Origin of the sequence: Wolbachia endosymbiont (group B) of Silvanus unidentatus (genome assembly GCF_964028615.1) — a bacterium.
Taxonomy (GTDB): Bacteria; Pseudomonadota; Alphaproteobacteria; order Rickettsiales; family Anaplasmataceae; genus Wolbachia.
This window is the reverse complement of the sequence record NZ_OZ034795.1, coordinates 1,095,262-1,556,634: the sequence shown is the minus strand read 5'-3', so window position 1 is coordinate 1,556,634 and position 461,373 is coordinate 1,095,262. Positions and strand designations below refer to the sequence as shown.

Sequence of the window (461,373 nt, the reverse complement as noted above, 5' to 3'; positions counted from 1 at the left end):
GTTTGATGCTAAGTTGGCGAAGTGTAGTAGTAAGTCACAAGTTATTTTTCAAGATCCAAGGCACAAGCTGCTAGGAATGAGGATCATACATGAAGATGAAATAAAAGAACCGGTTGGAGATTTTATTCAGTATGAAAAAGTTAGAATTAAAAACCTTGTCCCAGATGGAGCAAAAGATATGGTGCAAAATTCATCATTTCCGCTGCAATATTTAATCGATAAGATAAATGGTATAAGCTTTAATAAAGGGTGCTATATAGGTCAGGAAGTTGTAAATCGAATGAGCAGACAAGAAAAATTCAGAAGGAAACTTTACCTTGTTGAGGGAAAAAATGCACTTCCAAATATTGGCACTAAAGTAATCAGTGAACATAATGAAGAAGTAGGAGAACTACGCTCTAGTGTCGACAATATTGGACTTGCATTGCTTAATACTGGAAAAAGCCACGCAAATTTATATGTCGGTGGAGTTAGCATTAAGACGTTATAAAATATCTATTCGAGTAAAAGCCCCTTTTTCTTGTTTAAGTGTTTGCAATACTAGTTAAATTCTTGACTTTATTATTTAAATATATCATAATTAAAGTATATTATTATTTTTAATAGGAGAGTTTGATATACCATTAACAGCAAAACAGAAAGTATCATTTCAACAATTATATGAAAGATTTAGAGATAATAGAGATATTGGTGAACTTTTAGGAACAGTATCAAAAGAAGATTTTCTTACTATTTTTAGTGAAACTAATGAAAAAACTCAGGAGTCAATAATTGGAACTTATGAAGCAACTCGTGTAGACTATCTTAAAGCAGTTTTGAAGCGTGCGAAAGAACTAGTTTTGCTTAAAGAAGTTGTAAGAGCAAAGATTTTATCTTCTAACAATCAAGGTAAGATGGAATCTATTTCACTGATTGAATATATTACAGATCCTAGTCGCCAATATCCATCAAAAGTTTTAAATAATGTTCTAGAAGCTTTGAAAGAAGAATTTTTAGATTCTTTAAAAAAAGGTGAGCTTGAAGAAATTAAAGGTGCTATAGAGAGAGAATTGATAAATGAAAAATGTGTACAGCAAAAAGAAAATCTTAAGAAATTGATAACCTCAATTAGAGACCTTATTGAAAATAGAGTGAAAGCTGAAAGCAGTACGGATAAAATAAATCCAAATGTTGAAAATAAGCTATTTAGCCCAACTAGTAAAGCAATTGTTGCTGGTGCTATTTGCAGTGTTATAGCTGGATTAGCAGTTGGTGGTGGACTTTTTGCTGCTGGTGCTTCATTACCAATATTGGCTTTAATTGGCATAGCTGTAGCTGCTGCTGTACTCACTGGACTTGTTGCTGGTGGTATTACATATAAAATATCAAAGCCTAGTGGGAATGTAGATAATGTTGATCTACTATCAGAAGAAATTTATGCAAGTCTATAGGCGTGTAACAGTGTAGTTAAGTAAAAAAAGGAAGAAGCTTCTTCCTTTTCTCCAAATTTTTTGAAGTATCTATTAACAGGATTTTAGATACCTTGTTTTACGATATGTATAACCATAAACTCGCACAAAAGCCCCTTTTTCCTGTTTAAGTTATCCACAGAATTGTTAATAACTAAGTTGATAACCTAGTAGAGTACATAACTTTACATTTCTGAGTACTTTGGAGATCTATAATAAATATGATCTCCAAATACTAATATATAATTGAGAATAAAAAAACTGTGGATAACTCTGAAAAGTTATATTTATTTTAATATTTAAAAAAAAAAAGAAACAACCATTAAGGGAGCTAAGCTAATACAATCATATAAAAGATTACATATTTGGTTATAGTTTTAATATTTTTCTAACAAAAGCCAATAAGGGGGTAGTCTTGGAAAATTTTTCCTAAAAGATAAAATTTTTAAGTGCTTTTGAAGTGATACTTTAGGTATTTTTAAAGTAATACTTTTAAAGTATCAATTGAACATTTTTGAGCATTAATCTGGAGGTTCAACAGGCACTTTTTTATGCTGTTTGAGAAGAGCAAAAATTGCATTTTCTCTTGCTGAAAGCTTGTGTTTCTTATATTTTCCATAATACACATTATGTAATTTTTAATACTAACAAAAACATTTCCCAAATTTTTACACAGCAACCTATCTGGTTCTGTTGCATCTATAAACCATAGAAAAGAAGATCATTAAAGCTGGGATTATAGGAGTTATAGAGCCATTAACATAGCAAAATTCTCAAAAGTAGAAACATTGTCATTAGCTCCGATAATTTGTTTTTTCTGAATCATGCGAATATTTTCTATACCTGTAATAGTAATCTTTGCGGAATGAAAATTTTTAAAACTAAGCATAGGCTTTATTCGCTTCTTGATAAACCTCTCAACAATATTATTTAGATATTTTATTTGAAGAACTGTGATTCTATAATCTTCAGAAATTTCTGCATTCAAATCATCAAGAGCAGCAGTATTACTGCCGCTTTTATCAATGACAATTTTCTCAGGAAGATAGTTACTCCTGAAGGCTTTACGAAAGAATGCAAGTGCTGCAGACTTGTCTCTACTAACACACAAGAGGAAGTCTACAGTATTACCAATAGTGCTCTATATAAATAAACCCATTTACCGTTTAATTTAATGTAGGTCTCTCCAACTACTACCAACCTGCTTCTTTCTTTTCCTTACTGCCTAATCTATCAGTGGTGATAACCCACTTTGTAACGTAGCATGGTCAATTTTTGCTCCCCTTATACTCATAATTTCTTCCAAATCTCGATAGCTCAAAGAGAATCGACATTTCATGTATACAGATAACATCGCTGAAAAGCTAAATCCTTTGAAGGATGGCAATAATTTTTGATTGATACGAAACATCTTTGCTTTATTTTTAGACAATTATATCATTCTTTTTTCTACTTCCCTACAAATGCGACAGAACCGAAGTTACTGCTATTCACTTTTTGTATCGTTTTTAGCAAAAGCTTCCTCCCAAGTGCCTTGAGTTGCTGCACGGCTATACTCTGTTACTCTATTTTCAAAGAAATTTGTATGTTCCACGCCATTTAGTATTTCATCAAGCCACGGAATAGGGTTATCTTTAACATTATATATAGATTTAAGACCTAATTGCGTTAACCTTCTGTTTGCTATGTAACGTATATAATTGCGCACTTCCTCTGCAGATAGCCCTTCAACATCTCCTAAATCAAAAGCAAGACTTATAAATTCATCTTCAAGTTCAACAATAGTGTGACATGCAGAATATAATTCTTCTTTGAACTCGTCATTCCAAATTTCATTATTCTCTTTAATAAACGTATTGAACAAATTGATAATTGAATTGGTGTGCAAGGTTTCGTCACGTGCTGACCAAGCAATTATTTGCCCCATACCTTTCATTTTTCCAAACCGTTGAAAATTGAGCAAGATTGCAAATGATGCAAATAACTGCAATCCTTCAGTGAAGGCACCAAATACTGCTAAAGTTTTAGCAACATGTTTTTTATCTTGCTTTTTACTTTCCTCAAATTCTAACATATATTCATACTTCTTTCTCATAGCGTCATATTTTAAGAATGCTTGATATTCACTTTCTGGCATGCCAATCGTATCTAGAAGGTATGAATAGGCTGCAATGTGTATAGTCTCCATATTGGAAAAGCTTGCAAGCATCATACATATTTCTGTTGGCTTAAATATATTTGAATAATGCCTCATATAGCAATTATTTACTTCAATATCTGCTTGAGTAAAAAACCTAAAAATCTGGGTCAATAAATTTTTCTCTACATTCGAAAGTTTAGTTTTCCAATCTTTCACATCATCAGCAAGCGGAACTTCTTCAGGTATCCAGTGTATCCTTTGTTGCTGCAACCATGCATCATATGCCCAAGGATAATTAAAAGGCTTGTATATTGGATCTGCTTCTAGCAATGACATAAGGTACCTAATTATTTTGAAGTAAATATTATATTAAATGATATTGAGAATCAGTCAATTTAACTTTTTTGAAATTTGACGACAGATAGTTTATCAGTGTATTATGATTTCAAATAATTAATTGACGAAATGCGAGTATTAATATCTTTTATTTTATTATTTACAGTGAGCTGCACTCACACTATTCACAATCACGGAGTTCCTGGCATTAATATTGAACTGTGGAGCAAAATACAAGTAGGTGATGATAGAGAAAAAGTGGTTCATACTTTAGGATCGCCAACACTAGTATCAAAGTTCGACGAAAATGTTTGGTACTATGTCTCATATAAAATTAAACAAGCTAACTTCTTAGGAAAAAGGAAGTACAGTAGTAAGTCTCTGCAAATTTCGTTTAATCAGAATGACGAAGTTACAGATATAAGAGAAATCAACGTTGCAGAAAGGTCTTTAGCTGTTGTTGATTGAAAATTTGCTGATCTATTTTTCATCACAAGTATCAGCACTTTGAGCTATTTCATTGTTAGAGTGGGGATAATCATCCGGATGATGCCCCTCATCACCGTAGTCCATACCCATTCCTTCTGATGGCATATCTTCTCCACCTCCACCTGAAAAATATTCAGCAAGACTTTCAAGAAATTTTATGCCAAACATATTACCTGATTTCCCAAATAACGTTACTAGACTGCTACCACTTACCAAACCTTCAAACACATTATTATAAGCAGCAATTGCTCCTTCATGAAAGTTGAACATCCACTTCATTCCATCCACAATTGTTGCAACAGAGTCACTATGACCAAGACCGAAACCACTTTTCTCACTAGCGGCTTCCTGGTGTTGCTGCTGTGCCTGCCATTCTGCAATATTTGGACCTTGTGCTTCACTCATAAACTTTTATTCTAAGCCTTAAGCTATTATTTTACCAAAAACACTGTAAAATATCAATTGTTTAAGAGAGGTTATCTAAAAATAGCTAACACTAAGCTATTTTTATGATTCTGAATACCAAAACATCGATAATGTGCTGTAGTAACAAAGTGATGACTTGAGGTTTAAAACAGCTTCTATTTCTTCTTAGAAGACTGCTCCTCTCTCTTTTCTTTTTATTATATATTATCTTAGTATTAACTTACTCATAAATTATTGACAAGTACTAATAATTTAATTATCATTAATATAATATTAATAATAAGGAAGAAAAATGCTTACTAATGATTTATCTAATAGTAACACACCATCATCAGCTCCGCCACCACCCCCACCTCCACCACCTGCAAATTGGGAAAAAAATCGGAAGCCAGCGAAAAATAACGATAAAGATGGAAAATCTCCTAGTGTTACTGCAGAAAAAAGCAGCAGTGGCAATAAGCCAAGAAGAGATCAATCTAAGAGTCCTGTTCAACAATCATCTCTTAATTTTGCAGAAAATCCACTATTTAAGAAAAAACAAGAAGAACATAATGTAAATAGCGAAACTGCAGATGAAGGAAGCAAGAATAGTATTCATGTTAAGAATCCAGAAATAGCGCTCAATCATAAAGAAGAAGATAATGCGAGTGACAAAACTAAAAATGATAGAAGCAATACTAAACAGGTTATGCCGAAAAAACCTATGACTGAACAACATAATGGTGTACACTCTGATAGTGAAAATCAAAAGTCATCTGTAGCAGAACAAAAAAAGGCAACTGGCTTAAAATATTCAATTGCTATTTTATTATTATGTACATCCAGTACTGTAGCTGGAGTATACACGTGTTTCATCATTTTAGAGGTATTAAGTAGTGCTGCAGTGCCAGTGTCTTCTGCAGTTATTGCTTTTGTTTCTGCATTGGTTATGTTGAGCTTAGCTGCATATCTTATCAATTCACACCTTTCTGCAATAAACAGCGAGAAAGGAGTTGATCCTGGTAGAAAACAATCACAAGATTTACAGAAAGCAAAAGGACTTGAACACAGCAATACTCATACATCATCACTTTCAGTAACGCTTGGAACATCCAGTGCACCGCCACCACCACCTCCTCCATTGCCACAAAATGCTGCACCACTACCACCTCCTCCTACAGCTTCCAAGTATACGGAGAAACCTAAGAATTGTGCACCAAAAAATGCTAATGAATCTGAGCATGATCGTTCTGCTCTGTTTGCGCAGATAAGAGAAGGTGTTATTTTGAAGCCAGTTCCAAAGGATGGTTTAAAAATACCTCAAAAACAAGAGGAGGAAAGTGTTGCTGAAAAGCAAGAGAGCGACGTACAATCGCGAAACAAAGAAGTACATCAAATAAGGAAAGTTGAAAATCAAAAAACTGACAAAGAGCAAAACAATAGTGAGAGTATTCAACAAGGAAATTATATGAATGAGGGTTTGAAAAGCAAAGTTCTAAAGCAAAGAAATAAAAGTGGTTTTCAAGATGAAGAGCTAGATTCCTTAGACAAACAAGATGATTCTCTTTGTAGTTTGGAAGAATCACTTATAGAACCAAATAACACGTCCAATAAAGAGCTAAAGAAACCCGTACAACCGCTAAACTTATCAATAGTATTAAAGAATATAATGTCCAGTGAAAATCCATTACTAAATAGCCCTAGTAATAATTTATTGAGCAATAGTAGTAATGTATCTGATGATGAAGAGTGGGATACATCCCAAGATTCTATGTCTTTTCAGTGTGATAATATAAAACAAGAGAAAATGAAGAATAGGGATAATTATCCATATTCAGCTTCTTCATTCAACAAAACCAGGTGAGGTAGAAGATTCATCAAATCCTCCTGTAGCCGAGATCATAAAGCAGCTTGATCAAAACAAAAATAAAGTCATTTCTTCCAAAGTAGACAACGGTATAAACACATCAAAACAGCAAGGTACCTTTGTTAGATTCTGTTGAACTAAGCAAATTAACTACACAACGACCAATTCAGCCTGGTTTACTAAGGGTTCTTTAAATATCAAACCTCAAAAAAATCGGCGTAGGTTTAGGCAGTGTAATGCCTAAGCTTACACATGCGTTGCACAGAGATTTTAAATCACGTTGTTCTTTTGGAATTTGCAACTGATCGAGTATCATTTTTGCTGACTTTGGAACAATTGGCTGCAGCAAAATGCCAATCATTCTAATGTATTCAAGTAACTTGTAGATTACTAAATCCATGCGCTCTCTATCGGTTTTACTGAGTGTCCAGGGTGCACTTTTATCTATGTAAGCATTGGCCTTGGAAGAGATATTGATAATCAGGAGTATAATCTGGTTAAATTCATACTTTGATAGATGATCCATTACTTGATCAATTATGGCTTTGCAATTTGGTAAACTCTCATCATCTTTAAGCAAATTGCGGTCGACCACTGGTACAACTCCAAAGCATTGCTTGTGCAGAAATGAAATTGTTCTTTGCACTAAATTGCCTATATTGTTTGCCAGCTCTGAGTTTATGCGGCTGATCATGTTCTTCTTACTGAAATTACCATCTTGACCGAAACTTGCTTCCCGAAGGAGAAAATAGCGTAGTTGATCAACACCAAACTCTTCTGCAAGATTAATTGGATCTATAACGTTACCAAGGGATTTGGATATTTTTTCCCCCTCGTTTAGCCACCAACCATGAACTGCAATTTGCTTTGGCAGTGGTAAATCTGCTGCAAGAAGAATAGCTGGCCAGTATACAGCGTGAAAACGCAATATGTCTTTACCGATCACATGAACGTTGAAGGAGTTTGTCCAAAACTTCTTATATTCCTCATCTTCTATATTAGGAAAGCCTATTGATGTGAGATAGTTAGTGAGCGCATCTATCCAAACATAAATTACGTGCTTGTCATTCTCTGGTACTTTTATTCCCCAATTAAAACTAGTACGAGAAATCGAAAGGTCAGTAAGTCCTGATTTTACAAACGATACCACCTCGTTTTTTCTGCTCTCAGGAAAGATGAAATTCGGCTGATTTTCGTATAACTCTAGTAATTTATTTTGCCAACTTGATAAACGAAAAAAGTAGCTCTCTTCTTTTATCCACTGAACTTCAGCACCTGTTGGCGCTCTGCCATATATCAACTCTGATTCCTGATAAAACGCTTCATCACGAACTGAATACCAACCTGAGTAAGAATCCAGATATATTTGCCCTCTCTCTTCAAGCCTATTCCACAGAGCTATAACTGCTTTTTCATGACGTTCTTCTGTGGTGCGAATAAAATCATCATAATCAAAGTTCATTAGCTCAGCTAATTTTCTGAACGTAACACTTATTTCATCTGTAAATTCTTTTGGCTCTATTCCCTTTGTTTTAGCTGCTTTTTCAATTTTTTGTCCATGTTCATCTGTACCAGTAGTAAATTTGACGTTCTTTCCAGCTAATTTCATAAATCTAGCTGCAACATCACAGATAAGGGAAGTATATGCGTGGCCGATATGTGGCTTGTCGTTTACGTAATATATTGGCGTAGTGATGTAAAAGCTCTCAAATTGCTCCATTTTGTACTAGTTTAAAGCTTTATCGTATCTGCACTAGTAATAAAAATCAATACATATCCTACCAGACAAGCAATCTGAAAATCCATTATACCGCTGCGCGTTGCAGCGGTATCCTCGATTAGTAACTTATGGTTTAGCAGCACAACCTCCAAACTGTTGTGTCGCATTAGGATCACCAAATGCATACCCAGGTGTGCCATCATAAGAAGGAGCACTTGGAGCAGTATTAGGATCTTGAGGAGAGTAAGGAGGTGGTGGTTCAAGATTAGAAGAATCTCCCAAATCATATCCAGGTTCTGATTTATGATAGTTAATTACCGCTTCTTCAGCCTTCTTAATATTTTCTGACTCTTTCTTATGTTTCATATGAAAAGCCACACCACCAGCAAGACACACAAGAGAATTAATGCCAAGAATGACTAAACCCCAAACTGGTAAGACTGGGTTAATAGCGCAACCTATCAAAGCTGCTAAAGAAATTGCACCAACTGCAAATTCTATATTTTTGAACATTTTAAGTTGACTATCTAGATAATCTATTTTTTCTGACTTTCTAGCCGTTTTTTCGCTGCTGTTGTACCAAACACACATTAAAGCATGGAAAGCAACACACGCAACTACAGCTACTATCCCTAAAGCTAATAATTTCCTGCTGTCTTCTGAGTCTTTTTTCTTATCTTCTCTGCTTTGGTAGCTAACAGTATCAAAACCAGGGTTATTTATAACTGTAGTACGACCACCAAACAGGTTGCTAAGTAGTAAATAATCCCAAAAATCTAAACCTCTATTATCGTTTATATGTACGTGCGTGACTTGAGGGCCTGTAGTTTGTTGCCTATTGCTTCTATCATATTCTGTACTGTGCTGATCATTAGTTGGATTACTGCGCTTAAATCCCTTATACGTATCTTCAAAAATTTTATCACTCCAGTTCTCAATATTTTGCATAGCACAAAAACATAAAAATTCTTGAACACCATTGTCACTGCCATTTTCTTTTATATAGGCAAGTGCATACCTTTTTAAAACACTATCACGCATAAAAATTCCCCCAGAATTAAGATTAAATTAATAAAGAATTATTATAACAGAGTAACGTTTTCTTGTCAATTCAACCATACCCTAATACCCAGTTAATATCCTTTCCACCAATTCTTTTACTGTCGGTACGTAGCCATTCTCATAAAATGGGTCTTGCTTAAATCTGTACACATTGTGTCCAGAAAACATGAGTTCATTTTCAACATTGCCGTCATGTACAATGTTTTGCAGTGTCTTTTGTATACAGAAACTCCGTGGGTCTGGCTTTCGCCCTGTTGAATGGTCACCATGATCTTTCCAATTGCTAAACAGACAATGGCTTAAACATCCCATGCAATTAATTTGATCTTGTCTTATTTCCGCAAATTTGCCTGGTGTCACAAAAATAACAGTTGTATCTGGAGTTTTCATTACCTCTGTATACCCTGCTTTAATCCATGCATTTGCTAGCTCTTTGTCTTTTGCAGTGAGGTAAATCTTTCTACCTCTGCTACCCATTGCAAACTCATTATTAAACTCTCCACTCACACTTTCTGAAAATTTCATTTGACGTGAATTTCGTTCCTGTAGCTCATGTATGAAGTTATTTTTTACTGCAGATGAGTAAAACCCCGTTGGACTGAATTTATTTAAAAATACATCACCTTCTTCTAAAGTGAGTAATTTCTTTTTCCACTCCGTAGAAATCGGACTTTCTTTTGTTAAAAGTGGACGAGTGCCAAACTGAAAAGCTATTGGTCCGATTTGTAAATTGTCAAACCAATGTTCCCAATCCTTCAAATTCCACACTCCCCCCGCCATAACAATTGGCGTTTCAGCAAGACCAACCTCGTTCATGAAAGATCTAAGCTCTGCAACTCTTTCAAATGGAGCCTGTGGTAATTCCGGGTCCTCACTATTACTTAAGCCATTGTGACCACCAGCAAGCCACGGATCCTCATATACTACTCCACCAAGTAAAAAAGAAGATATTTTTTGGTAAGCACGTTTCCACAACGCTTTAAAAGCACGTGCTGATGAGATAATGGGGTAATAATAAACTTGATATTTAGCTGCAATTTCTCCGAGTCTGTAAGGCATACCAGCACCGCAAGTGATGCCATGAACTAAGCCTTTTGCTTTTTCTAATATGCCATGAAGGACTTGTTCTGCTGCTCCCATTTCCCAAAGCACGTTCATATGTATTCTTCCACGGCCCTTTGATGTTTCATTCGCTATTTTTGCTTGACTAACTCCAGCCTCAATACTATACTTAATTAACTCTTCGTGCTTTTCATTTCTTGTTTTACCTTTATAAATTAGTGGTACCAACTCGCCATTGTCATCGATAAGTTTAGCATTTGCACCAGAAAACGTACCAACAGCATCTGCTGCAGCGAATGCTCCACTTGATCTTCCATCACTAATTGCAATGCCTTTGCCGCCCTCGATGATTGGCCACACTTCTTTTCCTGAAATCACTATCTTTTTTATCTTATTTTTCAAAATTTCCTCTTAATCTTTCATTCTATTTTACTTAATTACTAAAAAAATAATAGCTTTTCTTTTTTATACCTATGCATTCAGTTTTAAATAGGCATAGGAGATGCTATAAATATAGTTTTATAAGAAATTTGCTATATGATCATAGGTTTAACAGGTGGGATTGCAGTTGGAAAGAGCTTTGTAGCCAATTGCTTTAAAGAATTTGGTGCCGCTTTGTTTGATGCCGACTCTGTCGTGCACCAGCTTTATAAAGTAAACAAAAACATAATAAGTTACGCAGAAGAAAAATTTTCTGGGGTGATAGTAAATGGAAAAATAGATAGAACAGTATTATCTAAATATTTTTTAGCTTATGATGAAAATTGGAAGCAATTCCAGTCTTTAGTACATTCCGCTGTGCAAAATGAATTAGAATTTTTTATTGCTCATGAGAAAGAAAACAACAGAAAACTTCTAGTTCTAGACATTCCACTACTGCTGGAAACGAGATTCCGCTCATATTGCGATTTTATTGCTTTCATCCATGCAGATAGCACTGTACAAGCTCAAAGGCTTAGTGAGCGTAATATGGATAAAAAAAAGCTGGATCTAATGTCTAGTATTCAGCTCCCTATTGAAGAAAAAAAGCAAATGAGCGACTTTATCATCGATACCAGCGCAAATGTTCTTTCTCAAGTGAAAGATATAATAAACTCGTTAGACCTCAACACGTGATACGGTTATTCTCCACAAGATTACTCCGAATTTTAGCTGTACTATCAGCAGATTTTACCATTAAAATTTCAAACCTTGAGCCTGCATTCAAAAACGATTCTACTGATCTGCCGAAAAAATCATATCTCCATCCCTTGAACAATTTATCTATCTTCCCAGATATTGATCCAGCTAACTCATCTTTTGACGAAACTAACTTTCTCGATATGTTATTTTCCTTACATTTGCTCTCTAAAATAATCGAGAGTATATCAAAGACAGATTTATCATAATTATCCGACAGAGTATAATTTTGCTGCACAAATTCCTTCTCATTCTCATTGAAAATATCTATAAATTCTAATAAATCTTCCTCTTTTATATTTTTTGTGTTTCTCTTAAGGTCATCTAAAATGTCATCAATATGTTCCACGTTTTTTTCAATTAAACCAGTTATTACGGCATTATTGACTACCTTATTACGATTTATATTGTAACGCTGTGCTAAGGTCTCTTGCCACTCACTAACTGCTTTAACAGTTAACATCAACCTTGGATTTGCTTCATAATTAAATTTAATCCTCTTCCATGCATCTTTTGGATTATGCAAATACTTATTGACATCAACTATTGATTCCATCTCTTCTTGAAACCAGCCCATCCTATTATTTTCTTCAAGTTTATTGCACAATATTTGGTGTAGGTCATATAGGTGTATCACGTCATTTACTGCATAATCTAATTGATCCTCAGATAATGGCCGTTTTAACCAATCTGAATTTTTAGCTTTAATTTTATCCAGCGCTACCCCCTGATATTGCTCTACTACTTTTGAATAACCAATAAAGTCGTGATAATAATGACAAAACATAGCAGCAACTTGGGTATCAAAAATGGGAGTAGGAACACATTTAAGCACGGTGAGTAAGGATTCTATGTCTTGCCGACAACTATGAAAAACTTTGGTTATTTCTCGATTCAGCATTATTTTCTTAATAAGCGATAAGTCAATTCCCGGTACTAACACATCTACAATAAAACTCTTCTCTCCGTAAGAAATTTGAATTAGTGATAATCTAGGATAGTAGGTTAAATTGTTTCTAATAAACTCTGTGTCCACTGCTATAAATTTTGGATCTTTTGCCATCAATTCTTCACATGCATTCTCCAGCTCCGATGTCGTACTAATTAGCATATATTTTTTATTCAGTGGCTATATTTTACCACTTATATTGAATATTTACAATTGATTGAAATTGAGAACGCAACTGTATGATAACTAATCCTTCTGTAAATATACAGTTTTGCCAGACACAACGGTACGTATTACGCGCCCTTTCACTTTGCGTCCATCGAAAGGGGAATTTTTTGATTTACTAGCAAAGTTGTCAACTTTAATTTTCCATTCATGATCCAAATCAACTAAAATTAAGTCCGCTGCAAGGTTTTTCTGTATGCGGCCACGTGGCACATGTATGATATCTGCAGGCTTATATGTCAATTTTGCAAGCACATCAAGTAGACCCATTTGTCCACTGTGATATAGTTCAAGTGAAATGGGCAGCATTGTTTCAAGGCCAACAATACCAAATGCAGCATTTTCAAGTGGCAAATCTTTAGAACTAAGATCATGCGGAGCATGATCGGTTGCAATGCAATCAATCACACCTGTCTTTAAACCTTCAATCATAGCTAAACGATCCTCTTCAGTGCGAAGCGGCGGGTTCATTTTTGCGATTGCTCCGTGTTGTTTTACTATATCTTCAGTTAAAGTAAAGTGATGAGGAGTTACTTCACATGTAACATTTAATCCCAAATCTTTTGCACGTTTAATAGCATCAAGTGAATCTTTTGAAGAGACATGTAAAATATGGTAGTGTACATTTTCTATGTCCTTCATTAGCAGTATATCACGATTTACCATAACCGACTCTGACGCACTCAAGATTCCCTTTATTCCCAATTCTTCAGAAATTTTACCTGCATTGATTGCGCCACCAGCAGATAGATTTAAATCCTCTGCGTGTTGAGCAATAGGAACACCAAGCATACTTGAATAAAGCAGTGCCTGTCTCATAATCATTGGATTCATAACTGGCATACCATCATCGGTGAAACCAACTGCACCTGCTTCCTTTAAGAGTGCCATTTCAGTTAATTTTTCTTCCGAAGTGGTGATTTTAGCGTAAAATTCCACATTCACATGCGAAGTTTCAAATGCTCTATATTTCAAATACTGAGCCAAGACAACACTATCAATCGCTGGAACAGTGTTTGGCTGACAAACTACAGTTGTAACGCCTCCCGAAGCTGCAGATTTACTGCCTGTATGTATAGTTTCTTTATGCTCTTGACCTGGTTCACGAAAATGTACGTGAATGTCAATAAGGCCTGGCATTAGAACAAGCCCTTTACAGTCTATTGTTTCATCAACCCCATTTGGAACTCCATTTGAAAATAATGATTCACCAAAGTCAACAATTTTATCCCCTTCAGTCAATAATGAACCTTTTATATCAAGTTTAGCTTCCGGGTCGATAATACGAGCATTGATATACGCAATTTTATAGCCTTCCTTTTGGCCTTTCTGCAATAAATTCCAATATTGTGTCATTATATTTAAGTATCGATTACAAAATAAATCTAAAGTTTTTTTAGTAAAACACAACCAAATTAAAGTGATGGTATAATAACTAGCAATAATGAACTTTGGTTATGATGATTTTATTCGCACTACAGAAGAACGTCATGAAAAAGCAGTTATAGCTCTGAAGAATATTTAAATTAATACTCAAGCAGCTATTCTATAACTATCATTTTCGATTTTAACATTATTAAGTGCGGTATTTGCCTTATAAGAACAGTAACATCCTACTGCAAGAAAAGCTAATGCAGCTACAGCAAGCGAAACACACATTGCTAAATGAACCATTGTTAGACTTGTACCAACAGCAAATGCTCCAGATAATACAAAAGAAACAGAGGCGTAATTACCTTGCTTTTTACTATAAATTCTTGCTTTCAAGAATTTTTCATTTAGCTCTTCATCTTTGCTTTCAGATTGTTTCTTTAGATTCTTCTCTAGTTCTTTACTTTTATTTTCAGATTCCTGTAGCCTTGTCTTCAGGTCGTTATTTTCATTTTTAAGTTGAGTTACCTGAACTTTGAGCTTTCCAATCTCTTCTTTCTTCCCTTCAAGCTGAGCTTTTGCTTCATTAGATTCCTTGCTAAGTTGCGTGACTTTACTAGTTTCTTCAGCTAATTTTTGCTTTGATGCTACAAGTTGAACTTCTGTTTGCTTACATTTCCTTTTAAGCTCCCCTGCTTGACTAGCTAAATTACTATTTTCCTCTTCAAATTGAGCTGCTTCTCTAGTTTTTTCATTCAAGCCTTTCTGCAACTTGTTAACTACGTTTTCAAATTCCTTTGTTTTTGCAGCTAAGCTTTGCTGTGCTTGTTTTAGTTCTTCTTTCAATTGAGAAGCATTGTTCTTTGCAATATCTAGCTCTTCCTCCCTCTCTTTGAGTTGAGCTTGAGTATCCTCCAGCTCTTTTCTTGTAAATTCTGCCTTTCCTTCTAGCTTAGTTTTTGCTTCCTTGAGCTCTGTAATCTCTGCTGTGAGAACAGCTATTTTACTAGCCTGATCTTGCTTTATACTGTTCAGCTCTTCTATTTTTTTCTTGAATTCTTTCTCATTTTGTTCTGATTGAACTTTCAAATCTTCCAGTGCCTTCTTTTCTTCTGCAAACTGATTGTTCAGATTACCAACATTCTTTTCTAGCTTAGCGTTTGTTGCTGCAAATTTCTCCAGTTGACTAGTCAGATTACTATTCTTTCTTTCTAATTCAGCATTTGTTTCCTTAAACCCATCTATAGTACTGTTAAGCTTGGTTACTTTTCTAGTTTGTTCATCCAGCTCTGCTTTCTTTCCTACAAGCTGATCTTTTATCCCTTTAAGTTCTTTAGTAAGTTGATCTACTTGACCATCGAGTTTACTAGTCTTCTGTTGTTCTTGTGTTAATTTTCCTTTTTCATCATCTAGCTCTTTAGTTTTTTCAGCCAAGCTTTGTTGTATACTCTTTAACCTTTTCTCTAATTGAGTTTTGTCGTTAGTAAGCTGAGCTACTTCTTGCTCTTTTTGTTTAAGTTCCTTTTCTAAACTTGGAGAACATTCTTTTGATATTTCAGAAAGCTTTATGTCTTCATTTTCTTCTTCGACTTTTTTGAAGAATTCTTTGTCGCTATCTTCAGAAATTTTTACAGGAATATTAGATGACAGTTTACCAAAAGGATAAGCAAGATAACGCCACCAAGATGAAACATTGTCTGATTTAAAGTTTTCTTGTTTGATATCCTTAATGAGACTGCGGTAGGTGTTCAATCTATGATAGTGCAGCGTTACATCCGGAATAAATGTAGTTTCATTCACTCCTAGTTTTAATGCTTGACCTACATGTTTATAATACTCATGACCACCGCCAGGAGGTAAACAAGGTATGTTATCTGATCTACAAGCTACCCTAATAGTTTTATTTCTAAGACACCCATCATTATAAACTTTAGCAGCATCTTTGTAGAAAACTCTTGGGGAGCCAAAAGTTGCAACATGAACATTTTCAGCATTTTCTGTTTTATTAAGACATAAAGCAGCTATACTAGCAAGAGCACCTCCCATGCTATGACCTGTAACATTGATTTTCAAGTCTTTGATTTTTACCCCTTGATCATTAGCATATCCTTTTAATATCTTATGTACACTGGGCCAAGAGCGTTTGAATAAGGAGTAGAAACCAGAATGAACACTATCACCTTCAGGTGAAAATGGCAACTTAGTTAAATATGCATAAAGATCTGTCTTAAAATCACTCCCATCACGAGTGCCATGATAAGCTATAGTTACTTCCCTATCTTTAATAAAAACATAACCAGCATCTCGATTCCATGAATTGCTACATATCAAATCATAACCGTAGTTGCGTTGTTCTAGCTTATAATCTTCGTCTGGGCAATACTGATTTTCAGTACGTTCATCTTCAAAAAATTGTATAATTCGATAGCCTTCCTCTGCAAGCTGCCTTTTAGTTTTGTATCCATCTTTCTTTAGCTTCCTATCTCTATCACCATAGGAAATCTTACTAAAATCAAGCATTTCTAACAATTGTTCTCTATCAAATCCTGCAATTTTTCCTGCTATCAAGCCAGCAAGGGTAGAAGCATCATTTAACTCAGCATCTGAATCTAACTTGTTCCATATTTCAATTAGATCACTATACTCTCTTTGATTTAGAGCTGAGTTTAATTTTTCAAGATCTCCTTGATGCTGATTTTTTCTACTCTCGAGTGCTCCTATTAGTCCTGCTTTTATTTCACCATAATCAATATTTACCATGCTATCGCTAAGAGAATCCGTATTTTGATCATAAACGATACTTCGCATATTCCTTACCACTACAAGCTTAATTAATTTAGTATATCATTAGTTAGTTAATTAGTCAAATTATTCGTTTATTTAATAAAATTTTCTTAATTTACTCTATCACGCTTAAGGCTTTTATTCGTAACAACCACTGTGTTTGCAATCTTATCGTGCCAAGCTTGACAACGTTTATCAAAACTTGCCCATATAAAACCCAAGAATAATGGTGCAGTTGACAATATGAAGGAAAAAAACCTCTTTGTTGCTTGTTTCAGAGTCAATTTTTCAAAAGTTTGTGCATTCACAACTCTAAGTCCAAGTAAGAATTTTCCAGGTGTAGCGCCAAATCTTATCCACATATATGCTACATAACTAAAAAGCATAATAAATTGAACTATCTGATTTAGAACTAGTAACTTTATTAGTTTACTCTGCATTGCTGTTTCCTCTGCAGATAGTGGCACCTGCATTTGATATTTTGCAGCAATTTGGCCTAATATTTTACTGCTCTCCGAGCTCATAAAGAGTTGATTTAAGGCCTGACCGCAAAACTGTAAAAATAAAACGATGATGATTAAATCAAGCAGCACTGACAAATAGCGTCTAAGTCCCGTTACGTAACATATTCCATTTTCATCTTTCTTTATCCTTTGAATAGCATTTATAGAAGAAAGAATGGCAAATGAACGATTAAAAAACTTGTGTAACATAAAGCACTTTCCAATGTTTGAGTGCCCCTGGCCGGACTTGAACCAGCATGCTCTTGCAAGCAACAGATTTTGAGTCTGCCGTGTCTACCATTCCACCACAGGGGCCTATTTTAATGCTATAAGCAACACAGGATTAGTCAAATTTTTTCTCTTTTAAGTCGAGATTGAATATTCTACAATAATCAATCATTACTCTAAAAACTTAAAATGAATGAATTAGTTAACCTTATTAATTCAAGAGAAGAAATATGTAAATTGCCACATAATTTAGAAGCAGAGCAAATGCTCATTGGTGCAATGATTCGTGATAATAGAATTTGTGATGCAGTTGAAGATATAATTGCAGCAGACAATTTCTACGATCCACTACATCAAAGCATTTTTACCCAGATATCTAAAACCAGAAAACACGGCATAGTTGCCAATGAACTAAGCCTTAAGATGTTTTTTGAAAATGATAAAGCATTTGCCGAATGTGGTGGAGTTGAGTACCTAGCAAAGCTTGCAGCGAAGGCAAGTATTGCTCTTGATATCTATAGCTTGACCAGAATAATCCGTGATACTTATTTAAGAAGATGCTTAATCAAGCTCGGACAAGAGACAATTGACGATAGTTATAACTATGACATCGAAAATCCTGCACAGGTACAAATTGAGCAAGCAATGACAAAATTGTTCAATTTAGCAGTAAAAAAGCAAGGTGAGAAAACATACATAAAGCTTGCAAGTTCAATTAAAGATGTGGTTGAGAAGATTAGCAAGCTGAAGAATAACCCAGAGGCTCTAGGTATTACAACCGGACTTCAAGATCTAAACCAGCTTCTTGGTGGTTTGCAGAAATCTGATCTGTTAATTATAGCTGCAAGGCCCTCAATGGGAAAGACAGCATTGGCACTGAACATCGCACTTAACGCTTGTAAGATTTTGCAAAAAAGAACAGATAAACAACACTACGTAGCTTTTTTCTCACTTGAAATGTCAGCAGAGCAATTAACCGCAAGATTGATTACTATAGATTCAGGCATTGGTTATTATAAGGCACTGACTGGGAGAATTAGTGATTTTGAATTACATGAATTCATTAATGCTAGTACAGATCTATCAGAATTACCTTTCATAATAGACGATACTCCTGCTCTATCAATTAGTGCCCTTCGTACCAGAATACGACTGCTATATCAACTATACAATGTAGAGGTGGTATTTATAGATTATCTGCAATTAATTCGAGGAACAACAAAAAGGAGTAGTGAAAATAGAGTGCAAGAAATCTCAGAAGTGACGCAGGGTTTAAAAGCAATTGCAAAGGAACTAAATATTCCCATTGTTGCACTATCACAGCTCTCTCGTTCTGTTGAGCAAAGGGATGATAAAAAACCACAACTTTCTGATTTACGTGATTCAGGAAGCATAGAGCAGGATGCAGATATAGTAATGTTCCTCTATAGAGAAGAATATTATGAATTAAGAAAGCAACCAAATGAAGGAAGTAATAAACATCGAGAGTGGCAAGAGAAAATGGAGAAAATTAGAAATATTGCAGAGCTGATCATTGCAAAACAAAGAAACGGGCCAATTGGCAGTGTGAAGCTACATTTTGACTCCAATAGAGGTGCATTTAAAGATTATACAGAAAGATATAGTCTGTAGCGGTTTTGAGTAATTCTGGAAGTGTTTAACAAACCATACGTGCCAAATTAAGAAGCTATCGTGAAACATAGCAATATTTAAGATTGGCATTTTATTTGTTACATTTATTTTTTTAGGAAATTCTTATCTAGGATAAGATGATTTTTTAGAAAGATCTATAAATTACTAACCTTATTACTTAATATATAAAATAGTTTTTTCTTATTTCCTTTCTTCCTTACGCCACTTTTTCTTAACTTGATGCGTATGGTTTATTTAACACTTCCGATATACAACTAAAAAATAGCAAATTCTCTATAACTTGAATATAATTTTAGCTTTACCTAAACAGAAAGATGAATTACTTAATGGATTTTGTTTTAATATCTCTTTCCTTGCCACTTTTTATTACTGAGAATTATTTGTTAATTACTGCGTTGATCCCACTTTTAAGTGCATTAGCTATTTCTTTTACTAGTAAATGGCCCAGAGTGAACAATAGCATTACTGTTGTTTCTTCTATGCTTCTATTTGCGTATACATCTCTATGCACTTTATATTTGGTGTATGGTGATCATTCTCAATTTATTCTCATGGACTTTGGTAATAATTTGCATATTAGTTTAAAGTTAGAGTCTAGTGGAGCAATATTCAGTTTATTAATATCATTTTTGTGGGTACTAACCAGTATATATGCAATATGTTATATGCGAAATAACTATGCTGATAGTAACTACTCGAGTTTTCTATGCTTTTTTTCAATAGCGATTAGCTGTGCAATGTTTATTGCTTTTTCTGGAGATTTGCTCACTACATTTGTCTTTTACGAGCTTCTAACTATTAGTACATACCCTCTGATTACTCACAACTCAACAAATGAATCAGTAATTGCAGGACGCTATTACTTTGGTTTACTATTTTTCTCTTCTTTAGTGTTATTTTTTCCTGCAATAGGTCTCTTATATAATGAATTCCATACTTTAGACTTTGTAAGAGGTGGAATATTCAAGTTTGATACTTCGTTCATAACTTTTATTGCAGTGTGTTTTGCTATGCTGATTTATGGAATAGGAAAAGCTGCATTAATGCCAATGCATTTTTGGTTGCCAAAAGCAATGGTTGCACCAACTCCTGTAAGCGCACTACTACATGCTGTTGCTGTTGTGAAATCAGGAGTGTTCATCATCATCAAAGTTATATTATACACTTTTGGCATCGATAATATGCAACGTTTTGCACAGCAAAGTTGGTTTGCTGGAGGATGGCTTCCGTACGCTGCTGGATTTACTATTATTACTGCATCGTTAATTGCATTAAAGCAAAAGGAATTAAAGAAATTGCTTGCTTATTCTACTATCTCTCAGTTGTCATATATTATATTGTTCGCTTCAATTTTTAGTGAATTTAGCATGAGGATTGCAATTTTTCAATTAGTTTGCCACGCATTTGCAAAAATCACTTTATTTTTCACTGCTGGAGCAATAATAACGAAAACAGGTGAGAAATACATAGATAGAATTCACGGTATAGGACGTAGTATGCCAATTAGTATGATAGCATTTACTATAGGTGCATTGTCCATGATAGGGGTACCACCTGCTCCGACTTTTTGGAGCAAATTTTTCATTTTTCAAGCTGTTTTTAACTCTAGTAATGTAACACTTTCTGTATTTGTAGCTCTGGTGTTAATTGTCAGTACTATACTCAACGCTCTATACTTCTTACCGATAATTTACAATGCCTTTTTCTTAAAACCTTCTAGAAATTATTTTATTAAAAAGACACCAATGCTTCTAATTTTACCTCCAGTTGTTACTGCTGTATGCACTTTAGTTATTTTTTTAGCTACCAAGTAATTTTTTAAATGTAATCAGCTGTATTTATAGCCGTTAACAATAAATTTAAATGGTATTATACCAGTTAGAGTTGCTTTCATGTTTGATAAAGTAAAGCTAACCTCCACAGCATAGTCTTTCATTTTCTTATTTTGCTCAGCTGCAAAAAGTACAGTGGCATTTCCAGCAAATTTAACTAAGTCCTTGATCGATCGGTCAATAGATAGTGTTGTTACGTTTATGTTGGTAATTTTTTTTGTGGATGAAACAGCTTCATTGTTTACTTTTTCCTGAAAGTCTTGATAGATTTTATATATAGAATTGTTTTTTATAAAATTTTCTTGATACTTTGATTCAACGATCTGAGAGGACTCGTATGCTTCGACGTATTGACTTACCAAGTACCTTGCTATGGAAGTGTATTCATCTTCTTTTTTACTAAAACTAAGTTTATGTATTGTAGAAAACTCATCTTCTGTGTGGTTCGTGTACTTCACAAAATTTAAATCTTTTTTAACAGGAAGTAATAGGTATATGTTTAGTAATGATAAAAATAAACATACTAAGAGAAGTAACGTTATTAACGCCATCCAAGATCTTTCTACAACGCAGAACAGGTATCTGTGGCAATACCATTCTACTGCTTTCCTGAAATAACTTTTGTTTTTTACTGATTCAACTTCCATAACCTAATTATAATAACTCTAAAAAAACTTTAAAATATGTCTAAATTTTCCAAAATAGTATGAATGATTATATCACCTTGTTCTGCAATAAGATGAAATTTATCAATTTTCTTCACATCTAAATTTATCATTTTTACACTGAAGCTTTCAGGATCATAAGTATTACTTTCTGCACTTTTGTGATAATTATAGTAGTGTAATTTATTTTGATCATCAAAATAACCAAATTCATCAGCAAGGGTTCCCACTTTTCTGCCTTTACCGTCTCTGACTAGCTCAAATAGATCAATTACATGGTTTTCAGATCCAGGCTCAATAAGACCTTCTACAGCAAAAAATTTAGGTGCATGACCAACATACTCCTTAAATTTTAGATTATTAGTCTTTTTTACACTACCAAAATCCACGAATTTATATTCATCTGAAAGATCAGAATATTGTGGATCATACTTTTTATATTCAAAAAACTCATTACCTAAAAAATTACAAAACGTTAGTTTATAGTCATCATGATTGAGTTTAATAACTTTAAGATAATGAAAATCTCTAGGAATCTTTACTTCTTCTTTCGTAATATGATTAAGTATGACTAACTCGCCACTGAGCATGCGATGGCCAATTTTTGGCAAAGTAGCTATATTGATTGCCTTATTGAGCTTAAAATTTGCTTCATAGATACCACTTGACAGCTCCTTCCCTTTTTCTAAAGTGACGTCTTGGTCTAAAGCTGTATTCTTGAGTAAACTCAATTCTTTCTGCATGTTCAATATGGTTTTTGTTAAAACTTCTATTGATTGCCATAAAGTTAATTTATTATCAGTCAAACTATATACTTTAAGTATTAAATTATCAGGATTTTATCATGAATTTATGTTAAAAGTATTATATTTTTGTGTCATGATGTTAACTACATTAGCTAAAACATGCTTTTTATCTAAGCGAAATTGCTTTGCAGCAACGAAAAGTTCATCTATTTCTTTCCATTGACTTAGCAAAATTTCAACATTATTTACTTCTTTCTTTATACTTTCTAAAATGGAGGTTTGAATGATATGTGATGCTAGTTCTAGCTCAATTTCACTATTAATTATTTTATTAACTATATCAGAATTATTTAGATTACGGAAAAATGTATAAAAATGCTTATGTGACTCATAAGCACCACTGTTTATTGCATTTATTATTACTCCCGGAGTTCCAGGAAACAAAGTAATGATCTCACTAAATATTTTATCGTCGAATTTACACTGAGATGAAACAACCTGCTTTGTTTCATCGTAAGTTAACGGAAGTAAATTCAGCTGAAAGCACCTACACCGGATGGTGGTTTGTATATTATATGGTTTATGGCTAATTATAAGTATTTTAGAATTTTGTGGCGGCTCCTCTAATATCTTTAATATTGCATTTTTAGCATTGCTAGTCATTGCCTCCAAGCTATCTATTATAGCTATCTTATATTCTGATTGAATGGGGCTTAGGTACAGAAAATTTTTCATTTCTCTCACCTTTTCCACTCCTATTGTATCACCTTCAACAATGTGTAAGTCTAATGCTACTTCATCGTAATTTTTGATAAGAAACCAATTAGAAAAGGATTGTGCAAGTGTTGCTTTTCCTATGCCTTTTTTACCACAGATCAGCCAAGATTGAACAGACAAGTTGTTCATTATCTTTTTTTTTGCTTGGTTGTGGCCTATCACCTTTTTCATTCTTTCTCCTATAGATCTTAGTTTGAAAATTCGTTATTTATTGTTTGTAATGAAATTTTACCTTTTCTTAAAACCTTAATCTTGTCTCCAGTTAAGTCAATAATAGTAGATTCTATACCAGAAACTAATTCATCATCTTCAATTACTGCAGATAAGTGTTGCTTAATAGACTGAGGTATATCTCTTGCTTTGCATATACTTTTTTCTCCTGAAATGTTAATACTAGTTGCAACTACTGGAGTTTTCAGTTCATTTAATATTGAAATCGCAATAGGATGATCAGGAATTCTTATGCCTATACTATCTTTAAAGAACTCATTTGGTAATATACTGTTATCTTGAAGTGGTAAAATATAGGTCATTGGTCCAGGAGAAAAGTAGTTTATTAAATTGATATATTCTTCTTTTACCTTTGCTATATTTGTCAAACTATCAACATCACTAACAAATATAGAGAGTGGCTTGTTTTGAGAACGCTTCTTTATCCGGTATATTTTTTCTATAGATTCTTTACCTAGCGCATTACAAGCAAGAGCATATACTGTCTCTGTTGGAAAGCATGCTAACAAATTATTTTTTATTGCATTTATTACTTCAAATACCATATAGCTAAAACTTATGTCTACAATAGCTCTGGGTTTACAGTTATCTCGCTATATGGTAGCAATTAAGATACCGAAATGGCTACTGTTGTATACTTACAGTAAATTTTATTAGCAACTGCTCGTTTTTACAACAGATTTACTACAATCCGAACTCCTCATTGATTTTATCGACTATCGTCTGTGGTGGATCATCTCCCCATCCTGAATATAAAATCTCTCCATAATCTGCAACATCTATAGAGCCAGTTCTACTTTTTGCCAGAAACATTTCTCTTTTATCTTTATCAACTAATACATAGTGCCAAGCTGATCTTCCTCGATCTTTACCACGAACTAGATATATGAGATCTGATCTACTTCTTCTTGTTGCATCAGCAAAGGATCTTTCATTGATAGTTCTGCTTTTACTCTTTATGCCGCCACTTTCAGAAAAAGCTTCCTTGGCTTCAGCTTTTTTGTTTGCCAATTCAGAAATTTTTCCTTTTGCTCCTAGTGCATGTTCTTTTGTATTTTGAGATGAATACTTACTGGAAAAACCTCCTCTTGTCTCATTAGAAGTCCTATTTGTAAAACGCTTAGTAAACGAGTTATCGTTATCATTTTCTGCCATAAAAGTCTCCAAATTTTAGATTGTAGAATCCAAATTTTTACTACACCCTATCATAGGTTAGTTAAATTAATATAAATGAAAGATAATATAGTAATTATTACAGGAATTACAGCCTCAGGTAAATCAGAATTATGCGATAACTTGATAAAAAAGCATAAAAACATTAGCATAATAAACTGTGACTCAAAGCAGGTATACAAAGAGATTCCCGTAATTACTGCTCAACCACCAAAGCAGAAAGAATTTTATAGGCTATACGGTTATGTTTCAGCAAGAGAAAATTATTCCGTAGGTTTATGGATAGAGGATTTAAATAGGGAAGTTAACAACGCGCTGAAAAATTCACGAATACCGATCATCACTGGAGGAAGTGGGCTTTACATTAGCAGCTTAATCAAGGGATTATCATCGATTCCACAAATAAGCCAGGAAGTGAGAGAAAACGTAAATGAACTTAGAAAAAATTTAAGTAAAGAGGAATTCTACAAATTAGTGCTAAGCAAAGATCCAAGGATTCAAGGTAAAATATTTATTAATGACTCACATCGCCTCTCAAGAGCACTTGAAGTTATCACTGAAACTGGCAAGACAATCTTTGTATGGCAAGAAAATAGACAGCCTCCTTTGTTCAATAATTTTAAGGTATATACAATTCTACCTAAACGTGAGGATATATACCGAAAAATAAATTCTCGTTTTATTGAAATGGTTGAAAATGGAGCAATTGATGAAGTAAAAAACCTACTTAGCATGAACCCATCTCCACATTTGCCAGCTATGAAAGCACATGGAGTACCAGAAATTATAAGATACTTAAAAGGGGAGATTACTTTAGACGAAGCAATACAGATTGCTCAAACAAACACAAGGCATTATGCAAAACGCCAGTACACTTGGTTTAAAAATCAATTTCCGAATTCTCAAGTGATTGACTGTGCAAATAAATTGACAGAATTTGGAATATTTTGATTATTATGTATTATATTGCTATGCCTATGCAAACTTTTCTTGATAGTATTAAACTTTTTTCTTAAAGAACTTTCATCATTGCCTAAATTGTGATTATTAAATTCTTTGTAAAAATATTCTTACTTATGAAGCGCTACTATACCTGTAAGAGCCTTTATCACTAAATGAACTATATCACGCAATATTTCATCCTAAATTTTTCTATATTCTCTCACTAATCTTGTAACCACAATCTCCACTTTCATATCCTTGTATAGCTCTTCTCATAATAGTAGGAACAAGATAAGATAGTGATTTAGTGTAACAAGAAGGTAAAAATGCCAGCAGCGTACAGTTATGACTTAAGGAAAAAAGCCATTCAGGCATTGGATGAAGGAGAGAGCAAAACAGCAGTAGCAAATTTTTGGCCCTCTCTAATAACTTCAACATCACTAAATTCAAGGGCTTGGCCTTCTATTATTTGGAATCTTTCATGTCCTTTTCCTGCAACTAGCAGAATCATATTTTCATCATGTGCTATATTTATACCTTTCTCTATAGCTTTTTTTCTATCTCCTATCTCCAGTGCATCAGGGCAATGTAACAAAATATCGTGACGAATTTTCCCCGGATCTTCATCACGCGGATTGTCATCTGTGACTATAACTTTACCTGCAAGCATTTGTGCTATTTTACCCATCTCTGCACGTTTTGTTTGATCACGATTCCCGCCACAACCGAACACTAGAACTATCTTTTTATTGAAGTGCCATTTTAAAGACAACAGAGCTTGTTTGAGTGCACTTGGAGTATGAGCGTAATCGACAAATGCAAAAGTGTTCACTTTTTCCATTCTTCCAGATGGAGAAGCGAGTTTATCTATACACATTCTTTGATAGTCCATACCAGATGAAATAACTATACCGATTGCACACAACAAATTATATGCTTGAAATTGCCCAAAAATCGGAAAAAATGCGTTATAAATTTCATCACCGATTTGAATTGTCAGGTATTGACCATTGGCAGTGGGTATCTGCTTTAATAAAGTAATGTCAGAGTTTTTTTTTCCATAGGTTATAACTTTGTTGCCACGCTTTTCAGCTATGTTGAGCAACTCTCCATATTCGCCTATATCTGCATTTAAAATCGCTGTTTTTTCTTTTGGCAATACCTCATCAAACAACCTTTTCTTGGCCTCAAAATACTCATCGATACTTTTGTGATAGTCCAAATGATCTTGAGAGAAATTAGTAAAAGCTGCAGCATTGAGCCTGAGTCCATGGATTCTGTATTGATCGATTCCATGGCTTGAAGCTTCTAATGCTAAGTGTTCTACGTTCTTATTATTTATGTCACGCAATGTGGAATAAAGATCATCTGCACTTGGCGTTGTAAGGCTATTATCTTTTCTATTATTATTGACACATGTTCCCAGTGTTCCTATAGACGCTACATTATCTTGCCAAATCTGGCGACAAAATTCCACCACTGAAGTTTTACCATTCGTACCAGTTACAGCAGCAACATATTTAGGTTGTTTGAATTGATAAAACCTGCTGACTATTTCACTGTATATTCCTTGAGGGTCCGAGTGGTAAAGCACTGCAAAACTTGGAGTACTTGTCATTCGAGTAGCGGACACTGGAATCCAGTTTTCATTATACAATTGTCTAGTATGCTTGTTTACAATTAAATTTTCTGGATCCCAGTGTCTGAGCACTGGGATGACATCTTTCTTGGCCCCTTGTATTACAACGTCTACACAGTTGTGTACACATCCATTAGGAAGACATGTTACGTGTTCTTTACTCCTTTCTGACACACAAACAAAAAGGTAACCTTCTTTAACTCTCTTAGGATTACATGTGACGCCTTTGATTTCAATATCAAAGTCAGCATTTACAATGTTATGCAGTAGCTCTTTCAGTCTCACAATCATCTTTAACACTTGAACATGGCAGTCTTATTAATGCAGTATTCAAGTCAAAAATCAAATCTTCAGGATCTTCTAGTCCGCAAAATATTCGCACAAAACTTCCACCATAATCTGAATTCATTACAGATCTTGACATAGATCTATGTTCTATTGGTAATATCAAACTGTCACATCCTCCCCAAGAAGCACCGATGCCAAAAATTTTCATGTGATCAACCATGCAGCTTAGTTCCTCACATGAATATTCTCTATCGAGTACTATACTAAATACGCTACTTGCCCCTTTGAAATAACTTTTCCATAAATCATGCTGAGAATAGGAAAAAAGTGCGGGGTATAAGACTTTTTTGATTTTTGGATGTTTTTCCAGCCACTTTGCTACTTGCATTGCTGTACTTTGATGCTTCCTCATGCGTGTTTGCAGTGTTCTAAGTCCCCTGTGTGCAAGGTAACAGTCATGCGATTGAATGGTGACTCCATAATTTTTATAGCTCTCATAAAGCAATTTAAAAATTTTACCTTCAGCAACCATAGCTCCCATCACTAAATCTGAGTGACCGGCTAGATACTTTGTCACCGCGTATAGTGCAACATCAATTCCATAATCAAGCGGCTTAAACAACAAAGGAGTGGCCCATGAATTGTCACAAACGGTTACGATTCCACGTGCTTTAGCAACTTTTACTATATGCTCTATATTTGAAATCTCAAACGTTATAGAACCAGGAGTCTCAATCATGATGAGTGAAGTATTACTCTGAACTAAATCAGTTATATCCTGTGTCGGATTATAAAAAGTTACTTCTACTCCTCTTTTTGGTAGCTCATTTTCGGCAAATCTCTTTAGCCTATAATAACTATTATCTTGTATCAGGACATGTGAACCTGCTTTAGTGAAAGTCAAAATAGCAAAAGTAAGTGCAAATAATCCAGAAGGGTAGATGAGTGCTTGTCCCCTACCCTCAATTTCAGCCAGTGCATTTGAAAAATAATGAACAGTAGGCGTACCAACATTACTGTAACTGTAATCCCTTGCAACACCATCATTGATTACATCGTATATACTTTCTCCATTTGCTGCATTTAAGTAGTCCTTGTAAGTAGGAAATAATATAGTAGAAGAATGATAAACTGGTGGGTTCATCGACCCTTTATAATCATTAAATTTTCTTCCTGCTTTAACTAATAAAGACTCTTCTCTCACGTTTCTACTATTTATTTTTTAGATTGTATTCGCTTTGCGTATACAAGTGAAGAGAAATCGCATGTAATCGCTCTATTTCACTCTTTAATAATTCATAGATCAATTTATGCCTCTTTAAAGAGCTCATTCCAGAAAAGTCGTTAGATATTAATACTAATTTGATATGTGAAGGTAGTGTCGAAGAAGAAACAAAATAATGATCTACATGCTTTGCTGATTCATCGATAATATTAATATCAATTACACCTATTGAATCGCGTAATTTTTCTTCTATTGTCTTAATAATATCCACAATAGTTCCTTTAAGCAACAATACGCTCCTCTTGTCATCCCACAGTATCTGGGCACTGGGATGACAATCGAATTACTTATTCTCTTCTTTATTATCCATGTCTTGATAATCAGAATCTACTACTTTTTCTTCCTCATTATTTGTTGTGGATGAGCTTTCTCCACCTTGTTGTTGTTGAGATTCCTTATACATAGCTTCTCCAAGCTTCATAGAAAGTTGAGAAAGATTAGTAACCTTCTGTTGTATTGAATCAGCATCATCAATATTATCAGACTTACTAACTTCCTTTAATTCATTAACTGCATTCTCAATAGCAGATTTATCTTCTGGAGAAATTTTATCACCATATTCTGTCAAAGATTTTTCTGTAGAATGAACTAAACTATCCGCTTGATTCTTCACTTCAATAAATTTCTTACGCTTTTCATCTTCTTGTGCTTTTTCCTCAGCTTCTCTCACCATCCGATTTATTTCATCCTCCGATAAACCACCTGAAGACTGAATACGTATTTTTTGCTCTTTTCCAGTAGCTTTATCCTTTGCAGAAACATGCGCTATTCCATTTGCATCTATATCAAATGTCACCTCAATTTGAGGAACCCCACGAGGAGCAGGTGGTATTCCTTCTAAACTAAACTGACCAAGCAGTTTATTATCAATCGCCAATTTTCTTTCACCTTGATGTACCTTAATTGTAACGGCTGTTTGGTTATCTTCTGCAGTTGAAAACACCTGAGATTTTTTTGTGGGAATAGTAGTATTACGTTCAATAAGTGGAGTGAACACTCCCCCTAGAGTTTCAATACCAAGAGAAAGTGGAGTTACGTCAAGTAGTAATACATCTCTTACATCACCTTGAATGATTCCCGCCTGTATTGCAGCTCCAATTGCTACAACTTCATCAGGGTTAACCCCTCTGTGTGGATCTTTGCCAAAGAATTCTTTAACTTTCTCTATGACTTTTGGCATACGAGTCATGCCACCAACAAGAACTACTTCACCAATTTGACTAGCAGACAAACCAGCATCTTCAAGAGCTTTTTTGCAAGGAATTATAGTCCTTTCAATTAAATCATTCACTAAACTTTCAAGCTTTGCTCTTGTTAGCTTCATATTTAAGTGTTTTGGGCCACTTGCATCAGCTGTAACAAACGGTAGATTTACTTCTGTTTCCATTGCACTTGACAATTCTACCTTTGCTTTTTCTGCAGCTTCTTTGATTCTTTGCATAGCCATTGGATCGTTTTTCAAATCAATGCCATTACTTTTCTTGAATTCACCCAGTAAATAATTTACTACTGCATTATCGAAGTCTTCCCCTCCAAGGTGAGTATCACCATTTGTAGCCTTTACTTCAAAAACTCCGTCACCTATTTCAAGAACTGAAACATCAAATGTACCACCACCAAGATCATACACTACTATTGTGTGTCCGTGCTTTTTATCAAGACCATAAGCAAGTGCTGCAGCAGTTGGTTCGTTAATTATTCTGAGGACATTTAATCCAGCAATTTTTCCTGCATCTTTTGTTGCTTGACGTTGAGAATCATTGAAGTACGCCGGCACTGTTATCACAGCATCCTTTACTTCTTCCCCAAGATAAGCCTCAGCTGCTTCTTTCAGGTTTTGTAGTATAAATGCACCAATTTGACTAGGAGAGTATTCTTTACCATCAGTTGTTTTAACCCATGCATCACCATTTTTTGCTGCAAATACCTTATACGGTACACCTAGATTCTTCATTTCAGGATCGCTATATTGGCGACCTATCAATCTCTTAGTTGCAAAAAAAGTATTATTTGCATTGGTAGTTGCTTGCCTTTTTGCTGGAGCGCCAATCAACCTTTCTCCAGATGAAGTAAATGCAACTATAGATGGAGTAGTTCTTGCTCCTTCTTTATTCTCGATTACTTTTGCATCCTTGCCTTGCATTATTGCAACACAAGAATTTGTTGTTCCAAGATCTATACCTATTGCTCTTCCCATAATGAATACTCCCTTTTAAATATTATCTGATGTAAAATATATAAGTATAAAACTCGTTAATTACAAGTCCCGTTTAGTTGTTAGAGCCCAAAAGGCGCGAAAGCCATTTAGTTAACCAAAAGTTGCCCGGTAGTTTACCAGCTTCTTTATCCCTGCTATTCACAATTTGACATCCAGAATTCTGCAATGGCTTATAATCATTAAAATTAATATGGTCTCCTTGCTTTAAAATAAATGTATCTGCATCTAAACTATTATCAATACTAACATTTAATGTAATATTGAACTCTTTTTCGATTGTAGAAACCATATCACGCTTATTATTAAAAATGTGCGCTATAACTGCACTGCGTGCTATTAAATCAAAGGACTTATTTTGATTTTTATTAGCAATATGTTGCAAATCCCTTAGTATCGATGCAACAACCACTTCGTTTGATTTCACTCTTCCAATACCTTTACAGTGTAAGCACTCTGTAGTATTAATTTCCTGTATATTTGGTTTAATTCTTTGTCTTGAAAAGACCATTAAACCAAAGTCATTGATAAAGCTAAATTGAACTTTAGCTTTATCATCTTTAAACGCCTGCTTGATAGCAAATTCAACATTTTTGCAATACTCAAGTTTCAACATGTCAATAAAATCAACAACTATTAACCCTGATAAGCCCCTGAGATTCGCTTGCCTTGATATTTCAGATAATGCCTCCATATTAGTTCTATAAGCTGTTTCTTCTATGTTATCTTCTCCTGTCATTTTCCCTGAATTTACGTCTATTGAAACAAATGCCTCAGTTAAGGTTATCACCAAAGACCCACCAGATGGCAATTCTACTCTATTGCTATATAATTCAGAAATTTGATCTTCGACTCGATAGTAAGTAAAGATTGGAACAGAACCTCTATATAATCTAGGACGCAATTTTCCTTGTAACACATTTTTAGTGTATTTTCTTACCGCTTCACAAACTTCTCTATCAGATACTATAATTTCTGTATCATTACTACAAAAGTCACGTACAGATCTCATAACTACATCTGCTTCGTTGTAAATTAATGATGGAACATTTAAAGAAGAGAAGTTTTGCTGAATATTTTGCCATAATAAGGTCAAATTATTGTAATCTTGCTCAATTTCTTTCTTACTTTTTCCTGCACCAACAGTTCTTACTATTAAACCTGAGCCTTTTGGTAAATTTATTGAATTTAATATATCCTTTAACTGTTTTCTAACGTTGGTATCTTCAATTCTGCGAGATACTCCACCCCTACTTATGGAATTGGGCATGAAAACACAGTATCTACCGACCAAAGTTACGTATGTTGTAAATGAAGCTCCTTTATTTCCTCGTTCTTCCTTAGTTAATTGAACTAATAACTTTTGATTTACTGAAATCACATCTTGTAACTTATATTTTCTATGTAAAGGTACCCCCCTCACAAAACCACTGCTGGATTCATTACTAGCTGTAGAATCTAGGCCTTCTTCTGTGCAATTATCATTTGAACAGTCCACACCGCTCGAATAGTCTTCATCAGGGAAAATTTCCTTCTCTTTTTCTGGAATATTAAAGTAATTTAGAGATATCTCAGAAAAAGACAAAAAACCTTGCTTATTTTTTCCATACTCAATGAACACGGCCTGCAAAGCAGGCTCTATACGCTTTACATAAGCAACGTATATATTACCTCTTAATTGTTTTTTTTCCTTGAATTCTTGTTCAAACTCTACAACCCTACCATTAACTAGTAGGGCAACCCTTACCTCGTTAGAACAGGTAGTACTTTCTATCAACAATAACCTTTTGCCATCACTCACCACTTATTTACCGTCTACTTTTCATTCTGAAATGTTCTTATACTACTTAATATATTATTGATTGTCAAGAATTTTGCGATCTGCATTATTGGGTTGACTTTCAGTGTTTTGCGTAATAAACTTGCATAGAGTTTATTATGTCACTAACAATTATGGCGAAAAAAAATGCTTCTTTGCTTGTCAAGCTAGTTAGCACTGCAACTAAAACAACAAAAACTGGAGAAGAGAAACTAACAGGCTATTTTTGTGTAAAAAAACGTAATCCTAAGAACCTTCCCAAGAAGCTCGAGTTTAGGAAGTATGACCCAGTGGTCAGAAGACACGTATTATTTAAAGAAGAAAAATTAAAGTAAGTATATTATCATGCAAAGCTTACAGCTAAAAGGAGTGTAGCTTATTGCTCACTAGTTATACTGTTTTGCATTAGAGAAAGTCTGTTTGAGGTTTTGAAAGATTACGGTAACTTATATAAGTTACGGGAAATTGAGCCACCTGAATAAGGGCTGAAAATGGTAGCGTTTTTGTCCTGATCTGGTCTTTTTATTGCTTAAATGGGACTTGATCTGACACTTTAAATGATCCAGATAGTCTATATACCATCACACTCTGGGACCATACACTTAGAGGTTGTTCACAAACTTTTGAATTCTTTTGTTAAACTTTTACAGAAAAAAATTGCTTGCGCATATTTTAAATCTGACTATAATCATAGTAAAAGATATTTTAAGAGCTCAAAATTTATCTTTATCTGCAGACTTTTTTCATTAAATTCATTAAAAAATGTGGCGTATCTTCTTCAGCGTACGTAGGTGCACACACATACTTAATCTCTGTCGTATGTGCGCCGCACTTTTTTTCTAATCTTTTTTACACAGGAGGATTTTATGTCCAGAATTCCAGATACTTGATCTTTACTTTAGCTAAAAACCAATAGGCGCCTATGGTTTTTATAAAGAAAGTTTAGAAAATAACCAAAAACCACTTGCCATAAAAAGTAACTATATTAGTATAATATTCACATTTATATGTTAATATAGATATAATAAGATTAAGGATTATATTATGGTAAAATTTACACAAGATTCTGCTTCATTGACATTGCATGGTGTTGATTTACTTAATTTGTGCCACAGACAGTGTGAAAATAAATACGAGGGTAATGATTTATTGACAAAAATTAATAGATCTTGGTGTAAGGCTGACTGTAATAGAAATATTAAAGCTCCTGAACACCATTCACCAGAAAAAGTAACACTTAGTGAACAGTTAACAGATATTGCAAGTAATCTCCGTTTTGAGAGCATAAAATTATCGCTTATATCAGATGAAATAGACAATTACAATTCAATGTCTTTTTAATTAGAGTAAAAGAAGATATTGGTTATCTTCTTTTTTTTGTTTCTATGATTAACTACTTGAATTTAAGTTCGTTCAGGCAAGATAATTATGAGTAAAAATAGCAGATGCAAGTAGCTGGCACACAGCTGTACGAGCATTCATTTTTGAGGGCATAGCAAATGGTGTCATTCAAGTAGCTGACATTGGCTTGCCCTAATCTCATCAAGAACGTTGTGCTTTAACATAATATTTTTATGCTTACCAACTTAACTGAATCCCAGACTGGGATGATATACTTCTGGTAGATAATGTCGGTATAGTTGTGATTGGAATAGAAAGCACTAAGTTTGCAATGCTATCTGAATAGATAAAAGAACTCATTACTCAGTGAAACAAGACTTGAAATTTTGTGCAATGCTGCTGATTATATCTAGATATGCATCCTTTCCAGGCTCTACATCTGATCCAATAGGATCAAGAATCACCATTTTTACGTCACTAGAAAAGACATTAGGCTTTATGCTATCCTCTCGTGAATGAGAAACAATACATTTAACGTTTTCCTCTTTCATTACCTTTTTTAATTTCATTAAACTCTTCATACCTATGTAAGAATCTTCTTCTATAGAAAGAATGGCGCTTGGGTAACTTAAATCAAAATATTTTTCGAAATATTGATAAGCATCGTGAGTAACTATGTATTTTTGATTTTTTAACTCATCCAATTCTTTCGTAATTTTTTCTACTTCTTGGTCTATCTTTCTTATAGCCTCCTCTGCGTTAGTATTGTATCGATAGGCATTTTCTTTATCTATATTAGATAATGTTGCACTGATAGAAAGTATCATACTTTTTGCATTTTCAGGACTCAGCCAAATATGCAAATCTTTTTCATCTTGAATGTGACTAGAAAATGAATGTGTTCGAGCAGGAAGTAGATCGATTGCACTTGATAGCGGTATTAACTTCTTATTTTCTTTAGCGAAAGTTTTAATGAATGTTTCCAAAGAATCATCGATATAAAATATAATATTGCTAGATTCTAATTTACTTGCGTCTGAAGGCCTGAGCATGTAGTTATGTTCAGACACTACTTCGTACATTAGTAGTTCTGGCTTTGAAATTCCATCTGTAACAGAAGCTACAAGTGAGTGTATAGGTTTGATTGTAGCTACAATTTTTAAATTGGATGAAAAGGCACTATTGTAGTATAATGTAAATGAAAGTAATAGAAAAAAAAACAGTAAATGTCTCATATAAATGTTGAGAAGAAGTCAATTTTTGCCAAAAAATTAAGTAGTGTCAATAACTGCATTCTAAAAATAGAAAACCTTACTCTTTCATACGGTAACAAAAAAGTTCTTGATAATATCAACATATCAGTACAAAGAGGAGATATAGTTACAATACTTGGTCCAAATGGCGGAGGTAAAACCTCTTTAGTGAAAGCAGTTGCTGGTATAAATAAAGGTTTTATTGGCAGTATTGTATTCGCTGACAATATAAAAATTAGCTATATGCCACAAAATTTTAGTATTGGTAATTTGATGCCAATAACAGTTGAGTCTTTCCTTTTCAATAGCTCCTCGAAGAAATTGAAGAAAAATCAACCCATTGTTACAGAAGCAATAGAATTGGTTGGTATCGGTAACATCCTAAAAAATCAAGTATTAGAAATCTCTGCAGGACAAACACAATTACTGCTGCTTGCACGCTGTTTAATTTCAGAATCTGATTTGATCATTTTAGATGAACCAGTCAGTGCAATGGATATTAACGCACGAGCTAAATTTTACGATATTATAAATAAAATCGCAAAAGAACGATCAGTGTCGATTCTCATGACTTCTCATGACCTTAACTCTGCTCTACCATCCTCAGATTACATAATTTGCATAAATAATACTATCTATTATCAAGGTAAACCTGATGAAATTATGGAGATAAATGAAATATTTGGCAGTTACGCAGCGAAATGATTCAAAATATTCTACGTCTTCTGCAAATAACTACAGTGCTAACACGCTACAATGTGTTACCTTATTTACTTCCACCATCAAAAAAATCAATAAATAAAATACAAGGTCATAAACTAAAGCGTGCTCTTGAAAGATTAGGTCCGGTGTTCATTAAATTTGGGCAATCCATTTCATCACGCACTGATATTTTAAATGAGGACATAACAAATAACTTGCTATTGATATGTGATAGATTGCCATCATTTTCGTATAAAATAGCAGTTAAAACTATAGAAAGTGAGTTTAATTGTAAATTAAGCGACATTTTTTCAAGTTTTTCTGAAAAGCCAATTGCAGCAGCATCAATTTCTCAGGTGCATAGAGCAGTTACAATTGAGGGTAAGGAAGTTGCTGTAAAGGTTTTGAGGCCAAATATTGAGAAAACATTCTCAAGGGATATAAAAATGCTTTCTTGGCTTGCAGAAATTGCAGAAAAATTTAGTGAACAATCAAAAAGGCTGAAGCCAGTTGAATTAGTCAAAACTTTTGCTGAAATTTGCCGATTAGAGTTAGATCTACGCTTTGAGGCTGCCCACTCTTCGGAACTGAAGGAAAATACTAAACATGACAGAGGTTTCTACGTACCTGAAATAGATTGGAGTAGAACTTCAAAAAAGGTTTTAACATTAGAATGGATGGAAGCTATACCAATATACGAAGTTGAAAAGCTGAATAACCGAAAGCAAATAGCTATCAATCTTATAGAATCTTTTTGTAATCAGGTATATAGGGATTGTTTTTTTCATGCTGATATGCATCCTGGAAATTTAATGATCGATAGTAATAACAATATTATTGCCCTGGATTGTGGAATCATGGGTAGAATAGATCGTGAGACATGCTATTACGTTATAGAGATACTCAAAGGCTTTTTAAATAGGGATTATGATCACGTTGCAAAAATGCACTTTAGAGCCGGTTATGTTCCATCACAGCATAGAAATTTTGTTACAGCTTGCAGAGCAATAGGTGAGCCCATTGTTGGACAGCCTATACAGAAGATTTCATTTGCTCGATTACTTACTCAGCTACTAAAAATAACTGGTGATTTTGATATGAAAGTTCAAACACAATTGTTATTGCTGCAGAAAACTATGATTTTATTAGAAGGAACATGTAGGAAAGTCTATCCAGAAATCAATATGTGGAAAGTAGTTGAAACATGGATAAACAATCAACATGAAAGTAAAATAGGGTATAGGGAAAAAATTAAAAGCTCTTATCCCATAAAAGCAATTCAGGGAATATTTAGCCTTATAGAAAAATTAAACCTAATAGCTGACAAAAAATTACAGGTGAAAAATAAATCAAATGGAAAAGCCTACTTTTTACTTTGGTCTGTAATTATAATTCTCATCGTTAAACTTTTAATTTCTTGAACTAAAAGATAATAAAAGCAAGTTTACAACAACTATTTAAGTCTTGAAACCACTCAGGTTCACATTCACTCGAATTATCAAGGTATTTTCAGGATGTATAAAACTTTCAGCAGAGTTTAGAGAAGAAGTAAAAACCTTAACTCTATCTTAAACTGATAACATTACCAAATTCAGTGCTTGTCACATCACTCAGTACTGTACTTGCTTTATATGAACAGTAGCACCCAATTGCAATGAAAACAAGTGCAGCTACAGCAAGTGAAATACATATTTCTAAATTCGATATTGTTAAACATGCACCAATAGCAAACGCTCCAGATAACACAAAAGAGGCAGAGGCATAGTTACTTTGCCTTCTATTATAAATGCTTGCTTCTGAAAGTTTTCTGTTTTTGTTCTTTGAGTCTTGATTTTGAGCTTGAAGTTCTAATCTCTCTTGCCTTAAATCCCTTTCTAACTGTGAAATTTTGTCAGTGTCTCTTGTTCTTTCACTTACGACCCTATCCAGCTCTTGCTCTTTTTCTCTAAGTCGAATTTTTGTTCTTTCAAGCTCATCTCTAAGGTTTTCAAGTTGACTTTTTTCTCTAGTAAGTCGAGCTACTTGATCAGTGAGAGTGTGAATTCTTTCCTGATTATCCTGCCTTACTTGTCTCAACTCCCTTTCTAACTGTGAAATTTTGTCAGTGTCTCTTGTTCTTTCATCTACGGTCCTATTCAACTCTTGCTCTTTTTCTGCAAGTTGAGCCTTTGTTCTTTCAAGTTCACCTTCCAGGTTTTCAAGTCGCTGCAATTCTTGAGCAATAAACTCATCGTTTATTTCCGGAGCAACATTATGTGCATTTGCTGAAGGCTGTTCCATACTTGCAGGAAATTTCTCATTGAGATAATTTTTAATAGATTCAATTGGATTATTAACATTCCTCAACACAGCGGTGACAATTGCACGATTTATGAAGCAATTATCTTCTACTAATTTTTTTACATCATTCAAATCTTTTCTATTAATAGCATCAGTTAATCGCTCTTTCATAGCTTGTTCAATGATTTGCTTCAATCTTGAATTTTGCTCTATAGCTGGTATTGGTTTTATTTGACTAAAATCTAGGTCTTTATGTTTTAAAAATTTAGTCAGTACTTCTTTTTTATTTTCCTCTGTTATTCCTTGTAAACATGATTTGATAATCAGGCTAAGTGGTGTTTCTATTTCTCCATTTGAATTTCTTTTCCAACAATTAGGGTTGAGTTCTTGATTTAATAGTCTTTTTGCTCGGTCAATATTTCTGTTAGAAAGAGCATCTAATAATTCTTTTCCTGTTTGTGCTTTTTGTATTTCTATTGTAAGATGTGAAAACTCCTTTTTTTGTATTCGCCCTATTTTTTCAATATATCCCTGAGGAGTATAAAAAAACCATTGTTTGTACTCTGCATTTTTTATAAGCTCTGCTCTGAAACCATTATATCGAGGCTCAAGATATTGATCCTGAAGAAGAAAAACTTTGTTTTTAATGTTTGTATTCATGTTAGGATGTCTAAGTAACATCTGTACAAAATTCCTATTTTCCATGAGAAAGGCTAGATGTAGAGCTGTATTGGATTCTTTAGTTTCTTGAGCATTAATATTTAAATTCTGGTGCTGTAAAAGCAAAGTCATCATTTTTAAGTTTGTAGGACTATCATCAACACCCATGATAATAGTCATTAATGGTGTATATCCCTCATCAAACGCATTAACATTCGCACCTTCTGCCAGAGCTCGCTTAAAATCCCCTAGATTTTCATCATCAATAGCTTTAAATAATTTTGTTGTTGATTGTCCTGAAGTTGTTTGATTTTGAGTTCGTAATCCTACATCACTAACAACCCTTCTTCTAAAATCTACATTACTTCCCGAAAGCATACTAAATTCTCCTCAACCTATAATTTATTAACATAATTATAAAAAAAACAAAGAAAATTGCAAGTAATTTAGTTAAAAATTTTAGAACTAATTATGATTCCAAAAATTTTTCTGCATCAAGTGCAGCCATGCACCCTGTACCTGCTGCAACTACTGCCTGGCGATATACCTTATCTTGAACATCGCCAGCGGCAAACACCCCTGCCCTACTGGTTAGAGTTGTTCCAGGTTTCGTAATTATATAACCTTGCTGATCCATTTCAACAAAGCCCTTAAAAATACCTGTATTTGGCGCATGCCCAATTGCAATGAACACTCCATCCACTTTTAATTCCTGAACTGTATTGGTTTTCGTCGATTTAATTGTAATGCCAGTAACTTTTTTTGGATTTTCTTCTCCAAGAACCTGTTCTACGGTATGATTCCATATTACCTTTATCTTATCATTTTTAAAGAGCCTGTCTTGCATTACTTTCTCTGCTCTTAAGTTATCACGCCTGTGTATCAGTATAACTTCCTTAGCAAATCGAGTTAAAAATATTGCTTCTTCAACAGCAGTATTTCCACCACCAACCACAGCTACAACTTTATTTCTAAAAAATGCACCATCACAAGTTGCGCATGCCGAAACTCCGTAACCTTGAAATTTCTTTTCACTCTCCAGGCCAAGCCACTTCGCTTGCGCACCAGCTGCGATTATAATTGCATTCGAATAGTAGTCACTAGCATTACCACAAGATCTAAATCTATACTCATTAGAATCCTCAAGTTGTTCTACACTTTTTATCTCATCGTCTATTATTCTTGCTCCCGCCTTCTCTGCATGCAACCTCTTTTGTTCCATGAGTTCTGGACCTTGTATAGAAATAAAACCTGGATAGTTTTCAACATCCGTAGTAATTGTAAGCTGACCACCAGGTTGCATTCCTGTTACTACAATTGGCTCTAAATTTGCACGTGCTGCATATATAGCAGCAGCATAACCCGCTGCTCCAGATCCAATAATAAGAACTTTTGTACTCAATTTATAATTCTGCACTGTGTGAGTTTAGATAATCAGCCACTCCTTCATCGCTTGCCTGCATCGCAGGCTTGCCTTTTTTCCACCCTGCTGGACATACTTCACCATGCTCTTCATTATGTTTTATTGCATCAATGATTCTAATGAATTCATCGATATTACGCCCTAAAGGAAAATCATTTATCGATTGATGACGTACAACAAATTTATCATCAATAACAAAAGTTGCTCTTAGTGCAATTGAGTCATCATATAAGACCCCATAGTCTCTTGATATAGACTTTTTGATATCAGACACTAAATTGTAGCTAACCTCTCCAATACCACCATCATTAACTGGAGTGTTTCGCCATTTATAGTGTGAAAATTTTGAATCTATACTTATTCCTATCACTTCAACATCACGTTTTGAAAAATCTTCTATTTTGTTGCTAAATGATATCAACTCAGTTGGACAGACAAAAGTAAAATCAAGTGGATAGAAAAAAAGGACAGCATACTTATCCTTTATATGTTTACTTAAACAGAAATCATCAACTATTTTTCCACTAGCAAGAACAGCCGAAGCAGTAAAATCGATAGCGGATTTTGTTACAAGATTCATAACTAACCTATTCATTCTTAATATTTATAATTTTATACCTTGATACATTTACATGCAAGTTTTCTTTAGCCCCAATCTTATAAAAACTTCCTCTTATGGCTGTGAAAATGTTATGATAAGAGCTAATTTTCATGAGTAGGGAAATACCCAAATATTACTATCTTTCACCTTTTCTCCCTTCAAATTTTTTAACCATTTCTTTTACACTTACATTCGTGGAAGGTAAATTTTTGCTGGCAAGATGGTTGATCGAAGATTTTTTATTCCCTACTGGAAATGAACGAGATTGTTTTCTCTTCACACTGATATCCGTTTGTGTTACTGAAGCAGTTTTGTTTTCAGCAGGCAACACGTTCTTTACTTGATTTCGCTCAAATCTTTCTTTTAATGCCTTTACTTTACTACTCTCGCGAGTCACTTCTTTTTTCATAGCAACTACTAGTACTTTTGGTCCATCAGCTTTTTTTGCTGATTCTTTACCATCTTGATTTTCAGATTTTAGTGGTAGTGTAGGGTTACTCTCAGCTGATTTTTCCACTACTATTTTTTGCTCTGTGCTTACTTTTTCGCCTAAATCTTTAGGCTTTGGTGGTACTGCAGGTTTATCTTTTTTCGGTTCTTGTCTAATTTTTTGATTGATAGTAAACATTTTCTCTGGTACTGGTGGTACTCTTGGTGGTTTTGGTGGTGCAAGAGATTGAAGTTGTTGTTTCTTCCTATTTTCTCTTTTTGCTTCTATATGTTCTTTAGGAATTGTTGCATAAATCGGCTCCTCTTTAATTGATTGTAGATTACGCAAATCTTTTGTTAAAGATTTGCTCTTTTCCTCTTGATAATTTGATATTTCTTCATACTCAGGATCTTCGTTTAATGAACCTCCATAACCTGAATCTTCTCGCTCATATAAGAGATTTTTCTTTTGCTGTCTATTTTCTAAATTTATTCCATATGACCTATATTTATCTTGACTTCTTTCTATTCGCTCTAAATCTGAAATTTTTTGAATAACATCTGTATATTCGATTGCTGTTCTAGCAGTTGAAGGAGGCAATTTATCTTTTATAAAATTACTTATATTCCTAATCGAAACATCTCTTCCTAATATTCTATTGAATATCCTAAGAATTAATGGCTTTTTATTTGCCTTCTTTACACAATTATTCAAGTCATCACGTATAACAAGTTTAGCTACATCTTCTGCCTTATCTGTAAAACCCTCTAAAGCATGAGATAAATCTGTTACTGTTTTACCATATTGTTTCTCTGAATTCCCTAGCTTTATAGCTTTGATCAGAGAATCGAGATTTTTTTTATAATCCTCACTTTTAAATGGATCATTCATACTAATTGTAATATTTTATTGAAATATAGATCTAAAATATTAAGATCTAGTGAATATTACTTTTTTAGTTCATATATAGCTATAGTTATACGGCGATAATGCGTAGCAGAATAACGATTTCGTCATTCTAGTATCTGCTTTTACCCCTTATCTAGGTGTGTAAAAGTGAAATCTAGTTTCGCTATATAACACAGTCTCATACAAGTAGCTTCTCGATTGAGAGTTGTCTTCTGCATTGAGCTCAACATTATTTACTACTTTTTCAGTAATAATTTCGGCAAACTCAGGAGAAAGTTCTTTTGCAGAAAATGCAGCATGTACATCATTTTTAACAAAGAAACACGTAGCAAGTGCAAATACTGCTGTTGGTACATAGCACCAATATACTAAAAAAAGTTGTAGAAGCTACTAAAGTAAATATTGCTTGAAGCATAATATACTGTTTATCAATGCCAACATATTCAGCCATCAATTTTCTAACTTTGTTATTGCTGCCATATGGCAAAAAATATCTTAATAAAAGCTGTTACACTATTACTAGCAAGATATCAATCACGCTCTATTGGATCTACATTTTGATTTAAAATCGCCTATTTTCTTGCACCTTTTTGCCATTCATAGAATGTTAACTTTAAACCTCTTGGCTACAAATGCTCTACTTTCCCCTACATCCAATGCTTTTTTCCTTAAATCATAACTATATGCTGCTGGCATTCACATCTCCTCACTACTTTACCTATTCCATCATGTTCCGACTATTAGGAAAAGAGCTATAATTTTCAACACTAACAAAACTACTTCCTAATCTTTTACACAGCAACCTATCGAACCTCCAACTTCAGAAAAATAGTTGAAAGACAATCAAGGAAACAAACCTCTCTTCTTCATTTTGATTGGTTTCTTATTTCTCTAAAGTTTTAATGTATTCCGTTAAAGCCCTGAATCCAATGTTAGAAACTGTATCTTTTGTTATAAAGGCTATTTCCCTCAATTTTTGATGTAAACTAGGTGGCAACCTTAACACTGACTGTGCTGGCTCTGATTTTCTAACAGTAGATAAGGCTTCCTCATAAACAGATTCAATTTCCCTAATTGCTTTTAAGTCTGCTGATTCAACAATTGCCATACCTTCGCCATAGGCATCTTCAATTGCAATTCGCTGACTCAAAAAACTATCGAACCTTGTTAAGTGTTCAAAACAGCTTAAAAAAGCATCACATTTCTCAATTCCTTTTTTGGTTACAACTGGATTAGTATTCATTTGATTAAGTAGGATTCTTGCTTGAAAGTTTTTGTTACAACTTTGAGCACCGTTAACTAAGTTGCTCAGAGTGTTAAACGTCAACATATCAGCTGCAGATGGAAGAATCGGAAATATAGCTAGATTAGCTAATGATAAGGCAGCCCTTAAAGTTTCATCTACTCTTCTTGCGTCAACAATAATATCTTGATATTTGGACTGTAAAGCTTGTAGCTCATTTCTGATTACTACACCAATGTTAATTTGGCCTAACACCTTGTGAATACTGTTAATTTTCGGTAAACTTTTGTCCTTGTCTCGCTGGGATGCCCACAAGGTAGCTAGCATTAATGGGTCAAGATCATAGAGAAGGACATTTCTACCTTCCCTAGCACGCATCACCGCTATATTTGTGGCTATGGTCGTTTTACCAGTACCACCTTTTTGACCACCAACAACTATTATCATAACACACCTCGTAATATTTTAATTCACTTGGCGTCTACTAAAAAATCAATAAGGGCAGTTTACATAATCCCATTTCAATGTTCAAGAAAAAGTGCTCCGGTGCTCATTCTTTGTTTATAAATAATATTCTTGATTCAATCCTTTGCTTTCTTCTCAATATATCTACATATCAGAATAGACAGCTCATATAATACCAACATTGGAATTGCAAGCCCTACTTGGCTTAGTACATCAGGTGGAGTTAAGATTGCAGCAATAATGAAAATTACCACTATCGCAATTCTCCGTTTATTTGACAAACTTTGTGCAGTGATTAGCCCTACTCTCACCATTAAGGTTAGTATGACTGGAATTTGAAATGCAGTACCAAAAGCGAACGCGAATTGAAGAACAAGGTCTAAATATTCACTAACTGATGGCATAAACTCTATTGGTATACCGAAAGATTTACCGCTATGTTCAAAAGCAATAAAAAATTTCCAGGCTAAGGGAAATATGTAGTAGTAAACTACAGCGGCTCCCGTTACAAACAAAACCGGTGTTGCAATTAAGTATGGCAATAACACTGCCCTTTCTCTTTTATATAAGCCAGGTGCTAGAAACATATAGAATTGCCATGCAAACACAGGAAAAGAAAACAACAGTGCACTCATTATTGCAACCCTGAGATATACAAAAAACGCTTCTGTTAAGTCTGTATAGATTAGAGAAAAATCATTGCTATCTTTTGTAACTTCTATTAAAGGTGCAAGTAAAAAGCGGTATATATTTTCTTTAAAGTAGTAACAAAACCCGAAGGTAACACAAAAAAATAGAAAGCAAAAAATAACCCTTTTTCTAAGTTCCGCAAAGTGCTCATAAAATGAAGCATATTTTTGTGAGTTTTCGTTCATACTTTACAATAAAGCTATATCTAACATTCTCAGTGAAAAAGCCCATTCATTATCGTACCACGCTGCAACTCTACAGATATCACCTGTGACATATGTACCAGCTAAATCCACAATTGCACTATAAGGGTTATGGACAAAGTCTATTGAAACTAAAGGCTCGTTACATACGGAAAGCACATGATTTGCTGAATTCTTAAACATTTCATTTATTTCTCCAGCTGTTACCTTCTTATCAGTCGTAAATTTAAAATCAACCATAGAAACGTTGCTAACCGGAACTCTAATAGCAGTACCATCTAGCTTACCCTTTAACTGAGGAATGACAGAACCAATTGTTTTTGCTGCTCCAGTTGTAGTTGGCACCATAGAAAGGCCACAAGCTCTTGCCCTACGTAAGTCTCTATGGTTGCCATCAAGAATATTTTGATCATTCGTATAGGCATGTATAGTGGTCATAAAACCGCTTTTTATACCTAAATTGGAGTGTAAAACGTGTACAATCGGAGCCAGACAGTTTGTAGTACAAGAACCTGCTGAGATCACTTTATGCTCCTTTTTTAGCATATCGTTATTTACGCCGTAAACTACAGTTACATCAGCATCTGAAACTGGAGCAGAGACAATTACTCTCTCTGCATTATGCTTTGCTGCTTCCGCACGCTTGTTGAATGCACCAGTGCATTCAAGCACTACATCAACATTCCAAGGAATATTTTCAGGGCTACGTTCTCTATATAAAGAAAATTTCCTGCCATTTATAGATAGCCAATTTTCAGACTCGTTAAAATCAATATCGCCGTTAAATTTGCCATGAACAGAGTCATATTTAATCAAATGTGCATGCTGCTCAGCACTGAGCGACCCATTTACCGCCACAACTTCTATTTGCTCGCTATAGTTTTCTACTTCAAAAATAGCACGCAATACACTTCTGCCTATTCTACCAAGACCATTAATTCCTACACGAATTGTCATTTTTCCATCTTAAAAGTTTAATTATACGGAATATTGCCTGATATTTCATTCTATTCTTTTAGTTGTTAATCCTAATGTTATAATATATTGATTGACTAAAGAAACTGTATCACTTAATTAATAATGTCTAAATTTTAACTTGGAGTAGGTTATGCATGGATTACCAATGACAAATTCAGATAATCAGTATCAGCAAAGAAAAATAGAAGCATTGCAAAAAGAAAATAAAGGACTGTCAGAAAAAGTGAAAACACTACAGAAAATGTCAGTGCTGCAAAATGAAATGCTAGTAATGCTACAGTGGAAATCAATAACAGAGAAACTGCGCACAGAAATATTAAAAAAACTGCTAGAAGCACCTCAAGAAGCAGCAGCATTTCAATTAGAAGAAAGAGATGAAGATCAGCAAGTAATAGAAGACATACTGGATATGCAAGAAGAATTTGAATCTTTACAAAATTTGGAAAGTACTACTATTGAACAAACAAATATTCAAGGACAGAGCATATAAACTTGTAATAGTTTTAAACTATTACATATAACTTTCTCTACTTCCTTCTTTATCGTTATCCAGTGTTGTGGCACTGGGTGCTCCGCTCTTTTTGTATTTTACGACTAAGGATATCATTTTTTAGTGCTTATTTCTTAATATATTAATATAAATCTTAATTAAGTAATTATAGTACTATATTATTTAACTCAATATTAATGATAATTATTATGGATTTAAAAAACTTACAACTAGAGTTGCTTAGAATAATTTTTCTCATACTTGCACCAGCTAGTGCAGAAGAAGAAAGAGATATGAAGGAGCGAGCATTAGAGATTATAAGTATATTAAAAGATCATATTAATGATGATATAGAAATGAATAATCTGAGAATGACAATTTTAGACTACATTGTCTTTTGTGATAGTCAAGATAACGTAAGGTTAAATAACAGATCGTTATTAGACTTAGAAGATGCCGTCAAAAGTATTGGAGGGAAAACTTCACAAGAGTTAGGGCGAGTAAATCAGATTCCACAGCAACCAAATAGTATTGGGTTAGCGGTAGCAGAAGCTACAATACAATATGAGGCGCATGTGAGAGAAATGGAAGAGAGAAATGTAAGGATTATCACCTCAATTGGAGTATTAGGTATAACAGCCTTAGGAGTTAATCTAGGAGTTAATCTTGGAAAATCAAAAGCGAGTGAAATTATTGGTGCAACACTTGGAGGACTATTATCCATGCCAATAATGGTCATGTTACCAGCATCAATAGCAGTAGCGTTAAAAAACAGTAATTCAGAGCTTAGAGAAGTAGTACAATATTCTCTTGATGCAACAAGTAAACCGTCAAGGATTGGGTTAGTAGCAGCTTTAGGAGCAGGCGCGATGATGTTAATTAACAATATAACTAGCAGCAGCACTGAAACAAATATGGAATTATTAGGCCCTGGTTTTATAGCTGCAACTGGAGCTGGAATTGGTGCTGCATTGTCAACGGCTTTAGCGAGAAGGATGTTTGCTACTATCTCCACAAATTTGGAAAGTACTACTATTGAACAAACAAATATTCAAGGACAGAGCATATAAACTTGTAATAGCTTCAAACTATTATAAATAACTTTCCCTACTTCCTTCTTTATCGTTACCCCGGGTGTTGTAAAACTGGGGTAATACCTTCCGCTACGAAAATCACCTACAAAACACAATCTTTTTATTCCCCCAAACAATTAGTTGTGAATTTAAGCAATCATATTAATATAGTAAATATTTACTTAATATACTAGTATTTACCTTGACTAAACAATTATAGTGCTGTATAATTTGTACTTAAGCTTTAATAGTGAGGTGTTGATGGACGCACAAGAATTAGAAAACTTACAGAAAAGTTCATCAACAAAATCCCAAGATGCTGGGGAGAAAACATCAGAAGAGTTGGGAAGAAATTTAAACCCGAATGAAGCCAATAATGATATATTCTAAAATCTATCAAGAATACGAGATGGACAGAGTCATTAATGAATAGTTTTATAGCCGCTGTTTCTTTGGGATTTGGCTTCCTTCTAGGAAAAATTCTACAAACGAAGCTGTTTCTACAAATCTGGAAAACGCTGCTGTTGAACAACCCAATGTGCAACAAACCCTACCCTTATGTATATAAAATGACAAATTTTATAACTAAAAAAGTACTTCCACATTTTCAAAGCACTGCATACAATAGAATTATATTGTAGTGCCTTATACTCATCCTGAGATATAGGAAAACAATCTATACAACATTTTAAGCTGGCTCAGAGCGCTGGCAAACCCAATACCATAATTTACAAGGAGGACTTATGAATAAGAAATTTCTCTATTCACCATTATCAATAAAAAGCATAGAAGAAAACGGAGTATTTTCTGGCTATGCGAGCGTTTTTAATATAGTTGATAAGCAAAATGATCTGATATTACCAGGAGCATTTAAGAATAACTTAAATAAAAGTCAGATAAAACTTCTTTGGCAGCACAATCCGAGCGAGCCTATAGGTAATATTACGGATATTTGCGAAAATGATATTGGCCTATATATAACTGCACATTTGCTTTTTGGTATTCAAAAAGCAGAGGAAGCATATTTAATGCTCAAAACTGGAACTATTAACGGGCTTTCGATTGGCTATATACCAATAGAGTATGATGTTGATCATGAAAGCGGAGCTCGAGTGTTAAAACAAGTGGAGCTATGGGAAGTTAGTTTGGTCACTTTCCCTGCAAATTTGGCAGCTCAGGTAATCAACGTGAAAAATCAGCACAATGAACAAGAAATGTTAGCAAGAGCAATAGAAAAAGCAAATTCTGTGCTTACGAACATGTGTATTTCTACTTAAAATCTATAAAAATTTTCACACAATTTAACATTTATATTATAATTTATTTAATAATTATATTAATATATATAACTTCAATACTTTAAAAATTAGGTAATTTTATGCTAAATGCTAACAATAAGGTTAATTACGAACCTAAACAAAAGGAAAAAAAATATAGCTTATCCACTGTGCTTGCTTGGCTATATCTAAAAACAATTGGACGAATGTTGCCAGAAAAGTGGAATCAATGGGCAAAGAGTATCCTACATTACAATATTGCAGATAATGTGGTTCAGACTGATGATCTTTTAAATTCTAACAGAGAAAAGGAATTGAAGGATGAAAATGAGAGATTAAAAGAAAAGTTGAAAGAAGGTAGTAAGAAGGAGGAAAATCAGTCAAATTTAAATCAGGAATTAACTAAAAAAGAGAAAGAAATTACTAAACTTAAAGAACAAGTAAAATCATTAGGAGAGGAAAAAGAAATATTTGCTAAATTTTTTGCAGCACAAGCACAGCAGATTGAAGACTTAGAATTAGAAAATGAAGAGTTAAAGTCTAAACTTGCAGGACTTAAAAAGAACTATAGTGAATTGGTAAAAATTGCACAAAAAAGAGGAGAAGAATTTTTAGCACAGTTCAAGGAAAAGTCTGAGGAGATATTACATTTGCAGAAAGAATTAATTGAGTGCAGCAAAGAATTTGCAAATAAAATAGAAATGCTCTCAGTAAGGGTAGAAGAAAAAGATGGGAAAATAGGTAGTTTAACGCAATTAAATGAAAGATTAGAACAAGAGAAAAAGGAAATGGAGAATAAAAATAATGCACAACAGCAAACTATATTTACAAAAGACCAAAAAATAAAAGAGCAAGACGATTTGATAAATTCATTTCGTGAAAATAAAGATATAAATGAAACTGTGAAGAAAGATAATGAAAGCCTAAGAGCGCAAAACACAGAACTTAATAGTAAATTTAGTAAGTTAAACAACGAGTCTGATACTAAAATAAAGCAATTAGAAAATCAACTTAAGGAGAAACAAGCAGAATTCACACAAGCTGAGGAAAAAATACTAAATTTAGAAAAAAAATTGGAAAGTGCTCAGCAACAATTAGAGCAAGAAAAGACTAATCTAAATACCATTGAAAAAAAGAAACAAGATTTAGAAAGTGAAATTAATGAATTGAAAGAACAAGCTAAGGAAAAAGATGCTGAAGTAGAGAATCTTAAACAACAATTAGAGAAAGACAAAAGTGATTCAATTAGTAAACTAAATGCTACTGAAACAGAGAAAAAAGAATTAGAAAGTAAGATTACTAGTCTACAAGAACAAGTACAGGCATTAGAAAAAAGTAAAGAGTGGGAATCAGCGGGAATAGATGATAGCTTAAAGGAAACTCATTCGAATCTGACAGAAATGTTAAAAGAAGAACTTGCAAAGCAAGAGAAGCAGATTAAGCAGTTACAAGAGGAACATAAGCAAGCAGAAAATCGATCGAAAATTGATATTACAAAACTACAGGAAGAAAATAAAGGTCTGTTAGCTGAAATAGATCAATTAAAGAGAAGCTTATCAAGCACGCCAAAGCAGTTGGAGCAACAGCAATTGTCAAATAATCAAGAACAACAAAAGTTACAAAACAAGCAAAAAGACGCTAGTAAAAAGCCAGAAGATATTAATAAAAAAACTAAAGCAGATACAAAGAGTATTTTCTCTACTTCTGGTTCTATTAAGTCAAAATTTTCAAATGGTTTCTCTAAGCTTCGTGGGAATAAGAATCTCGATAAATTTTTATCTGATCAAAATGAAAAATTGAAAAAAAGTTTTCCTGAATTTAAAGGAGAACACTTTTGCCATAACGTGCTTGAGGAAACTATAAAGTCTCTATCAAATCAAGGTGATGGTAAATTTGAAAGTGATAAGTTACTTGCACTGTTGGAAGAGAATTTGGTTCAATCTGGAAGAGCGATCATAGAAACTAATGTTAACAAATTTGTTACAGAAGTTGGTAAAAAACATTCCATTAAAAATGGAGATTTTGTTAAAAATTGTGTAAACAAGTTGTATTTCAATGAAAAAGATAGTGAAGCAATAATAAGTTCTTTCACAAAATTTTTGGCTCAGGGAAATGATAGCAATAATGATTCAGTCAAAAAATTTGTTGTGCAGAAGTTAACGGAAGCTCAAATAAAATGTTTTTCAGATAAGGTTCAACAACTGGCATCAAGTATAAGAGATAAATTTTTATCCCCAGATCAGGGAATGTGTAATCAGACTCAAGGAGGAGTAAACGAGTATCAATTAACAGATAAAGCTAAAAAAGAATACAAATTAACACCTAACTCTTCCATGCGTCACACTACTTCATCAAACATTCAGAGAGTAACTAGAGTAGGCTCTTAGCATAAAGTATCAGCTCCTCCTTTGTTAAAGTGTAGGAGCTGTCTTCCCAGTGTTGTCGTAGCAATTCTAAGTTTCTACCTAAACTTTTTCCTGGTTGGTGACCTATGATTATTAAATCATCCCCAGATAAAGGAAATTTTGGAACATTGAATATATTGGCAAATAAAATATACTCATCAACATTTGTTCCAGACTCAATACCACAAATCTTCATTAAGTCACAATATAATTCCTTACCAAATAAAGATATATATTTCTTTTGCTCTTTTTCTGAAAGCTCTGTTTTGATATTGTTTGATAATAAAAATAATATTTTTTTCTTTTGCTTATTTGAAAGACGTAAAAACTTGCTCACTTCTTCCCCAAGACTCGCTCTATCTTCAGCAGTCCTAATAAGCAAAGCTAATTTTGTTAGTGCATCGATTGTGGGATCTAGGAAAGGCGTATGGACATACGCTGAGGGTTTTATAGGAGGTTTAGTGTTGATAAGAAGTGGTGAAGATAAAATTTCGCATTTTACTTCTTTTGGAATAATTTTTTGTAAAACATCAGATTTTTGCATGCTCTTAAGTGTTGGAGCAGGATCATTGCATTCCAAGAGTTTAAATATTTCTTCTCTTATTCTCTCTCCAGAGAGGTTTTGAATCATGTGCGAATGCTTTTTGCACACATCCAATATTTCATCACTTAAATCTCCTATGCATATTTTAGCGTGAAAACGAAACGCTCTTAAAATACGTAGATAGTCTTCCTTAATCCTATCTTCAGCGTTACCTATAAAGTTTAACTTTCGTGTTTTTAAGTCCTGAATGCCACCAAAGTAGTCGTATATATGGCCATGCTTGTCCGCATAAAGAGCATTAAACGTAAAGTCGCGCCTTGAAGCATCAGCTTGCCAATCATTAGTAAATTCTACCTTCGCATGTCTACCGTCACACTTTATATCATGCCTTAGCGTTGTAATCTCAAAGGATCTTTTATTTAAAATCGCAGTAATAGTTCCATGTTTTAAGCCAGTTGGAATAGTTTTTATATTACGGAGTTTTAACGCTTTAACTGCTTGATTAGGCAGCAGATTAGTAGCAAGATCGATGTCGTGAATGTCACGCTGTAAAATTGAATCTCTAACACATCCACCAACAAGCCTTGCCTCACCACCAAATTTCTCTATGGCCTCAATAATTATACTAACTTCGTGATCAATTTTCATATATATCATGTTACACAAAATGAAAAATTTTCGCAAAAAGCCTCATATAAAAATATACAAGCGGAGTGGTAAAATAAGGGGGTAAAGTAAAAGTAAGTCTACAACAAACCCAGTGCCTAGAAACTTATAAGTATAAAAGTAATGTTAAAATACAATGTTTTCGATGATTATAAAAAAGCTGGATGAGCCACTTGCATGACACCTTTGTAGCCTTCTCTTGTCATCCCAATACCTGCTCAAGTAACTGACACTGGTTCCCTTTATGATGGTGTTATCCGAGTAGCTCATCCAGATTTTTATCAGGAACGTTGATTACTCTTTATTCTTCGCCCTTCCTGCACGTTTACGTTCATTTGGATCGAGGAACTTCTTACGCAAACGTATAGATTTTGGAGTTACTTCTACCAATTCATCATCGTCTATATATGCTATCATATCCTCCAGTGTCATTATTTTTGGTGGAGTAAGCTTTATAGCTTCATCGCTACCTGAAGCTCTTACGTTTGTTAATTGCTTACCTTTAAGTACATTTATTTCTAAATCATTGTCACGACTATGCTGACCGACAATCATACCACAATATACCTTATCTTGTGGCTTAACAAACATAATTCCCCTATCTTGCAGATTGAAAATTGCATACGCTACTGCTTCGCCTTTGTCTGTTGAAATTAAAACCCCATTACGCCTTCCGGAAATTGAACCTTTATGTGGAGCATAACTGTGAAATAAACGGTTGATTATACCAGTGCCGCGAGAATCAGTTAAAAATTCTCCTTGATAGCCAATTAATCCCCTTGATGGCACTAAAAATGTCAACCTAGTTCTGCCACTACCAGAAGGTCTCATGTCAGTTACTTCACCTTTTCGAAAGCTAAGTTTTTCCATGATGATTCCACTATACTCATCATCTACATCAATTACTACTTCCTCTATAGGTTCAAGTTTTTTGCCATCTTCTTCTTTAAACAGCACTCGAGGCCGTGAAACTGAAAGTTCAAAACCTTCCCTTCTCATATTTTCAATCAGTACCCCAAGCTGCAACTCACCACGTCCACCTACTTCAAATGCTTCACCACTTGGAGCCAAAGTTACAGTAATTGCAACGTTTGTTTCTGCTTCTGCATATAAACGATCTTTTATAACAGTTGAGGTAAGTTTTGTTCCCTCTTGCCCAGCAAAAGGTGAGTCATTCACGCTTATAGTAATCGCCATTGTTGGCGGGTCAACTGGAGTTGAGCTGATCGCAGTTGTAACTTCTGGTGCTGCTATAGTGTCTGAAACTGAAGCTTTCTCAAGTCCTGCAATGGCAATGATATCACCAGCTACAGCTTGCTCTACTGGAACGCGTTTTAAGCCAGAAAATGAGAGTAACTTAGTTAATCTCCCTCGCTCAACCACTTGACCATCAAGATCAATTACCTTAAGATCTGAGTTAACTTGCGCGATTCCTTGGTAAATCTTTCCTGTCAATATTCTGCCAAGAAATTTATCAGATTCAAGTAAAGTAACTAGCATAGCAAAAGGTGCATTTTGATCATAAACGGAAGGTTTTATGTAATCTATCACCGTTGAAAATAATGGGCTTAAATCTTTTCTCTCATCAGATAGCTCCTTAGCACACCAACCATTTCTACCTGAAGCATAGAGTACTGGAAAATCTAGTTGCTCGTTGGTTGCATCAAGGTTAAAAAATAACTCATATATTTCATTTAGTACTTCATCAATTCTGCTGTCTGGTCGATCAACCTTATTGATTATCACAATCGGTTTTAAATTTGCCTTTAGTGCTTTTGACAACACAAACTTAGTCTGTGGCATTGGACCTTCTGCAGCATCAACCAGTAGTAATACACCATCTGCCATGCAGAGCACCCTTTCCACTTCTCCACCAAAATCCGCATGTCCTGGTGTATCAATGATATTGATTTTCTCATCACCCCACATTATTGACGTACATTTTGCAAGTATTGTAATCCCACGTTCACGTTCTTGATCACCACTATCCATCACTCGTTCTTGAACTTCTTGATTCTCACGAAACGTGCCACTTTGTTTTAACATGTTATCAAGTAAAGTAGTTTTTCCGTGGTCAACGTGTGCAATTATTGCAATATTGCGGATTGATTTAAATTCACTCATTTCTTATCATTTCAAATTTAATTTAATAACAAGTATACGTATAATATATTTAGAGTAAATAACTAAAGCCGTGCTTTCAGAGTATTTTAGGCAGATCATGGAACTCTAACAAAAAGGTTTCATGTTCGCTGTACTTTGTAGCAACTAACACCAAGACAAAGAAGAATCTTGCTTTAGCAGTACATTTATATAAAATTAAAATAAACTAAAGTAATCATTTAAATGCTAACAAGATTCGCTCCAAGCCCAACTGGCTACCTACATGTAGGAAACATACGCACTGCACTCATTTGTTGGATGTACACACGTAATCAAAATGGAAAATTTTTACTACGTTTTGATGATACTGATCTTGAGCGTTCAGATATCAAATATGTAGATAATATCATAGAAGACCTAAAATGGATTGGCATAAATTGGAATTCAAGTTTTAAGCAATCAGAGCGTTTTGAGCGCTATAACGAGGTGTTCTTACAGTTAATGAAAGAAGGTCATATTTATGCATGTTATGAAACAAGAGAAGAATTAGACACTAAACGAAAATTGCAATTAAAACAAGGTCTTCCCCCTGTTTACGATAAAGGTGCGTTGCTTTTAACTGAGCAAGAGAAAATTCGTTATGAGCAAGAAGGACGAAAACCACATTTCAGATTTAAATTGGATAGAAATAAAACTGTAAAATGGAATGATGAAGTTAAAGGCGAAATAAATATTGCAACAATTCATATCAGCGATCCTGTAGTAAAAAGAGAAGATGGAATTTATACGTACATGCTACCTTCTGTTATTGATGACATTGACTTTAATGTAACCCATGTTGTACGTGGGGAAGATCATGTAACTAATACCGCAGTTCAGATTCAAATGATTCAAGCATTAAAAGCGAAAATTCCTATCTTTGCCCACCTTCCCTTACTACACTTTGATGATAGCAAAATATCGAAACGGAAAGGCGGGCTGGATATTAAGTCCATAAGAGAAGATGAGATTGAATCAATGGCGCTAACTAGCTATTTAGCAAAGCTTGGAACATCTGATCCGATAGAAGCTTATATTGATATGCAGTCTTTAATTGACTCATTTGATATCAAAAAATTTAGTTCAGCATCTTTACAATTCAGCTTGAGTGAAATTTATAAGCTAAATAGCAAAGTGCTACAACAAATGCCATTTGAAATGGTGCAAGATCGTTTAAGTCAAATTGGCTCAGAGTTTTGGTATTTTATAAGGAGTAATATAGAAAAGTTTTCTGAAGTGGCCAAATGGTGGAAAATATGCAAATTTGGTATAGAACCTGTGGTTCTTAATAAAGAGTTTATAAAAATAGCGCTAAGCACATTACCTCAAGGTGATTGTAATGAAAACACATTATCAGAGTGGGTTAAAAATATTCGACAGACAATTGATATAAAGGCAAAAGATCTATTTATGCAGTTGCGCCTCGCTTTAACAGGAACAGAAACAGGTCCAGAACTCGCTAAATTATTAATTTTTATCGGTAGAGAGAGCATTATTGCAAGGTTAGAAGAAAGCCAAAGAATTATACAAAAGGTTTAAATGCACCGAATGTATTTTGAATGACACCAATAAGCATTGTTCAGGAAATGTGAAAATATTAGATTTCTTGTCATTCCAGTTTCTGCTCCTGTCATTCAAGTAGCTAACACTGGAATCCATAATCTCGCCAAAACGTTGTATTTTAAAATAACTTCTATACATATCCCATATTTCTGGATCCCAGTGGGCTTTGTTGCATAACACTTCATGTAGTGGTGATTTACGACAAATTCATGTAACTATTTCAAATTTAGCCATACCAAAATCAGTAAATTTGTTAAGCAAATAACACTTGAGTAGCAGTTCCTTTTCACGATTAACCTCAGATTTGTTACGAAAATTAAATCCGAATATTTGTTTCAGTCGCGAGAAAAAACTTTCTATATAAGATCTTTTTCCGTAGTTTATTTGCCTTTTCCACATCTTTATATTATCTTTATCATATGACTTTATTAGTCTAATTGCAGCATTTCTCTCTGCCATATAGTCTAACTTTGGATGCTCTACTGCATTATTTTGCAGAGGAATTTTTGTCTTTATCCCAAGTTCATTGCACAATTTATATAATTTCTTTCGGTTATATGCCCTATCTCCATACAGTGTGCTTATATTGAGCTTCAACTCTTTCAATAAGATCACAGGTTCCGTAATGATCAGAATAAACTCCTCTACTATATTTTGCAGCTATGACTTTTTTGCTACCTATCTCCAGCATTACATGCAGCTTTCTTACCTGTTTATAACTGCGATACTTCGCTATTTTCCTTACTGTGACCAGGGGTATTATCTGATACTTGTACTATCTATGGCAATTTCAATACCTTCCGTATCATTTTTGTTAACTCTACAGTCACTGATCTTAATATTGAGTTTTCTAAACCTCCTTGAAGCTTGTGAATAGCTGATAATCTGCAAATTTTTTCCTATTTGCTGCAAATACCCTTCTATAAACCCTACCGTTTGTCTTAAGCCAATTCTAAAGAGATTAGCGACTATATGCACTAAAATCACAACTTTATCGCTATAAATATAGTTGCCACCAGCCATTTTTGGACCTTTTTCGTACCAATTCTCAATTGCTTCATTAATAAAATGAAAAATATTTCCCCTCTCTTGGAGAAATTTGTTATATTCATGGCAGTTACTGACTCTCATTTTTTGTGACATATTTTTCTTTCGTAGGTTAAATGCTTGTCTTATAGTGAATTTTGTCAGTAACTGCTAGCTCTTTTTACTTGAGTGATGCAACAAAGCCATCCCAGTGTCAGCTACTTTCATGACAACATTTAGTTGTTTTTTCTCGTCTACCTTATTTTACTACTCTGCTGAACGAATAACACCAATAGTTAATCTCATGCTGAAAGATCATTTTATGGTCCAAGTCAGTTCTTTTACAAGTCACTTCCAAGCTCATCAAATTTTCTAAGATCTTCTTAAGTTCTGAAAGTTGCAAACTTTTCAAATGAGATTTAAAACTCTGCAATTGTTTGAAGAACAATGGAGGACTCAGCTGGTCAATTGCAGCTTGTTCATTCATTCCATTTTGTATTAACAGCAAAACGCTTTCTAGCCGTAGAAAATAATTTGATATAATACGGATTAATGCTATCGGTGAAAAATTCTCTTGTAATATCAATACATCGGAAATTTTGATGAATTGTCCCATGTCTTTACTCACTATTGCAGAGCACAGATTATCAAGTGTAACATAATCATTGCCGGAGGTTGAAAAGCATAGATCTATATCAGCAAGTTTAAGATCTTTTCTTTTTCCTAGATATAAAACTAATTTTTCAAGCTCTGAATATATAGGCAGTTTGCTATGATTAAAATAAGACTGCAAGTGGTAGATTATCTCACTTGTGCACTCTATATCATTTTGTTTCAAGTAACTTGATATAATATCACAAAGATTACTACCGCTGTCCTTATAGCAGGTAATGACACCGAAAATTTTTGAGCTTTCCATATAACTTTTAGTTGTAGAACTATATGGAAGATCATTTGCTATCATTACTATATAATGATCGCCTATATTATGATCCAATATGTTTCTTAACTCTTTAGATATACTTCCACTGACATTTATCAGCTTAACTAACCTTTTTTTAGTAAACATCGAAATGTTTGCCAACTCGGAAAATAACAAGCCAGGCGACTTATTCACTACTGCAAAATCCATCACCTGAACTGAATACTCATTCAAGTTGGCAATTATTTCCTGTACAAAAATATCGACCTTACTATTGTCACTCCCATGAATTAATACACCACTTAAAGTATCGGGTTTCTCAAGGAATTTTTTAACTTTAGATGGCGTGATTCTCATGCCATCTATATTATATTATCACTATTTGGTGGTACATCATTTGATTGCACATCAGTTTCCAACAATTCTGAGCTTTCTTGATTTGCTGTATTCTGCATATCATCAGACACTTCTTTCTTTCCCGTAACATAATTATAAAAATTTTTTATAGGCTGTCCTATATATCTAGAAAAAAATCCTTCGGCCATATCTTTCACTCCACAAATTAACAATTAGCACATAAAAACAACGTAGCAAAAACTACTTTACGCTCAGATAGTTACACTCATTTGTTAATGAATTATGAACTTCCGAGACCAAAATTAAGTCAATCTACTTAACACCAATCTTATAAAATAAGCAATGATTAAATACACAGCTGCGATAAGTATAATTGCAGGTCCAGTTAATAAGTCAAAACTTGCAGATAATATCAAACCTGATACTCCAGAAATCACAGAAAAAACTGTTGCAACAATAATCATTTGCATTGGAGTTTTTGAAATGAGTCTTGCTGATGCAGCAGGTATTAACAAAAATGCAGCAATGAGTAATATTCCTATTAATTGAGCAGAAATTGCAATAAAGATAGCGAGTATAATCAAAAATTCTAGCCTAACAAAATTAACATTTACTTTCTCAACTGTTGCCAAATCTTGATTAATCGAAATCATCAGCCAATAGCGCCATCTAAATATTAATATCAAAGTAACTATTACGGAGGTTAGAAAAATTGATATTATATTACTTTGGTCAATCATTAATATGTCACCAAAAAGTGAGCTAATAATACTATTATTACCTGATGGAAGAAAAGACATAAGTATTAAACTCGATGATAAAACTACATTGGTAACTATGTTCAATATCGTATCAGCAGAGTATAATTTATTAAAATTAAGAGAAAGTAGTATAGCAAACATAATTGCAATGAGCATTATACTTACCGATGGGCTGATATTAAAGATCAAAGCAAGTGCAATACCAAGCAATGAAGAATGGGACAAACTATCACCCAAATACGATAACCTTTGCCATATCATAAATGACCCTAGAGCTCCTGTGACTAGGCTAATCATAATTACCGCAATTAGACTGTTTATAAAAAAACTCTGTGTAAATATCTCTAACATGCTATCAGATAACTGACAACAAATCTATCTTCAGATATTAAAACGTTATGGGTTCTGCATGCAGAACCCGTCGTCATAAATTCAAAATTTAAATTCTTTTGCTCCATAAGATAAGACTTCATTGAACAATCGCGTATCTTACCAGTACCTATTATCAAAATCTCTATTTCCTCTGTTAAAAAAGATTTAAAATACTCCTTGTTATTTATATCACTTTCTTTCAATTCAATCACCTTTTCAGGAAAAATTATAATTGAGCCATGATATTCTTGATTATTTACCCAAAATCTTTCTTCCCTGTAACCATCTATAAGATTTTTCTTCTTGGAAATTAAGGGCATAAATCAAACCATTAATTCCGTGTCGCACACCCACCATTCTGGATATTCCTTTTTGATATTTGCCGCTGCAGCTTTTGCACTTTCTTCACTATCAAACATTCCAAAACACCCTACACCACTACCTGACATACGAGAAAGTATAGAGCCTTCTTGTGACTCTAGTGTTGATATTACATTCTGAATTTCAGGTACAAGACTTATTGCTGCTTCTTGCAGGTCATTTTTTGTCTCTTTAAGAAGCTCTAACAAATTCTCCTCAGTGTTATCACTCCACTTAATTGGCTGAGAGAAATCCTCTTTATACTTGGAAAATACTTCTGATGTATTCAAAAACTTTTTTTTCGGTTTCACAAGTACCAGACTTGTGGGTAAAGAGCATTGTTTAATGGGGCATAATTCCTCACCAACACCTCTGACAAAAACTGGCTTACTATCTATACTTGCAGGTACATCAGCACCAACGCTTAAAGCTATATCATTTAAAAATTGCCTATCAATGTTCCAAAGCTCTCCCAGCATGCGTATCACAGCTCCAGCATCTGAGGAACCACTACCAAATCCCGCAGCAATTGGTACATTTTTTACAACCTTCACAGTGACTTTAGTGCGTACAGGAGCATGCCTAAGCAGTAGACTCACTGCTCTCGTTATAGTATTATATCGATAATTTATTCTAAACTCAGAATTTACAAATTCAACTGTAGAGTTATCATATCTAAAGTTTTTTTCTCCTACTTTTATCTCTAAAAAATTAGAAAGTTTAGCAAAGACAACCAAACTTTCAATTAAATGATACCCTCTTTCTTCTCTATTTATAATATGTAAAAAAAGATTGATCTTTGCAGGAGCCTTTACACAAAAACTTTCCATCTGTATATCTTCACTAACACTATCTTATTTACTATACTTGAAATGCCACTTCAGTCAAACTTTATACACTCCTAATGAGATCAAATGCCATAAATCCTAACTTCTCTGTATGGGTAAGTGCATCAGCTGGTACAGGTAAAACAAAGATCTTAATAGACAGAGTATTAAGACTTCTATTAGAGAATAAGAGAAATATTCTCTGCTTAACATTCACCAATGCTGCAGCAAATGAAATGGAGGATCGCATTTACAGTACACTTAGTAAGTGGGCAATATATCCAGAGGGTATATTGGTCGCAGATTTAGAACAATTAGCCCAGTGTGTAACCAGAGAAAATAAAGATTATTTAACAAGAGCAAGAAGGCTTTTTTCTGAACTGGAAAATCTTGGTCTTAATATTCAAACTATACACGCCTTTTGTTACAAATTAATCTCCAGCTTTCCTACAGAAGCTGGTATCGCTCCAAATTGTACGTTGAGCGAATGTAAAGAATTGCATTCCATCATATTTGAAAAAACGCTTCATAATGAAACTGTGCAGGACGATATAAATATCATTGCAGCTGAATTTGATGAAAACAAGCTGAGTGATTTGCTCTATACCTTATGTATAAAGAGATCAGCTCTAGAAAATAATTTAGGGTATATCAAAGATAAACTAAGTGCCCCAGATAAGATTCACGATTTACAGAGTGAAACGATTGAGCAGATAAAAAGATTAGCTAAAATATTAAGTGAGGGCAGCAAAAGAGATCAGAGTTACAGTGCGATACTTTATGATTGGTGTAATAGCAGAAAATCGTCCGTACCAAATGTTGTCATCCCAGTGCTTGACACTGGGACCCAAAAAAAAAGAAATATGGATCCCAGTGTCAGCTACTTGGATGACAACAAGATAGAGAACTTAGCTAAAGTATTTCTCAAATCAGAATCGTACGAAAAAAAGAGCATATCATCCATTATAACAAAGGGTGCTTTGGAAAAATTTGAAGACGTAGAGCAAATGATAGAAAGCATTCAAAATGCATTGTTTACCCATGTAAAGGACATAAATTCTTATCAAATATTCGGAAGAACCAGTAGTTTACTTAGTATATTTAAAGTATATGTTGATCTATATAATAGTGAAAAATCAAAGAATGCACTGCTTGATTATGATGATATCATCAATTTAGCAACAAATCTCCTTAGCAATCCAGGCTATAAAGATTGGATATTGTTTAATCTAGATCAAAAAATAGACCACATTCTTGTTGATGAGGCGCAAGACAATAGTATCAGTCAATGGAAAATTATAACAAATCTCTGCAATGAATTTTTTACCGGTGGTGACGAAAAGAGAACTTTATTCGTTGTTGGGGATGTAAAACAATCCATTTACAGATTTCAAGGAGCAAATCCCCATCTATTTAATTACATGCAGCAATATTTTCACACGAAAACCGGTGGCAGAGATTGGGTATCATGTCAACTTGAAAAGTCATTTCGCTCAACTCCAGAAGTTTTGATGCTTGTAGACAGAATATTTAACAATTTTCGTGAAGAAATATCTTTCAATGATAACAAGATAAAACATATTCCATATAGAGAAAACGATCAAGGATACATTGAAATTTGGCCGTTACTGCCAGGATATGAAGAGGAAGAGCAGCAAGCCTTACAAATTCATTTAACACAGAGGAAAGATTATGTAGTAAAGGATCGATTACTTGCTCAGGCAATAGCCCAAAGAATTCACAATTGGTTAAACGAAGGGCGGATTTTAGTCGCCAAAGATCGTCATATAGAACCAAGGGATATTATGATTTTGGTACGGCAGCGAAATGTGTTAGTTGATTACATAATAAGTGAACTAAAAAAAGTAAATGTACCAGTTATAGGCCGAGATTATTTTAGAATTATGGATTACATAGCTGTGCAGGACTTAATAGCTTTAGCTGAATTTTTGCTCCTCCAGGCAAATGATCTTGCTCTTGCAAATGTTTTAAAATCACCGCTATTTAACTTCACTGAGGATGATTTATTCAATATTGCATACGATCGTAAAGAACAGTCGTTGTGGGAAAAACTTCAAGATTATCAGGAGATTATCTCTAATGAATTAAACTATCTAATTAATTTATCTCAGACAAAATCCCCCCTTACACTATTCACTCATATATTGCGCACAGGCAGGAAGAAATTTGCTGCAAGGCTAGGTCTTGAGTGCTTCGAGATTCTAGACGAATTTATGAACCTCGTATTGCAATTTGAGCACCCATCTCTTCAAGCATTTGTTCAGTGGATCAAAGAAAATAATCCTGAGATTAAAAACGATATGCAATCAAAACTCAATGCTGTACGAATAATGACAATTCATAAATCAAAAGGTCTACAAGCTCCAATAGTGTTTTTAGTTGACACAAATACGGTACCAAGAAACAGCGAAAATATTTTGTTTGATGCAACGGAAGCACCATTTTGGTGTGGCAAAAATAGTAATGCTTATTGTAATCAAGTAAAAAGAGAGAAAAAACTAGAGGATTATAACGAATATTTGCGTTTGCTGTACGTGGCACTTACGCGTGCTGAAGATGAGTTATACATTTTAGGCAAAGAGCCAGTGCAAAAGGGCTCTTGGTATGATCTAGTTATTCAATATGGAGCATTATATGAGAGGAAAAAACTATACTTACAGCCGATATTTAAAGAAAAAGTTGAAGTGCTATGCATGAATGCAAACTACCCTTCTATTTATAAAAAACGTGATTATTTTGATGTTCCAGTGATTTCACCTCCATCAAACCTATCAATGTCATTGCAGCACGTAACGCTGGAACCTGGAGAAAAAAAGCCAGTGTCAAGCACTGGGATGACAGATGAGAATGCTGGAATGACAAAAAGGAGCATTGGGACGACAGACAGCTATGCAAGAGGCTTAATAATTCACAGTATATTGCAATATATGCCCAAGATAGAGAAAGACAGGAGAAAAAATTGGGTTAGGAAATATCTTGATAGCATAAACACTAGTGAAGATAAGGATGAAATTTACAGCAAAATATTAACCTTTAATGAAAAATATGATTACCTGTTCGACTTGGAGGGCAAATCAGAAATTCCACTTAGTGGAACAATTGACGGAAAACCAGTATTAGTGCGGCTAGACAGACTGTGCATAACAGAAGACAAAGCAATCATAATTGACTATAAATCACACCATAACGTTTCTATTTCCTCATCAAATGAAATAAAAAAGCAAATGTTGATCTATAAAACCTTAGTGCAAAAAGTCTACCCAGATAAGCAGGTAGAGTGCGTGGTTATTTGGATGGAAGATTTAACCTTACAATCTTTGATCTAAACTCAAATGTTCGTATAGTAGCTACTTGCATTTGTTGTAAACTCACTTTTACTCTATAGTTATCTTTTTACTACTTTATCTATTTTCTGAACTGATTTTCGTACTAGAAAACATCCAATAAGAAGAATTATAAAAGGAGTAAACCATAAAATGTAGGTACTAGATTTTACAGGTGGTACAATGATAATTGAATCTCCATAAGAATTTTTTAACTCTGAAACTATTTGCTCGTTAGTATATCCATCACTGATCTTCTTGCGAATTGTCTTACGCATACCATATGCAACTTGAGACTCAGATTCGGATAATAATTCACCAGAGCATACTGGACACTTTATTACTGCAAATAAGCTACTTGCTCGCTCTTCCATGCTTTCGTCTCTTAGTTTATCATCCAAAGTAAAAGCATTTATGCTTAAATGGAATATCAATGTAAAAAGTAAGCTAATTACTATTCTCATTCTTGGTGAATTGAGTGATAAAATCAGTAGTGGATAATTTTCCAATAAAGCCTGAACCTACATTATTGTCGTACTTTATTGAAAATTGAATGTCGTTATCAGTGATTTTTTCTGATAAGGAAGATATTGATTTTTCCAATTTATCTGCAGTCTTTGAATCATTAGTCATAAACGAAATTAATTCTTTATAATTTGATATGGCTACATTGATTTTATCTTCAAATGAAGATGTAACTAAATTGTAATTACTTACTCCACCATTCGCAGCAATAGAAAAGTTATTACTCTCAATCAAAAATTTTTCTATGTTGAAATTAATCTTAGAAGCTGAAACATGGTTTACAAATTCATAATCTAATTTAGCGTCGACACTAAGGTAATTTTCAGGACTTGCAGTATGTTTATAACGGTAAGTATAAAAATCAAATTCTAGTTTAGTATTTTCATTCAGTTCTTTATCAAAGTGAAATTGAATGTAATTACTTTTATCATTCACTTCAGTTATAACACTTTGCTGATTTTCTAAAACATCACATTTTAATCCATAATCTTCGTAACGAAATGTATCTATATAGTCTATTACAGTGCTATTTCTGTTGAATTTTAATGAAGATAGTAAATCATTTAGTTTAACAACAAAGTGGCTACTCACGTGTGTGTGACACTTTATATTCTTTTTCTCATCACTACGGACAGCAATGTTTACTTTATTGCTTGGTATATAGATATATACTGACTTATCAAATAATCTGTTTTTTATCATTAAAGCTTCAGATGAAACAGTTAATTGCTCATTAGAAAATTTTGGATTCGTTACACGAAAAACTAGGTTAAAAGGAAACCCCTTAAAATCATGTGAAATATCAACTTTTTCGTCATTAATGTAATCAGTTAAAAGACTTTTTACCTTAAATGCAGAAAAATACCAAAAACCACTATAAGCTAGAGGAATAAACAAAGGTAAGGAGATAAGAATATAGATAAAAATTTTACGCATTATCCTCTTATTTATCTAATGATATATTTCTTGTACCTCTGGGCACGGTTACGCACAAACCGTCAATATCTTTTGTGATTTTTATTTGGCATCCAAGCCTCGATGTCTCTGTTAAACCGAAAGCTAGGTCCAGCATATCATTTTCCTCATCAGATATAGGGTTATGTGTTTCTACAACATCATAAAATTTTGAATCAACAATCACATGGCATGTAGAACAAGCAAGAGAGCCTTCACATGCACCTTCAAGCAGATCTGGATCACTTCTGTGGGCTAAATTAAGCAGAGTTTCTCCTTCTGCAGCTTCATAGCTTTTCTTACTTCCATCAGGTAAAATAAAAGTAACGGATGGCATACTATTAAAATCTCTATTAACTTTTCTATATTCTACAAATAATAACTATTATTTGCAAACTCTTTGAAATTCCATCGCCTATCTCTTGTAATCTGTATTCCTATCAAGAAAGTAAGATAGATACCACCAGCATCTCACAGAGTTGCAAGTATAGAATTTTCTTAGTTTTAGATTTTACTAAATATATTACTGAATTAACATTATTAAACTTGATCTGCCATTTCTTCTGATCTTAAGTTATAATTTTACTAATGCCATTTGATTAATTGCAACTTCAGCATTGCTATCTTTCAATAAATTTGCAGGACTATTACAATGGTATGTGATTGCAGCAACAACAAGACAACAAACTCCAATTCCTATCCCTAACGCTAACATTCCTGAGTAGACTGCAATAGCTACTTCTAAAGCAACTCCTACTACTGCTAACGTAGAAGCAACTATGATAGAAGTATTACGACACTTAATACGAAGCTCATTTAGTTTATCTAATGCAGGAGTACCATCTTTATATTTTAGCTCTCTTAGTACATCTTTATTTTCACATTTGTTAAACAACTTCCAAGCATAACTTAACCTTGACGCTTGACCATAAAACCCCTTCTCAACATATTCAACCAAGAGATCAAACGGAGTTTCACCTTGGTCATTGTTAACATCAAATCTCGCACCTGCACTCACAAGTGATTCAACTTTGCGAAGCATTGACGTATAGGGCTGTAAGTTTCTTAAAGCATGATGTAGAGGTGTATTCCCATTTTCATCCTGAAAATTATATTTCTTTCTATGTAAAAAGCAATCAAAAATCTCTTTTTTCCAATTGTGTTTAACAATACCTTCTAAAATAGTACTTGAAATCTTTATGTTATTTTCAACTAGAAGATCTAGAGCTTTTTTATGCTTATATCTAACAATAGTATCTACTAGTTCATTCAACGCAGAAGTACCTTCTAGCTTCTTTAGCTCATCGGTTTTACAACCACTAAGCACCACCGAAAGATTATTTAATTTTTCTACTACTTTTTCCTTACGAGAGAAGTATGTAGCATAATTGACCAAGAGATCAAATGGAGTTTCATCTTTGCTATTTTTAACATCAAGCCTTGCACCTTTACTAAGAAGTGACTTGACAAAACCTTGGTATTTCGATTTACCCAAATCCAACCATTTTAATGTATGATGTAAAGCTGTATTTCCTTCTTTATCTTTATAGTTGATATCTAATTTATCTAAGTACTTATTAAAAAAATAATCCAAAAACTCTTCAGATTGGTATTCATAAGCATAGCTTAAGATTTCATTTCGTGATATTTCTATCCTTCCTTCAAAGAGCTTGAAAAATGCCACACGATCGTACATAATAGCAATTTGCACTAGAAATGTAATGTCACCAGCATCAATTGTAACTTTCTTTATTATATCATCACACTCTTCATACTTATTTGACTGGATATGTAACAACAATCCCAGAATAGTTCTTACATATTCGGATTCAGTTGGTTCTTCAGTCTCTTTAGCTTTGCCCATCTTGCCTATTTCTTTTAAACTCTTCTTTAGCCTTTCTATTTTCTCTTCGATTAATTTTTGACTTTTCGAACAATACATAATATATATTTCATTAAAAAATTTTTCTCTTTTCTCTTCTTGTTTAAGTTTACTCATCTCTTCCCGCAACAACTCCAGTTCATCACTACAATCCCCATACTCATACTTTCCTCTATCGTACTGGCTTTTTTTTGTTGGGTCAGATAACACTTTGCGTGCTACTGATATTTCCTTGAACTTTGTCAATTTCTCTTCAAGTTGAGCCCGTTGATCTTCTTCCGACTGTGATAGTAGCCTTCCGTCCTTCTTCTTTCCTTCTAGCCTATCTAGCTCTTTCACTTCCTCAAGCAATTTATCTGGATGAAGCTTCAATGCTAATTTGCGATATGCTTTTTTTATCTCACCATGAGTAGCATCTCTTTTTACTCCTAATATTTCATAATAATCAGGCATTTTTTTCTCCACTATTTTGATACATTTTTTATAACATTAGTAATACTATGTCTTTAAAAGAATTGGTACTATATAAGTATTTTAGCAAAGATTATAATATTTGTTAATTTATCAACAAATTGAGTGAAAATTTAAAGAGTTGTTTATGGTAATTGAGGAGCTACAACCGCATGACGTCTGCCATTAATCACTATTTCACTTATTGCAACTGCTGCAAAAACAAAACAATAATATACTTTTGTTAGTACGATGATAGGTGACAGAGAGGCAATGCTGCTTGCTAGTAATACGTGAGAACCATAAGGTAAGATACTTTTTGTGATAGAAGTAAATATTTCTAATAAATACGCACTACGGTGTGGTGCAATGTTATATCTTTGTGCAAGTCTTTTCGCAATATTACTAGTTAATAAAATAGCAACAACATTGCTGGAAACTAAAATAGTAAACAGAGATGATATTCCCGCAATCATAAATTCAGCTTGAGTTTTTGTCATATTCACCTTATCGGTGAATATATCTATCTTTTTCTGACTGTATTCGTACATTAAGTGGCTTAATCCACTACTGAAGAGAATAAATATCATTACTTCATTCATCTTATAAAAACCCCTATATATGTCACGAGAATATTCAATAAGAGAATAATCAAAAAAAGCTATTCCTAATATCCCAGCAATAACCATATTAATAGCTAATGTTACTAGAGTGTTTATTTCAAATAAACCCATAATTATTAAAGATATATAAGGGATAATTTTGACTATGGATAAATAATTCAGACTTGAGATAGAAACAACTTCTGTACTATTTGAAATTATTACTAGATAAATAAGTATTATAAGACCTGTAACAGATCCTGTCTTGAAAGTGAGTTTTATTTTATCCTTTACTGAAGCTCCTTGTGAAGAAGTAGCAGCAATAGTAGTGTCAGATATCATTGAAAGGTTGCTGCCAAACATAGACCCACCTATCACAGCTCCAACACCCACTGCACAATCAAAAGCTCCATTTTGTGCTAAATTAACAGCTATTGGTGTTATAAGTGCAATAACTCCGATTGATGTGCCGATTGCACTTGAAATAAAAGTAGAAAGTAAAAACATTCCAGGAAGTAATAATCTTGCTGGAAGAAATCGAATAGTTAAGTTAGTAATAACATTTATACTACCAAGCGATTCAGTAACAGTAGAAAATGCTCCAGCAAATAGAAAAATCAAACATACGGTAAGAGTAGTTTTATTACCCATACCTTTTATAAGAGTATCAATACTATGTTGAATTTTGTTTTTATTGAATAGAACAGCAAAAAATAATGCTGGTAATAAGCAAACTAACGGTGAAATTTGATGAAGAGGATTACCAAGTCCGATAAAAGAAAAATAAATACCACTTCCAAGGTATAAGGCTAGAAAGATAATAAGAGGAAGAAATGAAAACACTTATCGTAGTTGAACAAACCAGAAATATACTAGAATAAGCTATTTTAAGCAAATACTAATACAGTGTTTTTCTAATAATTTTGAACATCTTAAGCCATCTACTTTTGAATAAATTCCATTTGCATTTCTTGTATACTATCCTCTATTTGCTTTATTTGTTCTATTAGCCTTTCCTCTAAGTCAAAATTACCGCCCAGCCTTGCTTTAATTTTTTCTTCTTGTAATACATTTAATTCTTTCCGTAATACTATGTTATTCCAGACAGTTTCTGCCGATCTCTTCTCACTTAATTGACTATTTAGTACGCTAGTTTTTTCAAATATAAACTTTATAACACTAGACTCCTGTAGCAGAATTTCTTTATTAAAGTTGCTCTCATTAGTTACCATATTAATTACGCACTGTTGTAATTTTTTCATCTCATTAGTAAATTCGAAATGAGAAAATTGCTCAAAAAATATAGGACGGTTCAAGATTTCAGGAAATTCTACGGCTATACGCAAAATTATGGCCTGATTTTGCTCTGCTTCAATTAGCTCTGGAGATTTATTGTAAAGATACTCACCTTTTGTTGCTTTGCTATTAAAAATCAGCTTTTTAAAGTTTCTTCTTAATTCACTGACCTTATTGTAAAAATAATCTCTATAATACCTTCTAATACTGCTGTTACCGATAGCATTGACATATTTCATGAACTTGTGCTCAAGAATTGAATATTTTTCCGGAGCAAATTTTTCATAATTTTGCAAATTGCTACCAATTATGTGATGCCATAAATATTCAGAGTGCAGTTCTGTTGAGTGGTTAAAAGCAGAGAGTACGTCTTCTGTCTTATATTCTAGCTCATTGCATATATCGTATGGGTCCTTATTGTTTGGCAAAGTTACGAACTTCAATGTGTATCCAGGCTCCAGTATCGGTAGAACAAGTTCTGCAATTCGAATAGCAGCATGACGTCCGGCACTATCGCCATCCATACAGATGGAAATTTCTTTAGCAAATTTCCATAGATTTTTTATCTGCTCTGCAGAAATTGCGGTACCAAGCGGAGCAACTGTATTGCTAATTCCCGCTTGATGTAGTGCTATTACATCCATATATCCTTCAACAACAAATAGATGCTGTTTTTTGCGTATTTCACTCAAAGCAAAGTTTAATCCATATAAATTTTCTCTTTTCTTAAAGAGCTGACTCTCTGGGCTGTTTAGATACTTCGGCTGTTGCTCAGAGTTCAGCGCACGTCCGCCAAAACCAATAACTTTGCCCGTGATGTTGTGTATAGGAAATATCAGCCGATCATAGAAATAATCACGAGAATTCTTATTTATTAACCCAACATCGATCAAAATCTCGTCTTTAATACCAGAGGAGTTCAAATATTCCTTCAAGCCAGAACTTGGTGCATAACCTATTCTAAATTTATCTATGATTTTGAGTGAGATCTTGCGCTGCCTTAAATAAGCCATAACACCTCGATTTTTCTGCGCGAACCAACTTGCAGCTAAATTCAGTGCTGAAAACAGTTTGTCATTTTCTTTAGCAAAGCTGAGGTTTTTGGGTAACTCAACACCTGCAACAGATGACAATTTTTCCAACGCTTCCTTAAAACTTAAGCCCTCAGTTTGTGAAATAAATTCAAACGCATCACCATGAGCTGAGCAACCGAAACAGTAATATAAGCCCTTAACATTGCTGACCGAAAAAGATGGAGTTTTTTCGTTATGAAATGGGCAGAGTCCAACAAAACTATCTCCTCTTTTTATTAACCTAACTTTTTTTCCTACTATGTCGGACAACAATAATTTTGACTTTATAATATCTATATGATCCATTTTACCGAATGAGTAGTGGTAGGATAAAAATTATATAGAATTTATGCATATCTGACTCGAAATTTATTCAGAAAGATCAGGAGAGCTTGACAAAAAGCTCAAAATAAATTACCCATATAAATACCCTTAAGTTGCAATTTCTTATATGTCAGATGTGATATCAGTTGCTTCAGACCACGCAGGTTATGAACTAAAATCAGAAATAAAGGCTTACTTGGAAACTTTAGATTATACAGTGATAGACCGTGGCTGCACTGCTGAACAAAAGAGTGTAGACTACCCTGACTATGCTGCTGAAGTTGTAGAAGATATAACAAACAAAAAAGCAAATTATGGAATATTAATTTGCGGTACAGGTTTGGGCATGAGTACTGTGGCAAATCGTTTTGAAGGAATCTACGCTGCTTTATGTAATAGTGTTGAGATCGCAAAATTAGCTCGCGAGCATGGCAACGCGAATATACTTTGTCTTGGTGCAGGGTTTACTGCGAGTGGATTAGCAAAAGACATAGTCAAACAATTCCTCGAAACAGAATTTTCAAAAGAAAGTAGACATAAAGAACGCCTTGATAAACTTAGCAATATTAGCAAGAAAAAAACCACAAAAACTTATAACGAAGATGAAATATCAAAATTCGCTAAAATAGCAGGTGAATGGTGGAATGAGAATGGCAAATTCAAGCCATTGCACATGATGAATCCTGTGAGAGTATCATACATCGTTGAGAAAATAAAAGAATTAAAAAAATGCGATTTAAAAGAACTATCATTGCTCGATGTTGGTTGTGGTGGTGGCATTTTGTCAGAGTCAATGGCGCGTATTGGTATTAGCGTTGCAGGAATAGATGTATGTGAGGAAAACATAAAAGTGGCACAATCGCATGCGAAGAAAGTAGGGTTAAATATAGAATACACACACACTAGCATTGAAGAGCTAAGCAATGACAAGAAGTATGACGTGGTTTTGTTGATGGAAGTGGTTGAACATGTCGATAATTTAGAGTTTTTCATGAAAAAAGCAATAGAGCTGTTGAAGCCAGAAGGGCTAATTTTTATATCGACGATAAATAGAACTATTAAATCCTTCTGTCTTGCAATAGTCGGCGCAGAGTACATATTAAACTGGCTGCCAAAAGGCACACATAATTGGAATAAATTTCTCAAGCCATCAGAAATTGCAAATCATCTAAGGGAAAACAACGTAATACTGCAAAACATGGCTGGTATGGAATATAATGTAATAAAGCGTGAATGGAACTTGACCAAAGGTGTGGATGTTAATTATATACTTTGTGGAAACGTTGTAACTTGAAATCTCATTCAAGTACTAGAAGGTAATGCAAATATTCTAGGCAGTTTTACTTTACTTAGCAGCTAATTTATCATATGTATTTCCATAGGGTATCGCTATATTAGAATATGTTACAATTACTAACCTTACTTGCTGTTATCACTTCGGTTGTATTCTTTGGTCATCTAGTTCCAATGGAAGTGAAAACCTTCTTGTATTCAATAAGCCTTAGTATAAAAGAGATCTTACTATTTATAATGCCTTTTATTGTTTTTGCATTAATCTTTAGTAGTGTTAACAATCTTAAGCAGTCGGCTATAAAGTTTATATTGTTACTTATTATAACGATTTTCTTGTCGAATCTAGCTTCAAGTTTAATAGCTTATTCTGTTGGGCATTTCATCACACAAAACACTTATTCAATACAAGATATAACATATGAAGAAACAATTGTTCCTTTATGGTCATTTAGGATACCTGCATTGCTTTCTAATTTTTATGCCCTTGCTTGTGGATTTGTGTTAAGCATATTAGTGTCCACAATATTACCAAAAAAAAGCAAAGAGCTCTCGAACAAAATGTTAGATTTAACTCTCTTTATTTTGAAGACATTTTTGACGCCAATTATTCCAATGTTTGTACTTGGTCTTGCTTTAAAAATGGAACATGATCAGGTTTTACCCATAATATTTAAGGATTACTCAATAATTTTTATTATTATATCATCTGCAACCTACCTTTATGTTTTTCTCTTATATGGAGCAGCAAATTCGTTCAAGATCACAAGCTGGATAGCTAGTATAGGTAATATGATACCAGCATTTATTACTGCAATGAGCACAATGTCTAGTAATGCAGCTATGCCGCTTACTCTTGAAGGAAGCAAAAAAAATGTAAAGCAGCATGATATAGCATCGTCTGTTGTGCCAATAACCGCTAGCTTTCATTTAGTAGGTGATTGCTTTTTTATTATAATACTATCAATGATAATGACTTTTGGTGGTGCATTGTCTGCAACAGACTATGTGACTTTCCTTCTCTACTTTCTGTTATTTAAATTTGCTATTGTTGCAGTTCCAGCGGGAGGGATTATGGTAATGTTGCCCGTTCTTGAGAAGTATCTTAAATTCTCCCCAGAGATGCTTTCATTAATTACAGCATTGTATATAGTGTTTGACCCAATAATAACTTCAGCAAATGTTATGGGTAACGGTGCGTTCACTATGATGTTTACAAAGCTCTATGATAAGCTTAAGTGATGTCCATTCTAGCAATTAATACTGTAGGTGCTGGTAGTTCAATAGCAGTAATTGATTACGATGGTAATTGTTTTGTAGAACGCAATTCTGCAAACAATAGTCATGCAGAATCATTTTTTCAAATACTGAATACTTTGTTTGATAAGCATAATTACAGCTACGATAAAATAGACCATTTAGCAGTGATAGTTGGACCAGGAAGTTTTACTGGAATCAGAGTTGGTATATCAACTGCACAAGGTATAAATCTTGCTACAAATAAGCCGTTATATGGGGTTAGTGCCCTGGAAGCTCAAGCATATGCAATATCGCTACTTTGTACAAATAGCAAAAAAAATATTAAAGCTATAATCGAAGATGATCAAAAGTTTTATACGCAGTTATTTGATTTCAATTTGTTACCGCTATCAAATCCTGCTGTAGTAAGTGAACTCCAGCCTGAAACGCACTGCATTACATATATGGATTGCAGTTTACCAAAGTTGGATGCTAGCCATGCAGGGCTATTAGTCCGTTATAGACTAAAAAATAAACAAAAATTAAATGGAGTTGAGGCTCTATATTTAAATGAGCCTCAGTATATGAAATCGTTGCCTATTGCGTAAACACTATTAATTTGGCCAAGTTTGTACATCTGACTTACTATTTCTTCTGCTACTTCTTTTATACTCATATTTGAATTTTCTACCTCTATAGCATTTTGTGGTACAAATAAATCTTCCTCCCTAAATTTAATACTATTTATATTAGTAACCTTCCTATTTTTTCTTTGCTTTTTTGATATAGTACGCTCTTGTAATATCAATGGATTGCACCTAAGTACTATAGGGAGGATTTTTGTGCTCATTTTTTTACTAAGTTCTACTACTGAGTTATATATTCTTATGTTGTAATCATTATTTTTAATTAATTCATCAACAAATATATAATTTTTTGAGTCAATAGGATAGGCTTCTATTGCCTGAAACATAACATGTGTAGTGTTATATATTCTATCTCGAGCTTCTTTGGAAGTTTGATTATATTCAAGTCCACTTACAATTACTGCATTTATCATACTAGATAATACTATTGCTGTAGAAAGTTTACCACTTCCTGGAAGACCAGTGATATATATGAAAAATTTTGTTAGCTGTTTTTTTATCTCAACGTTTATCATATTATTTTTAATATTAAAACCTACAATTATAATAACATAAAAACAAGGCTTTAAAACATATGAAACATTACATAAAAAGTCGCTTTTATAGTTAAAATACTATGTAATCTAGAAATGTAAACTCTAATCACCTAAGGCAAGTAAAAGTGCTTAGTATTTTAACGTAGGTTCACCTTTTAGTTTGTAATAAACTTTTTTTTACGTATAAATCTTTAGAAAATTTTAGTCAAGAGCTATGTTATTAACAAATAGTGAGTTGAAAAGAGACCTAGTTAACGCCTATCAAATTTTATCTTATCTTAAATTAGATGATCATACGTATACTCATCTCTCTGTACGTTCTGAAGATAAAAAGTCATTTTATGTTTATCCGTTTGGTATACGTTTTTATGAAGTAGATGAAAGTTCATTGATGAAAGTATCGTTTGATGGGAATATAATTGAAGGCAAAGAATATCAATATAATAAAACTGGCTATGTAATCCATGGCTTCATTTATCAAGCAAGGAAAGATATTCAAGCAATTTTTCATCTACATACACCTTCTATTGTAGCAGTTTCTTCTCTCAAGGATGGATTACTCCCAATAAGTCAGTGGGCACTGCACTTTTATAATAAGTTATCTTACCATGATTATAATTCCCTGGCACTTGATGATACAGAAGGAAAAAGATTAATAGCTGATTTGAAAGAAAATTTTGTGATGTTAATGCGCAATCATGGATCTATAACATGTGGTCAGACTATACAAGAAGCAATGTTTTATACGTATCACTTAGAACAAGCTTGTAAAACTCAATGCCTGACGCTAGCAATGAATAGGGAGTTGTCAATTCCAAGTGAAGAAATTTGCTCAAAAGCCGTAAAGGATCTTCTGTCTTTCGAAAGCAATCTTGGTGAGAGAGATTGGCACGCATGGGTTAGGTTGATTAAAGGTAAGTTATAAAAGTTTCTGACTCTTCGATAGATATTAGATTTCTTGCATAACCAGCCAGTCTGAAATCCAATAATGGTTTCACACGCTGTAATTCATGCAAGAAGTCTAATGTCTCCATCTCTACTTAAGTTAACACCCTTAATTAAGCAAATACAAGTAAATAACTAGTAAGTTTTTTCAATCCTGCTCCACAGCAAATTTTAATGCTATGTGAGTAGTTATAGTGCTGTTAACAATTAAAATGACAAAAACTAAGATGGTGATTAGTAGTGTATAAATATTCAAGGATAAATTTTCAAATTGAGTTAGCAATTTGAAATATATAAAAGTTGGCATTATCATTGGCAAAGCAAGAATTTGCGACACTCCTGATGCTAAGTTATTTCGACCAATCATCAATGCATTTCCAGTAGCTGAAATATTAATGATTATCAGCGTATTAAATAATAAAGACACTCCAACTGCTATTGAATGTTCAATATTATTGCCTAGAATTGCAAAGCTGAACATGAAAGAAATCACTGAAATCGGTAACCCAAATAACAACCAGTGAGCGAAGATTTTATAAGCAACTATCAGCCTAGAAGAGAGTGGCTGTACAAAGATTTGCTCTAATATTCCATCATGATAATCAGATGTAAATAAATTATTTGTAGAGATCTGCAAAACAAATGTAGCACATATCCATGTTAATGTTAATATAACTTCTTGTTTACTGTTGTTTTCAAGTGTATATGAAGATAAACTTAACATTATAATAAAAATACATACTATATAAGTAAGATTATTATCATTTATTACTAATTTTTTTACCGAACTAATCATACCAGGATTTTAAATGTTTATTATAAATTATAGTGTTTACTTTGAGGGTAGTATAATTTTTTTTGTTTATAAGTTATATAAGTTTTAATATATTTTATTGATAATGCTATGGAAAAATTAATAAAAATAAAGTTACCGGAAGATTACGTTCCTTCAGAAAATGAAGAATATATGAACGTAAAACAACTGGAATACTTTAGCTTAAAGTTAAAATCAATACTCTCTGAACTGGAGAAACAAGATCTAGAAGATAGTAGTATTTATTCTGATAGTGAAAATGGAGAATTAATTAAGCGCCGAAAAGATAGAAAAGAAAAAATTAAGGAGGCGTTGGAAAAAATAAAATTAGGCATTTATGGTTACTGCGATGGAACGGGAGAAGAAATAGGAGTCGAAAGACTTAAAGCTAATCCGCTTGCTATGTATTGTATTGAAGAACAAGAGAGAATAGAAAAAGAAAAGAACGTGTATAACATTAATGATTAGAACTTGTTCGCGAATTCAAGCATATTTCTCTCCTTAACATAACTCTACTCATAGCCAGATATATGAAATTTTCAGTGAATAAATCTTATTCTTTCGATAGTCTTCTATTCCTAAAGCAAAAGTCCTTTCTACAACCCACCTTCTTGGCTGCACTTTAAACCCCTCATTGGTAGTAGCTAAGGCGGTGTGTCTTTGTTGACTTAGAACCTACATGAAGGCCTTTTGACAATCTCAATATCCATACCATATTCTTCCTTTATATGATTTTTTAAATTTTCTCCTTGGTATCCCATCACATAGTAAATACCGCCATTTACACCTGTACACAATACATAGAAAATTGCTTCTAATATTTCTCTTTTGCTATACTTTGACGACCTTCCTCCTTTCCTGTATGATACTCTGGAATAGCTTTCTATTCTTGTCCATTCCCTTTGACTTAGGTCTGCTGGATGCTTTTTTCTCATCTTTACCCAGCACTAAAACTTTAGATATTATAGCCTTTTACTAATCTCTGGACAAGCTATAGCTTCGGTAAACTCAGGAGAAGGTTCTTTTGCAAAAAATGCAGCATGTACAGAATTTTTAATGAAAAAACACGCGGCAAGTGCAAATATTGCTGTTGGTATATAACACCAAGGAGAAGCTATACTAAAAAAAGTAGCAGAAGCTACTGTTAAGCAACAACAAGTAAATATTGCTTGAAGCATAATATACTGTCTATCAACACCACCATACTCGGCCATTAATTTTCTAACTTTGTTATTGCTGCCGTATGGCAGAGTAAGCGTTTTAATCAAATTCATTACACAATTATTAGTGAAATATGGAGCACACTCTATAACTCTGGAGCCATTAACCTTCTGATTAGGATCTGCACCATACTTTAGAAGCAACTCTACATATTTTTCGCGTTTATCGTTGTCACAATTGATTGCTTGATATAATGGACCTCGACCATTTTCATCTAACATATTAGGATTAGCACCATATTTCAAAAGTATTTCCATAGTATAATCATCATCACACAAAAACGCTTCAAACAACGGATTTTTACCATTTCTATCTAACATATTAGGATCAGCACCATATTGTAACAATAACTCTACAATTCTGCTGTCATCGAGAACCATATAATAGTGTAACGAAGCTTCATTATGTAATAGCTTTATATTAGGATCAGCACCATTTTCTAAAAGAAGTTTCAGAATACTATAATTTCTTGAATCTTTAGCTTGCATTAAAGCAATAGATAATGGAAAGTAAATACAAATAAGTTCTTCATTGATGTAATCACCAAATCTTCCATCTTTACTGCTTTTGAATTTGGAAAAAAGCTTTTCAAGAAACTTTATATCCTGATTGTAGAGAGCCCTACTTAAGTAAAACCTCAAATCTTCAGGCGAATTAATTCCATTTAAATTTCCGTCAGTTAGATTTTTAACCCCTTCTATATTTTCCTTAGTGAGAAATTCATATGCAGTACCTAGCTTTTTAAATTTCTCCTCATTTTGTTTCTTTACAGCTTCTGAATGTTTATCAGGATGATATTTCAAGGCTAATTTTCTATACGCTGATTTAATTTCTTTTTCACTAGGCGCATAGCTTGATTGAAAACCTAATATTTTTAAAGCCTCGTCTCTTTTTATGGCCATAATGTTTCTTTAATAAATTTATATATATAGTTTATTATATAATATCTATGATATAAAATAAAGTAATTCCCGATAATCTAGAAAAGCAAATTTTTCCATTAGCTGGTTTTTAGAAAAATTTAATCCCCTCTCATAAAATTCATTTTTCACATCAGATTTACAGTAATCATGAACCTGTCACGTGTAATGCTTCTCCACATAATCACTAATAATTTCCTTAAATTCTTCAAAAATATTATCACCTTGTAAAGTTTTGAAATATTTGCCGTCTTTGTAGACTGCTGAAACAGGTTTTTCTCCATACCCAGGCAGGCTGATCCCCAGATTTGCATGTTTGCTCTCTCCAGGACCATTTACTATGCATCCCATAACAGCAACGTTCATATACTCTACACCAGGATTCTTTTTCTTCCATACCGGCATATGAGTTTTTATGTAGCCATTTACTTCCTCAGTTAATATACGAAAACGATCGCTACTTGTGCGTCCACAACCAGGACATGAACTCACCTGAGGGTTAAAGTAGCGCAAACCTATAGACTGCAGTATTTCCTGACATACTACCACCTCATTAGTGCGTGATTCACCAGGGCGCTGAGTTAAAGAAGCCCGGATAGTGTCTCCAATACCATTTTGCAATAAATAAGTAAGCCCTGCTGTGGTATTTACTACGCCTTTGTTACCCATACCAGCTTCGGTTAAACCCAAATGCAGCGCATAATTGGAAGATTTTGCAAGTGCCGTATAAACTAAAATTAAATCCTGCACTCTACTGACTTTACATGAAATGATTATTTTCTCTGCATTAAGGCCAATCTTTTCAGCTTTTTTTGCACTACCAAGAGCAGACATTACAAGCGTCTTACGTAATATAACATCAGAAGTTTTTGGATTACTAGATAAGGAGTTTTCATCCATTAATTTTTGTGAAAGGTACTTATCAAGACTACCCCAATTTACTCCAATTCTGACAGGAAGATCATGCGTTATTGCATACTCTATAATTTTTTCGAATTTTTCATCACGTTTATCACCAAAGCCTATATTACCTGGATTTATCCTAATTTTACCCAGAATTTTAATGTTGTCTGGATAATCCTGAATCAGCCTGTAGAGCTCATATTGTCCACAGCCTACTAATATCTTACCATCAAAGCCTTCTTTATTTATTTCCTCTACTATATAAGGTATTGCTTTTGCTACTTCCTCTGAGTTCAAAGCAATTCGCACCAATTCTGAACCTGCATGCGCTAGTTCTATTACTTCTTTTGCATATTTCTGAGCACTGCTTTTTATGTTGTCAGAATCTATATGTGCACCAAGTGCCATGGATTGAACAACTATAGGATTATTTCCACCTATCTTCACTTGTCCAACTTTTACAGTATGAGTTTTATGCCTGGAAACCGGCGATGACTCATATGCATCATCACTGAATGTCAGGTCTCTATCTAGCATATTATTAATCGTGACACTATTTTACTGTGTCAACTACACTGCCAAATGAACTTGAACCATTTAAACTATGCTGTGTTGTTCTATTTAGATCAGTAATAGAATCATGAGAGCACGTTCTTCTTGATGGACTTTCTTTTATAGTAACATTTATAGGGGAAACTTTTTTTTCTCGTGTTGAAGTAACTTTTTTCCCTTTTTGTTGTTCACTTTTATGCTGCTTACTTTCATACTGAGAAACTGGCTCTTGATCTATAAATACAGCACCCTTTAAACGTGCAAGATTAATACCATGCTGATTGATCATAGCATCCTCCCCATCTTCAACTATGCAAGCTCCCACGTTGTTTGGCTCGTTATCAAGGCTAGCAATTTTTTTTTCTTTTAATTTTTTGATTAGATCTTCTTTATTCATAGCTAGATCTTGTAACTTTTTTTTCTTGAGGAGCTCCCTACGCTTCTCATACAGTTTATATGACTCAGCAAAATCCTCATCTGCATGAAAATTTATACCACCAGGGTTACCAGGAGGTATGTACCTCTTACTGAGCTTTACCTTAGACTTCGCTTCAACATTATGTACAGTAAAGAAACTAGAAACCAAAAGTATTAATGTAAATAAAACTTTAGAAAAGATCTTAAGCATGCTATAGTGAATATTGTACTTTAAAAGATACCAATTAACGAACTTTAAGTAAATCAGAATCTCTACTAACTTTATAATACAAACATCTTTCTAAAAAATTTACTACCAAAACCTGCAAAATCTAAAGAAAGTTTAAGGTGTTACAAATTTTACGTAACACCTCTTCAAGAAGAGCATTATCAACTCAAAAAGTCAATCAGTGGTGTTTCATGACTAACAACATTGCTTGCGTCAACTTTTCCATTTGGTGTACCTTGAGACAAGTCGTTTTTCTTTTCTTTATCAAGATTAACTCCCTGATAGATACAGAATGCAACAAAACTAGTTACAGCTATTGCAGCAACAGCACTGACTATGGCACAAGTTAGTATTGCTTGTTCTTGTCCCCCTACCATGTCTGCAAATGTTTCTACTTTTTCTTCTAAGCCTGTAAATTTTTCTTGCAAGCCGCTTAAGTGCTCTTGTATAGCTTGAAACTGCTCAGTACCAATCTTGTCTTCTAATGCACCAAAAACTTTTTCAAACTGCTCAACATCTATCTTTTGAGCTTCTTGCCACTCTTTTAATGCACTAAATACCTCTTCAAACTGTTTAGCATCTATCTTTTGAGCTTCTTGCCATTCTTTTAATGCGCTAAATACTTCTTGAAACTTTTTAGCATCAATATTTTGACTTTCCTGCAATGCTGTTACATCCGATTTATCAAAACCGAATACAAATTTGGTTATACCCATTTTTAACCCCCTAGCTAATTAATATATTACTATTGTACGTTTTTAGTAGTTAATTTAGTATTAAACACTATACAACTGGGATCCAATAAGAAATATCTGGTCATGCGCTGGAACTTTTGAATTCCAGTTATGCAAGAGATCTATTGATCTTAAAATAACTTTCTTTGGTTTAAGTTAAGGGTTATTCTACCAATATCTCTCTCTTTCCTGAGTAACTCGGAGCACTGACAATACCTTCTTTCTCCATTCTTTCAACAATATTTGCAGCTCTGTTATAGCCTATTCTAAGTTGCCTTTGAATGTAACTAGTTGAAACCTTTTGATCTCTCTGAATGATGGCCACTGCTTGCTTGTATAGATCGTTCTCTTCATCTTCTGTTTCACCTTCTGATTCCGCGAAAGAATTTTCATCTTCTTGAGTGATTTCCTCCATGTAGTTTGGCTCACCTTGCGTTTTCAGATGATCAACTATATTTTGCACCTCATCATCACTTACAAATGGACCGTGCACTCGAATAATCTTACCACCAGAGGCCATATAAAGCATATCACCCATACCGAGTAACTGTTCGGCCCCTTGTTCACCAAGTATTGTACGGCTATCTATCTTAGAAGTAACAGCAAAACTAATTCTCGTTGGAAAGTTTGCTTTTATCACACCTGTTATCACATCTACAGATGGGCGTTGTGTTGCCATTATGATGTGTATTCCTGCAGCACGAGCCATCTGAGCTAAACGTTGAATAGAGCATTCTATATCTTTGCCAGCAACAAGCATTAAATCTGCCATTTCATCTACGATCACCACAATATACGGAAATGTCTCCATTTTAAGTGGTATTTTTTCAAATAAAGGTTTACCCGTTGTTGAGTTAAAGCCAATCTGTACAACGCGCTCCAACTCTATTCCGCTATTCATCGCTTCTGTAATTTTTTGATTATAGTTTATTACATTGCGCACATTTAAATATGACATCATGCGATAGCGATTTTCCATCTCTTTCACTATCCACTTAAGAGCAATAACAGCTTTTTTTGGCTCTGTTACCACTGGCGTTATTAGATGCGGTATTGCATCATATATTGAAAGCTCGAGCATTTTGGGGTCGATCATTATCATCTTGCATTCATCAGGACTTAGTCGATAAACAAGCGACAGAATCATCGTGTTAATTGCAACCGACTTACCTGACCCTGTAGTTCCGGCAACAAGCAAGTGGGGCATTTTAGTCAGATCTGCAATAACTGGTTTTCCGCTTATTTCCTTGCCAAGCGCAATTGGAAGATTTAAGTTTGCATTTTGGTATTCTGGCGATTCAAGTAAATCACGCAGCATTACAATCTCTCGCTCCTTGTTTGGCAATTCTATTCCCATGGCATTTTGTCCACGAATTATTGAAATACGTGCAGAAAGTGCACTCATTGAACGTGCAATATCATCTGCAAGACCAATCACTCTTGCAGATTTTGTACCTGCTTGTGGTTCAAGTTTGTATAAAGTCACAACCGGTCCATAACATACACTTATAATTTTTCCTTGCACGCCAAAATCACTCAGAACCTGTTCGAGCAGAGATAAATTCTTATTGCTCTCTAATGCATTCAACTGTTTTCTCTGCAAAGATTCTTCTGCTTTGGAAAGTAAGTGAATGCTTGGAAACTCAAACTCGCTAGAAGGTGGTTTAACAATTTCTTCGGCAGCTTTTTTCTTTCTTTCTTTCGGTTGTTGTTTAGTGGTTATATATTTTTCCTCTACTACTAATGGTGCTATTGAATAATCAGTAGTTTTACGTAACCTGAAAAACAGAACCTTTGTAAAAAGGGAAAATATTTTTTTACATAGGAAAAGCAAAGAATAAACCGTTCTCTTCCAACCAATCAATCCTACAATACCTATTGATGCTACTACTGTGAATATGTAAAACGGGCAGTGGTCAATTAGAGCATTACCGACTATTCCACCGTGCATGTATCTAGCAGTAATGCCAAGCGAAAGTTGCGACAATATAGCATATATTGCTACATTGATTAACGTTAGGTAGATAATTTTCAGCAATGATGCTCTGAAAATTAAAAAGTAAACTATGGTTGTAGCTATTGTAATACTAGCGAGTCCAAGAAATTGAACCAATATATCAGCTAAATATGAACCTACTACTCCGCCCAAATTTGTTACTTCCTGATTTGTAGCTGTATTTAAGGATGGATCTTTATAATTATAGCTAAAAACCGATATATATATATACATTAATAGTGACAAGTATATCGCTGATTTTAGCTGTTTTTTTAACATCTACTTAAAGTAATAAGTAATTGTATATTTTACAAAGTGAATTGCTATTATCAATATCATCACGGATAAATCTAATCCATTGAATGGTTGTATATACCTTCTGATAACCTTTAGTGGAGGATAAGTGAGTCTGTTTAAAGTTTGCATTATGCTGCTTACAATCTCATTATACATGTTAACTACATTCAATTTAATCAACAAATCGAGAGCAATTGAGCATATTAGAACGAAGCTGTAAAGATCAAGTAACAGGTTAAGTAAGTATATGATTGGATGCATATTACTAATTTACACTAAAACCTATTATGTGTAGTGATATGTATAAAATCAAGCCCCACAATAATTTTTATGCTGAAATAGGTGTAAACAATAAGCTATAAGATATTATACCCTTTGATTCCACGTGGATAAAAAACTTATTGATAAATTAACGGAGAGATGTGTACTGTATGAATAGCTTTTTGATCATGTTTATTACATGCAGGATAAGTGTTCAGGTACGTATGAAACCAGCGCTTCTTTTCTTGTCACCTCTTGTTACCTAAATAGCCTCTGTTCAAGTAGCCCCTTTGTTGTCATCCCAGTGCCCAGACACTGGGATCCAGATTGGCACTAAGTTGGTAAACATGAAAGCGCTTTATAACGTTTTTTATGTGAAAGCTAATGTCAGCTACTCAAATGATACCATTTGTTATAAACTCACTTTTACTCTATGGTCTTGTCGATATCCTGAACAGATACAATATTTTTTATTTATAAAATTAAGCAACTACTTATCGTAAAGTTGATCTATAGATATAATACTACCATTTGATGACTTTTCAGCACATTTCTCACTTTCATATTCTTTATCAGAATCAACGCTAAATACTAAAGTATCTCCTGAAATTTTATCATGAAACTCACTAATAGCAAAAAACGGTACAGTGACTTGTTCTTGTTTTCCACGAAAGCTCAAACTGACGCTAAACTTATCTTCAAGAACTTTTAGACCATAAAATTGGTGCTGTAATATAATAAGCATTTGAGTAGGGTATGATTCTTTCAAGTAATCTGGTATGACAACACCGTTAAATCGCATAAAAAACAGTATCTCTAAGTGAGGAGTAAAATCATTATCTAATATAGTATTCAAAGCCTTTTTGATAACTTGAAATTTAGCATAACTAAGCGACTTCTGATAATCTGTTTTATCCATATAACCCTTACATGTTTGGGGGAACTTCTGTTACCCGGCGTTCCCTAAACCGTGCTTATAGCAATGAAGTTATAGTGCCTAAATTAAGCAGCTAATGCAACATTGTCTTCAGCAGCAAAGTTATCGTTTGCATCTAAATTGTGAACTCTTAGCGGTGGTATCTAACCGAGCAAAGCTACCATCTTTACTATGCATGTCGATCCTTACTCGCCCCCGTATCAATCAAAAAATATGGTGGAGGCGCCGAGTACTGCCCTCGGGTCCAATACACCTATTACAAGGTAATTTTATTGCCATAGTACAAAAAATGCACATCTTTATTATACAGTAGTATTGAATAAATGTCAAGTTACTAAACACCAAATCGGCTCTTAGCTAAAAAACTAATATAAAAATTACTTCGCCTATTTATCTAATCTTAGTATAATCAAAGTAGAGGTATTTTTAGAGCTCAAAATCTATCTTCGTCTGCAGACTTTTTTATCAAATAATCAAACTCAGTAAAGAATGTAGCGTATCTTCTTCAGCGCAAATGGGTGCACACATATGCTTAATCTCTGTCGTATGTGCGTTACATTTTTTCTGAATCTTTTCTACGATGAGAATAAATTTAGCTCTTTTTGCAGCTGTATATATTTTAATTAGCAATAAAATAGACATAAGGTTTTTATAGCACAAATGCTTTTGATAAAAGCTTTTTAAGCATCTAGTTCTATTTCTTATACAAAGGAATTTAATTTATTAATAATATTTCTATTGATATTTACTACTACATATAGTATAATAAATTAATTTTTAGTATTAAAATATTACTATGAAGAAAAGTATAGAGATCTTTAACAAAAGTAATACTAATCTTCTGGTTATTTCAACAATAGCTGGTATAGCTTTCATAGCATCAATAATGTCTCTGATTATTGCCTTAAGGTTAACGTTACCTACAATCATTAGTCTATGTGTTGTTGCTCTATTATCTGCTGTAGTTGGTATTTTTTCAATGTATTATGCTATTAGAAACAACATTAACAGATTGGGAAATGTGCTTGATATAAACAATCCCTATGCAAAGAAAGTAGATGTAAAATTCTCACAACTTGACATAATGAATATAATCTGTAACCATAAATATCCCCTAACTGCAAAAATTCAAAAAGAGTACGATGGGTTATGTGATATACTTTGCAATTATGTTACTGAACACGATTTACTATTTGATATAGGTTCATCACAAAAACTTACAGAAAAAAGTAGATATAAAAATATTCTCAGTGAGTTAGAAGCACACACAGTACATTCACACACATTAAAAGCCTCATCCTTAATTGAAAAAATATTGGCATTTTTATTTGGAATTTATCCTTGTAACATATTAACATACCCTCATCAACTAAAAATAATCAATTATAATAGTAGCAGTGGATCTTATTGTATAAAAAAAGAAATACTTGAAAAAGATATTAATAGTATTGGTTCCGGAAATTATATCAAGTTCTGCACTTTTAAAAGAACACCAACTCAATTTCACGGTCATTCTATGTTAATAAGGAAGAATGGAAATGATGATTTTACATTTTTTGACCCTAATGATGGTATTAGATTTAACCTTACACTAAGTGAATTAGTAGCAGTTCTAAATAAAAAAATGTTCGATCATAAAAAAATGTGGTCTCATAATGATGTTGCTTTTATTGACAATACGAAGTTCTTAAAGAAAATTCAAAGCTACCCAAGCCAAGAATTGACACCTACAAATGTGAATATAGCTAAAGATGGGATCAAGGTCAATTGCAGTGTTTAATATACTGAAAGAATCGGATTTACCTTAAGTGACCAACTGTTAAATAAAAAATTCATGTCTTAAAAGGATCATATACATTAATTTCCTTAATTTTCACTTTTTCATTTAACAACCTCAGAATGGGCTGTAAATCATCGTCGATTGATAAACACAGTACTTCTCTATCAAGATAATTGGCTAAATGATTCTTCTTCTCAAGAATTTCTGCTTCCTCCAATAAGTCGCATTTGTTTAACACAACAGTTTCTTCCTTCTTGATAAGGTCGCTATTGTAAAGCTTCAGTTCATTATGTGTACAATTATAAGCTGAAATAATGTCATCGTGAGTTACATCAATTAAATGCAGTAAAATTTTGCACCTTTCTATGTGCCTTAAAAATTTGTGTCCGAGCCCAACTCCAAGATGAGCATCAGCGATTATTCCAGGAATATCTGCTATCACAATTTCGCTATAATCCACTTTTGCTACACCTAAATGTGGTCTTATAGTAGTAAATTCATAATCGCCTACTTTCGTATCAGAATTTGAGCAGCGGGTTAAAAATTTAGATTTACCTGCATTTGGCATACCAATAATGCCAACATCAGATAAAACTTTTAGCTTCAATATTATATTTCTTTCTTCGCCAGGCTGACCATGAGTAAAATGTCTTGGTGCCCTATTAGTAGCAGATTTAAAGTTAGTATTTCCAAGTCCACCTTTTCCACCTTGTACTACTTGAAATTCCATGTCGGGTTTATCAAGATCTACTATCACTTCCTCACTTTCTTCATCGATTATTTGTGTACCAACTGGAACTTTAAGTATAATATCTTTTCCTGCCGTGCCAGATCTATCTCTACTCGTACCACTTTTTCCACTACTTGCTTTAATATATCTTCGACAACGAAAATTAAGCAAAGTGTTGAGATTTGCATCACTGATGAAAATTATGTCTCCTCCCTTGCCCCCATTACCACCGTTTGGGCCACCAAATTCAACGAATTTTTCTCGACGAAAACTTGCGCAGCCATCGCCACCATCACCTGCTTTTAAATATAATTTAACTTCGTCTATGAAGTCCATGCTAACCCACAATAATATTTAGCATTTTCTCCTAATGAACTTTCTATTCTCATTAATTCATTATACTTTGCAAGCCTATCAGAACGCGACAGCGAGCCAGTCTTGATTTGTCCACAATTCGATGCAACCGCTATGTGGGATATCGTTGTATCTTCTGTTTCACCTGAGCGATGCGAAATAATAGCCCTGTAGCCATTTAATTTTGCCATTTCAATAGCAGCAAAAGTTTCCGTAAGTGTTCCTATCTGATTTGGCTTGATTAGTACAGCATTTGCCATTTTCTCCTCTATTCCTTTACTTATTAGTTTACAATTTGTAACAAATAAATCATCTCCAACCAATTGAACTTTATTCCCAAGTTTTACAGTAAGTAATTTCCAACCTTCATAGTCGTCTTCATTCATTGCATCTTCTATAGAAATTATTGGATATTTGCCTACAAGGTCAAAATAATACTGAACCAATTCCTCTGAAGTGAGCTCTCTGTTTTCAAATTTGTAAACTCCATCTTCATAAAAAGTGGATGCAGCAACATCAAGACCCAGTGCAAAGTGATTTTTCATCGAATAACCGGCAGATTCAACAGCCTGAATTATCAAATTAAGAGCTTCTTCAGTGCTTCCAATGTTTGGTGCAAAACCACCTTCATCTCCTACGTTTGTGCTATAACCTTTTTTCTTAAGAATGCTGCGCAAGTTATGAAATACCTCCGCAGATATTCTGATTGCTTCACTGAAAGTCTCAGCACCGACCGGAAGAATCATGAACTCCTGAAAGTCGAGTTTATTGTCCGCATGTACTCCACCATTCATTACGTTAATGAGTGGAACTGGCATCTGCTCTTCCCCTACTCCCAAATACTTATATAACGGCATTTTAAAGCTGTTTGCTGCTGCTTTTGCAACAGCAAGAGACACACCCAAAGTTGCATTTGCTCCAAGTTTAGATTTATTTTTTGTTCCATCTAGTTCAATTAAAACTTTATCAATTGCACTCTGGTTTGCTGCATCCATGCCAATGATTTTATTTGCTATCACTCCACTCACAGATTGAACAGCTTTCAGCACTCCTTTACCACAATACCTTTTTTCATCTTGATCTCTCAGCTCCAATGCTTCTAGTTTACCGGTCGAAGCCCCAGAAGGGACAGCGGCTCTACCTGTTGCCCCATCACATAGTTCTATTTCTACCTCAATTGTTGGGTAACCCCTGCTATCTAAAATTTCTCTTGCAAATACACTGCTAATTGTCTTTTTCATCATGCTAAACCTCTACTAGATTCACAATTGTGTGCACGTTCGGGAAATGTCACCCCAGCGCTGTAACATTTCAGTGTACGAACATTGCAATATACAGGTAATTTGAGTAGCGGATGGTCAGTGCTTGACACTGGAATCCAGTTTTTATTATACAGCCACTTATTTAAAGTTAAGTTTTCTGGATCCCAGTGTCTGGGCACTGGGATGACACCATTCTTAATGGAAGCTATCCCCATATCGCAATGTCTGTACAGTTGTTTGCCTAGACAATGGGATCCAGTTTTACTACACAATTTTATCATATAAATCACCAATGCTTAAGTTTATTTTACTAGCAGCAGCTTTGCAGCTTCTCTTGCTAGTTTAGCTATATTACTACCAGCACCAATAAATAATACTACATCTCCTGAACTTGTCGAATTACTAATAAAATGTGAAATGAGTAAAGCATCATTCATAATCTTCACATCATTAAACCCATTACTGATCAAGGCTTTTTGTATATCATCAATTCCACAGCCAGGAATAGGCTTATCTTCTGGAGGATGGACAGGAGTGAGAATTACATAATCAAACATCATGAAAATTCGTACGAACTCATCAAAAAAATTACGAATACGAGCAAAACGAAGCGGCTCGATAATTCCTGTTACCTTTCCTTTAGTGGTCAAACGTGCTGCTGCTAGAGTTGCCTGTATTTCGTTTGGATGGTGAGCATAATCCTCAATTAACTTAACACCTTTAATATCGGCAATTAAAGAAAATCTCCTTGCTACTCCTTTAAATTCTAAAAGACCTTTTTTAATCTCTTCATCGCTAATTCCAAGTTTCACTGCAACTGATATTGCAGCTAAGGCGTTGCTAACTTTATGCATTCCTATTGCATTCGATAGCACTACATTCTTTATAATTCTGGTACAAGGTTGAATATCTTCTTTTTGTCTTTCGAGAGCGAGTTCTTTTAATCGAAACACCATATGTACATTATCATCATCAATTTCAATACGCTGAACTAACTTTCTAATTATATTAAATTTAGTCTCCCAATCTGCCTCTGATAAATCATATTTTTCCTTCGTTATGTGCTCTCTTACCATCTTAACTTCTTCCCATATTACCTTTTCTAGTATATCCGCGCGTATTGATTTGCTGTTACATTCACCAAAACGTTTTCCAGGACAACGATAGTAACTTCTTCCTCCCTTAGCATTACTCATTCCATAATAAATGGATTTACAATACTGACATACAATTAATTCTTGTAATAAGTATTTACTTCCTCTTTGTTGCATTTTTTCTATTTGTAGCTCTTCTTTTTCCATGCTACCTCCCTACAACTTATATCTATTTTGCCTACAGTAAAATACGCACATAATGAGACAAATAAAGGAAAGTGCAAACCAAGTAATTGCATACTCCAAATGCTTAATTGGCTGTATAGTCAATTTTCCACCAAAATTGTCTTGCCACAATATACATTTTTCTAGCTTAATACCTAGATCATTGGAGATTTCTTCTGTACTTAAGGTAAACCACGTATTTGAAGCAATATCATTTTTGATAAACCAATTTTTGCTACCATCACAATATAAAACTCCACTCAAAGCTACTTTTTCAATTTTTGCTTTTTCTTCTTTTTTTTCTCTGACTATTCCTTTATTCACTAACATGTAATGTCCAGTGGTAAGCAACATAGGAGACAGCACATGATAGCCACGTTGCCCTGCAAAAACATATAGTTCTATGTCACTTAAAATCCCATCGATTTTGACGTGTCTGTAGTTAAATTGTGCGAGATCATCATTAGGTAATAGATAAACAACTGGAAGATCCATATTTTTGATAATATTATTCTTCCAGCTCAATCTAAATAATTGCCATAACCCTAGTGAAAAAAGAAGTAAAAAAGGTATAATGAAAACAAATACTGTTTTTCTTAACACTCTATATTTGTGTTCTTAAGTAATTTTCAATACCCATAAGCTCAATAAGGTCAATCTGTTCTTTGATCCAATGTAAGTGCTCTTCCTCATTTTTCAGTAGTCCTTCTAATAACATTACACTCACGAAATCCTTTTCTTTTTCAGCAACGGAAATTGCCTCTTTGATGCCCTTGATACCTTCTTCTTCTAAGTTAGAATTATCTTCTAAGATTTTCTGCATTGTATCTTTTGTGAACTTTCCTTCATACTTTGAGATTTTATTTGTATCTTGAAAATTTGGCATGCCCTTAAGCAGTAAAATTCTTTCTGCTAGCCTATTTGCATGCTCAAGTTCTTCATTAAGCTCGTTTTTCATCTTTTCTGCAAGTTTATTAATTCCGCTATCTTTAAGAATCGCAAAATGCAAAAGATACTGGCGTACAGAAGTCAGCTCATTTGTAAGTAATTTATTTAAATGTTCTACTATTTCTTTATTCATAACCTTTCTTTAGCTAATATACCAATGTAATCTACATAACAATCAAGGTCACATCAATTTATTTTTCTCACAACAATCGTATCAAATAGCACATCATGAAATGCCTGTTTCCTCTGAGAGAAGCAAGCAACTAAATACCAACTGAAGGTAAGCATCACTATAATCACTTCTAGTGTACTTAAAGCATTTACTGATGTTTGAAAAAGTTTGATAAAGGTGATAATTGAATTATTTAGCATAGGAAGAAAAAACTGAGAGATAGTGCGATCAAATGCTAAGCTCAAACCTATTTTAGAACTATCTAAAGTGATAGTATATATATTCATTAACTGTTGACCAGGAGTTGCTTGAGCTGTTGAAGATATAAAATATGTAAAGTAGCCACAATTTATACACATGTATGACAGGTGTAAAATTAATGGAAAATCCCCTAATGACAACACAATTAGTAAGGTTGGAATTAATAAAATTGCTACATCTATTAAATATGCGCAAAAGCGCCTGTGTACACTAGCGATCTCTGTCATTACCACCTATCTTTCAAATACTTTACTATGAATTCTGTAAGTTTATTAAAATGTTGAAAATATAACAAATCTTCATAACCTCTTATTGATTGTCCGTATACAATAGGTAAGCAATTTGCATTTTGTGCACATAGAATGTCTGTGATGCTGTCACCAACAAAAAACACATTTTCTCTATTTACAGGTAGCGTACTCTCCTCTAGTGCAAATAGCAGTGGAGTTGCAGATGGTTTATCTTCTGCAGTATCACATGATCCAACTATTCTTTCAAAGTAAGAATCTAGTTTAAAGTAGGCAACTTCTTGACGTAAATTAGTATTTTTCTTATTGCTAACTATCGCTAGGTAAATATTGTGGCTTTTCAGCGTCTGGAGCATTCCCTCTACTCCCTCGTTCAGAGTAATATTTTGTAACAGTGCACTATCTAGGTATTTTTGATATATCTGGTTCGCTTTTTTCCACTGATCACCAAACAAATTGACCATGTAGCTCTTTCTTGATTCATGAGAATTTCTATCAACAACTTTACTGCCAGATCCCATCAAATCTAAAGTATGCTTAATAGCATTAGAAATATTATCTTGAGTGTCAACTAAGGTATTATCCCAATCGAATACTACTGCTAACGGGCTATTTTTCATTTTTATATTGTGACGTATTTTAAGTTAATAAGTAAATGATATTTTGATGAAAAAAGCATAAATGAGGTGCTCCTTGTGTCTTAACCATTTTTACATAATTAACTAATATACTGATTTTAGTATAAGCTTTTATTTAGTTGGGTATGACACAGCTTAAAGATACACAAGATATTGAGAAGAAATTCAAGGATGTCTTTGCTGGTGCTTTTCCAGAAGGTACGTCGCTGGAAGATAAAGTGAAGATTATCAATGATTTCCGCCAGGAACTTAAAGCTTACAAAAGGCAAGTAACCAAAGAAAATCCCGGGAAAAGGTTAAAAGATATTTCTGCAGCAGATAATTCTTCACTGGGAGATAAAATCAAGACTATTGCAAAATTAAATCGTAGTCTTAGAGATCGAATGAACCGTGCAGCTAAAAAAGTAGCTAAAGATTTTGAAAAGATCGTCGAATTGAATCGGGAACTTAAAGATGTTTTTCCAGAAAATTCTTCATTGGAAGATAAAGTAAAAATTATTGTTGAATTGCACCGGGAGCTTAAAGCTCAAAAAGGGCGTAAAGATGAAGTGAAGATTATTAAAAAATTGATTCATAATCTTGAAGGTCGAATGGATCGTGCAGCCAAAAAAATAGCTGAAGATTTTAAAAAGATTGCTGGATTTAAACAAAAATTCGAAGGAAAAGACGTTTTTACAAGTAAAAAAGTTGCAGAGTTTGAAAGTAATAAAAAATCTCAAACTACATTAGAAGGCAAAATTTCTGATCAAAATAAACAAGAAAAGATTTCTGTGCAAACAGACAAAATTCGTGACTCAGTTAGCGAAATAAATACTTCTGGAAGATCTGTTTCAGAAGATAGAAACTTTCAACAAGAAAAGATTTCTGTTCAAAAAGATACAGTAACTAAGTTACAACCTTCAGTAAGCAAAGATCCTATAAAAGATAAACCGAGCGATAAAAAGCCTAAAATTTCGTTAAAACAAGTCTCAGTGGATAGGAATGCTACAGAAAAAAAATCTAATAATAAAAAATCTCAGTTGAGTGAAAAGAAAAATATAGCTCAACCGAAAGAAAATCAAAAAGAAGAAGGCTTTTTGGTACGTTTTCTGAAGAAAATATTCAAAAAACTTTTTGGTGAAGATAAAAAGAGTGTAGAGGATATAAAAGGAACTACTCAAAAAAGCACTTCAAATGATGAAGGGCAACAACAAAATAAGCTCCTTTCAAATCAAGACCAAAGCGCAAGTGAAGGTTTAAAGCAAATTGATAATCCATTGGTAACTCCTGTCACGAAAGTAGAAAAAACAAAGACAGACCATGAAAGATAATTCGCCTTAGATTTCTTGCATAGTCTGGGGTCTAATTTGTCATCCTATGGCTTGACCATAGCTAAAAATCTGGATTCCAGCTGGCTTTGTTGCACAGCTCTTCGGATAGTGGGTAATGTATAATAAATTCATGAAGCTATATCAAACTTAGCCATGCCTATTTCAGTAAATTTGTTAAGCAAATAACACTTGAGTAGCAGTTCCTTCTCACGATTAATCTCAGATTTATTCCTAAAACTAAATCCAAATATTTGCTTCAGTCGCGAGAAAAAACTTTCTATATAAGATCTCTTCCAATAATTTATCTCTTTTTTCCACCTCTTCATACCATCTTCATCATATGACTTTATGAGCTTGATTGTAGAATTTCTCTCATTCATATAATCCAACTTTGGATGCTCTACTGCATTATTTTGCGGAGGAATCCTTGTCTTTATGTCAAGCTCATCGCACAGTTTGTATAACTTCTTTCGATCTATCTGCATATATCGTGCTTATGTTATACTTGGTATCCACTCTTTCAATAAGATCACAGGCTCCATAGTGGTCGGAATAAACTCCACTACTGTATTTTGCAGCTATAACTTTTTTACTACCTATCTCTAGCATTACATCTTGTTTGCTCATAGCGGCGATACTTTCTATCTGTACCATTTGCCTTACTATGGCCTGGAATATTATTGTAGATGCTGATACCTGTACTATCTATAGCAATTTCAATATCTTCCATATCGTTCTTATCAACTCTGCAGTCGTTGATTTTGATATTAAGCTTTTTAAACCTTCTTGAAGCCTGCGAATAGCTGATAATTTGCAAAATTTTCCCTATTTGCTCAAGATATTTCTCTATAAATCCCACTGTTTGCCTAAGACCAATCCTGAATAGATAGGTTATTATGTGAATTAGAATCACTACTTTGTCGCTGTAGACATTGTTGCCACCTGCTACTTTTGGACTATTTTCGTACCAATTTTCAATGGCATCGTTGATATAATGAAAAACATTTCCCCTTTCTTGAAGAAATTTGTTATATTCATTGCAGTTACTGACTTTCATTCTTATTGGCATATTTTTCCTTTGTCGGCTAAATATCTATTTTATAACAAATTCCATCAGTAACTGCCTGTTCTTTCCTTGAGTGGTGCAACAAAGCCATCCCAGTGTCAAGCACTGGGATGACACCACTTTTGCTTCGATATTTACACATTAGTCATGCATCTGAACGGATACTTTGAGACAGCTTCTATAATAAGCTTAAGTAACCTAACACTAAAAAGTGAAGGGCAGACTTATTTAGTCTGCCTATTTTATACTAAAATTTTTAATGGTTTTCCTTCCTCTTGTTGTTGTTGTTCAACTTTTGATGATTTAACAGTTGAGCTTGGCACAAATTCGATGGTTAGTTCTTGAACATTATTTTCTTCAACGTTTAAACCTAACGTTTTTAACTCCTGTCCACAATTTATCTGTTCAAATGTACTATCCCCTTTCTTCTTGTATAGCTGATGTATATCAAGGAGTTTAGTGTTGCCAAGCAAGATTGGATCAGGATTACCAATATATCTGATCTGACCATAACTCTCAGCTTTGAATACTTCGCCTTTTGAGTTAGTAAAATCTATAGTATATTCACCATTTTCGTTCTTATAGTTCTTTTCAATAAATTCAAGATCTTTATTTGTTACCTGCAACATCAGGTATCTTTGAGAGCTACCAGCAACAATTCTCGGAGCTTTAAGTTCAGATATTTCATTATTTTTCATGAAGGAATATATTGCTAAACTAATCAGTGCAACAGTAACAAATGCTAAAACACTCATTCCAAGTGGTGTAGCTGCAAAAGCTGCAAGTCGAGCAAGTATATAAGTTGAAGACATCAAATATGGTGATGAAAGTGCTACTGCTGCGCCTATAACATACAGAGAAGTAAGTACTAAAAGTGCAGTATTTGTTTTGTGGAGCTGGCCACGGTGGTTTTTAAAAATTAACATAATTGCCTCATTTAAATTAATTAAAGTTGTATGTAAAGAATTATTATTGTCAACTTATAAACATTCAACCACTATGGATTAAAATCCAAAGATTGAGAGAGAGCATAGAATGCTAACTTTCGACTTGAAAGTCACCAAATTTATCTTCTTTTTTAGAGTGATTTTCAATATAATTTTTTATCATTTCGTCAGTTACATTTCCGCTAGTCCTGACAAAGTAGCCTACTGCCCACAACCCAATATCTCTTTTTTAGCTCTGGAAAGTTTTGCTGGATTTTTCTGGAACTTTTTCCTTTTATTAACTGCACTAACTTACTAATACTTAAGTATGGGGGTACAGAAACGTATACGTGTACATGACTTGACGCAACTCTACCTCTGATAATTTCTACTTGATTATTTGCACATACTTCTTGTACAACTTCTTTAGCTTTCTGTCCAATATCTCCAACTAGTACTGGATATCGATATTTTGTTATCCACACTATGTGATATATATACAGAGTGACTGCTTTTTCTATAATATTCCACATTCTTTCAGATTTTTCACCTTAAAATTATATTCTTAAAAGGATGGACTTCAAGTCCAGGATTTTTCTCCCAAATTTGGGACAATAAATTATCTACCACTTGAGCCAAAGCCTCCTTCATTGCGAGCAGTTTCTTTTGCATAGAATTCTTCTATGTTGTTCCAAATTATCTCAGGTACAGGAGTGATAAGAATTTGTGCAATTCTATCTCCTCTTTTTATTTCATATGGCTGATTACTTAGATTGATTAGGCAAACTTTAACTTCACCTCGATAATCGGAGTCTATAGTGCCCGGAGAATTTAAGACAGTGATTCCATGTTTTGCAGCAAGCCCAGAACGTGGGCGGATTTGCCCCTCAAAACCGTTTGGTATTGCAATCACAATTCCAGTTGGAACAAGTAATCTCTCAAGTGGATTTAAAACAGCAGAGTCATTCAATGCAGCATAAAGATCCATGCCAGCACTCTGCATAGTTGCATAACAGGGAAGAGGCAAGCTTTCGCCATGTGATAACTTTTTTATTTCTACTTTAATTTTATCTCTTTGCATTTTTGTTCACCAGTTATGAAAATTTGATTGTAGCATGTAAATTATGCCTGTAAAAGATAAGAAAACTACTTGACAAATCTTTCAGCTTCCTTACTATAAAATTCAAAGTGTTTTATTACCTTCAATCTGTTCAGATTAAACGACAAAAGTATTATACAGTTGGCGTCTTATAAATCTTTCCGCTATGTGCACTTTATGTCTTCACAATAATTTCTACCTAATATAAGCTGAAACGGGCTTATAAAACGTTTAAAACAGTACGTTTGTATAGAGGGTGTCATTCCAGCGCGTGACGCTGGTTCCTGGATCTCAGTGTCTGGGCACTGGGATGAGAAAAAAGGGGCTACTTGAATGACACCTTATGTTCCAGCACGTGACACATAATTGTACGAACATTCATTTTTGAATACAGCAAATGGTCAATGCCCAGACACTGGCATCCAGAAATTTTATTAGGTTGGTAAGCACAAAAGTAGTTGCTTTATGCTAAAACACAACGGTTGAAAGACTCGATTCCAGTGGGCTTTGTTGCACAGCTCTTCGGATAGTGGGTAATGTATAATAAATTCATGAAGCTATATCAAACTTAGCCATGCCTATTTCAGTAAATTTGTTAAGCAAATAACACTTGAGTAGCAGTTCCTTCTCACGATTAATCTCAGATTTATTCCTAAAACTAAATCCAAATATTTGCTTCAGTCGCGAGAAAAAACTTTCTATATAAGATCTCTTCCAATAATTTATCTCTTTTTTCCACCTCTTCATACCATCTTCATCATATGACTTTATGAGCTTGATTGTAGAATTTCTCTCATTCATATAATCCAACTTTGGATGCTCTACTGCATTATTTTGCGGAGGAATCCTTGTCTTTATGTCAAGCTCATCGCACAGTTTGTATAACTTCTTTCGATCTATCTGCATATATCGTGCTTATGTTATACTTGGTATCCACTCTTTCAATAAGATCACAGGCTCCATAGTGGTCGGAATAAACTCCACTACTGTATTTTGCAGCTATAACTTTTTTACTACCTATCTCTAGCATTACATCTTGTTTGCTCATAGCGGCGATACTTTCTATCTGTACCATTTGCCTTACTATGGCCTGGAATATTATTGTAGATGCTGATACCTGTACTATCTATAGCAATTTCAATATCTTCCATATCGTTCTTATCAACTCTGCAGTCGTTGATTTTGATATTAAGCTTTTTAAACCTTCTTGAAGCCTGCGAATAGCTGATAATTTGCAAAATTTTCCCTATTTGCTCAAGATATTTCTCTATAAATCCCACTGTTTGCCTAAGACCAATCCTGAATAGATAGGTTATTATGTGAATTAGAATCACTACTTTGTCGCTGTAGACATTGTTGCCACCTGCTACTTTTGGACTATTTTCGTACCAATTTTCAATGGCATCGTTGATATAATGAAAAACATTTCCCCTTTCTTGAAGAAATTTGTTATATTCATTGCAGTTACTGACTTTCATTCTTATTGGCATATTTTTCCTTTGTCGGCTAAATATCTATTTTATAACAAATTCCATCAGTAACTGCCTGTTCTTTCCTTGAGTGGTGCAACAAAGCCATTCCAGTGTCAGCTACTTGGATGACAGGAGTATGAAATGGGGCTACTTGACCATTTAGTTGTCTTTTCTCGTCTACCTTATTTTATCACTCTGCTGAACAGATACCTTTACTTTTTATGATTTCATTGGCAAGAATACGGCTTTCAAAATCGACACTTATTATGTCGGATAGTGAGTTAATATCAGAGTACTTGTCAAAGTTTTCTATTGTTGATTTTACTACCTCTACTACTTCTAAAAAGCCGATTCGTGACTTCAAAAATTCGTTAACAGCTATCTCATTTGCAGCGTTCAAAACAATACTATTTGTATGTGGAGAAGAAGAATTTAACACTTCCATGCTTAGCTTTAGTGAAGAAAAACATTTGTGGTCTGGTTCTTGAAAGGTCAATTTTTTTTGTTTTGTTAAGTCTAACTTGTAGTTCAAAGTTGATCTTTCTGGCCAAGACAAAGCATATGCAATGGGAATTTCCATATCAGTTTCTGCAAGCACAGCAAAGCTAAACCCATCCTGGTAAACTACAACTCCATGTACTATCGATTCAGGATGCACTACTGCTTCAATTCTATTTGGGCTAATTTTAAACAAATGATGTGCTTCTATTATTTCTAGTGCTTTATTCATCATTGTTGCACTATCAACTGATATTTTCTTTCCCATTTTCCAAGTAGGGTGACTTAGTGCCTGATTTACTGTGATATTTCTTAATTGTTCAAGGCTATAATTTAAAAATGGTCCACCAGAGGCAGTGAGTATAATCTTTTCTACACATTTATCATCATTTTGCAAAACTTGAAAAATTGCGTTGTGTTCAGAGTCGATGGGAATTATTTGTACGCTCCTTTCTTTAGCTTTTTTAAGTAGTAACTTACCACCGCAAACAATACTCTCTTTGTTTGCTAGAGCAATAACTTTAGTACCGCTTTCTATAACCTTTATAACTGGCTCAAGGCCTGCGATGCCAACTATTGCAATAACTGAGAGATCAACGGGTAGAGAAGCAACATTTGCTAGACCTGGAGCACCAACTTCTACTTTGACGTTTGTACCAAGTAGATCTTCTTTTAAATCTTTGTAGAACCTTTCATCAGAAATGGCAGCATATTTTGCATTAAGTAGATTTGCCTGTTGTGCTAGCAGAGCAAAGTTAGAATTGGCACTTAGTGCTTCCACCTGATATTCTTCCTTTCTCTTTAAGAGCAAATCTACAGTCTTTTTTCCAATGCTTCCTGTTGATCCTAAAACTGAAACTTTTTTCACTAATTACAATAAAATCTTCTTAGTTATTTAGTAACCAAGCTCATGATCATCACCAACAGATGGTGAAGGACCAGGTGAAAAAGATTGGCCATGATGATCACCTGCATCATGCATATCATGCAAACCATCAGCACTATGAGCCATTTCATTGCTAGCGTGGGGATAATCATCCGGATGATGCCCCTCATCACCGTAGTCCATACCCATTCCTTCTGATGGCATATCTTCTCCACCTCCACCTGAAAAATATTCAGCAAGACTTTCAAGAAATTTTATGCCAAACATATTACCTGATTTCCCAAATAACGTTACTAGACTGCTACCACTTACCAAACCTTCAAACACATTATTATAAGCAGCAATTGCTCCTTCATGAAAGTTGAACATCCACTTCATTCCATCCACAATTGTTGCAACAGAGTCACTATGACCAAGACCGAAACCACTTTTCTCACTAGCGGCTTCCTGGTGTTGCTGCTGTGCCTGCCATTCTGCAATATTTGGACCTTGTGCTTCACTCATAAACTTTTATTCTAAGCCTTAAGCTATTATTTTACCAAAAACACTGTAAAATATCAATTGTTTAAGAGAGGTTATTATAAAAATAGCTAACACTAAGCTATTTTTATGATTCTGAATACCAAAACATCGATAATGTGCTGTAGTAACAAAGTGATGACTTGAGGTTTAAAACAGCTTCTATTTCTTCTTAGAAGACTGCTCCTCTCTCTTTTCTTTTTATTATATATTATCTTAGTATTAACTTACTCATAAATTATTGACAAGTACTAATAATTTAATTATCATTAATATAATATTAATAATAAGGAAGAAAAATGCTTACTAATAATAATAACACACCATCATCAGCTCCGCCACCACCCCCACCTCCACTACCTGCAGATTGGGGAAAAAATTGGAAGCCAGCGAAAAATAACGATAAAAATGAAAACACTCTTGGTAGTACTCCATCAGAAACCAGCAATAGCACTCAATTAAAAAAAGGTCAATCTAAGAGTCCTGTTCAACAATCATCTCTTAATTTTGCAGAAAATCCACTATTTAAGAAAAAACAAGAAGAACATAATGTAAATAGCGAAACTGCAGATGAAGGAAGCAAGAATAGTATTCATGTTAAGAATCCAGAAATAGCGCTCAATCATAAAGAAGAAGATAATGCGAGTGACAAAACTAAAAATGATAGAAGCAATACTAAACAGGTTATGCCGAAAAAACCTATGACTGAACAACATAATGGTGTACACTCTGATAGTGAAAATCAAAAGTCATCTGTAGCAGAACAAAAAAAGGCAACTGGCTTAAAATATTCAATTGCTATTTTATTATTATGTACATCCAGTACTGTAGCTGGAGTATACACGTGTTTCATCATTTTAGAGGTATTAAGTAGTGCTGCAGTGCCAGTGTCTTCTGCAGTTATTGCTTTTGTTTCTGCATTGGTTATGTTGAGCTTAGCTGCATATCTTATCAATTCACACCTTTCTGCAATAAACAGCGAGAAAGGAGTTGATCCTGGTAGAAAACAATCACAAGATTTACAGAAAGCAAAAGGACTTGAACACAGCAATACTCATACATCATCACTTTCAGTAACGCTTGGAACATCCAGTGCACCAACATCACCTACTCTAAAGAATAATGCTAATAATAAATTCATACCCTCAGGAGGTGGCAAGCAACAAGGAAGTGGAGATTTGATGACTGATTTGCACAAAACGCTCAAAAAACCAAGAAAAGCAACTGATGGAGAGGACGACGTACAACAGCAAAACAACGAAGTATGTCAAAATCAATCACAAGATTTACAGAAAGCAAAAGGACTTGAACACAGCAATACTCCTACACCATCATTTCCAGTAATACCTGAAACACCCATTGTACCACCACCTCCTCCTCCATCTTTAGGGAATAATTTCCCTTCTGGGCCTGCAATTGATGCTTTGTTTGCAGAAATAAAACAAAGAAAAAACCTCATGAGCAAGGAAAAGCGTGACGAGATTGAGAAGAAGAGGTTAAAAGAACAGGAAGCAAAGAAGTCAAGCAATAAAGGAGGTGGGCAACAAGAAAAAAAAGAAGATCTTATGGCTGATTTGAATAAAGTACTTCTGAAACGAAGGGCAAACCTTCATGGAAAGCAAGGGAGCAACGTACAACAGCCAAGTAACCTGGACGGGGCATTCAGTAAAATGTTAGCTATAATCCCACCACCACGGAATCGTAGTAGTAGTGTATCGAGTAGCAGTAGTGAAGAGTCTGAACAAGATTGGAGCGATAATGAAAGTACATATTCAACACCTCTAAACCCTCAACCAGACAATAAAAAAAGAAGGGATAGTTCTGACAGTGGTCATGAATCTGATGATAATGTAAAACCTAAATCCACAACTCCACCACGTTCTACACTAAAGGCAGAGAAGCCACCGATATCGCCTAAGCCTGTTAATTCAAAAACGAAATCTGAAGCTTCTTCTCCAACAAAAACAAATACTGTGGAGCTAGCAAGTAGTGAGATGCAAGAATCGTCTACTGTTTCTGTTCAGGAAATCCGAAAGAGATTTGAATAATAAGGAAATGTCAAGAAAAGCACCATACACTTTCCTTCCTTTTTAAAATAAGTTTACCTAAAGGCCTGATTGTACTAAGATTGCTTAGTACAATCAGATTTATCAAATGCGTTTATCTCAATATTACCTGCCAACTTTAAAAGAAACCCCGGCTGGTGCTGAAATTATTTCTCATCAATATTTGTTACGTGCGGGCTTAATCAAGCAGACAGCATCTGGAATTTATTCTTGGCTGCCGCTTGGTCTTTTGGTACTTAAAAATATTGAAAATATTATCAGAGATGAAATTGGTGCGATTGAAGTGTTGATGCCTTGTGTGCAGCCAGCAAGTCTTTGGCGAGAGTCAGGACGTTACGATGATTACGGCAAAGAAATGCTACGTATTAAAGATAGGCATGAAAGCGATATGCTTTTTGGTCCAACACATGAGGAGGTGGTAACTGATTTGATTAGAAATACGGTAAAAAGTTACAAAGATTTACCACTTTGTTTATATCAAATTCAGTGGAAGTTTCGTGACGAAGTAAGACCTCGTTATGGCGTTATGAGAGGCAGGGAATTTCTGATGAAGGATGCATACAGTTTTGATGTAGATTACGAAGGTGCACTGAATTCATATAATTTGATGTATAAAACTTACATAAAAATCTTCAAACGAATGGGGCTTACTCCAATTGGAGTGAGGGCAGATACAGGACCAATTGGAGGAAATTTAAGTCATGAATTTCATATATTGGCAAACACCGGTGAGAGCACTCTATATTATGACAATAAACTTTTTGAATTACTAGAAAGCGAAGATATTGAAAGCCTGAAGAGCATATATGCAGTTGCAGACGATATGCATGATCCTGAAAGTTGTCCTATAACGCAAGAACAGTTAAATGTTAGCAAGGGTATTGAAATAGGGCATATTTTTTATTTTGGTGATAAATATTCGAAACCTATGAAGGCAAGTGTTACTTCTCAAGATGGAAAAAATGTTAACATGCATATGGGTTCGTATGGTATTGGAGTTTCAAGGCTTGTTGGCGCAATAATAGAAGCTTTCCATGATGATAAAGGAATTATCTGGCCAGAGGCAGTAGCTCCTTTTAAAGTTGGTTTGATCAATTTACAAACAAAAGTAACGGAGGCTGCAGATAAAATATACAAAGCTTTGAAAAGCGATGAAGTGCTTTATGATGATACGGACGAAAGTGTAGGAGTGAAATTTGCCAGAATGGATCTGATAGGCTTGCCGTGGCAAATAATTATTGGAAAGAAAGCAGTAACTTCAAATATAGTTGAAGTAAAAAATAGGGCAACTGGAGAGGTACAGGAAATACAAGTTGAAGAAGCAATAAATCGTTTTAGCGCAAAATGATATACGGTATTGGCACTGACATAGTATATATACCCAGAATATTGAGAATATCACAAAAATACGGGGAAAAATTTCTCAATAAAGTCTATACTAAGAAGGAAATAGAGATAAGCAAAAAATATAATAGCCAAGAAGTAAGAGCAAAATATTTTGCTAAACGCTTTGCTGCAAAGGAAGCTTTTGTTAAAGCGCTAGGCACTGGATTCAGCCAAGGAATTATAATGAAAGATATAGAAATATACAGTACTATCAGGGGAAAACCACATCTTGCTATCACAAAGGATTTCATCTCGAAAGACTACAAGATACACCTTTCTCTAAGTGATGATCAAGATTATGCTACTGCGTTTGTTGTAATTTGCGTTGAGTAGATATTGTTTAGTACATATGATTTCAAAAATTTTTTTGAAATTATACTTTGACCTACACAGATCGACCTTTCTGTGAATCCTGGTTTCTGCTTTCTTCAACTTGTTTTGCAAAAGACGTCTCTTGTGTATTCATATGTTGAAGTGGTTTAGCAATTTCGCGCACAACAGCAGCAACTGCAGTTAAAAACGCCTTGAACAATCCACCTAAAACTCCACCAACTGCTTCTCTACCGTACATACGAGCTTGCTTTTCATTGTCATCAGCAGTTTCCCCTGCCCTCCTTCGTGGATCCATTCTATGAGCAATAACTGAAAACAACACCCCCCTAATTGAAGACTTCACTCGTGCTTTTGCCTTCTGAACATCCCCATCACTTGCTACTTCATGTTTTTCCCTACTATTCATTAGCTCCTTTTGTTGTTGAAAACTTAAGATCTCTTCCATCAGTTGTTTCTTTCTCTTTTCCAGAACTCTTTTCTTGGATTCTGATTTATCGCGAGTGTGCTTTGTGGTTTCAAGTTCTACATCAATATCCTCAGATGCTGCTTGGCTATATAAGGTTTCTATGAGCCTATCTATACTTCGCTTTACTTGCATAGTCCTTTCGTAACTATCTAAATTATCAACTCCTTCATCAATTTGACTTAAAATATCCTCGAAAGGTTTTAAATACTCTTTAAATTGCTCTTCGAGCTGATTTTCATTCTTCAAATTCCTTTCTCTTCTGTCATCGCTATTCTCTTCAACATTATCATCGCCTTCTTCGAAAAGATCCTCATCGTTCATAATTTTTTTTAATTTATTCCCACTTATTATTATTGTATATGAAAAAATTAAATTAACACTAATGAAAAGTGTTCACAACTTCAGCACTGGCTAAAACTACAGTGAAGCTGTCAAAAGTGGCAGGATCATAATATCTCTCATACAATTCAACCGAACACCTGAGTTTTATCTTCTCCTTAGCATTAAAACTAATCTCATAATCATTATTAGAGTTTAACATTGCAGAATTACGCAATAATTCATCAGCCAATACTGAATTTAAAATGCCATTAATTTTTATTGTAATCTTTCTACTTCCAGCACAATCAAGCACTTTTCTCCAGCCAAAAGAGGAAATATCTTTCATCTCCTCTTTGTTATTACGCAAAGTAAACCTTAAGTTTCGTATATTATTCAGCACAACAAAATTATTGTCATGACCTTTAATTTTCAGCTGTAATTTGCTCATCGCTACCTCCTTGTATTAAAATATCAAAATTAATTGTTGAATGTAAAACTTCATCATGCTGATTTATAACACAATTACTTTCCAAAATGGTCTCACTACTAATGCTCTTTACCACCAAGCCAACATGCTTTATAGCAGCAAGCATGCTGCTTATATGATAAGTATATATGTCGCATGAAAATCTTACTTTTGTAGCAAAATTAGATAGCATATGCAGGTTAACATAATTTACTATGCGCAATCTCAGATAAGGAATAGTAACCTGCTTAGGCAGGTAATCATAGATGTTAGTAACATATTTCTTTAAATCAGAGTTTGCTTTTAATGCTGCATAAATACTATCATACAACTCATTTATAATTTGAATTTTTTCCATCTCACAGATACGTTTACGAAGATTGCAATTTGCAGGTACAACAGATGGTATCATCCTAGTGCTTACTGCACGAACATTATCTGTCAAGAAGATGTCATCCCATCCCCAGACACTGGTTCACTTTATAATGATGTCGTTCCAGTAGCTCTTTCTTGTAATCCCAGTACTGGGATCCAGGAATTTTATTAAGTTGGTAAGCATAAAAGTAGCCGTTTTATTTTAAAATACAACGTTTTGATGATCATGAAAAAACTGGATCCCAGTACTGGGATGACATCGAAGGGGCTACTCGGATGACACCATCTGTTGTATCTGCTATTGAATGACAAACAGGAACTACAAAACAACCTTTGGTTCGCGAAATGGAGAATACACCTTCTTTACCTCAGATAAATGGCTACTTACTTCTGATTCACGATTTTTATAGAGAGCAGAAACATGCTGTATAATACCTAGCTTTATTTGCTCAGGAACACTATCATAACCAGCTTCATATACAACATCAGCCCTTATTATGTTCAAATAATTGAAAAATTCAATATAGCTTCCTATATCACTAAAATAATAACTAAGTTTTCTATTCTTATCAGTAGCCAATATTATTTTATTCACAGGACCATAGCTTAAATAGATTCTACGAGGTATATAACCTTCATATGAAACTTGCCACGTTTGCTTTACTAGAGACTTTTCCATATGCCACTGAGCATAATCAGTTGCCATAAAAATAAAACTTGAAATCAACTTATCATCTTGATCATTTTCAATTCGTAAAAAAGATTTAACCTCTCCTAAAGTTACTGGAAAAGATTTAGGCTTAGACTTACGTTGTATATTTATAATTGGATACTTTAGTCTTGTTGACATAACAACCCTCCTTTTCTATATATAGCTAAAATAAGTAAGACTTATCCATAAAAAATCTTACTTATTTTAGTTATCACTTAATATTAAATTGCAGCAGCAACTCTATCGTACAAGTATATTGAGAAGAGAACGTATTAACGCTGTTTCTCCTTTTTTTAGGCCGGATTTTAGTAGATTGACATTCTGAGAATGAATGTTATTGAAAGTGAAGTTTAGCTCTTTAGCAAGTAGACTGCGAAATTTCTGCACACTTTCATATGCGATATTTTCAAGTTCATGTGCAAACTTATCTTGAGCTACAGCTGATATGTCTTCAACTTTCTCATTGAACTCTTCTAGCCTTCTTTCCTTACCTTTAAAATTTTTCGTAAAAGTTTTCATATTAATTGGCCTCAACTATTCTTATAATTATAATGACAATAAAAAGACTACCGAAGTAAAAAATTAGCACTACAATACTGCAAACAACAGCAGCACACCAAACCGGTTCACTTTATAGCGTAAATTCAAGTATGTCATTCAAGTAGCCCCTTTGATGTCATTCCAGCGCGTGAAGCTGGAATGGCTTTGTTGCACCACTCAAGGAAAGAACAGGCAGTTACTGATGGAATTTGTTATAAAATAGATATTTAGCCGACAAAGGAAAAATATGCCAATAAGAATGAAAGTCAGTAACTGCAATGAATATAACAAATTTCTTCAAGAAAGGGGAAATGTTTTTCATTATATCAACGATGCCATTGAAAATTGGTACGAAAATAGTCCAAAAGTAGCAGGTGGCAACAATGTCTACAGCGACAAAGTAGTGATTCTAATTCACATAATAACCTATCTATTCAGGATTGGTCTTAGGCAAACAGTGGGATTTATAGAGAAATATCTTGAGCAAATAGGGAAAATTTTGCAAATTATCAGCTATTCGCAGGCTTCAAGAAGGTTTAAAAAGCTTAATATCAAAATCAACGACTGCAGAGTTGATAAGAACGATATGGAAGATATTGAAATTGCTATAGATAGTACAGGTATCAGCATCTACAATAATATTCCAGGCCATAGTAAGGCAAATGGTACAGATAGAAAGTATCGCCGCTATGAGCAAACAAGATGTAATGCTAGAGATAGGTAGTAAAAAAGTTATAGCTGCAAAATACAGTAGTGGAGTTTATTCCGACCACTATGGAGCCTGTGATCTTATTGAAAGAGTGGATACCAAGTATAACATAAGCACGATATATGCAGATAGATCGAAAGAAGTTATACAAACTGTGCGATGAGCTTGACATAAAGACAAGGATTCCTCCGCAAAATAATGCAGTAGAGCATCCAAAGTTGGATTATATGAATGAGAGAAATTCTACAATCAAGCTCATAAAGTCATATGATGAAGATGGTATGAAGAGGTGGAAAAAAGAGATAAATTATTGGAAGAGATCTTATATAGAAAGTTTTTTCTCGCGACTGAAGCAAATATTTGGATTTAGTTTTAGGAATAAATCTGAGATTAATCGTGAGAAGGAACTGCTACTCAAGTGTTATTTGCTTAACAAATTTACTGAAATAGGCATGGCTAAGTTTGATATAGCTTCATGAATTTATTATACATTACCCACTATCCGAAGAGCTGTGCAACAAAGCTATCCCAGTGTCAAGCACTGGGATGACAAGAAGAAAGAGTACTGGCATTACATTAAATGATTCTCCTTATTTTAGCATTAAACGCGATGAAGAAAATCATTTATAATCGCTATAGCAACTAGTGTTGAAACCTGACGTACCTTTTGGCTTGACAAACGAGAGTTTTTATCTGATTTGACAACAAGGGCTTCTAGATGACTTTGAAAGTAAATATTACTATGCTTATCTTCGATAGCTTCTATTAATCCGTCATTGGCAAACGCTGCAATTTTATATCCAAGTAGCTCTAGCCTTCTTCTATTCTCTGTAGTATTACTTACTGTACCTGAATGAGCATTCGGAAAATAAGTTGAAAACCAGCCATTTTGATTAGGTAGTAAAAATCTAGCTACCACTTTTTCCAAACTACTACCTGGAACAATTTTTATCTGCTGAAGAGGTATATTCTCTTTTTGTGGATAGGATGCTGATTTTAAATGATTCTTCTCATCATTAACAACATTTGTTATTTCAATTTCTTTTGCATGCATAATGTCTTGTAAACCACCGCATATGGCAAGCAAATGAATTGTAGGATTGTCATCTACTATTTTTACAATTGCTTCATTCACAAGCTGGCGGTAAGGGTTAAGAGCTGAATGAAAGTTATCTGAAATAAATATTCTGTTTATCTTTTGCTCTTTGATAAATTTTGCAACTTCAACTTTTATTCGATCTAGTATCAGCTTTTTTGCCAATATTTCATCTTGTTTTGCGAACTCTTCTTGGATTTCTTTTAGATTAATTATTTTGTCGTAGTCAATGAATATAGTTTTAACCCCAAAATTATTGAATATCTCATAGATATTTTGAGATTCATCTGTTTGCAATAAACCAACAATTATATTATAATTTACTGCATTTTCCACTGTCAAAGCAGGTAATTCTTTGTTTACTTTTTCACTATAAGCGATATTACTTAATAGTAGAAATGTAATTAATAGTATATTAAATATTCTATTGTAACATTTATACATTATTTCCTAAATAATTATATTAATATTATAATATATTATAGAACATTAAGAAAAAGAATGTGGCCTGAGCAGGAATCGAACCAGCGACACAAGGATTTTCAGTCCTTTGCTCTACCAACTGAGCTATCAGGCCAACTACGTACTTTCATTTTTAGATAAAAAACGTTATCATGTCCATCAAAAGTTTTTGAAGTATAGAAACAAAGAATGAACATTAGTAACAAAATAGGAATTTATCCTGGTACATTTGACCCCATAACTTTTGGGCACCTTGACATAATAAAAAGAGCATGTAAGCTAGTCGATAAGTTGATAATTGGTGTTGCAGAGAATGTTAATAAACATACTAATTTTGACATAAGACTGCGCACAAGCATGGCTAAAAATGAAGTGAAAGGAGCAGGAATTGATGCAGATATTATATCCTTTAATGGGTTGCTAGTGAAGTTTGCCAAAGAGCAAAATGCTTCTGTTATTATTAGAGGACTGAGAGCAGTATCGGATTTTGATTACGAGTTTCAAATGAGTTGGGTAAATTATAAGCTCTTTCCTGAAATCGAAACTATATTTCTTCCTGCATCTGAGGATACTCAATTTATCTCATCAAGTTTTGTAAAGGAAATAGCGAGATTAGGAGGAGATGTTAGCAACTTTGTGTCAAAAAGTGTCCAAAGTGAATTGATTAATCTAAATAGGGTAGAAAATGGAGAATAAGTATTTGTTGTCTTTTTTATTTCCAAACGAGTATGTTAGATGTGTAAAATATTGTAAGCTAAAGGAGAGACATGTTAAAAGTGAGGGATAATAATGTAATAGTTTGCTGCCGTGGTGATGAAAATGATGATGGTTCTGGTCATCCAATAGTATACTTACACAAAGAAGGAGAAATGTATTGTCCTTATTGTAATAAGTCAATGGATGAAATAGTGAGTGCCGAAGAATTTCAATCTGTTGAGGTGAAAGTAATAAGCAAGAAGGAAAGAACCAAAGGTTAATAGTACTTCATTTTTTTAGCTTATGTAAATAGCAATGAGAGGGGCAGTAAAAATGAAACTATCCATACGGTCGAGTACTCCTCCATGGCCTGGTATAATACCTCCACTATCTTTAACATTGTAAACTCTTTTGATGAGTGACTCAGTGAAATCTCCAAGTTGGGCTAGAATAGCAACTATCAAACCAATTATTGGAGAATAAAAAATTGGAAATAAACTCAAAAATATTGAGCCAAAAATTGTACACACTATTCCAGCTAAGACTGCACCAAAAAGTCCTAACCAAGTTTTCCCAGGGCTAATGATTGGACAAATTCTAGTTTTACCAAAATTTTTGCCGAAAAAATAGGCAGCAATATCGATGCTCCAAATAGTTAAGATAAGCCATACTAATGCATATTTTCCCTGTGGTAGATTATATAGGCATATTAGCGAGGCATTTGGTAGTGCGATTAATAGTAATGCGAAAATGTATAAGATTCTATTGCCCTGAGTTAGATTATACCATTCAAAAGAAGATAAAACTGCAATTGAAAAAATTAGTAGATAAAATGATAAATCACTGAAATATGTAGCAAAAGAAAATATGAGTAATATTACTATTGAGGACAATATTCTAACCATAAAGTTATTATCTACCATATTTTTTTTCTCTTTTTGTATAATCTTCTAGTGCTTTGGTCAAATCTTGACAAGAAAAATCGGGCCACAAAGTATCACAAAAATACAATTCAGCATAAGCTGCTTGCCATAATAAAAAATTGCTTAACCTTTTTTCGCCACCAGTGCGAATTAATAAATCCAATTTTGGCAAATCTTTAGTATACAGAAATTTTTCAAATTCCTCTTCCAATACGCAATCAATATTTCCTTTTATGACGTTGTTGATAGCATGTATAATTTCCTGCTTTGCTCCATAACTAACTGCAACAGTGAGTAATAGACCATCGTTCTTATGTGTCACTTCTTCTGCTTTTTTGATTTGATCGAATATTTTACTGGGCAATAGACTTAAATTGCCAATAAAATTTAACTTAATGTTACAATTGTAAATGAATTTCATTTTATCTTCATTAGTTAAAGTGTAGTAAAATAAATTAAATAGGTAGTCTGTTTCGTTTTCAGATCTGAGCCAATTTTCCATGGAAAATGCATACAAAGTTAAGTAAGGTATGGCCAGGACTGTGCAATGCTTAGCAATATCAAATGCAACCTCACTGCCTTTTCTATAGCCATCAATTTTTACCCTTCCTTGATTGTTTGCCCACCTACCATTACCATCCATAATAATTGCTAGATGTTTTGGCAGAGATTCTAGATTCAACATTTGAATTCAACCTGTTCTAATTAGCTTAATGTCTATATCTCTGTATGAAACGTTCACTATATCCACCTAAAACTATATTATTACTGAAAAATCATTGATAGTCTATATTACAAAAATTTTCTCAACCTCGGTGTCAGCTGCCAGTGATTTTACTAAGAAATATGGCAAAAATGGTCTAAATTGAGCGTGTTTTCTTAATTTGATGCGTATGGTTTATTTAACACCCTCTTAAATTTATAAAGCAAAACCTTGGATATAAACACTTTTTAAGCTATGTCATGATATGTAACTGACTTGCATTTTTTCTTTCCGTGTCCCACTTAAGACATTACTAGGCCCATTTTTATCTTCTAGTAGTTTTATAATATCGCTAAGACTAGAATGACTACACATGGATTTTAACTCTTCAAAAGGAGTAAAACCGATTCCATTAACAACTTTCTGATTTCCTAGTAATTCTATTGTATCTACGTAGTTAAGATTATCACGATAAAATATGAGTCGAAATTTTTTAATGTTAAAAGAAATGATATTCTCAACAACCTCCTGATTTTTTAGTAGTCTTACAATATCGCTAAAGAGAAACTTATCATTACAAAGTATGAATTTAAGTTTTTCATAATCAATAAAATTGATGTGCTCAACAACTTGTTGATTTTCTAGCAACCTTATAATCTTGTAACTGCTACTAGTATAATTGCTACTATTAAACTTATCGCTATTATGAATGAGTTCAAATTTTTCATAATCAATAAAACAGAGGTATTCAACAACTTTTTGATTTCCTAATAACTCCATAATATTTTCACCACTAAACTTATTACTCTTGAGTATAAGTTGAAGCTTTTTATCACCAATAGAGTTAATTCGATCAATAGAACTCTGATCTTTTAGTAATTCTGTAACATTTTGCTCACTAAGCTTACCATCACTCTCAACTATCATCCATTGAATAAGACGGATATTCCTAATATCATTTTGATTTTTTGGTGGTATTCCCACATCTGCATCGTTGCAAAACTGAACATCATCAACATGTTTTTCATTAATTCCTTTATTTCCTAGTGCTTCTTTAGCGAAGTTATTCGGATCATTTTTTTCATCTTCCTCGTAATCATAATATCCATAATTTTCTCCATTCTCCTCACTATCACTACTTTCGAATTCATTGTTGATATTGCAAATCTTTCCACCTTTTAGTATTTCTAGAATATTGTGCTCCGCAGGTGCATTATTTAGCATGGACCTAAATATTTCATCATCATAATCGTTGATGTGATTAACAATGCTCTCATCTAATAGTAATTCTTCAATACCTTTGTGACTAAACTTATTATGATACTTGCATAAGATTTTAAGCTTACTGTAATCCATTGAATTGATGCCATCAACAACTCTTTGATTTGATAGTAATTCTCTGTTATAAGTCTTACATATCAGTTGAAGTTTTTCGTTATATAAGTCTTCTGCATTGCCTGCCTTATCAAAATCCATAATCTTATTTCAATTTACTTAGTATTTTAATTTTGCATGTATTAGGAGGAAAGAATCAAGCATAAGGCCTAATGAATTTATTAGTTTATTTATGTTTCTTTTCATGTATAAATTTATAGAAAGTTTTATATAGAAGTTATTTTATGAGCAAAATTATAGAAATCAGAGCGCCAAAAACTCTTGGTGGTGAATCAGTTACGGAAGGTATAGTAAAAATAAAGAAAAATATCGGCGAAGCAGTAAAAGTAGATGACTTGATCTTTGAAATTGAAACTGATAAAACGGCGCTAGAACTAACTGCAGAAGCTTCAGGACAAATAACTGAATTTTTTGTGAAAGAAGATGATATAATTAGCCCTGATCAATTACTGGCAAAACTTGCTGCAGGAGAAGTAGAAGAAGAAGTGAAAAAAGAAGATAAAGGCGAAGGCCCTGATAAAAAAGATGCCCCTTCAGCTCGTAAAATTATGGAAGAAAATGCAATTAGTGCAGAAAATGTAAAAGGAACTGGCATGGGAGGTAGAATAACTAAAGCGGATGTGATAGACCATATGAGTAAAGCTGAACAACCTTCGGTAAAACAATATGAATCGCCAAAAAGTGTAGTAAGTGGAGAGAGAAGAGAAGAGCGAGTGAAAATGAGCAAAATAAGGCAAGTAATAGCTGCTCGTTTGAAAGCATCGCAAAATACTGCTGCAATACTGACCACGTTCAATGAAATTGACATGAAAAACGTCATGGATCTGAGGGCAAAGTATAAAGAAACTTTTGAAAAGAAATATGGAATAAAACTGGGTTTCATGTCGTTTTTTATAAAGGCAGCAGTGCAAGCACTAAAAGAAATTCGTGAGATTAACGCTGAGATTTCAGGTGATGAAATTGTATATAAAAATTACTATGACATAGGTGTTGCTGTTGGCACTGATAAAGGTCTTGTTGTACCAGTTATTCGTGATGCTGATCAAATGTCATTTGCTGAAATTGAACTAACTTTAGTTGCTCTTGGCAAAAAAGCACGAGAAGGTAAGCTGCAAGTATCGGAAATGGAAGGTGCAACATTTACTATCTCAAACGGTGGTGTATATGGTTCACTTCTTTCTACTCCGATAATAAACCCTCCGCAATCTGGAATACTTGGCATGCACTCAATACAAAATAGGCCAGTTGCTGTGAGTAGCTCAATTGAAATCAGACCTATGATGTACATTTCCCTCTCTTACGACCACAGAATAGTTGATGGCAAAGGAGCAGTTACTTTCCTTGTTAAAATCAAAAATTACATAGAAGATCCAAATAGATTGGTTTTGGAAATTTAAACAGATTAAAAAAAGACAAGTAAGTTTTTCTGAAGTTTTTAAGGTGGGTGTTACAGCTGTACAAACATTTGTTTATAAAGGTAACTTATACGAAAAATGGTCAGTACGAGCATTGTGATTTAGGCCTAAAAAATGCGAGTAGCCCATTTGGTGTTATCCAAGTAGCTGACACTGGGATCCAAATTGCAAGTAATGCATTAGGTTGGGTGAGTATAGGTCTTGCGTTATAGAATAACATCATTTACTATGTGCCATATTGCAATGTTTGTAAAGTTGTGTGTGTGGTCCACCAAAAGGGTGTCAGCTACTTGCATGACACTATCTGCTATTTTTCCTTATCTGAATGAATACAAAACGGTTTTTGGTTACTCACGAAATAGATTTGTCCATTTTGCTCTTATTATTTAAAACGCTTTTATGTCAAATATATCAAATTTTTATTGTCCCAAATTTGGGAGAAAAACCCTGGACTTGAAGTCCATCCTTTTAAGAATATAATTTTAAGGTGAAAAATCTGAAAGAATGTGGAATATTATAGAAAAAGCAGTCACTCTGTATATATATCACATAGTGTGGATAACAAAATATCGATATCCAGTACTAGTTGGAGATATTGGACAGAAAGCTAAAGAAGTTGTACAAGAAGTATGTGCAAATAATCAAGTAGAAATTATCAGAGGTAGAGTTGCGTCAAGTCATGTACACGTATACGTTTCTGTACCCCCATACTTAAGTATTAGTAAGTTAGTGCAGTTAATAAAAGGAAAAAGTTCCAGAAAAATCCAGCAAAACTTTCCAGAGCTAAAAAAGAGATATTGGGTTGTGGGCAGTAGGCTACTTTGTCAGGACTAGCGGAAATGTAACTGACGAAATGATAAAAAATTATATTGAAAATCACTCTAAAAAAGAAGATAAATTTGGTGACTTTCAAGTCGAAAGTTAGCATTCTATGCTCTCTCTCAATCTTTGGATTTTAATCCATAGTGGTTGAATTGACATATGTTAAAAACATTCTAAGATAAGACTATTTATAGAATAAGGGGGTATATAATGTTAACTAATTCTTTTAAAAAAAGTTTTGAAGCTGTTCAAGGTATATCTGAATCAGTATCGAGTGATAAACCGAATAGGACTTTCAATTTTCCTCCGAATAATAGGGTGAGAGCAGATGATCATCCATTTTTAGGTACCAAGCATGACCGCAAAATTGAATATTTAGATTGTGATGATGAAGAGTCAAAAAGGCGAATTCTTGCTGATAGCTCTCCTTATAATTCAGAAAATGAAAATCACGGTAAATATCTAAAAGGCAAGATTATTGATGAAACTAAGCAAGAAATTGCTCAACACATAGAAAACAGTGATGTAGAATCTGTACAGCTTAGAGTGAGAAGTCCAATTAGAACTATGTTGACTGCAAGAACTGTGCTGAATGATAATAAAGGAAAAATAAACATTAGTAATATTTTAACTAATGATTTTTTTGAAAGCAATAGGATAACGGCGGTTACATTGTTGCTACCTGGAGATGAAAAAAGAGGAATGCGTGGACGAGTTGATGAGCATGGAGTAAGAATTTATGAAGTAGCTAATGGCTCATATAACATGACTTTGAATTGGTACGATGAAGAAAAAGAATGTAAAATGAAAATTAATATTAGTGATGACGGTTCTATCAAGCTTATTGAAAGCAATGATATCACTTGGGAGCAAATAGCTGCACATAAAGAAGTAAAAGTAGGAAAACAATACGAAGCGAAGTCATTGTATGATGCACTATCCTACTTACGTAAAGAAGGTTCTGAAATAGTAAAAGTTTCACAGAATCCTTCAACAAGTATGGAAAGTGTGACTATATCAAAACAACTTTCTTCTGCTCAAGGAGTAAGTAAATAAGAAGACTTTATGAGCTGCTTGCAAATATAGGCAGCTTATATTTCAGTATCCTTATTTCATGTTCTCTAGAGTATTTTTATTTCCTGTAATCTTTTTATAAAAACCATAGGCGCCAGTTGGTTTTAAAGTAAAGGTCAAGTATCTGGAATTCTGTACATAAAATCCTCCTGTGTAAAAAAAGTTAGAAAAAAATGCAGTGCATATACGACAGATATACACTGAAGAATATATTTTTTAATAAATTTGATTAAAAAGTCTGCAGACTAAAGATAGATTTTGAGCTCTTAAAATATCTCTAATTGTAATTATAATGAGGTTGGAAATATGCGGAAGTAATTTTTATACGTTAGCTACAGTTAAAACATAATTGACTTTGCCTAGTTAATATTTCAAATTATAAAAAAGGCAAATAATTTCTATGATATTGCAGGGTAAAAAAGGGTTAATAACCGGAATAATAAATAAGAGGTCAATAGCATATGGTATAGCAAAGACTCTCTCAGAGCACGGAGCTGAGCTTGCAATCACTTATCAAAATGAAGTAATAAAAGAGAAATTATTACCAATAGCGAATGAATTAAATGTGGAGCTAACACTACATTGTGATGTTTCAAATGAGGAAATCATATATAGTGCTTTTAAAGAAATAGAGGAAAAGTGGGGTGCTATTGATTTTTTGGTACATGCAATAGCATATTCTGATAAAAATGAGCTCAATGGTAAATACGTCGATACTTCACTAAACAACTTTCTCAATGCAATGCATATATCGTGCTATTCTTTTACTGCTTTAGCAAAAAGCGCCGAAAAAATGATGTTAAATGGTGGTAGTTTACTTACTTTATCTTACTATGGTGCTGAAAAAGTTATGCCAAATTATAATGTGATGGGTTTATGTAAAGCAGCACTTGAAGCAAGTGTAAAATATATAGCATGTGATCTTGGGCCAAAGAACATCAGAGTAAATGCAATTTCTGCTGGTCCAATCAGAACTTTGGCATCTTCTGGAATAAGTGACTTTCACTCCATATCGGAATGGAATAGAATTAATTCTCCACTTAGACGCAATGTTACAATAGAAGATGTTGGCAAGGCAGCACTATACTTATTAAGCGACCTGAGTAGTGGTACAACTGGAGAAATTTTACATGTTGATTCAGGGTATAATGTTGTGGGAATGAAGATAGTAGACTAATACAGTACTGCAGATGCATGTGAAGCCTGTGTTTTTTTGTTATCCGAGTAATTGACATTGGAGCCCAGTGTCAGCTACTCGAATGACAACATTTTTTAATTAAATCTCGCACATTAACCATAGAGTTATTATTTTATAAGTATTTGTTGCTGCTGATCTTCTATTTTTACTTCCTCCATTTGGGTTAAGGGATTGTGCGTGAGGGTTGCTCTTGAAGTTGCCTTGCAAGGAAAAAGTCTTTTTCCTCCCGATCTTGGAGTTGCTTTGCAAGCAAGAAATCCTATTGTTCTTGTGTTTGTTTTGCTAAGACTTTATTCTTATTAAGCAGTGGTTAAAAATGAGCATGGCTTTTATTATAGAATGCTCCCCTATAGAAGTATATAGACTATGAAGACTTATCTTACAGGTTGTGGTACTTGTTGTTGATAAAATGTTTTTTCTACACGTGCTTCTTCCACACTGCACCTTCTTGATAAGACTGGCTCCTCAAGGCATTTTATACGTTGCTGTACATCATTAATGCACTGCCCTATAACATCACCAATTTTTCCATCAGCATTTTTTGCCAATAACTCATCAAACTCCCTCTCAATCTCTACTCTCTCAGAGATATCCTTTGAAAGATCACAATATTCCAAAATTTCATCTATCTGAAGTTGTTTTGCTAATAGAAAGTCTTCTTGCTCCTGCTGCTGTTTTATTAACTCTTGAGTTACAGTTTTAGCCCTAGAGTAATGATTTCCTTCAAGATATATTGTTTCTCTCTCTTTACTACCCCATAACTCGTCATTTAATTTATAACTCTCACGATTAAACATCTGATTTAGTTGATCATTGTTTATCATTTCAGGATTTGGTTCAAACTTTTGTTGTTTCTCTCTGCCGCTAACTTTACAATGGACATTAATTTCAATGTTGGCTAAAGAAGCTAATAATTGAATTTCTTCAATAAAAGGAAAATAACTTTTACTTTCTATTGCTTCTAGATAGGATTGATAGAGTTCAGGTTTGTCAAGAAATGAGCGTGTAATAAAATCACTGTTATATTCGGCATTATAGTCACTCTCACCAATGCCATCAAGAGCCTCTGCATATTCACTTAGATTAAGCACAGCTTGATTATGCGATATATTAAATTTGCTAACAGCTCTACTTACTAACCTCTTCACATTACCTTCAGCATTTTCAATTTTCCTATTTGTTTGCTTAACCAGACCCTTTATTTTATCAGACTTGCCAGTTAAATCCCCTGGCTTATTAAAAAACATATTAAAAACCTTTTCTAGCTGACCCTTTAAAGGAGCTGGCATACTTGGATCATCTAAAGATGTAAATCGACTTAAAAATTTGTGCCATTCCATTCTCATATCTTGCGCTCTTTCAGCTTTATATGTACCAGAACTGTTATCACCAAACACTGCATGAAAAAAGGAATTGCCATCACCTGCAGTATCATATTTAACTACTTGGTTATTAGAAGGTTCTTTTTCTACATTACTCTCTGAAGTCTTGCGTCCTTTAGCATTTTCAATACTGTCAAAACCATTTGGTAATTTCCGTTTTCTAAGCCCAACCATAATTTCTACCTTAATTCAAGCTATATGTTATTATATTAACTAACTTATTAATAAGTAACTAATTAGGTATAGCAAAAATTTTTTAATTATGCAATAATTAAGGCTTTAAATAGCAAATATGAGCTTTAACTGTGGTATAGTTGGGTTACCAAATATAGGAAAATCAACTTTATTTAATGCACTTACAGAGTCAAGTGCAGCTGAAGCTGCAAATTATCCTTTTTGCACAATCGAGCCAAATGTTGGCAAAGTGCCAATACGAGATCAGCGTTTGAAACAAATTGCCTCGATTGCTCACTCGGGGAAAATAATCTACAATCAACTGGAAGTTGTCGATATTGCCGGCTTGGTTAAGGGTGCGAGCAAGGGTGAAGGACTAGGAAATAAATTTTTGAGTCATATCAGAGAAGTTGATGCCATTGTTCATCTGCTCAGGTGCTTTACGGATGACGATATCAGCCATGTAAACAGTAAAATAGATCCAATATCAGATGCTGAAATAGTGGAAATGGAGTTAATTCTAGCTGATATTGATAGCATAGAAAAAAGGCTTCCTCAATTGGAAAAGAAAGCAAAGCAAGGTGATAAAGAGCTAAAGAGACAACTTGAATTAATGCAAGAGGTATTAGCTACTTTAAAATTAGGTAAACCGGCAAGAAGCTTGGAGAATATCGATGAAGATGAGATGAAGTTGCTTCAATTGCTAACAACAAAGCCTGTTATGTATGTATGCAATGTTGAAGATACGAATATCATAACTGGTAATGAACTATCTAAAAGGGTGGAAAAAATGGCAGAGGAAAACAAAAGCAAATTTTATTGTATTTCAGCGAAACTTGAAGCAGATATTGCAAATCTTGATAGTGAAGAGGAAAAACAGAATTTTTTATCAGAATTTGGCTTACAAGAATCAGGACTTGATGGAGTAGCACGTATTATGTATGAAGTGCTAAGTATGATAACTTTTTTTACTGTGGGCCCCAAAGAAGCACGTGCATGGCCAATAAAGATAGGATCAACAGCTGACAAAGCAGCAGGTGTAATTCACACTGATTTTGAAAAGGGATTTATAAAAGCAGAAACCATAAGCTTTGCAGACTATATAAAATATGGAAGCGAATTAGCTTGCAAAGATGCAGGGAAAATTCGCTTCGAAGGCAGAGATTATATCGTGCAAGATGGCGATATAATGCACTTTAGGTTTAATGTGTAGTATACATCTAACTACCAAAGTACCCGGGAGTCCAGCCTTTCTTTATGGCTTCCTCTTCGCTGATCTCATCTAGTTCCACGTCATGGAGAATGGAGCTAGGTGTTGTAACAACTTCTTTCCCCTGTGGTTGTATATTCTTCTCCTCCTCACATAGTACGTACTCCAGACGTTCTTCTAAAAATTCATGTAAAGCTTTACCTTCTATAAGCACATCTTCGTTTTGCTCATCTAATTTCAAAATTTCGTCTAGTTCAACATCTTTACCATTAATAGTTGCCTTACCAATCTCAATTTCACTAGGATTTACATTTAAACTAATAAAACAGTTAACAGAATTACCTTTCTCATCTTCTGCACTCCACCTAATTTTCATATCGCATGTTGCATCTTTTGCAAAATAGTAATTTCTTTTTCCATTATCATTCTTCTCAACCGTTGCTATTTTTTTATCGTTACTGTATATTTCTACTATCTTTACCTCATTTTTATTTCTTTCCATCCCTTCAATTTTGTCAGTGAAAAGACGGCTGATTTCTAAGCTACACCCAGGCTTAGAAATATTAATACTAAGATGATCATAATGATTAAGAGAACGTTTTGCATATGCGCATGGCACATAACATCCATCAAAAAAGGCATGCACTATCAGTTTTGAGAAATTCCTGTCCGTTACTCATCCCTTCTTCGACTCGAAGAAGATATCTACCCAACCTCTTTTTAAAATTCTTTCGCTTGTCTTCAGGAATAGACTTTTCATTCAATATACTTATTATTTCTTTTTGCTTACTTAATACTACATAATTAAAAAGGAAAATGTTCTTATTCCATCGATAATAATTCGCTATTTTGTCAAATGGATCTGCAGGCCAGCCTTTATTATAATTTACGTTATCCTTATCATCTTTACACAAATTATCCTTAAGGCCAAAATTCAATTTTCTAAAATCTGATAATACTTCTTCTACCCTATCTTCAAAAAATTGAAGTTTATTTTGAAATTCTTTCCCATAATTCATTTTCTCGTTTATTTTAAGAAGATATTCACTAAATTTCTTCCTAAAATTTTCTTGATCTTTGTGGGCAAGCCTCTGATCTAATATATCTGTTATGTATTTTCGCTTATTCAATATTACGTAGTTAAAAAGGTCACTTTTTTTCCTCCTTTCATAATCTTCTGCTATTTCGTTAAAACACTCATTACTGTTCTTAAAATCCAATTTTTCGAAGTCTTGGAGCACGTTTTTTACATCATCCTCACTAAATTGAAGATTTGTTTGAGGAGACACGTCAGTTCTACTTTGATCATCAAGTTGAGGATTTTTTTTAGTAGATTGGACTAATAAACTTTCTGTGCTGTTAGAGAAAGAATGATTATTTTCTTCAGATTGAGAACTTTTCTTTTTAGACGTATTAGTAAAAAAATTAGTTAGTGAACTAAACATTAAGCACCTCTTAGTATTACTATTTAACTATAACTTAATGCCAAATGTTGTAAAGCTAAAATTAATATGTAAATTCATTTTTTTACAAGACAGCTACAGGTAGCTTCTACAAAATTATATAATTAGTATATAATAAATGTTCAAGATATTGATTTCGTTTGTATTTTTACTACCTTACCAGGTAATATTATTAATGAACGGGTCAAGCAGATATCTCGATTAAGTTTTACTCCATCCACAAGTTCTCCATTTGTTACTCCAGTTGCAATAAACACTGATTCACCCTTTGCCATATCTTTTATGGTGTAGATTTTTTCTGGGTCCGTGATATTCAAAATTTTTGCTCTTTCTCTTAACTGATCGGTGTCAAATATCAATCTTCCTTCCATCTGTCCACCGATTGAGCTTAGTGCTGCAGCTGCAAGCACTCCCTCTGGTGCTCCTCCTATGCCGATATACATATCGTGGTTGCCATTTATTAGTGAAACTACGGCTGCAACATCACCATCATCTATTAGTTTAACTTTTACTCCCAATCTCCTGATTTTCAATATTAATTCATCATGTCTTTCACGTTTAAGTACAGTTACTATAAGATCACTTGCTTTACATCCTTTTGCCTTGGCTAAATTGTCCAGATTCTTCTCAATCCTATTTTTTAGTGAGACTACACCCTCTGGGAGATTTTTTCCCACTGCTATCTTTTCCATATAAACATCAGGTGCATGTAAAAAATTACCTTTTTTTGTTGCAGCAAGAACAGACATTGCCCCTTGTTTATAATGAGCGCAAATCGTAGTGCCTTCAAGTGGATCAACAGCAATGTCAATCTCAGGGCCACTTCCTGTGCCAACTTTTTCTCCGATATATAGCATCGGTGCTTCGTCCCTCTCCCCTTCCCCAATCACAATTGTACCATTTATTTCCATTGAGTTTAGCACCGTACGCATTGCATCAACTGCAACCTGATCGGCCTTTTTTTCATTACCAAGGCCTGCCAATTTATATGCAGCAAGTGCTGCAGCTTCGGTTACTTTCACTAACTTATAGGCTAAATCTTCTATCATTTGCTCGAGAATCATAAATCAATATATATCATGCCATTTGATACTGCAAGATTACTTGACTGAATAATGAAAAAGTTGATATAATAAGCGTATAGCAATAATAGTAAGATTTGAATATGATCGGTAATTTAACTTATGAAGATGTAAAGAAATTTGTAACTGATAATCCTAATATAGCTGCTCAGGAATTTGGTGAGAAGCTAAAACAAAGTGGGCCAACAGATGCAAAAATTTTTGATTTACTTGCAGATGCCATCTATTCAGAAAGGCACGGTGTTTCAGACGATTCTGCTGTATTTCTAAGAATTGTTGAATTGTTTGCGCAGTTAGATATTAAAGTTAAAAAAAGCAGCGGTGGTAGAACTATGTTGGACATAGCTGTAGCAAATAAACAAGCTGATGTTGTAAGGATACTTTTGAATAGTGGTAAGTTTGAAGAAGAAGAAAAAATTATTGCTTTAAATAGTGCTATTATTCAAGGCAATGTTCAAGGGTTTGAGCCGTTTTTAGATTACATAGATCATGCGAAAATACTGGAGGCTCTCAACACAGCTACTTGCAATGAGGACACTGACATTATGAAGGTACTCTTGGATAACAAAAGATTTACTGGAGAAGAAAAAGTTCAGGCTCTGAGTCATGCCTCTATAGGTGGTGAACTAACAAAAGTTAAGTTACTTTTAAAGTATATGAAAGGCGTACCAGAAGATGGTATAAGAAATCTTCTAAAAATAATTGAAGAAGGGAAATTATCACTCAGAGAACAACTTCAAATAGATTCTGAGTTTAAAGTCGACTTCAGCAATTCTGATCACAATAAATATCTCTCAAGCTGTGTAATAATTGCACTGCTTAGATCAGCAATAAACAAAAAAGAGAAGCAAAACACACCTGATGGAGCGGAGTCCAATGTCAGTAATACAAGCACTGGTCTCACGTTAAATAATGATGACATTAGGAATCTGTGTCTTGATATAGATAGGGTTACAAAACAGGATAGCACAGTTACTAGTTTTGAAGATTTGCAAAAAAGGTTAAGAAGGAAGGAAATTAATCTTCAGAGCAAATGTGAAAAAAATGCTGTACTAGAATATGCAATTAAAGATCAAAATTTGAACGTTATAAAATTTCTCTTACAAAATGGAATGACCATCATCAATGCAATCGGTCAAGAAGGAAGGTATTACGTTAGCAAAATTGAAGGAGAAAAATCTATATTATGCTTTGTTGTCTCTTACACTGATGATGACAATGCTGAGATTCTGAGCACGTTACTGCAAAGTGTTAATGCAGAGCAATCAAAGTTAAATCCTGAAGATGAATTGTACAGATTATACCAAAAATTAAAAGATGATGCATTCTGCACTGCTTTTGCAGAAAAGAATTCTGTAGCAGCGACAGCACTGATACAAAATAATCGAGAAATAATTGTGCCGCATGGATCAGCAACAAATAAGGAACAAGAAACATTCCACATAGAAACAAATAGTGTATCCAATAGTAATAGAAATGTTATTAGTAGACCTGTAGCAACAGTGCCTCCAGTTAGTACTAATGGTAATAATAACAAAAATGAAGCACCTGTATCAACAAGGACTGGCCCAACTGTCACACCAAATAATGATAATAAAGCTAACGGCTTTGGAGATGCTCAACTTTCTCCACCACATGAAAAAGAAACTAAATACAAAAAAAGTAAGGAGAGTTTTTACGCCTCATTAAGGAGTGATGTTGTTGGAGTTGTTATTGCAGGATTATTTGTTGCTGCTGCTGTGATGGTTCCATCTTTAGCTGGTGCATTAGTTTGCAGTGTCCTAGCTATTTTAGTTGTAATAGTAACTGGATTACATGTAAAAAATTCTACACTGCCAAGTTATAGAGCAATGGAAGAAAATAAGGTTGAGCATATAAACCCAAGCATGCAAACGCTGTAAGTTGAGAAACTGGGACTCTAACTCCTAGAACGGTGTTGTAAACCTGTGTTAGTTTCTTCTACTTTATTAAGATTAAGTGGGACTAGTGCGATTCGAACGCACGGCCTTCGGATTAGGAATCCAACGCTCTATCCTACTGAGCTATAGTCCCATGTCTTCTGCTATTTATGCAAAATTATAGCAAAAAGTCTCGCATTTTTCTAGGCACCCTGTACAATTAATTCACAATAATAAAAAATATTTCTGTATTTCTTGAATGTAATACTGTTATATTTAATAATACGATTCCAATTGAAAGATTAATGCTAGTTAACAATATTAGTTACTTTTATAGTAATCAAGATGGCTTTGCTTTAAGCAACATCAACATTCAAGTGAAGAAAGGAAGTGTTGCCTGTTTACTAGGTCATTCTGGCTGTGGCAAGTCAACAATTCTAAAATTAATCGCAGGAATAGAAAATCCAAAATCTGGAACCATTGTTATAAATGATAAATTAGTTGCAAGTAACAAAGTGTCAATTGCTATAGAGCGTAGAAATATCGGATTGATTTTTCAGCATTCTGCATTATTTCCTCATAAAACAGTAATAGAAAATATAACTTTTGCTATTTGCAGTACTTCTAAGAAAGAAAAATACCTTACTGCATTGGAAATCTTAAAGCTATTTAATATAGAAAAATATGAAAACATGTACCCTCATGCTTTATCAGGAGGACAGCAACAATTAGTTGCAATAGCAAGAGTAATGGCGCAAAATCCTGATGTTGTTTTGCTCGATGAACCATTTTCTAATTTAGATATACTGCTCAAATATCGAATAAGGCACCATATATTGTCACTTTTTAGAAGCAAAAATATTCCTGTACTCATGGTAACTCATGATCCGCAAGAAGCGTTGAAAGTTGCAGATTTTATTTACGTGATGAAAAATGGTAAAATTATTCAATCAGGAGTTCCTAGCTACATATACCACAGACCTAAAGATGATACGTTAGCAAAATTTTTTAGTGAGCTTCCTTTTACTCTACAGCTAAACTAAACTTAATGTTAGGCTAAAACTATTATAAGATAATTAAAAACTCTTGATTTATAATTTAATAAAAGTGATATAATTTATGTATCACTTGGCTTCAGTCAAGTTTTAATACCTAAAAGTTAATATTTTCAACGGAGGTACAAATGAGTTTAGGTCCATGGCAGCTGTTTCTAGTCTTAATAATAATCTTAGTTCTGTTTGGTGCAGGTAGGTTACCACAAGTTATGGGTGATTTAGGCAAAGGCATTAAAAACCTTAAACAAGAACTTAAGGATTCAGAGAAACTATCATCTAATGAACCAGATCGTTAGCTTCCTTATGTTTCGTGACACGCACTAAAGTGCGTGTCATTTGTTTAAACAAGGCTAAAGAATTGAAGAGGTATGATTGAAGTACAGTAATAATTATGTTAGTTAGAATGTTATTAAAGGTTAATCGTGGAAGAAAGTGAGAAATTGACTGAAGATAAAAAATTGGCCTCTGATATTCTAAAAGAGGTTGCAGATACCAATAACAACGATAGTGATAAAGTAACATTGTTCGACATCAAAACAGCTTTACATGAGCGCGGTTTTGGTATTTTAATAATCATCTTCTCTTTACCGCTATCAGTACCTATACCTGTTCCACCTGGCTATACAACCATTCTTTCTATACCTTTAATCTTATTTTCACTGCAGCTTCTATTTGGGTTTGATTCTCCTTGGATGCCTAATTGGCTAGAAAGGAAATCTTTTCAACGTTCAACACTAGCTCTCGTGGTAGAGAAAACTTCACCTATATTAAAAAAAATAGAAAAGTTCATGAAACCAAGAATGTCTTTTATTTTTCTTGGTCCGGGTGAAAAGATTCTAGCTTTTATGATGTTGCTTTGTGCAATAATAATAGCTCTTCCATTACCTTTTACTCACTTCCTTCCTGCAATTGGTATAACTCTTATTTCACTCGGCATTATGGGTAAAGATGGATTTTTATCTACGTTAGGAGTGTTAGTTTCATTCTGTGCGTTATTGGTTACCCTTATTGTAATAGTTAAAGGACCAAAACTTATAGCCGGAACACTTTCTCTTCTTAAAAGCCTTATAACTTAAAAGCTTTACAACACTTTAATAAAAGAATGAAGTACAGCATGAAATGAATAATCGATATTGAAATATAGCAATAACTATGTTAGTTAGAAGTTATATTGTTATTAAAGGGTAACTGTGGAAAAAAGTGTGAAATTGACTGAAGATAAAAAATTGGCCTCTGATATTCTAAAAGAGGTTGCAGATACTAATAATAACGATAATGATAAAGTAACATTATTTGATATTAAAACAGCTTTACATGAGCGTGGTTTTGGTATTTTAATAATCATCTTCTCTTTACCGCTATCAGTACCTATACCTGTTCCACCTGGCTATACAACCATTCTTTCTATACCTTTAATCTTATTTTCACTGCAGCTTCTATTTGGGTTTGATTCTCCTTGGATGCCTAATTGGCTAGAAAGGAAATCTTTTCAACGTTCAACACTAGCTCTCGTGGTAGAGAAAACTTCACCTACATTAAAAAAAATAGAAAAGTTCATGAAACCAAGAATGTCTTTCATTTTTCGTGGTCCTGGTGAAAATATTTTAGCATTTATAATGCTGCTTTGTGCATTATCGATAGCAATCCCACTTCCTTTAACTAACTTCATTCCTGCAATTGGTACAACTCTCATTTCACTGGGTATCATGAGCAAAGATGGATTTCTCTCTATAATGGGAGTATTAGTATCATTGTGTGGGTTATTACTTACTCTTGTCGTAATAGTTAAAGGACCACAGCTTATATTTGGAGCATTTTCTTTTCTAAAAAGCTTTGTATATGGTTAAGCTTTACAACACTTTAACAAAAAAAAAAGAGCCCTTTACACCGATCGATAAAGATCATATAAAAATGTACGTTTGTGGGCCAACAGTATATGATACAGCACATATAGGTAATGCACGTTCTATTGTTGTTTACGATGTATTATTTCGACTGCTTAAATTTTGTTATGGAAAAGTTACTTATGTGCGTAATATAACCGACATCGATGACAAGATAATCAATGCAGCAAATGAGAAAAATAGTAATATAGAAAGCATTAGCAAATATTACACTAAAACTTTTCATGAAGACATGGAAAGCATAAATTGTGCAGAACCAACATATGAACCAAAAGCAACGGAAAACATAGATAACATTATCAAGTTAATTGAGTCTTTGCTGCAAGCTGGTCATGCTTATGAATCCAATAAACATGTATATTTTAGTGTAGAATCTTACCCTGAATACGGCGTTTTATCAGGAAAAAAAATTGATGAATTAAACTACGGTAGTAGAGTTGAAGTTGGTGAAAATAAAAAACACCCAGGAGACTTCGTACTTTGGAAACCTGCAAACGAAACTGACTATAAACTTTCAAGTCACTGGAATAGTCCATGGGGAGAGGGAAGACCAGGGTGGCATATAGAATGTTCAGCAATGTCATATGCTTACCTTGGCAAAGATTTTGACATTCACGGTGGGGGTATAGACTTGCAATTTCCTCATCATGAGAATGAAATTGCACAGAGTAAATCTGCATTTGCTGAGTCAACGTTTGCAAAATATTGGGTACACAACGGGTTTCTTACGGTAAATGAAGAGAAAATGAGCAAATCCTTATTTAATATAGTCAAAGTAAGGGATTTGTTAGATAGTGGAATAAAGGGTGAAGTAATACGTTATGCGCTGCTTAAAACTCACTACAGAAAACCACTTGATTGGACAGAAAATGTTATCTCTGAGTCGCAAGAAACTTTAAACAAGTTTTATCGGTTATTACGTAGTACATGTATTGAGGAAAGTGATACAGAAGTCTCTAAAGATTTTATAGAGGCTTTGAAAAACGATTTAAACATTCCTGAAGCTGTAGCCATATTGCATGAAATGGCTACAGAAATCAATAAGACAAGTAATGAATATGAGAAGCTCAAATTAACTAAGAAGTTTGTTAAAAGCGCAAGGTTCATTGGTATTCTTGAGTCAAGTTATCAAGAGTGGTTTGCAAGTGGTGTGAGTCATCAAGAAATAGAAAGGTTGATAGACTTAAGAAAAGTAGCAAAACAAAATAAAGATTATGATACTGCAGACAAAATAAGAGAGCAATTGAAACAAATGGGGGTTACAATTTCTGACAACGAAGATGGTACAACAACTTGGTATGGAAAATTATCTCCTATTGTTTATAGATAGCCTAGTATCATCGCTTATCTTACCCATACATCAAGGTTTTGTACTTTACACTATGTTATGCTTTAGGTCAAACTACGATCAACTACTTATATTACTTTTTGGAGTATTAGGATCCAGTCTTGGTGGAATAGCTAACTGGTATTTAGGTAGAATAACAATTTTTATCAGAAGATCACATCACAAATTAGAGAATGAAGACAAAACACCAAAAATTGTAAGGCACCTACTGATTTGTGCAGTTGCATTGCTTTCGTGGGTACCAGCACTTGGAAGTGTGACTCAGATTTTATCCGGTTACTTCAAGTTAAACCTTTATATTCTTGTTCCCTTAATTATTTTATCTAACTTCCTCTGTTTGTTGTATCTAACGTTTACCATCTAACTAAACATCAATAAACAACTTTTCTTCTGGTCATATTGAGCTAAATTTCTTCTTCAAACTACCTTTTAAAATGCTTTTATTACTTTTTGTCATAATACGATCAAATACTCCTAATAACCTCTTAAGTAAGCTTGGGGTTAGCGAAGAGATAGGATTAACAGATACGTTGTTGTTTTTATCATCACCATTTGCTTTGTAGTCTATTGAAATAATCCCCCTACTCTTTCCACCAGTCAGAAGTTTTCCGATTATAGGGATTTTCAACAAAGATTTGTTAATTGAGTATGCCGGTATTACTTGTCCTTCAACCTGGAATTTATAACCCTTAATATCGAGCGTACCACTAGTGCTAATGCCTAGTTCCGCTCCTTCAAGCCAAGATTCTTCAATTTCAACAGTGCCATCTTTATATGAAAAAGGTGCATTACACTTATAAAAATGTACACCTTCGTTCTTTATAGCATTTACAATACCAGGCAGTGAAGACATTGATAATAAAGTGGTAAGCAGTGGAGCATCTTTGATATAGAAATTGCTGATAGATAACATACCATAATGTTCTCCATTTTCTCTCTTAGAAGATAGATAAAGAGATAATTTGCCATTTTTAACTGATTTACCAATACCTAAAGAACGCAAAAGCATACCTGAATTATCCGAATATATTTCAAGCCCTATTTCACTATGTTCTACTAGTATATTACTGTTATCTTCTAAAAACTGTCCTGTGAATTGACTTCCACTACAATCACCTTTAGCACAAGTTACATTTAGCTTAGCATCTTTTATGATAATTCCTTCTTTCATAATTATATTATCAACATTCATAGTAACTTCTATTTTGTTATTTAATCGATTACTATCTTTGCCAAGTAAACCTAACACATCACTTAAGTTGATTTTCTCACCGTGAATAGTTATGGCATTTTTCTCCTTACCTGATTCAATTTCTATACTAAAATTATTATCAGGTAATTTAAAGTTGCTAGAATTTAAATATAGATTTCCATTTTCTACTCTTCCGCTAAATTTTATGTCTAGATCATTTCCTACAACATCTAGTTTATCTATTAGTAACTTACCTACTCCTTTTAGCCTTGTAGAAAATAAAACTTCATTGTGATCTTCAAAATGGTTTTTCCACCCTAAGTAGCTTGAACGCAACTCGAGCTCTGATAAATCTATATTACCATTAACATACCCTGTTTTGTCTTGATACATTACTGACTCTATATTTGCATTGATATAGCCATCACCGAAATTAAGTATTTGAGCAGGCAAATCTCCAGTCAAACTCCAGGCAAAATTTTCATTTTTATTGCTACTTTTGAGGTCAAATAGCAGCTGTGTATTATTTACCATACCACTGCCATTTAAATCAATAAAATCTCCGCCGAAATCAAGCTTAATCTCATATTTACCAAGACTGCCATTATACGCGACAAAATTATCAATTTCAGAATGAAATTTGGCTAAAAAATCTACTTTTTTATTATCAGCATTTAAATTAAAAATGTGAAAACTGAATACAGATTTTGCTATTCCACCTATACTGTCCCTTGTAATCTTCATCATATCATCCAGCTTAAATTTTATAGGTTCATATAACCCATAAGCATCACTTACAGCCTGACCATTAATTGTGAGAACAGAATCCTCTTTATTAAGAGATTGCATCTCAATTTCGCCACCATCAATATTGAAATTCTGGAACTTAGCGCTATTTACAATAATTTTGAGATTGTTATCCTTGAGGGTTAACTCACCGTTCAAGTTCTCTACTCGTTCAAAATCCTCATCAAATTGAACGCTGCCATTTTCTATATCAGCAACAATTACAATACCTGACAGATCATCATTTATTAAACTATCGATTTTACCGTTAAAACTTATAATTGTATTTATAATATTCCCATCAATATTATTACAATACCACTTTCTAAATTCATTGTTCACTAGACCATCTGGTACATAAGTACATAAATCTTTTGCAACAAGTTTACTAATATTAACTCTAAGCAAAGCATGATTTGTGCCAAAGTTCATTTTACCAATCAAAGAAAGGTAAGTATCATTTAACTTAAAATGAAAGTTTTTTATGCTAATGATTTCATCACTATATGTCAAATTTACATTTACATTAGTCAAGGCTAAGTTTTTACCTGAGTGACTCTCTGTATTTAACACGTATATGTTTCCGTCCACAACTTCATCCTTTCCATTAATTCTAATTGAAAAGTTTCCTTTGAATCCTATTTCTTTGTCCAAATTGTAACTTTTAACTAGTGTGGAAAATTCGTTAAATAGCCCCAACTTTAGGTTATAGAATGTTCCATAGAAATTTAGTAAATTATTACGGTTTTTTATCGTAATGGATAAATCATCTAGAAACCCTTTACCTTCTTTTGTATGGACACGAATATCCAAAACATTGAAATCTTCCCCCTTCCCTACATATACTTTATCAATAAAAAATTCACCTTCCATGCTTTTATTGATAGCAATGTTAGTAATTTTAATCCTTGAGTCTGCATTGAAGTAGAAAAAAAATTTTCTTATTGTCTTTAGCAGATTTTTTGTACTACTCATCTTCTCTGTCATTACAGATGTTATCTCTTTGCTCTCCTCCCTCTTGATATATATGTGTACATTATCAGCTAAAACCTGAGAGAACTTTTTGGAACTTAACTTAAAGTGTACGAAAAGCTCAGGAACTTCTATTGTAAAATCAGGATTTGTTATTTTTAAATCTGTAATGACTAGCTTGCCATCTTGATGCCAAATAACCGAAGTACTCTCCATGCTGACATCCGAATTGGTAAATATCTTTAATATTTTTTTCTTTATATAAAAATTAATATAACTAATATTGATTTCTAGAGGTCCCTCACCTTTAAAAAAGATAAAGAAGCAGGATATAAATAATAAAATTATAGAAAATGATATAGTAATTTTTTTAAGCATTGATTATTGCTTTTCTTGCTAGAATATCAGCTTCCTCATTGTATTTGTCACCATTATGCGCTTTCACCCAATTCCAATTAATTTCGTGTTGCAAAGCAGCATTATCTAATTCTTTCCATAATTCTATATTTTTTACTGACTTCTTATTACTTGTCTTCCAGCCGTTCATTTTCCACTTATTTATCCATTCTGTTATACCGTATTTAATATAGAGGCTATCCGTATACAAACTGATATTACAAGGAAATTTTAATACCTTCAGTCCATTGATCACTGCTGTTAACTCCATTTTATTATTTGTAGTATTTTCTTCTCTACCACAGATGTTCTTTCTATGATTTTGAAATAATATGATTGCTGCCCACCCTCCTGTCCCTGGGTTACCAGAGCATGCTCCATCTGTGTATATTGTCACTTCCTTTTTCTTCATCTTTAACTGTAGTGAATTAATAAAGTATATCGTTGCTTCTATAAAATCACAATTTTTATAGATATAGAGGCAATTTAAGCCGCACCTTTAAATTTTATTATGGAAATAAAAAAAAGTGCTACAACGAGCATTATTAGAAGAGAAAGTAAAAGATAGTTTTTATGTTCTTTCATGGTTAAAACAAATCAATAGAGCAGTAAATAACGCTGGCAAACAGAGAAAATAGATAAGAAATCGAATAAGAAAACATTTTTTTCTGCGAGCTATGACTCTTAAGCCTTATAACGGATGCAGCAAACCAAATAAAAACACACCCTTCAATAATTGCCATACTGAGGTAAAATAGAGCCTTTTTCAAAAATAGTGCTGGGAGTAAGCTAGTTAATACGAGTAACACGCTATAGATTAATATATATTTCCTCGTTTTTTCTGGACCATAAACGATATTGAACATTGGAATCGATGCTTTTGTATAATCTTCAGATCTATTTAAGGATAGAGCCCAAAAATGTGGTGGAGTCCACATAAAAATTATTAAAAATAGAATACAACTTTCCCAGCTTACAGAGTCAGTTACAACCGCCCAGCCAATCATTGGAGGAAAAGCACCTGCTGCACCACCAATAACAATATTCTGCGGAGTACGCCTTTTGAGCCAAATTGTATACATAAAAACATAAAATAATATGCTAATTGCAAGCAAAGCAGCAGAAACATAGTTCACTGCTATTGCCATGATAAATACTGACAATATTCCAAGAGTTATGCCAAATTCAAGCGCGCTTTCTGCAGAAACTCTACCTGAAGGTATAGGGCGGTTTTTTGTTCTCTCCATAAGCAAGTCTATATCTCTGTCATACCACATATTTATTGCACCTGCAGATCCTGAACCAAGAGCAATGCACATAAGAGATATTAGTGCAAGGAAAGGATGAATGCTACCTGGTGCAGCAACTATTCCAGCAATTGCAGTAAACACTACAAGGTACATTATCCTTGGCTTTAGCAAATGCCAAAAATCCAGTATTGTTGATTCAACATTTAGCAAAACACTTGTGTACATTCTATTTTATCACTGGTGGTTTTTCAAAAGTATGAAAAGGCGGTGGTGAAGATACCGTCCATTCTAAAGTGTCACCTTCCCAAGGATTATCTCCAGCTTTCTTGCCCCATTTGAAGAGATGTATAACTATAAACACAAAAAACATAACTGAAACAAAGGACATATATGAGCCAACTGAGGATATATAATTCCAAGGGATAAACGCGTCGGGATAATCAGGTATACGCCTTGGCATGCCGGCTAATCCCAGGAAATGCTGAGGTAAGAAAGTAACATTGGTGCTAATAAAAGTGAGCCAAAAGTGTACCTTTCCTAAACACTCGTTATATTGCTTACCTGACATTTTGCCTATCCAATAATAAAAACCAGCGAAGGCTCCAAATAATGCAGCAAGCGACATGACATAGTGAAAGTGAGCAACGACATAATAGGTATCGTGTAAAAGTTTATCTATTCCACCGTGAGAAAGAATTATCCCTGTTATACCACCTCCAACAAACATGAAAATAAAACCTAATGCAAATAGCATTGGTGTCTTCAATTCAATCGCTCCACCCCACATAGTTGCAATCCAACTAAAGACTTTTACACCAGTTATAACACCAATAAAAATTGTTGTAGTGCTAAAAAACACAGCAGCATCTTCGCTAAGCCCAACAGTAAACATATGATGAGCCCAAACCATAAAGCCAAATGCTGCTATACCTATCATAGCATAAACCATCCCTTTATAGCCAAATACTGGCCTATGGGAAAAAGTTGATACAACTTGACTTATGATGCCAAATGCAGGAAAAATAATTATGTAAACTTCTGGATGACCAAAAAACCAAAACAGGTGTTGAAATAACACAGGATCACCGCCACCAGCAGGATCAAAAAAGGAAGTACCAATATTGCGATCAGTTAGCAGCATAGTTATAGCACCAGCAAGTACCGGTAAGGCAACAATTAACATAAATGACGTTAGTAAAACAGACCAAACAAATAGTGGCATTTTAGTGAGTGACATACCTTTTGCACGCATATTGAATATAGTGACTATAAAGTTGATCGCCCCAACAATTGATGACATACCAGCAACATGAAGTGCAAGTATAGCAAGATCAACTCCTGCACTTGGGTGGGACATAATTTGCGACAAAGGTGGGTATAAAGTCCATCCTGTTCCAGGACCTTCGCCAGCAAATACCGAGAGGATAAGCAAAATAAAAGATGAAACTAACAACCAAAAACTTAAATTATTCATACGAGGAAATGCCATATCTGGTGCACCAATCATGAGAGGTACGAACCAATTACCAAATCCTCCCATTAAGGCTGGCATTATCATAAAAAACACCATTATTACCGCATGCCCTGTAATCATTACGTTATATAGCTGGTAATTATTGTTAAGTATATTAATGTGCATTAGCTGAGTACGAATAATTACCGATAATAATCCACCAATAATTCCAGCTAATATGGAAAAAATAATGTATAGTGTCCCTATATCTTTGTGATTAGTAGAAAACAGCCAACGTCTTATACCTTTTGGTACATCACTCATATCTATACTCCAAACTTAACTTACTAATTTTTTATCTTCAATCCACTTATTAAAATCTTCTTTACTCACTGCTTCAACAACAATTGGCATAAATCCATGACCTTGACCACATAGTTCATAACATTGCCCATAATAAATACCGGGCTTTGTAACGTTAAACCATGCTTCATTCAGCCTACCTGGTATTGCATCAATTTTTATACCAAAAGCCGGTATTCCCCAGCTATGTATTACATCTCCTGCTGTCACTTGTAAACGAATATTAGTATTGATAGGTAAAATAACGTTATTATCAACAGAGAATAGTTTTAAATCTCTTTCGGTAAAGTCTTCTTTTCCTTTTATATAGCTGTCAAATGAAATACCTTGATATTCTGGGTACTTGTAACTCCAATACCATTGATGACCAATAACTTTTAGTGTTATGTCAGCTTTTGGCACTTTCTCCTGTAGTTTAATTAATTCAGCATTTTTAAAAGCCAATACCCCAACAATAATCGTTGGTATAACAAACCAGATAATTTCTACAAAGATATTATGAGTTATTTTACTGACATTTTTCACTTTGCCCTTACGAAAGCGAAATACTACATAAGCAAGCAGGGCCCATACAAAAAGCATAATTGCAATCATTACACTCATCACAAACGAATGTGACTTAACTACAACCTCCATTATCTCAGTTGCAGGCGCAGGAAATCCAAATTGCCAAGAAGTAGGAGCAGAAGCAATTGATATATTTGAGTAAAACATTATCAATAATGCAAATAACTTCACCATATTTTTTGCTGTAAAACTAACTGTATAATAATATATATACACTTACTATGCAAACAGAGATTATAGAATTTACACAAGTGTTTTGCTAAATATTGAATCAAAAGTAAATGATGATTAATGTTTTTTTAGCATTTAATAAATATAATAATACGATACTAACTTGAGGAAAAAGCATTTACATGAATCTATTTTAACTTAAAATATTATAATATTTTAAGTTAAGTATTTACTTTAAGGAAGTTCTAGTGTGCCGTAGAGACACAAAGACTGTTCAGAAAAGAACAAGCTGAGTGCAAAAGCTACGCAACAGATGAGGGTGGGCCCCTTGAAGCCAGTTTACAAGAGCAGGCTTCAAACAACCATAAGCTGCTTTGGTAAAGAGCCAAGGTAGTGAGCGTTATGGAAAAGGCACAATTATGTGTCATGTGTGAAATAGAGAGATGAACGAAAGTGAACCACTGAACACGTGTCGAAACTTAATGCGATGATGTCAAAACCAGGTGCGTAGAATTCACTTGGGATAAACCTATCGGGAGCTTGTTTACTGGGTAGGTGGCGTCCGGCATAGAGGTGGCATGAATCTATTTCAGGCTATTGTGTGGAACTGCGGGAACCTGTCGTTTCGATGATAAGGGAGAAATCCAAAGAGCTGATCTCTGAGGGTGAGAGTACCGATGCGAAAAACAGGGACGGATCAGCTCGTAGTAGTGAAGAAGTTTCTGTAATGGAAATGGAGCGAAGGGGCTGAGTTATTTAGTTTTAATTATTTATCAACCGAAAGGGAGGAGTTAATGAATAAAACAAAGTCTTTTGATATACCAAAGCAACTTATTTGGAAAGCTTATAAACAAGTATCGAAAAATAAAGGAGCGGCAGGTGTAGATGGGGTCTCGATAACAAAGTTTGAGGAAAATCTAAAAGATAATCTATACAAATTATGGAATCAGATGTCATCCGGAAGTTATTTTCCAGAGCCAGTAAAAGCTGTTGTAATACCAAAAGCTACAGGAGGAGAGAGAATATTAGGCATCCCTTCAGTAACAGATAGGATAGCACAAACAGCTGCCACAATGTATCTTGAGCCGTTGGTAGACCAGAAGTTTCATGAAGATTCGTATGGCTATAGACCAAACAAATCTGCACTGGACGCGGTAAGTACGACTTGCAAGAGATGCTGGAAGAATGATTGGACGGTAGATCTGGATATATCTGGATTTTTCGACAATTTGGATCACGAGTTAGCATTGGAAGCAATCAAGAAGCATACAGACTGCAAATGGGTCATACTGTACGTTGAACGGTGGATGAAAGTCCCTATTCAGCAAGCAGATGGTAGTAAGGTAGTTAGGGATAAAGGAGTTCCGCAAGGAGGTTCGATAAGCCCTATAATTTCGAACATATTTATGCATCATGTATTTGATATGTGGATGAGACAAAACTATCCAACCATGCCATTTGAGAGGTATGTAGACGACGCGATAGTACACTGCAAAACTCAGAAGCAGGCGGAATTTATCAAGGTAATGATCGGAAAAAGATTGGCTGAGTATAAGCTAAAACTACATCCTGAGAAGACACAAATAGTGTACTGTAAGGACCACTACAGGAAGGGCGAATTTCCCAAACAAAGCTTTGATTTTCTAGGCTACACTTTTAGACCTAGGTTAGCAAAGAACAAAGTTAAGGGTTATAGAGTCTTATTTATGCCTGCAATTAGCAACAAAGCCAAGAAAAAGATCCACCAAGCTATAAAATCATGGAAAATACACAGGCAAACATCTACAACCATGGAGGAGATATCAAAGAAAGTAAATCCCATAGTCAGAGGCTGGTTTCAGTATTATGGCAGGTTTTATAAATCAGAGATGCATCCAACTCTCAGAAATATAGAGAGATACCTAATAAAGTGGGCTAGGAAAAAATATAAGAAACTTCGAGCTCATGGAAGACTAGCGAGCCAATTTCTAGGAAAGGTGAGAAAAAGGTCTCCAAATATTTTCTACCACTGGGAACTAGGACAAGGATCAAAAGGCTAAATAATGGGAGCTGTGTGAGCTGAGAGGTTCATGCACAGTTCTGCGAGAGACTGGTGGGGAAGTTCCGCCGGTCTACTCTCCTAATAAGTTTAATAGTGTCTGTTATTGCTAATAACCCTCTAGCCTCACACCTAAAAGCAGTAACAGACACTATTAAACTTTAAGTAAGTTTGCCTATTTATAATTCATTGAGGTAAAAATCTTACTAATTCCTTTAATTCTATTATACAGCTGAGTTTACTAATTAACCTTTAATGTTTACGTTAGCATTTGCATCTTAAATCAAAGATTTACATATTATAGAAAATAATTATAAAATAATACACTACTTGTGTGTAAATTTTTTTGCATATCAAACTCTGTAAACAAATTTTCTAGAAAAGCCAAATAAATTATCTCTCTATGAAAGATCTATCGAATGTTGCAATTATAGGTGTAAACAAGAACGATAAAAGAGTGCGAGATTGAGTAACTATATATACTTCTACTGGCATACCAGGATATAGGTATACGTTTTTAAATTGAGCAAGTTCTGATTTTGGTATCACCACTCGCACTGAATAATAACGCCCCATCCTTGGATCATCAAGAGCATCAGGGGAAATATGGTTTACTATACCGTTAATTAAACTTAAGCGACGTGCACTATAAGCGCTCAGCCTTACTTTAACTTTCAGCCCTTCTAGTCCGTCGATAGAGACTATATTGCTATCTTTCTTTTTTGCTGACAGTATCTCTTCTATGTTTCTGGTTAGAACTTTAGCATCTATTATTAGATCATCATCTGATGGTACTATACTCAGGATTGGGACTCCAGATTGTATAACACCACCTTCAGTGTGGTATCTTATATCTGTAACTATACCATCTTGAGGTGATTTAATTATTGTACGTGCTAACGAATCTTCAGCAACCATCAGCCTCTCTTTTAAGTCTGCAATAGATGTATTAACTTCCTTAAGCTCAGCATTTGCTCTTTCTTGAGCATCATTCTTCACATTTATAATCTCTAACTCATTTTCTCCAATCTTTTGCTGTACTTGAGATATTGCAGAACGGTAATGTCCAACTCTACCCTCAATTTCAGCAAACTGTTTTTCTAAAGCTAAAATGTGTGGTTTGCTTATATGGCCACTATCAAGTAATTGTCTTTTTGTTTCTAACTCCTCAGTTATCAAGTCATATTGCTTATGGGCTGCATTTAGTTGAAAATTTAGCCCTGCTAATTCATCATTTAACTGCTTTATACGTTGTTGCAGTATGTCAGTTTTTCCTAATATACTCTTTCTCTGAGAGTTGAACAACTTTACCTGATTCTTTATCGCTTTATTTACAAGTTCATCGTTAGATAATCTTTTAACCTCATCAGAAAATTCTAGCGTATCTAAGTCTCCCCTGATTGCAATAAGTCTTGCTTCAGTTGCCAAAAGTGATAAGAGTTTTTCTTTAATTATACTCAAATTTGCCTTTTCGTTAACATCACTTAATAAAACTAAAGGCTCATCTTTTTTAACTGCTTGACCTTCTTTTACTAAAATTTTGCTTATTATTCCCCCACCCAAGTGTTGCACTATTTTTCTATTTGAAGAGACAATAACTTCTCCACTTGCATGCACTGCTCCGTCAATTGGAGCTATAGCTGACCAAATACCACCTATTCCAAAAAAGATGAATATCACCACTAAACCAAAAAATAGTGGTCCCCATGTGACTTTTAGGACTTCATTTACGTTATTACTCTCACGTTTAAAAATAAAATTTATCATCGCATCAATCCATGCGAACGTCTTATCCAAAAATTGATATTTCTTCTTTCTATTTCCTGCCCTTTGCATATCTATATCATCACTACCAATTAGGCCTGTCAAAGAAAGTCCAGCACTAAGCTTTTTTAACTTACTCATTATAATACTACTGCGAATTCTTGTTAACCAGGATAACACACAAAAACAAAGAATCTATACCTTAAGTACTTTACTTAGACTACGGAACATCAGAATAAACTATTTAGTAACAATTCTTATACTCCATTCAATGGTTCATCATTAGGCTAGAAAATCAAAAAGGTTTTACAATAACCATAATAACTATAATTATTATTAACACTGTTACTGCTTCGTTTAAAACACGAAAATAAACGTGAGTTTTCTTATTCAAGCCCACTGCAAAATTTTTCCTATGCTTTGCAAGTAGGACATGAATAGCAAACATTAAGAATAATGCTAGCGCTTTTACATGAAACCACCCTTCGCGATATGCTTCCCTAATAATCATTAGCATAATTCCAAAACTAAGGGAGAAAAGCATTGCAGGGTTTATGATATATCTAAGGAGTCTCTTCTCCATTATTTGAAGTAAGCTGTCATTTTCTGACCCTGGTTTTACAGATGCATGATAAACATAAAGCCTTGGCAAATAGAGCATACCTGCCACCCACATAATTACAGAGATAACGTGAAAAGCTTCAAGCCAGTGATAGTAGCCCATATAGATAGTATTATAAAATGTTAAAAATTTCTGGTATGATCTCAATTTAGTAAAAGAAAGTCAATATGAAAGCAGAAAATTTCACTAAAGAACAGGTGATTGGATTCTACAGAAAAATGCTTCTCATACGCAGATTTGAGGAAAAAGCAGGACAATTATACGGAATGGGATTAATAGGCGGATTCTGTCACTTATCAATAGGGCAAGAAGCAATTGCAGTTGGGACTCAAGCTGCATCAAAACCTGGTGATGCTTTTATCACAAGCTATAGAGACCATGGCTTAATGCTTGCATGTAATTCTGATCCGAATGTTGTGATGGCAGAACTAACCGGCAAAGAAACAGGGTGTTCAAAAGGCAAAGGTGGCTCCATGCACATATTTGATGTTGAAAAAAATTTCTTTGGTGGACATGGAATAGTAGGTGCACAAGTCCCAATTGGCACAGGAATAGCATTTGCTAATAAATACAAGAAAAAAGATAACGTTGTATTCACATATTTTGGTGACGGTGCTGCAAATCAAGGACAAGTATATGAATCATTTAATATGGCATCTTTGTGGAAGTTACCTGTGGTTTATATCATAGAAAATAACGAATACGCAATGGGAACTTCTGTACAAAGATCAACTTTAGTAACTGAACTATATAAAAGAGGAGAGAGTTTTGGTATTCCTGGAAAACAAGTTGATGGAATGGATTTTTTCTCTGTCTATGAGTTAACAAGTGAAATAGCTGAGCACGTACGTGGGGGAAAAGGACCTATCTTGCTTGAAATGAAGACATATCGATATCGTGGACATTCAATGTCAGATCCTGCTACTTATCGCTCAAAAGAAGAAGTTGAAGATATGAAGCAAAATCATGATCCTATAAGCACCTTAAAGCAGTATATAACAGACAATAAAATCGCTTCTGATGAAGAATGCAAAGCTATTGATAAGGAAATACGAGATTTAGTAAAAAAGTCAGAAGATTTTGCTAAAAATAGTAAAGAGCCAGGCATTGATAAACTATATACTGATGTTTATAAATTTGTTAGCTAATCAGTTGCCATCAAAATTATGTTTTGGCCTACTATAGATATTTTTTGGCAGCACTTAACTTTATTATATAACAGCCTAGTCAATAGAAACTGTAGTAACTCTTATATTATTGATATACACCGCTCTTGGATCATAGGTTAAATGAGTTTTATTTGACTTTTTGTGCTAGTTTGCAGAATATAAAGTTATTAATTGAATAAAATACATGACAAAAGAAAACTGGGAGACAGTAATTGGACTTGAGGTACACGCTCAGGTTTCTTCTAAGACAAAGCTATTTTCTAGTTCACTAACGGAATTTGGCACTGAGCACAATACTCAAGTTTCTCTAGTTGATGCAGCAATGCCAGGTACATTGCCAATATTAAATTATTTCTGCATAGAGCAAGCAATATGTACCGGTCTTGCAATTTCTGCAGAAATTAATAAATGCTCTTACTTTGACCGGAAAAATTATTTTTATCCCGATTTACCACAAGGTTATCAAATAACCCAGTTCTTTGAGCCAATAGTTAAAAATGGTAAAGTGTTTATCAATAATAATGAAAAAGAAATAAGAATCGCAAGAATTCACTTAGAGCAAGATGCAGGAAAGAGTATTCATGAAGAAAGCAAAACTTACGTAGATTTAAATCGTGCAGGGGTTGCTTTAATGGAAATTGTTTCAGAGCCAGATCTTCGTTCATCTGCAGAAGCTGCAGAATTCATGAAAAAATTGAGGCAGATTTTGCGTTATATCGGTTCATGTGATGGTGATATGGAAAAGGGGTCACTTCGCTGTGATGCAAATGTTTCTGTTCGCCCAAAGGGTAGTAGCACATTTGGCACTCGTTGTGAAATAAAAAACTTAAATTCAATACGTTATATTGTACAAGCTATAGATTATGAAGCACAAAGGCAGATCAAAATTTTGGAAAGCGGAGGAGAAATAAGTCAAGATACCTTATTGTTTGATGTCACTTTAGGAAAAACAAAAGTGATGAGAAGCAAAGAAGATTCAAGTGACTATAGATATTTCCCTGAACCTGATTTGCTACCTGTTGAAATAAGCCAAGACAAAATTGATTCTATTAAATCATCTTTACCCGAGTTGCCAGATCAAAAAAAACTTCGATACATAGAGGAATTAGGTATCAATGAATATGATGCAGACGTTATCACTTCTGATAAAGAAATTGCCGATTATTTTGAAAAATTAGCAAAAAAGCATGATTCAAAGATTGCAGTTACCTGGTTAACCGTAGAGCTTTTCGGTCGTTTAAACAAAGCAAATATTGATATTGTTAGCTCCCCAATTAAAGCAGATGCTTTGTCCGAGCTCCTCGACTTTATCGTCGATGGAACGATCTCTGCTAAACTTGGCAAACAAGTTTTTGATATTATGTTTGAAACTGGCAAACCTGCGTCTTTGATTATAGAAGAACAGGACCTCAAGCAAATAACCGATAGAGATCAAATATCGGAAATTATCGACACAATCGTCAATAACAACCAAGATAAAGTTCAAGAATATAAAAGCGGTAAAACAAGATTATACGGATTCTTTGTTGGCGAAGTTATGAAATCCACTAAGGGAAAAGCCAGCCCTGATGTGGTGAATTCAATTTTGAGTGAGAGATTAAGTAATTAGTCACATTTTTTTATTTACATAACAGCACATCTCGTAGATATTCCAAGGTCTTTGTTACGATATCTGTATATCATGACATATAACTTTTTTACCATTTGTTGGTACTGTTTTTAAAATTATGTGAGGTTGAGGATGCCTGAAACTTATCCTGCTTGGGGAAGAAAGCGGTCTCTTCATGGTGATATCTACCAACTAAAGTGGGTAATGCTGCTTCTCAAACGTGCAGTAGATGTTGGATATTCTTTCCGTTTAGCTACAGAAATGGAATCAGCTACGGGTTTTGATGATATTGTTTTTCAGGATAGGAAAAATGAAAAAATAGTACATAGGTTTATACAAAACAAACACAAGCAAAATGAATGCGAAAAAATCGGTGTAGGTAAATTGCTTTCAAAAAATAAAAGTGGTGAATTTAGCGTTCCAAAATATTTTGTTTCCTATCTAAAGATTAAAATTAATCCAGATTTTGCAGATGGTGACCTAAAGGACTTTACTATCTGTACTAATATCGGTTTCGATCTAGCTCAAAGTACAACACAAAATACAATAAAAAAGTTGAAAGCAAAAACTTCGGGACCAAACAAAGGAATAGAAATTGCAGTTGAAGTAATAAGCACTAGTGATATTTTTTTTAAATACGGCGGTACGAGATACAAGTTCTCTTGTACTCACGATAACATGATTTCAATAGTGCAACCGGCATTTAAGAGTGCTGTAAAAGAAGCAATAGAAGAATTGGAAAAGGAGATAAAAGAACTTCAAGGTAAATCAGATCAAAACTCAAAAAGAAAATTGGAAAGAAATCAGGTATGGCAACGTGAGTTTGAGCGAATGACAAATGAAGGCAAGTTAGAAGAGAATATAAGGGAATTTTTTGATAAATTAGTATTTGCAGTAAATCAACCTAACGAGATAAAACTAGCGGAAATCATTGAGAATGAGTTAGGCAAAGAATTTAATAATATCGATAAAAAGAACGTTTATGGTCGCTTTCTGGTAGAAGTTCTGGATTGGATGAAAGCAAGAGAGGGAAAGTTTCTATCACATGAAGAAATAAATGAGTTTTTTGAAAAAATAAGAGAGGAAATTTTAGGAGCGGTATGGTTTGATGTAAGAGGTCCAGTCAGACTATTTACAGGAAGAGATGAGGAATTGGGAATGCTACATGATTCGCTACAACGCAATCCCAAAGGTGCTGTAATTTCATACATAACGTCTATTAGTGGTCCTGGGGGGATGGGAAAAAGCCAGTTAGCTAGAAAATATGCTTGTAAATATAGAAGATATTATGACGACAATGTTATATGGATAGACGCTGAAAACTTTGAAGCTATGAAAGATTCTTTCTTAAGGTTAGCTAGAAATAGATTAGGTATTTCCCCTAAAGATAAGTATGGAAACGACAAAACGATAGAAACTATTGTTAGAGAAGTATATGCTTTCTTCGCAAGAAGGAGGAGCCTGTTCATTTTCGATAACGTTCAAGAGTACAAAAAGATAAGTAAATTTTTGCCATTTTCTTTATCTCCTGATCTTAACAAGCCTCATATTTTGATTACCTCGCATGATCAGGAACTGGAAAAGGGAATAGACGTTATAAAGCTAGGAGAATTGGAACAAAGAGACGCTATAGAGTTTGTTAAAAAAGGATTTAATATACTAAAAAAAGATAAATCGCAAGATCGGGAGATAGAAAATTTGGTAAGAAGGTTGCAATGCTTTCCTTTAGCTATACAACAAGCAATATCATATATCGAAGATCAGAGAATAATAGAGAAGTTTAAAATTAGTGATTACCTAAAAGAGTATGAAAAGAAAGCTAAGAAGTTGCTTAAGTCTAAAATATTTCAAGGAATTGATAATAACTATACTAAAACAACTTTTACAGCTTGGGAAGTTACGATGGATAAAGTAAGAAGTGATGAACAATATGGACCATTAGCTTCAGAGATTTTAGATGTTTTGGCTTATTTTGCACCTGATAAAATCGCTAGAGAAATATTCTTAAATTCGGTAAGTGATTATAAGAAAAAGCAGTTAAAGCTAGCCATCCGTTTACTTGTGAGATATTCCATGGTGGGCGGTGAACAAAACCAAAGTGTATTAAATGTCCATAGGTTAGTACAGGAAGTAACAAGATTAAAATTGCAAGAGAAAGGTAGAGAGGAAGAAGTTCTTAGGAAAGCTTTGGAATTGATAAATAGTCAGTTAAAACGAGAAGAAGAAGCCTTAAGAGGAGGTCTGGATTTGACAAATACCGGTAGTATAACACAATACAGTGTGATTCATATTTCATCCACTTGGAAATATGCAAGTAAGTACAGTAGGTTGATTGATAATTTTTATTTTAATCATATTTGGGTATATCAACGCTATCCTAACTTTGAGCTTATTTTTCCCATAAAGGATACTAATTTACATCTACTTGTTGAAAGTAATGATTATGAAATAATTGAAACCATACTAACGCATATAGAGGACAAACATCCGGATAAGCTTTACGAAATCATTAATGCTAAAAATGGATATGGTTTTTCTCCATTGCATCTGGCTGCTATAAGGGAAGAGATGGATATGGTGAAATGCCTGATCAGCAAAGGTGCTAATGTTGATGCTAAAGATGGACATGATAGAACTCCATTATACTGGGCTATCGAGAGTGGAGGATTTGATATGGTAAAGCTACTGATCGATAAGGGTGCTGATATTGACGCTAAAGATGAAGATGGCAACACCCCATTATATGTAGCTGTTATTAGAGAGTTAGATATTGTTAAACATCTTATTGATAAAGGTGCTGATGTTAACACTAAAAACAAATATGGTGTTACTGCGCTACATGTTGCTGCTTATGATGGAAAGCTGAATGTTGTGAAATGCTTAGTGAATAAATGCGCTAACGTTAACGCTAATGCTGTGGAACTGTTTCGGAGTGGTACTCCATTACACTGTGCTGTACATAGTGGAAAACTGAGCATAGTAAAATGCTTGATTGACAAAGGTGCTTATGTTGATGCTAAAGATGGACATGATAGAACTCCATTACACTATTCTGCTTTGTTTGGAAGTTACGATATTGCAGCATACCTGATTCGAGAAGGTGCTTATGTTGATGCTATGGATAAAGGTGGTAATACTCCATTACACTGTGCTACTGTCAAGGAAAAAGTTGCTGTGGTAAGATATTTTGTAGAACAAGGTGCTGACGTTAACGCTAAAAATAATGAGGGAAAGACAGCATTGGATTATGTAACTGATAATCAAGAGCTTGTGGAGTTGCTTTTAACCCATGATGAAAGTGTTGAAGTAGCTTAAGAGAAAATTATTTATCTGTTTATTTTAACGTCCCAAAAATGTTTAACAAAAGTGTGTCAAACTGAATTTTTAGTTTAACTCAATTTTCAATAGATTTCTTGCATAAACAGGTGTCATCCCAGCTGGAACCCAATATCTGGATTCCAGTGTCACGCGCTGGAATGACATCAACTTTTGAATTCGAGTTATGCAAGAAATCCAACATATTAGGAACGACAATATCAGGTTGAGATGTAGTTCATATGTAAAGGTAACCTCTACTTTTCCTCAGCTTTCTTTCTAGGCTCTGTAAACAAAATTTTAAAGAAGCCATATAGTGTAGCTAGAGACATTTTTAGTCAACTGAGTAATTTTGTTCCTCTAGCCTGAGGTCAAAATAAATTTGAATGGGTTTCCCAGTACGTCAACAAGTGCATGAACTTTAGTCGCAAATCCCCGTCCTCAATTAATTTGACCTGCTAACATTTTGTACACAGAGCCTAGCTCTTTTGCTATTTGCTTGACTTGTTTCTTTACATAGCTTCTAATTTAAATTCTGCTGTCTATTCTCTTTCATTCATAACCTTTTGCAAAACGTTTTTGCTTTCTTCTCTGCTGGTCACTATTGCTTATATAAAGCAAGTACAGTACTGAATGATGTTGCAAGCACTCAGTTCGGCAATATTATCGATTTAAGACGAAGTTAAGATTTCGATTTTTTATTCAAACTCTTCTGAAAGTTTTTATACATATTGAAGACATCTTGATAATTTAGGTGAGTGTAAACTTGAGTAGTTTCAAGGCTTGAGTGGCCAAGCAGCTGTTGTATTGATCTTATGTCAATATCTTCCTGAAGCAAATGAGTAGCAAAACTATGGCGAAATGCATGTGGAGATAAAATTTCTGGTAAGTTTAAAAATCTTCTTATTTTTTGCAAACGATTAGCAACATAAGTTCTTCCCAATTTTTTTCCTCTTACCCCGACAAAAAGATGTCCCGCTTCGTCAAAGTGGGGACAAGCTTTTATATATTTTTGTATACACTTTTTTACTACTGGAAGAATAAATACCTGCCTTTGTTTATCTCCCTTACCTGTTACTATTAAACTTTCATTGCTAATATCACTAACCTTAAGATTCAGTGCTTCAGTGATTCTTAAGCCCGTACCATATAGCAGAACGACAATTGCAATTTCTCTTTTTACCACCCAAGGCTCGCCTAGATCAGGCAATTTCATTTCTTTCAATAGAGTTTCTATGTTAGATATTGAAAGTGCTTTAGGTAGAGTTCTTCTCTGAATTGGCCTTGATAAAGAAAATACCGCTTCATTATTTATTTCATAATTGTTTTTTATATATTTGAAAAAATTTCTGATTACTGACAATGCGCGAGTGTTAGATCTCGCATTTACACCTCTTGCATAACGAGAGGTAAACCAACTTCTCAGTTCAGGTATGCTTAATTTTTCTAAAGAGCCAACATTTACTTCTTCACCAATGTGAGTATTTAGGAAACTTATAAGATCCTTGAGGTCCCTCATGTATGACTCCAAAGTGTTTGGTGAGTAAGACCTGTTGTACTTTAGCCAATCATACCATTTTTCAATGATTGAACCGAGGTCCACAGTTACTTTTTAAAGAAAGCATCGATGCACGCATCCCTAAAGGCTTCATTTATATCAGGATGAGAGTGACAAATTCTGTATATATCCTCTGCTGCTGCACCATATGCCATTGCAACCGCTGCTTCATTGATTAGCGTATCAGCGTATGCTCCTATGATATGTACACCGAGTATTGTATCTGCTTTGCTACAAGTCAGAACTTTCACGAATCCCTCAGCATCGTCAGTGACTTTTGCTCTACCGTTTGCAGCAAATTGACATTTACCAACTTTATACTTTCGACCAGCACTTTTTAGTTCTTCTTCAGTTTTACCGATTGAAGAAACTGCAGGGTGGGTGTAAATGACTGACGGTATGATTTCATAATCAACGTGAGGCAATTGCCTTGCTAGTATCTCTGCAACTGCCACCCCTTCTTCCTCAGCTTTGTGAGCAAGCATTGCTCCACCAATCACATCACCAATAGCAAATATTCCTTTTACGTTGGTTTCATAACTATTGTTGACTTTAATAAAGCCACGACTGTCTTTTTCTATTTTTTCAAGACCCTCAGAGCATGGTTTGCGCCCTGCTGCCACCAATACCTTATCCGCCTCTATAGTGTTTGTTTGATTATCTTTTACAGAGCAAACTTTCACACTCAAAGAGTTACTACTTTGTTTTATTCCCTCAACTTTAGTGCTAAGTAAAAATTTTATTCCTTGTTTTTGTAGACTAGAAAGTAGAGACTTACTTAATTCTCCATCAATTGCTGAAGCGATTCTGTCAAAAAATTCTACTACAGTGACTTCAGACCCTAGCCTCCTCCATACAGAAGACATTTCAAGCCCTATTGCCCCGGCTCCGATTACGACAAGTTTTTTTGGTACTTCAGTTAAAGACAATGCACCAGTTGATGAAATGATATTTTTCTCATCAATATCAATTCCTGGTAGAGAACTAACATCAGAACCAGTTGCAATTACTATATTTTTTGCCTTCAGTACCTTACCTTCAACTGAAACTTCAAGATTGCCTTGATCAAAAGAAGTAATTTTTCCAAGTCCATTGATGTTAGTAATTTTGTAAAGGTTAAACAGATATTCTATGCCTTTTCCAAGTTCCTGAACTCTAGCGTCTTTATAGCCTAGCATTTCTTTCAAATCGAGACTTACATCCTTAACTTTTATGCCAAGTTTTGATAGATTATTTTTCGCGCTAGCATACTGATAAGAGGAATGGAGTAATGCTTTTGATGGTATACACCCAACTCGCAAACACGTGCCACCAAAAATGCTATTTTTGTCTATACAAGCAACTTTGAGTCCAAGTTTTGCAGCAGCAATAGCGCATTTGTAACCACCTGGACCACCACCTATAATAATCAAATCATAATCAGTCATAAAAAACAAACCTATTTTCTAAAGAATAAACACCATTTCCTTCAGTCGTTATATACATCTTACCATGGGTAAATACTGGAGCATGAAACACATTACCAGGTATTTTAATTACCCTTCCTGTACTTTCAGATCCAGGAAAAACAAATATTGAACCTTTATTACTTGTTACCCAAAGCGTATGGGCATACATAATTGGAACAAACAATTGCACATTCTCTATAAAATCAGATGTCCAAACTGTTTTTCCACTTTGTATGTCGATGCCAATTACCTTATTATCTTTAGTCACCATGAAAATTCTTCCGCCTTCTTTTTGTTTCTCTGCAGGAATAAGAGGGCTATAATATGACTCAATGTTTGATATACTTTTTACTTGTAGTGGCCTTGACCATAAAATATTTCCTGAGTTTACGTCAATGCTATAAATATAAGAGTTGCTCGTAGCTATTAAGATATTATCGTGTACTCTAGGTGTAGTAGTTACATCTGTAAGCTGTGTATCCAAAAGGTTTGTAGCCAATTTTTGGCTCCACAATTTTTTACCGTCTTCATTAAAAGCTATCAATTCACCATTTGAAAATGGTGCTATTATTTTATCATTGGAGATTGCTGGTGAGATGGAATACAAACCTCGAACCTCATTTATACCATTTTGATAATTCCAAATGGAACTGCCATCTTTTATACTAAATGCATGCAGATAGTTATCAATAGTCAACACTACCAACTTATTGTTTATTACTACTGTTTTCCCTCTTACCGGAGCTCTTAATTCTTTTTCCCATTGAATCTCTCCTGTTTTCGCATCTATTGTGTGTAGAATGTTATCCACTATGAAGAAAACGTTTTCTTTGTAGCTCGATAAACTCATATTACCAATTTTTTTCCTACTTGAGAGGTATAATTTCCAATTTATAACTCTTGGGTTATCGATATCAAAGGAATATAAGGTACCGTGCTTGTCTGGTAAAATAACGCTATTTTCTGTAAGTATTGGAGCTACATATCCTTGAGATAATTTTTTATCTACTAAACTTATTCGTTCGCTTGCCATTGTATAGTTACTATACAATAACATTATCATGACAATTATTATTTTCATTATTTAGTGAAAACAAGATTCATTAATATACATACTAGAAACGTAAATCACAACGAAAATGTTCTTAATTGTGGATCAAAAGCATTAACGTAATGTCATACCATTATGTAAAGATTCTCTTACTGTAATAACTTTTATCAAGTATGGACTAAAAGAAATATCTATAGCTCAAACTAATGCTGTCAGTAATACTACTCCAATATGAAACAGGCAGCATTTTCAGGATGAAAGATATTGTTGTGATGTCATTCATTTGAACTACTCATATCAATTTGAAAAATGTATACTATCTTATGCTATAGTACCTAAAAATAAATGCTCAACATACAAAATAACGCTTCACTTTGCAGGCAATGGATATTCTTGGCAGTACTTGCTCTTGCTTGTTCTGGACTGCTGTCAATAATTGTTATTTTTCTACGATTGCCTTTTATTTCTTCTCTCATTCCTTCTGCACAATATATCTTTGATAATGCACTGGTGATACACGTAAATTTGTCAATTTTGGTATGGATGTGCTCTATAATATCTCTGCTCTTCATCATAAACTTAAAAAACACCAATCATTGGTTTAACTTCTCATGGATTCTCTCAATCCTTTCCATGCTGCTAATGTTTATATCTGCATTTGTTCCAAATACTGAAGTTATCAAAAGTAACTATATACCTGTATTACAAAACAAATTATTTTTACTTGGACTCAGTCTTTTCATTACCAGCATATTGATAAATACAGCTCTAGCCTACATATCAAATAAACAAGACTCATATCTTTCAATCGGACAAATTGGCCTGGTCATTATACTTGTGTCATCATTTCTTTGTGTTGTTTTAGCACATAAAAATATGCCTCCAGGTCTATATCACTCAGACAAGAATTTATTTTATGAATATCTCTTTTGGGGAGGCGGACATTTACTGCAGTTTGCCTTTGCTCAAGCAATGTTTTTAGTTTATTTGATCATACTGAATGCTCGCTATATTAGTCTAAATAAAATTACCATTTTACCACTATTTATAAACACAGTTTTGACCGTAGGTGCGCCGTTTATATACTTTATTTATTCGGCGGATAGTGCTGAATTGATACAGTTTTTTACCTGGCATATGAGAATTGCTGGAGCAGTTCTGCCGTGCTTTTTAACAATATTAGTGTATTGCAACATAAAAACTCTGCTCAATGATAAGGGCAATTATCTTCTTCACTCGTTTGTATTGTTCATTTATGGAGGTGTGCTTGGAGTGCTAACTATTGAAGGAAATGTCACTATTCCTGCGCATTATCATGGTTCTGTAGTTGGTATTACTATAGCTTTTATGAATTTTGTCTACTGGCTGTTACCAAAATTGGGCTGTAAAGAAATAAAAAGCTCCATAGTAAGATTACAGATTTATGCATATAGCTTGGGACATTTTCTCCACATTACTGGACTTGTTTGGCTTGGTGGATATGGTGCCTTAAGAAAAGTTGCAGATCTGCCAAGTATTTCATCAATGTTGGCACGTGCTTGTTTTATTACGGGTGGAGCTATATCAGTTATTGGTGGAATGTTATTCGTAATAATTGTGATTTTACATCTTCTTAAAGGCAAGGCTCGTACCAACTAACCCACAGAAACAAAACTAAAAATTTTAGTGTAAAATTACTATATTTACTTTGTACTATGGCTCAAACAACCTGCTTCAAATTTGGAAAGGCAGTGAAATGAAAAAAACTATATCAAGCTACACTGAATTCTTATTTGCTACTCCTTGTGGTTCTTGTGTTCCATTTACTTGAGAGCTAGGTTTCATTATTAAATCACCAGCTAAGAATGCAGATACTGTTGCTATAACAACGATTAACCACATGTCCAATTTATTTGTATGTTCAAGTGTAATATACACTACTAACCCAACAGCAAGACCAGTACTAGCAGTAGCGATATATGTTGCTTTTTCTTTTAGTTGTTTATTTGCTTCATTTTTGGTTTCTAATATTTTCTTTTCTTGCTGTAACTGCTGGATTTGAGTATTTATTTTTTGTTTCAGTTCATTCGACATTTCACTTTTGAGTTCATTTCTTATTTTATCTTTCAATGTAGTTATTGCCTCTTCTGGGCTTTTTTTATCTTTTAATTCCAGCACGTCTTCAAGCAATTCTACTAAGTCTACTTTTGCTGGGTGAGGCACATAGTATGGATTACTTAGAATATCTATAAGCTCTTTTAAGTTATGAAAGTTAAGCATAATAAACCTCAATACTAAAAATTTATTATGTAATACATTAAAAATTATAAGATCAAGAAAAATTTGTATCATAACAAGGCTAAATTAAATGGCAGACATTAAAATTGCTGTATTTGCTCAATTGTGATAACTTAAAGCTTAAAACTGAGAAATATTTATGTTAGAAGAAAAGTATAGCTTTAGGGAAATTGAAGACAAATACAACATATTATGGGAAGGGAGTAAAGTTTATAAATGGAATGGTGAAAAGGATAATACTTTCACTATAGATACGCCTCCACCAACGATATCTGGAAAGTTGCATATTGGTCATATATTTAGCTATTGCCATACGGACTTTATTGCAAGGTTTCAACGTATGCTGGGGAAAGATGTATTTTATCCAATTGGGTTTGATGATAATGGGCTTCCCACTGAAAGGTTAGTTGAGCAGACCTATAAAACCCGTGCAAAAGAAGTTGGCAGAGAAGAATTTATAGAGATGTGCCATGAAGTTATTGAGAAGTCAAAGCAGGAATTCAAGGAATTGTTTAAATCAGTCGGTATTAGTTATGACTGGAATTTAGAGTATCACACAATTAGTAAAGAAGCTGTGGCACTTTCTCAAATGTCATTCATTGATCTATATAATAAAGAGTATGCATACAAAAAAATGCAACCTATTCTTTGGGACCCAGTCGATAAAACTGCAATTGCACAAGCAGAAATAGAGGATAAAGTCTTTGAGTCATTTTTGAACACGATAGTTTTTTCCACTGAAGAAAATGAGCAGATTAAGATTGCAACTACACGGCCTGAGTTGCTTCCAGCATGTGTTGCAGTTTTTTGCCATCCAGAAGATGCACGCTACACTCAGCTGATTGGAAAAATAGCCGTGGTGCCAATAACAGGAGCAAAAGTTCCAATAATAGCTGATGATAAAGTTAAAATAGATAAAGGTACTGGGCTTGTTATGTGCTGTACGTTTGGTGATGAGCTCGACATATATTGGCAGCAAAAGCATGGTCTGCCGATGAAAATTATTATCGATCAGGATGGTAGGATAAGTCTAGATTCAGTGTATGGTAATAATAGATCCCAGTGTCAAGGCACTGGGATGACAAAGGGGAGTGACATTCCAGTGCTTGACACTGGAATCCAGCCATTAGAGGAGACACACGCTCCAGCGCGTGACGCTGGAATCTACGATGAAGTAAATGGCCTAAGAGTTAAAGAAGCAAGAAAGAGAATTATTGAAATCCTAACTGAAAAGGGCCTTTTAATAGAAAGCACTAGCATTTCTCATTCTGTTAAATGTGCTGAAAGATCTGGTGCGCCGCTTGAAATATTACCTACTTATCAATGGTTTGTCAAGACTTTAGAGCAAAAAACTCAAGTATTAGATAAAGTGAGTAAATGTAATTGGCATCCAGAATCTATGCGTAAACGTATAGAGGTGTGGATAGAAGGGCTAAGTTGGGATTGGTGCATCTCAAGACAGCGTTATTTTGGTGTACCATTTCCAGTTTGGTATTCAAAACGTAAGGGAGAAGAAGGCAAAATCATTCTAGCTGAAGTAAAGGATTTACCTGTAGATCCACTCAAAGATTTGCCGAAAGGGTATATTAAAGAAGAAGTTACTCCAGATCAAGATGTGATGGATACTTGGGCAACAAGTGCGATCACTCCTCAATTAAGTGCACTGGCAGTAAACAGTGAGCTCGGTTTACCAAGCCATCGGTATGATAAGATATTTCCTGCAGATCTGCGCAGCCAAAGCCATGAGATAATAAGAACTTGGGCTTTTTATACGATTTTGAAGGCACATTATCATGCAGATTCACTGCCGTGGAAAAATATCATGATTAGTGGTTGGTGTTTGGCTGATGATAAAAAAAAGATGAGTAAATCAAAAGGTAATATCATCACTCCTCATGTAATGCTTGAAACCTATGGAGCTGACGTAGTACGCTATTGGGCAGCAAACTCAAGACTTGGAGTTGACACAGTCTACTCTGAAAATATCTTCAAAATTGGCAAACGACTTGTTACGAAACTTTGGAATGCTAGCAAATTTGTTTCCATGTTTATGGAAAAACATCAAGCATTGAGCATAAATTCCATCAGTGAGACGATGGATAAGTGGATATTGTCCAAATTATATAAAGTGATAGAAAAAACGACGAACAACCTATTACAGTTTGAATACTGCGAAGCTTTGAGCGCAATAGAAGAATTTTTTTGGAAAGATTTTTGTGATAATTACTTAGAGTTAGTTAAAAAACGTGCATATGGAGATGCATTGGACAGCGAGGCAAACATGAGTGCGAAACAGAGTTTGGCATATGTACTCAATATTATTTTGCGGTTATTTGCACCATTTTTGCCATACATTACAGAGGAAATATATCATCAGTTGTATAGTTATAACTCCGTTCACAATAAAAGTAATTGGCCTAACAAGGAAGAACTTATCTATGATAAGTATTCTGAAGAAATGGGAGATAATTTCGTGCAGATATTAAACCTTGTGAGAAAAATAAAAGCAGATAATAACGTATCAGTTAAGCATCTTATACAAAAGTTGATGATAAAAGCGAGTGTAAAAGAGGATGAGTTAAATTATTCTGCTCAGCATGATTTGCAGTCAGTTTGCAATGCTGAAGTGATAGAATGGGTTGAGAGTACAGAAGCAGAGCTTATAACTGAGAATGGAAAATTTACTGTAAGTTTATTGATTGATGTAACTTAGCATTCGTATTACTATACTAATTATTTAGTTGTGAGGTAATAATGATTGGTAATTCATATAATAATAAAATTGAAGAGCAAAAAGATGATTATCATGACTTCATTCAAAGGTTTTTGTTTTTGCTCGGTAAGATAAAAGAAAAGAATAAATCAATTCACACTGCTGTAGCTAGTCTTCACATATTATCTTTTTTAATAAAATACAATGCCAATTTTAATGAAGATGAATTGTATAAAGCCGTTATCCAAGATTTCAATAATGTAAAGGAGGCGAGACTAGAGCTTCAAGATAAGGCTAAAAAAGTATTGAATGGGTATATTGAAAGTTGTAAGTTAAAAATGTGATATAAAAGAGATAAGAGGGAAAGATAACCCTACTCACTATAGGAATAGGGCTATCACGGGCGTGTGCGACCGAATGAAAGTTGGTATTACAACCGTAGCCATCAAGGTAAACTAGCCCCATCTCTCGATACGTTTGAATAGTTGCATGGGACATATGTATGCACCCGTTTACAATCTTAAATTAATTAAACTATCGAGGTTATTTATTATGATTACATCTTATCAAAATTTCATTGGCATTGATATCGGAAAATTTAAAAATGTTGCTGCAGCTTATAACCAAAGGAGAGCTATCAAGTTTGACAATGATGCTACTGGTTGGCAACAGTTGTTTCAAAAATTTTCAGATATCCTACCTAATTCTCTAGTAACTTTAGAAAACACTGGAAAATATGAGCTTGGCTTAGCACATTTTCTTGTTGATAAGAATGTTGCTGTACATCGAGCTAATACTCGTAAAGTAAAAAGTTTTATCATATCACATGGAACTTTAGCAAAGACAGATCAATCAGATGCAAGAGCCCTTGCTCAATATGGTTTTGAACGCTATAGTGCTCTATCTCTATTTGTGCGTATGTCAAAAGAACAAACCGCCTTAGTTGCACTCTGTCAACGTCGTGATGACATTACGCAAATGAGAACTCAAGAGAAATGTAGGCTTGCAGCACCTGAAAACGACTATATAAAGGAAAGTTGCCAAAAAACAATAGACTTTTTTACCAGTCAGATAAATGAGTTCAACGATGCCATACAAAGAATTATTGATAAAAATCCAGAGTTACAAAAGCGTCAAAAAATCTTGAGAACAGTGCCAGGAATAGGTCTCAAGTTATCACAAGTTTTTGTGTGTCTAATGCCAGAACTTGGCCACCTAAACAAAAAAGAAGTTGCAAGTCTTGCTGGAGTTGCTCCACATCCAAAAGAAAGCGGTAAAACTATTGGTTATCGAAGGATAACAGGTGGTAGAAGCAACGTTCGTGCAAAGCTTTTCACAGCTGCTATGGCTGCTGCAAGATCTAAATCTGCACTTGGTGCTTTTTATTCTGATCTTATTGGTAGAGGTAAAAAGAAGATGGTAGCTATAACAGCTCTAATGCGAAAAATCATAGTAATTGCCAATGCAAGACTTAAAGAAGCAATTAATATGAAATAAAAAAAATCTGTATAGAAAATAGGTTAACGAATATGTGCGTCTACACACATTTAAAGCACATATTCGTTAACCATAAAATCTAAGCAGTGCTTGCTGTTTGATATAAATTTCTTTCTGTATAAACTAGGGTTTTTGTTGCCAAAATACATTTTTCAATTGAATAAAAATACAAAATTATCAACAAATGAGACTAAATTCAAAAAATTTTAAAAAACATAGTTGATGGTGTTGAAACAGTGTCAATATATGGTAGTTGTGCAGAAGTTAAATTGGGAGCTAATAAAAACAAATTCAAAGTCAGTGAGTTTTTGAATAGTAATTTCTGTCAAGATAATGGAATTTCAGGGTTTTCAACTCTGCATAGCAATGGAAAAAATGGAATGCACGGTTTTGTTTCTGAAGAAGGAATAAGGCACTATGTTGTAACTGATAGTGCATACGAAATGACTCTGAATTGGTGTGATGAGGACGGAAAAAAGTGCACTATTATAATTAATATTGATGCTAATGGTATAGAACTTATCGAGCGTAATCGTGTTACTGATGATCAATTGAAAGCAAATAAAGATGTAAAAATAGGTAACTTATTCTTGTATCAAATAAAATTTAGAAATAAGGAGAAAGGCAATCATAAATCATCTGAGATTGTGATAGAAAATAGTAATAGAAATATTAACATTCAAACAACTCAAGAAATTGAGCGTGGCATCAAAAAAGCTCAAATAGGTAGTACTAAAATGCAAGACAAAATTGCACAAGTTGTAGATGAAAGCTTAAACGAAAGAATTAATAAATTGGAAAAAGAAAATACAAGATTAACTGGAAATAATCAAACTATATTAGAACAATTACAGCAAAAAATGAGAGAGGTAGAGGAATTAAATGGAAAGGTAAGGGAAAAAGATGAAGTTTTGGCTGAAGTAACACAAAAACTCAAGCAGCTAAGTGATTCGGTAGAGAGTGAATTTGAGGAGAAAAGAATAGAGAAGGAAAAGTTAAATAAGAAGTTAAGGGAAATGCAAGAAAAGATACAACAGTTAAGTAAAGAAAAGCAAAATTTGGAAGAATATGCTGAAGGTCGAGATGTCAGAGTAAAAAGACTAAAGGATCAAATAAGGAAATCAGAGTACGGACTGGCTGAATCAATGAATGAAAATAAAAGGTTAGAACAAGAACTGAATGATGCTCAAAAAAAGTTAAGTAATAAGGACAATGAAATCCAGAGATTAAAAAATCAATCACATGAATTAGAATCTAAAAAAGTAACAGAATTGATGACATGTTTAGAAAAGAAAGAGAAAAAAATAGCAGAGTTAGAAGCGCAGTTGCAAAAAGAAAGTTCTGAAACTTATGATTTAATACTTAAATCATCGGATTTAGAAGAAGAAAAAAGACGATTACAAGAAAAGTTAAATGAAAAAACTCAAGAAGTGATTAAACTAACTGTAGATTTAGAAGAACTAAGTAAGCAATCGGAAGAGAAAGAAACTAAATATTTCAGTAGGATTAAAGAGTTAGAAAAAATTCTTAATAAAGAAAGAAAAAACAGTGAAGAGTTGGAAAATTATAGCATCAATCTGGAGGAAGAAAGTCAAATTCAACATGAAAAGTACAAAGAGTTACTATTTGAGAAGCATTCTATAAAAGAAGAAATTTCAGATTTGAATGATCAATCTTCATTAGTTCATCAGAATCGTGTGAGCTTAGCACAAGATTTGGCAAAAAACATGATATATTTGTTCAAAGAGAATGTAAGAGAAGGAGATAAAGTGATTATATCGCAGGAAACTGTATTAGAGATTTTGAATAGATTGGAGGAATTAATCAAGAATGTTGGAGTCAGTGATCAAGAAATAAAAGGAGTAATTGAAGAAATATCTGTACAAACTAATGATAGCCTTCCTCCTTCAGATATAAGTAATGGAGATTTATCAGCACTACCAAATAAAGAGCTGGATGAAGCTTCATATTCAGAAGATTTTGGATATTCTAGTAGATGTTCTACTCCTAGATGTTCTACTCCTGTCTGATGCCACCTTGCATTTTGAGTTTAGTTAGAATATCAACTAAAGTTTATCACTGGTAAAATTGTGATAAGTGTTCTCCTCTACAGGTAAGACAATTTTAATCAATATATACAAGACTGCTGCAGTTTTGTGTATAGGTGATGAGCAATTTACTTAATAAATATAATACATTTTATTTTATAGCTAGTTCTCTGGCTACTCTCACGTTACTTACATCTTTAGCGCTTATTAATGTACCTAGTTCTTTAATTCTCGCTTTAGCTGTATTATCTGTTTTGGCTTTTATGATTTTGTATAAAATAATTATTGACACTAGTAAAGTGGAGAAGAAATTTGCTCACAAAGAGCGTGAGTTGACTCAAGAAAAGCACAATTTATACGAGGAAGAAAGAAAATTTGGTCAAAAAATAGAAACTGAGAGGAAATCTTTTCTTAAAGAAAAAAAATCTTTGGAGGAGAAATTAGAAGCAAAAATGATCCATATAATTGGAATAACAGACGAATTAGAAAAAGTAACGAAGGAGAAAGATGAGCTTGCTGCACAAGAAAAAGAACTACTCCATAAAATCTCATATTTGTGTAAACAGTTACAGGAAAAAGAAGCTAATCTAACTGAGAGGAAAAAACTTATAATCGAATTGAAAAGAAAAATAGACAATGATAAATATGAGGAATTATATAAGGAAGTAGAGAAATTATCTAAAGAAAAAGAGGAGTTATCTAAGGAAATAGACAAATTACGTAAAGAGAAACATATACTGTATATGAAAAAAGAAGAATTACATAAAAGAAAAGAAGAACTTTGTGTGAAATTAGATGAATTACAATGTAAATTTAAAGAAATTGATCAGAAAAATAAAAACTTATCTCAAGAGTTAAAAAGGAAATTTGAAGAGCTAGATAAAGCAGACGGTTTAATTAAAAATCAATCTTTTGAGTTAGACAGAATAAGACAAGATTGTAATAACGAAGTGAAAAATTTAAGAAATTCACTTTTAGAGCGAGACAGTCAAATAAAACAACTTCAATATGTGATAGATAAGATAGAAGAATCAATAAGAGAAAATGAAACAATTAAAGATTATAGCAAAAAAATAATATTAGGGGAGACTCAGAAAATAAAATTTATATTAGGGCAGCTTGTGCAATTCAAGCCAATGAAAGGTTCCAAAACATCGGAGGAAACGTCTGATTCTTTACAGGAAGATCTTGGATATGCCAGTCGTTCACCCACTCCGACCAGATTATCGTGTTCAGTGTCTGTACAAAGCATTGCAAGTGGACCAATCCCTGAATATGGATTGTAAAATGCAACAATTACTCTTATTATAAAAAAAATTATACAAGATAATGAACCCAATAATATGCGCACTGGATACACAAGATTTGAATGAAGCCATATCTTGGGCTAATGGTCTGCGTGATAAGGTTGGCATGGTAAAACTTGGGTTAGAATTTTTTGCTGCACATGGTCCTTCTGGAGTGAGAGAAGTTGCAAAATGCAATGTACCAATTTTTTTAGATCTAAAATTGTATGATATTCCAAACACTGTAGCTAGAACAGTTGAAGCAATAAAAGCTCTAGATGTTGAAATGCTAACATTGCATATCAGTGGTGGAACAAAAATGCTTAAAGAAGCACTAAGTATAGTGCAAGGAAAGAAAATAAAGCTAATTGGAGTAACAGTACTAACTAGTATGGGCAATGAAGATCTGAGTGAACTCGGAGTAGCAAGGGAGGCAAAATCACAGGTAATTTTGCTAGCAAAGCTTGCAAAAAAGATTGGACTACATGGAGTAGTTTGCTCTGCACTAGAAGCTCAAGAAGTGCGCCAAGAATGTGGTAAAGACTTTAAAATTATTACTCCAGGAATCCGTATGAATCGAGGTCATGATGATCAAAAAAGGACAGCAACACCAAAAGAAGCAATAAATTCAGGAGCTGATTATATCGTAATTGGCAGACCCATTACAGAGAGTAGCAATCCCGCAAGTAGTGCAGAGTTAATATTGAAATCCCTTACTGATTGAAGCAGGGCAGATAAGGTAGCATAGAGTAAAAGCAACAAACGGTATGTATCCGTTCAGCAGGGTGGCAAAACAAGGTAGACGAGAAAAGATAACTAAATGGGTCAGTGCTTGACCATTTTTCTTTTTTTTCTGGATTCCAGCGTCACGCACTGGAATGACAGGGCTGTGAGTGTCATCGAAGTAGCCGATACAGGCCTTTTTCTTCTGTCATCCCAGTGCCCTGAAACTGGGATCCAGTTAAATTTACAGGTATAAAAGTAATCAACGTTTCTGGTGATGATAGAAAAATGGATCCCAGCTTTATACGGCTACGTACTTTATTTGCACATTCTCCTACTCAGTGAAAAAAAGTGCTTGACACAAAAAAATGGATGCTGTATAGTACTGACAATTAAGTATAATACTTAGCGTGGTGTAATACTACACTGCTTTTTTTACTTCAACAAGTAATCATTATCATTTTTCTCCCGTTACCAAGCAGCTTACGTTCATTTGTATCTACCATGAAGCCAATGCTAGAATCCAGAAAAAAGACCGGTGAATGGCAGGTACGAGCATTATACGTCACAGTTGTATGAACGTTGTTTACCATGAGGGCGCCTCCCAGCACTGGTTGTAAACAAGCGTTTGAGTTATACTAAGCTGCCATTCACCGGTCTTTTTTCTGAATGCAGGTTGCATGACAACGCTGAGATTACTGATAAAGATTACCTTCAAATTACAATAACTATTCTAATTTTATTTTTAAAGGAGGCTATTATGTCACTTACTGATATCGCTCACCGTGTTAATGAACTTGCTTCATCATGGGAGCAATTTAAACTAATAAATGATCGTAAACTAAAAGAAATCGAAAGCAAAGGGCCTGAGCAGCTATGCAAGATAAATAGTAATATTGATAATTGCAAAGAGCGCTTAGATTTTATTGAAACCTCAGCTCAACGCCCAGAGATTAGCACAGATTTTAATACAGGTGATAAATATTTTTCTGATTATATTCGCAAAGGAATGGAAAACAGGTTATCACACAAAACCCTAAGTGGAGATGACAATGATATTGGAGGGTATTTAGTTACTCCTCATATTGTAAAACGCATAAACAAGCGTATAGCTGATTCATCTCCAATGCGGCAGATATGTTCCAAGCAAAAAATCTCTACTGAAACATTGGATTATATTATAGAAGATTGTGACCGTGCTGGTGCAGGTTGGAGTGGTGAAGTCGTAGAGGACGAAGATGGTGGCTATAAATCCAAGTATGATTTTGCACAAGACACAAGTACACCTAAAATTCAAAAGATTTCCATCACAACTTATGAGCTCTATGCTCAGCCGCAAATATCACAAAAATTGCTCGATGATGCATTTGTCAATGTTGAAAGTTTGTAAGTTAAAAATGTGATATAAAAGAGATAAGAGGGAAAGATAACCCTACTCACTATAGGAATAGGGCTATCACGGGCGTGTGCGACCGAATGAAAGTTGGTATTACAACCGTAGCCATCAAGGTAAACTAGCCCCATCTCTCGATACGTTTGAATAGTTGCATGGGACATATGTATGCACCCGTTTACAATCTTAAATTAATTAAACTATCGAGGTTATTTATTATGATTACATCTTATCAAAATTTCATTGGCATTGATATCGGAAAATTTAAAAATGTTGCTGCAGCTTATAACCAAAGGAGAGCTATCAAGTTTGACAATGATGCTACTGGTTGGCAACAGTTGTTTCAAAAATTTTCAGATATCCTACCTAATTCTCTAGTAACTTTAGAAAACACTGGAAAATATGAGCTTGGCTTAGCACATTTTCTTGTTGATAAGAATGTTGCTGTACATCGAGCTAATACTCGTAAAGTAAAAAGTTTTATCATATCACATGGAACTTTAGCAAAGACAGATCAATCAGATGCAAGAGCCCTTGCTCAATATGGTTTTGAACGCTATAGTGCTCTATCTCTATTTGTGCGTATGTCAAAAGAACAAACCGCCTTAGTTGCACTCTGTCAACGTCGTGATGACATTACGCAAATGAGAACTCAAGAGAAATGTAGGCTTGCAGCACCTGAAAACGACTATATAAAGGAAAGTTGCCAAAAAACAATAGACTTTTTTACCAGTCAGATAAATGAGTTCAACGATGCCATACAAAGAATTATTGATAAAAATCCAGAGTTACAAAAGCGTCAAAAAATCTTGAGAACAGTGCCAGGAATAGGTCTCAAGTTATCACAAGTTTTTGTGTGTCTAATGCCAGAACTTGGCCACCTAAACAAAAAAGAAGTTGCAAGTCTTGCTGGAGTTGCTCCACATCCAAAAGAAAGCGGTAAAACTATTGGTTATCGAAGGATAACAGGTGGTAGAAGCAACGTTCGTGCAAAGCTTTTCACAGCTGCTATGGCTGCTGCAAGATCTAAATCTGCACTTGGTGCTTTTTATTCTGATCTTATTGGTAGAGGTAAAAAGAAGATGGTAGCTATAACAGCTCTAATGCGAAAAATCATAGTAATTGCCAATGCAAGACTTAAAGAAGCAATTAATATGAAATAAAAAAAATCTGTATAGAAAATAGGTTAACGAATATGTGCGTCTACACACATTTAAAGCACATATTCGTTAACCATAAAATCTAAGCAGTGCTTGCTGTTTGATATAAATTTCTTTCTGTATAAACTAGGGTTTTTGTTGCCAAAATACATTTTTCAATTGAATAAAAATACAAAATTATCAACAAATGAGACTAAATTCAAAAAATTTTAAAAAACATAGTTGATGGCTTGTAGAAAAGGTTGCCGAAACTTTCAGTAAGAAGGAGAATGAAGCCTTTATTAAAGGTGATGGCACTTTTCAGCCTAAAGGAATTTTAACTTACGAAAATGGAAATGGTCATAATAAGATAGAGCAAATTAAAGCTGATAAGCTAGACAGCGACGCCATAATGATATTGTACTACTCTCTAAATGAACATTACTCTAAAAATGCATCATTTTTGATGAACAGGAGTACGTTAAAGGACGTGAGGCTACTAAAATCTGAAACAGGTCAGTATCTTTGGCAGCCGAGTTTATCGCTTGAAACACCAGATACTTTGATGGGAATACCGGTATATCAATCTGCTGATATGCCACCTACAATGATTGCAGTAGCGGATTTCAAACAAGCTTATAAGATCGTAGATAACAGAGGAATGAGAATATTGAGAGACCCTTATACAAACAAACCTTATGTTAGATTTTTTGTTACTAAGCGTGTCGGTGGGGAGGTTGTCAACACTAGTGCTATTAAATTATTGAAAATTGCAAGCAAGTACTAAAATTTTTATGAAATAGTTGACATATTATACTTTTTATGTAATAATTAAATTATTATTAATTTAAGGAGTAAAATATGTTAGAAAAAATAAAAGAGTTTTTTAAGTCGATTGCAAAAAAAATTGCATCAGGCTGGAACAGCATTAAAAACTTGTGGTCTAGTAAACCGCAAAAAAATAGTGTAATTGAACTAGTGAGTGGTCAATCCAATCATTGGGGTGTTATTAAAGAAAATGGTAATAAGCAGTTAGTACTGCATACAAACAAAAAGAATGTACCAGAAATTATGGATGGGAGAAATATTGATTGTAAAAGTCCATCAAAATATCATGTAAATATCAAATCTGGCAAAGCTATATTCAAAATTGTTTATAGCAAACTTGTTGCCACGAACGATAATTCGGTATCCTTTATAGTGGACTCGGTAGATGATGGTAAAACTTCGTCTTGTGAATTAGAAGGAATGAAAAAGATGTTGGGTTTAAATAGTAAGCGTACAGTTGGTACTATAGATCAAATATCTCAGAAACCTGAAGTTGCAAGTTCTACATCTAAAGTGCCTGCAAGTGATAGCAAGGTACTAAGCTCAGAAGCTGGTAAACCTAGTAAGGTGCTAGATAAGCCAGCTATAAATTCATCAATACCTATTATGCCATTTTCATAAAGAGTATCTTTTCTTCACAAAAGAGCACCTCCTTTGGTGCTCTTTTTTCTTTATAAGTTTTCTCCATAGGGAAAATTGACAAGTTAAATTTTATATGTAATAATTAAGTAAATTTATTAAGGAGTAAAGTATGTGGAAAAGTATACAAAAGCTTTTTAAGTGGATTGCTGATCATACGGGAATTTCGTGGATTACAAAAAAAGTTTCATCAGGTTGGAATTGGTTGTTTAGTAGTAAAGCAAATGCTGCTCAAAAAAGTACATCACCAGAAAGACCTTTAGGTGAGAATGTAAATAAAAGTAATACGTTGCCAAAAACTCTAGATGGTAATCAACTAATACTGCCAAAGCAGATAGATAGACCCAAAGTTTGTCTTGAAGTTATCGATGGTGAACTACTATTAACTATGATAAATAAAAATTATAAAATCCTTGAAGAGAAACATAAGAATCCATGTCAATATAATGAATTTCATGCATTTGTAAGATGTGAAAGTGGAGATTTTCATATTACCGGCCCTTATCTCTCACAGAAAAGTATAGGTGGTGAGAGGAAGTCTGTGTCAATAACTTCAGTAAAGAAACAAATTGATGAAGGTTCTGTATTAAGTAATCCATTAGAAATGATACGTGTATTAGGCTTAGGTAAAAACAAAGAGTTCGTTAAAGTGGATAAGATAAATTACAAGCCATTAAAAACAAAAAAAACATCAGTAGTAGGTGGGCTTGAATTTGAAGGGAATAACTTTTGGTTAAATTTGGAAGAGTGTATAAACATTAAGGATTATAAAAGTAGTTTAACCAAGAACGCATATCATCCTAAGTTTCTTGTATATCTAAAGTGTAATAAAGGAGAATATTGCATTACTGGTAGGAGTGTTAATTCTCCTGAGTATGTTAAACATTTAATTGTAGAATCGATAATAGAGAAGAACAAAGATGGGAAGTATATCGATAGCGATAAAATATTAGTTCAAGACAGTATTGAGAATGTGAAAAAAATGTTAGGATTGGAGAATGATGTAACAGAGATTAAAGTGGGTAGTATATCTAATCAGCCATTTGAATCTATAACACCTACTATTACGGCACAACAAGCGGGTGACAATACAACTATTGATCCATTGGCAGTAACAAGAGAATCTTCTACTATCAACATTTTTAACGGAAACTTAGAACTACGTCTTGCAGATGATATTCAACAAAATCTAGAGGATTATAAGCATCCAAGAAACAAAGGTAAATATCGTATGAAAATACACTGCAATAAAAATGATTTTAATATTAATTTTAGTAAAAGAGATAACGATGATGGTTCCGTATCTCTAATTATTAATATACTACAAAAAGATAAACTCCAACTTTTTCATGTATGGAAAATGAAAAAGTCCTTAGGCTTCAAGAAAGGTTCAACATTTGTTGTAATAGATTCTATTGAAAGTTTTAAAGCGCCAACAAATAATGGCGTGCCAAGTTCAGAAACTACTAGTCTGGAAGCAAAGAACGCTAACTGTAATAAATCTCTATTAGTTAATGCACATAAAGAAAAAGATGAGCATAATACTGATGCTAGTCACAAGATAATACAACAAGAGGTTAATAATGAGGATAATGAACAAGAGAAGTTTTATGATGCAGAAAAGGAATTAGATGGTGATTTTCATGATGCATTTTTTATTCCAGAAGAAGCAAGATTGAAGTTTTCTCAAGAATTATCTAACTACTTATCAAAAGCAAGAAGCTCAGAAATAAGAAGATTGCTTTGCGATGAAGTAGTACCAAATTCGTTACTTATTCGACTAATAGTTGAAGAAAAGCTTGCGAGTAATAATTGTTCTTGCTAGTTAATTTCATAAAAGAGCATCTTCTTTGTTGCTCTTTTTTTCTTTATAAGTTTTATTCATAGGGAAAATTGACAAATTAAATTTTATATATAATAATTAAATTATTAATTTAAGGAGTAAAGTATGTGGGAAAGTATAAAAAACTTTTTTCAGTCGATTGCTTATCGTACAGGAATCTCATGGATTACAAAAAAAGTTTCATCAGGTTGGAATTGGTTATTTAGCAGTAAAGCAAATGCTGCTCAAAAAAATATATCACCAAAGAGACCTTCAGATGAGAATGTAAATAAAAGTCCAACTGTTAGCACCCCTATGCAAAATGAGACTGAAGAATCTGTATCTAAAACAGATATAAACGTCGAGCCAGCAGAAAATTTTCCAGAAAGATTAAATGATGAACCTAAAGCGGTAGGTGAGATTAAATTTGAGGATAACCAATTCTTTCTTTCATTAAAGAAACCTTTAGCAGAAGGAGAGTATAAAAATCTCAATTGTCTCAGTGCTAAATCTAGTTTATTGAAAAAACTACTTGTATATGTAAAGTGCGGTAAAAATGAATATAAAATCGTTGGTAATGATACGGGCTTTAGTGAGATCAAAAATGTACTTATAGAAGAAGTAACAAAAAAGAATGAAAATGGCGAGTATTTAAATCTTAATAAAATTAAGAGTAAAAAAGATAACGCCTACAATATAAAAGAAATGTTAGGATTGAAAGATGATGTAACAGAGATTAAAGTAGATAATATATCTAATCAGCCGTTTGAAGGTACAGCGTTGGAGCAGCATAATCTCAATCCTACTACGGCACAACAAATGGTTAACAATAAGGAAGTGACTACTGAATCAGAGGAGTTTTATGATGCAGAAGTTACACAACCAAGTCCAACAATTGGAGTATCATCAACAGAGAGACATTATGTCACTAATCCAAGTGTAGATTGAAACGGTTATTGTTAAAACAAAACCCTTCAAAAGGAGCACCTCCTTTGGTGCTCTTTTTTTCTTTATAAGTTTTCTCCATAGGAGAAAATTGACTAATTACAATTTTTCGTATCAATTTTCAATAGATTCATCGATGTATAGCTATAGTTTTATCAGTGTAAGGCTAAATATGCTAAGCTTATAAAGATGACAAAGCTTCAAAAAAAGCCTAACATAGTGGAAAAAGCTTTATGAAAATCAAAGTTGGAGTAATAGGCTGCTTAGGCAGAATGGGTAAGAAAATACTCAATGAATTAATTACGAATACCAAAGTGGAAATAGCAGGTGCTGTTGCTCGCTTGGGCAGTGAGTATATAGGCTTAGATATTGGGCCTATTGTAGGCAATAATTGCAATTTAGGAATCAAAGTTACAAGTTCTATTAGTGAGGTATTTGAATCGTCCGATGTTGTAATAGATTTTACAACTAAAGAATGTATGCTAGAATGCCTTAAGGCGGCCGTGAAATTTAAAAAACCGCTAGTTAGTGGCACAACTGGAATAGAAGGTCTAAATTTAAAAGACTATGCTGCTAAAGTTCCAATATTATGGTCAGCAAATATGAGTATAGGAGTTAATGTGTTGCTGAAATTGGTAAAAGAAGCTGCCAAGCTTTTAGGTAATGAGTATGACGTTGAAATTTGGGAAATGCATCACAATTTAAAAAAGGATTCACCATCTGGAACAGCTATAGAGTTTGGTAAAGCAGTTGCTAACGCTGCAAAAGTGGATTTTGAGCTCAATCAATATTCACATAATAATTCAAATATAAGAGGGAAAGGAGGAATAGGCTTTGCAGTATCTCGTGGAGGTGGAGTAATAGGAGATCACAGTGTCATGTTTGTCAATTCCGATGAACGAGTAGAATTAAATCACAAGGCAATTGATCGTACAACGTTTGCTAGAGGGGCGGTTCAGGCAGCAATATGGTTGTGCGAGAATAAAACTCCAGGACTTTATTCAATGCAGGATTTAGTATGAACGATAAATACGCTTTCGTTAAAAATTTAAATCTTTGGTATGGCTCTAAACAAGTTTTATTCGATATAAATTTGAATATTTGCAAAAAGAAAGTCACAACTTTTATCGGACCTTCTGGGTGCGGTAAATCGACATTTTTGCGTTGTTTTAATCGTATGAATGATTACGTACCTGGATGTAGAGCGACTGGTGAACTGGTAATCGATGGGCTGGGTAATATATATTCACGTGATATGGATGTTGTATTGCTCAGAGCAAAAGTTGGTATGGTATTTCAAAAACCCAACCCTTTTCCAAAGTCAATATATGATAATGTTGCTTATGGGCCTAAATTGCATGGCATGGTGAAAAATAAGCAAAAATTAGATGAAATAGTAGAAAGTAGTTTAACTAAGGTTGGTTTATGGGAAGAGTTGAAAGATAGATTGCAAGATAGTGCACTAAATTTATCTGGTGGCCAGCAACAAAGATTATGCATTGCTCGTGCAATTGCAGTAAAGCCAACTATTTTATTAATGGATGAACCATGCTCTGCTCTTGATCCAATGGCAACCAATGCAATCGAAAATCTTATACAAGAATTGAAATTGAGGTTCACCATAATTATGGTAACTCATTCGATGAAGCAAGCTAAAAAATTATCTGACAGCATAGTTTTCTTTTGCAATGGCAAGATTGTTGAATTCGGAAGTACTCAAGAAATCTTTGAAAATGCTCAGTCTCCTTTAACGAAGGAGTATATTCTGGATCATTAGCTTAATAATTGATATTTTAATTTTTTCTATGTATAATTTTATCAAGTTTATTGTGATAGGGGGTTAAAATGTTTAGTACAAGTGAAGCAACAAAAAAGTTGTTTAAAGCTATTGAATTTCAAAATGCTAGTGGTGAAAGAATAACACCTGAGGAAGCTTGGAATCATTTTCAACAAGCATTGAAAGAAGGAGCGAATGTTAACGCTTTTGAGGATGGGATGACACCTTTGATGTGCATTATTTCAGCTTTTGTTACTAGTAATAACGAGGAACATCAATATTTAGAGCTTATGGCTAAGTTGCTTGTACAGCATAAAAAAATTGATGTAAATATTAAAAGCAAGCAAGCTGTTATGGAGAGAAGACCAAAGGAACATGATGGTTATCCAGTTTACGAATTTGAGGAGAGAGAAGTAGTAGATAGGAGTCCATATCTTCGCTGCATATACCTTGACAATTCACAACCTGTTAATGAAGGATTTATACCTCAAAATTATGCTCGTGCAGAGGAGGAAATTAAGACCGGCAAGAAGGAAAAAAATACAGCTCTACACATTGCTTGCAAGTTGGGAAATGTAAACATGATAGAAATATTACTTACACATCCAAATATCAAACCTAATATTAAAAACTATGAAAACAAAAGTCCAAGAAATTGTATTGCAGGACATGTCAAGAAAGCAATAGAACCAGAATTCCTAAAGATAGAAGCAGTCGCTCAAAAAAGGAAACAAACTAATTATGCTTGTGCTTTTTTGTTATCTGGAGTACTTGCTGTTGGTCTATGTTTCGTAGTTGACAACCCAGTTCCACTTGCTGCAACTTCGTTGCTTTTTTTTGCAATAGGATGTGGTTTTCTGTATAGAGCAAATACAGTTATTAATGATGTAAGCTTCTCTCAAGTTATTGTGAACGAACGTGCTAGTGATGTATCTGTTCAGGTAAGGTGTCATTCCAGCACTTGACGCTGGAATGGCTTTGTTGCACAGCTCTTCGGATAGTGGGTAATGTATAATAAATTCATGAAGCTATATCAAACTTAGCCATGCCTATTTCAGTAAATTTGTTAAGCAAATAACACTTGAGTAGCAGTTCCTTCTCACGATTAATCTCAGATTTATTCCTAAAACTAAATCCAAATATTTGCTTCAGTCGCGAGAAAAAACTTTCTATATAAGATCTCTTCCAATAATTTATCTCTTTTTTCCACCTCTTCATACCATCTTCATCATATGACTTTATGAGCTTGATTGTAGAATTTCTCTCATTCATATAATCCAACTTTGGATGCTCTACTGCATTATTTTGCGGAGGAATCCTTGTCTTTATGTCAAGCTCATCGCACAGTTTGTATAACTTCTTTCGATCTATCTGCATATATCGTGCTTATGTTATACTTGGTATCCACTCTTTCAATAAGATCACAGGCTCCATAGTGGTCGGAATAAACTCCACTACTGTATTTTGCAGCTATAACTTTTTTACTACCTATCTCTAGCATTACATCTTGTTTGCTCATAGCGGCGATACTTTCTATCTGTACCATTTGCCTTACTATGGCCTGGAATATTATTGTAGATGCTGATACCTGTACTATCTATAGCAATTTCAATATCTTCCATATCGTTCTTATCAACTCTGCAGTCGTTGATTTTGATATTAAGCTTTTTAAACCTTCTTGAAGCCTGCGAATAGCTGATAATTTGCAAAATTTTCCCTATTTGCTCAAGATATTTCTCTATAAATCCCACTGTTTGCCTAAGACCAATCCTGAATAGATAGGTTATTATGTGAATTAGAATCACTACTTTGTCGCTGTAGACATTGTTGCCACCTGCTACTTTTGGACTATTTTCGTACCAATTTTCAATGGCATCGTTGATATAATGAAAAACATTTCCCCTTTCTTGAAGAAATTTGTTATATTCATTGCAGTTACTGACTTTCATTCTTATTGGCATATTTTTCCTTTGTCGGCTAAATATCTATTTTATAACAAATTCCATCAGTAACTGCCTGTTCTTTCCTTGAGTGGTGCAACAAAGCCATTCCAGCTTCACGCGCTAACTTAAATTATTTATAAAATTTGTTCCGGTAAACCTAATTTGGGTTAGCTATAGAAAGCAAAACAGACACAAATCAGGAAAAAAATTAATAGAATTCCTGTTTTTATAATAAAAATAATTAATTTTTAAAAATTTTATATTGATTTTATCATTAAATCTCATATAATATTAATATATTAACTTTGATGGTGGTAAAGAAATGCATGGTAGTATAAGCAACGAAGTGGTGAAAAATTTAAACAAGTTAATTAACTCTCACCAAACAAATAAACTTAGAAAGGCATTTAATAACCTTAGCACTAACCATAAAATGAATATATAGAGCATGTTAAAGCAAAGCCTCAAGGCTCTAAAGCTATGTCCGGCATACTAAATGCACTAGACAAGGAAGAAGCACCTTCTATCTTTAATCAGTTACCTCAAGAGTTTGCTTTCAATACACTCGATTGTATTAATCCCACATCGACTTTATTTAAAATTCTATTTAATCAACTGAATCCCCAACAAAAAGAAGATTATAAAGTAAATTTAGAGACAAAATCAACTGTCAAAGCTAAGCTTGTCCTAAAGAATTTTTACTTAAGCAATAAAGAGAGTTCAAGCAACTTAAGTACTGAAAACTCCAATGAACCGTTAGTACAAAACAGAGATGATTTGCCAGCAGCACATTTCTCTCTTATATCTCCTGCGTTCGAGGAAACAGTTGTTGAACATACATTTGATACTAGACTAGAACTTTCTTCTGACAAAGAGAATCAATCATGTAGCCAAACAGTAATTCCATTTCTGGGTTTTGCTGAATTCGATAATCAATTCTGCAATACTGTAACAGAAAATTCGACAGTTAGTAGTAGTTTAACGTCGAATGAGCATATATCAGATAGCCTAGAAGGTGAGCAATTATCCCCAGAGTATTATAACTATTTGATAAATGGAGTAACTAGTCTGCAATCCTCAAATGTGAATCCATTGCCAGAGTTCAGTTTCTCTCTAAGCTCTGTTACGCTAGATGAGATGGTTAAGAGATATGGCTTTAATCACAATGACCACGCTCTAAGTGATTTAGAAGAGGTATATGTAGAGCAACCAGCAAAGTTCCATACATATTACCACAATTAACTAGGGACAAAAAAAGGTGGTAGTTTAACCTACCATCTCCTCTGGTTTCACTATCCTTTCAAACTCCTCCTCAGTGAGCAGTTGAAGTTTTGCTGCTGCTTCCTTTAGAGTGATATTTTCTTTATAAGCAAGCTTCGCTATTTTTGCTGCATTGTCATATCCTATATGCGTATTTAATATAGTAACTAGCATTAACGACTGATTTAGTAAATCCTTTATTCTTTCTTCGTTTGCTTTAATATCAACTACGCATTTCTCTGCAAAATTTAAACTTGTATCAGCTAAAAGTCTTATAGACTGCAAAACATTGTAAATTATCACCGGCTTAAACACGTTCAATTCAAAGTGACCATTTGAGCCACCAATTGTCACTGCAACATGATTTCCCATAACTTGAGCACATACCATAGTCACTGCTTCGCATTGAGTTGGATTCACCTTACCCGGCATGATTGAAGAGCCAGGCTCATTTTCTGGTAACATTATTTCTCCAATCCCGCATCTTGGACCAGAACCAAGTAGCCTTATATCATTTGCAATTTTCATCAAGCTTACTGCTACTGTATTGAGTGCTCCACTGAGCTCAACTAAAGCATCATTTGCTGCTAGTGCTTCAAACTTATTTTTTGCTGAAATAAATGGAAAATTAGTGATTTTTGCCACTTCTTTAGCAAAATCCTCAGCAAAACCCTTTTTAGTATTGATTCCCGTGCCAACCGCGGTACCACCTTGTGCAAGTTCATATACATTGCTTAGAGTTGACTTTACTCTCTCTATTCCCTTTTTAATCTGAACTGCATAGCCAGAAAATTCCTGCCCAAGTGTTAGAGGAGTTGCATCTTGCAGATGAGTACGCCCTACTTTTATTATATCTTTAAATTCATGAACCTTATTATTTAGCGCTTTATATAATTCTTCAAGATTGGGAATAAGCAAGCGGTTTATTTGCTCTGCTACTGCTATATGCATTGCTGTTGGAAAAGTGTCATTTGATGACTGACCACAGTTTACATGATCATTTGGATGCACTGGAGACTTACTACCTAAATCACCGCCCAAAATTTCTATTGCACGATTGCTGATCACTTCATTCACATTCATATTGGTCTGCGTTCCAGAACCGGTTTGCCAAACAACAAGCGGAAATTGATTATTAAATTTACCGTCTATTACCTCCTGTGCCGCTGTGCAGATTGCATCCCCTACTCTATTATCTATGCTACCCTGTTTCATGTTAACACGTGCTGCTGCAAGTTTTACTATTGCTAGCGCTTTAATCAGGGGCTCTGGCATTTTCTCTGTACCAATTTTGAAATTTTCCAAAGAACGCTGAGTCTGAGCTCCCCAGTAACGTTCACTTGGTACTTTTACTTCTCCTAAGCTATCTGATTCTATCCTAATTTTTTTATCCATATTTCCTCCTTCTAGTGCTTGACGTTACCTACATATATGAATTAATTAAATCAAATTGTATTTCAGTGTCAAGTTGAGACATTTTTAGTGAAGACCTTAGAAAATTTTCAAGCCATATCTTTTGCTTCTATTATTTTTTTATTGTTATTAAGGCAATCATGCAACCTTAAGCAATAAACCTACTTTCACTCTCTATAAGGCTATTCTACTTAGAGCTTGAATAGTGAAAACATCTTTAAGCGCAGAAGCTATACCTTTGTTTGCTTTCTCTTTTTTTACTTCTACAATCATATAATCCAACATTGCACCTAACGCTAGACTAACGGTCGCTGATGCTGCACAAACTGTAATCACTGCTCCCGCAGAACATGATATTGTCATACCTGCAACATAACCTACTATACCACTAACACCAATGCAGACGTATTTCTTCCGTAGCTCTTTTTGTATATGACTTTTCAGATATTCTTTTACATCTAAATGCCCGTTTCTAGTAGCATAATTCAGAGCAGTGTTTTCATAGCCATCTTTCACATTAACATTTGCTTTTGCTGTTTCTATCAGGTACTTTACTACCTCTAAATAGCCACTTCCAGCAGCCCACATTAGAGCAGTTCTTCCATAGTGATCTGTTGAATTAATATCTTCTTTCTGTTTTTCTATCAGGTATCTTACTGTTTCTAATTGACCATTTTTGGCAGCTGAAAATAATCCTGCATGATTGTTAATCATTTGTGCAAATGATAATGTTTTTAGTTTAGGGGGTTGTAACTCTTGAGTATTAAAGTTTAATTGTGCTGGAACAATTTCTACTTCAAGCTCTACATGTTCTCTTGTGAAACGATCAAGTAGCCTTTTTACCTGATCAATTGTTTGAATTCTTACCTTATAATACCACGATAAAGAATTGATTATTTCCCTGTTGTTAAGAAAGAATATCACTAATTCTATTTTACCTGTTAAATCTTTAGCATAGATTGAGTATTCTATATTTAATCTATCTTGTGCAATATTTCGTATTGTCTCACTCTCTGTCCAAATTCTTACCTGTTCATTAATTCTCTTACTTACAAGAAAATTATATAATTCACTATCTTCTTCCTTCATTTTATTGAGCTCATCCTTACAGTCATACCAATAAGATGATAACTCTGGTATACAAGTAGGAAGAGGCAAGCGAGGTATTGACATATCAAGATTAGCTATTAAATGATATCTAGTTAGAAGCTTTGCTATCTCCGTATGGCCATTTACAATAGCATATGTTAGGGCAGAGAATTGACCTTGACGTTTCACATTTAAATCAGCTCCATTTGCTATTAGAAGTTGTACTACCTCAAGATGACCATGGGCAGCAGCATGAATTAGAGCAGTTATGTTTCCCGGAGATTCTGCATTAACATTTGCTCCCTCTTCTATCAAGTATTGTAATATCTCTAGTTGACCATTGTCAGCAGCCCATATTAAAGCAGTTCTCCCATAATCATCATCTATTGTATTAATAATTGCTCCACTCTGTATAGCTTGCTGAACAAAATCTAGCTGTCCTTTTTTAGCAGCATCAATTAGCTGCGCATTTAGCTGTTTTTGTGATGGCATATACCCCTCTAAAATAAATATACAATTTAAAGCTATTTTAGCCACTATTCAAGTTTTAATGGCTAAAATTGATTGAATCACTTTTTAGTGTTTTTTTATGGTTGTTTGAGTCTAGCAAAGATGAGTCTATATCACAATCTAGTAATTCTCCTACTGCACTTAGTAAACCAGCTGTACAACCAGCTATTTTGATCTGGATGAGAGGAGATATAATTTATAACCACTCCCCTATCCTTTCTAGTTGTTTGTAGATGTTAAATCTCAGGAATTTATCAAAATAAGGAGAGGCAATGAAGGGAGTAGTATCTCTTAAATAATTAGATAAGAAATCTGGTAGAATATTCTGAAATTCATGCATTTTTTGTCTATAATCTTTCAAAGCAATAACCTTTATTTTATCATAATCAAGTTTCCAATAAGCAAGCTCCGAGACTTCTTTTTTTGTTGTGTATTCCACTGCTAAAGCTTGTAAAATTAATTGCGGGAAAAATCCTGACATAACTTCCTCATTGGAAGGTGGTGAACCAAGTTTATAGTCTATAATTGCTACTTGCCCACCTGGTAGATACTCAACTCTATCACATCTTGCTGTCAATAAAATTTCTTCTGTCATTCGAGTATCTGACCAGCTCTTATTACACAATTGTCTGGTGTGTTCATTTGCAATCAAATTTTTTGGATCCAAGTAGTCAAGCACTGGGATGACACCCTTATTCTTAGTGGAAGTTGTACAGCATCCGCGCAGTTGTGTGTCACGCGCTGGAATATGAAATATCGGATAGGAAAAGCTCTTCTCCAACTCAACTTGATTGTTTCCAGTCCTATCAAGCTCAACAAAAGATTGAATTATCCTCTGCAACCTTACCCACCACATATTTGAAAAGTGGAATCGATTAGACGAGAATATTTCTCGTGCAATATTCATCAGCGACTTTTCGTTGCGTAAATATCTTGCAAGAATATTGTGTACCATAGTGCCAAACTCCAATATCGATGGCTTAAAATTTAAGTCTTTCAACTGTCTAAGGTTCAGTATGTATTCAACATAAAATGAATAAGGGTTACGAATCAGTTTTTCTACCGCACTGCAAGACATCACTTGCATTTTTGCTTGCCTCACTTCAGTTTTAGGTTTTGGCATAGGCTGAGTACATGGAACAATGCACTCAGGTGTATTTAATATTCTTAGCCAATTGCGATAAGGATATTTTGGTTCTTGTAACAGAACTTCCAAACGGCGCAATAGAATTGATTTTCTATCACTCACTAGCCTCGTAATATAAACCTTGCCGGCACCAAATAAATTGCGCAAAGTATACAAAAAGTACCCTTGCTCTTCTTGCACAGAAGGAAGGTTAAATTTTTCTCTATTCAGTGCACTCAAAAACGGATTCTGAAAATTTGGTATATCATTAAATCCAGCAAGTATTACAACTTTATTTTGATATAAACTAAATTTATCAAAGTTATTTTCTGGAGAAAAAAACTTCCTTTTTAAAAATAATATCAGGATTTGACTATATAACTCTAAGGAACACTCAATTGCTATACCGTCACATGCATTTAAGAAATCACGAGTAAAATTACCTATTTCACCATTTAGCTCTAGAAAATTCACATTAGAAAGCACATTAACACACTGTAAATGAGCCGCTGCTATATCAAAAATAGGATAATTTGTAAGATTAAGTAAAAGATTAAATATAGTTTCTAATCTACTGATAATAATTAATATATCTTCTTTATATCTTAGCTTTTTACAAGTACTAATAGCGTTGATAATATCCTTAAGACCATTTATATCAAAGCTACGCAATACTTCTATCTCAAACTCAGATAAAATACGAGTGTACTCTTCTTGAGCGTAACCAAAAGTCACTAGCCTATGCTTTAAGAGTGAAAGCAGTACCACACTGTTCCAATTTGAGGTTAAAACTTCGATACTATAAAGCAGAAGCGTCACATAAGAATAGTTTTCCGATATGGTACACGCCATACGATCTGCAAGTAATTTATCAAAGACAAACAAAGAAGCGTTTTCATAACCTTCATTCTTTATAATTAGTGACGTCACTTGTGCTTCTTCCTCCCTTGAATCACAAGTGATGACTTCAATATTTTCAATTGATCCGCCACCAACTTCACTTAGATCAGCAGTTGTATCGAAGATATAATCAAGATATTCCTCAGGACTTCCTGTTATCCCAGCCCTTTCTTCTGTCATCCCAGTGCTTGACACTGGGATGACACCAGAACACGCTTCTGACAGAAAACTAACATCCCTTCTATCCACTTTTAAATAATCGAGTAAATCTTTCAGGCAATGTTGATAGTGTTTTTTATCAAGTGATTTCCAATCTTTTTCGTTCATTTTCAAATTCAGGTTAGGTAGAATTATCTTTCCAAATGGCAGGTCATATATAGCCTTAATCAATAACTTGTAGATTTCACCCTTTCCAATTCCAATAAAGATCATATGCTGATCTTTCTGCAGGAAGTTTATCATATTGTTTATGTAGTCATTCTTATGCTTTAGTATATCTATTACTCCCAAACCTTTTAAAGTTTTACTCCAAGTTTTGATAAGTAAATTTATGAAATTCCCTACTTTTTTTGAGTGCTCATCAAGTTGATAATCACCCTCTATTTGGGTATATTGAAGCAATGACGGCAAACTGTAAACCAGATCGATTGGAAAATTATCATTGTTTTTTTTATTCCACTCCAATATAAATTGAATGAGTAGCAGTGTTCTTTTTGTTGGGTTGATAACTTTAACTCTATCAAGATTTAATATTAAATCTTCTTCATCAATGTTTTCTAGTGAAACTATCTCTGGCAAAATTATAGTTCTGTAATTCTTGAATGCACTCAGCAATGCTATAACATCCCTCTTGCAGGGAAGTATGATCTTTATCTCGGGAATTTTTTCTCTTTCATATTCAGAAAATATGTGCTGAACCAGCACATCAAAAAGGGACTCATTCACATTAACAGTAAAAACTCTTCCCACTAACAGTAACAATTAATACAACACTTTTATTGTATAGAAATTATTTAAAATATAAATGTGCTCGCAGTTTCTTATGCTATGATATATTAAAGTCTTTCACAATATTACATGGCAAACATCAGAATAGAAGTTTTTAATAAATGTGAACAAGTTAGCCGCAGAAGGGTAGTTAATGTTTACTTGATTTACATAAGCAAAGAATTACCATCAAAATTACATGAAGAAATTTGTGGGCTATTTTATAATAAAGCCATACAAGACTGCCGTTATTATTCCTACAATGAAAACCTTGAAGAAGTTCAATATAACTTCATAGAATCACAAGCAAAGTGGGGCTTGGAGATAAGCTTTTTACCTGGCATGACCGATAACGTAGGAAACACGGCAAAACAAATTGTTAGAGAATATCTAATGAGCAAACGCCACATTGATGAAAGTGTTTCTATCAAGGCAAGAAGTTCAAAATTGATTCTAAGTCAAGGAGGTTTTCCAACCGAAAATGACATAAAACAGGAATTCAATCCTATTACTGAATATTGCACACTTTTCCATAAAGAAAACGGCAATTGCCATTGGAAGTATTACAGTAAACAAAATACCCCAGTTGGTGTCATTACAGCGCGTGACCAGGAAAAAAAAGAATGGATTCCAGTGTCAAGCACTGGGATGACACCAGGTAATAATGGAGCAAAATCTGTCAAACTCAATGTAAGTGACCAAGAGCTTGAAAAAATCAGCAGAGATGGAATCGATGGTAATGGCACTTTAGGGCTCTCGCTGGCAGCAATGAAAGCTATAAAGGATTACTTTAAAAAACTCGGTAGAAATCCATATGATATTGAACTTGAGTCTCTGGCACAGACTTGGTCTGAACATTGTAAACACAATATTTTTTGCTCCCCTATTGATGAAATAAAAGATGGTCTATATGCTCATTATATTAAGCGTGCAACGCGTGAGATAAATTCTAACATATGCGTGTCAGTTTTCTCCGACAACGCAGGAGGAATAATTTTTGATGACGATTACTTGATTGTAGATAAAGTTGAAACTCACAATAGTCCTTCAGCTCTCGATCCGTTCGGTGGAGCAATGACTGGAGTGCTTGGAGTTAATCGAGATATAGTCGGTTTTGGCAAAGGTGCAGAACCTATCATGAATACTTATTACTTTTGCTTTGCCAAAGAATCAAAAGGCAAACTTTATAGAGATAAAAAGCGTACTGATAAAATCTTACCACCAAAATATATAATGAAAGAAGTGATTCACGGTGTTAATGTTGCTGGTAATTGCTCCGGTATTCCAACGCAACTTGGATCGGTATACTTTGACGATAGATTCTGTGGAAAGCCATTAGTTTTTGTTGGAAGCATCGGAATTATTCCACGGAATATAAATAATGCACCTTCACACATAAAAGAACCCAAAAACGGTGATAAAATCGTAATTATTGGTGGAAGAGTTGGAAGGGACGGAATTCACGGTGCAACTTTTTCTTCAGAGGCATTGTCGGGAAACAGCCCTTCAACAATTGTGCAAATTGGTGATCCTATAACACAAAAAAAATTATCCAACGCCGTCGTAAAAGCAAGAGATCTTGGTCTTTATAATGCAATAACGGATAATGGAGCAGGCGGTCTATCATCGTCCATTGGTGAAATGGGAAAAGACGGATTTGAAGTTGATTTGAGCAAGGTTCTCCTTAAAAACGATGGTATGGCTCCGTGGGAAATATGGATATCAGAATCACAAGAGAGAATGACCTTAGCAGTGCCAGAAGAAAATCTTCCTGCGTTTAAGCAAATCATGAAAACACATGATGTGGAGGTCTGTGTAATTGGAGAATTCAACAAAAGTGGCAAAGCCGTTGTTAAATGTCCCCCAGGAGAAGTAATAATGGACATCGAAACTGAATTTCTGCATGACGGTAATCCCAAAGTGCATTTACAGACGAAACCGTGGTCTAAGGAGTCTGCTGTATCCTTTCCTGTCATCCCAGTGCTTGACACTGGGATCCAGCAGGTAAAGCCTGCAAACATTTTACACCAAAACCCATACGATGGTAGAGCTGAGCGTGAAATGGATTCCAGTCTCAGCTACTTGCATGACACCTTTGAACTAAAAGAAATGCTAAGCAGACCAAACATACGCAGCAAAGAGTTTATAGTGGTGCAATATGACCATGAGGTTCAAGGATCGTCAATACTGAAACCACTGCAAGGCAAGGGAAGAGTGTGCAGCGAAGCTGTTGTCTCGAGGCCAGTCCTTTCTTCAAACAAAGGTGTTGTAAAATCGCAGGGATTTGGCTCAAGTTATGGAGAAATTGACACTTATCACATGGCAGCATGTGCGATTGACACTGCCATACGCAACTACGTAGCTGCAGGAGGAAATATAAATCATCTAGCGTTGCTCGATAATTTTTGCTGGTGTGATGCTTATAATCCAGAAAGATTGTGGCAACTAAAGAGAGCTGCAGAGGCTTGTTACGACTTTGCAACTGCATTTAAAACACCATTCATATCCGGAAAAGACAGTATGTTCAATGACTTCAAGGGATATGATGAAAATGGCGAGAAAGTGATGATATCTGCACCACCTTCACTACTCATTTCAGCAATTGGAATTATAGACAATATTGAAAATGCGGTATCGCTTGATGTGAAAATGCCAGGGGACTTGATATATGTGCTTGGTACAACCCACGATGAGCTTGGTAGATCTGAATATCAGTTATATAGTGGAATAGATAATAACAACGTGCCAAAAGTTAATGCAAAGAGCGCTAGGAAGTTGTATGAACGTTACAACCAGGCAATAAAAGATGGCATAATTGTCTCTGCAATTGCACCAAACTTAGGCGGCTTAATTATTGCTTTGGCAAAATCGCTAATTGCAGGAGACCTTGGTGCTGAAATTGATCTTTCACTAGTACCAATAGGAAAAACACAAAATACAGACATAATAAACAAGATAATAATGTTTTCTGAATCGCAAAGTAGAATATTAGTAACCATTGCCCCGCAAAATCAGCGGAAGTTTGAAGAATTGTTTAAAGGTATAGTTTTTTCATGTATTGGAAAAGTGACAGAGGAGAAAGCTCTCAATATAAAGGATATTATAAGAATAGATTTGAAAGACTTAGGTACTAGTTTAAATAACTTTTGATTACGCTAGACAAATTTTTCATTATGTGTAATGTCTGATTAAAATAAATGCATATTATTAAATTTCGGTAGGTGATTATGTCCATTTTATCAATACTCTTGCTTATCAGTCTTTCTTTACTTAACACTTCAAATAAATTAATGATATGTGCTGCCTTATTTGTGGGAGCTACTTTAGTTGTAAACTCAATGGTTGAGTTTTATGGTAGAAGCAAAGCTACTTACAGCTTAATAGTGTGTACAGTGATATGCTGTCTTTTTAAATTGCAAAATTTTAGTTTTATGATACTGGTTCTATATACTCCAATTTTAATCTCTCTTCTCTCAAGCATAGTTGTTTTTGAAGAATTAAAGTCGAAATTGAATTTTCATATGGCAAATTTCATCACTTTAATTATAGCATCGGTCATTGATAGTACGATTATTTGTGTTGGACTACTATACAAAATTTCTGCAGGTAAATGCTTATCAATATATATTAAAGATTTAATTTTCAAGTTTTCCTATGCATCGATATTGAGTATCTGCTTGTTTGTAGGAATGTATTTATTCTCCTTGGCAAGCAAGAAGTATTTTAAGGTTTCTGCATAACCCGTCTTCTGATATAGCCAAAATAGTTTAGATTTAACTATAACCGTCATTCCGCTATTTGTTAGCAGCTTGGCAGTATAATGTGAAAAGCTCTTATTCGGATAGCGGTTCTAAAATCAAAGTAATTGGAAACTGTTAACTTAAGTTATCCTTTAAGAGAGCTAGTACAATTTCTTACAGGTTTCATACATGATAAGAGTTTTATTTTTAGCTAAACCAATTGAAATAAGCTATAAAATCTGTTAAAGTCAGCTTTGTGCAAGCACCCTTAGCTCAGTTGGATTAGAGCATTTGACTACGGATCAAAAGGTCGGGCGTTCAAGTCGCTCAGGGTGCACCATATTTTATAGGAAATAGAGGTCATACTTGAAATTCACATATGTAATACCTATCTTTAAAGGTAAAATACTGAGCTATTATATATGAACAAAAAAGACTACTATGATCTGCTAGAAGTGAGCAGAAATGCTAGTACTGACGAGATAAAAAAAGCATATAAAAAACTAGCATTAAAATATCATCCTGACAGAAATCCTGGTAATAAGGAAGCAGAGGAAAAATTTAAAGAAGTAACAGCTGCATATGAAGTTCTATCTGACTCTGAAAAAAGAGCAGGTTATGATCGTTATGGTCACGATGGTGCTTCCGGTGGATTTGATTTTAGCCAAGCTGGAGGGGATTTTAGTGATATATTTAACGATTTTTTTGGTGGAGGATTCGGCGGCAGTACAAGTAGGTCAAGAACAAAAAGAAGTACAACAGGAGTATCTGGAGCAGATCTGCGCTACGACCTTAAAATTACCTTGGAAGATGCATTTAAAGGAATACAAGCACCTATACATTATGTGACAAATATAAAATGTAATACATGCCAAGGCACAGGTAGCGAAGGAGCAATCAAACCAGTTCAGTGCAACACATGCCAGGGAAGCGGTAGAATTAGAACTCAACAGGGCTTTTTTACCATTGAAAGAACGTGTACTACATGCTATGGGGAAGGAGAAATAATACAAAATAAATGTAAGAAATGCGGTGGAAGTGGACGTAAAAGAGATGAAGTAAATATCTCCGTTTCAATTCCAAAAGGCATAGAAGAAGGAGCTAAGGTAAGGGTCAGTGGTAAAGGAGAAGCTGGAGCAAGAGGTGGAAAAAGCGGAGATTTATACGTATGTGTGAAAATAGCTACTCATCAGATTTTCACTCGCAATAGAGCAGATTTACACTGTAAAGTGCCTATAAGAATGACACTAGCAGTACTTGGTGGTGAAATCGATATTCAATCAATTGATGGAGCTAAAATAAAAGTAAAGGTCCCTGAAGGCACTCAAACTGGTACCAAACTACGTTGTAGGGAAAAGGGTATGCCATATATGAACTCACATGCTCGTGGTGATTTATACGTACAGGTAATAGTTGAGACTTTAAATCCAAAGAATTTAACCCAAAAGCAGATTGAGCTATTAAAAGCGCTTGAGGAAGAGGAACATGAAAGTGTAGAGCAGAAATCTGAAGGATTCTTTGGAAAAGTAAAAAAAAAGTGAGAAATTTGCTAAGTGATATAAAGAGGTAGCTGTCTACATTTAATTCTTTTTACCAATTTGAAAGCCTTCTCTTTTAGTGAAAAGATTTTTTAAGTTATGCAAAAGTGATAAATTCCTTTATTTAAGGTCGAAGTTTTGCTATTCTCACATTTTAATAATTTAAAATTAATGAACATAAACAAAAATGAGTTTTTATTTCTTCCTCTTGGAGGAGTAGGAAGAATTGGGATGAACGTTAGCCTATATCATTATCAAGGTAAGTGGATTATGATCGACCTTGGTATCGGTTTTGCAGATGAAACTATGCCAGGTGTTGAGCTGCTCATTGCTGATGTAGATTTTATTGCTCAAAGAAAAAAAGATTTGCTTGGAATAATAATTACACATGCACATGAAGACCACTGCGGTGCAGTGCCTCATCTGTGGGAAGAATTAGAATGTCCCATATATACAACAAAGTTTACGGTTAATTTTCTCAAAGAAAAATTGAAGGAATTTCGATTAGAAGGTATAGTACCTGTGAAAGAGGTTGACATAAATGGCAGTATAAATTTGGGTCCTTTTACCGTTGAGTTTATAAATGTAACTCACTCAATTCCTGAAGCAAATTCAATATTAATTAGCACTGAAGTAGGTAGTGCACTTCATACTGGAGACTGGAAATTTGATCCAAAACCTGTTGTTGGATTAATTTCTAATATAGAGCGTTTAAAAGAAATTGGCGATAAAGGTGATCTACTTGCAGCAATTTGCGATTCAACTAATATATTAAGCAAGCATCACCCTGAGTCAGAAAGTGCAATTTATAATAATATTTACAATATAATAAAGCGGTCTAAAAAATTGGTTGCTGTCTCGCTATTTGCCTCGAATGTAGCGCGAATTGAAACAATAAGCCAAGCTGCAAAAGCACTAAATAGAAAAGTGGTTTTACTTGGCAGATCTTTATGGAGAATAGTGAAAGTTGCTCAGGATAGTGGTTATTTAACTGATTCTCCTGAGTTTCTAGAAGCAAAGGAGGCAGTAAATTTTCCAAGGGAAAAGCTGGTGCTACTTTGCACAGGTTGTCAAGGTGAGCCACTGGCAGCTACCGCAAGACTTGCCGCTAAGAGTCATCAAGCATTTAAAATGCAGCAAGGTGATACCATGATCTTTTCATCAAAAATCATTCCTGGCAATGAAACTCGTGCACATAACATGCTCAATGCCTTTATTGAGATGGGAGTGGAAGTTATTACTGAAAAAACAGAGAATGTTCATGCTTCCGGTCATCCAGTAAAAGCAGAGCTAAGGGAAATGTATTCTTTGATAAAACCTAAGATGTCTATTCCGGTTCATGGTGAGTATATTCATACGGATGCACATGTAAAGTTTGCTAAAGAGTGCGGTGTGAAAAAAGCAATAATGATTGCACCAGGTGATATTGTTAATTTGGAAAATGGGGAAAAAGTTAGCTCCATTGATGTCAACTACTTTGGTATTGATGGTATGTTACTCCGTCATCCAGAATGCAGCGTTATAAAAATGCGTGAGAGAATGAGAGATGCCGGAGCTATCGTAGTGACAGCAGTTGTAAACAAGAAAAATAAACTGCTTGCTAAGCCAAAAGTATTTGCACCTGGTGTTTTCGAAGCGCAAAAAGATGCAGCCATTATGCAAAAGATCATAGAGAAGGTTGAGTCAGCATTTAGTCCACAACCGATAAAAAAAATAAGAAATAAGATTGAAAGTTCAATATTTAGTATCTTAAAGGAATATTTACTAAAAAGACCTATAATTGAAGTCCAAATAGAACAGGTATAGAAATATACCTCTTTTTATTAACCATTATTTGAGTAAGAAGTTAACAATGTATTCTTTGATGTTATTTCAGCATGCAATACTGGAATCCGTAAAAAAAAATCAGTGTCAGATCACACAACTATACAAACATTGTGATTTGAATCTACCAGAAGGGTGCCATCTCAACGCCCAGGCAAACATTGTAGTTTTAGAGCAATCTCCACCAGTAGAGTGTCATCCCAGTGCTCTGACACTGGAATCCAGTTTTTCATGCAACCTTGTCAAAGACGTTTATTTTAGAATAAAACAGCTACTTTTATGCTTGCCACCTCAGTGCACTTACTTGCAGTCAAATTTCTGGATTCCAGTGTCAAGTACTGCAGAAATTGATTTACTCTACTGTCATGCAGTTTAACTTCAAAAGTAAGCTATTTGCTGAGATGAAAGGAGGTAATGCAAGAAATCTAATGAAGCTATTCGTTCAACTGGTGTTATTTATTTCGTTATTTATTCCTTATTCCACAAAAGCTGTTTTATATGTTGATATAAAAAAAAGCAATATTGGTAATATTGATCTTGTTGTATCTAAATGTGCATGCAAGACAGAAGTGGAAAATGAGCTAAGTGAAAGCATCACAAAAGTAATTGAAACAAATCTATCTAATTGTGGCTTATTTAATGTGAAACGTGACGCGAAAGTTGAGTCTTGGAAAAGCGATACTGTAGTCACAATAAGTTTAAGTGAAGTATCAAACAGAAATTTAGAGCTATCTTTTCGTTTATCTGACAGCTTTACAAACAGAGAATTACTTACTCAGTCGGTTGTTTTTCTAGCAAAAGACTGGAGGAAAATTAGTCATCTTGTTTCAGATGTGATACATGATAGATTGATTGGTGAGAAAGGGCATTTCAATACAAAAATTACATATATCGCTGAAGAAAAAGATAGCAATTACAAATCCGTCCGTAAAATTGCTGTGATGAATCAAGATGGAAGTAATATAAAGTACTTAACAAATGGTGAGAAATTTGTGTCAACACCAAGATTTTCACCAAATGGAAAGGGTATTGTTTATATCTCATACACAAATGGTAAAAGTTATATAATATTAAAAAATTTAAAAGATAACACTGAATCAATAATCAGCGCATTTGAAGGAGTTATTTCTGCACCAAGATTTTCTCCTGATGGTAAATCTCTTTTTATTTCCCACTCATTGAGTGGTGAAACAAATATATTATCTCTAGACTTAAGCAGTAAACGAACAAAAAAAATTACTAAAGGTTCAGCTATAAGTACTTCTCCCTCTTTGTCTCCAGATCAAAAGTACATGGTTTTTAGTTCTGATATAAGTGGAAGTCAGCAACTATATATCATAGATTTCACTAAAAAAAGCAAAAAACCCAAGAGAATTAGTTTTGGAAATGGAAGATATGCTACACCTGTTTGGTCGCCAAAAGGAGATCTGATAGCTTTTACAAAAATTCAGTCAGGAAAATTTTACATAGGAGTTATGAAGCCAGATGGCAAAGAAGAGCGCTTGCTTTCAGAGGGACATAAAATTGAATCTCCGGCATGGCTACCAAATGGCAGAGAAATTATCTTTACTAACGCAGAATCACCAAGCAACTCTAAATTATATTTAGTAGATTTAGTAAAGAAAAATCAAAAAATGGTTTTTACTCCAACGAATGCTTCTTTACCAGATTGGTCTTATTTCTGAAAGTAGATCTATAAAATCGTTATAAATCTTGCTTTATCTTAATCGTTTATAACCTTCGGTACTACGAAATACCCATGCTCTGATTTTGTATTGGATAATATTTCTTCTTTAATGTTTTGAGAATTTATAATATCATCGCGTACATGGACATCCTTATCTATAGTTCCATAACGCATAGGAGAAACACCTTCAGTATTAACTTTCAACAAAGTATCATGTATCCAATCCAGCATTGTCAGTTCTTTTGAGTAGTATTTAATCTCATCATCGGATAACTTAATCCTCACAAGCTGTGCAGTTTTAAGCATTTCTTCCTTAGTAATTGTTATTTTTCTCTTATTTGCAAATTCTATTAACGAAGTGATAACATCTTCTGTTGATCTAGCTGGCACTTTTACCTCCTTGCATAAAGCAAATTAAAATATTTACAATTGAAACAACCTCTATCTTATCATTTTTTTCAAATTTGTGAAATACGGTGTCCGTAATTACTAATTTATCCAAAGAAGAGGAAGAGATTTTCTCAACTGCATTTCCTGAAAGTATTCCATGTGTAATGCACGAAACTACAGACTTTGCTCCTCGGTTTTTTAAAGCAAGAGCTGCATTACATAATGTTCCGCCAGAGTCAACTATATCATCAACAATGACGCAATTTTTGTTTGCAACTTCTCCGATTACATTCATTACCTCAGATGTACCTGCTTTTTCTCTATATTTATCTACTACAACAATATCATTATCCAACTTGTGTTTTTCCTCTAAAATCTTTGCAAAAGTACGAGCTCTGCCAATTGCTCCAACATCAGGCGCAACTATTGCCAAATTCTCCTTGTATATAGAGTTAACAAATACTTCAAAACAGCTTAGATTAGTAACTGGTATATCAAAAAAACCTTCAATTTGACTTGAATGCAAATCAATAGCAGCAACACTGTTTGCACCAGCTGTTTGAATAAGATTTGCAGTTAATTTAGCACTTAAAGCAGATTGCATATTATTGTTTTTAATAACCCTATCCTGCCTACTGTATCCATAATAAGGAATAATAGCTTTTATTCTCTTGGCTCCTGACCTCTTTGCTGCATCAATTGTAAGCAGAAGCTCCATAAGGTTATCATTTACAGGGGAAGAAAGAGATTGTACTATATATACTTCTTGATTACGTAGATCATTTGCTACTTCTACATTTACCTCACCATCGGCAAATCTTGATACCTGAGCAGGTAATAGCTGAGCATTTAGCCCACTTGCTATTGAATCTCCTAATCGTTTACTAGCGCTACCTATTATTACCTTCATATATACCAATTAAGTTTTGAAAATTATACAGAAACCATGGAACGATTAAAACTTTATTCTTGCCGCCAAGTGGATCATAGAAACGAAAAAGTTACTCGAAACATTTCACCAGCTTTCTTATCATGCAACTCGTTTTCACAAAGGTACGTACTATTTTTCTACTTAAAAATAAAGTAAATTTTTTGTGATGCTAAGCATTTTCTATAATTTTTCATTAGATTTATTAAAAATTTGACAATTATTAAAATATAGGCTAAAATATCTATATATTTAATGGAGAAATGAAATGGATTTTAGTCAATTTGTTCAAGACGACTTTCTTGATTTGCACTCGAAAACAATAAACATAAGTGAATTAGTAAGCTTTTTACAGAGCAATCTTAGTATTACAAAGCTTAGTTTAAAAAGCTGTTATATTGGTGATGAAGGAGCAAAAGCTTTAGCTAATGGTAATCTTGCAAACCTTACTCAACTTGATTTAAGTTGGAACAATATTGGTGATGAAGGAGCAAAAGCTTTAGCTAATGGTAATCTTGCAAACCTTACTCAACTTAATTTAAGTTGGAACAGTATTGGTGATGAAGGAGCAGAAGCTTTAGCTAATGGTAATCTTACAAACCTTACTCAACTTAATTTAAGTTGGAACAGTATTGGTGATGAAGGAGAAAAAGCTTTAGCTGGTCTTAAAAAAGTTAATGTTAAAGGTATAGAAAATTTTAGAATAATGGATAGTTTTATAAATAAATTCACACAAAGTAACTCTTCAATAGAAATTTTTGATCCAACTCAATCGGAAAATAAAACAACACTTGATGATATTATAATTCCAGAAAGCGTTAAAAAGGAGCTAAACAAGATTCTTGGTACTATTCCAGAAAGAAATAAAGAATTACTTAAAAAGATAGGTTACAAACCAGAAAAAGGCTATCTTTTTTATGGTCCACCCGGAAATGGTAAAACCAAAATTGCTCGTGCAATTGCATGTCAAGCTAATGCAAAGTTTATTAGTGTTTCTGCATCTGAATTTCTGAAATCGTATATTGGTGAAGGTGAAAAGTACGTAAGAGAAATTTTTAAAAAGGCAAGAGCAAATGCTCCTTGTATAATTTTTATAGATGAAATTGATTGTATTGCTACAAAACGTGGTAGCGGTGGTAGTTCTAGTCATGCTCAATCATGCGACAGCCTTGTGAATCAGTTTTTAACCGAGCTCGATGGTTTCAACTCACTAGAAGGTGTAACAGTGATTGCTGCAACTAATCGTAGAGATGTTTTAGACAAAGCGTTTATTAGGCCAGGCCGTCTCTCTAATCATATTGAAATTCCTTTGCCAGGTCGTGCCCAGCGTAAGGATATATTGAACTTATATATAAAAAAATTCAAAGTTATTGAAGGGTTGGAAGTTAAAGTAGATACTAAAAAACTTGCAAATAAAACTGATGGTTTCTCGGGAGCTGAGTTAGAATATTTAATAGATGAAACAACAAGGGATATTATATCTTTTTTTGAAGGTGAAGGAAAAATCACTATTGATACTAATAACTTCATTCAGGCAATTGAGGAGAAGAAATCTAAAGAGCCTGAAGGTGAGCAAGTTAATAATGATCTAGAGTCACTCAATAGTCCTGTTGATAATGAAAATAATGTAGAAAGTCATAGCTCTGCAAATAGTGGTCCAAATGTTGTAGATACTCAACAGTTGGCTAAAGTGACTAAATTACTTAATGGTATACAAACTAAAATTAATGCGCTACAGAAAGAACGTGAGGAAAGATTTGAAGAACTTGACTCTGAGAACAGCTACTTAAAACAGGACCTAGATTCTGTAAGGAAAGACTTAATTAAAGTAACTCAATGTACTAAAGAATACACTCAATTAAAGGATGATCTAAAGACTATCACTGAAAAATATACTCAACTACAGAGTGAATTCGAGAATATGGTAACAACCGAACTCAAGAAACATGAAAGCACACTAGAGAAGCGTTTTGAAGATCTACAAGAACAATTTGAAGGTAAAAATAAAAAGCTAAATAGTAAATATGAAAAATTCTTAGGAGCAAGCAACAATAGTAAAAGGCAAGGTAGTTACGCCTCTATTTCTTTTGTATTATCTGGAGCATCTGCTGTTGGTGCAAGTTTGACAATGTTTCATTTAGCAATGTGTCTTTCATTCGCTGTAGCTGCATTAATTTTTCTTGCAGCAGGATGTTACTGTTTGTATAAGGCAAATACAACACTTAGTAATGTTGAAATTGATCAAACTACTAATCTTGTAGTTGTTTAGATAGTTTTTAGGCTTTTAAATCTGTACCTGTTTGGCAAGTTAAAAAGTCCTTGCTGGTGCTGTAGCTTAAATTGAAGAAAATGGCGGAAGTGTAGAGTGAGGTAGTTTTTGATCAAAAATTTAAGATATTTTTAAAAAAACCACCTTTCTTGACGCGTATGAACACTCCCAAATTTTTTATAGGTTTGACTTCACCTGATTTACAAATAGAAATTGGTTGAGTGTTTGCCATTTATTCTTATAAACAGCATTTTGCTTTTTTTAGCACGTAGCAATTCTTGAATTCTATGATATTATTTTTGTAAAATTGTTATATATATCATAATAACGGTACTGGCTGAGTTCATTAAGTAATTTTATGCGCAGCGTAATGACAAAAAGTGTTATTCACAAACACATTTTACTACATAATCAGCGCTAATATTAAAATGCTTATAAAGAGCTTCATAAGGTGCTGATTCTCCAAAATTTTTCATGCCAATAAATATACCGTTTGAGCCTACATATTTATGCCAACCCATTTCACTTCCAGCCTCAATTGCAACTTTAATGCTGTCATTATTTAATATTGCCCCTTTATATTCATCACTTTGCTCGTCAAAAAGCCTCCAACACGGCATAGAAATGACCCTTGTACCTACACCTTTTTCCTGTAATTTTTCTCTTGCCTCAACTGCAATTTCAACTTCAGATCCGGTAGCAAATATCGTCACTTCTAGCTTCCCTGAATATTCGCATAGTATATATGCACCAAATTTTGATAGGTTGGCCAATTGGTCAGTATAAGAGTGCATGTAATTAATATTTTGCCTTGAAAGTGCAAATAACGATGGAGATTCTTTTTTTTCCAATGCAATGCTAATGCACTCCAAAGTTTCAATTGCATCTGCTGGCCTAAAAACATACAGATTTGGTATAGCTCTCAGAGAAGCTAAATGCTCTATTGGCTGGTGAGTTGGACCATCCTCCCCTACTCCAATTGAGTCATGAGTCATTACATATATAACCTGCTGTTTCATCAAAGCTGAAAGACGTATAGCAGGGCGGCAGTAATCGGAAAATACTAAAAAAGTTCCACCATAAGGAATAATTCCACCATGAAGAGCCATACCATTCATACAATCTGCCATAGCGTGCTCTCTCACTCCATAGTGTACATAAGAGCCACTATAATTATTACTATCTATTGCCTGCATGTGCTTATATTTAGTACAATTTGAACCGGTAAGATCAGCAGAGCCACCAATTAGTTCTGGCATAGACTTAGTCAATAGTTCCATTACTCTGCCGAAAGAAGACCTAGTCGCTTCTTTTGGCATTAGCTCACATATTTGTTTCTTCAGGTTAGCTAAGTCATTTTCGATATTGTCTGGCAAACGTTTCTCAAGTCTTCTTTGTAGTTCTTCATTGATCAAGGATGTATAGTTTTGCTTTGCCCTCTTAACTGTTTCTATCCAAGCGTTTCTCACATCTTCTGGTACATGAAATGGTTCATAGTCCCAATTTAATTTTTCTCTCATCTGTTTTACATCTTCCTCTGTAAAGGTACCACTATGAGCAGAAGATGTGCCAGCACGGCTCGAAAATTTTCCGATAATAGTTTTGCAACAGATTAGTGTAGGTTTATCAGACTTTTGTGCCTGTTCTATTGCAAGGGATATGGAATCAAAATCATGCCCATCGATTTTGTCAACATTCCATCCATACGCTGAAAAACGCTTTTCTACATCATCAGAACAAGAGAGGCTAGTAGAGCCGTCTATAGAGATGTCATTGTCGTCAAAAAGTGCTATCAGCTTATTTAATTTAAGATGCCCAGCAAGGGACGCTGCTTCATGGCTTATACCTTCCATAAGACAGCCATCTCCTAGCATTACATAAGTGTAGTGACTGATTTCAAACTGCTTTTCAAGAATCGATTCAGCAAGTGCCATGCCAACAGCAGTGGCAAATCCTTGACCAAGCGGGCCTGTTGTTGCTTCTATACCAGAAGTTAAGCCAAATTCTGGGTGACCTGGAGTTTTTGATGTAAGTTGCCTGAAGTTTTTTAGTTCATCTATACTAATGTAGCCTGTCAGATATAATATAGAGTATTGCAACATTGAACCGTGACCATTTGATAGGACGAAACGATCTCTACTGATCCATTGAGAATCATCAGGGTTATGGTTTAGGTATTTAGCAAATAATACAGTGGCAACATCTGCCATGCCAAGTGGCATACCTGGATGTCCAGAATTTGCTTTTTGTACTGCATCAATTGATAAAAAGCGGACAGCATTTGCCATGGATTTTAGTAGTAGATGATTCATGTATTAATAGGAAAACTTAAAAGTGAAGTATACTATATCATAGTGGCAAAAACAAGTTGACACTTAATGTTAAAATCATTAATAATTTATAGTTAGATTGTGAGAATTTTTGTATGACAACTGTTATCAATAGAAAGTATAGAATCAGTCGCAGGCTTGGTGTAAACTTATGGGGTAGAGCAAAAGATTCGGTCAATAAAAGAAAATACCCTCCAGGTCAGCATGGTATTCTTGGATTTAAGAAGTTATCTGATTTTGGTAAGCAGTTTGCTGCACATAAAAAATTTAAGTTCTACTATGCAATTTCAAGTAAGCAGCTTAGACGTACATTTTTAGATGCTTACAAAAGAAAAGGTTATACGGCTGATAATTTTATTGGTGCCTTGGAATCAAGGTTAAGTTCTGTTTTATATCACTCTGGTTTTGTGCCAACAATTTACTCGGCAAAACAGCTTATATCTCATAAACATGTTACAGTTAATGATAAGGTGGTTAACATATCAAGTTATAGAGTGAAGCCTGGTGATATAGTAAAAATAAGGGAAAGAGCAGCAAAAATTCCTATATTAATAGAGGCTGAACAAAAACAAGAACGTAAGGCTCCAGATTATTTAGAGGCAGATAGCAAAGCACTTTCAGTGAAGTATTTGAGAGCGCCTCAATATTCCGAAGTCCCCTATTCAGCAGACATGGAAGTCAATTTAGTAGTAGAATTTTACTCTAGATAAACAACATAAGGCCCGTGTGGCGGAATCGGTAGACGCAGCGGACTTAAAATCCGTGGGTTTTGCGACCTTGGGAGTTCAAGTCTCCCCATGGGCACCAGTTTAATTTATCAAAAAAGTATGAAATGGCTTGATATAGAAGATATTGCAGAAGCTCTAGAAGAGAAGTTTCCCAATAAGGATATAATTAGTATTAGATTCACTGAACTTAAGAAAAAGATCTTGGGTTTGAAGGAGTTTGATGATGATGAAAAGTATTGTAATGAAAAAATATTAGAGGCCATTCAAGCAGCTTGGATTGCAGAAAGATCTTAAAAAACAGATAGCTATAAGAAAATTACTGCATACAGTAAAAAGATAATCTTCTTGGAAATACTATACTTTACTCGAATTTTAATTAGCTTCATAATAATTTAATAAATTACAATTAAAAATGATTACAAGTTAGGCAAAAATATACAAATACTGCTTTTTATGTGTGAGGCCGAGGATCATGAAAACAATAAGTTAGTTTTTTGTATCAGAAAGTTGTAATATAATTTAATTTTAAGCACTGGAAAGATGTTTAAATATAGCGGGCCAAAGAAATTAAAATCTATAATAGAAAACTATGCATTAAAATGCATGAAAAATAAGATCAGCAAAAATGAAATACGTCTTATTTTAAACTGGAAAAGTATAGTTGGAGAGGAATTAGCAGAATGTACAAAACCACAAAAGATCTCATACGCACAAAACGTAAATTCTGGTGTTCTGCATCTGTTAGTAACAAATGGCAGTAAAGCATTAGAAATGCAGCATATGGTTTCTCTTGTAATAGAAAAAATTACAGTGTTTTTTGGCTATAAAGCAGTATACGGTATAAAAATCAAGCAAGGGAGTTGACTATTTAACTATATAAGGTTAACCTAGTTACATAGGATAAATTGGTATATTGAAGTGAGTAGAATTTGTGAATTAACAAATAGAAAAAAGTCTTTTGGTAATAAGGTATCGCACTCAAATCGTAAAACAAAGCGTACCTTTCTCTTAAATTTACATAAAGTTACATTAACGAGTAATATATTAGAAAAAAAGTTTAGCTTTCGTATAGCGACAAGAACTTTAAGAACTATAGATTACAAAGGTGATCTTGATGCTTTCTTGCTCAACACAAAAACAATTAAACTAAGTAAAGAAGCGCAAAAGATAAAAAGAAGATTAAAGAAAGTTTTAGCAAAACAAGAGGTAGAGCTAGCTGTTTCAAATGCATAGTAAGCCTACATGGCTCAGAGCAAAAGCTCCAGCTGGTAAAGTATTCAATGAAACCTTAAATACTGTTAAGCTACATAACTTACATACAGTATGCGAAGAAGCTGCGTGTCCAAATATTGGTGAATGTTGGAATAAACGTCATGCTACTGTGATGATTCTCGGTTCTGTTTGTACTCGTGCTTGTGCGTTTTGCAACGTTGCAACTGGCATTCCTGATAAGCTCGATCCTCATGAACCAGAAAATTTAGCAAAAGCAATAAAAAAGTTAAATTTAAAGCACGTTGTCATTACCTCTGTTGACCGTGACGATTTATCAGATGGTGGTGCAAATCAGTTTATAAGGTGTATAGAAGAAATTAGAAAGATAACTTCGGAAACAACAATAGAGATTCTCACTCCTGATTTTTTAAATAAGAAAGGAGCATTTGAAGCAATAGCTATTGCATCACCTGATGTTTATAACCACAACATCGAAACAGTACCAAGGCTGTATGCAAAAATAAGACCAAGAGCTCGTTATTTTCATTCACTATATTTGCTAAAGATGGTGAAACAGATTAATCCTAAACTTTTCACGAAGTCAGGGCTTATGGTTGGTCTTGGAGAAACAAAAGAAGAAATCTTTCAGGTTATGGATGATTTACGTAGCGCCGAAGTTGATTTCATTACAATTGGTCAATATCTGCAACCAACTCCAAAGCATGCAAAAATTGATAGATATGTTACTCCAGAAGAGTTTGAGCATTATAAATATATTGCTTATTCTAAAGGCTTCTTGGTAGTTGCATCAAGCCCATTAACGCGGTCATCGTACCACGCTGAAGAAGATTTTAACAGACTTGCTGCTGCTAAAACTTCAACCTAATTTAACCTATCTGTTCAAAGAAATGTGCACTCCCTTTCTTTTCATTCAAGTAGCCTCTTATCCTTCCAGTAGCCCATCGGTGTTATTTCAGTAACACCTGTTATTCGAGTAGCCTAACACTGAAACCAAGAGGACTGACCAGGCAATCAGAACTGGTCACGCGCTGGAATGACACCGTCATAAATTGCTAGGCCTTCATAATGTCATCCCAGTTTCCTCTTTACTCTTGTCATCCCAGTACTTGATACTGGGATCCAGAAGACTGATTAGTCAATCAGAACTGGTCACGCGCTGGAATGACATCATTTTTTTTTGCATGAAAAGACTGGATTTTCATGATACCCACTTATTAGTTTCGTCTAATTTATTTTACCACTCTGCTGAACGGATACATTCTAACTGAGAGCAAAGCACACTTACATCATTTAACACCTTCAGTGGCTCCCCTAGACTATGTTCCACTTTTGTCTCAAATTTAAATCCCAAATTTCCAAAAAATTCTTGAAAATACTCAATAGTAATGTCACACAAACTTCTACCACTTGCTTTATAATTTTTCAGCTCTTTCGGAATAATAAGAGACACTTTACCATCTTCATATGTTACATTTCTACCCTTACAGTTCAGTTTAAATTCTACTGAACTGTAAAAACCTGGTGTTTTGATATCACTAGCAAGATCACTGCTAAGTACCCTTATACATTCCATGCTAAAACTGAGTTTTAGACAATTGGAACTATGGCAATCCATACTATAAGTTATTATTATATCAGAATCTAACACAAGCAAGCCAAGTGGAAAAAGAGCCTTTAATAAATGCAGAAACAAAAAATGATTATATCCTTCTTGATGATAACTAGTTATCAATTCTTCTATAATAGAGTCATTTGGAACTGTTGCACCAACACGTATAAACATTTCCATAAAGACTACTTTAAGAAACAAACAATAGTTTCTTTTCCCTTTTTCATTCCCTAAAATGAGATCTTTATGTTTTGAATATAGCTCCTCGATAAGCTCATTGGTTATTTTTTGTTTGTTGATAGTAAGGTTGTGTGATCTATCAAGGTCAATATATGTGTTGTAACCAGAGTTTATGCTACTCCAACCACCTGATTTCATTGGTATAGATTTTAAATCAGAATACTTGAGCTTTTTTACTTCAGATTTCAATGCGTTAACTATTTTTTTTGACATATCACAATCTTATATTATATACGTATTACGTACTTTTCATCATAAGTAAAGGTTTTCTGTAAAACTTGATTTACTTTTTATTATACTCACCTTATTAAAAAAAGCGGAGATTTCAATATCTTATTTTAAATTCTTCAAGTTTAGATTCTTGTCTTTGGTTGTATTTATATCACTTAATACTCCAAGTGGCTTATCCAGATTATACTCAAAATTTTCCTCAAAAAAGTGAAATCCAAATTTTTCGCAAAATTTCTGAAAATACTCAATAATAACGTCAAACAAATTCTTATCATTTGCTTTGTAATTTTTCAGCTCCTTAGGAATAGTGAGAGAAACCTTACCTTCTTCATATATCACATTTTCACCTTCACATTTTAGTTTAAACTCCACTGAGTTTTGTAAATCACATACTAAAATTTTATTACCGTTATATATACCATCATTTACGCTAAAACTGAACTTCAGATAATTTGGATCTTCACAACTTATATAGGTCCTTTCTCTGTAAGAAGGAATTAAATAGTGGAATGAATACATGCACAATCCAAAAGAACGAAGTGCTTGACTTTGAGAAGAAAAGAATTGCTTGTACCCAGACCTGTTATAATAAGTTATCAATTCTTCCATAATAGAGTCATTTGGAACTGCTGCACCGGCGTGTACAAATATTTCCGTGAAGATTTGCTTAAGAAACAGACGATAACTCCCTTTTTTGTCCTTATCTTCTGTAATGAGATTTTCATGTTTTAAATATAAATTTTTAATGAGATCATTAGTTATTGCCTTCCCATTAATAACAAGGTCACAAACAAATTCATATTCACTATTGAAGTCCATATCTAAATCCTTATATGTTCTATAATCAGAACTTTCTGTAGACTTCAAATCAGCATATCTCCTCTACCTCGCCTTATCTTTCAGCTCATTAATCACTTTTTTTGACATATATACTATAATAGATATAAATCATTAATTTTTAACTAATATAGACTATGAACTGTAACTTGAGTTTCTTGCGGGTTTGCACTTGATTACTTTAACGATAGATCTTCCAATTCCATCTGATCTACTTGTACTTTTTCTAACTCACTTTTTACCTGCTTATGGTATAAGTTTTCTCTTCTCGCCCAAGATAGATCACTATCTATTATATAAACGTAATTGCCATTGTCCTCTTCGAAGCAAAACAGCTTCAGTTTACTTTCGTCTTGACCAATTAATTCACTACGAATTACTTCTACAGTATAAAATTGACCCAAATTCATACTTACTTCAGGATGTTGCATATACCTTAACACCCGTGGCTCATATAATTTTCTTATCTCACCATTTTTGAGATCACCTATTGTACACTCTATCTTCTTTAATCCGTATTTAATAACTCTCACTAATCTCTTCGTCTCATAATCCCACAGCTGTTCTTCTTCCAATCTTTTACATGCGGTAAAAAATTGTGATTCTTCTCTTTGCATAAACCGAGATAAACGTTCTGCCAACTCATAGCACATTTTTTCTTGACTCAGTATTTCTCTTTTATATTGAGCTAAAATATTAATCGCTATACTTGGACAACTTACTGCAATCAAGTCATTATTTAAATCCGTTTTAATAATTTTGCCGCTCTCTTGATTAACATGTACAGTAACTTGCCCTAACAAAATTCCCTTAGAAATCGTTATGTCTTTTCCTATATGAGTGTCAATGGCTTTTAAAGAATCAAAGTCTATATATATTGCACCTTTCTCTCCTGTCATTTTTTCTGAAAGAGCAAGAGCAATCAATCTAAAGGTATCTATTTCAACAGCAAAATACATCCTTTGCTCCTCTGACATATTATACATATTCTTAAAGAAATCCTTTATGCTAATGTCTTCACCATCTACCTTCCATCCTGTATCTATTTCGCTCCAGTCGTATTGGTGTAAATCTACAACATGCACTCCTTCCATTCCTTTCAGTTCACGCTTTAAATCATCTATTTGATTTTCTTCAAATCCAGGACCATTTATAACCAGATATATGTCCCTCTCCTCTTCATTTGTTAATTTATGATTTTTGATTATATCTAAGTAACTAAGATCACTATTCTTACCATTCAGTAGAGACGCACCATATACTCTTGGCACCCAAGTTAGTATTATTGGTGCTTTATTTGATAATTTTTTTATATTACCGATCATTGTTTTACCTCACAACATTCACGGCATAATAAAACATTAGTAAAAAAATTCAACCAATTGCTTTCACATTCTTTTAAAAGAAGACAATTTTATTGGCATCCGTTCAGCAGAGTGATAGAATCAGTTAGACGAGAAAAGAAAACTATAGGGTCAATTTGTGACACTAAAATCCAGAAAATTTAATTTCAAACCAGCACTTTCTTCCTTGTCATTCCAGCACGTGACCAGTTCTTATTGCCTGCTCTGGACCCCAGTGTTAGCTACTTGAATAACAATAAAGGGAGTCCTCATTCCCCTAAACAAATACTTTTATTGTGCTTTGCGCTTCAAGCCATTGACGGCATATACATCTGGCTCATCTATCACCTTCAGTGGCTTGCCAAGGTTGTGCTCTATGTTTATATTATGCTCAGAATCATACTCTATCCTTGTATCAAACTTAAAGCCCAATTTCTCGCAGAGCTTTTTAAAGTATTCAACAAGCTTATTAATAATATCAGTAAGCTTATCAAGCAGACTGTCATCGCCAGCTTTGTAGTCTTTTAACTCTTTAGGGATTGTAAGCAACACTTTACCATCTTCATATGTCACATTTCCATCCTTACATTTTAGTTTAAACTCTGCTGAACAGGATAAATTGCATTTTATAATCAGACCATTATCAAAGACACATTTAGTTCTTTGACTAAAACTGAACTTTAAACAATCAGGTTTATCACAATCCATACCAATTGTTTGTTCTCTTTCATTACCTAGTATCAACAAATCAAACGGATTAAGAGCACTCTGCTGCTGATAACACAAACAACTAGAATATCCTGCCTGATTATAGTTAGTTATCAACTCTTCAATAATAGAGTTATTGGGAGTTGCTGCACCAACATGTTCGAACATTTCTATAAAAACTCGTTTGAGAAATGGACGATAGTTGTTCTGTCCATTTTCACCTTCTAAAATCATACCCCTATTATCTGAGAATAGTGTATTGATAAAATCATTAGTTACTTTTTGTCCATTAATAGTGATATCACTGCATCTATTGAGATCTTTATATGTTACATTGCCAGAGTAAATGTCATACCAACCACTTGAGCTTAATCCTTTAGCTCCTAAATCAGCATATTTGAGCTCTTTTACTTGAGATTTTAATGTATTAACTATTTTCCTTGACATAATAAGCTTTATAATTACTTTATATGTATATAATATTAACATATACTGCGTTAATTGTCAACTGTAAGAACTTTTGCTCCGTAAAGTTTTCAGTCTCTGCTTTAAAGAACTTTCTATTCTTGAAATAGAAAGTTCTTTAATCAATGCTATATAAGTGATAGCTCTCCCATTGCTACCCTGTCTACTTCTGCTCCTTCCAGCTTATTATCTACTCGTTCACGGTATAGATCTTTTCCCTTCATCCAGGATAGGTCGCTCTCTTGCTTAAAAACATAATTACCATTATTACAATTAAAAGAAAATGATGGACATTTGCTCACTTTTTCGCCATCACATAATTGAACAATAAGAACTCGTCCTGTACTCATTTGAGCAGAATTTAAGCTAAATTCACCAAGCCCGGTGTTAATATACTGAAAGTTTTCGATATTATATAGCTCTTGTATTCCATTGCTTTCAAAGTCTGAAACGCATTTTTTAATTTTTTCTTTTACTTGTTTAATTATTTCATTTTTGAGTTCTTCATCTTTTGTTAATAAGGAAGCTCCTTTAGCAAGTTCTTCTTCTTGTTCTAAAGCTAGAGATAAGCGCTTTTTAACCTCATTACAAGCTTCTTTTTGGCTCAGTATTCTATCTTTATAATCAGACAAAATGTTAACTGCTATACTTGAATTATTTATCACAATGCAATCATTATTTGTACAAATTATTAGATTTTTATATTCGTCATAATGATTTGAGTTCTTTATATCTACCGCACTTTTGTAGTTCATGTTCCCTTCTTGATCAAGAAAACCTGCTATAACATTTCCTAATAAAATTCCTTCAGGGATTGTTATATCCTTCCCTATATGAGAGTCAATGGCTTTTAAAGAATCAAAATCTATATATATCCCACCTTCGTGTCCTGTAAACTGCTTTAAGAGTGCCAGAGCAACTAATCTAAAAGTATCTATTTCAACAGCAAAATATGTTCTTTGCTCCTCTGACATATTATACATATTCTTAAAGAAATCCTTTATGCTAATGTCTTTACCATCTATTTTCCATCCTGTGTCTATTTCACTCCAGTCATATTGATGCAAGTCTATAACATGTACTCCTTCAATTCCTTTCAGTTCACGCTTTAAATTATCTATTTGGCTTTGCTTAAACCCTGGGCCGTTGATAATCAGATATATATCCCTCTCCTCTTCATTCTTTAGTTTATGATTCTTGATTATATCTAAATAATTCAATCTACTATTTTTACCATCTGGTAAAGATGCACCATGCACTCTTGGCACCCATGTTAGTATTATTGGCGCTTTATTTGATAATTTTTTTACATTACCGATCATTATTTTACCTTACTATATTGCTATGTTTATAATATAGTGGATTTTTTAATAAAATGCAAGTAGACATTAAGATTTCACTTACGCTCTCTCAGTTTACAATTTTTGTTTCCGTATTATCTAATGAATCACCGTAAGTGACTGCCTTAAGATAAAACTTTCTCCCTTTTTGCACTTCAAAAGAAATTATTGAATCATCAAGTAGAATAAATTTTTCACCTGAGGTGTGTTCATATTTCTTAGTACCCTCTTGGCCTCTAATTAGGTCGATAAGCTGATATTTATTCTTACCTATGATCTTTGCTCTTTCGAATTTTATTACCTCTTTTCCAACCAGCGCTAACACAGTTGGACTCATGACGTCTATCTTACCAAAACGCAGTACTACTGTAATTCCCTCATCGGTAAATTCGATTACATATCCGTAAGTAGATTGTATATTTGCACTTGCGATAGGCTTATAATCTTTATCATCATACGAAATAAAAAGTGTTGCTCCTTTCCAACTTTCCTCTTCACTAATTAAAGTAAAGCTTGCGATATTATCTTTAATATACGGTAAATCTATCATTTCTACGATAGATTTACTGATGTGAGAAGGAGGATATTCTTTAAGCATAAGTGATCTTGTTGAAGGAAAGGAGAGCTTGTATATAGAGGGATCATAACCAACTCCCATTACTTGAATGGACATGCTTTCAAACTTTGTTTTTATAATTCTCATCGTATGTCTTTTCTCGCCATCTGAAATTGCTATGACATCACTTGGTAAAAGCCATGCATATTTTATCGGGAGCTTAAAGTTGTATACATTTCTCTCTTGCCACGAAGAATAAAGTAAAACTTCAGCTATATTTTGCGCCTCCCCTTCCTCCATAATGAGAGGTATTTCAACTGTTGCAGCATTGCCCTGCTTTGGCAGTTCAGCATATTTCACATCAATTGGATAGCCAAAATTGCGGTTAAAATAGACAACATTGACTTTACTATTTAAATCTAGCTGACTAATATTAACAAGTTTTGCAACGTTATTGGTAACCATCTCGCCAATTGGTATTTCAGTTTTCACTCCCCTGCCCTTTTGAATAAATTTCAGTTTTGAGTTCTGTTCAACCACATCAAAAAAATAGCACCTTCGTAGCATTTTAATAATTGAGCGTACGGGTTGCTGATCATTTATTACATACCCAGATAGTAATCCTTTAACATCACTTGTATCAAACTGATCGCCTTTGAGACCTACCTTTTGCAACAGATCAGACAAAACATCGGAAACATTAAGTTGTGAAATTTTTCCCTGAATCCAGTGCCCGGTCTGCCAGTTATGGCAGTCAGCCCACATGTCACATAAATTGGGGAAATAAGGAAATGGCCTTGCATCCCACGCCCAGAGGAACATTTTCTCCACCATTTCTGAGCTTTGCCACTTTTTTAATGTTCCTTCGATTGCAGTTTTCTGCGAAAGAAAGCTCACCTCTCCGTTTGAGTATCGTGGATATTTACTCTCTATACTACCTTTATCAACAAACACATTGGGCTCATTAGTGCAGCCGTTCATACTGGGAAATCCATATTCGGTAAACCATATTTTCTTCATTTTTGGTTGCCATTTTGTTTTACTACCACCTGGATTTACATGAACTTCACTCCACCATTTCTCGATATTTTTCCACGCATATTCGCTGTCATTATACTTTATTTTCTCAGGATCACTTTTTGAGTAATCGTAAAAATAATCATACCCTACCCCACTGCTCCAACCACCCGCTACATCTTCCGCGGAATAGCCAAAAGGAGGTTCTTCGCCATCGGTGAGTGGAAAATAAGCATCGATGCCAACAACATCGATAAACTCTGAAGACCATAGTTCATCCATATTATACCAACCATCATATGAATGATACTCACTCCAATCGGCAGCGTAAGTTACGTTTACTTCTTTTCCAAGCTGAAGCTTTACTTGCTTTGCAACTTTAACTAGCTCTGCTACTGCGGGATAGTTACCCTCTACATCTTTTACTCTGGTGAGCTGCGCAAATTCAGATCCGATGATAAACCCTTCCACTTTAGTTTGTTTGGCAATGCTCGTGTAATGCCCTATGAATTTGCTATACCGATTCTCAAAAAAATCACTTATATCCTGAGGAGTACCGCCCAATTTTCCTCGCCACTCTTTGTTTTTTGTGTCAAGCAAGAACATTGGGTAGAGCATTACCTTATAACCTCTGCTATGCAGCTCTTCTATATATCTTATTAGTGCTGCATCACTAACCGTACCGCCATATCTTGGATTACCATTATCATCCTTTGAAATAAGCTGGGCATTATCTCTGGTTATATTTCCTACTTGCCAATCATCAGGCACTATAGCAGAATCGTCTTGAAATTCAACTGCAGGATATATTTTACAATCTTTGATATTCAAACTGCTTGCAAACCAATTAACCACTACCGATGCCCATTCAACATTTGGTAAACTTTCCTTCAATTGGTCCAAAGAAAGCATAGAATCGCTCTTTTTTGTGTGATTATTGTGATTTACTCTTTGTGCCGGTCCATAGGGAATATATTGACTACTGCTTATTTTTTCTCGTGCAATTTTCTTCTGTATTTTCGTATCATACACAAACTCCCCTGAACCTGGTATGATATTGATATTTTTAATGTTTTCTGCTACTGAGAATCCACTGAGCTTCAGTGCAGTTTGCACTTCAAATGTAAACACCGGAACACGATTACTATAGTCTGCCAAAGGAAAATTTTTGATGACTATGTAAGATATCCCTCTGTAAGCTGGTATATCACCTTCGATTGATAACATAAACGGATCAGGGTTTTGGTCTTCTCTACCGTGGTAAAAAGTATAATCTATTTGGTCAAAGCTAAGCGATTTTGTACCCGCCCAGATTCTATTTAATTTTTCTACTTTCCCCTTGCAAATTGCAATTGCGAGTGTTGCATAGTAGTTATATGTAATATTTATACCTCTTCCTGTTTTATTTTGAGTGGTTATCGCCTCCTCTTTTATTGGCTGTGACCAAATAATGTTTCCAGCAACGCGAGCAGTGCCATAGATAATTGGAATTGCTTTGCCATAAGTTGAGGTTTGAACTTGCAGATTTTTCAGCCTCGCCCCATGCGTTATCTTTTGGTCGGCATCAAGACCAAATATTGCATTATCAAGCTGTGCACCAAGCAGAGCACCGAGTCCTGAGCCGACAATCTGGCCAATTGGACCAAAAATACTGCCCGCTTTACTTAAAATTGATGATAAAATTATTGTAGACATAATATTCTCCTTTTTGATAGATTGTTTTGAATTTTTGAAAGAAGATCCCAGACTGGGATGAAATTGGGACCTACTGTATAGTAGTGTCATGCAACTGGTATCCAGGAAAAAAAGCGAGTAGCCCTTTTCCTGTCATCCCAGTACTGGGATCCATTGTTCTTTATTTCTGTATTTCAGCGTCACGCGCTGGAATGACATTAAATGATTTTTCTTTGAATTTGAGTTATGCAAGCAGCTCCTTTGTTGTCATGCAAGTAGCCCCTTCGATGTCACCCGAGTAGCCCTCTTCCTGTCATCCCAGTACTGGGATCCAGCCTTTCTTACCAACAAAAAACTTGGCATAACTTGCGTGCTCAAAAAATTCCTGGATTCCAGTACTGGAATGACACCCTTTTAGAAGTTCAATGACCCTTCTGGATAAAAACTATTGTCAAGCACTGGAATGACATGATTCGACTTGCATGGCATCATCCCAGACTATGTAGTAATTCTCCTTATTCCTCAATTTGCCGATTACTTCCTCGAGAAGATACATCACTCAATGAAGAGCTTACTGATGAACTTCTAGATAAGCTTCCAGATGATAGCCTTATATCCTTGTTTTTAGTTTTCCCGTTACTATGTTTCTTATCTGGCTCATCTTTTATGTTATGCTCCTTCTTGAAATTTTTACAGAAAGTGCGAAGATATTTTATTTCGCCTTCCTTTTCTGTAGTTTCGCTTATTTTATCGATTAAGCAAATCAGATTTGCCATTGAGAATCCCTTACTAGCCTGTACAAGAATTTTCATATCGCTATCTTTTAATTTTTCGAGCCGTTCTTGTAATATTTTTTGACGTGTATCGTCTTTATCCAGCCCAGGAACCTCAATACACTCCAAACGACCACCCCTAATAAGCGCAGGATCTAAATGATTCTTATGATTAGTTGCAGCAACTACCGTTATATTTTTTGAGGATAAAAACTCTTTATCCAATTTAGTGAGTAAATAAGTTAAAGGCCCTGCATCCTCATGAACAGTTCGCTTTTTACCAACTCCGTCAATCTCATCTATAAAAATCATACAAGGACTGTTTGTCTCTGCTTTCTCAAAAACTTGATCTATATTCCTTTGACTAGACAAGCAAGACGCAGAAACAGACATAAACGCAAACAGAGATTTAGTTTGATTTGCAATTGCCTTACTAATACTAGTCTTACCAGTTCCTGGTGGACCGTACAAGAGATATCCTCCGCTTTTTGACTCACAAATTCCTCTCAACTTTTCTTTTATGTCACTTGGTAATATAATATTATCAAATGTTGTATTCCATCCTCTTGCTTCACCTTTTGCGTAAAATTCCATATTCAGCTTTGCTTCTACTTCATTTTTTGTTGTAGGACTATTAATTAACCTTGCAGAAAGATCACTAACCTCTTTTTTTAACCCATTCACTTCATCTTTCGTTACAAAATTCTCTGAAATTCTATGAACTTTTTCTTCTAGACCACTAAACCCGTATTTATTTTCTTTATCCTTTCCATCTTCTAATTCTTCTTTAATTGGAGTTAGCTTATTTTCTTCTTTCCTTAACCCTTTATTCGGCTCTTCGACTTCAGCTTTCGAGTTTTCTTGAGATTTTTTACTTTGTTTAATCATTTTATATGAAAACACAATTACTACTGCAGAAAGCGCAAATAAAATAAAAATAACAGGGGGAGCTATATTTAAAGCTGCAACTGAAGATAAAAATGCAACGTAAGGAGCTACAGCAAAAACTCCAGATGTAATTAATGTAAGAGAAGCAATAGCACCAGCTATAAAAAAAGGTATATTAGCTCTACTAGACATATTTTAGCTTATAAACAGTTAATTTATAAATAATACATTTAAAGAGTACAAGCTTTTCATAGTAAAGCAAGACTAACTTAAGGCATCCTTAATCAATCTATGATCGAGGTATTATGCAGTATTAAGATATAAGATGGTATGTTGTATTTTTAATTCAGTGTTCTTTTTCTATCATTCCAGGGTACTGGAATGATAGATGCTATGATAAGAAATTCAATAACTTAAAGTAGGTAATTAAAGCCTCTAATTAAGATCTAAATCTATAGTTATTATAAGCAACACTAAAGAAGTGCGGAAGTAAAAATTTACAAAAGAGCATTATGTATACGTATGCTTTGTAGACCTACATTTTGCCACCCTTCTGTTAAGCTTTGCCTCCCTTCCATTACGTCTTGTCGCTCTTTTATTTCTTTTATTTCGTTATCGAATTTTGACATTAGATATTTAGCATAACCAGATGTTAATGCTGTTGATGCAGATACAGCTATTGCTACCATAACAGACGTTAATGTAATTTCCATTGTCTCGGTTATAAAAAGCGTCGATGTTACAAAATTCCCTAACATGGCAACTAAGCCACCAACAACTACACTACCTTGAACTACTTTATTTTTTAAAAACCCTTTTATACTCTCTACCGTATCTTCTTGGTGATTTATAATGGCATAATACAAAGGAGTTTTCTGCAAACTATCTTTTTCATAAACATCTGCACCTCTGTCTAGTAGAGCATCTACTATCTCTAAATAGCCATTTTTAGCAGCATAATGCAAAGGAGTACTACCATTTCCATCTTTTACATGAACACTTGCGCCTTCAGCTAATAGAGCATCTACTACCTCTACATGGTTACTTAAAGTAGCATAATGCAAAGGAGTACTACCACTTCTGTCTTTTACATTAATATCTGCACCTGTTTTTAGTAGAACATTTACTACATCTATGAATTTATATATAGTAGCATAATGCAAAGGAGTACTACCACTTCTGTCTTTTACATTAACATCCGCACCTCTCTTTAGTAGAGCATTTACTACATCTATGAGTTCATATATAGTAGCATAATGCAAAGGAGTACTACCACTTCTGTCTTTTACATTAACATCCGCACCTTTTTTTAGTAGAGCATTTACTGCACCTACACATCTACTATAAACGGCATGATGCAAAGCAGTCTCTCTATTTTCATCTTCTACATGAACATCCGCATGCCTATCTAATAAAACATTCACTAAATCCTTACAGCCAGCTGCTGCAGCTGCAATTAATAATGTAAATTCGGCATCAGGATCACTTTGGATGAATGTATGATTTATACTAAAATTTTTATTTTCCCACTCTTGATACGCTATTGTATCTTCCCTTCGCAATACCTCTTTTATTTTATTAATTACGTTATCTTTATTTACACTTGCATCTTTATCAATTGCACTTAATATCTTTTTCAGATTTTCAAAATTCATCTTTACCTCCTATAACTTTACGTTGCAGTTACTACACAATTACAAACAAAAGTAAACACATTTTTGGAAATTATTTAGAAAAAGAATCCATTAAAAAAGTCAGTGATTTGCAATAAATAACTGATCCATTTAATTGAAAGAAATATGTGATGTAACTATAGTCATTATAAACAACAATAGAAAAAACACGGAAGTAAAAAATTTATACTGATCTTATCATATTTATTATTAGCATAATTATAAACATGGGAAAGCAAATACAAGTCAACTTATCTAAAAAAATAGTGAGAGGGTCTTATCTGGCGCAAAATGGATGGCCAACCTTAGTGAAAATTATTTTGCATCATTGAATAATAACAGCATTAAACCAGCCAGCTCTATAAGAAAACTAATAGAGGCTTTTTTACTTGTTCCAATTATTACATCCAGTGCTATTACACTAGCATGTACCTATTTTTTTCTGAATGCAGTGAGTATTCAAAAATATGATTGCAGCTTTGAATAAGGGAAAAATTATGGCGCCTATGATTTTTGAAGGCTATTGCGATACAGACGTTTTTAATAGCTAGTTCAAGCTTTTTGCTGGGTGATTTTGGATAATGCAACTTTTCATAGAAAATAAGTGACTTTGTTAAAAGTGTCGGTGCTGAAGTTATATATCTGCCTCCATATTCTCCTGATTTTAATCAAACCATTGGTTTGTTATAAAAAATTTAGCCAGAAAGAATATTCAGCTATTCGAACTATTAGAAAAAGAGCTATAATTATAGACTCCGTATACACTATAACTAGACTTTTTTTCAGAGGAATGATACACAAGTTAGTACTAAGACACTAAACAGTTTTCAAAAATGAAAATTATACCTTAAAGCTGATTTTCATACAGTTCTTGCAAGCGATAGCACTCTCACTTCTCTGGCACCAGAGTTTAAAATTTCCTGAGAGCAAGACCTTGCGGTTGCGCCAGTTGTTACTACATCATCAACCAATATCACGATTTTGTTTTTGATAATTTCGCTGTTACTTACTTTAAAAGTATTTTTCAAATTTTTTTCACGCTGTTTAAGTGAAAGACCAGCTTGAGATTTGGTGTGACGAATACGTTTTATTGCAAATGGTGTATAAGATAAATTAGATAACTTACTTAATTCCTTCGCGAGCAATGCTGCTTGATTATATTTACGTTTAAATAAGCGTATTTTATGTAGCGGTATGGGAACTATGACCTCTGCATTTTGAAATATGTCTTTGTTAGCTTTGTACATCCACTTTGCATAGACTTTCACATAATTTAAATTATCAAAAAATTTAAAATTTATAATCATATTTTTGCTATGTTCATCATAAGCAAAAACTGATCTTAATACTTTAAATGGTGAAGGGTTACTGATGCATTTACCACATGTATCAATGTTATCTGGAATTACTACACCACAAACATTACAGTAATGCTTAGTTAAAAAATTGATTTTTTTATTGCATTCACTACATAAATCATAACTTTTATCAATTATACGTTCACAACTTACGCATACGTTTGGAAATATGAGATCTGTAGCTTTTTTTAATAAGAGAAGATTCATGAATTAAATATGTTAGGTATACCTTTTAAAATGCTCCTCATAACCTAATTATTAAGAAATAGTCGATACTTGATCCAATAAATATGTTTTAAGATACTTGCCTGTAACGCTTTTTGGAGTCTGTGCAACTTTTTCTGGAGTTCCTACAGCAACCACTTCGCCACCTTTTACTCCACCCTCTGGACCAATATCTATTATGTAATCAGCAGTTTTTATAACATGTAAATTGTGCTCAATAACTATAACAGTATTTCCTAAATCAACTAGCCTATGGAGTATTTTCAGTAAATTATTTACATCTTCAAAATGTAACCCAGTTGTTGGCTCATCGAGAATATACAATGTTTTCCCGGTAAATCGCTTTGATAGTTCCTTAGACAGCTTTATTCGTTGTGCTTCACCCCCGGACAACGTTGTTGACGACTGTCCAAGCGTTATATAGCCAAGCCCTACTTCCTGTAAAGAAATCAACTTTTCCTTTATCATTGGAAGATTTTCAAAAAAGTCACATGCTTGATCTATTGTCATATCAAGCACATCAGAAATTGATTTTCCCTTGTAAGTAACTTCCAATGTTTCTCGGTTATACCTCTGTCCTCTACATTGCTCACATTTCACATAAACGTCCGGTAGGAAATGCATCTCGATCTTTAAATGCCCATCACCTTTACAAGCTTCACATCTTCCTCCCCTGGTATTAAATGAAAATCGGCCTATATTGTAACCTCGTGCCTTCGATTCTGGGAGACCTGCAAACCAATTTCTGATGTGAGTAAACATACCAACATATGTTGCTGGATTTGATGCTGGGGTCCTACCAATTGGCGATTGATCAACTTCTATAATTTTATCTATATACTCAAGGCCTTCTATTTTGTCGCATTGACCATGCCTTGCAGATGAATGATTTATCTTGTGTGCTGAGTATTTATATAATGTTTCTATCACTAAACTTGATTTCCCTCCTCCTGATATTCCAGTAACACAAATAAAATTCCCTATAGGAAATTCAACATTTATATTTTTTAAGTTGTTCTCACAAGCATTAACTACCTTTATGAACTGAGTTGTTTGCTTTCTTCTTTTTGAAATTGAAATTTCCTTCTTTCCACTTAAATACTGTCCTGTTATGCTCTCTGAATTTTTTTGTAACTGATCTGGTGTTCCTTCTGCAACAACTTTTCCTCCGTTTACACCAGCTCCAGGACCAATATCAATCACATAATCAGCAGCCATTATTGTGTCTTCATCATGTTCAACAACAATCACAGTATTACCCATGTCTCTCAGATTTTTAAGTGTGGCAATTAATCGATCATTATCACATTGATGAAGGCCAATTGAGGGTTCGTCAAGCACGTATAGCACTCCTGTTAAACCAGAGCCAATTTGCGAAGCAAGCCTGATCCTCTGGCTTTCACCACCAGAGAGAGTGCTAGATTCACGGTCAAGTGTAAGGTAATTTAGCCCTACATTCTTTAAAAATGTCAGCCTTTTGATTATTTCGTTTAATATTTTATTTGAAATTTGCTTATGTTGTTCTGTGAGCTTGTCTGGCAAATTTTCAAACCAATCAAGGGATTCATCGACGCTGAGCCCTGATATTTCACCTATGTGTTTTTCATCAATTTTCACTGTAAGTGCTTCTTTTCTCAATCTATAGCCAGCACATTCTTTGCAGTCAGTAACAGAACAATACCTATCAATAAGTGATGCATCGTAATCCATCTGGCGTTCTAGGATACTGACCAAACCTTGAAATTTCATTTCTCTAGAGCCAAAAAGTATTAAATCCTTCACTTTTTGGTCTATATTCTTCCACGGAACATCAAGACTAAATTTGCAATTTTCAGCCAGTGACAGAATTGCATTTTTTAGCAATCCATAGTTTGTATGCACTTGACGGAATATTGATCCAATTGGCTTTAAAGCACCTTCAGATATCGAGAGCGTTTCATCTGGCACTATTAGCTTTGCATCAACACTTAGCTTTTTACCGAGCCCATTGCATGAACTGCATGCACCGTAGGGGCTGTTAAAAGAAAACAATCTTGGCTCTATTTCTTCAAGAGTAAAGCCAGACTCAGGACATGCAAAATTCTCTGAGAAAGTTAAAGTTTGACCATTTTTATACTCGGAATTGTGGTTATCAGGTAAGTTAACTATTTCTGCATACATTAAGCCATGGGCAAGTCTCAATGCTGATTCTATACTGCTTGGTAGTCGATTTCCTATATCATCTGATATGGACACTCTATCTGCAATCACAAAAATATCATGTTTCTTGTTTTTATCGAGCTTAGGCAAGTCATCTATATCACATATTTCACCGTTTATTTTTAGTCTTACGTAACCCTGCTTTTTAATTTCCAGTATCTCTTTTAGATGCTCTCCCTTTCTACCACGTACAATAGGAGCAATTATATATACTTTAGTTTCTAAAGGTAATGCTGTAATAGTATCTACAATTTGAGATACAGTCTGTTTCGTTATTGGCAATCCAGTTGCGGGTGAGTAAGGAATGCCTATTCGCGCATATATTAAGCGTAGATAGTCATAAATTTCAGTAACGGTTCCAACAGTTGATCTTGGATTTTTTGAGATCGATTTTTGGTTAATTGATATTGCAGGAGAGAGGCCTGTGATCGATTCAACGTCAGGTTTATCTTGAATATTAAGAAATTGACGTGCATAAGCCGATAGACTTTCGACGTATCGGCGTTGGCCTTCTGCATAAATCGTATCGAATGCGAGGCTAGACTTACCAGAACCACTTAGTCCAGTTATAACAACTAACTTATTTTTTGGTATATTGACATCAATACCCTGCAAATTATGCTCTCTTGCACCTTTAACTCTGATCATACTTCATGTACCTTTGACCATTACAGCCTCAAAATACATAAACTTACAACAACTTTCTACTAATTTTTTCAACTATTACGGAAAACGAAGTAGCACAACTAGTGCAAAACATTTTGCCATACAACTATATAAACATCTGTTTTCGCCAAGTTAGTTCGTACAACAAATGGTGTCATAAAAGTATGTTTTCTACAATCTCATCAAAAACATGCTTACCAATTTTTGGAAACAGGAAATTTTATTTTATATAAAATATAGAATTTTGATAAATTTAACTTTTTTGTGAGATTATGCAGCGATAAAAATAAATTTAGAGGGAAAGGTTATGGTAATAGAGAAGGAGAAGTTTTTTGAAATAATAAATGAGGTAAGTGAAAGTAGCGATTTGGATGAAGATAATTTACTTGAAAAAATAAAGAATGAGTTAAAAGGAAAAGATGCAGGAGAGTACAACAAGTTTAGTAAAAATTTTAGTAAAGAACATCAATTTAGTATAAAAATTTCAGAAGAAGCTGCAGAAGATTGGACGTTGTTACATCTTGCTACAGCATGCAACAATATGTTAATAGTGGAACTTTTACTAAAAAAGAAAGCAAGTGTTAACGCTCGAGTAAAAGATGGTTCTAAAAATGATGGGCCAACTGCTTTGCATATTGCTACTTCTTGTGGACATGAAAGCATGGTAAAACAACTACTAAGTGATGATCGAGTGAATCCTTCATTAAAAAGCAAAAATAAGACTCCAAGAGAGGTGGTAGGCAATACAGAAAATAAGGAAGCAATATTACAAATGTTAGAGGAAGCAGAAGAAAATTTTTATGCAAAGCATAAGAAAAAAACTGATATATCAGCAGATGTTATAAATTCTGTGAAACAATACAATACCATACGTAGTGGTGAACAGGCTCCTGTTACGTGCGAAAGTAGTGACAGTATAGTAAGTGAGCAATACTTACATGCTGGTGTTAAGAATATGGTAGAAAAATTTGAGTCACCGCAAAGAGGAAGTGTTACATGTAGTGGTAAACAGACTCCTATTGGTGAAAGCGTTAGTAGTGACGACAGCGGTCTAGAGTCTGAGGCTACATTTGATACTTCTTTCTGCTCCGAAATAAATCACGACGGGACAGCTAATGAAGTTGATGACCAAATTTTAGAAAGTCTGCAACCTCAAATTCAGCTGCAAGATAGACAAATTCGGAAGTTAGAAAAGCCAGGTAAAGAATTAAAACATGTTGAGAAAGAACTAGAAAAGTTAAAGAGTGACTTAGCTGGACATGAGACTCGGTTAGAAATAGTTGATAAGCTCAGTAAAGAGAATCAATCACTAAAGCAAAAAATAAAAGATCTGGAAAACGAGAATACAACACTTAATAGTGAATTAAGCAAAACCAAAGCAAATAAAGTATTACTAGAAAAAACAGAAAAAAGACAACTGTCTTTCTTAAAAATTGCTTCTGTAAACTTTACAATCATGTTGACAGTAGGTGTTGCCTTTAGTATAGCCTTCCAATTACCAATTCTATTGATGATTGCAACTTCTGTGATGTCTTCATTGATAGTCGGTGGAGTTACATACGCACTATCACCGCAACCTACTGAATTAAAAGAAGTAAGTATTCAATGCTCAGTGCAACATGATGCTTGTAAAACTTAACTTGTGCGCTTCCTGGTAATTTTGATATAGTTATTTCAGTTGAAATCTACAGGTTTACAAATGGCAATCTTAAGTGTAAGAGAAGCTTTATGCACAGCGATCAGAGAAGAAATGCAAAATGACCCTGATATATTTATCATGGGTGAAGAAGTTGCAGAGTATGATGGTGCTTATAAAGTAACGAAAGGATTACTGAAAGAGTTTGGAGAAAATAGGGTAGTTGATACACCCATTACTGAACATGGATTTGCTGGTCTTGCTGTTGGAGCAGCATTTGCTGGACTGAGGCCAATAGTCGAGTTTATGACTTTTAATTTTTCTATGCAGGCTATCGACCAAATTGTGAATTCCGCAGCAAAAACAAATTATATGTCGGGTGGACAACTTGGATGCCCTATAGTATTTCGTGGACCAAATGGAGCTGCAGCAAGAGTTGCCGCACAACATTCTCAGTGCTTTGCATCTTGGTATTCGCATGTTCCAGGGTTGAAAGTAATAGCACCTTACTTTGCCTCCGATTGCAGAGGTCTGCTTAAAGCTGCAATTCGTGACCCTAATCCGGTAATATTTCTAGAAAACGAGATCGCTTATGGACATGAGCATGAAGTTCCTGACTCTGAGCTATCAAATAAAGATTATCTACTTGAGATAGGCAAAGCTGCTGTTATACGGGAAGGAAAGGATGTAACTATCACTGCTTTTTCATTGAAACTAATGGATGCGTTAAATGCGGCAGATTTACTCTCTAGTGAAGGAATAGAAGCTGAAGTTATCGACCTCAGAACCTTAAGACCACTTGACACTGAAACAGTTATTAACTCTATTAAGAAGACCAATAGATTAGTAAGCATAGAAGAAGGTTGGCCATTTGCAGGAATAGGAGCAGAACTCTCAGCCATGATTATGGAACAAGGATTTGACTACCTTGACGCTCCGGTTGTACGGGTAACCGGCAAGGATGTCCCCTTACCTTATGCTGCAAACCTAGAAAAGAAAGCATTACCACAAGTGGAAGATATAGTTGAAGCTGTGCACCAAGTCTGCTTTAGAAAGAAATAGTCCTATTGACTCTTTTTTTTATCTCCCGTTCCACATTCTTCCATAAAAGAGGCATTTGTAGAGTTTATACCACCCATTACTTTTATGACAATAGTTTTAGCGCCAAAAAACACAGCGCAAAATACACCGAGGGCGAAAAGAGCAGGCCACGGCATTCTACCAAATATTGCAAGTAAAGCTGCTCCTATTATCACTACGGTCATAAGCGGTCCACCTATTCCCCAAACGTAGCCAATAATATTACATATTACTTGAGCAGTTGTATCGTCATTAGAGTTAGCAGCACTTCCAACATGAGAAAAAGAAATAAATAATACTATAAGTAGAATACAAAAAACCTTTCTAATTGTAGGGTTCATCCCTATACCTTAAGTTTAAATACTATAATTATATCTAAAATAGTATAATTTTTAGTAAAACTAGCATTGTGATTTATACAATATTGCATAGCAAATGATGTCTATTGGTTATCAATCACTGTCAATTACTTGAGAGCTTATTTCGACTTTCGAAAAAGAGCAATAACACCCATGAGTAAAATTTCACATTACCACTTTTATGTGTTATGATAAGCTTAAATTTATAAAGAAAATAAAATTGAAAGAATTGAGAGAGAACCGGATAGCAAGAACGAGAAAGTTTTTATCTTCACTGTTTTTTTTGCTACTAATTGCGCTATCAATACGTAGTTTTTTATTTGAGCCATTTCATATTCCTTCTGGTTCAATGAAAAGCACTCTACTTGAGGGAGATTATATTTTTACTAGTAAATATTCATATGGTTATAGTAAACACTCTTTTCCATTTTCTCCAAACATCTTTAGCGGTAGAATCTTTTATACCCCTCCGGAGCGTGGTGATATAATAGTTTTCAAGCCTACAAGAAATGACAGCATTAGATTTGTTAAGCGGGTAATAGGAATACCGGGCGATAAAGTGCAAATGATAGAGGGGGAGTTATATTTAAATGATCAGAAAGTAAAACGAAGACAAATTGAAAATTTTTTTGATTATGAGTCAAAGCGTAATATAGCAAGATACATCGAAACACTCCCGAGCGGCAAGGAGCATGAAATTCTAATAGATAATCTTTCTAATAAGTTATCATACAATACTCCAGTTTATTATGTGCCTGATGATCAATTTTTTGTTATGGGAGACAATAGAAATAATTCTTTTGATAGCAGGTTTTCTGAAATTGGGTTAATACCAACTGAAAATATAGTTGGACGCGTAAGCATGGTTGGTTTATCGTTTAAATTAGGCAAAGTTGATTGGTTGCCGTTTGATTTTAGGTTACCTATTGCTCTGAGATTTGACAGGGTACTTCACAAAGTTGTATGAACTCTATCTGTCTGCTGATTCGCATAATTCTAAAGCAGAGTTTTCTAACTCAGAGATAGCATTATTAATGTTGTCTAAGTCATTTTCCTGTAAAGCGTCTTTTGCGTTCTGTAGTAAAATTTTTAACTTTTGCTCAGTAGAAACATTTTCAACTAGATGTATGAGCTTGTTACCGTTAATTTTAGCCTCTGCAAGGGAACGAGCCTTCATGTCTTCATCAAAGTTACTTACTGACTGATTGACCATATCTTGAATATCTTCTTCATTTAAGCCAGAGCTTGAATTTATTTTAACTGTCTGTTCGACTCCAGTAGTTTTTTCTCTTGCAGTGACAGTCAATATTCCATCAATGCTAACTGTAAATCCTATTTCAACTTTTGCAGAACCTGCAGGCAATTGTGGTATACCTTTGAGTTCAAATCGTGCTAGAGATTTATTATCTTTTATCATTTCACGTTCTCCTTGACAAACGTGAATTTTCATTGCTGTTTGCCCGTTAGCGTAAGTTGTAAACTCTTTTATTTCTGAAACTGGTAGTGGTGTATTTCTTGGTATAATTTTTTCAACTATTCCCCCCATAGTTTCTATGCCAAGTGATAAAGGCAGCACATCAAGGAGAATATTCCTATCTTTTGAGTTTGAAGTTAAATAATGAGCCTGCAAAGCTGCCCCATTGGCAACTGCTTTGTCCGGATCCACATCATTCAGCACTTTATTGCCAAAGAGTTTGATTAGTGAATTTTGCACTAATGGCACTCTAGTTGCGCCACCAACTAAAATTACCCCTTTTATATCATCGATTTTAAGATCTATGTTGCTTATAGTACGAGTAACTATATTTATAGTCTTATTAACCAAAGGACTGATTGCTTGCTCGAATTCTTCTTTGGTAATTTTGCACTTAAATAATTCACCATTGATGCTGAATTCAAAAGTGCCAGAGGTATCTTCACTTAGGTACTCTTTTATAGCACGTATATTGCAGATACCAGTTTTAGTGTATGAATGTTGTAATTTGTAGGTAGTTGTATCAGATGGTGCAGTGCTTGACACTGGAATCCAGTTCTTATTATATAACTTTCTGGTGTGTTCACTTGCAATCAAACTTTCTGGATCCCAGACTGGGATGACACTAGAGCATTTTTTATTTAAACCTACCTGTTCTCTATACTTTTCAAGCACGATTAAACTAAGTAGATGATCAAAATCATCACCACCAAGTTTAGTATCACCACCAACTGCAAGAACTTGAAACACTCCTTGATGTAATTTTAATATTGAAATGTCAAATGTTCCACCACCGAGGTCATAAACTGCATATATGCCACTGTTATTGTTCTTTTCAATGGAGTAAGAAAGTGCTGCAGCGGTTGGTTCATTAATGAGGCGAAGAACATCTATGCCAGCTAATTTTGCTGCATATTTGGTTGCGTTACGTGCTGAATCATCAAAATAAGCTGGTACAGTAATCACTGCTTTGTTAACTTTCATCCCTGTGAATTTTTTTACCCTCTTGCATAGAGTTTTTAGTATCTCAGCAGAGATCTCAATAGGAGTGAGATACTTTTCTTCTGAGCATTTTACCCTAATAACTTTTTCACTTTCGTTATCTATTTCACAATTGATACCTTCTTTATGCAAGTCTTTAACACTTTTACCCATTAAGCGTTTTATAGAGCAGATAGCGTTTTCGCCAACATCGTAGCCTACTTTTAGTACATCCTTTTCATATGAAATGACAGAAGGTAATAGTTCACGACCTTGCTCATCTTTAAATATTTCTACATTGCCAGCTTTATTTACCATGGCAATTAAAGAGTTAGTAGTTCCAAGATCTATACCAAAAACTACCTCATTTAAACTTGGTTCAGAAATTTGAACTGGCCGCATTTTCCTTTATCTCCTCAAATGACTTATATAAATATCTCAATCTAAAAACTTGCGTAGCAGCTTCATCAAAATTTTTTGTAGCAAAAGCATTAATTAGGTTTTTAGTACAATCTTTTACCTTTTCATCAATCATCCTACTTGCAAATTGTAAATCATCGCAGTCTAGAAAGTATTCTCTTATTTCCATTGATTCATTTAATATTTCAGGATCAAGATGCTCTTTTTTGCTTTTTACGTCAAAAAGATCCAACAAATGTTCGGCACGCTTTAGCGGTGACTTCAGTACCTGATAAGCTTTGTTGATATTTTCCATACTTTTGGACTCTCTTTCATTTATATCAGTTTTGCTTAGCTCAATATATTTTTTCTCCAGCTCATCAAAGCTGATGTTAAAAGCCGGTTCAATTCCAAATAATGTGAAATGGTTGCTAGACATGAAAACTCTCTCCACAACCACATTTTCCTTTCTCATTAGGATTTTTGAAAATAAAACCTGATGAGAATTTTTCCTCTACATAATCCATTTCAGAGCCAAGGATAAACATGATAGATTTTGGATCGATCAGCACCTTGACTTTTTGATCATCACTGCAGCTTTCTTCAATTACCGACTCCAAAGGACGAACATCATATGCATACTCAATATCATATTTTAAACCAGAGCATCCTTTTTGCTTAATTAGAACTCTTATTCCTATTGCTTCTTCAAGGTTAGCATGCTTCTTTTTGTCCAATAAAAACCTTACCCTCTCTACTGCATTTGCAGTTAGAGTGATAGGTTTTTTAACAGAATTTACTCCTTGAAATTCACTCATATTCCTCAATGTTTTTGTTTATTTTGATAATCATGAATAGCAGCTTTTATAGCATCCTCAGCAAGTACTGAACAGTGTATCTTTACTGGCGGCAAAGACAATTCTTCCACTATTTGAGTATTCTTTATCTTTGTTACATTCTCAATAGTTTTTCCTTTGATCATTTCTGTAAGCAAAGAACTTGAAGCTATAGCAGAACCACAACCAAAAGTTTTAAATTTTGCGTCTTCAATAACACCTTTATCGTTGACCTTTATTTGCAGTTTCATTACATCTCCGCATGATGGTGCACCAACTAAACCAGTACCAACATTTGGATCATTTTTATCCAGAGAACCAACATTCCTTGGATTTTCGTAATGATCTAAAATTTTCTCATTATAACTCATAGATTACCCGTAAACCATTACTTACATTATAACATATTTAGGTTAAAAACTAAAGTAAAATACACTAGCAAGCAGTACATTTTACTCACAAAATATATAGGTTACGAGTGTATTTACTTTACAAATACATATAGTGCATGTCATTCTTTATATGGTAATTTTGAAAGGAGTATTTCTTGAGTTTATTCAGTAATCTTTATCAAGGACTATTAAAAACCTCCTCCCGTTTTAGTGATGGAGTAAAAAATATTTTTTCTGGCAAAAAAAAATTAGATCAGTCGCTTTTAGATGATCTGGAAGAGCTGCTGATTAGCATGGATATAGGTCATAAAACTTCTAGATTGCTTATTGATAAGCTCGCAAGTATCAAATTTGAATCAGAAGTTGAGCATAGCGTTATCACACAGCAGTTAATGAGCGAAATAGAGTCGATATTAAACCCTGTAGTGCAGCCGCTCATTTTGAATAAAAAACCACACATAATAATGGTGTGCGGAGTGAATGGTAATGGAAAAACTACAACTATAGGTAAACTTGCCTATAAATATAAGGAAAAAGGGAAATCCGTTATGCTTGTTGCGTGCGACACATTCAGAGCTGCTGCGAGTGAGCAACTAAATATTTGGGCAGAACGTTCTGATTGCTCTATTGTTACTGGAGAGCACGGTAGCGATTCTGCAAGTGTGGCATATAGAGCTGTAAGTCAAGCGATAAAAGATAGCGTTGATGTTGTTTTAATTGATACAGCAGGAAGGCTACAAAACAATGTAAATCTCATGCAAGAGCTGTCAAAAATACATAGAACGATAAAGAAATTGGATGATACTGCTCCTCATGATGTTATTTTAGTTCTTGATGGAACTACTGGCCAAAATGCTTATAGCCAATTAGAGGCCTTTAGTAAAATGGTTGGTGTTACCGGGTTAATTGTAACAAAGCTAGATGGTACTGCCAAAGGTGGAGTAGTGATTGGGCTTGCAGAAGCTTATAAGGTAAAATTACACGCTATAGGAATTGGTGAAAGTATAGAAGACCTGAGGGAATTTACTGGCAAAGAGTTTGCTGAAGCGCTGTTTAAATGTGATTGAAGATTTCCTTTAACTTTTTCATATGACCAAGCTTCAATTTTTAGATGGTGTCATTCCAGTACTTCCTATCCGAGTAACCTTTTCTTGCCATCCCAGTCTGGGATCCAGATTGCAAGTGGGTTGGGTGAGCCGTTAACGTATAAAAATTACTTCCGCATATTTTCAATCTCATTATAATTACAAATAGAGATATTTTAAGAGCTCAAAATCTATCTTTAGTCTGCAGACTTTTTAATCAAACTTATTAAAAAATGTATTCTTCAGTGTATATCTGTCGTATGTGCACTGCATTTTTTTTCTAACTCTTTTTTACACAGGAGGATTTTATGTCCAGAATTCCAGATACTTGACCTTTACTTTAGCTAAAAACCAACTGGTACCTATGGTTTTAGAAAGTGTAGGAAATAGAAACGTTTCTGTTTTTTGAGTAATTAAAAACCACTTCAGCTTGTCACTCATGCCTAAAAAGCAATTATATTAATGTAATATTGATACTTGTATACCAACATAAATATATTTTAAAAATTTAAGGAGTATATTATGACAATGTCTACCACAAATTAGTGAGAAATTAGCAGCTAGCGCAAAAAGTCTCTTTGATGAGAGCGAAAAATTATTGCTTATAGCAGAGGAAATATATAATCAAGATCCAATGAATTTTTAATTACAGTAAAAACAGTAAAAAAAGAAGCCAGTGTCACCTACTCAGATGACATTATGGAAGCTGGGATGACACCCTTCCCACAAGCAAAATGTTCATGCAGATAATATTTAATTGTGATTGAAGACCTCTTTTAACTCTTTTATATGACCAAGCTTAATTATCTCAATATCATGAGAAGAATAATTGCCATTTTTAGGCATAATCGCTTTTTTAAATCCTAACTTTTGTGCTTCCCTTAGTCTGAGATCAGCATGCGAAACATTTCTAATTTCTCCTGAAAGTGCAACTTCACCGCAGATTATTGAAGAAGTTAGTAGCGGTAAATTTACTAAACTTGAAATAAGGGAAGCAGCAACAGCAAGATCAGCTGATGGTTCCTGTATTTTGAGTCCTCCCGCAATGTTTAGGTATACTTCTTTATCATGCAAAAACATTTTACAACGAGCACTTAGAACCGCGATTATCATAGCTAATCTATTAATATCCCAACCAACTACTGCTCTTCTTGGAGTTGCCATATTAGTCCTTGCTATTAATGCTTGCACTTCCATTAAGATTGGTCTTGAGCCTTCAACTCCTGCAAATACGGCGCTGCCAACTACTTCTCTATCATGTACGGTCAAGAATAATGATGATGGATTATCAACAGGCATGAGTCCTGCTTCAGACATCTCAAAAACACCAATTTCATTTGCAGGGCCAAATCTATTTTTAATAGTGCGTAAAATGCGATATTGATTACTATTTTCACCCTCAAAATATAGTACTGTATCTACCATATGCTCCAGGGTTTTAGGTCCTGCTATTTGTCCATCTTTCGTTATATGGCCAACTATTAAGAGAGAAACACTATATTGCTTTGCAAGAACAGTCAATTCATGAGCACAGGTACGGACTTGAGTTACAGTTCCTGGTGCTGATGTGACTTTGCTATCATACATAGTTTGTATAGAATCAATTATCAAGAACTTAATACTTTTATTTTTCCTTATTGTTGCTACTACATCAGTTAAAGATACTGTAGATAAAAGCTTAATTTTAGGTTCATTTATCTTAAGACGCTTTGCTCTGAGGCTCACTTGCTCTAAAGATTCCTCGCCAGATACATAAAGACATTCAAAAGAGGAAAGTTGTACAACATTAGCTGCAATCCTAAGCAAAAGAGTAGATTTGCCAATTCCAGGTTCACCACCAATTAAAATGCTAGCACCTTGAACGATACCTCCACCAAAAACTCTATCTAACTCTTCTATTCCTGTTAAAAAACGATCGGGGGTAATAATTTCACTATCTGATAACGCTTTTATTGAAATTGGTGCAGATGTACTTCTCGTTTCTGTTTTTAGTACTATTTCTTCGACAACCGTATCCCAACTGTCACATGCAATACACCTTCCTACCCACCTTCCAGTGCTATGACCGCAGAATTGACATACGTATGCAGTTTTCATAAAAGCCAAAATTATAATTCTAATAAAAATTAGCTAAATAAGTGAAATAAATTTAAATAGAGAAAATTACCAATCACACTTTTTATCTTGTGGTTTTATTTGCAATATTGCTACTAAGCTGACTAATAAGCAAAAAATTACATAAAGCCCAGCAGCAAAGTCTATTTTAGGAAACATTATAGTAAACCCAGTGCATATCATAGGAGTAAATCCACCATGCAGGGCATAAGAAATGTTACGTGATAAACTCACACCACTAAATCTAACATTAGTAGGAAAAAGCTCAGCAGTAACTATCCCTATAGGATTAATACCCCTCTCGATTATAGAAAGAGCCATAACACTCAACATGATTATAAGATAGCTTTTATAGTAATATGCAATAGATAACATAGGACAACATAATACCATTGTTATCACTATAAATAAGATTGCAGTGCGTTCTCTTCCTGTTTTATCAGCTAAAATTCCAAGCATTATTGAAGATATCGGCATTAATATACTGGTTATAATGAGTACAACTTCGTTGACATACGTTGTTACATAAGTTTCAACAGACACTATTTCTTTTGCAATTGTTCTAAGAAATATGGTAAATCCAACAGCAACATTAACAGGTACAGATATTAAAATGGCAAGTATCAGGGCTCTTTTATAGCGTTTTGTAAGCTCTATTATTGGTAAATTAGGTAAATTTCTTTGTTCTCGATTTTTTTCATACACTGGAGTTTCTCCTAGTGTATATATACTATATGCGCTTATTAATCCTAAAATGGCTGAAAAAATAAACGGCAGCCTCCAACCCCAAGCGTTAAAATCAGTGGTTTTTTTACAGATGATCACTGCAACCACAGAGAGCAATATGCCAATAGAGCGACCAAAACTTATTATTCCAAAAAACATTCCTAGTTTTTTCTTATTAGGTAAATGCTCTATGAGATAAACAGAGCTACCTCCTTGCTCAGCGCCAAGTGCAACCCCTTGTATCAGATGGATTGTAAGAAGCAACATAGTAGAGGTTATTCCTATTTTACTATAACTTGGAATAAACGCAACGAGACTAGAAGGAATCGATATTAGCAAGATAGCAATCGTTAACGCCATTCTCCTTCCATACCTATCACCAATGTGACCAAATACAGATGCACCAAGTGGTCTTACCATTGCACCCAGTCCTGCAATTCCAAACAATTGCAATATGCTGTAGTAGATATCTTTTGCATAACAAAATTCTCTACTAATTATATTAACCAGATCAATAAAGAGCATATGGTCATACCATATTGCGATTCTACAGAGTATTGTTGCAATCAATACTCTTGTTTGTTGATTGTACACTTAGTTTAATTTGTAAATGTCTACTTATTTTTATTTTGGCTGCTTTTTAGAACTTTGCAACTCAAGCGTATGGCTTATATGTAAATATTATTAAAATTGGAACTTGCATAACCAGCCAGTCTGGGATCAAATAAAAAAATCTGGTCATCCGCTGGAATGACATGGTGGAATGTGTCATTCCAGTACTCCTTTTCTTGTCATCCCAGTGCTCCGACACTGGGATGACACCTCTCTTAAATTACTTTAGCTACAAATATCAAGAAATTTACCAAGTAGAAAAAAGACAAAAGAAACCCCCTATTAGCTAGCTCTAATCCTGAAAATTGGCCTGTCTTAAACAGCCCGTTTCAGCTTATATGGTTAAAAAACTGGAAGTTTTGTAAAGAAATAAGATGCACATAGTGCAAAAAATTAAAAATAAGACGACAACTGCGTTATGCTTTTGTCGTTTAATCTGCACAGACGAAGATAAATAGTATAGCGTTATCCTTATGGTAAGGGAGTTGAAAAAATTTATAAAGCAGGTTCTTTCATTAGTTTTTTTGCGAACATCAAACAATTACTTAGAAAAATTGGAAAGACCATTAAAATATTTTTTTACTTTTTATTCTATATATTTCAACATATTACCTTTAAGTACTAATAATTATGGCATTATTAATAGTTGAGTCGCCAGCAAAGGCAAAGACGATAGGTAAATATTTGAGTAAAGAATTCAAAGTGGCTGCATCTTTTGGCCACGTCAGAGATCTGCCAGCGAAGAATGGTTCTGTTGATCCTGATAATGACTTTGCCATGAAGTATGAGATTATTGAAAAAGCAGAAAAGTATGTAAAAGAGTTAGTCAAGGAAGCTAGTAAAACATCAGATATATACCTTGCAACAGATCCAGACAGAGAAGGGGAAGCAATAGCTTGGAATGTGATAGAGGCACTAAAGGAAAGAAAAGCAATCAATGATGAAAGTAACATTCATAGAGTAGTCTTTAACGAAATAACAAAAAGAGCAGTGCAAGAAGCTATAAAAAATCCACGTGAAATTAATATGGACTTAGTGCGTGCACAGCAAGCACGCAGAGCTTTGGATTATCTAGTTGGATTTAGCTTGTCACCGCTGCTGTGGACAAAATTGTCGGGAAGCAAATCTGCAGGGCGAGTGCAGTCTGTTGCATTAAAGCTTATATGCGAACGAGAAGATGAAATTAGTAAATTTATAACACAGGAGTATTGGAGCATAAAGGCAGAAATGCAAAATAGCAAAGATGAGGCTTTTTTTGCTATGCTAAGCCACTATGACAATAAAAAGCTAGAAAAATTTGATATTAAGAATGAAGAAGAGGCAAAGAACTTAGTCAGGGAGATCGAGTCAAGGCAGTATGCTGTAAGCACAGTAGAACGCAAGCAAGTTAAGAGAAACCCGCTTCCTCCATTTATCACCTCAAGTCTTCAGCAAGATGCAGTGAATAAACTGTATTTTAATGTGAAAAATGTTATGCAAGTAGCGCAAAATTTATATGAAGGTATCAATATTGGTGGTGAAACCGTAGGGTTGATAACTTACATGCGTACAGATGGGTTTCATATTGCAGATGAGGCTATAAACTCAATCAGGGGATCAATTAAGTCATTATATGGTGATAAATATTTACCGCAGTCTCCTCGTAAATATGTAAAAAAGGTCAAAAATGCTCAAGAAGCACATGAAGCAATCCGGCCAACTGATATTAATAGAACACCGGGTAGTATTAAGGATTACTTAACGCCAGAGCAATTTAAATTATACGATTTAATCTGGAAAAGAACCATCGCAAGTCAAATGGAATCGGCGATTCTTGATCAAGTGGTAGTTGAAATTAGTTCTATTGACCAGAAAGTGATTCTGCGAGCAAGTGGATCAAGTATATTCTTTGATGGTTTTTATAAAGTTTATCAAGATAACATAGAAGCCGAAAATGAAGGCCTGCTACCTGCCATGAAGGAAGAGGAAGCGTGCAAGTTGATTTCTGTTGATCCGAAACAGCATTTTACTCAACCGCCACCTCGTTATAGTGAAGCGAGTATAGTAAAAAAAATGGAAGAAGTCGGTATAGGTCGCCCATCAACTTATGCAACAATTATTTCGGTATTACAAGATCGTGAATATGTTTCATTGGATAACAAAAGATTTATTCCAAGCAGCCGCGGTAAGATCGTGACTATATTTTTGGAAACTTTTTTTCAGCGTTGTGTAGAGTATGACTTTACAGCACAAATGGAAGAAAGGCTTGATTCAATCTCAAATGGACATGCAGATTGGAAAAAAGAACTAGGCTATTTTTGGGTGCCATTTTTTAATCATGTAAATTCTGTTAAGCAAATGACACATGATGAGATTTTTAGTGGTATTCATGATTTGGTAGTCAATTGGTTTTGCTCAGAGGAAGGAAAGGAAGAAATAGGTAAAAAATGTCCTAATTGCTCTGGTGGTATATTGAAATTAAATTTTGGAAAAGCCGGTGTGTTTCTTGGATGTTCTAACTATCCTGCATGCAATCATACAAAAGAAATTACGGGCAGTAATGACAATTCAGAATATCCAAAAAGTTTGGGTATAGATGATATGACAGGCCAAGAGGTAATGATCAAAAAAGGTCCTTTTGGACTTTATCTGGAGTTTAATAGTGAGTCAGAAAAGAAAAAAAAGATTTCTGTACCAAAAGATATAAATGTTAATGATATTGATCTAAATACCGCCACTCGATTACTTTCCCTGCCGAAAATAATCGGAGAGCACCCTGAAACTGGAAAAGAAGTAAAAATAGGTCTTGGACGATTTGGGTACTATATTCTCTATGATGGTCGATACTTTTCTCTTAAAAAAAGCTCTAAGGAGGTATTAGACACACAATTAAACGAAGCTATACAAATTATTGAGAGCAGCCCACGCAAAGAGCTAAAATCTCTTGGTTTTAATGAAAAGGGAAAAGAAGTTTTTATCTGCAACGGTAGGTACGGATTCTATATAAAATGCGGTAAAACAAACGTTGCGTTGGGCAAGAATGCAGATATTGAAAGTATAGATCTGAAGAAGGCTTTAGAGTTAATTAAGAATAAAAAGTAGACTTCTTGCATAACCATATGCTTTTTATTGTTGTTCCAGCGCTACACGCTGGAACTGAGAAAAAAAGAGCCTGAATTACAAGAAAGAAAATATTCAGATAACGAGAAAGTTGTCACCTGGTTAGCAGCTACAGTCGTGTGACGCAGACGTGCTACCAGGAAAATAGTCTCTATCAGAGTTAAGCTTTGCTTGCAAAATGAAAAGTAAGACCAGCTTCTATACCGTGTGTGTGAAACACTTGATTGCCTATACTGATACTTTCTTTGTGTAACTTCTGGTCCGATGGTTTTTGACTTTTATTCAATTCTAATATCTTTTTTCCATCTGGGTTTACCGGTTGCTTTGCTTTCATTTCTCCTAACACCTCTGCTTCAAAATCAACATTACTACCAAGAACACCAAAACCTCTATATCCGATGTGCATATTTACATCTTCGTTTATACGATAATCAAAGCCAGCTTTCAATTGACCTGCAGGTCTTATTGACGATTTTTCAAACATTGTCATTCTTGTTGCACCGACTCCAACCCCAACATAAGGAGAAAAAGATAAACTATCACTTTTCCAATAATGATAAACATTTGCCATTACAGATGCGTTTTCTACTTGGTCATGATTAATTACAGTTTTATACATATAAGTTTTTTTATTAGCACTCTCACTAACGTCTTTTAGATACGAAACAGTTACTTGATTACTTGATAAACCAATATTATCTACTTTTACAGAAGAGTACATCCCTTCCAATTCAGCTCTATAGCTATTATTGCCTAGTTCTCCTGTGTAACCAAACGTTACATTTGCAGCAAAAGGTGGGTTATAATCTCCTTTATACTTACTTATTAACTGACCTTCTGTTCTCTGAGCGTCTATGTCATTTATAGATACACGGTTATCATCTTTAGCATCTTTGCCTCCAATTTTTGCTTTCAACTTACCCAAGTTCAAATATTGACCGTAATATCCACCACCAAAGTAAAATCCTTCTGTTTCACTTGCAAAAGATTGTTGTGACAACAATAAAGCAAGTGCTGTAACTGCTAATGTTTTTTTACTCATCATGACTATTCCTCTAGTTAAAATAGCTAATCTAGTACTAATTAATTAAAAATGATTTAATATGAAAAAACTAATTATTTTCTAAGCTAAAAAATAGGTAAAATTAACCTCTATCCTCGATTTTATTGCCGTCTAGTTTGTCCTCATCTTCAAATTCATCATCATCGTCAAATTCATCCTTACTGTCTTCATCATCAAACCCATCATCGTCTTCCTCATCATCAAACCCATCACCACCTTCAAACTTATCATCAATATCCTCGTCTTCAAATCCATCTTCAATCTCTGGCTCATCGTATATTGCATCTTCAGTTTTAGCTTCAACAGGATAATCAGCAGCTTCAATAGCATTACTCTCTTCTTCATTACTAATCTTATCTTTGTTAGCAGCAGAAAAGACCTTGTTTGGATCATATGGCTCTTGTGTAGGCACACGTGTTGGTTTAATCAGCCTTCTTGTGAATGTGCTATCACTATAGTACAAAATTTTCTTTGACTTAATTGGATAAGTCGATTCTATCAAAATTATCTGATCATCACGTGGCAGCATAATAATTTCTTGAGGTAAGAGCAATGCTCTCTGTGTTTCAGAGATATGCAATGATCTTGATGCAGGATTCAAGTCTAAAAATTTAGGTTTGTTTAATGATTCTTGTTGTACAGTTTTGTTTCCTATAAGCTGAGATATCAAATTAGCCGTTTCAATATTATTGGCTGCAAAAGTTATTCTATAGGTTGAGTTTGATAAAAAGGAGTTCATTCCTGCTTCTTCATATATTCCTTTAAGCTGTTCAGTATCTTGAACAATTAAAAATAACCTTACTCGATAGCCACGAAAGTATGCGATGCCCGTTTGAAATTGCTCCATTTTTCCAAGTGTTGGAAACTCATCCATTAAAAATAATACGCCGTAAGGCTCGTCATCCGATGGCAATTTTCTACATAAAAACTCAGTTGCCTGTTGGTAAAAAACCTGCATTAAAGGCCTGAGCCTAGTTAAGTTATCAGGAGTTAAACCAACATAAACTGTAGTTTTCTTCTTTTTAAAATCCAAAATATTAAAATCACTTGATGCAGTTGCAGTATCGATCAATGGGTTTGCCCACAATTCAAGCGACGAGTTCATAGTTGACACAACACCTGATCTTTCTTTGTCAGCCTTTTGCAAAAAAGCTGCAATGTTCATATACGCTACCGGATGTATTATTTTACCCATTGTGTCCAAAACTACAGCAAGATTGTAAACTACGTCATCGCTACGCATCGTACGCACAACCTCACCAAAAGATTTAACTTTCTCTGGTGCAGCAAGTAAATATAGTACCACCCCAACAAATAAGCTTCTTGCTTCGTTTTGCCAAAAATCTTGTTCAGGCATGATTAGGTTAGCTATTTTTTGCACATCGTCAACCATCTGTCCAGGTTTTTCACTAATCCATTCCAGTGGATTATAACAATGGCTTACCCCATCTGGCTGCGCTGGGTTCCATACATATACTTTTTGTCCTTGTCGCTCTCGCCAACCACTTGTTATTTCATAGTTTTCTAATTTTATATCATGCACAATTACCGAATCATTCCAAAATAACAAATTAGGAATTACAAAACCAACACCTTTACCAGAGCCTGTAGGTGCAAAGAGCAATGCATGCTGAAACCCATCAGCAATAAAATATCCTCTCTTATCTTTACCAAGCAATAGACCTTTTTTGCTTCTTAATCCCGCTTTTCGTATGTCTTTCTCTGATGCCCACTGTGAATCTCCATGAAGTGATTCTTTCTTTTTAAATGGCCGCCACTCAATTAGTCTTTCTCTCACATTCCACAAAATAATCATCAAAACAATTTGAGGCAGTAGAGAAGATACAACTAATTTAATTTTGAGCTCAAAGCTATATAGCTCTGGATGATGCCAACAATATTGTATATGATCAAAAATTGTCGGCCAGAGAGCTTGAGGAAAAGGTGTCAAGCTAGGATTAATTGCTCTAAAATCTACACCATCTGGACCGTCAACAAACAGGTAGAATAATATACCAGACAAATAGAAGCAAAATTCAAATATGCTAAAAGATACTACACCTCCTATGAGAATATTGCGTAGGTGATTTCCATTACTCATAAACTACTTTTTCTTAACTTACGTATAAATTTAAGTATTTTCATTTGAAGATCTAGTAAATAATATCTCAGAAATGCTTCTTTTGCCTCCACTGGTTCTTTTTAGCTGAATAACAATATCAATTACATTTCTAATGTATGGTATGATCTGATCTGGGGGAATTCCAAGATTTGCTTGCATAACCATAAGTTTTATTTGCTCAAGAGCCATTGCCGGACTATCCGCATGAAGAGTTGATATTGACCCTGGGTGGCCAGTGTTTATTGCTCTAAGAAAACTAAAAGCTTCTGCTCCACGCAGCTCACCAACTATTATTCTATCTGGTCTTAAACGTAAACATGCCTCTATCAAATCTTGAGTGGTCACTTTTGCCCTGCCTTGCCCTCCTTTAGAAGCAATTAAATGGACTTTATTGGGATGATCATTCAAAACTATCTCTCTTGCATCTTCAACAGTAATAATTCTTTCTTCAGATGGAATAGCACGCAAAGTAGCATTAGTAAAAGTGGTTTTACCAGTGGAAGTTCCACCACTAATTATGATATTTTTCTTACTTATTACAGCATATTCTAAAAACTCTTTTATTTTTTTTTGTTTCAGTAGCAAATCTAGGTGACGATCTACTGGATTATCGGTCACTCCTATAACAGTGTTAGAAAAAGCCCCCATTTTTTCATAATCATCCAATGCCAATTGCATAGAAGAAGGTTTACGAATTGAAATGACTACTTTATCAGGCTCACATGCTGGAGGAAACACTATCTGTATACGATAACCATTTGGTAATGTAGCTGAAAGCAGCGGTGTCTCTTCGCTCAGTTTTTGTTCTGTAGCTTGAGCAATCAACCTGCTAAGAGATTTTAAATGATTAAGATCAAATATTTCTAACTTTTCGCATCTTATTTCACCGCGATTTTCAATCCATACTTCCTTCGGTTTATTTATTGATATTTCATTTACACCTTCCTCTTGAAATATCCCTTGTAATGGCTCCAAGTATGTATCAAGTGCAGCATAGTTCATTTCAGTTATTTAATATTGACTGTGGAGGAAATACTATATCTTGGTTAACAAATACTTTCAATGCAGTTCCTTGATTAACATAAATAGTTGGCTTTTTATCTACACTCCTATCAACTATATCTCGCATGTCTTTGGAAAAATCATTGATTGACTTCCCAATTGCTTCATCATAAACAGATTTGCTTCTTTTCTGAGTTTGCCTCAACAGTTGACGTACATCGTCTAAAGTTATACCGATATTGTCACTAGTAATTGTATCAACTCCACTAGCTCCAGAACTTTTTATCACACTTACTATTTCTTCCTTTATTATTCTCAGCAAATCCTGATCACTTTTAGCATTTCGAATTTTTTCAATAGCCCTAATACCCAATTTCCATTTTTCGTCTCCTACCTTCCCAACTTCAGTTTTTATAGAATCCTCCAATCCCTCAACAATAGCCCCTTTGAGAGAAGAAATATCTATTTCAGTTGCAGTAATAGACTTCACTGCATCCATGGCAGTTAGCGCATCGATAAGATTAGAGGCTTTTTGTCCTACAACAGCTGAACCAATCGAAACACCAGCAAGTGCCACTGAAGAGAATAATGCACTTGCTATTTTATTATCAACTATTCCAGCTATCCCTGCCCTTCCAAGCTCATCGGTACCAGATGATGCAATAGCAACATCTATACCATGAGGAAGAATGATCCTATTCCAATTTATGTTCACGCGGGCTTTTGCAACATTTGAGTCGAATGAATAACCACCTATTAACCTTGAACCTTTTGGTATTAAAATTGTATCACCAGTTTCTGCATAAACGTCTCTACTAACAACAGCACGGAGCATTCCTTGTAAGTCAGAACTTATTGCAGTTTCAAGAATAGCGTCAATAACTTTACCTTGAATAATCATTAAACCAAGCTTTCCAGCTTTGGTAGCTTTGCTCGACTGTGCTGAGGTATTGGATAAAACAGCATCTGTAGCTTTACCTTCCCCACTACTACCTGAAATTGCTAACATTTGTGCACTACGTCTGTCTCTAGGATAACCGCCACCCCCTATTGTAGGAAATGAAGTAGGCAAATTGCTAATAACATTACCAGAAGGAAAATTTTGCTTTGGTAAAACAGGTATATTTGACAAGGGAATTTCTTTTAGTTGCTCTTCTTTTTTTGTCACTTCCTCTTTTTTGATTTGTTTTACTTCTGGTATGACTTGTGGGATAGGAAGAGGAGGTAAGGGTGGCAAGAGATCAGTTGCTATCCTCTCGGAAACTACTACATTATCTGGAACTTGTTCTAACTTTCCTTTCAATTCTTGAATGTTTTGCTTTGTTCCCTCTTTTTTAACAATCTCTGGACCCTCTTTATTAGAAGGACTAAAATAAAGATAGTACACTCCACCAACTAAGAGCGCTACCATAACTATCATCAATGCCTTATAACCTTGATTAGAGCCAACTGTTACTACCTTGCTTTCTATCTCTGATTCATCTTCTACACTATTATGCCTTTCTTTACTCATATTATATGTACCACAACTAAAGTGACCTATTTATAACTTCAACTTCACTACCTTCATAACGCATTAATAGCTTTTTATGTACTCCTTTTATTACAACATAATCATCAAATAACAGCCTTTTACAGGATTCGCCTTCTATAAAAATCTGAGGAATTTTATTACTATTTCTAAACTTTAAATAGGTTAAATAACCATCATCGAATAACTCAATTGGAACTATATCTACGTTACCACCTTCATCAATATATGTATAGTTGTACCTCGTATTATTTTCTTGTATTATTTTTTCTGGCTTTTCTGTAATGTATTGCATTTGAGTAGGTAAAGAAACCTCATCTAAATCAACATCAAATTCATCTTCTTCTTGAGGATAATAAAAACGTATTACGTAAGATATATCCTTTTCAACGGAATAATCATGATCCACTTTTTTAGCATCAGCATCTGGGTATTTATCGTAATTTGGTCTTGAAATTAGATCAAAAATGTAATTTCTCTTTTTAGTTGTCGTAATAATCATGTTAGTGCGACTACTGACTTCAAATGGCATGACAAGCAGTTTATTATCATAAGGATTAATTTTCCAACTTGATGCATCACCAACAGCAATATTTTTGACTTTTTCCCCTTCTGCAAACTCAATATAAGAATAGTAACCTTGACTAAAAATTACTGTAAACACCTCATTAGGGCTATATACAAAAGTCTTTATTCTACTATCTACAGAAATAGGTTTATTATTAATAGATGCATTTAAGTTGCCACTTATTAGTAAAGCTAAAACTAACAATATCCTACACATATTCATCATCTACTCTATATGAAATAACTTGAAACCCTAACGGGTTAATATATCTTTGCTGATCATTCATTTCAAGCGATGCATATTTATACGACATCACAACTATCTTATTTTTCCTTGAGTAATTTCCATCTTTTCGTGTAAATTCTATAGAAAATCTCACTTGAAGAGCATCATTACCTAATTTTTGAATTGAACGAATTTTCAACTCACCTTTAGCATCTGAATATAAATTAAAAAGGTCATTCATATTCTGCGATTTTATATAATTGCTAAATTCACTATATACACTAGGCGAAGAAAACAACCTTACTTTTGTATAATAATTATAATTATAATTATATGGGTCAAAAACCTCCCTTGCTTTTATATACTCTGAAATAAAATAATCGTTCAGCGTTTCATTTGCAGAATATTGTTTTACTGTAACAGGATCAACCAATTGCACTATTCCTGACTTTTTGTCAATTTCTATAACGAATGGCTCAATAGTGCTACTTGTGCTAATTTTAAATATAGCTAATATGCTTATAGAAATTGCAACTAGTAATATTAATGTAAATAAAAGTAAAGTATTTCTCTGAGCAACAACTGTGCTATAGCGACTTGAATTCCAATTTATATCCTTATCCAATGACTCATTACTTTTTTCTTGTTTTAAAAATTTCAGCATCTCAATATTCTTAAAAATCTTAACTTATATTAATTAACATAGCAAGCTAACAAAGTAGTTATAACAAAAAAGCTAATAAACCCTTAATCCATGGCCTAACTTGCCAAATTTTGTTTCCATATATGAATGATTATATTCATTGCGTTCCATAATAAGTGGTACACACTTTGTAACTTCTATACCGTTATTTTTCAACTCTGATAACTTTCTACCATTGTTTGTAAGTAATTGTATTTTGTTAATGTTCAATTTCTTAAGTATTTTAGCTGCAACAGCAAAGCTCCTTTCATCATCTTCAAAACCCAATACTCTATTTGCATCAACAGTATCAAGATTATATTTTCTTTGCATACTGTATGCTCTTAACTTATTAGTTAAACCAATGCCTCTCCCATCTTGCATCAAGTATAATATAATGCCATTCCCAAAGTCGGTCATTATTTGAATCGCTTGATGTAACTGGCTTCTGCAATCACATGATAAGCTGTCTAATAAGTCTCCTGTATAGCATGCAGAATGAATTCTCACTAATGGCTCATTATCTTTATCTGGATTGCCAATGATAATTGCATAATGTTCTCTTCCGCCACTTTTGGTTCTATAAGATATGATATCTACTTCTTGAGTCTGCTTTAAAAATAATGATGTTTTGCACACTTCATACACACTATGATTTTGTTGAAAATCATTCACAAGTAACGTATTTAGTGCAATAATGTCATTTTCTTCACACCAATTTCGCATTTCATGTTTATTCTCAAAAGTCATATCAGCCACTAACGCGTATGGCAATAATTCTGAGAACTTAAGCAAGGCAACAGCATACGCATCTATTGTCTTTGAGCATTGCAACTCTTTTATCCAATCTTCCTTTGAACAGTTTATTAAATGGAGCAGTTCATCAAAATTGCTTATCAACAGACGTTTGCTACTATGTTCTTTACTCTGACATATGTATTTTACCTTACTTGCAGTCAAAGTAACATACACATTACCTGATATAAGCTTATATTGACTAAATAAATTTTTTTCTAAAGTTTCAGCAGCAGCAAGCAATAGATAGTTATTTTCATCATCATATATTAAAATTGGAAGACCACGCCTGACTTCACTGATGGCCCTTTCTACTTTATTTCTACTTTGATTTCCTATAAACATTTCACCTACACCAAACAACTTGGTGCGGTCGAGAAGACTTGAACTTCCAAGGCTTTGTGAGCCACAGCGACCTCAACGCTGCGTGTCTACCAATTCCACCACGACCGCACTTTATTCTAGTTTCTATATAATTACTTTAAATTACTTAATCATTTTAGGGTTTTTCATCTAAAGTGTCAATCTGATACTAGGATAATTTAGGAAATGCCTGTATAATTTAACTATGAATTTTATGGTTACAAACTTTAATCATTTAAGATAATCTTACTACTAATTCTTAATTTAGGTCTTTATACAAATGAAAATAGCTAATATCTTCATTTTTTTAATTCTATCTCTTACAATTAGCTTTTACACCACTCATGCACAAATATTGTACACATGGTCTCAAATCATTCCAGAAAATAAATTAAGCATACGTGCGATTATAGACAATAACATGTGTCCCGTTGCTTATGTCGATAATAAGGCAGTAGAAATGCTAAGTCGCAGCTCAATTAACAATACCGAAACAGTTTGTGAACTGATAGTAGAAACAAATGCTCAAAACATTAGTATTGACAATATAAAAGTTCCCGTATTAGCGGAAAAGATCAGCAAAATTGCCTTCATTGGCGATACAGGATGTAGAATAAATATGTTATTTCAGCAAGAATGTAATTCTGTAGATAGCTGGCCTTTGAAAAAAAATTTAGATTCAATCGCTTTTCATAAACCAGATTTAATTATCCATGTTGGTGATTATCATTATAGACAAACAAAATGTAGAAACACAAAAAAGTGCGGCGATATTTATGGATATAGCAAAGAAGCTTGGTACGCTGATTGGTTTGAGCCTGCAAAAGATATTTTAACACAATCTCCTTTTCTTTTTGTTCGTGGAAATCATGAGAGTTGTAATAGAGCTTATGAAGGATGGTTCAGATATTTAGATTCATACCCCTTTTCCCCTCAAAAATGTGAAGATCTTATTTCCAGTTGGTTCTTAGATGCTGGGCCGATGAAGTTTTTTATCTTCGACTCTTCATCCGGTGAGGAAATTTTTACAACCCAAAGCACAGTTGATGCTTTTGAGAGGCAGTTTGATAAATTGATACAAGATAAGCCCACGTGGTTTTTGACTCATAAACCACTTTGGAGATCTCCAAAAAAAGAATTTTTGACATTAAAAAGCCATGGTAATCTTACACAAATTGAAGCTTTTGGAGATAAATTTCCAAGCAATGTTACTACCATAGTTTCTGGCCACATTCATATAGCCCAGATTTTATTAATGGATAATGTTCCAGATCAGATTATAGTTGGAAACGGCGGTGCATTATTACACGCTCAAGATCAAGAACCTGTTTATCAAAACGTAGAATTTAACTATCCAAATAGTAGAAATTACTTAGCACACGAAGTTAGAAACTTTTTCGGCTTTGGCTTTGCAATATTAGGTTTAGACGATCACAAATTTACTTTCTATAACCAAGATAATAAGGAAATGTATTCTGCAAACCTAACGAAAGACTTTAAACTTAAAACAAATTAAAATTAGGACTATTTGTTGTTATCGATTACTGACCTTACCGAGAAAAAGTAGAGAAGTAGAAATGTGAGTTGACAAAATAAGAGAAATATAGTATATTAATGGTAGTAAGAGTATTTAAAATTAATTATGCCAGTAGCAGTAAATACACCAGGTAACATACAAAGAATATCGAAATTTAAAAAGGCAAGAGATATTTTACTAGCCCCTGTGAGATGGCTAGTCATTGGTTTAGCTGTAGTATTACTCATAGCATTTATTGTTTTTGTCATAGCGTTAATTCTAGTTGCTCAAGCATTGGGTAAGCTATATCTTCTTGCAGGAGGCAAATTACCAGAATGGTTAGAGCAAAGAACTGAAGCATTTATGGAGGCAGTGCGTGTCCCACAAACAACGCATGATACTAATGTAAATGATGCAATTAATATTAACGTTCAAAAGCTAAAAGAAAACTATGGCGAGCCTGATGTTGATGATAAGTTTATAGAGGAAATAAAAGGATTTATTGATCAGTTAGAGTGTATAGCAAATGGTACACAAAAAGCTGTGGATAAAGATCAACTCACAGAAGATGAGAAAAAACATGCACTTAAGTGCTTGGAGCGTATAAAAAACAACCCTGATACACATAGTGGAAGCGGATTAACATTGAAGCAAGTTTTAAATTTGGTTTGGAAAGCTTGTAAAGATGAAAATAAAAAAAGTGCTGATGATAATATAGATATTAATACCCGCATATCACAGAGAAAATATCAACTGGTTAAACATTTAGTAGAATCGCAAACAGAATATGGAGTACTTGTTGGCAGTGCATGTTTTACTGGTACCTTTAACAGTATTGTCTCTTCCTTGTACACTTTTGAAGAATTTTTCTTCTTGCAAAGAGCGGATAAGGCTACTGTAAAACAAGAGTTTGAAAATGATCTACAAAAAAAAGGTGAAGAATTATTTAATCGGCTTTCCAATGATAAAGAAAAAAAAGAAGTTGCAGAAGCTTTAAGTAATCCTTCTACAAATTTCTTTATTAGCTTTATAGAATCATTTAAAAATCACTCTGCACGTGCAGTTTTAGGCGATAAAAGATGTGATGAACTAATAAAAGAGCATTTTGGTAATCTTCAATATAAACCAACAATATCTTGCTTTATAAAGTAATCACTTAACTAACGGCAAAGTGATACCATGTTGATTCATATATTTTCCTTTCATATCATCATATGACTTCTCACACTCACTTTCGCCGCTTAAAAACACAAATTGGCATGCTCCTTCATTAGCGTAAATTTTTGCAGGAAGTGGAGTAGTGTTAGAGAATTCAAGTGTGACGTGACCTTCCCATCCAGGTTCTAAAGGTGTGACGTTCACTATGATACCACATCTTGCATAAGTTGATTTGCCAACACAAATTACTAGTACATTCCTTGGTATACGAAAATACTCCACTGTGCTGGCAAGCACAAAACTATTTGGTGGAATTATACATACATCTGTTTCCTTATCTATGAAACTATTCTCAGAAAAATTCTTGGGGTCTACAATAGCTGAATTAACATTAGTAAAAACCTTAAACTTATTATCTACTCTCGCATCATATCCATAAGACGATAATCCGAAAGATACAACACCCTTACTGCTTTTATGATTCACAAAAGGTTCTATCATTCTAGAGTTTTCAGCCTTTTCCCTTATCCATTTATCTGGCATAACTGCCATAATTGTCCTTTAAAGTTTTGTAATACTTATAATAATATGTAATAGAATTTAAATGTAAACCTGAATTAGCGTTACACTCTGGAATGGCAAAGTTTCCAGTATAAACTACCTATACAAAAATAAATTGGCAATATTTCAAGCCTGCCAAGCAGCATCAAAAACGATAGAAATAGCTTTACTCCACCACTAAAAGAGGAATAATTACCTGAAGGACCTATTAGGTTACTAAATCCTGGGCCAGAATTTGTAAGCATTGCAGAAACAGAGCTGATGCTAGTTATAAAGTCCGCATTGCTCAAGCAAGACATCACTATTGATGATATAGCGAACGTTAACATGTAAATTGCAAAAAACGTAAAGACAGATTGGACTTCATCATTTTCCAGTATTTTACCATTGAGTTTTACTCTATCGCTTTCACTTGGATTTAATAAAGAGCTAAAGTAATTCCTTATAGATTTTAGAAAAATGACTAAACGGAAGATTTTGATTCCACCACTAGCAGAACCACCACATCCACCAATAAAGGCTAAAAAGAAAGCTAAGACTGAAATAAAGCTCCAATTCAAGTAGTTGCACATTACATAGCCAGTTGATGTGATAAAGGAGGTAATGGTGAATGTGCTGTACCTAAATGATAAAAATACTCCTAAGTCAAAATTTTTATATAACCAAAAACAAGCAAGCAAAGATGAGATAACAACTATCTTAATAAAGTAAGAGACCTGTTCATCATAACAAACGTCTAATCGTATTATAATTTTTAAATAGCTCAGAAAAGGTAAAGAGCCTAAAATCATAAAGATAATTGTTATGACCTCCAATATAGGGTTATTGTAGTAGCCTATAGAATCGTTATAGTTAGCAAATCCACCAGTTGATACAGCGGACATTCCGTGACATACTGCGTCAAATAATGGCATGCCAGCTAGATAGTAGGAAAATATGCACAATAAAATTAGGCAGTAATATATTTCTGCAATATGTATTACTACGCTTCGCGTATGTGGTAACTTTCTTTTAAGAGCATCTGAGTACTCAGAATAGAGTAAATTATTTAAGCTCAAAACCTTAAATATGGGAAAAATTGCAATTCCTACTGTAATTACTCCAAAACCACCTATACCGTGCAGCATTGCTCTCCACAGTAGTATCCCCGGAGATTGTTGCTCGATGTAACTTAGAACAGTTGCTCCTGTGGTTGTAATCCCAGATACTGCTTCAAACAGTGCATCAATGTAGCTTAAACTATCAAGATAAAATGGAATAGCTGCAAATAGAGATAATGCAATCCAGGTACAACTGGTAATCGCAAAAATTGCCGGCATTCCATGTACCCTATTTAGTTTACCCAGTAAAATAAAAATCGCACTAAATGTGCAGGTAACTATAAATCCAACCAGAAAATTTTTCCATTCGTAACCTAGATAATTATTAGTAATAGCAGGAATAAGCATTGCTACGCCAAACAACAATAGAAAAATTCCCACAATAAACGCAATTGAACGTAAAACTTGCAGACTTTCCATAGACAGTACTGTGAAAGCTATATGTTATTAAAACTTCAACCGCTTTGCTAATTTTTTCTCTTGACTTGATTATAAATACGTATAATTATAGCGCTAAATTTGCCATAAGAGATAGAGGTAAGGTATGTTATTAACTGACAGACAAAAAAACATTCGAGATTCATTAATTAGTGAAGCTATACAAGGCAACTTTGAGAATATAAAAAATAATTACGATAGCAATATACAAGAAGTTTTGAAAAGCGAATTACCTAGTAATATACAAAAAGAGTTTAAAGACGATCTACCTAACCCTTGTACCACTTCACAGTTGATTATATTCAAAAAAAATCAAAAGGAAATTAATCAATGTATACAGAAAATGGAGCAAAAAATTGAGAGTATTTCGTGTGATATAGCTATGCAAGAAGCGAAAGGAAATGATGATTCGCATATGCAAAAAGTGAAAAACTTAAAGAGAACAAGTGATCTTCACCACAAATTACGTCAAGCAATAGATTATTTAGATGTTAAAAAAGTTAAAGCAGTATTAGAAGATTGTGATACAAATCTAGCAATGATTTTAAATAGACCTATACATTCACAGAGCAAAACTACCCTTTTACTTTATCCTCTGCAAGTTGGTCTTAATAAACGATATATAGGTGATGGTAAAAGATTGAAACAAGAAGATCTGAGAAATATAAAAGAAATTACTAAACTTCTTTGGGATAAAGCTTCTCCTGATATTCGCAATTTCTGGTTTAAATTCCATCAAGATCAACAAGAAGAAAGTACAAAAGACACAAAAGCAACCTTTGAAGCTCATTTGAAAAAAGCTCCTCCTGATATTCGTGACTTGTGGCTTAAATATCAAAGAGTGCCTGAAAATCAAGATGCAGCTGTAATAAAACTTCTTAAAGGTGAGCAACAACGACATGCCAAGATAGGTAGTGAGAAGTGGCTTGAAGATTTCATTCAAGAAGTTAAAGATTACAGAGAACAAAAAACCATAGAAGAAAACCTTGAAATAGCTACAGAGAAACCTACAACAAAATCTGTTCTACAAGACGCACAACTTTCTCAAATAAATAGAACTTGTTGTATTTTGTAGTAAATAAGTTCTTAGGAAATCTAAGTATGATAACAATAAAAACAAGAAATTTAAACGTTCTATTTTTAACCTAGTATCCAGAATAAAAAAATATCAAAGTCATCATATTATATCACGAACCTTTTCCAAGACTTTTTTTATATTTTCGCTTGAAAGTGGAATTAAGCCAAGCCTAGATAAATATCCACCTTCAGTACTAATAGAGTCTACAACTTCTCTAATGAATTCCCTTAATCCATCAACAGTATCTAAGTGTTCTTTCTTTATATAAAGATATAAAGGCCTTGCTAACATATACTCCCCCGATGATATATTTTTATAAGTTGGCTCAATTCCTGCGATTGTGCTTCCTTGAATCTCATCTTGGTTTTTCGCTAAAAAGCTGAAGCTAAATATTCCTAAAGCATTTTTATTGCTCTTCAATTTTTGTATTATTATGTTTTCATTAATTCCAACTTCTATATATCTTCCATCATCTCTGATATTACTACATGCTTTCTTTCTTTTTTCTTGGTCTTGATAATTCTCTTTGAAAATCCTTGAGTTCATACATGAATATTGATCAAGCATAATAAAATTAATCAAAGTTTCATGTGTACCTGTATTTTGATGTGGGCCATAGATTTTAATTTCTGTTTTTGGTAGAGCTTGATTTACATCAGACCAAAATTTCTTGTTATTCTTTACTAATCTATCATTGTCTTCAGAATATGAAGATAAAGTTTCAAACAGGTCATTTTTTGTAAAATCAAATCTATGGCTTTGATTTGAATTTGCAATAACAATTCCATCATAGCCAATTATTATCTCTATTACTTCATTCACTTTATTTCTTTTACATAATTCTCTCTCTACTTCCTTCATAGGGCGAGATGAAGTAGTGATATCTGGTGTGCCTTCCCCTATTCCTGAACAAAACATTTTGAACCCTGATCCACTTCCTATCGATTCTACAACTGGAGTTTTAAAGGAAAATATACGGCTGAATTCTTCAGATATAAATGAGATAAAAGGAAAAACAGTTGAAGATCCAACAATTCTGATATATCTTCTGGCATCAACATTTGACAGTGGGATGAGTAATACAAATGCAAAAATAAGGAAAAGGCGTTTCAGCATCGTTTTCGCTCAAGAGTGTAAACTTAATTATCGTAATAAAAAATCAAACTGAAAAGCTTTTTTTCTAGATTTCAAAAGGTATAACGATCAAATGTGTGCGTAATGATGAGATCTGAATCACAGCATTCATACAACTGTATCTATATCGAATCCTCTTATGTTTTTCAATACTGAAAAATTCTTTCATATTAACTTAATGATGCAATATATCCTTTTCTTTAATAGATAAGTCATCATCGACTTTTTTTACATTATCATCAGTAATGTTTTGTATTTCCTTTTTGGCAACATGAAAATCATCTTCTGAGATTTCCTTATTTTTCTTCATTTCCTCTATTTCTTCCATAACATCTCTGCGTATATTTCTAATTGCAACTCGTGCATTTTCAGAAAATTGATGCAATAGTTTCACTAATTTTTCACGAGTTTCTTGTGTTAAGTCTGGAAGAACTATACGTATAGTATTTCCTTCAACAACAGGATTTAAATTCAGGTTAGCATTGATTATCGCATTTTTTACTTCACCGATAGCAGTAGCATCCCAAACTTTAACTGATAGAGTTTTGTTATCTATAGCTGAAACTCCTGCAACTTGGTTCAGTTTTTGATGTCCACCATAGATATTTACAACTATACCATCAAGTAATGATGCGTTAGCTCTACCAGTACGTACACCTTTCATATCATCGTGAAAAGACTGAATAGTTTTTAGCATTCTTTCTTTTGTTTTAGCTTTTATTTCGTTTAACATAAATTACCTAATGTTTACAATCTGAAACTATAGTATAAGTGCCTTGACCCTTAATAATATCAACCATTTTTTCTCTTTTTAAAGAAAAAACTACAATTGGGATAGAATTCTCACGAGCAAGTGAAATTGCTGATGCATCCATAACTTTTAAATCACGAGTTAGCAGATCTGTATAAGAAAGCCTATCATACATCACAGCATTCTCATTTTTTTTTGGATCGGCAGAATATACACCACTTACTTGAGTACCTTTTAAAATAACATCACAATTCATTTCAACAGCACGTAAAGCTGCAGCTGTATCCGTAGTAAAAAATGGGTTACCTGTGCCTGCTGCAAAAATGACTACTCTACCTTTCTCTAAATGATGAATAGCCTTCCTTCTTATATAAGGTTCACATATAGTAGTCATAGGTATAGCAGACAACACCCTAGAGACTATAGAGCTTTTTTCTAAAAAATTTTGCAAAATTAAAGCATTAATGACAGTACCAAGCATTCCAATATAATCACTGCTTGCTCTTTCACAGCCACTTAAAGATGCTGATGCACCACGAAAAATATTCCCACCACCAACAACAATACAAACTTGAACTCCGAGATTACAAACTTCAACTATGTCTTTGGATAGTTTATCTATAACTTCCATATCATGGCCAAATAGCTTTGATCCCATCAAAGCCTCCCCAGAGATTTTGAATAACACTCTGGGGTACTTTACTTCTGAAGTTTTGTTACTTATTTGCACCATCCAAAGTAAGTAACTTATAATTAGCTAATTTAACAGCACTTGATTCTATAAAATCAGCAATCTTCATTTTATCATCTTTTATAAACTTCTGCTCTAGTAGAACAACTTCTTCATAGTATTTAGCCATTCGTCCCTCTACTATTTTTTTCGCTACCTCTTCAGGTTTATTTAAGCTCTTTACTTGCTCCTCAATTATAGAACGCTCATTGTTTAATTTTTCTTGATCTAAATCATCTATAGATAAAGCTTCAGGTTTCATAGCAACTACATGCATAGCTATTTGCTTTCCAATCTCTTGTTTATCACCAGATGATTGCAATGCTACTAAAGCACCAATCTTACCTAAGCCATGCATATCACCATGTACATAGCCAGCAATAATCCCATCCTTAGTCTCTAGGTAGCAAAGATTGCTTAACTCTAACTTCTCACCAAGAACCGATGTACCACTCATAATAGCTTCCTGTACTGTACCAACATCTTCATATTTGGCATTTTTTAACTCATCAAGACTAGTACAACGTTCTTGACAAGCAATTGATGCTAAATTTGAAACTAATGCTATGAACTTCTCATTTCTAGCAACAAAATCAGTTTCACAATTGACTTTAACCAATACACCATAATTTTTAGCCAAGCACATAGCAATAAGCCCATCTGAAGCTACTCTATCAGACTTTTTGTCAGCTTTAGCAAATCCTATTGTACGTAACCTATCAACGGCTTTCTTAATATCACCATCACACTCTTCTAACGCTTTCTTACAATCGCTTAAGCCAAGCCCTGTTCTATCGCGTAATTCCCTTATACTACTTGAATCCATCTTCATTTACTTACTATTACCTCCCTTTCTGTTTCATCCTTCATACGCTTCTTTTTAGTTTGCACAATACCCCCTTCTTTTTCTTGAATAAGCTCATCATCCTTAACTCTAGACCTTGTCAAACTAGACTCTATTCCAGCTAATATAGAATCAGCAGCTAATTTACAGTAGAGCTCTATTGATTTTCTTGAATCATCATTTCCTGATATAGGATAGGCAATATCATCTGGGTCAGAATTGGTATCAAGTACTCCAACTACAGGAATACCCAGTTTTTTAGCCTCTTTAACCGCTATATGCTCTTTGTTAGTATCAATAATGAATAAAATATCAGGAACTGCTCCCATTTCTCTAATGCCACCCAATTCTTTATCAAGCTTTTTTCTTTTCTTTTCAATATTTCCTAATTCTTTTTTTGTTAAGATACTATCTTCATCATTTAATATTTTCTCATATTGTATCAAAGTTTTTATCGAAGAAGAAACAGTGTTCCAATTAGTAAGCATACCACCAAGCCATCGATCATTTACATAATATTGACCACAACGAACCGCTTCACTTGCAACAATATCTAAAGCTTGAAATTTCGTACCAACAAATAAAATGCGACCATCTTGAGATGCAACATCGTATAAAGCTTTCATTGCCGCCTCTAACAATGGTAATGTTTTTCGTAAGTCTATTATGTGTATACGATTCTGTTGATGTACACCATATATATATGGGGCCATTTTCGCATTCCAGCGACTAACTTTATGGCCAAAATGCACACCAGATTCAGCTAAATCACGTATAGTGACTTTAGGCAAATTTGTCATATTTACTCCTCCAAATAGTTTATCCTCCATGGCATAACCCTAACGGGACTACTTGCATAAGCCATGTGTGAAATTAAGTTATTTACATAGTAATAAAAAAGACAAAAAAGCGCAAACAAAAAATATTGACAAGTAGCAACACGTTGATTAGCTTTAAGATTGCAAACGTTAAAAAGCAATGGGGGGTGTAGCTCAGTTGGTTAGAGCGCATGCCTGTCACGCATGAGGTCGTGAGTTCAAGTCTCATCACTCCCGCCATTACAGCAGAAACACCTTAAAATTCCTTAAGTTTTTTATTAATTTGAATTAATTTCTTTCAGAGACTTGACATGATATTGTAATTGCTGCTTAATCTATTTAACTTTATCGTTAATAATTGGGATTAAATATGTTCATTTCTGAGGTTTTTGCGGCAGATGCGACTAACAATGTATCAGCATCTGTTGCTAGCTTTATTCCACTCATTTTAATATTTGTAGTATTTTATTTTCTCATTATTCGTCCCAATCACAAAAAACTAAAAGAACATAGAAGGATGATAGATCAAATAAAACGTGGTGATACGGTTATTACTTCTAGTGGAATAATAGGTGAAGTAAACAAAGTTGACGAAGTAAATGCACAACTAATACTAGAAATAGCACCAAAAATTGAAATAAAAATCCTAAAGTCTGCTATATCTGAAATCTTAAATAAAGAAATTCAAAAGCCAGTAGCTAAATCTATTGAAAAAAGCAAAGTTGAAAAGAATGGCAAGAAAAATAAACTAGAGGAAAGTAAAAAAGACAAAAATGCTTCATAATTTAAGAAGTGTGTGGAATATTAGGTATAGTAAGTAGCGGTGATTCAGTAATACCAACTTTACTAACCGCGTTGCAAAAATTGGAATACAGAGGTTATGACTCTTCAGGTATAGCAATTATAAATAATAGAGGTAAGATAGAAGTAAAAAAATCAGAAGGTAAAGTTGAAAGATTGTGTGAAGTTGTTCATGAGAGCAAGATATCTAGTAGCAAAGTTGGTATAGCACATACTCGTTGGGCTACACATGGAGCTCCAAATCTTAAAAATGCTCATCCCATTTATATAAATAATGTTGTTGTTGCTCATAATGGCATAATTGAAAATTACAATATATTAAAAAAGGATCTGGAGGAAAAGGGAGTATCTTTCCACACCGATACTGATACAGAAGTGATACCAAACATATTAACTTCATATCTTGATGAAGGGTTATCACCAATTGATTCTATATTACAGTGTCTAAACAATTTACAAGGTTCACTTGCTTTGGCTTTATTATTTGCAGAATATCCAGATACTTTATTTGTTGCAAAAAGAAATTTGCCTTTAGCAATAGGATATAACTGTAATAAAGTGTTTGCTGCTTCTGATACTAATACTTTGAATTCATTTGTAGAAAAAATATTGCATTTAGAAGATAATGATATTGCAGTAATAAAATCTAACGAATTCAGTATATATAATAATGGTATACAAGTTAAACGCAGAACAGAAAATAGCAGTCCAAGAAATTTTCTAATTAGTAAAAATGGTTACCCTAGCTTTATGCTAAAAGAAATTTTTGAGCAACCGTATGCATTAAACAAAACAATAAATCAATTTTATAAACAATATAAAGAAATCAACAAAGAATTATTTTCTGAACTAGGTTACATTACTATAGTTGGATGCGGTTCATCCTATTTTGCTGGACTAATAGCAAAGTGTTGGCTGGAAAGTATTGCTCAAATTCGGGTATATCTAGAAATCTCGTCAGAATTTAGGTATAGCAGCGTCAAGCTCGAAGAAGGTAGTATTGGCTTATTCATTTCTCAATCTGGTGAAACTGCAGATACTATGGAAGCACTACGTTATGCGAGATTGCAGAAACAAATGATCATTAGCATAATTAATACATTTAATAGCAGCATAGAAAAAGCCTCAGATATTGTATTGCATACTCTTGCTGGACCTGAGATTGGTGTTGCTTCGACAAAAACCTTTTCTACGCAGCTTGCAATTTTAGCATGCTTTGCTGTAGAGCTTGGAAAAATAAAAGGTATACTGGGTAGAGAGAGGATAAAGGAACTAAGCGGTGCTATTAATTCCATTCCCGAACATGTAGAGCATGTTTTGAATGTGATGGAAATACAACATATATCAGGCAGTATATTAGAGCACAATAATATAATTATAATTGGGAGAGGAAGCTCATATGGAGTTGCAATGGAAGGTGCATTGAAGATAAAAGAGCTTTCATATATCAACACAATTGGTATTGCAGCGGGAGAAATGAAGCACGGTTCTATCGCCTTGATAGACTCTACTGTACTTGTTATCGCAATTATTCCTTACGATAATTTATTCTTTAAAACGCTATCCAATATACAAGAGATTATTGCAAGAAAAGGTAAAGTAATTGCCTTTAGTGATAAGCAAGGAGCACCGCTCTTAAAGGGAATTTGCATAGATGTGGTGCAACTTCCAGAAGTTGACAATTTTGTTTCTCCAATTATCTACAGTGTTGCTATGCAATTTCTTGCTTATTCTATTGCAGAAAAAAAAGGGCTAGATGTAGATTGTCCGAGAAATTTAGCTAAATCTGTCACAGTTGAGTAACTTATTTAAAGTGAGTTGCTAATTAACAGCTCTAATTGTCAGTTATAAATTACTGAATTTTACTAATAAATTCATTGCTATTATTAGCCCTCTGCGAAAGAATATGTAACTAATGTAAGGATGAGAGAGGCTAAAATCCACGCCTCAAATTAACAAGATTTGCCATTATGGTTACCAGACACAACTTAACCTAGCAAGCAAGAATTAACTAACAGAAAAATTGAAAACTAATATCAGTCTCTTATGTAATGCTACTAATATTTTTCTAATATGTTTTCTATTCAGGAAAGTCTACATCGCCATAACAATATTTACTAGAATGAGGTCTTGTCTCATTGTAAAAACACAACCAATGATCAACGTCTATCTGAAGATCTTCTAATGAATTGTAGATTGTTTTACAAAAAAAGAGGAGTAAATGAGAGTTCAGTAACTTGATTATAGAGTTGTACTGCCTTTCCATATTTGAAGCAAGTTGTTATTCTATCTCAAACCGTAGCACAAAGTAAATATGGCAATTTACACTAAAATTTTCTGTTTATGATTTATATTATGTAAAGATACTATTTGACCTTGAGCTTTAAAGATATTATGTAATAGCATTATTTAATATGCGAGGTTTATTATGGCTAAAGTAAGTGCTGGTGAAAACTCAAAAAAGCTTAAAGATGGTAAAAATCAGCCCATATCACCAAAAAAGTTCAAAGGCAGTCAGTCTATGTCACCAAAACGGAGTCAGAATTCTGGTGAAAAGCTATGGAATGCATTAGAATCATTAGAAGAAGCAAAATCAGAGTTGAAAAAAAGAAAATTTGAAATAGAACTAAAAAAAGACACTGAAATATCAGACGAAGGAATAGAAAAAGTAGTGGAATTGGAAAGGAAAACAGAAAAAGAGATAGAAGAAATAGCAATGCCAATATCAACGTTACTACTTAAGGAAACAATAATAAAATTACAAGGAACAAAAATAATAAATTTTTTAAAAAAATTAGAAAAACAAGTAAAAGAAATGCAAGAATTATGTAAGAAACTAGAATTAAATGCTAAAATAGAAGAAGAAGATCTAAATAAGCTCGAGGATATAAAGAAAGAATCAGAAAAGTGTTGCAGAGAGTTAGTGAGCTATATGCCTAATTCAAATAATCCTAGAATGTTGTACACTGCTGTTATTGGTGTTGGTCTTGCTGTTGGGCTGGTAGCAAGTACTATACTTGAACATACAACTAGACTAAGTATATTAGCAATAATTGGCATAGCTACAGCATCTGCACTCGTAGCTGGTGGTGCTACATATGAAGCACTAAGACCTAATACTAAAATAGATGAATCAAAAGAAGTCCAAATAAAGAGTTCTCATCACTCACTTTCCTAATCACACTTTAATTCAAACTTTATCAGTTTTATTCAAGTTGCTTCTAAAAGGAGAATATCAATGGTGTTCTCCTTACTGATTTGGTTAAAATGCAGAAAACGCCTATGTCAAAATTTACACAGATGTTAAGTGCTGCCACTAATTCCCAGTTAGTACAATTTGTGTATCTTATTGACATATTTAATTTATTCTGTTACAATTTTTAGTAATTAGGTTGGGGTAAAACAATGAAGAGTTTTAAATGGCTACTTAATCAAGTCAGACTTTCATGGATTAGCTTAATATCAAAAGTAAAGAGCTTTTTTCAAACTAACGATACACATCATCAAACAACTGCTAGCAATGGAAATGATCATACAAGAAAAATAAGTGTAGAAAATACAATAGAGGAGAAAGTTAATGAAGAGGATGTATGGTATGATTCTCTGAAAGAACAAGAGCCAGGTGAAAAAGAAAGAGATCTGGATGAAGAAGAATTTTTTGATGCTATTGAAAATTTGGATGAAGAGGAAGTGAGTGCTAACATAGAAGGAAAAGAGTATGAAAAAAATAAGTACTATAGTCTACAAGATGGTCTACAAGAAAAAAATGAATTTGATCACACAACGCACACTCTTACACTTGCTTTTGAAATTGAAAAGCCATTTCCAGACTCTGACCTTAGTAAATTTAAGTTATGCGAACTTAAGCAAAATGGTGATAAATATACGTTTATCTTAGAAAATGATCAGAAAAGTCGAATAGAATTACACTCTGAATATCTCAATATTTATTTTCCTAAGTATTTTGAGAAACACAGTAAAAAAGGAGCATACACTGAACTTTTTTCTCAAGAAGAAAATGGAATTAGCAATGATATTATCATCCCATTAGAAGTTCCAAAAGAGGTAGGGATACTTACTGAAAAATTCGGTCGGATGAACTTCATAAAAGCAAATATACAATCTCAAATACCAGATTTTCCGGGAGATATAAATCTAAAAGATTGTAAAGATCATGTAAACTTCTATCTTAATTCAAATAATACTATATCTCTTTTTCTAACGTCAGCACCGATAAAATTTGCAGCTAAATTATCAGGTACTCCAACAGAAACAAACTGGCCAATAAAGGATATTCTAGTCAGAGGTAGTTTTATTAATCAGCATATTCCTAGAGTTGAAGAAGCTTATATTGATAAGCATTCTATAGTTGAAGAAGCTTTTGAAGTAGTTAACGTAGAATGTGCATCAGAGCTGAAGATTTCTCAACCTAGCATATAGCCTTATATTCTTTCATCAGCATGATATAATTTTGTGCAGATTGTGTAATATGTTTTATTTCCTCATCTGACATTTTTTTGAAGAATTGTGCTGGCCTGCCAGCCCATACTTCACCACTTTTTATCACTTTTCCATGTGTCACCAGTGAGCCAGCAGCTACCATAGCTCCAGACTCCACAATCGCATGATCCATTATGATAGAGCCCATACCAATAAATGCTTTATCATGCACCGTGCATGCGTGTAATACGCAAAAATGTCCTACCGTCACCATACTACCAATAATCGTATCACCACCTGGGTTTCTATCTACATGAATTACAGTGCCATCTTGAATATTCGTTCCATCGCCTATTTTGATTGATCCAACATCTCCTCTGATCACACAATTAAACCAGATACTCGCATTCCTTCCTATTTCAACGTTACCTATGATACGCACACCATCTGCGATAAAAGAACTTTCATCCATTTTTGGTTCATAATCTTTGTATTTTAAAATTTGATAGCTCATAATTTAAATAAGGTTTAATACATACTTGGGTTCCAGTAGTCAAGTTACTCGGGTAAAGATATTCTTGACTTATGATCCTTATGCTCCTAAAATCTTTATTTTTAGCTCTATTCATAATGTCAGTAACAGTACTTAGTGTACTTCAAATAATATTAGTTGTTGTATTGGTAATTTTAGTGCTCCTGCAGCCACCTGGAAGTAGTTCATTAAGTGGCTTTAGTAATTCACAACAGGGAATGAATTCAATAATTCCGGTAAAGTCTTCTGAAAATCCACTCAGTAGAATAACTTCTATAGTTGCTGGGCTGTTCATTATAAATACACTGTTACTATCAGGATTATGTTCAAAAGATGTACATAAAAAATCAATTGCAGAGAAGATTATATCAGAAAAGAAGCAAGAAGGCCAATCAACTTCTGTTCCATTTGAAAATTAATGAAAGAAACCAAGTTTATCTTTGTTACAGGTGGAGTTGTTTCATCACTTGGTAAGGGTTTAGTTGCTTCAAGTGTGGGAGCACTTCTTCAAGCTCATGGATTCAATGTTCGCATCAGAAAGCTTGACCCATATCTCAACATTGATCCTGGAACAATGAGCCCAGCTCAGCACGGGGAAGTATTTGTTACTGAGGATGGTGCTGAAACTGATTTAGACCTTGGACATTACGAGCGTTTTACTAAAATTAAAGCAACCAAGGACGACAATATAACAACTGGTAAAGTATATAATAAATTATTAAAGAAGGAAAGGTGTGGTGATTATCTAGGCAAAACTGTGCAAATCATTCCTCATGTGACAGATTTAATCAAATCTTTCATTTTTAATGGTACAGAAGATTTAGATTTTGTAATATGCGAAATAGGCGGAACCGTAGGTGATATTGAAAGCCAACCGTTTTTGGAAGCTATACGCCAAGTTAATTATAAACTAGGAAAGCAAAAAGTTATCCTTATTCACTTAACTTTAATACCATATCTCACTGCAGCACAAGAATTAAAGACAAAACCGACACAGCATTCAGTTCGAGAGTTAAACTCTGCGGGGTTACAACCAGATATTATATTATGTCGCAGTGAAAAAGAAATTTCCGATAATCAAAAAGAAAAGATAGCCAATCTTTGCAATGTTTCTTTATCTAACGTAATACCTGCTCCTGATGTAAACCATATATACGAGTTACCGTCCTTGTATAATCAATGTGGGCTCGGGGCACAAATTTTGGATCACTTTCACTTAAGTAAGCCAAAACCAAGCTTACCTGAATGGGACCAAATAGTACACTCTATGAAACATCCAACACAAGAAGTTATCGTTTCCATAGTAGGAAAATATACTGAATTTCCTGACGCATATAAATCACTGATTGAAGCATTAAACCATGGTGCAATTAGTAATAAAGCTAGAGTGAAGATAAATTGGGTCAACTCAAGAGAAGAGAATGGAAAATCTATAGATGCAAAGTTTATCAGAGAAAAATTACAAAGCTCTAATTCAGTCCTTGTTCCAGGAGGATTTGGTGATAATGGAATAGAAGGTAAAATATTAGCAATAAACTATGCCCGTGTAAATAACATTCCTTTTTTAGGAATATGTCTTGGTATGCAGCTTGCAGTGATTGAATTTGCTCGTAACGTTATTAAGCTTGAAGATGTACACTCTGAAGAATTTTATACTTGCAAACACCCAATCATCAAGCTCGCTGATGGTAAGAACGTTGATCTTGGTGGAACCATGAGACTTGGAACATACAAGTGTAATGTAAATCCAAATTCAAAAATGGCAAATGTGTATAGTAGTGTCACTATTTCAGAAAGACACAGACACAGATATATAGTTAATTTAGATTATAAAAATAACTTAGAAGAGAATGGAATGATATGCAGTGGTATATCAGAAGATAAAACATGCATAGAGGCAGTGGAGCTAAAAAATCACTCATGGTTTATTGGTGTGCAATTTCATCCAGAATTTCAATCAAGACCATTTTCTCCTCATCCTCTCTTTACATCATTTATTAAGGCAACTATTGACAATAGAGTTTAATAGAACTTAATAAACTCTATTCTAATAGAGAGGTAAAAATGTTACTAAGAAATAGTAAAGATAGCATTACATATGGATCTGCGACCTTCGAGGAATTGAATAGGCATGTAGAACAAATAATATATAAATTAGAGGAGGATCAAATTATAGAGGATATAATGGAAGAAGTAGTTGTAGCTATAAACGAACTAAAATCGGTAGAAGAAATAAAAAAATATTTAAAGCGAGAAATAGATAGCCTTGTAAAAAGGACAATAGTCCTTAGTGAATTCTATAACCTAGAAAAAATAGAAAAGCCAAGAAAAGAAAATTATATTTACCCAAGCACCTAATGTTTAAGTACCAATACATGGAACTTGCCATAGAGCAAGCAAAACTTGCTCAGAAAGATGGCGAAGTGCCAATAGGCGCTGTAATAGTTAATGGAAACAATATCATCTCCTCTGCACACAATATATCTAATGATCCAACTGCACATGCAGAAATGTTAACAATTAGACAAGCATTTTCAACTTCCACGCTTTATGAAGCTGAAATGTACGTAACGTTAGAGCCGTGCCCGATGTGCGCTCAAGCTATCTCTTTTGCAAAAATTAAACGTCTGTACTTCGGGGCTTACAATCCCAAAGGTGGAGGAGTTGAAAACGGCACTAGAATATTTCAATTCTGTAACCACATACCTGAAGTTTATGGTGGAATATTAGAAACAAAATGTTCTCTTTTATTAAAAGATTTCTTTGAGAAATTGAGAACTTAGGGGAGTGGTTTAAGAAATGATAGATAGGAGATTATGAAAAGGGTTTAGCCGCATGGAAGTGGGATGAAAAGAAGCACTGGTTTCACATGCGTCTGAACAGACAGCATTTTAAATTTGTCCTGTGCAATGTTTGTACAGTTGCGATAAAAATTACTTGACAAATTTTGACAGCTTTGTTATTTTGATAGTGAAGATATTCTAGAGCTCGAAATCTATCTTCGTCTGCAGACTTTTCAACTTCATTAATTTATAATCTCTAGTTAAAGTATATTGGTATAGATAACTTCTATCATAGCTATATACATTTTTCTGAGTTTTTTTGTATTACTTAGGAGGATCATCATGTTTAAAATCATGGATTACGCATATCATTGACATAAATGCCTTAAAAGGACAAATGGTACCTACGTCCTCTTTATATAGATTATGTATTTGTTCAGATACGACTAAATTGTGTCTAGTGTAGAAAAAATTAGACAAATTCAGCCTTATATAGAACCAAATTCAACGAAAGTAGAATTATCCTCATTTTCATAATAATAAGGATTTGCTTCTTGCGTATTATTAACAGCAGTTTTTAATAGTACTTCCTTATCACTATCCCATGCAACTTTCTCCATAATTGCATTATAATCTTTACACTTTTGATCATTTCCACAGTCCCTGATTTTACCATTAAGCTTTAGATAAGGCTTTAATGAATTATAGTGTACTTGAGTATTATTGCCCTCTTTATCTATCATATTCCCTGCGTTATTAACAATTATCAATGGTGCAACTTGTTTCGCTTTCACAATATTTGCTCCACCGGGGTCTTTGATGAGATCAGGACATGATTCTCTAGAAAAAAAATTCTTGTTTAATTCTTTATTATCATAATCAGTGCCAAACTGGCAGAAACTCTTAACCTTCTCGTCCTGACAAGCTAACTCTAGTGGACTATCAATACATTTAAGACATTTCGTATTACTAAAGTTGGCTGCTGAACTAATATTATCAGTAAAGGCAAATTTAAAATTTACTGCACCATAAACACCCTCTGATCCCTTTTCTATATATGGCACAATTTTAGAATTACTATACATCTCAGGATAGAGTTCTTTTAATAAATCAGATGTATTAAAACCTTGACAACCTATCTTATTATTCGATTTATACAAAGTAGCCTTAGGCCCACAAATTTCTGGCAGGCTAAGATCTGGTGTTATTTCTCGAGATGTAATTTCTCCACTTTCATTCCCTCCTTCATTGGTAACATGTTTGCCTCTATCATTTTCATCCTCTCCCCTAATACTAGGTTTATCTTTATCAGTGCGATCGTCCTCATTGGTAACATGTTTGCCTCTATCATTTTCATCCTCTCCCCTAATACTAGGTTTATCTTTACCGATTCTTTTCTCATTTTTACATTCTTCAGCTGCTTTTTTATACCACTCAGTCTCTGCTTTTGCCATGTTAATTTTACACTTTAAAAGTTCTTCTTTTACTTCTTCAATCTTACTCTGCATCACTTCTTCTTTCTCCTGTTCAATTTTGTACCTCAAAATTTCCTCTTTTGCTAGTTTAGCTTCTAATTTTGCTTGTTCAGCTTCTGCTTTAATATCATCACATTTTTCCTGATTAATTGCCTGTCCACCGTTTTCTTTCATCTTCTCAGCATTTTTTTTACACTGTATTAACTCATTTTTTGTTGCCTCAGCTTCATTCTTAGTTTGTTCTACCTTCTCTCTTTCTTCTTGAAACTGTAATTTTAACTTATCAACTTCTGCTTTTGCTTCATTCTTAGTTTGTTCTACCTTCCCTTTCTCTTCTTGAACCTGTAATTTTAACTCATCAACTTCTGCTTTTGCTGCCTCAGCTTCATTCTTAGTTTGTTCTACCTTCCCTTTCTCTTCTTGAATCTGTAATTTTAACTCATCAACTTCTGCTTTTGCTGCCTCAGCTTCATTCTTAGTTTGTTCTACCTTCCCTTTCTCTTCTTGAATCTGTAATTTTAACTCATCAACTTCTGCTTTTGCTGCCTCAGCTTCATTCTTAGTTTGTTCTACCTTCCCTTTCTCTTCTTGAATCTGTAATTTTAACTCATCAACTTCTGCTTTTGCTTCATTCTTAGTTTGTTCTACCTTCTCTCTTTCTTCTTGAACCTGTAATTTTAACTTATCAACTTCTGCTTTTGCTTCATTCTTAGTTTGTTCTACCTTCTCTCTTTCTTCTTGAACCTGTGACTTTAATTCACTAGCTTCTGCTTCTAATTTTGTAATTTCTCTTTGTGATTCCACAGCATCTTTTTTACACTGTATTAACTTATCTTTTGCCTTCTTAGTTTCATCTCTACAGTCACGAAGTAAATCTTCTTCTGATTTATCATCCTCTTTTTCCGCAACCTGATCTCCTAGATTTTCGACTTGCTCACCCTCTTCACCATAAAAAAGTTTGTTGGCATATAAATTACTATTATTAACTTGATCGCTATAGATATTGTTTGACATTGTGACCTCCTATATAGTCAAAACTGGAATTAAATTAGAGTATAAAAGCTAGGAATTCAACATGGGTAAAAGAAACCACAGCTCAGGAAATCTCAGGTTAACTCAGAAATTATTATAAGCCAAAATGATTAAAAATTTTATAACTTATATCTTAGATCTAGCATGATAACCAACAATTATTCAATTTCCACCTTACTCACCAGCTTGACACAGTCCATCTTTATTCATTAGAGAGCCGTGATTCCTCTACTCTCCAATGATTAATCACTTGTCAGTTTTGAGTGTAGTAGTTGATAGCCTGTACGTAAATACGTTGCTTTTGTCCTTTAGAAATTTTTAGTCTACTATCTTTATCCAGAAAAAAATTGTAAAATTTCTATAGTTATGGTATAATTGTAAATACCGCTTGCCAATAAGCTGAGTATAAAAATGCCGTTCGGACAAATCATTACATATAGCACGATATTACTTGCTATAATTGCAGTATCTCTCTTTTTGAGAAAAATATACAAAAATCATATTAGGAAAATTATATTTCCTCTAAAAGTTCTCAAAGAAGAGTGGGAAGAAAATAGAAGATTTAATGAATTGTATCAAAAAAATAAGCAAAAAGAGTTGATGAAACAACAGGAAATGCTAAGGGAGAAACAAAAGAATATGCAAGTTTACAAAGAAGATCTAGAAATAGTTGATATAGCAAAACCGTTAGGCAAATGGACAAAGATGGTTATGATGGGTAATAGTTTAATGAAACATTTTGCACAATTGATACACAGAGAAGGTGATAAGAAAGGATTTTGGGAGCTATTTATAAAAGCTCAGTCTTCAACTAAGGGTAAATATAAAGGAAAAGGCAGATAATCCATGCTTGAATGTAAAAATCTATCCTGTGCTCGTAATAACAAAGTATTATTTAAAAACCTCAATTTTAAAGCTGAGCCAAAATCAAAAATCTTAATCACTGGTCCAAATGGTAGCGGCAAAACCAGCTTAATCAGAAGTTTATCTGGACTCTTACCGCCAGTATCAGGCAATATAAGATACTACGGAAAAGACATATATGATGATCCAAAATCCTTTATATCTTCCATGGTTTACGTAGGACATAAAAACGCCTGTAAAGATAGCTTAACAATTGGTGAAAACATAGAATTCTGGGCAAGAATACGGAACACTAGAGAATCAGTTATGGCAGCTGCTTATTGTTTAGAGTTGCAACCTGTATTTAACATTAGATATGGTGAACTTTCTGCAGGCTGGAAAAGAAGAGTTGCGCTTGCCCGCCTTTTAATTTCTAATGCAAATATCTGGCTGATAGATGAACCTTTCTGTAATCTTGATAGCACAACATGTGAATTAGTATTGAACCTAATCTCAATACGCTCTGAGCAGAACGGTACAGTAATTATTACAGGACATAGCTCTACAGAACAATTGTTTGACTTCAAGACAATCGACATACGTGATTTTAACAGACCTCTTGTATAATTTTTGGCCTTATTGTACTTACATCAATAATTTATTATCACATTTAATATTACGCATTAAAATTAACTCATCTCTTTCAAAGGCTCTATATTAAAAATCGAAAGTCCAGAAGCAATGACGTGTGCTAAGGCTTGGACGAGAAACATTCTTGCAGCGGTGAGATTTAAGTTATTCTCCAGTATAAACCTCATATTTAAATCACTTTTGCCATATCCCCATAAAACGTGAAACGCTTCTGCAACTTCAAGTAAGTAGAAAGTAATTCTATGTGGCTCACAAAGCCTTGCAGATATTTCTACCACATCTGGCCACTTTGCTAAGGTTTTTATGAGGAATAGCTCCCCATCTGTCTTTAAAAGTGAAGGGTCTGCTGTTGGGAGCTCTTTTGGAGCATTACGCATTAACGAATGAGCACGGGCGTGCGCATATTGCACATAAAAAATAGGGTTGTCTTTTGACTGTTCTTTAACTTTAGCAAAATCAAAGTCCAAGACCATATCATTCTTGCGTGTTAACATTATAAAACGAGTTATATCCCTGCCAACCTCTTCCACTACATCCCTAGCTGTAAGAAAATTTCCTGATCTTTTGGACATCTTAACAGGTTTTTCATTCTCGAAAAAATTCACAATATTATGCAGTTTTACCTCTATTTTTGCTTGATCATCACTGAGCGCAGAGACAACTGCTCTAAGCCTTTTAATATAACCGCCATGGTCACTGCCGAGCTCTACGATCATATTGTTAAAACCACGCGATATCTTATCAAAATGGTAAGCGATATCTGAGGCAAAATAAGTCCAACTGCCGTCCTCTTTCTTCAATGCGCGGTCAACATCATCGCCAAATTTTGTAGAGCGAAATAACATTTCTTTTCTGGAAGTCCAATTTTCACTTTCTTTGCCTTTTGGTTTCTCCAGGTACCCTTCATACACTAGACCCTTGTCAGATAATATCTTTATACTCTCTTCGATTTTGCCACGTAGCTCATACTCTGAAGTAAAGACATCATGACTTACTCCAAGTAAGTTCATGTCTTCCTTTATTATCTCTAAAATGGAACTTAAAGTATACTCTCTAATTATTTGATTATCCTCCTCTTCTCTAAGCTCTTTGCCATATTTTTTAGCTAGTGCCTCCCCTATTGGTTTTAAATATTCACCTGGGTATAAACCTTTTTCGATGCTAATTTTCTCTCCCAGAACTTCCTTATACCGCAAATATACTGACTTTATTAGTGTATCTATCTGCGCTCCAGCGTCATTAATGTAGTACTCCTTAGTAACATTATAGCCAACTTTCTTTAGTAAATTTGCTAAAACATCACCAAACACTGCCCCTCTTGCATGACCAATATGCAGAGGACCAGTTGGATTTGCAGATACAAATTCAACATTGACAGCCTGATTATTTCCAATATTTAGAGTGCCAAACTCCGTTTTTAGCTCATTTATTTGTTTTAAAATCCCATGCCACACTTCTATTTTTAAGTGCATATTGATAAAACCGGGGCTTGCTATTTCCACTTCTGCAACTTCATCAAAAGGTTTAAATTCTCTTGCTAAGATCCCTGCAATCTCAATTGGATTCTTTTTTTCATGCTTTGCAAGCACCATAGCAACATTTGTGTAAATATCACCATGTGCTCTATTGCTTGGAGGTTCCACAATAAAATTTTCTGCACTTGTATTTATGACACCCCTTTGTTTCAACTCATTTAATTTGCTGGAAATTAGAGAGGAAATCTGCTTGAAAATGTTCATTCACTATACTGCTATAAAATCTATAGCAGTATAGCAAATAAGTGGGGCTAGTTGAAGTTATGATTTTCTCTCTACTCTTTGTTTGGTGTAAGGCAACCTTTTCTGGGTCTTTTGAAACCCAGAAAAATTATAGTTTACATTAAGTCGTTGCTGTCACTATAGTGACGGAAAGCCATACTTTCGCTTTCACTAAAATAAGCATTCCCTGTACCTTCATTCCCTGTACCTCCATTTTTCTCTTTCTCCAGTTCATTCTTAATACTTTCTTTTAGCTCATTCTTAGTCTTACCACTAATCTCAAACTTAAGACCTTTTTCTAGTTCATTCTTAATATTTTCTATCAGTTCATTTTTAGTCTTATCATCAATCTCAAACTTAAGACTTTTCTCTAGTTCATTCTTAATACTTTCTTTTAGATCATTCTTAGTCTTATCACTAATCTCAAACTTAATACTTTTCTCTAGTTCATTCTTAATATTTTCTTTCAGTTCATTTTTAGTCTTATCATCAATCTCAAACTTAAAACATTTTTTCAGTTCATTCATAGTCCTGTCATTAATCTTACACTTAAGATCTTTACCACATTTATCATGAATCAACTTACTCTTATTGACTTTACAATCATCCAACTTTGTAAACAAATTAACTCTTACCATATCATTTACAAAACATGTATTAGTTGGCATTGGATGAGCATAGGCGCTTTTAAACATAAAATAACTCCATCAATAAATAAATTTATCAAACAATTAAACATAGAATAATGTGTGTACTAACAATACACACATTATATTACTTTTATAGAAAATAAATATTCGAGTCTGCCGCTTGTGTATTGTGATCAGTAGCAAGAACCATGATTATGCTAGAGTTCAATGCATCCACACATTTATCACATTCAGTATTGTCGTAACATTTACCCACAATTTTGCCATCTGAAATCCTAAGGTCATTTCTAGTACTCGCAATAATTTCCCCACATTCCTTAGAACTCATACCTGTTTCATCAGAGGTTTTCAAATTGAGAATCTTATCCGTTCCTGGCAAGGTTGATATTGCAAGCTTTTTTATGTCAAATGGTATCGATTTATCATCATCTTTAGATTCAGGCTTAGGTTCAGGCTTAAGTTCCGGACAAGGTGGACAAGCAGGAGCAGGTGGACAATATGATATTATTATAAGTTAAAACAATTAAAGATTTAATAGTTTTAGTTATCAATCTAGCATAACAACCAACAAGTATGACTCAAATTTTCCTTCAGTTTTTACTATATCTTCACCAATTTTGCATACAGCCCATCTTTATTCATTAGAGAATCATGAGTACCAACTTCTTCCACTTTCCCGCAATTAATCACTATAATCTTGTCAGTTTTGAGTGCGGTTGATAGCCTGTGCGTAATTATAATTGTTGTTCTGTTTTGCATCAACTTGCTAAGTGCTTTTTGCACTAGGCTTTCACTTTTATAGTCGAGGGCGGAAGTTGCTTCATCCAGTATTAAAACCTGAGGATTTTTCAGTATTGCTCTTGCTATTATAATACGTTGCTTTTGTCCTTCGGAAAGCTTTAGTCCTCTTTTTCCTACAAATGTATCAAATTTATCCGGCAGCTTATCAATAAATTCCATTGCATACGCACTGATAGCTGCTTGCTTCACCTCTTCATATTCAGCATCTGGTTTACCATATAGTATATTTTCCATTATTGAGCAAGAAAATATCATGTGATCTTGTGGTACTAAGCCAAACAGCGATCTTAGATCATTTAGCGCAATTGTCTTAATATTCTGTCCATCGATAGTAATACTGCCTTCACTTGGATCGTGAAAACGGAGCAAAAGCTTTAAAATGGTGCTCTTGCCACTGCCAGATGGTCCAACAATTGATACTGATTGGCCTGCCTCTATAGAAAATGATACGTTATTTAATGCTGGCTTATCAGCATAAAAAAATGTTACATCGTTAAACGAAATTCCTTTTTGAACACTATTGATCCTTATAGGATTATCATTATCTAATATAGAGCTTTTCATGTTCATAAATTCAAATAAACGCTCTACAATTCCAAGACCTCGTTGCAAATCACTGATGTTATCGCTTAGATTGTTTACAGCCCCTGCAGCAAGTGCTGAATAAAACACAAATGAGGAGAGTTCTCCAATGGTCATATTATTACTTAAGACTTCTTTTATTCCCAAAAAAAGCAAAACAACTAGCGAACCTATCACACACGTGATAACTAGAGTTACTAAAATAGCACGCAAGAGTACTAATTTTACGTATGATTTTGATACTGAGTTTAGATGTTTCTGAAAATGGATTTTTTCATTTTCTTCGAGTACAAACGATTTGATAGTTACTATAGATCTAAAATTTTCCTCACTAAATGATGCAAGCTCACTTAATTTATCCTGAGCAAAGCGTGCATAATTGCGTACTTTTTTCCCAAGTGAAGTCATGACAATGAGCAGTATAGGTATTATTGCAGCTGCATATGCGGTTAAATGTAGATTTGTGTATAACAGCATTGCAACACTACCAGTTAGTACCACTGCATTCCTCAATATTGTCAATAAGCTGCTGTTTATTATCGATTGCAATGCAGAGGTATCAGTAATGAGTGCTGAGATAACATCTTGCACACCTGTATTCTCAAAGAAACTTGGTTGTAAATCAGTAATACTGCTATATAAGTCATATCTGATTCTTGCGATAACTTTTTCGCTTCCAATGCCAATGAAATATAACCGAATAAATGCAGTGAGAGAGATGCCTAAAACTATCAGTATTGCAACTAATAGATTAGTAGTAAAATTATGCTCTGCGCCAGAATCAATTATGTTGCTTAAGCCCCTACCAAAAAGAAGAATCGTTAAAGCTGAAAATAGAACTGCAATAAACGCTACGGTAAAATAATGTAAACTAGGTTTTATATAGTAAAATAACTGCTTAATGTTAGATTGCATTTTATTTTAAAGTTAAGTATTTAGCTTCAGGAAAAAGTTACAGCATTAGTCTACAGTGTACTTCCTTAGAACAATACGTTCAAGAAACTTTAGCTTCTGAAGGAAAAACGCTGCGAAATTACAGAAAGTTAGCAAAAAAACTACTGAATAGACCAGAGTTTATTTTGTTCCAATATGTAATGCTACTATTCCATAACTCATATTGTGGAACTCAACATTCTTAAAGCCTACCTCTTCAATTTCCATTTTAAAGTTAGTCTGAGTTGGAAATTCTCTTATGCTTTTTACTAGATATTCATAAGAACCCTTATCTTTAGCAACTATGCTGCCAATTTTAGGAATTACTTTAAATGAGTATAAGTCATAAAATTTGGTGAATATCTCATTTTGATAATGCATAGGGGCAAATTCCAAGCAGACAAATTGTCCATTTTGCTTCAATACCCTATATGCTTCACTTAAAGCCTTTTTACGGTCAGAAAAGTTTCGAATACCAAAAGCTACTGTATAATAATCAAATTCAGAATCTTCAAATGGTAAGCTCTCTGCATTTGCACATACCCAATTGAAATTTAGCTGATTTGAATTTATTGCTTTATCACGCCCTTTGTCCAGCATGTTTTGATTTATATCACATACTGTAACTTGAGCACTTGGTTCACCTCTTGCTATTCTTATAGCTATATCTCCGGTTCCTCCAGCAATATCCAAAACCTTGGAGTTCTTTTTAAAATGCACACTACTTACCATCTTCTCTTTCCATAGCCTGTGCATTCCGAGACTCATTATATCATTCATGATGTCGTAGCAATTTGCTACAGAATCGAAAACCTCTTTAACTAGTTGTGATTTATCCATATTTTATATAGAGATTGCTTACATAATTATTTTAAACTTTAGCAGTTAAATTAATATACTAATGAGAAAAATATACTACAATTAAACATATTTAATCCAGTAAATCATTAGTGTCGACAGCTTTTTCACAAAATATCATCTCTCTTATTATGATATTATCTGTAGCAGTTGTTGATATGGCAACAGACTTATACTCAGTTGCATTGCCAAGTATTGCCAACTATTTTAAGGTGAAAGGTAATATAGCGCAGCTTACGATCAGTTTAAATTTAGTAGGAGTTGCAATATCTGGATTAATTTATGGGCCACTGTCAGACTATTATGGTAGGCGCCTAATAATGCTGATTGGCATGGCAATTTTTACTTTGGCAAGTATTGTATGTTGCATAGCTGATAATATTATACTTTTAATATTAATCCGTTTTATACAAGGAGCAGGAGCTGGTGTTGCAGGCGTTGTCGGATATGCAGCAATCAGGGATATGTACTCAGGTAGTGAATACTCAAGAGTAATCTCAAAGTTAAATATGGTAGTAGCACTTTCACCTGGAATAGCTCCAGTGGTAGGCAGTTATATAATTTCACATGGTTATAGTTGGAAGTTTTTGTTTTTTATCATATCACTTGCCGCAATTATTATGCTCATTTTTATTTACTTGAAGCTACAAGAAACGCTGACCGTAAATAAAAGTAAAGCCAGTATTAATATCTTCAAGCAGTATATATTAATATTTAAGAATTATCGTTTCCTTGGGTTTTCAGCCATTCATGGATTAACTTTCATGTGGCTTTGGGCATACATTGCTAACTACCCGTTCATATTTGAATCAATGGGCGTTGAAGTACAATATTTTGGCTATCTCATATCAATCATAGTTATATTTTACATAATTGGAACTTTAATTAATAGAAGGTACGTACCAAAAATAGGAGTGAGCAAGATGTTAATAATAGGTTTGGTATTACCGATGATATCGGATGGTTTATTGGTATATTTTTATCTCACAAACAAGTTCAGTGTACTTATTCTTCAAGTTACTTGGATTCCGAGCAATATCGGGCTTGCACTCGTAATCAGCAATAACGTAACTTCTGCTTTAGAAACGGTCAAAAGTATAGGGCTTGGTAGTGCAGTTCTCTCATTTTGCAATATGATGTTTGGGGCTGTTGGAATATACATAGTAGGAAAATTTTTTCACTATAGTATTTTACCAAATTTACTGTTAACAGTTGCATGTTCTATAATTGCAATTCTTATATATAGTTTACTTAAATATACTGAAAAACACAGAGAAGGCTGATTACAATAGATTTCTTATATAACCTTATGAAGGTGTAATTTCGGTATGTGGTGCTGGCATCCAGAGAACTTTATCTGCAGAGTTCATTGATTATTAGCAACTGTACCATGATAATACAATTTCTATAGAAAAGTGCAGATGAGTGGCAATTTTATTGATTATACACATTTTAACAGCTCTCTAAATCAGGGTGAGAAAGTTCGATTAGCTGAAAAGACTCACAAAGTTAGGGAAATCTTCTTAAAATATATCAGCAATGATGTTCATAATATGTCAGTTAAGGTTCTTAACACCTATGATTTTGGAAAAGAATATAATGATATATTCAAACAACCAAACAGTATTCATGTACAATTTGGAGATGTTGGAGATAAAGTATTAATTTACTCATGGCCTCGTTACAACGAGTTTGATGAAAGTAAATGGAAAAATTTTTTATCACAACTAACAAAGGATCATAATCTAAAATTTATTGGAACTGGGCCACTTGAGTTTAAATATGAAGGTTTTAATTACAGTGTGTATCCTCCAGCTTTCAACTTTTCACAAAAAGAAATATCTTCAAGACAAATCAATAAAGTTTATACCCTTTTCAAAGCGACAATTTCTGATGATTATAAAGATTATGAACCTTTAGCTTTCAGCTTTTCACAAGAAGAAGTAAATAAAATTATAGAAAATATTAAAAGATCTCATAAGTCAATAAAAAAGCAAGTCATTGACCATTACCAATCATCAGGAAAAGATTTTGTTAAAAATGATTTAGACTTCATAAAGATTGGTACCGATATAAATAATAAAACAAGATTTAGTTCTGTAATATATTTTAACAAACCCAATGGTGTTAATGAAATTAAACTAGAATTATATAAAGCGACTCCCTTACACTTATTTGCTAAGCTTGGGGACGGTTTTTCTCAGCAGCTAGAAGATGATCTAGATAAGGGGGCAGATGTTAATGCAATAGATGAAAGTGAAAAGACCCCTTTACATTATGCTGCTAAAAATGGTCATATAGAAATAGTAAAAATTCTATTAGCAGTAGACGGAATCGATATCAATGTAAAAGACAAGGATGAAAAAACTCCTTTTGATTTAGCTAAAACAGAAGAAATAAAAGCTCTATTAAAAAAAGCCGCAGAAAAAACTGATGACAGTTCAGTATCGACAGATAGTAAAGGAGATCAAGAGAAAGATGCTGGACAAGAAGGTAATGTCCAACCAGTTACACAAGAGCAAGACCCAAAGGAAGAACAACAGGAGATCAGTGCAGAAGAAGAAAGTGATGTAAAAATTGAAGCTGCTGATAATGGACATTCTATTGACATAACACTTACACAAAATGGTGTTAGTCCACGAAGTGAATCATCAACAAATGAAGAACAGCCAAGCTCTTTTTTTAGTAGTTTGTTTGGTATACTGATTAAACCTTTTTCTTTAATAGGATCATTTTTTGGTGGATTTTTTTCATGGTTGTTTGGATCTGATGAACCATCAACTGAATCTGATCAAATAATTGCACCAAGTAACTCAGGAGGAGAGGAGCTAACAAACTATCAAGAGGGTGATAATAATATTATATAATAGATTTCTTGCATAACTGGAATGCAAAAGTTGATGTCATGAAACCAATTAAATTTACGGAGTATAATGGATTCCAGACTGGAATGACGCTCTTTTGGTGCACAACCTTTGGTGTATTACGAAACGATTCCCATTCAAGACAATGTCATCCCAGTGTCAAGCACTGGGATGACAATAAGGAGCTACCTGAATGACAAGAAAAGACTACTTGAATGACAAAAAAGGGAGCATTGGCTTGCACATTCCCCTGAATAAATACCTTGATACATTAAAGTTTCTAGGTTTGAGTAGTGAAATCCGATCAGTATGAAAATTAGCAAACTCCTTTTTATTCGCTGTAGATTCAACCACTATGGATTAAAATCCAAAGATTGAGAGAGAGCATAGAATGCTAACTTTCGACTTGAAAGTCACCAAATTTATCCTCTTTTTTAGAGTGATTTTCAATATAATTTTTTATCATTTCGTCAGTTACATTTCCGCTAGTCCTGACAAACTAGCCTACTGCCCACAACCCAATATCTCTTTTTTAGCTCTGGAAAGTTTTGCTGGATTTTTCTGGAACTTTTTCCTTTTATTAACTGCACTAACTTACTAATACTTAAGTATGGGGGTACAGAAACGTATACGTGTACATGACTTGACGCAACTCTACCTCTGATAATTTCTACTTGATTATTTGCACATACTTCTTGTACAACTTCTTTAGCTTTCTGTCCAATATCTCCAACTAGTACTGGATATCGATATTTTGTTATCCACACTATGTGATATATATACAGAGTGACTGCTTTTTCTATAATATTCCACATTCTTTCAGATTTTTCACCTTAAAATTATATTCTTAAAAGGATGGACTTCAAGTCCAGGGTTTTTCTCCCAAATTTGGGACAATAAAATTTTTTATTTTAATGAAAAAATTGCTTCCGCATACTCAAGATGCCATTATAATGATGGTAGAGATATTTAGAGAGCTCAAAATTTATCTTGGTCTGCAGACCTTTTAACCAATTTTTCAATAAAAATTCAGCTACATCTGTTGTGTGTACATTCTGAATCTTTTTTATACAGGAGGATTTTATGTCCAGAATTCCAGATATTTGACCTTTACTTTAGCTAACAACAGGCGCCTGTAGTTTTTAGAATTAGTGTTAACACGGTTTTTCTACTTTTTTTTTCTTAATGTTTTAACTCAATACACACCATCATCATTTACTGCTTCTAAATATATCATTGCTAAACACACGCCGCTGTGTATTTCTATAGATAACTCATTGCCTAGACTTCGATTAAAGCAAGAATTCTTTCCTGGAAAAGCAAGGTTACTATGGCATAGTTCCCATTGTAATCCTTTAGTTGATATTTGAGCTTTCGGTATACCAAGTAAGGATATTTTAGTATTTTTTAGCAAAGAGGAAAAATAGCTAATACCTTTTTGTAAGGCGTACCCCACCATGGAAGGCGAAGGCATATAAAAGATACTATCTGTACTTGAAAAAATGTTGATATTTTGTAGTATATGATCAATTGCTCCTCCAGTAATACCCGTTACTATTGATGGCAATAACTTTACTGTTTTTAAGTGAGCCATTGCTTTAGAAAAGTCGCAATAATCTTGATCAGGTAGATATACTGTATTTAAGTTAGCACGTAAATTCGGATTTATACTATCCAAATCTCCTATTACAAGATCAGGTTTTACGCCAATTGATAGAAGCTTGTTTGCTCCTCCATCTACAGCAATAACAGGTATATCTTGTTTAAAAAACGATGAATCAGGTATTTCTCCATTTAGTACTACAATAGAACGATATTCTTGCTCCACGCTACAATGTAGCATATGGTTATAAAACGCTTCGTGCAGTTTTTGCATCGTAGTAACATTTTTGAACAATTGATATTATACTGATCACTAATCCAGCAATATTACTGAGTATCATAAAAGTTAAACCCTGACAAATACCGTAAATAAGCCAAGATGATGAAAAAATAAGATAATTCACCAACATTAGCATCGATACGTCACGAGTAAGTTTTGTGATATATGCTCTATATACTTGAGGCAATAACCCAATGAGAGATGTAATGAACGCGATGAAGCCAAAGCATTCTTCAATATTTATATACATACATTTTCCTACGTTTGTTTTAACAAGATCAGGTTCAAAGGGTTGTACTTTATGTACTCTCAGCTTTTTTAGAGCACCCCTAATGCGTGTAATTTATAACATCATTTAGTCTATTAATCAAGAAATTAACAGTGACTTGCATTCATGAAACCCAATCGGCTTCTATGCTAATTATTATCCAAACTAATAGTCGGCTGTGCATCCTGCTCAGAGATCAGAGCAACTAGCAAATTGTTTATCAATTGAACCTTTTGTTTTCCATCCAATTGTAAGCTTTTATTTTTTTCAAAATGGGCTATTACTTCTTCGATAATTCCTATTGCATTTTGCACTATATGCTTTCTTGCAGAGGTGATGGCATGTGCTTGTTGACGCCTCAGCATTGCTTGTGCAATCTCAGATGAATAGGCCAAATGCGATATTCTTGCTTCTGCAATTTCAATTCCAGCAATATTCAATCTTTGTTGTAGCATTGACCGCAATTCATTTGAAATTTTGTCAGAGTTTTTACGCAAAGATTCTTCATCGTTTTCGCTATCATACGGATAATTACTTGCCAGTTCTCTAATTACCGAGTCACTTTGCACAAAAACAAAATCATGATAATTATTAACATTATAATATGCCTTCGCAGGACTGCTCACTCTCCAAACAATTACTACTGAAATCTCTATCGGACTTCCATTAGCATCATTAACTTTAATTTTTTCTGTATTGATATTCTGAAATTTCAAAGAAACTCTATATTTACTCGAAAACGGAAGCGTTACGCATATTCCAGACTTAAAATAAGTTCCAATATAATGACCAAAAAACTCTATCACTCTTGCTTCATTAGGATCATTAACGAAAAATCCTTGAGAAAAAGTCAATATTGAAACAGCAGCAACTCCAAGTGCAATTGTGCTGTCATACACAAAAAGTACCAATAAAATTAACCCTAGCGCTATTAGTACAGGAAAAGCCCGAATTTTACTTAGATTTCTATCATTTATTGTATTTTTATCTGTACTGTCTTCATCAGATTGCTTTTTCACTTGCACCCTCTCTGCTGATTATTTCATCTACCTTACTTACAAATAATTTAAACTCTCTTAATTCACAATCAGGCAACTTTATCTCATTGCCATGAGCTATCGTAAGCGGATCAATATGTTTACCATTATATATAACTTCATAATGTAAATGAGGTCCTGTTGCAACACCAGTGCTGCCAACATAAGCAATGATTTGTCCCTGCTTTACTTTAGAGCCTAACTTTACATCGCTACTAAATTTGCTTATATGTGCGTAACAAGTTGAATATTTATTGTTGTGCTTTATTTTGATGTAATTCCCATAGCCACCATTCTTTCCTATATATTCTATTACACCTTCTGCAGTGGCGTGTATAGGAGTGCCAAGTTTAGCTGCATAATCTACTCCTTTATGAAAAGCAATTTTACCATGAATGGGATGCTTTCTATTACCAAAATTCGAGGATATACGAAAATCTCCGTTTAAAGGACTTACGAAACTCTTTAAGCTTATCCCCTCTTTATTAAAATACTCTTCTTTGCCGTTTTGTGACTCATAATAATATAAACTTATAGCTTTATTGCTTGTTGTTAGTGAAGTATATAAAATTTTTTCTTCAGCCTTCTGATCACTCTCACACAGAACTTCCAACTTGCTTTTGGGCACAATGTCTTTTTTAAAATCTACACCATAACCTTTATATATGTCGATTAATCTCATTACTGTATTTGGCGCCAAACCTTCTGCGTCAAAAAAAGAGGATTTTATGTCACTGGATATGAATAACAACTTTCTATCACTTTCTGTCACCAAAGCAGCTTTTTTTTTTCTGATCCCGTGCTGAAGTAACGCTGGAAAGTGGTTTAGGTTGCTTTCTGTTATTCCAGTGCTTGAACAGTTTTTTAATCGAAAATGTTGTATAGCGTGCTGTTTACAATCAATTTCCAGTGTCTGGGCACTGGAATGACAATAGTATTTCTGCGCAAATGTTTCAGTTGCATATGCTGGTAAAATACAAAGCAGTGGAAGTATTACCAGCCTCATAGTTTATCAGCAAAAATAAAATTACCTTCAACATACTGCACATCATCATTATCTTCTAGCTCTTCAACTAATATAGATAATTTATCAATTAATTCTTTGTCGCTAACTTCAATCAGGTCCTTTGGTTGCCATGAAAGACGAGCAAGTTCTGGTTCTCCAAATTTTGTATAGAAAGCATCACGCACTCTACCAAAATCTTTCACTTCACAAGTTATAACATATAATTCTTCCTTGTTATTTTCCTCAACATTCAATACTTCTAATTCAATTCCATAGTTAAATAAATCTTCAAAATTTATACCCTCTGCTTTATAGACAATTAAGCCTACATGATCGAAAAGGTAACTCACACATCCTGTTTCTCCCAAATTACCGCCTTTGCGAGAAAAGATATAACGTATCTCAGAAGCAGTTCGGTTGCGATTATTTGTCAGAGCATGGACAATAAGTGCAGCACCAGAAGGTCCGCAGCCTTCATATTGTATTTCTTCATAACTTTCTCCAGCAACGTTACCAGCTGCATTTTTTATTGCTGTTTCTATTTTATCTTTTGGTAGATTTTCCTTTCGCGCAGAAAAGATAGCAGAGCGAAGACGTGGATTAAGCTCGGGATCAGTTAGCCCTTGTTTTGCAGCAACTGTTATTTCCCTAATGAGCTTCGTAAATTTTTGCGAGCGCTTTGCATCCTGAGCACCTTTTCGATGTTTTATATTTGAAAACTGTGAATGACCAGCCATAAGAAAACTAATTCACCCCTTCTACTAACATATTTTCATACTGCTCAGCTTCTAAGTCAAGGCCAAGAGCTAAGTGAGCTGTTATTAAATAACTAATAACTCTAGAAGAATATTTAGAATCTTTATTGCTTATCATATCTTGAAAACGCTTAATTGCTGCTAAATATTCACCACGCTTTAGGTAAAATTCACCAATAGAATACTCTTTTTTTGATATATGTTCTGTGATTAATTTTTCTTTTTCTTTGATCTCTTCTATATATTCGCTATTCGGAAAAAGATTAATATATTCAGTAGCTAGCTCTAAAGTTTTATATGCAATTTGTTGCCCAAGCTGCACTTTATTAATTTGCATGTAATAAGATAATACTCTTAAGTAATATACATATGGCAAATCTTCACCATTTGGATAAACGTATATATAATCATCCATATCACTTGCAGCACTGCTGTAGTTACCCATATTATAGTAAGAAACTCCAGATAATAATTTTGCTTTCATTGCCCAATAAGATAAAGGATACAAATCCTCTATCTTTTGAAATGCTCTAATAGCTTGCTTATATTTTTTCTGATCATAAAGCTTAACTGCCTCCTCATATAGTTCAGTTTCAGTGTGTTCAAGATCATTCGCATATAACTGCGTGAAGGGGCAAGTCAGAAGAAAAAAGCATATGATTAAAGTCTTATACATAAGATTTTTTTTGATCAAAATAAAGTATAGACTAAATATTACCTAAATAAACAAATTTTTGGCATTATCATCGAACGAAAAGCGTCTCTTGGCCACCATTACCTATATTGCTCGCACCACCACCTATTGCAACACCCTTTCCACTCACTTCTACGTTCTCTAGCTTTCTACTATAAGAATGTGTGATCAATCCACTTCCTACCATCAAAAGAGCAATACCTACCAGACCTAAAGCAGGCCCAACAGCAGATGATGCTAATGCTACTCCAGAAATCAATATTATTTTCCTGATTAGTAATAAAGAAGAACCAGCGAGCATTAACTTAGCTGAAGACATATTGCTTGTCTTTTTTTCAAACTTCTCATCAAAGTCTTGCTCTTTTTCTACTTCATATTTTTTACTTTTCTTGTACTCGCGATAGCAGAAAGTAGCACTCGCTACAAAGTAAAATAGACTAGAAATTGAAAAAGCTACGTCTCCTATTATTCCTTGCTCCAATGCTTCACCTACTATGCTAGCCACAATAACTAATGTAACTAAAGCAGCATCAGCATAGTTAAAGTAATCATCAACGGTACAAGGAAGGTCTCTCTTTTCTTTTTCTACTGTTTTCCCACTTTCAATATTCTCCAATTCTCGTTCTTTTTGTGCTATTTTTCTATTATTATAAATTAAATATAGCGTGCAAATAAGGGATAAGACTGTGAAAGGTAATATAGTATGGCCTAATGAGCTGCTTATAAGGCCAAGTAATACCTGATCGCTACATGTTTTTTCGAGCTCAATTGCCATCAATAATGCAAATGGAACCATTGTTACCAATGATACACATTTCCTATGTAGCTCTCTTTTTTTTAGTGTTAATAGTTCTTGTTCGAGCTTTTTGCTTTTTTCTTCCTCTCTTTCTTTTCTGACTTCTTCATCAACTGTTGGCCAAAAATCCCAGAAAAAATCTTCCATTTTAGCACCTTTTTTACCTTTGGATCTTTTTAAAAAAAACTTAGTGCCTGTAATACTAGTCATATGAACAGACCAACTTATGAACTAATACATTATATAGGATTTTAATTACTAAGTCAATATTATGAAATTATTAACTTTCTTTGTATACTCTTAAGCAATTTAGTCAATCTGTTTGATGCCAGCTAGAACGTAATTATAGCCTGACCACATAGTCATAACAGCCGCAGCCCATAAGCAAACCACACCTATATATTTAGTTGCTTCATAATCACTCATTATTAACGCTACTATAGCAACCATCTGCAAAAATGTTTTAATTTTCCCAGCCTTACTCACAGGTAAACTAACGTTTGTAGCTATCAAGAACTCCCGCAAGCCTGAAACTAATATCTCCCTACAAACAATTATAACTGACGGTATAATTGTAATATCATCTATCTTATGCTTATAAACTAGCATGATTATTGTTGAAGCTACTACTAACTTGTCGGCAATTGGATCAAATAATTTGCCAAAATTCGATTGGACTTTCCATGCACGCGCTAAATAACCATCAAAAAAATCTGTAATGCACGCAAACATAAAGATCAATATTGTTATTAGACTTGCATACTTACTCTCTATATAAAAGCTTGATATTATTGCCGGTATTGCGAGCGCACGAGAAATTGTTAGCAAATTAGGCACGTTTTTCTTAAGCATGTCACATCACCCTACGTAGTAGATAAATTTATACAGAAGTACAATAGAGTTCACAAGCTAATAGTTGAACATTCATAAAAACCCCATATACTTAGGAAATTACTAACAATAAGCTCAAAGCATGAATAATGATTTAGATAACACCACAAAACAAGAAGCACTTAAGTACCATAATAAAAGTGGTAAACCTGGTAAGGTATCAGTTATACCAACAAAACCCTTATCCACACAGCATGACCTATCACTTGCTTATTCCCCTGGTGTTGCAGCCCCATGCCTTGCAATAGCTAAAAATCCTAAAGCTGTTTATGATTACACGGCAAAAAGCAATTATGTGGCTGTCATTTCAAATGGCACCGCAGTGCTGGGACTTGGCAATATCGGTCCTCTTGCTTCAAAACCCGTCATGGAAGGCAAAGCTGTTTTATTTAAGCGTTTTGCTGACATTGATGCAATTGATATAGAAGTTGACACAGAAGATATAGAAGATTTCATCAATGCAGTAAGGTATCTTGGTCCAAGTTGGGGGGGAATAAATCTAGAAGATATAAGATCTCCTGATTGTTTTATAATAGAGAAACGTCTAAATGAGTTGATGGATATTCCGGTGTTCCACGATGATCAACATGGCACTGCAGTAGTTGTTGCAGCTGGTATAGAAAATGCCCTCGATATTGCTGAAAAGAAATTAGAGAATGTCAAGATCATCATGAATGGTTCTGGAGCAGCTGGTATTGCGTGTTTGGAAATACTAAAGTCCATGGGCGCTAAGAACATAGTGCTATGTGACAAACAAGGAGTAATACACAAAGACAGAAAAGAGGACATGAATAAGTGGAAGGAAAAATATGCAATTGACACTAAAGAACGTTCTCTACTTGATGCCATAAAAGGCGCTGATGTATTCATCGGACTCTCTGCAAAGGATGTGCTCAGCGAAGAGATGTTAAAAAGCATGGGTAAAGACCCGATCATTTTTGCTCTTGCTAATCCTGATCCAGAAATAAGGCCTGAGTTTGCAAAGTCTGTAAGGCCAGATGCAATAATTGCAACTGGTAGGTCAGACTATAACAACCAAGTCAATAACGTAATGGGGTTTCCTTATATATTCAGAGGAGCACTTGATGTACATGCAACGACAATAAATGAAGAAATGAAAATTGCAGCTGCAGATGCAATAGCGAAGCTTGCCCGTGAGCCAGTGCCAAATGAGATATCTGCAGCCTATGGCGGTCGTAAAATGAGCTATGGACGTGAATATATAATACCTACTCCATTTGATCCAAGATTAATTTCTATGGTATCTCCTGCTGTTGCAAAAGCTGCCGTTACCTCAGGTGTGGCAAGAAAGGAAATAGAGGACTGGAATGAGTATGCAAGTCAATTAAAATCTCGCCTCGCTAAGGCTCTCAGCACGCTCAATTTATTGTCTTCACATACGTAATTGGATAAATTTAAAAGCGATAAACCAATCCAAACTCTAAGCCATATATGCCAAACCTATTGGTAATTGTTGTAGTTGTTGATTGCATACGTGCAGTTTCATCAACTTCATTGCTTTTACCAGCAGGAATATATTTTTCGCCAGCTAGTATCTTTGCTACTGGCAGAATACCTTTAAATTCGTTACCAAGAATACCAAAATAGCGTAAACCAGCAAACGCTTGAGTGTTTGTTGTAAGTGGATAATTAACACCAAGCTTTGCTTGGTAAGCCAAAGCATATCTGGTTTTTCCTAAAAATTTAACCTTAGTTACACCTGCACCAACTCCAAAATATGGAATGCAGAGCATTTCTCCGACGTTAAAATCATTATACACATTGATCATTCCAGCCAAATTATTAAAACCTTCATTTTTCATCTTAAATGCAGCTTTGAACTTTACTTGAACATTAGGCGGCTTTTCTTGAATTTCAATATCAACTTTTCCACTTCTCCAAGGTGATTTACGTTCTGTTCCAACAGAAACATCATCATTACGACGAAGTTCAATATATCTTGCTTTTCCTTTATCTGAGTAATCTTCATCATCTAAGTTAGTCTGAGAATATAGAACTTCAAGATCAACTCTCATATTTTTGAATACATATCCTATTGAAGCACCACCTGCAAGTCCTGGAACGTATTTAGGACTATATCCAGCCTCAATCCTCTCCTCCTCATTAAAGCTAAAAACACCTTCCGTTACATTTTCACCTGCATCTTCTTTTCCTTTTAGAGAACCTATTGCATTGAAAAATGCTCCAAAATAGTTAGCTTGAATATAAAAATTCTTTAAATTATTTATTTCACTATCATAAGATAAGCACCTAAATGAAAAAGTGAGCAAAGTTAGTAGGTATGTAAATTTAAATCTTTTATTCGCCATATAAACCTCACATAATTTCACTTTTATGCTAACATACTTCTATTTTTTATGTAGCAATTTTTTATTGCGCTCAGTTGTTTTAGATTTAGAATAAGAGTATTGTAATTTAAAGTGAATCAATGGTTGTTGCAGTTCATGAATTAGAGAAAATTATCAAACAGTCATTCCCTGGTGCCGATATAAAGATTAAGGATCTTGCTGGAGATGATGATCACTACCATTTAAAAATAACTTCCCAGTGTTTTTCTGGAAGGACAAAAATAGAACAACATAGAATGGTATATAAGGCTCTTGAAGGTCAGTCTATACATGCATTGCAACTAGAAACTGGAGCTTAAAATTAAGGTGATATTTATGAACAACTTTGAACAAATAAAAAAAGACATAGCAGAAAACGATGTAGTGCTGTATATGAAAGGCACCTCTGACTTTCCTCAATGCGGATTCTCTGGGCTCGTCGTATCAATTCTCAAAAATTTGAATGTAAAGTTTAAATGCATCAACGTACTTGAGAATGATGAAATACGTCAGTCCATAAAAAGTTTTTCTGATTGGCCAACAATTCCACAAATATATATAAAGGGAGAGTTTATTGGTGGCTGTGACATAATCCGCGAGATGTATGAAAAAGGTGAATTACAGAGTTTATTGAAAGAAAAACAGATTGTTTAGTAAGGAAATAAGCAAGAAAAAAATAGGCGTGCCTCACACCTAGCCTGATTAAAAACTTTAGTTTTTTGACTTTTGTACACTATTTGTACATAAGACATTCTCTTTAAGAAATGTACCAGGCCAAGTAATATTTGCCTGTACATCACTAATAGCGCGTGCCATATTTACATTTTGTTTAGCCTTTTTTATTAGAGAACTTAATGACGTACTGATTTTATCAATAATGCGCAGATCAGCTTTAGGAACACTTGCTTCAATTGCTTTCAGACCACTTTGCACTTTATCAAGGCTATCACTTCTTATGGCAGCAGCAATATCTATAAACAATCGCTTTAGCTCTCGAGGTTGATCTTTTATAGTAAAAAGATAGTCTGGAACGATTTCGTAATCACCATTAACATTTTGTGTGCAATATTCTTCAATAGCCTCTTTTGCATCGTAGTAATCTTGTGGATTATCAGAACAAGAATATGCTGCACAAGATTCATTTCTATAATAAGGACTCCCATTACTCTCAATGTTTTCTATTCTCTTCTTTACACTAGAAACTAAACCTTTTCCAAATACGATAGTATCGTCTCTGTCTGATTTTGAAACAGCCTCTAATAGAGTAGGTATTGCGTCTTGTCTGTAACTAAAGATAAATTCTATGCATGGAATATTACCCAAACTATTTCTAGGGCCTTCTCCACACAAAAATTTACTTGGAACATGTTGTATAAAAAAGTTAACTACATCACTTGAACTACTGTCTCCTAGCATAAGTAAAAACTCGGGAAATCTAGGATATTTATTCAAAAATAATGCACCATATATTTCATCGTCAATTGACTCCAATTCATTGTCAAAAATAATACTCCTTATCTTATTATAATCTAGCTCATTTATAGCTTCTTTTAACTTTTTATTTAAGTCAAGGTTATTCAACTCACGATAACGCTTATACTTTTCTTCACTAATACGTGGCATATAATACACTCTTTTTTTATAAAACATTTATACAACTAGCTTTCTTGTTAATAATTGTCAATACTTAGATAAGTATATTAGTAAGTATTTTTATAATTATTGCTAACACGGAATTTTATCTGATTTTTACTAAAAGTGTATATACAAGCTAAACCTTATCACCAGGCTTAACAAATAGATGACCCAATGTTATTAACTTTATAGGCTTACTTTCATTATTTGCGACTACCCAAACTCCATCGTCTTCATAATCAACAATTTCTATTGCTGTAAATACTACATAATTATTATCATCAACAATCTTTATTCCAAGAATACCATCGTCATTTAAGCTTAAGGCCGAAGAAGGAATTTTATATGCAAATCTTTCACCTGAAGGGAGGCTTACACTAGCAGTCAGTCCTTGCAAAGATATAATCTCATTATCAGTTACCTTTACCTCCACTCTATAAGATCCAGTTTTAGGCTCAGCAATTTTACTAATAAAACTCACTTCACCTACTAATTCCCTTCCGTCTAGCAAATTAATTTGCGCTGTGCTACCTAGCTTTATTTTATTTACTTCATTTTCTGAAACATATAACACCACAAGAACCTGATCAAAATTAACTATGTCAGTTATCTTATGTCCAAGATTAACAAAATCCCCTTCATTTACGTTGATCTTATCTACATAACCATCAATAGGGGATTTAATCGCAGTATTTTCTAAATCCAACTCTAGCCTTTTTAGGTCAGCTTTTGCACTCTGCAATGCAGTAAAAGCTGATTCCACTCTTATCTGTGCTCCATACCCTTTTGTATTCAATTTTCGAGAGGAATCATACTCAATTTCACGCTGATTTAATAAAGCTTTGGCTTTTTCAACTTGCTCAACTCTGTCATAATCTTCTATCTTTAAAATTACATCGCCTCTTTTTACTTTTTCACCATCAGACAAATAAATAGCAATAACTTGACCACTTGTTCTTGAGACAAGGCTGAACCTATGCAAGGGATTTACCGTACCAGAAAAATTTAAATATACAGTGCGATTTTGTGGAGTATAATCCTGAGTTTTTAATGAAAAACTACTAATTGGATTATCACTATGAACCGCCTGATCTTTTTTTAAAAATGTACTGTTGATAAAAAACAGTAGAATAAGAGCAATACCGGAAACGATGATTACTTTGTTTCTCATCCTTAAACAGTAAAATTTATTGACCAATCTTGTTAGAAATAACTGCATAAATTTTCGAATCAGAAGTGTAAGTATAACACAGCTATTGTCACTCTATAAATAGTTTTATATGAGCAAGTTTTCTTACAATAAATAAGTTTTTATTGCAAAAATGCAATTTTTAATCAAATAAAAAAGTTGTGCATAAAATTTCCATCATATTATATGATGAAAATAAGAATATTGTAACAAAACTAAATATATATTTAAACAGAGCTTTAGCCCATCACTAAACCAACACCCAATTGCTCAACACTATCAATTTTAATTTGTAAAGTGCCCTTTATAAATTTATTAGCCTGGTCTGTACTCATAAAAACTGCATGTTTATTGGGCATTAATTTTTCCATATCTGCTCTATTTTTTTTATCTTGCAAATGAGGTTCGCAAATATAGCTATACTTTTTAAAATCTAGAAGTTTAGCAAAGCCATCACGATCATTCTCATGGTGAAAAGCAACATTTATACCTACTATTTCGTCCGTTTCTTGCAGCTTTCCATCTTTATCTATTACCTGTGCCTTAGCAAGCGCAACTGTAGGCTTATGGCCATAATTTGCTCCAATAACCCTTCTTATTGAATGTTCTATTGCTATTTTTTGCACTTCAGGACTTTCATCAAACTCTTTCAAAAAATTAAGGTGTAAGTTAATATATTCAGAGTATTTCAATCTGTGTTTTTTATGTATAGTTGGTTTGTAGGACAGTTCATTTGTAGGTGACTTATAGTTTGCAAGAAGCAATTTTTGTTCATATTGCTCATTAAATTTCTTTATCTTTTCAAAATGTCTTTTATATTGAGTCAATCCATCTTTCCCTTTTTTCTCCATCCTTTTCAAGAATTCCTCTACTGGCTCTCGTTTGGCTAGATTAATTTTGCGTATAAGCGGAATTTGTTTTTTCAAGCTAATCCAATATGGTAAGCAAACAACTTTCGCATCTTTCGAAAATAGACCTTCTAACTTTTTCACTGCATTGTATAAGTTTGCTGATTCTGGTTTATAATGCCCGCTATTATTGTCTATATAAGTTATTTTACCATTTACCACTTTCATTAAACCAGAACATAAAATCGGCTTACCGCCTGCAAGAGTTGAATGACGATAAGCCCATTCGCTTTTGTTAACATTAATATGTTCATGAGTTACTAATTTTCCATCAAGCGTGATAACATAAGCTACACAACCTTTTTTACCCTTACTAATTTTATCAGTTGTATCATATAATTTGCCCTCTAAGTTGTATAACTTAAGTTCCCCATCTTGCTCGCCAATAAATTTTCTTTGATCAAATTGTTCATCAGAGTTAAAATACTTAACCCTTGTATCAGTTCCAGGAATTTTTCTTCCTTCAACTCCAACTTCTGGAAACAAATTATATCGTGGAAAAAAATAAGTAAAATTATTCTCTATCCAATACAGAATCTTATTTATGATACCAAAAACTTTTCTATTACCTAAATCAATAGAGAGTTGCTGTTCCTTTGGTACTGCTAGATGATTGGACTTTGTACCAGACTTGCCAAATTCTTTGGCAGCATATTTAAACTTTTCTAGTAAATATTCCTTACGTTCTTTTGATATTGACATTTTTACCTCACTCACTATTATTTTATCCTATATTATTTTAGACAAAAAGTCAATCTTTCTTAAGATATTAAGAAAAGAAAAAGCAGCAGCAAAATAGCTAAACTGACTTAGATTTATCGACAATTTGAAAAATCATCATTCCGCTACTTGTTAGCCGAATCTATGTTCGCACAGTTAGTTATCGCTATTTACCCAACAAACTTATGCTAAGCTGTGCTGCCACTAATTTTGCAACCAGTACTCTATAAGGCGAGCATGACACATAATCAACCCCTGATTTGATGAAAAACTCTATGGACTGTGGATTCGCTCCATGCTCTCCACATATACCAAGTTTAATTTCTTTTCTGGTTTTTTTGCCCCTTTCGATAGCTATTCTGATTAATTCCCCTACCCCTTCGACATCTAGCACCTCAAAGGGATCGTTTTTGAATATGTTGCTTTCCTTATAAGAATCGAGGAAATTAACTGAATCATCTCGTGAAAGTCCCATAGTTGTTTGTGTTAAATCATTAGTGCCAAAACTAAAAAATTCTGCGTGTTTTGCGAGTTTGTCAGCAATAAGTGCTGCTCTTGGCAGTTCTATCATCGTTCCAATTGAATAGTTCACATCGAAATTTTCGGCTTCTTTCTTTATTAACTCGCATATCAGAATAAACTCTTTCTCACTCATGATAAAAGGAATCATGATTTCAGGTTTCACTTCTATCTTCTTTTCTTTCCTTAATTCACTTGCAGCACTGAGTATTGCCCTAATTTGCATGCCATATATTTCAGGATGAGAAATAGCAAGTCTACAACCTCGATGGCCAAGCATTGGATTTTTTTCTGATAACTGTGCTATTTTATTTTTTACTGATTCAACTGACTTATTCAGTGATTTGGCAATTTTCTCTATAATAGATTGATTGTGGGGCAAAAACTCATGTAGAGGCGGATCAAGTAAACGTATAGTAACCTCCCTGCCCTCCATAATAGAAAATATTTCTTTGAAATCAGACTTTTGCATTTCTTCGAGTTTATTTAATGCATTTGTCCTTTCATTTTCATCATCAGCTATTATCAACTTTTGAATGGATTCGATTCTATCACTAGCAAAAAACATATGTTCTGTGCGACATAATCCTATACCTTCTGAACCGAATTCTTTTGCAATTTTTGCATCTTTTGGAGTATCAGCATTCGCTCTCACCTTCACTGTTTTGATTTCATCTACCCAGTTAATTATCGTTTTGAATTCTTGAGATAATTCAGGCAAAATTGTAGGAAGAATACCAAGCATAACCTCTCCTGTTCCTCCATTGATGGTGATTGATTCACCTTTATTTACTTTTATATCCCCCATAGAAAGAAATTTTTCATCTTTATCAATATAAAGTCCATTTAGACTACAAATGCATGGTTTACCCATTCCACGAGTTACAACAGCGGCATGCGAGGTCATACCTCCTCGCGCTGTTACTATTCCACTTGCAGCATTCATTCCATTAATATCTTCAGGGCTCGTCTCTGATCTTACCAAAATTACTTTTTTACCCTGCTCTGCAGCTTTTTCAGCATCACTTGCACTGAATACTACATATCCAGAAGCAACACCTGGAGAAGCTGGCAGTCCTTTGCCTATTACTTCTTGATCGATTTTAACATCAAGAACTGGATGCAAAAAATTGTCAAAAGTTTTTGGATCAATTCTCAATATTCCTTCCTCTTTTGTAATCACTCCTTCGTTTACCATATCAACTATTATGCGAATAGCAGCTTCGGCTGTGCGCTTGCCAGACCTAGTCTGCAAAATCCATAACTTACCGTCCTGTACAGTAAATTCGATATCCTGCATGTCCTTATTATGACTTTCAAGTTTTTCACATACCGCGCATAATTCTCGGTAGACACTTGGTAGCAACTTCTCCATGGTACTTTCTTGCTCCCCGTCAATTGGCATAGGAGTATAAACACCAGAAACCACATCCTCACCCTGAGCATTAACTAAAAACTCACCAAAAAGCTTTTTTTCTCCAGTTGAAGGATTACGTGTAAATATCACGCCGGTTGCAGAATTATCATTTAAATTACCAAAAACCATTGCTTGCACGTTGACCGCTGTTCCAAGGTTTTCAGGAATATTATGTATTCTTCTATAGGAAACAGCCCTATCGTTTTTCCAAGAGGCAAATACTGCATTAACCGAGTTTAACAATTGCTCTTCAACGTTCTGCGGGAAATGCTTTCCAGTTTTTTCACATACTATCTCTTTAAAATCATTAACAATTTTCTTTAAAACATCAACATTAAGATCAGCTAAGCTTTTTGCTCCACTTTTTTGCTGTTCACTATCAACAATGTCTTGAAATAAGTGATGGTCAAGCTGTAGTACAACACTCGAGTACATCATGATGAAACGACAGTAGCTATCATAGGCAAAACGTTCGCCACTTTTTTTTGCAAGCCCAACAACGGTTGCATCATTTAGGCCAACATTTAGGACTGTATCGAGCATGCCCGGCATTGAATTCACACTACCAGAGCGTATGGAAACTAATAAAGGATTATTTGAATCCCCGAATTTACAACCGATGTCACTTTCGAGCATCGCCATGTAGTTTTTTATCTCGTTACGTAGATCACAAGACAATTCATTATCTTGACAATAGGCCTGACAAACAGCAGTGGAAATTGTAAAACCAGGTGGAACAGGAATGCCAATGTTACACATCTCTGCCAGATTTGCTCCCTTCCCTCCTAGTAGATTTCTCATTGCTGCATTGCCTTCACAGTTGCTTTGGCTAAAGTAATATATTAACTTTTCTTGCATTTTTTTCGGATTTTCACTAATAAACATACTATACATACTATTCTAATAAATTTGTCAGGCAGGAGTAATAAATTTTGTAAAATTCAGCACAATTAAATAGCCTCTTTTCCTTTCATTCTAGTGTCCCTATTGTCATTCAAGTATTCTTTCCTGTCATCTCAATGACCTCTATGATGTCATTCCTGTTGGAGTATGAATGTAGCCTTATCTCACACTCCTGTCATTCCAGTACTGGGATCCAGAAGACTGATCAAGTAATAAGAACTAGTCACGCGCTGGCTCTCTTAAATTACTTTAGCTATAAGTGTTAAGAAATTTACCAATCAAAAAAAGGCAAAAGAATCCACATGGTGCTGATTTTATTACTGTAATTGATAATGTGCTAACGCTTAAACGAAGCGTGTTTAGGCTGAATAGAAAAAAATAAAAAAAGGCATGCAGCCGCCATAATTTCGCCAATAAACACAAGATTTATCAAGAAGCTTCTATTAAATGAAAGTTATGCAAAAAATCTATTGCAAGTCTTTTAATATTCTGTTAAGAGCTGGAACAAATAAAAATTATTATGTTTGGATTAGAGAATAAGAAATTTCTGATTACTGGTGCATCAGGCGGAATAGGCCAGGCAATTGTAGAAATTATGCATAAGGCCAGAGCAACTTTATGTATTTCTAGTACAAAAAAAGAAATACTCGAAGAAGTTGCTAAAAAATATGAAAAAAACATTCACGTACTTCCTTGCAACTTATCAAATCCTGAAGAGGTAAATCAACTAATAAATAAAGCAAGTGAGTTGATGAAAGGCTTTGATGGACTCATATGCAATGCAGGAATTACACAAGACAGCTTATTGTTGAGAATGACAGATGAAGCATGGCAAAAGGTGATTGATATTAATTTGACCTCCACATTTAAGCTAAATAGAGAAGCATGCAAGAAATTAATTAAAAATAATTGGGGAAGAATCATAAATATTTCTTCAATAGTAGGATTGACAGGAAATGCCGGGCAAGTAAATTATGCAGCATCAAAAGCTGGAATAATAGCTATGAGCAAATCTATAGCAAAAGAAGTTGCAAGTCGCGGTGTAACAGTAAATTGCATTGCTCCTGGATTTATAGATACTAAAATGACTGAAGTTTTAAATGAAGGACAAAAGGAAAAAATATTAGATCACATCCCAATGAAAAGAATGGGAACAGGAAAAGAAATAGCAGCAGGAGTATTGTTTTTAGCAAGCGATGAGGCAAAATATATAACGGGACATGTGCTTAACATCAATGGTGGGCTATTTATGTAGCAACACTTATTTATGGACAAATTATAAGTTTTACTTTACAATAAGTATATATATAAATTTATTTTCGCGTTAGTTTATTACTTGGAGGCAAAAGAATGAGCTATATAATAAAAAAATTTTTTAATGCTTTGTGTATAGTGCTGTTTCTCTCTTTTTCAGATTACGCAAATGCTGCTACTGATATAGATGATACAACTGCCCAAGTAATATGCAATATTATTGGTTATATTTGGGGAATAGGTGGGCCACTTATGACTGTAGTCATAATAGGTGCAGCTTTGCTTGCAATATTTGGTAGAATGCCATGGCCAGCTCTCTTTGCCCTAGGTATGTTTTGTGGTGTATTTTTTGGTGCCAAAGCGATTATAATGAAAATTATACCCGATAGCATTAAACAAGATAGTATGTTGAGCAAGTGTGGGGAAAAATAACTTAAAAATCAGGATGTTTTTGTGTGTATTGTTCCTTCATGTCTTCAATCTGTAACAAATAATGACTGTCTTTCGGTAAAGTTTTAATAGCTAACTCAGCGTACTTCATAAATTTGTCTAAATTACCTTCAATACAAGCCTTTTTCGTCAAAGCAAAATAATACATTGCCATATCAGCGCTACGTTTATATGCAATACTTAAATACTTCCAGACAAAGGCGTTATTTGTTTCTACGTTTGCAACCTGCTCTAGGTAAAAAATTGCCTTCTCTATTTCACCGTGTAATAATAAAGTATGAGATAACGCAAGTTTCACTAAATAGTTATTCTTCTCAGATAAATATCTAAGTGATTCTTCATACATTTTTATTGCTTCACTTAAATTTCCAGCTTTGTATAACATCTCCGCTTTTAATTCATATAAATAAGGATCATTGCGTGACTCTTGAATCAATGAATTAACTTTAGTAATAGCCTCTTCTATCTTTCCTTGCCTATAGTGAATTACAGCATTTACATACTTAGAACTACCTTCATATTTATTAGATAACACATGAATAGGAGCAAAAAAAGAGTCTAGCTTTGCAACCATACGCTCAAACTTCAGCAATTTATCTGCAAGGATTGGTTTTATATTGTTTTTAACCTTATAATTCTGTACAGCAAATATACGCTTATCACTAAGTGGGTGAGTGCGGAAATACTCTTCAGTGTTTTCATGCTCAATACTCTTAAAATAGTCAAAAATCTCTTTCATACCCAAATTATCATAGCCAGATTCATCTAGGTATCTTAAAGCATAGCTATCTGCTACACTCTCTTGCTCTTGAGAATAGTTAAAAAACAACCTTGAACTAAGCGTTACACCACTAAGCAAGATTGCACTCGCAACCTGAGGGTTAATGACAATACTAGAAACTAATCCTACCATATAACTAATCATTGCTATTGATTGAAAATAACCTATAGCACTACTCATTTGTAATACATGACCAGCAGATATATGAGCAATTTCATGTGCTAATATACCAAGTAAGACATAAGGTTCAGTCGAATATTGTAAAAGCCCTAAATGAATGAAAATGCTATTATTGTTAATTACAAAAGCATTAATCGATCTATCATCAACTATAAAAACTTTTATTTTATCATTATCAATACCCGCAGCAGAAAATAAAGGTTGCGCTAGATCCTTAACTACCGCTTCCACTTCACTATCTCTAATAATACTAACAGAGTAAGCGCTATTACAGTATACGAAAAAAAATAGTAAAACAAAAAGCTTAGACATGGAAATTCCTTGTTTGTATAACTTTGAGGAATTTTGTATTTTAACACTTAAACTATACGAATCTATAAACGCTAGTTTAAATTTTGAACGTAATTGATAAGTTTATCAATGGTAGTTAACTTAATATTATGTTGTTCAGCAAATTCAAGCAACTGGGGTAAGCGCATCATAGAGCCATCATCATTCACTAATTCACAAATAACTGCAGAATGATTACATCCCACTAACTTAGCTATCTCAACACTTGCTTCAGTATGACCAGCACGTTGCTCTACTCCACCCTCATGTGCAATCACAGGAAAAATATGACCGGGAGTTATAATGTCATCCTGAGTTCTATTTTTATCAATAGCAACATGTATAGTTTTTGTTCTATCCTCAGCTGAAACACCCGTAGTAATACCATAACGTGCATCAATTGATGTAGTAAAAGCAGTATGATTTTCACCAACATTTTTTTTTTCCATGAAACTAAGGCCTAACCTTTTCATGTGAACTTTAGTCATTGCTAAACAAACAATCCCTGTACCGTATCTAACCATAAAAGCCACATGTTCTGGCTCTAATTTCTCAGCTAATACAATCAGATCACCTTCATTCTCTCTGTTTTCATCGTCAACTAAAATGAATAATTTACCAGAACTAGCATCCCTCAATACATCTTCCACAGAAGAAATACCAGGTAGACTAATTGAAGGATAAGTTACTTGTACCATGATTTACTTAAACTCAATCTTAACTATTTTATACAATTTCTCTCCATTTGGCACTATCACTTCCACATACTCACCAACTTTTTTGCCAATTAAAGCACTACCGAGTGGTGAATCCGTAGAGATCAACTGCTTTGAAGCATCAGCTTCATATCCACCTACAATCTTATAAACATATTCAATTTCACTGTTATCATCACCGAGCATGCTTACCGTAACAGTTGCACCAAACATTACTGTATCACCAGACAAATTTTTTACTTCTATCACTTCTGCATGTGAAAGTTTACTTTCTACCTCAATTATACGGCCTTCAATAAAACTTAATCTCTCCCGTGCTGCATGATATTCTGCATTTTCTGATAAATCGCCTTGATCACGAGCATCAGAAATAGCCTGTATGATAGAAGGTTTTTCTTCCTTTAATTTCTCAAGTTCGACTTGCATACTCTCAAAACCTTCCCTTGTAATAGGAAACTTGTTAACAATGGATGAAGTCATAATCACCGCCTAAACGCAATTAAATTGAGTGACAAAATCACTCACAATACCAAGAATATCATCTTTTATATCATCATTCATGTCACCCGACAACTTTTTTAAAACTCCAGGGTGAACAGTTTGAAAATAATTGATAAGATCACACTCGAACCTATTGATGTTGCTCACCTGTACCTTATTTAATTGACCATACAGATTAGAAAAGATATACATAAGCAATACTTGCTCTTCTATTTGCATAGGTGAATACTGTTTTTGCTTTAATAATTCAATAAGGTATTTACCTTTGTTTAAGGACAATTGAACAGTAGCATCAAGATCAGAACCAAATTTAGCAAAGTCTTCCAGTTCTCTATATTGGGCCAAACTCAGCTTTATAGAACCAGCAACTTTTTTCACAGATTTCAATTGTGCAGCAGAGCCAACCCGAGAAACCGATAAACCTATATTCACTGCAGGGCGAAATCCTTTGTGAAACAATTCAGACTCAAGAAAAATTTGTCCATCGGTAATTGAAATCACATTAGTTGGAACATATGCAGATACATCGCCAGCCTGAGTCTCAATAATCGGCAAAGCAGTCAAAGATCCCTGTCCTTTTTCATCAGACATTTTGGCAGCTCTTTCAAGCAAGCGAGAGTGTACATAGAATATATCTCCAGGATAAGCTTCACGACCAGGAGGACGTCTAAGCAATAAGGACATCTGCCTATATGCCACAGCATGCTTAGATAAATCATCATATACCACCAAGCAATGCATTCCATTATCACGGAAAAATTCTCCAATAGTGCAACCGGTATAAGGTGCTAAAAATTGCATAGGCGCGCAGTCAGATGCGCTAGCCACAACTACGGTTGTATACTCTAATGCTCCACTTTCTTTTAGCTTATTCACCACTTTTGCTACTGTCGAAATTTTTTGTCCAATAGCAACATAAACACAGTAAATTTTTTGATTTTCGTTTACCTCATCATTAATCTTCTTCTGATTGATAATAGTATCAATCGCAATAGTGGTTTTACCAATTTGTCTATCGCCAATAATTAATTCACGTTGCCCTCTACCTATAGGAATCAACAAATCTATAATTTTAATTCCTGTCTGCAGAGGTTCATGCACAGATTTACGGTCAATAATACCTGGCGCTTTAGATTCTATATACATTTTGTTCTTGGCTCTAATTTCTCCGCCATCGTCTATAGGATCGCCTAATGCATTTACAACTCTCCCTAATAATTCATGACCTACAGGCACCTGTACAACATCACCACTACATTTTACAACGTCCCCTTCTTTTACATCACGGTCATTGCCAAGCACAACTATTCCAGCTGTATCATGATCTAAATCAAGAACTATTCCTTCTACACCGCTTGCAAAAGATACCTTTTCACCAAACTTTGCTTTTTCCAGCCCATAGACCAATGTGATACCATCCGTTACTGAAATTACTTCACCTATATTTTCTCGTTTTATAGGATTATCAAATGTCTCAACCTTCTCTTTTATTATGTTTACTACTTCAGAGGCATTTATGCTATTCTTCATATACAATTCCTTATTTTCAACATTTCCATTTTACTCAAATCAACCAATCTATCCAAATAACTCTTAAGCGAAGCATCAATCACGTTAAAACCATACCTAACTACAAAGCCACCTAGTATAGAAGGATCAACCACATGACTGACTTTTATTATTTTACCAAGAAAGTTCAAAGATTCAGTAATTATTTTTATATCAGGTTTCTTTAAAATCTCTGCTGATTTTATAGTAATTTCCAATTCATTTTCACTTTCCCTTACAAGATTTAAGAATTTTTCTAATATAAGGATTAATAAACGGGAGCGCTTGTTTGCAAGTGTAACCATAATAAATTTGACTAAGTTTTCACTCAAGTTCTCCTTTATAGAAAGTATCGCTTCTTTTTTGTGCAAAAGAGAAACCATAGGATGAGATAGATACACAAAAACATCTTGATCTTTAAAAAAAGCTAACAAAAATTCTACTTCTTTTCTTATAATACCTAATCTGCTTCCTGAGACATGAAACAGTGCTCTAGCATAAGATGAAACTAAATTATTGTTTTTCATATTCAATTACCTGTTCTAGTAAATCTAAATTATTTTAGCTACCATTGTTCAATCCAAGCATTTTTTATATAAATAGGTCTTCTCCTTAAGGAAAGAAAACATAAATCATATCTGACTGAATAATCTAAAAAATCAAGATTTTTACTTAAGAAATATTTAGAAGAATTTATAATAGACTGACACTGAAAATGAGATATCGGTACTTCTTTTCCAAATAAACTTGTTTTAACTTCTATAAAAATCAGCTCCCTTTTTTTAGATACAATTAAGTCAATTTCACCCAACTTACAACGGAAGCGACGTTTTATAACATTATAGAATTTCAGCTTTAAATATATCGAAACTAACAATTCTCCAAAGTAACCTACAAAATAGCGTAACCTACTTACCATAAAAAGAATAATTAGCTTTGTGTAACTACTTTGCTTCCTTTTTTATTTTTACTATAAATCTCACCTTTTGCTGAAATATCTCTATCAACTAGCTCTATCACTGCCATTGGAGCGCAATCACCCTTTCGAGTACCAAATTTTATTATTCTAGAATATCCACCTTTACGGTCTTGATAACGATTAGCTAGAACGCTTAATAATTTATCAACTACTAACTTACTATTATGAAGACGTGAAAGCAAAAGCCTTCTACCATGTAAAGAATCGTTATTCTTAGCAATTGTAATAAACTTTTCCACATATGGACGAAGTGCTTTAGCCTTTGGTAAAGTAGTTACAATCTGCTCATGATTAATTAACGAGATAGATAGATTCTTTAACATTGATAACCTATGCTCGGTACAACGAGACAGTTTATTTTTCTTTATTCCATGTTTCATATACTACCTAATCCTCATCAGTATGTTGTTTAGCCAGTTCATCTATATCCTTAGGCGGCCAATTTGGTATATTCATACCCAAAGACAAACCTGAATTATTTAAAATTGCCTTGATTTCATTCAAAGACTTTCGGCCAAAATTAGCAGTTCTTAACATTTCAACTTCCGTCTTTTGCACAAGATCACCTATATAAGTGATATTTTCATTTTTCAGACAGTTATGAGATCTAACAGATAATTCCATTTCATCTACTTTACGCAATAGAACAGGATCATAGCCCAAATCTTTAGCACCACTAGACAAAGAAACTTGCGATTTTTTATAACTCATATCAGAACTAATAAAAGGCTGAAATTGCTCCTGTAATATTCTTGCAGCATAGTCAACAGCTTGACTTGGAGAGATTGTACCATCAGTTTCAATTGACAATATCAGCTTATCTTTATCAGTAACTTGACCAACACGACTATTCTCTACTCTATACGAAACCCTCTCAACAGGACTATATAAAGCATTAACTGGAATAAAACCAATTAAATCTTGTTCATTTATAGACTTTAAAAATTCATTTTCTTTATATTTATTTACAGAAAGATAACCTTTTCCACTAGCAATATATATAGTAATGTTAAGCTCCACATCTTGACCTAGTGTACATATCACCAAATCTTTATTAACAATAGAGCATTGGTCATCAGTTTCTATCATTCCAGCTAATACTTGACAAGGCCCTTTAGCGCTCAAATTTAAGCACTTATTAGACGTGTTATTTAACTTACATCTCAACATGCCCATATTTAATGCTATATCAGTTATGTCTTCCCTAACTCCTTGGATCGAAGTAAATTCATGATTCACGCCTTCAATTTTTATTCCATAAACAGCACTACCGCGAAGAGAAGACAACATTACACGCCTTAATGCATGACCCAACGTTAAAGCAAAACCACTTTCCAAAGGTTCTAGAACTATATCACTTTTTTTACTTGAATCACCTGATATTACCTTAATCGCATTAGGCTTAGTTAATCTATCTAAATTTCCACAGAAAGAGACATTATCACTATAATACATACAAAAACCTTCCAAATATCCTATACTCTTCTTTTTTTCCTTAGTCTACACCCATTATGAGGTATCGCCGTTTTATCTGCAATTGAAGTGACAGTCAATCCACAATTCCGAAGTGCTTTAACTGCAGCTTCTGCACCAAAACCAGGACCACGAATTATTACAGAAACAACCTTCATACCAAATCTCTCTATTACTTTCTTCGCAGCAGAATCGGCAACCTTACCTGCAGCATAAGGTGTGGATTTTCTCGAACCAGAAAAACCACATGCACCAACAGAAGTCTGGTAAAGCGTATTACCACAAACATCAGTCACATTTACAAAAGTATTATTAAAAGTTGCACGAATATGGACAATACCAGTAATAAACCTTTTTGTATTCTTACCAACCGTTTTAACTTTTTTCATAAAAACTCACGATAATAACAAATTTTATTTTTTTCCAGCAATAGGCAATTTAGATCTGCCTTTACGAGTTTTAGCATTAGTATGGGTTCTTTGTCCCCTCACAGGCAAACCTTTTCTATGCCTTAATCCTCTATAGCAACCGATTTCCATTAAAGATTTTATATCCATAGCTACTTTTTTTCTGAGCTCACCCTCTATGACATATTTTTGCCTAATAAAACTACTAATTTTCTCTATATCTTCATCTTGTAATTCTAAAACACGCTTACGCTCATCAATTTTACAGCTACGACAAATTATATTTGCAGTAGTAATACCTATACCATGTATATAAGTTAATGCAAAAGGAACACACTTCTTCACTGGAACATTTATGCCTGCAATACGTGCCACTGATACCTCGATACTTTATTAATAATAACTCTTAATTTATACCATAAAACAACTTATAGTCAAATCAAATTACAAGAAATTTTACTTTCAATCTCTTGCATTACTCTATCAACACTCAAATTAGCGTTAATTGTTAACAACTTGTCCTTATAATACTCGCGCAAACCCTCTATCTGAGAATGATATTCTCTTATCCTCTTATTAATTGCAAGCATATTAGCATCATCAATTCTCTTCTCCAATCTCGTACTTTTACATTTAGCACAAGTAGTATTCTTAAAAGAAGATATACTATATATACTTTTACAATCCAAACAAGTAAGACGATCTTTTAATCTATCAATTGCAATATTATCGTCAAGCTGCAACTCAATTACAAGATCAACATCCCTATTGCATCTTTTTTGCAAAACTTGAGTTAAAAAATGAGCTTGATTTAAATTTCTTGGAAAACCATCTAACAAAAAATCACCATCTATTAATGCAAGCTGGTCACACAATAATTTACATATAACTTCATCTTGAATTAAATTACCAGATTCAACAGTATCCTTTATTCCTTTACCTAATTTACTCCCACTAGATATAATATTCCTTAATAAATCTCCTACTGAAACTAATTTAAAATTATACTTTGCTATTAACAAACTGGACTGAGTACCCTTACCAGAGCCAGGAGGACCAAAAATTGTAATAATCACTTTAGCTTCCTTGTTTTAGACTCATATTTCTTTATCCAACTATCGTACCTATTTGAAAAAACATAAGATTGTACTTGCATAATAGTATCAGTAATAACGTTAACTATAATCAGCAAGCTCGTCCCACCAAAAATAAATGGTATATCATAATGATACCTCATAATTTCAGGTATAGTACATATTACCACCAAATACGCAGACCCAATAAATGTTAATTTAAAAACTATATCTTGAAGATAATCAGAAGTATGTTTTCCAGGCCCTCTACCAGGAATAAAACCACCATTTTTCCTAAGAAAATCAGCATTTTCCTCTGGATTAAATATAAAATTGGTATAGAAAAAATTAAAAAGTACTATGAGTATTAAGTAAGTTATAATGTACATCACTTTATTTTCCATAAAGTAGTTTAAAATAAAATCAGCAATGGCATGACCCTTATAGAAATTTGCAATTGAAATAGGCGTTAATAAAATTGCGTTAGCAAAAATAGTTGGTATTACACCAGATAAATTGATCTTCAATGGAATGTAAGTAAAATCATCATTATGTAATTTTTTAAACTGTTTTTTGGGATATTGAACAATTACCTTTCTATAAGAAGATTCTGTAAAAATGACTAAAAGGAGCAGTAAAAAAAACAATGCTATAACAAAAAGGGTAATGAAAAACGACATACTACCATTTTTATTTAATGTTAGCAGAGATGATAAAGCATTATGTAATTCAGATGTTATGCCAGTAAAAATGATTAATGAGATACCATTGCCTATACCGCTCACACTGATCCGCTCACCAAGCCATATTAAAAATATAGTTCCACCTAAAAGGCTAAAGACACCTATAGTACGAAACATAATACCAGGTTCAACTACAACTAATACCCCTTCTATATTCATTCTTTCTAACCCTATTAAGATCGTAATTGATTGAAAGATACAAAACACTATAGTCATATAGCGTATATAAGAGTTCATCTTTCGACGTCCCAACTCTCCGTCATTTTTAATTTCATTGATTCCTTTAACGGCAGAAGATAATAATTGCATAACTATGGATGCAACTATGTATGGCATAACGTTTAACGCCAAGATCGTCATTCTAGCTAAAGCGCCACCAGAAAATAAATTAAATACTCCAAAAACACCAGAACTCTCTTTTGGAAATATATCATTGATTATATCAAGATTAATTCCAGGAATAGGAACATAAGTGCCTAAACGATAACAAACTAAAGCCATTAGAGTAAAAAATATACGCTTTAGTAAATCACTTTTATATAACAGCGTAGAATCCAAACTATTAAATGCAAATTTACTGTTCATGATTTACGATAGTATTTCTACACTACCACCAACTGAAGCTACAGATCTTTTTGCAGCTTCTGATGCAAAATCAACATGAAACACAAATTTTTCCCTTAATTTACCCTTATTAAGAAGTTTAATTTTACTTTTAACAGATCTGATAAAACCTAACTTATGCAGTAGCTCCTTATCTATGATAGAATCCTTGACTATTTTTTTAGCTTCCATTAAGCACTGTACATCCCCAACATTAAATATAGAGTATAAGTTTTTGCGTATAGGCTTAAAACCTCTTTTAGGTAAACGAGTATATATAGACTGCTGTCCACCTTCAAAACCATTTATAGAAACGCCACTTCTCGCTTTCTGCCCTTTATGCCCCCTACCGGATGTTTTACCTTTACCACAACCAATACCTCTACCTAATAATTTAGGCTTCTTTTTCTTAGATAATTTGGTAAATATAGAATTTAATTTTACAGCATCATTCATAGTTTACCTATTTCCAACTATCTCACTAATCTTTTTACCCCTCTTACCTGCCACTTGGCGAGGAGATAACATAACATCAAAAGCCTTAAATACTGCACATATAATATTATGAGGATCATTTGATCTAGTAGACTTAGCTACCACATCCTTTATACCTAATACCTCAAAAACCGACCTCATTGCTCCACCAGCAATAATACCTGTTCCAGCTCTTGCAGCTCTTAAAACTATCTCACCAGAACAGAATTTAGCTTTAATATCATGATGTAAAGTTCTACCTTCACGTAAGTACACCCTAATCATCGACTTCTTTGCAGCATTTAAAGCTTTCACTCTTGCTTCAGCAACCTCTGCGTGTTTACCTATTCCACATCCTACCCTACCCTTACCATCACCAACAACAACCAAAGTTGAAAATGAAAATCTTCTACCACCTTTAGTAACCGTTGTTACCCTTCGGACTGAAACCAAAAGTTCTGATAAATCATTATTATTTTGTAAATTCTTTACAGCCATATTTAAAACCTTCTAAAATTTAAATCCAGAGCTTCTTAAAGCCTCAGCAAATTGAGAAATCAATCCTGTATACTTATATGCTCCCCGATCAAAGACGAACCGCTGCTGCAATTTTGTACTAGGCAGACGCTCAATCAATAAAGAAGAAACCTGTTTTATAGTTTCAGCATTAACCCTACCTTTACATACATTCCTAATTTTATCATCCAAAGTAGAAGCAGAAGCTAGGGTTGTTCCTTTTGCATCGTTAATCAACTGAACATAGAAATGTTTATTAGACTTAAATATGGATATACGTAAACGCCCAGCGCTCTTATCGAGCTTCGCTCTATTACGAAGTTTCCTTTTTTCATAGCTACTTAAAAAATTATACAATCTTTTCATTTTAATTACTTCTTTTTATTTACAACCTTACGCAGCATAAATTTGCCTTTTATTACAATACCCTTACCTTTATAAGGATCATATTTTCTAATTTTGCATATATCAGAAGCCACCATATAGACTTTTTGCTTATCCATACCGCGAATCACTAAATGAGTTGGCTTTATACACTTAATCTCAACGTCTTTAGGCACTTTATACTTAATATTATGACTATAACCAAGATATAAAGTCAAATACTTATCATCACATTCTGCTTTATACCCCACACCATTGATCTCAAGATCAACAGAAAAATCATTAACCATACCGTTAATCATGTTATTAATATTACTTCTATAAGTGCCCCATATAGATTTTATTTTATCATAATCATCCCTGCCTTGATCAACAGAAAGTAACAATTGATTATCAACTATCTGACACAGAATGCCACTACACAAGTTCAGCTCTTTTTCTGCCCTAACACTTCTTATTAATACCCTACCATTATTATATTCAACTGAAAGATCAGCAGGAATATTGATAGGTGCGGCACCTATACGAGACATACATTTCTCCTATCATTTAAAATACACGACACAAAACTTCTCCACCAACTTTTAATCTACGTGCATTATAATCGGTCATCACTCCTTTCGGTGTAGATATAATAAAAATTCCAAGACCATTATACGCTTTAGAAATGTCCTTACACTTAGAATAATAACGACAACCGGGCTTTGATACCCTAGCTATATCATTAATCACAGGTGATTTATCATAATACTTCAACTGCACAACAAGGGAAGGGATACTATCACTCTCTTGCTTTTCATAATTAAGAATATACCCTTCCTCTTTTAAGATCTTCAATATAGAAGAATTCACTTTAGAGAATAGGACTCTTGTTTCCCTATGCATTGCCAATTGAGCATTACGTATTCTTGTTAAAAAATCACCAATACCATCAGATAACGACACTATTACACTCCTTATATCACATTTACCAACTAGATTTTGTAACCCCTGGAACTTCTCCAAAAGAACACAAATCACGTAAAACAATCCTACATAAACCAAATTTTCTATATACTCCTCTCGGCCTACCAGTTAAAGCGCATCTATTCCTAATTCTGATTTTAGAAGAATCTCTAGGCAATTTTTTAATCAGCTTACTTTGAGCTGCAAACCTTTTTGCAATAGATAAATCCTTATTATTCATTATAGATTTTAATTCTTCCCTTCTCTCCCTATATTGATCGCATAACTTTATTCTACGAAGATTCTTCTGTATCATGGATTTTTTTGCCATATATATTTTCTCTCAATTATCAAAAAAAGGGAATTTAAGAGCCAGTAATAATTCCTTTGCTTCCTTATCACTAACTGCACTTGTTATAATATTAATATCCATACCTCTAATTTTACTTATTTTATCATAGTCTATTTCTAAAAATGATATATGCTCCTTGATACCAAAGGAAAAATTACCATGACCATCAAATTGCTTCACACTAAACCCTCTAAAATCTTTTTCCCTTGGCAAAGCAATATATATTAATCTTTCTAAGAATTCATACATTTTATTTCTACGCAAAGTCACTTTACAACCTACAGTTGCACCTTTTCTAATTTTGAAACCAGAAATAGATTTTTTTGCAAAGGTTAACACAGGCTTTTGCCCAGCAATCAAATGTAGATTATCAAATGGCTCATTTATCGCTTTATTGTCCGTAGCAGCATCTCCAACGCCCATATTGATACACACCTTGACAAGTTTAGGCACTTGCATTACATTGCTGTAATTAAACTTATCCTTTAAGGATTTTACTATATTATCTTTATACAATTGTTTAAACATATCAACCTAATCTATCACTTCTCCAGAAACTTTTGCAAAACGCACTTTTCTACCATCTATAATCTTAAATCCTACTTTAGTTGGAGTTTTACACTTAGGATCCAATATTGCAACATTGGATACATCAATAGCTAACTCTTTATTCAATATACCACCACCACTACCAGCTCTTGGTTTAGTATGTCTCTTACACACATTTACGCCAGAAACAACTACTTTCTTTTTAGCATCACGTATTATAACTTTGATTACCTTACCAATTTTTCTCTTATCTTTACCAGTTAAAACTATAATATCATCACCACTTTTTATTTTAGCACTCATTATAAAACCTCATCAGCTAATGACATTATTTTCATAAAAGAACCAGATAACAACTTTTTTACTGGACCAAACACCCGAGTGCCAAGTGGTTCACCTTGATCATTAATTAAAACCACAGCATTGCTAGAAAAACGAATTACAGAACCATCAGATTTCTTAACACTATTTTTTACTCTAACAACAACTGCTTTATATACTTTTCCTTTTTCAACTTTACCTTTTGGGTTAATAGACTTAGTAGATATAATAATCGTATCACCTACAGATGCAGATTTCCTACCACCTAACAAGCCAATACAAAGCACTGCACGCGCACCAGAATTATCAGCTACTTCTAACAATGTATTTTTTTGAATCATATAAATACCTATTCCTTTTTAGCTATTGATAACAACCCATTTTTTAGTAACAGAAATAGGCTTATGTTCCTGTATTAAAACCCTATCTCCCTTTTTGCAACTATTATTCTCATCATGTGCTGTATACTTCTTGTATTTTTTAATAACTTTTTTATACAGCCTATCCTTATACACTTGTAACACCGAAACCTTTACAGTCTTATCAGACTCAGCATTAGTTACGACACCACAAAAAACCTTCTTAGGCATTTTTTCCCTCTCTCTTTCTTCTATTTAATACAGTTAGACTACGAGCTATGCTCTTTCTTATTAAGCTAAAACGCGAAAAATTGTTGCACTGGCCCAGCTTTTTTTGAAAAGCCAAATTAACAAATTCTTTCCTCAAATTCACAAGAAGTTCATGTAATCCTTGTGAAGATTCTGATTCAAATTTAACTATATCCATTGCAACTCCATTCAATTATGATTAGATATAAATTTACACTTCATAGGAAGCTTAGCAGTCGCTTTTTCAAGCGCCAATCTTGCTAAATGCATGGGAACATCACTACTAATTTCAAACAAAACCCTACCGGGCTTAGCTTTAAATACCCAAAATTCAACACTACCTTTCCCTTTACCCATACGTACATCTGCTGGCTTTTTACTAACCGGGGTATCAGGAAAAATTCTTATCCACACTTTACCAGAGCGTTTTAACGTTCTAGATATTACGCGCCTTGCAGTTTCAATATGCTTAGACTGAACCTTACCTACTTCCATAGCTTTTAATCCATAATCTCCAAAAGACAGCGTGCTACCACCCTTAGCATTACCCTTAATTCTCCCCTTAAATACCTTTTTATATTTACTCTTTTTGGGAACAAACATTTCAATATACCTTAACTACCAACATAAACCCAAACTTTAACTCCTATAATACCACATATAGTCTTCGCTTCACAAAAAGCATAATCTATATTAGCACGCAAAGTGTGTAAAGGCAAACGACCTTCTTTGTACCATTCAGTACGAGCTATTTCAGCTCCGCCAAGACGCCCAGAGCAACTTACTTTAATACCCTCAGCACCCATCTTCAAACAATTTTGAATAGCTTTTTTCATCGCTCTTCTACATGAAATCCTTTTTTCTAGCTGATGTGTAATACTCCTTGATATTAAAACTGCATCTATTTCAGACTTTTTAACTCCTACTACATTCACTTCAACACTACTTTCTACTTTTTTAGCTATTTTTTGCTTTATCTTCTCAACATCCAAACCTTTCTTACCTATTATAACCCCAGGTTTAGAAGAATGTATTATTACAGACACTAAAGTAACTGTACGCTCTACAGTTACTTTAGAAATACCAGCATGCTTAAAGGATTCATTTATATAACTGCGAATAAATAGATCTTGATGCAATTTCTGTTTATAATCGTCCGTAGCACACCAAACAGAATCCCAGGTATTACTATTTATTTGCAATCTAAATACTTTAGGATTAACCTTCTGTCCCATATTTTTACACTTTCCTTATTAATTTTCCATTTCTATAAATCATACAATTTCTTTCAATTTTATAGTTATATTACTATAAAATTTGCTCATTCTATTAGCCCTACCCATAGCTTTTGGATATACTCTACGCAAAGTAAGTGACTTACCTATTAAAATTTCCTTTATATATAAATTATCAACGTTCAATCCATAATTATTTTGAGCATTAGCAATTGCAGAATTCAACACCTTCATTATAAAACCGGCAGCCTTTTTTTCACAAAATCTTAATTGTACATTAGCAAAAGAAACTTTTTTATTACGCACTAAATCAGCAACCAAATTTAATTTGCGAGGAGTTGATCTTAAAACCTTAGAACCAGCCTCAACTATTATATCCCTATTTTTCATATCAATTGCCTACCTTCTTGTTGCCTTTTTATCACCACCATGCCCAGTAAATTTACGAGTAGGTGAAAATTCACCGAATTTATGACCTATCATATTCTGATTATCAACACTAACAGGAATGTAATCTTTACCATTATAAACAGCAAATTTTAAACCCAAACAATTAGGAAGAATTACAGAAGCCCTGGAATGAATTTTTATCACCTTATTAATAGAACCCTCTTTTAAAGCTCTCTGAACTAATCTTAGTACAGATGGGTGTAAAAAAGGTGGTTTCCATACAGATCTACTCATAAATTAACCTTTCAATTTTTTTATATACTTATCACTAGATTTATTTTTTTTCCTAGTTTTTTTTCCTTTTGTTGCAACACCCCAAGGAGTAACAGGATGACGACCGCCAGAAGTTTTTCCCTCTCCACCTCCATGAGGATGGTCAACCGGATTCATTGCAACTCCACGTACAGCAGGTCTAATCCCAAGCCACCTACTTCTCCCAGCTTTACCCAACTTTCTATTCTTATGGTCAGGGTTAGATACTACACCAATAGTAGCCTTGCAAGAAGATAAAATCAACCTAATTTGACCAGACCTGAGTCGTAATAAAACATATTGGCCATCACGACCAACGATTTGTGCATAACAACCAGCAGCTCTAGCAATCGCAGCACCATTACCTGGCTTCAGCTCAACATTATGAACGAAAGAACCAACAGGTATATGCTTGAGTAGTAAACAATTCCCTGGCAAAATATCAGCATCATCTCCAGCTGTCACAACATCACCAGGCTTCATACCTTGAGGAGCTAATATATAAGATTTAGTATCATCTTCCTTATATGATATTAATGCTAAAAACCCACTTCTATTTGGATCATACTCTATTTTCTCAACTATACCCTGATCACTTCTATTACGTTTAAAATCTATAACTCTATACTTCTTCTTGTGACCACCACCCCTGTGACGAGTTGTAATTCTACCATGATTATTTCTTCCACCACTGGATTTCTTGCCAAATACAAGAGACTTCTCCGGCTTATCTTTTGATAAACCAATTTTACTTATTAATATAGTCCCACGAGAAGACGGAGTAACAGGATTAAAAAATTTCATACCCATATTAAACGCTCATTATATCTAATTTTTGACCATCCATCAAAGAAAAATAAACCTTTTTTCTCTGTTTTTTACAACCAACCACACCCCTGAAACGTCTATATTTAGGTTTAACTCTAATAACATTTATAGAAGAAATTCTGACATTAAATAAAGACTCTATTGCCGATTTTATTTGACGCTTATTTACATTTACAAAAACATACAAAGAGTATTTATTAAACTTCTCTCTTAAAAGAGAAGCCTTTTCTGTGATTACAGGAGATTTTATTATATTATTATATTTAATCATAACAATCTACCTTCAAGATGCTTTAAAGTGTCTTTTGTTAACATCACGCATTCATGATTCAATATATCAAAAACATTTAACCCAATAGGTTTGATTAAATCTACATAATGCAAATTTTTAGCAGCACGTAACAAATCATCTCCATAATCACCAACTATTAAAAAAGAAGAAAATTTAAAATTTTTAATATATTCACACATTTTAGATGTTTTCTTCACATCAACATTTAAACTATCAAGAACAACAACTTGATTATTTAAATATTTTAGAGATAAAGCAATTTTCAAACCAAATTTACGTACTTTTTTATTAAGAGAATAAGCATGACTCCTCACAACAGGACCAAAAATAATTCCACCACCTCTAAACTGAGGAGATCGCAAGCTCCCCTGTCTCGCCCTACCGGTACGTTTTTGACCATACGGCTTAGCTGTTGTACCAGAAACATCACTGATACCCTTTGTTTTATGAGCACCAACTCTTCTCTTTGCTAATTGCCATCTCACTATATCATGCAAAATACTCAATTTTTGCTTGGCAGAAAATATCAAGGGATTAAGCTCAACACTACCTACATTATTATTAGATAGATCAACTAATTCACATTCCATAACTAACTCACCAAATTATTAGCATCATCACTCATATTCAACAGCAGACCTGCTGGAAAAGGAACATCTTTATGTAAAGGCTTTTTAACTGCATCTCTCACAAAAACATAAGAGTTTTTAAACCCAGGAACATTATTACCCTTTACAGCAATTATGCTATTTTCATAATCAATGGATAATATTTTCATATTCTGTACAGTCACTCTGCTATTACCTAAATGACCAGCCATTTTCTTCCCCTTGAATACTCTACCAGGATCTTGACATTGACCAGTAGAACCTTGTGATCTATGAGCAATAGAAACGCCATGAGATGCCCTAAGCCCACTGAAGTTATGCCGCTTCATCACACCAGCAAACCCTTTGCCTAAAGAATAACCCGTAATGTCAAGATATTGACCAACTACAAAATGATTAACCCCCACCTTTTTACCACATTCTATTCCGAATAGATCAGTTAATCTACTTTCGTATAATTTACATTTACTATTTATACCCTTTTTCTTTAAATATTCCAACTGAGGTTTTGCTATTTTTTTTAAATCCCCTGTGCCTAAAATGACTGAATTGTAGCCACATTTATCTTGTCCTTTTATATCGATAATATAAGTTTCGCTGAGATGCAATAAGGTTACAGCCATGCGACTATTATCAAAATACATAGCAGTATGGCCAACATTGGTCATTAACAAACCAATTCTCCTAAGCGAATTTATTCTCTTCATTTCCTTTTCCTAAATATTGACTTCCTTAACCTTTAAATCCACTTCTACACCAGCAGAAAAAGATAAATCTGCAAGCATCTTCATCATAGTAGAAGTAGGATTATGTACAATAATTAACCGCTTAGAAATTCTCATTTCAAATTGCTCACGAGATTTTTTATCAACATGAGGAGACCTATTAACAGTAAATTTAGAATCTTTTCTTGGCAACGCAATCGGACCAGATAAATCTGCATTAAACTGCTTTAATTGATCAATAAACTCGCGAATACACTTTTCCAACAAAGAACAATCGAAAGCTTTGATTCTAATATATATATCTTGCTTCATCTTAGTTATTATACTCATTCTAAAATTTCCGAAACAACGCCAGAACCAACAGTTCTACCACCTTCTCTTATCGCAAAACGTAATCCTTTATCCATTGCTATTGGTACTTGCAACTCCACTTCTATACTTACATTGTCCCCTGGCATTACCATCTCCTTTCCATCTAGCAATTTTATGCTCCCAGTTACATCCGTTGTCCTTAAATAAAACTGTGGCTGATAATTTCCAAAAAATGGTGTATGCCTTCCTCCTTCTTCTTTCTTCAATATATACACCTCCGCATTAAATTTCTTATGCGGGGTTATTGTCCCTGGTTTTGCCAATACTTGCCCTCTCTCCACTTCTTCTCTCTTTGTTCCTCTTAGTAGTATTCCTACATTGAGTCCTGCACTTCCCTTATCTAGCAACTTCTTAAACATCTCAACACCAGTACATATCGTCTTTTGCGTCGCTTTCAGACCTATTATCTCTATCTCATCCCCTGTCTTTATCTCCCCCTTCTCTATTCTTCCTGTTACTACCGTCCCTCGGCCCGATATTGAAAATACATCTTCTATTGGCAACAAAAACGGCAAATCTATAGGCCTTGGAGGTACTGCCACATACTCATCTAACTTCTCCATCAATTTATCTATTGATTTCTTTCCATACTCACTACTATCATCCTCTAATGCTTTTAACGCAGACCCAACTATCATAGGCACTTCATCACCTGGAAATCCATACTTACTCAGCAACTCTCTCACTTCCATCTCTACCAAATCTATCATATCAGCATCAGCAACATCAGCTTTATTTATATATACCACGATATATCCAACACCCACCTGTTTTGCCAGCAATATATGCTCTCTCGTTTGTGGCATCGGCCCATCAACCCCTGACACTACCAATATCGCTGCATCCATCTGTGCTGCACCTACTATCATATTCTTTACATAATCAGCATGTCCAGGGCAATCAACGTGTGCATAGTGTCTCTTTTCTGTTTGATATTCAACATGCGCTGTTGCTATTGTTATACCTCTCTTTCTTTCTTCTGGCGCTTTATCTATTTGATCATATGCTACAAAATTACCATAATGCTTTGTTATCGCCGCTGTTAACGTTGTCTTCCCATGATCCACATGTCCTATCGTTCCCACGTTTACATGCGGCTTTCCAAATGCTTCTACTATCGCTGTCATAATTTTAACTCTTCTACCTAAAATATAAATACATCAACAAATAATATGTTGATTTTATATAAATACAACAAAAAAAAGAGCGGATAGTGGGAATCGAACCCACGTCACTAGCTTGGAAGGCTAGAGCTCTACCATTGAGCTATACCCGCACAATGGAGGAGGTAGGATTCGAACCTACGTACGCAATGCGGACAGATTTACAGTCTGTTACCTTTAACCACTCGGTCACTCCTCCACAAAAATCTGTTAAGAGAACACTACCTTAACTTAAGTTTTATTATTCCTAATATTAAACATCCAAATCCAAAAGATCAAGTAATAAAAGCTAATCTAACTGATTTCAGTTAGATTTTACTTTTATATAACAAAATATTGTCAATAAAACGCCCAAATAAGTAATGTGAATCATGTGTACCTGGCGCTTCTTCTGGATGGTATTGAGTAGAAAAGACTGGGTAATCCTTCATCATTATCCCCTCTACACTATTATCAAATAGAGAAATATGAGTAACTTCAACGTTACTTGGAAGAGAAGCTGAATCAACAACAAAACCATGATTTTGGCTAGTTATCTCAACTTTTTTACTCTCCAGATCATAAACTGGATGATTACTCCCTCGATGACCAATATCCATCTTGACAGTCTTTGCTCCCAAAGTAACTGCAAGTAATTGATGGCCCAGGCATATGCCAAAAACTGGTATTTTAGATTTCACAATAATTTCTATTTCTGAAGTTACACTCTCTCCTATCTCTTGTGGATCACCAGGGCCATTTGAAAGCACTATACCATCTGGATTCATGCTTAATATTTTGTGAGCAAAACCTGTATCTGGTTTGACTAATTCAACCGTACAATCAAGTTCTACTAAGCGTGAGATTATACTATTTTTTACACCGAAATCAACAATTACAACCCTATATTTTGCATTAAGAACGCTTTGAAAGTTATTACTTAAACTGACTTTCTTAGTTATTTCTATTCCATTTACAGATTTGTATTTCTTCAATTCATCTAATATATGTACCTCACTTGACGGACATATCATTCCATTTTGAGATCCATGTTTTCTCAAATATCTCGTCAAAGCTCTAGTATCAATTCCCGATATCCCAACTACATTATTTTTCTCCAACCAATCATTTAAACTAATATATGAAGAAGAGTGAGACATAGGAGAAAGTTCACGCATAACCACACCACTTGCAAAAACTTTTTCTCCTTCATTATCTTTGTGATTTATTCCAACATTACCAATATGAGGAAAAGTGAACGCTATTATTTGATCAGCAAAAGAAGGATCTGTTATAGTATGCTGATAACCTGTCATACCAGTGGTAAAACAAACTTCACCTATACATTTGCCTCTTTTACCTACCGATTTTCCCAAAAAGTACTTGCCATCTTGTAAAACTAAAGCTGCATCCTGCATTTAATTCTCTCAACTCATTTAAAATATTATATAAGAATTTTAAATTACAAGTAAGCAAATACTAAATTTCCCTTTAAGTTTATATAAAATTCAAAATTATAAGTAGCTTTCTTTTTTTATTATTTAGGAAAATTATAGCAAACTTAACTTGTGTGAATAGGCAATAGTCATTACATTCATACTTCATGTTATATAAATTCACATGGATAGAAAAACTTGTCTCATTACAGGAGCATCATCTGGCATTGGAGAAAGTCTAGCACGGTTGCTCATTAAAGATCGATGGTTTGTGGTTGGCATTGCAAGGCGCACTGAAAAACTGGAAAAATTAAAAGAAGAATTAGGTAGTAATTTTTTACCTATAACATGTGATGTAAGCAAAAGTGAAAATATTAAAAACTCGTCTGATTTTTTAAAAAAGCAAAATATTATACCAAATCTCTTTTTTCTTAATGCAGGATGTGGCGAAATAGAAGATAAGTTTCATACCAACATTCATAGAAAAACATTTGAAACCAATTATTTTGGCGTTATCAACTGGATTGAAGAATGGATTCATCATAATTCCTTGGCAACTTTTGCGGTTATATCTTCTCTTGTTGCTATGCATGCAACACCACATGCTTCTGCATACTGTGCCAGCAAAGCAGCACTAAAAAGTTGTTTTCAATCACTAAAAATCCAATATTCTAACAGTAGCACAAAGTTTATCACCATAATGCCAGGGCCAGTAAAAACAGATATGTTTAAGTCTAATAAACCACTTCCCTTCATATGGGAGCCAGAAAAAGCTGCAGCATATATTTTAAAAAGTATATTTAAAGGAAAGAAAGTTATAGCGTTTCCAATTTTCTGGCGGTTATTTTTTCATATTTTACAAATTCTTCCCACTAAAATGACTGCAAGAATCTTACGATAATCACCAAATCTACCATCTTGTAAAGCTAAAGCTCTTCAAAACTCAATCGCAAGCTTCTCCACACAAAAACATCTTGACTATCGCATGTTTCATATTATATGAATAAACTGTTAATGAAAGTGGAGGGTTGCAATGCCTAATAATACAGATCAGTCTAAAAAAATAAATGAGAAATGGTTATTTATAGGAGGTGCTTCACTGTTTCTTGTAATAATGCTACCATCAATTTTTCTCTTAGCAAAAATAGCTATGATGTTTGTTATAATCTCAACTACAGCAATAGCAATAAAAATTGCCTCAAAAGCAATATCAAACGTTTTAGAGGATAAAGAGAATCAATCAACACAAAATAAAATTATAAACCTAGCTATTGGAGCAGTGTCCATACTTGCAGGTGGGCTATCATTACTTATTACAGCAAAAGTTGGTTTCATCGCAATATGTTCAACTATAGCTATTTTAGCTCTGTATGAATATATTAAAGATGAAAAAATAGGTAAGGATATAAATGATAAATTCGATGAAATAGCTAATAATACAACTGAGTTTTGCGTCAACAGCATTGAAAAACTTATTCCATCACAAAGTTGTGAAGTGTAATCTTTTGTTTATAAATTTTTAGATGCATGGCTAACGTATAAACACTGAAATCAGCACTTCCTTTCTTGTTATACTAGTAATGGCTTCCATCATCAAAAATGTTGTATTACTTTTATACTCGCAAATCTAACTGGATTCCAATGCTGGAATAACATTACCTTGAATGGAAATCGGTGCGTGATGTACATCTGTATAGAGATTAAATATGTCATTCAGTTTGTTATCATTCTAGTACTGCCATTCTATAGGTAACAGCTGTACCTGGAGCTCCTCTCTTGTCATTCCAGCACTGGAATCCAGAAAACTTAATTTCAAACCAGTACTTTCCCTCTTTTCATCCCAATTTCCAAAATGTTACTCCAGTACTGAAATCCAGCTTTTTTATAACTATCGAAAACACTGTATTACTTTACAAATTTAACTAGATATAATTACTGGCATGGCACGTTCGTAAAATTACGATAAAAAATTACTTGACAAACTCTAATAGTTTTGTTACCATGCACGGTGAAGGTGTTCTAGAGCTCGGAATCTATCTTCGTCTGCAGACTTTTCAATTCAATTAATCTATAATCTTCAGTTAAAATATATTTTAGCTATACTTCGGTCGTAGCTGTATACATTTTTCTCAATCTTTTTTATTAGTGGAGGACTATCATGTTTAAAACACTGAATTACGCATATCATTGACCTACATGTCTTTAAAGGACAGATGGTACCTATGTCCTTTTTATATAAATTATTGTGTTTTTATGTCTTTTTTAGCAATGTCATTTATTGTTTTACGCCCCAGTCTTTTTCAAATATTGCGAGCCCTTGATCAGTAAGTGGATGATTAATTAACTGTCTAAGTATTTTTGCTGGCACAGTAATTGAATGAGCACCAAGCCGTGCAGCTTCTATTACATGTGCTGGACTTCTTACTGATGCAACAAGAACTTTTGTCTTAAAATTATAATTAGAATATATAGTGCATATATCTTCTATTAGCGATAAGCCATCATAGCTTATATCATCAAGGCGACCAACAAAGGGAGAAATAAAACAAGCACCGGCCTTAGCGGCAAACAGTGCTTGTCCAGGAGAAAAACATAATGTAATGTTAGCAGGTATTTTATGTTCTGTCCACAACTTTTTACAAGAAATTAATCCTTCATGTGTAAGAGGTAACTTTACTACGATATTACTAGCGATTTTCGCTAACTTAAGGCCTTCCTTAACCATATCTTCATGGCTATCTGCAACAACTTCAACACTAACAGGTCCTTTTATAATAGAACATATTTCGCTTACTAAATCTTCGTACTTATCTTTATGTCCAGATTTTGCTATTAAAGAAGGATTAGTTGTTATACCATCAATGAACTCTTTTAGCTCCTTAATTTCATTCAAATCAACACTATCAAGAAAAATTTCCATATTATTGTCCTATTAAAAACCTATTTTTACAAAATATTGTCATCTTTGAAAAGTATTAAATAAAATCGGATTTTTAACTCAACTCAATTTTCAGTCCGTTAGGAAAGAAAATATTGCACTGAGACACAGTATAGCGCTTTCCTTAATTGGTTGCATTTTATTAACAAAATTAGCATAACCAATTTCTGAAGTTTACTAGCTTTACGTTCAATAGAAATTCTTGCATAGCCTAAAACTTAGTGCTACTATTAGTATAGTAACACAAATAGATAGTGGGGAACAATAAACAAAATGACTAAGATCTAGTTTAACGCTCGCAATTAAATTCAACTAAAAAGGTTAATACAAAAGGAGTTAATCACTCCCAAAGTAAATATATTATCAAAACAATAGTAATAGGGGGTATACTATGTCAACAAATTTCCTGACATTGAAAAACATATTAGCAGAACTGAAAAGAAAAAATAGCATTACTGTTTTAGAAGAATACTATCAGGACAAATGGGAGATTTATGACTTGCTCATGGATTTGACAAATGATGAAAATTTTAAGCAAGCATATATAGATCTATCTTTCAACAAGAGCTTTAAAAAAAACTTTATAGAATTAGCAAATCAGGCAAAAAAAGCTGTAAGTAAGTATTTTAGAGACAAAGACATAGACCTTCGAGCTTTTTATGTAGAAACTAACAATTCTGATAAAGTGTTAAACATTAATCTTATTAATTACAATAGAAGTGAGCCAATAAGAATTAGTGATATCTTACAGCAAGAAAGGGATATTAGCACATTGAATATTTATTGCAATAAAAAGCATGACATATACGCTTACCGAAAAGGTAAGGAAAGACATTATGAATTTAAAGAGGGTGCATATTATGAAATGACAAGCACTTGGCCTGTGCAGGACAAGGATGGGAAAACTTTTACCTGTACTATGGTTATGAATGTAAGTAATTCTGGTATAACTAAAGTACTACAGTTTAATGGTAAAGATTTTGAATCGCCACCTGAGGAGTTTTGGGAATTAATAAGACAAAATGAGGAATTATATATTCAAGACCTCTCTCTACATGATGCTGTAAAAGCATTATTGAAAAAGAACAAAAATGCTAACATTGCACCGGCTGTTAGTAATCTGCAAAATAACGAACATATCGTAATCAATCAAGACGAAAAGATGAAAGATCTTGAAAATGATGCTAAAAGCAATCCTATTCTTTCTTTCACTAGCAACAATGTATCAGAGGTTAATCCACAGCAGATTGCAACTCAGGCAATTGCAACTCAAACAGAAGTTAATTCACAGCACACTGAAACTCAAACAGAGGTCTCTGTGCAACACGTTAAGACTCAAACAGAAATTGGCTCTCAACAGACTGAAACTCAGACAAAAGTTGATTTACAAGAGGTTGCAATTCAAACAGGAATTAGTTTACAGCACACTGAAACTCAAACGAAAATTGGCTCTCAACAGGCTGAAATTCAAAGTTTACAAGAAGTTGCAACTCAAACAGAAGTTAATTTACAGCACACTGAAACTCAAACAGAGGTCTCTGTGCAACACGTTAAGACTCAAACAGGAATTGGCTCTCAAGAAACTGAAACTCAGACAGAAGTTAATTTGCAAGAAGCTGCAGCGCAAACAGAAGTTAACTCACAACAACTAGATCAAAAGCTTACAAAAGCTGAACAAGAAATTAGAGAATTAAATGAGCAGAGGAACGAATTACGATATAGGTTCGACAAGGCTGAACAAGAACTTGAAGAGTTAGAAAAGCACAATAGTGACTTACAGAATGAACTTGGAGAAGAAAAGCAAGAAATTAGAGAATTAAACGAGCAAAAGAATAAATTACAATATAGGCTCGATGAGGCTGAGCAAGAAATTAGAGAGTTAAATCAGCAGAGAAACAACTTACAATGTAGACTCGAAGATGCTGAGCAAAAATTTGAAGAGTTAAAAAAGCATAATAGTGATTTACAGAATAAACTTGAAGAAGAAAAGCAAAAAAACGTAAAATTGCAAATTGGACTAACACAAAAAGATGAGAAGCTAGAAAATATATCAACAGAGCTGCAAGAGAAAATACAAGAACTTGAAAGTGCACATGAAGGAAAGAAAGATCTAGAGAAAAAGTTAACAATTGCTAATGCAAAAAATGAAAAACTGGAAGATAAATTGAAACAGTTTAAAAAAGCGGAAGAGGAAGCAGGAGATATATTAGATGAAAATTGGAAAGATATACAGAATTTAAAATCTACAATTCAATGCTTAGATTATAAGTACAACACAAATCTGGAATCTTATAAACAAGAGGTAGATCAGCTAAAGTGGAAATATGAAGAGTTAAAGAACGAGGTAGAGCTTAAAAATAAGCAGATTAAGAGTCAAGAAGAACAGTTACGGCAGGATGAACGTTTAACGAATTTAAAACCTCAAATGCAAAATTTGCAAAGTGAGCATAACGCACATTTAGAATCTGATGAACAAGAGGTAAGTGAGCTAGAGTGGGATGAAAAGTGGGATTTTAAATCGTCAGAGGGAGAGCTAGAGACTAAAGATGAGCAAATTGAGAGGCAAAGAGAACAGTTACGGCAGGAGATGGAAGAAGAAATAATGGATCAATACCGTTCATTTATAGAACCAAAGTTTGAAGAGTATGAGAATGAGATTGAAATATTGAAAGAAAAGATTAAAGATATGGAAATTGAAAGAATAACGGGAGAAAGAGAAGAGCTAAACGGTAAAGAGCAACATCTAAATAACCAAGTAGAAATGTTAAGTACAGAGATTTCTCAACAGGAACCTTTGAACAATCGTGCAAAAATATCTGATCAGCTTGTAGGGGAAGTTGATAATGCAGAAAGAAAATCTAGATCTTCAAGCTCTGATAGTGCATTTTATAGTGATGATGATTGTTGTAATTCACTTCTAGACTTCATCAGCAGTCCCTCAAAGGTGTGTAGCCAAAGTCAGCACGGAAGTGTTTAATAAACATACTTATTTAGATGCATGTAAAATCAGTGCTTTTTTTCCTGTCATTCAACTCTTGTCATTCCAGTGCGTGACACTGGATAAAAACATTTGTGAATTACGCAATGGACAACAAATTCTAGGAACATATGTTAAAATAATATCCACGATTAAAATAAGATAGATCCCAGTGTCACGCACTGGGATGACACTATTTTTTGTACTTTTACCTTCAAAGCTGCAACTTTTGCACAATTGTAGTCTTGACCATACGATCCTAGTTGTAAAAATTTCTAGATTTCAGTGTCTGAGCACTGGGATGATATCCTTCTAATGTTCGTACAGTTGTGTGTCAGCTACTTGAACGACAAACATTGAGATGACAAGAGTAAACCCATTTCTTGAACAAAAAAAGAGCCCCTAAAGAGATTTGACATCAAGATAACTTAAATATATACCAACTCTCTTATTTTTTAATGATTCCTCATCATGAGTCAAATGATCAAAAACCTGAATTTGATTTGTTACAATGTTACAATTATTATTTGCAACCTCCAATATACCATTATCAATTACAATTTTTTCCTTTGTCTGGTTACTCATTTGAGCAGTAATTATACCAGGCAATAAATAAATTAAATAAGGGGAATGGTAGGCTAAAATCATCAATTCCCCTTTAAGCCCGTTCACTGAAAGAGAAACTACTTCATCGAATGAAATTCGATTATCAGGAGAAAAAAATTGCACCTTAAAAGTGTTCATAATCTTTAATGTCCGGCTCCAACTTCAGCTTTTATTGATTCAGCCTTTTCTATTGCTTCACTTATACTTCCCACCATATAAAAAGCAGCTTCTGGCAGATGATCATATTTACCTTCAATAATTCCTTTAAAACTAGAAATAGTATCAGAAAGTGAAACAAATTTGCCAGACATGCCAGTAAATACCTCCGCAACATGAAAAGGTTGAGAAAGAAACTTCTGAATTTTACGAGCTCTATCAACAATAATTTTATCTTCATCAGATAGTTCATCCATACCAAGTATTGCGATAATATCTTGCAGCGACTTATAAGTTTGCAATATACGTTTCACCTCAGAAGCCACATTATAATGTTCTTCACCAATGATTTCAGCAGATAAAGACTGAGAAGTTGAGTCAAGTGGATCAACAGCAGGATATATACCCATTTCAGCTATCTGCCTTGACAACACTGTGGTTGCATCAAGATGAGAGAATGTCGTTGCTGGAGCTGGATCGGTCAAATCGTCTGCAGGAACATATATAGCCTGTACAGAAGTAATAGAACCAGCAGTAGTTGAGGCTATTCTCTCTTGCATAGCGCCCATATCAGTCGCAAGAGTTGGCTGATAACCAACAGCCGACGGTATTCTTCCGAGCAAAGCAGAAATTTCAGAGCCAGCTTGAGTAAAACGGAAGATATTATCTACAAAAAATAGAACATCTTGATTTTCATGATCACGAAAATACTCCGCCATAGTTAGTGCTGTTAAAGCAACCCTAGCCCTTGCTCCAGGAGGTTCATTCATTTGACCATAAACCAAAACGGCTTGAGATTTTTCGTGCTCACTTATATCTATTACATTCGAAGTAATCATCTCGTTATAAAGATCATTACCTTCACGCGTTCTCTCTCCTACTCCAGCAAACACAGAAAATCCTTTATGAGCTTTTGCTATGTTGTTAATCAGCTCCATTATCAGAACTGTTTTACCAACACCAGCTCCACCAAATAAGCCAATTTTTCCTCCTTTAAGATAAGGAGCAAGAAGATCTATAACCTTTATTCCTGTAACTAAAACTTCTTCCTGTATCTTCTGCTCAGTAAAGCTTGGAGGTGATCTATGTATAGGTTCTAAATCATACTTTCCTTTTAGCGGACCACACTCATCTATAAGCTCCCCTACAACATTAAAAATCCTTCCTAAAGTTGAGCGTCCAACCGGAACTGATATTGGTGCACCTGTATCAACAAACTCATCACCTCTTGACATACCATCTGTGCTATCCATAGCAATGCAACGAACTATATTGTCACCTATATGCTGTGAAACCTCTAAAACTAGCTCCTTGCCCTTATATTTTAGTTTGCTTTTTAAAGCATTAAATATCTTAGGCAACCCGTCTTCAAATTTTAAATCAACAACTGCTTGAGTTATTTTAACTACTTTACCTGTACTCATCTCTTTCATCACCTAACACTACAATTCTATAAAAGAACTTCTAAAGAAAATAAATCTTATATTATTAACAGAAATTTTGCAATATTAAAACACTTACTAGTTACGTTTCATTATAAACAATGCAAATGCATTCAATAGCCAAGTAATAACAAACAGCACCAAACTAAGCGCATAAGCAGCAAGAGTTTGCACACTATTGAAATCCTGATCTCCGGTAAGTAATGTAGCAATTTGTACAGTGATAGTAGTAACTGAATTGAGAGGATTAAAGGTCAAATTTGCATTGATTCCCACAGCCATTAGTACAATCATTGTTTCACCTATTACTCTTGAAATTGATAATAAAATTGCACTTAAAATTGTAGGCATTGCATAAGGTATTGTTATATGCCATATAGTTTCCGCTGGTGTTGCGCCAAGCGCCATAAAACCATAACGTAAACTTTTTGGAACAGATCTTATAGCATCTTCAAGCAAAGAAATAATAAAAGGAAGAATCATTACCCCGATCGATAAACCAGCAATCAAAGCACTTTCTGAGTGTATACTTAAATTAAAAAAATTTGCTACCTGCTTTATAAAAAAAGACAAAAATATAACTGAGAAGTATCCATATACAACAGTAGGAATAGCAGACAAAACCTGTAAGGCTGTATTAATAACATAACGCACTTTTTCACTCGCATACTCACTAATATATATTGCAGAAAATAAACCAAGCGGCACCGCAACTAACATTGCTACAATAGTTATAAGTAATGTCCCCACTAAAAGTGGCGCTATACCAAAACACCCCACCTCTCCTTCACCAATAATAGCTACATTATGCTTCCATTTTAAGCAAAATAAGAATTCTGAAATAGCTACTTTATTAAAAAAAGAAATGGACTGAACAAAAATAGATAGCATTATAAATAAAGTGATAAAAAGTGATATTGCTAAAGCCATAAATAACAAAAATTTTACCATCTTATTTCTTTTACCTTTAAGGATAAAAATCAGCATAAAAAAAAGTAACGCTATAGAAATAGAAGTTATAAAATAACCATCATAGAATGCTAACAAACAAGGTAGCATCCACATACAACTCAAATATATATAAGACTTAACTTTACTTACTGCTTGAAACTTACTCAAACAAAATAAAAGGACTAGTAAAACAAGTACGCCTATAATTAAATTCATTTTTCCATATATCAAATTTTATTCAACAAGAATGCCACAGAAGTTGACCATTATTTGACAATAGAGCAAAATAGTTTAAAATAAATAGTCATATTAATATAAAAACAATGAAAAGAACATTTCAACCAAAAAATTTTAAAAAAAAGCACAAACATGGATTTCGTTCACGTATGTCAACAAAAGCTGGAAGAAAAATTCTTAATAAGCGTCGCTCATTAGGGTGTAATAAATTATGCGCATAGTAAGCATAAAAAAAAAGAGTTTTCCTTTGCTTTTAAAAACAGATTAGCATCTTACAGTCTTTTTTATCGAGGGGTATATATATCACTATATGCTATAAAAGAAAGAGAACCTGAAAAGTATATTCATGTTATTAGAGTAGGTCTGGCTATCAGTAAAAAAGTCGGAAAAGCAGCAAAAAGAAATAAAATAAAAAGGCAATTACGAATGCTAGCTAAAGTTAGCATTTCTAATATAAGTAATGTAGGATACTATTACATAATACTAACCCATCAAAACATTATGCAAGCAGGCTATAAAAATTTACAAAAAGACCTCAATATTTGCTTAAAGAAAGATAAAATAAGAAGGAATTTTCACTAAAGTATTTACAGCTATATTTTTTATGATAAGATAAGTGAGGTTTTTAAAATAAATTAATAGATGTGGGTGCTTGAGGTAGAAAGTATAAAAAAACAAGATAAAAAGCTCGATACAAATAATGCTGAAGAGAGTTTTTATGAATATAGAAAGTCTAGCTATCGTACACAATGGGGAATGGCATTTGAACAAAGCCAATATTTAGAACAAAATAAAGATAATCCTAGAGGGAAATTGCTAAATTTTAATATAGAAGCAACTCATTACAATAAGAGAATAGTTTGATAAAAGTACCCGTTCAGGGAAGTGGTTGAAGAAACGATAGGTAGGGGATTGTATAGTTCTCTTTGTTTCCATGTTAAGTATAATGAAATTATCCTTTCAAGTTCCTAGCTCTGATTACGTAAAATATGAGCTTTTACAGTAAACGATATAATGCCTAATTTGCTGTTCAGCGTGATAGTGGAATACTTTCTGGTTTACTTAAAAAATTTCACATCATTCTTTCAGATTTTAAAATATTTTTCGCAACTTGAGAAGCTCCAGTTGCTTCAGATAGGTAGCTTCAAGTAATACCTTATACGTTTTGCAACTTTCTTACACTTCTGTTTCATTTTTTAATAAAGCTTTTTTTAGCATAAATAATTCAGTGGATGCGTTTTTTAAGTAACAGCCCAGAATTTTAACTTCAATAGTCCAGCTATGTTTCAAAGTACCTTTCAGCGACTATTACGATTGCAACATACACTGTCTTTTAAATCTTCTTTCCCTTTAAAACTTGCAGTATTGCTTCAGCACTAACCAAGTTTACCTTTATTATAACACGTTGATGCGCAAAACCTCACTTTTCTTATTCGATTTGCTCATACACCTTTTTGCATTTGAGGGAATTCTATATTCACTATTTGATACGCTTTCAATTCACATTAAAAACATCACTTATAATTTTCACGTTTTGAATTTTTATAAGATCCACTAAGTGCTACAATTATCACCTAACTATTGGACCAAATGTATCTGCTTTTTGGTAGTTTGCTACTTCTTCTTTCTCCTCATCTCCAACAACTTAATTAATATTCAATTATATAAAGTTTGATTTTCGGAAGATCAATTGTTTGATGATTTGTTAAATGCTGCTATCTCTCCTCCTGATTTGGAAATAAGTGACAAATTCTACTTTTAAATTTTCTACTTTTATCTTAAAGTTTTCGCAGAGTTCTAAAAGATCAGTTATATTACCTCACAGCTACTCTATGTTTACCTTGTTTCATCGCTCTACTGAAAAGATATAAATAAGAAGAAATTTTTATAAACTTGGCAACGACCTACTTTCCCTTTTTAAGTATCATCGGCGCTAAAAAGTTTCACTTCCGAGTTCGAAATGAGATCGGGTGGTTCATTTTTGCTATAGCCACCAAGTCAACAAAAATTTCTGACTTAATAAATTTTAATTTAATATTTAACACTGCATATGCACATATAGAAAGCAAATAAATCAATCAGGCTATTAGTACCAGTTAGCTTCACATGTTACCATGCTTCTACACCTAGCCTATCAACGTGGTAGTCTCCCACGGCCTTAATTGGGAAATTTTTTTGAAGAGGGTTTCTTGCTTATATGCTTTCAGCAATTATCCCATCTATACATAGCTACCCAGCGATGCTATTGGCATAACAGCTGGTACACCAGAGGTATATACATCTCGGTCCTCTCGTACTAGAGTCAGATCTTCTCAAATTTCCTTCACCCACGGCAGATAGAAACCGAACTGTCTCACGACGTTCTAAACCCAACTCACGTAACACTTTAATCGGCGAACAGCCGAACCCTTGGGACCTTCTCCAGCCCCAGGATGTGATGAGTCGACATCGAGGTGCCAAACGGTGTCGTCGATATGAACTCTCGAACACCATCAGCCTGTTATCCCCGGCGTACCTTTTATCCGTTGAGCGATAACCCTTCCATACAGAATTACCGGATCACTATGACCGACTTTCGTCTCTGCTTGGCTTGTCAGCCTCGCAGTCAGGCAAGCTTATGCCATTGTACTATCAAGCTGATTTCCGACCAGCTCTAGCTTACCTTCGCACGCCTCCGTTACTTTTTAGGAGGCGACCGCCCCAGTCAAACTACCCACCATACAATGTCCTAGTTCCAGATAATGAAACATAGTTAGATATCAAAAGTGTAAAGGGTGGTATCTCAAGGTTAACTCCATTATAGCTAGCGCCATAACTTCAAAGTCTCCCACCTATCCTGCACATCACACTTTTAATAGCAATGTAAAGCTATAGTAAAGGTGCACGGGGTCTCTTCGTCTAACCGCGGGTACCCCGCATCTGCACGGGGAATTCAATTTCGCTGAAGTGATGTTGGAGACAGTGGAGAAATCGTTACGCCATTCGTGCGGGTCGGAACTTACCCGACAAGGAATTTCGCTACCTTAGGACCGTCAGTGTTACGGCCGCCGTTTACTGGGGCTTCAATTCAGAGCTTGCACCCCTCCTATTAACCTTCCAGCACCGGGCAGGCGTCAGACCCTATACTTCCACTTACGTGTTTGCAGAGTCCTGTGTTTTTAGTAAACAGTCGCTACTCCCTATTTTGTGCCACCTACTTATAGTTGCCTAAAAGCAGGTTACCCTTCTTCCGAAGTTACAGGTATAATTTGCCGAGTTCCTTCAACATCATTCTTTCAACACCTTAGTATACTCTACTCATCCACCAGTGTCGGTTTACGGTACGGCCTCATAAATATTAAGTGCTATTTCCTGGAGCTTCTTTTAAGCATAGATCAATCCAATAAGACCTATACAAATACAAAACCCGTCACACTTAAGAGGTTTAGGAATATTAACCTAATTGCCATCGACTACTCCTTTACGGACTCGCCTTAGGAACCGACTAACCCTACGCAGATTAACTTAACGTAGGAACCCTTAGATTTTTGGTGAGAGTGTTTTTCACACTCTTTTACGCTACTTATGTCAGCATTCTCACTTCCGATATCTCCAGCAGTTTTTACAAACCACCTTCACAGACTTACGGAACGCTCCGCTACCGCGCCTATTAATCGAAATTAATAAGCACCCACATCTTCGGTATACAGCTTTAGCCCCGGTACATTTTCGGCGCAGAAAAACTTATTTAGACAAGTGAGCTGTTACGCTTTCTTTAAAGGATGGCTGCTTCCAAGCCAACCTCCTAGCTGTAATGGTTTTTCTACTTCCTTTCCCACTTAGCTGTAATTTTGGGACCTTAGATAGTGATCTGGGCTGTTTCCCTTTCCACCACGGACTTAGCACCCATAGTGTGTCTGCTGTATAATTAATTATTGGTATTCGGAGTTTGGTTAGATTTGGTAAGATGATGAATCCCCCTAGTCTATCCAGTGCTCTACCCCCAACAACATAAATACAACGCTCTACCTAAATAGATTTCGCGGAGAACCAGCTATTTCCAAGTTTGATTGGCCTTTCACCCCTAATCACAACTCATCCAATAATGTTGCAACATTAACTGGTTCGATCCTTCAGTATGTTTTACCATACCTTCAATCTGGTCATGACTAGATCACTTGGTTTCGGGTCTAATCCATAAAACTAAACGCCCTATTCAGACTTGCTTTCGCTACGCCTACACCTATCGGCTTAAGCTTGCTTCATAGATTAACTCGCTGACCCATTATGCAAAAGGTACGCTGTCACTCTAAATATCAATAAATTGATATAGAGCTCCAACTGTTTGTAAGCACTTGATTTCAGATTCTATTTCACTCCCCTCCCGGGGTTCTTTTCACCTTTCCCTCACGGTACTTGTTCACTATCGGTCGTTAAGGAGTATTTAGGCTTGGAGGATGGTCCCCCCATATTCAAACAGGATTTCACGTGCCCCGCTCTACTCAAGGATTTAAAAACTTTCTATTTGTACAGGACTATCACCTTCTATGGTTACCATTTCCAGAGTATTCTAATTCTTATTTTTAAATCACTAGCCTTTTCCGCTTTCGCTCGTCACTACTAACAGAATCTCGGTTGATTTCTTTTCCTTTGGCTACTTAGATATTTCAGTTCACCAAGTTTGCTTTATATACTTAGTATATAATAACTAGCTAAGCTAGTTGGGTTTCCCCATTCGGAAATCTGCGGATCAAAATTTGTTGACAATTTCCCGCAGCTTATCGCAGCCTGCCACGTCCTTCATCGCCTCTTAACGCCAAGGCATCCATCAAGTGCTCTTAATAATTTATTTATCTGACTATATGTAGAATATGCAGAGTTAAATATTAACTTACAATTGAATTGAGATTAAATAATCTCTACCATAAAACTTTTCAAACATCTAAAAACTAATCTTTTATATGTTACAATCTGATAAATCATATGTCAACGCCTTTTTACACAAAACATTTACCTATTATTATCAACAACAATATACCAGCAATCTTAAACATTATAATCTAAGAAATATTTGACAAATTGATATGTACAGAAAAATTAATGAAAAAGATATTTTGTAAGATAAAATGTGTTAAAATTAGTTACCTAAAAATGAAAATGAACATTTGGAGTATTTCTAATGTATGAAAAGTAATCTATCTTTTATAAAAAACTTTGCTTTAAATTGTATATCCAAGCTCACTGGCTTATTAAATAGTAAAAAAGTAAAAAATTTCATTATGGATAAATACAGTACTCTCCATAAAGAAATTGTAGTGTTTCTTGAAAAATCTAAAAACCTGTTAAATACCAACACTGAAATCGGGTTATATCACTTCTATAAAGGTAATATATCAGATGCAAAGTTAAGATTTTGGTTAATTAGCATATTCTACCCTAATTTACCTCTAGTCTGGTATAATATCGGAAGATGTCATTTTGCAGTAGGCAATACTAACAAAGCTTATAATTATTTAACAAAAACCCTAAAATTAGATAGTAGTCATAAAGAAGCTTCTTACTATATAAAGAAAATAACAAACACATCAGATATTGTGGAATTGCCTGAAAATCTCATAAAGCAATATTTTGATTACACAGGTGAATATTTTGTTGAGCATTGGCTAATTGCCAAACAATACAGAGGGCATGAACTAGTATACATGATAATTACAAAAGTCTTTAACAACTCCACTTCTAAACTGAATATACTCGACCTTGGTTGCGGTACTGGAATATGTGGTCACTTCCTAAAAATAAGTAATATTAGAAGTCGCATAACAGGAGTTGACATCTCAAATAGAATGCTCAATATTGCAAGAGGATGCCTTATAAAAGGTAAACCTGTTTACGATGAGTTAATACATACAGAAATGAAAGAGTTTCTTAAACAAGAGAAGAACCAGCAGTATGATGTAATTATCTTTGCTGAAGTGCTACACTATCTACATGATTTTCTAGCAGAATTGGAACTAGCAAAAGGATTGACAAACAAAAAAGGGGTTATTGTATGTTTAGTAAGAAGAAAGGAAGGTAAAGGTATTGACTTTGTAAACAAAGGAGATTATTTTCGTCACTCAGAAGATTATATTCAGCATGTTGCAAAAGAAACAAATATGCAAATAAGTCAAATGAGTTACTGTAAAATATATGGCAGCCAAGTTGATGGTATCTTGTTTGCATTACAGTATCCACAAAAAAATTTAACAACTTAATCGAGAAATCGCTCAAATAAATGTCTATATTATCATAAAGGGAGTCTTATGAATTACATTGCTATTAACTACGCAAAGGATAGTAAATTAACTGATTTTGGAAAAGCAGTTCTATTGGACAGGTATTTAATAGAAAATGAAAGTTATCAAGATCTCTTTATACGTATTGCCAATTACTACTCTGATAATAAAGAGCATGCACAGCGTCTTTATGATTACATGAGCAATTTATGGTTCATGCCTTCAACTCCAATACTTAGTAATGGTGGTACCAAGAGAGGATTGCCTATTTCCTGCTTTCTTAACGAAACTGAAGATAGCTTGCAGGGAATAGTTGATTTATGGAATGAAAATGTTTGGCTCGCTGCACGTGGTGGTGGAATAGGTAGTTATTGGGGAAATTTACGTTCAATTGGTGAAAGTGTCAAAGGTAGCGGTAAAACATCAGGAATTGTGCCATTTATCGTAGTACAAAATGCTCTGACGCTTGCAATCAGCCAAGGATCCTTAAGAAGAGGAAGCTCAGCAGTTTATCTTCCTGTATGGCATCCAGAAATAGAAGAGTTTCTAGATTTACGTAAGCCAACTGGTGGTGACCCAAATCGCAAAGCATTAAATATACATCATGCTGTAATAGTAACAGATAAGTTTATGCAAGCTGTTGAAGATGATCAAGAATGGGATTTAATAAGCCCTCATAACAATAAAGTTATTTCAACAGTAAAAGCACGGGATATATGGATTAAAATATTAACAGCAAGAGTTGAAACTGGAGAACCTTACATTATTTTCCTTGATGCAACAAATAACAATAAGCCAGAATCTTACAAAAAACTCAACTTAGACATCAAAATGTCAAACCTATGCAGTGAAATAACTTTAACTACAGGTTACGATCACCTGAAAAAGTCACGCACTGCTGTATGTTGTTTATCATCCGTAAATCTTGAATACTACGAAGAATGGAAAGATAATGAGCTTTTCATAGAAGATATAATGCGTTTTCTTGATAATGTATTAGAGGATTTCATAAACCAAGCACCAAATGAAATACAGCGAGCAAAATATTCCGCAATAAGAGAGCGTAGTATCGGTCTTGGTGTGATGGGCTTTCATTCATTTTTACAAAGTAAAATGGTTCCTTTTGAATCAGTAACAGCCCAACAATGGAATAAAAAAGTATTTAAGCATTTGCGCGAGCAAGCGGATGTAGTTTCTAAAAAATTAGCAGAAGAAAAAGGGCCATGTCTTGACGCTAAAGAAATCGATCTAATGGAAAGGTTTACACATAAGCTCGCTATTGCTCCAACTGCCTCAATTTCGATTATCGCAGGCAACACTTCTCCTGGAATAGAGCCGTATGCAGCAAACGTATTTATACAGAAGACACTTACAGGTTCATTTGTAGTACGAAATAAATTCTTGCAAAAACTACTAGCAGAAAAAAATCAAGACAATGATGAAATATGGTCCTCAATTTCAACAAATGAGGGTTCTGTTCAGCATTTAGATTTTCTTAGCAAGCATGAAAAACTGACATTTAAAACAGCATACGAACTTGATCAACAATGGATCATAGAACATGCAAGTGATAGAACTCCTTATATTTGTCAATCTCAATCAGTAAATCTGTTCTTACCTGCCAATGTGCATAAACGTTACTTACACAAAATACATATGCTTGCTTGGAAAAAAGGATTAAAAAGCTTGTATTATTGCAGATCACAATCAATGCAGAGAGCTGACAAGGTCTCACATGACATATTCAAAAAAAGTGAAATATTGCAACAAAAAACAGATATTAATTATGATGAATGTCTATCATGCCAGTAGACTGTACATAACTTACTGTCACAAAAATACAATTGTACAAAAGTTATGTTTTCATAGATGCTACATAGAAATCCAGATGAATTTCTAAAGTCTATTCCAAGAGATAAACGTATAATGTGCCTTGATATGGGAGAAAAACAAATAGGCATAGCATTTAGTGATAAAACACAGCTTATAGCTACAGCTCATAGTATATATTATAGAAGAAATATGAGCAAAGATTTAGGTTATCTAAATAGAGTGCTTAAAGAAAATGAAGCTGGATCAATGGTAATAGGACTACCATTCACAATAGATGAACAAGAGACCGAATGGTGCAAAGTAATAATCCAGTTTGCAAATAAAATAATAAAAAAATGCAAAGTACACATATACCTACAAGACGAAAGTCTATCAACATCTCTTGCAACTCACGCACTAAAAATTACTGGAATATCAATCACAAAATCAAAAAAAATAGATGATAAAATTGCTGCATGTATTATTCTGCAACGAACATTGGATAAGATAAATGCAATTAAATAGCTATTGGTTCCGTTTCTGTCATTTTTTTAGCTTAATTCACAACACTAACTATTAAACAAGAGAGAGATATATTAAGTTATTATAATTATAAATGAGATAATTAATCTAATTATTGACAATATTAAAAATATTGGTATAATTTAAGCATGTAAATGAGAAGATAACTATGAATGAAACCGTGAAACAGCTCATAAAAAATACTCAACCTTCATTAAAATACTTTACAGAACCGTCATCAAAGCTAGATGAAAAGAAGTTTAAAGAAATATTGTATAAACATCTTTCGTTGCAAAATCATGAATTTGGTGCACATAAAGAAAAAATTGATCAGATTGTTAGAGAAGGTTACCAAGATTACTATGATACGTGTGAATTAGTAAGCAAGGGAATGTACTATGTGTACAGAATATACTATTGTGAAGAGAATGGGAAACTTGTGGCCCGTACCCTCAAATATCTTGCACAGAATAAACTAAAACTTAGCAAGTACACAGAGATTTGCTATTTACAGGAGGAAGGGCAACTTAAGCTTTTTAGAGAGTTTGAATCTCCTCAAAGTTATCAAAAATTTGAGAGAACTGGCGGAGATCTTGGATTAGTAATATGTCGCTTTCATTTCGATAATAACCATATTAAATTGTTATCTCCAGAAAAATATGATATGCCTCGCTTTACTGGTGGTAGTATTACAGCTGCTATAAGTGACAATACTCAGCTTATGATGGATATATAAAATTCAAACAGCAAAAGAATTGGATATCTCATTAATCAAACCAAAAACATTAATAAGTATAACCTACGATATGGAAATAATCCTATTCTTCTTTCTATAGCCAAAGGCTACAATCATGCCAACACTGAACATAAAGGCCCTCAACCCTCATTACAACAAAAAAACATTATAAATAAATTACTAGAAAGAGAAGATCTTGATATAAATTGTATTCATCTCGGTAACGGTATGACACCTTTACATATAGCATGCCTGAGGGGCGACTCTTCCGAGCTAATACAAAAATTATTGGATAAAGGAGCTGATTTAAACGCTGTTGATTATTACGGAAACAAGCCTAATGATCTGCTTAGTTATAGTTATGAAAAGGTCCAGATAATTATACAAAATATGACTGGAAATTATAAATTTGGTGGTAAAGAGCATTCTTATATAAAGCTGCGTGAAGATCAGTCTTATACTGCAACATTACCGACTCGAGAAGAAAGAGAGAGCAATATTCAAGAAATAAGAAAGATACTGTCCAAAAATAGGTCACGAGAGAAAGAACAGTCATCCACAAATTCCAGCACAATAGGTAAACCTTTAGCAACGAAAATAAATAGTTTACAAATTGAAGCTAAAAACTCCGTAGAAAGATAGTAAAGCTTAAACAGATAAAAAGTGAATCGCAAATAGTGATTCACTACTTGTCTTCATTATAGATAGAAGATAGTTATATTATTGCTGCAGCAATTTCTGCTATATTCTAAATCTGATAACTGATATGTATTTATAATTAGATGCAAGATTTCAAAAATCCACGCCTTACAAGTTTAAAATTTGAATTAACTACCAATTCCCATAAAACAAAAATTTTTCGTATAAGCATGACAAATTGCTGTAGCAAGAGCATCAGCAGTATGGTGACATTTTATATTTGAGCTTTTAACTATTTGCTTGACCATAAATATAATCTGACCCTTATCAGCATGACCATTTCCAGTAATGCTCTTTTTTATATAGTTTGCATCATATTCATTCATGGGTAAATCCGTCATTCGTAATATTAAAATTGCAATTGCTCTTGCATATCCTAAAGTTAGCGAAGATTTTGGATTCTTATTAATAAAAATTTTTTCCACAGCAGCTTCATTTGGAGAGTATAGGAAAATTACTTTCTTTAATTGTTCAAAAATTATATGTAGACGTTCACCTACACCCAATTTACCATCAGTTGATATGGTACCGCCACCCAAAAATTTAATATTATTCTTTTCTTCCAGTCTAATAATGGCCCAACCAGTCTTACTCATCCCTGGATCTAGGCCTATTATTTTAATCACTTAATAAAGGCTTAACCAATAAATAAACAGAAATAAAAATATCCATACTAGATCGACAAAGTGCCAATACCAAGAAGCAAACTCAAAACATAAATGATCTTGAGGTGTAATCTGATTTTTTCGAGCTCTAAATAAACATACTGACAAGAATATTATCCCTATTATAACATGTACACAATGAAAACCAGTAATCATGTAAAAGTTGGATGTATAGATAAGTTTCTCTCCCGCTTCTTGTAGAGAAAAACTTGCTTCATAATACTCAATTGCTTGCACTATTATAAAGAACATCCCAAGCAATATAGTTATAGACAGCATTTTAATCATGCTCTTTTGATCATTTTCAAGTAAAAAATGATGTGCTGAAGTAATCGTTGTACCAGAAAGTAATAATATTAGTGTATTCATAAATGGTAACGACCACGGATCCGGTGGTAAAATCCCTTCAGGGGGCCATTCAACTTTTTTTGTAGGAGAAAACGCTTCAAATAAAAAAACCGGATCAAGCCAGGCTTTAAAGAATGAACAAAAGAACGCTATAAAAAACACAACTTCCGAGAGGATAAATAAGTACATTGCAAGCTTGAGTCCATGTTTTACAATGGCAGTATGGCATTTATCATAAATTGCTTCTCTTATTACATCTCTCCACCAATAAAACAGCACTCCTGATACCGCAGAGATTCCCAAAACTAAACCAAATATTCCAGAAATTTGTTTATGGAGTGTACCAACTAATCCAAGTGCAAGAACAAGAATTGCTGCTGATATAGCAATTGGCCAGGGACTTGGGTCCACTAAATGAAAATCATGTTCTTTACTTTTCATATCACCTTCAAAAATACATATCAAGCATACAAATTAGCTTAAAATTGTCAATATTTCTTAAAATCTTGATCAAATTTTGAAAAATTATATGCGCTATTCCAAAAGTCTAACTCAAATTGTGCAGTTATTTTAAATAATTCAAGCATTCTGGTTCTTTCACTTTCCCTTGCTTTGTTACAATACTCGTCAACAATATCTTCCAAAGCAACACATCCAGATTCCATCAAACTACCGCCAAAAAAATCAAACCAATCCTTATATCTATTATTTTTTTTAATTTTATTTCTCATATTATCAACAATAATTTTATATATAAAATGGCAAGAGTAAAGAACTGTTACAGCTTCATAAATGTCGCTATACGAAGTAGACAAAAGAAAGTTAGTAAAATTGAAACATTCAAGCGACTTTTCTCCACGATTTATGGAGTATACAGTAAAGTAGTGGTCGTATAACACTCTCATAATCTCTATTCCTCCTTTAGCCACCCCAATCAATGGAACAATGTTATTACAACTCTCCATTTTTGATGCAGTCATTAAAACAGTACGAACATAATCAGCTAAAAAGAATGCATCTTGTTGTATATAAAATTTGAAGTTTTCTATGTTTAAAGTATTATTTGCTAATTCAACATTGAAAGGATGCTCAATAATATCCTTTAAAAGATTTGACCCATAATAACTCTTAATTATACCACTAAACATCACATAAACTAGAATATAATTTAGTGTTAATACTACAGATTATGCTAGAGAATACATCTCATCCCAAAACATTATTTCTAGCTCTAGACCTCTCTTAAAAAACTCACGCATCTTTTTCCTCTCACAATCACCAGCCTTTGCATATAGATTATTTGCAACGTCAGTAACTTGATTAATCGTAGCATTCATTACTGTGTTATTATAGATATCAATCCACCCTTGATATCTGTGATCTTCAACTTTTTTAGGCATAACCTCTCCTACCATATGATTTATAATAATTTGGTATATATTAAAACAAGGATAAGACGCTGCTAAAGCTTCAGCAACAGAATTATGATATGCAGCACGCATAAAAAAATCAGTAAAAGCAGAACAAGATTTTGATTTTTTATGATTATCGGATAAATCACAAGTCTCAAAATATTCAGTATACTGCTTTCGAACCGCAAATGTTCCCCTTGCTACATTAACCAAACTGCCCATTATTTCAATGTCATCAACTTTAGCTGCAATAATCAATAAAGCACGAGTACAGTCCACTAAATATAAAAAATCCTGCTGAAGATAAATTTTGAACTTTTCATAATCTAGCGTATTGTTTATCAATTCAACATTGAAAGGATGTTCTTTTATTTCTTCAATAAGATCAGATGATTCTTTTATAGCAATATCATAAAATTCTTCTTTTGGTTTGTTGGACATCTTGTAAGCCTCATAAATATTAAAACTAGTATAGTTACTAAAAAGTTACTTACAATTTATAATAAGTTATTATATCAGTATCAAGCTAGAAATAAAAGAGTTTAATAGTTTAAAGAAATTCTCTCTTTTCTTCTTCTATATTAAATTCTTTACAAAAATCAGTAGATAAGTCCACACCTTCCCAAGAAAATCCACCATCACTTTCTAACTTTTTACCAAAATGCCCATAGCAGGCTGTACGTTTATATATAGGACGATTAAGTGATAAATGTCTTATTATGCCTTTAGTTGATAAATCTATGTTACCTTCAATAAACCCTTTAATCCTCTCTTCATCTATTGTATTCGTGCCAAATGTATCAATGTAAAATGAAGTAGGTTTTGAGACACCAATTGCATAAGAAAGCTGCACAAGACAACGTTCAGCTAAACCTGCAAAGACAATATTTTTAGCAAGGTATCTCGCCATATAAGCTGCGGATCTATCAACTTTTGTTGCATCTTTTCCAGAAAACGCTCCTCCACCGTGTGGAATATAGCCTCCATAAGTATCAACCATAACTTTTCGTCCGGTTAATCCACAATCACCAACTGGTCCACCAATAACAAATCTACCTGTTGGATTGACTAAGAGATTTTCTTTAGGGCACATCCACCCTTCAGGTAAAGATGAAGCTATGTAAGGATAAATTATTTCCTTCACTTTCGATTGACTCAGATCCTCAAGATGCTGTATTGAAACAACAATACTTTCAGCACGCACTGGAAGGTTATTCTCATACGCCAAAGTGATTTGCGATTTTGCATCCGGACCAAGCTTTACCTCTTTGACCATACTCATGATATTTCTCAGAATCGAGTGTGCATAAAAAATGGGTGCTGGCATGAGGCTTTCTGTCTCTATTGTTGCATAGCCATACATTATGCCCTGATCCCCAGCACCTTGATCCACACCTATTGCAATGTCATTTGATTGTTCATGTAGTAATATATTTACTTTCACTGTTTCCCAGTGGAAACCATCATGCTCATAACCAATATCTTTTATTGTATTCCGTACAATACTTTCAATCTTGCTATTTTCAATGTTCGGCCCAAATACTTCCCCAGCTATAATAACATTATCTTTAGTAACTAAAGTCTCTATTGCAGTACGAGAGGAAGAGTCATTAAAAAGGTATTCGTCAAGTATTGCATCTGAAATCTGGTCTGCTACTTTGTCTGGATGACCGGCTGCTACTGATTCACTGGTTACTGAATTCTTATGTAAAACCATCGCTTAGTTACACGATATCAAAACTATTGCAAATTTAAATGGTGGGTCTGGGAAGAGTTGAACCTCCGACCTCACGCTTATCAGGCGTGCGCTCTAACCACCTGAGCTACAGACCCGTATCTATTCAAGCCAAGGCTTGCATATCATCTGTAGGCACAACATCAATAAACGTCTTTTTATTTGCTGATTTTCTAAAACTCACCCAGCCTTTCGTTTTAGCAAAAATCGTATGATCTTTACCCATACCAACATTCTTTCCAGGATGAAATTTTGTACCTCTTTGACGTACAATTATGTTACCTGGAATAACCTCACCATTCTTCTTTATCCCGAGTCGACGCCCTGCCGAATCTCTACCATTACAGGAACTACCACCTGATTTTTTAGTTGCCATATCTTACCTCTTACTTTTGAAGACTAATTTCATTGATACGAAGAACAGTAATATACTGCCTATGACCATTTTTCCTACGGTAATTTTTTCTTCTCTTTTTCTTAAAGATTATAATTTTTTTATCTCTACACTGCTCCAGTACTTCAGCTTTAACAACAGCATTAGATGAACAAGATAAGCCATTGTTTGAAACACAAATCACTTTATTGATTTCCACTTCCTCTTTTTCTTCAGCTTGTAATCTTTCTACTTTAATTATGCTGCCTTTTTTTACTAAATACTGCTTTCCACCAGTTTCGATTACTGCAAACATGACAAATATCAATTATTGTTATTAACACTAATCGTAAATGATGTTACACATACTGTCAATATAAATAAAAACATGAAATACTTCTACCTTTATCTGCTTTTCCTCGTGAAGAGTAGTCAAGTTTTAAAACTTGACTACTCTCAAATTCTCTTAGTCTCATGAAAACTTTACGACGTTAATAAAAACTCAAGCTTTCACTAAAAACATTCAATCGGAGCTTATAAATTAAAACTCATTCCAAGTTCAAACCCATGAGAAAAATTACTGAACTTGTGAAGTTTATAGCCAGCGAAAACATTCGTTCTCTCAGAAAGTGGAAGATTAATACCAGCACCTATCTGGTAGGAAAAAAACTTTTCTACGTCTGGCTGTTGATCTTGCTGTGCTGGTTGAGATACTTTAGCTCCACCTCCTACACCAAAAGTAACATAAGGGGTAATATCCGTACTTTCAAATTGATGATGATAATGAAGCTTTGCCATGAATCCTAACTCTGCCAAAGATCCTCCAAACAAAACAGATTTCAATACAGGACCAGCTGAAATTTTTATGCTATCTGTATAATGATAGCCAAGCTCATAATTAATACCAAGATTGCCATATGACGACGAAGTATAGATTCTATCTCTAATCCAATCAACTCCAAAAGACGGTGCTGACAGAGAACAGCAGACTACTAAAGTAAGTAATTTTTTCATTTTTACCCTCTAACCATGAATATACGCATATATACCCACAGAAAAGTTAAAAATCACATAACTTACATAATAAAATCGGAATCACTTTCTTAGCTACTTGCCTTTCTCTTGCAATTGCCAAACTTCTCTTTGTCACATTTTGTTACCTACTGCAATCATCATTTTAGCCTATATCACTTGCTTTTTTTCAACAAAAATTCAAACCAGACTTCACTAAAAACATTCAATCGGAGCTTACAAATTAAAACTCATTCCAAATTCAACCCCATGCGAAAGTTCATGGAACTTTTGCAGCTTGTAGCCAGCAAAAACACTTGTTCTCTCAGAAAGTGGAAGATTAATACCAGAACCTATTTGATAAGAAAAAAATTCTTCTACGTCTGGCCCTTGATTTTCTGAAAGAGGAATTTTAGCAACTCCTCCTATACCAAAAGTAACATAAGGAGTAATATCTGTATTTTCAAATTTATAATGATAATGAAGCTTTGTCATAAGTCCCGCGTCTAAAATCCCTTCACTCATAACAAGTTTAACTGCAGGACCAAATGAAATTTTAATGCTATCTGTACAATGATAGCCAAGATCATAATTAACACCAAGCATGCCATATGACGAAGAGGTGTAGGTTCTATCTTTAACCCAATCAACTCCAAAAGACGGTGCTGACAAAGAACAGCAAGCCAACAAAGTAAGTAACTTTTTCATTTTTATCCTCCAAAGATTAATATATTCATATACAAGCATATAAATATTAAAAATAGTATAAATTGCAAGTAAAAAATTGGAATTATTTTATTTTTTTTGTTATTTGTCTTTCTCTTGCAATTGCAAATTGGCATATCTTTCACTATCTGCTGCAATCATCATTTGAGTCTACATCACTTACTTTCGCTTCAATATAATTTCCCACTAGCCTTTACTAAAAATATTCAATCAGAGTTTATAAATTAAAACTCACTCCTAGCTCAATTCCATGGAAAATTTTATGAAACCTTTGCAATTTGTAGCCAGCAAAAACACTTGTTCTTTCAGAAAGTGGAAGATTAATACCAGAACCTATTTGATAAGAAAAAAATTCATCATTGACTACAGCTTTGAAAGCCTCTCCAAGTAGAGCACTTATGTTTTCACCTATACTATCAGCTCTACCTACATTAGGTTTAGCCTTCATTGTACGCACTATAACAGCACCAACACCAGCAGTAATATAAGGAGTAATACCCGTATTTTCAAATTTATGATGATAATGAAGCTTTGCCATAAGCCCCACCACTGCTCCAAATTCTTCATCAAGAGTAGGTTTGATTAGAGAATTAATAATAGGTTTGATTACATAGCCAACTGAAATTTTAACGCTATCTGTATAGTGAAAACCAACGTCATAATTAACACCAAGTCGGCTATATGACAAAGAAGTATAAATTCTATCTTTAATCCAATCAACTCCAAAAGATGGTACTGAAAGAGAACAACAAACCAACAAGGTAAATAATTTTTTCATTTTTATCTAAGATCTCAGCATATGCATATATAAGCATAACCATCAAGAAAAAAATTGGAATTATTTTATTTTTTTAGTTACTTGCCTTTCTCTTGCAATTGCAAGACTTCCCTTTGGCACATCTTTCACTATAACGCTACCTGCTGCAATGACAGAGTCATCATGCACATTAAGCGGTGCAATTAATGAACTATTGGCACCAATAAAACAATTGCTTCCAATATTTGTTCTATGTTTCTTTTTCCCATCATAATTACAAATAACGGTACCTGCACCTATGTTACTCCCCTGCCCTACCTGAGTATTTCCTATATAACTTAAATGCTTTATCTTAGTATTTATACCTATATCACTTGCTTTTGTTTCAACAAAATTACCTATGATTGCACCATCACCTATTGTTGTATTTTCACATTTGGCAAATGGACCAACCCTAACACCAGATCCTATTTTTACTCCAGGACCAAAAAAAACGTATGGGTAAACAATCGAATCCATACCAATTTGCGTATCAAGAGAGAAGAAAACAGTTTCTGGAGCAACAAGCGTTACTCCAGAGTTAGTGAAAAACTTTCTTTTTTCTTCTTGAAAGTAAAACTCGGCCGTTGCAAGGTCATTCCTATTATTTATGCCAGTTGCCTCCTCCTCATCAGCAATAACATAGCCGACATTTAAATTACTCTTTACTGCAATGGAAACGATATCGGTCAAGTAATATTCATGAGCTTGGTTATTACACTCTATTTTCTCCACCAATTCACGTAGATTCTTTTCACGTGCAACCATTATTCCGGCATTAGCAAAATCATTATTTCTACCATTTTGTGCTTCTACGATTTCTCTTAGGGAACCGTTCTCAATAATTAGTCTACCGTATCCTTTATTATTAGTTTTAAACCCAAGACAAACTAAAGCATTGCTCTCTCCTAAGCAGCTTATCATTTTAGTTATTGTGCTGCTTTTTATTAGTGGAGTATCCCCATACTGCACAACAACTATATCTGACAATTCTTTCAGGTTCCTCATTGCAATTTTGACTGCATCTCCCGTGCCGAGCGTTGACTCTTGTGTAATTAGTTTTATACCCTCAAAGCATTTCAGCCTTTGAGTTAAAGGCAAATCGACTACAATAACTATTTTTTCAGGATTCAGCTGCTTTGCATTGTAAATGACATGCTCAAGCATGGAGAAATTACCTATTTTGTGCAGAACCTTAGGCAAGCTTGAATTCATTCGTTCACTATGCCCAGCAGCAAGTACAACAAATGTATAAGATTTATTTGTCACTTATCTTAAAGACGAAAAATGAAAACCATAATGGTTGAGCCAACTAACTCTATTGTCGTAAAAGCTCCTTAGATCACTAATTTGATATTTCAGCATTGCTAGCCTTTCTATACCAATCCCAAATGCAAAGCCACTGTATTTAGTATCGTCTATTCCAACATTTTTAAAGACATTTGGATGCACCATACCACATCCAAGTACTTCAATCCATTTACTATCTTTATAGCTTATGTCCACTTCCGCAGAAGGTTCAGTAAAAGGGAAAAAACTATTACGAAAGCGTATTCTTAGACCCTTATCTCCGAAAAATTTACTAAGGAAGCAATGAATAGTAAATTTTAATTGGCCCATATTGACATTTTCATTAACATAAAGTCCTTCTATCTGATGAAACATAGGAGTGTGAGTTGCATCAAAGTCATTTCTGTATACCCTGCCTGCAGCCACTATTTTAATTGGAAAAGTTTTTGTCTTTTCCATGGTTCTAATCTGCACAGATGAGGTATGAGTGCGCAGCACCATTCTTTTATCATTTATTTTATTCCTTAAATAGAAGGTATCTTGCTCCTCTCGTGCAGGGTGGTGACTTGGAGTATTTAATGCATCAAATACGTGAAATTCATCTTCAATATCAGGACCATCAACTGCTTTAAAGCCCATATGCGCAAAAATGAGCTTCACTTCACTTATAACTTTACTGAGTGGATGAATCTTGCCAATTCTTTCTGGTCTGACAGGCAGTGTGATATCAACTGCTTCATTTTGCAGTTTTAACTTAACTTCTTTATCTTTCAGTTCATTTTCTTTGCTTGTTATAAGCTGGTCTATCTTATTGCGTAAAACATTAATCACTGCACCTAGGTCGCGTTTCTCTCCTGCATCATCTATATTCTTTAAGTCATCGAAATAAGCTTTTACTACACCCTTTCTCCCCAAGTATGACAACCTAACTTTTTCTAAATCCTTCAAAGAAGCAGCATTTTCAATCTCAGAAACTGCCTTATCTTCAAGTAAAGGTATTTCACTTATTAGCTCTTTATTCACCTTAAAAACGCTAGCTTAAACTTTCATTATAGTGCAATCTTTAATATCATCAATAAAACTATTTGGATAAAAAGTTATCATCAGAGTAGCTGATCTCTATGATGGTATCATTAAAATTGCCCCTATCCGAGTGTTTCCTTCTTCTGTCATTCCAGTGCTCCGACACTGGAATCCAGCCTTTACTTAACAATAAAAACTTAGCATAACTTTCGTGCTCAAAAAATTCCTGAATTCCAGCATCAAGTGCTATCTCTATAGGACTACTAACTAATCCAGAATATTAAAAAATTCACCAAGCGAAAAAAAGGCAAAAGAATCCCCCAGTAGTGAGTTTTGACCCTATAATAATGTAAATCGGCATTGTAATAATGTGCTAACGCTTATTTTAAGCGCATTTTGGCTGAATGTAGAAAAAATAAAAAAGACATGCAGCCGCTATAATTTTATGTAATCTGCCAATATATACCTGAGTTTTTTACTGAATTTTGTTGTTAAATCTGCAGAGATTAAAAACAAGGATAAATACTCTTATTGATATGATAAGAAGATTGATGAGATTTGTAAAGTAACTTTTTCTGCTCTTATTGAATCCAACACGCTACTATTATGTAAGAGTGCTATAATTATTAATTTATTGACTAATTATGTTTTTTATTTCACTCTACATTAAAAAATTTACTCATGCATAGTAGTAACATAGAAACTAAGAAAAAATACGAAATTGAGGGTTTACCTAAGTTTTTTAAGGATAGATCTAAAGAAATAAGTAAAGCATTTTCTAATGAAGTGCTGGAGATTAGCACCATTCGCTCAAAAAATATTACAAGTGATACGCAAGAGTTTTCATTTAAGCTCAAGCTACTGACAGAGGTAAACCCTAATACAATATTACCTCAAATAAAACATTTGATTGACTTTTTTGAAACCAGCCTTTCTCAGGAGAAAAACTTCACAGCCAATATAAAAGTAGCAAAAGAAAGTGAAGAATTATATAATAACTACCATAAAGCTAATAAAACTGTAGAAGAATTCATAAATAATGCTCCAATTCAAATCCTCATGCAGGGCATAACGATAACGCTACAAACAAACGTTAAAAACATCAACCTCAATAGCTTGCAACAAATCGAGATATTCTTGAATAAGCAGCTAAAGCATGTAGAAAAAGCCAAAAGTGAGGAGCAAAGTCAAGATACATTACAAATAGAAGAAACTGAAAATAAAAACGAAAATGTGATTGAAAAAAGAAACACGCAAGATAAACAAATTGTGCAAGGTTCGTTTGGCTACAATATAGCAAGTAACAGAAAGCAAATTACACGTGCACCAGTAATTGTTGCTACAATGCATGAAAATATTTCCTGGTTTAGGTCTCTTTTTCAGCCATTCAATTTTTTTAATACGGCACAATTCTTTTTCCCACAACTGCCCAAATTTTCTATACAGAGTAACAATATGCCACCTGGTGTTATTCCAGCACTTGACCAAGAAGAGAAAGAACCAGTGTCAGCCACTCGGATAACAGAGGGTAGTATAGGAAATTTAGTCCCTCAAGAAACAGAGCGGGATATAGGTCAAACCAGGTCGCACACAGATTATTTTAAAACTAACAGAAAAAAGAAGTCAAAAAAGCAAGCTCAAGAACTATCAGAAGAAGAAAAACAATCTATCGTAAAACAAGCTCAAAATGATGCTAGAGTAGCTATGATAGATAACCAGATTGAGCGTAGAGAAAAAAAACTCGATGAAATATTTATTGAAGTGATGAATGGATATAAAAATCAAGACCCAGAGACATTTCACAATATTTTCAACTTAATATTTAATATTGTTTACTTTCAAGATAAACAATTACATGAAGTATTAGAATCAGATGAGATATCAGAAGTGCTAGAGGTACTCAAAAGGCCACAACCTCCTAATAACTCACTTCTAGGTAAAGAATACTTACAAAAGCAAGTATATAGAAAAACAGTGCAATTGCTCAAATTAGTTTCGGGCATTCCTATACAATCTTCTCCACAGCCTCGAAATATTTCTCATGAAATTTTGCCAAGCAAAGCTGTAGAACATTTACCAAAAACAAATGAAGCTAAAACTCGATTGCCTACTAATATTGGGCTCAAATCACCATTAAAAACTGTATTTTCCTCGAAAGAGACTTATCTTTGTCTATTTTTAGTAGCAGCTTCTATATCAGCACTCTGGCTATGGCACTTGCCGCTGGGAAAAGTGTCAATTTTAAAGGAATTGGTGCCAACAGAAAAAAGGAAAAGTATCGGTCTAACATTAAACATAGGGTTACCGATATTAATTACACTGTGCGTTTTGAACCTGGCTTACTTTCTATATTCTGAATATTCTGTAGAATCTATTGAGCAGATAAGTGAAAAAGATCTTCCTTTGCACATCTAACAAATAAGATCTTTTGTGATATAATTATTTATTTTATTGCATGTTTAAAGGAATTATCCAAGATATTGGCACTATAACTGATATCACTATCCACCCTAACTCTGATCAAATCTTCCATATTGAGACACAAAATTTATCCTCTATAAACAAAGGAGATTCAATATCCTGCTCCGGAGTGTGTTTAACTGTTGTCGACATAATGAGCAATGTATTCACAGTTCAAGTATCTCAAGAAACTATGAAGGTTTCTAACTTAAATATGTGGAAAATAGGAAAAAAAATAAACCTAGAACAAGCAATGAAACTGAGTGACAGAATTGACGGCCACTTGGTTCAGGGTCATGTGGATGACACAACAGAAATTTTAACAATCAATCAAAATTTAGAATCTCATGAAATCAGACTATCATGCCCACAAGAATTAATTAAATTTATTACAAAAAAAGGTTCTGTAACGCTAGATGGAGTTTCCCTTACAGTAAATTCAGTTGTCGATCAAGAATTCACTGTGAATATAATTCCCTATACATGGAAAAACACAACTTTTCAGCATAATAAAACAGGTAATTACCTAAATTTAGAAGTTGATATGATTGCCCGGTACTTAGACCAGCTGATAAAATATCAATACAATTAATTTTACAACTTTGTTATTTACAACTATTATATCTTGAAAATCATATAGATACAAAATATGTTTTTCGATAGCCTAATTATCTTTATTATTGTCTTGTGTGTAATAATATCGATAACTAGAGGTTTTATAAAAGAGCTATGTGCATTAATGTTCTTGCTCTTATCAGTCTTTTTGACAGCTAGTTACTATGATTTTTTTATTATAAATTATAGTAAGTATTTTAACTCTAAAGTTACACAAAACATACTTTCTACAATCTCTGTATTTATTATACTTAATCTTACATTCATGACAATGAATAACTGGCTAATGTACATATTATCACCTATAAGGTTGGGATTAATGGATAGAGTTACTGGAATCTTTGTCGGAGCACTCAGAGGAATATTGCTTTCTTATGTACTATTTTTTGCTGTGCACTTATATTGCCACACAGTATATGATAAAAAAGAGGGAGAGTCTAAAATAGACGCAGAAGACATATTGCCCAATTGGATAATAAATTCACACTCTTATCAGGCTTTATTTGTGACAACAGAAGAAGTAATTAACATGTATGTACCAGAGTCATTGATACTAAAAATAAAAGAGATTGGTGAGGAAATGGTTGATCAAGAAAAACCTCAAAACAATAAAGAAAAGTGAGTGTTGATTTTCTATAGCTAAACTAGCCTAGACAGCTATTATCCACAGCAGTGCGCCATAGGTTACCAATTCCTATTACTAATCAAACAAAACTGCAAACATTGACGAATAAGTAAATCATCAAAAAAATTTAAATGTATAATTTTAGTTCATCAATGTAATAAAACAAAACTTTTTTAGTGAGTTCAAAATCTTCTAAGGTATTTCCTTCACATCTTGCTGTTATGCAGTTTTGCGTATTTGATACTCTAAGAAGCCACCAACCTTTATCATCAGTTACCTTAATTCCATCAAGCTCTGAAAATACAATGTTTTGCTGCTTTAGTGTCTCCTTGATTGATTCAATTATTTGAAATTTTTTCTCATCCTTCACCACAATTTTCACTTCATGAGTGATATATAACTTTGGTAAATCTTCAATCGCCTCAGATAGGCTTTGGTTTTTCTTAAGTAAAATGTTAATGACTTTAACAGCAGAATATAGTCCATCATCGAAGCCCAGCTCAGAGAAGAAAAAATGTCCACTCAGTTCACCGGCAAACTTTGCCTCCTCTTTTACCATCTTTTTCTTAACTAGTGAGTGTCCAGTGGCACAGGTAATTACTTGCCCCCCTAATTTGCTAACGAAATCATGCACTTTCATACTCATTTTTACGTTGGCAATAACTTTGCTTTTTGGGTGTTCCGCCAATACTTCACGTGCAAAAATCATAAACAAGTGATCATTGGAAACAACATTACCTTTATTATCAATCAAGCGTACCCTATCACCATCACCATCAAGTGCAATACCAAGATCACATTTATCTTTCTTGACAATATCTATTAACTGAGCAAGATTTTTCTCTTCTATGGGATCTGGGTCGTGCAGTGGAAACGTTCCATCGATAGAATTATTGGTTATGATGTGTATATGACTTGGTAAAACTTTTTCAATATACCTTACAATTGTTGGACTATTGCCAAAATCCCAGGCTATTTTTAGTTTTTGTGTAGTGTTATTCTTGAGTACATTTTTTAATATGTTAACGTACTCGCTATATATATTCGTGTTAATTAAGCTTCCAATTTTCGTGCTGTTTTTAATTGTACTGCCTATAATTTCCTTCATTTCTTGATCTGAGTAAACTTTTTTACTACTGAAAAATTTAAAGCCGTTATATTTTCTGGGATTATGAGAAGCAGTGATCATAATCCCAAGATCTGCATTCATTGTTGCAGCGTAGAGCATAGGTGAAGAACAGAGCCCAACGCGTATAACATTTGCACCGGATAAAATTAAGCCTCTGATTAATTCTTTTTCTATACTTGGTGAATCTATCCTGCTGTCATAGCCTACACAAACGTTAGCTGCAGTTTGACCAAATTTTCTGCCTATTTCATACCCATCACTGATCTGCAGGTCTCTGCCTACCACACCTCTAATATCGTATTTTCTTATAATAGTATTGTCCATACTGCACTTCTTGGAGTGGTTAATATATAACATTCCCGCCAAATACTCAAGTTTATTTAACTATAAGATTAGTTGATTTTTTAAGAAAATATGCTAATATTATAATATAGTTCTCTAAAAATAAAAATTATGACAAAAGAAAATTTACTTGTAACTGAAAATCAAGGTCTAGATTTAGATGAGCAGAAGAAAAATGATATTTTAAGTTTCATTAAATCTTGCAAAAATTTTCAGGATTTTATCAGAAAACTAGAAGAAGAAAATTTAATCTGGTACTTTATCAGCCCTTTACGCAAAGATGAAAACGTTAAAGAACAGATAAATTTAAAGTGGGAAAATGAGTTTCAAAAGTTTGAGCAATCAATAACTGCAGCACATAAAAAATTCGCAGAATCTCTACCAAGTGAAAATTTCTTAGTATATACAACAAAAGATAATGACTTTCAAATTAGGTTTAAAAATAAAGAAAAACCAATAGAGATTAGCACCCTTTTAAGAGCCAGTGACGAAGGCAAGGTTTATAACCTATCTTTAGGGAAAGATAGTCAAATAACTGCAACCAAAAAAGGCAGCGAAAGGCACTATGATTTTACTGGTTCAAGCTCATGTGAGATGACCATTAACTGGCAAGCTAAGGATTCTAAAGGCAATAGCATAGATTGTAGCATGACTGTAGAAGTAAATTCTAAGGGCATAAAAAGAGTGATTGGTGAACCAAAATTTGGAGGAATAACGAGTTCAGAAGAAGCATTAAAATTAGTTGAGCAGAATAAAGAAGTTTTTATCAATGGCAAAACTCTATATCAAACTTTCACTGACATGGTCAAAAGTGTGAACAATCAGCAAACACCAGCAGAGGAAACATTTACAAAAGATTCACCACAGTCAGCTACACCAAGTAGCAGTGGATATTCTTCTCTTAATACACCTTCTTCACGCAGAAGTTCTTTGTCTATTAGTAGTGAATTTAATGGTGAAGATGAAATATTTGAGAGTGATACGTTTAGTGATGAAGAAGAGAACAAACAAGAAGGAAATGAGTTAGAGGAAGAAAACACATATCTCAAGAAGGAAAACGCGGAGTTAAAAAGCCGTAATACGAAGATAACAGAAGAAGGTGAAGCAGAAGCAAGTCAATTAATCGAGGAAAAGCAAGATTTGGCAAAAGAAGTCACAAGACTTAAAGATGAATTGAAAAGAAAGGAAAAAGAGTTAGCTGAAAAGGATAAAGAGATAGATCGATTAGCACAAAAAGTAACCGTACTAGAACAAAGTCAAAAAGATAAAAATGCTAGAATAAAAGATTTAATTAATCAATTGAAAGATAAAGAAAGTGAGATTCAGTCAACAAATAGAATAAATGCGGAACTACAGGAAAAATTTAAGCAAAGTGAAGCTAAGTTAAGTACACTAGAAAAAAAGAATACAAATTTTGAAAATGATCTCAAGAAAATATTGGTAGAAGGTTCACAAGATAATCACGAAAAGCAGTTTGTAGAACAATGGATGGAAGCAAAAAATGAAAACGAAAAATTGACTGATAAAGTAAATCAATTAGCTGAAGAATTAAATCAACTGCAAAAAGAAAAGGGAAATTTAGAAAGGGAAATTTGGCAACTTAAATCTGGAAGATCACTTGCGGATGAGTTCAGTGAAGTAAATGCGAAAGTAGCTACTTCAACTCAAACTGAAGTTGAATATGAAAGTAGAAGAATCCAGGCAAGTGATCACGAAACTACAGTTCCTAAAACACAAGACCAAGGTACACAAGCTGCGGATAAATCTTCAAGCAAAAGAATTAGTAAATTAGGAAAGGAAAATAAAAGTTTGGCTAGGGACAAACTAATGATATCTGAACAATTAAAACAAAAAACAAAAGAGATTGATGAGTTAAAGAAAAATTTAAAACAATTACAAGAAGAAAACACACAACTAAGACAAAAAGCTACTAAAGGTACAGGTGTTGATGCATCATCTTCAACAGATCAAAAAAAGACTAAGGAAGAAGAAGCTCGAACAAACATACCACAAAACATTATGGATTGGCCTGTTCCAATTCCGAATGATAAACCGGAAAAACAGCAAACTCCATTAGAACCAACTAAGGTCAATACAGAACTATCAAATCCAAACACAGTTCCTGCTAAGACTACGGAAAAATCTACCCCTTTAGGATGATGAGTTTTTACTTCAACTATAGCTAATCCAAACGAGATATTATATTGCAATAATCACTAATTTTCTGTGCTTTCAAAAAAACACATCAAGCAAAATCATTTGAGAGTAAGTGGACATTGTTAGATGAATTAACCCTAACTTAAGAATCAGATATATACAATATTAGTATGTTTAATTAATAGTGAGGTTTAAAATGTCACCTAGTGAAAAAAACTCTTCAAATTTTGTTGAAACTAAGCAAGATGATCTTAAAATGATTCAAGATTCTTCATTAAATTCAGATATCATTCACGATCCCAAGAAGCTAAAAGACAGAATTATGGATCTGTTAAAAGGAGATACAGAATTCTCCAAGATGAAGCAAGGAGATAAGGCCCTTGTAGTAGGTACAGCAAGTGGATTATTTGCAGCAGTGTTACCATTTTTGGCAGTTGGTGCAACACTTGCTATACCAAGTGCTATAGTTGGTCTTACTCTATTTTTCGCTGCGAAAGTTGCTGTAAAAGCAGTTCAATCTGGATATAAAGGGCTCAAATGGTCAGCAGAAAAAACAGTTGAAGGAGCGAAGCATATTGGCGGAAAAATCAAAGATGGTGCTGTATATGCCAAGAATTCGGTAAAAGAAACTGCAAGTTCTGTAAAACAGGCAACACAAGAGAGAGCTAGCTCTACATTAAGAAAAATGGGGGATAACATTCAAAACCTTGGAAGGAAGATGAGTGATAGTGGTGCAAGCATGTCTAGTTTAGATGGCATCGCATATTCAATAGGTAATGAAGATCAAACTGTTATTTTGAAAACAAAAGAAAAAACGAGAAGTTTTAATAGTGTAAAGGAAATGTTTGTCAAGGAAGTTTTTGAAGACAAAGGTGTGAATAGCTCTGCTTTAACTAGGAAAATATTTTCTAAGCTGGGGGAAAAAATATTAGAGAAAGCTTATTCTGTTGATGGTCAACACAGTGCCAAAAAGGACCAGTTGATCAACCGATTGAAGCAGCAAATAGATTTTATCAATAAATTAGATGCTAAGAAGTTGCAACATTTGTTAGCTAAAGATAATAGCAGCCTATATGAAATTTTTTCTGAACATCATGATGAGATTAAGGAAGTTATTAAAGAATGCAAGGAAGAGCATACTCGTTTTAATACTTTAGAAAGGCTTAATAAGTCAGCAAAAAGGCATAAAGCAAGTTCTATGAATTCACTGGAAAATAGCTTATCAGGTAGTAGTTCAACGAGTTCTATAAGTACTGTTAGCAGCAAAGCAGAATTATTAAATCCTAATGAGCATAAGGAAGTAAAAGAACCTACTTCATTTTGGAGCAAGTTGTTACCATCACTAAAAGGTGGCAAAAAGCCAGAGGAAGCTACTTATATAAGATATCAAGATTCTGAGTTGGATCAGATACAATCTGCGGAGATAGGAAATAGCCGTTTTTATGTTGCTCCGGAGAAACCGCCAAGAAGCAATTCAATGGGTTCTATAAGCACTGACAGTACTGCTACAACTTCTAGCTTTGCCAGTTACCGTCGTAATTCTGATAGTGGGTTCAATTCACCAAGTTCTTCTCCGGAACATGGTATGTTCACTGAGAAAAATGGCAAGTTAAAAACCCAAGCTGACTTAAGAAAGACAGGTTCTTTGGACAAATTGGTGGGACCTTCTTCAACAGTAACTGCTGAAGTCGATGTAGAGCATCAAGCTCCAAAAATGAAGATATAGAGAGTAAACAAAACTATCTATCTTCTTAAAAAAGATGTTACTCAGTGAGTAACATCTTTTTTTCATTTGATCAAAAACATTCGCTTATTTAAGATCAGTTTTCTAGCACTGGGCCAATTATGGAGTTTCTTTTGCCTTTTTTCTAGGTTATGCAAGAAACTTGAAAAATAAAATTTTTATTCAATAATTTGTGTATAAGGGATATCATTTTACTGCTAGCGAAATAAACCAGAATGAAGTCTATTTTATTGACAAGGCCTTTATTAGATTCGTTGAGCACAAGAAGCACGCTAAAAAAATATGGATACAAAGTTTTTATAGAGCCAGTATTCACAATAAAGTACTTAAATCCTGATATATCCGCGCACGAATTTGATGTTGTGATATCTACAAGTAAAAACAGTGTAAAGGCTTTCAGTCAAATATGCAAAGAGGATAACTTTTCGATTATTACAGTTGGTAATTCAACTATGCAGGCTGCAAAAAATTTGGGATTTTCCGATATAATCTCAGCAGACAGCAACGTTGATGGTCTGATATCATTCATAAAATCTCATTATTCAAATGCAATAAAGTTCTTATATATAAGGGGACAAGAAGTATCATGTGACCTAAAAAAAAGATTATCTGAAGAAGGTTTTAACGTAAGAGAAGTTGTACTCTATAAAACAATTACTAAAAGGAGTCTAACTAATAGGTGTAAAAATTTACTATTGGACGGTAAAATTGATAGCGTTGCTTTTTTTTCCTCACAAACTGCAAGGGTATTTTGTTCATTAGTTCTAAAAAGTGGGCTATCTCCTGTGATGAATAATACAATTGCATATACCATGAGTAAAAACATTGCTGATAGTTTAAAGTTAATCAAGTGGAAAAAAATTATAACATCGAGGTTGCCCACAGGGGAGAGTTTAATTGATATAATTAATAAGGATTGTTGATGCTAAAGATTGCAACTTGGAATGTAAACTCCATACGTAAAAGAATTAACCAACTTTGTAGTTTTATAGTTGATAGTCAGATAGATATAGTTTTGCTGCAAGAGATAAAATGTACAGAAGAGCAATTTCCTTATGCAGAGATAGAAAAGTTAGGATATGAATATGCTGTCTATGGACAGGTTGCAAGAAATGGTGTTTGTGTTTTATCTAAATATCTAATACTGGAAAAATTAAAAATTGATATTGTAGAGAGTCATCAAGAAGCACGTTATATAGAGTGTGTGATAAAACACTCCAATAATAAGGTAAGGGTAGGAAGTGTATACGTTCCAAACGGTCAAAGCCCAGACTCTCATACTTTTGAGTATAAACTCAAGTTTTTTGATAACCTATATGAAAGGATGGGCACTTTGTTGAAAAATGAAGAGTTAACTATTATAGCTGGCGATTATAATGTTGCACTGGATGAAATTGATGTTTTTGATTCAAATTTATTAAATGGCCAAGTGTGCTTTCATATAAAAGAGCGTGAGAAATTAAGAGCGATCTTGAATCTTGGTTTTAAAGATGCATTTAGAATATCTCACCTCAACTTACAACAATTCACTTGGTGGAATTATAAAGGCAATTCACTCAGAAACAATCAAGGAATGCGAATAGATCATATGCTGCTATCGCCACAAGCTGCAGATAAATTGGAAACATGTTACATAGATGATAGGTTGCGTAAACTAGAAAACCCATCTGATCATACTCCTGTTGTATGTGTTATAAAACAATAAAAGACCTATTACACAATTCACCTTTGGCAAATAGGTCTTACTTGACTGCTGTCTTTTCTGTGCTTTTGGCTGGCTGATCTATAGTAATTTTTCCATCAAGCATAGTAAGCTGCTCACCCCCTTTATTTCCCACCTGAGGAGCTTGTTCCGGAGTAGGTTGTTTTTTACTCCCGTCAGCAATTGTTTCAAGAGAGCTTTCAATTGGGGTTTTTAAAATATCATCAATACCCTTGCGAATTTTTTCATTCAATTTTGCTCTCTTTTCTGTATCATCTTTATCTGGTGAGCTAGGGTCATATAAAGTACCTGGCCTATTATTTGAAAAAAGAACTTCAATTCCTCCCTTTACAGCAAATATTGTACCAATAACAGCAGCAACTATCGCAAGTGTAGTAGGACCAAAAATTAATATTGAAGCAATGGAAAAAAGAATAGGAAGAAAAACCTTACGTAAGCACTTTGTTACCATCTCTTGATCACTAAGTAGTGGTTCATCCTCTTCTTTTTTATCTCCACCTAAAAATGGTATTTTTTCTTTCACTCCATCCATAAAGGAGCCAGAAATATTTTTCGGGTCTATTTTTATTCCCAATGGGAACCCAACAAGTTTTATTAGTAAATCTTTAGCTTCTGTACCACGTACATCATCTAAGCATTCCTCTACTACTTGCTTTACTTTACTATCTTCCTCTCCAGCCAATTTTTTCTCTCTAACTTCTTTAAATATAGAAAGTAAAAACTGACAAAAATTCTCTTCACTGAGTGGTCTTATTTTTTCCGGATTGACATTAGTTAGTAGTATCTTCTTATAAGCTAATATAAAATAATCAGTTATTCCTTTGCTCTCCTTTAATTTGGCTTTAACTTCTAATACTTTTACAAAGTAATCGTAAATTTCCTTATGTTCCTTCTTGAAGAGCATCTCATTTTGCCCGGTCACCTGAGTAGATGACTCTAAAGGCTTATTTTTTGCTTTTGGAACTGTCATAACGATCTATTTGTACTAACCTATGCTATAATTATAGCATATTTTTCGCATTAATTCAAATTTCTTAGAACCTGTCTTGAAAGGGAAAAAAGAAAAGAATAAAGCAAGAAATAGAAAAGTAACAAATGATAAGGGAATGTAAAAAATTGCTTCCATATATTTTAAATCTGATTATAATTACAGTTAGAGATATTTTAAGAGCTCAAAATCTATCTTTGTCTGCAGACTTTTCAGTCAAATTTTTAATCAAAAAGCGTAGCGTATCTTCTTTAGTGCATGTAAATATGCTTAATCTCTGTTGTATGTGCACTGCACTTTTTTCTAATCTTTTTTTACACAGGGGGATTTTATGTCCAGAATTCCAGATATTTGACCTTTACTTTAGCTAAAAACCAATAGGCGCCTATTGTTTAACGCTAATTAAAATAAAAATTTTTCTAATATATAGAAAAATCACTGTTTACTGAAAACGGGGCAAGAAAGCTGCTAATGTCACAGAATTTTAGGTAAACGTTGTTTGCTTAACGTGCTCTCCTTACTTCAAGAACTCTTTAATATGACTACTATTATACTTGCGAAATTAACCACTCAAGGCATCCGTTCAGGGGTGTGGCAAAATAAGGTAAAAGTGAATTTACAACAATAAGGCAGTGCCCAGACACTGGAATCCAGCCTTTTGTAGTCTCATTGAAAGCGTTGCTTTTAATATCTATGATTAGGTTGCTTGTGAGCACCAGTGTCAAGCACTGGGATGACATTATTTTTGCTTCAATATTTACACATTAGCCATGCATCTGAACAGATACTACTTAAGTCCTTTCAAGACAGGTTCTTAGGGTCTACGGTATAATTAAGAAAAGCCCCAGTTGTCGCTAATTTTTATTTCTACTTCAAGTGGTATAGAGATTTCTATCGCATTTTCCATTACATCTTTCATAAGTTTTGCTGTTTCTTGTACCTTGTCGTCCTCTACTTCAACTAGTAGCTCATCGTGGACTTGGAGGATTATTTTACCTGTTTTCAATTGATCAAAAAGCTGAATCATTGCAAGTCTTATTATATCAGCGGCGGTTCCTTGCAGCGGCGCATTGATTGCTGCCCTTTCTGCAAATTGTCTTAGATAAGGAATTTTATTGTTTATGTCTCTTACAAAACATCTTCTACCAAACAAAGTCTCTACATAACCATGATTTCTCGCGATAGATACTGCTTTTTCCATATAGACCTTTATTTCTGGGTAACAAGAAAAATAGTAATTAATGTATTCAGCAGCCTCTTGAAAGGTAATTCCAAGTCGCTTTGCAAGGCCAAATGGACTAATTCCATATATAATTCCAAAATTAATGGTTTTTGCTTTGCGTCTTAATTGCTCATCTATTTCTCGAACTCCAAAAACTTGTCTTGCGGTGATATCATGAATATCTTCCCTATTTGCAAAAGCTTCTTTAAATGCCGCAACATCTGCCACATGTGCCAGGAGTCTTAATTCTATTTGCGAATAGTCGGCAGAAATTATTCTGCACCCTTTTGGCGCAATAAACGCTTGCCTGATAAGACTACCTTCTTCGCTTCTGATAGGAATATTTTGTAAATTAGGATTGCTAGAGCTCAGCCTTCCAGTTGCAGTCACAGTTATTGAAAAGCTTGTATGTATCCTACCATCAAGCGGATCAACCTGTTTTATTAACGCGTCAGTATAGGTACCCTTTAATTTACTTAAATGTCGCCAACTTAAAATTTTACCTGCGATTTCTGTCCCCTCCTCTTCAAGTGCCTCTAGAACTTCAGAGTTTGTGCTATAAGACCCAGATTTTGACTTTTTCTTTTTACTTAGCTCCATTTTATTAAATAAAACATCACTTAATTGTTTTGGCGATGCAATGTTGAATTTTTCTCCTGCTAAATTATGTATATCGTTTTCAAATACAGCAATTAGCTGCTCAAACTTATCAGACAATTCCTGTAGTTTTTGAATATTGAGCAGTATTCCATTTTTCTCCATATCAAATATTACTTTCATGAGAGGCTTGTCAAAGCGCTCGTAAATCGTAAAAAGTTTTTCCTGAAATAATCTTTGTGTCAGTTTCTCATGGATCGCTATCAAAGTTTTTGCCGAAAAAATTTCTTCATTCTCACTCAAATTATGTGCAATTATATTTGGAACACTGTGATCGTGTTTTCCTGTGTCAAGACTGTATGACATGATCATCAAGTCATCAATTGAGTCTAGCACTCTCTCTATTGTAGGAAATATTTCTCTGATCTTTCTAATATCATGTACTATTTTAAGCACCCCATTTGAAAATAAAGTTGAATTCATTATAGTGAGTGCATCTTGTAGGCAGCTTTGATCTATGTAGAAAATATTATCTTCACTGCAAGATAAGGAGATTTCGTTCAATCTATTGTTTTCAAAGTGGCAATGAATTGCAATTTTACCTTCATATCTGCAATGCTCCAAAAATTTTTCTAATTCTTCACTACTATATTCTGTTTTCTCTTTTGTGCTGAATCCACTATAAGAAAAAAGCTTTTCTACTTTTCCTATCAATGAATTAAATTCATATTTCTTCAAAAAGGATAACAATTTTTCCATATTTGGAGGATGGACTTCATATTTTACAATATCATGTTGAAGATCTACTTTTTTGCATAGTGACAAAAGTTCTCTTGAAATTAGTGCTTTTTCCTTATGCTCAGTAAGAATATTACGAACTCTTGTTTGCTCAATGTTATTGATGTTTTCTATAATGTTATCCAATGAATCAAATTCATCTAGTAATTTAGCTGCAGTCTTTGGCCCTATTCCTGGAACGCCTGGAATGTTATCAGATGCATCTCCAGTTAGAGAAAATAAATCAAGAAGCTTGTGTGAATTTACACCAAATTTTTCTATCACTTGTTTTTCATCTATGTATATATTTTTGATAGGATCAAATATTAAAATGTTGTAATTCAAAAGTTGAAATAAGTCTTTATCTGATGAGACTACTACTACTTTAAAGTCTTCGTGGTTGGCATATTTTGCAGCTAGTGTTGCAATTATGTCATCTGCTTCATAGCCTTCAATCTCTTCATAGCTGAAGTTAAAAGCTTCCACCGCTTCTCTCAGTATTGTAAATTGTGGAATTAGATCCTCAGGAGGCGTTACTCTGTTTGCTTTATACTCAGAATATAAATCGTGCCTAAAATTTTTTTTGCCAGAGTCAAGTGCTATAGTTAAGTAGTCCGAGTGGACAATGTATTTAAGAACCATATTCAGAAAACCATATACAGCACCTATTGGAATACCAGTTGTGGTAGTTAAATGATGCAAAACATAATAAGCTCTGAAAAGAAAACCGTAACCATCAATGATCGTGAAAGTCTTTTCTTTCATTTTAGATATTTGAGTGTGCCTTTGATAATCTATTATTTAGCTACAAAAATCAAGTTCTTGCTTCCTATAGCTAAAATGCTATAGTTACTATAAGAAGGCATATTACATAAGATAGTTAATTATTCTGCCACAATTTTGCTCTATCACACTTGCCATATTTAATATTCCAGCTTCATCGTAATAATTTCCAATTACTTGCAAGGCAAGCGGTAAGCCCTCATTGGAGAGTCCAACAGGAATAGAGATAGCAGGCAATCCAGCCAAGCTTGCCGGCACCGTAAACACATCATTAATGCACATAATTAATGGATCTGGCTTTTCATTCAAGCCGAAAGCTTCTGTTGGAGCAGATGGAACAAGTATGTAATCTATTTTTTCAAATGCTTTTATAAAATCATTTCTGATTAATGCCCTAATGCACTGTGCTTTTTCATAATACTCATTGTAATGACCTGAAGAAAGAGCATAAGAACCAATTAAAATTCTCCTTTTCACTTCTTTACCAAAACCTTCTGCTCTTGTTAGCGAATACATTTCTTCAAGGGTATCAGCATCAACCCTGAATCCATAACGTACACCATCATAGCGAGCAAGATTAGATGAAGTTTCAGCAGAACAAATTAGATAGTAAACCGGTATCGCATATTTAGTATGAGGCAGAGTAATGTCAACAACTTCAGCACCATTTTCTTTTAAATTGGAAGAAACTTTTTCCCAATTATGAACTATTTCATCTGAAATTCCATCCATCTTATACTCTTTTGGTATACCAATGCGCTTACCCTTAATATCACCATTTATAAAACTGGAAAATTTAGGCACTGTCCTTTTGCTCGATGTTGAATCTTTTTCATCATAGCCACAAATTATTTCAAGCATTAATGCTGAATCAGAAACGGAACGAGTAATTACTCCTGCTTGATCGAGAGAACTCGCAAACGCAATCATACCAAAACGCGAACACCTTCCATAAGTTGGCTTTATTCCCACTACTCCGCAATAAGCTGCTGGTTGACGTACAGACCCACCAGTATCGCTTCCTAATGCTCCAGCGCATAAAAACCCAGCAACTGATGCTGCAGATCCACCAGATGATCCACCAGGAACAACTTTTTCTCCGTCACTTTTTCTAATCCATACATTTTTAACAGGACCAAAATAGCTATTTGTGTTCGCAGAACCCATAGCAAACTCATCCATATTAAGTTTACCAAGCATGGCTGCTCCATTTTTTAAAAGCAAGTTAGATACCGTAGATTCATAAGTCGGGATGAAATTTTCCAGCATTTTTGAGCATGCCGTTGTTTTTATTCCTTTTGTACAGAATAAATCTTTAACACCAACTGGTATGCCCATAAGTGATGAAATATTATCTTTTTGTTTCAAAAAGTATTCATCTGCTATTTTAGCAGCTTTTATCGCGATTTCTGGGGTTTTTGTTACAAATGCATTTAGTTGCTCATTTTCAACTGCACTAACATGCGTTTCTACAAGCTCAACAGCAGAAAAATCCCCCCGCCTTAGTCCATCATGCATCTCTGTAATAGTGAGCCTTCTCAATTCATTCATTAATATTCAATGTTAGCGAGGCATTAATTATAACAACAATAGGACAGAAAATCTATATATTTATGATCGAAAACGGGAATACAACCGAGATCAATTCAGATTTCTGAAATGGATTGGTTAGTAGTACGTTTTAAATAGCCGGTTTGGCACACAATGCTAAGCCATAAGGGTTTAGCGTTTCTAAAATCAAATATCAACATCATGCACGTTAAGTGCATTGTTATTTATAAAGTCACGACGTGGTTCAACTATATCACCCATTAACACCGAAAATATACTATCTGCTTCTTCACAATCTTTTATTTCAACTTTTAACAGAGTTCTAGTTTCTGGATTGAGTGTAGTTTCCCAAAGCTGATCAGCATTCATTTCACCAAGGCCTTTAAATCTCTGCAGAGTTAAACCTTTTTTACCATAATCCATCACTATTTTTGCGAGTGCACTTGGAGACTTTATTTTTATTTCAGTTTCTTGCGACTGTAAAAATGAATCACCATTAAATAAGTCAATTATGTTATCAAGAGAACTCAATATATTCCGTATTTCTTTACTTTCAAGCATACTAAGCGAGAATACATATTTGTCTGCTAACCCTTGAAACAATTTAGCAATGTGAATTTCCTCATCTTTTACTTCTACTTCCCAATTATATTCACTATACATCAATTTTAAATATTTTAATATCTCATCAGCAGACAATAGAGCATTCTTTTTGCTTAAAATTAGCAATGATTCTAAGAGATCTTTTGGTATTTCCCTATCATAATTTTTGCTAATGTTTGAAATACTGAGGCACTTATTCAAAACGAAACGCAAATCTTTGCCTACACCATTTAATGTTAATCTTTTAATCGCTGAATTTACTATATACTCTTCAAAAGTTTCATCATCTTTGATATAAGTATCTTTAGCATTTTTTGTAACTTTATAGAGCGGTGGCTGCGCTATGTATAAATATCCTTTCTCAATTACTTCACGCATATGTCTAAAAAAGAAAGTTAGAATCAAAGTTCTTATATGCGAGCCATCAACGTCTGCGTCTGTCATAATGATAATTTTATGATACCTAGTTTTTTCAATATCGAAGTGCTCACTCCCTATTCCAGCCCCAATTGCCGTGATCAGAGAGCCAATTTCTGCAGATGAAAAAATACGATCCAGCCCTGCACGTTCTACGTTTAGAATTTTCCCTCTTAAAGCAAGTACCGCCTGTGTTTTACGATTACGTCCCTGCTTTGCAGTACCACCTGCGGAATTACCCTCTACTATAAACAATTCCGATAACTCAGGAACTTTTTCCTGACAATCGGCAAGCTTTCCCGGTAGAGTTGCAATATTAATATTGTTTTTATTTTTAACTAACTCTCGTGCTTTTCTTGCGGCTTCTCTTCCTTTTGCTGACCTAATCGCTCTTTCTACTATACTTGCTGCTAACTTGGGGTCAGTTTCAAGTATTGTACTCAACTTGTCAAAAACTATGCTCTCTACAACTGCCCGCGCTTCAGAACTGACCAATTTATCTTTTGTCTGTGAAGAAAATTTAGGATCAGGCATCTTGAGAGATAAAACACAAGTTAAGCCTTCTCTAACATCTTCTCCAGTCAAATTCACTTTTGCCTTCTTCAAAAAACCTTCATTGTTTGCATAGTTATTGATACATCTGGTTAGTGCAGATCTAAACCCTGCCAAATGCGTACCACCATCCCGTTGTCTTATATTATTTGTGAAGCATAGCATATTCTCATAGTAGGAATCATTCCACTCCATTGATATTTCTACACTGGTACCTAGATCTTTTACATTATCTCTAATGCTGGCAATTTTAGTAACATGTGTCTTATTCTTGTCTAAGTACCGTACAAAATTAGCTGTACCAAAATTATCTTCAGACTCTTTACTATCGTTAAAATGAGACTCTACATGTGGTTTATTACGGAGATCACGCAAAATGATCTCAATATTTGAGTTTAAAAATGCCAATTCTCTGATGCGACTCTCAAGAGTGGAGTAACTAAAATCAATACTACTAAAAGTCCCCGTTGATGGCATAAACGTTACTCTAGTTCCTCTTTTATTTGTGTTTTCATTAATTATCTTTAAAGATTCAATAGACTCACCATCTTCAAAGCGCATAAAATGTTCTTTTTTATTGCGCCAGATGGTTAATTCCAGCCAACTTGATAATGCATTCACAACTGAAATTCCAACACCATGTAATCCTCCGGAAACCTTATAGGTATTGCTGTCAAATTTACCTCCTGCATGCAATTGGGTCATTATTACTTCTGCTGCCGATATTCCTTCCTCTGGATGAATGTCTGTTGGAATGCCACGACCGTTGTCGGTTACAGAAACTGAACCATCTTCATTTATGCTAACTTCAATCTTACTACAATAACCAGCTAAAGACTCATCTATCGCATTATCAACAACCTCATACACCATATGGTGCAAGCCTGATCCATCATCAGTGTCACCAATATACATACCTGGACGCTTTCTTACAGCATCAAGACCTCTTAGGATTTTTATTGCGTCGGCGTTGTAGTTACTTTCCATGGAATTGCTTTATTTATAAATATTAATTAATATTACATTTGTATGTGCTGATTAGCAACATCTTTAAGTTGAGAGAAGGATCCTTGACATGTAGATAAAACATAACATATCACCTACACGCAGTGGTTTTACATGTTATTTCAATACATAAACTTAAGTTCAAATAATCATACAAAACTCTGCTTCATATTTTAAAATAAATGGCGACAATCAAATACAATTTACCTTCTCCTTTCAATTGGACTTTCTAGCTCAACACAGGATAAGTTGCTCATACACTCTTCTAATATTTCATTCTTTTTATCATTGTTTAATCTATTGCTGAACTCTTGACACCTTCTCTCAAGAGCTGAATGCGTAGTCATAATATACCTTACTGTTTCAGATGATAACTCTGGTAACTCGCTACGGATCCTTTCTTGTTCTGTTCCAGAGAAATTGGTGAAATTGGCTCTGGCCATTTCAGGGAATTTTTGTGTGATCGTTTCTTTTATCATTTCTCTAGCCTCTTCTCCATCGAGTGTAATAACCACTGATGGATGTAAGCCAGATAAAGACTCAAATAATTTATTGTATGTTCCACCTGCACAACTTTGACCTTGATTACCGTAAGTTGTTGCAGCGTCTACAAGACCTTTTAAAAACATATCTTTTCTGTTTTTTATGTCTTCATCATTCAAAGGAGTTCTTTGATTTTCTGTCCCTGTATTTCTATCATTGCAGGCTTTCCAACATAAAATAGCTGCTTGCTTTAGTGTTAACTTACTATGATTGTCTTTAAAATTATCTCCTGTTCTATTGATAAATCTTAAGCATTCAAGTGCATGAGATTTATCGCCTTCTGTAAATTCATTTGACTGTTTGATGTACTCTTCAATGCCGGTTGTGTTACCTCTATTTAGCTGTACATAGAATTCATCTTTGCTTAAATTCTCTTTATACTTTTCTACGAGTCTATCAACACTCAAGTTTATACTAGCAACTGCACTTGGGTCATGAGTAGTTTGTGCCATAAAAGGAATGGCTGCTAAATCTTGAAAGAAAATAGGCCTTTCTTCCTCTGGAATTTGTTGTATTAAATCGTTAAACTGCTGTATTTCTTCAATGAGTGATTTGTTTAGCAACCATAAGCACAATATAGGCAGTACCAAAAGCACACAGGAATTAATAATGTGTATAATTAAAAAAATGCTTAATGTTATTCTAATAACATTTTTTGGCCACGCTGATAATCTTTTTTCATTTTCCCTTGGTTTGAAAAAATAATTTACTAATGATAAATACAAAGAGAGCTGTACAAGAAGAAAAAATGAAGGAATCATACTTACTAATAAAACTATATTAATGAATCTTTTAATTTTATTAGTGTTGTTGTAAGCATTTTGCACTCTTTCTATTAAAGCCTGTACTCTATTTCTATTTTGCTGTTGATTATTATTTTGACCTGCAAACATACCCTATTCTAACATTAATATGTCATGCTATAGAAAGAATGTAAATAAAGCAAGGAATTTAGAGCTGCTTTTATTTTTGTTTGATTGGGGATACCACTTCTATACTTTCCGCTCCATCTAAGGTACTATTTGGTTTTTCTACAGTAATCTTGGGAGTTACTTTATTCTCGATATCTGCTCTATATGATCTAAGTACTTCAATGGCCTCTTCATTTCCACTATTGAGTGCAATATCCAAAGCATCCATTCCAGCATTATTTTTGTGATTGATAAAATTCTTCAACCGATCTCTACCAAAGCTTTCTATATATTGTTTAATGATGAGTTCCACTACTTTTCCAGGACAATTATTAGCAGCAGGGAAAAGTATTGTGTTGTTATTATTATCTTTTTTCGTTATGTCTGCTTTGAGTTTATTTATCAAATACTCGATAACTTCTACTCTGCTATCATCCTTTGCTTCAGTGCATTGTCTAATAGCTAAAAATAAAGCTGTCCGCCCATTATTATCAATATCTTCAATATCCTGTCCCTTATCAACTAAGGCTTGTATTACACTTTTATTCCCATATAAAGCAGCAAGGTGAAAAGGTGTATGTCCTTCAGTGCTTTCCCTTTCATTAATTGACGCACCATTGCTAGCTAGCAATTCTATAAACTCTGGCGTGTTTGCAAAAATTGCAAGGTGCATTGGTGTTAAGTCGTCTTTACCATGATTTCCAGTTTTTGCGTTAACGTTTGCTCCGTTATTTATCAGCAATTTCGCTATTTCAAACTGCTTATACCCGATAGCAACATGCAGTGGCGTACGATTACGTTCATAATTATCATTGACATTTGCACCAGACTTTATTAGTAGCTCTGTAGCTTCAATATCACCTGCCTTAATTGCAACGTATAAAGAAGGAGATTCATCTTTTTCTATTTCCCCTGTCATACGAAATTGCGAACATATTAATTCATAGATTATTAAGGATTATTATTAAGTTTTTATTAAAATTATATTAATAATAGTTAAAAAACTTCAATTTTTATTAAAAAATTTACATCTATCAGCGATTTTATAAGCAAATGTTTATATAATAATTCGAAAAGTGAAACAGTAAAAAAAAGCTTTTCATGAGAATTTATAAATGATAAATTGTTAATAATGAATTATTGAGAATAAGTTATGTGCTTTGGTTTGCCTAACATAAACAGAGAAGGTTATTTATTTATAATTGTTTCCTTTATAGTAACGTGTATAGCATTTTCTATATCTTGGGGGACTGGCATTACTTGCTTATTTCCAACGTTATTATGTACCTATTTTTTTCGTGACCCAGCAAGAGCTGTACCAAACAATAAGGACTTTATATTAAGTCCTGCTGATGGTGTAATTTCAAAGATAGAAGAAGTTAGTTACTCTTTATCAGAAGAGAATGAAGAAGAAAAGAAATTTACACTTGTCAGCATATTTCTAAGCGTTTTGAATGTCCACGTTAATCGTATACCAATATCTGGTACAATAAAGGAAATGAGTTATAAAAAAGGCAAGTTTGTTTCCGCAATAAGCAATAGGTCTAGTAATGAGAATGAAAAGCAGGTTATTGCGATTGAATATGAGAAGGGAAAAGAAATCATTGTGGAACAAATAGCTGGATTTATTGCACGCCGCATTGTTTGTAATTTGAGGACATCTCAGAGCGTAAAAGCAGGTGAAAGATTTGGAATTATAAGATTTGGTAGCAGAGTAAATATTTATATTCCTATTGGTATAGAAGTAAGAGTTTCAGAAGGACAAACTGTTATTGGCGGTGAGACAGTTATAGCAGATTTAAATAAACAAGAGAAGCTTACCTTTGACATTGTATGAATAACGATGAAAGTAACGATAAATCCTTACCTATTACCAAGTTATTTCCAAATTTTATAACTTTACTGGGTTTATGTGCTGGCCTTACTTCACTTAAATTCACATTTAATGAACAATGGGAATTTTCAGCAATTTTTATTATCATTGCAGCAATAATAGATGGAATGGACGGCAGGATAGCCAGAATTTTAAAATCAACTAGCGATTTTGGAGCACAACTCGATTCTTTTGCAGATTTTCTAAATTTTGGTTCAGCACCTGCTTTTCTTTTATATTTTTGGAAGTTAAATGAAATTAAAGTTGTAGGATGGATTTTAGTAATGATATATGTAATCTGCATATCAATAAGACTTGCAAGATTCAATGTTTCGCTACATTTAGAGCAATTATACTGGAAAAAATTTTTCTTTTCCGGCGTTCCAGCTCCTGTATGCGCTTTACTTGCTCTGTTACCAATAATTATTACCTTTCAATCTCATGAGAGTGAATACTTACTTCTTATAGAGCAATTTTTTAACGTAAAGAATACAGCTTGTTACTTTTTGGCCATTTCATTTTTTGCGATAAGTCATATTCCAACTTTCTCTGCAAAGTACATTTATGTTCCTAGAAGCCTATCCTATATATTTGTGTCGTTTTTTGGAATATTGATCATACTGTTTATAAGCAAGCCCTGGATAACACTACCAATTTTAGGCGCATTGTATATACTTACTATTCCAATAAGCACTGGACTTTATATATACTACACATATAAAACTCATTAGCTATATAAAAGTAGTGAGCAGCATGATTGTAAAAGCAACTGATCTATTAAACTCTTTTTTATATATAAAGATATTCAACATACCATTTATAATTATTTGGGTAATTGCAACTGGGGTTTTTTGTACGGTTCGATTCAAATTCATTAACTTTAGGTTGTTCAAATATGGGATACAAACACTATTCAACCTAGAGAGCCATAATAATAATGGCATAATCACCCACATTCAGGCATTTGCAACGGTAATTTCAGGAACAGTTGGTCTTGGAACAATATCAGGAGTTGCAATAGCTATTACAATAGGGGGGCCAAGTGCAGTTTTTTGGATGATAATTACCGGAGTACTTGGCATGTCAATAAAATTTGCTGAAGTAGTGCTTGCATTTACTCATCGCTCTGAAAACACAACTGGTGGGGCTTTTTATTATATGGAACATGGACTTGCAAAGATTGGATTTATGAAGACTGGCAAATTCCTTGCATTTATCTACGCAGTTATGCTGCTTGTTGCAATGATTCTAGGCGGCATACCATTTCAGGCAAATCAAATTGCAGCGTTGTCAAGTAACTTATTTGAATACAACACATCTGTTATTATCTCGCTATTTGTATTAATTGTAATACTGGGAGGAATAAAGCGAATTGCTTTAGTTGCAACAGGTTTAGGGCCGATCATGATAATGTTATATATAGGCATGTGTATATATTTAATCTGTGTAAACGGAAATAATCTACTGAATGCTCTATCTATAATATTTCAAGATATCTTTAACAAATCAGCTATAGGAGGTGGAGTATTGAGTGGATTAATAGCAGGGGTAAGAAGGTCAGTGTTTGCTAATGAAGCAGGTACTGGAACAGCAGCTATAGCACATTCGATTGTAAAAGAGAAAGACCCAGTTAAAGTTGGAAGTGTTGCAATGATTGCACCATTTGTAGACACAATATTAGTCTCATTTTTGACTGGTATTGTGATAATTATCACCGATATGCATAGCACTAATACCGTAGGTGATATTATGTTAGTTAGCTCAGCATTTTCAACAGCCTTGCCTTTATTTAGCAAGCTAGCTCTTCCGCTGATAATGTTTTCCTTTGCATTTTCCACAATAATAGCTTACTATTACTACTGTGAAGTTGCCCTAGTGTACTTATTTGGTAACAAAAAAGTACTGATATTGTTTCAGTTTTTTATAGTCGGTTCAGTGTATATCAGCTGTATATCAAAAAATATAGAATTTATATCTTATTTAGGCGATAGCCTGTTTATGTGCCTTATGATTCCAAATGCTGTTGCAATATATCTACTGAGAAGGGAAGTCTTAAATACAATAGATTCTTATTACAAAAGGTATTAAACATGATTTATAGATTGCTTTGCATGATGTTATTTTGCCTATCGTTTAACGATGTATACGCTGCTTCAATTTTTTACAAAAGTTATGACATTGCATTAAATGGAATAAGCAACTTCATGAATGAAGTATTGTTTTTCAAGATCTTTCACGTACCATTTATAATTCTTCTATTGGCTTTTGGTTATATATTTCTAACACTACGTTTTAAGTTCCTCAACATAAGGATGTTTAAGCATGCGTTCGCTATTTTATGTGGAAAATATGATACAGATCATCACGATGGTCACATTACGCATTTTCAGGCATTTGTTACTGCACTTTCAAGCACTGTAGGTCTTGGAACTGTTGCTGGTGTTGCAATTGCAATTTCAATGGGAGGGCCAGGAGCGGTACCTTGGATGATGATAACAGGCTTTTTTGGTATGTCTGCAAAGTTTGCTGAAGTAACTTTAGCATTTAGGCACAGAACAGAAGGTCAGGAGCAGTTATTCAGTGGTCCCTTCCAATATATAAGAAATGGGCTAGAAGAGTTTGGATTTAAAAAATTTGGTATCGTACTGGCTGCAATATATGCAGCGGTTTTTGTATTATCAGGCCTTGGTGGAAGTGTAGCATTTCAAACTAACCAAATGGTTTCAATATTATCTGGCTATTCAAATTGGATAGATGGTCATCCTTGGTTTCTCTCTTCCATAATTTCTACGCTACTTGCTCTGGTGATTATCGGTGGAATTAGGAGAATAGCTAGAGTATCTTCTGCACTAGTGCCTATCATGTCACTAATATATATTTTGAGTTGTGCCACAATCATTGCATTCAATATTCACAATTTTGGCAATACATTAAAAATATTGTTTTCCAGTATGATAGACTTCAATGCCGTTGGTGGAGGAGTGGTAGGAGCATTTGTTGCTGGAATTCAAAGGGCAATTTTTGCCAGTGAAGCAGGTGTTGGTTCTGCATCAATTACTCATGCAGCAACTAAGGATGAAGAACCAGTAAGAACTGGACTAGTTGCGATGATAGAACCATGCTTTGATACAATGTTAATTTGTTGCTTAACAGGAATAACAATAGTAATAACAGGTGCATACCAGACCAGCACTGGCGAGGGAATACTGATCACCCAAAAAGCATTTGAGACAGTTTCTTCTTGGTTTCCTATCCTTTTAACCATAGCTGCGCCTTTGTTTGCATTTTCTTCAGTAATTTCATTTGTCTATTGCTGTGAAATGGGATGGTTATATTTATTTGGTCCAAAGAGTATAGTGATATACCGAATATCGGTAATAATTGTGGCATTTCTCTCTGGTCTTTCCAAAGATATAATGGCTATTGCTAATATTGGTGGGGCTTTATTCTCTTGCTTAGCACTCATCAATATGACAGCACTTATACTGTTTAGCAATCAGATTAACAATGAAGTCCAATGTTATCTAAAAAGGCTAAGGAATAATAAAATTAGCTAGATTTTTGCTATGATAGAGATATTTGTAGTTTTTGTATTATCTTACATATTAGGTTCAATACCGTTTAGCTTAATTATTGCAAAAATAAATGGTATAAATTTAAGAGAAGTAGGTTCAGGAAACATTGGTGCTACAAATGTTGCAAGAACAGGAAATAAGAGACTTGCTGTCCTCGCATTATTTTTAGACTCTTTGAAAGGATTTGTCGCGGTTTATACAGCACAACAATTTTGTGATAATAACGATATATATATATATGTATCTGCAATTTTAGCAGTTCTAGGTCATATGTTTCCTATTTGGCTAAGGTTCAATGGAGGAAAGGGGGTTGCAACAACTTTGGGAGTTTTGATAGCACTTAACATTTCTATAGCATTAGCATTTGTATTTGTCTGGCTAATAGTATTTTTTATCTTTCGGTACTCCTCTCTTGCTTCCTTGGCTGCTACTGCAGCAGCTGTTATAGCATCTTTCTTTTTTCAAAAGGAGTTATTCCTTATACTACTCACTGTAGCGATATTAATTTTCTTGAAGCATTACAAAAATATTGCAAATCTTCTGCAAGGCAGAGAACGTAAGTTTTTATGAGCTATGTCTCATTCCTTCTACTACATTACTAGCGGATACTCCATGTGAGAGACGACTTGAGACTACTTCTTCTACTTCTTTTATTATTTCTTCCATGTTTTTTCCACTTTTTTTACATGCATCATCAAGTGCTAATTTTAGCTTACGTATATCATACTCTTCTAGCATCTTATTCATTTCTTCTTTCGTTATCTCTAATTTTTTTAGTAAGATGTTCTCCATTATTTCTCTTTTATCACCTTTATATTGTCCATTTAGTCTGTTATATGCAATGCAACACTTCCTTTCTCGTGGCAAGGCTGACAGATTTTGCAATGTAGCATCTATTTGAGCTTCTATAGGGTTAACTTTCCTAGCCTTTTCAGCAGTTTCTGACCTAAATTTCTCTACTTCTTCTTTTATTATTTCGTCAGCTATTCCCTTAGCTTCATTCAAAAATGAATCCTTAAGAGAAAAATCTATCCTAAGTAAATTTTGGTTTAAAAGCTTCAAAAAGACTTTTTCTTTGATATTTTCGAGTTGGTCATCTAAAGCATGCTCCTGCAGTCTATCTCTCATGTGCTGACCCAACACAAAGTGCTCTAATTTATTTAACTTTACAGAGCTGATATTTTTCATTAATGTCAGCACAATTTGTTCACTATACTGAGAAGTAAAACTTAGCAACCTTCTCATTAAAGGAACGCTTACTTCTGCAATAAAATCATCAACTATTTTTTGACTTTTATCATCTTCATAATTATTTTGGGCGTTATGCCAAGCCCTAAGAATTTCTTTACTGTTCTTCTTATTTTTTAGCCTGTCTAACATAAACTTACGTGCTTCATTTTCTGCTTCTGTAAGGAGCATTTGTCTAGGTGGTGTAAATTTAATCTCTGGATCGGAATGAATACCCTCTAATGTACTTAACATTCTGTAGATAACACCAGTAAAACATGTGTTAGGAATTCGTTCTTTTCTAGAGAAAGTTTGGCTATCTAGTAAATTTGCAATCAACGCGTCTTTTTTATTTTTTACAGCTTCTCTATCTCCATCATTGCAGGCTCTAAGAACTAACAGAAGAATTTGTCCACCAGTGAAGCCAGAGCTATGTTTCTCATTACCTTTGCAAAAATCTTGCAAAAACATTACTAATTTTCCCTTATTCTCATTACTAAATGGTTGGCCATCAAGCATATGTAAGTGATTTATATATTCAATAAATTCTTTAAATCCCTCATTATTAATAGTGTCTTCAGATACTTGTTCAGTATATTTATCTTTTAATTTGTCAATATTTTTAATGATATCATTATTTAATTGATGGGGTAGTAAATGTTCAAGCTTAATATCAAAGCTATTGACTAGCCCACGTGAGTTTTCTTTTATGCCTTCTAAAAAGAAACTAATAGCAGCTTTGAGTAACGTAAATGGATTAAAATCCTTTGGCCTTAATTCACTTTGTAATAGAATTAAAATCATTGCAAGTGGTATTGTTGCAAGTAACGAAACAAGCAGGAAAGTAGTTGTAAAAGTTATATATGTTATAGAGGCAAAAAATAAAAGGAAAGATGCTATCTTAATTTTATTTTTCTCAAAAAATATTTCCCAATATTCCTTTTTACTTATTTTTTCCTGCTTTGCAGCTTTTATGTCTTTATAAACGTAAAAAGTTTTTATTTCAGATCTAAAAAACAATGTGGCAAAAGATAAAAAGACATTGGCAGGATTAACTAAAATGCTTAAAGAAACAAAAGCTGCGAAGTAACTTGCTGTCTTTAATCTGTAAGAATCCTTTCCAGGAAATTGTATTTGGGAAACACCTATCATAGCCTACTCTCTATAATATTATGATATTGTAGTAATAACAAATAGCCTATAGATGTCAATGCTTAAGTATTTTACTGTCTACGCACTCATCGTATTCAATTTCAACTGTAGAGTGTGCAATTTCAAATCTATTTAATAGTATTTTTTTTATCTCATACAGAATATTAGTATGTTGCCCATTTTGCTTTATCTTGGCATGCATAGTAAGTATAAAATAATTATCAGATAGTGACCATGCATGTATATGATGCACATCTATCACTTCAGGTAACTTAGATACAATCTCACTTTTTATCTCCTCAGCAGATACACTCTCAGGTGTACCTTCAAGGAGTATATGGCAAGAATTCTTGAGAATTTTATAGCCACTGTTTAAGATTATTACACTGACAAATACTGACAAAATAGGGTCCACTATTTGCCATCCGGTAAACATGATAATTATGGATGCAAGTATAGCAGCTACAGAACCTAAAATATCTCCGATAACATGCAATACAGCACTTTTTATGTTTATATTACTTTCGCATTTACTATGTAATATAAAAAAGACTATAATGTTAGAGATCAGGCCAAGTGTGGCAATTATTAGCATTACTTTCCATTCAACATTGACCGGACAAATGAATCTCTTTATTGATTCAATTATAATGACCGCTGCAATGAAAAATAGAGTTAAACCATTAACAAATGCTGCAATTATCTGCAATCTGTGATACCCATATGACCTCTGTAAATCAGATTTCTTAGCTGAAAATTTGTGTGCTATCCAGCTTAAAACCAAGGCAAAAAGATCAGTGAGCATATGTCCTGCATCTGATAGTAGAGCAAGCGAATGTGAAATTACTCCACCTGCTATCTCCATAAGCATTGTTATTGCGACTATTATTATGGAATAAATTAAGCGCTTGGACTCTGCTATTGAGTGTTTGCCATTGTGCACTGCTGTCATATAAAATCTTTTTATGAGCAAAAATCGTGGGTAACACTGGGCTCGAACCAGCGACCCCTTGCACGTCAAGCAAGTGCTCTACCAACTGAGCTAATTACCCATCGTAGCTTTAGTATAGTGCTTCAGTGAAATGAAAGTCAATTTGCTTTTAGACTTCTTGCTGGATGAAACTCCTTGACAAATTTCCATAAGTGTTGAAAGTATCAAAAATGGCGTGATATAAGGTGATCAACGACATGTAAGTTACCTCCTGATAGTAAAACAATTGAACGTAAAAAAAGAGTCATTAAGATTTAATGTAAACTGTAATAGTGCTATCTTAAATCCGTCTAAGTTACTTCTGATTTTATAAATAAGAAGCTGCTTATATAAATATACACTTTCATTCCATTCATGTCCAAGTTAATGTAATTTATTTGGACATGGTAGGAAAATTTAGTATATCGTGAAAATATCTATATTAGCCTACTTTTGCCACATTTATATACGAACTAATTTACCTGAACTAATTTACCTGACTTTGTTGCAGCAATTTGAAGCTTCTATTTTTACAACCACGTATTTATGCGGCTTGCTCTTACAAAGGTGGGTGTTTTTTGCAATTTTAAGAAGGTAAATAAACAAATTTCTTGTAACGCTACAGGGTTTAGTATTTTTTATAAATCTTTACTCAATTTATTAAAATTTTGACAGTTATTATAATATTTGCTACACATTTATATTGTATTACCGTGCTTTCATAAAGATGTAGTATTGGTGATGTAATGAAAAATGTTTCAAAATAGAGAGGAATAAATGATTGATCATTATAAAGTATTAGAAGTAGAAAGAAATGCTACTCAAGATGAGATAAAAAAAGCATATCGAAAATTAGCACTTAAGTTTCATCCAGATAAATTTCCTGAAATAGTAGATCTCAATATGTTAAAAGCAAAGACGCACCTTTCAGAAGCAGAAAGAGATCAACTAATTCAACTGAAAAAAAAATTTAAAGAGTGCGAGGAAAAGTTCAAAAAGATATCAGAAGCATTCGAAGTATTATCTGATCCAGAAAAAAAAAGCCAGTACGATAATGGAGATGATCCTAGTCAACAAACTTATGATGGACACTCATCATGGGAACAACAAGAGTCAGAGAAAAGACACCAAGAAAATAAAAATCCAATAATTCCTATGTCTTTAGTAATACTTTTAATATCTACGACAATAATCTCAAAAACTAGTCTTGGAAAATCAAAAGTAGGTGCAGTTGTTGCAGCAACACTTGGAGGACTGCTATCTATGCCAGTTGTAAATAATTTAGAACACATAGTGGAGTCAATGTCAGATAATTCTGAAGCAAGACAGAAGTCAGCGCTAATTGCAGATAATTTAAAAAAAGTATGCAAGTCAATTAGTACAAAAAATATTGTATTATCAGGAGTTATTGCAGGATTATGTACATCGATTTCTTACATCATCCTTAATACTCATATAGAATCTTTCAAATCTGACCTTATAACTGTAGCTGCAGCTGCAATTGGGGGTGGAGCTGGTGCTGCATTGTCAAGAACTGTTTTTACAAAATTGGAAGATGTTGATACTGAACAACCAAATATCCCAGAACAGAGCATATAGCTACTCTCTCCTTTATCGTTACCCCGGTGTTGTGATACTGGGGTAACACCGTTCGCTATGTAAATTAGCTAAAATGTTCATACATTTTTTACTGAAATGACATTATTCACTGCTTCCTATATAGTTTGAAGACATGCTCTTAGCGGCTGCCTGAGGTCAGCTATAGAATTTTAGCCACATTCTAAATGTTACATATTAAGTTAACTATCTATACTTTTTTATTAAGATATAAATTATACCAATATGAGAATTTACGTTTTTTTCAGATGAGTCACTTTATGCTTGATATTGTAAAGACTAATAAATTAGAGGTTAGAATTATGACAATTAATCAACAAGTAAATAAAAATATAACTAAAGAAGAATATTTTAACGATAAGCATGTTATAGAAGTTAAAGATTTAAATATTAAAGTAGAGGTTTATTCTCACGATTTAAGAGCAAGTAAAGTTGCTAAAATTGAAAGTGAAATAAGAGAAACAGCTACTAATTTTAAAGATGCATTTAAGTTGGAGCCTGGTAGCTCAGAACAAACGTTCAAAATTTATGTGTTTGATGATAAGGCTGATTACACTCATCTTGGCGGAAGCGAACGTTTTGGTTCTTACCTTGGAGATGAGGGTGGTAAATGTTACTACAAAGGAGAAGCTGATGTTTTTGCTGAGATGTATGTCTATCAGCAAGGTGGCGTTCATAACCTTCAGCATGAATTTGCACATGGTTTAACTTACTTGGCTACAGGAGGAAAATCTCTACCTACAGTATTAATGGAGGGAATTGCAGATTACTTTGAACATCATTCAGATCACAAGTTCAATGCTCAAGGGTCAAGCATTGATAAAACTGAAGCCGCAAATTTGGATCTAGGTGGAATTTTAAATTTACAATACTCAGCCAATGGTGAAGAAAACAGTTTAGTGTATAAAACTGGTCATGCGTTGATAATGTACTTACAGGAAAAAGATCCTAGTTTATTAAGAGACTACCTAGATGCTTTACGTCAAGGTAACTCAGATGAATCAAAAAGTTTCTTGAAAGACATAAAAGGACATGATGCTGACTTCAAAAGTTGGCTTGCTGAGAATGATACAGAAACTGCAATGGAACATCTCAACGCTTTGCAAGTTACAAAAGGAGATTTTATAGCAACTGGTCAAGAAATAGTGGGTGGAGAAATTAAAAACATATCCTACTATAAAGCAAATATAGAAAAGATAGATGGAGAAAACGTTGGAAGTTTTTCTCCTGTAGAACATGTTGCATTTTATGATGTTGCTCGTGCTATTAATAGGGCAACAAATGATAACCTCGATATATCAAAGGAATATCATTTTTTAAAGGTAGTAAAAACTCCTGATGGACAGGATAAACTAACTTACTCTGACCAACAAGGTAATGAATATCAAAACAGTCAAGAGTATAAAATGCAAGCTTTTAGGGTGCTATCAAAGTATGATGAGAATTTGAAGAAAACTTACGACGATGCATTAAAAGGTCTGGATCAGGAGAGGCAAGAGGAATATTCTAAAATAGATAGAGAACTTGGTGAAGGGAAGATTTCTTATGAAGAATATTTAGGCAAATATCATTCAATTCCCTCCAAATATGAGGAATTAAAAGGTTCCTTGCTCGATGAGATGATAAGCACTGGTTCAAAACAGTTAAAGTCAACTCAGAACATCGATGTAGAAAAGATGTTAGAAGAGATGGTTAATATCGATCCAAACCTAATCAGAGGTGCTCATATTAATCTACAAGAAGGTAAAGTTTTCTCTATCAAAGCTCTTGGTCACGGAGATATGGGTGCACTATCTATATATGATGGGAATACAAAGCTTGGAGAGTTGTCGAGCGAATCGGGCTTTTTTAAGCAAGTTGAAGGTCAAACTAAAGAAACTTTTGTTTTTGAGGACATATTGCACAACTTGAATACTCAATATGACGGTGGTGCTTATATGGCTATTACAAAAGAAAATGGTCATTATAAAGCTTCTCTGATAGATGGCAGAACAGTTGAACGTGATGAATACTTTGATGAAGCACATTTACATGAAAATGAATTGTTGCATCCTAGCACTGGACACATTCAAAAAGATTTAGATTCTCTGCTTCTTAGAGGGACCAAAATTCTAAATCATCAGGATTCAAAGCATGCTCAATATTCTGATGAGCAAAGAGAAAGCGGTGTAATCGTAGAAAAAGGAACATTATTGGATGATAAAGGGACTGATAGAACAGACGACGATGTATACGAAGCGGTTGTAAAGCAAGGAGGCGAAAATCTACATGCATTCAAAAATATGGGCTTCTATATCACTGAAGAGATGAAAAATGAAAGAGGTGAAGTTGTAAATGGGAGTAACTTATTCATTCATGATCACGGAAAAAATGTACGCTATCAGTTACCTGAAGAAGTTACTCATCTAAAGTTAGTGCAAAAGGATGACGGATACAAATTAGTGCCAGCTGATGAACGTGGTAATGAATATAGGTATGATGCTCAAGGTAATACTATACCAGAAGAATACAAATATATCAACCCAGTATTTGCACATGAATATGAAAAGAGAGATTATTCTCATAAACATATAAATGTGGGCCTTATAAACTTAGAAAAATATGCCCCTGGTAAACTTTTTACCATTAAACATGATCCAAATGATTATCAGATACAAAGAAACTCGAGTGGTGAAATAGTGAGAATCAACAATCAAAGATATTTCACTAAAGTAAAACTATTTGATGGTGATACTGATGAAGAAATAGGAATGTTATCTAATAATTTCCATAACTTCAAAGGAAAAATATTCTTTTCTGCTGATTATAACTACAGCTATAATGATTTCCTCGCATCTGTTTCTCCTCAAGTTGAAATTGAGAATATGGGAAATGGAAGCAAAAAAATAACTTTCGATCAAGGCAGTGGCGATATCGGCGATACTAACAGAGGCTACACGGACTATCAGAGAATATTCACAAAAGAGAAACAAACCGAAAGTCCAAAAGGGCAAGTAAGTGAAACTAAGACAGAAGTTCATAGTACTACTAATGTTGTTGCTGAAGAGAGAAACGACAACAGTGAAATACAGTCTGATCAACCACAAATTCCAACAAGGGCAAAAAGGTCAGCTTCAGTGGAGGAGAAAGAGCAGGTAGTGTTGAAAGACACAATCTTGAAAATAGAAAAGAGCTATGATAGAGATGTAGAAGGAAAGCATAAGGCAAATGTAATCATAGATTATAATGATGTGAAAGCCTTGTATAATAGAGCAGAAGGAGCAGATAAGCAATCTGTGTTAGATTTTTGGAACAAACTGCATACATCGGATTATAAGATTGGTGCTTTGCCGGAAGACAAGTATTACTTTAAAGATGGCAAATTTCTAATTCACGATAGTGACACGAAAAAGCTTATAGTGTTACCTGAAGATAAGGTATCCATCAAAATAATGAAGGATGGTGATAGTTATAGTTTGGCTATATCAAATGGTAATGGCAAAGTAATAAGCAGCATTAGTAAAATAGATAATCCAAATTACGAATTGCTATCAGATTCAAGTCACTTTAGCTTAGAAACACAAGATAACTTTGAGTTATTAGATCAACATCATGAATATAATCTCTATCTAGAGAATGGTTTTGTGAAAATGTTCGACTGCGCAAGCGATCACGTTTATCACGATCATAACTCAGCCTATATCTAATATATAAGGAGGGCCCTGCCCTCTTTTTGTTATTCCAATGCCCAGACACTGGCATCCAGTAAATTTGCTAGTATAAAAGTAATCAACGTTTCTTATGATGGAAAAATGGATTCCAGTGTCAAGCACTGGAATAACACCAAAGGGGCTACTAGGATGACATCGTCTGCTACATACTTAGATCACAAGAGAAGAATTCTGAAGCGAAAAGCTTCAAGGAAATCTTATGCAAAATCTAGTATTTACGGAATTTATATTATTTTCATGCACATTATGGTTTTTATAATTAACGGAAAGTGATATGGCTAGTTTAACTTTTAAAGACAACTCTGGAGGAAATGTACCATCCCCTAACATTAAAAGCATAATTTATGAAGATGCTGCACAGAATAAGTATACCTTTGGTGTAGACAATGCTACTAATGTTTTCAACACTTTTAAGTATGAACCTAATGGTGCTGCTGCAATAGATTACAGTGCTACAGCAACAAAGTTCATGACTGGAGGTGCAATTGCTACATTATTAGGTATTGGAACTAATGTAGATGCAATAAAAACTAAGACTGATTCTATTCCAGCTGACTTAAGCGCTGACTTAGTTACCATAAAAACTCAAGTCGGAACAGATCTGATATCAGGAATAAAGGCTAAGACTGATAAGATTACAGATACCTTAGGAGCTGATGTCACTGCTATAAAGGCTAAAACTGATACTATTCCAGCTGACTTAACAGCTAAAGTAACTGCTATAGAAACTGCTACAAATTCTGCTAATTTAGGAGATAAAGTTACTGCAATACAAACTAAGACTGATAAGATTACAGATACCTTAGGAGCTGATGTCACTGCTATAAAGGCTAAGACTGATAAGATGCCTGCTGATTTAGGAACTGAGTTAGGTAATTTAGCTAAATCTGCTGAACTAGCTCCTTTAGCTAAATCTGCTGATGTTACTGCTATAAAGGCTAAAACTGATACTATTCCAGCTGACTTAACAGCTAAAGTAACTGCTATAGAAACTGCTACAAATTCTGCTAATTTAGGAGATAAAGTTACTGCAATACAAACTAAGACTGATAAGATTACAGATACCTTAGGAGCTGATGTCACTGCTATAAAGGCTAAAACTGATACTATTCCAGCTGACTTAACAGCTAAAGTAACTGCTATAGAAACTGCTACAAATGCTGCTAATTTAGGAGACAAGGTTACTGCAATACAAACTAAAACTGATAAGATTACAGATACCTTAGGAGCTGATGTCACTGATATAAAGGCTAAGACTGTATTTATTCCAGATACCTTTACTGCTGATGTTGCTGCTATAAAAGATGCTACAAGTGCTGCTAATTTAGGAAAGAAGGTTACTGCAATACAAACTAAGACTGATAAGATTACAGATACCTTAGGAGCTGATGTCACTGCTATAAAGGCTAAGACTGATAAGATGCCTGCTGATTTAGGAACTGAGTTAGGTAATTTAGCTAAATCTGCTGAACTAGCTCCTTTAGCTAAATCTGCCGATGTTACTGCTATAAAGGCTAAAACTGATACTATTCCAGCTGACTTAACAGCTAAAGTAACTGCTATAGAAACTGCTACAAATTCTGCTAATTTAGGAGATAAGGTTACTGCAATACAAACTAAGACTGATAAGATTACAGATACCTTAGGAGCTGATGTCACTGCTATAAAGGCTAAGACTGATAAGATGCCTGCTGACTTAAACGCTGAGTTAATTAAGTTAACTACAATAGGAAATGCTATAAATGGTAATGGTAACGTCACTGAAGCTGCTAAAGCTGTACTAGAGAGCAGTTTCAAGAAAGCTATTAAAGAAGCTGGAGAAGATGGTAGCGAATGGCTTAAAAATGAGATAAAAGAGATAGTGTCACAGCCATCCTTCGAGATTCCAACAGATTCAAGTTCACCTCTTTCTTGGGATTGGTAATGTAAGTGCTAGTGAATGACATCGCAAGATGTCATTCACTGTTGTCATTCCAGTATCACATGCTGGAATGACATCCTTGTTTTATTGCAACTAATTTGCAGTGATTTTTGTTTTAATGTAAATGGAATATAGTCCTATTGCTGCTGCGTTTGAAACATTTAGACTATCAATTACGTTTGACATTGGAATTTTTAAAAGATAATCACAACTTTCTTTCACTAATCTCCGCATTCCTTTCTCTTCAGAACCAAAAATAATTACTCTTTTTTGCCCAAAATTCTTTATTTCATCTATATTTTCCTTTGCATTGCAATCAAACCCATAACACCAGTAGCCTATCTTTTTTAAAGACTCCATCGTTTTTACTATGTTTGTAACGTATATTAGAGGAACAATATCCAGTGCTCCACTTGCTACTTTTGCGATAGATGCATTTTCGCTCGGTGAATGGTGATGTGGTAAAACCAGTGCATCAATGTTGAAACAAGCTGAGGTTCTTAAAATCGACCCTATATTGTGTGTATCAGTAATTTGATCTAAAATGACTATAGTAGAGCTGTCACCTGAACCTTCAGCTATTTCTTCGATATTTAAGCTGTGAAAAATAGGAGCAACTTTTAAAGCAATTCCTTGATGATTGACACCTTTGGGTAAAACATCATTGAACATTTTGTTCTCTACCAGTCGAGGTTTAATGCCCTTACTATCTGCACATTGTTTAATTTCTTTCTCAAATTCTCTGTAGAAATTTTCTGTTACTAACAGTTCTATACACCGCCTATTTTTGTTTCTTAATGCTGAAATACAAGTGTGCTTTCCATATATCCAACAGTTTTCATTAGCTTTTGATGATTTCATCTCATTATTGAAAATCAGTTTTTTATAGAATAAGCAATATTTTACTGTGTTTATATATTGTTGTAAAATTATGCAGTTCAATTAATGAATTTATGTCAGATGATGAGTTAGATTGGCAAAAAAATGTTAAGCCAATAGAATGTGGAAAAGTTACTTTGAAAGTTGATCACAAAGTAAATATAAAATCTATGATTGATAAAGGTGCCTCTAGTTTACAAGAAAATTTTCTTAATACTGATAATGGTGATTCATCATTTTGTCTTGACTACAATACAAAATTAAAGATCGATAGGGGCAAATATTTTATAAGCGATAAACTCGATTTGCATGGCTATAGTATAGATAATGCTTATTGTAAATTGATAGATTTTATTATCAAAAATTATCAAGCAAGGAATAGGTGCTTATTGGTAATTACGGGGCATGGTAATAGTACAGATAAAATAGACACTATAAAGAATAGCTTAAATAAGTGGTTGAATGACACAAAAGTTCGAAATATGATCTTATACTATCAGCAAGCCATAAAAAAACATGGTGGCAAAGGAGCTTTTTATGTCTTATTAAGAAGAAATAAAGGTTAATTTTAGAGTACCTATTTAGGAGTACCTTTCTTAGAATTCACGTGTTGAAGAATGATTTCTGCTAAACCTTTACTAATTCCAGGTACGTTTTGAATTTCAGCTAGAGAAGCTTTGCTTATATTTTCTACAGAACCAAAATGAGACATGAGTGCCTTCTTTCTTTTACTGCCAACACCGGATATTTCACTTAATTGTGAAGCAAAAAACTGTTTATCGCGTTTTTTTCTATGCGAAGTTATCGCAAAACGGTGAGCTTCATTACGCAGCAATTGTAAATAAAGCATGACCTTACTGTCACTTGCTAGAGTAAATTCTTCTCTGTCCGGCACATAAAATCTTTCATTTCCTGCATTACGATCATGACCCTTTGCCATACAAGCAAAAGGAACTTTTATATTCAATATTTCCAACACATTCTGCACTATGGAAACATGTCCTGGACCGCCATCAATCAGTAAAAAATCAGGGATTATATCTTTTATATTGCCAGAGAAACGTCTAGTCAGCACTTCTCTCATCATTTTATAGTCATCACCTGAAATTTCTTCTTTTATAGTAAATTTTTTGTATTCACTTTTTAAAAAACCTTCCTGCCCTGCAACAATCATCACACCAACTTGTTGATTTCCAGATATATGGCTATTATCATAAACCTCGATACGCTTTGGAATATTTGGTAACGAGAAAATCTTCCTAAGCTCTTCGAGCTTTTCTAGGTTATTTCTATAATCAGTAAGCTTCTGTTCTAGACTATGCTGAGAATTATTGTAAATAAAATTCAACAAATCACGTTCTTTACTATTTTTCGCATGCAAAACTTTTATTGATTTTTGAGTAAGAGCATAAAGTGCTTGTTCTATAATTTCCTTATCCTTAATAAAATCGGGAACGTAAATTTGCGCTGGTGGTGTGTTAACTGGATTATACAAATTGACCAAAAAGGTGGATAAAATTTCATCATTTGAATGATCACTACAATTCTCAATGAAGTAAGGAATGCTTCCATAGTTACCTTTATCTCTGAAAGATAGTACACCAATGCATGCTAAGTCTGCCTCACGTACAACGCTAAAGAAATCTGCATCTTCTTCAAAAGAAAAATCCATTGGCTGCATTTGAATTTGCTGAAGAAATTTCAATCGATCTCTATAGACAGCAGCAAGCTCGTAGTTCATCTCCCTACTGCACTTTTCCATTGTAGAAAATAGCTGTCTTTGCACTTCTTTATTCCTTCCTAGCAGAGTATCTTGTGCTTGTTTTACTGATTTGCAGTAATCATCTTTTGTAATTTTATCTACGCATGGTGCTGAACAGCGCTTAACTTGATACTCAAGACATGGTCTTTTTGTTGAAGAGAAATATTGATCTGAACATACTCTTAAGAGAAAAGCTTTTTGCAATGATAATATAGTGTTCTTAACAGCAGCAGCAGATGGAAAAGGGCCGTAGTAATGAAACTCATTCTTCTTAAACTTACCTCTATATTTCGCTATTCTTGGATAATCATGCTTAGAAATTGTTATATAAGGATAAGATTTTCCATCCCTAAGCAAAATATTATAAGATGGTTTTAACGATTTTATTAACTGTGCTTCAAGAAGCAATGCTTCGATTTCATTCTCAGTGATGAATATTTCAACCTTAATAACCTGTGAGATCATTACTCTGATTCGTTCAGAAAGGTTTTCGAATTGAAGGTAGTCAGATAATCTCGACTTCAAGTTTTTTGCTTTACCAATGTATAAAACCTTACTCTTATCTCCAATCATCTTATAAACGCCACAGGATTGTGGAGATGATTTGATTTGTTCCTTATATTGCCTGAGCATTTATCAATTGTTTAACCTGTATAAGGTTAAACTCTGCTACTAAATGAAAGGTAGAAACAACATTTGCAAGCAAAGATAACCTGTTTATTCTAAGCTCATTAGAATCACAGTTAATCTTTACACTGTCCATAAATTGATTGATAAATGGAGCAAAACGAGCAAGTTCATCAAGCGCTGTATTAAAGTCGTTATTTTCTATCGCTTGTTTGATGTTTTTACAAGCAGATATAGCACAATTTGATAGCGCAATCTCCTCATCTTCAATCAAAAACTTCTTACTGTAAGATGCATTATAAGTAGTGCCATCACTTTTTCTCACTTTGCTCATCATGTTACTGGCTCTTTTATAAGTGCTTAGAACCTGTTCACCTTCTTTTGTACTAAGATAACGATCCAATATCACAGTTTGCTTTTCCGCTTTCAGCAGATCATTAATATCGACTTTATATAGTATTGAATCTACAACATCTTGCCTTATATTTCTATTTTTTAAAATAATCTTGAACCTTTCTAAGCAGAATTTAAATACTAGTTCTAAAATTTGTTTTTCACTTGGCTTATCAACTGGAGTTATATTTTTATTCAATAGAAGCCTTGAACATAAAGATACTGACTTATCTATCAGCAATCTAATTGGAATATGCAAATTATTTTCAAGTATTGTTCTAATTATACCAATTGTCATTCTACGCAAACCAAACTGATCATACGAACCAGAGATTTTCTCACCTGCTGCAATTAAGCCAACCAAACTATCCATTTTGTCTGCAATAGCTACAGCAATCGCAGTAGGAGATCTAGGGCATTCTTGGTCCGATCCAATTGGCTTATAGTGCTCAGTTATAGCTTCCACTACTTCTTTATCCTCTTGAAAATAAGAAGCGTAGTATCCACTCATTACTCCTTGCAATCCCGGAAATTCTTTCACTATCAACGTTGCAAGATCTGCCTTTGCTAAATATGCAGCACGTTCAACTTTAATTAATGAAGCATGTGGAATAAATATCGCTATATACTTTGAAAGAGCGATAATACGCTTCACTTTTTCTTCTACGCTACCGAGCGAAGCATGAAATGAAATAGAGCTCAATTTTTTGACATAGTAATCTAGGTTTTCCTTCTTGTCTTGAGATATCAAAAACTGGGCATCAGCAAGACGTGCTTCTAATATTCTTTCATGGCCTTTGACAACTTCATTGTTGTTAACATTTACAACAGTAACAAAATGTGATATTTTCTGTCCATCACTTAAAGCAAGATACTTTTGCTGCGTATTAATTATACTAAGTATTACTTTCTTCGGTAATTCTGATGATTTTACTTTACCAAATAATACTATTGGCCACTCTATAAGCCCTGCCAATTCATTAAGTAAATAATCATTTTTTTCAAGTTGTAAGTTCTCCTCTTTTGTAAACTTATTAATCTGATCTAGTATAAATTGCTTTCTTTTGTCCAACTGGAGAATGACATTATTTTTTTCTAACAATTCAAAATAGTCTTTGGGCGTTTTAACAGTAAGTACTGCATCACCTGAAAGAAACCTATGACCATACGTCACGTTGCATGCTGTAACCCCTGCAAAAGATATAGGTATTATTTCGTCATTTAAAATACATAGAATATTTTTAATTGGCCTAACCCATCTCTCTTTTCTTTCACTCCATCTCATACTCTTTGGCCAAGAAAAGTTTTTTAGCATTTCCTCCAGTTGATTTTTGAGAAACCCGTTGATGTTAAATAAGCAGCTTTCTCTCTTAATGAAGTAAAAATCTTCATCATTTACTTTGCGAATGAGTAAATCTTCTTCACCTTTCCGATTTTTTCTCAAAAAACCTTCGATAGCACTTTTCGGTGCATTAACTCTTGGTCCTTTAATTTCATTGTTAGAATCTTTTAGCTCTAAAGCACTTATGCCATCAATAAAAAGAGCAATGCGACGTGCAGTCACATAAACTTCTATAGATGCAAATTTCACATTATTTTTACTAAAAGCATTAGTGATATAGCTCTTAACCTGAGCTGCAGATGAATTCTGCATTCTTGATGGAATTTCTTCTGAAAGACATTCAAACAATAATTGTGACAACATATTCTACTTTGCTCTATATAATTCACAGCATTTTTTTGTTAACTCTCTCACTCTACCAATATAGGCTGTACGTTCATTCACACCAAGCACACCTCTTGCATCAAGTAGATTAAGTAGATGGCTCGTTTTAATACATTGGTCATAAGCTGCTATCGGCAATTCTTTTTCAACAAGGAATTTACACAGTTTTTCTGTATCCTCAAACTGCTGTTGTACTACTTTAGTATCATAATAATCAAGTGCCAGGTAAGAAAACTCTCGCTCTCTTTGTTTAAAAATATCTCCATAAGTTACACCATTATCGTTCCACATTATGTCGTAAACATTATCTACACCCTGTATGCACATTGCTAAACGCTCTAACCCATATGCTACTTCACCAGGAATTATTCTGCAGTCAATACCTCCCACTTGCTGTATATAAGTAAGTTGTGTTACTTCCATTCCGTTGCATGTAACCTCCCAACCAAGACCGGATGCGCCAACACTTGGGTTTTCCCAATCATCTTCAATAAACTTAATATCATATTCTTTTGTCGATACACCAAGAGCTTTTAAGCTATTTAAGTAAATATCTTGCAAATTGCTGCCAGATGGTTTTATTATAACTTGGTATTGATGATGCTGATATAAACGATTAGGGTTGTCGCCATAGCGTCCGTCTGCAGGTCTGATTACTGGTTGTAGATACACAATTTTTGTTGATTTTTCGTCAATCGCTGACATGATTGTTGCGGGATGTAGTGTTCCAGCTCCAACTTCAGACGTATATGGATGAAGTATAGTACACCCTTCATCTGCCCAAAAATCTTGTAATCCCTTTATTATATCCTGTAGATTCACGCAAACTGTATATCTTTTAAACTGAATACATAAGCAAATAAGTACTATTCTATACTTATTTTTTTAATAGTGCCATGAAAATAGTCACTCAAGGCTATTGAACTTTCTTTTACATACTCAAATATGCTTTTGTTTAAAACAATCGCATCATGCATAGTCAGATCGCAGAATATAAATGCAGTCAAGTACAATAAAATCACTGCATAAAACACATGAAAAATCCCTTCAAATGTGATTGATATTGCATTGTTATAACTAAGCTGTATCGTACTTATCGGCCATGGTTTTATTACTTCTACAATATTAAAAAATAAATAAGGTATTATAAAGAAAAAGAACAAATGCATAAGATCATTAAACCAAAATGGACATTGAAGTATTGCCTTGCATATACTTAAATAGAATTTACTTACAATATAATAAATTGACATTATTGCCGGCATCGAAAACGCAACAGTCATCACCTGTCCTGATGCTATTTGTATTACTATATTCTCATCACTGCTGGCTGAAGGATCTTGAGTATGAAAAATAGATATGCCAACTAATTGCAGCACTAACATAACTATTGCTAGCTTGGTAAAAATAGCAGCTACAACTATGCCTGAATTCGGCATTTTATATAGTATAAAATCACCTCCGTATGTAAGCATTAATATAATGTCGGTAATAAATAATATTAGAAAAGAAGACCAATAATGCTGCCAACCCGGTAAATATCCTACTCCTAAAAAAGAGCTTACTATTTTGGCAGGAAAAACCTTGCCTAGCATCTTACCCAAAAATTGAAAAAAAATCCCCATGTCCTAACTAACACTTGACTTATATTTTTCACAATACTGAATTGTAATGGACTTATCAATACACTTCTTGCATAGAAAAAAGGCAAATAGTTAAAAACGATCTAAACCGTTGCCCCTTTATACTAGTAGCCTCCTTTTTTGTCATCCCAGTGCCCAGGGATTGGCTCTTTTTTTCTAGATTCCAGTACTGGAATGACATCTTCAATATTCTTACATCTGATCTCAAACTATGGAATAACACCGTTATACGTACTGGAATATGGGCATCATTCAAGTAGCTGATCTCTATGATGGCATCATCCCAGTACTGGGATCCAGAACAGGTAATAAGAACTGGTCACGCGCTGGCCTGAAGCTTTAACTATAAATATTAAAAAATTTACCAGACGAAAAAAAGGCAAAAGAATCCCCCAGTAGTGAGTTTTGACCCTATAATAATGTAAATTGGCATTGTAATAATGTGCTAACGCTTATTTTAAGCGCATTTTGGCTGAATGTAGAAAAAATAAAAAAGACATGCAGCCGCTATAATTTTATGTAATCTGCCAATATATACCTGAGTTTTTTACTGAATTTTGTTGTTAAATCTGCAGAGATTAAAAACAAGGATAAATACTCTTATTGATATGATAAGGAAAGTGGGAAGGTTTGTCAAGTCACTTCGGCCAGCTACCTACTTAGATGTTCCACACTGCTAAGTAGATACCAAATTTTTTGCAACATCAAGTGCAGCATAGGTAAATATTGCACTTGCACCTGCACGTTTAAAACCAATTAAGGACTCATAAATCACTCTGTTATAATCCAACCAGCCATTATTTGCTGCAGCTTTTATCATTGCGTATTCACCGCTTACTTGGTAAGCAAAAATCGGAAAATTGAACTTGTCACTTGCTGTTTTTATTATATCTAAGTATGGCATACCCGGCTTTATCATAATAAAATCTGCACCTTCATTTATATCCATTTCGATTTCGCAGATTGCTTCGCGTGCATTTCGATAATCCATTTGATAACCACTTTTATCAATGAAATTTGATGATGCGCACGAACCGACAACTTGCCTGAACGGCGCATAGAAGCTAGAACAGTACTTTACTGCATAGGACAATATTGACACATTCTGAAAGTTATTATCATCCAATGTTTTTCTTATTTTTCCTATCCTGCCATCCATCATATCAGAAGGAGCAACTATATCGCATCCTGCTTTTGCTAAAACAAGCGCTTGCTTACACAATATTGACACAGTTTCATCATTTTCCACATCCATCTTGCCGTCTTTTAAAATGCCATCATGACCGTGAGTAGTGTATGGATCTAGTGCAATGTCTGCAATAATGCCAATATCAAGTACCTTCGATTTTACAGCATGAATTGCTTTGCAGATTAAATTATCAGGATTATATGCTTCCTCAGCTTTTTCAGATTTTAGTTTACTATCAACTACAGGAAAAATTGCAACAGCATTAATCCCCGAGTCCTTAGCTTTCTGAACTATAGAAATTAATCCATCTATTGAATAACATTTGATATCAGGTAAGCCAGAAATTGGCTCAATTGTTTCTTCTCCGTCATGAACAAATAAGGGAAAAATCAAATCATTTACTGATAAAGTGATTTCACTTGTTAAATTGCGAATCCACTTGCCTGAGCGCCTGCGTCTTAATCTTATGTTTGGAAAGTTAAACATTGGACCCAGGCAAATTCCCAGTAAAAAGCAACACTCCTGAAATGAGTATTACCCAAAGTACCGATATTGGCAAAAATACTTTCCAACCAAGACGCATTAATTGATCATAACGATAACGAGGTATTGTAGCTCTAATCCAAACAAATATAAACAAAAGTACAACTATCTTCAAAACAAACCAGATTAAACTAGGAATTTTATACAGCAAACTAAGCTCTAATGGAGGATACCACCCTCCTAGAAAGAATATTGTCATCATAGCGCTTGCTAAAATCATATTTGCATATTCTCCCAAGAAAAAGAGAGCAAAAGGCATTGATGAATACTCGACGTTATACCCAGAGACGAGCTCTGCTTCAGCTTCTGGTAAGTCAAATGGGTGACGATTAGTTTCGGCAAGCAAAGAAATAAAAAATATTATTCCTATAGGCATTAGTAATAAATCAATCCAAAATGGCATATTATGTTTCGCTACCACCATCTCTCCAAGATTTAATGTGCCAGTTGTAATAACAACTGTAGCAACTATTAGACCTATTGAAACTTCATATGAAATCATTTGAGCAGCTGACCTTATAGCGCCAAGAAATGCATAATTAGAATTACTAGACCAGCCTGCAATAATAATGCCATATATTCCCAAAGAGGATATAGCTAGCACATAAAGCACTCCAACATTAATATTTGATATTACCTTAGGGATTATTACCTGCTGTCCATTTTCTGTAATTATTTCAGCTCCAAATGGTATAACTGCCCAGGAAATTAATGCTAAAATAAAGGTGAGCATTGGAGCCATAATAAACAGTATGGTGTTTGCTCTAAATGGTATTATCGGCTCTTTAATTATCAATTTGATAGCATCTGCAAATGGCTGTAGTAGCCCAAATGGCCCTACTACACTTGGACCATGCCTTAGTTGAATTGCACCAATAACTTTACGCTCAAAGTACACTAAATATGCTACTGAAAGCAAAAGTGGAATAAGAAGAAAAAGAATATCAAATATCAAGTACATGCAACCCTAAATCAAAAAAATAGTTCATAATTGTGGCAATAAAAAATACAGCAAATGCTCTAGACACAAAAGACAATGTCCCTATTGAAATCAATAGGACAACACTTTTCTGTACAGCATTTAGCTTAATAGAATAGTAAAATGATATGCATATGAATGACACTAGTGACATCATAATTAAGATCATTGTGAGAGGCAAATAATTCCCTCTTCCCTCGGTAACTATAATAAATGTTATTGCCATCCATACATATCCTTCCGTAAATAGTGCAATAATATCATTGATAAAATCAACTAGCTTATAAACGAACTGTTTTTCTAATGTATTTTGTTCTTTACACAAAAATATAGAGTTTAATTTTCGTTGAAAATATACCAGAGTTATTAGTAATAATGGTGTTAGAATAAATAAAATATTAAGTAGAGTGTTCATAAAAATCCTTAGTACAATCTGCCATTATTTTTGAAGCACGACCTATTGAGTCTGTCATATAAAAATTACACTCCTTTAAAGTAAAAGGCGTATTACTTAAATTTATTTTACCATTGCTGATTGGTACCCATGTATTTTTTACCACTTGATCAACACTTCTAAACTGTGGACCGATAGTATCTAATTTTTTTCTCACATCAAATAAACTATCATATAACAAGGAAAGGCTCAAATATTGGGATAAATTTTTAATAATCAACCAATCTTCCTTTGCTTCACCAGGAGGAAAAACAGCTAAATTTGTTCTCTGTACTCGCCCTTCAGTATTTACATAAGTTGCATATTTTTCTGTGTATGCAGCTCCAGGTAGAATGACATCTGCTATATGCGCTCCCCTATCACCATGGTGGCCTTGATAAATTACAAATGTATTTTCTAATTTTGATGTATCAATTTCATCTGCACCAAGAAGATAAACAACTTCCACCTCGCCACTTTCTGCCTGTTTTAGCATCTGATTAATGTCTTTTCCACCTTTGCTAGGAACAAATCCAATATCGAGTCCACCAACTCTTGCTGCAGCCTTATGCAGTACGTTAAAGCCATTCCAGTTATCTCTGATCATGTTAAATTTTTCTGCAATTTTGCCAGTTAGCGCTAAAATTGATTCAGAATCATCTCTTACTAATGCATCTTGACCGATGATGAGCATAGGATTTGAGGCAACACTCAGCAGCTTGCAAAATTTATGATTTCCTTTTGCTATTTCGTCTAAGATATTTGGGTTATTGCCTAACCTCTCAACATGGTATAAATACTCAACGTTAGGGCCAATGCTTGCAATAGGAAAATTGCCTTGTAAATATCTCTTTCTCAATCTTGCATTAATGATTGGTGCTTCTATCCTTGGATTCGTATTGATTAGCAAGCATAAATCTGCACTTTCTATACCCTGAATAGTGGTATTGAACACATAAGATCCACGATTACTTGGTATCAGTTTTGCTCCATCCTGTCTGCAGTCTATATTTGCTGAACCAAGCTTATGCATCACTTCCTTCAGCAGAAGCATAGATTCACAATCTGCTAAATCACCTGCAATTGCAGCTATTTTGTTTGGTTTCGTACTTTTTATTTTTTTTGCAGCAAAAGTCAATACTTCATTCCAGTCAACTGAGACTAATTTGCCCTCTTTTTTTATATAAGGTCGATCGAGGCGTTGTACTTTGAGTCCATCGTAAGCAAAACGAGTTTTGTCTGATATCCATTCTTCGTTCACTTCTTCATTGAGTCTTGGCAATATTCGCATAACTTCAGGACCACGACAATCAACTCTAATATTACTTCCTACAGCATCTAGCACATCTATAGTTTCACAATGTGATAGCTCCCATGGACGTGCTGTAAAAGAATAGGGCTTTGAAGTTAAAGCTCCCACCGGGCAAAGATCTATAATATTCCCAGATAATTCAGAGCTAATATGCCTTTTTATGTAAGTACTAATCTCTATATTTTCTCCCCTTCCGATTCCTCCAAGTTCATTTGTACCTGCAACATCAGACAAAAATCTAATACACCGAGTGCAATGAATACACCTGTTCATTGCAGTTTCAATCAGCGGACCAAAATGTTTTTTTGGCACAGCCCTCTTATATTCATCAAGTCTGCTGATTCCTTTACCATAAGCCATCGTGATATCTTGCAAATCGCATTCACCACCTTGATCACAAATTGGGCAATCAAGCGGGTGGTTTATTAGCAAAAACTCAAGCACACCTTCACGCGCCTTTTTTACCTTGGGAGTATCCGTGTGAATAACCATACCCTCCGCAACTGGCATTGCACAAGAAGCTACTGGTTTTGGAGGGCCACCCTCAACTTCAACCAAACACATTCTGCAGTTACCAGCAATTGCTAAACGCTCATGATAACAAAACCGCGGAACTTCAACGCCCACAACTTCACAAGCTTGAATTATAGTGAGCCCATGCTCTACTTCACATTCCTTAGAATTAATAGTAACTTTAACCACAACTACTATACAGCTTCCCACTTTATAGGATTGCCGCTTACCTCATCTTCAACTAGATTGCCGTTATCGTATTGAGCAGACATATAGTTCATACGTGAATCACGGTCTATATATCTAACCGGCTTTACCGGTTTATCCTTATACATTTTTTGTTCTGCTTTCTTACGCTGAGTAGGGTTATTTTTACTAGCTGTTTTCGCTTTTCCGCCTGCTGCCATATAAACTCCTAAAAACTTCCTATTTTATTCTAACACTTAAGTATATACCGTCAATACCCAATAGCTTTAAAGTTTTAATAGTCCATCATTACAATCATCATTTGAACAAAATACTTTCTCTTGATGCTGCTCAAGTGTGTAACTTTAGAATCCCCAAAAAAGAAAATGTAAGTTACTTTGATGATATCATTTTCTACGTCTTATAAATAGACATTCATGTAGCCGTAAATTAAGCTATAAACTCAATACAAAGATCCTTAATTATTAATCTCATAGTACTTCTCAACCAACTTATTTAGCAACCTTACACCGAAACCTACTGCCCCTCTTGGAGAAATATCAGTGCCTTTTTCGTGCCAAGCAGTGCCTGCAATGTCTAAATGTGCCCAACAAGTGTCGTTTACAAAACGCTGTAGAAACTGTGCAGCCATTATACTATCTCCACCAGAACCTGCAGGAGCTATATTTTGCACATCAGCAATCGGCGAATCAATAATTTTGTTATAAGTTTCATTCATAGGAAAACGCCATAATTTCTCATTTACTTCATTTCCTACATCAATCAAATGATTCGCTAATTCATCGTTATTTGAAAAAAGACCAGCATATTCATTATTTCCCAGTGCAACCACTATAGCACCAGTTAAAGTTGCAAGGTCGATCATAAATTTCGGTGCAAATCTATCTTGTGTATACCATAAAGCATCTGCAAGTATGAGCCTTCCTTCTGCATCAGTGTTCAACACTTCTATCGTCTGTCCAGACATCGAAGTTACTACATCACTTGGTCTTTGAGCATTACCGTCCACTGCATTTTCTGCAAGTGCAACTACACCAACTGCATTTACCTTTGCTTTTCGTCCAGCTAGAGTACGCATCACCCCAACCACAGTAGCAGAACCCGCCATGTCATATTTCATTGACTCCATGCCACGCGAAGGCTTGAGTGACACTCCACCAGTATCAAACGTTATGCCTTTACCCACAAAAGCTACAGGCTTTTGTTCCTTGAAAGCTCCATTCCATTTGATCACTACTAATTTTGGCTCTTTACTACTTCCCTGTGCTACCCCAAGCAATGCTCCCATTTTTTTCTCTTCCATCTGCTTCTTACCAAGCACTTCGATTTCAAGGCCAAGCTTAGTAAGCTCGGTTTTTATATAATCAGCATAGGATTCTGGATATAAAACATTAGGTGGTTCAATGGTAAGAGTACGTGCAAGAAATATGCCTTCACCTTCTTGTCTTAAACGCTCAAATGATTTTTCAGCACTACTGAATTGCTCATCTTTCGTTAGCACTGTGATCTCCTCTACTTCTGTAACTTTTTCATCCTTTTTGGTTTTATACTTATCAAATTTAAAACTGCGCAAAAATGCACCGTATGCAACATTTGCTGCATTGCCTTCGATTGAGATTGCCGCTCGCTTGATTCTTAATCTGCTTAGCTCACAATATATTTTACCACCAATATTTAATCCTTTGCTTTCATCCCATTCATCTCTCATTCCAAGACCAGCAACTATAATATTTTTTCCCTCTGATGAAGTAACGGAGAAAAATTCACCAAAACCTCCATTAAAATCACTAAATTTCTTGATGTTATCTATAGCTTGCTTATCTTGTAGAACATTAGTTATGAGCTTATCACCCTCAAAAAAACCTACCACTAGCGTCTCAAAATCGGGTAAAGCTTTAGAAATTGTTATCTTCATCGTTGACATCTCCGTTGCAAATAATTGTAAGCTGCACATAAAGCATAGTAAAAACATTAGTAAGATATTTTTCATATACATTTTAAGTACAATAGCGCTTAAGACTACTATGAACTCCGCTGATATGCAAGGGCTTTATCTTTTATCAGAAAATTTGTTATGCCCACCTAGGGTTATATTAAATGTGTAGGTCTTCATGGCCTGATTGTTATAAGTAAATGGTGCTATCAGAAGGCTTGCAAGTCCACTCTCAATAAGATTACCAAGAAGAAGATCATCACAGTTATCGCAATTATGATTAGCAAAAAACATTTGTGTTGTGAATTCTGGAAAATCTGGATGTTGGACCAAAAAGTTGATGTGTGGAGCCCTATCACCAATTTTACCTGGTACTATTGTAATAAAATTATAATAGCCAAGGTTATTTACTACAAATCTTCCTGATCCAGCAAAATTTGGATCAAGCTCCACATTTTCATCATAATAGCTCATGCCAAGTGAGTCTGCGTGCCATATAGAAACCACAGCATTTTGTATCGGTAAGCAATTTACATCAGTAACTCTACCCACTACATTTATTAATTCTCCTGATGCATTATTTGGAGAGCCAGGTTTTCTTCTTAAATTATTTGAAGAGTTAAAGCTTTTTGGCCTTGTTTCAAGATCATAAATCCCTGGAGTTTCAATACAATTAAGCAAAATAGGATCAGCCGCAAATAATGACAAATCGAATATAAATTGTACTAAAAACGCTAATAAGATATTTTTTACATTCATTTTGTTTATAGTGCTTTTATCAGAATTATAGCAACCTTTTTCTTTTATTAAAGACAAGACTTTCTTTGAAACCTCCTTAGAATCACAACTATCCTTTCAGTGTATGAGTTTTAGGTTTTAGTACTGCATACACAACTGCACGGACTTCCAATTTAGAAATTGCAAATCAATCCAAACACGCAAGTGTAATGTTACCGCCACATGCTGTAGTGTTGACACTTACAACCTTTTCTATAGAAAAACGTTGCAGATAATTAGGACCACCAGCTTTTGGTCCGGTACCTGACAGTCCTCTACCGCCAAATGGTTGCATTCCAACTGCTGCACCTATTTGATTGCGATTGATGTATACATTTCCAACTGATATTTTCTTGCTTATTAAATCGATCTTACTTTGTACACGGCTTTGCAAAGAAAACGTAAGTCCATATCCTGTATTGTTTATATCACTTATAACTTCATTTAACTGCGACTTATTAAAACGTATGATATGTAAAATAGGCCCAAACACTTCTTGCTTTAATTGCGAAATTTTTTGTATCTCATAAATGTACGGAGGAAAGAAATAACCATTATAAGAATTTGTACCCATGGGTACCTTGGACAAAAGGTTTGAATCTTCATCCCTTGATATTTTTTCCGTATGTTTAGTGAGCATATCAATAGATGCTTTGTCAATTATTGGACCAATATCTGTGCTCAGTTGTATTGGGTCACCTATCTTTAGTTCTTGAGCTGCATTGCATATCATTTTTATCTGTTTTTCTGCTATATCTTCTTGAATAAATAGCACTCTGAGAGCAGAACAACGTTGACCGCCACTGCGAAATGCAGAAATTAAAACATCCTTAGTTACCTGCTCTAAAAGAGGAGAACTATCAACAATCATAGCATTTAATCCACCAGTTTCAGCGATAAGTGGCACAATAGGACCATCTCTGCTGGCAAGCATTCTATTAATTATTTGAGCAGTCTGTGTTGAGCCGGTAAAAGCTACACCGGAAATTCTATTATCTGGCACTAATATTTTACCTAAATATCGACCATCTCCTGGAACAAGATGTAATACATTTTTTGGTATTCCAGCTTCGTGTAGTATCTTAACGGCTTCATAGGCAATAATCGGCGTTTGCTCTGCCGGCTTTGCCAGCACTGCATTACCTGCTACAAGTGCAGCTGAAACCTGCCCAATGAAGATAGCAAGTGGAAAATTCCACGGTGATATGCATAAGAAAACTCCTCTGCCCTCAAAAAAGATGAAGTTATCTTCACCTGTTGGACCTGGCAATTTTTTCCAGTCATTCAGTTCGTTTTTTGCTATCATTGCATAATAGCGCAAAAAGTCGATTGCCTCTCTTACTTCTGCTATTGCATCGGATAAAATTTTTCCTGCTTCCAAGATCAGAATGTAAACCAACTCTTTCATCCTTTCTTCAAGCAAATCTGCAGCTTTTTCAAGGCATTTAGCGCGCTCTTCTGCTGAAATATTCTGCCACTTAGTAAAAGCACTATGTGCTATTTCAAGAGCATTTAAAGCCTGAGCGCTTGTTGTACTTGACACTTCTCCAATTACATTTTCCAAATGTGCAGGATTCACTACTTCGATAAATTCAGCACTATCAAGTAGTGCCTTTCCATCAATTATTGGCCCAACTTGCCATTTCTTTTCACTAAATTTTTTTATATCATTTGCAAATTGCGAAACTGTAATTGAATCACTAATATCCATCCCCAAGGAGTTTTTTCTTTCCTCTCCAAAAATATCTTGTGGCAATGGAATGTTTTGATGAGGTTCATATTCTAAACTTTTAGCTTTTTCTAATGGATCCGAGACTAATTCTTCAATTTTAACGTTAGGATCATTTATTTGATTGACGAACGAACTATTAGCTCCATTTTCAAGAAGACGCTTAACAAGATATGGTAATAAATCACTACGTTTACCAACTGGTGCATATATACGACAGCTGATGCTTGTTGCAAGTTCTGACATTGCATAATCATATAAATCCTCACCCATTCCGTGTAAACGCTGAAACTCAAATCCAGGATGATCTTTGTCAGCAAGCTCTATTATAGTAGCAAAAGTATAGGCATTATGAGTTCCAAAGCATGGGTAAAAGTGATTTACTTTGCTTAAAAGCTTCTGTGCACACGCAAGGTAGCATACATCAGTATAGCTTTTTCTTGTAAATATCGAATAACCACTTAACCCTAGCTCTTGTGCACACTTGATTTCTGAGTCCCAATATGCACCTTTCACAAGCCTTACCATAATTTTATGCTTTGATCGGATAGCAACATCCTCAACAAAATCAAGCACAGATAAAGCACGTTTTTGATATGCTTGTACAGCCAAGCCAAGCCCTCCCCACTGAGAAAGTGACTCATCAAGACGCAGTTGCTCGAATAAAACTAATGACATCTCAAGTCTTTCTGATTCTTCTGCATCTATGCATAGTGAAATGTTGTATTTTTTTGCTTCACGACAGAGCTCTAAAACCCTAGTAAATATCTCATCAGCAATTCGGTCAAATTGACCAAATTCATAACGTGGGTGCAAAGCAGAAAGTTTTATTGAAATTCCATGGGATTTAAAACAATCATTCACTTCAGTAGTTGCACCTATAGCTTTTATTGAGTGCATGTATGAATCAAAACACTCTTCTGCATCTTCAGCTGTGTGAGCAGCTTCGCCAAGCATATCAAAAGAGTATAAAAACTTACTATTGTTATCTAGTTTTGCATATCTTAAAGCTTCTTCTATGGTTTCTCCAACAACAAAATGATTACCAAGCATAGACATTGCTTGTTTTACTGCTTTGCGAATGATCGGTTCTCCTAAATTCTTAAGTAACTTAGAAATTGCGTAATAGAACTTCGAATCGCCTTCATTATCTCTCAATATACTGCTACCTATCATCAAGCTCCATGTGGAAGCATTAACAAACAATGAAGAGGAACGCCCCAAGTGTTTATTCCATTCTTGGTTGGTAATTTTATCTTTGATCAATTCGTCTATTGTGTAATCATCTGGTATTCTAAGTAGCGATTCAGCAAGGCACATCAATGCTATTCCTTCATCATTGGAAAGCGAATATTGCTGCATAAAGGAATCTACAATACTTAATTTATTGTGTTTGATTTTTTCAATAACTTGTTTTGCAATATTGTAAATTCTGTTTTTCGAATCAACCGAAAGTTCTACTTTTTCTACAAGATAACGTACACAGCTTTTTTCATCAGTACGATAAAATCCTTGTAAACGTTTTCTGAGTTCATTAGGTTCTTGTATAGAGCTAATCATAATTATCTATAAAACACCTTTACTATATGTAAGGTAAAATTATATCATAACTTCGCATAGAACAAATCATTATTTAAAAGGACCAGGGCTGGAGCTAAAAGAAGTCTAGTACTTACTTTTACTAAGTCGAAAGAAGTATGTAGCTTAACACCCCACCACTCATTAAGTATTTAATCTCAGTTGCGGTTTGTACACAGCATTTGAGTTGTATTGATTGCTTTGAATTATCCTGTCTTTTAATGATACATTCTAGATTTCCATTTGATACTATTTCACCTTTTATGCTTATTATCTCACTACCATCAAATATCTTTCTGGTTATTCCATTTTGGAATATAAGTGGAAGAACACCCATGCCGACCAAGTTGGACCTATGTATGCGTTCAAAACTTTCTGCAATCACAGCTTTAATTCCCAGTAATGCAGTACCCTTTGCTGCCCAATCCCTACTTGAACCTGTACCATATTCTTTTCCTGCAATGACAACTAATGGAACAGCTTCTCTTTTATATTGCATTGCTGCATCAAAAATTGACATAGTTTCTTGAGAAGGAATATGTTTTGTATAGCCACCCTCAGCGCTCACCATTTTATTTCTTATTCTGATATTAGCAAAGGTTCCACGCATCATTACGTTGTGGTTACCGCGGCGAGATCCATATGAATTGAAATCTTGCGGTTCAACTCCAAGACCTTTTAAATATATGCCTGCAGGACTATTTGAGGCAATATTTCCAGCAGGGGAAATGTGGTCGGTAGTGACGCTATCGCCAAACATCGCTAGTATTTGCGCATTCTTTATATCAACTATGTTGCTTCCATTGTTCTTAGTCGATAAATTATCAAAATAGGGAGGGTTTTGTATATAAGTGCTTTTCGTGTCCCAATCATAGATTTCACCTTTCTCACACTTTATCTTTTGCCAATGCTCATCACCAGAAAAAACATCCTTATACTTTTGTATGAACATTTCACGCGTCACAACACTTTTAACACAGCTCTCAACTTCATTATTTGTTGGCCATATATCTTTGAGATAGACATCATTTCCATTCTTATCTTTGCATATTGAATCTTTTGTCAAATCAATTTGCACAGTGCCTGCAAGTGCATATGCAACAATAAGTGGCGGAGATGCCAAGTAATTAGCTTTGACTAACGGATGAATTCTTCCTTCAAAGTTACGATTGCCAGACAAAACTGCAGCAACAGTTAAGTTTTTGTTTTTTATATCATCCTCTATATCCTTATTAAGTGGACCAGAATTTCCAATGCAAGTTGTGCAGCCATATCCAACTAGATTAAAACCCAAAGCATTTAGATCTACCTGCAATCCAGACTTTTCTAAATATTCTGTCACAACTTGTGACCCTGGAGCAAGAGAAGTTTTAACCCAAGGCTTTGATTTTAATCCAAGTTTAATTGCATTACGAGCTACAAGACCTGCAGCAATCATCACACTTGGATTTGAGGTGTTAGTGCAGCTTGTTATTGCTGCAATCACTACGCTGCCACTCTGGAGCTGATCGCCATAGATAGGTTCCAACGGAGGTCTGTTTGTCTCATTAATAGGAAAAGATGTAGAAAAAGATTCCGCTACTTCTGAAAGGAAAATCTTATCCTGTGGTCTTTTAGGACCAGCCATCACTGGCTTTACGCTTGATAAATCAAGCTTCAGTGTGTCAAAGAACGCCAATTCTTCATTACTACGCCACAGCCCTTGTTCTTTTGCATAGACTTCAGCTAATTTAACCAACTCTTTTGGCCTTCCGGTTAAGTTTAAATAATCTAGTGTCTTCTGATCAATTGGAAAGAATCCACAAGTTGCACCATACTCTGGAGCCATATTAGCTATGGTTGCTCTATCTGCCAAAGATAAACAATCTAAGCCATCACCATAAAATTCCACAAATCTGCCAACAACGCCTTTTGTTCTCAGGATATTAGTAATCGTTAGCACTAGATCAGTTGCTGTTACTCCCTCTGAAAGTCTTCCTATTAATTTAAATCCTACTACTTCTGGAATTACCATACTAATTGGTTGACCAAGCATCACAGACTCAGCTTCTATTCCACCAACACCCCAACCAAGAACCGATAAACCATTTACCATAGTAGTGTGACTATCTGTACCGACTAAGGTATCTGGATATAGAACTCCGCTATCGTTACATACAACTTGCGCTAAATATTCAAGATTCACTTGGTGGCAAATTCCAGTACCTGGTGGCACTACTCTAAAATTTGTGAAGGATGACTCTCCCCATTTTAAGAATTGATACCTCTCCAAATTTCTTTTTACTTCCAGTGCAACGTTTTTACCAAATGCAGAAGTGCTTCCGTAACTATCTACTTGAACAGAGTGATCGATCACAAGATCAACAGGTACAGATGGATTTATTTTGCTGGGGTTACCTCCGTTTTTCTTCACATAATTACGCATTGAAGCTAAGTCAACGACAGCAGGAACTCCTGTGAAATCCTGCATCAAAACCCTTGCTGGCTTGTAGCTAATTTCGTGATTAATGTGTTTCTTGACGCAATTTGCTAATATCTTTATGTCATCTAATTTAACGCTTACTCCATCTTCGTTGCGCAATAAATTTTCAAGCAATACCTTGAGTGAACAAGGCAATTTTGTTAAATTTACTCCTAAAAATTTACCAGCGTTACTTAGGTTAAAGTAGTTATATAACCTTCCATCAATATTTAAAGTCGTCTTTGCATTTAAAGAATTGTTCATCCTGTATTAGTTAAAATTGGAATTACTAGCGCTACTTTTTTGTTGTTGACTTTGCTGCTGATACATAGTTTCAAAATCTATAGGATCTAGCATAAGTGGAGGAAACCCACCACTACTTGTAGTTCTTGCAATTATTTCTCTTGCAAAAGGGAAAAGAAAAGTAGGTCCACCAATAAATAAAGCTTGTCTCACCTCTTCCTCACTTAGCTCTGTAAAATTTTCTATTGAAAAAATACCGCAATACTTTACCTCGCAAATGAAAGCTATATCATCTTTTACATCTTCATCTTTTACCGTTGCTTTGGCTTCTATATGCAAAGTAATTTCATGAAAAGGCTTTTCTTCACTTATTCCTTTTTTATTTTCTGTTCCTTCTAATTTTGCTGAATTAATATTAACCATTACATTAATATCAGGAGCTTTACTAGAAGGAAGGAATGGCGAATTTGGATTCTCAAACGAAAAATCTTTGACATACTGACCATGAATTTTCATTTTGTGTTGTGACATTTCTTACGTCTCCTTTAATTAAGTTGAGATGTTTAATACTTTCTTATATAATATATTCATTTACAAATGAATAGTAAACCTAACTATAGGTTAATATGAAAAACATATTTTTATCAATAATTAATAATATTTAGATACTTTATATATCAAGGAGTTAAGTTACCATGATAGAGCTTGTAATATATGCTTTACTAGCGGCGTTTATTTTTTCACGCTTATATAATTCTTTAGGAAGATCAGCCAGTCTCAACCTAAAAAAGCTAACAGGTGTATTGGATGTAAGTCAAAGTAAAGAAGATGTGGTAGAAAATATCGAAGATTATATTTATAGCAACGACAAAAGTTCAATAGAAACTACTTATGAACAAATATTACAAAAAAACAAAGAGTTTTCTATTTCCAATTTTATAGAAGGTTCAAGCATAGCTTTTGAATTAATAATAAAATATTTTAACCAAGGAAATTTACCTCAATTAAAATCCCTTCTGGACAAAGACTTATATAACAGTTTTGTGGATAAGATTAAACATCGTAAAGAGACACATGAGTCCATAATTGTTTCTATCGTTTCACAAAAGATCTTAGAAATAAAGTTAGTAAAAAACGTAATATTTATTGCAGTATATTTCCTTTCAGAGCAAATTAACTTCGTTAAGAATAACGAAGGAAACATCACATCAGGTAGCATGTCTACTATTAACAAAGTTGAAGATGTATGGCAATTCAAAAAAAATATTAATTCATCAGATCTAACTTGGTTACTTGTTTCTATTAACTATAAGAAGGCAAGTACTGATAAAAATTTAACAACAAATGACAACTGATGAAAAGTAGGCTACGAGAAATAGTACTTGATACTGAAACTACAGGTCTTGATACTAAATCTGGCCATCGAATTATTGAGATAGGATGTGTAGAACTAATTAATCGTATTCCAACAGGTAAAACATTTCATCGATATCTCAATCCAGAAAGAGATATACCTTACCACTCATTTAAGATTCATGGTATTAGTGAGGAATTTTTGGAAGATAAACCACTATTCTCAGATGTTGCACTTGAATTTCTTGACTTCATATCCAATGACATTTTGGTGATTCATAATGCTGAATTCGATGTTAAGTTCCTTAATATGGAGTTAGGCAAGTTAAATGCTGGGTTAATTTCCTCAGATAGAGTGCTAGATACATTACCACTTGCAAGAAAAAAGTTTGTAGGATCACCTGCTTCTTTAAATGCATTATGCAAGCGTTTTGATATATCGCTAGAAGGTAGAGAGTTACACGGAGCATTAGTTGATGCTCAATTGCTTGCAAAGGTCTATGTTGAGCTTACAGGAGGATTGCAAACCTTTTTATTTAATAATGAATGTGCTCAGGACAATAACTCTACGTTTATTCAACATAAAGTGCGTAATTTAGCTCGCAGAGAACATTCACCAAGTATTAAAGAAATTGATGAGCATAAGAAATTGTTAGATAAAATTAACAACCCACTTTGGAAGGAATATATTGAATCAATCAACTAATCAATATATGATTTAACTTTATTGGAAACGCTTTAATGATAAAGTTTATAAGGTTATTGTCTAGTTTGCTAATAACAGTAGCAGCTATCTTCTTAGGTTATTGTTATTTTACTAAGCAAGGCATATTTGTTTCACAAAATACAGAAATTAAAATAGGTGGGGATTTTTCTTTGATTAACCAAAACGGGCAAATAGTACGCAGTAGTGATTTCAAAGATAAGTATATGATGATTTTTTTTGGATTTTCCTCATGTAAAAGAATTTGCCCTATGAACCTTGGAATAATTTCAGAAACACTTGCAAAGTTAGACGAGAAAACTGACAACAAGCTACAAACATTTTTTATCACAGTTGATCCTGAGCGCGATAATACAGAAAGGCTTAAAGAATTTCAGCAGCAATTTGACCATAGAATACAAATGCTCACTGGTGAAAGACAAAAAATAGATGAAGTAGTTGCAAAGTATAAAGTATATGCAAGTAAAGTAGATGGAGAAGAGGAAATTAACCATTCTTCAATGATATACCTTATTAGCCCTGAAGGAAAATATGTCACACACTTTGTAGCTGATTTAAATTCAGATGAAAGTCAATCTGATAAGATTCTGGCTGAGATAAAAAAATATGTAAGCTGAACTAAAGAGCTTAGCTTACTTTAAATTTATGCTAACAGCTATTTTGATTAAACTAAGTCGTTTTTTTAATTTTTTCTAGGATCAACTCAGCAGCTTTTTGTTCAGCAATTTTCTTACTAGGAGCGCATGCAGAAACTTTGTCATAACTCTCTATGCAAACTGATATAGTAAATTCAGGATTGTGTGCTGGTCCAGTTTGTTTTACAAGCTCATACTTCGGTAAAGGTAATTTATTTCTCTGAGTCCATTCTTGCAGTGAAGTTTTAGGATCTTGAGGAGGATCGAGGATGTCCTTAGCTAGCTTTTCCCAATGTCGGATAATAAATTTCTCAACACTCTCAAGTCCGCCGTCAATATAAATTGCACCTATTAGTGCTTCAAGCGAATTTTCTAAATTTTTTAAGTTACATTTTCCTCCGTTACAACGTTCACTATTATTCATGATAATAAAGTTACCTAACTCTATTTCTTTAGCAACATTAGCAATGGTACTGCCACAAACTAAATCCGTTTTTCTTTTTGCCAATGCTCCTTCTTTTTCTTCAGGAAACATTTTAAACAGCATAACAGACACAACCATATTCAAAACACTATCGCCCAAAAACTCTAGCCTTTCGTAGCTTACAACCTGGTCTTCGCTATTTCTCTTATTTACGCTTGGGTGGGTTAATGCCTCTTCTAATATTGCATAATCTGTAAATTTATAATTAATAACTTTAGATATTGTATCGTTCAAAACTCTCATATTAATCATTCAATAGAAAAGCACTCTCTATCATACCTCTACACTAAAAAGTTAGCTCTACTTTACTAAAACAATATCAATAACTTCCAAAATTAATGTATACAACCCACTGCTTCAGTAATGTTACTAAATCCATCTCTTTTTACCAATTCTGCAAGCTCCAGATTGATTTTGTTCACAACTTGATGCCCCTGGTATACAAGAGCAGTGTACAGTTGTACTAAAGAGGCTCCTGCCTTTATTTTTTCATATGCATCAACACCACTTGAAATTCCTCCGCATCCTATCAATAGAATTCTGCTTTTAGTAAGCTTGTACATGTCACTCAATAACTCGGTTGAAAGTTGAAATAATGGCCTGCCGCTCAACCCACCACTCTCATTATAGTAAGAATCTCGACTTATCGTAGTGTTGCTTACTATTAAGCCGTCAATTTTATATTCTAGTGTAAGCTCAGCGATATTTTCTTTTGTTTGCTGATCTATATCTGGAGAAATTTTTAATATTATCGGTATGGATTCAGAGCTATCGATTGATTTTCGGGTTAGAGTGATAGATTTCAACAATTTGGATAATTCTTGTTTATTGTGCAAATTGCGCAAGTTAGGTGTGTTTGGAGATGAGATGTTCAGTACTATATAATTGCTCTTTCCATATACTATCTTTATTAAGTCAACATAATCGCTGATTTGGTCCTTTGATGTACTGTTTCTTCCTATATTTATACCAAAAATACAATTACCAAGTTTAGTTTCACTTATCTGTTTAAGAAAATAGTCTACTCCTTTATTATTAAATCCCAATCTATTAATTATTCCTTCATCTTTAATTAATCGAAAAATTCTCGGTTTTTTGTTTCCATATTGGGGATGTTTAGTTACAGTACCAGCCTCAATAAATCCAAAACCAAATGAGAGCATCGGCTTTACAACTTCCGCATTTTTATCAAAACCTGCAGCAAGACCTACAGGACTCCTAATTTTATTACCAAAAAAGTTTACATTTAAAGACTTAGGTAGTTCTATAGGTTTCCTACAGGGCATCTTTTTTAACGCCGTTATTACCAAGGAGTGAGCGATTTCAGGCGGCAGTAAAAACAATAAATTACGTAATATCATTTTGTAAAACACTTTGCTTATTTTTAGTTTATTTTTTACCATGCAACAAGAATAACTTAGAAAGCTTGAGGTTTATCAAAATAGTAAGTATATAGTTTCTATGGGTAGTAAAAACTAATTTTTCTGAAGGGAAACCAGAACTTGATCAGTATTTTCATCTACTAATTCGAGGTAGCCAAATTTGTTAATTTGAGATTTTATTAGTATAGGAATCTTATTTCGATTTAAATAAAATCCCTGTTTTGATTGTTTATTAATCCGCAACCTTACATCCCCATTTTTCCAAGCAAGCATCTTATTTATTCCAGATTTTTCTTTACAATTATCTTCATTTACAAATCCTAAGTATTCATCTTCTGAAGAAGATATTGCAATCTCGCATATTCTATACCCTACCCAATTCCCTAGATATGGATCAGTATCGTCTTTTTCGTGAAGCTTGAACTCTCCTTTGACATATTCCCATGGAGCTTTTGCATCACCTACCTTTTTTAGAAAGAGTACGTCCTGATCAAAGTTTATAATGGTCCTTGTATGAAATGTTGTTAAGCTTGTGTCCCATAATAGTTTTTCTGTGATGCTAAAATGCTCTTTATCCTTTTGCATATTTTGAAATGATACGATTATCACATCTGCTCCAACTTCTCTTCCATAGTTAACATATTGACTAGCACGCCCATGTTTGGCTGTGAATGATGACTTACCTATTAACAGAAAGTCATTAAATAACGCATTATATATAGTCTGTGCACTGTAAGCTGTACCGACGTAAACCGGCTGTTTGTTGGATGAAGGGTACTTTTCTGGTGCAAGATGAGTATACGAGCTCTTTAATAAATAGTGAAAAGTGCAACTGGTAAGCAAGAAGGGCAAACCAATCAATAATAAAACTTCTGTTAATCTCTTTGGCATTTTACTGCTTATATTTTGAATATAGTATCTTATTTTTTTAAATATTTCATTAAAAGCCACACTTCTTGTTAAAATTTCAGAAGAAAAAACGATCTAATTGGAGTAAGAGGCCGGGACCGGAATTGAACCGGTATAAAAGGATTTGCAGTCCTCCGCATAAGCCATTCTGCCACCCAGCCGTTTTTTATGCGTAGATATTAATTATATCTTTTAGCATAGATAAAGCATCCTCTTTTTTTCTTTGAAAAGTGTTGCGCCCGATAATTGAACCATTACCACCACCTTGCTTAATTTCTTTTGCCTCATTGTATATATCATCCACTGACTTTGACTCACCACCAGAGAAAACTACTATTCTTTTTCCTGCAAAGCAAGACTTTTTAATATATTCAATTCTTTTAGATAATGATTCAATATTTTCTATTTTTTCTCTTTCCAGATGATTGGTTGGAAGTTTTACTTTTATTATGTTGGCACCGAGCAAAGCCGCTATATGCGCAGCATAGGCAATCACATCAACTGCTGTTTCACCTTCTTTGGAAACCCCTTCACCACGTGGATAAGACCATAGCACTACAACAAGGCCACAAGATTTAGCCTCAGCTATAATTTTGCGAGCTTCTTCCATCATATCAAAACACTTAGCAGAACCAGGATATATAGTAAACCCAACAGCCATGCAGCCCAAACGCAGCGCATCTTTTACAGAGGCAGTTATTGCTTGATCTGAAGTTAAGCTTTTTGAGTGCAAAGAGTTAGCGCTATTAAGCTTCAAAATAAGTGGTAGCATTCCAGCATAAGTTGAAGCACCAGCTTCGATCATACCAAGCGGAGCAGCGTATGCACTTACTCCTGAATCAACTGCAAGCTGAAAATGATAATGTGGATCGTAAGCATCAGGGTTAACTTCAAAACTTTTTATTGGTCCGTGCTCAAATCCCTGGTCTACAGGGAGAATTACTAACTTGCCAGTTCCACCAAGTTTCCCATGCATAAGAATGCGAGTAAGATTCGCCTTTACTCCAGGGTTTTCACTTTCGTAGTAACTTAGGATTTGTTTTACTTCTTCACTCATTAATATCTTCAAATTTACTCAAAGTGTAGCAAAAACTATAGTTGAAGCAAAGACCTTTTTATGCTCTTGTTCCTACGCCTATATTTAAAGGTGTAACTTTAGGATCAGTAGTATGCTGTTGTGGTTTTTCTTGAACTAAATCTTCAAAATACATTTTAACAATAGGAAGAACGAGCGGCATAAGTACTAATTTGTAGTCATACCATGCAAATTTTTCTTTATAACTAAATTCCGCATCTTCTTCATATAAACACTGGGTACAGTATTCACCATATAGTTCAAAAGCTTTCACAAAAGTCCTAAGTAAAGCAATAAGTAATAAATCTAATGCTAAATTAGCTATTAGCATCGTTCCATATTGAACAGGCCAGCCATTTTGTGCAACTTCCGACATTAAACTGCATACAGCAAACGCTGCTGATATACATATTACATAATTATCAGCAGCAATAAGTAGATTGTATCTTCTATTTAACCTATCTAGATTTCCTTCTTGTGAGCCTCTTTGTTTACTTGCTGCATAGATAATACTACAAAAGGATATAATAAATAACCATGGCCAAACTCCAATGCTGAATGCATAAAATTTATAAGCAATATTTTGCACTTTGCCACTGTTAGCAAGTTGTGATAAGCAATATTTGACTTGAGGCGACGGACCAAGTACCACATTTGCTAATATAAAAAATAAACATGCTCTATTCACAGCTTTCTCTCTACGCAATAGAATCTCATTGATTCTCCTTTGTTTTTCCTGCACTTCTCGCTGTAATGTTATAGATATGCCAGCTGCTTTTAAGTCGTTAAGATATTTCTCTAGCTTATCTTTATCTGCACTAAGTTTTTTAAACTTTTCTTCAGCTATTTTTTTCTCTTTCTCTCCTACTACTTTATCAGGGTGACATTTTAATGAAGCTCTTCTAAAGCGCCGCTCAACTAACTTAAGTACATCATCAAACTCCTGGCTTATTACTTCTTCCGCTTTTATTCCCAGCCTTGAAAATAAATTCCGTAAATCTTGATTACTGTAATATTGATTTCTGGTTAAACTTGCCACTATAGCCTCATTAAAAAATAGTGACTATACTACAAATTTAATACTCAAGCAAGAATTTAAACTATATCAAAAGCAATTCCGTGTTTACCAATATAAATCCTTAATTTCTTTCCTTTAATTAATCGACGATTCAGTATTTCTTCAGCCAAATGACTTTTTATCTCTTTTTCAATCAGCCTCTCTATTGGGCGTGCTCCCATTTCTTTGCTATAACCTGTTTGCGCAAGATAAGACTTTACTTCTTCTTCCACTGAGCAGCTTATACCCTTTTGCACAAGTTGTTTTTTTAATTCCTGAATAAATTTATCCACAATGTGCAAAATGACATCCGCATCCAAATCAGAAAAGGAAATGACTGCATCAAGACGATTACGAAATTCGGGGCTAAAAACCCGTTCCATTGCTTTTTCGCTGTCACTGATGTTAAAGTTTTTATACCCAAAGCCAATAGAACTTTTGTTACGTTCAAATGCCCCTGCATTGGTTGTCATAATTAAAATCGTATTGGAAAAATTAACCTTACGTCCGTAAGTGTCTGTAACACAACCATAATCCATGATTTGTAGTAATATATTATAAATATCACTATGAGCTTTCTCAATTTCATCAAGAAGTACTACGCTATATTGATTATTAGATACAGATTCTGTAAGCAATCCACCTTGGTCGTAACCCACATATCCAGGAGGGGAACCAATCATTCTAGATATTGTGTGAGGTTCCATATACTCAGACATATCAAACCGAATAAGGTTCATACCCATATTTTGTGCTAGCTGCTTCGCAAGCTCAGTCTTACCTACACCAGTTGGCCCTGCAAAAAGATACTTTGCCAAGGGTTTATTGTAACTTCTCAGACCAGATTTAGCAATTTTAATAGAATTAACGAGAAACTCTATCGCTTGCTCTTGACCAAAAATGGCCCTATTGAGATTTTCTTTCAAAGATTTTACTCTTTGCATATCATCAAACCCGCAAGGTACGTTTGTAATCCTAGCGATAGTACTCTTAATGTCTCTACTGTTTATAATTTTTCGCCTGCTTTTTTGTAACTTACAATATGCCCCTGCTTCATCTATAACATCAACTGCTTTATCAGGTAATATTCGCCCAGTAATATACTTGTGTGAAAGTTCAGCTGCAGATTTAATGGCATGTTTCGTGTAATATACTCCATGATACCTTTCATAGTAATGCTTTATACCATCTAGTATCTTTACTGTATCATTAATAGAAGACTCTTTTACATTAATTTTTTGAAACCTCCTTGCTAATGCTTTATCCTTTTCAAAGCTATTGCTATATTCTCTATATGTAGTTGCACCTATACAACGCAACGCACCTCTTGCAAGTGCAGGTTTGAGCAGATTGCCAGCATCAAGAAAGCTGCCACTTGTTGAACCTGCTCCAATAATAGTGTGTATTTCATCAATGAAAAGAATAGCGCCAGGTTTTGCCTCAATTACTTTTATTATAGATTTTATTCTCTCTTCGAAGTCACCTCTATAGCGTGTTCCTGCAAGAAGTGATCCTAAATCCAAAGCATAAATTATGCTGGATCTCAGTGCACTCGGAACACTACCTTCAATAATTTTCAATACCAAGCCTTCAACTATTGTTGTTTTACCAACACCTGGTTCTCCGACATATAAAGGGTTATTTTTTCTGCGTCTTAGCAAGATTTCTATAGTGCGATTTAATTCATAATCACGACCAATGACATAATCTATTTTTTTGCTTCTTGCATAATCATTTAAATTTCTACAATAATTTTGTAGAACTTCTTCATCTTTTAATAATTCACCTTTATTTGCTACAGTAGAGATATCGTTATTCTTATCAAGTTTTATCTTGCGATTAGTTACATATTCTTCTATATCACCTGAATATTTTATATTGGATATGTTATAAATCAAATTAGAATCCTTTGCATTCTGTTTGCATAATAGCTCTTCAATGTATAAATCTTGCTCAGACAGAATCTCTAATAGAATACTTGCTCCATTTATTTCTTTTCTTCCCAGACGATGAGCTCGTATCATGGCTTTATGTATTATGCGTTGAAATAGCACATCAGGCTCAACTTTATTGACAGTTAATTCGGAGTTGTCTTGTAAAAAACCTTTCGCATTATTACCACGATCATTCCTTAATATAATATTATCTATATTTATGATTTCACCAGCTCTGATGTTACATCTTGATAAAACATAATTTACATCCACATCTTTGGTTAATGCTAGCAACAAATGTTCCACTTTTGCATATTTAAGCTTACAATCAGAAGCAATCTGTAACGCTCTATTTAAACTTGCCTCTAAATTTTTAGAAATCATCTATTCTCTTTAAAAGTGTAAATTTATATATAATTAGTAGCACACAATTATTAAAAAAACTGAAATCTAGCAGCTCGTTGTAGCCAAATTGAATTAAGCTACAGATTATAGTCCACACAGCCTAACATTATACCGTTGTGATAATCTCAAAACGTTATAAGCAGCAGAATTAAGATTATCAAATTGTAGGTAAATCTAATTTGGGCTAGCTATATATTCTTTCTACCATCCTCCAATCACTTCACTTTGCAGCAAGTTTACTGGAGCTTTTAAAGAATAGAAGAATAGTTAAGTACATTAATACGCTTTTTCTAGTACTCTGCTTTTCTTCTTAAATACATTGATCTTTTTTCTACCGTATTTAGCCTTTAACGTACTTGGCCTTTTAAAGATCTTTTTGCTGTTACGTTTTTGAGATTGCATACTACAATCAAAATTTGGCTCTCCTTCTTTATCTGCTAGTGCAGGCAGTCTTCTCTTATCTTGAGGTGTAACAAAAGATAATGCAAATCCTTCAGCTCCCGCACGTGCAGTTCTACCTATACGATGAACATAATCAGCTTGCGATTGTGGTACATCATAATTGATAACATGTTGAATGTGCGGAATATCAAGACCGCGAGAAGCAACATCTGTTGCAACCATGATTTGATTGCGGCCACGACGAAAAGAATCAATGACTCTTTCACGCTTGTGCTGCCTTAAATCACCATGAATTGCCAAAGCGCTATAGTCATCTTTGTGCAATTTGTCAGCTAGCTGATCCGCTCCTCGCTTTGTTTTGACAAAAATAATGATTGATCCTTTGCGCTGACATAATTGTGTAACAAGCTTGCCATATTTTTCTGATTCTGATGCATAAACAACTTCTTGTTTAATTTTTACAGAAGTTGTAGCCTGGCAATCGACAGAAACACGCTCTGGTTGATTAAGATATTTTTCAGTAAGTTTTACTATTTCTCCAGGAAGAGTTGCAGAAAACATAAGAGTTTGCCTTATTTTAGGCAAATGCTTCATAATTTCTTCAATCTGAATTCCAAAGCCCATATCAAACATACGATCCGTCTCATCAAGCACAAGAATACCAACATTCCGAGTAACTAAAGTTTTACGCTCAATATGGTCTATAATACGACCAGGAGTACCTATTATAATTTGTGGTTTTTTCTGAAGCTGATTTAGCTGCCTAAAAATAGGCTCGCCTCCGATCAACAAAGCAACTCTTAGTAAAGAACTTTGAGATAAGAGTTTTCTTATCTCACTTGTTACCTGATGAGCAAGCTCTCTGGTTGGCACGATGACTAAAGCTGAACCAATGCTTGGCTCATTCATCAATTTAGCAACCAGTGGAATAGCAAACGCTAAGGTTTTTCCAGTTCCCGTTTGAGCAGACCCAAGAATATCTTTGCCCTGAAGAGCTAGAGGAATCGCTTGCACCTGAATCGGGGTTGGAACACAAAGATTATTTTTACTTAGAGCTTGCCTAAGCAAAGTTGGAAGCCCCATTTCATGAAAATTACTCACAATACATTACCCTATTAAAAAGCTTCACGATAGACTAATCTTCCAATCTTAAATTTATTGCAGACTTTTTATCTTCTCCGTTCCTACCACGCTCTTCTTTAAGCTCATAACTTACTCTTTCCCCTTTCATTCCTCTCTTTTTATCCTCTCCTCGAAGTTCATCAGGTCTTATTCCTGAACGTTCTAATGTACTAACATGTACAAAAACGTCCTCACCTTTACCTTCTGGCTTGATGAAACCATAGCCTTTTTCAACATTAAACCATTTTATATTACCAAATTCCATATGGATAACTCCTAAACTACTAACTAACATTATTAATGTGATGAAAAACTTTGAAATTACGATTTAGAATGCTTTAAGCTTAGTTACTGCAACTAAACTTCTATACTCCATAGTCTATTCTTAACATTACATAGTAATAGTACACAATTATTGTACTTAATGCAACTAAAATTTTTAATCACTAAGTGAACCTGCTACTGTCATTTCGCTAACTTTAATCGTTGGTGAATTAAACTGCCCACAGAAAGTTAGGTCATTTGCAACAACTAAATTGCTAAACATATTTTTCAAATTGTCGGCAACAGTAATCTCGTGTATTGGATACGTTATTTTACCATTTTCTATAAAAAATCCGCATGCACCTTGACTATAATCGCCATTGATTAAATTAACACCAAAACCAAATAAATCAGTTACATATATTCCTTCTTTTACTTCCTCAATTAATTCCTTAAACGATCTATTACCATTTTTGAAATAGAAATTACTAGCTGAAGGAATAATTGCAGCATTACTTGCACGAGTTGCATTTGCGGTCGTTTCCAAGTTTAATTTCCTAGCCGAATATAGATCTAAAATCCAGTTTTGTAGTACTCCATTTTTTACAAATTCATTTCTTCTGCTCATTATTCCTTCCCCGTCAAACGGTCTTGATGTTATACCCCTTGGTAACAATGGGTCATCAATAATGCTAATCTCAGTATTAAAAATTTGATTATTTAAACTATTTCTCAAAAAAGAGCTATTATTTACAATATTGCTACCATTTATGGCAGAAGCAAAGCTCTTTACTAGCTCTTTTGCTGCTCTTTTTTCAAAAACAACCGGAAATTTGCCTGTCCTGATTGTACATGAACCCAATTGATCTATTGCTCTTTTTGCTGCTTCTTTCCCTATTGACTCCGGTGTTTTTAAATCACTGAAGTTGCATGCTACATCGTAATCGTAGCCTATTTTCATTTCACTCTTTTCTCCAGCAACAACAGAAACCTGATTAACAAAAGTTGACTTACTAAATGAACCAACAAAACCAGAAACGGTTGATAATACTGTATTTACTGAAGTATGTGAAGATGAAGCTCCTTCGGAATTAATAATATTTTTATGTGCAAGAGCTGAATTTTCTGTAGCTTCAGTAATTTCTTTTAATTTATCAATTGTTACAACATTATTATCTGAGATATTTAAATCTGCAGAAGAGATATAATTACTGCCATCTACAGCAAAACTAATATAAGGATCTTCCTGGGCATTCTTTGCCATTTCCACCACTTGGCTCACTGCACTACTAAGATTATTCAAATCGTTTGTGGAAATATACGCAGCTTTGTTCTTACCTGCTATAGCTCTAATTCCGACAGTACAGTTTCTAGATTGTGATATTTGTTCAATTTTTGATAGACGCTGAGAAACCGAGGTCTTATTAGTTTCATATATTGTAACTTCTGCGTCTTGATTCTGCTTTTTTATTAGTTTAGTGATATCTGCTGCAATATTTAATATATTCATTTTTCATTCCTTGAGTTTCTATAAAGATTCTGCACCACCTATAACTTCAATCAAATCAGTTGTAATTGCTGCTTGACGAGAACGATTATAAAGTAATGCTAGTTCATTTAGCATTTCTTTTGTATTTCTGTTTGCTGATTCCATAGCAACCATCCTAGCACTATTTTCACTTGCTGCACTTTCAAGTAAAGCAGAATAAAGAGCAGCTGTAACATAATCTTGAGTCAAAGATTTTAAAATAAACTCAATATTTTGTGGTTCATACTCATAGCTGTAATCTGTTAGAGGACTAACTACAGAATTATCAATTAATAATGAGTCTTTACTCCATGGTTTTATTGTTTCTAATATTGGCTTTTGCATGAAGGTATTATAGAATTTACTGTAAAAAACCTTAACTTTATTGTATTTACTTAGATCTATATCACTAACCAAGGCTTCCACACGCTTTAGTGTGATTCCCTTACTATTTTCAACCTTCAAGATATTTTTAGAATTAAATCTATTTTTGCCTGTCTCAAAAGCTTTCTTACCAAAAAAAACAATGTCTACTTTCTTATCATTTGCAATTAATTTGTTTATATGCTCCTGACTGAATTTAACAACAGAGGAGTTAAAGCTGCCACATAAACCACGATCAGATGCAATAATAAATACTAGGAAAGAATCTTCATTATTGATATTTAGAATTCTTGCTAGTAACTCTTGATCCGCTGATAGCGCTAGTGAAGAAATAATGCTATGCAGCTTAGATATATGCAATTTTGAATTTGATAATTTCTTTTGGCTTTGTAATAATTTTGCTGCAGAAACCATTTGCATTATTTTCGTGGTTTTCTGCACAGACTTAATATTTTTAATTCTTAAGGATAATTCCTTTAAGCTCTTCATTTTGTATATAATTCTAATTTATTAAAATATATAACTGGTAATGTCTAAAGACAAGTTTTTTTGACATTGGAGTCAAACCTAACTAAGAAACTCACAGATTTACTGTTTTGAGATAAAGATTATATTAAAGCAATCTCGATGTAAAAGTATCAAACCTTATGGAGTCTTATAATATAAGGTAAATACAATTAAGACTATTGCAACTTGAGCACTTATAATCCCATTGCTTTAGCTCTTTATTACAATCAGCACATTTCCAACCTGGATCAGGCACAGCTTCTGAGTCCATCCTGTTTAACCAATAAATTGCTTGATCATACTCTTGCAACATAATCTTGAGCTGTACCATAACAAGGTAGATTGATATGTAATTAGCTTTTTTCATAGCAATATCTAAATGCTGACTTGCAAGATCATATTTCCCTAAGCTAATTGAAGACAAAGCAAGCAAGCAATAACTAAAATAATAATCAGGGCGTAAGTTATATAGTCTTTCAGCGCCTTTATTATTTAACTTGATATACATTCTAGCTGATTGAGGAGTAGGATTTACTCTATACTCTTCCTCTAATACTGTGGAAGCTTTTCTGATTTTTTCAAGCTTGATATATAATTCTGCCTTTAAATAATTGATGGGCTGAAAAGTTGCATAATAACTTTGTGCTTTAGCTAAATAATCTATAGCTTTGTAAAAACTTCCTTTACTTTCGTATTGCTTTGCTAAAGCGCAATAAAAAACCGCTAACATCTTTTTACGATCAAAGGGAAGAAAAATATTGAATTTGATAGCTTCCTTTAACTTTGAAATTGCATTTATCCAATCTTCTTGCAATATACAATGCTCTATTTGAAAGGGAATAGACAAAATTTTATCATTAATTGAACTAGAGCAATATTCTATAAATTTTTGAAAGACTAACCTTTCTTGCTTTAGGTGAATAATCAGTTTATTGATCAGAAGTAGAGCTAAGTTGCGATTTTTACTTGCAATACTCGTTAAATTATGGCTGAAAAAGCTGTAATTTCCCGTTTTACCTGAATTAAAGAGCTTTACTAAAGATAATTTATCACTTTCTTCATTTAGATTTTTAATTAGCTTATTGGTGTTCTCTATATTACCTAAGTCTAAGCTAAAGAAAGCTTCAAAGAGAAGCAATTCTTCCCTACTTCTTCTTCTATTTTTTATGTTAGCAAATGTTGATGAAATAGAAGAACAAAAACGTGCAACTGCTATCAATAAAAATAATAAGACTACGCAAGAAAGAATAACGAAATATAGATCAACACTTATAGTGTAATTGCCTAATTCCAGTTTTATTACTTCACCACTTACCTTGATCCATATACCAAATAAAAACGAAAAAGCAAAAATTATAAAATAAATCATGAGATGTATTGTAATAAGTGATGATATATTATTGAAGTATTCTTGAAAGCTACAATAAAATCATTCAATTTATTAAGCCATGGCTTGAATTCTGGGTATGTTAAGTCACTTATTGCGGTGGCTATGCTCTGCCAATCATTATCGCTTATTAATTCTTCAATTTCCGCAAGCTTTAACCTGAGTGGATCACTACGATCATCTATCTTTATCCAATTTGAAATGATTTTTTTAAACAAGTTACTTTTATTGTAGTTAATAACAGTCATGTTCTTCTCAAAAGACAATTTCAACCCGCGTAAAGTATCTAACTCTTTCAAATTTTCCAATTTATTTACTGCATTTTCTATCTCTGGATCGTCAAGCTCTGATATCAAAGGCTTTATTGAATTTATATGATTATCAAACTTGGCTTCTCGCAATAACGAATTCTTCATCTTAATCACAAGTAGCAGCAACTTTGCGAGGTTCTTATGCCTTAAACTACCATCACCTTGCTCACATTGAGTGTGCAGATTTCTCTTTAAGTCAAATATCCTTTTCTCTACCCTAGATTGATTCACTTCAAGCAATACTCTAAGTTCATCCATCTTTTCCGTTAAACCATTTATACTATTTTCACTTTCTTGCTGATTTATTTTGAAAAATATTATGTTATTTATTGCAATATGGCTAACAAATAACAATATAATTAAGAACCAACCTATGCATTTTTTTCGAGTATCATTCATAACGTAATATCTCCGCTGGGTCTTGTGCAGCTGCCTGCAATGCAGGAGGAATTGTTGCTAAAAATGACAAGAACAATGCAAGTGCAGAAATGTTCACTACATCTTGAGAAACTAATATCACTGGCAAACTTGAAAAAAAGTATATCATAGGATCAAATAGCTTGATGTTGGTAATGTTTTCTAAAAACACTCTAATATTTTCAATGTTGAGAGAAAAAATAACTCCTATAACAGAGCCAAGACAAGTTCCTGTAAAACCAATTAACAGCCCACAAGCACAAAATATGCGCATAATGCTTCCACTTGTTGCACCAAACGTACGCATAATTGCAATTACGGATTTCTTTTCTTGCACTATCATCATCAAACTTGAAACAATATTGAATGCTGCCACAACTATAATCAAAGTAAGAATTAAAAACATCACATTTCTTTCAGTTTTTAAAGCATTAACATAATGGCTTTGCTGAGATTGCCAACTTTCAGCTTTCATTCCTGTTTCTTCTACTATAGCATTTGCTAGCTTATTAGCCGCAGCAATATCGTCTATGAACACTTCTATATTTCTCACACTATCTTTATAATTAAAAAAAGCCTGAGCTGATTTCATGGGCATATACATCAAGGTATTGTCGTACTCAAACATACCCATATCAAATATTGCTACAACTTTATATTCTTTCATTTTTGGTATTTCACCAGACAGTGCGTCAAATCCTTCAGGTGATATAAGCATAATGTTATCACCATAATCAATATTCAAAGCTTCTGCTAATCTTGCCCCTATTATGATACCTTCATCGAATTTTTCCACGTTACCCATAATTACATTATTCTTAACGGTAGTATTATTAAGTAAGTCTTTAGTTGACACACCACGGACTACGCTACCCACAATTCCACCATTTGATGCAACGATCACTTGATCATTGGTCATAGAAGTAGCTTTTAATACACCTGGGATTTTCTCAATAGATTTTAACACTGCGTGGTAATCTGAATTTATGCTTCTATCAAAGTAAACATTAATATGGCCATTAATGCCAAGTACAGAGTCGAGCAGCTTTGCTCTGAACCCATTCATTACAGACATTACTACTATTAGCGTTGCAACTCCAAGAGCAATACCAATAATAGAAAACAAGGCCATTATAGAGCAAAATCTAGAATTCTTTGCTCGCAAATAACGAATAGCCATAGTAAATTCAAAGGCAATAGACATTATACTAAGATTTAAATATCATACTTTTTATGCTTCATATAACTGTAATTTTTCCTTTACCTCAAATGAGGTTGTCTAAATTTAGCAAGCTTATAGAATATATTCAATGTTCTATATTAAGACCTTCCATATATATCGTCCAATCTTACTATATCATTATCAGATAAAAACTTTCCTACCTGAAACTCAACTATCTCAAGAGGAAATCTTGTACTTTTATTCTCAATTTTATGAAACACCTTCCTTGGAATCTCTACTACATGATTTTTTGTTATAGCATATGTTTTGTCATCTAAACTCACGCATCCAACCCCTGATAGTATTATATGGTACTCATCTCTATAGTGGTGAAATTGCTTAGAAGTGCAGCTCAGTGGATTTATAAAAAGGTATTTTATAAGAAAATCCTTGCCCATTAAAACTACACTATAAAATCCCCATGGCTTAATCTCTTTCCTTATTGGCTTTACTTCCTTAACTTTATTAATGAACAACATTAGGCTCTTACTTGGCCGTTTATAAACTCTACCTAGTAAATTTTTTGCATCATTTTCTGTCATCAAAACTGGCTCTCTTCCTTTGATTACAGCTTGAAACGACTCAAAATTCTTATTAAATCTCTTACTTAACTCTAAAACTGAACCCCAAGTGCCAACATCCATCCAATCGAAATTGGCTTCTATCATTACAATATTTTCTGCTTTTTCTATCACTAGGTGATCAATAGATGTATCACCCATTCCTGCACAATTTTGCTGTTCTAAATACAGAAATCTCTCTCGTGATACAAAATGCTTCATACTTTCACAACATAAATTATAGAGAGTCGGAGCAATTTTTTTTATCTCATCTATATAGCGTTTTGCTCTAAACACAAATATTCCAGAGTTCCAATAATGATCGTTACTTACCTTACGCTCGGGTTTTTCTGTAAAATCTTTTACTATATGACATTTTTCTTTCTGACCATACACTGCATTTATATAGCCGTATTCAGAATTGAATTCATGAGGCTTTACCCCAAAAGTGACTATAGAGTCAGTTTCAGAGGCTAGCTTAGACGCTTTCTCAATAGAAACATAAAAACTATTCAAATCACCTATAAAATGGTCTGAAGGCAGAACTAAGATTGTCTCGTTCCTATCGCAGAGAAGCACAGCAATTAGTATTGCTGCCGCTGTCCCAATTTTAACTGGTTCAAAAACTACTTTACATTCTTGTAATGCATGTAATTCCTGCATCAATAATGACTCATATTGTATATTTGTAGTAATGATGGGTGGCATATAATCGCCTTTTAGCCTCAACAAAGTGTTGTGAAACATAGTATTCTGACTAAATATTTTCTGAAATTGCTTTGGCTTAGATAGAGGCCAAAGTCTGCTGCCACTACCACCACACAGTATTACAGGGCGCATTTAATTAAGATATTAATTATTTGATTAATATCTTATACTAACGGCAAAATGCATGCAAGTTTTTATTGTGAGATGATTAAAGTAAAAAGTAATTTAAAGTGATGGTTGACTACGAGCATTATGGAATCCCTACATTTCGTGATGAGTCTTGTCTTCTTTCTATCTCTCTATCAATATGAGGAGTGCTGCTTTTTTGATTAACGGCTGCAGCTATTTTTTTATCAGTTTTGTTTTGCGGCTTCTCCTTTAAGCTTTCTCCAACACCTGATTCTCTGGATTTATCTATACTTTCACTACTTTTATTCAGCGCCTTTTCCAATTCTCTTTCAATACCTGGACTTCTAGCGTCAAGCTCATCCCATGTGCCCACTATACTGAGTGGCTTATGATCCTTCTTCTTCGGCTTTGGCCTTTCCCCATTTGTAACAACATTAAAGTCGCTTTTTATTTCTTTCCAACATTCTTTCAATTGGTGTTTCCACATAGTAAGATAAGCATCACCATACTTTTTCTCATTTGCTACAAATAATAAAATTGGAACCTTAAGTATTGTAGCTCCCATATTTACTAAATTTTTTACTACCACTGCAGAAGTGAAAAAAAGATAACCAAAAGATTTTGCAACTCGATTTTTTCTAGCTATCAAATTCTCTCCTAATTTTATAGGAATGAAAGTCAGGAGTCTAGCACAAATCTTAGCTAAACCCGCAGCAAAAACAATAGGAACAGATATCAGACTTTTATCTAGCTCTAGACTACCATTTTGATCTCTAATTTCTGAAAAATTAGTGCTTAATTTTTTATAATTACTAGTGTATAGTAATTCTTCATTTCTTCCCTTTTCATCAACAACTCCCTGAACTTTACCCTCTCCATTTTTTACCTTTTTCATTAGCACAGAAGAGTGAGTTAATTCAAACGGATATTTAGGATCATTAGTTTTTTTAGCTTCAAAAATTGGAATATGTTTTTCAAGATCGATTTTTGAAAACTCAAATGGTTTATAGTAGCCATCATAATGCTTAACATCCTTGTTTTTTTCCCGATTACGATTAACTAAAAAGTCAATGGTAAAATAGGACCTATCATCCATTTTCTCGACAAAAGCTAATTCAAAAATTTTCTTGCCATACAAAAGTTTATATATAGTCTCATCATTACTATTCTTACTTTCTACAACTTTCCCAGATTTTACAATCTGATCGTAATTCTTTGGATATTTGCATTTTCTTCCATCTGTATATGTCATTACCTTTCTAAGATCCTTGACATAAATTTGAGATTCAGATGAAGCAAATAAACCTTTTGCTTTAAGCGTAAAGTCTGCTACTCCTTTTTTTAACACTCCAAACATGTTGTCAAACCAAAATCACTATAGCTCAATAATAAAATTAGTAAACTAATAATATACTAACACAGAACTAACAATTTTACAAGAAAATATGCCTATAAAAGAAAAAAGTCGTAAAAGCAAGGACTATATAAGTAATGCTTGATAAGTATTTTATGCATGTAATTGTAAAAATCCTTAGAAGTACGCTGTCTATATAATCTTCACACACTACCTGCATTCCAAGAACTGCATGCCAAAAAATGCAAAACACCAGTATAACAAAAAACAAAAGCTCTAGTGGATGATTAATAGCCTGAAATAATTTTTCATTAAAAGATAAAGGGCTATCAACATAAAATGTGCAAGAAAATGAGTAAATAAACCAAGGAAATAAAAATAACAAAATCACCGCAGAAACACGCTGGATCCACCAATGATGTACTGAATTTACAGATTGACTCATATAAATATAAAAGCCATAGTAGAAAGAAATAGCATTATTGTTAGTAATATAGCACTTTTTAAAACACTAGCAATTTCTAAATTAAGCCCAGCATCCCACAATAAATGACGAATACCATTGAGAAAATGATACATAAAGCTTACAAAGCATAAGATATAAGCTAATTTAGCAACAGGAGTGAACAATAATGCATTTAAGCACCTTACTATAATTAACTTAGGGGAGTAAACATATAATATAAAATACCAAGAAAGTATGATTAATAAAAGAAATAGCAAGATACCAGTCAATCTATGCATAATAGAAAAAAAACTAGTAACTTGTACTTTATATATTTGTAAATGTGGGGAAAGAGGCCTGTTACTCATAAAATTTCGTTATCGAGAAATTAAAAAATAAAGTAGAAGTAAAGACAGCAGTATAGTACATAATGACACTATTATTTGAAATGGTGAATTACGTACAAAGCCTAAGGAGGTAATCCAGCTGCAGATTCCCCTACTGCTACCTTGTTACGACTTCACCCCAGTCACTGATCCCACTTTAAATAACTCCTTCCTTGCGGTTAGGCCATTAGCTTCGAGTGAAACCAATTCCCATGGCGTGACGGGCAGTGTGTACAAGACCCGAGAACGTATTCACCGTGGCATGCTGATCCACGATTACTAGCGATTCCAACTTCATGTACTCGAGTTGCAGAGTACAATCCGAACTGAGATGTCTTTTAGGGATTAGCTTAGGCTTGCGCACCTTGCAGCCCATTGTAGACACCATTGTAGCACGTGTGTAGCCCACTCCATAAAGGCCATGATGACTTGACATCATCCCCACCTTCCTCCAGCTTATCACTGGCAGTTTCCTTAAAGTACTCAGCATTACCTGATGGCAACTAAGGATGAGGGTTGCGCTCGTTGCGGGACTTAACCCAACATCTCACGACACGAGCTGACGACAGCCATGCAACACTTGTGTAAAATCCGGCCGAACCGACCCTATCCCTTCGAATAGGTATGATTTTCATGTCAAGAAGTGGTAAGGTTTTTCGCGTTGCATCGAATTAAACCACATGCTCCACCGCTTGTGCGGGTCCCCGTCAATTCCTTTGAGTTTTAATCTTGCGACCGTAGTCCCCAGGCGGAATGTTTAACGCGTTAGCTGTAATACAGAAAGTAAACTCCCCATATTTAACATTCATCGTTTACAGCGTGGACTACCAGGGTATCTAATCCTGTTTGCTCCCCACGCCTTCGCGCTTCAGCGTCAGATTTGAACCAGATAGACGCCTTCGCCACTGGTGTTCCTCCTAATATTTACGAATTTTACCTCTACATCAGGAATTCCTCTATCCTCTTTCAATCTCTAGATTAATAGTTTTAAAAGCAATTCCAAGGTTAAGCCTCGGGATTTCACTTTTAACTTATTAACCAGCCTACGCGCCCTTTACGCCCAATAATTCCGAATAACGCTAGCCCTCTCCGTATTACCGCGGCTGCTGGCACGGAGTTAGCCAGGACTTCTTCTGTGAGTACCGTCATTATCTTCCTCACTAAAAGAGCTTTACAACCCAAAGGCCTTCTTCACTCATGCGGCATGGCTGGATCAGGCTTTCGCCCATTGTCCAATATTCCCCACTGCTGCCTCCCGTAGGAGTCTGGACCGTATCTCAGTTCCAGTGTGGCTGATCATCCTCTCAGATCAGCTATAGATCATTACCTTGGTAGGCTATTACCCCACCAACTAGCTAATCTAATATAGGCTCATCTAATAGCAATAAATTTTTCCCCCGTAGGGCGTATACGGTATTAGTTGTCGTTTCCAACAATTATTCCGTACTACTAGGTAGATTCCTATACATTACTCACCCGTCTGCCACTAAGTTATACCATAGCAAGCTACAATATAACTCCGTTCGACTTGCATGTGTTAGGCCTGCCGCCAGCGTTCATTCTGAGCCAGGATCAAACTCTCAAATTTAGACTTCAACCTATAAAAGGTTGAGGGTACATCGGATAAATCCGACAAAAAATAATTTAGCTTAATACTGCTGTCTTTATTTCTACTTTAGAAATATTTTAATCTCCAACTATTCAAACAACTTTAAGGATATTATTATGTGATATAATCACTATGTCAATATGTTTTTGCAAATCAAAAGCATTAATGTATAAATATATAACTATTTGGAATATTAACATGAAAAAATACATCTTTCTGCTTACACTTGCGCCAATGTTAGTTGGCATCACATTATACTTATTGCGCAACATTGATAACACAAAACAATCTATAACTGCAGGTGACAAGTTTTACGAAGTATTATTCTTAAAAAAAGATAATAAGTCGCTGCTAGAAGAAATAGATTCACATTGGGAGTATTTAGCAAATTTTGAACGCGCATTCAATCATATCTCAGATTCAATGCCAACAGACACAGCATCTATTATTTATAATGATTTGGCAGACGATAAAGATGCTCCTGATGTTTTACGTGAGTTAGCACAATACTTAGAAGTAATGAGCTTACTTCACTCCAGCGGTGAAAAAACAAATAGAGATAAAATTAGTAATTTAGAATCAAATGCAGTGTACCCTTATTCAAGCCAAGAAGCTATCGCTATAGTAAAGATACACAGTAACGACATTAAAGGTGCAATTGAAATATTGCATTCATTATTAAATGATAGAGAATGTCCGACTCTAATCAAGGCCAATGCACAAGAATTACTTCGGATATACGAAAACTAAAAAACTTGCTTGCATAACAATTTGGCAGCGCATTTAATGAAATAAAGAACTTTACTTGACAAACCTCCCTATTTTATTATGGCACTAAAAGTATTTATGACTCAAAATTTGTTTTTGACTGTAGGATCAATCACAAAATCCAGTAAAAACTTAGGTGTTTATTGGTAGATTACATAAAATTATAGCGGTTTTTTAAATTTTTTCTATATTCAGCCAAGTCGCGCTTGTTAGAACATTATTACAGCACCACTTACAGCAATATAGAGTCAAAATTTCACTACTCAGAGGTTCCTTTTACCTTTTTATTTAGTAAGACTTCTCTATATTTATAGTTAATATATCAAAGAATAAACTTCACTAGCAGAATGTCATTCTAGCACTAAAATGACAAAAAGAGGATAAAATCGCAATAGTATGTATCAAGCACCGTTGTATTTTCTCTATATTTTAGATTATTTTGTTTACCCCCCTCCCTTTACCATTCAGCTACGCAGATAGTTACTACAAACCGTAAAGATGTTTAAAAGAAATCTAATTTTTTATCAACTCATACATTTCATTACCAACTTCACAACAAGGTTCTGCAGTTGGATAAAAATAATCAAAAAAGAAATAATCCTTTAGTATTTCTGTGCTGCATCCAGAATTATAGTAAGTATCAAGCCTTCCTTTAAATATCAACAAGAGTATCTTTATACTTTTTCCAAATCACCCTACCCTAAACTGGTCTACGATGTTTGATAGGTATGCATCTCGATCATTTAACCCTTTGCTCTTATATTTACCAAGCATACTTTTCATTTTAGAGTTAAGATCGAATGCTTTTATTTCAAGATCTGCACCTTTCTTCATATAATCTAAATTATTAGCTAATTTTGTATTAAAACTCTGTGTAAGCTGTTGCAGCCAGCTCTCTTGCTTTTCGTCTTTATTAAAGCTAGTATCAAACCAACCTCAGTCACATTTGCAACAATCACATGCTTTACACCATATTCATTTAGAACCAAATGCATTACATATTTCACTAACCGCTTTATTTCAATACTTTTTCTGCTTTAACATTGTTATAAGCAGTGGCACCCATAATATTATTTCCTCGATTATAATGAAAAATAAAATCTCCTTTACCTACGTCTGGATGATGTTTAATTACTGCGTTTAGTTAATCAGCTAAACGAAATTTATTGAGGAAATAAGAAAAAATAGGGTTAAGAATTTCAGATGCTGTTGCATATAAAATCGCATAGTTATGACCTTGCTGTTCATAGTATCGATCAAAAAATGAGCATCTCCATGATGACTTAAATTCTTCTAAACCTAAATACTTTGATACATATTCAACAACAGTAAGGCCATTGCTAAAAATCCTCCTTAATAAAAAGGGGCATTAAGTTTCACGTTTCTTACAAAGGATAAGTTATTAAAATTTCAATAATTACACCATTATCAGATAAACTATCACCCAGAACACAAAAATTTTTACACTTTGAATTAGAGTTATTATTTTTATTTGCCATAACATTCAATATCTAATCATACTGCTCTATAAAGCCTATAAAAAAAGAAAAATAGGGTGAAATTATAGAACTTTGGCTGAATTTTACCTATTTTTTGAGCAGCCCTTCTGCCTTAAAAGAAACCTCTAAGTTTTTTAGCACGGCTTGGATGTTTCAACTTACGTAGTGCTTTTGCCTCTATTTGCCTAATTCTTTCACGTGTAACATTAAAAATTTTTCCTACTTCTTCTAAGGTATGCTCCTTTCCATCTTTACCAAGGCCAAAGCGCATCCTTAGAATTCTTTCTTCTTTTGGTGTTAAAGTTGCAAGAACATTGGTCGTAATACCACGCAAGTCGGCAAGTATTGCAGCATCCTCTGGTTTAGAAACTCGCTTATCTTCTATACAATCACCGAAGGTACTACTATCATCCTTTCCTGTTGGAGCTTCAAGACTTACCGGATCTCTTGCTATCTTCATAACTTTGCGTATTCTTTCTAGCGGCATCGCCAATTCTATACTCAATTCCTCTAATGTAGGCTCTCTACCCATTTCATGAGTCATCTTTCTTAATGCTTTGTTGATTTTACTGATAATTTCCACCATATGTACTGGTATTCTAACTACTTTAGACTGTTCAGGTATTGCCCTAGTGATTGATTGTTTTACCCACCAAGTACCATAAGTCGAAAATTTATACCCACGTTTGTAATCAAACTTATCCACAGCCTTCATAAGACCAATATTACCTTCTTGTATCAAATCAAGCAGATCAAGGCCTCTTTTTGAATACTTTTTAGCAATCGAAACCACCAGCCTTAAATTAGCCTTAATCATTTCTTGCTTTGCTTGAGAGACTTCTTGTTCATGTTTCTGTATTCTCTTGATTACCTTCTTAAACTCCTGAACTCTATCTCCTTGTACATAACTCTTAATATTGCTTAAGGCACTAGCTATATACTCATAGCTATCGTTTATAAACCTTAAGAATTTATTTTTTAATTCACCTGTAAAAAGAGATTGATTTTCATTAATCTTGAGAAAACTTATTTCACTAAACTCGTGCTCTAAAAGCACATCATCATAAACATTATAAAAACTTTCTCTATCAATATCGTACTTTCTAGCTTCAGTAATAAGATTAGCTTCTTCAAACGTGATTAGTCTATTTATTTCGTAAAGTTTTTGTGTAATTCTGGTAATAGCAGCATCACTAAACTGAATTTGTAATGCTACAGACCATATTTGATTATATAAATTTTCTAGCTCATTAGAGAAATCTTTAGAATTTTTTTTCAATACCAATGCTTCATTTGTTAAAGCAATGATCTCATCCAATGCCGTGATAACCTTTGGCAATAAATCACTTTCCATTTCAAGAACAGAAATATTTAAGTTAGCTGAACTTATGTCTTCACTCTCATTTCCCTTTTCATCATTACCTTTTTCCTCATCATTAACACAATCTCTAACATCTTCAGCTTCACTTTCTTCTTTGTCTACCATATTGAAATCAGAGTTATAAATTGCATCCAGATTTATAATTTCTCTCAGTAAAAAAGTTCCACCACTTAAATCATCACGCCATGTTTTGATTATTTTGAATGCCACTGATGTTTCAATTATTGCACGTAACATGTTATGCTTTTCAGATTCAATTTTTTTTGCTATCTTAATTTCATCTGCTCGTGACAAAAGCTTTACAGAGCTCATATCCTGTAAATAAATCCTTACTGGATCATCGTTTTGCACTAAAGTTGTAGTAGTATTCAACGATGTCTCATCATCATCAAGCTTATTACCATCATTATTAGAAGGAGCTTCTTCCTCATCTTCACTACTTTCGAGTATGTTAATTCCAGAGTCTTGCAATAAAGCTATAGTATCATCTATAAAATCAGTTGAAAAATTTTCATCTGACAACTTATCATTTATATCATCAAAAGTGATAAAACCGCCCTTTCTTATACTTTTGGTTACAAGATCTTTGATGATCTTTTTCCTATCTTCCGTACCATTAATAGTTGACATCATTACCTTTACAGTTTATAATTTTATTTCTTATTTATCAAATAAACTTACAATTAGCAAGCTTATAGTTTTATTCTTAATTTATAGTTACTTGCTACTTCATATAGTTTAAGATACTATCAATTTATTCACATTCTTCTTAATCAACTAATCTCTCTATTCTTACTAATATGGACAATCCAACTGAAAATGTTGCAATTCCAACCACTATAGCAGTAAGCATTAAGACGTGAGGTATAGGATTGGTATATAAGTGAAAATTTGAAGTCAATATAGGAGGTAAAGAATTTTTTACATACCCTAAAGATATGTAAAACAACAAAACAGATGATTGTAAGACACTTAATCCCATCATTTTTTTGATTAAGTTTTTATCATTTACAATGATATAGAAACCTAGCACCATTAATATAGTAATGCCTACATAATTATATAGAGTCATTGTTTTTTCTTGCGAGCAAAATTTATATATATGATTAACATGGAAGAAGAGACGGTAAGCAATACACCCAGCTCCACTAAGAAAATACCCAATTTTTGACCTGTTCTACTATCAGCTGACAATATACTATAGGATAAAAAATTTTGGCCAAATAAAACTGTTATAATACCAGCTCCTCCATAGGTTAAAATACCTAGTACGTTAGTAAATTTGATAATAGAGTAAGGTATTGCTTTTAAAGTTGTAGGTATATCAAATAACATAGAATATAATATTATCCCAGAAGCAATAATTATTCCCGCCTGAAAACCTCCACCTGGAGTATAGTCACCATGAAACTGTATGTATAAACCAAAAAAAATGATAAAAGGTATCACCAAAAATGTTACTGCACTTAATACCGGATCTTTAATCACTTTCTTTCTCTTCTAATATTAACATTATACAAAGTGCAGCAGTAAAAACTACTATAGTTTCTCCAAATGTGTCATAGCCACGAAAGCTTGCTAAAACAGCTGTCACTATATTAGGAATACCAATAGCTTTTTCAGTATTTTCTACATAGTAAGGAGCAACGTGCAAGTGAACTGGAGCATTATGACTGCCAAAATCTGGTAATTGAATCATAAAGTATGATAAACATGCAGTCAAAAATAACATAAAAAAAAGTGTTGTGGGGCTATGAGATAAATTTGCTTTGTAATTCTTTACCAAAGAGAGTGCTGCAAACGTAAAGACTGTGCTCAATCCTGCACCAACAGAAGCTTCAGTAATTGCAACATCTGGCGCATTCATAATCAAGTACATAAGTGCAATAAGTGAACTAAATACACACATTAGAACAGCACTTACAACCAAATGTTTCGAAAGAACTATAAAAACTGTAACCGTGAGTAACAGCAAAAGTAATATTAGATTCAGTATTTCTAGCATCTTAACCTTCTTTAATAGTCTTTACTTTTATAATAAGTACGCGCTAAAATATAACTGTTAGTTGAATTGGCTATCCATATTATAAAAATCAATAATATAACTTTAATAGTATTGATTGAAAATTCATTTTGCCAAGAAAAACCAATCAACAACAACATTGCGCCACTAGAATCTGCAATACCTGCAGCATGTAGTCTAGTATAGAAATCAGGAAATACTACTACTCCTACGCTTGAAATGACTATTAAACAAACACCTAAAAATATGAGAATGGATGCTACCATAAATTATCAAAACAACATTAATCTCATTAGCGCTATAGTTGATATAAAGCTGATGCTAGCATATAGTAATGCTATATCAATTAAAAAAAAATCATTCAGAACAATCGATATTGCTGTTATGAGTAAAACTAATTGTGTTGATAAATTATTGAATGCTAAAATCTTATTGTAAACGTCACTTGACCTAAATACTATACAACATAACATTACACTCATACAGAACAAAAGCACATAGATAGCAATACTAATCATTTATAAACTATTATAACCTCTGTAGATTTCTAAATCGGTACTTCTTCACCACTATCTTGATCATCTATTTCATCATCGTGGCTTTCTTGACTTACATCCAGACTTGTGTTAAGTTGATGATCAGAAAAATTTAACAAATTTGCTAGCTTACTTGGACTATTAATATAAGTATTATCTGTGTTTCCTTTCATGTGCTCCTTGCACCTTTTCACCAAAAGGTTAAACAACTCATGAGTATTCACCTTCTTTTCCGCTATTTCATATAAAGAAACTACCGTATCCTTATGATCTTTAAACTTAACCATTTCAACGGGATCGCTTGCCCCTGTACTCAAACCATGCGTTCTTTGACTTGCTAGCAGAACCAATTTAAAACGGTTGTGTACCTGTTCTACACACTTTTCTACAATAGACTCAACCATAAAATACCACCTTGATAAGCTTTATACTATATCACAAAAAATAAGATGTCAACTTCAGATCTATTGAGATCCAATTCTACATTCTACTTTTTCTTCTTTAGCTTTTACTGATTGATTTTCTGTTATTGTAATTGTTATTTCATGATCAAGCTTTTTCAAAAAACCTAACAGTCTCTCTAAAGAAAAACCACTTATCTTACCACTTTTAATTTGTGACACCTTTGGTTGATCAATACCAAGTTTCTCAGCCGCACAAGCTTGAGTCCAAGTATTTTTTCCTATAATTTTACTTATTATGCTCAGCAATTTTTTTTTTATTGCTTCACTATCCAGATTGTTTAATGATATTATTTCCATAATTTTTACTCTCACATACCAACTAGCTTTATTAAATATTATATCATAATATTTAATATACCAATATATTAATAGTATATAACTTGTCAATAACTATCTGATACTCAAAATTTTAAATTGACTATAATTTTTATCAAAATACTAGTAATTTCAAACTATTATTTTGTAAAAAACTTACTATTAAAGAGAATAAGTTGAAATTGCAAAGTTTAAAATACAGAAATAATCATTTTACAAACTCGTTTTAGAGACTGTACATGATCTCAAGAAAGGAATAAACCGGAGATAGAGTATGTAAATTATGAAAACAGAGCAAGATGAGTAGGAGAAAAACTGAGTAGAGTTCTGTAGAAAGAAACAAAATCAAGAAGATTTAGGATATATTTTATATAGTGTTACAGGTCCTAAAAAGTGGCTTCAGTGAATCAACAATGTTTTCAAAATGGCAAGATTATTTTAATAAATGAAGTAAAAAACATAGCGGAAGTAAAGAAAGTGTTTTGAAATATATATAAAAAAGTAATTGCAAAGAAACAAATAAAAGGATGTAACTGTAGAAATCTTTGCCGTATTGTCAAAAGGTAAGTCTCTAATACTCTTATAGAAAAGTGTAGACAATTGTGATAAGCAAAATTCAATACTAGCTTACAAATCGTCTTCTTGCTTCCACCGCTTTGCTTCTAAAAAGATTATGAATAGACCCTTATATCCGAAATTTATACCTCTATATTTTAATATAGGGATTCATTTCAATTTTTAAAGTTTCTATTTAATAAGAATGCTATATCATATTCGTAATTTAATTTAAATATCTGTTGCTTCTGAAATACTATTTGGTTAGTAAATAAAATCATGTCTAATACAGAAAAAATGAAAAAGGATGTTGCTGTAATTATGGGAAGCGAGTCGGATTATGGCACTATGGTGCATGCTATTAACCTATTAAAAGAATTGGGAATTTCACATGATGTATTTATAATATCCGCACACAGAACACCAGAGAGACTCTTTAATTTTACTAAGTCTGCTCAAGAAAAAGGCTTTAAGGTTATTATAGCTGGTGCGGGAGGAGCGGCTCATTTACCTGGTATGACTGCATCGCTTACTTATTTACCTGTTATCGGTATTCCTGTGCATAGCAAGCAATTAAATGGGCTAGATAGTCTATTATCTATAGTGCAGATGCCAAAAGGTGTTCCAGTTGCAACAATGTCTATAGGAGAGAGTGGAGCATGCAATGCCGCTATTACCGCTGCATCTATATTGTCGATTTCTAATAGTGAAATTGCAGATAGATTAAAAAAATGGAGAGAGGGGCAAACTAAAGCAGTAAAAGAAAAACCAACATTATAATGGCAATAGTTCTTTTAGATACAAAAACCATAAATCGTATAGCAGCAGGAGAGGTAATAGAAAGGCCTGCAAGTGTGGTAAAGGAATTAGTGGAAAATGCAATAGATGCCAGAAGCTCAGAGATAGAAATTAAGATAGAAAGTGGTGGGCGTAACCTCATTACTGTAATCGATGATGGTAGCGGAGTAAAAAAGGATGATTTAGAACTTGCGTTTATGCGCCATGCTACTTCAAAATTGAGTGACAGTGAATTGATAGAGATCAAGCATCTTGGCTTTAGAGGAGAAGCTTTGCCTTCAATTGCAGCAGTAAGCAGAATAAAATTATCATCTAAGGCAAGCAAAGCAGATCAAGCATGGTCTATAAGGTATGAGGGGGGAGAAAAAATAGGAGAGCTTATTCCTTATCCTTTATCGATAGGAACATATATTGAAGTACGAGATTTATTTTTTGCCACACCAAATAGACTAAAATTTCTCAAAACCGAAAGGGCAGAAACACAAAGCATTGTTGATATTGTAAACAACTTAGCAATGATCAATTATGGAATTGAGTTTACTCTTATCTCCGATAATAAGAAGCTTCTTAAGTATGCTAAGCAGAACTCATTATTTAGCAGGCTATGCGAAGTAGAAGAAGAATTTCATGAAAACTCTCTTGAAATTCTTGAAGAAGAAGACAGTATTAGGCTTACAGGATATATCTGCAAACCTACTGTCAATCGTAGCAATTCAACTCAGATCTATACATTTGTTAATGGTAGACCAATTAAAGATAATCTACTTATTGGTGCAATTCGTTATGCGTATCACGACCTTATTCCAAGCAATAGATATCCCTTTGCAGCGTTGCACTTAGAGATACCGTATGATCAAGTAGATGTAAATGTGCATCCAAATAAATCAGAGGTAAGGTTTCAGAACAAGAGGCTAATATATGAAATAGTGAGAAGAGGGCTAATAAAAGTATTATCAAAGAGAATAGATCTTGCAGAAACTGTGGTGAGCCAGACTGAGATAACAAGGAATCATCTATCATCAGATCCTTTTAGTAGGTCTAGTCTTAAAAATGAATTTTATGGAAGAAGGTCTGATCCTTTTGAAAACCAGTTAATGAGAGAATTTACTTCTCCAAATATAGAGACAAAAAGCTTATCAGAACATTCAAAATCGTTTGATTATACTGGTATGCAAAAATCTCCTCCGCGAGCGGAAACTACAATTTTGGAAAAGAAACAAACCGATCTAATAAGGGACTATCCACTTGGGTTTGCACACTGTCAAATCTACAATACTTATATTATTGCCGAGGTAAGAGACAAACTAATTATAGTAGATCAGCATGCAGCCCATGAAAGACTATTATACGAGTGCTTAAAGGAGAAATCAAGTATAAAAAGACAAAAACTTCTTTTGCCTGAAATGGTTGAAATCAAAAATCAAGCTGGAATGGAGATGATTAAAACTTATAAAGATAAACTTTTTGAGATGGGTTTTGAGATTGAAATTAAATCAGAAAATAAGATCATAGTAAAAGAAGTGCCTGCAATCTTAGGAACAGTAGACACAAAGAGAATGCTCATTGATATAGTGGATAGACTAACAGAAATAGAAGATATATTACCTATAGAGGATAAGGTGAATAAAATACTAGCCACAATTGCTTGTTATGGATCAATAAGAGCAGGCAGAAAGATGAAATTGGAGGAGATGAATGAATTATTGAGGCAAATGGAAAAGACACCTTATTCTGGACAATGTAATCACGGAAGGCCAACCTATATAGAAATGAAATTAAGCGATATTGAAAAGTTATTTGAGCGAAGGTGAGAAGTTATCACAAATATGTATAGATTATACAACCCTAGTTTCGTCATCTCAAAACTCAGATACACAATTGTTTGAACATTGCAATTTGCAGGTAATTTGCATAGTAGATAATGTCATTCCATCACTTGACAATGATTTATTACGCAGCTACTTGATTAAAATTAAGTTTCCTAAATCCCAGGCATTGTCTTTTATGTTAATAATTAATATACAACTAAAAATACTTATCAAAAACGACAATAAAGAATTCAAAAAAAGCCAGAAATTCTGTAGAATTGACCATATCATATAGAGAAAAAGGAAGTGTATGATCACATCCTTCACTCCGATCATTAATCTGCAAACAAAATAGTTTTGCATTTTTTGATAAGATTAAGTAATATCAGCGTATTAGTTATACAATTAATAATTTTTATGGATGAGCGTAATCCTTGGAATCTTGGAAAGAAACCGTCAGGTTCAAGTAATGAAGATATTTTAAGTAAAGCTGTGTCTGATATAAGATGCTTTTTTAATGGCTTAACCAGAAATAGAGGGAAAAAACCTTATTTCATCATTTTTATTGTTTTGTTGTTTTATTTTTGTACTGGTTTCTATATTGTCCATCCGAGTGAGGAAGGTATAGAACTTACTTTTGGCAAATATTCCAATACAGAAACATCTGGTTTGCGTTATCACTTTCCCTACCCTATTGGTAAGGTTTTTAAAGTGAATGTTAAAGAAGTAAATCGTGAAGAAATTGGGATAAGCAGCTCTTATGGGCGAGATACAGATCGTGGTGAAGGAGTGATGCTTACCGGAGATGAGAATATAGTCAACGTTAACTTTGAGGTCCAGTGGCGAGTTAGAGATGCCAAAGATTATTTATTCAAAGTGCGGGATTATAAACCTGGTTTCAGCGTTAAAAATGCTGCTGAAAGTGCTATGAGAGAAATAATAGGTAAAAATACGATCTCTTTTGCACTCGAAGGTCAAGGTAGGGCTGAAATCTCCAGAGATACTAGAATTTTATTGCAACAGATTCTTGATGGATATCAAATGGGTATAGAAATTTTATCTGTTCAAATGAAAAAAATTGACCCACCAGAAAAAGTGATTAGCTCATTTAGGGATGTACAAAGTGCTCGTGCAGATAAGGAGCGTACTATAAACGAAGCATATGCTTACAGTAATGATATTATACCTCGTGCAAAAGGTGAAGCAATAAAGATAAAATTAGATGCAGAAGCATATGAGAACGAAATAATAAATGAAGCGAAAGGTAATGCAAATCGCTTTTTATCTCTTTATGAAGAATATAGACAAAATCCTTCTCTTGTTAAGAATCGTATTTATCTTGAAACTATGGAAAATATTTTTAGCAAGGTAGATAAATTTGTTATAACAGACGATCTGAAAGGTATGTTCTCTTATTTACCTCTTACAAATCTAGGAAAATAGTCATGAGTAGTAATATTAAAATTGTTTTTGCTTTTGTATTTGTTGCATTATTGATTGCATTATCTAATTCAATCTTTGTTGTTCAAGAAACAAAACAAGCAATAGTTATACAACTCGGTAAAGTCGTAAAAGATGTTAGGGACAGTGGTTTATATTTTAAATTGCCATTTATAAATAACGTAGAATTTCTTGATAAGAGAATTTTAGATCTAAGTCCTGATAAAACTCCAAGGGAAGTGATAACTGCAGATCAAAAGCGTATTATAGTAGATGCTTATGCAAAATATAAAATAATAGATCCTATCACTTTTTATCAGACTGTGAAAAATGAATCAGGGCTAGTTAGAAGATTATATCCTGTCATAGAAGCTCACATAAGGGAGAATATAGGAAGATTTTCATTAATTAGTTTATTGAATGAAAAGAGATCAGAAGTTATGCAATTAATTCAACGTGGAGTTTATTCTGAAGCTGGAAAATTTGGCATAGAGATAATAGATGTAAGAATTAAGAGAGCAGATCTACCAGAAGAAAATAGTTCTGCAATATTCCGCCGCATGCAAACTGAAAGAGAAAAGGAAGCAAAAGAAATTAGAGCAGAAGGAGAACAAGCTGGACAAGAAATTAGATCAAAAGCTGATAAATTAAAAAGGGGAATTGTCTCTAGTGCAGTAAAAGAATCACATGAAATAAGAGGCCGTGGTTATGCTGAAGCAACTAGAATCTATAATGAGGCATTCAAGGTTGATGAAGAGTTTTTTAACTTTTATCGCTCTATGAAAGCTTACAGTAAATCATTTGCTGAGGGTAATACTAAATTTGTGCTTTCACCAAATAATAATTTCTTAGATATTTTGAACAAGGGATGGAAATAGTTTATGAAAAGTAAAGCATTTATTTTATCTATATTTGCATATTTTTTAATTTCATTTGCTTCATATGCTAATCTGTTTGCAAAAACAGTTGCAGATCCTGTATGTAGTTGTAATAAAGGGCTTGCTGATATAGTGGAAGAACTTATTCCCGCAGTTGTAAATATTTCAAGTGAGCAAATAGTTAAGCAAGAAAATAACAGTAGAACTAAAATTCCCTTTACGCCAAGAAATAATTTCTTTGATGACTTTAGAGAATTTTTCGAGCATTTTGATCAATTTTTCGATAGAGCTCCTAGCATTAATAGAGAAGTGACGTTACTTGGGTCTGGATTTATTATAGATAAAAGTGGAACCATAGTAACCAACTATCACGTTATTAAAAATGCCCAAGATATTACAGTTACTATGAACGATAATACTTATTTCAAAGCAGAAGTTTTAGGCTATGATGCAAAAACTGATCTTGCTGTGCTTAAGATTAATTCTGATAAAGATCTTCCTTTTGTTGAATTTGGTAATTCTGATAAAGCAAGAGTTGGTGATACAGTTATTGCAATAGGCAACCCTTTTGGTTTAGGTGGCTCTGTAAGTACAGGAATTGTGTCTGCAAGATCTAGAGACATTAGTATTGGTACTATGAATGAATTTATTCAAACTGATGCTGCAATTAATAGAGGTAACTCAGGGGGACCACTATTTCATCTAAATGGAAAAGTTATAGGCATTAATACTGCTATTTATTCCCCATCTGAGTCTGGCGGTAACGTGGGTATAGGCTTTGCTATACCATCTAATCTAGCTATTTCAATTATTGACACATTAAAAAGTGGTAAAAAAATAAAACATGGTTGGCTTGGCGTGCAAGTTCAGCCTATAACAAAAGAATTTGCTGAATCCTTGGGTTTAAAAGATATCAAAGGTGCATTAGTTGCAAGCGTAGTAAAGGGCAGTCCTGCAGAGAAAGGAGGAATCAAAGTAGGTGATATACTATTAGAGTTTGACGGCAAAAAAATTGATAGAATGACGCAATTACCTCATATGGTTTCACGAACTGAGCCCGGAAAGAAAGTACAGGTTAAGTTACTTAGAAAAGGTAAAGAAGTCAATATCAAGGTTGCAATCGAGGAATCTACAAATGATGATTCAGGTAATAATCAAGAAGAAAATAAATCAACATCTAGTTATATAAGTGGTTTAACCGTTTCAAATTTGCCAAAAGAACTAAAAAACAATGCACCCACAAAGGGTGTAGTAGTTACTAGTGTAGATAGTAGTAGTAATTCTACACTACGTGTTATTAAGAAAGGTGATATAATTATTCAACTAGATGGAATCGATATTGAAAATACTAATGATTTTCAAAAACAAATTGATTCAGCAGTAAAAAAAGACGGCAAAGATTCAGTAATGCTGCTTATTTACCGCAACGGCAATCAATTTTTCACCTCAATCAAATTGAAGAAGTAGCTATTTATCTAGCTGGTCATGAAAAAATTGCTTGACAAATTTAACTAGCTTCTTTATCCTGAGGGTAAGGGTGTTTCTGTAGATTAATAAAATTTGTCCCTATACTGAAAACCTTTCCAACGAGGTTATGGAAGAACTAGATTTCAGTATCAAGCACTGGAACGATATCATCCATAAGATGAAAGAGCTGGAGTGGTAAGAAGTTCGATAATACAAAGCATTTTTATGCTCAGTTGTAAAAAAACAACTTTCTTTCACAAGTTAATTTATAACTAAATTAGTGTAAAATATAATTATATTTACTGATCATCAGTATTAATCAATAATTAATACCCATAAATTAATTATATCTAATCGCAAAGGGAGGTGGAGATGCGTTTTAAACTAGAAAAGGAAGATATTCCACAAAAAGATTGTAATAATAGAACTGGTCGTAGGATACCTGCACAAATAAGATTAAATAACAAAACAACATTTAGCCTTCCTAGTGTATCTTACATTATCATCGACAACAATATTGGCCTGAGTTTTCAAATTTGGGATTTGAAGCATGACGTGGCAAGTATACTAAACAACTTATCTGAATGGCCACAATTAAAGCTAGAAAGGGTAGGAAATGATTACAAATTCGCTTTAGTTACTACCTCTGATCAACCTTATTATTATTACTATGATGGCAAAAATACTATGATAGATACTATTGATCGTATACCTCATGGTTACACAGATGGTTTCTATGTTAACGCATATAATCGTGAAAGCTGTAGTATTTATTATGAACTGCTAGAAAACAGGAAGGTTTTAATAGATCCAAAAGACATAATTAGTAGCGAAAATGTCAGTCTTATTTTGGAAGATCTTAAAAGTTCACCTGATAAAAGACTCAAAATAAAAATAGGAGACTATTTGTTTAAAGAATCAAGAAATATATACAAATTATATAGGAGCGCTCAGGTATATAATTTAACTGGTGGAAAAGTTGGCATATTGAATGATATCCTTTCAGCATTTACTCGTATAAGCAATACATTCGAGTTATTCCCTTTTCATGAAATGGAGAGCTTGAAAGCACAAGATACCTATTTCGCAGTAAAAAAGTTAGGCAATAGTTATGTTGGTTGCATATCGTATGAAAATAGCACATGCAAAAATTTTTATAATTTTAACCCTAATTCTTTTGGGTATGAGCACGACAATAGACCAGGTCCATATCCTTATTATTATAACTTAGAAAATTTTGATAACTTTTTGGAGGTTGATGTGAATATTCAAGAACATATAAATTTAGAAACAGAAATTGAACTTTTAAAACGCAGAATAGACAGATTAGAACGTACTGGTGTACAAGGTCCTAAAGGTGAGCCAGGTGAAAGGGGACAAAAAGGTGATAGAGGCTTCGATGGAGCGCCTGGTCCTCAAGGTAACAAGGGAGATACTGGATCGTCAGGTGCGCATGGATCAAAAGGCGATCAAGGCCCTAAAGGAGAAAAAGGGAATCAAGGCACTAATGGAGTAACTCCAAGTATTAGTCAAGTTGTTACCGAATTTTCTTCTAACAGAGCCCATCTATATCCTTTAGCAGCAGCTATAATGGAAGAAGATCAGAGTAATTCCATGGGATTTTCAGAAAGAATAGCACATCTTTTTGGTGAGCGTGTAAAGCGAGAAGATTCTTTAAAAGCGTTAGTTAAAGGCGTACAAGGTCCTCCAGGCCAAAAGGGCGAACCAGGTCGTAACGGTCAACGGGGGTTAAAGGGCGAACAAGGTCCCAAAGGTAATAAGGGTGACCGAGGTTTTCCTGGTCCAGAAGGTTCTAAAGGAAATACTGGCTCAAAAGGTGAGAAGGGAGATGCCTCAAGTGCTATAGAAATTGCAACTGAATTAGTTACCAGTAAAAAAGCTGAGCTAGGAGAAGCAGTTCTTAACGCAAATGGTATCAAAGGTGAAAATCTTGCAACTCAGATTGCCGGTAAAATTAATCTTAATTCGCAGGAACTTGTGAATAAAATTGATGTAGCAAAACTTACTGAAGGAGTAGTAAGTAAACTTTCTTTAGAGGAAGCAAAAAACATTATAAAAGATACTGTGAGTAAGATAACAAGCGATGCCACAAAGAAAAATAATCCCGATCCTATAGCCTTCCAAAAATATGAAAAATTTGCAGAAAAGCTTGCTAAACTACTTGTTGATAGAAGCAGTATGAGCGAGATAGAAGCTCACAATCTTATAAAAGGTAAGGTGAGCGATTGGGCACTTGCTAAGTATCTTCTGCTTCATAGTGATTTAAATAATCAGCCAAAGGCTCTAGAAATCGTGAAGCAAGAAATAGACAAGGAAAAATTAGTTGAGTATTTGCTTGAGTATGCCAAATTAAAAGGCGATGTGAATGCAGCAAAAACAATAGTTGAAAATATTGTTCATCAGTTCTTTGACACTCAAAAAGTAGGTGAATTAGGAAGAGCAGTACTAGAAGCAAAAGATGATCAAGATAAAAAAGTGCTGGTAAATGATCCAGTCTTACGTGAAGGAATAGCAGAAGAATTGAGACAAAATCCAGGAAAGATAAAAGGTCCCAAAGGAGATACTGGTTCTAAAGGTGATAAAGGAGATACCGGAACAGATGGATTGCCAGGTGCACAAGGTCCTAAGGGAGAGCCAGGCATAAAAGGTGAGCCAGGCATAAAAGGTGAGCCAGGTATAAATGGAACAAAGGGAGATATTGGTCCTAAAGGATTAGACGGAGCCATGGGAATAAAAGGTGATATGGGTGAGAAAGGAAAGATAGGTTCTAAAGGTGACAAAGGAGATACTGGGTCTAAAGGTGATAAAGGTAGAGATGCAAGTCCTGAAGAAGTTGCACAAAAATTAATTAATAATGGCACTATTGCTAATCAGGTGCTTGAATATCGTGACCAAGGCGGAGATTTAGTATTAGAGAAGCAAGTTGCAGGAAGAATTATTAGTAATCAAGATATTCAAACAGGAATAGCCATTGCATTAGCTGATAACAGAATGGAAGAGCTAGCAGATGTGTTACTAAGTGATTCTAATCATACATTAGTAGAAAACCTTGCAAATAATACCGAGCTAACACAAAGCATTGCAGAAGAACTAAGGAAAAATCCAGGAGAAGTCCAAGGTCCAAAGGGAGAAAAAGGAGATATAGGTCCTAAAGGATTAGACGGAGCCATGGGAATAAAAGGTGATATGGGTGAGAAAGGAGAGATAGGTTCCAAAGGTGACAAAGGAAAACCAGGCACGAATGGGTTGCAAGGTCCAGAAGGTCCTAAGGGAGAGCCAGGTATGAGGGGCTTCAATGGTACACAAGGTCTTACAGGTAACAAGGGTGAGCCGGGTATAGAAGGATTAAAAGGAGATATAGGACCTCAAGGTATAAAAGGTGAGCCAGGTATAAATGGAACAAAGGGAGATATTGGTCCTAAAGGATTAGACGGAGCCATGGGAATAAAAGGTGATATGGGTGAGAAAGGAGAGATAGGTTCTAAAGGTGACAAAGGAAAACCAGGCACGAATGGGTTGCAAGGTCCAGAAGGTCCTAAGGGAGAGCCAGGTATGAGGGGCTTCAATGGTACACAAGGTCTTACAGGCAACAAGGGTGAGCCCGGTATAGAAGGATTAAAAGGAGATATAGGACCTCAAGGTATAAAAGGTGAGCCAGGTATAAATGGAACAAAGGGAGATATAGGTCCTAAAGGATTAGACGGAGCCATGGGAATAAAAGGTGATATGGGTGAGAAAGGAGAACCAGGTGCAAATGGATTGCAAGGTCCAGAAGGTCCTAAGGGAGAGCCAGGTCTGAGGGGCTTCAATGGTACGCAAGGTCTTACAGGTAACAAGGGTGAGCCGGGTATAGAAGGATTAAAAGGAGATATAGGACCTCAAGGTATAAAAGGTGAGCCAGGTATAAATGGAACAAAGGGAGATATAGGTCCTAAAGGATTAGACGGAGCCATGGGAATAAAAGGTGATATGGGTGAGAAAGGAGAGATAGGTTCTAAAGGTGACAAAGGAGAACCAGGTGCGAATGGGTTGCAAGGACCTAAGGGAGAGATAGGTTTGCAAGGACCTAAAGGTCAAGTTGGTAGATCTGGTCTTAAGGGTATGCCAGGTCCACAAGGTCCAAAAGGAGATACCGGAGCTCCAGGTGCGAATGGATTGCCAGGTTCCAAGGGAGAAGATGGAATAGGTGCTACATTAGCTGATCAGTTTTTACGTGAGATAAGAAAAGCAAAAAATGAAACTCTGGATGCTAAAAAAGCAGCAGAGGCAGCTAAAAATGCTTCAGAAGGTTTTGCCAAACAAGCTAAAGATACGGAAGATAAGGTTAAAATACTACACAATCAAACAGTGAATCTTACAGGAGAAGCTGAAGATTCTGCTGATCAAGCACTTCAATCCGCAGAAAATGCGGAAGCATTGCATAGTAGCGTAAGAGATATGTTTTGTACAACAAATCCTGCAGATCAAGTTTGTAGTGCACGCAGAAGAAGGAGGGAAACTAAAAAATCATCAGTGACAAGCGGAGCAAGCAGACCAACTTCATTTATATCTCAAGTAATAAATTTCTTTTACCCTGCGGTAGGACAGGACAAATATAAAGTAAAAAATGAAATAGAGGAGCTTAATCGAGTGACAAAAATAATAGATGCAGTAGATATTGTAAAAAAATTTGAAGAAGTATTAGGAGAAACAGCTGTGAAATGCGGCATTTCAAAGAAAAGTCTAAATTTTAATCCAGTAGAACTGCAGTCAACCATTATCAATAAGTCATTACTTAATGATGAAAATCATAATGAGTTGTTGAAGTTCTTGTGTGTAGCTGCGAAAAAATCATTACCTGATTACAAACAAACTAGTAAATGTTTGGCTACTTTCAAAGATCATATGGAAAAAAGATTAAATGAGCAGCAAAGAGCTTTCGTTAATACTGAAAAAATAGTGGCAGATAATGAGCAGCCAAGGAGTTTTATGAGTTATGTCTCTCCTCCTAGTAGCCTAAGTGCCATTAATCAGCAAGTTGTTGGTTATTTAAGGTAATATCATGGAAAAACATATATTTAAAATAGAGGATAAAAATCCGCTCTATAAAAAATTGATTAAACTTCCTGCTGAATATTATATATTAAACAAAAATAGTAAGGTTATCAATTCACATATTGGTACAATTAAAGTAGAGAATATTAATGGTTTGAAGTTAAAGAAGCAGGGAGATAAAATATCTTTATATGAAGAAAACTTACCCCTGCAGGCAGAAAGATCTGATGAAAGTGGAAACTCTATTAAAGAGGATCTTATTGTAGAACAAGAAGCTATAATAAGTACAAATAGAAACAATATTATAGAAAAGCTTGAATCAAAACCTATCTTGATTTCGCTTTACAACATAAAAGATAGTCCTAACTTTGGCCTCAAATTGTCTGGTAGAGATATAACTGGAGTACTCAATTTTATCAATTTTAACGATGAAAATGACCCAGTACTACAAAAAATTCAAGAAGAAAAAGGTGGACTTTATTTTACAATAGAAGGTGATTATATCTATATATCAGATGAAGAAGGAAAATGTCTTCCAGTATGTGAAGATGGTAGTTGCTATAAGTATCAATACACAAAAAATGAGCATGATATATTAGAAATTAGTGAGATATCAACAATAATAAAAAACTTAACTAAAACTGAGCAATGCAGTGCACCAGCTAAGGCAGGGCAGAATTTTACTTTGCAAAAGGGAAAAGAATTATCGGATAATATCTATCAAGCAGATATCATGTTAAACGGTAAGCTTGTAGCTACTTTACCAAAAATAGGTTACTGCATGCTTGATGACCAATTGGTCATACATAATCACGTTACAGAAGAAGAGATAAAAATTCCTAGAAACTTTCATTATCTTAAAGTCGTTAAGTCTAGTAATAATGATGATTATAAATTAACATTTTGTAATTTCTTAGGTAATGAGTTTTTTGAACATAAAAAGTATGATTCTCAATACTCAAATGTTCCAGATGAATACCAGTATACAAGTTTAAACTATATGAAAAAGGGATATAAGCCAAATTTCTGCAAGTTACTTAACGATAAACCATCTTTTTTTATTGCAAAAGGAACTACTAATCAAGATTCTTCAGGCCACTGCCCAGCTGATGTATTTGAATTAGCAAAACGTGAGAAAATGGCTACATTAATTGATCAATTTGGCTTTTTCAATAAAGAGGGTAAGTTTCAATATTGTGATTACCATACAAAAGAAGATTACGATGTTTATGATTCTTATAAAATTAATAAAGAGTACAAAACAACAGATGAATTTCTCTTCAATGATGACATAGTTCTTTATACTATTCCAGAGCTATCTTAACCACGCACAAAGTATATTATAATTGTTTCAATAATTGTTTTTAAAATTGAATCGAGTAGACTTTCAAGCAGTGTAAAAATGTATTTTTTTAGTTTAGATTCGCTACCATTTTGCCGCTCGTTAGTAACGCAGTGGTTTTGTAATAGAACACAAGCTGCAAAAACTTAAGGAAAAAATGGGTCAGTGCTTGACACTGGCATCTAGTTCTTTCTATCAAAAATGCTGTAAAGTGTTCACCAATTTAGTTGGATACCAGTACTGGTATGATATTATGAAGACCTAGCAGTTTATGACGGTGTCATTCCAGCGCGTGGCGCTGGAATCTAGTTCTTATTACCTGAGTCTTCTGGGTCCCAGTACTCGTATGACAAGAAAAGGGAGTATTGGTTTCAGCATTAGCCATGCATCTGGATCCCAGTATCAAGTACTGGGATGATAAGAGAAAGAGGACACTGGGATGAAATTATGAAGGCCGGGATAAACACTATGAGGACTGGAATGACATTATGAAGGCCTAGCAGTTTATGACGGTGTCATTCCAGTGTGGAATCCAGCTTTTTTGTAACTTCATTGAAAATATCGTATAGCTATTTGTTCACAATTCATTCTTCTGGATCCCAGTACTCGGATGACAAGAAAAGAAACACTGGTTTCAATATTTGCATGCATCTGAACAGATACAGATGGCTAAAATGTTGAAAAAAGCATATGCGTCAAAAGTTTAAAGCTCGCTACCCTAGACTTCTTTGACTTGTTAAGAAAGGTCTTTTTTCCCCAGATTCTATTGTCACATGCTGAAATGACATCTCTTGCTTCTTCATGTAATTATGCAAAAAGTCCTTTGAATTTTTACAGCTTGAAAAATCTTTATAAAATTTACTTTCTTTAAATGCTTTAACTTTCTCTTCATTATTTAGTGAGCCATGTTTAGAAAAATATTCATCTGTCGCTTGAATATATAAATTAATCAGCTCAGGAAAAGTGTAATCAGTTTTGTTGGAAGATTTTAAGCACGTAATTGGCAATTTATGTATATCTTTCTCAGCTTTTTTAGGATCAATATATTCATCATTTTTTCTTAATATTGTATACTGCTTGAAAAATTCTTCATATTCCTCAAAATCTTCAAATACTTCTTTTTTTTGGTAATCTTTTCTTCTACCGCTTTGATCTATTTTTTCTATTTCTGTTGCAAGTTGCGCTGGCTGTTTTATCGTTTTATCTCCCTCTCGATTAAAGTACATTGTATAAGGAGTAATTGAATTTACGATTTTATATGTCTTCCAGTGGCAGCCAAAAATCTTCAGTACCAATCTGATTATCGGAGCAAGAAAAATTTTTAATTTTGCTATGAATCCAAAATAATAAAGAGAAGCTTGTTTAAGTGAACTTGCAGCATTGCTAACGATGCATCTTAAATGTATATCCTTATACTTAAAATTTTTATGAACCTCTGCAGCCACATGTCCACCTAGGCAGTCTCCAAACAATATGATATCATCTGGCTTTATACCTTTTTCCAATAAGTTAGTTACAACTGCTATACCAGATTTAACTCTATTGCTACGTATCAATGAACTGTTTTTACTTAAACCAAGTCCAGGATAATTAAAAAGATGTACATTGCTCTGTGGCCCAATTCCAATTTTGGGAATAATCTTTACCAGGGCTTAACGCTCTATTTCCACCAATAAAGTATATCAGATGTTTTTCACCTCGATTATTGTTTTGATTTTTACCAAGAAGCGTAATTGTCTCTATTTTTATCCCGTTTTGAGTTTTTATAAATTCTCTCTCAGTTTGCTCTCTTGTTTCTTTCATATTTTAACTCTCACTATAATTATACAAAAAAATCTTAAAAAATCAACAAAATCTCAATTTTATGAACAATATAAACTTTTTAAAATTCATTGAATTATGCTTTCAAACGGTAGTACCGGGGTGTGAGTATAATGATTATCAATATATAAAAGTCATAGCGGATAGGCTTGAAGCGGCAAGTTCAGGTGAAGTGAAAAGAATAATATTCAATATGCCTCCGCGTTCAATGAAGTCTATTTGTGTAAGTGTTGCATGGCCCGCATGGATACTCGGAAATCAGCCAACTGCAAGAATAATAGTTGCAAGTTATTCTCGGCTCCTCAGCGAAAAGCACTCACTCGATACCAGGTGCATAATGCAATCTGATTGGTATAGAGAGCTATTTCCGAAAGTAGAATTATGCAAAGATCAAAACACTAAATATAAATTTCAAACAGTGCAAAGAGGATGTAGGATTGCAACATCAGTTGGGGGAACATTAACCGGTGAAGGTGGAGATTTCATTATCGTGGATGATCCACTAAGTCCCGCACAAGCTTTGAGCGAAACATTTAGAAAGCGTGCTGCAAACTGGTTTGATCAGGCTTTAGTAACCAGGCTCAACGACAGAAAAAAAGGAGTTATCGTTCTTGTGATGCACAGACTCCATTTAGAAGATTTAACTGGTCACCTCCTCTGTAAACCAAGAAACATATGGCATCATGTCTGTTTACCAATAATAGCTGAAGATAAGGAGATTATTTATTCAGTTAATAATCATATTCCAGAGCATGAACAGGAAATATACTCAAGAAAAGAAGGTCAATTGTTGTATTCCCTAACTGAAGGAAAAGAAGAAATTGAGATGATAAAAGCTGAACTTGGGAGTTATGGTTTTGCTGCTCAATACCAACAAAACCCTCTACCACTTTCAAGTGCTATAATTAAACGAGAGTGGTTGAAGCGCTATAAAAATTTTCCTGATAGCCTCTTGCATGTAACACAAAGTTGGGATACTGCAATTTCAACAAACAATACAAGTGACTTTAGTGTCTGCACTACCTGGACAAAAGTAGATAATACATTCTATTTACTCGATGTATATCGCGCAAAACTTGAATATCCAAAACTTAAAGAGAAAGTTCTGTCGCTGGCTGCAAGGTGGAAGCCACACGCAATTTTAATCGAAGCAAAAGCAAGCGGTCAGCAATTGGTTCAGGAGCTCAGGAAAAACAGTGATTTACCTATTATTCAAATAGTACCACATGATGACAAATTAACTCGATTTCACCGAATTGTCCCAATTATAGAATCTGAGCGGGTTTTTCTCCCTAACCAAGCAGTATGGCTTAGCGACTTTGAGTATGAGATTTTAATGTTTCCAGAAATCCGTCACGACGATCAAGTAGACAGTACCGTGCAATATCTTCAGTGGGTGAGAAATAATATTGCTAGAGTGGTAGCTATACGTTCATTGTAGCTTGAAAAGGTTCCTCGGAATTGTGTATAATTTTTTTAACTGAGTTTTATCCATTTTCTGAATGATATTTTAGGGTTTATTGAAATAAATACTACGCAAAAATTCTATCTCTGGGTGCTTAGATGAATATCTTTATATTAGACGAAAATCCTGTAACTGCAGCACAAATGTTATGCGATAAGCACATAGTAAAAATGCCGCTAGAAACTGCTCAATTGCTTAGCAGTGTTTTTTCAATAGCATTAAAAGAGCCAAATCCTTTAGTCAGCATTACAAACCAGAATATAGAAGTTCCATATAAACTTACTCACAAAAACCATCCTTGTTCTTTATGGGCTAGACAATCAAAAGGAAACTTTGATTGGTTAATAAAACATGGAAAAGAATTGTGTATAGAATATAGCTTGCGATACAAAAGAACGCATAAATCCGAAGAAGTTATAGATTGGTGCGATAATAACAAGGATTTGCTAATATTTCGATCAGCTGATATACAAGCTTTTACACAAGCGTTACCTGATCGATATAAATGTAATAACCCAATAGAAGCATATAGAGAATATTACCTAAAAGAAAAGATGAGATTTGCTAAGTGGGAAAAAGGTAGAGAAGCACCAGATTGGTTGCTAGACAAAATGCTATAGGTTATAAAATTATCCAAACCGATCATAAAAAAGGTAGAATTGAAGTTGCAAAAGCAATGCTGGCTGATAATGTTGATGTTTATCAAGTTTATTGATCTTTCTATTTGTGAGATTAAAGAATTCAGTAAACTGTTATTCCCAGTATATGGTAGGCTACTTGCACTATAGAGTGTCATGTACACATCTGTACTAACAAGCAGAGGTAAATCTAAGTCAGTTTAGATATAACATTTACTTTAAAAAACTTTATTTTACGCTGATATTCTAGCGCTTTTCTGTGGTATTTTGTTGGGGTATAATTTGCAAAACTATCTTCCTTATAGGTTAAAAAATTACACTGCTTTATATGTAACTCTATCCACTCTGCATAATCCTGATGATCAGTTGCAATAAATATTTCACCTGTGACAAGTATTTTTTTTGCTAATAAATTTAAAAATTCCGTATTAATTAACCGTCTTTTGTTGTGACTTCTTTTTGGCCATGGATCTGGAAAGAGAATAAAGAATTTTTCAACACTGTTGTCAGGAAAATTGGCAATTAATTCTCTTGCATCTTCTGTCCATATTAAAATATTTTTTATGCTGTGTGCTTCTATGCTTTTTAGCAAGGAAGAGACCCCCTTTAAATAAGGCTCACATCCTATAAATAATAGATCAGATTCATTGAATGCCTGATGGAGCATATTTTCACCATTACCGAAACCTATTTCTACTCGTATTCTTTTTTGTAAGTCTACGATCTTTTTTATAGATTCCTTGCTGTTTTTAATAGAATACTTCTCCAAAACATTCAACTTCAACCTAGATCTTCTGGAAAATGACCTAATCCAATTATTATTCCTAGATAACATATCTTACATAACTTAATCTTTTATAGCTTAAACAATTCTCGAAATGAATTAATGAGAATTTACTTGTCACTAATTATTAATATTATATAATATATGAGTTCTAATGAAGTTAAAATTAAAAGGTATGGAAAGTACAGTTGCTATCAAGAGGCTATCATCAAATAGGTTCATAGAAGAGATATTTCAAGATCAATTTGATAATCAAGACAATGACTTTTGTGAAGATTCTTTTGCTAACAAAATCAAAGAAGGAGATGTGGTAGAAGGTATAATCACAAGAAGAAATTCTAATGATATTGTGGTTGATGTTGGTTTAAAGTCAGACGGAAGAATTCTGATTAAGGAGCTCAGTTGTAATGATGATATCACTGTTGGCTCGAAAATTAGAGTTTATGTTGAAAGAATTGAAGATTACCATGGTAATGTTGTTCTTAGTCGTGAGAAAGCAATCAGAGACGAAAAATGGAATAAATTGGAAGAAAGCGCAGTTACAAAAGATGAAGTAACAGGAATCATTAAACGCTCAATTAAATGCGGTTTTATTGTTGATCTTGGTGATGGAATAAGTGCGTTTTTACCGCTGAGTCATGTGGATTTGAAGCAAATAAAAGATGCTAATCACCTTATTGAAACTGAACAAAAATTCATCGTGCTTAAAATGGATAAGAAGCAGGGGAATATTGTAGTATCAAGAAAGCTGGTATTAGAGAAATTGCATGCTGGTGAAAAAATTAAGTTTTTAGAATCTTTAAATGAAGGTGATGTCGTAGAAGGCAAAATAAAAAGCATCACTCACTACGGTGCATTTGTTGGCATTCATGAATCAGATACAGTGGGAGTTATAGATGGGCTGCTACATATTACAGATATCTCTTGGAGTAATGTAAGTCATCCATCTGCAATTTTTTCTTATGGTCAGCATATAAAAACTAAAATTATAAAAATAGATAGAGAAAATGGAAAAATCTCCCTGGGTGTAAAACAATTAGGAGACAATCCTTGGCAAGATCTAGAGTCAAAATGTCCAATTAACAGCGTACACAAAGGATGTGTAACGGGTATAAAAGATTGTGGATTCATTGTTGAGATTAAACCTGGGATTGCGGGTTTGGTACACTCATCAGAAATAACTTGGAGCAAGAGTAATTTACCAATTAGTAGTTTTGTAACAATAGGACAAGAAGTGGATGTAAAAATTCTCGGTATTGACATTATTAAAAATAAGATGAGTTTAAGCACAAAAAGGTGCGTAGAGAATCCTTGGCAAGTATTTATTGATAAATATCCTCTTGGTTCTATTGTTTCTGGTAAAGTTAAAAGCAACAATGGTTCACAAATATCTGTGACTTTTGATAATTCTGAGATATCTGAGGACGTAGAAGGAACAATTTATATGCAAAATCTAAGTTGGTCGAAAAACAATTCAGATGAGATAAAAAAGTATAATGTAGGTGATGAAATAGAAGCAAAAGTGATAAGGGCTAACGTAGATCGGACAAGAATTTATCTTGGAGTAAAACAAATAGAGTATGATCCTCTTGAAGAACTGATAGAGAAAGTTAAAGTAGGGGATAAAATTCAGGTTACTGTAAGTAAGAGAGAGGAAAATGGTCTAATCGTTGAAATTGAGAACAATGTAACCCTTTTAGTAGATCAAGAGCATTTACCAGAAAATAAAAAGTTTTCTATATCAGAAAAAATACAAGTTGAAGTAGTAGGTGTTGAAAAATATAATATAATATTATCTGCCAAATAACTTCTTGTGCTTCATATAAATGGCAACGAAATCTGATATAATAGCAAAAGTGGCAAAAAAAAACCTTTTGTTAGATAAGGTTATTATAGCAGCCATAGTTGATAGTTTTTTTCGAGTGTTTTCAAACACGTTAAAATATCATAATAGAGTTGAAATCAGGGGGTTTGGTTCTTTTTCAATTAGAAGCTATAACTTGAAAGAAGCAAGTAATTTGACGTCACAGAAGGTTGCAAAACATCAATACTTTAAAACTTATTTTCGTAGCAGTAAAAAGTTATCCCTCTTGATAAATGAATGAAAATCTATATTGTAAATTTGAAAGTTGTACAATATAGCATCATATGCAAGTAGTAGAAATAGTTATACATAATAACACATATAAAATATCTTGCGAAAGTAAAAAGAAGGACCATTTATTACAACTTGCTAATAGCTTCAACAAGCTAGTTAGCTCCATATCTCAAAGAACTGGAGGTAAGGGCTCAGATGCATTAAATTTCTTACTTGCAGCATTGACTCTCGAAGACAAAATTTTAGAATTAACAAAGCGATTAGACGAAATAAATCAAGAATGCAAAAAGTATAAGGAGGAAAAAAGAGTAGAATATGCTGAAGTATTAGATAGGGTAAACAAGATTATTGGGTGCATAAGTGATTAAAGGAAGCAATCAAATCGACTACCTCACTACTCAAATCAGGGGGGAGAAGTCTCTTACGAGTTATGTAACAATATAATTCGCAATCATCAAGATCAACTATTTTTTCGTATTCGATTAGTTCACTTAAGGAAAATTTATCAAGATATTTCAATGCAAAATGCCCTAAAAGTATATCAGTTTCTTTACAACCCCTATGCCAACTCCTATACATCAGTTTTCTTCTTAATAAGGAGATATCTATCATTGTCATTAAACTTTTTTTTAATTTAAAGACTAAACTAAATACTTGTCAAGCAAGGCGCATTTTAATATACTCAACGTTTGATTAAGATTTAAAACATAGGTGGAATTAATTTCTCATCAACTTAGCGCTGGAATATATTATTTTTTATCGTTTTCTTTAATAATTTCTATCATAGTATTCGTGCATGAATGTGGGCATTATATTGTCGCTAAAGCATGCAAGGTTAAAGTTGAATCTTTTTCTATAGGCTTTGGTCCTGAAATTTTTGGTTTTAACGACAAGTCTGGAACTAGATGGAAATTAAGTGCCTTTCCATTGGGTGGTTACGTTAAAATGTTAGGGGATACTAATGCAGCAAGCGTTCCTGTTGATCAACAAAAATTAACTGAAGAAGAAAAATTATACTCATTCCATACAAAACCTCGATATCAAAAAGCAGCAATAGTTTTTGCAGGGCCTTTTGCAAACATGATATTTACCGTTATAGCCTTCACAATATTTTTCAGCGTGGCAGGTTATTATCGTACTCCACCAGTAATTGGTAATGTAATTGAAGAAAGTGCAGCAAAGCAAGCTGGCCTATTACCAGGTGACACTATTACACAGATCAATGAGTACAAAATAAAATACTTTGAAGATATTTCACGCGTGATAATGTCCAACCCTGAAACAAGAATAGAAATTAAGTATAGCAGAAATAACGAAGAGTACAGAACTATTCTAACTCCGTTTACAGTTGAGGATAGAGATGTCTTTGGTAACATAATAGAAAGAAAAACTATAGGAATTACCTCAATTAATATGATAGGGTTAAAACAGTCATCTTTTCTTGGAGCTGCTAGCCTATCAGTGAATGAAACCTACCACACTATGTGTTTAACAATCAAAGCACTCTTTCAAATTGTTGTTGGTAAAAGGAGTATAAATGAAATAGGTGGGCCAATAAAAATTGCAAAATATTCAGGGCAATCAGCTAAAAAGGGACTTATTATGGTTCTATATTTTATGGCAATTATTTCAGCGAATTTAGCTGCAATTAACTTGCTGCCAATACCACTACTAGATGGTGGGCATTTATTTCATTATATTATAGAAGCAGTTATACGTAGAGATTTGAGTTTGAAATATCAAAAATATGCAGCCACTTTTGGTGCTACCATACTGTTTTTGTTGATGGCAGTTGCAATCACAAATGATATTAGGCATCTTTTTTAAGATACATATGAAAAAGTTATTTCACATACTAATAATAATATTTATTTCTTTTCCCACTCTACTTGTTGCTCTAGAAAATAAGGAAAAAGTACAGATAAAAAATATTAAGTATATTGGCAATGAGCGAGTAAGTGATCAAACAATAAGGTTTTATACAAAATTAGAACCAGGTAATCATATAAATGATGATGATGTAGATTCAGTTATAAAAGATTTATATAAAACAAAGTTATTTGCTAGTATTAACGCCTATATCGATGATGAAAAAAACTTAGTAGTAAAAATTCATGAGAATCCATTGATTAACAAAGTAATATTGAAAGGCAATAAGTTATTTAACAGTAAAGAGTTGCTAAATAACGTTATCCAGTCAAAATCACTAACTATTTTCACTGAAACAAAATTACAAAACGATTTAATAAATCTAGCTACTCTTTATAGGAACAGTGGTAAAATTGGTGTTAAAATTGCATATGAGCTAGATAAGCTTGGTAGCAATAGGATAAACCTAATTTTTAAGATAAAAGAAGGAAGAACTTCTAAAATTAAGGGTTTACGATTTATAGGTAATAAAAACTTTTCAGCAAATGAGTTAGAGCAAGTTATCAAAAGGCATAGCAATGATATATTTAGTAAGTTATTTAGAGCCATTTTTAAAAGCGGAACTCATTATTCACCTCAATATCTACTGATTAACACAGAACTGCTTGATCGCTTCTATTCATCTAAGGGATATATTCAAAATAATATCCAACCAATTGTTGAGGTTGATAATAATAACCAAATAGAGTTAACTTTTTTGATTGATGAAAAGCAGCAATACTTATTTGGAAATAATGAAGTTGATATTGAAACTGAGATTAAGGATTTAAGTTTAAGGGAAGAAATATTAGAATTTATCAAAGAGGAAAATAATCAAATATTTAATAGAGTTAAAATTAACAATACAGCAGAAAAAATAAGTAAACATTTAAACGAAAAAGGATATATATTTGCAAAAGTTAATCCAGAATATACACAACATAACAATATTGTGGATGTAACTTACAAAGTGCTACCAGGTAAAAAGATTTATATAAACCAAATTACTATTGATGGCAATGACCGCACTTTAGATAAAGTAATTAGAAGAAAACTTAGCATGGCAGAAGGCGACGCATATAACACATCTGAGATTCAAAAATCACGTAGAAAACTTATATATAGCGATTTTTTTGAAACAGTAAAAATAAATAGTTATATAGTGGATGACAATGCAGTGAATCTTGATTTAAATGTTAAAGAAAAAAGAACTGCCTCGTTATCTTTAACAGGTGGTATGTCTCTTCCTGGTGGAGTATTTGTTAAAACCGATTTCACAGATCGTAATTTATTTGGTAGTGGTAAAGAAGTATCTTTTGCTCTTGAAAAAAGTCAATATGTTCTTTCTACTAGTATAGACGCTGTTGAAAATAATTTTAACGACTCTGATACTTCACTAGGCATGGGTGTTTTTTATGAAAAACAAGACAAACCAAACACTACTTTCGATACCTGCAACTGGGGAGGAATAGCAAAAGTATCATATAAAATCTCAGAAAATCTAACCAATTCCTTTCAATATTCTTATAAGTATAATCACATACACATGGACAATAAGGGTGGAAAAGATGAGGATATCTCTGAGATAATAAGAGATCAAGAAGGTGAGTATCAGGTTTCATCAGTGGGATACACGTTAGCGTACAATAAACTGGATAACCTCTATACTCCTAAAGAGGGATATTTATTGCGTTTAAGTCAGGATATTTCAGGATTATGGGGAAATGTAAATTTCCTAAAATCTGAATTCTTATCTTTTTATACACATCCTATATTAAGCAAAATTGATGATGATATAACACTGCGCTTTAAAGTAGCAGCAGGTCATATTGTTTCTTATACCGATGAAGATCTAAACATTGGCCAGCACTTCTTTAAAGGTGGCAATGAGATTAGAGGATTTGACCTTTCCGGCATTGGACCAAGAGCAGAAGACAAAAATCAAAGCTCATTGGGAGGCAAAACTTATTTTAATTTAACACAGCAAGTAGATTTTCCACTATCTAAATTATACGACTATGCTGGTATCAAAGGCTCACTATTTGTTGACTATGCAACACTTTTTGGTTTAGATGAAAAGAAGGGATATAGTGGGAAATATTACGATAGTAAGCTTATAAGAGTATCACCAGGTTTTGGCTTTTCAATGCCTTCTCCTTTTGGTAGAATTAGATTAGATTTTGGGTTTCCTTTAGTAAAGGAAGCTTATGACATAATACCATCGACAAACGTTAAAATTTCTATTGAAGCGGGGATTTAAATGAAATATATACAGTTATTTACATCAGTTATTGCCTTAATTATTTCCTTATTTGTGGGGTATAAGTTTGTAGGGTATCAACCTCAGAGCACGCTTAATACAAAGGCTGCCATTATTGATAGTGATAAGGTTATCAATGAATCTCTGGCTCTGCAAAATATACAACAACAAATAAAGGAGCAGAATTCTAGATTACAGAAGGAATTTGAAAATGAGTTAGAAAAATTTAAGCCATCGAAAGAAGAATTTGACCTTTTGTCAGAAGAAGCAAAAAAAGAAAAGACAGAACAATTTAGTAAGCATACTGTAAGTGTTAGGGATAATTACGCTAAGAAAATGTCACATTTAGAAGAAAATTATAGAGAAGCAGTAGAAAGTGTCTTTAACAAGATAAAAGAAGTTGCTAAAAGAACAGCAGAAAAAAACAACATAGATTTGGTACTATTTATTTCAAAAAAGAATCAAGTTTTATACTCTATGGATGAAGTAGATTTATCGGATGTAGTATTAAAAAATGTAAACAAGGAAATACCCGAATTTGCTTTGCAAAACATTGAATAGACTTATGCAATGTAATATCAATGATATTATAAAAATACTACCACATTCTTATCCTTTTCTCTTAGTAGATAGGGTCATAGAATGCGATCCTGGTATGAGTATAAAAGCAATTAAAAACGTGACTTTCAACGAGCAATTTTTTATTGGTCATTTTCCTGGCCATCCGATAATGCCAGGAGTTTTGATAATTGAGTCTTTAGCTCAAGCATCTGCTATATGTGTTCTCGGTAAAAAAACAGTAGAAAATAAAGTTGTATACTTTATGTCCATTGAAAACGCAAAATTCAGAAAGCCAGTCACTCCAGGAGATACCTTAATTCTTCAATCTAACTTTGAAGGTTTGCGTTTAGGTGTATACAAATTTAAGTGTGTTGCATCTGTTGGAAAAGAAGAGGTTGCAGGAGCAACAATCTTAGCAAAACTGCAAGATAAATAAAATCTTCATCTATAAGAAACAGTATGTACACTGTATAGTATAAAGATGCAACTGAATTTCAAAGTCTCATTTTCAAACTTATACACTCGTAATGAATTAATAAAGTTAGATAAGGCGTTTTTGGATTACATAAAATCGTGCGATGAAAGCTTGTTTTATTCATTAGTTGAAGCAAGAGAAAAAGCAGCTTCTTCTTCGATGTCATCCCAGTGTTCATCCCAGTGCTTGACACTGGGATCCAGAAAACAAGAAGGATGGATTCCAGCTTGGATGAAAGATGGTTGTAATAGCCAGTTAATAATGGATCTCTCACATTTACTTGATGAATTTATTGCAAAATTTTTCAATATTGAAAAAGAAGTAGAAGAGTTAAAGGAAAAACACAATGACTTTGCTGTAATATACAGATGCAAAAGATTATTTGTTCAGCGTTATGCATTGAAGAAATACACTGATGTAGCAAATATTGATTATGTCACTAACAAATTAAATAGTTTCATTACTTTACCGACAACAGAAAAAAACTTTTCTGAGCAGGTAATGAGTTGGCTTGAAAATAAAGAGGATCACAAAGAAGAAATAGAACTTGCGGCTCAATATGCAGTTTGGAGAGTAAAAAATAAACAGAGTATACTATTTAGCATACATAAGAAAATTGATTACGAAAATCTCGTATCATTCTTGAAAAAAGAAGTAGACGAGGTTGAGGTTCTGTATTCAAATGAGGTGAAAAGAAGATATGGTTTTGATCTAACAAGCAAAAAGGTGAGTTTGAATAAAGCACTAGATAATGCTCACTACTGCATATTTTGTCATAAGCAAAGTAAGGACAGCTGCTCAAAGGGGCTAATCAATGATGACAACACTTTCAAAAAGTCTCCACTTAGAGTTGAGCTGCACGGCTGCCCACTAGAGCAGAAAATATCAGAAATGAATCTGGTAAAAAGCGAAGGATATAGCATAGCAAGTCTTGCAATTGTGATGATAGATAACCCATTATGTGCAGCTACTGGGAATAGAATATGCAATGATTGCATAAACTCATGCATATATCAGAAACAAGAACCTGTAAATGTGCCAGTGGTTGAAACAAGGATTTTGGACGACGTACTCAATTTGCCGTACGGATTTGAAATATATTCTCTGCTTAGCCGTTGGAATCCTTTAAATTTTCAGCGTCCATTGCCAAAAGAAAATACTGGAAAAAACGTTCTAGTTGTAGGACTTGGTCCTGCGGGTTTTAATTTAGCTCATCATTTATTAAACGATGGGCATAACGTTATCGCCATTGATGGACTAAAGATTGAACCTTTGATCGATAATTTTCAGCTAATTAAAGATTTCAAACACGAAAAATTGAGTGAACGCATGGCAGATGGGTTTGGTGGGGTGGCAGAATATGGCATTACTTCCCGATGGGATAAAAATTACTTAAAGATTATTAGATTACTACTGGAAAGGCGTGAGAATTTCGCACTTTATGGAGGCATTCGTTTTGATGGCACGATTAATGTTGATGATGCCTTCAACTTGGGTTTTGATCACATCGCACTAGCACTTGGCTCTGGCAAGCCGCGAATGATCAAAATAAAGAATATGCTGGCTCGCGGAGTGCGCATGGCATCTGATTTTCTGATGTCATTACAACTTACCGGTGCTCTTAAGTTCGACTCCATAGCAAATCTGCAAGTTCGCATGCCGATAGTTGTCATAGGTGCAGGACTCACTGCAATTGATACTGCCACTGAAGCTTTAGCATATTATCCAATTCAAGTAGAAAAATTTCTTCTTCGTTATGAGATATTAGTTGATAAGTATGGAAAGAAATATGTTGAAAAAGATTGGACGGAAGAAGAATATGAAATTGCAAATGAGCTTATATCGCACGCAAAATTGATCCAAGCAGAGCAAGAGTTAGCAAAAAAAGAGAATAGAGAAGCAAAAATATTGGAACTAACTAAGAGCTTCGGGGGAGTGAAAATTATATACAGAAAAGAGCTAAAAGATTCACCGAGCTATCGATTAAATAGCGAAGAGGTGCAAAATGCATTGTCAGAAGGAATCTACTTCATTGAAAACTTAGAGCCAGTTGAAGTTGTGACAGATAAATATAACCATGCTGAGTCAATAAAACTGATAGACACAAAATCCGGCGAAATCAAACGTATAAAAGCACGTTCTATTTTTATAGCAGCAGGTACTGAGCCAAATACAGTTATTGCAACAGAAGATAAAAAGCATTTTAAATTAAGTAATGGGTATTTTACTCATTTGAATTCATCAGGAAAAGAAATAGACCCAATATTTTCTCCTAAAATGCAAAATAAAGATAGAATATTAGTGTATAAGCAAGGCAATAAAACAATCAGCTTTTTTGGTGATCTTCACCCTTCGTATAGCGGCAGCGTCGTGAAAGCTATGGCAAGTGCTAAGAACGGCTACCCTATTATTTCTCAGCTTTTGAGTGGAGTGATCCAAACATCTAATCAGCCAGCGTCACGCGCTGGAGTGACGCTGTTCCGTCAAGCTAACAAAGAATTCTTTAATAGAATCAAAGAGCAATTCACTGCAAAGGTTATAAAAGTTCAATATTTAACAGACAAAGTTGTGGAAATAGTGATCAAAGCACCACTTGCGGCAAAGAATTTTAAACCTGGACAATTCTTTAGGTTGCAAAATTTTGAAACCAATAGCAGAAAAACTCACCTCACTATGGAAGGTATAGCAGTAACCGGCACTGAAGTAGACAAAAAAAAAGGATTTATTTCCACTATTGTGCTTGAAACTGGCGGTTCCACTAATTTATGTAAATGTTTTAAAAAAGGTGAACAAATAATTCTTATGGGTCCAACTGGCAGTCCTACTGAGATTGGTTAAACCTATTTTGTACTAATTATACCATAATGTATATTATTTATTAATAAATCTATACTATGATAATGATTTTTATTAAGGTAGTATTATGACACATCAGTTAATATTCACACTTCCAAAAGAAAGCTACTCTATAGCTATAGGACCATGTTCTGCAAAAAGTAGAAAGTGTAAGGAGTTTATAGCAAAAAACGAAGACGTAGGTATGAAATTTCTTATTTCTACTAAAGATGATACTGGCAAAACAGGAAAAATGTCCCTTTGTAAAGATAATAACGGTCAAGATGAGTGTACAACATCCTACACAGTTCAATCTCCAGTAATTTATAATGATCTTTTTAATGATAGCTTTAGCTACGTAAGTGTTCTTTCGGATCATGATAAAGGACATTTAACTAGGATGCGCAATGAATTCGATAAATATAATATTGATTACACAGTTATGGATGACGGTAAAACACAGAATGTGCTGTCAGAGGATTTTATGATCTAATTTTCATTATACAGCTACTAAAGAGCTTTCTTGATTCAAGTGTCCGCTACTCGAATGCCGTCATTACAGTACTTGATACAGGGATCTATAGCTAAAACAATTTAAGATTCCGCTACGTGTTAGCGGAATCTATGCTGAGACACCGCGGCGGTATCTAAAAAAAAGCGTTAAAGACTAGATTAGCAAAGAATTCTTTAATAGAATCAAATATTGCGAAGAGCATAAAAGTCGAATGAGTGCATTGAAAACTGGCAGCTCCATTAGATTTATGCAGATACTTAAAACAAAGAAAGTAAATCACTCTCAACTAGCAGACTTACTGAAGTTCTGGATATTGAATTGATGCCAAATTTTATTTCAAAAAGTAAATAATTTACTAACGCTCGTGCACAAATTAAAAATAAATTATGCACGAGTGTAGCACTGTGAATTAGGAGTGCTATATTAAAGCTTACCTCACTATTAAAGCTATCGGTCAGATTAGATTAAAAACCTAATCTGACCGGTTTCTCTATAACCTTCTAAACCCTGATATAATTATATGGTAATTAGCTTAACTAGTGGTTAATATGCAAATTGATTTTATTTGTATGTTGAGGTAGCATAAACCATACTGTTTTACATCATTGTGCAACTTTATAAATTTTTATTGCTATTTCTATTGACTACATTAATAGTGATAGTCCTAATATTACCTGAAAATTTAGGTACTACACTGAATTGCTCTCATCCAGTTCTAAATTTTGATTTATCTTTTCGTATCGTACTAATATCTTTTTTATCAGTTGCATTTTTAGCTGTTCTACCAACACAAAATTTGACTTTTTCAGAGATGCTATCTTTTTTTGCTTATACTACCTGCTCACTCTGTGCAATTTTATCCAAGCAGATAATGTTGGTTATAATATTCTTTGAATTAATGACCATCAGTGCATTTTTTATTATCGCAGCTAGCTGTAGAGATAGTGGATCTGCAATAAGGTACGCTTGTGTACACTTTTTGGTTGGAGTTATATTGACAGCAGGATTGGCACTTCAAAGCACTAACCTGATAATTTTGGGTTTATTGATAAACTGCGCTTGTTTTCCTTTTTCGTTTTGGGTTGTTGATGCATATCCTGCTGCATCACTACATGGCACTACATATCTCTCTTTATTTACCACTAAAGTCTCTTTTTTAGTGATGCTTTTACACACTTACACCCTATGGCAAGATTGTACTGAAATATTAGCACTTGTAGGCGCCATCACTGTAATTTACAGCATTATATTTGCTTCTCTTGAGCAAAATATTCGTAGATTTCTATGCTATAATGTTGTAGGACAAATGGGCTTGCTGATTATTGCAGGAGGTTTACTCAGCCCTTCGGAAAAGGCAACACCAATTTTGATGCTACACATAATTTTCTCTCTTGTTTATCAATCATTATTGTTTGTGGTTAGCAATGCGATTATTTCGCGGACAAAAACAATTAGTTTTAATGGAGTGGGTAAATTGATGTCAGTCGAAGGCATGTGTTCTATAATTGCGATATTCACAGTGGCTGCATTTCCTGGAACCGTTGGATTTATTAGCAAATCATACATTACAGCCGAGATTGAAGCAAGTGGTGCTAATTTAGAAGTGTATAAAAATTTATACAAGATTCTAAATTTACTGCTTTATTTAAGCGTGGGGCTCAAGTTTTTCTATTACATATTTATCGCTAAAAGCAAGTCCAAACCTTCAGAAGGGAAAGAAGGTAGAATAACAATGATTATTTTAGCATTCATATGTATAATTGCTGGCAACCCTTACTTGCCTATTTACAATAACCCTTCGATTTTCGATTTTGTGTACAACACAAAAAATATTTTGTCGCAATTTAATTTGTTATTATGTACCACTTTATTGTTTATTCCTTTACGCAAGTTATTTTACCCAAGAATAAATTTTAAAATGGATATTGATTGGATTTTTAGAGCTTTCGTACCCTATATTGTCTTGCTGTTCAATCAATTGGTCTTTAAAGTGAGAGAAATGTCTGCCAACGTACTGCAAAACTTGACTAATTCACTTACTAATTTATACTTTAATAATATTACTAAGCTTAAAGAAGTGCTAAGTTATAACTCAGTAAGTTTTGTTTCAGCTTCTTCTCTCTTTTTAATGAGTATTCTACTAATGCTATTATGTTTAAATCGTTAACTGAAAGTTTAAATTCTGTATTTAGTAAACTGAGAGGAAAGTCGATCATTTCTGAAGATGATTTTAATCTTGCCATGCGTGAAATACGTATAGCTTTAATTGAAGCTGACGTTTCACTTGAAGTTGCAAAAAAATTCATCAACGACATTAAAGATAAAGTGATTGGGGAAAAAGTCATAAAAAGTGTTTCTCCAGCACAAATGATAATTAAAATTGTGCAGGATAATTTAGTTGCAGTTCTCGGATCAGAGAAAAGTGACTTAAATCTAGCAGTTAAACCCCCTGCTGTGATTATGATGGTGGGCTTACAAGGTGCAGGTAAAACAACTACCTCAGGAAAGCTTGCTTTAAAGCTAAAAAAGCAAAAGAAAAAAGTGATGCTTGCCTCTTTAGACATTTATAGGCCGGCTGCCCAGAAACAACTTGAGGTGCTGGGTAAACAGATAGACGTACAAACTTTATCTATAGTAATAAATGAGGAGCCTATTGCAATTACAAAAAGGGCACTGGCAGCAGCAAAGAACGATAATTATGATGTATTAATACTAGACACCGCAGGCAGGCTTCATATTGACAATAATATGATGAATGAGTTGAAAGCCGTAAAGGAAATAGCTTCACCTGCAGAAGTTATTTTAGTAGCCGACGCAATGATAGGCCAGGATGCGGTCAACATTGCCAAATCATTCAATGAGGTAATAGGTGTAACCGGCATTATTCTCACCCGTGTTGATGGTGATGCACGTGGTGGTGCTGCTCTTTCTATGAAAATGATCGCCGATTGTCCAATTAAATTTATTGCTTGTGGTGAAAAATTAAGTGACCTCGATGATTTTTATCCCGATAGAATTGCAAAAAGGATACTTAGCATGGGTGATGTTGTCTCATTGGTTGAAAAAGCTGCTGAGATTGTTGGTCAGGAAGAAATTGATAAGTTACAAAAGAAAGTGAAAAAAGGTAAATTCGACCTAAACGACCTAGTGGGAATGTTAAAAACTCTGAGTAAAATGGATGGCATTAGCAACATAATGAAATTCATTCCTAGTTCATTTACAAAAAAGCTAAGTAGCAGTGTGCCAGATGACAATAAAGTGAAAAAATATATAGCCATCATAAACTCAATGACTGAAAAAGAAAGGCAAAATCCAGATATTTTAAATGGCAAAAGAAGACTTAGAATTTCTAAGGGGTCCGGAACAACTGTAACTGACATTAATCTTCTAATTAAGCAGTATAATCAAATGAGCTCTATGGTAAATAAGTTCAGTAAAGTTGACCATAGTAAACTCAAAGAATCTGATTTGATGGATATGCTAAGCAGAAAGTAAGTCAGCAGGTAGTGGAATGAGACAAATCATCAGTTGTAATTGCTGTTGAATAGTAAAGTATATTATTTTAGCGTGAAGTAATAAATTCAATAAATTTCTTCAGTTGGAATTGGCATGATAATCAAAATTGATACAAGTTACTTTATCTATATTTAATGCGCTGTTTTATAGCTAACACACTATACCACCGTAGCACTACACTAGTAACAGACCGAAGGTTATCGATATCTCAAGTTAGGCTAGTTACAGCATTCATAATATCGTTTGTAAACCTGTAGCTATATACAATAAATGAACTTTTTTATATATTCGTTGTTAGTATTTTGTATTTCCTGAACAGTTCCGTGAGAAATGATCTCCCCTTCATATAATACTGCTATTTTGTCAGCTATTTTAAATGCACTATGAATATCATGTGTAATCGTGATAATTGTAGGACGAAGATCTTGAGATAATTTTATTATTATCTCGTTTACTACATCTGACATGATTGGGTCTAATCCTGAAGTTGGCTCATCCAATACAATAATTTCTGGGTTGTGTGCAATTGCTCTTGCAAGTGCCACTCTTTTCTTCATTCCACCTGATAGTTCTACTGGAAACATTTCTGCTATGTTTTCTTCCAGCCCAACATCATTTAACTTCTCAATTGCTAGGCGTTTTGCCTCCTTTATGCTGATATTAAAGCGTTTTTTATAATTAAAAGATATATTTTCCCACACTGTAACGTAGTCAAACAAAGCGGAATTTTGAAATAAGACTCCAAATTTATTTTTGCTTTTACTATTTATTTTAATAGACCCTGAGTCTGGTGTCAGTAATCCAATAATTATTTTTGTTAATACAGATTTACCACTTCCTGAGCCGCCAAGTATGACTAATGATTCTCCTTTCGATATATTGAAAGTTATGTTGTTTAATATCGTTCTATCATCAAAGGATAAGCTTATATTCAATATTGATATTATGGGGCTATGCATGTATTAAAGTAATTAAGTAATTTGCTAAAATTATCAATATAGAGGATATAACAACAGTTGATGTTGTTGCAATACCTACTCCTCGTGCACCTTCCCTACAATGGTAACCGTAATAACAACTTGAAACAGAAATTATGGCTCCAAAAGCAGTCGCTTTCATTAGCCCAACAATAAAATCGTACATATTAAAGAATTGAGCTGTATATTTTATGTATATATTTAAATTGTGGTTAAATTCAAAGACTGCGGTGACATACCCTCCAAATATTCCTATTAGATCTGCACATACTGTAAGTATTGGAAATACTATAACTGACGCTAGAATTCTTGGTACAATTAAATATTTGAAAGGATTGATGTCCAAAGTTGTAAGTGCATCTATTTGTTCAGTGATGCGCATCGTGCCAATTTCTGCTGCAATTGAGGACCCAACCTTTCCTACCATTATTAAGCTGATCAAAACTGGCCCTAACTCTTTAATGATAGTGATCGTAACAAGTTTAGGTACTACTTGTTCTTGATTAATCAATATACCACTTAAGCTACTCTGTAAAACTATCACTGCTCCTATAAAAACTCCAGTGAGCCCAACAATTGGCAAAGAGAAAAAGCCTATCTCTATAATTTGTCTTGCCACATTGCTAAAATAATATGGAGGAATAAAGCAGTGGTATAGAGATTGAATAAAAAATACAAATGCGTTACCAATCCTCAACAGAAAGTTCATAAAGCATCTACCGATTATTCTAACGCTGTCTATATTAAAGGAACTCACTTTACATTTATCTTAGCTAAAATTAGTTTTACTGATTTTATTAAAATTTTTATTAACTTCGCCAGAGTATAGTCAAGATATGTCTTAAGTTCAATATACTTTGATCAAAATGCTTGAGTTTAAGTTTATAAGACTGAATTGTATAAGAAAACCTTATTTATTTTGCTATTTACTCCTTGTAAAAAACATGCTACTAATAAATTGTGTTATATAATTGAATTGGAGTAAGTTTTGGCAGTTCCGAAGAGAAAAAAGTCAAAGTCAAGGCGTAATATGCATCGTTCTCATCATGCTATTAAGCCTAAGAATATTGTAGTATGTGCAACAACTGGAGAATTCATGTTGCCTCACAACATAGCAGTTGACAATAGTTACAAAGGAAAACGTGTTTTCATTAAACAAAAGGCGGAGTAACTCATGATATGTTACCCACGGTCAACAACAACATAGTTATCGCACTTGATGCTATGGGAGGGGATTTTGCACCTCTTTCCGTAATTCAAGGTGCTAGTTTTTTCTTGGATAATCTTGTTGACCTAGGTGTTGAAGTTTTTTTTCATATTTATGGAGATCAGAAAGAAATATCTCCTTTGCTTTCAAAATACAAAAAAGTAAGCGATAACTCCGAATTTACCCATTGCTCTGATAATGTTCTTCCAAATGATAAACCCTCTTTTGCACTTAGACATCGCAAAGATTCAAGTATGAAGGCAGCTGTTGAAGCAGTGAAAAAAGGTAAAGCTTTTGGGATGGTGTCTTCAGGCAACACTGGAGCATTGATGGCTATCTCCAGATTTATTTTAGGAACATTACCCAATATCTATCGTCCTGCTATTGCATCTGTCTGTCCAACTAAGACAAAAAGCTTTGCATTGCTTGATCTTGGTGCAAATGTTGACTGTAATACTGACTCATTATTTCAATTTGCATTAATGGGGAGTATATTTGCAAAAATAGCATTAAAAGTTGAAAATCCTGAAGTCGCTTTGCTAAACATTGGTACAGAGGAAGTGAAAGGTACTGACTCAGTAAGAGGAGCTTTTGAGTTACTCAAAAATGCTCCAAGTATTAACTTCAAAGGATATATAGAGGCAAGTGAATTTTTAGATGGTAATATAGACGTAATTGTTGCTGATGGTTTTGTTGGTAATGTAATGCTCAAGACAGCTGAGGCAACTGCTGGTACTTTTATCAGTCTAATAAAACAGGAAGTATTTAATTCATGGATGACAAAAATGCTTGTCGGCATATTGTTAAAACCCAAGCTAAATAAAGCATTAGAGCGTTTTAATCCTAAAATTAGAAGTGGAGCTATGTTTTTAGGGCTAAATGGTATCATTATAAAGAGCCACGGAAATTCTGATGCTATTTCTTTTGCTCACGCTATAAAATTTGCAGTAAATGCAATCAGTGAAAATTTGAACCAGAAGATAATTAACGGGGTAAGTCATATTGAGTAAAAGTTTCATATTGAGCACTGGTTCTTACCTACCAAAAAAAATTTTGAGTAATAACGAAATTGCATTGATAGTTGAAACAAACGATGAATGGATACGGCAAAGAACAGGAATAGTTCAAAGACATATAGCAGATGAAGGAGAACTAACGTCAGATTTAGCTGTTAATGCAGCAAAAAATGCTATAGAAAAAGCGAAAATTTCAATAGATGAAATTGGTTTGATCATAGTTGCAACAACAACACCTGACAAAACTTTGCCTAGCTGTGCAACGATTGTACAAAGTAAGTTAAAATGTAAAAATGCATTTTCTTTTGATGTACAAGCAGCATGCTCTGGTTTTATATATGCAGTTACAGTTGCTGATTCGCTCATAAAATCTCACAATAGAATAAAATATGCGCTCGTTATTGGTGCTGAAATAATGTCTAGGATTGTTGACTGGGAAGATAGGTCAACTTGTGTACTCTTTGGTGATAGTGCTGGTGCAGTGATAATAAAATCAGAAATGGGTAGCAGCGGCATCATATCAACAAACTTACACTCTGATGGCAATGTGGACATACTATGTACGAACGGAGGGGTATCCTCTACTCGTGATTCTGGAAAGATACTTATGAATGGAAGAGAAGTGTTTAAACATGCAGTGGATAAGTTAACAGCCTCAGTAGAGGAAACTCTGAAATGCAATAATTTGAAAATCATTGATATTGACTGGTTAATTCCCCATCAAGCAAACATTCGTATTATTGAAGCAGTAGTAAAGAAATTAGATTTTCCTATAGAGAAAGTGATTAATACCGTTGATAAGCATGCAAACACCTCAGCAGCATCAATTCCACTGGCCTTAGACTATGCAATACAAGAATCAAAAATAAAATCAGGAAATCTGGTACTGCTGATTTCAATAGGTGCAGGCCTGACCTGGGGTTCTGTGTTACTGCGCTATTAGACTTCCTATTACCCACGCTTCTTTTTTCTCAGTTTTATCGTTACATGCTGTACTGACAAAGTTTTGAGATATTATCACAAACATTATATTCACAAGAAATACTTGACTTCACGTGTACTAAGAAGCATTTTATATATGATGTGTGCCCGTAGCTCAGTTGGATAGAGCAACAGCCTTCTAAGCTGTGGGTCGTAGGTTCGAATCCTACCGGGCACATTCTTCTATCAATGCTTTCTATAAATTTTCAAGTATTCTGGTACCACATTTTCAATTGCTAGTGGTCTAATTTTCATTGTTCCGAGATCATCTGACTTTTCGATTGAACTACTCATCATAACTTTCACCTGATCTCGAGTAAGTATAGGGCTTGCATCTCCGGTTATAGGTTTTAACAGTACAGAAACAACTTTACTTTCTAAGAAAAAGGCTATCAATCTTGCCATTGGAAAAGGTACATTGATCAGTAGACACTTTCTGTTAGTCACATTCAGAATAAACTTTAATAAGCTTTTAAAAGAGTAAACTTTTGGTCCACCTATATTATAAATTTTTTTATCTTGCTTATTAAAGCTGATAATACGGTATACCACTTCAGCTAAGTTTGTTACACATATCGGCTGAAACTTCGTTATTCCACTACCGATTAACGGCAAAAAAGGAAGAATTGTTGCTAATCTTGCAAATTTATTGAAGAAACTATCTTCTTTACCGAATACAAGACTTGGCTTAATTATTATTGCTCCCTGAAATGCTGAAGTTACAGCTTTTTCACCTTCTAATTTACTGTGGGCGTATCTTGACAGCTTACTATTTTCTATTCCCATGGCAGAAAAATGTATCATCATGTATACACTTTTTATTTGCGCAGCTTTTGCTATTCTTTCAGCTACTCTAACATGAACGTCATAGAAATCGTATTTTCTTTTTTCATATAATATTCCTACTAAATTTATAACAACATCACACCCCTCCATACTTTCTAAAATTGATCTTTCATTAAAAAAATCTCCTTCAATTATTGATATTTGTCCTAAATTTCCACATAACTTCAGACAAGCAGCTTTTTCCTGATCACGAGTAAATA

413 protein-coding genes, 13 tRNA genes, 3 rRNA genes, 1 other RNA gene, 13 pseudogenes and 1 riboswitch (2 of these 444 cut by a window edge) are annotated in these 461,373 nt (G+C 34.0%); of the genes and pseudogenes, 164 read left to right on the top strand and 279 right to left on the bottom strand.

Annotation, left to right across the window (positions count from 1 at the left end; all coding sequences use genetic code 11):
- Nucleotides 1-490, top strand: partial view of a YgfZ/GcvT domain-containing protein gene (locus ABWU65_RS07405; protein ID WP_006012580.1) — the 3' portion only. It extends 308 nt beyond the left edge of the window; the window shows 490 of its 798 coding nt (coding positions 309-798); its start codon lies beyond the left edge, outside the window; it ends in the stop codon at nucleotides 488-490.
- Nucleotides 491-893: 403 nt separating this feature from the next.
- Nucleotides 894-1,430 (top strand): hypothetical protein, encoded by a 537-nt coding sequence (locus tag ABWU65_RS07400; protein ID WP_353280578.1) that lies wholly within the window; start codon nucleotides 894-896, stop codon nucleotides 1,428-1,430.
- 763 nt (nucleotides 1,431-2,193) lie between these two features.
- Here ABWU65_RS07400 and ABWU65_RS07395 read toward each other — a convergent pair.
- Nucleotides 2,194-2,859, bottom strand: a pseudogene (locus ABWU65_RS07395) (IS6 family transposase).
- Between the two features lie 75 nt (nucleotides 2,860-2,934).
- Entirely contained in the window at nucleotides 2,935-3,924 is a 990-nt protein-coding gene (locus ABWU65_RS07390; RefSeq protein WP_019236348.1) for a ribonucleotide-diphosphate reductase subunit beta, read from the bottom strand.
- A 129-nt stretch (nucleotides 3,925-4,053) separates the two neighbouring features.
- Between ABWU65_RS07390 and ABWU65_RS07385 the strand changes: the two genes are divergently transcribed.
- Nucleotides 4,054-4,392, top strand: coding sequence for an outer membrane protein assembly factor BamE (locus ABWU65_RS07385; protein ID WP_007302809.1), 339 nt, complete (start codon nucleotides 4,054-4,056; stop codon nucleotides 4,390-4,392).
- A 30-nt stretch (nucleotides 4,393-4,422) separates the two neighbouring features.
- Here ABWU65_RS07385 and ABWU65_RS07380 read toward each other — a convergent pair.
- A pseudogene (locus tag ABWU65_RS07380) lies at nucleotides 4,423-4,818 on the bottom strand (hypothetical protein); the annotation flags it as partial.
- A 313-nt stretch (nucleotides 4,819-5,131) separates the two neighbouring features.
- Here ABWU65_RS07380 and ABWU65_RS07375 point away from each other — a divergent pair.
- On the top strand, nucleotides 5,132-6,682 hold the full coding sequence (locus ABWU65_RS07375; protein ID WP_353280576.1) for a WH2 domain-containing protein: 1,551 nt from the start codon (nucleotides 5,132-5,134) through the stop codon (nucleotides 6,680-6,682).
- Between the two features lie 193 nt (nucleotides 6,683-6,875).
- Here ABWU65_RS07375 and metG read toward each other — a convergent pair whose 3' ends face one another.
- From metG to ABWU65_RS07360, 3 genes are all read right to left on the bottom strand, one after another.
- Nucleotides 6,876-8,405, bottom strand: a complete 1,530-nt coding sequence (metG, locus tag ABWU65_RS07370; protein ID WP_012481739.1) for a methionine--tRNA ligase — start codon at nucleotides 8,403-8,405, stop codon at nucleotides 6,876-6,878.
- Nucleotides 8,406-8,531: 126 nt separating this feature from the next.
- Nucleotides 8,532-9,446: a hypothetical protein gene (locus ABWU65_RS07365; protein ID WP_007302731.1), complete on the bottom strand. Its 915-nt coding sequence runs from the start codon at nucleotides 9,444-9,446 to the stop codon at nucleotides 8,532-8,534.
- A gap of 81 nt (nucleotides 9,447-9,527) precedes the next feature.
- Nucleotides 9,528-10,931: an NAD(P)H-dependent flavin oxidoreductase gene (locus ABWU65_RS07360; protein ID WP_353280574.1), complete on the bottom strand. Its 1,404-nt coding sequence runs from the start codon at nucleotides 10,929-10,931 to the stop codon at nucleotides 9,528-9,530.
- 135 nt (nucleotides 10,932-11,066) lie between these two features.
- Between ABWU65_RS07360 and coaE the strand changes: the two genes are divergently transcribed.
- Nucleotides 11,067-11,645, top strand: coding sequence for a dephospho-CoA kinase (gene coaE / locus ABWU65_RS07355; RefSeq protein ID WP_353280572.1), 579 nt, complete (start codon nucleotides 11,067-11,069; stop codon nucleotides 11,643-11,645).
- On the opposite strand, the gene ABWU65_RS07350 is transcribed toward coaE, so the two are convergent.
- The 5 genes from ABWU65_RS07350 to ABWU65_RS07330 all read right to left on the bottom strand — a co-directional run bounded on the left by ABWU65_RS07350 (nucleotide 11,635) and on the right by ABWU65_RS07330 (nucleotide 17,855).
- Nucleotides 11,635-12,819 (bottom strand): ribonuclease D, encoded by a 1,185-nt coding sequence (locus tag ABWU65_RS07350; RefSeq protein WP_012481740.1) that lies wholly within the window; start codon nucleotides 12,817-12,819, stop codon nucleotides 11,635-11,637. The genes coaE and ABWU65_RS07350 overlap by 11 nt on opposite strands.
- An 84-nt stretch (nucleotides 12,820-12,903) precedes the next feature.
- The gene (locus tag ABWU65_RS07345) at nucleotides 12,904-14,238 is read right to left on the bottom strand and encodes a dihydroorotase (RefSeq protein WP_353280570.1); all 1,335 of its coding nucleotides are present in this window, start codon (nucleotides 14,236-14,238) and stop codon (nucleotides 12,904-12,906) included.
- A gap of 177 nt (nucleotides 14,239-14,415) precedes the next feature.
- Complete coding sequence (locus ABWU65_RS07340) at nucleotides 14,416-17,061, bottom strand: lipase family protein (protein ID WP_353280568.1); 2,646 nt, start codon at nucleotides 17,059-17,061, stop codon at nucleotides 14,416-14,418.
- A gap of 86 nt (nucleotides 17,062-17,147) precedes the next feature.
- A complete protein-coding gene (locus ABWU65_RS07335) occupies nucleotides 17,148-17,750 on the bottom strand; it encodes an RDD family protein (RefSeq protein ID WP_353280566.1) in 603 nt (200 codons plus the stop codon).
- Between the two features lie 22 nt (nucleotides 17,751-17,772).
- A tRNA-Leu gene (locus ABWU65_RS07330) sits at nucleotides 17,773-17,855 on the bottom strand.
- Between the two features lie 102 nt (nucleotides 17,856-17,957).
- Here ABWU65_RS07330 and ABWU65_RS07325 point away from each other — a divergent pair.
- Together ABWU65_RS07325 and ABWU65_RS07320 are read left to right on the top strand one after the other, a co-directional pair.
- Nucleotides 17,958-19,400, top strand: coding sequence for a replicative DNA helicase (locus tag ABWU65_RS07325; protein ID WP_007302722.1), 1,443 nt, complete (start codon nucleotides 17,958-17,960; stop codon nucleotides 19,398-19,400).
- Nucleotides 19,401-19,735: 335 nt separating this feature from the next.
- The gene (locus ABWU65_RS07320; protein WP_372436128.1) at nucleotides 19,736-21,235 is read left to right on the top strand and encodes a proton-conducting transporter membrane subunit; all 1,500 of its coding nucleotides are present in this window, start codon (nucleotides 19,736-19,738) and stop codon (nucleotides 21,233-21,235) included.
- 14 nt (nucleotides 21,236-21,249) lie between these two features.
- Here ABWU65_RS07320 and ABWU65_RS07315 read toward each other — a convergent pair whose 3' ends face one another.
- The 5 genes from ABWU65_RS07315 to ABWU65_RS07295 form a co-directional block, all read right to left on the bottom strand.
- Entirely contained in the window at nucleotides 21,250-21,900 is a 651-nt protein-coding gene (locus ABWU65_RS07315) for a VirB8/TrbF family protein (protein WP_007302720.1), read from the bottom strand.
- Nucleotides 21,901-21,929: 29 nt separating this feature from the next.
- Nucleotides 21,930-22,724 (bottom strand): hypothetical protein, encoded by a 795-nt coding sequence (locus ABWU65_RS07310; protein WP_214303399.1) that lies wholly within the window; start codon nucleotides 22,722-22,724, stop codon nucleotides 21,930-21,932.
- Nucleotides 22,725-22,760: 36 nt separating this feature from the next.
- Nucleotides 22,761-23,612: a DNA polymerase III subunit delta' gene (locus tag ABWU65_RS07305; protein WP_353280564.1), complete on the bottom strand. Its 852-nt coding sequence runs from the start codon at nucleotides 23,610-23,612 to the stop codon at nucleotides 22,761-22,763.
- A 17-nt stretch (nucleotides 23,613-23,629) separates the two neighbouring features.
- A complete protein-coding gene (locus tag ABWU65_RS07300) occupies nucleotides 23,630-24,217 on the bottom strand; it encodes an L-threonylcarbamoyladenylate synthase (RefSeq protein WP_007302717.1) in 588 nt (195 codons plus the stop codon).
- A gap of 139 nt (nucleotides 24,218-24,356) precedes the next feature.
- The gene (locus tag ABWU65_RS07295; RefSeq protein WP_019236353.1) at nucleotides 24,357-24,827 is read right to left on the bottom strand and encodes a hypothetical protein; all 471 of its coding nucleotides are present in this window, start codon (nucleotides 24,825-24,827) and stop codon (nucleotides 24,357-24,359) included.
- 75 nt (nucleotides 24,828-24,902) lie between these two features.
- On the opposite strand from ABWU65_RS07295, the gene miaA reads away from it, so the two are divergent.
- Nucleotides 24,903-25,796, top strand: a complete 894-nt coding sequence (miaA, locus tag ABWU65_RS07290) for a tRNA (adenosine(37)-N6)-dimethylallyltransferase MiaA (RefSeq protein ID WP_019236354.1) — start codon at nucleotides 24,903-24,905, stop codon at nucleotides 25,794-25,796.
- Nucleotides 25,797-26,154: 358 nt separating this feature from the next.
- Here the strand turns inward: miaA and ABWU65_RS07285 are convergent, their stop codons facing one another.
- From ABWU65_RS07285 to ABWU65_RS07265, 5 genes are all read right to left on the bottom strand, one after another.
- Nucleotides 26,155-27,717, bottom strand: coding sequence for a Mur ligase family protein (locus ABWU65_RS07285; RefSeq protein WP_017532610.1), 1,563 nt, complete (start codon nucleotides 27,715-27,717; stop codon nucleotides 26,155-26,157).
- Complete coding sequence (gene metC, locus ABWU65_RS07280) at nucleotides 27,686-28,918, bottom strand: cystathionine beta-lyase (RefSeq protein ID WP_012481742.1); 1,233 nt, start codon at nucleotides 28,916-28,918, stop codon at nucleotides 27,686-27,688. The genes ABWU65_RS07285 and metC overlap by 32 nt, the downstream gene beginning before the upstream one ends.
- A 7-nt stretch (nucleotides 28,919-28,925) precedes the next feature.
- Entirely contained in the window at nucleotides 28,926-29,210 is a 285-nt protein-coding gene (locus ABWU65_RS07275; RefSeq protein ID WP_012481743.1) for a BolA family protein, read from the bottom strand.
- A 72-nt stretch (nucleotides 29,211-29,282) separates the two neighbouring features.
- The gene (gene dnaK, locus ABWU65_RS07270; protein WP_019236356.1) at nucleotides 29,283-31,196 is read right to left on the bottom strand and encodes a molecular chaperone DnaK; all 1,914 of its coding nucleotides are present in this window, start codon (nucleotides 31,194-31,196) and stop codon (nucleotides 29,283-29,285) included.
- Between the two features lie 73 nt (nucleotides 31,197-31,269).
- The gene (locus tag ABWU65_RS07265; RefSeq protein ID WP_007302710.1) at nucleotides 31,270-33,018 is read right to left on the bottom strand and encodes an Rne/Rng family ribonuclease; all 1,749 of its coding nucleotides are present in this window, start codon (nucleotides 33,016-33,018) and stop codon (nucleotides 31,270-31,272) included.
- Between the two features lie 149 nt (nucleotides 33,019-33,167).
- Here ABWU65_RS07265 and rpmG point away from each other — a divergent pair, with 149 nt between their 5' ends.
- Nucleotides 33,168-33,368 carry a 50S ribosomal protein L33 gene (gene rpmG / locus ABWU65_RS07260; RefSeq protein WP_012481745.1) on the top strand — a complete coding sequence of 67 codons (201 nt, stop codon included), beginning with the start codon at nucleotides 33,168-33,170 and terminating at the stop codon, nucleotides 33,366-33,368.
- 709 nt (nucleotides 33,369-34,077) lie between these two features.
- Entirely contained in the window at nucleotides 34,078-34,374 is a 297-nt protein-coding gene (locus tag ABWU65_RS07255; RefSeq protein WP_007302708.1) for a hypothetical protein, read from the top strand.
- 359 nt (nucleotides 34,375-34,733) lie between these two features.
- Here ABWU65_RS07255 and ABWU65_RS07250 read toward each other — a convergent pair whose 3' ends face one another.
- Entirely contained in the window at nucleotides 34,734-35,609 is an 876-nt protein-coding gene (locus ABWU65_RS07250) for a zinc ABC transporter substrate-binding protein (RefSeq protein ID WP_007302707.1), read from the bottom strand.
- Between ABWU65_RS07250 and ABWU65_RS07245 the strand changes: the two genes are divergently transcribed.
- Nucleotides 35,601-36,332, top strand: a complete 732-nt coding sequence (locus ABWU65_RS07245) for a metal ABC transporter ATP-binding protein (protein WP_006013415.1) — start codon at nucleotides 35,601-35,603, stop codon at nucleotides 36,330-36,332. The two genes, ABWU65_RS07250 and ABWU65_RS07245, sit on opposite strands and share 9 nt — an antisense overlap.
- A complete protein-coding gene (ubiB, locus tag ABWU65_RS07240; protein ID WP_012481747.1) occupies nucleotides 36,329-37,750 on the top strand; it encodes a 2-polyprenylphenol 6-hydroxylase in 1,422 nt (473 codons plus the stop codon). Before ABWU65_RS07245 ends, ubiB begins: the two co-directional genes overlap by 4 nt.
- A 142-nt stretch (nucleotides 37,751-37,892) precedes the next feature.
- Here ubiB and ABWU65_RS07235 read toward each other — a convergent pair whose 3' ends face one another.
- The 4 genes from ABWU65_RS07235 to ABWU65_RS07220 form a co-directional block, all read right to left on the bottom strand.
- The gene (locus ABWU65_RS07235; RefSeq protein WP_353280560.1) at nucleotides 37,893-39,647 is read right to left on the bottom strand and encodes an ankyrin repeat domain-containing protein; all 1,755 of its coding nucleotides are present in this window, start codon (nucleotides 39,645-39,647) and stop codon (nucleotides 37,893-37,895) included.
- Between the two features lie 91 nt (nucleotides 39,648-39,738).
- Entirely contained in the window at nucleotides 39,739-40,686 is a 948-nt protein-coding gene (trxB, locus tag ABWU65_RS07230) for a thioredoxin-disulfide reductase (RefSeq protein WP_213863721.1), read from the bottom strand.
- Nucleotides 40,673-41,272, bottom strand: a complete 600-nt coding sequence (locus tag ABWU65_RS07225; protein ID WP_007302702.1) for a peroxiredoxin — start codon at nucleotides 41,270-41,272, stop codon at nucleotides 40,673-40,675. Before ABWU65_RS07225 ends, trxB begins: the two co-directional genes overlap by 14 nt.
- 157 nt (nucleotides 41,273-41,429) lie before the next feature.
- Nucleotides 41,430-42,614 (bottom strand): hypothetical protein, encoded by a 1,185-nt coding sequence (locus ABWU65_RS07220; RefSeq protein ID WP_007302701.1) that lies wholly within the window; start codon nucleotides 42,612-42,614, stop codon nucleotides 41,430-41,432.
- Nucleotides 42,615-42,849: 235 nt separating this feature from the next.
- Between ABWU65_RS07220 and ABWU65_RS07215 the strand changes: the two genes are divergently transcribed.
- On the top strand, nucleotides 42,850-42,990 hold the full coding sequence (locus ABWU65_RS07215; RefSeq protein ID WP_264336140.1) for a hypothetical protein: 141 nt from the start codon (nucleotides 42,850-42,852) through the stop codon (nucleotides 42,988-42,990).
- 185 nt (nucleotides 42,991-43,175) lie between these two features.
- On the opposite strand, the pseudogene ABWU65_RS08170 reads toward ABWU65_RS07215, so the two are convergent.
- The 4 genes and pseudogenes from ABWU65_RS08170 to gap form a co-directional block, all read right to left on the bottom strand.
- A pseudogene (locus ABWU65_RS08170) lies at nucleotides 43,176-43,328 on the bottom strand (IS630 family transposase); the annotation flags it as partial.
- A gap of 187 nt (nucleotides 43,329-43,515) precedes the next feature.
- Nucleotides 43,516-44,322 carry an AAA family ATPase gene (locus ABWU65_RS07205; protein ID WP_230609127.1) on the bottom strand — a complete coding sequence of 269 codons (807 nt, stop codon included), beginning with the start codon at nucleotides 44,320-44,322 and terminating at the stop codon, nucleotides 43,516-43,518.
- 134 nt (nucleotides 44,323-44,456) lie between these two features.
- The gene (tatC, locus tag ABWU65_RS07200; protein WP_007302699.1) at nucleotides 44,457-45,215 is read right to left on the bottom strand and encodes a twin-arginine translocase subunit TatC; all 759 of its coding nucleotides are present in this window, start codon (nucleotides 45,213-45,215) and stop codon (nucleotides 44,457-44,459) included.
- Nucleotides 45,216-45,218: 3 nt separating this feature from the next.
- Nucleotides 45,219-46,190, bottom strand: coding sequence for a type I glyceraldehyde-3-phosphate dehydrogenase (gene gap / locus ABWU65_RS07195; RefSeq protein ID WP_019236363.1), 972 nt, complete (start codon nucleotides 46,188-46,190; stop codon nucleotides 45,219-45,221).
- 151 nt (nucleotides 46,191-46,341) lie between these two features.
- Between gap and ABWU65_RS07190 the strand changes: the two genes are divergently transcribed.
- The 5 genes from ABWU65_RS07190 (at nucleotide 46,342) to ABWU65_RS07170 (ending at nucleotide 51,438) form a co-directional block, all read left to right on the top strand.
- Nucleotides 46,342-46,701: a hypothetical protein gene (locus tag ABWU65_RS07190; RefSeq protein ID WP_019236364.1), complete on the top strand. Its 360-nt coding sequence runs from the start codon at nucleotides 46,342-46,344 to the stop codon at nucleotides 46,699-46,701.
- A gap of 209 nt (nucleotides 46,702-46,910) precedes the next feature.
- Nucleotides 46,911-47,771: a hypothetical protein gene (locus tag ABWU65_RS07185; RefSeq protein ID WP_007302696.1), complete on the top strand. Its 861-nt coding sequence runs from the start codon at nucleotides 46,911-46,913 to the stop codon at nucleotides 47,769-47,771.
- A 264-nt stretch (nucleotides 47,772-48,035) separates the two neighbouring features.
- On the top strand, nucleotides 48,036-48,164 hold the full coding sequence (locus tag ABWU65_RS07180; RefSeq protein WP_019078577.1) for a hypothetical protein: 129 nt from the start codon (nucleotides 48,036-48,038) through the stop codon (nucleotides 48,162-48,164).
- A 353-nt stretch (nucleotides 48,165-48,517) separates the two neighbouring features.
- A complete protein-coding gene (locus ABWU65_RS07175) occupies nucleotides 48,518-49,051 on the top strand; it encodes an HK97 family phage prohead protease (RefSeq protein WP_007302694.1) in 534 nt (177 codons plus the stop codon).
- A gap of 101 nt (nucleotides 49,052-49,152) precedes the next feature.
- Nucleotides 49,153-51,438: a hypothetical protein gene (locus tag ABWU65_RS07170; protein WP_353280557.1), complete on the top strand. Its 2,286-nt coding sequence runs from the start codon at nucleotides 49,153-49,155 to the stop codon at nucleotides 51,436-51,438.
- Here the strand turns inward: ABWU65_RS07170 and ABWU65_RS07165 are convergent.
- Nucleotides 51,422-52,648 (bottom strand): CCA tRNA nucleotidyltransferase, encoded by a 1,227-nt coding sequence (locus ABWU65_RS07165; RefSeq protein ID WP_149168867.1) that lies wholly within the window; start codon nucleotides 52,646-52,648, stop codon nucleotides 51,422-51,424. The two genes, ABWU65_RS07170 and ABWU65_RS07165, sit on opposite strands and share 17 nt — an antisense overlap.
- Nucleotides 52,649-52,960: 312 nt before the next feature.
- Entirely contained in the window at nucleotides 52,961-54,790 is a 1,830-nt protein-coding gene (gene typA / locus ABWU65_RS07160) for a translational GTPase TypA (RefSeq protein WP_007302691.1), read from the bottom strand.
- A 222-nt stretch (nucleotides 54,791-55,012) separates the two neighbouring features.
- Here typA and gltX point away from each other — a divergent pair, with 222 nt between their 5' ends.
- Entirely contained in the window at nucleotides 55,013-56,347 is a 1,335-nt protein-coding gene (gene gltX / locus ABWU65_RS07155) for a glutamate--tRNA ligase (RefSeq protein WP_019236368.1), read from the top strand.
- Between the two features lie 231 nt (nucleotides 56,348-56,578).
- Here the strand turns inward: gltX and ABWU65_RS07150 are convergent, their stop codons facing one another.
- The 7 genes from ABWU65_RS07150 to ABWU65_RS07120 form a co-directional block, all read right to left on the bottom strand.
- Nucleotides 56,579-56,986, bottom strand: a complete 408-nt coding sequence (locus ABWU65_RS07150) for a transposase (protein ID WP_019236369.1) — start codon at nucleotides 56,984-56,986, stop codon at nucleotides 56,579-56,581.
- Nucleotides 56,987-57,130: 144 nt separating this feature from the next.
- Nucleotides 57,131-57,514, bottom strand: a complete 384-nt coding sequence (locus ABWU65_RS07145; protein ID WP_012481752.1) for a transposase — start codon at nucleotides 57,512-57,514, stop codon at nucleotides 57,131-57,133.
- A 142-nt stretch (nucleotides 57,515-57,656) separates the two neighbouring features.
- The gene (gene holA, locus ABWU65_RS07140) at nucleotides 57,657-58,676 is read right to left on the bottom strand and encodes a DNA polymerase III subunit delta (RefSeq protein WP_007302689.1); all 1,020 of its coding nucleotides are present in this window, start codon (nucleotides 58,674-58,676) and stop codon (nucleotides 57,657-57,659) included.
- A gap of 5 nt (nucleotides 58,677-58,681) precedes the next feature.
- Entirely contained in the window at nucleotides 58,682-58,864 is a 183-nt protein-coding gene (locus tag ABWU65_RS07135) for a hypothetical protein (RefSeq protein WP_007302688.1), read from the bottom strand.
- Nucleotides 58,865-58,978: 114 nt separating this feature from the next.
- On the bottom strand, nucleotides 58,979-59,788 hold the full coding sequence (locus ABWU65_RS07130) for a metal ABC transporter permease (protein WP_052264732.1): 810 nt from the start codon (nucleotides 59,786-59,788) through the stop codon (nucleotides 58,979-58,981).
- Nucleotides 59,782-60,129 carry an Mth938-like domain-containing protein gene (locus ABWU65_RS07125; protein ID WP_007302686.1) on the bottom strand — a complete coding sequence of 116 codons (348 nt, stop codon included), beginning with the start codon at nucleotides 60,127-60,129 and terminating at the stop codon, nucleotides 59,782-59,784. Before ABWU65_RS07125 ends, ABWU65_RS07130 begins: the two co-directional genes overlap by 7 nt.
- 3 nt (nucleotides 60,130-60,132) lie before the next feature.
- Nucleotides 60,133-60,999: a 4-(cytidine 5'-diphospho)-2-C-methyl-D-erythritol kinase gene (locus ABWU65_RS07120; protein ID WP_007302685.1), complete on the bottom strand. Its 867-nt coding sequence runs from the start codon at nucleotides 60,997-60,999 to the stop codon at nucleotides 60,133-60,135.
- 74 nt (nucleotides 61,000-61,073) lie between these two features.
- Here ABWU65_RS07120 and ABWU65_RS07115 point away from each other — a divergent pair, with 74 nt between their 5' ends.
- Nucleotides 61,074-64,343 (top strand): UvrD-helicase domain-containing protein, encoded by a 3,270-nt coding sequence (locus tag ABWU65_RS07115; protein ID WP_353280554.1) that lies wholly within the window; start codon nucleotides 61,074-61,076, stop codon nucleotides 64,341-64,343.
- 59 nt (nucleotides 64,344-64,402) lie between these two features.
- Here ABWU65_RS07115 and ABWU65_RS07110 read toward each other — a convergent pair whose 3' ends face one another.
- The 6 genes from ABWU65_RS07110 to dnaG all read right to left on the bottom strand — a co-directional run bounded on the left by ABWU65_RS07110 (nucleotide 64,403) and on the right by dnaG (nucleotide 71,428).
- Entirely contained in the window at nucleotides 64,403-64,804 is a 402-nt protein-coding gene (locus ABWU65_RS07110) for a cytochrome c-type biogenesis protein CcmH (RefSeq protein ID WP_213863726.1), read from the bottom strand.
- A complete protein-coding gene (locus ABWU65_RS07105) occupies nucleotides 64,788-65,801 on the bottom strand; it encodes a hypothetical protein (RefSeq protein ID WP_353280552.1) in 1,014 nt (337 codons plus the stop codon). Before ABWU65_RS07105 ends, ABWU65_RS07110 begins: the two co-directional genes overlap by 17 nt.
- Nucleotides 65,802-65,808: 7 nt before the next feature.
- Nucleotides 65,809-66,156, bottom strand: coding sequence for a ferredoxin family 2Fe-2S iron-sulfur cluster binding protein (locus tag ABWU65_RS07100; RefSeq protein ID WP_007302681.1), 348 nt, complete (start codon nucleotides 66,154-66,156; stop codon nucleotides 65,809-65,811).
- A 237-nt stretch (nucleotides 66,157-66,393) separates the two neighbouring features.
- Nucleotides 66,394-68,154: a DnaJ domain-containing protein gene (locus ABWU65_RS07095; RefSeq protein WP_319606735.1), complete on the bottom strand. Its 1,761-nt coding sequence runs from the start codon at nucleotides 68,152-68,154 to the stop codon at nucleotides 66,394-66,396.
- A 143-nt stretch (nucleotides 68,155-68,297) separates the two neighbouring features.
- Entirely contained in the window at nucleotides 68,298-69,596 is a 1,299-nt protein-coding gene (locus ABWU65_RS07090) for a Na+/H+ antiporter NhaC family protein (RefSeq protein WP_007302679.1), read from the bottom strand.
- Nucleotides 69,597-69,694: 98 nt separating this feature from the next.
- Nucleotides 69,695-71,428: a DNA primase gene (dnaG, locus tag ABWU65_RS07085; RefSeq protein ID WP_353280550.1), complete on the bottom strand. Its 1,734-nt coding sequence runs from the start codon at nucleotides 71,426-71,428 to the stop codon at nucleotides 69,695-69,697.
- A gap of 145 nt (nucleotides 71,429-71,573) precedes the next feature.
- Between dnaG and ubiG the strand changes: the two genes are divergently transcribed.
- From ubiG to tsaB, 3 genes are all read left to right on the top strand, one after another.
- Nucleotides 71,574-72,740 carry a bifunctional 2-polyprenyl-6-hydroxyphenol methylase/3-demethylubiquinol 3-O-methyltransferase UbiG gene (ubiG, locus tag ABWU65_RS07080; protein ID WP_149168875.1) on the top strand — a complete coding sequence of 389 codons (1,167 nt, stop codon included), beginning with the start codon at nucleotides 71,574-71,576 and terminating at the stop codon, nucleotides 72,738-72,740.
- 107 nt (nucleotides 72,741-72,847) lie between these two features.
- Nucleotides 72,848-73,978: a cation:dicarboxylate symporter family transporter gene (locus tag ABWU65_RS07075; protein WP_007302676.1), complete on the top strand. Its 1,131-nt coding sequence runs from the start codon at nucleotides 72,848-72,850 to the stop codon at nucleotides 73,976-73,978.
- Nucleotides 73,978-74,583 carry a tRNA (adenosine(37)-N6)-threonylcarbamoyltransferase complex dimerization subunit type 1 TsaB gene (gene tsaB / locus ABWU65_RS07070; RefSeq protein ID WP_007302675.1) on the top strand — a complete coding sequence of 202 codons (606 nt, stop codon included), beginning with the start codon at nucleotides 73,978-73,980 and terminating at the stop codon, nucleotides 74,581-74,583. The genes ABWU65_RS07075 and tsaB overlap by 1 nt, the downstream gene beginning before the upstream one ends.
- Here tsaB and ABWU65_RS07065 read toward each other — a convergent pair.
- Complete coding sequence (locus tag ABWU65_RS07065; protein WP_019236376.1) at nucleotides 74,553-75,137, bottom strand: AAA family ATPase; 585 nt, start codon at nucleotides 75,135-75,137, stop codon at nucleotides 74,553-74,555. The two genes, tsaB and ABWU65_RS07065, sit on opposite strands and share 31 nt — an antisense overlap.
- Nucleotides 75,138-75,372: 235 nt before the next feature.
- Between ABWU65_RS07065 and ABWU65_RS07060 the strand changes: the two genes are divergently transcribed.
- On the top strand, nucleotides 75,373-76,083 hold the full coding sequence (locus ABWU65_RS07060; RefSeq protein ID WP_353280548.1) for a class II aldolase/adducin family protein: 711 nt from the start codon (nucleotides 75,373-75,375) through the stop codon (nucleotides 76,081-76,083).
- A gap of 168 nt (nucleotides 76,084-76,251) precedes the next feature.
- On the opposite strand, the gene ABWU65_RS07055 is transcribed toward ABWU65_RS07060, so the two are convergent.
- A complete protein-coding gene (locus ABWU65_RS07055; protein WP_254229722.1) occupies nucleotides 76,252-76,899 on the bottom strand; it encodes a heme exporter protein CcmB in 648 nt (215 codons plus the stop codon).
- Between the two features lie 108 nt (nucleotides 76,900-77,007).
- On the opposite strand from ABWU65_RS07055, the gene ABWU65_RS07050 reads away from it, so the two are divergent.
- Nucleotides 77,008-77,385: a TraR/DksA family transcriptional regulator gene (locus ABWU65_RS07050; protein WP_254229723.1), complete on the top strand. Its 378-nt coding sequence runs from the start codon at nucleotides 77,008-77,010 to the stop codon at nucleotides 77,383-77,385.
- Here ABWU65_RS07050 and ABWU65_RS07045 read toward each other — a convergent pair.
- The 9 genes and pseudogenes from ABWU65_RS07045 to ssrA all read right to left on the bottom strand — a co-directional run bounded on the left by ABWU65_RS07045 (nucleotide 77,375) and on the right by ssrA (nucleotide 85,718).
- Nucleotides 77,375-77,852: pseudogene (locus ABWU65_RS07045) on the bottom strand (hypothetical protein). The gene ABWU65_RS07050 and the pseudogene ABWU65_RS07045 sit on opposite strands and share 11 nt — an antisense overlap.
- Nucleotides 77,853-77,879: 27 nt before the next feature.
- Nucleotides 77,880-79,040, bottom strand: coding sequence for an ankyrin repeat domain-containing protein (locus tag ABWU65_RS07040; RefSeq protein ID WP_353280545.1), 1,161 nt, complete (start codon nucleotides 79,038-79,040; stop codon nucleotides 77,880-77,882).
- A gap of 177 nt (nucleotides 79,041-79,217) precedes the next feature.
- A complete protein-coding gene (gene ispG, locus ABWU65_RS07035; protein ID WP_353280543.1) occupies nucleotides 79,218-80,498 on the bottom strand; it encodes a flavodoxin-dependent (E)-4-hydroxy-3-methylbut-2-enyl-diphosphate synthase in 1,281 nt (426 codons plus the stop codon).
- Between the two features lie 16 nt (nucleotides 80,499-80,514).
- A complete protein-coding gene (locus tag ABWU65_RS07030) occupies nucleotides 80,515-81,141 on the bottom strand; it encodes a TRP75-related protein (protein ID WP_353280541.1) in 627 nt (208 codons plus the stop codon).
- Between the two features lie 179 nt (nucleotides 81,142-81,320).
- A complete protein-coding gene (locus ABWU65_RS07025) occupies nucleotides 81,321-81,875 on the bottom strand; it encodes a hypothetical protein (protein WP_353280539.1) in 555 nt (184 codons plus the stop codon).
- Between the two features lie 181 nt (nucleotides 81,876-82,056).
- The gene (locus ABWU65_RS07020) at nucleotides 82,057-84,168 is read right to left on the bottom strand and encodes a DNA translocase FtsK (RefSeq protein WP_012481755.1); all 2,112 of its coding nucleotides are present in this window, start codon (nucleotides 84,166-84,168) and stop codon (nucleotides 82,057-82,059) included.
- On the bottom strand, nucleotides 84,169-84,447 hold the full coding sequence (locus tag ABWU65_RS07015) for a YggT family protein (protein WP_012481756.1): 279 nt from the start codon (nucleotides 84,445-84,447) through the stop codon (nucleotides 84,169-84,171).
- Nucleotides 84,448-84,937: 490 nt separating this feature from the next.
- A complete protein-coding gene (locus tag ABWU65_RS07010; protein WP_353280537.1) occupies nucleotides 84,938-85,366 on the bottom strand; it encodes a ClpXP protease specificity-enhancing factor SspB in 429 nt (142 codons plus the stop codon).
- Nucleotides 85,367-85,380: 14 nt separating this feature from the next.
- Nucleotides 85,381-85,718, bottom strand: a transfer-messenger RNA (tmRNA) gene (gene ssrA, locus ABWU65_RS07005).
- A 462-nt stretch (nucleotides 85,719-86,180) separates the two neighbouring features.
- On the opposite strand from ssrA, the gene ABWU65_RS07000 reads away from it, so the two are divergent.
- Nucleotides 86,181-87,164: a hypothetical protein gene (locus tag ABWU65_RS07000; protein ID WP_353280535.1), complete on the top strand. Its 984-nt coding sequence runs from the start codon at nucleotides 86,181-86,183 to the stop codon at nucleotides 87,162-87,164.
- A gap of 52 nt (nucleotides 87,165-87,216) precedes the next feature.
- Here the strand turns inward: ABWU65_RS07000 and cgtA are convergent, their stop codons facing one another.
- The 8 genes from cgtA to ABWU65_RS06960 form a co-directional block, all read right to left on the bottom strand.
- The gene (cgtA, locus tag ABWU65_RS06995; protein ID WP_353280533.1) at nucleotides 87,217-88,230 is read right to left on the bottom strand and encodes an Obg family GTPase CgtA; all 1,014 of its coding nucleotides are present in this window, start codon (nucleotides 88,228-88,230) and stop codon (nucleotides 87,217-87,219) included.
- Nucleotides 88,218-89,492 (bottom strand): phosphopyruvate hydratase, encoded by a 1,275-nt coding sequence (eno, locus tag ABWU65_RS06990; protein WP_353280532.1) that lies wholly within the window; start codon nucleotides 89,490-89,492, stop codon nucleotides 88,218-88,220. Before eno ends, cgtA begins: the two co-directional genes overlap by 13 nt.
- Nucleotides 89,489-89,725: a WPE palindromic element domain-containing protein gene (locus tag ABWU65_RS06985; protein ID WP_353280530.1), complete on the bottom strand. Its 237-nt coding sequence runs from the start codon at nucleotides 89,723-89,725 to the stop codon at nucleotides 89,489-89,491. Before ABWU65_RS06985 ends, eno begins: the two co-directional genes overlap by 4 nt.
- A gap of 87 nt (nucleotides 89,726-89,812) precedes the next feature.
- Nucleotides 89,813-90,811: a glutamate ligase domain-containing protein gene (locus ABWU65_RS06980; RefSeq protein WP_353280529.1), complete on the bottom strand. Its 999-nt coding sequence runs from the start codon at nucleotides 90,809-90,811 to the stop codon at nucleotides 89,813-89,815.
- A 9-nt stretch (nucleotides 90,812-90,820) separates the two neighbouring features.
- Nucleotides 90,821-91,432, bottom strand: coding sequence for an SURF1 family protein (locus tag ABWU65_RS06975; protein WP_353280528.1), 612 nt, complete (start codon nucleotides 91,430-91,432; stop codon nucleotides 90,821-90,823).
- A gap of 1 nt (nucleotide 91,433) precedes the next feature.
- Nucleotides 91,434-91,910 (bottom strand): bacterioferritin, encoded by a 477-nt coding sequence (gene bfr / locus ABWU65_RS06970; protein WP_007302660.1) that lies wholly within the window; start codon nucleotides 91,908-91,910, stop codon nucleotides 91,434-91,436.
- A 53-nt stretch (nucleotides 91,911-91,963) separates the two neighbouring features.
- A complete protein-coding gene (locus ABWU65_RS06965) occupies nucleotides 91,964-92,437 on the bottom strand; it encodes an RDD family protein (RefSeq protein WP_007302659.1) in 474 nt (157 codons plus the stop codon).
- A complete protein-coding gene (locus ABWU65_RS06960; RefSeq protein ID WP_007302658.1) occupies nucleotides 92,437-93,078 on the bottom strand; it encodes an HAD family hydrolase in 642 nt (213 codons plus the stop codon). Before ABWU65_RS06960 ends, ABWU65_RS06965 begins: the two co-directional genes overlap by 1 nt.
- A 143-nt stretch (nucleotides 93,079-93,221) precedes the next feature.
- Here ABWU65_RS06960 and ABWU65_RS06955 point away from each other — a divergent pair, with 143 nt between their 5' ends.
- On the top strand, nucleotides 93,222-94,406 hold the full coding sequence (locus ABWU65_RS06955) for a hypothetical protein (RefSeq protein ID WP_353280527.1): 1,185 nt from the start codon (nucleotides 93,222-93,224) through the stop codon (nucleotides 94,404-94,406).
- 128 nt (nucleotides 94,407-94,534) lie between these two features.
- Here the strand turns inward: ABWU65_RS06955 and ABWU65_RS06950 are convergent, their stop codons facing one another.
- From ABWU65_RS06950 to ABWU65_RS06905, 10 genes and pseudogenes are all read right to left on the bottom strand, one after another.
- Nucleotides 94,535-94,891 carry a transposase gene (locus ABWU65_RS06950; protein ID WP_007301972.1) on the bottom strand — a complete coding sequence of 119 codons (357 nt, stop codon included), beginning with the start codon at nucleotides 94,889-94,891 and terminating at the stop codon, nucleotides 94,535-94,537.
- A 107-nt stretch (nucleotides 94,892-94,998) separates the two neighbouring features.
- Nucleotides 94,999-95,475: a transposase gene (locus tag ABWU65_RS06945; RefSeq protein ID WP_019236989.1), complete on the bottom strand. Its 477-nt coding sequence runs from the start codon at nucleotides 95,473-95,475 to the stop codon at nucleotides 94,999-95,001.
- A 16-nt stretch (nucleotides 95,476-95,491) separates the two neighbouring features.
- Nucleotides 95,492-95,614: a hypothetical protein gene (locus tag ABWU65_RS06940; protein ID WP_265025385.1), complete on the bottom strand. Its 123-nt coding sequence runs from the start codon at nucleotides 95,612-95,614 to the stop codon at nucleotides 95,492-95,494.
- Nucleotides 95,615-95,714: 100 nt separating this feature from the next.
- Complete coding sequence (locus ABWU65_RS06935) at nucleotides 95,715-96,398, bottom strand: hypothetical protein (RefSeq protein ID WP_353280525.1); 684 nt, start codon at nucleotides 96,396-96,398, stop codon at nucleotides 95,715-95,717.
- A 112-nt stretch (nucleotides 96,399-96,510) separates the two neighbouring features.
- Nucleotides 96,511-96,929 (bottom strand): annotated as a pseudogene (gene tnpA / locus ABWU65_RS06930) (IS200/IS605 family transposase).
- A gap of 88 nt (nucleotides 96,930-97,017) precedes the next feature.
- A complete protein-coding gene (dut, locus tag ABWU65_RS06925; protein WP_052264873.1) occupies nucleotides 97,018-97,479 on the bottom strand; it encodes a dUTP diphosphatase in 462 nt (153 codons plus the stop codon).
- A 567-nt stretch (nucleotides 97,480-98,046) separates the two neighbouring features.
- Nucleotides 98,047-98,403 (bottom strand): transposase, encoded by a 357-nt coding sequence (locus ABWU65_RS06920; protein ID WP_007301972.1) that lies wholly within the window; start codon nucleotides 98,401-98,403, stop codon nucleotides 98,047-98,049.
- 107 nt (nucleotides 98,404-98,510) lie between these two features.
- Entirely contained in the window at nucleotides 98,511-98,987 is a 477-nt protein-coding gene (locus ABWU65_RS06915) for a transposase (RefSeq protein WP_019236989.1), read from the bottom strand.
- A gap of 172 nt (nucleotides 98,988-99,159) precedes the next feature.
- Nucleotides 99,160-100,335: a 1-deoxy-D-xylulose-5-phosphate reductoisomerase gene (gene dxr, locus ABWU65_RS06910; RefSeq protein ID WP_214303367.1), complete on the bottom strand. Its 1,176-nt coding sequence runs from the start codon at nucleotides 100,333-100,335 to the stop codon at nucleotides 99,160-99,162.
- Nucleotides 100,336-100,362: 27 nt separating this feature from the next.
- A complete protein-coding gene (locus ABWU65_RS06905; protein ID WP_007302735.1) occupies nucleotides 100,363-100,857 on the bottom strand; it encodes a hypothetical protein in 495 nt (164 codons plus the stop codon).
- A 314-nt stretch (nucleotides 100,858-101,171) separates the two neighbouring features.
- Between ABWU65_RS06905 and ABWU65_RS06900 the strand changes: the two genes are divergently transcribed.
- The 3 genes from ABWU65_RS06900 (at nucleotide 101,172) to ABWU65_RS06890 (ending at nucleotide 104,657) form a co-directional block, all read left to right on the top strand.
- The gene (locus tag ABWU65_RS06900) at nucleotides 101,172-102,920 is read left to right on the top strand and encodes a hypothetical protein (RefSeq protein WP_353280523.1); all 1,749 of its coding nucleotides are present in this window, start codon (nucleotides 101,172-101,174) and stop codon (nucleotides 102,918-102,920) included.
- Between the two features lie 106 nt (nucleotides 102,921-103,026).
- On the top strand, nucleotides 103,027-104,286 hold the full coding sequence (gene proS / locus ABWU65_RS06895; RefSeq protein WP_052264936.1) for a proline--tRNA ligase: 1,260 nt from the start codon (nucleotides 103,027-103,029) through the stop codon (nucleotides 104,284-104,286).
- On the top strand, nucleotides 104,283-104,657 hold the full coding sequence (locus ABWU65_RS06890; protein ID WP_010401163.1) for a holo-[acyl-carrier-protein] synthase: 375 nt from the start codon (nucleotides 104,283-104,285) through the stop codon (nucleotides 104,655-104,657). The genes proS and ABWU65_RS06890 overlap by 4 nt, the downstream gene beginning before the upstream one ends.
- Before the next feature lie 52 nt (nucleotides 104,658-104,709).
- Here the strand turns inward: ABWU65_RS06890 and ABWU65_RS06885 are convergent, their stop codons facing one another.
- The 5 genes from ABWU65_RS06885 to ABWU65_RS06865 form a co-directional block, all read right to left on the bottom strand.
- Nucleotides 104,710-105,444 (bottom strand): hypothetical protein, encoded by a 735-nt coding sequence (locus ABWU65_RS06885; RefSeq protein WP_006013937.1) that lies wholly within the window; start codon nucleotides 105,442-105,444, stop codon nucleotides 104,710-104,712.
- A gap of 58 nt (nucleotides 105,445-105,502) precedes the next feature.
- Nucleotides 105,503-105,892 (bottom strand): phage tail tube protein, encoded by a 390-nt coding sequence (locus ABWU65_RS06880; protein WP_007302803.1) that lies wholly within the window; start codon nucleotides 105,890-105,892, stop codon nucleotides 105,503-105,505.
- On the bottom strand, nucleotides 105,867-106,322 hold the full coding sequence (locus ABWU65_RS06875; protein WP_012481716.1) for a DUF3168 domain-containing protein: 456 nt from the start codon (nucleotides 106,320-106,322) through the stop codon (nucleotides 105,867-105,869). The genes ABWU65_RS06880 and ABWU65_RS06875 overlap by 26 nt, the downstream gene beginning before the upstream one ends.
- A 282-nt stretch (nucleotides 106,323-106,604) precedes the next feature.
- The gene (locus tag ABWU65_RS06870; protein WP_007302801.1) at nucleotides 106,605-107,135 is read right to left on the bottom strand and encodes a head-tail connector protein; all 531 of its coding nucleotides are present in this window, start codon (nucleotides 107,133-107,135) and stop codon (nucleotides 106,605-106,607) included.
- Between the two features lie 102 nt (nucleotides 107,136-107,237).
- A complete protein-coding gene (locus ABWU65_RS06865; RefSeq protein WP_264685020.1) occupies nucleotides 107,238-107,516 on the bottom strand; it encodes a hypothetical protein in 279 nt (92 codons plus the stop codon).
- Between the two features lie 268 nt (nucleotides 107,517-107,784).
- Between ABWU65_RS06865 and ABWU65_RS06860 the strand changes: the two genes are divergently transcribed.
- Together ABWU65_RS06860 and ABWU65_RS06855 are read left to right on the top strand one after the other, a co-directional pair.
- The gene (locus ABWU65_RS06860) at nucleotides 107,785-108,261 is read left to right on the top strand and encodes a transposase (RefSeq protein WP_019236989.1); all 477 of its coding nucleotides are present in this window, start codon (nucleotides 107,785-107,787) and stop codon (nucleotides 108,259-108,261) included.
- A 107-nt stretch (nucleotides 108,262-108,368) separates the two neighbouring features.
- Nucleotides 108,369-108,725, top strand: a complete 357-nt coding sequence (locus ABWU65_RS06855; protein ID WP_007301972.1) for a transposase — start codon at nucleotides 108,369-108,371, stop codon at nucleotides 108,723-108,725.
- 122 nt (nucleotides 108,726-108,847) lie between these two features.
- Here the strand turns inward: ABWU65_RS06855 and ABWU65_RS06850 are convergent, their stop codons facing one another.
- The gene (locus ABWU65_RS06850) at nucleotides 108,848-109,786 is read right to left on the bottom strand and encodes a gamma-glutamyl-gamma-aminobutyrate hydrolase family protein (protein ID WP_007302834.1); all 939 of its coding nucleotides are present in this window, start codon (nucleotides 109,784-109,786) and stop codon (nucleotides 108,848-108,850) included.
- A gap of 60 nt (nucleotides 109,787-109,846) precedes the next feature.
- Nucleotides 109,847-109,919 (bottom strand) — tRNA-Phe (locus tag ABWU65_RS06845).
- A gap of 74 nt (nucleotides 109,920-109,993) precedes the next feature.
- Between ABWU65_RS06845 and coaD the strand changes: the two genes are divergently transcribed.
- Both coaD and ABWU65_RS06835 read left to right on the top strand, forming a co-directional pair.
- Complete coding sequence (gene coaD / locus ABWU65_RS06840) at nucleotides 109,994-110,500, top strand: pantetheine-phosphate adenylyltransferase (protein WP_007302835.1); 507 nt, start codon at nucleotides 109,994-109,996, stop codon at nucleotides 110,498-110,500.
- Nucleotides 110,501-110,571: 71 nt separating this feature from the next.
- Nucleotides 110,572-110,781 carry a zinc-finger domain-containing protein gene (locus ABWU65_RS06835; RefSeq protein ID WP_007302836.1) on the top strand — a complete coding sequence of 70 codons (210 nt, stop codon included), beginning with the start codon at nucleotides 110,572-110,574 and terminating at the stop codon, nucleotides 110,779-110,781.
- A gap of 15 nt (nucleotides 110,782-110,796) precedes the next feature.
- On the opposite strand, the gene ABWU65_RS06830 is transcribed toward ABWU65_RS06835, so the two are convergent.
- From ABWU65_RS06830 to ABWU65_RS06820, 3 genes are all read right to left on the bottom strand, one after another.
- Entirely contained in the window at nucleotides 110,797-111,423 is a 627-nt protein-coding gene (locus tag ABWU65_RS06830) for a phosphatidate cytidylyltransferase (RefSeq protein WP_007302837.1), read from the bottom strand.
- Nucleotides 111,413-112,108 carry a polyprenyl diphosphate synthase gene (gene uppS, locus ABWU65_RS06825; protein ID WP_007302838.1) on the bottom strand — a complete coding sequence of 232 codons (696 nt, stop codon included), beginning with the start codon at nucleotides 112,106-112,108 and terminating at the stop codon, nucleotides 111,413-111,415. The genes ABWU65_RS06830 and uppS overlap by 11 nt, the downstream gene beginning before the upstream one ends.
- Before the next feature lie 276 nt (nucleotides 112,109-112,384).
- Nucleotides 112,385-113,602 (bottom strand): hypothetical protein, encoded by a 1,218-nt coding sequence (locus ABWU65_RS06820; RefSeq protein ID WP_353280521.1) that lies wholly within the window; start codon nucleotides 113,600-113,602, stop codon nucleotides 112,385-112,387.
- 143 nt (nucleotides 113,603-113,745) lie between these two features.
- Between ABWU65_RS06820 and odhB the strand changes: the two genes are divergently transcribed.
- The 5 genes and pseudogenes from odhB to ABWU65_RS06795 all read left to right on the top strand — a co-directional run bounded on the left by odhB (nucleotide 113,746) and on the right by ABWU65_RS06795 (nucleotide 118,009).
- A complete protein-coding gene (odhB, locus tag ABWU65_RS06815; protein ID WP_007302840.1) occupies nucleotides 113,746-114,918 on the top strand; it encodes a 2-oxoglutarate dehydrogenase complex dihydrolipoyllysine-residue succinyltransferase in 1,173 nt (390 codons plus the stop codon).
- 68 nt (nucleotides 114,919-114,986) lie between these two features.
- A complete protein-coding gene (locus ABWU65_RS06810) occupies nucleotides 114,987-115,148 on the top strand; it encodes a hypothetical protein (protein WP_007302841.1) in 162 nt (53 codons plus the stop codon).
- A 294-nt stretch (nucleotides 115,149-115,442) separates the two neighbouring features.
- Nucleotides 115,443-115,861: pseudogene (gene tnpA / locus ABWU65_RS06805) on the top strand (IS200/IS605 family transposase).
- Nucleotides 115,862-115,968: 107 nt separating this feature from the next.
- Nucleotides 115,969-116,814, top strand: coding sequence for a hypothetical protein (locus ABWU65_RS06800; protein WP_007302842.1), 846 nt, complete (start codon nucleotides 115,969-115,971; stop codon nucleotides 116,812-116,814).
- A gap of 418 nt (nucleotides 116,815-117,232) precedes the next feature.
- A complete protein-coding gene (locus ABWU65_RS06795; protein ID WP_353280519.1) occupies nucleotides 117,233-118,009 on the top strand; it encodes an enoyl-ACP reductase in 777 nt (258 codons plus the stop codon).
- A 395-nt stretch (nucleotides 118,010-118,404) separates the two neighbouring features.
- Here the strand turns inward: ABWU65_RS06795 and ABWU65_RS06790 are convergent, their stop codons facing one another.
- On the bottom strand, nucleotides 118,405-119,586 hold the full coding sequence (locus tag ABWU65_RS06790) for a hypothetical protein (protein WP_353280517.1): 1,182 nt from the start codon (nucleotides 119,584-119,586) through the stop codon (nucleotides 118,405-118,407).
- Between the two features lie 118 nt (nucleotides 119,587-119,704).
- Here ABWU65_RS06790 and ychF point away from each other — a divergent pair, with 118 nt between their 5' ends.
- Nucleotides 119,705-120,799 carry a redox-regulated ATPase YchF gene (ychF, locus tag ABWU65_RS06785; protein WP_214303382.1) on the top strand — a complete coding sequence of 365 codons (1,095 nt, stop codon included), beginning with the start codon at nucleotides 119,705-119,707 and terminating at the stop codon, nucleotides 120,797-120,799.
- Nucleotides 120,800-120,806: 7 nt separating this feature from the next.
- Here the strand turns inward: ychF and ABWU65_RS06780 are convergent, their stop codons facing one another.
- The 3 genes from ABWU65_RS06780 to glpX all read right to left on the bottom strand — a co-directional run bounded on the left by ABWU65_RS06780 (nucleotide 120,807) and on the right by glpX (nucleotide 123,305).
- Nucleotides 120,807-121,442 (bottom strand): hypothetical protein, encoded by a 636-nt coding sequence (locus ABWU65_RS06780; protein WP_353280515.1) that lies wholly within the window; start codon nucleotides 121,440-121,442, stop codon nucleotides 120,807-120,809.
- The gene (locus ABWU65_RS06775; protein WP_265022208.1) at nucleotides 121,426-122,241 is read right to left on the bottom strand and encodes a hypothetical protein; all 816 of its coding nucleotides are present in this window, start codon (nucleotides 122,239-122,241) and stop codon (nucleotides 121,426-121,428) included. The genes ABWU65_RS06780 and ABWU65_RS06775 overlap by 17 nt, the downstream gene beginning before the upstream one ends.
- A 140-nt stretch (nucleotides 122,242-122,381) precedes the next feature.
- A complete protein-coding gene (gene glpX / locus ABWU65_RS06770) occupies nucleotides 122,382-123,305 on the bottom strand; it encodes a class II fructose-bisphosphatase (protein ID WP_254230082.1) in 924 nt (307 codons plus the stop codon).
- Nucleotides 123,306-123,424: 119 nt separating this feature from the next.
- Between glpX and ABWU65_RS06765 the strand changes: the two genes are divergently transcribed.
- Nucleotides 123,425-125,242 (top strand): ankyrin repeat domain-containing protein, encoded by a 1,818-nt coding sequence (locus ABWU65_RS06765; protein ID WP_353280513.1) that lies wholly within the window; start codon nucleotides 123,425-123,427, stop codon nucleotides 125,240-125,242.
- 77 nt (nucleotides 125,243-125,319) lie between these two features.
- On the opposite strand, the gene ABWU65_RS06760 is transcribed toward ABWU65_RS06765, so the two are convergent.
- Nucleotides 125,320-125,393 (bottom strand) — tRNA-Arg (locus tag ABWU65_RS06760).
- Between the two features lie 151 nt (nucleotides 125,394-125,544).
- On the opposite strand from ABWU65_RS06760, the gene ABWU65_RS06755 reads away from it, so the two are divergent.
- The 6 genes from ABWU65_RS06755 (at nucleotide 125,545) to ABWU65_RS08165 (ending at nucleotide 129,910) form a co-directional block, all read left to right on the top strand.
- Nucleotides 125,545-126,282, top strand: a complete 738-nt coding sequence (locus ABWU65_RS06755; RefSeq protein ID WP_007302769.1) for an ABC transporter ATP-binding protein — start codon at nucleotides 125,545-125,547, stop codon at nucleotides 126,280-126,282.
- Between the two features lie 140 nt (nucleotides 126,283-126,422).
- Nucleotides 126,423-126,590: a twin-arginine translocase TatA/TatE family subunit gene (locus ABWU65_RS06750; protein WP_006013840.1), complete on the top strand. Its 168-nt coding sequence runs from the start codon at nucleotides 126,423-126,425 to the stop codon at nucleotides 126,588-126,590.
- Between the two features lie 126 nt (nucleotides 126,591-126,716).
- Nucleotides 126,717-127,370, top strand: coding sequence for an exopolysaccharide biosynthesis protein (locus ABWU65_RS06745; protein WP_007302768.1), 654 nt, complete (start codon nucleotides 126,717-126,719; stop codon nucleotides 127,368-127,370).
- Nucleotides 127,371-127,484: 114 nt separating this feature from the next.
- A complete protein-coding gene (locus ABWU65_RS06740; protein ID WP_007302767.1) occupies nucleotides 127,485-128,141 on the top strand; it encodes an exopolysaccharide biosynthesis protein in 657 nt (218 codons plus the stop codon).
- On the top strand, nucleotides 128,134-129,528 hold the full coding sequence (gene cysS, locus ABWU65_RS06735; RefSeq protein ID WP_012481729.1) for a cysteine--tRNA ligase: 1,395 nt from the start codon (nucleotides 128,134-128,136) through the stop codon (nucleotides 129,526-129,528). Before ABWU65_RS06740 ends, cysS begins: the two co-directional genes overlap by 8 nt.
- On the top strand, nucleotides 129,497-129,910 hold the full coding sequence (locus ABWU65_RS08165; protein WP_012481730.1) for a YqaA family protein: 414 nt from the start codon (nucleotides 129,497-129,499) through the stop codon (nucleotides 129,908-129,910). The genes cysS and ABWU65_RS08165 overlap by 32 nt, the downstream gene beginning before the upstream one ends.
- 30 nt (nucleotides 129,911-129,940) lie before the next feature.
- On the opposite strand, the gene ABWU65_RS06730 is transcribed toward ABWU65_RS08165, so the two are convergent.
- The 5 genes from ABWU65_RS06730 to coxB form a co-directional block, all read right to left on the bottom strand.
- Nucleotides 129,941-132,874, bottom strand: a complete 2,934-nt coding sequence (locus ABWU65_RS06730; RefSeq protein WP_353280512.1) for an AsmA-like C-terminal domain-containing protein — start codon at nucleotides 132,872-132,874, stop codon at nucleotides 129,941-129,943.
- On the bottom strand, nucleotides 132,867-133,304 hold the full coding sequence (gene rnhA, locus ABWU65_RS06725) for a ribonuclease HI (protein ID WP_007302764.1): 438 nt from the start codon (nucleotides 133,302-133,304) through the stop codon (nucleotides 132,867-132,869). The genes ABWU65_RS06730 and rnhA overlap by 8 nt, the downstream gene beginning before the upstream one ends.
- 175 nt (nucleotides 133,305-133,479) lie before the next feature.
- Nucleotides 133,480-134,367 (bottom strand): heme o synthase, encoded by an 888-nt coding sequence (locus tag ABWU65_RS06720; protein WP_353280510.1) that lies wholly within the window; start codon nucleotides 134,365-134,367, stop codon nucleotides 133,480-133,482.
- Nucleotide 134,368: 1 nt separating this feature from the next.
- Nucleotides 134,369-135,919 carry a cytochrome c oxidase subunit I gene (gene ctaD, locus ABWU65_RS06715; protein ID WP_353280509.1) on the bottom strand — a complete coding sequence of 517 codons (1,551 nt, stop codon included), beginning with the start codon at nucleotides 135,917-135,919 and terminating at the stop codon, nucleotides 134,369-134,371.
- A gap of 15 nt (nucleotides 135,920-135,934) precedes the next feature.
- Nucleotides 135,935-136,699: a cytochrome c oxidase subunit II gene (gene coxB / locus ABWU65_RS06710; RefSeq protein WP_213863699.1), complete on the bottom strand. Its 765-nt coding sequence runs from the start codon at nucleotides 136,697-136,699 to the stop codon at nucleotides 135,935-135,937.
- A 625-nt stretch (nucleotides 136,700-137,324) separates the two neighbouring features.
- Here coxB and ABWU65_RS06705 point away from each other — a divergent pair.
- Nucleotides 137,325-137,447: a hypothetical protein gene (locus ABWU65_RS06705; RefSeq protein WP_262986403.1), complete on the top strand. Its 123-nt coding sequence runs from the start codon at nucleotides 137,325-137,327 to the stop codon at nucleotides 137,445-137,447.
- Between the two features lie 43 nt (nucleotides 137,448-137,490).
- Nucleotides 137,491-138,735 (top strand): group II intron reverse transcriptase/maturase, encoded by a 1,245-nt coding sequence (ltrA, locus tag ABWU65_RS06700; RefSeq protein ID WP_353280030.1) that lies wholly within the window; start codon nucleotides 137,491-137,493, stop codon nucleotides 138,733-138,735.
- Nucleotides 138,736-139,127: 392 nt separating this feature from the next.
- On the opposite strand, the gene ABWU65_RS06695 is transcribed toward ltrA, so the two are convergent.
- On the bottom strand, nucleotides 139,128-140,639 hold the full coding sequence (locus ABWU65_RS06695) for an HlyD family type I secretion periplasmic adaptor subunit (RefSeq protein ID WP_007302760.1): 1,512 nt from the start codon (nucleotides 140,637-140,639) through the stop codon (nucleotides 139,128-139,130).
- 154 nt (nucleotides 140,640-140,793) lie between these two features.
- On the bottom strand, nucleotides 140,794-141,222 hold the full coding sequence (gene hemJ, locus ABWU65_RS06690; RefSeq protein ID WP_254229658.1) for a protoporphyrinogen oxidase HemJ: 429 nt from the start codon (nucleotides 141,220-141,222) through the stop codon (nucleotides 140,794-140,796).
- A 65-nt stretch (nucleotides 141,223-141,287) separates the two neighbouring features.
- Here hemJ and pdhA point away from each other — a divergent pair, with 65 nt between their 5' ends.
- The 3 genes from pdhA (at nucleotide 141,288) to ABWU65_RS06675 (ending at nucleotide 147,213) form a co-directional block, all read left to right on the top strand.
- Entirely contained in the window at nucleotides 141,288-142,268 is a 981-nt protein-coding gene (gene pdhA / locus ABWU65_RS06685; protein ID WP_265025406.1) for a pyruvate dehydrogenase (acetyl-transferring) E1 component subunit alpha, read from the top strand.
- Nucleotides 142,269-142,473: 205 nt separating this feature from the next.
- Nucleotides 142,474-143,898: an Asp-tRNA(Asn)/Glu-tRNA(Gln) amidotransferase subunit GatB gene (gene gatB / locus ABWU65_RS06680; protein ID WP_353280507.1), complete on the top strand. Its 1,425-nt coding sequence runs from the start codon at nucleotides 142,474-142,476 to the stop codon at nucleotides 143,896-143,898.
- Nucleotides 143,899-144,030: 132 nt separating this feature from the next.
- Entirely contained in the window at nucleotides 144,031-147,213 is a 3,183-nt protein-coding gene (locus tag ABWU65_RS06675) for an ankyrin repeat domain-containing protein (RefSeq protein WP_353280506.1), read from the top strand.
- 682 nt (nucleotides 147,214-147,895) lie between these two features.
- Here ABWU65_RS06675 and ABWU65_RS06670 read toward each other — a convergent pair.
- The 3 genes from ABWU65_RS06670 to ABWU65_RS06660 are packed head-to-tail and all read right to left on the bottom strand — an operon-like array spanning nucleotide 147,896 to nucleotide 151,300.
- Nucleotides 147,896-148,816, bottom strand: coding sequence for a tyrosine-type recombinase/integrase (locus ABWU65_RS06670; RefSeq protein ID WP_010401376.1), 921 nt, complete (start codon nucleotides 148,814-148,816; stop codon nucleotides 147,896-147,898).
- A 2-nt stretch (nucleotides 148,817-148,818) separates the two neighbouring features.
- The gene (gene lpdA / locus ABWU65_RS06665; protein ID WP_353280504.1) at nucleotides 148,819-150,198 is read right to left on the bottom strand and encodes a dihydrolipoyl dehydrogenase; all 1,380 of its coding nucleotides are present in this window, start codon (nucleotides 150,196-150,198) and stop codon (nucleotides 148,819-148,821) included.
- Complete coding sequence (locus ABWU65_RS06660) at nucleotides 150,191-151,300, bottom strand: PQQ-binding-like beta-propeller repeat protein (RefSeq protein ID WP_353280503.1); 1,110 nt, start codon at nucleotides 151,298-151,300, stop codon at nucleotides 150,191-150,193. Before ABWU65_RS06660 ends, lpdA begins: the two co-directional genes overlap by 8 nt.
- Nucleotides 151,301-151,615: 315 nt before the next feature.
- On the opposite strand from ABWU65_RS06660, the gene ABWU65_RS06655 reads away from it, so the two are divergent.
- Complete coding sequence (locus ABWU65_RS06655; protein WP_007302752.1) at nucleotides 151,616-152,908, top strand: cbb3-type cytochrome c oxidase subunit I; 1,293 nt, start codon at nucleotides 151,616-151,618, stop codon at nucleotides 152,906-152,908.
- Between the two features lie 117 nt (nucleotides 152,909-153,025).
- Here ABWU65_RS06655 and ABWU65_RS06650 read toward each other — a convergent pair whose 3' ends face one another.
- A complete protein-coding gene (locus ABWU65_RS06650; protein ID WP_007302751.1) occupies nucleotides 153,026-153,529 on the bottom strand; it encodes a hypothetical protein in 504 nt (167 codons plus the stop codon).
- Between the two features lie 157 nt (nucleotides 153,530-153,686).
- Between ABWU65_RS06650 and ABWU65_RS06645 the strand changes: the two genes are divergently transcribed.
- From ABWU65_RS06645 to pyrF, 6 genes are all read left to right on the top strand, one after another.
- Nucleotides 153,687-156,260: a valine--tRNA ligase gene (locus ABWU65_RS06645; protein WP_353280501.1), complete on the top strand. Its 2,574-nt coding sequence runs from the start codon at nucleotides 153,687-153,689 to the stop codon at nucleotides 156,258-156,260.
- Nucleotides 156,261-156,301: 41 nt separating this feature from the next.
- Entirely contained in the window at nucleotides 156,302-156,604 is a 303-nt protein-coding gene (locus ABWU65_RS06640) for a hypothetical protein (RefSeq protein WP_353280500.1), read from the top strand.
- Between the two features lie 208 nt (nucleotides 156,605-156,812).
- Nucleotides 156,813-157,757: an IS110 family transposase gene (locus tag ABWU65_RS06635; protein ID WP_353279985.1), complete on the top strand. Its 945-nt coding sequence runs from the start codon at nucleotides 156,813-156,815 to the stop codon at nucleotides 157,755-157,757.
- A gap of 236 nt (nucleotides 157,758-157,993) precedes the next feature.
- Nucleotides 157,994-159,787: a hypothetical protein gene (locus ABWU65_RS06630; RefSeq protein WP_410541923.1), complete on the top strand. Its 1,794-nt coding sequence runs from the start codon at nucleotides 157,994-157,996 to the stop codon at nucleotides 159,785-159,787.
- 137 nt (nucleotides 159,788-159,924) lie between these two features.
- On the top strand, nucleotides 159,925-161,091 hold the full coding sequence (locus tag ABWU65_RS06625) for a hypothetical protein (protein WP_214303371.1): 1,167 nt from the start codon (nucleotides 159,925-159,927) through the stop codon (nucleotides 161,089-161,091).
- 43 nt (nucleotides 161,092-161,134) lie between these two features.
- Complete coding sequence (pyrF, locus tag ABWU65_RS06620) at nucleotides 161,135-161,815, top strand: orotidine-5'-phosphate decarboxylase (protein ID WP_012481735.1); 681 nt, start codon at nucleotides 161,135-161,137, stop codon at nucleotides 161,813-161,815.
- Nucleotides 161,816-162,254: 439 nt separating this feature from the next.
- Here the strand turns inward: pyrF and ABWU65_RS06615 are convergent, their stop codons facing one another.
- Nucleotides 162,255-162,407 carry a hypothetical protein gene (locus ABWU65_RS06615; protein ID WP_156220886.1) on the bottom strand — a complete coding sequence of 51 codons (153 nt, stop codon included), beginning with the start codon at nucleotides 162,405-162,407 and terminating at the stop codon, nucleotides 162,255-162,257.
- Between the two features lie 167 nt (nucleotides 162,408-162,574).
- Here ABWU65_RS06615 and ABWU65_RS06610 point away from each other — a divergent pair.
- The 9 genes and pseudogenes from ABWU65_RS06610 to ABWU65_RS06570 all read left to right on the top strand — a co-directional run.
- A pseudogene (locus ABWU65_RS06610) lies at nucleotides 162,575-163,198 on the top strand (phage major capsid protein); the annotation flags it as partial.
- 227 nt (nucleotides 163,199-163,425) lie between these two features.
- Nucleotides 163,426-164,370: an IS110 family transposase gene (locus ABWU65_RS06605; protein WP_353279985.1), complete on the top strand. Its 945-nt coding sequence runs from the start codon at nucleotides 163,426-163,428 to the stop codon at nucleotides 164,368-164,370.
- A gap of 223 nt (nucleotides 164,371-164,593) precedes the next feature.
- A pseudogene (locus ABWU65_RS06600) lies at nucleotides 164,594-165,133 on the top strand (phage major capsid protein); the annotation flags it as partial.
- Between the two features lie 74 nt (nucleotides 165,134-165,207).
- Nucleotides 165,208-165,795, top strand: a complete 588-nt coding sequence (locus ABWU65_RS06595) for a hypothetical protein (protein ID WP_353280498.1) — start codon at nucleotides 165,208-165,210, stop codon at nucleotides 165,793-165,795.
- Nucleotides 165,796-165,925: 130 nt separating this feature from the next.
- A complete protein-coding gene (locus ABWU65_RS06590; RefSeq protein WP_353280496.1) occupies nucleotides 165,926-167,638 on the top strand; it encodes a hypothetical protein in 1,713 nt (570 codons plus the stop codon).
- A 123-nt stretch (nucleotides 167,639-167,761) separates the two neighbouring features.
- Nucleotides 167,762-168,583, top strand: a complete 822-nt coding sequence (locus ABWU65_RS06585) for a hypothetical protein (protein WP_353280495.1) — start codon at nucleotides 167,762-167,764, stop codon at nucleotides 168,581-168,583.
- A 230-nt stretch (nucleotides 168,584-168,813) separates the two neighbouring features.
- The gene (dapB, locus tag ABWU65_RS06580) at nucleotides 168,814-169,602 is read left to right on the top strand and encodes a 4-hydroxy-tetrahydrodipicolinate reductase (RefSeq protein WP_353280494.1); all 789 of its coding nucleotides are present in this window, start codon (nucleotides 168,814-168,816) and stop codon (nucleotides 169,600-169,602) included.
- Complete coding sequence (pstB, locus tag ABWU65_RS06575; protein WP_019236313.1) at nucleotides 169,599-170,357, top strand: phosphate ABC transporter ATP-binding protein PstB; 759 nt, start codon at nucleotides 169,599-169,601, stop codon at nucleotides 170,355-170,357. The genes dapB and pstB overlap by 4 nt, the downstream gene beginning before the upstream one ends.
- A gap of 68 nt (nucleotides 170,358-170,425) precedes the next feature.
- Nucleotides 170,426-171,322, top strand: coding sequence for an ankyrin repeat domain-containing protein (locus ABWU65_RS06570; RefSeq protein WP_353280492.1), 897 nt, complete (start codon nucleotides 170,426-170,428; stop codon nucleotides 171,320-171,322).
- Nucleotides 171,323-171,377: 55 nt separating this feature from the next.
- Here the strand turns inward: ABWU65_RS06570 and ABWU65_RS06565 are convergent, their stop codons facing one another.
- Together ABWU65_RS06565 and ABWU65_RS06560 are read right to left on the bottom strand one after the other, a co-directional pair.
- Complete coding sequence (locus tag ABWU65_RS06565; RefSeq protein ID WP_007301972.1) at nucleotides 171,378-171,734, bottom strand: transposase; 357 nt, start codon at nucleotides 171,732-171,734, stop codon at nucleotides 171,378-171,380.
- A 107-nt stretch (nucleotides 171,735-171,841) separates the two neighbouring features.
- Nucleotides 171,842-172,318 (bottom strand): transposase, encoded by a 477-nt coding sequence (locus ABWU65_RS06560; RefSeq protein WP_019236989.1) that lies wholly within the window; start codon nucleotides 172,316-172,318, stop codon nucleotides 171,842-171,844.
- A gap of 462 nt (nucleotides 172,319-172,780) precedes the next feature.
- On the opposite strand from ABWU65_RS06560, the gene ABWU65_RS06555 reads away from it, so the two are divergent.
- Nucleotides 172,781-173,542, top strand: a complete 762-nt coding sequence (locus ABWU65_RS06555; protein WP_019236381.1) for a hypothetical protein — start codon at nucleotides 172,781-172,783, stop codon at nucleotides 173,540-173,542.
- Between the two features lie 24 nt (nucleotides 173,543-173,566).
- Here ABWU65_RS06555 and fumC read toward each other — a convergent pair whose 3' ends face one another.
- The 3 genes from fumC to ABWU65_RS06540 all read right to left on the bottom strand — a co-directional run bounded on the left by fumC (nucleotide 173,567) and on the right by ABWU65_RS06540 (nucleotide 179,567).
- Nucleotides 173,567-174,955, bottom strand: coding sequence for a class II fumarate hydratase (gene fumC, locus ABWU65_RS06550; protein ID WP_007302656.1), 1,389 nt, complete (start codon nucleotides 174,953-174,955; stop codon nucleotides 173,567-173,569).
- A 192-nt stretch (nucleotides 174,956-175,147) separates the two neighbouring features.
- Nucleotides 175,148-176,554 carry an ankyrin repeat domain-containing protein gene (locus ABWU65_RS06545; protein WP_264685480.1) on the bottom strand — a complete coding sequence of 469 codons (1,407 nt, stop codon included), beginning with the start codon at nucleotides 176,552-176,554 and terminating at the stop codon, nucleotides 175,148-175,150.
- 214 nt (nucleotides 176,555-176,768) lie between these two features.
- Nucleotides 176,769-179,567, bottom strand: a complete 2,799-nt coding sequence (locus tag ABWU65_RS06540) for a PD-(D/E)XK nuclease family protein (protein ID WP_353280490.1) — start codon at nucleotides 179,565-179,567, stop codon at nucleotides 176,769-176,771.
- Between the two features lie 108 nt (nucleotides 179,568-179,675).
- Here ABWU65_RS06540 and ABWU65_RS06535 point away from each other — a divergent pair, with 108 nt between their 5' ends.
- The 6 genes from ABWU65_RS06535 (at nucleotide 179,676) to ABWU65_RS06510 (ending at nucleotide 188,372) form a co-directional block, all read left to right on the top strand.
- A complete protein-coding gene (locus ABWU65_RS06535; protein ID WP_353280488.1) occupies nucleotides 179,676-182,735 on the top strand; it encodes a phosphoribosylformylglycinamidine synthase subunit PurL in 3,060 nt (1,019 codons plus the stop codon).
- Between the two features lie 77 nt (nucleotides 182,736-182,812).
- Entirely contained in the window at nucleotides 182,813-183,325 is a 513-nt protein-coding gene (locus tag ABWU65_RS06530) for a hypothetical protein (protein WP_213863960.1), read from the top strand.
- Between the two features lie 262 nt (nucleotides 183,326-183,587).
- Nucleotides 183,588-183,665: transfer RNA gene (locus tag ABWU65_RS06525), tRNA-Arg, on the top strand.
- An 82-nt stretch (nucleotides 183,666-183,747) separates the two neighbouring features.
- Nucleotides 183,748-184,866, top strand: coding sequence for a molecular chaperone DnaJ (gene dnaJ, locus ABWU65_RS06520; protein ID WP_012481762.1), 1,119 nt, complete (start codon nucleotides 183,748-183,750; stop codon nucleotides 184,864-184,866).
- A gap of 168 nt (nucleotides 184,867-185,034) precedes the next feature.
- Complete coding sequence (locus ABWU65_RS06515) at nucleotides 185,035-186,669, top strand: ribonuclease J (RefSeq protein ID WP_265025060.1); 1,635 nt, start codon at nucleotides 185,035-185,037, stop codon at nucleotides 186,667-186,669.
- A 446-nt stretch (nucleotides 186,670-187,115) separates the two neighbouring features.
- Nucleotides 187,116-188,372, top strand: a complete 1,257-nt coding sequence (locus tag ABWU65_RS06510; protein ID WP_264376885.1) for a Tol-Pal system protein TolB — start codon at nucleotides 187,116-187,118, stop codon at nucleotides 188,370-188,372.
- Nucleotides 188,373-188,410: 38 nt separating this feature from the next.
- Here the strand turns inward: ABWU65_RS06510 and gatC are convergent, their stop codons facing one another.
- Nucleotides 188,411-188,764, bottom strand: coding sequence for an Asp-tRNA(Asn)/Glu-tRNA(Gln) amidotransferase subunit GatC (gatC, locus tag ABWU65_RS06505; protein WP_052264736.1), 354 nt, complete (start codon nucleotides 188,762-188,764; stop codon nucleotides 188,411-188,413).
- The gene (locus ABWU65_RS06500; protein ID WP_353280486.1) at nucleotides 188,754-189,674 is read right to left on the bottom strand and encodes a ribose-phosphate diphosphokinase; all 921 of its coding nucleotides are present in this window, start codon (nucleotides 189,672-189,674) and stop codon (nucleotides 188,754-188,756) included. The genes gatC and ABWU65_RS06500 overlap by 11 nt, the downstream gene beginning before the upstream one ends.
- A 286-nt stretch (nucleotides 189,675-189,960) precedes the next feature.
- Between ABWU65_RS06500 and ABWU65_RS06495 the strand changes: the two genes are divergently transcribed.
- Complete coding sequence (locus tag ABWU65_RS06495; RefSeq protein WP_353280484.1) at nucleotides 189,961-191,961, top strand: AAA family ATPase; 2,001 nt, start codon at nucleotides 189,961-189,963, stop codon at nucleotides 191,959-191,961.
- Nucleotides 191,962-192,344: 383 nt separating this feature from the next.
- Here the strand turns inward: ABWU65_RS06495 and tkt are convergent, their stop codons facing one another.
- Entirely contained in the window at nucleotides 192,345-194,273 is a 1,929-nt protein-coding gene (gene tkt / locus ABWU65_RS06490) for a transketolase (protein ID WP_052264739.1), read from the bottom strand.
- A 113-nt stretch (nucleotides 194,274-194,386) separates the two neighbouring features.
- Here tkt and rpsD point away from each other — a divergent pair, with 113 nt between their 5' ends.
- The 6 genes from rpsD (at nucleotide 194,387) to lipA (ending at nucleotide 197,117) form a co-directional block, all read left to right on the top strand.
- Entirely contained in the window at nucleotides 194,387-195,001 is a 615-nt protein-coding gene (gene rpsD, locus ABWU65_RS06485; protein ID WP_006012690.1) for a 30S ribosomal protein S4, read from the top strand.
- Nucleotides 195,002-195,011: 10 nt separating this feature from the next.
- Nucleotides 195,012-195,098 (top strand) — tRNA-Leu (locus tag ABWU65_RS06480).
- 20 nt (nucleotides 195,099-195,118) lie between these two features.
- On the top strand, nucleotides 195,119-195,313 hold the full coding sequence (gene iscX / locus ABWU65_RS06475) for a Fe-S cluster assembly protein IscX (RefSeq protein ID WP_026097274.1): 195 nt from the start codon (nucleotides 195,119-195,121) through the stop codon (nucleotides 195,311-195,313).
- Nucleotides 195,314-195,559: 246 nt separating this feature from the next.
- Complete coding sequence (locus ABWU65_RS06470; RefSeq protein ID WP_006012687.1) at nucleotides 195,560-195,883, top strand: DUF721 domain-containing protein; 324 nt, start codon at nucleotides 195,560-195,562, stop codon at nucleotides 195,881-195,883.
- A 54-nt stretch (nucleotides 195,884-195,937) separates the two neighbouring features.
- On the top strand, nucleotides 195,938-196,252 hold the full coding sequence (gene rpmB / locus ABWU65_RS06465; protein WP_149168840.1) for a 50S ribosomal protein L28: 315 nt from the start codon (nucleotides 195,938-195,940) through the stop codon (nucleotides 196,250-196,252).
- Nucleotides 196,245-197,117, top strand: a complete 873-nt coding sequence (gene lipA / locus ABWU65_RS06460) for a lipoyl synthase (RefSeq protein WP_007302639.1) — start codon at nucleotides 196,245-196,247, stop codon at nucleotides 197,115-197,117. The genes rpmB and lipA overlap by 8 nt, the downstream gene beginning before the upstream one ends.
- A 369-nt stretch (nucleotides 197,118-197,486) precedes the next feature.
- On the opposite strand, the gene ABWU65_RS06455 is transcribed toward lipA, so the two are convergent.
- The 8 genes from ABWU65_RS06455 to ABWU65_RS06420 all read right to left on the bottom strand — a co-directional run bounded on the left by ABWU65_RS06455 (nucleotide 197,487) and on the right by ABWU65_RS06420 (nucleotide 209,588).
- Nucleotides 197,487-198,314, bottom strand: a complete 828-nt coding sequence (locus ABWU65_RS06455; protein WP_007302638.1) for a hypothetical protein — start codon at nucleotides 198,312-198,314, stop codon at nucleotides 197,487-197,489.
- Nucleotides 198,315-198,434: 120 nt separating this feature from the next.
- Nucleotides 198,435-199,199 carry a hypothetical protein gene (locus tag ABWU65_RS06450; protein WP_264685483.1) on the bottom strand — a complete coding sequence of 255 codons (765 nt, stop codon included), beginning with the start codon at nucleotides 199,197-199,199 and terminating at the stop codon, nucleotides 198,435-198,437.
- 146 nt (nucleotides 199,200-199,345) lie between these two features.
- The gene (locus tag ABWU65_RS06445; protein ID WP_264685484.1) at nucleotides 199,346-200,494 is read right to left on the bottom strand and encodes a hypothetical protein; all 1,149 of its coding nucleotides are present in this window, start codon (nucleotides 200,492-200,494) and stop codon (nucleotides 199,346-199,348) included.
- Between the two features lie 309 nt (nucleotides 200,495-200,803).
- Complete coding sequence (locus tag ABWU65_RS06440; RefSeq protein WP_007302635.1) at nucleotides 200,804-201,667, bottom strand: hypothetical protein; 864 nt, start codon at nucleotides 201,665-201,667, stop codon at nucleotides 200,804-200,806.
- A gap of 146 nt (nucleotides 201,668-201,813) precedes the next feature.
- Nucleotides 201,814-203,007 (bottom strand): hypothetical protein, encoded by a 1,194-nt coding sequence (locus ABWU65_RS06435; RefSeq protein ID WP_353280482.1) that lies wholly within the window; start codon nucleotides 203,005-203,007, stop codon nucleotides 201,814-201,816.
- A gap of 88 nt (nucleotides 203,008-203,095) precedes the next feature.
- Nucleotides 203,096-206,293: a glycoside hydrolase TIM-barrel-like domain-containing protein gene (locus ABWU65_RS06430; protein WP_353280481.1), complete on the bottom strand. Its 3,198-nt coding sequence runs from the start codon at nucleotides 206,291-206,293 to the stop codon at nucleotides 203,096-203,098.
- A 494-nt stretch (nucleotides 206,294-206,787) separates the two neighbouring features.
- Nucleotides 206,788-208,125: an ATP-binding protein gene (locus ABWU65_RS06425; RefSeq protein ID WP_007302631.1), complete on the bottom strand. Its 1,338-nt coding sequence runs from the start codon at nucleotides 208,123-208,125 to the stop codon at nucleotides 206,788-206,790.
- 305 nt (nucleotides 208,126-208,430) lie between these two features.
- Complete coding sequence (locus tag ABWU65_RS06420) at nucleotides 208,431-209,588, bottom strand: ankyrin repeat domain-containing protein (RefSeq protein WP_007302630.1); 1,158 nt, start codon at nucleotides 209,586-209,588, stop codon at nucleotides 208,431-208,433.
- A gap of 482 nt (nucleotides 209,589-210,070) precedes the next feature.
- On the opposite strand from ABWU65_RS06420, the pseudogene ABWU65_RS06415 reads away from it, so the two are divergent.
- Nucleotides 210,071-210,352, top strand: a pseudogene (locus ABWU65_RS06415) (transposase); the annotation flags it as partial.
- Nucleotides 210,353-210,466: 114 nt separating this feature from the next.
- Here ABWU65_RS06415 and ABWU65_RS06410 read toward each other — a convergent pair.
- The gene (locus ABWU65_RS06410; RefSeq protein ID WP_149168831.1) at nucleotides 210,467-211,171 is read right to left on the bottom strand and encodes a ComF family protein; all 705 of its coding nucleotides are present in this window, start codon (nucleotides 211,169-211,171) and stop codon (nucleotides 210,467-210,469) included.
- A gap of 51 nt (nucleotides 211,172-211,222) precedes the next feature.
- Entirely contained in the window at nucleotides 211,223-214,036 is a 2,814-nt protein-coding gene (gene uvrA, locus ABWU65_RS06405) for an excinuclease ABC subunit UvrA (RefSeq protein WP_019236961.1), read from the bottom strand.
- 325 nt (nucleotides 214,037-214,361) lie between these two features.
- Between uvrA and ABWU65_RS06400 the strand changes: the two genes are divergently transcribed.
- Complete coding sequence (locus ABWU65_RS06400) at nucleotides 214,362-215,693, top strand: ankyrin repeat domain-containing protein (protein ID WP_265025069.1); 1,332 nt, start codon at nucleotides 214,362-214,364, stop codon at nucleotides 215,691-215,693.
- A gap of 60 nt (nucleotides 215,694-215,753) precedes the next feature.
- Nucleotides 215,754-216,752: a pyruvate dehydrogenase complex E1 component subunit beta gene (locus ABWU65_RS06395; protein WP_007302625.1), complete on the top strand. Its 999-nt coding sequence runs from the start codon at nucleotides 215,754-215,756 to the stop codon at nucleotides 216,750-216,752.
- Between the two features lie 2 nt (nucleotides 216,753-216,754).
- Here the strand turns inward: ABWU65_RS06395 and ABWU65_RS06390 are convergent, their stop codons facing one another.
- A complete protein-coding gene (locus tag ABWU65_RS06390) occupies nucleotides 216,755-217,111 on the bottom strand; it encodes a TrbC/VirB2 family protein (RefSeq protein WP_007302624.1) in 357 nt (118 codons plus the stop codon).
- Between the two features lie 199 nt (nucleotides 217,112-217,310).
- On the opposite strand from ABWU65_RS06390, the gene lepB reads away from it, so the two are divergent.
- Nucleotides 217,311-218,096, top strand: coding sequence for a signal peptidase I (gene lepB / locus ABWU65_RS06385; RefSeq protein WP_007302623.1), 786 nt, complete (start codon nucleotides 217,311-217,313; stop codon nucleotides 218,094-218,096).
- A 3-nt stretch (nucleotides 218,097-218,099) separates the two neighbouring features.
- Here the strand turns inward: lepB and ABWU65_RS06380 are convergent, their stop codons facing one another.
- From ABWU65_RS06380 to iscU, 4 genes are read right to left on the bottom strand one after another with little or no spacing between them, the layout of a single operon-like run.
- Nucleotides 218,100-219,986: an Hsp70 family protein gene (locus ABWU65_RS06380; RefSeq protein WP_007302622.1), complete on the bottom strand. Its 1,887-nt coding sequence runs from the start codon at nucleotides 219,984-219,986 to the stop codon at nucleotides 218,100-218,102.
- Entirely contained in the window at nucleotides 219,964-220,422 is a 459-nt protein-coding gene (locus ABWU65_RS06375; RefSeq protein ID WP_007302621.1) for an iron-sulfur cluster co-chaperone HscB C-terminal domain-containing protein, read from the bottom strand. The genes ABWU65_RS06380 and ABWU65_RS06375 overlap by 23 nt, the downstream gene beginning before the upstream one ends.
- Entirely contained in the window at nucleotides 220,415-220,801 is a 387-nt protein-coding gene (locus tag ABWU65_RS06370; protein ID WP_006012614.1) for a HesB/IscA family protein, read from the bottom strand. Before ABWU65_RS06370 ends, ABWU65_RS06375 begins: the two co-directional genes overlap by 8 nt.
- Before the next feature lie 5 nt (nucleotides 220,802-220,806).
- A complete protein-coding gene (gene iscU, locus ABWU65_RS06365; RefSeq protein ID WP_007302620.1) occupies nucleotides 220,807-221,190 on the bottom strand; it encodes a Fe-S cluster assembly scaffold IscU in 384 nt (127 codons plus the stop codon).
- Between the two features lie 176 nt (nucleotides 221,191-221,366).
- Here iscU and ftsY point away from each other — a divergent pair, with 176 nt between their 5' ends.
- Nucleotides 221,367-222,278, top strand: a complete 912-nt coding sequence (ftsY, locus tag ABWU65_RS06360) for a signal recognition particle-docking protein FtsY (RefSeq protein ID WP_127464245.1) — start codon at nucleotides 221,367-221,369, stop codon at nucleotides 222,276-222,278.
- Nucleotides 222,279-223,049: 771 nt separating this feature from the next.
- Here the strand turns inward: ftsY and radA are convergent.
- Together radA and ABWU65_RS06350 are read right to left on the bottom strand one after the other, a co-directional pair.
- Entirely contained in the window at nucleotides 223,050-224,393 is a 1,344-nt protein-coding gene (radA, locus tag ABWU65_RS06355; protein ID WP_019236958.1) for a DNA repair protein RadA, read from the bottom strand.
- Nucleotides 224,394-224,459: 66 nt separating this feature from the next.
- Nucleotides 224,460-225,731, bottom strand: coding sequence for an MFS transporter (locus ABWU65_RS06350; protein ID WP_052264750.1), 1,272 nt, complete (start codon nucleotides 225,729-225,731; stop codon nucleotides 224,460-224,462).
- Between the two features lie 648 nt (nucleotides 225,732-226,379).
- On the opposite strand from ABWU65_RS06350, the gene topA reads away from it, so the two are divergent.
- On the top strand, nucleotides 226,380-228,830 hold the full coding sequence (topA, locus tag ABWU65_RS06345) for a type I DNA topoisomerase (protein ID WP_353280477.1): 2,451 nt from the start codon (nucleotides 226,380-226,382) through the stop codon (nucleotides 228,828-228,830).
- Between the two features lie 178 nt (nucleotides 228,831-229,008).
- On the opposite strand, the gene ABWU65_RS06340 is transcribed toward topA, so the two are convergent.
- The 8 genes from ABWU65_RS06340 to ABWU65_RS06305 all read right to left on the bottom strand — a co-directional run bounded on the left by ABWU65_RS06340 (nucleotide 229,009) and on the right by ABWU65_RS06305 (nucleotide 237,289).
- Nucleotides 229,009-229,893 (bottom strand): P44/Msp2 family outer membrane protein, encoded by an 885-nt coding sequence (locus tag ABWU65_RS06340; protein ID WP_213863946.1) that lies wholly within the window; start codon nucleotides 229,891-229,893, stop codon nucleotides 229,009-229,011.
- Between the two features lie 100 nt (nucleotides 229,894-229,993).
- Nucleotides 229,994-232,012, bottom strand: coding sequence for a type IV secretory system conjugative DNA transfer family protein (locus tag ABWU65_RS06335; protein ID WP_019236953.1), 2,019 nt, complete (start codon nucleotides 232,010-232,012; stop codon nucleotides 229,994-229,996).
- A 30-nt stretch (nucleotides 232,013-232,042) separates the two neighbouring features.
- Complete coding sequence (virB11, locus tag ABWU65_RS06330; protein ID WP_149168821.1) at nucleotides 232,043-233,035, bottom strand: P-type DNA transfer ATPase VirB11; 993 nt, start codon at nucleotides 233,033-233,035, stop codon at nucleotides 232,043-232,045.
- A gap of 1 nt (nucleotide 233,036) precedes the next feature.
- Nucleotides 233,037-234,548: a TrbI/VirB10 family protein gene (locus ABWU65_RS06325; RefSeq protein ID WP_353280476.1), complete on the bottom strand. Its 1,512-nt coding sequence runs from the start codon at nucleotides 234,546-234,548 to the stop codon at nucleotides 233,037-233,039.
- Nucleotides 234,549-234,564: 16 nt separating this feature from the next.
- Nucleotides 234,565-235,356: a P-type conjugative transfer protein VirB9 gene (gene virB9 / locus ABWU65_RS06320; RefSeq protein ID WP_254230093.1), complete on the bottom strand. Its 792-nt coding sequence runs from the start codon at nucleotides 235,354-235,356 to the stop codon at nucleotides 234,565-234,567.
- Nucleotides 235,343-236,023: a virB8 family protein gene (locus tag ABWU65_RS06315; protein ID WP_353280475.1), complete on the bottom strand. Its 681-nt coding sequence runs from the start codon at nucleotides 236,021-236,023 to the stop codon at nucleotides 235,343-235,345. The genes virB9 and ABWU65_RS06315 overlap by 14 nt, the downstream gene beginning before the upstream one ends.
- A 72-nt stretch (nucleotides 236,024-236,095) precedes the next feature.
- Nucleotides 236,096-237,181 (bottom strand): GTP cyclohydrolase II, encoded by a 1,086-nt coding sequence (locus ABWU65_RS06310; RefSeq protein WP_213863944.1) that lies wholly within the window; start codon nucleotides 237,179-237,181, stop codon nucleotides 236,096-236,098.
- Between the two features lie 20 nt (nucleotides 237,182-237,201).
- A tRNA-Leu gene (locus ABWU65_RS06305) sits at nucleotides 237,202-237,289 on the bottom strand.
- 190 nt (nucleotides 237,290-237,479) lie between these two features.
- On the opposite strand from ABWU65_RS06305, the gene ABWU65_RS06300 reads away from it, so the two are divergent.
- Together ABWU65_RS06300 and ABWU65_RS06295 are read left to right on the top strand one after the other, a co-directional pair.
- Nucleotides 237,480-238,715: a metallophosphoesterase family protein gene (locus ABWU65_RS06300; protein ID WP_353280473.1), complete on the top strand. Its 1,236-nt coding sequence runs from the start codon at nucleotides 237,480-237,482 to the stop codon at nucleotides 238,713-238,715.
- A 126-nt stretch (nucleotides 238,716-238,841) separates the two neighbouring features.
- A complete protein-coding gene (locus ABWU65_RS06295) occupies nucleotides 238,842-239,867 on the top strand; it encodes a hypothetical protein (RefSeq protein ID WP_353280472.1) in 1,026 nt (341 codons plus the stop codon).
- On the opposite strand, the gene dcd is transcribed toward ABWU65_RS06295, so the two are convergent.
- Both dcd and ABWU65_RS06285 read right to left on the bottom strand, forming a co-directional pair.
- Nucleotides 239,868-240,425, bottom strand: coding sequence for a dCTP deaminase (gene dcd / locus ABWU65_RS06290; protein WP_007302605.1), 558 nt, complete (start codon nucleotides 240,423-240,425; stop codon nucleotides 239,868-239,870).
- 71 nt (nucleotides 240,426-240,496) lie between these two features.
- Nucleotides 240,497-241,954 carry a TrkH family potassium uptake protein gene (locus ABWU65_RS06285; protein ID WP_353280470.1) on the bottom strand — a complete coding sequence of 486 codons (1,458 nt, stop codon included), beginning with the start codon at nucleotides 241,952-241,954 and terminating at the stop codon, nucleotides 240,497-240,499.
- A gap of 124 nt (nucleotides 241,955-242,078) precedes the next feature.
- Between ABWU65_RS06285 and ABWU65_RS06280 the strand changes: the two genes are divergently transcribed.
- Nucleotides 242,079-243,047, top strand: coding sequence for a hypothetical protein (locus tag ABWU65_RS06280; RefSeq protein WP_353280468.1), 969 nt, complete (start codon nucleotides 242,079-242,081; stop codon nucleotides 243,045-243,047).
- 102 nt (nucleotides 243,048-243,149) lie between these two features.
- On the opposite strand, the gene ABWU65_RS06275 is transcribed toward ABWU65_RS06280, so the two are convergent.
- The 5 genes from ABWU65_RS06275 to rpsB form a co-directional block, all read right to left on the bottom strand.
- Nucleotides 243,150-244,166 (bottom strand): substrate-binding domain-containing protein, encoded by a 1,017-nt coding sequence (locus tag ABWU65_RS06275; protein WP_012482020.1) that lies wholly within the window; start codon nucleotides 244,164-244,166, stop codon nucleotides 243,150-243,152.
- Nucleotides 244,167-244,359: 193 nt separating this feature from the next.
- On the bottom strand, nucleotides 244,360-244,917 hold the full coding sequence (frr, locus tag ABWU65_RS06270) for a ribosome recycling factor (protein WP_007302601.1): 558 nt from the start codon (nucleotides 244,915-244,917) through the stop codon (nucleotides 244,360-244,362).
- Nucleotides 244,918-244,924: 7 nt separating this feature from the next.
- Nucleotides 244,925-245,668, bottom strand: a complete 744-nt coding sequence (gene pyrH, locus ABWU65_RS06265; protein WP_010407219.1) for a UMP kinase — start codon at nucleotides 245,666-245,668, stop codon at nucleotides 244,925-244,927.
- Nucleotides 245,652-246,497: a translation elongation factor Ts gene (gene tsf / locus ABWU65_RS06260; protein WP_353280467.1), complete on the bottom strand. Its 846-nt coding sequence runs from the start codon at nucleotides 246,495-246,497 to the stop codon at nucleotides 245,652-245,654. The genes pyrH and tsf overlap by 17 nt, the downstream gene beginning before the upstream one ends.
- Nucleotides 246,494-247,309 (bottom strand): 30S ribosomal protein S2, encoded by an 816-nt coding sequence (gene rpsB / locus ABWU65_RS06255; protein WP_012482019.1) that lies wholly within the window; start codon nucleotides 247,307-247,309, stop codon nucleotides 246,494-246,496. Before rpsB ends, tsf begins: the two co-directional genes overlap by 4 nt.
- A 181-nt stretch (nucleotides 247,310-247,490) precedes the next feature.
- Between rpsB and ABWU65_RS06250 the strand changes: the two genes are divergently transcribed.
- The 3 genes from ABWU65_RS06250 to glmS all read left to right on the top strand — a co-directional run bounded on the left by ABWU65_RS06250 (nucleotide 247,491) and on the right by glmS (nucleotide 249,931).
- Nucleotides 247,491-247,567 (top strand) — tRNA-Asp (locus tag ABWU65_RS06250).
- Between the two features lie 130 nt (nucleotides 247,568-247,697).
- Nucleotides 247,698-248,111: a preprotein translocase subunit YajC gene (gene yajC, locus ABWU65_RS06245; protein ID WP_006012489.1), complete on the top strand. Its 414-nt coding sequence runs from the start codon at nucleotides 247,698-247,700 to the stop codon at nucleotides 248,109-248,111.
- Nucleotides 248,112-248,119: 8 nt separating this feature from the next.
- On the top strand, nucleotides 248,120-249,931 hold the full coding sequence (gene glmS / locus ABWU65_RS06240) for a glutamine--fructose-6-phosphate transaminase (isomerizing) (protein ID WP_007302597.1): 1,812 nt from the start codon (nucleotides 248,120-248,122) through the stop codon (nucleotides 249,929-249,931).
- Between the two features lie 298 nt (nucleotides 249,932-250,229).
- Here glmS and ABWU65_RS08160 read toward each other — a convergent pair.
- Nucleotides 250,230-250,343: pseudogene (locus ABWU65_RS08160) on the bottom strand (IS481 family transposase); the annotation flags it as partial.
- A gap of 213 nt (nucleotides 250,344-250,556) precedes the next feature.
- On the opposite strand from ABWU65_RS08160, the gene ABWU65_RS06235 reads away from it, so the two are divergent.
- Both ABWU65_RS06235 and ABWU65_RS06230 read left to right on the top strand, forming a co-directional pair.
- Nucleotides 250,557-251,306, top strand: a complete 750-nt coding sequence (locus ABWU65_RS06235) for a hypothetical protein (RefSeq protein ID WP_007302596.1) — start codon at nucleotides 250,557-250,559, stop codon at nucleotides 251,304-251,306.
- A 227-nt stretch (nucleotides 251,307-251,533) separates the two neighbouring features.
- Nucleotides 251,534-252,568, top strand: coding sequence for a hypothetical protein (locus ABWU65_RS06230; RefSeq protein WP_007302595.1), 1,035 nt, complete (start codon nucleotides 251,534-251,536; stop codon nucleotides 252,566-252,568).
- Here ABWU65_RS06230 and ABWU65_RS06225 read toward each other — a convergent pair.
- Entirely contained in the window at nucleotides 252,558-253,082 is a 525-nt protein-coding gene (locus tag ABWU65_RS06225; protein WP_007302594.1) for a gamma carbonic anhydrase family protein, read from the bottom strand. The genes ABWU65_RS06230 and ABWU65_RS06225 overlap by 11 nt on opposite strands.
- A 116-nt stretch (nucleotides 253,083-253,198) precedes the next feature.
- On the opposite strand from ABWU65_RS06225, the gene secG reads away from it, so the two are divergent.
- From secG to ABWU65_RS06205, 4 genes are read left to right on the top strand one after another with little or no spacing between them, the layout of a single operon-like run.
- A complete protein-coding gene (gene secG, locus ABWU65_RS06220) occupies nucleotides 253,199-253,519 on the top strand; it encodes a preprotein translocase subunit SecG (RefSeq protein ID WP_007302593.1) in 321 nt (106 codons plus the stop codon).
- Nucleotides 253,519-255,126, top strand: a complete 1,608-nt coding sequence (locus ABWU65_RS06215; RefSeq protein ID WP_007302592.1) for a CTP synthase — start codon at nucleotides 253,519-253,521, stop codon at nucleotides 255,124-255,126. Before secG ends, ABWU65_RS06215 begins: the two co-directional genes overlap by 1 nt.
- A gap of 38 nt (nucleotides 255,127-255,164) precedes the next feature.
- On the top strand, nucleotides 255,165-255,458 hold the full coding sequence (locus ABWU65_RS06210) for a hypothetical protein (RefSeq protein ID WP_007302591.1): 294 nt from the start codon (nucleotides 255,165-255,167) through the stop codon (nucleotides 255,456-255,458).
- A gap of 17 nt (nucleotides 255,459-255,475) precedes the next feature.
- Nucleotides 255,476-255,883, top strand: a complete 408-nt coding sequence (locus ABWU65_RS06205; protein ID WP_010404879.1) for a nucleoside deaminase — start codon at nucleotides 255,476-255,478, stop codon at nucleotides 255,881-255,883.
- Between the two features lie 488 nt (nucleotides 255,884-256,371).
- Here ABWU65_RS06205 and ABWU65_RS06200 read toward each other — a convergent pair whose 3' ends face one another.
- On the bottom strand, nucleotides 256,372-258,372 hold the full coding sequence (locus ABWU65_RS06200; protein WP_353280465.1) for a hypothetical protein: 2,001 nt from the start codon (nucleotides 258,370-258,372) through the stop codon (nucleotides 256,372-256,374).
- Nucleotides 258,373-258,801: 429 nt separating this feature from the next.
- On the opposite strand from ABWU65_RS06200, the gene ABWU65_RS06195 reads away from it, so the two are divergent.
- Together ABWU65_RS06195 and ccmA are read left to right on the top strand one after the other, a co-directional pair.
- Nucleotides 258,802-259,233 (top strand): hypothetical protein, encoded by a 432-nt coding sequence (locus tag ABWU65_RS06195; RefSeq protein WP_052265043.1) that lies wholly within the window; start codon nucleotides 258,802-258,804, stop codon nucleotides 259,231-259,233.
- A 3-nt stretch (nucleotides 259,234-259,236) separates the two neighbouring features.
- Nucleotides 259,237-259,860 carry a heme ABC exporter ATP-binding protein CcmA gene (ccmA, locus tag ABWU65_RS06190; RefSeq protein ID WP_264685491.1) on the top strand — a complete coding sequence of 208 codons (624 nt, stop codon included), beginning with the start codon at nucleotides 259,237-259,239 and terminating at the stop codon, nucleotides 259,858-259,860.
- A 62-nt stretch (nucleotides 259,861-259,922) separates the two neighbouring features.
- On the opposite strand, the gene argS is transcribed toward ccmA, so the two are convergent.
- From argS to ubiE, 5 genes are all read right to left on the bottom strand, one after another.
- Nucleotides 259,923-261,623 carry an arginine--tRNA ligase gene (argS, locus tag ABWU65_RS06185; RefSeq protein ID WP_353280464.1) on the bottom strand — a complete coding sequence of 567 codons (1,701 nt, stop codon included), beginning with the start codon at nucleotides 261,621-261,623 and terminating at the stop codon, nucleotides 259,923-259,925.
- 134 nt (nucleotides 261,624-261,757) lie between these two features.
- Complete coding sequence (locus ABWU65_RS06180; protein ID WP_149168816.1) at nucleotides 261,758-262,336, bottom strand: hypothetical protein; 579 nt, start codon at nucleotides 262,334-262,336, stop codon at nucleotides 261,758-261,760.
- Between the two features lie 85 nt (nucleotides 262,337-262,421).
- A complete protein-coding gene (locus ABWU65_RS06175; protein ID WP_236681822.1) occupies nucleotides 262,422-262,643 on the bottom strand; it encodes a hypothetical protein in 222 nt (73 codons plus the stop codon).
- A gap of 248 nt (nucleotides 262,644-262,891) precedes the next feature.
- Nucleotides 262,892-264,589 carry an ABC transporter ATP-binding protein gene (locus ABWU65_RS06170; RefSeq protein ID WP_149168815.1) on the bottom strand — a complete coding sequence of 566 codons (1,698 nt, stop codon included), beginning with the start codon at nucleotides 264,587-264,589 and terminating at the stop codon, nucleotides 262,892-262,894.
- Between the two features lie 159 nt (nucleotides 264,590-264,748).
- Nucleotides 264,749-265,447 (bottom strand): bifunctional demethylmenaquinone methyltransferase/2-methoxy-6-polyprenyl-1,4-benzoquinol methylase UbiE, encoded by a 699-nt coding sequence (gene ubiE, locus ABWU65_RS06165; protein WP_006012444.1) that lies wholly within the window; start codon nucleotides 265,445-265,447, stop codon nucleotides 264,749-264,751.
- Between the two features lie 149 nt (nucleotides 265,448-265,596).
- Between ubiE and ABWU65_RS06160 the strand changes: the two genes are divergently transcribed.
- Nucleotides 265,597-266,748, top strand: coding sequence for a Bcr/CflA family efflux MFS transporter (locus ABWU65_RS06160; RefSeq protein ID WP_353280461.1), 1,152 nt, complete (start codon nucleotides 265,597-265,599; stop codon nucleotides 266,746-266,748).
- 138 nt (nucleotides 266,749-266,886) lie between these two features.
- The gene (locus ABWU65_RS06155; RefSeq protein ID WP_353280459.1) at nucleotides 266,887-268,332 is read left to right on the top strand and encodes an ankyrin repeat domain-containing protein; all 1,446 of its coding nucleotides are present in this window, start codon (nucleotides 266,887-266,889) and stop codon (nucleotides 268,330-268,332) included.
- A 391-nt stretch (nucleotides 268,333-268,723) separates the two neighbouring features.
- On the opposite strand, the pseudogene tnpA (ABWU65_RS06150) reads toward ABWU65_RS06155, so the two are convergent.
- The 9 genes and pseudogenes from tnpA (ABWU65_RS06150) to pgsA form a co-directional block, all read right to left on the bottom strand.
- Nucleotides 268,724-269,142: pseudogene (gene tnpA / locus ABWU65_RS06150) on the bottom strand (IS200/IS605 family transposase).
- A 382-nt stretch (nucleotides 269,143-269,524) separates the two neighbouring features.
- The gene (locus ABWU65_RS06145; protein WP_213863930.1) at nucleotides 269,525-270,205 is read right to left on the bottom strand and encodes a thiamine diphosphokinase; all 681 of its coding nucleotides are present in this window, start codon (nucleotides 270,203-270,205) and stop codon (nucleotides 269,525-269,527) included.
- Nucleotides 270,177-270,461: a SemiSWEET family sugar transporter gene (locus ABWU65_RS06140; RefSeq protein ID WP_026097271.1), complete on the bottom strand. Its 285-nt coding sequence runs from the start codon at nucleotides 270,459-270,461 to the stop codon at nucleotides 270,177-270,179. The genes ABWU65_RS06145 and ABWU65_RS06140 overlap by 29 nt, the downstream gene beginning before the upstream one ends.
- Nucleotides 270,450-270,552: riboswitch (TPP riboswitch) on the bottom strand. Its footprint overlaps the gene before it by 12 nt.
- A 76-nt stretch (nucleotides 270,553-270,628) precedes the next feature.
- Nucleotides 270,629-271,498, bottom strand: a complete 870-nt coding sequence (locus ABWU65_RS06135) for an SPFH domain-containing protein (RefSeq protein ID WP_019236939.1) — start codon at nucleotides 271,496-271,498, stop codon at nucleotides 270,629-270,631.
- The gene (locus tag ABWU65_RS06130; RefSeq protein WP_019236938.1) at nucleotides 271,482-272,522 is read right to left on the bottom strand and encodes a M23 family metallopeptidase; all 1,041 of its coding nucleotides are present in this window, start codon (nucleotides 272,520-272,522) and stop codon (nucleotides 271,482-271,484) included. The genes ABWU65_RS06135 and ABWU65_RS06130 overlap by 17 nt, the downstream gene beginning before the upstream one ends.
- Nucleotides 272,519-273,259, bottom strand: coding sequence for a YebC/PmpR family DNA-binding transcriptional regulator (locus ABWU65_RS06125; protein ID WP_019236937.1), 741 nt, complete (start codon nucleotides 273,257-273,259; stop codon nucleotides 272,519-272,521). The genes ABWU65_RS06130 and ABWU65_RS06125 overlap by 4 nt, the downstream gene beginning before the upstream one ends.
- A 7-nt stretch (nucleotides 273,260-273,266) precedes the next feature.
- A complete protein-coding gene (bamD, locus tag ABWU65_RS06120; RefSeq protein ID WP_007302577.1) occupies nucleotides 273,267-273,953 on the bottom strand; it encodes an outer membrane protein assembly factor BamD in 687 nt (228 codons plus the stop codon).
- Between the two features lie 67 nt (nucleotides 273,954-274,020).
- A complete protein-coding gene (locus tag ABWU65_RS06115; protein WP_007302576.1) occupies nucleotides 274,021-274,977 on the bottom strand; it encodes a hypothetical protein in 957 nt (318 codons plus the stop codon).
- A 99-nt stretch (nucleotides 274,978-275,076) separates the two neighbouring features.
- Nucleotides 275,077-275,619 (bottom strand): CDP-diacylglycerol--glycerol-3-phosphate 3-phosphatidyltransferase, encoded by a 543-nt coding sequence (gene pgsA / locus ABWU65_RS06110; RefSeq protein ID WP_006012406.1) that lies wholly within the window; start codon nucleotides 275,617-275,619, stop codon nucleotides 275,077-275,079.
- A gap of 121 nt (nucleotides 275,620-275,740) precedes the next feature.
- Between pgsA and ABWU65_RS06105 the strand changes: the two genes are divergently transcribed.
- Nucleotides 275,741-277,063: a malic enzyme-like NAD(P)-binding protein gene (locus ABWU65_RS06105; protein WP_007302575.1), complete on the top strand. Its 1,323-nt coding sequence runs from the start codon at nucleotides 275,741-275,743 to the stop codon at nucleotides 277,061-277,063.
- A gap of 10 nt (nucleotides 277,064-277,073) precedes the next feature.
- Here ABWU65_RS06105 and ABWU65_RS06100 read toward each other — a convergent pair whose 3' ends face one another.
- Nucleotides 277,074-277,988, bottom strand: coding sequence for a P44/Msp2 family outer membrane protein (locus ABWU65_RS06100; protein ID WP_019236934.1), 915 nt, complete (start codon nucleotides 277,986-277,988; stop codon nucleotides 277,074-277,076).
- A gap of 119 nt (nucleotides 277,989-278,107) precedes the next feature.
- On the opposite strand from ABWU65_RS06100, the gene ABWU65_RS06095 reads away from it, so the two are divergent.
- Nucleotides 278,108-278,326 (top strand): BolA/IbaG family iron-sulfur metabolism protein, encoded by a 219-nt coding sequence (locus ABWU65_RS06095; RefSeq protein ID WP_007302571.1) that lies wholly within the window; start codon nucleotides 278,108-278,110, stop codon nucleotides 278,324-278,326.
- Between the two features lie 16 nt (nucleotides 278,327-278,342).
- Nucleotides 278,343-278,660, top strand: a complete 318-nt coding sequence (grxD, locus tag ABWU65_RS06090) for a Grx4 family monothiol glutaredoxin (protein ID WP_007302570.1) — start codon at nucleotides 278,343-278,345, stop codon at nucleotides 278,658-278,660.
- A gap of 57 nt (nucleotides 278,661-278,717) precedes the next feature.
- Here grxD and ABWU65_RS06085 read toward each other — a convergent pair whose 3' ends face one another.
- From ABWU65_RS06085 to ppdK, 4 genes are all read right to left on the bottom strand, one after another.
- Nucleotides 278,718-279,629, bottom strand: coding sequence for a hypothetical protein (locus ABWU65_RS06085; protein ID WP_231834404.1), 912 nt, complete (start codon nucleotides 279,627-279,629; stop codon nucleotides 278,718-278,720).
- A 148-nt stretch (nucleotides 279,630-279,777) separates the two neighbouring features.
- Nucleotides 279,778-280,860 carry an efflux RND transporter periplasmic adaptor subunit gene (locus ABWU65_RS06080; RefSeq protein WP_052265054.1) on the bottom strand — a complete coding sequence of 361 codons (1,083 nt, stop codon included), beginning with the start codon at nucleotides 280,858-280,860 and terminating at the stop codon, nucleotides 279,778-279,780.
- A gap of 209 nt (nucleotides 280,861-281,069) precedes the next feature.
- Nucleotides 281,070-282,440: a hypothetical protein gene (locus ABWU65_RS06075; protein WP_019236931.1), complete on the bottom strand. Its 1,371-nt coding sequence runs from the start codon at nucleotides 282,438-282,440 to the stop codon at nucleotides 281,070-281,072.
- Nucleotides 282,441-282,624: 184 nt separating this feature from the next.
- Nucleotides 282,625-285,252, bottom strand: coding sequence for a pyruvate, phosphate dikinase (ppdK, locus tag ABWU65_RS06070; protein WP_179943900.1), 2,628 nt, complete (start codon nucleotides 285,250-285,252; stop codon nucleotides 282,625-282,627).
- 565 nt (nucleotides 285,253-285,817) lie between these two features.
- Between ppdK and fabG the strand changes: the two genes are divergently transcribed.
- Both fabG and ABWU65_RS06060 read left to right on the top strand, forming a co-directional pair.
- Nucleotides 285,818-286,552 carry a 3-oxoacyl-[acyl-carrier-protein] reductase gene (fabG, locus tag ABWU65_RS06065; protein WP_019236930.1) on the top strand — a complete coding sequence of 245 codons (735 nt, stop codon included), beginning with the start codon at nucleotides 285,818-285,820 and terminating at the stop codon, nucleotides 286,550-286,552.
- A 95-nt stretch (nucleotides 286,553-286,647) separates the two neighbouring features.
- Nucleotides 286,648-286,983 carry a TrbC/VirB2 family protein gene (locus ABWU65_RS06060; RefSeq protein ID WP_007302562.1) on the top strand — a complete coding sequence of 112 codons (336 nt, stop codon included), beginning with the start codon at nucleotides 286,648-286,650 and terminating at the stop codon, nucleotides 286,981-286,983.
- Between the two features lies 1 nt (nucleotide 286,984).
- Here ABWU65_RS06060 and ABWU65_RS06055 read toward each other — a convergent pair whose 3' ends face one another.
- From ABWU65_RS06055 to carA, 36 genes are all read right to left on the bottom strand, one after another.
- Complete coding sequence (locus ABWU65_RS06055; protein ID WP_353280457.1) at nucleotides 286,985-288,274, bottom strand: M48 family metalloprotease; 1,290 nt, start codon at nucleotides 288,272-288,274, stop codon at nucleotides 286,985-286,987.
- A gap of 71 nt (nucleotides 288,275-288,345) precedes the next feature.
- Nucleotides 288,346-288,990: a 3,4-dihydroxy-2-butanone-4-phosphate synthase gene (ribB, locus tag ABWU65_RS06050; protein WP_353280456.1), complete on the bottom strand. Its 645-nt coding sequence runs from the start codon at nucleotides 288,988-288,990 to the stop codon at nucleotides 288,346-288,348.
- Nucleotides 288,991-288,993: 3 nt separating this feature from the next.
- A complete protein-coding gene (greA, locus tag ABWU65_RS06045) occupies nucleotides 288,994-289,488 on the bottom strand; it encodes a transcription elongation factor GreA (protein WP_007302559.1) in 495 nt (164 codons plus the stop codon).
- Between the two features lie 9 nt (nucleotides 289,489-289,497).
- Nucleotides 289,498-291,039 carry a F0F1 ATP synthase subunit alpha gene (gene atpA, locus ABWU65_RS06040; protein ID WP_007302558.1) on the bottom strand — a complete coding sequence of 514 codons (1,542 nt, stop codon included), beginning with the start codon at nucleotides 291,037-291,039 and terminating at the stop codon, nucleotides 289,498-289,500.
- Nucleotides 291,036-291,584 (bottom strand): ATP synthase F1 subunit delta, encoded by a 549-nt coding sequence (gene atpH, locus ABWU65_RS06035; RefSeq protein ID WP_007302557.1) that lies wholly within the window; start codon nucleotides 291,582-291,584, stop codon nucleotides 291,036-291,038. Before atpH ends, atpA begins: the two co-directional genes overlap by 4 nt.
- A 38-nt stretch (nucleotides 291,585-291,622) precedes the next feature.
- A complete protein-coding gene (locus tag ABWU65_RS06030; protein ID WP_010404733.1) occupies nucleotides 291,623-291,976 on the bottom strand; it encodes a YraN family protein in 354 nt (117 codons plus the stop codon).
- An 11-nt stretch (nucleotides 291,977-291,987) separates the two neighbouring features.
- Nucleotides 291,988-292,416, bottom strand: a complete 429-nt coding sequence (gene rplQ, locus ABWU65_RS06025; RefSeq protein WP_010404731.1) for a 50S ribosomal protein L17 — start codon at nucleotides 292,414-292,416, stop codon at nucleotides 291,988-291,990.
- A 7-nt stretch (nucleotides 292,417-292,423) separates the two neighbouring features.
- On the bottom strand, nucleotides 292,424-293,491 hold the full coding sequence (locus tag ABWU65_RS06020; RefSeq protein ID WP_353280454.1) for a DNA-directed RNA polymerase subunit alpha: 1,068 nt from the start codon (nucleotides 293,489-293,491) through the stop codon (nucleotides 292,424-292,426).
- 20 nt (nucleotides 293,492-293,511) lie between these two features.
- Nucleotides 293,512-293,898 (bottom strand): 30S ribosomal protein S11, encoded by a 387-nt coding sequence (gene rpsK, locus ABWU65_RS06015; protein WP_006012273.1) that lies wholly within the window; start codon nucleotides 293,896-293,898, stop codon nucleotides 293,512-293,514.
- Nucleotides 293,899-293,922: 24 nt separating this feature from the next.
- Nucleotides 293,923-294,291, bottom strand: coding sequence for a 30S ribosomal protein S13 (gene rpsM / locus ABWU65_RS06010; protein ID WP_007302553.1), 369 nt, complete (start codon nucleotides 294,289-294,291; stop codon nucleotides 293,923-293,925).
- Between the two features lie 59 nt (nucleotides 294,292-294,350).
- Nucleotides 294,351-294,992, bottom strand: coding sequence for an adenylate kinase family protein (locus tag ABWU65_RS06005; protein WP_052265056.1), 642 nt, complete (start codon nucleotides 294,990-294,992; stop codon nucleotides 294,351-294,353).
- Entirely contained in the window at nucleotides 294,989-296,317 is a 1,329-nt protein-coding gene (secY, locus tag ABWU65_RS06000; RefSeq protein WP_213863923.1) for a preprotein translocase subunit SecY, read from the bottom strand. The genes ABWU65_RS06005 and secY overlap by 4 nt, the downstream gene beginning before the upstream one ends.
- A 3-nt stretch (nucleotides 296,318-296,320) precedes the next feature.
- Complete coding sequence (gene rplO / locus ABWU65_RS05995; RefSeq protein ID WP_007302550.1) at nucleotides 296,321-296,791, bottom strand: 50S ribosomal protein L15; 471 nt, start codon at nucleotides 296,789-296,791, stop codon at nucleotides 296,321-296,323.
- Between the two features lie 3 nt (nucleotides 296,792-296,794).
- Nucleotides 296,795-297,307, bottom strand: coding sequence for a 30S ribosomal protein S5 (gene rpsE / locus ABWU65_RS05990; RefSeq protein WP_007302549.1), 513 nt, complete (start codon nucleotides 297,305-297,307; stop codon nucleotides 296,795-296,797).
- 12 nt (nucleotides 297,308-297,319) lie between these two features.
- The gene (rplR, locus tag ABWU65_RS05985; RefSeq protein ID WP_007302548.1) at nucleotides 297,320-297,691 is read right to left on the bottom strand and encodes a 50S ribosomal protein L18; all 372 of its coding nucleotides are present in this window, start codon (nucleotides 297,689-297,691) and stop codon (nucleotides 297,320-297,322) included.
- Nucleotides 297,692-297,696: 5 nt separating this feature from the next.
- Nucleotides 297,697-298,242 (bottom strand): 50S ribosomal protein L6, encoded by a 546-nt coding sequence (gene rplF, locus ABWU65_RS05980; RefSeq protein ID WP_007302547.1) that lies wholly within the window; start codon nucleotides 298,240-298,242, stop codon nucleotides 297,697-297,699.
- Between the two features lie 16 nt (nucleotides 298,243-298,258).
- Nucleotides 298,259-298,654, bottom strand: coding sequence for a 30S ribosomal protein S8 (gene rpsH / locus ABWU65_RS05975; RefSeq protein WP_007302546.1), 396 nt, complete (start codon nucleotides 298,652-298,654; stop codon nucleotides 298,259-298,261).
- Between the two features lie 22 nt (nucleotides 298,655-298,676).
- The gene (rpsN, locus tag ABWU65_RS05970; protein WP_353280451.1) at nucleotides 298,677-298,985 is read right to left on the bottom strand and encodes a 30S ribosomal protein S14; all 309 of its coding nucleotides are present in this window, start codon (nucleotides 298,983-298,985) and stop codon (nucleotides 298,677-298,679) included.
- Nucleotides 298,986-298,997: 12 nt separating this feature from the next.
- Nucleotides 298,998-299,534: a 50S ribosomal protein L5 gene (rplE, locus tag ABWU65_RS05965; RefSeq protein WP_019236924.1), complete on the bottom strand. Its 537-nt coding sequence runs from the start codon at nucleotides 299,532-299,534 to the stop codon at nucleotides 298,998-299,000.
- A gap of 6 nt (nucleotides 299,535-299,540) precedes the next feature.
- Complete coding sequence (rplX, locus tag ABWU65_RS05960; protein WP_010404700.1) at nucleotides 299,541-299,858, bottom strand: 50S ribosomal protein L24; 318 nt, start codon at nucleotides 299,856-299,858, stop codon at nucleotides 299,541-299,543.
- Nucleotides 299,858-300,217 (bottom strand): 50S ribosomal protein L14, encoded by a 360-nt coding sequence (gene rplN, locus ABWU65_RS05955; protein WP_007302542.1) that lies wholly within the window; start codon nucleotides 300,215-300,217, stop codon nucleotides 299,858-299,860. The genes rplX and rplN overlap by 1 nt, the downstream gene beginning before the upstream one ends.
- 18 nt (nucleotides 300,218-300,235) lie before the next feature.
- Nucleotides 300,236-300,466 (bottom strand): 30S ribosomal protein S17, encoded by a 231-nt coding sequence (rpsQ, locus tag ABWU65_RS05950; RefSeq protein ID WP_010404696.1) that lies wholly within the window; start codon nucleotides 300,464-300,466, stop codon nucleotides 300,236-300,238.
- On the bottom strand, nucleotides 300,459-300,662 hold the full coding sequence (rpmC, locus tag ABWU65_RS05945; protein WP_007302540.1) for a 50S ribosomal protein L29: 204 nt from the start codon (nucleotides 300,660-300,662) through the stop codon (nucleotides 300,459-300,461). Before rpmC ends, rpsQ begins: the two co-directional genes overlap by 8 nt.
- 11 nt (nucleotides 300,663-300,673) lie before the next feature.
- Complete coding sequence (gene rplP, locus ABWU65_RS05940) at nucleotides 300,674-301,087, bottom strand: 50S ribosomal protein L16 (RefSeq protein WP_006012233.1); 414 nt, start codon at nucleotides 301,085-301,087, stop codon at nucleotides 300,674-300,676.
- Nucleotides 301,088-301,098: 11 nt separating this feature from the next.
- Nucleotides 301,099-301,719: a 30S ribosomal protein S3 gene (rpsC, locus tag ABWU65_RS05935; RefSeq protein WP_007302538.1), complete on the bottom strand. Its 621-nt coding sequence runs from the start codon at nucleotides 301,717-301,719 to the stop codon at nucleotides 301,099-301,101.
- 39 nt (nucleotides 301,720-301,758) lie between these two features.
- Entirely contained in the window at nucleotides 301,759-302,109 is a 351-nt protein-coding gene (rplV, locus tag ABWU65_RS05930; protein ID WP_007302537.1) for a 50S ribosomal protein L22, read from the bottom strand.
- Between the two features lie 9 nt (nucleotides 302,110-302,118).
- Nucleotides 302,119-302,403 carry a 30S ribosomal protein S19 gene (gene rpsS / locus ABWU65_RS05925; RefSeq protein ID WP_010404687.1) on the bottom strand — a complete coding sequence of 95 codons (285 nt, stop codon included), beginning with the start codon at nucleotides 302,401-302,403 and terminating at the stop codon, nucleotides 302,119-302,121.
- A 3-nt stretch (nucleotides 302,404-302,406) separates the two neighbouring features.
- Nucleotides 302,407-303,231: a 50S ribosomal protein L2 gene (gene rplB / locus ABWU65_RS05920; RefSeq protein WP_052265061.1), complete on the bottom strand. Its 825-nt coding sequence runs from the start codon at nucleotides 303,229-303,231 to the stop codon at nucleotides 302,407-302,409.
- A 1-nt stretch (nucleotide 303,232) separates the two neighbouring features.
- Complete coding sequence (locus ABWU65_RS05915; protein ID WP_007302534.1) at nucleotides 303,233-303,520, bottom strand: 50S ribosomal protein L23; 288 nt, start codon at nucleotides 303,518-303,520, stop codon at nucleotides 303,233-303,235.
- Nucleotides 303,517-304,131: a 50S ribosomal protein L4 gene (gene rplD, locus ABWU65_RS05910; RefSeq protein WP_007302533.1), complete on the bottom strand. Its 615-nt coding sequence runs from the start codon at nucleotides 304,129-304,131 to the stop codon at nucleotides 303,517-303,519. Before rplD ends, ABWU65_RS05915 begins: the two co-directional genes overlap by 4 nt.
- Before the next feature lie 2 nt (nucleotides 304,132-304,133).
- Complete coding sequence (gene rplC, locus ABWU65_RS05905; protein ID WP_029237662.1) at nucleotides 304,134-304,856, bottom strand: 50S ribosomal protein L3; 723 nt, start codon at nucleotides 304,854-304,856, stop codon at nucleotides 304,134-304,136.
- Nucleotides 304,857-304,865: 9 nt separating this feature from the next.
- A complete protein-coding gene (rpsJ, locus tag ABWU65_RS05900) occupies nucleotides 304,866-305,186 on the bottom strand; it encodes a 30S ribosomal protein S10 (RefSeq protein WP_012482004.1) in 321 nt (106 codons plus the stop codon).
- A 14-nt stretch (nucleotides 305,187-305,200) separates the two neighbouring features.
- On the bottom strand, nucleotides 305,201-306,373 hold the full coding sequence (gene tuf / locus ABWU65_RS05895) for an elongation factor Tu (RefSeq protein ID WP_007301992.1): 1,173 nt from the start codon (nucleotides 306,371-306,373) through the stop codon (nucleotides 305,201-305,203).
- Nucleotides 306,374-306,451: 78 nt separating this feature from the next.
- A tRNA-Gly gene (locus tag ABWU65_RS05890) sits at nucleotides 306,452-306,522 on the bottom strand.
- Between the two features lie 4 nt (nucleotides 306,523-306,526).
- Nucleotides 306,527-306,608, bottom strand: a tRNA-Tyr gene (locus ABWU65_RS05885).
- Between the two features lie 109 nt (nucleotides 306,609-306,717).
- Entirely contained in the window at nucleotides 306,718-307,806 is a 1,089-nt protein-coding gene (gene carA / locus ABWU65_RS05880) for a glutamine-hydrolyzing carbamoyl-phosphate synthase small subunit (protein ID WP_052265062.1), read from the bottom strand.
- A gap of 202 nt (nucleotides 307,807-308,008) precedes the next feature.
- Here carA and ABWU65_RS05875 point away from each other — a divergent pair, with 202 nt between their 5' ends.
- Both ABWU65_RS05875 and ABWU65_RS05870 read left to right on the top strand, forming a co-directional pair.
- Nucleotides 308,009-308,725, top strand: a complete 717-nt coding sequence (locus ABWU65_RS05875; RefSeq protein ID WP_007302529.1) for an SDR family NAD(P)-dependent oxidoreductase — start codon at nucleotides 308,009-308,011, stop codon at nucleotides 308,723-308,725.
- 132 nt (nucleotides 308,726-308,857) lie between these two features.
- Entirely contained in the window at nucleotides 308,858-309,325 is a 468-nt protein-coding gene (locus ABWU65_RS05870; RefSeq protein ID WP_007302528.1) for a hypothetical protein, read from the top strand.
- Nucleotides 309,326-310,099: 774 nt separating this feature from the next.
- On the opposite strand, the gene fsa is transcribed toward ABWU65_RS05870, so the two are convergent.
- Entirely contained in the window at nucleotides 310,100-310,744 is a 645-nt protein-coding gene (gene fsa / locus ABWU65_RS05865) for a fructose-6-phosphate aldolase (protein ID WP_007302527.1), read from the bottom strand.
- A 409-nt stretch (nucleotides 310,745-311,153) separates the two neighbouring features.
- On the opposite strand from fsa, the gene ABWU65_RS05860 reads away from it, so the two are divergent.
- Nucleotides 311,154-313,739, top strand: a complete 2,586-nt coding sequence (locus tag ABWU65_RS05860) for a hypothetical protein (RefSeq protein ID WP_353280448.1) — start codon at nucleotides 311,154-311,156, stop codon at nucleotides 313,737-313,739.
- Nucleotides 313,740-314,141: 402 nt separating this feature from the next.
- Here ABWU65_RS05860 and ABWU65_RS05855 read toward each other — a convergent pair whose 3' ends face one another.
- The 3 genes from ABWU65_RS05855 to pstC form a co-directional block, all read right to left on the bottom strand.
- Nucleotides 314,142-314,483, bottom strand: a complete 342-nt coding sequence (locus ABWU65_RS05855) for a hypothetical protein (RefSeq protein WP_019236916.1) — start codon at nucleotides 314,481-314,483, stop codon at nucleotides 314,142-314,144.
- A 5-nt stretch (nucleotides 314,484-314,488) separates the two neighbouring features.
- Nucleotides 314,489-315,925 carry a F0F1 ATP synthase subunit beta gene (gene atpD / locus ABWU65_RS05850; RefSeq protein ID WP_026097268.1) on the bottom strand — a complete coding sequence of 479 codons (1,437 nt, stop codon included), beginning with the start codon at nucleotides 315,923-315,925 and terminating at the stop codon, nucleotides 314,489-314,491.
- A gap of 96 nt (nucleotides 315,926-316,021) precedes the next feature.
- On the bottom strand, nucleotides 316,022-317,110 hold the full coding sequence (pstC, locus tag ABWU65_RS05845) for a phosphate ABC transporter permease subunit PstC (RefSeq protein ID WP_012482001.1): 1,089 nt from the start codon (nucleotides 317,108-317,110) through the stop codon (nucleotides 316,022-316,024).
- A 107-nt stretch (nucleotides 317,111-317,217) separates the two neighbouring features.
- Between pstC and rpmH the strand changes: the two genes are divergently transcribed.
- From rpmH to ABWU65_RS05830, 3 genes are read left to right on the top strand one after another with little or no spacing between them, the layout of a single operon-like run.
- Complete coding sequence (gene rpmH / locus ABWU65_RS05840) at nucleotides 317,218-317,352, top strand: 50S ribosomal protein L34 (protein WP_080600798.1); 135 nt, start codon at nucleotides 317,218-317,220, stop codon at nucleotides 317,350-317,352.
- The gene (gene rnpA / locus ABWU65_RS05835; RefSeq protein ID WP_081439702.1) at nucleotides 317,336-317,713 is read left to right on the top strand and encodes a ribonuclease P protein component; all 378 of its coding nucleotides are present in this window, start codon (nucleotides 317,336-317,338) and stop codon (nucleotides 317,711-317,713) included. Before rpmH ends, rnpA begins: the two co-directional genes overlap by 17 nt.
- Before the next feature lie 60 nt (nucleotides 317,714-317,773).
- Nucleotides 317,774-317,995 (top strand): hypothetical protein, encoded by a 222-nt coding sequence (locus tag ABWU65_RS05830; protein ID WP_007302521.1) that lies wholly within the window; start codon nucleotides 317,774-317,776, stop codon nucleotides 317,993-317,995.
- Here ABWU65_RS05830 and ABWU65_RS05825 read toward each other — a convergent pair.
- From ABWU65_RS05825 to ABWU65_RS05815, 3 genes and pseudogenes are all read right to left on the bottom strand, one after another.
- Nucleotides 317,974-318,831, bottom strand: a pseudogene (locus ABWU65_RS05825) (IS66 family transposase); the annotation flags it as partial. The gene ABWU65_RS05830 and the pseudogene ABWU65_RS05825 overlap by 22 nt on opposite strands.
- Before the next feature lie 191 nt (nucleotides 318,832-319,022).
- Nucleotides 319,023-319,129 (bottom strand): 5S ribosomal RNA (rrf, locus tag ABWU65_RS05820).
- Nucleotides 319,130-319,196: 67 nt separating this feature from the next.
- Nucleotides 319,197-321,962, bottom strand: a 23S ribosomal RNA gene (locus ABWU65_RS05815).
- Between the two features lie 331 nt (nucleotides 321,963-322,293).
- On the opposite strand from ABWU65_RS05815, the gene ABWU65_RS05810 reads away from it, so the two are divergent.
- The 5 genes from ABWU65_RS05810 (at nucleotide 322,294) to ABWU65_RS05790 (ending at nucleotide 327,097) form a co-directional block, all read left to right on the top strand.
- The gene (locus tag ABWU65_RS05810; protein WP_353280446.1) at nucleotides 322,294-323,364 is read left to right on the top strand and encodes a methyltransferase domain-containing protein; all 1,071 of its coding nucleotides are present in this window, start codon (nucleotides 322,294-322,296) and stop codon (nucleotides 323,362-323,364) included.
- Nucleotides 323,365-323,412: 48 nt separating this feature from the next.
- On the top strand, nucleotides 323,413-325,197 hold the full coding sequence (locus ABWU65_RS05805) for a ribonucleoside-diphosphate reductase subunit alpha (protein ID WP_007302519.1): 1,785 nt from the start codon (nucleotides 323,413-323,415) through the stop codon (nucleotides 325,195-325,197).
- A 57-nt stretch (nucleotides 325,198-325,254) separates the two neighbouring features.
- On the top strand, nucleotides 325,255-325,722 hold the full coding sequence (gene ruvX, locus ABWU65_RS05800; protein WP_012482000.1) for a Holliday junction resolvase RuvX: 468 nt from the start codon (nucleotides 325,255-325,257) through the stop codon (nucleotides 325,720-325,722).
- A gap of 166 nt (nucleotides 325,723-325,888) precedes the next feature.
- A complete protein-coding gene (locus tag ABWU65_RS05795; RefSeq protein ID WP_353280445.1) occupies nucleotides 325,889-326,455 on the top strand; it encodes a hypothetical protein in 567 nt (188 codons plus the stop codon).
- A gap of 18 nt (nucleotides 326,456-326,473) precedes the next feature.
- On the top strand, nucleotides 326,474-327,097 hold the full coding sequence (locus tag ABWU65_RS05790; RefSeq protein WP_353280644.1) for an ankyrin repeat domain-containing protein: 624 nt from the start codon (nucleotides 326,474-326,476) through the stop codon (nucleotides 327,095-327,097).
- Between the two features lie 185 nt (nucleotides 327,098-327,282).
- Here ABWU65_RS05790 and ruvC read toward each other — a convergent pair whose 3' ends face one another.
- The 13 genes from ruvC to pheS form a co-directional block, all read right to left on the bottom strand.
- The gene (ruvC, locus tag ABWU65_RS05785) at nucleotides 327,283-327,780 is read right to left on the bottom strand and encodes a crossover junction endodeoxyribonuclease RuvC (RefSeq protein ID WP_012481999.1); all 498 of its coding nucleotides are present in this window, start codon (nucleotides 327,778-327,780) and stop codon (nucleotides 327,283-327,285) included.
- A complete protein-coding gene (locus tag ABWU65_RS05780) occupies nucleotides 327,781-328,608 on the bottom strand; it encodes a cytochrome c oxidase subunit 3 (protein ID WP_007302514.1) in 828 nt (275 codons plus the stop codon).
- 47 nt (nucleotides 328,609-328,655) lie between these two features.
- Nucleotides 328,656-329,315, bottom strand: a complete 660-nt coding sequence (locus ABWU65_RS05775) for a TenA family protein (protein WP_007302513.1) — start codon at nucleotides 329,313-329,315, stop codon at nucleotides 328,656-328,658.
- A 39-nt stretch (nucleotides 329,316-329,354) separates the two neighbouring features.
- Nucleotides 329,355-330,020, bottom strand: a complete 666-nt coding sequence (locus ABWU65_RS05770) for a TenA family protein (protein WP_007302512.1) — start codon at nucleotides 330,018-330,020, stop codon at nucleotides 329,355-329,357.
- Nucleotides 330,021-330,129: 109 nt separating this feature from the next.
- Entirely contained in the window at nucleotides 330,130-331,296 is a 1,167-nt protein-coding gene (metK, locus tag ABWU65_RS05765; protein ID WP_264374608.1) for a methionine adenosyltransferase, read from the bottom strand.
- A 39-nt stretch (nucleotides 331,297-331,335) separates the two neighbouring features.
- Nucleotides 331,336-331,412, bottom strand: a tRNA-Ile gene (locus tag ABWU65_RS05760).
- An 8-nt stretch (nucleotides 331,413-331,420) separates the two neighbouring features.
- Nucleotides 331,421-331,690 (bottom strand): 50S ribosomal protein L27, encoded by a 270-nt coding sequence (gene rpmA / locus ABWU65_RS05755; RefSeq protein WP_006012184.1) that lies wholly within the window; start codon nucleotides 331,688-331,690, stop codon nucleotides 331,421-331,423.
- Between the two features lie 10 nt (nucleotides 331,691-331,700).
- Nucleotides 331,701-332,003: a 50S ribosomal protein L21 gene (rplU, locus tag ABWU65_RS05750; RefSeq protein ID WP_007302510.1), complete on the bottom strand. Its 303-nt coding sequence runs from the start codon at nucleotides 332,001-332,003 to the stop codon at nucleotides 331,701-331,703.
- Nucleotides 332,004-332,221: 218 nt separating this feature from the next.
- Nucleotides 332,222-332,701 (bottom strand): outer membrane protein, encoded by a 480-nt coding sequence (locus tag ABWU65_RS05745; RefSeq protein ID WP_019236910.1) that lies wholly within the window; start codon nucleotides 332,699-332,701, stop codon nucleotides 332,222-332,224.
- Nucleotides 332,702-332,935: 234 nt separating this feature from the next.
- Nucleotides 332,936-333,406: a P44/Msp2 family outer membrane protein gene (locus ABWU65_RS05740; protein ID WP_052264904.1), complete on the bottom strand. Its 471-nt coding sequence runs from the start codon at nucleotides 333,404-333,406 to the stop codon at nucleotides 332,936-332,938.
- A 235-nt stretch (nucleotides 333,407-333,641) separates the two neighbouring features.
- Nucleotides 333,642-334,202 carry a P44/Msp2 family outer membrane protein gene (locus ABWU65_RS05735; RefSeq protein WP_007302507.1) on the bottom strand — a complete coding sequence of 187 codons (561 nt, stop codon included), beginning with the start codon at nucleotides 334,200-334,202 and terminating at the stop codon, nucleotides 333,642-333,644.
- A 60-nt stretch (nucleotides 334,203-334,262) separates the two neighbouring features.
- On the bottom strand, nucleotides 334,263-335,489 hold the full coding sequence (locus tag ABWU65_RS05730; RefSeq protein WP_052264905.1) for an NTP transferase domain-containing protein: 1,227 nt from the start codon (nucleotides 335,487-335,489) through the stop codon (nucleotides 334,263-334,265).
- Nucleotides 335,490-336,533 carry a phenylalanine--tRNA ligase subunit alpha gene (gene pheS / locus ABWU65_RS05725; RefSeq protein ID WP_019236907.1) on the bottom strand — a complete coding sequence of 348 codons (1,044 nt, stop codon included), beginning with the start codon at nucleotides 336,531-336,533 and terminating at the stop codon, nucleotides 335,490-335,492. It abuts the gene before it with no gap.
- Between the two features lie 681 nt (nucleotides 336,534-337,214).
- Between pheS and ABWU65_RS05720 the strand changes: the two genes are divergently transcribed.
- Genes ABWU65_RS05720 through ABWU65_RS05710 form a run of 3 tightly spaced genes read left to right on the top strand, consistent with a single transcriptional unit; the run spans nucleotide 337,215 to nucleotide 340,230 of the window.
- Nucleotides 337,215-338,948: a hypothetical protein gene (locus ABWU65_RS05720; protein ID WP_007302504.1), complete on the top strand. Its 1,734-nt coding sequence runs from the start codon at nucleotides 337,215-337,217 to the stop codon at nucleotides 338,946-338,948.
- A 40-nt stretch (nucleotides 338,949-338,988) separates the two neighbouring features.
- Nucleotides 338,989-339,585 carry a riboflavin synthase gene (locus ABWU65_RS05715; protein WP_007302503.1) on the top strand — a complete coding sequence of 199 codons (597 nt, stop codon included), beginning with the start codon at nucleotides 338,989-338,991 and terminating at the stop codon, nucleotides 339,583-339,585.
- Nucleotides 339,586-339,642: 57 nt separating this feature from the next.
- Nucleotides 339,643-340,230, top strand: coding sequence for a CvpA family protein (locus ABWU65_RS05710; protein WP_007302502.1), 588 nt, complete (start codon nucleotides 339,643-339,645; stop codon nucleotides 340,228-340,230).
- 130 nt (nucleotides 340,231-340,360) lie between these two features.
- Here ABWU65_RS05710 and ABWU65_RS05705 read toward each other — a convergent pair whose 3' ends face one another.
- The gene (locus ABWU65_RS05705) at nucleotides 340,361-341,686 is read right to left on the bottom strand and encodes a phosphomannomutase/phosphoglucomutase (RefSeq protein ID WP_264685500.1); all 1,326 of its coding nucleotides are present in this window, start codon (nucleotides 341,684-341,686) and stop codon (nucleotides 340,361-340,363) included.
- A gap of 129 nt (nucleotides 341,687-341,815) precedes the next feature.
- Here ABWU65_RS05705 and ABWU65_RS05700 point away from each other — a divergent pair, with 129 nt between their 5' ends.
- The 4 genes from ABWU65_RS05700 to ABWU65_RS05685 all read left to right on the top strand — a co-directional run bounded on the left by ABWU65_RS05700 (nucleotide 341,816) and on the right by ABWU65_RS05685 (nucleotide 347,310).
- On the top strand, nucleotides 341,816-343,864 hold the full coding sequence (locus ABWU65_RS05700) for a hypothetical protein (protein WP_007302500.1): 2,049 nt from the start codon (nucleotides 341,816-341,818) through the stop codon (nucleotides 343,862-343,864).
- A 193-nt stretch (nucleotides 343,865-344,057) separates the two neighbouring features.
- Complete coding sequence (locus ABWU65_RS05695; protein WP_007302499.1) at nucleotides 344,058-345,587, top strand: hypothetical protein; 1,530 nt, start codon at nucleotides 344,058-344,060, stop codon at nucleotides 345,585-345,587.
- Nucleotides 345,588-345,820: 233 nt separating this feature from the next.
- A complete protein-coding gene (locus tag ABWU65_RS05690) occupies nucleotides 345,821-346,528 on the top strand; it encodes a uroporphyrinogen-III synthase (RefSeq protein ID WP_264376735.1) in 708 nt (235 codons plus the stop codon).
- Nucleotides 346,528-347,310: an exodeoxyribonuclease III gene (locus ABWU65_RS05685; protein WP_353280442.1), complete on the top strand. Its 783-nt coding sequence runs from the start codon at nucleotides 346,528-346,530 to the stop codon at nucleotides 347,308-347,310. The genes ABWU65_RS05690 and ABWU65_RS05685 overlap by 1 nt, the downstream gene beginning before the upstream one ends.
- 37 nt (nucleotides 347,311-347,347) lie before the next feature.
- On the opposite strand, the gene ABWU65_RS05680 is transcribed toward ABWU65_RS05685, so the two are convergent.
- From ABWU65_RS05680 to ABWU65_RS05655, 6 genes are all read right to left on the bottom strand, one after another.
- The gene (locus ABWU65_RS05680; RefSeq protein ID WP_007302496.1) at nucleotides 347,348-348,298 is read right to left on the bottom strand and encodes a hypothetical protein; all 951 of its coding nucleotides are present in this window, start codon (nucleotides 348,296-348,298) and stop codon (nucleotides 347,348-347,350) included.
- A gap of 850 nt (nucleotides 348,299-349,148) precedes the next feature.
- Nucleotides 349,149-351,677: a DNA polymerase I gene (gene polA / locus ABWU65_RS05675; protein WP_353280440.1), complete on the bottom strand. Its 2,529-nt coding sequence runs from the start codon at nucleotides 351,675-351,677 to the stop codon at nucleotides 349,149-349,151.
- Nucleotides 351,678-351,779: 102 nt separating this feature from the next.
- On the bottom strand, nucleotides 351,780-353,246 hold the full coding sequence (gene gatA, locus ABWU65_RS05670; RefSeq protein WP_353280438.1) for an Asp-tRNA(Asn)/Glu-tRNA(Gln) amidotransferase subunit GatA: 1,467 nt from the start codon (nucleotides 353,244-353,246) through the stop codon (nucleotides 351,780-351,782).
- A gap of 186 nt (nucleotides 353,247-353,432) precedes the next feature.
- The gene (gene gyrB / locus ABWU65_RS05665) at nucleotides 353,433-355,805 is read right to left on the bottom strand and encodes a DNA topoisomerase (ATP-hydrolyzing) subunit B (protein WP_052264704.1); all 2,373 of its coding nucleotides are present in this window, start codon (nucleotides 355,803-355,805) and stop codon (nucleotides 353,433-353,435) included.
- A gap of 221 nt (nucleotides 355,806-356,026) precedes the next feature.
- Nucleotides 356,027-357,259, bottom strand: coding sequence for a hypothetical protein (locus ABWU65_RS05660; protein ID WP_353280436.1), 1,233 nt, complete (start codon nucleotides 357,257-357,259; stop codon nucleotides 356,027-356,029).
- A gap of 70 nt (nucleotides 357,260-357,329) precedes the next feature.
- Complete coding sequence (locus tag ABWU65_RS05655; protein WP_353280434.1) at nucleotides 357,330-358,196, bottom strand: ankyrin repeat domain-containing protein; 867 nt, start codon at nucleotides 358,194-358,196, stop codon at nucleotides 357,330-357,332.
- A gap of 234 nt (nucleotides 358,197-358,430) precedes the next feature.
- Here ABWU65_RS05655 and ABWU65_RS05650 point away from each other — a divergent pair, with 234 nt between their 5' ends.
- The 5 genes from ABWU65_RS05650 to plsY are packed head-to-tail and all read left to right on the top strand — an operon-like array spanning nucleotide 358,431 to nucleotide 363,295.
- On the top strand, nucleotides 358,431-359,114 hold the full coding sequence (locus tag ABWU65_RS05650; RefSeq protein ID WP_353280432.1) for a phosphatidylserine decarboxylase: 684 nt from the start codon (nucleotides 358,431-358,433) through the stop codon (nucleotides 359,112-359,114).
- Nucleotides 359,111-359,881: a CDP-alcohol phosphatidyltransferase family protein gene (locus tag ABWU65_RS05645; protein WP_353280430.1), complete on the top strand. Its 771-nt coding sequence runs from the start codon at nucleotides 359,111-359,113 to the stop codon at nucleotides 359,879-359,881. The genes ABWU65_RS05650 and ABWU65_RS05645 overlap by 4 nt, the downstream gene beginning before the upstream one ends.
- A 22-nt stretch (nucleotides 359,882-359,903) precedes the next feature.
- Nucleotides 359,904-361,238, top strand: coding sequence for an alanine/glycine:cation symporter family protein (locus ABWU65_RS05640; protein WP_353280428.1), 1,335 nt, complete (start codon nucleotides 359,904-359,906; stop codon nucleotides 361,236-361,238).
- A gap of 2 nt (nucleotides 361,239-361,240) precedes the next feature.
- Nucleotides 361,241-362,707 carry an alanine/glycine:cation symporter family protein gene (locus ABWU65_RS05635; protein ID WP_265030562.1) on the top strand — a complete coding sequence of 489 codons (1,467 nt, stop codon included), beginning with the start codon at nucleotides 361,241-361,243 and terminating at the stop codon, nucleotides 362,705-362,707.
- A gap of 9 nt (nucleotides 362,708-362,716) precedes the next feature.
- A complete protein-coding gene (plsY, locus tag ABWU65_RS05630) occupies nucleotides 362,717-363,295 on the top strand; it encodes a glycerol-3-phosphate 1-O-acyltransferase PlsY (RefSeq protein ID WP_410541922.1) in 579 nt (192 codons plus the stop codon).
- Here the strand turns inward: plsY and ABWU65_RS05625 are convergent.
- The 3 genes from ABWU65_RS05625 to ABWU65_RS05615 all read right to left on the bottom strand — a co-directional run bounded on the left by ABWU65_RS05625 (nucleotide 363,290) and on the right by ABWU65_RS05615 (nucleotide 366,156).
- Nucleotides 363,290-365,104, bottom strand: coding sequence for a hypothetical protein (locus ABWU65_RS05625; protein WP_213863909.1), 1,815 nt, complete (start codon nucleotides 365,102-365,104; stop codon nucleotides 363,290-363,292). The two genes, plsY and ABWU65_RS05625, sit on opposite strands and share 6 nt — an antisense overlap.
- A 55-nt stretch (nucleotides 365,105-365,159) precedes the next feature.
- The gene (locus tag ABWU65_RS05620) at nucleotides 365,160-366,056 is read right to left on the bottom strand and encodes a cation diffusion facilitator family transporter (protein ID WP_007302486.1); all 897 of its coding nucleotides are present in this window, start codon (nucleotides 366,054-366,056) and stop codon (nucleotides 365,160-365,162) included.
- A gap of 27 nt (nucleotides 366,057-366,083) precedes the next feature.
- Nucleotides 366,084-366,156: transfer RNA gene (locus ABWU65_RS05615), tRNA-Val, on the bottom strand.
- Nucleotides 366,157-366,851: 695 nt separating this feature from the next.
- Here ABWU65_RS05615 and ABWU65_RS05610 point away from each other — a divergent pair.
- The 3 genes and pseudogenes from ABWU65_RS05610 to ABWU65_RS05600 all read left to right on the top strand — a co-directional run.
- Nucleotides 366,852-367,127 (top strand): annotated as a pseudogene (locus ABWU65_RS05610) (DnaJ domain-containing protein); the annotation flags it as partial.
- Nucleotides 367,128-367,993: 866 nt separating this feature from the next.
- The gene (locus tag ABWU65_RS05605) at nucleotides 367,994-371,377 is read left to right on the top strand and encodes a peptidase M2 (RefSeq protein WP_353280426.1); all 3,384 of its coding nucleotides are present in this window, start codon (nucleotides 367,994-367,996) and stop codon (nucleotides 371,375-371,377) included.
- Between the two features lie 298 nt (nucleotides 371,378-371,675).
- On the top strand, nucleotides 371,676-373,325 hold the full coding sequence (locus tag ABWU65_RS05600) for a hypothetical protein (RefSeq protein ID WP_353280424.1): 1,650 nt from the start codon (nucleotides 371,676-371,678) through the stop codon (nucleotides 373,323-373,325).
- Nucleotides 373,326-373,415: 90 nt separating this feature from the next.
- Here ABWU65_RS05600 and rlmB read toward each other — a convergent pair whose 3' ends face one another.
- On the bottom strand, nucleotides 373,416-374,183 hold the full coding sequence (gene rlmB, locus ABWU65_RS05595; protein WP_264685508.1) for a 23S rRNA (guanosine(2251)-2'-O)-methyltransferase RlmB: 768 nt from the start codon (nucleotides 374,181-374,183) through the stop codon (nucleotides 373,416-373,418).
- 92 nt (nucleotides 374,184-374,275) lie between these two features.
- On the opposite strand from rlmB, the gene ABWU65_RS05590 reads away from it, so the two are divergent.
- Nucleotides 374,276-374,767: a Smr/MutS family protein gene (locus tag ABWU65_RS05590; RefSeq protein ID WP_007302491.1), complete on the top strand. Its 492-nt coding sequence runs from the start codon at nucleotides 374,276-374,278 to the stop codon at nucleotides 374,765-374,767.
- Nucleotides 374,768-374,778: 11 nt separating this feature from the next.
- Here ABWU65_RS05590 and uvrC read toward each other — a convergent pair whose 3' ends face one another.
- The 14 genes from uvrC to secB all read right to left on the bottom strand — a co-directional run bounded on the left by uvrC (nucleotide 374,779) and on the right by secB (nucleotide 394,780).
- Nucleotides 374,779-376,596, bottom strand: a complete 1,818-nt coding sequence (gene uvrC, locus ABWU65_RS05585; protein WP_012481994.1) for an excinuclease ABC subunit UvrC — start codon at nucleotides 376,594-376,596, stop codon at nucleotides 374,779-374,781.
- Nucleotides 376,580-378,688 (bottom strand): glycine--tRNA ligase subunit beta, encoded by a 2,109-nt coding sequence (glyS, locus tag ABWU65_RS05580; RefSeq protein ID WP_019236898.1) that lies wholly within the window; start codon nucleotides 378,686-378,688, stop codon nucleotides 376,580-376,582. Before glyS ends, uvrC begins: the two co-directional genes overlap by 17 nt.
- A gap of 3 nt (nucleotides 378,689-378,691) precedes the next feature.
- On the bottom strand, nucleotides 378,692-379,531 hold the full coding sequence (locus tag ABWU65_RS05575; RefSeq protein WP_007302494.1) for a glycine--tRNA ligase subunit alpha: 840 nt from the start codon (nucleotides 379,529-379,531) through the stop codon (nucleotides 378,692-378,694).
- 44 nt (nucleotides 379,532-379,575) lie between these two features.
- Nucleotides 379,576-380,334: a hypothetical protein gene (locus ABWU65_RS05570; RefSeq protein WP_007302495.1), complete on the bottom strand. Its 759-nt coding sequence runs from the start codon at nucleotides 380,332-380,334 to the stop codon at nucleotides 379,576-379,578.
- 694 nt (nucleotides 380,335-381,028) lie between these two features.
- Nucleotides 381,029-382,027, bottom strand: coding sequence for a porphobilinogen synthase (gene hemB / locus ABWU65_RS05565; protein WP_007302474.1), 999 nt, complete (start codon nucleotides 382,025-382,027; stop codon nucleotides 381,029-381,031).
- A complete protein-coding gene (gene nuoH, locus ABWU65_RS05560) occupies nucleotides 382,020-383,045 on the bottom strand; it encodes an NADH-quinone oxidoreductase subunit NuoH (protein WP_010404403.1) in 1,026 nt (341 codons plus the stop codon). The genes hemB and nuoH overlap by 8 nt, the downstream gene beginning before the upstream one ends.
- The gene (locus ABWU65_RS05555; RefSeq protein WP_246038627.1) at nucleotides 383,029-383,388 is read right to left on the bottom strand and encodes a hypothetical protein; all 360 of its coding nucleotides are present in this window, start codon (nucleotides 383,386-383,388) and stop codon (nucleotides 383,029-383,031) included. The genes nuoH and ABWU65_RS05555 overlap by 17 nt, the downstream gene beginning before the upstream one ends.
- Nucleotides 383,389-383,461: 73 nt before the next feature.
- Nucleotides 383,462-385,510, bottom strand: coding sequence for an NADH-quinone oxidoreductase subunit NuoG (gene nuoG, locus ABWU65_RS05550; protein WP_353280422.1), 2,049 nt, complete (start codon nucleotides 385,508-385,510; stop codon nucleotides 383,462-383,464).
- Between the two features lie 5 nt (nucleotides 385,511-385,515).
- Entirely contained in the window at nucleotides 385,516-385,728 is a 213-nt protein-coding gene (locus ABWU65_RS05545) for a hypothetical protein (RefSeq protein ID WP_006279675.1), read from the bottom strand.
- A 257-nt stretch (nucleotides 385,729-385,985) separates the two neighbouring features.
- Nucleotides 385,986-387,482 (bottom strand): leucyl aminopeptidase, encoded by a 1,497-nt coding sequence (locus ABWU65_RS05540; protein ID WP_044475428.1) that lies wholly within the window; start codon nucleotides 387,480-387,482, stop codon nucleotides 385,986-385,988.
- Nucleotides 387,483-387,578: 96 nt separating this feature from the next.
- Nucleotides 387,579-388,220, bottom strand: coding sequence for a protocatechuate 3,4-dioxygenase (locus ABWU65_RS05535; protein ID WP_319803447.1), 642 nt, complete (start codon nucleotides 388,218-388,220; stop codon nucleotides 387,579-387,581).
- A 166-nt stretch (nucleotides 388,221-388,386) separates the two neighbouring features.
- Complete coding sequence (putA, locus tag ABWU65_RS05530; protein WP_353280420.1) at nucleotides 388,387-391,527, bottom strand: bifunctional proline dehydrogenase/L-glutamate gamma-semialdehyde dehydrogenase PutA; 3,141 nt, start codon at nucleotides 391,525-391,527, stop codon at nucleotides 388,387-388,389.
- 121 nt (nucleotides 391,528-391,648) lie between these two features.
- Nucleotides 391,649-394,270, bottom strand: coding sequence for an aconitate hydratase AcnA (acnA, locus tag ABWU65_RS05525; protein ID WP_052264762.1), 2,622 nt, complete (start codon nucleotides 394,268-394,270; stop codon nucleotides 391,649-391,651).
- Between the two features lie 6 nt (nucleotides 394,271-394,276).
- Nucleotides 394,277-394,780 (bottom strand): protein-export chaperone SecB, encoded by a 504-nt coding sequence (secB, locus tag ABWU65_RS05520; protein WP_007302467.1) that lies wholly within the window; start codon nucleotides 394,778-394,780, stop codon nucleotides 394,277-394,279.
- 164 nt (nucleotides 394,781-394,944) lie between these two features.
- Here secB and ABWU65_RS05515 point away from each other — a divergent pair, with 164 nt between their 5' ends.
- The 3 genes from ABWU65_RS05515 to ABWU65_RS05505 are packed head-to-tail and all read left to right on the top strand — an operon-like array spanning nucleotide 394,945 to nucleotide 396,943.
- A complete protein-coding gene (locus tag ABWU65_RS05515) occupies nucleotides 394,945-395,604 on the top strand; it encodes a Tim44/TimA family putative adaptor protein (RefSeq protein WP_007302466.1) in 660 nt (219 codons plus the stop codon).
- Entirely contained in the window at nucleotides 395,604-396,308 is a 705-nt protein-coding gene (gene dnaQ / locus ABWU65_RS05510) for a DNA polymerase III subunit epsilon (RefSeq protein WP_007302465.1), read from the top strand. Before ABWU65_RS05515 ends, dnaQ begins: the two co-directional genes overlap by 1 nt.
- 35 nt (nucleotides 396,309-396,343) lie before the next feature.
- A complete protein-coding gene (locus tag ABWU65_RS05505; RefSeq protein WP_007302464.1) occupies nucleotides 396,344-396,943 on the top strand; it encodes an SCO family protein in 600 nt (199 codons plus the stop codon).
- 52 nt (nucleotides 396,944-396,995) lie between these two features.
- On the opposite strand, the gene rnc is transcribed toward ABWU65_RS05505, so the two are convergent.
- The 19 genes from rnc to ABWU65_RS05410 form a co-directional block, all read right to left on the bottom strand.
- Nucleotides 396,996-397,688 carry a ribonuclease III gene (gene rnc / locus ABWU65_RS05500; protein ID WP_012481989.1) on the bottom strand — a complete coding sequence of 231 codons (693 nt, stop codon included), beginning with the start codon at nucleotides 397,686-397,688 and terminating at the stop codon, nucleotides 396,996-396,998.
- 92 nt (nucleotides 397,689-397,780) lie between these two features.
- Nucleotides 397,781-398,848, bottom strand: a complete 1,068-nt coding sequence (locus tag ABWU65_RS05495) for a quinone-dependent dihydroorotate dehydrogenase (RefSeq protein WP_353280419.1) — start codon at nucleotides 398,846-398,848, stop codon at nucleotides 397,781-397,783.
- Nucleotides 398,849-398,920: 72 nt separating this feature from the next.
- A complete protein-coding gene (locus tag ABWU65_RS05490; protein ID WP_052264760.1) occupies nucleotides 398,921-399,718 on the bottom strand; it encodes a hypothetical protein in 798 nt (265 codons plus the stop codon).
- A gap of 107 nt (nucleotides 399,719-399,825) precedes the next feature.
- A tRNA-Cys gene (locus ABWU65_RS05485) sits at nucleotides 399,826-399,897 on the bottom strand.
- A gap of 5 nt (nucleotides 399,898-399,902) precedes the next feature.
- Entirely contained in the window at nucleotides 399,903-400,793 is an 891-nt protein-coding gene (locus tag ABWU65_RS05480) for a class I fructose-bisphosphate aldolase (protein WP_007302460.1), read from the bottom strand.
- 58 nt (nucleotides 400,794-400,851) lie between these two features.
- Entirely contained in the window at nucleotides 400,852-401,850 is a 999-nt protein-coding gene (locus ABWU65_RS05475) for a hypothetical protein (protein WP_007302459.1), read from the bottom strand.
- Nucleotides 401,851-401,906: 56 nt separating this feature from the next.
- Nucleotides 401,907-404,186 (bottom strand): AAA family ATPase, encoded by a 2,280-nt coding sequence (locus ABWU65_RS05470; protein WP_007302458.1) that lies wholly within the window; start codon nucleotides 404,184-404,186, stop codon nucleotides 401,907-401,909.
- A 297-nt stretch (nucleotides 404,187-404,483) separates the two neighbouring features.
- Nucleotides 404,484-405,692, bottom strand: a complete 1,209-nt coding sequence (locus ABWU65_RS05465) for a DEAD/DEAH box helicase (protein ID WP_007302457.1) — start codon at nucleotides 405,690-405,692, stop codon at nucleotides 404,484-404,486.
- Nucleotides 405,693-405,744: 52 nt separating this feature from the next.
- Nucleotides 405,745-405,996 carry a cold-shock protein gene (locus ABWU65_RS05460; RefSeq protein ID WP_007302456.1) on the bottom strand — a complete coding sequence of 84 codons (252 nt, stop codon included), beginning with the start codon at nucleotides 405,994-405,996 and terminating at the stop codon, nucleotides 405,745-405,747.
- A gap of 174 nt (nucleotides 405,997-406,170) precedes the next feature.
- Nucleotides 406,171-407,505, bottom strand: a complete 1,335-nt coding sequence (locus ABWU65_RS05455) for a TldD/PmbA family protein (protein ID WP_264682603.1) — start codon at nucleotides 407,503-407,505, stop codon at nucleotides 406,171-406,173.
- A gap of 18 nt (nucleotides 407,506-407,523) precedes the next feature.
- Nucleotides 407,524-408,396, bottom strand: a complete 873-nt coding sequence (gene atpG / locus ABWU65_RS05450; protein ID WP_353280418.1) for an ATP synthase F1 subunit gamma — start codon at nucleotides 408,394-408,396, stop codon at nucleotides 407,524-407,526.
- A 166-nt stretch (nucleotides 408,397-408,562) separates the two neighbouring features.
- Nucleotides 408,563-409,783: a tetratricopeptide repeat protein gene (locus tag ABWU65_RS05445; RefSeq protein ID WP_264682602.1), complete on the bottom strand. Its 1,221-nt coding sequence runs from the start codon at nucleotides 409,781-409,783 to the stop codon at nucleotides 408,563-408,565.
- Nucleotides 409,780-410,511, bottom strand: a complete 732-nt coding sequence (locus tag ABWU65_RS05440; RefSeq protein WP_264682601.1) for a hypothetical protein — start codon at nucleotides 410,509-410,511, stop codon at nucleotides 409,780-409,782. The genes ABWU65_RS05445 and ABWU65_RS05440 overlap by 4 nt, the downstream gene beginning before the upstream one ends.
- A complete protein-coding gene (locus ABWU65_RS05435; RefSeq protein ID WP_264682600.1) occupies nucleotides 410,504-411,733 on the bottom strand; it encodes a lipoprotein-releasing ABC transporter permease subunit in 1,230 nt (409 codons plus the stop codon). The genes ABWU65_RS05440 and ABWU65_RS05435 overlap by 8 nt, the downstream gene beginning before the upstream one ends.
- A gap of 116 nt (nucleotides 411,734-411,849) precedes the next feature.
- Nucleotides 411,850-413,151 carry a sugar phosphate nucleotidyltransferase gene (locus ABWU65_RS05430; protein ID WP_265025131.1) on the bottom strand — a complete coding sequence of 434 codons (1,302 nt, stop codon included), beginning with the start codon at nucleotides 413,149-413,151 and terminating at the stop codon, nucleotides 411,850-411,852.
- A gap of 118 nt (nucleotides 413,152-413,269) precedes the next feature.
- Nucleotides 413,270-414,505, bottom strand: coding sequence for a hypothetical protein (locus tag ABWU65_RS05425; RefSeq protein ID WP_254229902.1), 1,236 nt, complete (start codon nucleotides 414,503-414,505; stop codon nucleotides 413,270-413,272).
- A 76-nt stretch (nucleotides 414,506-414,581) separates the two neighbouring features.
- Nucleotides 414,582-414,947 carry a succinate dehydrogenase, hydrophobic membrane anchor protein gene (gene sdhD / locus ABWU65_RS05420; protein WP_012481986.1) on the bottom strand — a complete coding sequence of 122 codons (366 nt, stop codon included), beginning with the start codon at nucleotides 414,945-414,947 and terminating at the stop codon, nucleotides 414,582-414,584.
- The gene (gene sdhC / locus ABWU65_RS05415) at nucleotides 414,944-415,315 is read right to left on the bottom strand and encodes a succinate dehydrogenase, cytochrome b556 subunit (RefSeq protein ID WP_012481985.1); all 372 of its coding nucleotides are present in this window, start codon (nucleotides 415,313-415,315) and stop codon (nucleotides 414,944-414,946) included. The genes sdhD and sdhC overlap by 4 nt, the downstream gene beginning before the upstream one ends.
- 102 nt (nucleotides 415,316-415,417) lie before the next feature.
- A 16S ribosomal RNA gene (locus ABWU65_RS05410) occupies nucleotides 415,418-416,921 on the bottom strand.
- A gap of 153 nt (nucleotides 416,922-417,074) precedes the next feature.
- Between ABWU65_RS05410 and ABWU65_RS05405 the strand changes: the two genes are divergently transcribed.
- Entirely contained in the window at nucleotides 417,075-417,692 is a 618-nt protein-coding gene (locus tag ABWU65_RS05405) for a hypothetical protein (RefSeq protein WP_012481984.1), read from the top strand.
- Nucleotides 417,693-418,400: 708 nt separating this feature from the next.
- Here ABWU65_RS05405 and ABWU65_RS05400 read toward each other — a convergent pair.
- From ABWU65_RS05400 to ABWU65_RS05360, 9 genes are all read right to left on the bottom strand, one after another.
- The gene (locus tag ABWU65_RS05400; RefSeq protein ID WP_007302443.1) at nucleotides 418,401-418,544 is read right to left on the bottom strand and encodes a hypothetical protein; all 144 of its coding nucleotides are present in this window, start codon (nucleotides 418,542-418,544) and stop codon (nucleotides 418,401-418,403) included.
- A gap of 777 nt (nucleotides 418,545-419,321) precedes the next feature.
- Nucleotides 419,322-421,220, bottom strand: coding sequence for an RNA polymerase sigma factor RpoD (rpoD, locus tag ABWU65_RS05395; protein ID WP_007302441.1), 1,899 nt, complete (start codon nucleotides 421,218-421,220; stop codon nucleotides 419,322-419,324).
- A gap of 139 nt (nucleotides 421,221-421,359) precedes the next feature.
- Nucleotides 421,360-421,662 (bottom strand): cation:proton antiporter subunit C, encoded by a 303-nt coding sequence (locus ABWU65_RS05390; protein ID WP_012481982.1) that lies wholly within the window; start codon nucleotides 421,660-421,662, stop codon nucleotides 421,360-421,362.
- Entirely contained in the window at nucleotides 421,659-422,078 is a 420-nt protein-coding gene (locus ABWU65_RS05385) for a Na(+)/H(+) antiporter subunit B (RefSeq protein WP_353280416.1), read from the bottom strand. Before ABWU65_RS05385 ends, ABWU65_RS05390 begins: the two co-directional genes overlap by 4 nt.
- The gene (locus tag ABWU65_RS05380) at nucleotides 422,071-422,595 is read right to left on the bottom strand and encodes a DUF4040 domain-containing protein (RefSeq protein ID WP_010404272.1); all 525 of its coding nucleotides are present in this window, start codon (nucleotides 422,593-422,595) and stop codon (nucleotides 422,071-422,073) included. Before ABWU65_RS05380 ends, ABWU65_RS05385 begins: the two co-directional genes overlap by 8 nt.
- Before the next feature lie 11 nt (nucleotides 422,596-422,606).
- A complete protein-coding gene (gene mnhG / locus ABWU65_RS05375; RefSeq protein ID WP_254229897.1) occupies nucleotides 422,607-422,879 on the bottom strand; it encodes a monovalent cation/H(+) antiporter subunit G in 273 nt (90 codons plus the stop codon).
- A gap of 6 nt (nucleotides 422,880-422,885) precedes the next feature.
- Entirely contained in the window at nucleotides 422,886-423,131 is a 246-nt protein-coding gene (locus ABWU65_RS05370; protein ID WP_012481980.1) for a monovalent cation/H+ antiporter complex subunit F, read from the bottom strand.
- A 29-nt stretch (nucleotides 423,132-423,160) separates the two neighbouring features.
- Nucleotides 423,161-423,553: a DNA-directed RNA polymerase subunit omega gene (gene rpoZ, locus ABWU65_RS05365; protein WP_353280414.1), complete on the bottom strand. Its 393-nt coding sequence runs from the start codon at nucleotides 423,551-423,553 to the stop codon at nucleotides 423,161-423,163.
- A gap of 60 nt (nucleotides 423,554-423,613) precedes the next feature.
- The gene (locus tag ABWU65_RS05360; RefSeq protein ID WP_254230038.1) at nucleotides 423,614-423,910 is read right to left on the bottom strand and encodes a helix-turn-helix domain-containing protein; all 297 of its coding nucleotides are present in this window, start codon (nucleotides 423,908-423,910) and stop codon (nucleotides 423,614-423,616) included.
- 852 nt (nucleotides 423,911-424,762) lie between these two features.
- Between ABWU65_RS05360 and purE the strand changes: the two genes are divergently transcribed.
- The 7 genes from purE (at nucleotide 424,763) to ABWU65_RS05325 (ending at nucleotide 437,253) form a co-directional block, all read left to right on the top strand.
- Nucleotides 424,763-425,263: a 5-(carboxyamino)imidazole ribonucleotide mutase gene (purE, locus tag ABWU65_RS05355; RefSeq protein ID WP_213863892.1), complete on the top strand. Its 501-nt coding sequence runs from the start codon at nucleotides 424,763-424,765 to the stop codon at nucleotides 425,261-425,263.
- Complete coding sequence (gene mutL / locus ABWU65_RS05350; RefSeq protein ID WP_353280413.1) at nucleotides 425,263-427,092, top strand: DNA mismatch repair endonuclease MutL; 1,830 nt, start codon at nucleotides 425,263-425,265, stop codon at nucleotides 427,090-427,092. The genes purE and mutL overlap by 1 nt, the downstream gene beginning before the upstream one ends.
- Nucleotides 427,093-427,506: 414 nt before the next feature.
- Nucleotides 427,507-428,532: an FtsH protease activity modulator HflK gene (gene hflK, locus ABWU65_RS05345; RefSeq protein ID WP_019236880.1), complete on the top strand. Its 1,026-nt coding sequence runs from the start codon at nucleotides 427,507-427,509 to the stop codon at nucleotides 428,530-428,532.
- 2 nt (nucleotides 428,533-428,534) lie between these two features.
- Complete coding sequence (hflC, locus tag ABWU65_RS05340; protein WP_007302430.1) at nucleotides 428,535-429,407, top strand: protease modulator HflC; 873 nt, start codon at nucleotides 428,535-428,537, stop codon at nucleotides 429,405-429,407.
- A 3-nt stretch (nucleotides 429,408-429,410) separates the two neighbouring features.
- Nucleotides 429,411-430,874, top strand: coding sequence for a DegQ family serine endoprotease (locus ABWU65_RS05335; RefSeq protein ID WP_007302429.1), 1,464 nt, complete (start codon nucleotides 429,411-429,413; stop codon nucleotides 430,872-430,874).
- Between the two features lie 372 nt (nucleotides 430,875-431,246).
- A complete protein-coding gene (locus tag ABWU65_RS05330) occupies nucleotides 431,247-435,932 on the top strand; it encodes a collagen-like protein (RefSeq protein WP_353280412.1) in 4,686 nt (1,561 codons plus the stop codon).
- A 4-nt stretch (nucleotides 435,933-435,936) separates the two neighbouring features.
- Nucleotides 435,937-437,253, top strand: a complete 1,317-nt coding sequence (locus ABWU65_RS05325) for a hypothetical protein (protein ID WP_264685514.1) — start codon at nucleotides 435,937-435,939, stop codon at nucleotides 437,251-437,253.
- Nucleotides 437,254-437,984: 731 nt separating this feature from the next.
- On the opposite strand, the gene ABWU65_RS05320 is transcribed toward ABWU65_RS05325, so the two are convergent.
- Together ABWU65_RS05320 and ABWU65_RS05315 are read right to left on the bottom strand one after the other, a co-directional pair.
- Nucleotides 437,985-438,827 carry an alpha/beta hydrolase gene (locus tag ABWU65_RS05320; RefSeq protein WP_353280410.1) on the bottom strand — a complete coding sequence of 281 codons (843 nt, stop codon included), beginning with the start codon at nucleotides 438,825-438,827 and terminating at the stop codon, nucleotides 437,985-437,987.
- A 34-nt stretch (nucleotides 438,828-438,861) separates the two neighbouring features.
- Entirely contained in the window at nucleotides 438,862-439,074 is a 213-nt protein-coding gene (locus ABWU65_RS05315; protein WP_007302423.1) for a hypothetical protein, read from the bottom strand.
- 61 nt (nucleotides 439,075-439,135) lie between these two features.
- Between ABWU65_RS05315 and terL the strand changes: the two genes are divergently transcribed.
- Both terL and ABWU65_RS05305 read left to right on the top strand, forming a co-directional pair.
- The gene (terL, locus tag ABWU65_RS05310) at nucleotides 439,136-440,533 is read left to right on the top strand and encodes a phage terminase large subunit (protein ID WP_012481978.1); all 1,398 of its coding nucleotides are present in this window, start codon (nucleotides 439,136-439,138) and stop codon (nucleotides 440,531-440,533) included.
- 122 nt (nucleotides 440,534-440,655) lie between these two features.
- Complete coding sequence (locus ABWU65_RS05305; protein ID WP_007302421.1) at nucleotides 440,656-441,177, top strand: pyrimidine dimer DNA glycosylase/endonuclease V; 522 nt, start codon at nucleotides 440,656-440,658, stop codon at nucleotides 441,175-441,177.
- Between the two features lie 208 nt (nucleotides 441,178-441,385).
- Here the strand turns inward: ABWU65_RS05305 and trmB are convergent, their stop codons facing one another.
- Complete coding sequence (trmB, locus tag ABWU65_RS05300; protein WP_007302420.1) at nucleotides 441,386-442,030, bottom strand: tRNA (guanosine(46)-N7)-methyltransferase TrmB; 645 nt, start codon at nucleotides 442,028-442,030, stop codon at nucleotides 441,386-441,388.
- A 103-nt stretch (nucleotides 442,031-442,133) separates the two neighbouring features.
- On the opposite strand from trmB, the gene ABWU65_RS05295 reads away from it, so the two are divergent.
- The 3 genes from ABWU65_RS05295 to ABWU65_RS05285 are packed head-to-tail and all read left to right on the top strand — an operon-like array spanning nucleotide 442,134 to nucleotide 444,445.
- Nucleotides 442,134-443,786, top strand: coding sequence for a 30S ribosomal protein S1 (locus ABWU65_RS05295; protein ID WP_007302419.1), 1,653 nt, complete (start codon nucleotides 442,134-442,136; stop codon nucleotides 443,784-443,786).
- Between the two features lie 19 nt (nucleotides 443,787-443,805).
- Nucleotides 443,806-444,084 (top strand): HU family DNA-binding protein, encoded by a 279-nt coding sequence (locus tag ABWU65_RS05290; RefSeq protein WP_007302418.1) that lies wholly within the window; start codon nucleotides 443,806-443,808, stop codon nucleotides 444,082-444,084.
- A gap of 43 nt (nucleotides 444,085-444,127) precedes the next feature.
- Nucleotides 444,128-444,445: a cell division protein ZapA gene (locus ABWU65_RS05285; RefSeq protein WP_007302417.1), complete on the top strand. Its 318-nt coding sequence runs from the start codon at nucleotides 444,128-444,130 to the stop codon at nucleotides 444,443-444,445.
- On the opposite strand, the gene ABWU65_RS05280 is transcribed toward ABWU65_RS05285, so the two are convergent.
- Nucleotides 444,423-444,689 (bottom strand): succinate dehydrogenase assembly factor 2, encoded by a 267-nt coding sequence (locus ABWU65_RS05280; protein ID WP_019236875.1) that lies wholly within the window; start codon nucleotides 444,687-444,689, stop codon nucleotides 444,423-444,425. The two genes, ABWU65_RS05285 and ABWU65_RS05280, sit on opposite strands and share 23 nt — an antisense overlap.
- A 99-nt stretch (nucleotides 444,690-444,788) precedes the next feature.
- On the opposite strand from ABWU65_RS05280, the gene rseP reads away from it, so the two are divergent.
- The 8 genes from rseP to ffh all read left to right on the top strand — a co-directional run bounded on the left by rseP (nucleotide 444,789) and on the right by ffh (nucleotide 456,125).
- On the top strand, nucleotides 444,789-445,904 hold the full coding sequence (rseP, locus tag ABWU65_RS05275; RefSeq protein ID WP_007302416.1) for an RIP metalloprotease RseP: 1,116 nt from the start codon (nucleotides 444,789-444,791) through the stop codon (nucleotides 445,902-445,904).
- Between the two features lie 7 nt (nucleotides 445,905-445,911).
- Entirely contained in the window at nucleotides 445,912-448,245 is a 2,334-nt protein-coding gene (gene bamA / locus ABWU65_RS05270; RefSeq protein WP_353280408.1) for an outer membrane protein assembly factor BamA, read from the top strand.
- On the top strand, nucleotides 448,246-448,806 hold the full coding sequence (locus tag ABWU65_RS05265; RefSeq protein ID WP_007302414.1) for an OmpH family outer membrane protein: 561 nt from the start codon (nucleotides 448,246-448,248) through the stop codon (nucleotides 448,804-448,806).
- Between the two features lie 4 nt (nucleotides 448,807-448,810).
- A complete protein-coding gene (fabZ, locus tag ABWU65_RS05260) occupies nucleotides 448,811-449,242 on the top strand; it encodes a 3-hydroxyacyl-ACP dehydratase FabZ (protein ID WP_006014455.1) in 432 nt (143 codons plus the stop codon).
- Between the two features lie 45 nt (nucleotides 449,243-449,287).
- Nucleotides 449,288-452,119, top strand: a complete 2,832-nt coding sequence (locus ABWU65_RS05255) for an FAD-dependent oxidoreductase (RefSeq protein WP_353280407.1) — start codon at nucleotides 449,288-449,290, stop codon at nucleotides 452,117-452,119.
- Between the two features lie 85 nt (nucleotides 452,120-452,204).
- The gene (locus tag ABWU65_RS05250) at nucleotides 452,205-452,609 is read left to right on the top strand and encodes a hypothetical protein (protein WP_264374536.1); all 405 of its coding nucleotides are present in this window, start codon (nucleotides 452,205-452,207) and stop codon (nucleotides 452,607-452,609) included.
- Nucleotides 452,610-453,237: 628 nt separating this feature from the next.
- Entirely contained in the window at nucleotides 453,238-454,797 is a 1,560-nt protein-coding gene (locus ABWU65_RS05245; RefSeq protein WP_353280405.1) for a proton-conducting transporter membrane subunit, read from the top strand.
- Nucleotides 454,782-456,125, top strand: a complete 1,344-nt coding sequence (gene ffh / locus ABWU65_RS05240) for a signal recognition particle protein (protein WP_353280404.1) — start codon at nucleotides 454,782-454,784, stop codon at nucleotides 456,123-456,125. The genes ABWU65_RS05245 and ffh overlap by 16 nt, the downstream gene beginning before the upstream one ends.
- 278 nt (nucleotides 456,126-456,403) lie before the next feature.
- Here ffh and ABWU65_RS05235 read toward each other — a convergent pair whose 3' ends face one another.
- Both ABWU65_RS05235 and ABWU65_RS05230 read right to left on the bottom strand, forming a co-directional pair.
- Nucleotides 456,404-457,105, bottom strand: coding sequence for an ABC transporter ATP-binding protein (locus tag ABWU65_RS05235; protein ID WP_012481975.1), 702 nt, complete (start codon nucleotides 457,103-457,105; stop codon nucleotides 456,404-456,406).
- Nucleotides 457,098-457,880 (bottom strand): MlaE family ABC transporter permease, encoded by a 783-nt coding sequence (locus ABWU65_RS05230; RefSeq protein WP_012481974.1) that lies wholly within the window; start codon nucleotides 457,878-457,880, stop codon nucleotides 457,098-457,100. The genes ABWU65_RS05235 and ABWU65_RS05230 overlap by 8 nt, the downstream gene beginning before the upstream one ends.
- Before the next feature lie 231 nt (nucleotides 457,881-458,111).
- Between ABWU65_RS05230 and rpmF the strand changes: the two genes are divergently transcribed.
- From rpmF to ABWU65_RS05210, 4 genes are all read left to right on the top strand, one after another.
- A complete protein-coding gene (gene rpmF / locus ABWU65_RS05225) occupies nucleotides 458,112-458,294 on the top strand; it encodes a 50S ribosomal protein L32 (RefSeq protein ID WP_006014434.1) in 183 nt (60 codons plus the stop codon).
- An 8-nt stretch (nucleotides 458,295-458,302) separates the two neighbouring features.
- The gene (plsX, locus tag ABWU65_RS05220) at nucleotides 458,303-459,340 is read left to right on the top strand and encodes a phosphate acyltransferase PlsX (protein ID WP_353280403.1); all 1,038 of its coding nucleotides are present in this window, start codon (nucleotides 458,303-458,305) and stop codon (nucleotides 459,338-459,340) included.
- Nucleotides 459,333-460,289, top strand: a complete 957-nt coding sequence (locus ABWU65_RS05215) for a beta-ketoacyl-ACP synthase III (protein WP_012481973.1) — start codon at nucleotides 459,333-459,335, stop codon at nucleotides 460,287-460,289. Before plsX ends, ABWU65_RS05215 begins: the two co-directional genes overlap by 8 nt.
- A gap of 142 nt (nucleotides 460,290-460,431) precedes the next feature.
- Nucleotides 460,432-460,505: transfer RNA gene (locus ABWU65_RS05210), tRNA-Arg, on the top strand.
- A gap of 8 nt (nucleotides 460,506-460,513) precedes the next feature.
- On the opposite strand, the gene ABWU65_RS05205 is transcribed toward ABWU65_RS05210, so the two are convergent.
- Nucleotides 460,514-461,373 carry the 3' portion of a complex I NDUFA9 subunit family protein gene (locus ABWU65_RS05205; protein ID WP_213863883.1) on the bottom strand. The gene runs 91 nt beyond the window's last position, so only the last 860 of its 951 coding nucleotides appear in the window; its start codon lies beyond the right edge, outside the window; it ends in the stop codon at nucleotides 460,514-460,516.

Excerpts from the sequence above, each read along its gene's own strand:
- ABWU65_RS06160 (WP_353280461.1), top strand. The coding sequence starts at position 265,597 with ATGATATTATCTGTAGCAGTTGTTGATATGGCAACAGACTTATACTCA.
- hemB (WP_007302474.1), bottom strand. The coding sequence starts at position 382,027 with ATGTTTAACTTTCCAAACATAAGATTAAGACGCAGGCGCTCAGGCAAG.
- ABWU65_RS07335 (WP_353280566.1), bottom strand. The coding sequence starts at position 17,750 with ATGTTACACAAGTTTTTTAATCGTTCATTTGCCATTCTTTCTTCTATA.
- eno (WP_353280532.1), bottom strand. The coding sequence starts at position 89,492 with ATGATGAAAAAGACAATTAGCAGTGTATTTGCAAGAGAAATTTTAGAT.
- holA (WP_007302689.1), bottom strand. The coding sequence starts at position 58,676 with ATGAGAATCACGCCATCTAAAGTTAAAAAATTCCTTGAGAAACCCGAT.
- tatC (WP_007302699.1), bottom strand. The coding sequence starts at position 45,215 with ATGAACGAAAACTCACAAAAATATGCTTCATTTTATGAGCACTTTGCG.
- ABWU65_RS06280 (WP_353280468.1), top strand. The coding sequence starts at position 242,079 with ATGTTATTAACTGACAGACAAAAAAACATTCGAGATTCATTAATTAGT.
- dnaK (WP_019236356.1), bottom strand. The coding sequence starts at position 31,196 with ATGGGAAGAGCAATAGGTATAGATCTTGGAACAACAAATTCTTGTGTT.
- ABWU65_RS06410 (WP_149168831.1), bottom strand. The coding sequence starts at position 211,171 with ATGAATCTTCTCTTATTAAAAAAAGCTACAGATCTCATATTTCCAAAC.
- ABWU65_RS06445 (WP_264685484.1), bottom strand. The coding sequence starts at position 200,494 with ATGATCGGTAATATAAAAAAATTATCAAATAAAGCACCAATAATACTA.
- ABWU65_RS07375 (WP_353280576.1), top strand. The coding sequence starts at position 5,132 with ATGCTTACTAATGATTTATCTAATAGTAACACACCATCATCAGCTCCG.
- rpmH (WP_080600798.1), top strand. The coding sequence starts at position 317,218 with ATGAAAAGAACATTTCAACCAAAAAATTTTAAAAAAAAGCACAAACAT.
- ABWU65_RS05330 (WP_353280412.1), top strand. The coding sequence starts at position 431,247 with ATGCGTTTTAAACTAGAAAAGGAAGATATTCCACAAAAAGATTGTAAT.
- ABWU65_RS05705 (WP_264685500.1), bottom strand. The coding sequence starts at position 341,686 with ATGGACAATACTATTATAAGAAAATACGATATTAGAGGTGTGGTAGGC.
- ABWU65_RS06100 (WP_019236934.1), bottom strand. The coding sequence starts at position 277,988 with ATGGCGAATAAAAGATTTAAATTTACATACCTACTAACTTTGCTCACT.
- ABWU65_RS05710 (WP_007302502.1), top strand. The coding sequence starts at position 339,643 with ATGTTTTTCGATAGCCTAATTATCTTTATTATTGTCTTGTGTGTAATA.
- fumC (WP_007302656.1), bottom strand. The coding sequence starts at position 174,955 with ATGGATAAAAAAATTAGGATAGAATCAGATAGCTTAGGAGAAGTAAAA.
- ABWU65_RS06940 (WP_265025385.1), bottom strand. The coding sequence starts at position 95,614 with ATGTGTAAATATCGAAGCAAAAGTGGTGTCATCCCAGTGCTTGACACT.
- ABWU65_RS05570 (WP_007302495.1), bottom strand. The coding sequence starts at position 380,334 with ATGGGGATTTTTTTTCAATTTTTGGGTAAGATGCTAGGCAAGGTTTTT.
- rplC (WP_029237662.1), bottom strand. The coding sequence starts at position 304,856 with ATGAAGAGAATAAATTCGCTTAGGAGAATTGGTTTGTTAATGACCAAT.
- ABWU65_RS06730 (WP_353280512.1), bottom strand. The coding sequence starts at position 132,874 with ATGCTTAAAAAAATTACTATATCATTTTCTATAATTTTATTATTTATA.
- dnaG (WP_353280550.1), bottom strand. The coding sequence starts at position 71,428 with ATGGATCATATAGATATTATAAAGTCAAAATTATTGTTGTCCGACATA.
- ABWU65_RS05660 (WP_353280436.1), bottom strand. The coding sequence starts at position 357,259 with ATGTTTGCAGGTCAAAATAATAATCAACAGCAAAATAGAAATAGAGTA.
- ABWU65_RS07245 (WP_006013415.1), top strand. The coding sequence starts at position 35,601 with ATGTCTCATATAAATGTTGAGAAGAAGTCAATTTTTGCCAAAAAATTA.
- ABWU65_RS06765 (WP_353280513.1), top strand. The coding sequence starts at position 123,425 with ATGATCGGTAATTTAACTTATGAAGATGTAAAGAAATTTGTAACTGAT.
- ABWU65_RS05605 (WP_353280426.1), top strand. The coding sequence starts at position 367,994 with ATGACAATTAATCAACAAGTAAATAAAAATATAACTAAAGAAGAATAT.
- ABWU65_RS07295 (WP_019236353.1), bottom strand. The coding sequence starts at position 24,827 with ATGGCAGAAAATGATAACGATAACTCGTTTACTAAGCGTTTTACAAAT.
- ABWU65_RS05715 (WP_007302503.1), top strand. The coding sequence starts at position 338,989 with ATGTTTAAAGGAATTATCCAAGATATTGGCACTATAACTGATATCACT.
- fabG (WP_019236930.1), top strand. The coding sequence starts at position 285,818 with ATGTTTGGATTAGAGAATAAGAAATTTCTGATTACTGGTGCATCAGGC.
- ABWU65_RS05495 (WP_353280419.1), bottom strand. The coding sequence starts at position 398,848 with ATGGTAAAAAATAAACTAAAAATAAGCAAAGTGTTTTACAAAATGATA.
- ABWU65_RS06390 (WP_007302624.1), bottom strand. The coding sequence starts at position 217,111 with ATGAACCCTACAATTAGAAAGGTTTTTTGTATTCTACTTATAGTATTA.
- ABWU65_RS07030 (WP_353280541.1), bottom strand. The coding sequence starts at position 81,141 with ATGCTTAAGATCTTTTCTAAAGTTTTATTTACATTAATACTTTTGGTT.
- uppS (WP_007302838.1), bottom strand. The coding sequence starts at position 112,108 with ATGTTGAATCTAGAATCTCTGCCAAAACATCTAGCAATTATTATGGAT.
- atpG (WP_353280418.1), bottom strand. The coding sequence starts at position 408,396 with ATGAAGAGCTTAAAGGAATTATCCTTAAGAATTAAAAATATTAAGTCT.
- pdhA (WP_265025406.1), top strand. The coding sequence starts at position 141,288 with ATGAAAGCAGAAAATTTCACTAAAGAACAGGTGATTGGATTCTACAGA.
- iscU (WP_007302620.1), bottom strand. The coding sequence starts at position 221,190 with ATGAGTTATAATGAGAAAATTTTAGATCATTACGAAAATCCAAGGAAT.
- ABWU65_RS05285 (WP_007302417.1), top strand. The coding sequence starts at position 444,128 with ATGCAAGTAGTAGAAATAGTTATACATAATAACACATATAAAATATCT.
- rplN (WP_007302542.1), bottom strand. The coding sequence starts at position 300,217 with ATGATTCAAAAAAATACATTGTTAGAAGTAGCTGATAATTCTGGTGCG.
- ABWU65_RS06075 (WP_019236931.1), bottom strand. The coding sequence starts at position 282,440 with ATGTCAATATCAAAAGAACGTAAGGAATATTTACTAGAAAAGTTTAAA.
- ABWU65_RS06515 (WP_265025060.1), top strand. The coding sequence starts at position 185,035 with ATGAACATAAACAAAAATGAGTTTTTATTTCTTCCTCTTGGAGGAGTA.
- ABWU65_RS06315 (WP_353280475.1), bottom strand. The coding sequence starts at position 236,023 with ATGCTGAAATTTTTAAAACAAGAAAAAAGTAATGAGTCATTGGATAAG.
- coaD (WP_007302835.1), top strand. The coding sequence starts at position 109,994 with ATGAACATTAGTAACAAAATAGGAATTTATCCTGGTACATTTGACCCC.
- gyrB (WP_052264704.1), bottom strand. The coding sequence starts at position 355,805 with ATGGAAAGTAACTACAACGCCGACGCAATAAAAATCCTAAGAGGTCTT.
- ABWU65_RS07065 (WP_019236376.1), bottom strand. The coding sequence starts at position 75,137 with ATGATAAACGTTGAGATAAAAAAACAGCTAACAAAATTTTTCATATAT.
- ABWU65_RS07075 (WP_007302676.1), top strand. The coding sequence starts at position 72,848 with ATGTTACAATTACTAACCTTACTTGCTGTTATCACTTCGGTTGTATTC.
- ABWU65_RS06945 (WP_019236989.1), bottom strand. The coding sequence starts at position 95,475 with ATGCCAATAAGAATGAAAGTCAGTAACTGCAATGAATATAACAAATTT.
- ABWU65_RS05360 (WP_254230038.1), bottom strand. The coding sequence starts at position 423,910 with ATGGAAATAATATCATTAAACAATCTGGATAGTGAAGCAATAAAAAAA.
- ABWU65_RS05430 (WP_265025131.1), bottom strand. The coding sequence starts at position 413,151 with ATGCGCCCTGTAATACTGTGTGGTGGTAGTGGCAGCAGACTTTGGCCT.
- ABWU65_RS06755 (WP_007302769.1), top strand. The coding sequence starts at position 125,545 with ATGCTAGTTAACAATATTAGTTACTTTTATAGTAATCAAGATGGCTTT.
- ABWU65_RS06225 (WP_007302594.1), bottom strand. The coding sequence starts at position 253,082 with ATGAGCTATCAAATTTTAAAATACAAAGATTATGAACCAAAAATGGAT.
- ABWU65_RS05645 (WP_353280430.1), top strand. The coding sequence starts at position 359,111 with ATGAATAACGATGAAAGTAACGATAAATCCTTACCTATTACCAAGTTA.
- odhB (WP_007302840.1), top strand. The coding sequence starts at position 113,746 with ATGAGCAAAATTATAGAAATCAGAGCGCCAAAAACTCTTGGTGGTGAA.
- ABWU65_RS06750 (WP_006013840.1), top strand. The coding sequence starts at position 126,423 with ATGAGTTTAGGTCCATGGCAGCTGTTTCTAGTCTTAATAATAATCTTA.
- ABWU65_RS06905 (WP_007302735.1), bottom strand. The coding sequence starts at position 100,857 with ATGAGTGAAGCACAAGGTCCAAATATTGCAGAATGGCAGGCACAGCAG.
- ispG (WP_353280543.1), bottom strand. The coding sequence starts at position 80,498 with ATGCTAGATAGAGACCTGACATTCAGTGATGATGCATATGAGTCATCG.
- gatB (WP_353280507.1), top strand. The coding sequence starts at position 142,474 with ATGACAAAAGAAAACTGGGAGACAGTAATTGGACTTGAGGTACACGCT.
- ABWU65_RS07050 (WP_254229723.1), top strand. The coding sequence starts at position 77,008 with ATGGAAAAATTAATAAAAATAAAGTTACCGGAAGATTACGTTCCTTCA.
- ABWU65_RS06590 (WP_353280496.1), top strand. The coding sequence starts at position 165,926 with ATGTGGAAAAGTATACAAAAGCTTTTTAAGTGGATTGCTGATCATACG.
- ABWU65_RS05745 (WP_019236910.1), bottom strand. The coding sequence starts at position 332,701 with ATGAAAAAATTACTTACTTTAGTAGTCTGCTGTTCTCTGTCAGCACCG.
- rnhA (WP_007302764.1), bottom strand. The coding sequence starts at position 133,304 with ATGAAGAAAAAGGAAGTGACAATATACACAGATGGAGCATGCTCTGGT.
- ABWU65_RS06545 (WP_264685480.1), bottom strand. The coding sequence starts at position 176,554 with ATGCCATCACAAAAACAGCTAAATGCGCAGCTAATTGATGCTGCTAAA.
- ABWU65_RS05740 (WP_052264904.1), bottom strand. The coding sequence starts at position 333,406 with ATGAAAAAGTTACTTACTTTGTTGGCTTGCTGTTCTTTGTCAGCACCG.
- ABWU65_RS06985 (WP_353280530.1), bottom strand. The coding sequence starts at position 89,725 with ATGGGGATAGCTTCCATTAAGAATGGTGTCATCCCAGTGCCCAGACAC.
- ABWU65_RS05545 (WP_006279675.1), bottom strand. The coding sequence starts at position 385,728 with ATGGCAGCAGGCGGAAAAGCGAAAACAGCTAGTAAAAATAACCCTACT.
- metG (WP_012481739.1), bottom strand. The coding sequence starts at position 8,405 with ATGGAGCAATTTGAGAGCTTTTACATCACTACGCCAATATATTACGTA.
- ABWU65_RS06615 (WP_156220886.1), bottom strand. The coding sequence starts at position 162,407 with ATGGTAAACAACGTTCATACAACTGTGACGTATAATGCTCGTACCTGC.
- pstB (WP_019236313.1), top strand. The coding sequence starts at position 169,599 with ATGAACGATAAATACGCTTTCGTTAAAAATTTAAATCTTTGGTATGGC.
- ABWU65_RS07315 (WP_007302720.1), bottom strand. The coding sequence starts at position 21,900 with ATGGAAGTTGAATCAGTAAAAAACAAAAGTTATTTCAGGAAAGCAGTA.
- ABWU65_RS06820 (WP_353280521.1), bottom strand. The coding sequence starts at position 113,602 with ATGGATTTTGATAAGGCAGGCAATGCAGAAGACTTATATAACGAAAAA.
- ABWU65_RS06585 (WP_353280495.1), top strand. The coding sequence starts at position 167,762 with ATGTGGGAAAGTATAAAAAACTTTTTTCAGTCGATTGCTTATCGTACA.
- tuf (WP_007301992.1), bottom strand. The coding sequence starts at position 306,373 with ATGACAGCGATAGTAGAAGCATTTGGAAAGCCGCATGTAAACGTGGGA.
- ABWU65_RS06675 (WP_353280506.1), top strand. The coding sequence starts at position 144,031 with ATGCCTGAAACTTATCCTGCTTGGGGAAGAAAGCGGTCTCTTCATGGT.
- pyrH (WP_010407219.1), bottom strand. The coding sequence starts at position 245,668 with ATGGTGCAAATAAGTAACAAAACTTCAGAAGTAAAGTACCCCAGAGTG.
- greA (WP_007302559.1), bottom strand. The coding sequence starts at position 289,488 with ATGACTTCATCCATTGTTAACAAGTTTCCTATTACAAGGGAAGGTTTT.
- ABWU65_RS06650 (WP_007302751.1), bottom strand. The coding sequence starts at position 153,529 with ATGCTTAACTTTCATAACTTAAAAGAGCTTATAGATATTCTAAGTAAT.
- cysS (WP_012481729.1), top strand. The coding sequence starts at position 128,134 with ATGGTTAAGCTTTACAACACTTTAACAAAAAAAAAAGAGCCCTTTACA.
- tsaB (WP_007302675.1), top strand. The coding sequence starts at position 73,978 with ATGTCCATTCTAGCAATTAATACTGTAGGTGCTGGTAGTTCAATAGCA.
- ABWU65_RS06055 (WP_353280457.1), bottom strand. The coding sequence starts at position 288,274 with ATGTCTAAGCTTTTTGTTTTACTATTTTTTTTCGTATACTGTAATAGC.
- iscX (WP_026097274.1), top strand. The coding sequence starts at position 195,119 with ATGAAATGGCTTGATATAGAAGATATTGCAGAAGCTCTAGAAGAGAAG.
- purE (WP_213863892.1), top strand. The coding sequence starts at position 424,763 with ATGTCTAATACAGAAAAAATGAAAAAGGATGTTGCTGTAATTATGGGA.
- ABWU65_RS06230 (WP_007302595.1), top strand. The coding sequence starts at position 251,534 with ATGAAGAGTTTTAAATGGCTACTTAATCAAGTCAGACTTTCATGGATT.
- rplU (WP_007302510.1), bottom strand. The coding sequence starts at position 332,003 with ATGTTTGCAGTAATCGAAACTGGTGGAAAGCAGTATTTAGTAAAAAAA.
- virB9 (WP_254230093.1), bottom strand. The coding sequence starts at position 235,356 with ATGAATATGTGTAGGATATTGTTAGTTTTAGCTTTACTAATAAGTGGC.
- ABWU65_RS06950 (WP_007301972.1), bottom strand. The coding sequence starts at position 94,891 with ATGCAGATAGATCGAAAGAAGTTATACAAACTGTGCGATGAGCTTGAC.
- cgtA (WP_353280533.1), bottom strand. The coding sequence starts at position 88,230 with ATGGACTTCATAGACGAAGTTAAATTATATTTAAAAGCAGGTGATGGT.
- ABWU65_RS05380 (WP_010404272.1), bottom strand. The coding sequence starts at position 422,595 with ATGCTAGAAATACTGAATCTAATATTACTTTTGCTGTTACTCACGGTT.
- argS (WP_353280464.1), bottom strand. The coding sequence starts at position 261,623 with ATGAACATTTTCAAGCAGATTTCCTCTCTAATTTCCAGCAAATTAAAT.
- ABWU65_RS06850 (WP_007302834.1), bottom strand. The coding sequence starts at position 109,786 with ATGTATAAATGTTACAATAGAATATTTAATATACTATTAATTACATTT.
- grxD (WP_007302570.1), top strand. The coding sequence starts at position 278,343 with ATGAACAACTTTGAACAAATAAAAAAAGACATAGCAGAAAACGATGTA.
- ABWU65_RS06020 (WP_353280454.1), bottom strand. The coding sequence starts at position 293,491 with ATGTATTATAGTGATAATGTCTCTTTCTGTGGAAATTTAGATAGATTA.
- tsf (WP_353280467.1), bottom strand. The coding sequence starts at position 246,497 with ATGAAGATGGATTCAAGTAGTATAAGGGAATTACGCGATAGAACAGGG.
- rplQ (WP_010404731.1), bottom strand. The coding sequence starts at position 292,416 with ATGAAACATGGAATAAAGAAAAATAAACTGTCTCGTTGTACCGAGCAT.
- ubiG (WP_149168875.1), top strand. The coding sequence starts at position 71,574 with ATGTCAGATGTGATATCAGTTGCTTCAGACCACGCAGGTTATGAACTA.
- ABWU65_RS05265 (WP_007302414.1), top strand. The coding sequence starts at position 448,246 with ATGAAATATATACAGTTATTTACATCAGTTATTGCCTTAATTATTTCC.
- bfr (WP_007302660.1), bottom strand. The coding sequence starts at position 91,910 with ATGAATAAAGAAATAGTAGAACATTTAAATAAATTACTTACAAATGAG.
- ABWU65_RS05465 (WP_007302457.1), bottom strand. The coding sequence starts at position 405,692 with ATGGGGCTTCCAACTTTGCTTAGGCAAGCTCTAAGTAAAAATAATCTT.
- ABWU65_RS05295 (WP_007302419.1), top strand. The coding sequence starts at position 442,134 with ATGAAGTTAAAATTAAAAGGTATGGAAAGTACAGTTGCTATCAAGAGG.
- ABWU65_RS06535 (WP_353280488.1), top strand. The coding sequence starts at position 179,676 with ATGGCAAACATCAGAATAGAAGTTTTTAATAAATGTGAACAAGTTAGC.
- ABWU65_RS07000 (WP_353280535.1), top strand. The coding sequence starts at position 86,181 with ATGAAGAAAAGTATAGAGATCTTTAACAAAAGTAATACTAATCTTCTG.
- ABWU65_RS06115 (WP_007302576.1), bottom strand. The coding sequence starts at position 274,977 with ATGACTAGTATTACAGGCACTAAGTTTTTTTTAAAAAGATCCAAAGGT.
- ABWU65_RS06980 (WP_353280529.1), bottom strand. The coding sequence starts at position 90,811 with ATGGAAAAAGAAGAGCTACAAATAGAAAAAATGCAACAAAGAGGAAGT.
- ABWU65_RS06395 (WP_007302625.1), top strand. The coding sequence starts at position 215,754 with ATGGCAATCTTAAGTGTAAGAGAAGCTTTATGCACAGCGATCAGAGAA.
- ABWU65_RS06300 (WP_353280473.1), top strand. The coding sequence starts at position 237,480 with ATGAAAATAGCTAATATCTTCATTTTTTTAATTCTATCTCTTACAATT.
- ABWU65_RS06380 (WP_007302622.1), bottom strand. The coding sequence starts at position 219,986 with ATGCGGCCAGTTCAAATTTCTGAACCAAGTTTAAATGAGGTAGTTTTT.
- lpdA (WP_353280504.1), bottom strand. The coding sequence starts at position 150,198 with ATGACTGATTATGATTTGATTATTATAGGTGGTGGTCCAGGTGGTTAC.
- ABWU65_RS06775 (WP_265022208.1), bottom strand. The coding sequence starts at position 122,241 with ATGTTTAGTTCACTAACTAATTTTTTTACTAATACGTCTAAAAAGAAA.
- ABWU65_RS06125 (WP_019236937.1), bottom strand. The coding sequence starts at position 273,259 with ATGGCTGGTCATTCACAGTTTTCAAATATAAAACATCGAAAAGGTGCT.
- ABWU65_RS07120 (WP_007302685.1), bottom strand. The coding sequence starts at position 60,999 with ATGGAAAGTTTTTGTGTAAAGGCTCCTGCAAAGATCAATCTTTTTTTA.
- trmB (WP_007302420.1), bottom strand. The coding sequence starts at position 442,030 with ATGTTATCTAGGAATAATAATTGGATTAGGTCATTTTCCAGAAGATCT.
- rnc (WP_012481989.1), bottom strand. The coding sequence starts at position 397,688 with ATGAGAGTTTTGAACGATACAATATCTAAAGTTATTAATTATAAATTT.
- fsa (WP_007302527.1), bottom strand. The coding sequence starts at position 310,744 with ATGGAAATTTTTCTTGATAGTGTTGATTTGAATGAAATTAAGGAGCTA.
- atpA (WP_007302558.1), bottom strand. The coding sequence starts at position 291,039 with ATGAAGAATAGCATAAATGCCTCTGAAGTAGTAAACATAATAAAAGAG.
- rpmG (WP_012481745.1), top strand. The coding sequence starts at position 33,168 with ATGGCGAAAAAAAATGCTTCTTTGCTTGTCAAGCTAGTTAGCACTGCA.
- ABWU65_RS06640 (WP_353280500.1), top strand. The coding sequence starts at position 156,302 with ATGATTGGTAATTCATATAATAATAAAATTGAAGAGCAAAAAGATGAT.
- ABWU65_RS06625 (WP_214303371.1), top strand. The coding sequence starts at position 159,925 with ATGAGCAATTTACTTAATAAATATAATACATTTTATTTTATAGCTAGT.
- rplB (WP_052265061.1), bottom strand. The coding sequence starts at position 303,231 with ATGGGTATGAAATTTTTTAATCCTGTTACTCCGTCTTCTCGTGGGACT.
- ABWU65_RS07135 (WP_007302688.1), bottom strand. The coding sequence starts at position 58,864 with ATGGCCGAAGGATTTTTTTCTAGATATATAGGACAGCCTATAAAAAAT.
- ABWU65_RS05250 (WP_264374536.1), top strand. The coding sequence starts at position 452,205 with ATGACACATCAGTTAATATTCACACTTCCAAAAGAAAGCTACTCTATA.
- polA (WP_353280440.1), bottom strand. The coding sequence starts at position 351,677 with ATGAAAGAAAAGACTTTCACGATCATTGATGGTTACGGTTTTCTTTTC.
- ABWU65_RS06375 (WP_007302621.1), bottom strand. The coding sequence starts at position 220,422 with ATGTCTAGCAACCATTTCACATTATTTGGAATTGAACCGGCTTTTAAC.
- dut (WP_052264873.1), bottom strand. The coding sequence starts at position 97,479 with ATGCAAAGAGATAAAATTAAAGTAGAAATAAAAAAGTTATCACATGGC.
- ABWU65_RS07025 (WP_353280539.1), bottom strand. The coding sequence starts at position 81,875 with ATGGGTATAACCAAATTTGTATTCGGTTTTGATAAATCGGATGTAACA.
- ABWU65_RS07060 (WP_353280548.1), top strand. The coding sequence starts at position 75,373 with ATGTTATTAACAAATAGTGAGTTGAAAAGAGACCTAGTTAACGCCTAT.
- bamD (WP_007302577.1), bottom strand. The coding sequence starts at position 273,953 with ATGTATAAGACTTTAATCATATGCTTTTTTCTTCTGACTTGCCCCTTC.
- ABWU65_RS05435 (WP_264682600.1), bottom strand. The coding sequence starts at position 411,733 with ATGTCTATTGCCTTTGAATTTACTATGGCTATTCGTTATTTGCGAGCA.
- nuoH (WP_010404403.1), bottom strand. The coding sequence starts at position 383,045 with ATGTACTTGATATTTGATATTCTTTTTCTTCTTATTCCACTTTTGCTT.
- rpoZ (WP_353280414.1), bottom strand. The coding sequence starts at position 423,553 with ATGGTTGAGTCTATTGTAGAAAAGTGTGTAGAACAGGTACACAACCGT.
- ABWU65_RS07285 (WP_017532610.1), bottom strand. The coding sequence starts at position 27,717 with ATGATTGTGAGACTGAAAGAGCTACTGCATAACATTGTAAATGCTGAC.
- ABWU65_RS05290 (WP_007302418.1), top strand. The coding sequence starts at position 443,806 with ATGGCAACGAAATCTGATATAATAGCAAAAGTGGCAAAAAAAAACCTT.
- ABWU65_RS05535 (WP_319803447.1), bottom strand. The coding sequence starts at position 388,220 with ATGAATGTAAAAAATATCTTATTAGCGTTTTTAGTACAATTTATATTC.
- ABWU65_RS06285 (WP_353280470.1), bottom strand. The coding sequence starts at position 241,954 with ATGGAAAGTCTGCAAGTTTTACGTTCAATTGCGTTTATTGTGGGAATT.
- ABWU65_RS06860 (WP_019236989.1), top strand. The coding sequence starts at position 107,785 with ATGCCAATAAGAATGAAAGTCAGTAACTGCAATGAATATAACAAATTT.
- ABWU65_RS06795 (WP_353280519.1), top strand. The coding sequence starts at position 117,233 with ATGATATTGCAGGGTAAAAAAGGGTTAATAACCGGAATAATAAATAAG.
- ABWU65_RS05775 (WP_007302513.1), bottom strand. The coding sequence starts at position 329,315 with ATGTTTAGTGGTATAATTAAGAGTTATTATGGGTCAAATCTTTTAAAG.
- ABWU65_RS05445 (WP_264682602.1), bottom strand. The coding sequence starts at position 409,783 with ATGATTTATTTTATAATTTTTGCTTTTTCGTTTTTATTTGGTATATGG.
- ABWU65_RS05470 (WP_007302458.1), bottom strand. The coding sequence starts at position 404,186 with ATGATTTCTAAAAATTTAGAGGCAAGTTTAAATAGAGCGTTACAGATT.
- ABWU65_RS06900 (WP_353280523.1), top strand. The coding sequence starts at position 101,172 with ATGCTTACTAATAATAATAACACACCATCATCAGCTCCGCCACCACCC.
- ABWU65_RS05795 (WP_353280445.1), top strand. The coding sequence starts at position 325,889 with ATGAATGAAACCGTGAAACAGCTCATAAAAAATACTCAACCTTCATTA.
- topA (WP_353280477.1), top strand. The coding sequence starts at position 226,380 with ATGGCATTATTAATAGTTGAGTCGCCAGCAAAGGCAAAGACGATAGGT.
- coxB (WP_213863699.1), bottom strand. The coding sequence starts at position 136,699 with ATGGTGAAGTTATTTGCATTATTGATAATGTTTTACTCAAATATATCA.
- ABWU65_RS06495 (WP_353280484.1), top strand. The coding sequence starts at position 189,961 with ATGGATTTTAGTCAATTTGTTCAAGACGACTTTCTTGATTTGCACTCG.
- ABWU65_RS07170 (WP_353280557.1), top strand. The coding sequence starts at position 49,153 with ATGCTAAATGCTAACAATAAGGTTAATTACGAACCTAAACAAAAGGAA.
- ABWU65_RS06210 (WP_007302591.1), top strand. The coding sequence starts at position 255,165 with ATGTTACTAAGAAATAGTAAAGATAGCATTACATATGGATCTGCGACC.
- plsX (WP_353280403.1), top strand. The coding sequence starts at position 458,303 with ATGTTACCCACGGTCAACAACAACATAGTTATCGCACTTGATGCTATG.
- ABWU65_RS06140 (WP_026097271.1), bottom strand. The coding sequence starts at position 270,461 with ATGTATATAAATATTGAAGAATGCTTTGGCTTCATCGCGTTCATTACA.
- ABWU65_RS06875 (WP_012481716.1), bottom strand. The coding sequence starts at position 106,322 with ATGATACCATCTGTTGTACCTGCAAATTGCAATCTTCGTAAACGTATC.
- ABWU65_RS07350 (WP_012481740.1), bottom strand. The coding sequence starts at position 12,819 with ATGCTAATTAGTACGACATCGGAGCTGGAGAATGCATGTGAAGAATTG.
- ABWU65_RS06720 (WP_353280510.1), bottom strand. The coding sequence starts at position 134,367 with ATGTACACAAGTGTTTTGCTAAATGTTGAATCAACAATACTGGATTTT.
- secG (WP_007302593.1), top strand. The coding sequence starts at position 253,199 with ATGTCAGTAACAGTACTTAGTGTACTTCAAATAATATTAGTTGTTGTA.
- ABWU65_RS06205 (WP_010404879.1), top strand. The coding sequence starts at position 255,476 with ATGGAACTTGCCATAGAGCAAGCAAAACTTGCTCAGAAAGATGGCGAA.
- ABWU65_RS07365 (WP_007302731.1), bottom strand. The coding sequence starts at position 9,446 with ATGCGTGATAGTGTTTTAAAAAGGTATGCACTTGCCTATATAAAAGAA.
- ABWU65_RS05720 (WP_007302504.1), top strand. The coding sequence starts at position 337,215 with ATGCATAGTAGTAACATAGAAACTAAGAAAAAATACGAAATTGAGGGT.
- pyrF (WP_012481735.1), top strand. The coding sequence starts at position 161,135 with ATGAACCCAATAATATGCGCACTGGATACACAAGATTTGAATGAAGCC.
- ABWU65_RS06645 (WP_353280501.1), top strand. The coding sequence starts at position 153,687 with ATGTTAGAAGAAAAGTATAGCTTTAGGGAAATTGAAGACAAATACAAC.
- ABWU65_RS05600 (WP_353280424.1), top strand. The coding sequence starts at position 371,676 with ATGGCTAGTTTAACTTTTAAAGACAACTCTGGAGGAAATGTACCATCC.
- pgsA (WP_006012406.1), bottom strand. The coding sequence starts at position 275,619 with ATGCTTAAGAAAAACGTGCCTAATTTGCTAACAATTTCTCGTGCGCTC.
- radA (WP_019236958.1), bottom strand. The coding sequence starts at position 224,393 with ATGAAAACTGCATACGTATGTCAATTCTGCGGTCATAGCACTGGAAGG.
- ABWU65_RS07100 (WP_007302681.1), bottom strand. The coding sequence starts at position 66,156 with ATGCCATCCGTTACTTTTATTTTACCTGATGGAAGTAAGAAAAGCTAT.
- typA (WP_007302691.1), bottom strand. The coding sequence starts at position 54,790 with ATGAGTGAATTTAAATCAATCCGCAATATTGCAATAATTGCACACGTT.
- rpsQ (WP_010404696.1), bottom strand. The coding sequence starts at position 300,466 with ATGCCTAAGAAGGTTTTTTGTGGTGTCGTAACTAATGCTGAGTCTGAT.
- ccmA (WP_264685491.1), top strand. The coding sequence starts at position 259,237 with ATGCTTGAATGTAAAAATCTATCCTGTGCTCGTAATAACAAAGTATTA.
- ABWU65_RS07225 (WP_007302702.1), bottom strand. The coding sequence starts at position 41,272 with ATGAATCTTGTAACAAAATCCGCTATCGATTTTACTGCTTCGGCTGTT.
- ABWU65_RS05480 (WP_007302460.1), bottom strand. The coding sequence starts at position 400,793 with ATGAGTGAAGAAGTAAAACAAATCCTAAGTTACTACGAAAGTGAAAAC.
- ABWU65_RS07325 (WP_007302722.1), top strand. The coding sequence starts at position 17,958 with ATGAATGAATTAGTTAACCTTATTAATTCAAGAGAAGAAATATGTAAA.
- ABWU65_RS06955 (WP_353280527.1), top strand. The coding sequence starts at position 93,222 with ATGACACAGCTTAAAGATACACAAGATATTGAGAAGAAATTCAAGGAT.
- ABWU65_RS06660 (WP_353280503.1), bottom strand. The coding sequence starts at position 151,300 with ATGAAAATAATAATTGTCATGATAATGTTATTGTATAGTAACTATACA.
- rplE (WP_019236924.1), bottom strand. The coding sequence starts at position 299,534 with ATGTTTAAACAATTGTATAAAGATAATATAGTAAAATCCTTAAAGGAT.
- ABWU65_RS05335 (WP_007302429.1), top strand. The coding sequence starts at position 429,411 with ATGAAAAGTAAAGCATTTATTTTATCTATATTTGCATATTTTTTAATT.
- ABWU65_RS06030 (WP_010404733.1), bottom strand. The coding sequence starts at position 291,976 with ATGGTAAGTAGGTTACGCTATTTTGTAGGTTACTTTGGAGAATTGTTA.
- virB11 (WP_149168821.1), bottom strand. The coding sequence starts at position 233,035 with ATGAACTATGCTGCACTTGATACATACTTGGAGCCATTACAAGGGATA.
- ABWU65_RS05405 (WP_012481984.1), top strand. The coding sequence starts at position 417,075 with ATGTCAATATGTTTTTGCAAATCAAAAGCATTAATGTATAAATATATA.
- rpsC (WP_007302538.1), bottom strand. The coding sequence starts at position 301,719 with ATGGGACAGAAGGTTAATCCTAAAGTATTTAGATTGCAAATAAATAGT.
- ABWU65_RS07305 (WP_353280564.1), bottom strand. The coding sequence starts at position 23,612 with ATGAAAAAGGTGATAGGCCACAACCAAGCAAAAAAAAAGATAATGAAC.
- ABWU65_RS07250 (WP_007302707.1), bottom strand. The coding sequence starts at position 35,609 with ATGAGACATTTACTGTTTTTTTTTCTATTACTTTCATTTACATTATAC.
- ABWU65_RS06835 (WP_007302836.1), top strand. The coding sequence starts at position 110,572 with ATGTTAAAAGTGAGGGATAATAATGTAATAGTTTGCTGCCGTGGTGAT.
- ABWU65_RS06855 (WP_007301972.1), top strand. The coding sequence starts at position 108,369 with ATGCAGATAGATCGAAAGAAGTTATACAAACTGTGCGATGAGCTTGAC.
- ABWU65_RS07320 (WP_372436128.1), top strand. The coding sequence starts at position 19,736 with ATGAATTACTTAATGGATTTTGTTTTAATATCTCTTTCCTTGCCACTT.
- ABWU65_RS06130 (WP_019236938.1), bottom strand. The coding sequence starts at position 272,522 with ATGAGGCTGGTAATACTTCCACTGCTTTGTATTTTACCAGCATATGCA.
- ABWU65_RS07255 (WP_007302708.1), top strand. The coding sequence starts at position 34,078 with ATGGTAAAATTTACACAAGATTCTGCTTCATTGACATTGCATGGTGTT.
- rplF (WP_007302547.1), bottom strand. The coding sequence starts at position 298,242 with ATGTCTCGTATAGGTGCCGCACCTATCAATATTCCTGCTGATCTTTCA.
- ABWU65_RS05875 (WP_007302529.1), top strand. The coding sequence starts at position 308,009 with ATGGATAGAAAAACTTGTCTCATTACAGGAGCATCATCTGGCATTGGA.
- ABWU65_RS07040 (WP_353280545.1), bottom strand. The coding sequence starts at position 79,040 with ATGGCCATAAAAAGAGACGAGGCTTTAAAAATATTAGGTTTTCAATCA.
- ABWU65_RS05325 (WP_264685514.1), top strand. The coding sequence starts at position 435,937 with ATGGAAAAACATATATTTAAAATAGAGGATAAAAATCCGCTCTATAAA.
- frr (WP_007302601.1), bottom strand. The coding sequence starts at position 244,917 with ATGTTAAACGAAATAAAAGCTAAAACAAAAGAAAGAATGCTAAAAACT.
- ABWU65_RS05400 (WP_007302443.1), bottom strand. The coding sequence starts at position 418,544 with ATGAAGAAAGGTGCAGATCTTGAAATAAAAGCATTCGATCTTAACTCT.
- ABWU65_RS06340 (WP_213863946.1), bottom strand. The coding sequence starts at position 229,893 with ATGATGAGTAAAAAAACATTAGCAGTTACAGCACTTGCTTTATTGTTG.
- ABWU65_RS05370 (WP_012481980.1), bottom strand. The coding sequence starts at position 423,131 with ATGATTAGTATTGCTATCTATGTGCTTTTGTTCTGTATGAGTGTAATG.
- ABWU65_RS05685 (WP_353280442.1), top strand. The coding sequence starts at position 346,528 with ATGCTAAAGATTGCAACTTGGAATGTAAACTCCATACGTAAAAGAATT.
- ABWU65_RS06885 (WP_006013937.1), bottom strand. The coding sequence starts at position 105,444 with ATGAACGATGAGGATCTTTTCGAAGAAGGCGATGATAATGTTGAAGAG.
- glyS (WP_019236898.1), bottom strand. The coding sequence starts at position 378,688 with ATGTTGTCACAATTATTGTTTGAATGTCTTTCAGAAGAAATTCCATCA.
- ABWU65_RS06880 (WP_007302803.1), bottom strand. The coding sequence starts at position 105,892 with ATGAGCAAATTACAGCTGAAAATTAAAGGTCATGACAATAATTTTGTT.
- ABWU65_RS05915 (WP_007302534.1), bottom strand. The coding sequence starts at position 303,520 with ATGATTAAATATAATAATATAATAAAATCTCCTGTAATCACAGAAAAG.
- secB (WP_007302467.1), bottom strand. The coding sequence starts at position 394,780 with ATGTCACAACACAAAATGAAAATTCATGGTCAGTATGTCAAAGATTTT.
- proS (WP_052264936.1), top strand. The coding sequence starts at position 103,027 with ATGCGTTTATCTCAATATTACCTGCCAACTTTAAAAGAAACCCCGGCT.
- lipA (WP_007302639.1), top strand. The coding sequence starts at position 196,245 with ATGCATAGTAAGCCTACATGGCTCAGAGCAAAAGCTCCAGCTGGTAAA.
- atpD (WP_026097268.1), bottom strand. The coding sequence starts at position 315,925 with ATGAGTACAGGTAAAGTAGTTAAAATAACTCAAGCAGTTGTTGATTTA.
- ABWU65_RS06935 (WP_353280525.1), bottom strand. The coding sequence starts at position 96,398 with ATGTTAATTTTTAAAAACCACCGTGGCCAGCTCCACAAAACAAATACT.
- rpmC (WP_007302540.1), bottom strand. The coding sequence starts at position 300,662 with ATGGATATAGTTAAATTTGAATCAGAATCTTCACAAGGATTACATGAA.
- ABWU65_RS06275 (WP_012482020.1), bottom strand. The coding sequence starts at position 244,166 with ATGCTGAAACGCCTTTTCCTTATTTTTGCATTTGTATTACTCATCCCA.
- ABWU65_RS06500 (WP_353280486.1), bottom strand. The coding sequence starts at position 189,674 with ATGAAGGTAATAATAGGTAGCGCTAGTAAACGATTAGGAGATTCAATA.
- rplP (WP_006012233.1), bottom strand. The coding sequence starts at position 301,087 with ATGTTTGTTCCCAAAAAGAGTAAATATAAAAAGGTATTTAAGGGGAGA.
- ABWU65_RS06595 (WP_353280498.1), top strand. The coding sequence starts at position 165,208 with ATGTTAGAAAAAATAAAAGAGTTTTTTAAGTCGATTGCAAAAAAAATT.
- ABWU65_RS07235 (WP_353280560.1), bottom strand. The coding sequence starts at position 39,647 with ATGCTTTCGGGAAGTAATGTAGATTTTAGAAGAAGGGTTGTTAGTGAT.
- ABWU65_RS05390 (WP_012481982.1), bottom strand. The coding sequence starts at position 421,662 with ATGACTCTATATAATTATGTAGGCATTACTATATTAATGGTGCTAGGT.
- ABWU65_RS06800 (WP_007302842.1), top strand. The coding sequence starts at position 115,969 with ATGTTAACTAATTCTTTTAAAAAAAGTTTTGAAGCTGTTCAAGGTATA.
- ABWU65_RS06560 (WP_019236989.1), bottom strand. The coding sequence starts at position 172,318 with ATGCCAATAAGAATGAAAGTCAGTAACTGCAATGAATATAACAAATTT.
- ribB (WP_353280456.1), bottom strand. The coding sequence starts at position 288,990 with ATGGTACAAGTAACTTATCCTTCAATTAGTCTACCTGGTATTTCTTCT.
- ABWU65_RS05280 (WP_019236875.1), bottom strand. The coding sequence starts at position 444,689 with ATGATAGATATCTCCTTATTAAGAAGAAAACTGATGTATAGGAGTTGG.
- acnA (WP_052264762.1), bottom strand. The coding sequence starts at position 394,270 with ATGAACAATTCTTTAAATGCAAAGACGACTTTAAATATTGATGGAAGG.
- ABWU65_RS05315 (WP_007302423.1), bottom strand. The coding sequence starts at position 439,074 with ATGAAAGAAACAAGAGAGCAAACTGAGAGAGAATTTATAAAAACTCAA.
- terL (WP_012481978.1), top strand. The coding sequence starts at position 439,136 with ATGAACAATATAAACTTTTTAAAATTCATTGAATTATGCTTTCAAACG.
- ABWU65_RS07390 (WP_019236348.1), bottom strand. The coding sequence starts at position 3,924 with ATGTCATTGCTAGAAGCAGATCCAATATACAAGCCTTTTAATTATCCT.
- gatA (WP_353280438.1), bottom strand. The coding sequence starts at position 353,246 with ATGAATGAATTGAGAAGGCTCACTATTACAGAGATGCATGATGGACTA.
- ABWU65_RS07130 (WP_052264732.1), bottom strand. The coding sequence starts at position 59,788 with ATGTTAGAGATATTTACACAGAGTTTTTTTATAAACAGTCTAATTGCG.
- putA (WP_353280420.1), bottom strand. The coding sequence starts at position 391,527 with ATGATTAGCTCTATACAAGAACCTAATGAACTCAGAAAACGTTTACAA.
- ABWU65_RS06080 (WP_052265054.1), bottom strand. The coding sequence starts at position 280,860 with ATGCAGTTATTTCTAACAAGATTGGTCAATAAATTTTACTGTTTAAGG.
- ABWU65_RS06325 (WP_353280476.1), bottom strand. The coding sequence starts at position 234,548 with ATGAGTAAAGAAAGGCATAATAGTGTAGAAGATGAATCAGAGATAGAA.
- carA (WP_052265062.1), bottom strand. The coding sequence starts at position 307,806 with ATGCAGGATGCAGCTTTAGTTTTACAAGATGGCAAGTACTTTTTGGGA.
- ABWU65_RS05540 (WP_044475428.1), bottom strand. The coding sequence starts at position 387,482 with ATGTGCAGCTTACAATTATTTGCAACGGAGATGTCAACGATGAAGATA.
- ABWU65_RS07145 (WP_012481752.1), bottom strand. The coding sequence starts at position 57,514 with ATGTCACAAAAAATGAGAGTCAGTAACTGCCATGAATATAACAAATTT.
- ABWU65_RS05490 (WP_052264760.1), bottom strand. The coding sequence starts at position 399,718 with ATGCCAAAGAGATTAACAGAAGTTTTATTATTGATTGGTTTGCCCTTC.
- ychF (WP_214303382.1), top strand. The coding sequence starts at position 119,705 with ATGAGCTTTAACTGTGGTATAGTTGGGTTACCAAATATAGGAAAATCA.
- ABWU65_RS06430 (WP_353280481.1), bottom strand. The coding sequence starts at position 206,293 with ATGTCTACAATAATTTTATCATCAATTTTAAGTAAAGCGGGCAGTATT.
- ABWU65_RS07125 (WP_007302686.1), bottom strand. The coding sequence starts at position 60,129 with ATGCCCTTAATTTCCAAGAAGAAAAATCTTATAGATGGTTACAGGGAA.
- dnaJ (WP_012481762.1), top strand. The coding sequence starts at position 183,748 with ATGAACAAAAAAGACTACTATGATCTGCTAGAAGTGAGCAGAAATGCT.
- ABWU65_RS05455 (WP_264682603.1), bottom strand. The coding sequence starts at position 407,505 with ATGAATATATTAAATATTGCAGCAGATATCACTAAACTAATAAAAAAG.
- ABWU65_RS07340 (WP_353280568.1), bottom strand. The coding sequence starts at position 17,061 with ATGCGAAGTATCGTTTATGATCAAAATACGGATTCTCTTAGCGATAGC.
- ABWU65_RS05505 (WP_007302464.1), top strand. The coding sequence starts at position 396,344 with ATGATAAAGTTTATAAGGTTATTGTCTAGTTTGCTAATAACAGTAGCA.
- ABWU65_RS06870 (WP_007302801.1), bottom strand. The coding sequence starts at position 107,135 with ATGTCAACAAGACTAAAGTATCCAATTATAAATATACAACGTAAGTCT.
- ABWU65_RS07400 (WP_353280578.1), top strand. The coding sequence starts at position 894 with ATGGAATCTATTTCACTGATTGAATATATTACAGATCCTAGTCGCCAA.
- miaA (WP_019236354.1), top strand. The coding sequence starts at position 24,903 with ATGAAAGATAATATAGTAATTATTACAGGAATTACAGCCTCAGGTAAA.
- ABWU65_RS06235 (WP_007302596.1), top strand. The coding sequence starts at position 250,557 with ATGGCTAAAGTAAGTGCTGGTGAAAACTCAAAAAAGCTTAAAGATGGT.
- rplV (WP_007302537.1), bottom strand. The coding sequence starts at position 302,109 with ATGAAAAATAGGGATATAATAGTTGAGGCTGGTTCTAAGGTTTTAAGA.
- ABWU65_RS06400 (WP_265025069.1), top strand. The coding sequence starts at position 214,362 with ATGGTAATAGAGAAGGAGAAGTTTTTTGAAATAATAAATGAGGTAAGT.
- ABWU65_RS07205 (WP_230609127.1), bottom strand. The coding sequence starts at position 44,322 with ATGATAATAGTTGTTGGTGGTCAAAAAGGTGGTACTGGTAAAACGACC.
- ABWU65_RS06605 (WP_353279985.1), top strand. The coding sequence starts at position 163,426 with ATGATTACATCTTATCAAAATTTCATTGGCATTGATATCGGAAAATTT.
- ABWU65_RS05650 (WP_353280432.1), top strand. The coding sequence starts at position 358,431 with ATGTGCTTTGGTTTGCCTAACATAAACAGAGAAGGTTATTTATTTATA.
- ABWU65_RS06335 (WP_019236953.1), bottom strand. The coding sequence starts at position 232,012 with ATGAGTAATGGAAATCACCTACGCAATATTCTCATAGGAGGTGTAGTA.
- ABWU65_RS05680 (WP_007302496.1), bottom strand. The coding sequence starts at position 348,298 with ATGACAGTTCCAAAAGCAAAAAATAAGCCTTTAGAGTCATCTACTCAG.
- yajC (WP_006012489.1), top strand. The coding sequence starts at position 247,698 with ATGTTCATTTCTGAGGTTTTTGCGGCAGATGCGACTAACAATGTATCA.
- rpoD (WP_007302441.1), bottom strand. The coding sequence starts at position 421,220 with ATGTCAACTATTAATGGTACGGAAGATAGGAAAAAGATCATCAAAGAT.
- ABWU65_RS05780 (WP_007302514.1), bottom strand. The coding sequence starts at position 328,608 with ATGAAAAGTAAAGAACATGATTTTCATTTAGTGGACCCAAGTCCCTGG.
- coaE (WP_353280572.1), top strand. The coding sequence starts at position 11,067 with ATGATCATAGGTTTAACAGGTGGGATTGCAGTTGGAAAGAGCTTTGTA.
- gltX (WP_019236368.1), top strand. The coding sequence starts at position 55,013 with ATGCTAACAAGATTCGCTCCAAGCCCAACTGGCTACCTACATGTAGGA.
- ABWU65_RS06920 (WP_007301972.1), bottom strand. The coding sequence starts at position 98,403 with ATGCAGATAGATCGAAAGAAGTTATACAAACTGTGCGATGAGCTTGAC.
- ABWU65_RS06195 (WP_052265043.1), top strand. The coding sequence starts at position 258,802 with ATGCCGTTCGGACAAATCATTACATATAGCACGATATTACTTGCTATA.
- ABWU65_RS05735 (WP_007302507.1), bottom strand. The coding sequence starts at position 334,202 with ATGAAAAAATTATTTACCTTGTTGGTTTGTTGTTCTCTTTCAGTACCA.
- ABWU65_RS06435 (WP_353280482.1), bottom strand. The coding sequence starts at position 203,007 with ATGATCGGTAATGTAAAAAAATTATCAAATAAAGCGCCAATAATACTA.
- fabZ (WP_006014455.1), top strand. The coding sequence starts at position 448,811 with ATGCAATGTAATATCAATGATATTATAAAAATACTACCACATTCTTAT.
- rpsJ (WP_012482004.1), bottom strand. The coding sequence starts at position 305,186 with ATGAAGCAAGATATATATATTAGAATCAAAGCTTTCGATTGTTCTTTG.
- ABWU65_RS06370 (WP_006012614.1), bottom strand. The coding sequence starts at position 220,801 with ATGAGTGAATTTCAAGGAGTAAATTCTGTTAAAAAACCTATCACTCTA.
- ppdK (WP_179943900.1), bottom strand. The coding sequence starts at position 285,252 with ATGCAAGAAAAGTTAATATATTACTTTAGCCAAAGCAACTGTGAAGGC.
- dcd (WP_007302605.1), bottom strand. The coding sequence starts at position 240,425 with ATGGCAGTTATGCCAGATAAATGGATAAGGGAAAAGGCTGAAAACTCT.
- ABWU65_RS06705 (WP_262986403.1), top strand. The coding sequence starts at position 137,325 with ATGATAAGGGAGAAATCCAAAGAGCTGATCTCTGAGGGTGAGAGTACC.
- rpsB (WP_012482019.1), bottom strand. The coding sequence starts at position 247,309 with ATGACAAATTTGCCTAAAGTCACTATACGTGATTTAGCTGAATCTGGT.
- ABWU65_RS07190 (WP_019236364.1), top strand. The coding sequence starts at position 46,342 with ATGCATGGATTACCAATGACAAATTCAGATAATCAGTATCAGCAAAGA.
- rpsS (WP_010404687.1), bottom strand. The coding sequence starts at position 302,403 with ATGAGTAGATCTGTATGGAAACCACCTTTTTTACACCCATCTGTACTA.
- ABWU65_RS06060 (WP_007302562.1), top strand. The coding sequence starts at position 286,648 with ATGAGCTATATAATAAAAAAATTTTTTAATGCTTTGTGTATAGTGCTG.
- ABWU65_RS05695 (WP_007302499.1), top strand. The coding sequence starts at position 344,058 with ATGTCACCTAGTGAAAAAAACTCTTCAAATTTTGTTGAAACTAAGCAA.
- ABWU65_RS06145 (WP_213863930.1), bottom strand. The coding sequence starts at position 270,205 with ATGCAAAAACTGCACGAAGCGTTTTATAACCATATGCTACATTGTAGC.
- ABWU65_RS05620 (WP_007302486.1), bottom strand. The coding sequence starts at position 366,056 with ATGACAGCAGTGCACAATGGCAAACACTCAATAGCAGAGTCCAAGCGC.
- ABWU65_RS08165 (WP_012481730.1), top strand. The coding sequence starts at position 129,497 with ATGGAAAATTATCTCCTATTGTTTATAGATAGCCTAGTATCATCGCTT.
- ABWU65_RS05860 (WP_353280448.1), top strand. The coding sequence starts at position 311,154 with ATGTCAACAAATTTCCTGACATTGAAAAACATATTAGCAGAACTGAAA.
- ABWU65_RS06180 (WP_149168816.1), bottom strand. The coding sequence starts at position 262,336 with ATGTTTAAAAGCGCCTATGCTCATCCAATGCCAACTAATACATGTTTT.
- ABWU65_RS07220 (WP_007302701.1), bottom strand. The coding sequence starts at position 42,614 with ATGAATGATCCATTTAAAAGTGAGGATTATAAAAAAAATCTCGATTCT.
- ABWU65_RS07165 (WP_149168867.1), bottom strand. The coding sequence starts at position 52,648 with ATGAAAATTGATCACGAAGTTAGTATAATTATTGAGGCCATAGAGAAA.
- rpsN (WP_353280451.1), bottom strand. The coding sequence starts at position 298,985 with ATGGCAAAAAAATCCATGATACAGAAGAATCTTCGTAGAATAAAGTTA.
- ABWU65_RS06085 (WP_231834404.1), bottom strand. The coding sequence starts at position 279,629 with ATGCCACGTATTAGTGAAGAAAAGTATAAGCGTTATCGTGAGTTGAAT.
- rplX (WP_010404700.1), bottom strand. The coding sequence starts at position 299,858 with ATGAGTGCTAAAATAAAAAGTGGTGATGATATTATAGTTTTAACTGGT.
- ABWU65_RS05700 (WP_007302500.1), top strand. The coding sequence starts at position 341,816 with ATGACAAAAGAAAATTTACTTGTAACTGAAAATCAAGGTCTAGATTTA.
- ABWU65_RS05255 (WP_353280407.1), top strand. The coding sequence starts at position 449,288 with ATGCAACTGAATTTCAAAGTCTCATTTTCAAACTTATACACTCGTAAT.
- ABWU65_RS06915 (WP_019236989.1), bottom strand. The coding sequence starts at position 98,987 with ATGCCAATAAGAATGAAAGTCAGTAACTGCAATGAATATAACAAATTT.
- ABWU65_RS06530 (WP_213863960.1), top strand. The coding sequence starts at position 182,813 with ATGTCCATTTTATCAATACTCTTGCTTATCAGTCTTTCTTTACTTAAC.
- ABWU65_RS05655 (WP_353280434.1), bottom strand. The coding sequence starts at position 358,196 with ATGACAGGGGAAATAGAAAAAGATGAATCTCCTTCTTTATACGTTGCA.
- ABWU65_RS07015 (WP_012481756.1), bottom strand. The coding sequence starts at position 84,447 with ATGCATCCAATCATATACTTACTTAACCTGTTACTTGATCTTTACAGC.
- ABWU65_RS06425 (WP_007302631.1), bottom strand. The coding sequence starts at position 208,125 with ATGTCTAGTAGAGCTAATATACCTTTTTTTATAGCTGGTGCTATTGCT.
- sdhD (WP_012481986.1), bottom strand. The coding sequence starts at position 414,947 with ATGAGTCAATCTGTAAATTCAGTACATCATTGGTGGATCCAGCGTGTT.
- ABWU65_RS05870 (WP_007302528.1), top strand. The coding sequence starts at position 308,858 with ATGCCTAATAATACAGATCAGTCTAAAAAAATAAATGAGAAATGGTTA.
- ABWU65_RS07020 (WP_012481755.1), bottom strand. The coding sequence starts at position 84,168 with ATGTTAAAAAAACAGCTAAAATCAGCGATATACTTGTCACTATTAATG.
- ABWU65_RS07175 (WP_007302694.1), top strand. The coding sequence starts at position 48,518 with ATGAATAAGAAATTTCTCTATTCACCATTATCAATAAAAAGCATAGAA.
- ABWU65_RS06635 (WP_353279985.1), top strand. The coding sequence starts at position 156,813 with ATGATTACATCTTATCAAAATTTCATTGGCATTGATATCGGAAAATTT.
- ABWU65_RS05515 (WP_007302466.1), top strand. The coding sequence starts at position 394,945 with ATGATAGAGCTTGTAATATATGCTTTACTAGCGGCGTTTATTTTTTCA.
- ABWU65_RS06310 (WP_213863944.1), bottom strand. The coding sequence starts at position 237,181 with ATGTTTATAGGAAATCAAAGTAGAAATAAAGTAGAAAGGGCCATCAGT.
- ABWU65_RS06155 (WP_353280459.1), top strand. The coding sequence starts at position 266,887 with ATGAGTGGCAATTTTATTGATTATACACATTTTAACAGCTCTCTAAAT.
- ABWU65_RS06200 (WP_353280465.1), bottom strand. The coding sequence starts at position 258,372 with ATGTCAAACAATATCTATAGCGATCAAGTTAATAATAGTAATTTATAT.
- rpsE (WP_007302549.1), bottom strand. The coding sequence starts at position 297,307 with ATGGCTGTAAAGAATTTACAAAATAATAATGATTTATCAGAACTTTTG.
- mnhG (WP_254229897.1), bottom strand. The coding sequence starts at position 422,879 with ATGGTAGCATCCATTCTCATATTTTTAGGTGTTTGTTTAATAGTCATT.
- ABWU65_RS06790 (WP_353280517.1), bottom strand. The coding sequence starts at position 119,586 with ATGGTTGGGCTTAGAAAACGGAAATTACCAAATGGTTTTGACAGTATT.
- dnaQ (WP_007302465.1), top strand. The coding sequence starts at position 395,604 with ATGAAAAGTAGGCTACGAGAAATAGTACTTGATACTGAAACTACAGGT.
- ABWU65_RS06095 (WP_007302571.1), top strand. The coding sequence starts at position 278,108 with ATGGTTGTTGCAGTTCATGAATTAGAGAAAATTATCAAACAGTCATTC.
- ABWU65_RS06295 (WP_353280472.1), top strand. The coding sequence starts at position 238,842 with ATGCCAGTAGCAGTAAATACACCAGGTAACATACAAAGAATATCGAAA.
- rplO (WP_007302550.1), bottom strand. The coding sequence starts at position 296,791 with ATGAATGATGCTGTAAAATTAAATTCTATATTTACCAAATTATCTAAG.
- rlmB (WP_264685508.1), bottom strand. The coding sequence starts at position 374,183 with ATGAAATCATCAAAAGCTAATGAAAACTGTTGGATATATGGAAAGCAC.
- ABWU65_RS05235 (WP_012481975.1), bottom strand. The coding sequence starts at position 457,105 with ATGCATAGCCCCATAATATCAATATTGAATATAAGCTTATCCTTTGAT.
- ABWU65_RS05440 (WP_264682601.1), bottom strand. The coding sequence starts at position 410,511 with ATGAATGATACTCGAAAAAAATGCATAGGTTGGTTCTTAATTATATTG.
- ABWU65_RS06830 (WP_007302837.1), bottom strand. The coding sequence starts at position 111,423 with ATGGTAGATAATAACTTTATGGTTAGAATATTGTCCTCAATAGTAATA.
- ABWU65_RS07300 (WP_007302717.1), bottom strand. The coding sequence starts at position 24,217 with ATGGTATTTGAAGTAATAAATGCAATAAAAAATAATTTGTTAGCATGC.
- ABWU65_RS05640 (WP_353280428.1), top strand. The coding sequence starts at position 359,904 with ATGATTGTAAAAGCAACTGATCTATTAAACTCTTTTTTATATATAAAG.
- ABWU65_RS05460 (WP_007302456.1), bottom strand. The coding sequence starts at position 405,996 with ATGGAATTTGGTAATATAAAATGGTTTAATGTTGAAAAAGGCTATGGT.
- mutL (WP_353280413.1), top strand. The coding sequence starts at position 425,263 with ATGGCAATAGTTCTTTTAGATACAAAAACCATAAATCGTATAGCAGCA.
- ABWU65_RS05425 (WP_254229902.1), bottom strand. The coding sequence starts at position 414,505 with ATGTTTGGAGTGTTAAAAAAAGGAGTAGCAGACTTTACGCTTAAAGCA.
- rpmA (WP_006012184.1), bottom strand. The coding sequence starts at position 331,690 with ATGGCAACTAAAAAATCAGGTGGTAGTTCCTGTAATGGTAGAGATTCG.
- ABWU65_RS05590 (WP_007302491.1), top strand. The coding sequence starts at position 374,276 with ATGTCAGATGATGAGTTAGATTGGCAAAAAAATGTTAAGCCAATAGAA.
- ABWU65_RS05810 (WP_353280446.1), top strand. The coding sequence starts at position 322,294 with ATGAAAAGTAATCTATCTTTTATAAAAAACTTTGCTTTAAATTGTATA.
- hemJ (WP_254229658.1), bottom strand. The coding sequence starts at position 141,222 with ATGGGCTACTATCACTGGCTTGAAGCTTTTCACGTTATCTCTGTAATT.
- ABWU65_RS06470 (WP_006012687.1), top strand. The coding sequence starts at position 195,560 with ATGTTTAAATATAGCGGGCCAAAGAAATTAAAATCTATAATAGAAAAC.
- ABWU65_RS07105 (WP_353280552.1), bottom strand. The coding sequence starts at position 65,801 with ATGCGTAAAATTTTTATCTATATTCTTATCTCCTTACCTTTGTTTATT.
- ABWU65_RS06965 (WP_007302659.1), bottom strand. The coding sequence starts at position 92,437 with ATGACAGAGATCGCTAGTGTACACAGGCGCTTTTGCGCATATTTAATA.
- bamA (WP_353280408.1), top strand. The coding sequence starts at position 445,912 with ATGAAAAAGTTATTTCACATACTAATAATAATATTTATTTCTTTTCCC.
- plsY (WP_410541922.1), top strand. The coding sequence starts at position 362,717 with ATGATAGAGATATTTGTAGTTTTTGTATTATCTTACATATTAGGTTCA.
- uvrC (WP_012481994.1), bottom strand. The coding sequence starts at position 376,596 with ATGCTCAGGCAATATAAGGAACAAATCAAATCATCTCCACAATCCTGT.
- ABWU65_RS07115 (WP_353280554.1), top strand. The coding sequence starts at position 61,074 with ATGAGATCAAATGCCATAAATCCTAACTTCTCTGTATGGGTAAGTGCA.
- ABWU65_RS07095 (WP_319606735.1), bottom strand. The coding sequence starts at position 68,154 with ATGCCTGATTATTATGAAATATTAGGAGTAAAAAGAGATGCTACTCAT.
- ABWU65_RS06960 (WP_007302658.1), bottom strand. The coding sequence starts at position 93,078 with ATGAAAAATAGCCCGTTAGCAGTAGTATTCGATTGGGATAATACCTTA.
- ABWU65_RS07010 (WP_353280537.1), bottom strand. The coding sequence starts at position 85,366 with ATGGATAAAACAGATTATCAGAAGTCGCTTAGTTATGCTAAATTTCAA.
- ABWU65_RS06565 (WP_007301972.1), bottom strand. The coding sequence starts at position 171,734 with ATGCAGATAGATCGAAAGAAGTTATACAAACTGTGCGATGAGCTTGAC.
- ABWU65_RS05855 (WP_019236916.1), bottom strand. The coding sequence starts at position 314,483 with ATGAACACTTTTAAGGTGCAATTTTTTTCTCCTGATAATCGAATTTCA.
- rplD (WP_007302533.1), bottom strand. The coding sequence starts at position 304,131 with ATGGAATGTGAATTAGTTGATCTATCTAATAATAATGTAGGTAGTGTT.
- ABWU65_RS06105 (WP_007302575.1), top strand. The coding sequence starts at position 275,741 with ATGAATAATGATTTAGATAACACCACAAAACAAGAAGCACTTAAGTAC.
- ABWU65_RS07055 (WP_254229722.1), bottom strand. The coding sequence starts at position 76,899 with ATGATTAGTTCGGTAAAAAAATTAGTAATAAATGATAATAATCTTACT.
- pstC (WP_012482001.1), bottom strand. The coding sequence starts at position 317,110 with ATGAATTTAATTATAGGCGTACTTGTTTTACTAGTCCTTTTATTTTGT.
- ltrA (WP_353280030.1), top strand. The coding sequence starts at position 137,491 with ATGAATAAAACAAAGTCTTTTGATATACCAAAGCAACTTATTTGGAAA.
- ABWU65_RS07185 (WP_007302696.1), top strand. The coding sequence starts at position 46,911 with ATGGATTTAAAAAACTTACAACTAGAGTTGCTTAGAATAATTTTTCTC.
- atpH (WP_007302557.1), bottom strand. The coding sequence starts at position 291,584 with ATGAAAAACAATAATTTAGTTTCATCTTATGCTAGAGCACTGTTTCAT.
- hflK (WP_019236880.1), top strand. The coding sequence starts at position 427,507 with ATGGATGAGCGTAATCCTTGGAATCTTGGAAAGAAACCGTCAGGTTCA.
- metK (WP_264374608.1), bottom strand. The coding sequence starts at position 331,296 with ATGGTTTTACATAAGAATTCAGTAACCAGTGAATCAGTAGCAGCCGGT.
- ubiE (WP_006012444.1), bottom strand. The coding sequence starts at position 265,447 with ATGGATAAATCACAACTAGTTAAAGAGGTTTTCGATTCTGTAGCAAAT.
- ABWU65_RS05305 (WP_007302421.1), top strand. The coding sequence starts at position 440,656 with ATGAATATCTTTATATTAGACGAAAATCCTGTAACTGCAGCACAAATG.
- rpsD (WP_006012690.1), top strand. The coding sequence starts at position 194,387 with ATGACAACTGTTATCAATAGAAAGTATAGAATCAGTCGCAGGCTTGGT.
- rplR (WP_007302548.1), bottom strand. The coding sequence starts at position 297,691 with ATGAAAAGATTGTATAATTTTTTAAGTAGCTATGAAAAAAGGAAACTT.
- ABWU65_RS05625 (WP_213863909.1), bottom strand. The coding sequence starts at position 365,104 with ATGATAGGTGTTTCCCAAATACAATTTCCTGGAAAGGATTCTTACAGA.
- ABWU65_RS05635 (WP_265030562.1), top strand. The coding sequence starts at position 361,241 with ATGATTTATAGATTGCTTTGCATGATGTTATTTTGCCTATCGTTTAAC.
- ABWU65_RS07110 (WP_213863726.1), bottom strand. The coding sequence starts at position 64,804 with ATGAGAATAGTAATTAGCTTACTTTTTACATTGATATTCCATTTAAGC.
- ruvX (WP_012482000.1), top strand. The coding sequence starts at position 325,255 with ATGCTACATAGAAATCCAGATGAATTTCTAAAGTCTATTCCAAGAGAT.
- gap (WP_019236363.1), bottom strand. The coding sequence starts at position 46,190 with ATGACAATTCGTGTAGGAATTAATGGTCTTGGTAGAATAGGCAGAAGT.
- ABWU65_RS06170 (WP_149168815.1), bottom strand. The coding sequence starts at position 264,589 with ATGCAATCTAACATTAAGCAGTTATTTTACTATATAAAACCTAGTTTA.
- ABWU65_RS05830 (WP_007302521.1), top strand. The coding sequence starts at position 317,774 with ATGTGGGTGCTTGAGGTAGAAAGTATAAAAAAACAAGATAAAAAGCTC.
- ABWU65_RS06890 (WP_010401163.1), top strand. The coding sequence starts at position 104,283 with ATGATATACGGTATTGGCACTGACATAGTATATATACCCAGAATATTG.
- ABWU65_RS06865 (WP_264685020.1), bottom strand. The coding sequence starts at position 107,516 with ATGAAAACTTTTACGAAAAATTTTAAAGGTAAGGAAAGAAGGCTAGAA.
- lepB (WP_007302623.1), top strand. The coding sequence starts at position 217,311 with ATGTGTTATGATAAGCTTAAATTTATAAAGAAAATAAAATTGAAAGAA.
- ABWU65_RS06215 (WP_007302592.1), top strand. The coding sequence starts at position 253,519 with ATGAAAGAAACCAAGTTTATCTTTGTTACAGGTGGAGTTGTTTCATCA.
- secY (WP_213863923.1), bottom strand. The coding sequence starts at position 296,317 with ATGAACAGTAAATTTGCATTTAATAGTTTGGATTCTACGCTGTTATAT.
- sdhC (WP_012481985.1), bottom strand. The coding sequence starts at position 415,315 with ATGAGTAACAGGCCTCTTTCCCCACATTTACAAATATATAAAGTACAA.
- ffh (WP_353280404.1), top strand. The coding sequence starts at position 454,782 with ATGTTTAAATCGTTAACTGAAAGTTTAAATTCTGTATTTAGTAAACTG.
- ABWU65_RS06440 (WP_007302635.1), bottom strand. The coding sequence starts at position 201,667 with ATGTCAAGGAAAATAGTTAATACATTAAAATCTCAAGTAAAAGAGCTC.
- ctaD (WP_353280509.1), bottom strand. The coding sequence starts at position 135,919 with ATGAGTGATGTACCAAAAGGTATAAGACGTTGGCTGTTTTCTACTAAT.
- ABWU65_RS06555 (WP_019236381.1), top strand. The coding sequence starts at position 172,781 with ATGTCCGGCATACTAAATGCACTAGACAAGGAAGAAGCACCTTCTATC.
- hflC (WP_007302430.1), top strand. The coding sequence starts at position 428,535 with ATGAGTAGTAATATTAAAATTGTTTTTGCTTTTGTATTTGTTGCATTA.
- ABWU65_RS05805 (WP_007302519.1), top strand. The coding sequence starts at position 323,413 with ATGAATTACATTGCTATTAACTACGCAAAGGATAGTAAATTAACTGAT.
- ABWU65_RS06695 (WP_007302760.1), bottom strand. The coding sequence starts at position 140,639 with ATGAGTAAGTTAAAAAAGCTTAGTGCTGGACTTTCTTTGACAGGCCTA.
- ABWU65_RS05690 (WP_264376735.1), top strand. The coding sequence starts at position 345,821 with ATGAAGTCTATTTTATTGACAAGGCCTTTATTAGATTCGTTGAGCACA.
- uvrA (WP_019236961.1), bottom strand. The coding sequence starts at position 214,036 with ATGATCAGAGTTAAAGGTGCAAGAGAGCATAATTTGCAGGGTATTGAT.
- ubiB (WP_012481747.1), top strand. The coding sequence starts at position 36,329 with ATGATTCAAAATATTCTACGTCTTCTGCAAATAACTACAGTGCTAACA.
- ABWU65_RS06570 (WP_353280492.1), top strand. The coding sequence starts at position 170,426 with ATGTTTAGTACAAGTGAAGCAACAAAAAAGTTGTTTAAAGCTATTGAA.
- ABWU65_RS06510 (WP_264376885.1), top strand. The coding sequence starts at position 187,116 with ATGAAGCTATTCGTTCAACTGGTGTTATTTATTTCGTTATTTATTCCT.
- ABWU65_RS06420 (WP_007302630.1), bottom strand. The coding sequence starts at position 209,588 with ATGAATTTTGAAAATCTGAAAAAGATATTAAGTGCAATTGATAAAGAT.
- ABWU65_RS05770 (WP_007302512.1), bottom strand. The coding sequence starts at position 330,020 with ATGTCCAACAAACCAAAAGAAGAATTTTATGATATTGCTATAAAAGAA.
- dapB (WP_353280494.1), top strand. The coding sequence starts at position 168,814 with ATGAAAATCAAAGTTGGAGTAATAGGCTGCTTAGGCAGAATGGGTAAG.
- ABWU65_RS07345 (WP_353280570.1), bottom strand. The coding sequence starts at position 14,238 with ATGACACAATATTGGAATTTATTGCAGAAAGGCCAAAAGGAAGGCTAT.
- ABWU65_RS07385 (WP_007302809.1), top strand. The coding sequence starts at position 4,054 with ATGCGAGTATTAATATCTTTTATTTTATTATTTACAGTGAGCTGCACT.
- ABWU65_RS06455 (WP_007302638.1), bottom strand. The coding sequence starts at position 198,314 with ATGTCAAAAAAAATAGTTAACGCATTGAAATCTGAAGTAAAAAAGCTC.
- rpsK (WP_006012273.1), bottom strand. The coding sequence starts at position 293,898 with ATGAAAAAAGTTAAAACGGTTGGTAAGAATACAAAAAGGTTTATTACT.
- tkt (WP_052264739.1), bottom strand. The coding sequence starts at position 194,273 with ATGAATCATCTACTACTAAAATCCATGGCAAATGCTGTCCGCTTTTTA.
- ABWU65_RS06655 (WP_007302752.1), top strand. The coding sequence starts at position 151,616 with ATGCTCAACATACAAAATAACGCTTCACTTTGCAGGCAATGGATATTC.
- ABWU65_RS07180 (WP_019078577.1), top strand. The coding sequence starts at position 48,036 with ATGGACGCACAAGAATTAGAAAACTTACAGAAAAGTTCATCAACAAAA.